The 461,373-nt window shown below is 51.6% G+C and carries 442 protein-coding genes and 21 pseudogenes (1 of these 463 only partly in view); 250 read left to right on the top strand and 213 right to left on the bottom strand.

What is annotated here, in order from left to right; all coding sequences use genetic code 11:
• Positions 1 to 63, bottom strand: partial view of a hypothetical protein gene (locus HA50_RS23360; protein ID WP_084879208.1) — the start only. 147 nt of this gene lie to the left of the window's left edge; only the first 63 of its 210 coding nucleotides appear in the window; its start codon is at positions 61 to 63; the stop codon falls past the left edge of the window.
• Between the two features lie 174 nt (positions 64 to 237).
• Positions 238 to 819 carry a DUF6886 family protein gene (locus HA50_RS23355; RefSeq protein WP_084879207.1) on the bottom strand — a complete coding sequence of 194 codons (582 nt, stop codon included), beginning with the start codon at positions 817 to 819 and terminating at the stop codon, positions 238 to 240.
• 378 nt (positions 820 to 1,197) lie between these two features.
• Here HA50_RS23355 and HA50_RS23350 point away from each other — a divergent pair, with 378 nt between their 5' ends.
• Complete coding sequence (locus HA50_RS23350) at positions 1,198 to 1,857, top strand: hypothetical protein (protein ID WP_084879206.1); 660 nt, start codon at positions 1,198 to 1,200, stop codon at positions 1,855 to 1,857.
• 441 nt (positions 1,858 to 2,298) lie between these two features.
• Here the strand turns inward: HA50_RS23350 and HA50_RS32070 are convergent, their stop codons facing one another.
• Complete coding sequence (locus tag HA50_RS32070) at positions 2,299 to 2,514, bottom strand: YciI family protein (RefSeq protein ID WP_084879205.1); 216 nt, start codon at positions 2,512 to 2,514, stop codon at positions 2,299 to 2,301.
• Positions 2,474 to 3,028 (bottom strand): hypothetical protein, encoded by a 555-nt coding sequence (locus HA50_RS23340; protein ID WP_084879204.1) that lies wholly within the window; start codon positions 3,026 to 3,028, stop codon positions 2,474 to 2,476. Before HA50_RS23340 ends, HA50_RS32070 begins: the two co-directional genes overlap by 41 nt.
• Before the next feature lie 635 nt (positions 3,029 to 3,663).
• On the opposite strand from HA50_RS23340, the gene HA50_RS23330 reads away from it, so the two are divergent.
• Positions 3,664 to 4,086, top strand: a complete 423-nt coding sequence (locus HA50_RS23330; protein WP_084879202.1) for an antirestriction protein — start codon at positions 3,664 to 3,666, stop codon at positions 4,084 to 4,086.
• 324 nt (positions 4,087 to 4,410) lie between these two features.
• Here the strand turns inward: HA50_RS23330 and HA50_RS23325 are convergent, their stop codons facing one another.
• Positions 4,411 to 4,626 (bottom strand): YdgH/BhsA/McbA-like domain containing protein, encoded by a 216-nt coding sequence (locus HA50_RS23325; RefSeq protein ID WP_084879201.1) that lies wholly within the window; start codon positions 4,624 to 4,626, stop codon positions 4,411 to 4,413.
• 1,213 nt (positions 4,627 to 5,839) lie between these two features.
• Here HA50_RS23325 and HA50_RS23320 point away from each other — a divergent pair.
• From HA50_RS23320 to HA50_RS23310, 3 genes are all read left to right on the top strand, one after another.
• On the top strand, positions 5,840 to 6,367 hold the full coding sequence (locus HA50_RS23320) for a hypothetical protein (RefSeq protein ID WP_244193651.1): 528 nt from the start codon (positions 5,840 to 5,842) through the stop codon (positions 6,365 to 6,367).
• Positions 6,368 to 6,471: 104 nt separating this feature from the next.
• The gene (locus tag HA50_RS32195; RefSeq protein ID WP_139811065.1) at positions 6,472 to 6,774 is read left to right on the top strand and encodes a type II toxin-antitoxin system YafO family toxin; all 303 of its coding nucleotides are present in this window, start codon (positions 6,472 to 6,474) and stop codon (positions 6,772 to 6,774) included.
• A gap of 933 nt (positions 6,775 to 7,707) precedes the next feature.
• Positions 7,708 to 8,223 (top strand): JAB domain-containing protein, encoded by a 516-nt coding sequence (locus HA50_RS23310; RefSeq protein WP_084880163.1) that lies wholly within the window; start codon positions 7,708 to 7,710, stop codon positions 8,221 to 8,223.
• A 52-nt stretch (positions 8,224 to 8,275) separates the two neighbouring features.
• Here HA50_RS23310 and HA50_RS23305 read toward each other — a convergent pair whose 3' ends face one another.
• The gene (locus HA50_RS23305; protein WP_084879198.1) at positions 8,276 to 9,529 is read right to left on the bottom strand and encodes a hypothetical protein; all 1,254 of its coding nucleotides are present in this window, start codon (positions 9,527 to 9,529) and stop codon (positions 8,276 to 8,278) included.
• 627 nt (positions 9,530 to 10,156) lie between these two features.
• Here HA50_RS23305 and HA50_RS23300 point away from each other — a divergent pair.
• The 4 genes from HA50_RS23300 (at position 10,157) to HA50_RS23285 (ending at position 12,253) form a co-directional block, all read left to right on the top strand.
• A complete protein-coding gene (locus HA50_RS23300) occupies positions 10,157 to 11,155 on the top strand; it encodes a hypothetical protein (protein ID WP_084879197.1) in 999 nt (332 codons plus the stop codon).
• A gap of 83 nt (positions 11,156 to 11,238) precedes the next feature.
• On the top strand, positions 11,239 to 11,541 hold the full coding sequence (locus HA50_RS23295) for a hypothetical protein (RefSeq protein ID WP_084879196.1): 303 nt from the start codon (positions 11,239 to 11,241) through the stop codon (positions 11,539 to 11,541).
• 92 nt (positions 11,542 to 11,633) lie between these two features.
• Complete coding sequence (locus tag HA50_RS23290; RefSeq protein WP_084879195.1) at positions 11,634 to 11,966, top strand: type II toxin-antitoxin system RelE/ParE family toxin; 333 nt, start codon at positions 11,634 to 11,636, stop codon at positions 11,964 to 11,966.
• Positions 11,963 to 12,253: a helix-turn-helix domain-containing protein gene (locus tag HA50_RS23285; protein WP_084879194.1), complete on the top strand. Its 291-nt coding sequence runs from the start codon at positions 11,963 to 11,965 to the stop codon at positions 12,251 to 12,253. Before HA50_RS23290 ends, HA50_RS23285 begins: the two co-directional genes overlap by 4 nt.
• Before the next feature lie 60 nt (positions 12,254 to 12,313).
• On the opposite strand, the gene HA50_RS23280 is transcribed toward HA50_RS23285, so the two are convergent.
• Positions 12,314 to 12,814 carry a lytic transglycosylase domain-containing protein gene (locus tag HA50_RS23280; protein WP_084879193.1) on the bottom strand — a complete coding sequence of 167 codons (501 nt, stop codon included), beginning with the start codon at positions 12,812 to 12,814 and terminating at the stop codon, positions 12,314 to 12,316.
• A 414-nt stretch (positions 12,815 to 13,228) separates the two neighbouring features.
• Between HA50_RS23280 and HA50_RS23275 the strand changes: the two genes are divergently transcribed.
• On the top strand, positions 13,229 to 13,630 hold the full coding sequence (locus HA50_RS23275) for a relaxosome protein TraM (RefSeq protein WP_084879192.1): 402 nt from the start codon (positions 13,229 to 13,231) through the stop codon (positions 13,628 to 13,630).
• 6 nt (positions 13,631 to 13,636) lie between these two features.
• On the opposite strand, the gene HA50_RS23270 is transcribed toward HA50_RS23275, so the two are convergent.
• On the bottom strand, positions 13,637 to 14,899 hold the full coding sequence (locus HA50_RS23270; protein WP_084879191.1) for a helix-turn-helix domain-containing protein: 1,263 nt from the start codon (positions 14,897 to 14,899) through the stop codon (positions 13,637 to 13,639).
• Between the two features lie 294 nt (positions 14,900 to 15,193).
• On the opposite strand from HA50_RS23270, the gene HA50_RS23265 reads away from it, so the two are divergent.
• The 20 genes from HA50_RS23265 to repA (HA50_RS23170) all read left to right on the top strand — a co-directional run bounded on the left by HA50_RS23265 (position 15,194) and on the right by repA (HA50_RS23170) (position 40,292).
• Positions 15,194 to 15,520, top strand: a complete 327-nt coding sequence (locus tag HA50_RS23265; protein ID WP_084879190.1) for a type IV conjugative transfer system pilin TraA — start codon at positions 15,194 to 15,196, stop codon at positions 15,518 to 15,520.
• Positions 15,517 to 15,816, top strand: a complete 300-nt coding sequence (gene traL, locus HA50_RS23260) for a type IV conjugative transfer system protein TraL (RefSeq protein WP_084879189.1) — start codon at positions 15,517 to 15,519, stop codon at positions 15,814 to 15,816. The genes HA50_RS23265 and traL overlap by 4 nt, the downstream gene beginning before the upstream one ends.
• A 17-nt stretch (positions 15,817 to 15,833) precedes the next feature.
• Positions 15,834 to 16,406: a TraE/TraK family type IV conjugative transfer system protein gene (locus HA50_RS23255; protein WP_084879188.1), complete on the top strand. Its 573-nt coding sequence runs from the start codon at positions 15,834 to 15,836 to the stop codon at positions 16,404 to 16,406.
• The gene (locus tag HA50_RS23250) at positions 16,399 to 17,127 is read left to right on the top strand and encodes a TraK domain-containing protein (RefSeq protein WP_084879187.1); all 729 of its coding nucleotides are present in this window, start codon (positions 16,399 to 16,401) and stop codon (positions 17,125 to 17,127) included. The genes HA50_RS23255 and HA50_RS23250 overlap by 8 nt, the downstream gene beginning before the upstream one ends.
• The gene (locus HA50_RS23245; RefSeq protein WP_084879186.1) at positions 17,114 to 18,448 is read left to right on the top strand and encodes a TrbI/VirB10 family protein; all 1,335 of its coding nucleotides are present in this window, start codon (positions 17,114 to 17,116) and stop codon (positions 18,446 to 18,448) included. The genes HA50_RS23250 and HA50_RS23245 overlap by 14 nt, the downstream gene beginning before the upstream one ends.
• A complete protein-coding gene (traV, locus tag HA50_RS23240; protein WP_084879185.1) occupies positions 18,445 to 19,002 on the top strand; it encodes a type IV conjugative transfer system lipoprotein TraV in 558 nt (185 codons plus the stop codon). Before HA50_RS23245 ends, traV begins: the two co-directional genes overlap by 4 nt.
• A 6-nt stretch (positions 19,003 to 19,008) precedes the next feature.
• Positions 19,009 to 21,615, top strand: a complete 2,607-nt coding sequence (gene traC / locus HA50_RS23235) for a type IV secretion system protein TraC (RefSeq protein ID WP_084879184.1) — start codon at positions 19,009 to 19,011, stop codon at positions 21,613 to 21,615.
• Entirely contained in the window at positions 21,612 to 21,989 is a 378-nt protein-coding gene (locus HA50_RS23230; RefSeq protein WP_139811013.1) for a TrbI F-type domain-containing protein, read from the top strand. The genes traC and HA50_RS23230 overlap by 4 nt, the downstream gene beginning before the upstream one ends.
• A complete protein-coding gene (traW, locus tag HA50_RS23225) occupies positions 21,986 to 22,639 on the top strand; it encodes a type-F conjugative transfer system protein TraW (protein WP_084879182.1) in 654 nt (217 codons plus the stop codon). The genes HA50_RS23230 and traW overlap by 4 nt, the downstream gene beginning before the upstream one ends.
• Positions 22,632 to 23,636 carry a conjugal transfer pilus assembly protein TraU gene (traU, locus tag HA50_RS23220; protein ID WP_084879181.1) on the top strand — a complete coding sequence of 335 codons (1,005 nt, stop codon included), beginning with the start codon at positions 22,632 to 22,634 and terminating at the stop codon, positions 23,634 to 23,636. Before traW ends, traU begins: the two co-directional genes overlap by 8 nt.
• Positions 23,606 to 24,040: a type-F conjugative transfer system pilin assembly protein TrbC gene (gene trbC, locus HA50_RS23215; protein ID WP_084879180.1), complete on the top strand. Its 435-nt coding sequence runs from the start codon at positions 23,606 to 23,608 to the stop codon at positions 24,038 to 24,040. Before traU ends, trbC begins: the two co-directional genes overlap by 31 nt.
• Positions 24,041 to 24,070: 30 nt before the next feature.
• Positions 24,071 to 25,918: a conjugal transfer protein TraN gene (locus HA50_RS23210; protein ID WP_084879179.1), complete on the top strand. Its 1,848-nt coding sequence runs from the start codon at positions 24,071 to 24,073 to the stop codon at positions 25,916 to 25,918.
• A 2-nt stretch (positions 25,919 to 25,920) separates the two neighbouring features.
• Positions 25,921 to 26,691, top strand: a complete 771-nt coding sequence (gene traF / locus HA50_RS23205; protein WP_084879178.1) for a type-F conjugative transfer system pilin assembly protein TraF — start codon at positions 25,921 to 25,923, stop codon at positions 26,689 to 26,691.
• A 3-nt stretch (positions 26,692 to 26,694) separates the two neighbouring features.
• A complete protein-coding gene (gene trbB, locus HA50_RS23200; protein WP_084879177.1) occupies positions 26,695 to 27,207 on the top strand; it encodes a type-F conjugative transfer system pilin assembly thiol-disulfide isomerase TrbB in 513 nt (170 codons plus the stop codon).
• Positions 27,207 to 28,565 carry a conjugal transfer protein TraH gene (locus tag HA50_RS23195; protein WP_084879176.1) on the top strand — a complete coding sequence of 453 codons (1,359 nt, stop codon included), beginning with the start codon at positions 27,207 to 27,209 and terminating at the stop codon, positions 28,563 to 28,565. Before trbB ends, HA50_RS23195 begins: the two co-directional genes overlap by 1 nt.
• Positions 28,566 to 28,568: 3 nt before the next feature.
• Positions 28,569 to 31,406, top strand: a complete 2,838-nt coding sequence (traG, locus tag HA50_RS23190) for a conjugal transfer mating-pair stabilization protein TraG (RefSeq protein ID WP_084879175.1) — start codon at positions 28,569 to 28,571, stop codon at positions 31,404 to 31,406.
• 116 nt (positions 31,407 to 31,522) lie between these two features.
• Complete coding sequence (locus tag HA50_RS23185; protein WP_139811012.1) at positions 31,523 to 31,969, top strand: hypothetical protein; 447 nt, start codon at positions 31,523 to 31,525, stop codon at positions 31,967 to 31,969.
• A 78-nt stretch (positions 31,970 to 32,047) separates the two neighbouring features.
• Positions 32,048 to 34,096 (top strand): type IV conjugative transfer system coupling protein TraD, encoded by a 2,049-nt coding sequence (traD, locus tag HA50_RS23180; protein WP_084879173.1) that lies wholly within the window; start codon positions 32,048 to 32,050, stop codon positions 34,094 to 34,096.
• A gap of 8 nt (positions 34,097 to 34,104) precedes the next feature.
• Positions 34,105 to 39,186: a MobF family relaxase gene (gene mobF, locus HA50_RS23175; RefSeq protein WP_084879172.1), complete on the top strand. Its 5,082-nt coding sequence runs from the start codon at positions 34,105 to 34,107 to the stop codon at positions 39,184 to 39,186.
• 173 nt (positions 39,187 to 39,359) lie between these two features.
• Complete coding sequence (repA, locus tag HA50_RS23170) at positions 39,360 to 40,292, top strand: plasmid replication initiator RepA (RefSeq protein ID WP_084880160.1); 933 nt, start codon at positions 39,360 to 39,362, stop codon at positions 40,290 to 40,292.
• A gap of 661 nt (positions 40,293 to 40,953) precedes the next feature.
• On the opposite strand, the gene HA50_RS32190 is transcribed toward repA (HA50_RS23170), so the two are convergent.
• Positions 40,954 to 41,145 (bottom strand): DUF6404 family protein, encoded by a 192-nt coding sequence (locus tag HA50_RS32190; protein ID WP_420851473.1) that lies wholly within the window; start codon positions 41,143 to 41,145, stop codon positions 40,954 to 40,956.
• A 59-nt stretch (positions 41,146 to 41,204) separates the two neighbouring features.
• Positions 41,205 to 41,486 carry a hypothetical protein gene (locus tag HA50_RS23160; protein WP_084879170.1) on the bottom strand — a complete coding sequence of 94 codons (282 nt, stop codon included), beginning with the start codon at positions 41,484 to 41,486 and terminating at the stop codon, positions 41,205 to 41,207.
• A gap of 301 nt (positions 41,487 to 41,787) precedes the next feature.
• Between HA50_RS23160 and HA50_RS23155 the strand changes: the two genes are divergently transcribed.
• From HA50_RS23155 to HA50_RS23145, 3 genes are all read left to right on the top strand, one after another.
• Entirely contained in the window at positions 41,788 to 42,021 is a 234-nt protein-coding gene (locus HA50_RS23155) for a hypothetical protein (RefSeq protein ID WP_084879169.1), read from the top strand.
• 136 nt (positions 42,022 to 42,157) lie between these two features.
• Positions 42,158 to 42,469: a hypothetical protein gene (locus HA50_RS23150; RefSeq protein ID WP_084880158.1), complete on the top strand. Its 312-nt coding sequence runs from the start codon at positions 42,158 to 42,160 to the stop codon at positions 42,467 to 42,469.
• Positions 42,470 to 42,581: 112 nt separating this feature from the next.
• On the top strand, positions 42,582 to 42,896 hold the full coding sequence (locus HA50_RS23145) for a DUF6678 family protein (protein ID WP_084879168.1): 315 nt from the start codon (positions 42,582 to 42,584) through the stop codon (positions 42,894 to 42,896).
• A gap of 953 nt (positions 42,897 to 43,849) precedes the next feature.
• On the opposite strand, the gene HA50_RS23140 is transcribed toward HA50_RS23145, so the two are convergent.
• Positions 43,850 to 44,392, bottom strand: a complete 543-nt coding sequence (locus tag HA50_RS23140; protein WP_084879167.1) for a DUF3916 domain-containing protein — start codon at positions 44,390 to 44,392, stop codon at positions 43,850 to 43,852.
• A 670-nt stretch (positions 44,393 to 45,062) separates the two neighbouring features.
• Here HA50_RS23140 and HA50_RS23135 point away from each other — a divergent pair.
• The 4 genes from HA50_RS23135 (at position 45,063) to HA50_RS23120 (ending at position 49,748) form a co-directional block, all read left to right on the top strand.
• Positions 45,063 to 46,043 (top strand): LacI family DNA-binding transcriptional regulator, encoded by a 981-nt coding sequence (locus HA50_RS23135; protein ID WP_084879166.1) that lies wholly within the window; start codon positions 45,063 to 45,065, stop codon positions 46,041 to 46,043.
• 126 nt (positions 46,044 to 46,169) lie between these two features.
• Positions 46,170 to 46,979: an inositol monophosphatase family protein gene (locus HA50_RS23130; protein WP_084879165.1), complete on the top strand. Its 810-nt coding sequence runs from the start codon at positions 46,170 to 46,172 to the stop codon at positions 46,977 to 46,979.
• Between the two features lie 106 nt (positions 46,980 to 47,085).
• Positions 47,086 to 48,444: an MFS transporter gene (locus HA50_RS23125; RefSeq protein ID WP_084880155.1), complete on the top strand. Its 1,359-nt coding sequence runs from the start codon at positions 47,086 to 47,088 to the stop codon at positions 48,442 to 48,444.
• 23 nt (positions 48,445 to 48,467) lie between these two features.
• Positions 48,468 to 49,748 carry a histidine-type phosphatase gene (locus HA50_RS23120; RefSeq protein WP_084879164.1) on the top strand — a complete coding sequence of 427 codons (1,281 nt, stop codon included), beginning with the start codon at positions 48,468 to 48,470 and terminating at the stop codon, positions 49,746 to 49,748.
• A gap of 249 nt (positions 49,749 to 49,997) precedes the next feature.
• Here the strand turns inward: HA50_RS23120 and HA50_RS23115 are convergent, their stop codons facing one another.
• Positions 49,998 to 50,399, bottom strand: coding sequence for an H-NS family histone-like protein (locus HA50_RS23115; protein WP_084879163.1), 402 nt, complete (start codon positions 50,397 to 50,399; stop codon positions 49,998 to 50,000).
• A gap of 401 nt (positions 50,400 to 50,800) precedes the next feature.
• Between HA50_RS23115 and HA50_RS23110 the strand changes: the two genes are divergently transcribed.
• A complete protein-coding gene (locus HA50_RS23110; protein ID WP_084879162.1) occupies positions 50,801 to 51,127 on the top strand; it encodes an antitoxin YezG family protein in 327 nt (108 codons plus the stop codon).
• Positions 51,128 to 51,205: 78 nt separating this feature from the next.
• Complete coding sequence (locus tag HA50_RS23105; RefSeq protein WP_084879161.1) at positions 51,206 to 51,826, top strand: DUF2913 family protein; 621 nt, start codon at positions 51,206 to 51,208, stop codon at positions 51,824 to 51,826.
• Positions 51,827 to 51,860: 34 nt separating this feature from the next.
• On the opposite strand, the gene HA50_RS23100 is transcribed toward HA50_RS23105, so the two are convergent.
• From HA50_RS23100 to HA50_RS23075, 6 genes are all read right to left on the bottom strand, one after another.
• Complete coding sequence (locus HA50_RS23100; RefSeq protein WP_084879160.1) at positions 51,861 to 52,541, bottom strand: SOS response-associated peptidase family protein; 681 nt, start codon at positions 52,539 to 52,541, stop codon at positions 51,861 to 51,863.
• Between the two features lie 26 nt (positions 52,542 to 52,567).
• Positions 52,568 to 52,870, bottom strand: coding sequence for a hypothetical protein (locus HA50_RS23095; RefSeq protein ID WP_084879159.1), 303 nt, complete (start codon positions 52,868 to 52,870; stop codon positions 52,568 to 52,570).
• Complete coding sequence (gene umuC, locus HA50_RS23090) at positions 52,867 to 54,129, bottom strand: translesion error-prone DNA polymerase V subunit UmuC (RefSeq protein ID WP_084879158.1); 1,263 nt, start codon at positions 54,127 to 54,129, stop codon at positions 52,867 to 52,869. The genes HA50_RS23095 and umuC overlap by 4 nt, the downstream gene beginning before the upstream one ends.
• Positions 54,130 to 54,131: 2 nt before the next feature.
• Positions 54,132 to 54,551 (bottom strand): translesion error-prone DNA polymerase V autoproteolytic subunit, encoded by a 420-nt coding sequence (gene umuD, locus HA50_RS23085; RefSeq protein ID WP_084879157.1) that lies wholly within the window; start codon positions 54,549 to 54,551, stop codon positions 54,132 to 54,134.
• A gap of 416 nt (positions 54,552 to 54,967) precedes the next feature.
• Positions 54,968 to 55,906, bottom strand: a complete 939-nt coding sequence (locus tag HA50_RS23080) for an Rpn family recombination-promoting nuclease/putative transposase (RefSeq protein WP_167379263.1) — start codon at positions 55,904 to 55,906, stop codon at positions 54,968 to 54,970.
• An 85-nt stretch (positions 55,907 to 55,991) separates the two neighbouring features.
• On the bottom strand, positions 55,992 to 57,020 hold the full coding sequence (locus tag HA50_RS23075; protein ID WP_084879156.1) for a tyrosine-type recombinase/integrase: 1,029 nt from the start codon (positions 57,018 to 57,020) through the stop codon (positions 55,992 to 55,994).
• A gap of 1,084 nt (positions 57,021 to 58,104) precedes the next feature.
• On the opposite strand from HA50_RS23075, the gene HA50_RS31795 reads away from it, so the two are divergent.
• From HA50_RS31795 to HA50_RS23045, 7 genes and pseudogenes are all read left to right on the top strand, one after another.
• The gene (locus tag HA50_RS31795; RefSeq protein ID WP_244193646.1) at positions 58,105 to 58,956 is read left to right on the top strand and encodes a restriction endonuclease; all 852 of its coding nucleotides are present in this window, start codon (positions 58,105 to 58,107) and stop codon (positions 58,954 to 58,956) included.
• Between the two features lie 41 nt (positions 58,957 to 58,997).
• The gene (locus HA50_RS31790; protein WP_244193645.1) at positions 58,998 to 60,494 is read left to right on the top strand and encodes an ABC-three component system protein; all 1,497 of its coding nucleotides are present in this window, start codon (positions 58,998 to 59,000) and stop codon (positions 60,492 to 60,494) included.
• The gene (locus HA50_RS23065) at positions 60,487 to 61,032 is read left to right on the top strand and encodes a hypothetical protein (protein WP_084879155.1); all 546 of its coding nucleotides are present in this window, start codon (positions 60,487 to 60,489) and stop codon (positions 61,030 to 61,032) included. The genes HA50_RS31790 and HA50_RS23065 overlap by 8 nt, the downstream gene beginning before the upstream one ends.
• Entirely contained in the window at positions 61,025 to 63,766 is a 2,742-nt protein-coding gene (locus tag HA50_RS23060) for an AAA family ATPase (protein WP_244193644.1), read from the top strand. The genes HA50_RS23065 and HA50_RS23060 overlap by 8 nt, the downstream gene beginning before the upstream one ends.
• A 536-nt stretch (positions 63,767 to 64,302) precedes the next feature.
• A complete protein-coding gene (locus HA50_RS23055; RefSeq protein WP_084879153.1) occupies positions 64,303 to 65,682 on the top strand; it encodes an ISNCY family transposase in 1,380 nt (459 codons plus the stop codon).
• A 68-nt stretch (positions 65,683 to 65,750) separates the two neighbouring features.
• The gene (locus tag HA50_RS23050) at positions 65,751 to 66,293 is read left to right on the top strand and encodes a GNAT family N-acetyltransferase (RefSeq protein WP_084879152.1); all 543 of its coding nucleotides are present in this window, start codon (positions 65,751 to 65,753) and stop codon (positions 66,291 to 66,293) included.
• A 197-nt stretch (positions 66,294 to 66,490) separates the two neighbouring features.
• Positions 66,491 to 67,899 (top strand): annotated as a pseudogene (locus tag HA50_RS23045) (ISNCY family transposase).
• Positions 67,900 to 67,919: 20 nt separating this feature from the next.
• Here HA50_RS23045 and HA50_RS23040 read toward each other — a convergent pair.
• Positions 67,920 to 68,156, bottom strand: a complete 237-nt coding sequence (locus HA50_RS23040) for a hypothetical protein (RefSeq protein ID WP_084879151.1) — start codon at positions 68,154 to 68,156, stop codon at positions 67,920 to 67,922.
• A 132-nt stretch (positions 68,157 to 68,288) separates the two neighbouring features.
• Here HA50_RS23040 and HA50_RS23035 point away from each other — a divergent pair.
• Together HA50_RS23035 and HA50_RS23030 are read left to right on the top strand one after the other, a co-directional pair.
• Positions 68,289 to 68,774, top strand: a pseudogene (locus HA50_RS23035) (transposase); the annotation flags it as partial.
• A 16-nt stretch (positions 68,775 to 68,790) separates the two neighbouring features.
• Positions 68,791 to 69,069, top strand: a pseudogene (locus tag HA50_RS23030) (IS3 family transposase); the annotation flags it as partial.
• A 69-nt stretch (positions 69,070 to 69,138) separates the two neighbouring features.
• Here the strand turns inward: HA50_RS23030 and HA50_RS23025 are convergent.
• The 5 genes from HA50_RS23025 to HA50_RS23005 form a co-directional block, all read right to left on the bottom strand.
• On the bottom strand, positions 69,139 to 69,828 hold the full coding sequence (locus HA50_RS23025; RefSeq protein ID WP_084879150.1) for a type 1 glutamine amidotransferase domain-containing protein: 690 nt from the start codon (positions 69,826 to 69,828) through the stop codon (positions 69,139 to 69,141).
• Between the two features lie 85 nt (positions 69,829 to 69,913).
• A complete protein-coding gene (locus HA50_RS23020) occupies positions 69,914 to 70,213 on the bottom strand; it encodes a YciI family protein (RefSeq protein ID WP_084879149.1) in 300 nt (99 codons plus the stop codon).
• A gap of 19 nt (positions 70,214 to 70,232) precedes the next feature.
• The gene (locus HA50_RS23015; protein WP_084879148.1) at positions 70,233 to 70,805 is read right to left on the bottom strand and encodes a flavodoxin family protein; all 573 of its coding nucleotides are present in this window, start codon (positions 70,803 to 70,805) and stop codon (positions 70,233 to 70,235) included.
• Positions 70,806 to 70,992: 187 nt separating this feature from the next.
• Positions 70,993 to 71,721, bottom strand: coding sequence for a putative quinol monooxygenase (locus HA50_RS23010; RefSeq protein WP_084879147.1), 729 nt, complete (start codon positions 71,719 to 71,721; stop codon positions 70,993 to 70,995).
• A 405-nt stretch (positions 71,722 to 72,126) separates the two neighbouring features.
• Positions 72,127 to 73,161 carry an amidohydrolase family protein gene (locus HA50_RS23005; protein ID WP_084879146.1) on the bottom strand — a complete coding sequence of 345 codons (1,035 nt, stop codon included), beginning with the start codon at positions 73,159 to 73,161 and terminating at the stop codon, positions 72,127 to 72,129.
• A 949-nt stretch (positions 73,162 to 74,110) separates the two neighbouring features.
• Here HA50_RS23005 and HA50_RS23000 point away from each other — a divergent pair.
• Entirely contained in the window at positions 74,111 to 74,677 is a 567-nt protein-coding gene (locus HA50_RS23000; protein ID WP_084879145.1) for a hypothetical protein, read from the top strand.
• Positions 74,678 to 74,948: 271 nt separating this feature from the next.
• Here HA50_RS23000 and HA50_RS22995 read toward each other — a convergent pair whose 3' ends face one another.
• Positions 74,949 to 75,992, bottom strand: coding sequence for an NAD(P)-dependent alcohol dehydrogenase (locus HA50_RS22995; protein WP_084879144.1), 1,044 nt, complete (start codon positions 75,990 to 75,992; stop codon positions 74,949 to 74,951).
• Positions 75,993 to 76,318: 326 nt separating this feature from the next.
• Here HA50_RS22995 and HA50_RS22990 point away from each other — a divergent pair, with 326 nt between their 5' ends.
• The 8 genes and pseudogenes from HA50_RS22990 to HA50_RS22960 all read left to right on the top strand — a co-directional run bounded on the left by HA50_RS22990 (position 76,319) and on the right by HA50_RS22960 (position 82,181).
• Positions 76,319 to 76,777: an SDR family NAD(P)-dependent oxidoreductase gene (locus HA50_RS22990; protein WP_084879143.1), complete on the top strand. Its 459-nt coding sequence runs from the start codon at positions 76,319 to 76,321 to the stop codon at positions 76,775 to 76,777.
• Positions 76,752 to 77,069, top strand: a complete 318-nt coding sequence (locus tag HA50_RS31230; RefSeq protein ID WP_139811011.1) for a hypothetical protein — start codon at positions 76,752 to 76,754, stop codon at positions 77,067 to 77,069. The genes HA50_RS22990 and HA50_RS31230 overlap by 26 nt, the downstream gene beginning before the upstream one ends.
• Positions 77,070 to 77,525: 456 nt before the next feature.
• On the top strand, positions 77,526 to 77,918 hold the full coding sequence (locus tag HA50_RS22985; protein WP_084879142.1) for a helix-turn-helix domain-containing protein: 393 nt from the start codon (positions 77,526 to 77,528) through the stop codon (positions 77,916 to 77,918).
• 165 nt (positions 77,919 to 78,083) lie between these two features.
• Positions 78,084 to 78,380: a helix-turn-helix domain-containing protein gene (locus tag HA50_RS22980; protein ID WP_244193643.1), complete on the top strand. Its 297-nt coding sequence runs from the start codon at positions 78,084 to 78,086 to the stop codon at positions 78,378 to 78,380.
• Between the two features lie 266 nt (positions 78,381 to 78,646).
• Positions 78,647 to 79,392, top strand: a pseudogene (locus HA50_RS22975) (SDR family oxidoreductase).
• A 106-nt stretch (positions 79,393 to 79,498) separates the two neighbouring features.
• Complete coding sequence (locus tag HA50_RS22970) at positions 79,499 to 79,729, top strand: tautomerase family protein (protein ID WP_084879141.1); 231 nt, start codon at positions 79,499 to 79,501, stop codon at positions 79,727 to 79,729.
• An 81-nt stretch (positions 79,730 to 79,810) separates the two neighbouring features.
• Positions 79,811 to 80,572 (top strand): glucose 1-dehydrogenase, encoded by a 762-nt coding sequence (locus HA50_RS22965; RefSeq protein WP_084879140.1) that lies wholly within the window; start codon positions 79,811 to 79,813, stop codon positions 80,570 to 80,572.
• Between the two features lie 580 nt (positions 80,573 to 81,152).
• Positions 81,153 to 82,181 (top strand): aldo/keto reductase, encoded by a 1,029-nt coding sequence (locus HA50_RS22960; protein ID WP_084879139.1) that lies wholly within the window; start codon positions 81,153 to 81,155, stop codon positions 82,179 to 82,181.
• A gap of 63 nt (positions 82,182 to 82,244) precedes the next feature.
• On the opposite strand, the gene HA50_RS22955 is transcribed toward HA50_RS22960, so the two are convergent.
• Positions 82,245 to 83,231 (bottom strand): aldo/keto reductase, encoded by a 987-nt coding sequence (locus HA50_RS22955; RefSeq protein WP_084879138.1) that lies wholly within the window; start codon positions 83,229 to 83,231, stop codon positions 82,245 to 82,247.
• 274 nt (positions 83,232 to 83,505) lie between these two features.
• On the opposite strand from HA50_RS22955, the pseudogene HA50_RS22950 reads away from it, so the two are divergent.
• A pseudogene (locus tag HA50_RS22950) lies at positions 83,506 to 84,398 on the top strand (LysR family transcriptional regulator).
• Positions 84,399 to 84,511: 113 nt separating this feature from the next.
• Here the strand turns inward: HA50_RS22950 and HA50_RS22945 are convergent.
• Positions 84,512 to 85,405 (bottom strand): LysR family transcriptional regulator, encoded by an 894-nt coding sequence (locus HA50_RS22945; RefSeq protein ID WP_084879137.1) that lies wholly within the window; start codon positions 85,403 to 85,405, stop codon positions 84,512 to 84,514.
• A gap of 285 nt (positions 85,406 to 85,690) precedes the next feature.
• Here HA50_RS22945 and HA50_RS22940 point away from each other — a divergent pair, with 285 nt between their 5' ends.
• From HA50_RS22940 to HA50_RS22930, 3 genes are all read left to right on the top strand, one after another.
• The gene (locus HA50_RS22940) at positions 85,691 to 86,638 is read left to right on the top strand and encodes an aldo/keto reductase (RefSeq protein WP_084879136.1); all 948 of its coding nucleotides are present in this window, start codon (positions 85,691 to 85,693) and stop codon (positions 86,636 to 86,638) included.
• 153 nt (positions 86,639 to 86,791) lie between these two features.
• A complete protein-coding gene (locus HA50_RS22935) occupies positions 86,792 to 87,631 on the top strand; it encodes an SDR family oxidoreductase (protein ID WP_084879135.1) in 840 nt (279 codons plus the stop codon).
• A gap of 169 nt (positions 87,632 to 87,800) precedes the next feature.
• The gene (locus tag HA50_RS22930; RefSeq protein ID WP_084879134.1) at positions 87,801 to 88,133 is read left to right on the top strand and encodes a DoxX family protein; all 333 of its coding nucleotides are present in this window, start codon (positions 87,801 to 87,803) and stop codon (positions 88,131 to 88,133) included.
• 322 nt (positions 88,134 to 88,455) lie between these two features.
• Here the strand turns inward: HA50_RS22930 and HA50_RS22925 are convergent, their stop codons facing one another.
• From HA50_RS22925 to HA50_RS22845, 6 genes are all read right to left on the bottom strand, one after another.
• On the bottom strand, positions 88,456 to 88,869 hold the full coding sequence (locus HA50_RS22925; protein ID WP_084879133.1) for a hypothetical protein: 414 nt from the start codon (positions 88,867 to 88,869) through the stop codon (positions 88,456 to 88,458).
• A gap of 35 nt (positions 88,870 to 88,904) precedes the next feature.
• A complete protein-coding gene (locus HA50_RS22920) occupies positions 88,905 to 89,141 on the bottom strand; it encodes a hypothetical protein (protein WP_084879132.1) in 237 nt (78 codons plus the stop codon).
• A gap of 32 nt (positions 89,142 to 89,173) precedes the next feature.
• A complete protein-coding gene (locus HA50_RS22915) occupies positions 89,174 to 89,899 on the bottom strand; it encodes a tyrosine-type recombinase/integrase (protein WP_084879131.1) in 726 nt (241 codons plus the stop codon).
• A 194-nt stretch (positions 89,900 to 90,093) separates the two neighbouring features.
• A complete protein-coding gene (locus HA50_RS22910; protein ID WP_139811010.1) occupies positions 90,094 to 90,648 on the bottom strand; it encodes an ATP-binding protein in 555 nt (184 codons plus the stop codon).
• Complete coding sequence (locus HA50_RS31225) at positions 90,648 to 101,714, bottom strand: two-partner secretion domain-containing protein (RefSeq protein WP_139811009.1); 11,067 nt, start codon at positions 101,712 to 101,714, stop codon at positions 90,648 to 90,650. The genes HA50_RS22910 and HA50_RS31225 overlap by 1 nt, the downstream gene beginning before the upstream one ends.
• A 12-nt stretch (positions 101,715 to 101,726) precedes the next feature.
• Positions 101,727 to 103,445: a ShlB/FhaC/HecB family hemolysin secretion/activation protein gene (locus HA50_RS22845; RefSeq protein ID WP_084879130.1), complete on the bottom strand. Its 1,719-nt coding sequence runs from the start codon at positions 103,443 to 103,445 to the stop codon at positions 101,727 to 101,729.
• 1,416 nt (positions 103,446 to 104,861) lie between these two features.
• On the opposite strand from HA50_RS22845, the pseudogene HA50_RS31220 reads away from it, so the two are divergent.
• Positions 104,862 to 105,089, top strand: a pseudogene (locus HA50_RS31220) (helix-turn-helix domain-containing protein); the annotation flags it as partial.
• A gap of 44 nt (positions 105,090 to 105,133) precedes the next feature.
• Here the strand turns inward: HA50_RS31220 and HA50_RS22835 are convergent.
• Positions 105,134 to 106,207 carry a LacI family DNA-binding transcriptional regulator gene (locus tag HA50_RS22835; RefSeq protein WP_084879128.1) on the bottom strand — a complete coding sequence of 358 codons (1,074 nt, stop codon included), beginning with the start codon at positions 106,205 to 106,207 and terminating at the stop codon, positions 105,134 to 105,136.
• Between the two features lie 267 nt (positions 106,208 to 106,474).
• Here HA50_RS22835 and HA50_RS22830 point away from each other — a divergent pair, with 267 nt between their 5' ends.
• Positions 106,475 to 107,740, top strand: coding sequence for a maltoporin (locus HA50_RS22830; RefSeq protein WP_084879127.1), 1,266 nt, complete (start codon positions 106,475 to 106,477; stop codon positions 107,738 to 107,740).
• 187 nt (positions 107,741 to 107,927) lie between these two features.
• Here the strand turns inward: HA50_RS22830 and HA50_RS22825 are convergent, their stop codons facing one another.
• The 6 genes from HA50_RS22825 to HA50_RS22800 form a co-directional block, all read right to left on the bottom strand.
• On the bottom strand, positions 107,928 to 108,248 hold the full coding sequence (locus tag HA50_RS22825; protein WP_084879126.1) for a PTS sugar transporter subunit IIB: 321 nt from the start codon (positions 108,246 to 108,248) through the stop codon (positions 107,928 to 107,930).
• Positions 108,249 to 108,315: 67 nt separating this feature from the next.
• Positions 108,316 to 110,373: a beta-galactosidase gene (locus HA50_RS22820; RefSeq protein ID WP_084879125.1), complete on the bottom strand. Its 2,058-nt coding sequence runs from the start codon at positions 110,371 to 110,373 to the stop codon at positions 108,316 to 108,318.
• A gap of 31 nt (positions 110,374 to 110,404) precedes the next feature.
• The gene (locus tag HA50_RS22815; protein ID WP_084879124.1) at positions 110,405 to 111,604 is read right to left on the bottom strand and encodes a glycoside hydrolase family 53 protein; all 1,200 of its coding nucleotides are present in this window, start codon (positions 111,602 to 111,604) and stop codon (positions 110,405 to 110,407) included.
• Positions 111,605 to 111,608: 4 nt separating this feature from the next.
• The gene (locus tag HA50_RS22810) at positions 111,609 to 112,460 is read right to left on the bottom strand and encodes a sugar ABC transporter permease (RefSeq protein ID WP_084879123.1); all 852 of its coding nucleotides are present in this window, start codon (positions 112,458 to 112,460) and stop codon (positions 111,609 to 111,611) included.
• A gap of 10 nt (positions 112,461 to 112,470) precedes the next feature.
• On the bottom strand, positions 112,471 to 113,778 hold the full coding sequence (locus tag HA50_RS22805; RefSeq protein WP_084879122.1) for a carbohydrate ABC transporter permease: 1,308 nt from the start codon (positions 113,776 to 113,778) through the stop codon (positions 112,471 to 112,473).
• Between the two features lie 84 nt (positions 113,779 to 113,862).
• Positions 113,863 to 115,098 carry an extracellular solute-binding protein gene (locus HA50_RS22800; protein ID WP_084879121.1) on the bottom strand — a complete coding sequence of 412 codons (1,236 nt, stop codon included), beginning with the start codon at positions 115,096 to 115,098 and terminating at the stop codon, positions 113,863 to 113,865.
• A 352-nt stretch (positions 115,099 to 115,450) separates the two neighbouring features.
• Here HA50_RS22800 and HA50_RS22795 point away from each other — a divergent pair, with 352 nt between their 5' ends.
• The 3 genes and pseudogenes from HA50_RS22795 to galK all read left to right on the top strand — a co-directional run bounded on the left by HA50_RS22795 (position 115,451) and on the right by galK (position 117,859).
• Complete coding sequence (locus HA50_RS22795; RefSeq protein WP_139811008.1) at positions 115,451 to 116,560, top strand: ABC transporter ATP-binding protein; 1,110 nt, start codon at positions 115,451 to 115,453, stop codon at positions 116,558 to 116,560.
• Between the two features lie 25 nt (positions 116,561 to 116,585).
• Positions 116,586 to 116,708, top strand: a pseudogene (locus HA50_RS31215) (galactose-1-phosphate uridylyltransferase); the annotation flags it as partial.
• Positions 116,709 to 116,710: 2 nt separating this feature from the next.
• Complete coding sequence (gene galK / locus HA50_RS22790; protein WP_084879120.1) at positions 116,711 to 117,859, top strand: galactokinase; 1,149 nt, start codon at positions 116,711 to 116,713, stop codon at positions 117,857 to 117,859.
• A 62-nt stretch (positions 117,860 to 117,921) separates the two neighbouring features.
• On the opposite strand, the gene HA50_RS22785 is transcribed toward galK, so the two are convergent.
• The 4 genes from HA50_RS22785 to HA50_RS22770 form a co-directional block, all read right to left on the bottom strand.
• On the bottom strand, positions 117,922 to 121,026 hold the full coding sequence (locus HA50_RS22785) for an efflux RND transporter permease subunit (RefSeq protein ID WP_084879119.1): 3,105 nt from the start codon (positions 121,024 to 121,026) through the stop codon (positions 117,922 to 117,924).
• On the bottom strand, positions 121,023 to 122,171 hold the full coding sequence (locus HA50_RS22780; protein WP_084879118.1) for an efflux RND transporter periplasmic adaptor subunit: 1,149 nt from the start codon (positions 122,169 to 122,171) through the stop codon (positions 121,023 to 121,025). The genes HA50_RS22785 and HA50_RS22780 overlap by 4 nt, the downstream gene beginning before the upstream one ends.
• Before the next feature lie 93 nt (positions 122,172 to 122,264).
• A complete protein-coding gene (locus tag HA50_RS22775) occupies positions 122,265 to 123,446 on the bottom strand; it encodes a sensor histidine kinase (RefSeq protein ID WP_084879117.1) in 1,182 nt (393 codons plus the stop codon).
• Positions 123,443 to 124,135 carry a response regulator gene (locus HA50_RS22770; RefSeq protein WP_084879116.1) on the bottom strand — a complete coding sequence of 231 codons (693 nt, stop codon included), beginning with the start codon at positions 124,133 to 124,135 and terminating at the stop codon, positions 123,443 to 123,445. Before HA50_RS22770 ends, HA50_RS22775 begins: the two co-directional genes overlap by 4 nt.
• A gap of 124 nt (positions 124,136 to 124,259) precedes the next feature.
• On the opposite strand from HA50_RS22770, the gene HA50_RS22765 reads away from it, so the two are divergent.
• Positions 124,260 to 125,048, top strand: a complete 789-nt coding sequence (locus HA50_RS22765) for a MipA/OmpV family protein (RefSeq protein WP_084879115.1) — start codon at positions 124,260 to 124,262, stop codon at positions 125,046 to 125,048.
• A 32-nt stretch (positions 125,049 to 125,080) separates the two neighbouring features.
• On the opposite strand, the gene HA50_RS22760 is transcribed toward HA50_RS22765, so the two are convergent.
• The 5 genes from HA50_RS22760 to HA50_RS22740 all read right to left on the bottom strand — a co-directional run bounded on the left by HA50_RS22760 (position 125,081) and on the right by HA50_RS22740 (position 130,256).
• Positions 125,081 to 126,205: an iron-containing alcohol dehydrogenase family protein gene (locus HA50_RS22760; RefSeq protein ID WP_084879114.1), complete on the bottom strand. Its 1,125-nt coding sequence runs from the start codon at positions 126,203 to 126,205 to the stop codon at positions 125,081 to 125,083.
• A 36-nt stretch (positions 126,206 to 126,241) separates the two neighbouring features.
• The gene (locus tag HA50_RS22755) at positions 126,242 to 127,108 is read right to left on the bottom strand and encodes an ABC transporter permease (RefSeq protein ID WP_084879113.1); all 867 of its coding nucleotides are present in this window, start codon (positions 127,106 to 127,108) and stop codon (positions 126,242 to 126,244) included.
• Positions 127,080 to 127,934 (bottom strand): ABC transporter ATP-binding protein, encoded by an 855-nt coding sequence (locus HA50_RS22750; protein WP_084879112.1) that lies wholly within the window; start codon positions 127,932 to 127,934, stop codon positions 127,080 to 127,082. Before HA50_RS22750 ends, HA50_RS22755 begins: the two co-directional genes overlap by 29 nt.
• Position 127,935: 1 nt before the next feature.
• Complete coding sequence (locus tag HA50_RS22745) at positions 127,936 to 128,967, bottom strand: ABC transporter substrate-binding protein (RefSeq protein ID WP_084879111.1); 1,032 nt, start codon at positions 128,965 to 128,967, stop codon at positions 127,936 to 127,938.
• Between the two features lie 395 nt (positions 128,968 to 129,362).
• A complete protein-coding gene (locus HA50_RS22740; protein WP_084879110.1) occupies positions 129,363 to 130,256 on the bottom strand; it encodes a LysR family transcriptional regulator in 894 nt (297 codons plus the stop codon).
• A 116-nt stretch (positions 130,257 to 130,372) separates the two neighbouring features.
• Between HA50_RS22740 and HA50_RS22735 the strand changes: the two genes are divergently transcribed.
• The 3 genes from HA50_RS22735 to HA50_RS22725 are packed head-to-tail and all read left to right on the top strand — an operon-like array spanning position 130,373 to position 133,823.
• Entirely contained in the window at positions 130,373 to 131,566 is a 1,194-nt protein-coding gene (locus tag HA50_RS22735; RefSeq protein WP_084879109.1) for a serine hydrolase domain-containing protein, read from the top strand.
• A 17-nt stretch (positions 131,567 to 131,583) separates the two neighbouring features.
• A complete protein-coding gene (locus HA50_RS22730) occupies positions 131,584 to 132,636 on the top strand; it encodes a zinc-binding alcohol dehydrogenase family protein (RefSeq protein WP_084880150.1) in 1,053 nt (350 codons plus the stop codon).
• Complete coding sequence (locus HA50_RS22725) at positions 132,633 to 133,823, top strand: MFS transporter (RefSeq protein WP_084879108.1); 1,191 nt, start codon at positions 132,633 to 132,635, stop codon at positions 133,821 to 133,823. Before HA50_RS22730 ends, HA50_RS22725 begins: the two co-directional genes overlap by 4 nt.
• A gap of 55 nt (positions 133,824 to 133,878) precedes the next feature.
• Here the strand turns inward: HA50_RS22725 and HA50_RS22720 are convergent, their stop codons facing one another.
• From HA50_RS22720 to HA50_RS22705, 4 genes are all read right to left on the bottom strand, one after another.
• A complete protein-coding gene (locus HA50_RS22720) occupies positions 133,879 to 134,748 on the bottom strand; it encodes an aldo/keto reductase (protein ID WP_084879107.1) in 870 nt (289 codons plus the stop codon).
• Between the two features lie 112 nt (positions 134,749 to 134,860).
• On the bottom strand, positions 134,861 to 135,223 hold the full coding sequence (locus tag HA50_RS22715) for a hypothetical protein (protein ID WP_244193642.1): 363 nt from the start codon (positions 135,221 to 135,223) through the stop codon (positions 134,861 to 134,863).
• Positions 135,223 to 136,887, bottom strand: a complete 1,665-nt coding sequence (locus HA50_RS22710; protein WP_084879106.1) for a methyl-accepting chemotaxis protein — start codon at positions 136,885 to 136,887, stop codon at positions 135,223 to 135,225. The genes HA50_RS22715 and HA50_RS22710 overlap by 1 nt, the downstream gene beginning before the upstream one ends.
• Positions 136,888 to 137,045: 158 nt before the next feature.
• A complete protein-coding gene (locus HA50_RS22705) occupies positions 137,046 to 138,050 on the bottom strand; it encodes a GlxA family transcriptional regulator (RefSeq protein ID WP_084879105.1) in 1,005 nt (334 codons plus the stop codon).
• A gap of 638 nt (positions 138,051 to 138,688) precedes the next feature.
• Here HA50_RS22705 and HA50_RS22700 point away from each other — a divergent pair.
• The 4 genes from HA50_RS22700 (at position 138,689) to HA50_RS22690 (ending at position 141,325) form a co-directional block, all read left to right on the top strand.
• Complete coding sequence (locus HA50_RS22700; protein ID WP_084879104.1) at positions 138,689 to 139,273, top strand: UbiX family flavin prenyltransferase; 585 nt, start codon at positions 138,689 to 138,691, stop codon at positions 139,271 to 139,273.
• An 11-nt stretch (positions 139,274 to 139,284) separates the two neighbouring features.
• Positions 139,285 to 139,827: a UbiD family decarboxylase gene (locus HA50_RS32030; protein WP_276329378.1), complete on the top strand. Its 543-nt coding sequence runs from the start codon at positions 139,285 to 139,287 to the stop codon at positions 139,825 to 139,827.
• Complete coding sequence (locus HA50_RS32025; RefSeq protein ID WP_276329377.1) at positions 139,824 to 140,771, top strand: UbiD family decarboxylase; 948 nt, start codon at positions 139,824 to 139,826, stop codon at positions 140,769 to 140,771. The genes HA50_RS32030 and HA50_RS32025 overlap by 4 nt, the downstream gene beginning before the upstream one ends.
• Before the next feature lie 194 nt (positions 140,772 to 140,965).
• Positions 140,966 to 141,325, top strand: coding sequence for a MarR family winged helix-turn-helix transcriptional regulator (locus HA50_RS22690; protein ID WP_244193641.1), 360 nt, complete (start codon positions 140,966 to 140,968; stop codon positions 141,323 to 141,325).
• Between the two features lie 226 nt (positions 141,326 to 141,551).
• Here the strand turns inward: HA50_RS22690 and HA50_RS22685 are convergent, their stop codons facing one another.
• The gene (locus HA50_RS22685) at positions 141,552 to 142,595 is read right to left on the bottom strand and encodes an NADH:flavin oxidoreductase (RefSeq protein ID WP_244193640.1); all 1,044 of its coding nucleotides are present in this window, start codon (positions 142,593 to 142,595) and stop codon (positions 141,552 to 141,554) included.
• A gap of 103 nt (positions 142,596 to 142,698) precedes the next feature.
• Here HA50_RS22685 and HA50_RS22680 point away from each other — a divergent pair, with 103 nt between their 5' ends.
• The 5 genes from HA50_RS22680 to HA50_RS22660 all read left to right on the top strand — a co-directional run bounded on the left by HA50_RS22680 (position 142,699) and on the right by HA50_RS22660 (position 147,984).
• Complete coding sequence (locus HA50_RS22680; RefSeq protein ID WP_084880144.1) at positions 142,699 to 143,586, top strand: LysR family transcriptional regulator; 888 nt, start codon at positions 142,699 to 142,701, stop codon at positions 143,584 to 143,586.
• 273 nt (positions 143,587 to 143,859) lie between these two features.
• Complete coding sequence (locus HA50_RS22675) at positions 143,860 to 145,194, top strand: glycoside hydrolase family 28 protein (RefSeq protein ID WP_084879102.1); 1,335 nt, start codon at positions 143,860 to 143,862, stop codon at positions 145,192 to 145,194.
• Positions 145,195 to 145,367: 173 nt separating this feature from the next.
• Complete coding sequence (locus tag HA50_RS22670; RefSeq protein WP_084879101.1) at positions 145,368 to 146,282, top strand: LysR family transcriptional regulator; 915 nt, start codon at positions 145,368 to 145,370, stop codon at positions 146,280 to 146,282.
• A gap of 98 nt (positions 146,283 to 146,380) precedes the next feature.
• On the top strand, positions 146,381 to 146,788 hold the full coding sequence (locus HA50_RS22665; RefSeq protein WP_084879100.1) for a DoxX family protein: 408 nt from the start codon (positions 146,381 to 146,383) through the stop codon (positions 146,786 to 146,788).
• Between the two features lie 128 nt (positions 146,789 to 146,916).
• Positions 146,917 to 147,984 carry an FUSC family protein gene (locus HA50_RS22660; protein ID WP_084879099.1) on the top strand — a complete coding sequence of 356 codons (1,068 nt, stop codon included), beginning with the start codon at positions 146,917 to 146,919 and terminating at the stop codon, positions 147,982 to 147,984.
• A 33-nt stretch (positions 147,985 to 148,017) separates the two neighbouring features.
• Here HA50_RS22660 and HA50_RS22655 read toward each other — a convergent pair.
• The 4 genes and pseudogenes from HA50_RS22655 to HA50_RS22640 all read right to left on the bottom strand — a co-directional run.
• A pseudogene (locus tag HA50_RS22655) lies at positions 148,018 to 148,158 on the bottom strand (SDR family oxidoreductase); the annotation flags it as partial.
• A gap of 71 nt (positions 148,159 to 148,229) precedes the next feature.
• Positions 148,230 to 148,592, bottom strand: coding sequence for a DUF421 domain-containing protein (locus HA50_RS22650; RefSeq protein ID WP_139811007.1), 363 nt, complete (start codon positions 148,590 to 148,592; stop codon positions 148,230 to 148,232).
• A 30-nt stretch (positions 148,593 to 148,622) separates the two neighbouring features.
• A complete protein-coding gene (locus HA50_RS22645; protein WP_084879097.1) occupies positions 148,623 to 149,465 on the bottom strand; it encodes an SDR family NAD(P)-dependent oxidoreductase in 843 nt (280 codons plus the stop codon).
• Complete coding sequence (locus HA50_RS22640; RefSeq protein ID WP_084879096.1) at positions 149,462 to 150,664, bottom strand: MFS transporter; 1,203 nt, start codon at positions 150,662 to 150,664, stop codon at positions 149,462 to 149,464. Before HA50_RS22640 ends, HA50_RS22645 begins: the two co-directional genes overlap by 4 nt.
• Positions 150,665 to 150,801: 137 nt before the next feature.
• On the opposite strand from HA50_RS22640, the gene HA50_RS22635 reads away from it, so the two are divergent.
• Positions 150,802 to 151,767, top strand: coding sequence for a LysR family transcriptional regulator (locus HA50_RS22635; RefSeq protein ID WP_084880141.1), 966 nt, complete (start codon positions 150,802 to 150,804; stop codon positions 151,765 to 151,767).
• Entirely contained in the window at positions 151,764 to 152,000 is a 237-nt protein-coding gene (locus HA50_RS32065; protein ID WP_084879095.1) for a putative hemolysin, read from the top strand. The genes HA50_RS22635 and HA50_RS32065 overlap by 4 nt, the downstream gene beginning before the upstream one ends.
• A gap of 38 nt (positions 152,001 to 152,038) precedes the next feature.
• On the opposite strand, the gene HA50_RS22625 is transcribed toward HA50_RS32065, so the two are convergent.
• Positions 152,039 to 152,554 carry a hypothetical protein gene (locus tag HA50_RS22625; protein ID WP_084879094.1) on the bottom strand — a complete coding sequence of 172 codons (516 nt, stop codon included), beginning with the start codon at positions 152,552 to 152,554 and terminating at the stop codon, positions 152,039 to 152,041.
• A 355-nt stretch (positions 152,555 to 152,909) separates the two neighbouring features.
• Here HA50_RS22625 and HA50_RS22620 point away from each other — a divergent pair, with 355 nt between their 5' ends.
• Positions 152,910 to 154,073: an AAA family ATPase gene (locus HA50_RS22620; RefSeq protein WP_084879093.1), complete on the top strand. Its 1,164-nt coding sequence runs from the start codon at positions 152,910 to 152,912 to the stop codon at positions 154,071 to 154,073.
• A gap of 3 nt (positions 154,074 to 154,076) precedes the next feature.
• On the opposite strand, the gene HA50_RS22615 is transcribed toward HA50_RS22620, so the two are convergent.
• A complete protein-coding gene (locus HA50_RS22615) occupies positions 154,077 to 154,412 on the bottom strand; it encodes a hypothetical protein (RefSeq protein WP_084879092.1) in 336 nt (111 codons plus the stop codon).
• A 93-nt stretch (positions 154,413 to 154,505) separates the two neighbouring features.
• Here HA50_RS22615 and HA50_RS22610 point away from each other — a divergent pair, with 93 nt between their 5' ends.
• Positions 154,506 to 154,772, top strand: a complete 267-nt coding sequence (locus tag HA50_RS22610; protein ID WP_084879091.1) for a DksA/TraR family C4-type zinc finger protein — start codon at positions 154,506 to 154,508, stop codon at positions 154,770 to 154,772.
• Between the two features lie 37 nt (positions 154,773 to 154,809).
• On the opposite strand, the gene HA50_RS22605 is transcribed toward HA50_RS22610, so the two are convergent.
• From HA50_RS22605 to HA50_RS22590, 4 genes are read right to left on the bottom strand one after another with little or no spacing between them, the layout of a single operon-like run.
• The gene (locus HA50_RS22605; protein ID WP_084879090.1) at positions 154,810 to 155,112 is read right to left on the bottom strand and encodes a PTS lactose/cellobiose transporter subunit IIA; all 303 of its coding nucleotides are present in this window, start codon (positions 155,110 to 155,112) and stop codon (positions 154,810 to 154,812) included.
• Entirely contained in the window at positions 155,109 to 156,509 is a 1,401-nt protein-coding gene (locus tag HA50_RS22600) for a glycoside hydrolase family 1 protein (RefSeq protein ID WP_084879089.1), read from the bottom strand. Before HA50_RS22600 ends, HA50_RS22605 begins: the two co-directional genes overlap by 4 nt.
• Positions 156,490 to 157,845, bottom strand: coding sequence for a PTS sugar transporter subunit IIC (locus tag HA50_RS22595; protein ID WP_084879088.1), 1,356 nt, complete (start codon positions 157,843 to 157,845; stop codon positions 156,490 to 156,492). Before HA50_RS22595 ends, HA50_RS22600 begins: the two co-directional genes overlap by 20 nt.
• A gap of 12 nt (positions 157,846 to 157,857) precedes the next feature.
• The gene (locus tag HA50_RS22590; protein WP_084879087.1) at positions 157,858 to 158,172 is read right to left on the bottom strand and encodes a PTS sugar transporter subunit IIB; all 315 of its coding nucleotides are present in this window, start codon (positions 158,170 to 158,172) and stop codon (positions 157,858 to 157,860) included.
• Between the two features lie 258 nt (positions 158,173 to 158,430).
• Here HA50_RS22590 and HA50_RS22585 point away from each other — a divergent pair, with 258 nt between their 5' ends.
• Both HA50_RS22585 and HA50_RS22580 read left to right on the top strand, forming a co-directional pair.
• Complete coding sequence (locus HA50_RS22585) at positions 158,431 to 159,372, top strand: LacI family DNA-binding transcriptional regulator (RefSeq protein WP_084879086.1); 942 nt, start codon at positions 158,431 to 158,433, stop codon at positions 159,370 to 159,372.
• A 26-nt stretch (positions 159,373 to 159,398) separates the two neighbouring features.
• On the top strand, positions 159,399 to 160,796 hold the full coding sequence (locus tag HA50_RS22580) for a M24 family metallopeptidase (protein ID WP_084879085.1): 1,398 nt from the start codon (positions 159,399 to 159,401) through the stop codon (positions 160,794 to 160,796).
• Between the two features lie 70 nt (positions 160,797 to 160,866).
• Here the strand turns inward: HA50_RS22580 and HA50_RS22575 are convergent, their stop codons facing one another.
• Both HA50_RS22575 and HA50_RS22570 read right to left on the bottom strand, forming a co-directional pair.
• On the bottom strand, positions 160,867 to 161,934 hold the full coding sequence (locus tag HA50_RS22575) for an ATP-binding protein (protein WP_158087433.1): 1,068 nt from the start codon (positions 161,932 to 161,934) through the stop codon (positions 160,867 to 160,869).
• Between the two features lies 1 nt (position 161,935).
• On the bottom strand, positions 161,936 to 162,634 hold the full coding sequence (locus tag HA50_RS22570; RefSeq protein WP_084879083.1) for a response regulator: 699 nt from the start codon (positions 162,632 to 162,634) through the stop codon (positions 161,936 to 161,938).
• Between the two features lie 154 nt (positions 162,635 to 162,788).
• Here HA50_RS22570 and HA50_RS22565 point away from each other — a divergent pair, with 154 nt between their 5' ends.
• From HA50_RS22565 to HA50_RS22555, 3 genes are read left to right on the top strand one after another with little or no spacing between them, the layout of a single operon-like run.
• The gene (locus HA50_RS22565) at positions 162,789 to 163,904 is read left to right on the top strand and encodes an efflux RND transporter periplasmic adaptor subunit (protein ID WP_084879082.1); all 1,116 of its coding nucleotides are present in this window, start codon (positions 162,789 to 162,791) and stop codon (positions 163,902 to 163,904) included.
• A gap of 36 nt (positions 163,905 to 163,940) precedes the next feature.
• Positions 163,941 to 167,051, top strand: a complete 3,111-nt coding sequence (locus HA50_RS22560; protein WP_084879081.1) for an efflux RND transporter permease subunit — start codon at positions 163,941 to 163,943, stop codon at positions 167,049 to 167,051.
• Between the two features lie 60 nt (positions 167,052 to 167,111).
• A complete protein-coding gene (locus HA50_RS22555; protein ID WP_084879080.1) occupies positions 167,112 to 167,456 on the top strand; it encodes a helix-turn-helix domain-containing protein in 345 nt (114 codons plus the stop codon).
• Between the two features lie 101 nt (positions 167,457 to 167,557).
• Here HA50_RS22555 and HA50_RS22550 read toward each other — a convergent pair whose 3' ends face one another.
• A complete protein-coding gene (locus HA50_RS22550) occupies positions 167,558 to 168,418 on the bottom strand; it encodes a LysR family transcriptional regulator (RefSeq protein ID WP_084879079.1) in 861 nt (286 codons plus the stop codon).
• A 91-nt stretch (positions 168,419 to 168,509) separates the two neighbouring features.
• Between HA50_RS22550 and HA50_RS22545 the strand changes: the two genes are divergently transcribed.
• The 3 genes from HA50_RS22545 to HA50_RS22535 all read left to right on the top strand — a co-directional run bounded on the left by HA50_RS22545 (position 168,510) and on the right by HA50_RS22535 (position 171,558).
• Positions 168,510 to 168,923 carry a VOC family protein gene (locus HA50_RS22545; RefSeq protein ID WP_084879078.1) on the top strand — a complete coding sequence of 138 codons (414 nt, stop codon included), beginning with the start codon at positions 168,510 to 168,512 and terminating at the stop codon, positions 168,921 to 168,923.
• A 137-nt stretch (positions 168,924 to 169,060) separates the two neighbouring features.
• A complete protein-coding gene (locus tag HA50_RS22540) occupies positions 169,061 to 170,278 on the top strand; it encodes a pyridoxal phosphate-dependent aminotransferase (RefSeq protein WP_084879077.1) in 1,218 nt (405 codons plus the stop codon).
• The gene (locus HA50_RS22535) at positions 170,275 to 171,558 is read left to right on the top strand and encodes a Zn-dependent hydrolase (RefSeq protein ID WP_244193639.1); all 1,284 of its coding nucleotides are present in this window, start codon (positions 170,275 to 170,277) and stop codon (positions 171,556 to 171,558) included. Before HA50_RS22540 ends, HA50_RS22535 begins: the two co-directional genes overlap by 4 nt.
• Here HA50_RS22535 and HA50_RS22530 read toward each other — a convergent pair.
• The 4 genes from HA50_RS22530 to HA50_RS22515 all read right to left on the bottom strand — a co-directional run bounded on the left by HA50_RS22530 (position 171,549) and on the right by HA50_RS22515 (position 174,658).
• Entirely contained in the window at positions 171,549 to 172,220 is a 672-nt protein-coding gene (locus HA50_RS22530; RefSeq protein ID WP_084879076.1) for a GntR family transcriptional regulator, read from the bottom strand. The genes HA50_RS22535 and HA50_RS22530 overlap by 10 nt on opposite strands.
• 136 nt (positions 172,221 to 172,356) lie before the next feature.
• Positions 172,357 to 173,154 carry a transporter substrate-binding domain-containing protein gene (locus HA50_RS22525; RefSeq protein WP_084879075.1) on the bottom strand — a complete coding sequence of 266 codons (798 nt, stop codon included), beginning with the start codon at positions 173,152 to 173,154 and terminating at the stop codon, positions 172,357 to 172,359.
• A 47-nt stretch (positions 173,155 to 173,201) separates the two neighbouring features.
• The gene (locus tag HA50_RS22520; RefSeq protein ID WP_084879074.1) at positions 173,202 to 173,858 is read right to left on the bottom strand and encodes an amino acid ABC transporter permease; all 657 of its coding nucleotides are present in this window, start codon (positions 173,856 to 173,858) and stop codon (positions 173,202 to 173,204) included.
• Positions 173,855 to 174,658, bottom strand: a complete 804-nt coding sequence (locus HA50_RS22515) for an amino acid ABC transporter ATP-binding protein (protein ID WP_084879073.1) — start codon at positions 174,656 to 174,658, stop codon at positions 173,855 to 173,857. Before HA50_RS22515 ends, HA50_RS22520 begins: the two co-directional genes overlap by 4 nt.
• Positions 174,659 to 174,767: 109 nt before the next feature.
• On the opposite strand from HA50_RS22515, the gene HA50_RS22510 reads away from it, so the two are divergent.
• Positions 174,768 to 175,733: a hydroxyacid dehydrogenase gene (locus HA50_RS22510; protein WP_084879072.1), complete on the top strand. Its 966-nt coding sequence runs from the start codon at positions 174,768 to 174,770 to the stop codon at positions 175,731 to 175,733.
• An 11-nt stretch (positions 175,734 to 175,744) separates the two neighbouring features.
• Here HA50_RS22510 and HA50_RS22505 read toward each other — a convergent pair whose 3' ends face one another.
• The gene (locus tag HA50_RS22505; protein ID WP_084879071.1) at positions 175,745 to 176,524 is read right to left on the bottom strand and encodes a LamB/YcsF family protein; all 780 of its coding nucleotides are present in this window, start codon (positions 176,522 to 176,524) and stop codon (positions 175,745 to 175,747) included.
• A gap of 146 nt (positions 176,525 to 176,670) precedes the next feature.
• Here HA50_RS22505 and pxpB point away from each other — a divergent pair, with 146 nt between their 5' ends.
• The 7 genes from pxpB to HA50_RS22475 all read left to right on the top strand — a co-directional run bounded on the left by pxpB (position 176,671) and on the right by HA50_RS22475 (position 181,674).
• Positions 176,671 to 177,402: a 5-oxoprolinase subunit PxpB gene (pxpB, locus tag HA50_RS22500; RefSeq protein WP_244193638.1), complete on the top strand. Its 732-nt coding sequence runs from the start codon at positions 176,671 to 176,673 to the stop codon at positions 177,400 to 177,402.
• Positions 177,399 to 178,346 (top strand): 5-oxoprolinase subunit C family protein, encoded by a 948-nt coding sequence (locus HA50_RS22495; RefSeq protein WP_084879069.1) that lies wholly within the window; start codon positions 177,399 to 177,401, stop codon positions 178,344 to 178,346. The genes pxpB and HA50_RS22495 overlap by 4 nt, the downstream gene beginning before the upstream one ends.
• A gap of 31 nt (positions 178,347 to 178,377) precedes the next feature.
• Positions 178,378 to 179,304 (top strand): dihydrodipicolinate synthase family protein, encoded by a 927-nt coding sequence (locus HA50_RS22490; protein WP_084879068.1) that lies wholly within the window; start codon positions 178,378 to 178,380, stop codon positions 179,302 to 179,304.
• 485 nt (positions 179,305 to 179,789) lie between these two features.
• Complete coding sequence (locus HA50_RS22485) at positions 179,790 to 180,128, top strand: helix-turn-helix domain-containing protein (RefSeq protein ID WP_084879067.1); 339 nt, start codon at positions 179,790 to 179,792, stop codon at positions 180,126 to 180,128.
• Positions 180,118 to 180,555 carry a HipA N-terminal domain-containing protein gene (locus HA50_RS31775; RefSeq protein ID WP_244193637.1) on the top strand — a complete coding sequence of 146 codons (438 nt, stop codon included), beginning with the start codon at positions 180,118 to 180,120 and terminating at the stop codon, positions 180,553 to 180,555. The genes HA50_RS22485 and HA50_RS31775 overlap by 11 nt, the downstream gene beginning before the upstream one ends.
• Positions 180,527 to 181,381 carry a type II toxin-antitoxin system HipA family toxin gene (locus tag HA50_RS22480; protein WP_244193636.1) on the top strand — a complete coding sequence of 285 codons (855 nt, stop codon included), beginning with the start codon at positions 180,527 to 180,529 and terminating at the stop codon, positions 181,379 to 181,381. Before HA50_RS31775 ends, HA50_RS22480 begins: the two co-directional genes overlap by 29 nt.
• 53 nt (positions 181,382 to 181,434) lie before the next feature.
• The gene (locus tag HA50_RS22475) at positions 181,435 to 181,674 is read left to right on the top strand and encodes an HNH endonuclease signature motif containing protein (RefSeq protein ID WP_244193635.1); all 240 of its coding nucleotides are present in this window, start codon (positions 181,435 to 181,437) and stop codon (positions 181,672 to 181,674) included.
• A gap of 31 nt (positions 181,675 to 181,705) precedes the next feature.
• Here HA50_RS22475 and nifJ read toward each other — a convergent pair whose 3' ends face one another.
• Positions 181,706 to 185,224: a pyruvate:ferredoxin (flavodoxin) oxidoreductase gene (gene nifJ, locus HA50_RS22470; protein ID WP_084879065.1), complete on the bottom strand. Its 3,519-nt coding sequence runs from the start codon at positions 185,222 to 185,224 to the stop codon at positions 181,706 to 181,708.
• Positions 185,225 to 185,578: 354 nt separating this feature from the next.
• Here nifJ and nifH (HA50_RS22465) point away from each other — a divergent pair, with 354 nt between their 5' ends.
• The 14 genes from nifH (HA50_RS22465) to nifM all read left to right on the top strand — a co-directional run bounded on the left by nifH (HA50_RS22465) (position 185,579) and on the right by nifM (position 198,763).
• Positions 185,579 to 186,460 (top strand): nitrogenase iron protein, encoded by an 882-nt coding sequence (gene nifH, locus HA50_RS22465; protein ID WP_084879064.1) that lies wholly within the window; start codon positions 185,579 to 185,581, stop codon positions 186,458 to 186,460.
• Between the two features lie 26 nt (positions 186,461 to 186,486).
• On the top strand, positions 186,487 to 187,935 hold the full coding sequence (gene nifD / locus HA50_RS22460) for a nitrogenase molybdenum-iron protein alpha chain (RefSeq protein ID WP_084879063.1): 1,449 nt from the start codon (positions 186,487 to 186,489) through the stop codon (positions 187,933 to 187,935).
• Positions 187,936 to 187,990: 55 nt separating this feature from the next.
• Positions 187,991 to 189,553, top strand: a complete 1,563-nt coding sequence (nifK, locus tag HA50_RS22455) for a nitrogenase molybdenum-iron protein subunit beta (protein WP_084879062.1) — start codon at positions 187,991 to 187,993, stop codon at positions 189,551 to 189,553.
• A 42-nt stretch (positions 189,554 to 189,595) separates the two neighbouring features.
• Positions 189,596 to 189,814 carry a putative nitrogen fixation protein NifT gene (gene nifT / locus HA50_RS22450; protein ID WP_084879061.1) on the top strand — a complete coding sequence of 73 codons (219 nt, stop codon included), beginning with the start codon at positions 189,596 to 189,598 and terminating at the stop codon, positions 189,812 to 189,814.
• 11 nt (positions 189,815 to 189,825) lie between these two features.
• Positions 189,826 to 190,488: a NifB/NifX family molybdenum-iron cluster-binding protein gene (locus tag HA50_RS22445; RefSeq protein WP_084879060.1), complete on the top strand. Its 663-nt coding sequence runs from the start codon at positions 189,826 to 189,828 to the stop codon at positions 190,486 to 190,488.
• A gap of 162 nt (positions 190,489 to 190,650) precedes the next feature.
• Entirely contained in the window at positions 190,651 to 192,024 is a 1,374-nt protein-coding gene (nifE, locus tag HA50_RS22440) for a nitrogenase iron-molybdenum cofactor biosynthesis protein NifE (protein ID WP_084879059.1), read from the top strand.
• Between the two features lie 15 nt (positions 192,025 to 192,039).
• Positions 192,040 to 193,413 carry a nitrogenase iron-molybdenum cofactor biosynthesis protein NifN gene (gene nifN, locus HA50_RS22435; protein WP_084879058.1) on the top strand — a complete coding sequence of 458 codons (1,374 nt, stop codon included), beginning with the start codon at positions 192,040 to 192,042 and terminating at the stop codon, positions 193,411 to 193,413.
• Positions 193,400 to 193,864, top strand: a complete 465-nt coding sequence (locus HA50_RS22430; protein WP_084879057.1) for a NifB/NifX family molybdenum-iron cluster-binding protein — start codon at positions 193,400 to 193,402, stop codon at positions 193,862 to 193,864. Before nifN ends, HA50_RS22430 begins: the two co-directional genes overlap by 14 nt.
• A gap of 204 nt (positions 193,865 to 194,068) precedes the next feature.
• Positions 194,069 to 194,893 carry a Fe-S cluster assembly protein NifU gene (gene nifU, locus HA50_RS22425; protein ID WP_084879056.1) on the top strand — a complete coding sequence of 275 codons (825 nt, stop codon included), beginning with the start codon at positions 194,069 to 194,071 and terminating at the stop codon, positions 194,891 to 194,893.
• A 30-nt stretch (positions 194,894 to 194,923) separates the two neighbouring features.
• Positions 194,924 to 196,126 (top strand): cysteine desulfurase NifS, encoded by a 1,203-nt coding sequence (gene nifS / locus HA50_RS22420; protein WP_084879055.1) that lies wholly within the window; start codon positions 194,924 to 194,926, stop codon positions 196,124 to 196,126.
• Between the two features lie 13 nt (positions 196,127 to 196,139).
• The gene (gene nifV / locus HA50_RS22415) at positions 196,140 to 197,282 is read left to right on the top strand and encodes a homocitrate synthase (protein WP_084879054.1); all 1,143 of its coding nucleotides are present in this window, start codon (positions 196,140 to 196,142) and stop codon (positions 197,280 to 197,282) included.
• 1 nt (position 197,283) lies between these two features.
• Positions 197,284 to 197,541: a nitrogenase-stabilizing/protective protein NifW gene (locus HA50_RS22410; protein ID WP_084879053.1), complete on the top strand. Its 258-nt coding sequence runs from the start codon at positions 197,284 to 197,286 to the stop codon at positions 197,539 to 197,541.
• Positions 197,538 to 197,975, top strand: a complete 438-nt coding sequence (locus HA50_RS22405; RefSeq protein WP_084879052.1) for a nitrogen fixation protein NifZ — start codon at positions 197,538 to 197,540, stop codon at positions 197,973 to 197,975. The genes HA50_RS22410 and HA50_RS22405 overlap by 4 nt, the downstream gene beginning before the upstream one ends.
• 5 nt (positions 197,976 to 197,980) lie before the next feature.
• Positions 197,981 to 198,763, top strand: a complete 783-nt coding sequence (gene nifM / locus HA50_RS22400) for a nitrogen fixation protein NifM (RefSeq protein WP_084879051.1) — start codon at positions 197,981 to 197,983, stop codon at positions 198,761 to 198,763.
• A 164-nt stretch (positions 198,764 to 198,927) separates the two neighbouring features.
• Here the strand turns inward: nifM and HA50_RS22395 are convergent, their stop codons facing one another.
• From HA50_RS22395 to HA50_RS22380, 4 genes are all read right to left on the bottom strand, one after another.
• Positions 198,928 to 199,143: a YdgH/BhsA/McbA-like domain containing protein gene (locus HA50_RS22395; protein WP_084878987.1), complete on the bottom strand. Its 216-nt coding sequence runs from the start codon at positions 199,141 to 199,143 to the stop codon at positions 198,928 to 198,930.
• A 138-nt stretch (positions 199,144 to 199,281) separates the two neighbouring features.
• Positions 199,282 to 199,491 carry a YdgH/BhsA/McbA-like domain containing protein gene (locus tag HA50_RS22390; RefSeq protein WP_084879050.1) on the bottom strand — a complete coding sequence of 70 codons (210 nt, stop codon included), beginning with the start codon at positions 199,489 to 199,491 and terminating at the stop codon, positions 199,282 to 199,284.
• A 23-nt stretch (positions 199,492 to 199,514) separates the two neighbouring features.
• Positions 199,515 to 199,760 (bottom strand): hypothetical protein, encoded by a 246-nt coding sequence (locus HA50_RS22385; RefSeq protein WP_084879049.1) that lies wholly within the window; start codon positions 199,758 to 199,760, stop codon positions 199,515 to 199,517.
• A 21-nt stretch (positions 199,761 to 199,781) separates the two neighbouring features.
• Positions 199,782 to 200,663, bottom strand: a complete 882-nt coding sequence (locus HA50_RS22380) for a LysR family transcriptional regulator (protein ID WP_084879048.1) — start codon at positions 200,661 to 200,663, stop codon at positions 199,782 to 199,784.
• 106 nt (positions 200,664 to 200,769) lie between these two features.
• On the opposite strand from HA50_RS22380, the gene HA50_RS22375 reads away from it, so the two are divergent.
• From HA50_RS22375 to HA50_RS22355, 5 genes are read left to right on the top strand one after another with little or no spacing between them, the layout of a single operon-like run.
• Entirely contained in the window at positions 200,770 to 201,735 is a 966-nt protein-coding gene (locus HA50_RS22375) for an agmatinase (protein ID WP_084879047.1), read from the top strand.
• Between the two features lie 15 nt (positions 201,736 to 201,750).
• Positions 201,751 to 202,479, top strand: coding sequence for a transporter substrate-binding domain-containing protein (locus HA50_RS22370; RefSeq protein WP_084879046.1), 729 nt, complete (start codon positions 201,751 to 201,753; stop codon positions 202,477 to 202,479).
• 12 nt (positions 202,480 to 202,491) lie between these two features.
• Positions 202,492 to 203,163: an amino acid ABC transporter permease gene (locus tag HA50_RS22365; protein ID WP_084879045.1), complete on the top strand. Its 672-nt coding sequence runs from the start codon at positions 202,492 to 202,494 to the stop codon at positions 203,161 to 203,163.
• An 8-nt stretch (positions 203,164 to 203,171) separates the two neighbouring features.
• Positions 203,172 to 203,936: an amino acid ABC transporter ATP-binding protein gene (locus HA50_RS22360; RefSeq protein WP_208617351.1), complete on the top strand. Its 765-nt coding sequence runs from the start codon at positions 203,172 to 203,174 to the stop codon at positions 203,934 to 203,936.
• Positions 203,926 to 204,885 carry an agmatinase gene (locus HA50_RS22355; protein WP_084879043.1) on the top strand — a complete coding sequence of 320 codons (960 nt, stop codon included), beginning with the start codon at positions 203,926 to 203,928 and terminating at the stop codon, positions 204,883 to 204,885. Before HA50_RS22360 ends, HA50_RS22355 begins: the two co-directional genes overlap by 11 nt.
• Positions 204,886 to 205,041: 156 nt before the next feature.
• Here HA50_RS22355 and HA50_RS22350 read toward each other — a convergent pair whose 3' ends face one another.
• Complete coding sequence (locus HA50_RS22350; protein ID WP_084880137.1) at positions 205,042 to 205,572, bottom strand: flavodoxin; 531 nt, start codon at positions 205,570 to 205,572, stop codon at positions 205,042 to 205,044.
• A gap of 346 nt (positions 205,573 to 205,918) precedes the next feature.
• On the opposite strand from HA50_RS22350, the gene nifL reads away from it, so the two are divergent.
• The 11 genes from nifL to HA50_RS22295 all read left to right on the top strand — a co-directional run bounded on the left by nifL (position 205,919) and on the right by HA50_RS22295 (position 217,665).
• Positions 205,919 to 207,406: a nitrogen fixation negative regulator NifL gene (nifL, locus tag HA50_RS22345; protein ID WP_084879042.1), complete on the top strand. Its 1,488-nt coding sequence runs from the start codon at positions 205,919 to 205,921 to the stop codon at positions 207,404 to 207,406.
• The gene (nifA, locus tag HA50_RS22340) at positions 207,403 to 208,974 is read left to right on the top strand and encodes a nif-specific transcriptional activator NifA (protein WP_084879041.1); all 1,572 of its coding nucleotides are present in this window, start codon (positions 207,403 to 207,405) and stop codon (positions 208,972 to 208,974) included. The genes nifL and nifA overlap by 4 nt, the downstream gene beginning before the upstream one ends.
• 146 nt (positions 208,975 to 209,120) lie before the next feature.
• Positions 209,121 to 210,524 (top strand): nitrogenase cofactor biosynthesis protein NifB, encoded by a 1,404-nt coding sequence (gene nifB / locus HA50_RS22335; protein ID WP_084879040.1) that lies wholly within the window; start codon positions 209,121 to 209,123, stop codon positions 210,522 to 210,524.
• A complete protein-coding gene (locus tag HA50_RS22330; protein ID WP_084879039.1) occupies positions 210,521 to 211,033 on the top strand; it encodes a nitrogen fixation protein NifQ in 513 nt (170 codons plus the stop codon). The genes nifB and HA50_RS22330 overlap by 4 nt, the downstream gene beginning before the upstream one ends.
• 291 nt (positions 211,034 to 211,324) lie before the next feature.
• The gene (locus HA50_RS22325) at positions 211,325 to 212,092 is read left to right on the top strand and encodes a DeoR/GlpR family DNA-binding transcription regulator (protein ID WP_084879038.1); all 768 of its coding nucleotides are present in this window, start codon (positions 211,325 to 211,327) and stop codon (positions 212,090 to 212,092) included.
• A gap of 91 nt (positions 212,093 to 212,183) precedes the next feature.
• A complete protein-coding gene (locus tag HA50_RS22320) occupies positions 212,184 to 213,515 on the top strand; it encodes an MFS transporter (protein WP_084879037.1) in 1,332 nt (443 codons plus the stop codon).
• 17 nt (positions 213,516 to 213,532) lie between these two features.
• Complete coding sequence (gene otnC, locus HA50_RS22315) at positions 213,533 to 214,171, top strand: 3-oxo-tetronate 4-phosphate decarboxylase (RefSeq protein ID WP_084879036.1); 639 nt, start codon at positions 213,533 to 213,535, stop codon at positions 214,169 to 214,171.
• A 37-nt stretch (positions 214,172 to 214,208) separates the two neighbouring features.
• Entirely contained in the window at positions 214,209 to 214,901 is a 693-nt protein-coding gene (locus HA50_RS22310; protein WP_084879035.1) for a molybdate ABC transporter substrate-binding protein, read from the top strand.
• Between the two features lie 38 nt (positions 214,902 to 214,939).
• Positions 214,940 to 215,605, top strand: a complete 666-nt coding sequence (locus tag HA50_RS22305; RefSeq protein WP_084879034.1) for an aspartate/glutamate racemase family protein — start codon at positions 214,940 to 214,942, stop codon at positions 215,603 to 215,605.
• On the top strand, positions 215,599 to 216,870 hold the full coding sequence (otnK, locus tag HA50_RS22300; RefSeq protein WP_084879033.1) for a 3-oxo-tetronate kinase: 1,272 nt from the start codon (positions 215,599 to 215,601) through the stop codon (positions 216,868 to 216,870). Before HA50_RS22305 ends, otnK (HA50_RS22300) begins: the two co-directional genes overlap by 7 nt.
• Positions 216,871 to 216,879: 9 nt before the next feature.
• Positions 216,880 to 217,665: a hydroxypyruvate isomerase family protein gene (locus HA50_RS22295; RefSeq protein ID WP_084879032.1), complete on the top strand. Its 786-nt coding sequence runs from the start codon at positions 216,880 to 216,882 to the stop codon at positions 217,663 to 217,665.
• Between the two features lie 30 nt (positions 217,666 to 217,695).
• On the opposite strand, the gene HA50_RS22290 is transcribed toward HA50_RS22295, so the two are convergent.
• Positions 217,696 to 218,409, bottom strand: a complete 714-nt coding sequence (locus tag HA50_RS22290) for a substrate binding domain-containing protein (protein WP_208617331.1) — start codon at positions 218,407 to 218,409, stop codon at positions 217,696 to 217,698.
• Entirely contained in the window at positions 218,384 to 218,602 is a 219-nt protein-coding gene (locus HA50_RS31605; protein WP_208617330.1) for a helix-turn-helix domain-containing protein, read from the bottom strand. The genes HA50_RS22290 and HA50_RS31605 overlap by 26 nt, the downstream gene beginning before the upstream one ends.
• A 117-nt stretch (positions 218,603 to 218,719) precedes the next feature.
• On the opposite strand from HA50_RS31605, the gene HA50_RS22285 reads away from it, so the two are divergent.
• Positions 218,720 to 219,700, top strand: coding sequence for an MBL fold metallo-hydrolase (locus HA50_RS22285; RefSeq protein ID WP_084879031.1), 981 nt, complete (start codon positions 218,720 to 218,722; stop codon positions 219,698 to 219,700).
• Between the two features lie 22 nt (positions 219,701 to 219,722).
• Positions 219,723 to 220,583, top strand: a complete 861-nt coding sequence (locus tag HA50_RS22280) for an alpha/beta fold hydrolase (RefSeq protein WP_084879030.1) — start codon at positions 219,723 to 219,725, stop codon at positions 220,581 to 220,583.
• Positions 220,584 to 220,654: 71 nt separating this feature from the next.
• Here the strand turns inward: HA50_RS22280 and HA50_RS22275 are convergent, their stop codons facing one another.
• Together HA50_RS22275 and HA50_RS22270 are read right to left on the bottom strand one after the other, a co-directional pair.
• Positions 220,655 to 221,110 (bottom strand): nuclear transport factor 2-like protein, encoded by a 456-nt coding sequence (locus tag HA50_RS22275; RefSeq protein WP_084879029.1) that lies wholly within the window; start codon positions 221,108 to 221,110, stop codon positions 220,655 to 220,657.
• A 48-nt stretch (positions 221,111 to 221,158) separates the two neighbouring features.
• Positions 221,159 to 221,713 carry a VOC family protein gene (locus tag HA50_RS22270; RefSeq protein ID WP_084879028.1) on the bottom strand — a complete coding sequence of 185 codons (555 nt, stop codon included), beginning with the start codon at positions 221,711 to 221,713 and terminating at the stop codon, positions 221,159 to 221,161.
• A 134-nt stretch (positions 221,714 to 221,847) separates the two neighbouring features.
• Between HA50_RS22270 and HA50_RS22265 the strand changes: the two genes are divergently transcribed.
• From HA50_RS22265 to HA50_RS22250, 4 genes are all read left to right on the top strand, one after another.
• Positions 221,848 to 222,765, top strand: coding sequence for a LysR family transcriptional regulator (locus tag HA50_RS22265; RefSeq protein ID WP_084879027.1), 918 nt, complete (start codon positions 221,848 to 221,850; stop codon positions 222,763 to 222,765).
• 135 nt (positions 222,766 to 222,900) lie between these two features.
• On the top strand, positions 222,901 to 223,302 hold the full coding sequence (locus HA50_RS22260) for a nuclear transport factor 2 family protein (protein WP_084879026.1): 402 nt from the start codon (positions 222,901 to 222,903) through the stop codon (positions 223,300 to 223,302).
• 29 nt (positions 223,303 to 223,331) lie between these two features.
• A complete protein-coding gene (locus tag HA50_RS22255; RefSeq protein ID WP_084879025.1) occupies positions 223,332 to 223,724 on the top strand; it encodes a putative quinol monooxygenase in 393 nt (130 codons plus the stop codon).
• A gap of 118 nt (positions 223,725 to 223,842) precedes the next feature.
• Complete coding sequence (locus HA50_RS22250; protein WP_084879024.1) at positions 223,843 to 224,523, top strand: helix-turn-helix domain-containing protein; 681 nt, start codon at positions 223,843 to 223,845, stop codon at positions 224,521 to 224,523.
• Between the two features lie 6 nt (positions 224,524 to 224,529).
• Here HA50_RS22250 and HA50_RS22245 read toward each other — a convergent pair whose 3' ends face one another.
• The gene (locus HA50_RS22245) at positions 224,530 to 225,222 is read right to left on the bottom strand and encodes an RES family NAD+ phosphorylase (RefSeq protein WP_084879023.1); all 693 of its coding nucleotides are present in this window, start codon (positions 225,220 to 225,222) and stop codon (positions 224,530 to 224,532) included.
• A 385-nt stretch (positions 225,223 to 225,607) separates the two neighbouring features.
• Here HA50_RS22245 and HA50_RS22240 point away from each other — a divergent pair, with 385 nt between their 5' ends.
• The gene (locus HA50_RS22240) at positions 225,608 to 225,943 is read left to right on the top strand and encodes a nuclear transport factor 2 family protein (protein ID WP_084879022.1); all 336 of its coding nucleotides are present in this window, start codon (positions 225,608 to 225,610) and stop codon (positions 225,941 to 225,943) included.
• Between the two features lie 183 nt (positions 225,944 to 226,126).
• Here HA50_RS22240 and HA50_RS22235 read toward each other — a convergent pair whose 3' ends face one another.
• Both HA50_RS22235 and HA50_RS22230 read right to left on the bottom strand, forming a co-directional pair.
• Complete coding sequence (locus HA50_RS22235) at positions 226,127 to 226,579, bottom strand: GNAT family N-acetyltransferase (RefSeq protein ID WP_084879021.1); 453 nt, start codon at positions 226,577 to 226,579, stop codon at positions 226,127 to 226,129.
• 262 nt (positions 226,580 to 226,841) lie between these two features.
• Positions 226,842 to 227,243 (bottom strand): hypothetical protein, encoded by a 402-nt coding sequence (locus tag HA50_RS22230; protein ID WP_084879020.1) that lies wholly within the window; start codon positions 227,241 to 227,243, stop codon positions 226,842 to 226,844.
• A 425-nt stretch (positions 227,244 to 227,668) separates the two neighbouring features.
• Between HA50_RS22230 and HA50_RS22225 the strand changes: the two genes are divergently transcribed.
• The 4 genes from HA50_RS22225 (at position 227,669) to HA50_RS22210 (ending at position 229,668) form a co-directional block, all read left to right on the top strand.
• On the top strand, positions 227,669 to 228,103 hold the full coding sequence (locus HA50_RS22225) for a bifunctional diaminohydroxyphosphoribosylaminopyrimidine deaminase/5-amino-6-(5-phosphoribosylamino)uracil reductase RibD (protein ID WP_084879019.1): 435 nt from the start codon (positions 227,669 to 227,671) through the stop codon (positions 228,101 to 228,103).
• 149 nt (positions 228,104 to 228,252) lie between these two features.
• Positions 228,253 to 228,576: an antibiotic biosynthesis monooxygenase family protein gene (locus HA50_RS22220; RefSeq protein ID WP_084879018.1), complete on the top strand. Its 324-nt coding sequence runs from the start codon at positions 228,253 to 228,255 to the stop codon at positions 228,574 to 228,576.
• The gene (locus HA50_RS22215; protein ID WP_084879017.1) at positions 228,569 to 228,961 is read left to right on the top strand and encodes an amino acid-binding protein; all 393 of its coding nucleotides are present in this window, start codon (positions 228,569 to 228,571) and stop codon (positions 228,959 to 228,961) included. The genes HA50_RS22220 and HA50_RS22215 overlap by 8 nt, the downstream gene beginning before the upstream one ends.
• A complete protein-coding gene (locus HA50_RS22210; RefSeq protein WP_084879016.1) occupies positions 228,958 to 229,668 on the top strand; it encodes an ArsR/SmtB family transcription factor in 711 nt (236 codons plus the stop codon). The genes HA50_RS22215 and HA50_RS22210 overlap by 4 nt, the downstream gene beginning before the upstream one ends.
• Positions 229,669 to 229,691: 23 nt before the next feature.
• On the opposite strand, the gene HA50_RS22205 is transcribed toward HA50_RS22210, so the two are convergent.
• Both HA50_RS22205 and HA50_RS22200 read right to left on the bottom strand, forming a co-directional pair.
• Entirely contained in the window at positions 229,692 to 230,411 is a 720-nt protein-coding gene (locus HA50_RS22205) for a type 1 glutamine amidotransferase (RefSeq protein WP_084879015.1), read from the bottom strand.
• 78 nt (positions 230,412 to 230,489) lie between these two features.
• On the bottom strand, positions 230,490 to 231,734 hold the full coding sequence (locus HA50_RS22200; protein WP_084879014.1) for an MFS transporter: 1,245 nt from the start codon (positions 231,732 to 231,734) through the stop codon (positions 230,490 to 230,492).
• 124 nt (positions 231,735 to 231,858) lie between these two features.
• Here HA50_RS22200 and HA50_RS22195 point away from each other — a divergent pair, with 124 nt between their 5' ends.
• The 3 genes from HA50_RS22195 to HA50_RS22185 all read left to right on the top strand — a co-directional run bounded on the left by HA50_RS22195 (position 231,859) and on the right by HA50_RS22185 (position 234,786).
• Complete coding sequence (locus HA50_RS22195; RefSeq protein WP_084879013.1) at positions 231,859 to 232,632, top strand: AraC family transcriptional regulator; 774 nt, start codon at positions 231,859 to 231,861, stop codon at positions 232,630 to 232,632.
• Between the two features lie 83 nt (positions 232,633 to 232,715).
• Positions 232,716 to 233,615, top strand: coding sequence for a DapH/DapD/GlmU-related protein (locus HA50_RS22190; RefSeq protein ID WP_084879012.1), 900 nt, complete (start codon positions 232,716 to 232,718; stop codon positions 233,613 to 233,615).
• Between the two features lie 280 nt (positions 233,616 to 233,895).
• Entirely contained in the window at positions 233,896 to 234,786 is an 891-nt protein-coding gene (locus tag HA50_RS22185) for an Rpn family recombination-promoting nuclease/putative transposase (protein ID WP_084879011.1), read from the top strand.
• Between the two features lie 33 nt (positions 234,787 to 234,819).
• Here HA50_RS22185 and HA50_RS22180 read toward each other — a convergent pair whose 3' ends face one another.
• Entirely contained in the window at positions 234,820 to 235,698 is an 879-nt protein-coding gene (locus tag HA50_RS22180) for a LysR family transcriptional regulator (protein ID WP_084879010.1), read from the bottom strand.
• Positions 235,699 to 235,832: 134 nt separating this feature from the next.
• Here HA50_RS22180 and HA50_RS22175 point away from each other — a divergent pair, with 134 nt between their 5' ends.
• From HA50_RS22175 to HA50_RS22165, 3 genes are all read left to right on the top strand, one after another.
• Positions 235,833 to 236,456: a glutathione S-transferase family protein gene (locus HA50_RS22175; RefSeq protein ID WP_084879009.1), complete on the top strand. Its 624-nt coding sequence runs from the start codon at positions 235,833 to 235,835 to the stop codon at positions 236,454 to 236,456.
• Between the two features lie 21 nt (positions 236,457 to 236,477).
• Positions 236,478 to 237,248: an enoyl-CoA hydratase/isomerase family protein gene (locus HA50_RS22170; protein WP_084879008.1), complete on the top strand. Its 771-nt coding sequence runs from the start codon at positions 236,478 to 236,480 to the stop codon at positions 237,246 to 237,248.
• Positions 237,249 to 237,325: 77 nt separating this feature from the next.
• A complete protein-coding gene (locus HA50_RS22165) occupies positions 237,326 to 238,051 on the top strand; it encodes an SDR family oxidoreductase (RefSeq protein WP_084879007.1) in 726 nt (241 codons plus the stop codon).
• 40 nt (positions 238,052 to 238,091) lie between these two features.
• Here the strand turns inward: HA50_RS22165 and HA50_RS22160 are convergent, their stop codons facing one another.
• A complete protein-coding gene (locus HA50_RS22160) occupies positions 238,092 to 239,201 on the bottom strand; it encodes an alkene reductase (RefSeq protein ID WP_084879006.1) in 1,110 nt (369 codons plus the stop codon).
• A gap of 507 nt (positions 239,202 to 239,708) precedes the next feature.
• Between HA50_RS22160 and HA50_RS22155 the strand changes: the two genes are divergently transcribed.
• The gene (locus HA50_RS22155; RefSeq protein WP_084879005.1) at positions 239,709 to 240,110 is read left to right on the top strand and encodes an H-NS family histone-like protein; all 402 of its coding nucleotides are present in this window, start codon (positions 239,709 to 239,711) and stop codon (positions 240,108 to 240,110) included.
• Between the two features lie 66 nt (positions 240,111 to 240,176).
• Here the strand turns inward: HA50_RS22155 and HA50_RS22150 are convergent, their stop codons facing one another.
• From HA50_RS22150 to HA50_RS22140, 3 genes are read right to left on the bottom strand one after another with little or no spacing between them, the layout of a single operon-like run.
• Positions 240,177 to 240,896 carry an alpha/beta fold hydrolase gene (locus HA50_RS22150; protein WP_244193634.1) on the bottom strand — a complete coding sequence of 240 codons (720 nt, stop codon included), beginning with the start codon at positions 240,894 to 240,896 and terminating at the stop codon, positions 240,177 to 240,179.
• Positions 240,897 to 240,921: 25 nt separating this feature from the next.
• Positions 240,922 to 241,230 (bottom strand): AzlD family protein, encoded by a 309-nt coding sequence (locus tag HA50_RS22145; RefSeq protein ID WP_084879004.1) that lies wholly within the window; start codon positions 241,228 to 241,230, stop codon positions 240,922 to 240,924.
• Positions 241,220 to 241,936 carry an AzlC family ABC transporter permease gene (locus tag HA50_RS22140; protein ID WP_084879003.1) on the bottom strand — a complete coding sequence of 239 codons (717 nt, stop codon included), beginning with the start codon at positions 241,934 to 241,936 and terminating at the stop codon, positions 241,220 to 241,222. Before HA50_RS22140 ends, HA50_RS22145 begins: the two co-directional genes overlap by 11 nt.
• 115 nt (positions 241,937 to 242,051) lie before the next feature.
• Between HA50_RS22140 and HA50_RS22135 the strand changes: the two genes are divergently transcribed.
• Positions 242,052 to 242,927: a LysR family transcriptional regulator gene (locus HA50_RS22135; RefSeq protein WP_084879002.1), complete on the top strand. Its 876-nt coding sequence runs from the start codon at positions 242,052 to 242,054 to the stop codon at positions 242,925 to 242,927.
• A gap of 111 nt (positions 242,928 to 243,038) precedes the next feature.
• Here HA50_RS22135 and HA50_RS22130 read toward each other — a convergent pair whose 3' ends face one another.
• Positions 243,039 to 245,003, bottom strand: a complete 1,965-nt coding sequence (locus HA50_RS22130; RefSeq protein ID WP_084879001.1) for a nuclease-related domain-containing DEAD/DEAH box helicase — start codon at positions 245,001 to 245,003, stop codon at positions 243,039 to 243,041.
• A 438-nt stretch (positions 245,004 to 245,441) separates the two neighbouring features.
• Between HA50_RS22130 and HA50_RS22125 the strand changes: the two genes are divergently transcribed.
• Entirely contained in the window at positions 245,442 to 246,083 is a 642-nt protein-coding gene (locus HA50_RS22125) for a hypothetical protein (protein ID WP_084879000.1), read from the top strand.
• 381 nt (positions 246,084 to 246,464) lie between these two features.
• Positions 246,465 to 246,605 (top strand): annotated as a pseudogene (locus HA50_RS31435) (DUF4225 domain-containing protein); the annotation flags it as partial.
• Between the two features lie 17 nt (positions 246,606 to 246,622).
• Here the strand turns inward: HA50_RS31435 and HA50_RS22120 are convergent.
• From HA50_RS22120 to nifH (HA50_RS22075), 11 genes and pseudogenes are all read right to left on the bottom strand, one after another.
• Positions 246,623 to 246,937 carry a hypothetical protein gene (locus HA50_RS22120; protein ID WP_084878999.1) on the bottom strand — a complete coding sequence of 105 codons (315 nt, stop codon included), beginning with the start codon at positions 246,935 to 246,937 and terminating at the stop codon, positions 246,623 to 246,625.
• Between the two features lie 136 nt (positions 246,938 to 247,073).
• Entirely contained in the window at positions 247,074 to 248,141 is a 1,068-nt protein-coding gene (locus HA50_RS22115) for a sigma 54-interacting transcriptional regulator (RefSeq protein ID WP_084878998.1), read from the bottom strand.
• Entirely contained in the window at positions 248,141 to 249,709 is a 1,569-nt protein-coding gene (locus HA50_RS22110; RefSeq protein WP_244193633.1) for a sigma-54 interaction domain-containing protein, read from the bottom strand. Before HA50_RS22110 ends, HA50_RS22115 begins: the two co-directional genes overlap by 1 nt.
• A gap of 250 nt (positions 249,710 to 249,959) precedes the next feature.
• Positions 249,960 to 250,232 carry a Fe-only nitrogenase accessory AnfO family protein gene (locus tag HA50_RS32020; protein ID WP_276329376.1) on the bottom strand — a complete coding sequence of 91 codons (273 nt, stop codon included), beginning with the start codon at positions 250,230 to 250,232 and terminating at the stop codon, positions 249,960 to 249,962.
• A 64-nt stretch (positions 250,233 to 250,296) separates the two neighbouring features.
• Positions 250,297 to 250,572, bottom strand: a pseudogene (locus HA50_RS32185) (Fe-only nitrogenase accessory AnfO family protein); the annotation flags it as partial.
• Between the two features lie 14 nt (positions 250,573 to 250,586).
• Positions 250,587 to 251,081 (bottom strand): pyridoxamine 5'-phosphate oxidase family protein, encoded by a 495-nt coding sequence (locus HA50_RS22100; protein WP_084878995.1) that lies wholly within the window; start codon positions 251,079 to 251,081, stop codon positions 250,587 to 250,589.
• The gene (locus HA50_RS22095; RefSeq protein ID WP_084878994.1) at positions 251,081 to 251,503 is read right to left on the bottom strand and encodes a hypothetical protein; all 423 of its coding nucleotides are present in this window, start codon (positions 251,501 to 251,503) and stop codon (positions 251,081 to 251,083) included. Before HA50_RS22095 ends, HA50_RS22100 begins: the two co-directional genes overlap by 1 nt.
• Positions 251,504 to 251,530: 27 nt before the next feature.
• Positions 251,531 to 252,919, bottom strand: a complete 1,389-nt coding sequence (anfK, locus tag HA50_RS22090) for a Fe-only nitrogenase subunit beta (RefSeq protein ID WP_084878993.1) — start codon at positions 252,917 to 252,919, stop codon at positions 251,531 to 251,533.
• 13 nt (positions 252,920 to 252,932) lie between these two features.
• Positions 252,933 to 253,277, bottom strand: coding sequence for a Fe-only nitrogenase subunit delta (anfG, locus tag HA50_RS22085; RefSeq protein ID WP_084878992.1), 345 nt, complete (start codon positions 253,275 to 253,277; stop codon positions 252,933 to 252,935).
• Positions 253,274 to 254,845 carry a nitrogenase iron-iron protein, alpha chain gene (anfD, locus tag HA50_RS22080; protein ID WP_084878991.1) on the bottom strand — a complete coding sequence of 524 codons (1,572 nt, stop codon included), beginning with the start codon at positions 254,843 to 254,845 and terminating at the stop codon, positions 253,274 to 253,276. The genes anfG and anfD overlap by 4 nt, the downstream gene beginning before the upstream one ends.
• 59 nt (positions 254,846 to 254,904) lie before the next feature.
• Entirely contained in the window at positions 254,905 to 255,732 is an 828-nt protein-coding gene (nifH, locus tag HA50_RS22075; RefSeq protein WP_084878990.1) for a nitrogenase iron protein, read from the bottom strand.
• 637 nt (positions 255,733 to 256,369) lie between these two features.
• Here nifH (HA50_RS22075) and HA50_RS22070 point away from each other — a divergent pair.
• Positions 256,370 to 256,585, top strand: coding sequence for a YdgH/BhsA/McbA-like domain containing protein (locus HA50_RS22070; protein WP_084872098.1), 216 nt, complete (start codon positions 256,370 to 256,372; stop codon positions 256,583 to 256,585).
• Positions 256,586 to 256,711: 126 nt separating this feature from the next.
• Here HA50_RS22070 and HA50_RS22065 read toward each other — a convergent pair whose 3' ends face one another.
• On the bottom strand, positions 256,712 to 257,089 hold the full coding sequence (locus HA50_RS22065) for a DUF1360 domain-containing protein (RefSeq protein ID WP_084878989.1): 378 nt from the start codon (positions 257,087 to 257,089) through the stop codon (positions 256,712 to 256,714).
• A 153-nt stretch (positions 257,090 to 257,242) separates the two neighbouring features.
• Here HA50_RS22065 and HA50_RS22060 point away from each other — a divergent pair, with 153 nt between their 5' ends.
• Positions 257,243 to 257,674, top strand: a complete 432-nt coding sequence (locus HA50_RS22060) for an Rrf2 family transcriptional regulator (RefSeq protein WP_084878988.1) — start codon at positions 257,243 to 257,245, stop codon at positions 257,672 to 257,674.
• A gap of 64 nt (positions 257,675 to 257,738) precedes the next feature.
• Here the strand turns inward: HA50_RS22060 and HA50_RS22055 are convergent, their stop codons facing one another.
• Both HA50_RS22055 and HA50_RS22050 read right to left on the bottom strand, forming a co-directional pair.
• The gene (locus tag HA50_RS22055) at positions 257,739 to 257,954 is read right to left on the bottom strand and encodes a YdgH/BhsA/McbA-like domain containing protein (protein WP_084878987.1); all 216 of its coding nucleotides are present in this window, start codon (positions 257,952 to 257,954) and stop codon (positions 257,739 to 257,741) included.
• 138 nt (positions 257,955 to 258,092) lie between these two features.
• Entirely contained in the window at positions 258,093 to 258,302 is a 210-nt protein-coding gene (locus tag HA50_RS22050; protein WP_013508023.1) for a YdgH/BhsA/McbA-like domain containing protein, read from the bottom strand.
• 265 nt (positions 258,303 to 258,567) lie between these two features.
• On the opposite strand from HA50_RS22050, the gene HA50_RS22045 reads away from it, so the two are divergent.
• Positions 258,568 to 259,101 (top strand): P-loop NTPase family protein, encoded by a 534-nt coding sequence (locus HA50_RS22045; protein WP_084878986.1) that lies wholly within the window; start codon positions 258,568 to 258,570, stop codon positions 259,099 to 259,101.
• 200 nt (positions 259,102 to 259,301) lie between these two features.
• Positions 259,302 to 259,517 carry a YdgH/BhsA/McbA-like domain containing protein gene (locus HA50_RS22040; protein WP_084878985.1) on the top strand — a complete coding sequence of 72 codons (216 nt, stop codon included), beginning with the start codon at positions 259,302 to 259,304 and terminating at the stop codon, positions 259,515 to 259,517.
• A gap of 77 nt (positions 259,518 to 259,594) precedes the next feature.
• Here HA50_RS22040 and HA50_RS22035 read toward each other — a convergent pair whose 3' ends face one another.
• Positions 259,595 to 260,491, bottom strand: coding sequence for a LysR family transcriptional regulator (locus tag HA50_RS22035; protein WP_084878984.1), 897 nt, complete (start codon positions 260,489 to 260,491; stop codon positions 259,595 to 259,597).
• Between the two features lie 183 nt (positions 260,492 to 260,674).
• On the opposite strand from HA50_RS22035, the gene HA50_RS22030 reads away from it, so the two are divergent.
• The 10 genes and pseudogenes from HA50_RS22030 (at position 260,675) to HA50_RS21985 (ending at position 269,584) form a co-directional block, all read left to right on the top strand.
• On the top strand, positions 260,675 to 261,622 hold the full coding sequence (locus tag HA50_RS22030) for an aldo/keto reductase (protein ID WP_084878983.1): 948 nt from the start codon (positions 260,675 to 260,677) through the stop codon (positions 261,620 to 261,622).
• 158 nt (positions 261,623 to 261,780) lie between these two features.
• Positions 261,781 to 262,338 (top strand): NAD(P)H-dependent oxidoreductase, encoded by a 558-nt coding sequence (locus HA50_RS22025; RefSeq protein ID WP_084878982.1) that lies wholly within the window; start codon positions 261,781 to 261,783, stop codon positions 262,336 to 262,338.
• A gap of 32 nt (positions 262,339 to 262,370) precedes the next feature.
• Positions 262,371 to 262,667 carry a YciI family protein gene (locus tag HA50_RS22020; RefSeq protein ID WP_084878981.1) on the top strand — a complete coding sequence of 99 codons (297 nt, stop codon included), beginning with the start codon at positions 262,371 to 262,373 and terminating at the stop codon, positions 262,665 to 262,667.
• 25 nt (positions 262,668 to 262,692) lie between these two features.
• The gene (locus tag HA50_RS22015; RefSeq protein WP_084878980.1) at positions 262,693 to 263,715 is read left to right on the top strand and encodes an aldo/keto reductase; all 1,023 of its coding nucleotides are present in this window, start codon (positions 262,693 to 262,695) and stop codon (positions 263,713 to 263,715) included.
• A gap of 65 nt (positions 263,716 to 263,780) precedes the next feature.
• Entirely contained in the window at positions 263,781 to 264,140 is a 360-nt protein-coding gene (locus HA50_RS22010) for a DUF1330 domain-containing protein (RefSeq protein ID WP_084878979.1), read from the top strand.
• 155 nt (positions 264,141 to 264,295) lie between these two features.
• Positions 264,296 to 265,042, top strand: a complete 747-nt coding sequence (locus HA50_RS22005; RefSeq protein WP_084878978.1) for an SDR family oxidoreductase — start codon at positions 264,296 to 264,298, stop codon at positions 265,040 to 265,042.
• Positions 265,043 to 265,255: 213 nt separating this feature from the next.
• The gene (locus HA50_RS22000) at positions 265,256 to 265,624 is read left to right on the top strand and encodes a helix-turn-helix domain-containing protein (protein WP_084878977.1); all 369 of its coding nucleotides are present in this window, start codon (positions 265,256 to 265,258) and stop codon (positions 265,622 to 265,624) included.
• Between the two features lie 319 nt (positions 265,625 to 265,943).
• Positions 265,944 to 266,957 carry an iron ABC transporter substrate-binding protein gene (locus HA50_RS21995; RefSeq protein ID WP_139811004.1) on the top strand — a complete coding sequence of 338 codons (1,014 nt, stop codon included), beginning with the start codon at positions 265,944 to 265,946 and terminating at the stop codon, positions 266,955 to 266,957.
• A 60-nt stretch (positions 266,958 to 267,017) separates the two neighbouring features.
• Positions 267,018 to 268,550: an ABC transporter permease gene (locus HA50_RS21990; protein WP_244193699.1), complete on the top strand. Its 1,533-nt coding sequence runs from the start codon at positions 267,018 to 267,020 to the stop codon at positions 268,548 to 268,550.
• Position 268,551: 1 nt separating this feature from the next.
• Positions 268,552 to 269,584 (top strand): annotated as a pseudogene (locus HA50_RS21985) (ABC transporter ATP-binding protein).
• A 41-nt stretch (positions 269,585 to 269,625) separates the two neighbouring features.
• On the opposite strand, the gene HA50_RS21980 reads toward HA50_RS21985, so the two are convergent.
• The 7 genes from HA50_RS21980 to HA50_RS21950 all read right to left on the bottom strand — a co-directional run bounded on the left by HA50_RS21980 (position 269,626) and on the right by HA50_RS21950 (position 275,994).
• Positions 269,626 to 270,546, bottom strand: coding sequence for a PstS family phosphate ABC transporter substrate-binding protein (locus tag HA50_RS21980; protein ID WP_139811003.1), 921 nt, complete (start codon positions 270,544 to 270,546; stop codon positions 269,626 to 269,628).
• The gene (locus HA50_RS21975) at positions 270,543 to 271,553 is read right to left on the bottom strand and encodes a PstS family phosphate ABC transporter substrate-binding protein (protein ID WP_139811002.1); all 1,011 of its coding nucleotides are present in this window, start codon (positions 271,551 to 271,553) and stop codon (positions 270,543 to 270,545) included. The genes HA50_RS21980 and HA50_RS21975 overlap by 4 nt, the downstream gene beginning before the upstream one ends.
• Positions 271,554 to 271,793: 240 nt before the next feature.
• On the bottom strand, positions 271,794 to 272,996 hold the full coding sequence (locus HA50_RS21970; protein WP_420851489.1) for a pyridoxal-phosphate-dependent aminotransferase family protein: 1,203 nt from the start codon (positions 272,994 to 272,996) through the stop codon (positions 271,794 to 271,796).
• A 39-nt stretch (positions 272,997 to 273,035) separates the two neighbouring features.
• The gene (locus HA50_RS21965; protein ID WP_084878971.1) at positions 273,036 to 273,773 is read right to left on the bottom strand and encodes an amino acid ABC transporter ATP-binding protein; all 738 of its coding nucleotides are present in this window, start codon (positions 273,771 to 273,773) and stop codon (positions 273,036 to 273,038) included.
• Positions 273,751 to 274,440, bottom strand: a complete 690-nt coding sequence (locus tag HA50_RS21960) for an amino acid ABC transporter permease (protein ID WP_084878970.1) — start codon at positions 274,438 to 274,440, stop codon at positions 273,751 to 273,753. Before HA50_RS21960 ends, HA50_RS21965 begins: the two co-directional genes overlap by 23 nt.
• Complete coding sequence (locus HA50_RS21955; RefSeq protein ID WP_084878969.1) at positions 274,440 to 275,108, bottom strand: amino acid ABC transporter permease; 669 nt, start codon at positions 275,106 to 275,108, stop codon at positions 274,440 to 274,442. The genes HA50_RS21960 and HA50_RS21955 overlap by 1 nt, the downstream gene beginning before the upstream one ends.
• Positions 275,109 to 275,175: 67 nt before the next feature.
• Complete coding sequence (locus HA50_RS21950; RefSeq protein ID WP_084878968.1) at positions 275,176 to 275,994, bottom strand: transporter substrate-binding domain-containing protein; 819 nt, start codon at positions 275,992 to 275,994, stop codon at positions 275,176 to 275,178.
• A gap of 158 nt (positions 275,995 to 276,152) precedes the next feature.
• Here HA50_RS21950 and HA50_RS21945 point away from each other — a divergent pair, with 158 nt between their 5' ends.
• Genes HA50_RS21945 through HA50_RS21920 form a run of 6 tightly spaced genes read left to right on the top strand, consistent with a single transcriptional unit; the run spans position 276,153 to position 281,613 of the window.
• Positions 276,153 to 276,437, top strand: a complete 285-nt coding sequence (locus HA50_RS21945; RefSeq protein WP_084878967.1) for a (2Fe-2S)-binding protein — start codon at positions 276,153 to 276,155, stop codon at positions 276,435 to 276,437.
• Positions 276,424 to 277,839 carry an NAD(P)/FAD-dependent oxidoreductase gene (locus tag HA50_RS21940; protein WP_084878966.1) on the top strand — a complete coding sequence of 472 codons (1,416 nt, stop codon included), beginning with the start codon at positions 276,424 to 276,426 and terminating at the stop codon, positions 277,837 to 277,839. Before HA50_RS21945 ends, HA50_RS21940 begins: the two co-directional genes overlap by 14 nt.
• Positions 277,836 to 278,993 carry an NAD(P)/FAD-dependent oxidoreductase gene (locus HA50_RS21935; RefSeq protein WP_084878965.1) on the top strand — a complete coding sequence of 386 codons (1,158 nt, stop codon included), beginning with the start codon at positions 277,836 to 277,838 and terminating at the stop codon, positions 278,991 to 278,993. Before HA50_RS21940 ends, HA50_RS21935 begins: the two co-directional genes overlap by 4 nt.
• A gap of 7 nt (positions 278,994 to 279,000) precedes the next feature.
• Positions 279,001 to 279,942, top strand: coding sequence for a dihydrodipicolinate synthase family protein (locus tag HA50_RS21930; RefSeq protein ID WP_084878964.1), 942 nt, complete (start codon positions 279,001 to 279,003; stop codon positions 279,940 to 279,942).
• A gap of 18 nt (positions 279,943 to 279,960) precedes the next feature.
• Positions 279,961 to 281,385: a dihydropyrimidinase gene (gene hydA / locus HA50_RS21925; protein ID WP_084878963.1), complete on the top strand. Its 1,425-nt coding sequence runs from the start codon at positions 279,961 to 279,963 to the stop codon at positions 281,383 to 281,385.
• 9 nt (positions 281,386 to 281,394) lie between these two features.
• Complete coding sequence (locus HA50_RS21920; RefSeq protein ID WP_084878962.1) at positions 281,395 to 281,613, top strand: FmdB family zinc ribbon protein; 219 nt, start codon at positions 281,395 to 281,397, stop codon at positions 281,611 to 281,613.
• 43 nt (positions 281,614 to 281,656) lie between these two features.
• Here HA50_RS21920 and HA50_RS21915 read toward each other — a convergent pair whose 3' ends face one another.
• On the bottom strand, positions 281,657 to 282,265 hold the full coding sequence (locus tag HA50_RS21915) for a GntR family transcriptional regulator (RefSeq protein ID WP_276329384.1): 609 nt from the start codon (positions 282,263 to 282,265) through the stop codon (positions 281,657 to 281,659).
• A gap of 458 nt (positions 282,266 to 282,723) precedes the next feature.
• Between HA50_RS21915 and pncA the strand changes: the two genes are divergently transcribed.
• The gene (gene pncA, locus HA50_RS21910) at positions 282,724 to 283,482 is read left to right on the top strand and encodes a bifunctional nicotinamidase/pyrazinamidase (RefSeq protein WP_084878960.1); all 759 of its coding nucleotides are present in this window, start codon (positions 282,724 to 282,726) and stop codon (positions 283,480 to 283,482) included.
• A gap of 42 nt (positions 283,483 to 283,524) precedes the next feature.
• On the opposite strand, the gene HA50_RS21905 is transcribed toward pncA, so the two are convergent.
• Positions 283,525 to 283,731, bottom strand: a complete 207-nt coding sequence (locus tag HA50_RS21905) for a glycine zipper domain-containing protein (RefSeq protein ID WP_084878959.1) — start codon at positions 283,729 to 283,731, stop codon at positions 283,525 to 283,527.
• Positions 283,732 to 284,027: 296 nt separating this feature from the next.
• Here HA50_RS21905 and HA50_RS21900 point away from each other — a divergent pair, with 296 nt between their 5' ends.
• Complete coding sequence (locus tag HA50_RS21900) at positions 284,028 to 284,279, top strand: type II toxin-antitoxin system Phd/YefM family antitoxin (RefSeq protein ID WP_084878958.1); 252 nt, start codon at positions 284,028 to 284,030, stop codon at positions 284,277 to 284,279.
• A complete protein-coding gene (locus HA50_RS21895) occupies positions 284,276 to 284,566 on the top strand; it encodes a type II toxin-antitoxin system RelE family toxin (protein ID WP_084878957.1) in 291 nt (96 codons plus the stop codon). Before HA50_RS21900 ends, HA50_RS21895 begins: the two co-directional genes overlap by 4 nt.
• Before the next feature lie 87 nt (positions 284,567 to 284,653).
• On the opposite strand, the gene HA50_RS31425 is transcribed toward HA50_RS21895, so the two are convergent.
• Positions 284,654 to 284,812, bottom strand: a complete 159-nt coding sequence (locus HA50_RS31425) for a hypothetical protein (protein ID WP_158087429.1) — start codon at positions 284,810 to 284,812, stop codon at positions 284,654 to 284,656.
• A 43-nt stretch (positions 284,813 to 284,855) separates the two neighbouring features.
• Here HA50_RS31425 and HA50_RS21890 point away from each other — a divergent pair, with 43 nt between their 5' ends.
• Positions 284,856 to 286,142: a methyl-accepting chemotaxis protein gene (locus HA50_RS21890; RefSeq protein ID WP_084878956.1), complete on the top strand. Its 1,287-nt coding sequence runs from the start codon at positions 284,856 to 284,858 to the stop codon at positions 286,140 to 286,142.
• Here the strand turns inward: HA50_RS21890 and HA50_RS21885 are convergent, their stop codons facing one another.
• Complete coding sequence (locus tag HA50_RS21885) at positions 286,143 to 287,033, bottom strand: LysR family transcriptional regulator (protein WP_084878955.1); 891 nt, start codon at positions 287,031 to 287,033, stop codon at positions 286,143 to 286,145. It abuts the gene before it with no gap.
• 170 nt (positions 287,034 to 287,203) lie between these two features.
• Between HA50_RS21885 and HA50_RS21880 the strand changes: the two genes are divergently transcribed.
• The 7 genes from HA50_RS21880 to HA50_RS21850 all read left to right on the top strand — a co-directional run bounded on the left by HA50_RS21880 (position 287,204) and on the right by HA50_RS21850 (position 293,866).
• A complete protein-coding gene (locus tag HA50_RS21880; RefSeq protein ID WP_084878954.1) occupies positions 287,204 to 288,394 on the top strand; it encodes a M20 family metallopeptidase in 1,191 nt (396 codons plus the stop codon).
• Positions 288,391 to 289,194 carry a transporter substrate-binding domain-containing protein gene (locus HA50_RS21875; RefSeq protein ID WP_084878953.1) on the top strand — a complete coding sequence of 268 codons (804 nt, stop codon included), beginning with the start codon at positions 288,391 to 288,393 and terminating at the stop codon, positions 289,192 to 289,194. The genes HA50_RS21880 and HA50_RS21875 overlap by 4 nt, the downstream gene beginning before the upstream one ends.
• Positions 289,181 to 290,833, top strand: coding sequence for a M28 family peptidase (locus HA50_RS21870; RefSeq protein ID WP_084878952.1), 1,653 nt, complete (start codon positions 289,181 to 289,183; stop codon positions 290,831 to 290,833). The genes HA50_RS21875 and HA50_RS21870 overlap by 14 nt, the downstream gene beginning before the upstream one ends.
• 93 nt (positions 290,834 to 290,926) lie before the next feature.
• Complete coding sequence (locus tag HA50_RS21865; protein WP_084878951.1) at positions 290,927 to 291,586, top strand: DUF1345 domain-containing protein; 660 nt, start codon at positions 290,927 to 290,929, stop codon at positions 291,584 to 291,586.
• 101 nt (positions 291,587 to 291,687) lie between these two features.
• Positions 291,688 to 291,954 carry a type II toxin-antitoxin system TacA family antitoxin gene (locus HA50_RS21860; protein WP_084878950.1) on the top strand — a complete coding sequence of 89 codons (267 nt, stop codon included), beginning with the start codon at positions 291,688 to 291,690 and terminating at the stop codon, positions 291,952 to 291,954.
• The gene (locus tag HA50_RS21855) at positions 291,942 to 292,433 is read left to right on the top strand and encodes a GNAT family N-acetyltransferase (protein ID WP_084878949.1); all 492 of its coding nucleotides are present in this window, start codon (positions 291,942 to 291,944) and stop codon (positions 292,431 to 292,433) included. The genes HA50_RS21860 and HA50_RS21855 overlap by 13 nt, the downstream gene beginning before the upstream one ends.
• Before the next feature lie 152 nt (positions 292,434 to 292,585).
• Positions 292,586 to 293,866: a glycoside hydrolase family 10-like protein gene (locus HA50_RS21850; RefSeq protein ID WP_338117372.1), complete on the top strand. Its 1,281-nt coding sequence runs from the start codon at positions 292,586 to 292,588 to the stop codon at positions 293,864 to 293,866.
• A gap of 51 nt (positions 293,867 to 293,917) precedes the next feature.
• Here HA50_RS21850 and HA50_RS21845 read toward each other — a convergent pair whose 3' ends face one another.
• The 3 genes from HA50_RS21845 to HA50_RS21835 all read right to left on the bottom strand — a co-directional run bounded on the left by HA50_RS21845 (position 293,918) and on the right by HA50_RS21835 (position 296,294).
• Positions 293,918 to 294,829: a hypothetical protein gene (locus HA50_RS21845; RefSeq protein WP_084878947.1), complete on the bottom strand. Its 912-nt coding sequence runs from the start codon at positions 294,827 to 294,829 to the stop codon at positions 293,918 to 293,920.
• Between the two features lie 20 nt (positions 294,830 to 294,849).
• The gene (locus tag HA50_RS21840) at positions 294,850 to 295,332 is read right to left on the bottom strand and encodes an Hcp family type VI secretion system effector (RefSeq protein WP_084878946.1); all 483 of its coding nucleotides are present in this window, start codon (positions 295,330 to 295,332) and stop codon (positions 294,850 to 294,852) included.
• A 305-nt stretch (positions 295,333 to 295,637) separates the two neighbouring features.
• Positions 295,638 to 296,294, bottom strand: coding sequence for a GntR family transcriptional regulator (locus HA50_RS21835; RefSeq protein WP_084878945.1), 657 nt, complete (start codon positions 296,292 to 296,294; stop codon positions 295,638 to 295,640).
• Positions 296,295 to 296,461: 167 nt separating this feature from the next.
• On the opposite strand from HA50_RS21835, the gene HA50_RS21830 reads away from it, so the two are divergent.
• The 8 genes from HA50_RS21830 to HA50_RS21795 all read left to right on the top strand — a co-directional run bounded on the left by HA50_RS21830 (position 296,462) and on the right by HA50_RS21795 (position 305,077).
• Positions 296,462 to 297,955: an ABC transporter substrate-binding protein gene (locus HA50_RS21830; RefSeq protein WP_084880131.1), complete on the top strand. Its 1,494-nt coding sequence runs from the start codon at positions 296,462 to 296,464 to the stop codon at positions 297,953 to 297,955.
• Positions 297,952 to 298,800 carry an ABC transporter permease gene (locus HA50_RS21825; protein ID WP_084878944.1) on the top strand — a complete coding sequence of 283 codons (849 nt, stop codon included), beginning with the start codon at positions 297,952 to 297,954 and terminating at the stop codon, positions 298,798 to 298,800. Before HA50_RS21830 ends, HA50_RS21825 begins: the two co-directional genes overlap by 4 nt.
• Position 298,801: 1 nt before the next feature.
• The gene (locus tag HA50_RS21820) at positions 298,802 to 299,716 is read left to right on the top strand and encodes an ABC transporter permease (RefSeq protein ID WP_084878943.1); all 915 of its coding nucleotides are present in this window, start codon (positions 298,802 to 298,804) and stop codon (positions 299,714 to 299,716) included.
• Entirely contained in the window at positions 299,713 to 301,140 is a 1,428-nt protein-coding gene (locus tag HA50_RS21815; RefSeq protein WP_084878942.1) for a M20 family metallopeptidase, read from the top strand. Before HA50_RS21820 ends, HA50_RS21815 begins: the two co-directional genes overlap by 4 nt.
• Positions 301,124 to 302,122 carry a 1-aminocyclopropane-1-carboxylate deaminase/D-cysteine desulfhydrase gene (locus HA50_RS21810; RefSeq protein WP_084878941.1) on the top strand — a complete coding sequence of 333 codons (999 nt, stop codon included), beginning with the start codon at positions 301,124 to 301,126 and terminating at the stop codon, positions 302,120 to 302,122. Before HA50_RS21815 ends, HA50_RS21810 begins: the two co-directional genes overlap by 17 nt.
• Complete coding sequence (locus tag HA50_RS21805) at positions 302,123 to 303,094, top strand: ornithine cyclodeaminase (protein WP_084878940.1); 972 nt, start codon at positions 302,123 to 302,125, stop codon at positions 303,092 to 303,094.
• The gene (locus HA50_RS21800) at positions 303,084 to 303,896 is read left to right on the top strand and encodes a sulfurtransferase (RefSeq protein WP_084878939.1); all 813 of its coding nucleotides are present in this window, start codon (positions 303,084 to 303,086) and stop codon (positions 303,894 to 303,896) included. The genes HA50_RS21805 and HA50_RS21800 overlap by 11 nt, the downstream gene beginning before the upstream one ends.
• An 86-nt stretch (positions 303,897 to 303,982) precedes the next feature.
• Positions 303,983 to 305,077 carry a hypothetical protein gene (locus tag HA50_RS21795; RefSeq protein WP_084878938.1) on the top strand — a complete coding sequence of 365 codons (1,095 nt, stop codon included), beginning with the start codon at positions 303,983 to 303,985 and terminating at the stop codon, positions 305,075 to 305,077.
• On the opposite strand, the gene HA50_RS21790 is transcribed toward HA50_RS21795, so the two are convergent.
• From HA50_RS21790 to parS, 3 genes are all read right to left on the bottom strand, one after another.
• On the bottom strand, positions 305,063 to 306,676 hold the full coding sequence (locus HA50_RS21790) for a dipeptide ABC transporter ATP-binding protein (RefSeq protein WP_084878937.1): 1,614 nt from the start codon (positions 306,674 to 306,676) through the stop codon (positions 305,063 to 305,065). The genes HA50_RS21795 and HA50_RS21790 overlap by 15 nt on opposite strands.
• A gap of 149 nt (positions 306,677 to 306,825) precedes the next feature.
• The gene (locus HA50_RS21785) at positions 306,826 to 307,296 is read right to left on the bottom strand and encodes an RES family NAD+ phosphorylase (RefSeq protein WP_084878936.1); all 471 of its coding nucleotides are present in this window, start codon (positions 307,294 to 307,296) and stop codon (positions 306,826 to 306,828) included.
• Positions 307,293 to 307,736, bottom strand: coding sequence for a type II RES/Xre toxin-antitoxin system antitoxin (gene parS, locus HA50_RS21780; RefSeq protein ID WP_084878935.1), 444 nt, complete (start codon positions 307,734 to 307,736; stop codon positions 307,293 to 307,295). The genes HA50_RS21785 and parS overlap by 4 nt, the downstream gene beginning before the upstream one ends.
• Before the next feature lie 402 nt (positions 307,737 to 308,138).
• On the opposite strand from parS, the gene HA50_RS31200 reads away from it, so the two are divergent.
• Entirely contained in the window at positions 308,139 to 308,291 is a 153-nt protein-coding gene (locus HA50_RS31200) for a Hok/Gef family protein (protein ID WP_244193632.1), read from the top strand.
• A gap of 102 nt (positions 308,292 to 308,393) precedes the next feature.
• Here the strand turns inward: HA50_RS31200 and HA50_RS21775 are convergent, their stop codons facing one another.
• Positions 308,394 to 309,128 (bottom strand): FadR/GntR family transcriptional regulator, encoded by a 735-nt coding sequence (locus tag HA50_RS21775; RefSeq protein WP_084878934.1) that lies wholly within the window; start codon positions 309,126 to 309,128, stop codon positions 308,394 to 308,396.
• 280 nt (positions 309,129 to 309,408) lie between these two features.
• On the opposite strand from HA50_RS21775, the gene HA50_RS21770 reads away from it, so the two are divergent.
• The 9 genes from HA50_RS21770 (at position 309,409) to HA50_RS21730 (ending at position 315,718) form a co-directional block, all read left to right on the top strand.
• Complete coding sequence (locus HA50_RS21770; RefSeq protein ID WP_084878933.1) at positions 309,409 to 309,936, top strand: RidA family protein; 528 nt, start codon at positions 309,409 to 309,411, stop codon at positions 309,934 to 309,936.
• Complete coding sequence (locus tag HA50_RS21765) at positions 309,920 to 310,582, top strand: amino acid ABC transporter permease (RefSeq protein WP_084878932.1); 663 nt, start codon at positions 309,920 to 309,922, stop codon at positions 310,580 to 310,582. The genes HA50_RS21770 and HA50_RS21765 overlap by 17 nt, the downstream gene beginning before the upstream one ends.
• Positions 310,583 to 310,584: 2 nt before the next feature.
• Positions 310,585 to 311,241 (top strand): amino acid ABC transporter permease, encoded by a 657-nt coding sequence (locus tag HA50_RS21760; protein WP_084878931.1) that lies wholly within the window; start codon positions 310,585 to 310,587, stop codon positions 311,239 to 311,241.
• Positions 311,222 to 311,950: an amino acid ABC transporter ATP-binding protein gene (locus HA50_RS21755; protein ID WP_084878930.1), complete on the top strand. Its 729-nt coding sequence runs from the start codon at positions 311,222 to 311,224 to the stop codon at positions 311,948 to 311,950. Before HA50_RS21760 ends, HA50_RS21755 begins: the two co-directional genes overlap by 20 nt.
• 18 nt (positions 311,951 to 311,968) lie before the next feature.
• Positions 311,969 to 312,751 carry a transporter substrate-binding domain-containing protein gene (locus HA50_RS21750; RefSeq protein WP_084878929.1) on the top strand — a complete coding sequence of 261 codons (783 nt, stop codon included), beginning with the start codon at positions 311,969 to 311,971 and terminating at the stop codon, positions 312,749 to 312,751.
• Positions 312,752 to 312,756: 5 nt separating this feature from the next.
• Positions 312,757 to 313,764 (top strand): succinylglutamate desuccinylase/aspartoacylase family protein, encoded by a 1,008-nt coding sequence (locus tag HA50_RS21745; RefSeq protein ID WP_084878928.1) that lies wholly within the window; start codon positions 312,757 to 312,759, stop codon positions 313,762 to 313,764.
• Positions 313,761 to 314,702 carry a threonine ammonia-lyase gene (locus HA50_RS21740; protein ID WP_084878927.1) on the top strand — a complete coding sequence of 314 codons (942 nt, stop codon included), beginning with the start codon at positions 313,761 to 313,763 and terminating at the stop codon, positions 314,700 to 314,702. The genes HA50_RS21745 and HA50_RS21740 overlap by 4 nt, the downstream gene beginning before the upstream one ends.
• Before the next feature lie 159 nt (positions 314,703 to 314,861).
• A complete protein-coding gene (locus tag HA50_RS21735; protein ID WP_084878926.1) occupies positions 314,862 to 315,176 on the top strand; it encodes a helix-turn-helix domain-containing protein in 315 nt (104 codons plus the stop codon).
• Entirely contained in the window at positions 315,173 to 315,718 is a 546-nt protein-coding gene (locus tag HA50_RS21730) for a GNAT family N-acetyltransferase (RefSeq protein WP_084878925.1), read from the top strand. Before HA50_RS21735 ends, HA50_RS21730 begins: the two co-directional genes overlap by 4 nt.
• Here HA50_RS21730 and citG read toward each other — a convergent pair whose 3' ends face one another.
• The 8 genes from citG to HA50_RS21690 are packed head-to-tail and all read right to left on the bottom strand — an operon-like array spanning position 315,719 to position 323,074.
• Complete coding sequence (citG, locus tag HA50_RS21725; RefSeq protein ID WP_084878924.1) at positions 315,719 to 316,549, bottom strand: triphosphoribosyl-dephospho-CoA synthase CitG; 831 nt, start codon at positions 316,547 to 316,549, stop codon at positions 315,719 to 315,721.
• Positions 316,527 to 317,066 (bottom strand): citrate lyase holo-[acyl-carrier protein] synthase, encoded by a 540-nt coding sequence (gene citX / locus HA50_RS21720; RefSeq protein ID WP_084878923.1) that lies wholly within the window; start codon positions 317,064 to 317,066, stop codon positions 316,527 to 316,529. The genes citG and citX overlap by 23 nt, the downstream gene beginning before the upstream one ends.
• The gene (gene citF / locus HA50_RS21715; protein WP_084878922.1) at positions 317,063 to 318,589 is read right to left on the bottom strand and encodes a citrate lyase subunit alpha; all 1,527 of its coding nucleotides are present in this window, start codon (positions 318,587 to 318,589) and stop codon (positions 317,063 to 317,065) included. The genes citX and citF overlap by 4 nt, the downstream gene beginning before the upstream one ends.
• A 10-nt stretch (positions 318,590 to 318,599) precedes the next feature.
• Positions 318,600 to 319,475 carry a citrate (pro-3S)-lyase subunit beta gene (citE, locus tag HA50_RS21710; protein WP_084878921.1) on the bottom strand — a complete coding sequence of 292 codons (876 nt, stop codon included), beginning with the start codon at positions 319,473 to 319,475 and terminating at the stop codon, positions 318,600 to 318,602.
• A complete protein-coding gene (gene citD / locus HA50_RS21705; protein WP_084878920.1) occupies positions 319,472 to 319,765 on the bottom strand; it encodes a citrate lyase acyl carrier protein in 294 nt (97 codons plus the stop codon). The genes citE and citD overlap by 4 nt, the downstream gene beginning before the upstream one ends.
• 17 nt (positions 319,766 to 319,782) lie before the next feature.
• Positions 319,783 to 320,802 carry a [citrate (pro-3S)-lyase] ligase gene (gene citC / locus HA50_RS21700; RefSeq protein ID WP_084878919.1) on the bottom strand — a complete coding sequence of 340 codons (1,020 nt, stop codon included), beginning with the start codon at positions 320,800 to 320,802 and terminating at the stop codon, positions 319,783 to 319,785.
• 15 nt (positions 320,803 to 320,817) lie between these two features.
• A complete protein-coding gene (locus tag HA50_RS21695; protein WP_084878918.1) occupies positions 320,818 to 321,681 on the bottom strand; it encodes a fumarylacetoacetate hydrolase family protein in 864 nt (287 codons plus the stop codon).
• 22 nt (positions 321,682 to 321,703) lie between these two features.
• Positions 321,704 to 323,074, bottom strand: coding sequence for a 2-hydroxycarboxylate transporter family protein (locus HA50_RS21690; RefSeq protein WP_084878917.1), 1,371 nt, complete (start codon positions 323,072 to 323,074; stop codon positions 321,704 to 321,706).
• Between the two features lie 334 nt (positions 323,075 to 323,408).
• Between HA50_RS21690 and HA50_RS21685 the strand changes: the two genes are divergently transcribed.
• Positions 323,409 to 325,046, top strand: coding sequence for an ATP-binding protein (locus tag HA50_RS21685; protein WP_084880129.1), 1,638 nt, complete (start codon positions 323,409 to 323,411; stop codon positions 325,044 to 325,046).
• On the top strand, positions 325,036 to 325,725 hold the full coding sequence (locus HA50_RS21680; RefSeq protein ID WP_084878916.1) for a response regulator: 690 nt from the start codon (positions 325,036 to 325,038) through the stop codon (positions 325,723 to 325,725). Before HA50_RS21685 ends, HA50_RS21680 begins: the two co-directional genes overlap by 11 nt.
• Before the next feature lie 35 nt (positions 325,726 to 325,760).
• On the opposite strand, the gene HA50_RS21675 is transcribed toward HA50_RS21680, so the two are convergent.
• The 9 genes from HA50_RS21675 to HA50_RS21635 all read right to left on the bottom strand — a co-directional run bounded on the left by HA50_RS21675 (position 325,761) and on the right by HA50_RS21635 (position 336,018).
• The gene (locus HA50_RS21675; protein ID WP_084878915.1) at positions 325,761 to 327,143 is read right to left on the bottom strand and encodes a scabin-related ADP-ribosyltransferase; all 1,383 of its coding nucleotides are present in this window, start codon (positions 327,141 to 327,143) and stop codon (positions 325,761 to 325,763) included.
• 127 nt (positions 327,144 to 327,270) lie between these two features.
• Positions 327,271 to 328,044, bottom strand: a complete 774-nt coding sequence (gene fecE / locus HA50_RS21670; RefSeq protein ID WP_084878914.1) for a Fe(3+) dicitrate ABC transporter ATP-binding protein FecE — start codon at positions 328,042 to 328,044, stop codon at positions 327,271 to 327,273.
• Positions 328,045 to 329,001, bottom strand: coding sequence for a Fe(3+) dicitrate ABC transporter permease subunit FecD (fecD, locus tag HA50_RS21665; RefSeq protein ID WP_420851491.1), 957 nt, complete (start codon positions 328,999 to 329,001; stop codon positions 328,045 to 328,047).
• Positions 329,001 to 329,966: an iron-dicitrate ABC transporter permease FecC gene (gene fecC, locus HA50_RS21660; RefSeq protein ID WP_084878912.1), complete on the bottom strand. Its 966-nt coding sequence runs from the start codon at positions 329,964 to 329,966 to the stop codon at positions 329,001 to 329,003. Before fecC ends, fecD begins: the two co-directional genes overlap by 1 nt.
• A complete protein-coding gene (locus HA50_RS21655; RefSeq protein ID WP_084878911.1) occupies positions 329,963 to 330,829 on the bottom strand; it encodes a Fe(3+) dicitrate ABC transporter substrate-binding protein in 867 nt (288 codons plus the stop codon). The genes fecC and HA50_RS21655 overlap by 4 nt, the downstream gene beginning before the upstream one ends.
• A gap of 14 nt (positions 330,830 to 330,843) precedes the next feature.
• Positions 330,844 to 333,183, bottom strand: coding sequence for a TonB-dependent Fe(3+) dicitrate receptor FecA (gene fecA, locus HA50_RS21650; protein ID WP_084878910.1), 2,340 nt, complete (start codon positions 333,181 to 333,183; stop codon positions 330,844 to 330,846).
• 86 nt (positions 333,184 to 333,269) lie between these two features.
• On the bottom strand, positions 333,270 to 334,223 hold the full coding sequence (fecR, locus tag HA50_RS21645) for a ferric citrate uptake sigma factor regulator FecR (RefSeq protein ID WP_084878909.1): 954 nt from the start codon (positions 334,221 to 334,223) through the stop codon (positions 333,270 to 333,272).
• Position 334,224: 1 nt separating this feature from the next.
• The gene (gene fecI, locus HA50_RS21640) at positions 334,225 to 334,746 is read right to left on the bottom strand and encodes a ferric citrate uptake sigma factor FecI (RefSeq protein ID WP_084878908.1); all 522 of its coding nucleotides are present in this window, start codon (positions 334,744 to 334,746) and stop codon (positions 334,225 to 334,227) included.
• A gap of 198 nt (positions 334,747 to 334,944) precedes the next feature.
• Complete coding sequence (locus HA50_RS21635; RefSeq protein WP_084878907.1) at positions 334,945 to 336,018, bottom strand: LacI family DNA-binding transcriptional regulator; 1,074 nt, start codon at positions 336,016 to 336,018, stop codon at positions 334,945 to 334,947.
• A 198-nt stretch (positions 336,019 to 336,216) separates the two neighbouring features.
• On the opposite strand from HA50_RS21635, the gene HA50_RS21630 reads away from it, so the two are divergent.
• The 5 genes from HA50_RS21630 (at position 336,217) to HA50_RS21610 (ending at position 340,505) form a co-directional block, all read left to right on the top strand.
• Complete coding sequence (locus HA50_RS21630) at positions 336,217 to 337,029, top strand: ABC transporter substrate-binding protein (protein WP_084878906.1); 813 nt, start codon at positions 336,217 to 336,219, stop codon at positions 337,027 to 337,029.
• Between the two features lie 68 nt (positions 337,030 to 337,097).
• Entirely contained in the window at positions 337,098 to 337,901 is an 804-nt protein-coding gene (locus tag HA50_RS21625) for an amino acid ABC transporter permease (protein WP_084878905.1), read from the top strand.
• Positions 337,894 to 338,637: an amino acid ABC transporter ATP-binding protein gene (locus tag HA50_RS21620; RefSeq protein WP_084878904.1), complete on the top strand. Its 744-nt coding sequence runs from the start codon at positions 337,894 to 337,896 to the stop codon at positions 338,635 to 338,637. Before HA50_RS21625 ends, HA50_RS21620 begins: the two co-directional genes overlap by 8 nt.
• Positions 338,638 to 338,651: 14 nt before the next feature.
• Positions 338,652 to 339,758: an NAD(P)/FAD-dependent oxidoreductase gene (locus HA50_RS21615; RefSeq protein ID WP_084878903.1), complete on the top strand. Its 1,107-nt coding sequence runs from the start codon at positions 338,652 to 338,654 to the stop codon at positions 339,756 to 339,758.
• A 144-nt stretch (positions 339,759 to 339,902) separates the two neighbouring features.
• Complete coding sequence (locus tag HA50_RS21610; protein ID WP_084878902.1) at positions 339,903 to 340,505, top strand: cupin; 603 nt, start codon at positions 339,903 to 339,905, stop codon at positions 340,503 to 340,505.
• A gap of 4 nt (positions 340,506 to 340,509) precedes the next feature.
• On the opposite strand, the gene HA50_RS21605 is transcribed toward HA50_RS21610, so the two are convergent.
• From HA50_RS21605 to HA50_RS21590, 4 genes are read right to left on the bottom strand one after another with little or no spacing between them, the layout of a single operon-like run.
• Positions 340,510 to 343,644, bottom strand: a complete 3,135-nt coding sequence (locus HA50_RS21605) for a CusA/CzcA family heavy metal efflux RND transporter (protein ID WP_084878901.1) — start codon at positions 343,642 to 343,644, stop codon at positions 340,510 to 340,512.
• A gap of 10 nt (positions 343,645 to 343,654) precedes the next feature.
• Positions 343,655 to 344,890, bottom strand: coding sequence for an efflux RND transporter periplasmic adaptor subunit (locus tag HA50_RS21600; RefSeq protein ID WP_084878900.1), 1,236 nt, complete (start codon positions 344,888 to 344,890; stop codon positions 343,655 to 343,657).
• 26 nt (positions 344,891 to 344,916) lie between these two features.
• Positions 344,917 to 345,270 (bottom strand): cation efflux system protein CusF, encoded by a 354-nt coding sequence (gene cusF / locus HA50_RS21595; protein ID WP_084878899.1) that lies wholly within the window; start codon positions 345,268 to 345,270, stop codon positions 344,917 to 344,919.
• A gap of 32 nt (positions 345,271 to 345,302) precedes the next feature.
• Positions 345,303 to 346,688, bottom strand: coding sequence for a Cu(I)/Ag(I) efflux RND transporter outer membrane protein (locus HA50_RS21590; RefSeq protein WP_084880126.1), 1,386 nt, complete (start codon positions 346,686 to 346,688; stop codon positions 345,303 to 345,305).
• A gap of 180 nt (positions 346,689 to 346,868) precedes the next feature.
• Here HA50_RS21590 and HA50_RS21585 point away from each other — a divergent pair, with 180 nt between their 5' ends.
• The 4 genes from HA50_RS21585 to HA50_RS21570 all read left to right on the top strand — a co-directional run bounded on the left by HA50_RS21585 (position 346,869) and on the right by HA50_RS21570 (position 349,759).
• A complete protein-coding gene (locus tag HA50_RS21585) occupies positions 346,869 to 347,552 on the top strand; it encodes a copper/silver response regulator transcription factor (RefSeq protein WP_084880123.1) in 684 nt (227 codons plus the stop codon).
• The gene (locus tag HA50_RS21580) at positions 347,542 to 348,972 is read left to right on the top strand and encodes a Cu(+)/Ag(+) sensor histidine kinase (protein ID WP_084878898.1); all 1,431 of its coding nucleotides are present in this window, start codon (positions 347,542 to 347,544) and stop codon (positions 348,970 to 348,972) included. The genes HA50_RS21585 and HA50_RS21580 overlap by 11 nt, the downstream gene beginning before the upstream one ends.
• A gap of 157 nt (positions 348,973 to 349,129) precedes the next feature.
• Positions 349,130 to 349,447 carry a type II toxin-antitoxin system RelE/ParE family toxin gene (locus HA50_RS21575; protein WP_084878897.1) on the top strand — a complete coding sequence of 106 codons (318 nt, stop codon included), beginning with the start codon at positions 349,130 to 349,132 and terminating at the stop codon, positions 349,445 to 349,447.
• Between the two features lie 3 nt (positions 349,448 to 349,450).
• A complete protein-coding gene (locus HA50_RS21570) occupies positions 349,451 to 349,759 on the top strand; it encodes an addiction module antidote protein (RefSeq protein WP_084878896.1) in 309 nt (102 codons plus the stop codon).
• Between the two features lie 57 nt (positions 349,760 to 349,816).
• Here HA50_RS21570 and HA50_RS21565 read toward each other — a convergent pair whose 3' ends face one another.
• The 8 genes from HA50_RS21565 to HA50_RS21530 form a co-directional block, all read right to left on the bottom strand.
• Positions 349,817 to 351,238 carry a hypothetical protein gene (locus HA50_RS21565; protein ID WP_084878893.1) on the bottom strand — a complete coding sequence of 474 codons (1,422 nt, stop codon included), beginning with the start codon at positions 351,236 to 351,238 and terminating at the stop codon, positions 349,817 to 349,819.
• A 159-nt stretch (positions 351,239 to 351,397) separates the two neighbouring features.
• Positions 351,398 to 353,035, bottom strand: coding sequence for a GMC family oxidoreductase (locus HA50_RS21560; protein ID WP_084878890.1), 1,638 nt, complete (start codon positions 353,033 to 353,035; stop codon positions 351,398 to 351,400).
• Positions 353,032 to 353,556 carry a sugar dehydrogenase complex small subunit gene (locus HA50_RS21555; protein ID WP_084878887.1) on the bottom strand — a complete coding sequence of 175 codons (525 nt, stop codon included), beginning with the start codon at positions 353,554 to 353,556 and terminating at the stop codon, positions 353,032 to 353,034. Before HA50_RS21555 ends, HA50_RS21560 begins: the two co-directional genes overlap by 4 nt.
• Entirely contained in the window at positions 353,546 to 354,952 is a 1,407-nt protein-coding gene (locus tag HA50_RS21550; protein ID WP_084878885.1) for a c-type cytochrome, read from the bottom strand. Before HA50_RS21550 ends, HA50_RS21555 begins: the two co-directional genes overlap by 11 nt.
• Before the next feature lie 137 nt (positions 354,953 to 355,089).
• Positions 355,090 to 355,797, bottom strand: a complete 708-nt coding sequence (locus tag HA50_RS21545) for a hypothetical protein (RefSeq protein ID WP_084878882.1) — start codon at positions 355,795 to 355,797, stop codon at positions 355,090 to 355,092.
• A gap of 51 nt (positions 355,798 to 355,848) precedes the next feature.
• Positions 355,849 to 357,000 (bottom strand): lactonase family protein, encoded by a 1,152-nt coding sequence (locus HA50_RS21540; protein WP_084878880.1) that lies wholly within the window; start codon positions 356,998 to 357,000, stop codon positions 355,849 to 355,851.
• 45 nt (positions 357,001 to 357,045) lie between these two features.
• Positions 357,046 to 357,684 carry a 3-oxo-tetronate 4-phosphate decarboxylase gene (gene otnC, locus HA50_RS21535; RefSeq protein WP_084878877.1) on the bottom strand — a complete coding sequence of 213 codons (639 nt, stop codon included), beginning with the start codon at positions 357,682 to 357,684 and terminating at the stop codon, positions 357,046 to 357,048.
• Positions 357,681 to 359,003 carry an MFS transporter gene (locus HA50_RS21530; RefSeq protein ID WP_084878874.1) on the bottom strand — a complete coding sequence of 441 codons (1,323 nt, stop codon included), beginning with the start codon at positions 359,001 to 359,003 and terminating at the stop codon, positions 357,681 to 357,683. The genes otnC (HA50_RS21535) and HA50_RS21530 overlap by 4 nt, the downstream gene beginning before the upstream one ends.
• 265 nt (positions 359,004 to 359,268) lie before the next feature.
• On the opposite strand from HA50_RS21530, the gene HA50_RS21525 reads away from it, so the two are divergent.
• Positions 359,269 to 360,303, top strand: a complete 1,035-nt coding sequence (locus tag HA50_RS21525) for a LacI family DNA-binding transcriptional regulator (protein ID WP_084878873.1) — start codon at positions 359,269 to 359,271, stop codon at positions 360,301 to 360,303.
• Here the strand turns inward: HA50_RS21525 and HA50_RS21520 are convergent.
• Together HA50_RS21520 and HA50_RS21515 are read right to left on the bottom strand one after the other, a co-directional pair.
• The gene (locus HA50_RS21520; RefSeq protein WP_244193631.1) at positions 360,300 to 360,995 is read right to left on the bottom strand and encodes a molybdate ABC transporter substrate-binding protein; all 696 of its coding nucleotides are present in this window, start codon (positions 360,993 to 360,995) and stop codon (positions 360,300 to 360,302) included. The two genes, HA50_RS21525 and HA50_RS21520, sit on opposite strands and share 4 nt — an antisense overlap.
• Positions 360,992 to 362,242 (bottom strand): alpha-hydroxy acid oxidase, encoded by a 1,251-nt coding sequence (locus tag HA50_RS21515; RefSeq protein ID WP_084878870.1) that lies wholly within the window; start codon positions 362,240 to 362,242, stop codon positions 360,992 to 360,994. Before HA50_RS21515 ends, HA50_RS21520 begins: the two co-directional genes overlap by 4 nt.
• A 197-nt stretch (positions 362,243 to 362,439) precedes the next feature.
• Here HA50_RS21515 and HA50_RS21510 point away from each other — a divergent pair, with 197 nt between their 5' ends.
• The 5 genes from HA50_RS21510 to HA50_RS21490 all read left to right on the top strand — a co-directional run bounded on the left by HA50_RS21510 (position 362,440) and on the right by HA50_RS21490 (position 366,544).
• Positions 362,440 to 363,108: an aspartate/glutamate racemase family protein gene (locus tag HA50_RS21510; RefSeq protein ID WP_084878868.1), complete on the top strand. Its 669-nt coding sequence runs from the start codon at positions 362,440 to 362,442 to the stop codon at positions 363,106 to 363,108.
• A complete protein-coding gene (otnK, locus tag HA50_RS21505; RefSeq protein ID WP_084878865.1) occupies positions 363,102 to 364,376 on the top strand; it encodes a 3-oxo-tetronate kinase in 1,275 nt (424 codons plus the stop codon). The genes HA50_RS21510 and otnK (HA50_RS21505) overlap by 7 nt, the downstream gene beginning before the upstream one ends.
• Before the next feature lie 125 nt (positions 364,377 to 364,501).
• Positions 364,502 to 364,735, top strand: a complete 234-nt coding sequence (locus tag HA50_RS21500) for a hypothetical protein (RefSeq protein WP_084878863.1) — start codon at positions 364,502 to 364,504, stop codon at positions 364,733 to 364,735.
• 453 nt (positions 364,736 to 365,188) lie between these two features.
• A complete protein-coding gene (locus HA50_RS21495; protein WP_084878860.1) occupies positions 365,189 to 365,590 on the top strand; it encodes an H-NS family histone-like protein in 402 nt (133 codons plus the stop codon).
• A gap of 177 nt (positions 365,591 to 365,767) precedes the next feature.
• Positions 365,768 to 366,544 (top strand): TraX family protein, encoded by a 777-nt coding sequence (locus HA50_RS21490; protein ID WP_084878858.1) that lies wholly within the window; start codon positions 365,768 to 365,770, stop codon positions 366,542 to 366,544.
• On the opposite strand, the gene HA50_RS21485 is transcribed toward HA50_RS21490, so the two are convergent.
• From HA50_RS21485 to HA50_RS21440, 9 genes are all read right to left on the bottom strand, one after another.
• Positions 366,541 to 367,437, bottom strand: a complete 897-nt coding sequence (locus HA50_RS21485) for a metallophosphoesterase (protein WP_084878855.1) — start codon at positions 367,435 to 367,437, stop codon at positions 366,541 to 366,543. The two genes, HA50_RS21490 and HA50_RS21485, sit on opposite strands and share 4 nt — an antisense overlap.
• A gap of 12 nt (positions 367,438 to 367,449) precedes the next feature.
• A complete protein-coding gene (locus tag HA50_RS21480) occupies positions 367,450 to 368,244 on the bottom strand; it encodes a carbohydrate ABC transporter permease (protein WP_084878853.1) in 795 nt (264 codons plus the stop codon).
• Entirely contained in the window at positions 368,241 to 369,152 is a 912-nt protein-coding gene (locus HA50_RS21475) for a carbohydrate ABC transporter permease (RefSeq protein WP_084878850.1), read from the bottom strand. The genes HA50_RS21480 and HA50_RS21475 overlap by 4 nt, the downstream gene beginning before the upstream one ends.
• A gap of 10 nt (positions 369,153 to 369,162) precedes the next feature.
• Positions 369,163 to 370,440 (bottom strand): ABC transporter substrate-binding protein, encoded by a 1,278-nt coding sequence (locus tag HA50_RS21470; protein WP_084878847.1) that lies wholly within the window; start codon positions 370,438 to 370,440, stop codon positions 369,163 to 369,165.
• Positions 370,441 to 370,467: 27 nt separating this feature from the next.
• Positions 370,468 to 371,568 carry an ABC transporter ATP-binding protein gene (locus HA50_RS21465; RefSeq protein WP_084878845.1) on the bottom strand — a complete coding sequence of 367 codons (1,101 nt, stop codon included), beginning with the start codon at positions 371,566 to 371,568 and terminating at the stop codon, positions 370,468 to 370,470.
• A gap of 659 nt (positions 371,569 to 372,227) precedes the next feature.
• On the bottom strand, positions 372,228 to 372,674 hold the full coding sequence (locus tag HA50_RS21455; protein ID WP_139811000.1) for a hypothetical protein: 447 nt from the start codon (positions 372,672 to 372,674) through the stop codon (positions 372,228 to 372,230).
• Positions 372,675 to 372,973: 299 nt separating this feature from the next.
• Positions 372,974 to 374,422 carry a hypothetical protein gene (locus tag HA50_RS21450; protein WP_139810999.1) on the bottom strand — a complete coding sequence of 483 codons (1,449 nt, stop codon included), beginning with the start codon at positions 374,420 to 374,422 and terminating at the stop codon, positions 372,974 to 372,976.
• The gene (locus HA50_RS21445) at positions 374,389 to 380,184 is read right to left on the bottom strand and encodes a hypothetical protein (RefSeq protein WP_139810998.1); all 5,796 of its coding nucleotides are present in this window, start codon (positions 380,182 to 380,184) and stop codon (positions 374,389 to 374,391) included. Before HA50_RS21445 ends, HA50_RS21450 begins: the two co-directional genes overlap by 34 nt.
• A 288-nt stretch (positions 380,185 to 380,472) precedes the next feature.
• Positions 380,473 to 381,582, bottom strand: coding sequence for an SDR family oxidoreductase (locus HA50_RS21440; protein ID WP_084878834.1), 1,110 nt, complete (start codon positions 381,580 to 381,582; stop codon positions 380,473 to 380,475).
• A gap of 194 nt (positions 381,583 to 381,776) precedes the next feature.
• Here HA50_RS21440 and HA50_RS31770 point away from each other — a divergent pair, with 194 nt between their 5' ends.
• Genes HA50_RS31770 through HA50_RS21400 form a run of 8 tightly spaced genes read left to right on the top strand, consistent with a single transcriptional unit; the run spans position 381,777 to position 387,438 of the window.
• Complete coding sequence (locus tag HA50_RS31770; protein WP_244193630.1) at positions 381,777 to 382,025, top strand: hypothetical protein; 249 nt, start codon at positions 381,777 to 381,779, stop codon at positions 382,023 to 382,025.
• Positions 382,026 to 382,081: 56 nt separating this feature from the next.
• On the top strand, positions 382,082 to 382,912 hold the full coding sequence (locus HA50_RS21430; RefSeq protein WP_244193629.1) for an AfsA-related hotdog domain-containing protein: 831 nt from the start codon (positions 382,082 to 382,084) through the stop codon (positions 382,910 to 382,912).
• Positions 382,905 to 383,738 carry a hypothetical protein gene (locus HA50_RS21425; RefSeq protein ID WP_084878829.1) on the top strand — a complete coding sequence of 278 codons (834 nt, stop codon included), beginning with the start codon at positions 382,905 to 382,907 and terminating at the stop codon, positions 383,736 to 383,738. The genes HA50_RS21430 and HA50_RS21425 overlap by 8 nt, the downstream gene beginning before the upstream one ends.
• Positions 383,739 to 383,747: 9 nt before the next feature.
• Entirely contained in the window at positions 383,748 to 383,972 is a 225-nt protein-coding gene (locus HA50_RS21420) for a tautomerase family protein (RefSeq protein WP_084878827.1), read from the top strand.
• A 3-nt stretch (positions 383,973 to 383,975) separates the two neighbouring features.
• Positions 383,976 to 384,626, top strand: coding sequence for an HAD family hydrolase (locus HA50_RS21415; protein WP_084878824.1), 651 nt, complete (start codon positions 383,976 to 383,978; stop codon positions 384,624 to 384,626).
• A 20-nt stretch (positions 384,627 to 384,646) separates the two neighbouring features.
• Positions 384,647 to 385,867, top strand: coding sequence for an MFS transporter (locus tag HA50_RS21410; RefSeq protein WP_084878822.1), 1,221 nt, complete (start codon positions 384,647 to 384,649; stop codon positions 385,865 to 385,867).
• The gene (locus HA50_RS21405) at positions 385,854 to 386,270 is read left to right on the top strand and encodes a carboxymuconolactone decarboxylase family protein (RefSeq protein WP_084878820.1); all 417 of its coding nucleotides are present in this window, start codon (positions 385,854 to 385,856) and stop codon (positions 386,268 to 386,270) included. Before HA50_RS21410 ends, HA50_RS21405 begins: the two co-directional genes overlap by 14 nt.
• Positions 386,263 to 387,438: an acetyl-CoA C-acetyltransferase gene (locus HA50_RS21400; protein ID WP_084878818.1), complete on the top strand. Its 1,176-nt coding sequence runs from the start codon at positions 386,263 to 386,265 to the stop codon at positions 387,436 to 387,438. The genes HA50_RS21405 and HA50_RS21400 overlap by 8 nt, the downstream gene beginning before the upstream one ends.
• A 71-nt stretch (positions 387,439 to 387,509) precedes the next feature.
• On the opposite strand, the gene HA50_RS21395 is transcribed toward HA50_RS21400, so the two are convergent.
• Positions 387,510 to 388,508 (bottom strand): aldo/keto reductase, encoded by a 999-nt coding sequence (locus HA50_RS21395; RefSeq protein ID WP_084878815.1) that lies wholly within the window; start codon positions 388,506 to 388,508, stop codon positions 387,510 to 387,512.
• A 481-nt stretch (positions 388,509 to 388,989) separates the two neighbouring features.
• Between HA50_RS21395 and HA50_RS21390 the strand changes: the two are divergent.
• The 3 genes and pseudogenes from HA50_RS21390 to HA50_RS21380 all read left to right on the top strand — a co-directional run.
• A pseudogene (locus HA50_RS21390) lies at positions 388,990 to 389,551 on the top strand (transposase); the annotation flags it as partial.
• A gap of 241 nt (positions 389,552 to 389,792) precedes the next feature.
• Complete coding sequence (locus HA50_RS21385) at positions 389,793 to 391,058, top strand: hypothetical protein (protein WP_084878813.1); 1,266 nt, start codon at positions 389,793 to 389,795, stop codon at positions 391,056 to 391,058.
• A gap of 145 nt (positions 391,059 to 391,203) precedes the next feature.
• Positions 391,204 to 392,340 carry an acyltransferase family protein gene (locus HA50_RS21380; protein ID WP_158087428.1) on the top strand — a complete coding sequence of 379 codons (1,137 nt, stop codon included), beginning with the start codon at positions 391,204 to 391,206 and terminating at the stop codon, positions 392,338 to 392,340.
• Positions 392,341 to 393,642: 1,302 nt separating this feature from the next.
• On the opposite strand, the gene HA50_RS21370 is transcribed toward HA50_RS21380, so the two are convergent.
• The 8 genes from HA50_RS21370 to HA50_RS21335 form a co-directional block, all read right to left on the bottom strand.
• Complete coding sequence (locus HA50_RS21370; protein ID WP_084878806.1) at positions 393,643 to 394,167, bottom strand: hypothetical protein; 525 nt, start codon at positions 394,165 to 394,167, stop codon at positions 393,643 to 393,645.
• Between the two features lie 29 nt (positions 394,168 to 394,196).
• Positions 394,197 to 395,654, bottom strand: coding sequence for an undecaprenyl-phosphate galactose phosphotransferase WbaP (gene wbaP / locus HA50_RS21365; protein ID WP_084878803.1), 1,458 nt, complete (start codon positions 395,652 to 395,654; stop codon positions 394,197 to 394,199).
• Between the two features lie 98 nt (positions 395,655 to 395,752).
• Complete coding sequence (locus HA50_RS21360; protein WP_084878800.1) at positions 395,753 to 397,198, bottom strand: lipopolysaccharide biosynthesis protein; 1,446 nt, start codon at positions 397,196 to 397,198, stop codon at positions 395,753 to 395,755.
• 332 nt (positions 397,199 to 397,530) lie between these two features.
• Positions 397,531 to 398,187: a hypothetical protein gene (locus HA50_RS21355; protein WP_139810996.1), complete on the bottom strand. Its 657-nt coding sequence runs from the start codon at positions 398,185 to 398,187 to the stop codon at positions 397,531 to 397,533.
• A 158-nt stretch (positions 398,188 to 398,345) separates the two neighbouring features.
• Complete coding sequence (locus HA50_RS21350; protein ID WP_084878794.1) at positions 398,346 to 399,503, bottom strand: glycosyltransferase family 4 protein; 1,158 nt, start codon at positions 399,501 to 399,503, stop codon at positions 398,346 to 398,348.
• A gap of 295 nt (positions 399,504 to 399,798) precedes the next feature.
• Positions 399,799 to 401,175: a phosphomannomutase CpsG gene (gene cpsG, locus HA50_RS21345; RefSeq protein WP_084878791.1), complete on the bottom strand. Its 1,377-nt coding sequence runs from the start codon at positions 401,173 to 401,175 to the stop codon at positions 399,799 to 399,801.
• Positions 401,176 to 401,189: 14 nt separating this feature from the next.
• On the bottom strand, positions 401,190 to 402,611 hold the full coding sequence (locus HA50_RS21340; RefSeq protein WP_084878789.1) for a mannose-1-phosphate guanylyltransferase/mannose-6-phosphate isomerase: 1,422 nt from the start codon (positions 402,609 to 402,611) through the stop codon (positions 401,190 to 401,192).
• Between the two features lie 439 nt (positions 402,612 to 403,050).
• A complete protein-coding gene (locus tag HA50_RS21335; RefSeq protein ID WP_084878786.1) occupies positions 403,051 to 403,338 on the bottom strand; it encodes a glycosyltransferase in 288 nt (95 codons plus the stop codon).
• Between the two features lie 41 nt (positions 403,339 to 403,379).
• Here HA50_RS21335 and HA50_RS21325 point away from each other — a divergent pair, with 41 nt between their 5' ends.
• Positions 403,380 to 404,252, top strand: coding sequence for an OprD family porin (locus HA50_RS21325; protein WP_158087427.1), 873 nt, complete (start codon positions 403,380 to 403,382; stop codon positions 404,250 to 404,252).
• Between the two features lie 613 nt (positions 404,253 to 404,865).
• Here HA50_RS21325 and HA50_RS21320 read toward each other — a convergent pair.
• The gene (locus HA50_RS21320; protein WP_276329383.1) at positions 404,866 to 406,062 is read right to left on the bottom strand and encodes a glycosyltransferase family 2 protein; all 1,197 of its coding nucleotides are present in this window, start codon (positions 406,060 to 406,062) and stop codon (positions 404,866 to 404,868) included.
• Positions 406,063 to 406,505: 443 nt separating this feature from the next.
• Here HA50_RS21320 and HA50_RS21315 point away from each other — a divergent pair.
• Positions 406,506 to 406,619 (top strand): annotated as a pseudogene (locus HA50_RS21315) (transposase); the annotation flags it as partial.
• Between the two features lie 185 nt (positions 406,620 to 406,804).
• Here the strand turns inward: HA50_RS21315 and HA50_RS21310 are convergent.
• The 15 genes and pseudogenes from HA50_RS21310 to HA50_RS21235 form a co-directional block, all read right to left on the bottom strand.
• Positions 406,805 to 407,398, bottom strand: a complete 594-nt coding sequence (locus HA50_RS21310; RefSeq protein WP_084878774.1) for a glycosyltransferase — start codon at positions 407,396 to 407,398, stop codon at positions 406,805 to 406,807.
• Between the two features lie 28 nt (positions 407,399 to 407,426).
• Positions 407,427 to 408,584, bottom strand: a complete 1,158-nt coding sequence (locus HA50_RS21305) for a glycosyltransferase (protein WP_084878771.1) — start codon at positions 408,582 to 408,584, stop codon at positions 407,427 to 407,429.
• A gap of 75 nt (positions 408,585 to 408,659) precedes the next feature.
• Positions 408,660 to 410,839, bottom strand: a pseudogene (locus HA50_RS21300) (polysaccharide biosynthesis tyrosine autokinase).
• A 21-nt stretch (positions 410,840 to 410,860) separates the two neighbouring features.
• On the bottom strand, positions 410,861 to 411,292 hold the full coding sequence (locus tag HA50_RS21295; RefSeq protein ID WP_084878769.1) for an arsenate reductase/protein-tyrosine-phosphatase family protein: 432 nt from the start codon (positions 411,290 to 411,292) through the stop codon (positions 410,861 to 410,863).
• 5 nt (positions 411,293 to 411,297) lie between these two features.
• Positions 411,298 to 412,434, bottom strand: coding sequence for a polysaccharide export protein (locus HA50_RS21290; protein ID WP_084880118.1), 1,137 nt, complete (start codon positions 412,432 to 412,434; stop codon positions 411,298 to 411,300).
• Positions 412,435 to 412,532: 98 nt separating this feature from the next.
• Positions 412,533 to 413,027 carry a helix-turn-helix domain-containing protein gene (locus HA50_RS21285; protein WP_084878766.1) on the bottom strand — a complete coding sequence of 165 codons (495 nt, stop codon included), beginning with the start codon at positions 413,025 to 413,027 and terminating at the stop codon, positions 412,533 to 412,535.
• Positions 413,028 to 413,070: 43 nt separating this feature from the next.
• Complete coding sequence (gene yjbE / locus HA50_RS21280) at positions 413,071 to 413,283, bottom strand: exopolysaccharide production protein YjbE (protein ID WP_244193628.1); 213 nt, start codon at positions 413,281 to 413,283, stop codon at positions 413,071 to 413,073.
• A 275-nt stretch (positions 413,284 to 413,558) separates the two neighbouring features.
• Positions 413,559 to 414,257: an EAL domain-containing protein gene (locus tag HA50_RS31420; protein ID WP_208617328.1), complete on the bottom strand. Its 699-nt coding sequence runs from the start codon at positions 414,255 to 414,257 to the stop codon at positions 413,559 to 413,561.
• Between the two features lie 812 nt (positions 414,258 to 415,069).
• Entirely contained in the window at positions 415,070 to 416,077 is a 1,008-nt protein-coding gene (locus tag HA50_RS21265; RefSeq protein ID WP_084878758.1) for an alpha/beta hydrolase, read from the bottom strand.
• 578 nt (positions 416,078 to 416,655) lie between these two features.
• Positions 416,656 to 416,970: a contact-dependent growth inhibition system immunity protein gene (locus HA50_RS21260; RefSeq protein WP_084878755.1), complete on the bottom strand. Its 315-nt coding sequence runs from the start codon at positions 416,968 to 416,970 to the stop codon at positions 416,656 to 416,658.
• The gene (locus tag HA50_RS32180) at positions 416,967 to 417,122 is read right to left on the bottom strand and encodes an RNase A-like domain-containing protein (RefSeq protein WP_420872891.1); all 156 of its coding nucleotides are present in this window, start codon (positions 417,120 to 417,122) and stop codon (positions 416,967 to 416,969) included. Before HA50_RS32180 ends, HA50_RS21260 begins: the two co-directional genes overlap by 4 nt.
• A pseudogene (locus tag HA50_RS32175) lies at positions 417,120 to 417,305 on the bottom strand (RNase A-like domain-containing protein); the annotation flags it as partial. The pseudogene HA50_RS32175 and the gene HA50_RS32180, both read right to left, overlap by 3 nt.
• A gap of 247 nt (positions 417,306 to 417,552) precedes the next feature.
• Positions 417,553 to 418,410, bottom strand: a complete 858-nt coding sequence (locus HA50_RS21245; protein ID WP_084878747.1) for an AraC family transcriptional regulator — start codon at positions 418,408 to 418,410, stop codon at positions 417,553 to 417,555.
• 23 nt (positions 418,411 to 418,433) lie between these two features.
• Positions 418,434 to 419,066 (bottom strand): YbhB/YbcL family Raf kinase inhibitor-like protein, encoded by a 633-nt coding sequence (locus tag HA50_RS21240; RefSeq protein ID WP_084878744.1) that lies wholly within the window; start codon positions 419,064 to 419,066, stop codon positions 418,434 to 418,436.
• Positions 419,067 to 419,151: 85 nt separating this feature from the next.
• Entirely contained in the window at positions 419,152 to 419,430 is a 279-nt protein-coding gene (locus tag HA50_RS21235) for a hypothetical protein (protein WP_139810993.1), read from the bottom strand.
• A gap of 67 nt (positions 419,431 to 419,497) precedes the next feature.
• On the opposite strand from HA50_RS21235, the gene HA50_RS21230 reads away from it, so the two are divergent.
• The 3 genes from HA50_RS21230 to HA50_RS21220 are packed head-to-tail and all read left to right on the top strand — an operon-like array spanning position 419,498 to position 422,202.
• Positions 419,498 to 420,634, top strand: a complete 1,137-nt coding sequence (locus HA50_RS21230; protein ID WP_139810992.1) for a hypothetical protein — start codon at positions 419,498 to 419,500, stop codon at positions 420,632 to 420,634.
• A 26-nt stretch (positions 420,635 to 420,660) separates the two neighbouring features.
• Positions 420,661 to 421,254, top strand: coding sequence for a hypothetical protein (locus tag HA50_RS21225; RefSeq protein ID WP_139810991.1), 594 nt, complete (start codon positions 420,661 to 420,663; stop codon positions 421,252 to 421,254).
• 45 nt (positions 421,255 to 421,299) lie between these two features.
• A complete protein-coding gene (locus tag HA50_RS21220; RefSeq protein WP_084878733.1) occupies positions 421,300 to 422,202 on the top strand; it encodes a hypothetical protein in 903 nt (300 codons plus the stop codon).
• A gap of 93 nt (positions 422,203 to 422,295) precedes the next feature.
• On the opposite strand, the gene HA50_RS21215 is transcribed toward HA50_RS21220, so the two are convergent.
• Positions 422,296 to 422,709 (bottom strand): DoxX family protein, encoded by a 414-nt coding sequence (locus tag HA50_RS21215; RefSeq protein ID WP_084878731.1) that lies wholly within the window; start codon positions 422,707 to 422,709, stop codon positions 422,296 to 422,298.
• Positions 422,710 to 422,930: 221 nt separating this feature from the next.
• Here HA50_RS21215 and HA50_RS21210 point away from each other — a divergent pair, with 221 nt between their 5' ends.
• Genes HA50_RS21210 through HA50_RS21200 form a run of 3 tightly spaced genes read left to right on the top strand, consistent with a single transcriptional unit; the run spans position 422,931 to position 426,013 of the window.
• The gene (locus HA50_RS21210) at positions 422,931 to 423,662 is read left to right on the top strand and encodes a hypothetical protein (protein ID WP_139810990.1); all 732 of its coding nucleotides are present in this window, start codon (positions 422,931 to 422,933) and stop codon (positions 423,660 to 423,662) included.
• Positions 423,647 to 424,591, top strand: coding sequence for a hypothetical protein (locus tag HA50_RS21205; RefSeq protein ID WP_084878727.1), 945 nt, complete (start codon positions 423,647 to 423,649; stop codon positions 424,589 to 424,591). The genes HA50_RS21210 and HA50_RS21205 overlap by 16 nt, the downstream gene beginning before the upstream one ends.
• Before the next feature lie 12 nt (positions 424,592 to 424,603).
• The gene (locus HA50_RS21200; protein WP_084878725.1) at positions 424,604 to 426,013 is read left to right on the top strand and encodes a hypothetical protein; all 1,410 of its coding nucleotides are present in this window, start codon (positions 424,604 to 424,606) and stop codon (positions 426,011 to 426,013) included.
• Here HA50_RS21200 and HA50_RS21195 read toward each other — a convergent pair whose 3' ends face one another.
• Genes HA50_RS21195 through HA50_RS21165 form a run of 8 tightly spaced genes read right to left on the bottom strand, consistent with a single transcriptional unit; the run spans position 426,014 to position 434,680 of the window.
• Positions 426,014 to 426,868, bottom strand: a complete 855-nt coding sequence (locus HA50_RS21195; RefSeq protein WP_244193627.1) for a M24 family metallopeptidase — start codon at positions 426,866 to 426,868, stop codon at positions 426,014 to 426,016.
• Positions 426,853 to 427,125, bottom strand: coding sequence for an aminopeptidase P family N-terminal domain-containing protein (locus HA50_RS31765; RefSeq protein ID WP_244193626.1), 273 nt, complete (start codon positions 427,123 to 427,125; stop codon positions 426,853 to 426,855). The genes HA50_RS21195 and HA50_RS31765 overlap by 16 nt, the downstream gene beginning before the upstream one ends.
• 2 nt (positions 427,126 to 427,127) lie before the next feature.
• A complete protein-coding gene (locus tag HA50_RS21190) occupies positions 427,128 to 428,351 on the bottom strand; it encodes a M20 family metallopeptidase (protein WP_084878723.1) in 1,224 nt (407 codons plus the stop codon).
• Between the two features lie 11 nt (positions 428,352 to 428,362).
• A complete protein-coding gene (locus HA50_RS21185) occupies positions 428,363 to 430,003 on the bottom strand; it encodes a dipeptide ABC transporter ATP-binding protein (RefSeq protein WP_084878721.1) in 1,641 nt (546 codons plus the stop codon).
• Positions 430,003 to 430,830 carry an ABC transporter permease gene (locus HA50_RS21180; protein ID WP_084878719.1) on the bottom strand — a complete coding sequence of 276 codons (828 nt, stop codon included), beginning with the start codon at positions 430,828 to 430,830 and terminating at the stop codon, positions 430,003 to 430,005. The genes HA50_RS21185 and HA50_RS21180 overlap by 1 nt, the downstream gene beginning before the upstream one ends.
• Positions 430,823 to 431,770: an ABC transporter permease gene (locus HA50_RS21175; RefSeq protein ID WP_084878716.1), complete on the bottom strand. Its 948-nt coding sequence runs from the start codon at positions 431,768 to 431,770 to the stop codon at positions 430,823 to 430,825. The genes HA50_RS21180 and HA50_RS21175 overlap by 8 nt, the downstream gene beginning before the upstream one ends.
• A gap of 9 nt (positions 431,771 to 431,779) precedes the next feature.
• A complete protein-coding gene (locus tag HA50_RS21170) occupies positions 431,780 to 433,378 on the bottom strand; it encodes an ABC transporter substrate-binding protein (RefSeq protein ID WP_084878714.1) in 1,599 nt (532 codons plus the stop codon).
• Positions 433,379 to 433,396: 18 nt separating this feature from the next.
• Entirely contained in the window at positions 433,397 to 434,680 is a 1,284-nt protein-coding gene (locus HA50_RS21165; RefSeq protein WP_084878712.1) for a M20 family metallopeptidase, read from the bottom strand.
• Between the two features lie 79 nt (positions 434,681 to 434,759).
• Here HA50_RS21165 and HA50_RS21160 point away from each other — a divergent pair, with 79 nt between their 5' ends.
• Positions 434,760 to 435,530, top strand: coding sequence for a GntR family transcriptional regulator (locus HA50_RS21160; RefSeq protein WP_084878710.1), 771 nt, complete (start codon positions 434,760 to 434,762; stop codon positions 435,528 to 435,530).
• Between the two features lie 101 nt (positions 435,531 to 435,631).
• Here the strand turns inward: HA50_RS21160 and HA50_RS21155 are convergent, their stop codons facing one another.
• Positions 435,632 to 436,459 carry a MetQ/NlpA family ABC transporter substrate-binding protein gene (locus HA50_RS21155; RefSeq protein WP_084878707.1) on the bottom strand — a complete coding sequence of 276 codons (828 nt, stop codon included), beginning with the start codon at positions 436,457 to 436,459 and terminating at the stop codon, positions 435,632 to 435,634.
• A 185-nt stretch (positions 436,460 to 436,644) separates the two neighbouring features.
• Positions 436,645 to 437,463 (bottom strand): CPBP family intramembrane glutamic endopeptidase, encoded by an 819-nt coding sequence (locus HA50_RS21150; protein WP_084878705.1) that lies wholly within the window; start codon positions 437,461 to 437,463, stop codon positions 436,645 to 436,647.
• Positions 437,464 to 437,744: 281 nt separating this feature from the next.
• Between HA50_RS21150 and HA50_RS21145 the strand changes: the two genes are divergently transcribed.
• The 4 genes and pseudogenes from HA50_RS21145 (at position 437,745) to HA50_RS21120 (ending at position 442,419) form a co-directional block, all read left to right on the top strand.
• On the top strand, positions 437,745 to 437,993 hold the full coding sequence (locus HA50_RS21145) for a hypothetical protein (protein WP_139810989.1): 249 nt from the start codon (positions 437,745 to 437,747) through the stop codon (positions 437,991 to 437,993).
• A 558-nt stretch (positions 437,994 to 438,551) separates the two neighbouring features.
• Positions 438,552 to 438,815 (top strand): annotated as a pseudogene (locus HA50_RS21135) (HAAAP family serine/threonine permease); the annotation flags it as partial.
• A gap of 1,259 nt (positions 438,816 to 440,074) precedes the next feature.
• The gene (locus HA50_RS31760) at positions 440,075 to 440,434 is read left to right on the top strand and encodes a hypothetical protein (protein ID WP_209904788.1); all 360 of its coding nucleotides are present in this window, start codon (positions 440,075 to 440,077) and stop codon (positions 440,432 to 440,434) included.
• Between the two features lie 1,691 nt (positions 440,435 to 442,125).
• On the top strand, positions 442,126 to 442,419 hold the full coding sequence (locus tag HA50_RS21120; protein WP_084878697.1) for a transglycosylase SLT domain-containing protein: 294 nt from the start codon (positions 442,126 to 442,128) through the stop codon (positions 442,417 to 442,419).
• A gap of 105 nt (positions 442,420 to 442,524) precedes the next feature.
• On the opposite strand, the gene HA50_RS32285 is transcribed toward HA50_RS21120, so the two are convergent.
• The 4 genes and pseudogenes from HA50_RS32285 to HA50_RS21110 form a co-directional block, all read right to left on the bottom strand.
• Positions 442,525 to 442,770, bottom strand: coding sequence for a DUF5983 family protein (locus HA50_RS32285; RefSeq protein ID WP_476739505.1), 246 nt, complete (start codon positions 442,768 to 442,770; stop codon positions 442,525 to 442,527).
• Positions 442,771 to 442,846: 76 nt separating this feature from the next.
• Positions 442,847 to 442,975: pseudogene (locus HA50_RS32170) on the bottom strand (DUF4942 domain-containing protein); the annotation flags it as partial.
• Positions 442,939 to 443,154 carry a hypothetical protein gene (locus HA50_RS32165; RefSeq protein ID WP_420851488.1) on the bottom strand — a complete coding sequence of 72 codons (216 nt, stop codon included), beginning with the start codon at positions 443,152 to 443,154 and terminating at the stop codon, positions 442,939 to 442,941. The gene HA50_RS32165 and the pseudogene HA50_RS32170, both read right to left, overlap by 37 nt.
• A 265-nt stretch (positions 443,155 to 443,419) precedes the next feature.
• Positions 443,420 to 444,928: an IS3 family transposase gene (locus HA50_RS21110; RefSeq protein ID WP_084878695.1), complete on the bottom strand. Its 1,509-nt coding sequence runs from the start codon at positions 444,926 to 444,928 to the stop codon at positions 443,420 to 443,422.
• Positions 444,929 to 444,989: 61 nt separating this feature from the next.
• On the opposite strand from HA50_RS21110, the pseudogene HA50_RS21105 reads away from it, so the two are divergent.
• Positions 444,990 to 445,902 (top strand): annotated as a pseudogene (locus HA50_RS21105) (IS3 family transposase); the annotation flags it as partial.
• Between the two features lie 552 nt (positions 445,903 to 446,454).
• A complete protein-coding gene (locus tag HA50_RS31190) occupies positions 446,455 to 446,655 on the top strand; it encodes a hypothetical protein (protein ID WP_139810988.1) in 201 nt (66 codons plus the stop codon).
• Positions 446,656 to 446,794: 139 nt separating this feature from the next.
• On the opposite strand, the gene HA50_RS21100 is transcribed toward HA50_RS31190, so the two are convergent.
• The 4 genes from HA50_RS21100 to HA50_RS31185 form a co-directional block, all read right to left on the bottom strand.
• Complete coding sequence (locus tag HA50_RS21100) at positions 446,795 to 447,745, bottom strand: ParB/RepB/Spo0J family partition protein (RefSeq protein WP_084880109.1); 951 nt, start codon at positions 447,743 to 447,745, stop codon at positions 446,795 to 446,797.
• A 35-nt stretch (positions 447,746 to 447,780) separates the two neighbouring features.
• Positions 447,781 to 448,983, bottom strand: a complete 1,203-nt coding sequence (locus HA50_RS21095) for an AAA family ATPase (RefSeq protein ID WP_084878693.1) — start codon at positions 448,981 to 448,983, stop codon at positions 447,781 to 447,783.
• A 1,468-nt stretch (positions 448,984 to 450,451) separates the two neighbouring features.
• Complete coding sequence (locus HA50_RS21090; protein WP_084878691.1) at positions 450,452 to 451,360, bottom strand: RepB family plasmid replication initiator protein; 909 nt, start codon at positions 451,358 to 451,360, stop codon at positions 450,452 to 450,454.
• 2,090 nt (positions 451,361 to 453,450) lie between these two features.
• Complete coding sequence (locus tag HA50_RS31185) at positions 453,451 to 453,660, bottom strand: hypothetical protein (RefSeq protein WP_139810987.1); 210 nt, start codon at positions 453,658 to 453,660, stop codon at positions 453,451 to 453,453.
• A gap of 216 nt (positions 453,661 to 453,876) precedes the next feature.
• On the opposite strand from HA50_RS31185, the gene HA50_RS21085 reads away from it, so the two are divergent.
• The 3 genes from HA50_RS21085 to HA50_RS21075 are packed head-to-tail and all read left to right on the top strand — an operon-like array spanning position 453,877 to position 455,331.
• Entirely contained in the window at positions 453,877 to 454,584 is a 708-nt protein-coding gene (locus HA50_RS21085) for an O-antigen ligase family protein (RefSeq protein WP_158087425.1), read from the top strand.
• Positions 454,581 to 454,952: a glycosyltransferase family 25 protein gene (locus HA50_RS21080; RefSeq protein ID WP_084878687.1), complete on the top strand. Its 372-nt coding sequence runs from the start codon at positions 454,581 to 454,583 to the stop codon at positions 454,950 to 454,952. The genes HA50_RS21085 and HA50_RS21080 overlap by 4 nt, the downstream gene beginning before the upstream one ends.
• A gap of 7 nt (positions 454,953 to 454,959) precedes the next feature.
• The gene (locus HA50_RS21075; protein ID WP_084878685.1) at positions 454,960 to 455,331 is read left to right on the top strand and encodes a hypothetical protein; all 372 of its coding nucleotides are present in this window, start codon (positions 454,960 to 454,962) and stop codon (positions 455,329 to 455,331) included.
• 46 nt (positions 455,332 to 455,377) lie between these two features.
• Here the strand turns inward: HA50_RS21075 and HA50_RS21070 are convergent, their stop codons facing one another.
• The 3 genes from HA50_RS21070 to HA50_RS21060 form a co-directional block, all read right to left on the bottom strand.
• Positions 455,378 to 455,806 carry a ProQ/FINO family protein gene (locus HA50_RS21070; protein ID WP_084878683.1) on the bottom strand — a complete coding sequence of 143 codons (429 nt, stop codon included), beginning with the start codon at positions 455,804 to 455,806 and terminating at the stop codon, positions 455,378 to 455,380.
• 941 nt (positions 455,807 to 456,747) lie between these two features.
• Complete coding sequence (gene repA, locus HA50_RS21065) at positions 456,748 to 457,767, bottom strand: plasmid replication initiator RepA (RefSeq protein ID WP_084878681.1); 1,020 nt, start codon at positions 457,765 to 457,767, stop codon at positions 456,748 to 456,750.
• A 308-nt stretch (positions 457,768 to 458,075) separates the two neighbouring features.
• On the bottom strand, positions 458,076 to 458,300 hold the full coding sequence (locus HA50_RS21060) for a hypothetical protein (protein ID WP_084878679.1): 225 nt from the start codon (positions 458,298 to 458,300) through the stop codon (positions 458,076 to 458,078).
• A 232-nt stretch (positions 458,301 to 458,532) separates the two neighbouring features.
• On the opposite strand from HA50_RS21060, the gene HA50_RS21055 reads away from it, so the two are divergent.
• The 5 genes and pseudogenes from HA50_RS21055 to HA50_RS21040 all read left to right on the top strand — a co-directional run.
• Positions 458,533 to 459,219, top strand: a complete 687-nt coding sequence (locus tag HA50_RS21055) for a helix-turn-helix transcriptional regulator (RefSeq protein ID WP_084878677.1) — start codon at positions 458,533 to 458,535, stop codon at positions 459,217 to 459,219.
• 153 nt (positions 459,220 to 459,372) lie between these two features.
• Positions 459,373 to 459,479 (top strand): annotated as a pseudogene (locus tag HA50_RS31600) (ash family protein); the annotation flags it as partial.
• 216 nt (positions 459,480 to 459,695) lie between these two features.
• A pseudogene (locus HA50_RS21050) lies at positions 459,696 to 459,945 on the top strand (helix-turn-helix transcriptional regulator).
• Positions 459,946 to 460,390: 445 nt separating this feature from the next.
• Complete coding sequence (locus HA50_RS21045) at positions 460,391 to 460,744, top strand: hypothetical protein (protein WP_338117370.1); 354 nt, start codon at positions 460,391 to 460,393, stop codon at positions 460,742 to 460,744.
• A gap of 255 nt (positions 460,745 to 460,999) precedes the next feature.
• A pseudogene (locus HA50_RS21040) lies at positions 461,000 to 461,373 on the top strand (conjugal transfer protein TraC); the annotation flags it as partial.

Below are 461,373 nucleotides of genomic sequence, written 5' to 3'. Positions count from 1 at the left end.
CACTGCGCCACCTATCTCATTACAGATGACCTTTCCTTCGGCGAACTCATTCTTCTCAGACATGATTTATCCTTCTATCAGGTTTCGGGCATGTTAGCCCGGATACTCTCTTCTAATATAAAAGCGCTCATGCTACTTCTGCTATTGGCACTGAGCTGTCGTAGGCAAGGCCTAAAAGGCTGACTGGAGCGAACATTACTGATGTTTGCTTCAGGGCCTGACTTATCGGTTATACATTTATACAATAACCTGGCGGCCCGGCTTCGAATGCGTCCAGCCTGGTTTGCCCCAGTCTTGTGCGTTTCTCAATCTAATGCCGCTAGCGTGAAGTGATGTCAGCCATATACTTTTGAGTGGTGTAAGCCGCTCCATTACACGAAGCGTTATGTTCCGCAATGCAAGTTCAGCACCTAGGTTGGAAATAACCTTCAAGCCAGTTGGAATAACATCAGTTCGACATACCCACATACCGACCTCTCCAGTTGGTTCAAAGCCATCTACAGGCAATTCATATCTGTAAACTTTTCCAGTTTGAAAGCGTGATAGCCATGCATTCTCGATGCAGGCAATGGCAGTTGCATGGGAGTGGTTGCCCATCCATTCTTCAAGGTCCACTCTGTTGGTGCCAGGTAATGGCCAGTACACGATACGTGGGCACTCGCGGGGGAAAAGATAAAGTAATTCGTGCGCTTCATCCGTAGCCCATATCAGTGACCCGTTTAGCCACTCCTGCCCAACAGGCCGGTCGACATGAACTCTTAATGGGCGAGGTTTGAATATAGTGATATCAGGATTATCACTGAAATGGAAAAGACGCATTTTAAGGCTCCGTTCAAAATGTATCCAGCACTCCGAATACATCATTCTGACTAACTAAAGTTTCCTCCATATGAATGATCACTTATCTTGATTTTTTAAGGTAGGCAGCAGTTGATCAGATGCGCAGCTGGATGTGCGACATATCCGCTGTTGGCACTAAACTGCCATAGACGAGCCACACGAGGCTGCAGCTACCGATGCGAAGTTTGACATGATCAGCAACTACTTCATCGCACCGCATGCTGATGAAAGGTTTAATCTGGTGGTGCAAGGTTAATATTTTCCTCCAATTACGACTGTTTCTTAGCCTTGGCTTTTGCTAGAGTGTGCGGCTGGACTGCTTCCAGCCGCACTAGCGTTGCCGGTTAAGGAGTTTCCATGTCGCCTTTCAACAAGCATCGCCCCTTCATTTCTCTTTCTCGTCGTCAGCGCCGCAAAAAAGTCATTGAGCTTAAAAACCGTATCTATCATAAACGTCATCGCTGTGGCGGAGTGTTTTATGATGATTGCGATATACAACACTACAAAGATAACCCCGACCATTTTTGGTTATGGAGTGATATCTATTTTGTCGGCCGAGATCCTGCTGATCTTTGGAATGCTCAAATCATCACAGCGAAGCTGGCGTTTCAGGATGCGGTACACGATCGTGCATTTAATGAAGCCTGGGCGATGCTCAGTCATCAGGAGCAAGAAGAAGAGGCGCGATACGAAACAACGCCCAATATAAATAACAAAGGCAAAATCGTCAGCCATACCCTTGTGCACCGAGAAAAACAGGCCTATGCGTTTTTTGGCGGGCTGACGTTTTGGCAGTTTATTGAGAAACGTGAGCGGGAAATAGCGCAGGATGAACCGCCGGAGGTCGTTTGTGGGTATAAGTTGCTGTCGGGGTTCGCTTATGGGCATGGACTGCGGATGATTGTTGGTGCTGAGTCGTTGAGTGTGCCGATTATTGAAGCGGCGATCGGGGATTTTTTGGGAAAAGGTGAAGGACGCGGCTTAGTGGAGAGCGGTTTAAGTGGTGGGAGGATTTAAGGCGCGGGTATTCATACATTAGGGAATAGGAGGGGGGTAAACCTAACCACCCTCCCAGCTTATTATTTCCCAGTGGATTTACTGGGTTTTAACCCTGGAGTATTTCCAGGAGTATCTTTGTTATCACGCCGACGCTGATCAGGCTTTCCTGTCGATTTAGCTATTGGTTTTGGACCAGGTTTAAGACCCATGATATCTATCCTTCAGAAGTTAGGAGGTAAAGCCCTCCAATATGGTTTATGGGATAGAGCCAAGAATATCAAGAGGGTTAATACGCTACACAATGGTTAAATTATTATATTTTGATCAGTGTCAGGCAGCTAAGCTGCCTTTGGTAAGGCCTTAAAGGCCTACTTGAGCGAGGAGTGGAAACTCGCGCTTTTCCCTATTGCTGATGGAGCTTTACCGAACAATCCTTTGCGCCAATAAATGAGAAGTAGATCAAAGGAGCATGTCCTCAAATGCAAGGCTCCAGGATAAAACTTCTACTGAGGCTCTCAGTCCAAAAACCCAGAAGGGGTCAGTCGCGAATACTTTTGAGGCCTCTTCTTCATCAGCCGCTACCACTATCCATAGCGCTCCAACTGGCTGATCATTGTCGTTTTTGCGTGAAACCTTAGTCTGCTGACAAAAGATGCTTGCAGCGTTTATTGGCATCCCAGTTAGGTTGCAGTTTCTGTTTAAATTCACTAAACACTTTGCGCGGATCAGTATCAGCAGTGATGAGATAATCTGGCGGAATTTCACGCACGCCATAGTTAGCGGCAACGTAATAACGTTTACCTGGCTGTGCAATCAGCGGAATCCATTGTACACCGGTATAGGTTGTATAGCTGGTCATGGTCAATACGGGCCGTCCGGCACTATATAGTTTCTGAACCGCAATTAGTTTACCCGGTGGAATTTTTTGCGTGATAAGTTTTTTACCCATGTCCATCATGTCGGGACTCAGTTGATAACTGTCCGTTAAATCGAAGCAATCCTCCTTTTTCTCATAAAAATTGATATACAGCATCCCACGCATATCTTCCCTCTGTTGTACTACCAGCGTGGCAGCATCCGAACCGGTATAGCCTTTATAATTAAGCGGCAGTAACGTAGAACAGCCTGATAGCACCAGTACTGACGCTACCGCAACCAGTCGTGTTTTTATATCTGCGGATGACAACATGTCGTATTTTCCCTTAAAAATGATGTCGCTGTTATCGGCAACCCGTCATGAATACTTTACTTTTTATGAAATTAAGTCGGTCAGCCTGAACCCAAAAAGTCCAGCAACAACAGGAGTGACACGTTTAACTCAATAAAGAGCATGAATAACTGCCGACTGGCTCTGTCTGGCACATAACCTAAATCGATATATCATGGCCGGTGACGCCTGTTACTTCATCGCCAATGAGGACAAAATAACGGGCCGAACCCTCTTTCTTAGCTACTAAGTCCATTTCTGGCATTTAACTGACTGGCGGCTGAATAAGGATGTTGCTGCGCACCGCCGTTATACCGCCTCCGGCGGGGAAGGGTAACCGTGCGGCCTGCGGCCGGTGCCGTGCCTTCACTTTAGCCCGGCCGCTTCGGCTGCAAGGGTCCGCTTCGCCACCATCCTCACCCGTTCGCACTCGCGCCGGCGTAGTCATTCCCGTCGCGGTGCCGCTCAGGTTTCACGTTACCGCCGTTCATGCCAACACCTCTGCTCGCTTGCGCTGCGGCTTCCGGTGGTGCCCCTGCATCCTCCGCTTTCCTCCGGGCTGTCGTTAAGGCACGGCACAGGCCGTGACTGTAATTAACCTTAACGGAGAGCGATTTATGAAGAATCCACAAAAACCCCGGACCATCGTTATTGATGACCGCATGGCATTCCTGCACATGCTTTTTTCTCACGACCTTCTGCGTGCGGAGCTGAATGTCTATCTTTATGCAGACCGTTTTCTTGAAAATTACGACGGCGGGTTGTGGGAGCTTGTCGGACTGACTGCCGGTGGCGGGTTTATGCAGCCGCCAGGAGAACGCTGGCGTTTCACCAATCCGGCAAACTGGGCTGACGAAGTTGTATCAGCTGAAGCGGCGGGGATCATCATCACCGCACTGGTGCTTAATCATCGCAGCTGGATGCACTATCACGATGATGAACAGACACTCTGTAAGCACTTCTGCAAACGTTATGATCAGCTGATTGCATTTGCAGACAGACACCGCGAAGCAGTCGCTATTTTCCGGGCGCTGGACTGACAGGAAGCGGGGCCGGGAGGCCCCGTTATTGCGGTGTGGCCGGGTGGCCTGGACACTGCACGACCGTGGGGGGCGAAATGCGGCGCTCCCGGCGCAGCAGTCGGACTTCACTGCCCGAACCGGATAAGCTATAGCAGGTAAATAAGCTACAGGAAGAACATAAGCTGTGGTGAGTAATGATGTCGCTTCGCTCCTCTTCAGACCGGCACAGCAGGACTGTGCCGGAAACCCGGTGCGTGCGAAATTCATTTCACAGACTTCAGATGCGAAAAAGGCCGCCCCGTGGGGCGACCTCTTCCGGCACTTCTTTTATACGACCATCCGTTATTTGTACAGTTCAGCGGTCATGTGCACACGGTTATTGGCGTTGGCTTCGGTGATTTTGTACTGGTCACCGTGCTGTGCAGCCTGAGCGGCAACCTGAGCTTCGGCACCGTCCAGCGTATCGGCGGTAACAGGAATGCTCTGTGCGAAGCTGGCTGCTGACATCAGAGAAAGAGCGACCGCGGCGGCGATGGTCATTGCTTTGATAGTTTTCATGGTCTTATTCCCTGGTTTGTATGGTGGAAAGCATGATTGCTTTCGATGGGAATAATGATAATCACAGTAACAATTAGCATGCTAACAATAAATAAAGGTATTGTGATCGTGCTAACTAACACGCTGATAGGGCATACCGATAGGCCGCATTCGGCCATCGATTCATCAAAGCGGCTTTATGAGAGTTGCTGACTCATTTCCCCGGCTTTAGCCGTCGGTCCTTAACTTTTCACGTCGTCTGTAGCTGCACTGTGGTGCTTTAACGTCACTGGATGCTTCGCGGACAAAGGGGCGCTTAGCGCTTTCGTCTCTGTCCCCCTGTTTACGGAGTGTTCAGTACGTTCACGGTGACCCGTTTCCGGTCCGTTTGATGCCAGGTGTCATGCCTCCACGGTACAGATAGCCGGGCAATCACAGATATGCTGAACCGGTGGGAATACAGGCTGTGTTTCAGTAGCCTGGAACCAGATATTTTGCCGGTTGATGCGTTTATTGAGAGAAAGAGGTTATCAGCCGTATGTCTGCGCAGCGGCGGAAGATATCCGGTTGTGCATGCCCGCTCTCACTGGCCTCTGAGACTGGCAGCCAGGAGGACATTGCGCGCTATACCCGCAGTTTACAGGTGAGTTGGGTTATCGGTGATATGCTGCTGAAGTCGGGTTTAAAAGGTTTAGAACAAATAAAATCATATGGTTACGGAGTTAATTATCAGTCTGGTTGGTACCATGGATTCTGACAACTGCATGTTCTCTGACTGTTCACTCTGATGGATGATGCAGAATGGCTGGCAGGTGGCACCTGTCTCGCGTCGTACAGACAGGACATGGCCACAATGCGCAGGTCGATGCTATTTGCTACCAGCCTCAGCTGGCATTTCAGGGTATTGTGTCGAAACGGAGCTGGTGCGGCAGGAGGAGCGATAATAAAGATCTGACGAAAGGATGGGCATACTCAGAGGAACATATGATGGTTCTCTTATGCCATCAAGCCAGTGGATGGTAACCCCGTGAAAAGCAGGTCGATGCACTGGCTTACCGATGCTGCCATTTTCATTGCGCTGGTTTTTACGCTATGAGCATCAGGCCGCCTTACGGCTCTTTTTGTCATTCGTTTTTGGCTGGATTCGCAGCACAGGCAATCAATTTTTCCTTATACTTAAGTTCAGTAGTAGAATGCAACACCTCGTCGGAAGATAGCGATTATGGAGTCTGTCGTGAAATTCAAAATCCAGCATTTGCAGGCCGCAGTGGCGCTGGTACTTGCCAGTTTCCAGCCACAACCTAACGCGGCTACGTGTCAGCCTGCGATTGTAGGGCGGGTTTATGAGATGGGTGCCAGAGTCAGCAAAACTGATATCAAAGAACTCACTGCTGCGCTCAGCTCGCTGGCGGGGGAATTACGTGGCAGTCGTGCAGAACTCTCTCATTATGCAGACAATGATTTTGAAGGGGCTGTCAGAACGGCTATGGAAATCCGGAGCCAGATTATCCATGTCGCGGGCATTGCTGAATCCTTCGTTCTGATGTTACCTGAAAAAGAGATCATTATGTCTTACGACAAAAACTCTATTGAGTTAGCGTTCGTTAAGGCCATCAAGGTGGTCAGCATTGCGACCAAAAGCTACCTCAGTCTTATCGACCAGCTTACCCGCACAACCGATGTCCGCGACTCAGGTGTCAATCTTATCGCCATGAAGCACCTGCTGAGCACTGGCAACAAGGCTGCTGATACATGGCGTTAACGGCTGAATACAGTCGTGTTACGTGGGGTGAATTTTTGCAGCTCACGTTTGCCATTTTCCCTAACCGCGAAAAAGCAGCTCAATGCCGGGTTCATCCCATATAAATCAACGGGGCACCTTCAGATCTGCCTGGGCGGGATGCGCCTTTTGACTTCCCACCTTTCGCCGTTGATGCGAACGTACAGTACATCCACGTCAATCTGCCATTTCAGCTGACCTGGAACGCCAGGCAGGAAAACTACAACCGAACCTCTGATCACTATCTCGTTTATACCGGGCATATGTGGGAGAGTGGCCGCTTTTTGCTGATGGGGCTGATTACACCCGCTCATGAGCGCATGTCAGCCAGAGACACCCGGTTGCTCAGATACTTTTCTGATGTTGCAGAAGACTTTCACGCCTCTTAACCAGACAGAAGCAGATTTGTGGATGGTCAACAAAGATCATGCTGCGGGCATCTTTATACTGCCTGTGGGGTGAGGTTAAAAATCTGATCATCACAAATGCGGCGCCATCCACTGACAGAGCCGGTGGTTGTATCCTGCCATCTGGCCCGGGTTTTGCTGCTGAGTATCCAGCAGCGCCCGGAACCGTGCGTTATCTTCAAAAATTGAGTGTTACATGCCTACTCACTACTCCCGTTCACATGTGGAGGCATTGCCGATCTGTATGCTGGGATGCTTTCAATTGATGTTTTCCAGAAACATCACCCGCTGTGCCTGAGCCGGGTGAACTCTGCCATCAGGGCTTACCACCCGGACGAAACGGTCCCGTTACAGGCTGAAGCTTACCGGGTAGTTATCAGTGCCTGTAAGTACAGTAGCTGGTTTCCCCGGGCGTCCGGGCGGGCTGGCATGCTACGCACAGAGCCAGCATGGCTGTCTCTGCCCGGCCCCTTTGGGGCTGCGGGTTTTCATCCCTGACGCGTTTACTGTGCCGGATGCATCCGCAGGCGAATGCACCGCACTGTCGCGCCGTTGCCTGCGCTTCCTGCACCCTGACAGTGAATCTGCCAGGGTGTAAGGTCCGGACAGTCTGCCGTCCGGGGCTGTGTCCTGTTCATCCACATGTCCCGTCGCTGTTCTTCGTGCACCTCCGCTGCGCAGAAATCTGCCACACGGGCGACATTACACAAGGACCGCGATGCTAAACGGCGGCACCCGGTCCCTGCGGGCTGCGGCTTTGCCGTTTTCCTCTGCGTGCTGTCTCATGCCCGCGTGTCTGTTCTGCCTCTGCAGCGAAGGAACTCGAAGAAACATCACGTTAAGCGACAGAGGAAATACAACATGACACAGCAGAACATCAACACCGCAGCTCAGGAATCTGAAGAATCATCAGGGATGGCAGAGCAGGGCAGTGCCCGCTTCATCAGCGCATTACAGATATCTGACATGGAGGGTAATTATACGATGGCATCGGAAAGTCAGATTCTGGCAGAAGCCCGGCGGGTGATTGATTTCAGGTATCCGGAAGGTACTGAATTCTCCTCTGCTGCGGTTTCGGAAGACTATTTCCGTGTGAAGCTGGCAGGATTTGAGCGGGAGGTGTTTGCGGTTGCTTTTCTGAATAATCAGCATCAGTTGCTGGCCTACAGGGAGCTGTTTCACGGGAGCATCAACATGGTGGATGTAAAGCCCCGGGAGATTGTCCGCGCTGCGCTGCTGCTGAATGCCGCTGCGGTGATCCTTGGTCACAACCATCCTTCTTTTGATGCTGTGCCCTCGGCAGCGGATAAACAGATAACTCTCAGAATAAAAAACATACTGGAACTGGTAGATGTCAGACTACTTGATCACATTATCATCGGGGGCAATGACGTTACATCCATGGCCAGAGAGGGATTGATCGGGATGTGATATTTACCCCAGGCAGAGGAAGCTCTGCCTTTTACTCTTCATACCGAGAGTGTTAAAGGCGACCTACCCAGTATGCCTCTTCTTCAGCGACGCGGGCCCGCATAACCTCCAGATCTGGCGCTATCGCCGCCAGACGGCGTTGTTCTATTTTTTCAGGTGTCATATCGGAACGTAACTCACCTTGCAGGCATTCGTTGAAGATGCTCCTGAAGTTTAGTTCATCCGTTCGGGCAATCTGCATACGATGGCTTCGGTCATCTACGATCATCATGTTTACGGGGTTAAGCCGTAATAAATCACGCCAGCGGCGGTCGATGGAGACGAAATAAGGAATAAAAAAAGATCCATTCCGGGTAATGGTGGCGGTTCGCTCAAGTAAGCGAAGCAGGGTCATATCCCAGGCCATACCGCGTATCTTCTTCAGCATCTCGCCGGATTTACCGGTAATCGGACCAAAGAAGGGGGCACCCGATGTGGATGACATACCACTCCAGATGAGCAGCAACTCAGTGAGAGGGATCGCGCCAAGCCTCCTGACGGAATAGATCAGGAGCTCACGCAGTATCTGCTTATGATCGCGCTTTTTATCCTGGTGCCAGAGTCGGGCAAAACGTAACAACAGGGCCTGTATAAACGCACTTTTTGCTTCCTGGCGGGCAATGTGTTCATCGTTGTACATTTCCTTCAGGAAAGCCTTAGCCCCGTCGAGGATATGCGCGCGCAGGGCATCTGCGGGCTTGTCGAAAACAAATGTTCCAGGTGATTCGCGGAAGATTTTCCAGTCCAGATGGTCGAGCATGCGGAAGGCAATCAGGGTATTGAGGGGGCGTTGGTTATCAGGATTATCCCGAGATAGTCGGATATTTTCCACCAAAAACGGCTGAACATCGAACTGAACATTGGAGTTGCGAGCCTTCAGCATCAGTATCTCAATGACACGATCACGTTCGATTTTCTGTATGTTCTCACCTGCAATGACAGCCCGCATTTTTTCGGCGAAATTGGAATCGAAGCTCAATGAGTAATCGAGCAATACATTGTTACGTCCACCAGTGAGATGTGCCTGCAGGCACCCGCCAGCCGACATGAAGTAGGCTCGTGGGCCTTCGAAAAAAGAAATGATATGGTCGTTTGCTACGAGGCCCAGTCCGAGATCAAGGTCAATCGCTCCTGGTGCTTGCGTACACATGATGGCTCTCAGGTGGATCATTTCCTCAGGACGTTCGGCAGCAATAGTCGCGAGCGCTTCCTTATCACGGAAGAGCAGGGCATAAAAAAGTGCATCTGAAATGTGGGGATGCTGCATAACTTTCTCCTTGTTTGTCTTGTAGAAATAACATTATCTGATTGGGATATGCGTCAGGCTATGTTGGACGATTTTTAACTGCGGACCGATGGTGTGAGTTCACATCATTTTGCAGTATCAAGTTCAACAACACCTGAATGACTCTGGCCCCCTGCGGCTCCCCGGCACTGCCGGGTCGTCAGCCCAACTCCGCCAGGCGGCGGTAAATCCACCGCCAGTCTACGCCGGATCGCACAAAGACGCGTTCCGGGCCTGCCGGCTAAGGTCTGATGGCTAAAGACCAGGTCAATCCCTGCAACCGGCTGTTGCCGGTGCATTCACCGGGCGCGATCGCGCCCTCTAAAGCCGCCACGCCGTTCCGTCGTGTCGGGTGTATTCATACCCGTTTATCCGTCTGGAGAGCATATTCCGGTCGGCCACTCGCGGAGGGCTTTTCGTAGCACCGGATTCCTCACGCCCGCAAGGGGCCGCTTTGCTGTCTCCTCACCCGTTCGCACTCGCCTGCGGCTCGCTTGCGCTGCGGCTTCCGGGACTCCCCCTGCTGTCACTCGTCACCGTTGCTACTTTGCCCTTTGCCGCGACTGGATCGACCGAAACATGACTACACACCGGAACAGGAGAAGTGCCATGAACACACACAACGTCAACATCAAAACCGCCACGCCAGAATCTCTCAAAACATGGGTGAAACAAAACTTCGACGTCCTTCTTGCAACGCGCACCAGTCGCCTGATCAACCTGGCGAAGCTGGAAGGTGATTTGATGATGTATCGCTCCCTCGCTTCACTGGGTGAAGGGGCGGTTGATGAGGAAGATTTGTACGATGCCGTTCGCTGGGCGGCAAAATGCATTAACCGGATGGTTGCTGATGGCGACATCGCCACCCCGGCTGCATATGAACTGGCCTTATCTGTTCAGACGCTGGCTGAAACGCTGTGGTCGGAAGTCTGGGAAGAGGTAAAAGGGGCCGGGCTGCCTGACCTGGCAGACCTGCAAACCTCCGCTGAATATCGCCGCACCGCGCTGCGCCGATCTTTCACTGAAAGCGCACGTCCTTTTGGAGTGATCGTTAGTGGTCACATGGAATTCTTTGCAGACGACCCGTTTTACGGCACCTACTGGGATGACGGGGAAGTGTGTCTCGGACGTGCTGACACCCTCGAAGACGCGATGGAACTGCTTATCCAGGCGGATGCCAGCGGAGACTGGAATATGCGCATGGACGTTCATGAATACCGGGATGAGGATTTTGGGCGTGACAGGGTACCGGTTAGCTTTTCCCCGCACATAGTTACCATTACCGACCTGGCAGGCCGGGTTGTGCTCTGTGGCAATGCTCTGACGCTGGTCTGGTCAGTACCGGAAACTGATCCTGCTGTGTTGGAGCGTATCGCCGTCGAAAAAGACGTCCTGTTGCGCGAGGCCGCGCAGGCATCAGACTGGGACAATGATGAAACCGCCCGCCAGCTGCGGAGTCAGGCCGCTCTGCTGGATATGCCCCGTATCCATCCGGTGTGGCATAACACTCCGGAGGTTGCAGCTGCCCTGCGAAATTACATTCATCCGAAAGACCGTACTGACGGGACGACATCGTCTGAAACCGGTCATCCTGCATCAATGGAATGAGGGCACAAAAAACACCCGTAAGCACTTATCAGTACTCCGGCGGCGGTGCTGCCGGAATGTACCCCACAACAAGGAGAAGTTACATGGATTCACGGAACCACGGTACAGAATCACCAGAAGTTGCAGGCACAGATCTCACCCCTGAACAGTTTCAGGATTTGTACCTGTATATCGCGGACAACGGCGTTTTTGTCGGTATCAGCGGGGTGTCATGGCGGGACCATGTTGCGTTAAAAGCAATCGATGAACCGACCACCGTACCCGAAGGACTGACCATTTATCTGTCAGCTGGCTGGCCGGTGGCGGTTTATGAATTTGATGTCGGATACAGGGTGATGCCTGCGTTCCGACACCGCTGGGAATGGCGTCGGCCTGACGAACAATAAAACGTTTTTCCATTGATACAGCCGGGGTAACTCCCGCTTGTGATTGAACAGCAATACAAATATACGAAATTACGTATATAATGGAGTGCAGGATGCGTAAGAAAGTCAGCTTTATCGGGACCAGCCTGGATGACCTGCGTGCTTTTCCGGAAGGTATGCGTCAGGAGATGGGATATCAGCTCGACCGGGTACAGCAGGGACTCGATCCCGTGGACTGGAGGCCTTTTAATAAGGTGGGTGCAGGCGTCCGGGAAATTCGGTTAAAAGGGGATGACAGCAGCTACCGTGCTATGTATGTCGCGAAGTTTGAAGAGGCAGTTTACGTCCTCCACTGTTTCCAGAAGAAGTCACAGACGACCAACCAGTCCGATGTACAACTTGCAAAAAAACGTTATAGCGCCTTGGTTCAGGAGCGTGATAAATGAAAACTCAGACTTTTGAAAGTGTGTGGGATGCAATCAGCAATACCCCGCAGGAAGCGGAGAACATGAAAGTGCGTTCTCAGCTGGTGACCAGTATTAACCACTGGATTAAAAGGAATGGATTAAGCCAGGCTGAGGCGGCAAAAGCGCTGGGTGTTACTCAGCCGCGGATTTCAGAACTGGCGAGAGGCAAGATCATGTTTTTCAGCGTGGATAAACTCATTACCATGATGGCACATGCGGGAATGCATATCGTGAATATCGAAATTCGGGAAACTGTCGGAGTCTGAATTATCACGTTAAACCGGCACAGGGTGTCGGTTTAACGGCTAAAAATGTTGTCCATACCTCTATTTTCCTGATCTCTGGCGCGGTATTTTCCCGGCTTTAATATCTTTATAGTGCGTATCAATCATCATCGCATATCGGTAACGATTTTGGACTGACTCCCGGCTATTTTTCACTCCTGCATTATACATCCCGACGGCCAGCCATCCGGTCCCGTATTGATTGAAATTACGGCGAAGCAGCATAGCCCCAAGATGAATATTCAGGCAGGGATCATCAAGCAGTTGCCGGGTAGTGACGAAAGGGTAATCTTTCTGAAACCGTCTGATGTTGGCGTCATTAATCTGCATCACCCCATAATCTGCGCTGATAATTTTACCATTACCGTCACGGTTATAATTAATGGCAGCAGTTTTGTATCGGGATTCCTGCCAGGCGATTGCTCTAAGATAGTCTGGGTCAATAGAGAACCATTCACCCGCCTGATTAAAACAATCCGCCTCAACTGCGAGAGATATCAAACCTGATATCAGCAGAGTAATAGCCTGATTTAATATGTGCATTACGTGCCATGATTTTAAAAGTTCACTACGCTTATCCTATCCAGAGTATCCTCAGAAACCAAATTCCTACACACCACTCGCAAATCTGTATTTGCAAGAAAACTATAGACAGGTCAGTGACCTGGTTGGGATTTGTGTGTTTTTCACAATATTGTTAACTTCCCGCGAAGGAATTAAAGCGTTACGTTGCTGTTACTTCATTGTATTACGCAAGTGTATCTTTTTAAATCAATGCATTCCGTTCATTTTCTGGCGTTAATAACTTCCGTGTGCTAATCATGTTCCTGTAAAGTAACGTATTCGTAACGCCATAACCTTGCCACAGTCACGCTGCAGGGCGTAGATTACGCCTCTGTGGCCTGGCCTCATCAGAGTACCTGAGTTTTATATTTTCTGTTCAACAAGGAATATAATATGAATAGCCCCTCGATTTCAAAAAGTAATCGCGTCAATCTGACGGTGCCTTTCTCAGTGCTGGAAAAGGTAGATGCACATATCGCACATAAACTTGAGGATGGTGAGTCACGTGAAACCGCAAATCGCTCAGCCTTCATCATGGAAATATTTAAGCTTGGTCTGCGTGTTTATGAAAATAAAATTAATAAGGATGCATCGGATAAAACTCTGGATCAGAAGCTCGAACTTATCGCGAAAAACGTGATCATTAATGGTTTTATTACCGATGCTATTTTTGGTATCCAGAAAGAAACGGTAGATAAAACGAAAGTCATCAGAAATGAGATGGTACTGGATCCGGAGTGGCCCAAAGCCGTAAATGAAAGGGTAGCAGGAAAGTTGCAGGAGTACTTTAAGTAACCATTCTTAAAGGTATTTCTTGTGTTTATTAGAGACTGGCTGGATATCACAGGTATTCAGCTCAGCTGTTTCTTTATTCTGCGCGATGCGGATATAGCGGCGCAGGGTCAGTGCATTGATACCATACTGCTTACAGATTTGTTTGCGGGTATGTCCACCTGCGAGAACAGCATTTACTGCCTGGTCTCTGTCATGCTTAGATAATGGATTGCGGTTGTCGTATTTTACTTTTAAATTTTCAGTTTCCGGAGATTGCTTTGCCTGACGCCAGACTTTTTTGACGGAATCTGTACTCACGCTGAGAATATCGGCTGTTTGCTGGATTGTTTTGCCCTGAACTCTTAATCTGACGATGTCCTGTTTTACTGATTCAGGAATAATGTGGTGATCATCGTTTTTCCCGATGTACTTTATCAGCGTATCAATACTGATATGATATTCGTCGCAGATATCTTTGCGCAGCGATCCCTGACTAAGCTTATCCTGGATTAATTCAATATCCCGTGCCAGCAACTTTCGGTTGCGACGTTCTGTATCTTCCCTGCCGCTTACCATTTTTACCGCATGATAAATCTGTGCGCGACTGACGTTACTGATTTGCTCTATCTCACGCAGCGTTTTCCTGGGTGATGCAAAATACATCTCCGCAATCATCTTCCAGCGCTGCCAGCGCAGATCCGATGCCGAAATACCTTTTGCTTGTCTGAGCAGTTTGTAGACATAGGATTTCGAGCAACCCGTGTTTTCCGCAATATCTGCCACGCTCCAGCCCTGATAAAAACGCTGCATCACTTCGCCTTCTTTCGAACTGACTGGCTCCCTGGATTGTTGTTGTGCAGGAACGGGATCTATCCCATCGACGTTGAAAGCACCCGTCAGGCTGCGGATTAATTTATCTGCTTCGGCCTGGTTTTCTCCGGGGGAGGGAAAGGGGATAAAGATATCTTCATGCACAGCTATCCACACATCCGGATCGGTTGCACCGGAAGCCAGGCTGATGTGTTTCATTGCGCGCGTAAAAAATGCTTTGGCCTGAGGCGTGGCAATACGGTGATCGAGAAAATAGAGGAAAGGCAGGGTGCTGGTGCGGCAGGAAAAGAATTGAGCGCCTGAAACCGTCACCTTAAACCAGCCAGGCTCACGACTGAAATGATACATGGCATAAGTCAGGACGCCTCTTAAGGCTTCCTCATCGTTGTGACTGAAAATCTGCGCTGTCACGCCGGCAGGGCTGGCGACATGAATAAACAACTGCCCTGTCTTACTCATCTCAGTTCCTGCCAGTCCTTCAGTTACGCCATCAGGTTAGAAGTCTGATTAACTCGATAAGATAAATTGATCTTAAAGATCAATACCTTAAATTGAATAAAACTTATCATTGGCGTAAAAAACACCAACTCTTTTCAACCCGTGAATTGGGTTTCGGTATCGCCATGACGGCGATTAAAAACGACAAGGAGGTGTGCCTCAGAAACGTCAAATCAGCTCACTGCTCTGGCAGCAGCAACTCTACCTTATCTCTAATTAACGGATCCATTATATCCCTAACCGGAGAGATTTCCTATGAAGGTCAAGGTTCTCGCGTCTTTACGAAACTGCTGCAAGGCAGGGGCGGTAGCGTGGAAAAAGATGAACAGTACGGTTTGGCTGGCTCTTTGCCTGCTGGTGGCAATGGCTCAGCAGGCACATGCCATTGACCTGTTTGCGACTGGCAAACAGTTAATAGATGACACATTAGGAAGCAAATCAACAATAGTGTGGGTTTTGTATATCCTGGAGGCGCTCGGCGCGACTTACAGCTACATCAAAACCAAAAATCTGGCCATCTTCGGCGGGATTGTGGCTGTCATGATTTATCTCAACGTGGTTTTCGGCATCATTCCGTCATGAACCAAAAACGGGACCGATATCGCTACCCGACCACGTTTTCTGAACAGCGACGATTTATGGGGCTGCCACCTGACGAGTTTTGCCTGTATGTCCCTCTGGGCTTGCTGGCGGTTTTTCTCAACATGTGGATTTTTGGCCCTACGCTTCTCGCTGCCATTGTCGGTGTGCGTCATCTCAAAAAGGGTCGGGGTTCTCAGTATCTGCTCAATCTTGCGTACTGGTGCCTGCCGACCTCATTCATGCGTTTTTTTATCAACGTCCTGCCGGAAAGTTATAAACGACACTGGGTCGCCTGACCCGGTCCGGAGATCTAATGGAATATAAGCTGCGTGCGGCAGGGAACCGTAACCTGGCCATTGCCATATTAGTGCTGCTGGTCATCAGCATCCTTGCACTGCTGCTCTGCTGGCGTCTGTACAGCGACAACCGCGACCTTTTCCGTCAGCTGGCGAATAACCGACAGATAATCGTGGTGCCTTATGGCGCAGATTCAGCGTTCAGTTTTACCGGTGAACGCGGAGATGCCCGTTATCTGCGTCTGATGGCGCTCGCCTGGGCTAACCTGCGGCTCAATATCAACAGCGCCAACGCAGAGGCCAGCCATGAAATGTTGCTTGCCGCAGCCTGCGACGGTGCGGAGGCCGTTATGCAGCCGGTGCTGGCGGAAGAATCTTCGCGGGTTAAGGGTAACAGTGGTGGGTCGGTATTTTATCCCAAAGATTTTCAGGTGTGGCCGGAGAAGGGGATCGTTGATATTGCCGGACAGCTTGAGCTGAGCTACGGCATGCACAGCGGAGGGCTGGTGGACAAACGCTACCGCATTCGCACGGATCTGCGTAACAACCGGCTGTGCTGGAGTGCGTTCCTGGAGGTTCCCAATGTATAAACACGTCCTCCTCAGCATGCTGGTCTTTCTGGTTACGATCGCTGCTCAGGCAGAGCAACGGACCATCCAGACAGGTGCGCGCGTGTCGGTTGAGGTCAGCAATATCAACCCTAACGCTATCCGGGTCAGCGATGACCGCATTATCAGCCTGCAGGCGACACAGGGCATCCTGACATCGAAAACACCGACGCCGGACGGTGCGATAGTGTTCTCCACCCTGGCAGACAGCCCCTTCACCTTGTTTATTCAGACGGCATCCGGTTTCGGATTCTCCGTACAGGCGACCCCCGCCAGACTCCCCGGGCTGAACCTGACCATTGATAATATCGACGTTCGTGGAACGGAGCAGGCTCAGTATTTTGAGCAGAAGCAGGACAGTTACAGTTCGATTGTCAGCAATCTGGTGAGCCGCTTTATCCATAACCGTAAGCCGGACGGATATGTTGTGACCAGGAATACGCAGTTACCGGTGAGTGGGGCAGTGGAAGCCGCCTTCACTTTGCGTCCCGTTACCGCCTGGCAGGGGGATCGTATTCGCATCGTGCGCACGGAGGTTACCAGCCGTTCATCACTGCCACTGCGTCTGTCTGAGCGTTATTTCTGGAGTCCGGGCGTGATGGCTGTTTCCTTTCATCCTCAAATGGATGTGATTTCACCGGGTGAGCGAGTTGCTGTTATCACGGTATTCCGCACCCGAGGCCGTAGCGATGAACCTCAATAAACTCATCCGCAGCAAACAGCGCAAACTCATGGTCATCATTCTCTGCATCGTTGCTGTGTTCGTCGGCGTGCTGTATTTCCTCAACCGGCATGCAGCTGAGATGTCCGGGAGCAAAAGTGAAACCGCAGAAGCTGCACAGCCTGAACCGGATCTGACGGGCGGGACGGTCACCAATACCTTTGACGGTTCCGGGCAGAATTCACTGCTGGTGGATGCTCAGCGGCGTGAAAAGCAGACCAGAGAAAACCTGGTAACGATGCAGAAGGATTTTAAGACACTCCAGGACCAGGTGAATGTGGTGCTGAGCAATAACCAGACGCTGCAACAGAGTGTCAGAGAGCTGCTGGAAAAGCTGGCACAGCAGAACACTCAGCCTCAGTTTCCCGCGGCACCTGAGGTCGGTTCACGCACGGAGTACAGCCTGGGGCCGCTCCCGGTCCTGCCCGGACAAATTGATAATACCCTGCTGGACGATCTGTCCATTAAGAATAAAAACCCCGACACCTCTTTCTGGATCCCGACCGGTGCATTCTCCGACGCCATTGTCATCGAAGGGGCGGACACCAACGCATCGGTTCGCGGTGAAAACAACCTTGTACCGATGCAGTTCAAACTGAAAGGGCTGGTACATCTGCCGGGGAACCAGCGTACAGACCGGCTCGATAATTGTTTTGTCACCGCCGCTGCGTATGGCGATATCTCCAGTGAGCGCGCTTTACCCCAGCTTCAGCGCCTGTCCTGCATCATTGACGGGAAGCACATCGATCAACCCGTTAAAGGACATGTCGCGTTCTACGGCAAAAATGGCATCAGGGGCGTGCCGGTGATGCGAAACGGCAAAATACTCGGTCTGGCTTTCACCGCGGGTGCTCTGGGTGGCCTTGGTCAGAGTGTGTCACAGGTCGGCCAGACGGTAGCCGGAATTGGTGCAACGGCCAGTATCAGTGGCGGTGAGGTTGCCCGGTCTGCGGTCGGCAGTGGAGTGGGTAAAGCCGCCGATAAACTTGCGGATTACTATATCGAACGTGCTGAGCAGTATCACCCGATCATTCCAGTAGGCGCAGCCAACCGGGTTGAAGTGGTCTTTATCGAAGGTTTCCGGGCGAAATTTATTGAGGATGAAGAAGCCCGTAAGGCAGAAAAACCGCCTACCCAGACTGCAAAAGATTCTGCACGCACACAGGGCAATACCGGGCTTCCTCCGGATCTGATTGGAAGGCTCGGGGATGCCACCAGACTCAGCATGGATGACTTTGTAGTTCCGGTATCCGGCAAAGGCAGACAGTCATCTGAACCCACCTCACAGGGAGTATCGCCATGAAAGGAAGGAAGTCATTAATCAATTCTGCCGGGCATTGTGGCTGGATAATATTTACCGACTGCACCCTGACTTATACGGGACGTGAGACAGATGTGCGTATCCCCGTACTGCGCAAGCTCTTTTGGGCTGGGCTGATAGCGCTGACGCTGACCGGTTGTGCCGGGATGAACAGTGAATTTGAGTTCAGCAAACCTGCAAAAGATTCCGGTGTGTGGATGGCAGAGGCGGATGAGATGTCTGCCGGTACTGCATCAGGCCTTCAGCTCGATGATTACAGGTTGATTGATACCGGCAGTATTTTACTGGCACCACAAACGGTACCTAAAGATGCTGAAACCAGGCAGGCAATCAGCAAGGGTCCGGCAGGAGATAAGTCCGGAGGGTACTGCAGTGCCCCACACTGTTTCCCTGAGCCATCAGCCGCCTTTCGCCGCCCGGACAGCGTTGCGCGCATCTGGATCGCCCCTTACGTTTCACCCGGCAATAACGTGCATATGGGAGAGGTGATCTACACGGTTGCGAACCCGGCAGACTGGCATGGGATCCTGATGTGAGGCGCTATGAAACTACCGGAACGCTTCCATTTTGATCCGCTCAACGTTGTAGACACCGTCGCAGATATTCTCGGTGAACGGGACTCGACCTCAGAGACTCGGGAAAAACTCCAGGAACTGGATTATCCGCATATTCGCGATTTGTTGCCCTACCAGGATTACGACAGTGACAGTCAGATCTGGGTCAATCAAAGCTCACTGGGTTTCATTATTGAGGCTCAGCCACTGATCGGGGCCAACGAGAAACTGGCCGAGAGCCTTGAATATATCGCGCGTGATGTCGTGCCCCGCGAGACGCCACTGCAGGTCATGCTGGTCTCTACCCGGGCAGTTAAAGAACAGGTCAGTCACGGTCTGAAGGATTTTGCCTGGCGGGGGCATCGTGCGCAGGAGTGCAACGATATCACCGCCCGGTTTTACCTCAACGGGGCACGCTATAACTTCAGCAACGGGCTGGATCATCCGCTGACATTACGTGACTACCGGTTGTTCTTTATCTGGAGCATGCCGGTTAAATCGGTCTCGGATACTGAGTTTGTGCGGGTCGGTGATGTACGGCGCAACCTGCTGAATGCGCTGAACTCCGCTGATATCTGGTCTGAGGCCATCGGTGTGGCGGAGTTCAACAGCGTGCTGCGCGAGTTTCTTAATCACGACACTGACTGCCTTGATCGGTATGACGCAGCCTATGATCCGGGAGCGGATCTCCGGTCTCAGTTCGTTGACTCCACCACAGGCTGGAGGCTGAAGCCCTCGCATATCCGCATTAAAGGGACTGACAAAGCGAACCGGCCGTTCCGCACACGCATGGTGAACCTCAACCTGGACCGTAACCCGGAGGAACATTATCTGTGGCAGAACGGCAACATCCTGCAGGACCTGACATCGCCGACGAATGGGATACCGTGCCCGTTTATTTTATCGATGGTGCTGGTTACCGAAGATCAGATGAAAAGCCAGGGGGAAGCCAACAGTAAATTCCTGGCACTGGATTCCCGCGTCAACACCAGTTATGCGAAATACATTCCCTCGACGAAAAGCCAGCATGCGGAATGGAGTGATGCGCGAACCCGACTGCTGGCAAACCAGACGTCACTGACCCGCTATTTCTACGGCATTGCGCTGTTCTGTCCGGATGATGATGACCTGACTTCACGCTATACCGAAAAGACCCACAATGCTTTTGCCGCGCAGGGGCTGAAATTTGTGCGAGCGGATTTTATGCAACTGCGCAATGTGCTGGCGATGTTCCCGTTTGCCATGGTGGACAGGAAACTGCGCAGTGACTGCCAGAAAACCGGTGCCTTACAGCGTGGAGAGACATTTCACGCGGTTAACCTGCTGCCGGTGATTGGTGACAACAAGCTATGTGCCTCAGGCATTCTGATCCCCAGTTACCGTAATCAGCTGGCGTTTATTGATGTGTTTGACGAGAGCCTGCCAAACACCAACTTTAACTGGTTTATGTCGGGCACCTCGGGGGCGGGTAAATCCGTGCTGGCCAACTCGATTGCGCGTTCGGTGCTCGAAACGGGTGGCAGCGTCGCCATTCAGGATATTGGCGATTCCTACCTTGCCGCCTGCAGCAGTCTGGGCGGCACGTACATAAACGGAGAGTCGCTGCGTTTCAATCCATTTGCCAATGTGACGAACATCACCCTGGCGGCTGAGCGTATCCGTGACCAGCTGTGCATCCTTGCCAGTCCTCATGGCTTACTTGACGAAGTACATGAGTCGTTGATCCTGGAGGCGATTACCGAGTACTGGCCGTCATACCAGCAGGATATGCGCATCGATCATGTGATCGATTATCTGCGGGCGCGTAAGGATGACGTCGCCCGCCAGCATTCCCCGCAGATTGGCGGGCGTATTGACGAGATCGTTACGCTGCTGGGCAAATACAGCACCAAAGGGATCTACGGAAAATTCTTCAACTCATCCGAACCGACGCTGCAACCCGGTTTGCAGTTTGTGGTGACGGAGCTGGGTGATTTGCGCAAGCAGCGTGACCTGCTGTCCGCCATCCTGTTTACCATTATGATCTGGAACGAGAACATGATGTATGTGACACCCCGCAGCATGCGAAAGATGAACATCACCGACGAAGGATGGAAAATGCTGGGTGGATCCACACCGAAGATCGAAGACTTTATCGAGGAAGGCTATCGTACCGCCCGGCGACATAATGGTTCCTACGGTACGGTGACCCAGTCCATACGTGACAAAAATCTCTCCAGGGCGGCGCTGGCAGCGTATGACAACAGCTCCTTTAAGTTCACCTGTATGCAGGATGCCAAGTCGTTTGCCACCTTCCAGAAGGAAGAACCCCACACCTTTAATGAGCTGGAATGGGGCCTCATCCGTAAGTTTCCACCCGCCCGGAAGGCACGTTACAGCGCGTTTCTGCTCAGCGTTGGCGAATACTCCAGCTTCCACCGTCTGATCCTCGATCCACTCAGCGACAGCCTGTTTTCATCAAAAGGTGAAGACTTCGCTTTTCGGCAGAAGCGTCTGCAGGAAGGCGCAGACATCAAAGATATTCTGTTTGAGATGGCAGACAACGATGTGCACAAACGGGAAATCATCCGGGCTTTGCGGGGGATGTCGCTGTGAAGACATGGCACCTGATGATGACGGGCACCTTTGCTGTGCTGACCAGCCTGACACTGTGTGTGGCCGCATGGTTCTTTCTGCTGCAACCACCGGGTCTGGTGACCTTTGATATGAAAGCCACCGTGAATGCGTTTATTCGCCAGAGTACCGGACTGGATCTGACGGATGAGCAGCGCCAGCAGTTAGTGCGCCGTTTTAACCAGAGTTTGTTTGCCGTGACTGATACCTATGCAAAACAGCATCGGGTCGCCATTCTGGTCAGCCCGGCGGTGGTTACCGGCCTGCCGGATGCCACGCGTGAGATTCAGGCCCGTCTTGCTATTGAGATGAATAACGCAGCCCGATCACCGGAAACGGCGGGAGACATCCGATGAAATGCCTTATCCCTGTCATCGTGCTGGCGGCTTTTTCTCCGTCGGTAACCGCTGCCAATCTCGGTACCTGGGGGGAGACCTGGGATATCCGGGAACATAACCTGATCACGGTTATGCGCAATAATCTGCAGCTGCATTTCGCCGGGCAGTCTCAGGCTGAAATGGAGCAGGAGATACAGCGCCGGGCAAAGGCTCAGGCGCTCCGACCGGTTCAGGTCGAAGGGCTGATCACCGCCAGTGAAACCCGCACCCGGCTCTATGATCCTGCTTTCACCGTCACACAGGATCTCAGTGACCTGAGCGGCACCCTGTTTGCCCGCAAAGGTGAACGGGTGAATCCGTTCGATATCATCCCGGTATTTGATGAAACGCTGTACTTCATCGATGGTGATGATGCACGCCAGATTGCCTGGATACAGCAGCAGAAGCCGCAGAGCACTACCAGCCGTATTATCCTGGTGAACGGCAACGTACGTGACAGCGCCGGGATACTGGGTAAGCGCGTCTACTTCGACCAGAATGGCATTCTGGTCCGTAAGTTCGGCATTAAGCAGATCCCAGCTGAAGTGAAGCAGCTTACCGGAGAGAAGCTTTTCATCATTACGGAGCATGGCCTGGTGGATAGCGGGTCCGGAGTTGATGATGAGTAGCCGCGTACGGAGGAACAGGGACGTGGGGATTCTGTTCGGCCTGATTCTCAGTGGCCAGCTACAGGCAGCGGATCCCACCTGTGAAGGGCGCTGGGTGAATCCGATCACGGACGTTTGCTGGAACTGTCTGTTTCCGATGAGTATCGGCAGCGTTCAGGTGTCGCAGGGTAGCCTGCCGGATACGGAGAATCCGTCATCCCCCATCCAGTTCTGCCCGGTACCGCCGCCTGTTTTTCAGCGGCCCGGAATTGCCATTGGATTCTGGGAGCCGTTTGCCATGACGGATGTCACCCGTGCGCCTGGTTGTATGGTCAATATGGGCGGATTCCAGGTGAACATCCCAGGTATCGGCACGGGTACCGGAACAAAAGTTGCCACCCAGCATCCGGGCACGTTCTATCACGTCCACTGGTATAAATATCCGCTCCTTTCATGGCTGAACATTATTGCTTCAGAGATGTGCATGCAGGGCGGGGAATACGATATTGGCTATCTCTCGGAGCTGGATCCGACCTGGCAGAATGACAACCTCGCATTGTTCATCAACCCGGAGGTGATGCTGTTTGCGAACCCGGTGGCGCAGATGGCCTGTGCCGCAGACGCGCTGGCGTCGTCGGTCAGCAAACCCATTGATGCGCTGTTCTGGTGTGCCGGGTCGCATGGTTCGATGTATCCGTTCACCGGCAATATTGTGAATGAGTCCAGCGGGCTTAACAGTTCGGCGCTGCTTTCGGAACGCATGAACTTCAAGCTGCACAGGCAGGGGCTGATCCTTGATACGGTGCCGCAGGACCGGGCGGTCTGTTATGAATATCCATCGGCTATCCTGCCAAAAAGCCGTTACCGCTACCAGATGGTGAATACCATTCCCGATGTGGCGTCATGTCATCCTCTTGGCCGCAATGTCATGCAGTGGCAGACCGGCAAGGAGATGCCGACTTCAAGGAAGAACTACGGATACCTGATATGGAAAAAACGCAACTGTGTTGTGCTTTAACGGTAGCGCTGGGACTGCTGCTGGCGACGATTTCGCATGCGAAAGTTTCCCAAATCGACGCAACACCGAATGAATCAGCCTACTTCCTCTCCACTTCGATCCCGGAAAAGCAGCTGGCTCTCCTGATTAAAGCAGCGGAGTCACACAACATCCCGGTGTATCTGCGCGGGCTGGTGGACGACAGCATGGAACAGACTGCGAAATACATGCTGCATCTGGTGAGCACTTACCACGTCAGCGGGGTACAGATTGACCCGGTACGTTTCGACTATTACGGCGTGCAGCAGGTACCGGCACTGGTAAAAAAGTGCGGTGAACGCTTCGATATCATTTACGGCAATATCGCGCTGAACGATGCGCTCACGCTGCTGGACCAGCGCGGTGAGTGTCGCGCCTTACCTTAACCCTCTTTCTCTCTCAGCCCGGAAAATCAGATGACGAATCCAATCCGTTTCCTGCTGGCGGGGATGTTCTTTGCCTGCCTGTCGGTGAACCTGCATGCCACTTCCATGGACGCCTCAAATCAGGAAGGTATTGAAGCGGGAAAACAGGCGTCAGGTGCGATCCGACCGAATCCGGAAAACTATTTTGAGAATTTCAGTGCGCAGGCACCCCAGGCGTCTTACTACGGTGGCGTCACTCAGACAGATACTGATATGGCCGTGCATGGCGAAACGGAGCTGAGCACCTCAGAACTGGGGCAGACGGCTCAGGAGGCGTATATCAATAATCCGGCCGACAGCATCAGCAATGACTCTGACATGATGAAGCACAGCGATGAAGTGCGCAGCAACGCGGAGGCCATCGCCGGAGGGTCGGTCAGCCAGTGCGTGGCACAGGAGCTGAGCAAAACTACCTATACCACTCACCAGTGTGAAATGGCCTCTGACCTGAATAAGTCCTGCACACGCAAAGCCACTATAACCACCACCGGATCGCTGGAAAGCGTCCAGACCAGGCTGGTACTGGATGCGGCCAGCGTCAGTGGCCGACGTGCTGAGGATTACTGGATCCAGTATGACTTCACGATGCCGGAAGATGGCACGCTCAGCAGTGGCAGCTGGGAGCTGCTGTATCCTTCTGACCCCGGTTATCACGGTGACCGTCTGGATTACTCCATTCAGGCATTCGGGCAGAACATCCGGGCAAAACTTAACAACTCAGGCCAGTTTGCGATTCCTGTTCAGCAGGTCAGACAGGGGCAGGTCATCAGCCTGCGGGTGCGTTATAACACCGATGGCCATCATGACTCTGGCGCTAACGGGCTGATGAATGCAATCGCCCGTGGAACGATTGTGGTTCGCGTGACCCTGCCGATGGACGTCATCCGGGAGACGCTGAAACCGGTGCTGCAATGGACCAGCAGTTGCCCGGCAGAAATGGGTGATGCTGTCTGGATGAGTGAGGAATGCACGGATCCCGGTGGAGAGCGGACCGTGGTGCTGAATGGTATTCCCTACACCCTGTACAGCGATTGCTGGGGCTATACCACCCTCTGGAGTCTCTACGAGAACGACACCAACAGCTGTCAGGCGTATATCGACGATCCCAACTGTAGCGAGGGCATGCGGACCTGCGCAGAGAAGATCGGTAACTACTGCGTGTTTCATCATATCACCTGGCAGTGTGCCCACACGGAGAAGAGCACCGGCTATGTCTGCGGTTCTGAGTTCTACTGCTCCGATGGCAGCTGTGCAGCGATGCAGGCCGGGGAGAACCTGAGCTTTGAAGGTGCTGTTTCACAGCTGGCTGCACTGGCGGCGGCCGGGAAAGAATTTTCGGGTATGGATCCGGCATCCGTCAGTGCGTTTACCGGCACAGGGATGGCCTGTCGCAAAAGTGCCGCAGGCTTCAGTAACTGCTGCAAAAGTGGTGGCTGGGGGCAGGATGTCGGGCTGGCGCACTGCAACAGTGAAGAAAAACAGATTGGCACCGGTAAAGAGAAAAAGCTGGTGGTCAGTGTGGGAAGTTACTGCGCCAGGAAAGTGCTGGGTGTCTGCCTGCAGCGTAAAGAAGGCTACTGCGTGTTTGACAGCAAACTCGCCCGTATCCTGCAGGTTCAGGGACGTCGCGATCAGCTCGGGATTAGCTTTGGTTCCGGTGATAACCCGGACTGCCGGGGTATCAGTATCGGCGAGCTACAGAGGATCAGCTTTGATCGTATCGACTTCACCGACTTCTATGATGACCTGAACAGCCACGTCGGGTTACCTGATCGGGCGGCGCTGGAGCAACGCATCCTGTCTGATATTCAGAACAGCCTGAAACCCGGCGGAGGCTGAACATGAAGAAACGACTCTGCTTTACTCTGTTGTTCATCGTGCTGCCGCTCTGTGCAGAACAGGAGAAGCCAGACGGCTATCACTACCTGCCCGCTGTCGGCTGGTACTGGTATAACCGGCCGCAGCCCGTTGAAGAGGAAGAGGCGGAAACTCCCGCCCAGGAACAAATCCCGGATACGCCGACCAGCCGAATGAGCCGTCTGCAGGCATTCCGCGACAACCTCATGAATGAAGCGATGCTGCACCCCTCAGCTGAGAATATCCGGCGCTACAAAATCGTGCAGGACTGGATGGTGAACCAGGCCAGCGTGTTTGCCGCTCGCTGGGAAAAAGTCCTGCTGGATAACCCGGAACTGGATTACAGCCTGACGCATCCGATCTACAACGGCACGGCGAATATCCAGCACATCCGCCAGCGGCAGAGACAGCAGGAGGCGATCCGCTTCGTCAATCAGCGGTATGGCGTGTTCTTCTTTTACCGGGGGCAGGAGCCACTGGATAACCGTCTGGGCAGCGTGGTGAAGGAGTTCAGCGCACAGTACGGTCTGACTGTTGTCCCGATAACCATCGACGGGCGAATAAACCCGGACCTGCCCGACAGCCGCCTGGACAGCGGCCAGGCCGGGAACATGCGGATCGAACACTTCCCGGCCATCTATCTGGTGGAATCGAACAGCAAAAGATACCAGCCACTGGCCTATGGCTTTATCACCCAGGATGACCTTGCACGCCGCATGCTCAACGTCGTGACAGACTTTTCACCGGAGGATTAACCGATGCTGACTCACCTTCTGACACTGCTGCTGTTACTGGTTCCGTCTGTTGCGGAAGCAGGTACCCTGGATGACATTGCCCGACTGGAAAAGAAGAAAGAGGAGATGCCGCCGTCTCCGCCTGCAGAGCCCGCACCGGTCTGGTTTCGGCTGGCTGATGGTCGCCCGGTGAATATCAGCCACTGGCAGATTGTCCACTTCCTGCGTTCCGACTGTGTTCATTGCCACCGTTTTAACCCGGTACTGAAGTCGGTCGCACAGCAGACCGGGCTGAATGTATTTGTCTTCAGCTTCGACGGGATGGGCGATGCAATATTTCCGAAGGTGGTGCCGGTGAGTGAGAGCGTGGTGAAGGATTTTTTCGCTGAGCTGCCGCGGGCAACCCCGACCGATTTCCTTATCAACACCAGGACGCTGGTCACGATTCCGCTGTCGCAGGGAGATATCTCTGAGGAGGCTCTGAAACAGCGGCTGATGGAGACTTTTGCTCTGGCTGTTGAGTTAGGAGTGCAGTGATGACGGGATCACGGATGATGGGCTGGTTCCTGACTGGTCTCTGCACTTCGCTGCCCGTAATGGCTGATGTAAAGAGCGATATTAACCGCTTTTTTAATGACATGGGCGGCGGCAACTATACCCAGCCAGCCGCCTGGCAGGGCCAGTCTGCCGGGTATCTTACTGGCGGTAACCTGTTTATCCGCACCCCGGTGCGCAATATCCAGCTTATCTCCGTCCCCCTGCCCGATATCAAATCCGGCTGTGGCGGCATCGATGCTTACCTTGGATCGTTCAGCTTCATTAACAGCGACAGCATCAAAATCATGGGCAAGCAGATCCTGAGTAACGCGGCAGGTTATGCCTTTGATCTCGGGCTGGAGACCATCTGCCCGCAGTGCAAATCCGTGAAGGATTATCTGCAGAAGCTGGCGGCAGATACCAACAATATGAACATTTCGACCTGCCAGGCGGCGCAGTCCATCGTGGGTGGCCTGTGGCCTAAAACCCAGGCCGCGAGTACTCAAATCTGTCAGGACCTGGGCACCCGACATGACGTGTTTTCGGACTGGGCAGCCTCGCGCCAGGGTTGTGGTGTAGGTGGGCAAACGGACAGCGTGTTCAGTAAAGCCACCGAAGAAGAGAAGCGACGTATTCCACGCAATCGTAACCTCACCTGGGACTCGTTCAGCAAACTGAATCAGTTCTTCAGCAACGACCGGCTGCTGAAGGAGTTTCTGATGTCGATGGTGGGCACGGTGATTTATGACGACAGGGGCAATCCGACCTTCCTGCAACCGCGCGGCGGCAGCGAATCCATGTTCAACACGCTGCTCAACGGCGGTACGGAGAAGATCTACCGCTGTAATGACAACGATACTTGTCTGTCGCCGGTGGTCGCCAGTCTGACCCTGGCGGAGCAGGATGGCATGACCGGGCAGGTGCGCAATATGCTCAACGATATCTTCGACAAGAGCCGCAGTGATATGGCGTTGTCGGAGAACGAGAGGGCGCTGATCAGCAGTACCCGTGTTCGTATCCTGCGCTACACCATCGATTCTGCATCCGTCGGACTGGATCAGAGCGTGGTCAGCAGCCTGGCTGAGTACATTGCTGCCGACATGGTGATGTCCTATATCAATGGACTGATTGATGTGGCAGCCAGCGGAGCCGCGGGCACGCTGGACACCGAAGAGGAAAATAAGCACTTCCGCGAGAATCTGCGTCAGGTCAGAAACGAGCTGAGTCAGCGGGTGGCGCGTATCCAGGTGCAACAGAATGGCCTGGCGGAGTACGATCGCAGCCTGCGGGAGATCCGGCAGCAACTCTCAACCTCACTGTCCGATCATATGATGGCCAGCTATGAGTTCGGGGGCTGAGTTATGGCGCTCGATATCTGGGTGGTTAGTGCCGGCAGCATGATCACCATGGGTCTCAATGCCGTCGCCACCCTGATGCAAAATGGTGGCTGGCGCACGGTGCTGTGGATTGCCGAATTGCTGGGAGTGCTGCTTTGCGCGTTTGCCTACATCCGCAGCCACGATCTGAAGGTTATGTTTGCCTGGGGGCTGACGTTTACGCTGGTGACGGCACTGCTGCTGACGCCAAAAGTCACTGTCATCGTTAACGATCTGACAGCGCCGGAGAATATCGGGCGGGTTGATAATGTGCCTGTGGGGCTGGCCGCACCGCTTTACCTGATTACCGGCATCGGTTACACCCTGGCAACCGGGTATGAGGACACTTTCCATTTCCCGAACGAACGCGCGTACACCAGAAGCGGGATGATGTTCGCCTCAAAGCTGATGCAGGACAGCTTCACTATCGACAGCCGGGATCCGGTACTTGCCTTCAATCTGGTGGAATACACGAAGAACTGTGTGGTGCCGGATATCATGCTCAACCATAAATACAGTTACCAGGACGTGATGGAGTCCGGCGAGGTACAGGCGGTGATTTTCAGCCAGCCGAGTCCATTGCGCGGGGTGTACTGGCGCGATGCCAGTGGCAGCATCTTTATGTTCTGCCGCGAAGCTGCTCCCAGACTGAAGGCTCTGCTGCAGGCGGAAAGCAGCAGTACCGGTACCACCTTTATGAGCCATGCCGTGAAGATGCTGCCGGGTAATAACGCGCCACAGACGGTATATGCCGAACAGCTGGCAGGATCTTACAGTTATTTTTTCAACAGCAGTAAATCGGCCCAGGCCATTATGCTGCAGAACATTGCGGTTGCCGGGCTGCGACGCGGTATGAGCAGTTATATGAAAGGGATGAATGATACCGCCTCGATGGTGGATATCGCATCGGAAACCTCCCTGATGAAGCTGCGTTTGTCCCATGCTGTCAGCTATGCCATTGCCACCGAAGTGCTGCCACAGCTGCACACGGTTCTGCTGCTGTTCAGCGTATGCATTTTCCCGGTGATGGTGCTGGCGCTTTACGTGCGCGAACTTGCCTGGCCGGTGTGCCGCAGTTACCTGAATTTTATGGGCAGCCTGATGCTATGGCCCATCATGTTCGCCATCTTCAATTTTGCCGTGAACTTCAGCACCCAGAACAGCTTTCACGCCGCTGGCCCGACGCTCTCCAACATGAACCGCCTGATGGAGACCAGTTCCACAACCGCGGGTATTGCTGGCTGGCTGATGATGTCGATCCCGTTCCTTGCCTTCAGGCTGTTTACCGCGCTCGGCTCCGGTTTTGCCAGCCTCAGCTCAAGCCTGGGCAGCGCACTCAGCAGTTCAGCGTCTGCTGATTCGTCGGCCGTTGCTTCCGGCAATCTCAGTGCCGGTAACGTACAGGTGGATAATGTTAACGGCTTCAAGACCAACCTCAATCGTGACTACCGTGAGGGGATGACGACACAGCAGCTGGGTAACGGGGCACTGGAATCACAAACCAACAATGGTCAGACGGTGTTTGATACGTCCGGAGCGATCAGCCGGTTGCCGGTCGATCTGCATCTTGATCGCCATCTTGCCAGCACAGCCCAGCAAATGACGCGTGACAGCATGAGCCAGACCGAATCTGCATTGCAGGGATATAACCATTCCCTGCAAAAAAGCGGTTCTCAGCTGAGGCAGTTTCATGAGCAGTATGGCAACAGCGATTCCAGCACACTCTCGGCCTCGACAGGCCTGAGTATTACCGAAGCGGAGAAGGTCAGCCGGATGCAGAACGTGGCGGAAGATTACGCCACCCGCAATCATATCAGCCTGAATCAGGCCTACTCAGAGCTGGAGGATAAATCCCGCAGTCTGGCTGCCAACGCTGGCGTTCGGGGTCAGGCCGGTATCGACAGCAGCAAAGCGCTGTGGGGCAGAGCAGGCCAGTGGATAACCGGCGCATCGGCGAAAGGGGATATCCATAGCGGTATAGAGCTGACCGGAAGAACGGGATCCCATTCGCAGACAACGGAAAGCGGAAGCAAGGGGCAGGACACTTCACAGACACTGTCAGCCCGGGAATCGCTGGATTTCAGCCAGGGTATGGATGTGCTGCGCAACTACAGCCTGACCTTTAACGGCCAGCACGTCGATAATAATGCCGCGGGTCTGATGCACCAGGTTTCATCCGGTATCACAACTTCCGACAGTCAGTATCAGCAGTACACCACCAGCCAGTCCCATACCCACGAGCTGCAACGCATGGCATCTGAAACTGAGACGCTCAGCACGGGGGTGAGAGAGAACTATACCCAGCAATTTGTGGAATGGGTCAGGCAGAAGGATCCCGGTGGTGCTCAGGCCATCCTGACCAACACCGCAGATTCTGGTGTCGCCCGGCAGCGTGAGGAAATGGTACAGGCGTTTGTGCAGGATAAACTTCAGGGCCGCATTGGTGACGATTATACCCGCCATTCCGGGCAGACAGGACAGGGGATGGTTATCCCCGTCAACGCAGCCGAAGCGCGGTCTGGTCAGGCATATGAAGAAGCTGGAGAGCAGATCGATGCGGGTCATGCGCTGCATAACATCCGTACCGATGTGAAGAAAGAGGTTGATGCTCAGCAGACGATAGTGAAAGATAGAGAAACCTATACTAAGGGTGAGCTTCTGGAAGGGGGAAAGATTACGGACGCAGGCAAAGCTGAGCGCCAAAGTGATTATGGAAAAACAGGTAAAAATTACGAGGATAACGAACATCTTTCTCGGTCTTCCCAGAAGAATATGCTTCCTAAGGAATTGAGCGACTGGTTGCATAAGGACGATAAAAAATAATTTAACTAACGATCATTTTATTGGTGATTGATATGCCTCTTACATATAAGAAAATACAATTTGAAATTAAAGAGATCTCGCTTGATATAATCTATTCGCAGGAAGTCGTGCCCGGAGTGCTGGCACATATTAGGCTGACTTTGTTGCCGATGGCTTTGTACTTTGGGTTCTATGTTGCGTGTGCATTTACGGATGTTTTTATTCAAAACATATGGTTAGGTTTAGGTTTGATATCACTGGCTTTCTGGGTTTTCCTGACGATTTTTGTCAGTGGCTATCGATCCCTTTTTTCCATGTTACCTGCCGATGCATTTGATAAATATGAGATCCTTAAGCTATATAAAAAGAAGGTCATAATTTATTATTCAATATGGCTATGTTTCATCGTGATCGGGGGACTGGTCTCCGTGTTTACTATGTTAAATATACTTCCCCTCGTCGCAATGACGTTGCTATCAACAATCATTCTGTCTCTGCTGTTTCACCTGGATATTTCTCGCTATCAGATATCCAGTTTGTTCGGTGCGTTAATTGCAGTCAAAGAGAGCATTAGCGATGACTGACCAGGTTCAGATCTCTGGCTGACTCATCTCTCATTCAGTTTGTTGATTCCCCCATCTCTCCTGACTAAGGAACAGTCAATGAGCCTCAACGCCCGTGATTTCACCCAGGGCGGGCAGGTAATGAAATACATGATCGGCATGTTTTTGCAGATCATGAATATCGCCTCTTACTGGGTTGTGCTTTTCTCAGCGCTGGTCTTTTTTTCGTGGATGCTGCTGCGACTTACCTTGCAGGAGTTCATCCACGGCAGCGCTTACTGGCTGATCAAATGGTTCGTCATCCCCCTGCAGTCGCTGAGTGGGCGCGCATCAGGTAGTAGCTGGACATTTCATTTTAAACGGACCAATGGCGATGTCGTGGCGTTCAAACGAACTGCTGCGGAGGTTATGTCTGATCCGTATTTTGTGCAGATGGGGGAACAGGTCAGTGATGCCGCCTTTTATGGCTGGGGGCTTGCCACCTTCAGTTTCCTGGGGGCTTTTCTCGGCATCACTTGGTTCCTCGGGCGTAAAGGCGCTAAACAGCGCGAAAGCGAAATAACCGGTGGCCGAGCACTGGCCCGTAATGTCGGGGAAGTTAACCAGTTACTGAAAAACGCGGGCATGCAGTCACCGCTGAATATCTGCGGGCTGCATATTGTGAAAGACTCTGAGATGCAGAACTTTGCCCTGCACGGGACCGTTGGCACCGGTAAGAGCACCGTCCTGAACGACTTACTGATGCAGCTGCGAAAACGGGGCGATCGGGTCATCGTCTATGACAAGGGGAATAACTTTATTCCGCTGTTTTACCGGCAGGACAAAGACAAAATCCTCAACCCCTTTGATGTTCGCTGTGCGCCCTGGGATTTATGGTCAGAGTGCCAGTCGGTTGCTGATTTTGACAACTTTGCCACGACCTTGCTACCGGACAGTGGCGGTGGCAGCGATCCATTCTGGGTGCTTTCTGCGCGCGCTCTGTTTGTTGCAACAGCGCGTCGCATGGCGAAGGACAAAGATCGTAATATCGCATCACTGCTGAAAAAGCTGATGTCCATCAGTATGGTGGATTTGCGGGCCTATCTTCAGGGAACTGATGCAGCGAGTCTGGTAGAAGCCAGCATTGAAAAAACCGCCATGACTATCCGTACCATCCTCACCACCTACGTCCGTTCTCTGCGCTATCTGCAGGGGCTGGATGAGCAGGGACACCGGCCTTTCAATATTCGCGACTGGCTGGCAACGGAAGATGCCGATGGCGATAACCCATGGATATTTGTTTCCAGCGATGGCCGTCATCATGCCGCCATCAAACCGCTGTTATCTGCCTGGTTCCATATGACCATGACCAGTATCCTGGGTCTGACTGCCAGCCGATCCCGTCGGATCTGGCTGGTGATGGATGAGATACCCTCCCTGCACAGGCAGCCTGTCATGCCAGAGTTCTGCGCAGAAGGGCGCAAGTTTGGCGCCTGCATGATTGCCGGGCTGCAGAACTTCCCGCAGCTGAAGGAGCAATTCGGTGCCAACTTTGCGGAATCCATCTGGGATCTTCTTAATACCCGCATCTTCTACCGTGCACCCAGCGGCACAGTAGCTGACTGGGTGCGGAAGGAAATAGGCGAGTATCGCCATAAGAAGTTTCGCGACCAGTACAGCTACGGCATCGATATTATCCGCGATGGCGTGCAGTTCTCTAAAGACGAAGTTAATGAATACCCGGTCAGCTATTCCGATGTACAGAAACTGAATGATCTTGAGTGTTACGTCACCCTGCCCGGTGACTGGCCGGCAGTCAGAATGAAACTCCGGCGCAGAGAATATCGGGTTATCGCGGAGGGACGTATCGACCGATCGGTGGAAGATCTGTTCGACCCGGAACTGGAAACACAGCTGGCTGGTGGCTTTAACGATGAGCCTGTAAATAACCTGGTAAATAAGGTGTTTGACGGAACCGCTGTTACTGCTGCATCTGAAGAAGCAGATGGCCGGGATAACAGCACTTTGCCTTCTGTTCCGCCACCCTCCCCGGAACAGGAATGCGATCAATCCTTACCTGCAGAACAGGCAACTCCGCCTGTGCCCCTGCAATCCATTGAAGATCTGAAGCATCACGCTCACCAGCCCGATTCGTGGGACCGTTTCTGAGGCCATCCATGCTGTCCGTATCCGGTGTGAAAAACGCCTCAAAGGCGGCTGCCTACTATACGGCAGAAGACAACTATTACTTCCTGGGTGACCAGTCTACGCAGTGGTACGGCATCGGTGCAGATCACCTTGGGCTGAAAGGGCCGGTTGATCGCGATACTTTCACTGCGGTAATGGAGGGACAGCTGCCGGATGGCACCGATATGCGACGCATAGAGAATGGGGTCAATAAACACCGGCCGGGATATGACCTGACATTCTCCGCACCCAAGAGCGTCTCAGTGCTGGCGCTGGTCACCGGCGACAGATTTCTGGTGGAGGCACATAAACGCGCTGTCAGCCGTACTCTGGATGAGGTGGAAAAGCTCACGACCACACGAACCATGTGCGATGGCATCACCAGCATGGAGCGTACGGGCAATCTGATCATTGCCCGTTTTACCCACGATACCAGCCGGAATTTGGAGCCGCATCTGCACGAGCATACGGTGCTGGCCAATGCCACACGGGCCGAAGGCGGGTGGAAAACCCTCTCGACAGATATCACCGGTAAGCAGGGGTTTACCGATGTGGTGTGGAAGCACCAGGTCAGCATTGGAATGCTTTACCGTGGTTTCCTGCGGGAAGATCTGACTGAGGCGGGATATCCGATTACCACGACAGGCCCGCGGGGCGAGTGGGATATCACCGGCGTACCCGTGAAACCCTTCTCATCGCGACGTCAGGAGATCCTTGACCTGGTTGGCGCTGACGCGAGTGCCAGACAAAAAAGTATTGCTGCGCTGGATTCGCGGGAAGCAAAGCGCTTCACCAATATGGAAGTGGTCCGGGAGCACTGGCAGACGCAGCTGGCTGCCACAGGATTTGACCATCAGGCATTGATGAACACGGTTATGGCGAACCGCGAAAAGGAGCGGCCAGATCCGGGTGTGATATCACCAGGGTTTGAGGATGCCGTCAGGCAGGCTATTGATCGTTTGTCCTGCAACAGCGTGAGATTTACCTGGGATGACGTAATGACCAGCGTTCTGAGCCATGTATCCATTGAGCCGGGTGTTTACGGCAAAGCCCGCGCAGCAATCGATAACGCTATCGGGCGAGGTCAGATGCTGGCGGTGGATAAACACCAGACTTTATTCACTTCTGCGGCGCATGTCCGGGATGAAGCCCGCCTTGCACAGCTTGCTGGTGGGCTGGCGGAAAAAAGTGGTGGGCTGTTGGCACCCGCCGGTGAGAAAGGGGCGATGGCTCAGGTAGCAGATGCAAATCGCGCGGTAAGTCTGATTGACGTCAGGGGAGGCACCGCATTTATCGATGAACTGAGTTACAGCGTGATGCAGATGGCTGAACGTAACCAGCGCTCGTTGGTAGTGGTGGCAGCCGATGGTGCGGCGCTGAAACCCCAGGCTGCGATATTCAGTAGTCACCCGAATGTCATGCTGATGACGGCTGACGAATTTCAGGACTTCTCGTTGCCGGAGAAATCTCTCGTCCTGGTCAGTGAGTCAGAACGGTTCAATACCTCTGGTCTGCATGATGTGCTGAAAACAGCGGCACAACAGGGTGCGGTGACGGTGGTGACTGACACCCATGCCCGCCGGGCCACTGGTTTTGCTTCAGAAGTGCTGCGGGCTGCCGGCGTGGTGAATTTCACGGCCTCGCCGAAAACTGAAAATGTCAGTATCACCCTGGTGACCAGGGAGTCGGCTGAGGATCGACTGTCTGCGGCGGCCAGTTATTACGCGCAGGAAAGGCTGCAGGGAAGAACCGCTATTCTCCAGGCGGGGAATGCGCGCATGCGGGATCAGCTGACGGCACGCACCCGGGCAACGCTTGCAGAAGAAGGCGTGCTGGGTCGCGTGATTGGCGACGTAACGGCGCGCATCCCGGTGTGGCTTGATGTGTCTAACCGCAATGATCGCCGTAGTTATCGCGAAGGCATGGTGCTGGAACATATTCAGAGGAACGGTCTCATTGACAGTTTTACCGTTACCGGCATCAGCGAAAAGCTGAACCTGCTAACTCTTTCGGATGATAAAGGACAGGTACATGGGTTAAAAATCCGCGATGTTGATAGCGGATGGCGACTTTTTCGTGAAAAAAAGCTGCAGATTCGGGAAGGCGAGCAGCTGCGCACCACCGCTTTTCATAGCCCGAAAGCGCCTGGCAGTGAAAAACTCACCGTTCTTCGTGTCAGACAGGGTAACTGGCTGTTTAAAGAGAAATTTGTGATGGAGAACACAAAAGGGGAGACGATGCATGTGAACGGGAACGCGCCTTTGTATGTGGATTACGATTACGTGGAGCCGTTCGGAGCGACCCGAAGCACGAGCGGCAACGTCATTGCCGTGCTGGCTGCAAAGGAAGTTACAGATCCGACAGTCAATCTTCTCCGGCGTAGCGGAGACAGGGTGATTGCCTTTACCCCTCTGGATGAGAGCACCATCAACCGTCGCCTGGCAGAAAATCGCCCGTCAGTGACTGTAACGCAAAGCCTGAAAACGGTGTCCGGAGCAGACTGCATTAAGCATGCCCTGCGTAGTGTCGAGGCAAGCAGGATGTCGTATCCGGAACGGGCCATGCGTCTGGCGATTGAAAAAGCCACGGGTACGGGCGTGACCTTCAGCGGGATAGAGGTCATAGCTGAGGTGACAACCAGCGAGAGCCATATCAGCCTGGAACGTGCTGAGCAGGAACTGCTGAGGCTCCAGACGCGAGGGGATATTTTTCCGCTGGCTGCGGAACAGGGCGCAGGCGGGAGTTTTATCACGCGTGAGAATTTTGATAACGAAGTCACCATCCTGCGTCATATCACGGAAGGAAAACGTAGTGTGCACCCACTATCGACTTCCGGCCTCAGCCAGCGGGAAAGTGGTCAGCTGACCGGGGGGCAGCTACAGGCAGCACAACTTATCCTGACATCAGTAGACAGAATCACCGCCATTCAGGGGTATGCCGGTACCGGCAAAACTACACAGTTTCGTACCGTAGCGGCAGCACTCAGGCAGCTGGAAAACCCACCTGAGATTATCGGGCTGGCACCGACCCACCGGGCGGTGAGTGAACTGAGCGGGGCGGGGATCCCCGCACAGACGATAGCCAGTTTCCTGAGTGAAAACAGCCAGTGGCAGGCCGCCGGGCAGTCCCGTGATTACGGCAATACGCTGTTCATTATCGATGAATCCTCCATGAACGGGAATGCTCAGCTGGCTTCTCTGCTGACGGTCATTACCGACGGAAGTGGTCGCGCGGTGCTGAGTGGTGACCGTGACCAGCTTAAGTCACTGGAGTCCGGCGTACCTTTCGCACTTGCTCTTGACCGCAGTGCCGCGGACAGGGCGGTGATGCAGGAAATTATTCGTCAGGTTCCTGCGCTGCGACCTGTCGTTGAAGCCATGATTGCAGGCAATGTCCGGGAGGCCCTGCGTGTCACAGCCACCACGGTACCGGCAGTGGTGCCACGTCAGAAGGGTGCCTTTATTCCGCCAGCCAGCACGGTTGATGGGAAATTGCTGACAACGGCTGAAGAAGAGGAGGGAACCGATCTGCACGCGGTGATTGCAGATGACTACTGCGGTCGGACGGCTCAGGCGCGCGCCGATACGCTTATCGTGGCCGAGCTGAACATTGACCGCATGGCGATAAACAACGCGATTCACCTGCGGCTGAAAGAGGATGTGGTGTTAGGTGACAGTGTCACGCTTCCGGTACTCATCAGGGTCAATAATACCCACGCTGATCTGGGTCTTCAGGCATTCTGGCAGAGGCAGAGCGGCAATGTCGTCAGGATGGGCGAACACTATTACGGCATTGGTACGACCGATACGGACAGCGGAGTGATCAGAATGAACGGGCTGGATGGCAAGACCGATCGCTGGGTCAGGCCTGCTGAGCTGCGTAAAGAAGACGTGGCCGTTTTCCAAAAGCAGGAGCGTGAATTCAGTATCGGTGAAAAAGTCAGGCTCACCGCGACCGATCGTGAGCGCAATCTGCGTGCAAGCGATATGGCCGTTATCAGCGGCATCACGGATGAGGGTAAATTGTTGCTTGATACCGGTGGAAGAATCCTGACTCTCGATCCGGCTGGAGCGCACACCGATCAGCATATCGATTATGGCTACGCCGTGACGACTTACAGCTCACAGGGTGCCTCCATTCCTTATGTCATCGCGCTGGTAGGGGCCGAAGGGAGCAGAATAATGATGGCAGCGCTGGACAGCACCTACGTAGCGCTTTCCCGTGCGAAAAACCATATCCAGGTGTATGCAGATGACATGGAAAGGTGGCTGTCGGCAGTCGCCCACCACAGCGGAGAGCGCGAAACCGTGCACGATGTGTTGATGCGGGCTGAGGATATCCGCGCCGGGCGTGAAATGCATCTGTGGAACAAAAGCCTGCCGGTTTCGGAAACGTTGCTGGCGGCGAAAACCGAACAGCATCTTACAGTTGATGCACGATTTCTGTCGGGCCGGACCCCGGAACTGCTCTGGCCGGTGATGAATTCATACGGGAAACAACGGGGTAACTGGCATGTTCCTGTTTCTCCCGCGACCGGCCTGATGGATTTCAGCCGTGCCCACTATAAGGGGGCAGCGGACGGTGAACGCATCGTTCTGCAGATGGGTGAACCTCATGCAGAAACGCTGGAGGCCGCGGATATCAGGGAAGCGACAGCGATGATGGTGGCGCATCCCGGTAGTCAGATAGTGCTGGTTACTGACTACAGTGAACGTTCAGATGAACAAAAAACGGAGGCTGCAGAAGAAGCCGGTGGTGAGGAACTGGCGCGTAAGGAAGACGAAGAGCTTGAAAAGGCAGTTAAAGCCGCTGTGCGGATGGAAAAGGATGAACATATCCCGAATAGCACAGCGGAAAAAGAGCACCTGCTGGCAGAAAGTGACCGGCAAGACCTGCCGGAAGACACCCTGCTCGACAGGGACAGCGCATGGGCAGATGTCATGAATCACGCCCCGGATATGGATAAACCCGAAAAACCCCCATTCATGAATGACGAGGCAAACATCTCCCGCCACTCCCGTCATGAGCATACCCCTGAACTGTTGCCGGAGCGTTCTAAAACGCTGGAGTAACCCCATAAAAGGAAAACCCCGAAAATCTTTCCTGAGTTTGGCGACCTGGAAGATTAACGGGGCTGTCTTCAACCACACAGGACATATTGCCCTGTGCGCAGAGTATAAAATTATGACCGGAAAAATGGAATATTTTCTGTGCACGCTGCTGTTGAGCGGCGTAAGTGCAGGTTATGGTGGATAAGTTAAATACTGCCCGGCAGATCTGGAAGCGTGCAGATCGCCGCCATCGGGGAATGCATTCAACAACCTGCAAGTGTCCGCATCCTGAATGGTTTGCGCCAAAAGATTACCGCCCCCTTCCGGGTGAACTGGGGCATGCCATGCGGCAGCTGGTTATCAGGGATAAAGTGACCGGGATCCGGCGGCTGCGCAGAAGGGTATCTCTCGATCCCTATTTCGTCTTTCTGCGCAAAGCGGTGGGACGGGTGCGTAATTTCAGACCAGAGCGGCAGGCGCTGATTGACGCTATCTTCCCGTTGCTGGTCCAGCGCGCGGATCTGGCAACCTGGATAGTGACGGCAAATGTAGGCCGACTGGCGGCAGAACTGAGTGCAAAGGATGAGGACGGCAACATCATTCCTGAGACCCGGGTAGAGCCATCACGTCTGTCCCGACTGTTACCGGAACTCGCCAGGTTCGGGATCATCGAAATACCGGATCTTGAGTGGGATCCGGTAGAAAAGTACTGGATGCCCCGACACATCAGGCTGACCGAACGCTTCTGGCAGTTATGTGGTGTGAATATAGATAAGTTACTGGCACAGCGTAATGCCAGGCTGGAAACAGAAGGGCAGACCCATGCTGAACCCGGTACGATGGCTTCTGTTCGGGAAGCGCGTAATCACTGGTATGAAAATGCTCGGATAAACACGCTTCGCCAGCGGCGTAAGAATGTGGTGCGAGGGAAACAAAGAAAACGTCTGGCTTTGCTGCCTCTGGATGAGAGGAGGCATGTCATGTCTTCCTGGCTTATCAGGACGCTGCCAAATCATGAGCTGTTCAATATGGATAGTGACAGCTTTGATCGCCTGGTCTGGCTGAATCTGAATTATCTGGAGCTTGGGGTTTCGCACGAAGCCAGCGTTTCTGATTCAGTTTATTAAATTTTCAATTTTCATTGTACCGCCTTAACTGGCGGTGATGTTGCTGGTGCAGCTATGGAAAGTTGACTGACCTGCCAGTCCTGAGCCTCTTTTGGGATGTATCCTGGGATGATGTCCTTGAGAAACTTTCTATCCACAGCTACCTGCAAATGATGAGAGCTGGCTTCCTGCATCCATTTTAACGCTTAACAGCAATACATTCCTGACCAGTGGTCAGTAAAAGAAAATATCTATAGAAGAATCAATTTTCAGTGGGATGAAAAAGGGGGCTCGATGTAGTATAAAGACATGACCAAAAAAACCATTTACTTTATTCATAGTCCCAGCCCGACATTAGGTCGTTCACCTTTACAGAAAGGGTTTTTCCCATACGCTTTTACCAGGAAATACATCCAGAGTCTTCAGAGCGAGGTGGACCGGTTGGGTCTTGAATGGAAAGTTATTGCTGACGATACGGAGTCAGATATAGAGATACTGATAGCACGCTCTCCTGCTCTTCTCGTCTGTGCCCCAGGCCTTCGGTATCAATTCTTTCATCGCGGATTCGACAAACATAAAATCATATGGTTAAACGTAATGGAGTATTTATCTGCTGATCCAAAATCTGTGATTGAGAAGCTTGCAGAGTGTGCTGCTGGTGGTTCCTGATAGAATTTTTATATTAAAAATGGTGCCTGACATACCTAAGTAGAAGAAATCCAGATGCGTAAAGCAGACCTGTAATTAAAGATATGCAGGTAGCTTTTCGTGATGAAAAACCGGCTTTTTTCCACTGTGCGAACCACATGGACATGCCCCACAATACCGAGAAGCATACGGCGCTAAAGACGAACTCAATCACATAATGCTTCATCTCATCCTCCCTGATTCTGCCTGTTGCCCTGTATGATTTTCAAGGTTCAGCCTGAGGTATCAGACTGATTCACCCAGTAAGCGTTTTCTGTAATATTTGCGTGCAACATGAATAACGACCTGGCTGTAAAGAAATCCAGCAATCGCTCCCATGATGATAACACCCGGTATACCAAAAAATTTTACACCCATGCCGGATAAGAGTGCACAGAGTGCCAGCCCGGCCCACGTTTCCCAGTGCCGGAAGGTAGAGGTATAGACTTCATTCCAACGTTTGCCACACTCTTTTGATGGCAGTTGTGAAAGTTCAGGAATGCTTCTGAGTGACCAGTAAATTTTCATGCTGATGTCCTTATTGCGATGAATAAAAACAGGAAAACATAAAACCGGCGCTTATAAAAGACATTATGCAATATTGCTGTAGCTTCTGACGTGAGGCGCGAAACAGGGATGTTATGTCCAGCGTATTGATAAGTGCCGAATTAAGACGAGTAAAATACTCGTCAGAAAGGCTGAGATTAATCATAAAATGCCCACAGCTTGCTCTATGCGGGCCTGTGCAAGCTACCTTCTGGGATATACATTAGGTTTCATGGAGTTCGACCAGAGGCATCATTAACATGAAAAATGGAAAGTTAACTAAATGGCTAAGACTAAATATAACCTGGTCCGTGGAAGCGACATCATCCGTGATGGTATGTACCTCGAACTGTCTGAGGCTGGAACATCCCCACTCAGGCAAATCGCTGAAGTCTTCTATTCCGATGTAACTCACGAGTTTTTTTTCTCATGCTACGAAGGAAGCATACCTCTGGAAGAGATTGAAAAGCTCATTATCGAAGCGAAAAAATTGCTTCCGCCAGCAAAGCAGGCGTAATGATGGACCTGAACGTCTCCTGTGTGCCATATGTGGACATAGCTAATGTCTTTTAGGAAGGAAACAATTACCATGCGTTATATTGTGTGAGCAGGCTAAACCTTGGCAAGAAATTATCATTATGGAGGGATTTTTGATGAGTTGTGAGCACTGTCAGGATCTATGTGTCAAATACGTCATCCGTCATCCTGAACACTTACGCAAGGCAATTCGTATTGCGAAGCATGCGCTTAACGAAGGGATTTTAACCGAGATTGAAGCAACTGATGAATGGAACCAATATAGCTTTAATGAGTGTGCTGAAAAGATGATATGGGGCGATATAGTTGATTATCATTTTGGATGTAAGCATTGCGGTACTCAGTTTGTATTAGGAGCTGAGACATACCATGGCAGTGGTGGCTATTGGTCACCAGAGAACGAAAAGCCATCTGCAACATTTGACTAAGTATCATTCTTGATATTCAAGAATAGTTGTTGTGGGCTGCTTCGTGCCATATGTTGACGTCGTTATCCATGTAGCGTGTTAATCTGTCAAGAGCAGGTCTAGGAAGGTTCGAATGCTTTATAGCTGCATGAATAATACAAAATGGAATGAGATCCGCATGGCAATGGTTAGCATTGAATCACCTCCCTTATGGAAAATCACTTTTCTCAATGGCTATGAATCCGCAGTTGATAGCGAGTGGTTTTACCATTTCAGTGAAGGCGGCTATTTGGATATTCAGTACCTTGATATTTTGACAAATTCAGTCGAACAGCATGCAACGGTAGGCACTATTCTTCAGGCTATTCATCTCCCTGGAATGGAGACTTCAACCGGTTATAGGATTTTGGGATACGCAGATTCGGTCAGCAATGTTGATTATCTTTAACTGGACAAAATCGTTCAATGACTTACAGGATTATTCTCCTCTTAGCGAAGAGTTGGCCTCAGCACCTCACTCTCTATTACGTGGAAGAAGAGTTACACTGAAAGCCATTAAATCAAACTCAATGCTGTCGGGCATTTTCCCACAGCGGCATCAATTCTTCAGGCAACTCTTCCTTACCAAACCCCACAAACTAATAAACAGAGCCATTTGACTCAACAATAGGCACCTCTCCCCACCCCTGATGAAACAATGCGCGATTCCAGTCCGGCTTGAGGCGTTCACCATTATATGCAGCCGCGCGTATTGAAGGAAAGTTAATAAAGAAACTTAACGGCATTCCGTCTTCTCGTGCACGTTGCAATTGCTTTGATATCCAGGCTTGGTTACGTTTGCGGAGTTTCTAGAAGAACACTAAATGTAGTCACATTCCCTCACACTTAATTTCAGATCCTATTTGTGCAACTGTTCTATTTGCGTCAAGAGGCGCTTAAAAGTATCAATAGATCCCCACAACTGATATTTCATGTCAAAATCCCATTCAGGACAACCAGCAAGTTCTGACCTGAACAGTTTCAAACCGAAGTGAATTGCAGCGATTTCATCACGGCCGCAATCTAGAGCGATACCGGCAAGTTGAGCATCACTCAGAGGTCCATACGGTGTATCCTTCCAAACTTTGTGAAAATGCCTATAAATCGTTCTAAGTGCCATTTTTTAAACAGTAGATGCAAAATTTTTAATGATTATCGTCCTGAATGCTGGAAACTTCACTGTTCTGTTCCATGTGAAATACAAAGGAATAGTACAGACACCATCAGCATACAGGGCAAATGCAAACTTCCGCCCTCGCTTATCGCGGCCCTACCTAACTTCTTAGTGAGCAACTATGTGCCAGGAGGTGGCGTAGCAGTGGGCATGAAAGATCATCTGTAATGCTTAGCAAATTGCATCGATTACAGCAATTGCCCATAATACCAGCGTTCGCCTGAAAACCACTCATCCTGATCGTCACCACCATAGTAATCTAGTGTAATACCTAATTCCTGCATACCATCCGGGAGGGTTAGCCCCCATTCCTTGGCAAGGCTACGTTCTTTGAGTAGTACTGAGGAGCCATTCTCAGAGCTACCTTCAGCGATGAAGCCTTGAAAGTATTCTTCAGAACGAAATAAACATACTTCACTGGTAAACATATCCGGAAGGCAAATAACGGCAGTAATGCGAGGTGTATCACCGCAATCTGCTGTCGCGTGTATCAAGTTAGAACAAGCATTAATCAAGGCCTGTGCACACTCTGCTTTAGTTTTTTGTTTGCTGTGTTTTCCTTGAATAAGATTAATTTCTACTGGAATTTTAAAATTCCAGTATCGCTCGTTTATTGAAAAAATTGCACGTTCTGGGTTACGAAAGGATTCAGCCCAACGGTTAAGTGATTTTATACGTCGGGGAATGTTACGAACTTTTGTACGATTATCCCTGCCTAAACGCCTGCTCATCTTTTCAACTTCCTTATTTTAGATTGGCTATGGTTTTATACGAATAATTATTGTTTATTCAATTTATATTCCAACTGATGGCTTAACTATATTCAAACTATATGCTCCACACAAGAACGCCCGCTTCACGCCCTGAGACATTCGAGAAGCTTTTTATGGCTTGAGTAAGGGCGAGGGTAGATCGTAGTAGAGCAGAGCGTAATGGGAAGTGGTAGGGTGAATATCTTTCAGATGTGAATATCGATGAGTTCTGAAGGGAAATTAGACATCATTTAGTTACAACAAACGGCAGTATCTGCTTAACCTGAACATCTGAATCTACCACCCAGCCCCTCCACACTGAACTCCCGGGCTAAGACTTTAGCATTGCGCCCCTCTCAGACAGGAACCAGGCTGTTCTGAAACTCCGAGTGCTCATTGACAGGCCGCCCCGCCGGGCCGAAGGCCCGTATATTTTAAGTAAGTATCAATGCTTGTTGTAACTATGACTTGTAAAATCTTTCCTGCTTGATATTTCTTTCAACTCCAACCATGAGGCTAATAAGCTGCTGACGGGATCGTAGTTTAAAAGCGTCCGGCAGGGCAAAGATGCTGGGAATACCGTTAATTACCTGTAATATTGGCTTCTGTTTTATTAGTGAACTGTAAATCTCAATGTCGGGCGTGCAGGATGAGTGAGAAAGGGAAAAACTGGATTAAAGCTGAAGATGTGGCGCGCCTGGCTGGGGTGTCGCGTTCAGCAGTATCACGCACTTTTACTCCCGGCGCCTCGGTCGCAGAGAAAACACGCGCCAAGGTCATGCATGCCGCTGAACAGCTGGGCTACCAGGTCAATATTATCGCCCGTACCATGAATACCGGCAGCAGCAACTTTATCGGTATCGTGACAGCAGGCTTTGATAATCCCTTTCGCAGCAAGCTGTTAACTCCCCTGGTCCATCAGCTTGCATTGCATGGCTTTATGCCATTACTGATGAACGCGGATGATCCTGAGCAGCTTGCGCCATCTCTGAAGCAACTTCTGAGCTACCACGTCGCGGGCGTCATTATTACCTCCGGCGCCCCCCCCTTGTCACTGGCAGAAGAATATCTCTCGCGCAAGATTCCGGTCACGCTGATTAACCGCCACGCTGATCTGAAAGGCTGCGATCGCGTTGCCAGTGATAATGCGCAGGGAATGCAGCTGATGGCCGAATATTGCCGGGAGCAGGGCTGGCATAATATTGGCTTTATTGGCGAGGACCGCAGTAATTTCAGTACTTCAGAACGCTATAATGCGCTGATCTCTTCCATGCCCGATTTATCGGTCAGCACACGGTTTATAGCGGGCGGAGGGTATGATGCAGGCCGCGCAGCCGCCATTGAACTCTTTACCTGCCAGGTGCTGCTGTGTGCCACCGACATGCTCGCGCTGGGAGCAATGGATGGTCTTCGCTCACTCAATGCTTCTGAAAAATCGCCCGCCGTGATTGGTTTTGATGACATTCCTCAGGCCAGCTGGGCCCCGTATCAACTGACGACAATACAACAGGATACCGACGGACTGGCACAGCAGGCGGTCGATCTTCTGGTAACCCGTATTGCTCAGTTCGACCTGCCTTCCCGCCATCGTGCAGTACCGGTGAAACTAATTATTCGTCATAGTGCATAATGGAAAATTAGTTTTATGCGGATTCGGTCACAGATTAATCCCTGAATTATCGCCAGACTCCTTTCAGCCCTGAGGGGCTAATTTTTTGTCGCATATTGCACACGTGTGCAATTTTGAGGAGATGTTATGGCAGCCTATGAAAAAGATTCGCTGCAGGCGCGTTACCGCTTCGCCTGCAGTCTTGCTGAAGCAGGGGGAAAACTGGCTTATGAGTTCTATCAGCAACGGGATCAGCTGAAAACTGAGCACAAAGGAAGTGACTTACAGGATGTGGTCAGCCGTGCCGACCGTGAGGTGGAATCCTTCGTCAAATCGCGTATTGCGCAGGCTTTTCCGGAGGATGGATTCCTTGGTGAGGAGGGGGGGACGGCTGATGCTGGCAGGTGCGTACTGTGGGTGGTTGACCCTATTGACGGGACCAGCTGTTTTCTCAACGGCCTGCACACCTGGTGTTTATCTCTGGCGATCGTCGTCGAGGATGAACCGGTGATTGGAGTAGTCTACGACCCGAATCATCATGAATTGTTTCATGCCCTGCGGGGCGGCGGTGCATGGCTCAACAACCAGAAAATTGAGCCACATCAGGCGACTACAGTTGCTGAAGGGGTAATGGGAGTAGGGACTTCGCATCGCGTTTCATCATCAGATTTTCTGCCCTTCATCGATCAGCTGTTACAGCATGGCGGCATGTTTGTACGCAATGGCTCCGGTGCGTTGATGAGTGCCTGGGCAGCAGCCGGGCGCCTGATTGGTTACTACGAACCTCATATGAATCCCTGGGATGGATTACCCGGTATCGTGCTGATGCGCGAAGCAGGAGGAACCACAAATAATTATCTGGCAGCAGAGGGTATTGCGCACGGCAACCCGGTATTAATGGCAAGTAAATCGCTTTATCCACAATTACAACAATGGGTTAAACAACCCTTACTTTAACCTGCATGGGTATGGCACCTGATTCTGTACTCTACACAATACGGAATTTGCCTTCAGGGATGAAATACAGCAATCAGTCTTGCCTCCGCCCGACGGAGACAAAATGATGTCTGCATTATTCAGTTTTTTCCGTGCCAGCCCGGAGAAGCACGCTGGCTCCTTCAATGATAAACACTTCCGCTTTGTACGGTGGCAGACGTTTCTGGCCATGACGCTGGCTTACGTAACATTCTACGTGTGTCGCCTTTCTTTCACCGTTGCTAAAAGCGCACTGGTGGAGCTGGGTATATCACCGTCAGAGCTTGGCATGATTGGTTCCGCACTGTTCTTCAGCTATGCCATTGGCAAACTGGTTAACGGTTTCCTTTCCGATCACGCTAATGTCGTGCGCTTTATGAGCCTTGGTCTGCTCCTCAGTGCAGGTATGAACCTGATGATGGGCATGACCACCAACGCCATGCTGCTGGCTGTTTTCTGGGGCATTAACGGCTGGGCACAATCGATGGGGGTGGGTCCATGTGCTGTATCACTGGCACGCTGGTACAGCACCAGAGAACGGGGCACGTTTTACTCAATCTGGTCGACCGCGCATAACATTGGTGAAGCCATGACGTACATGGTCATCGCTGCCGTGATCGCCGGCTACGGCTGGCACATGGGCTATCTGTCAACGGCTGCACTGGGTGCAGTGGGAGTGGTGATCATGCTGATTTTTATGCGTGATTCACCGCAGAGCAGTGGCTTTCCGTCGATTCATGAAATCAGCAATGAACCCATGGAAGAGGAAGAGGCGAAAAGCTCCATTCTGAAGAATCAACTGATGGCCCTCCGTAATCCGGCACTCTGGACGCTGGCGCTGGCTTCTGCGTTTATGTATATCGACCGTTACGGAGTGAATTCATGGGGGATCTTCTTCCTGCAACAGGGGAAGGGTTACACCACAGTTGAAGCCTCCGCCATCATTGGCGTTAACGCTATCGCGGGGATCATCGGTACCATCCTGGCGGGCATGCTATCGGACCGCTTCTTTGCCCGCAATCGCAGTATTATGGCGGGGTTTATCAGCCTGCTGAACACCGGCGGATTTGCCCTGATGTTGTGGTCACCGCACAGCTACTATACCGATATTCTGTCTATGGTGATTTTTGGTGCCACCATCGGTGCACTGACCTGTTTCCTCGGTGGCCTGCTGGCCGTGGATATCTCTTCGAGAAAGGCGGCAGGCGCTGCACTGGGGACCATTGGCATTGTCAGTTATGCTGGTGCTGGTTTTGGCGAGTTTTTGACCGGCATTATCATCGATAAAACCTCGGTGATTGAAAATGGCAAAAAACTCTATGACTTTCACACACTGTCCCTGTTCTGGGTGGCAGCCGGTATCGTTTCCGCGTTGTTATGCTTTATCACCGCAGTGATGGTGGCCAGACGTAACGCCAGCGAACACCGCACCCTTTATTCATCTTAATTACACCCAATAAGGAAGACATTATGATGCCACGCAGACATCAGGCTGCTGCACGCCTGTGCATTGCCGGAGCACTGTGGTTAAGCGCAACGCAGGTGTATGCCGAAGCGCAGTATCAGCTGGAAAAAGTGGTGGAGCTGAGCCGCCACGGCATTCGTCCACCCACTCCTGGCAACCGAAAAGATATGGAGGCCGCAACACATCGGGCCTGGACAACCTGGACAACACATGACGGTGAACTGACCGGTCATGGCTACGCAGCGGTGGAAAATAAAGGACGCTGGGAAGGGGAGCAATATCGTCATCTGGGTCTGCTGACATCAGGCTGTCCGCAACCGGATGATGTATACGTGCGCGCCAGCCCGCTGCAACGCACGCGTGCGACGGCACAGGCACTGGTTGATGGGGCTTTTCCGGGGTGTGGCGTTGCAATTCATCGCGTGGATGGGGAGGACGACCCGTTGTTTCAGACTGAAGCGTTTCCGGCGACTCGTACCGATCCGGTCAGACAACGGGCTGCGGTCAGCGCTGCGGCTGGCAACCTGAAGGCGCGACAGCAGGCTTTGCAGCCCGCGATTCAGGCACTGAAAGTGGCAGTGTGCAGTCCGGGTACCGACTGTTCATTTTTCGAAAAACCGTGGCAAATCAGACAAAGCGATAGTGGCAAAACCTCAGTCGACGGTTTAAGTGTGCTTGCCAATATGGTGGAAACCCTGCGTCTGGGCTGGAATGAGAATCTGCCACTGAATCAGCTGGCATGGGGCAATATCACTTCGTCTCAGCAAATCACGGATGTCTTACCCCTGTTAACTGCCAATTATGATCTTAGTAATGACGTGCTTTACACCGCGCAAAAACGCGGATCGATTCTGCTGAATGCGATGCTGCAGGGGATTGAGCAGGGCGTTAACAAAACCGATGACGTTATGCCTGACACACATTGGTTACTGCTGGTCGCCCATGACACGAATATCGCAATGGTACGAACGTTGATGAGATTCAGCTGGACGTTATCGGGTTATACGCGCGGGAATATTCCCCCAGGCAGTAGTCTGGTGTTCGAACGCTGGCGCGATACAAAAAGTGGCGAGCGATTCCTTCATGTTTACTTCCAGGGACAGAGTCTTGATGATTTACGTCTTTTGCAGGCGATCGATCACACGCACCCGCTGTTGCGACAGGAGTGGAGCCAGTCAGATTGCCGCATTACAGCGGTGGGAACACTCTGCCCGATGAAGACTGCTGTCAGTGCGTTAAGCAAAAATCTTGATCATAGGGCGATAACGCCTGTGAGTTATCAGTAGCGTTACGGACAGCAGGGGACTTTACCTGCTGTCATGTCATACAGAACGAGCAGATGGCTTCACTTATTTCGATAAGCTACAGCGTTCATTTCTGATTTATTTGGCGAATTGACAGGACACAAAGAGGATGCCAGGTGAGTTGTTAATTTCACAGCTAGCAGGGTATTCAGAAAAAAAAAGCAGGTACGCTCGGAAGGAACAGTAAATCAGCTATGTGGCCAGTTTTAACCACATAACTGATAAAGTGGTTTAAATCAGGAAATCATCCAGAGATTTACCGCTTTCGATTGCTGCTTTAATCGGAGCTGGCGTACGTCCCTGACCAGTCCAGTTCTTTTCCTGGCCATTTTCATCGGTATATTTATACTTGGCCGGGCGAGGGGCACGTTTAGCACGCGGTTTGCCTGATCCTTGCAGGGACCCCAGCAATTCGGATGGATCAATACCTTCTTCCAGAAGCAATTCGCGATATTTAGCCAGTTTCTCTTCTTTCTCGCGAACAGCAGCTTCTTCTGCATGACTTTCTTCACGACGTTCTGCAACAACAACGCTGAATTTTTCCAGCATCTCTTCGAGATCAGCCAGTGCAAGTTCCCGTGCCTGCGCGCGCAGTGTTCGAATATTATTTAACGCCTTAAGTGACTCACTCATGTCCGTCTCCAGAACCTGGGTTATAGAATATCAACTAATAGTGTCCTCATGATTATGAAGACTGCTTCGATTCGATTATATACACCTGGTACATTACAGCAAAGCAGAAGGCAATGCGAATAGCGGCAAGAAGTCTGATTTTTATCCTGATCAGTAAGAGAGTTCTTTTAATCACCTTCGTTACTCTGTAACCGGACTATTTTTATCAGAAATAATCTGAATTACTGCAAGGAAACGTAATTTTCCCTATAATTCAGAACTGTTAACGCAGTCGCAAATCATTCACGATGATAAAATCCCGTTTCGAACGATTGTTCTCGTTGATTAAGTAACCCCCCTCCCATTCATACGATAAAAAGCAGATTGATCTGGCAACAGAGATAGTTGATTAAGGTAATACAATGCAGATTGAAGATTTGTATCAGAAAATCGGGCAAATCGTTTTTAGCTGTGGTCCGGACAATGCCACCGAGCTGTACGTAAAAGCAACATTGTTTCCGGCAGAGGAGGGTGGTGAATTTGAATTCGATTATCTGGATGAAGATAGTGAACCAGACTGGTTTGATCCTGACCCGCATGCCGTAGCCGACTTGTCTGATGCACTAAGAGAGTTGCAGCGCATTTTTATCGAAGAAAATACGAACAGGGGTATGGCAATCTGGACCAGATGCTCGATTACTGTGAATGTTCCTGAAGAAAATATAGACATCGATTTTCAATATGAATAAACCCATCAGCACATAGGTCGGGGCAATACTGGAGCAGTTCTTAATTACAGGGAGGGGTAACGTGTGATTACTGAATCGATGACAGAGAAATCGGGGCATCTGGCATGGTGCGCTCTGGTTGCTCTTGAGCTGGCCAGGCATGACGGACAGATAAGCTCCGAGTCTCAGGAGAATATTTTTCTGACACGCTGGCTGGCCACTGCTCTCAAACAACATCGTTTCCCACGTGAAGTGGCGACAGATATTCAATGGCTGCTGAAGCAGGGCAGGATGCTCGGCACAAGAGCCAGACTGCGGCATAAAATCGATTATCTCTGGCGCTCCTGCACCGGCGACCTGACACAGCAGAATGATTTATTCCGTCTGACCTATGCGATCGAAACAGCAAAACAAATGCAATGGGTATATCGGCAACTCAGTGACAGAGAGTGGTCCGGGCGCAACGCTGTACCGATAAACCAGAATGTAAATGGTATTTATCTGCCCCGAACATCACTAAATACCGCGTTCGATGATGAAGGAAAGCAAATTACTCCCCTTACAGCAAGACTCACTGGCAACCTGGCAGGACTGGATAAACTGTTAAACCGGTGTGGATGGCGTCGTGAACTTGCTGATGGGGACAAATCCTCATCGGTTTATCTGTTGTTGGCCAACGCTGAAAACTTCGTTTCTGTATGCCCGGCTGATGACTCTTAAGCATGTGCTCGTGTTAGGTTTCAACAGGCTCCCGTCATATTTCCGGGTTTTCAATTCTGGCTATTAGATTTTCGCCATGATTACGTATATTGCCGACGGCCCGGCTCACCGGATGCCAGGCAAAAGCTGTTTCAGGAAGAACACCATGGTGAATGATCTCTTCAGCACGTTCTGAACGGGTTTCATTACTCAGCCATTCTCGTACTGCGTCTGGATAAAGTACCAGTGGACGCCGATCGTGTATGTCGACCATGCCCTGATTACTGTCCGCCGTGACAATCACGAATCCTTCGCGGCCATGATCTTCATTGAATGGTGCCCTGCCAATAGCAGCAAAAAATAGTGGCTGCTTATCAGCGCGGTATATGAAGTAGGGTTGTTTTTTGTTGCCGTTTTTTTTCCACTCATACCAGCCATCTTCGGGCACAACCGCGCGGCCCCGACTCCAGAGCGGCTTAAACATACGACTGGAGGCGGCTGTCTCGCCGCGGGCATTGATGAGAGGCTGCTTCTGCCACCATTCCGGACCGTAACCCCAGAATACAGGGTCGAGGAATAGACCTTCATTCCTGGCATTAAGCAGCAATACCTGTCTACCGGGGGCAACATTGAAGCGCCCGATTGGCTCAGGGTCATAAAGTATCTCATCAGGCCTGATACCCGCAGCTTCAAAATAATCATCCCGGCTGCGGTACTGGGCGAAGCGTCCACACATAGCCACCTCCTGATTAAAGGATAGCGCTATACAGACTCCGGCAGGGCAGCGCGATGCGGGATATCACTGATTCGTTTTATCTCATGGGTCACCACACCCACGATACGTATATCTTCCGCCAGGACCTGACCGCTATCAGTGACGATACGCCACGGGTTAATAAGCACCGTTCCCCATTCATAATTATCGGATATCTCCAGCAACACTCTGCTACCATCACCAGGGGATTTGTACTCGTCAATGATGCAGCGCTCTCCGCCACACTCGACCAGATAGCAGGTTTCACTGGTTGGCAGAATCTGCGCCAGCTTTTTTAGTACGAATGTCACTTCGCGACGGGCAGGTCCGAGTACCGTGTTGTGTATGCCGGAGACAACATTTCCCGTTTCATTGCCCATGATTTCTGAATCCCCTGTCCTGCGAACCATATTTTTCCCTTCCCGCTTTGATTGAGACCATCAACGACGCGCATCAGCGCCTCGCTGTTGGCCTGTGGACTGTATTCGTCAAAGAGATTTAGCTGAGCCACACCCTGGCTGAAAAAATCCCCCAGCATGACGCCGGCTTTCATATACCGATGGCCATCTATCCAGATACGATCGAGCGCATCCATAGCAACACGCACGATGTCACGTGTGTCATTTGATGGTGTGAGGAGTTTTCCCGTAATCTGGTTGCCGTAGAACACCTCGTTTTCAGCGTGGGGGCTGGTACGCAGGAAAACGGAGATCTGCCTGCAATACTGTTTTTCCTCCCGCAGCTTCTCAGCCGCGCGTTCAGCATAGGCACACACTGCCTGGCGCATATCCATGAAATCCGTAATACGTGAACCGAAGGAACGGGAACAGACAATCTGCTGTTTAGTCGGGGCAAACTCTTCCAGTGCAAGGCACGACTCGCCGCGCAGTTCCCGGATGGTTCTCTCCATGACCACACTGAAGTGCTTGCGCATCACCCAGGCAGAACTTTCTGCCAGCTCAAGCGCTGTCTCGATGCCCATCAGGTTCAGTTTTTTGCCAATGCGTCGTCCGATCCCCCAGACATCTTCCACTGCAACATGTGCCATCAGCTTCCGCTGCCGGTCAATATTTGAGAGATCAACCACGCCGCCAGTTTTACTCCATGTCTTAGCCGCGTGATTAGCCAGTTTCGCCAGAGTTTTGGTCGGTGCGATACCCACCCCGACAGTGAGGTGCGTATCCCGCAGCACCCGTTCTCTGACCATTCTTCCGAATTGCTCCAGCCCGATACAGTTCCGTACACCGGTCAGATTCAAAAAAGCTTCATCGATCGAGTAAATTTCTACGGCTGGTGCCATTTCTTCGAGCGTGGTCATCACTCTGTTCGACATATTGGCATACAACGCGTAATTCGAACTGAACACCTGCACCCTGTGGCGGCGCAGGTCATTTTTCATTTTGAAATACGGATCGCCCATTTTTATTCCGAGGACTTTGGCTTCAGCCGAACGGGCAATCACGCAGCCATCGTTATTGCTGAGCACAACAACCGGACGTCCTTTCAGGTCTGGCCTGAACACGGTTTCGCAGGAAGCATAAAATGAATTCACGTCAACGAGGGCGAACATGTTCAGTGTGTCGACTTGATTACGTACATCACCACACCAAAGACATCGAGCTGATCTTCGTCGCCTATGATAATGGGTGTATAGGCGCTGTTCATCGGAACCAGCTGAACGGTGGGACGCAGTTGCAGACGTTTGACGGTGAACTCACCTTCAACAGCGGCAACAACTATCGCCCCATGTTCAGCTTTGACAGAGCTGTCGACCACCAGCATGTCACCATCACTGATCCCGCCGTCAATCATCGAATCACCACTGACCTTAATGAAATAAGTCGCGCTGGGCCGCTGAACGAGTAAATCGTTCAGGTCGAGTTGCTGCTCAACATAGTCCTGCGCCGGTGACGGAAAGCCACAGGGAACGCGCTCAATGAAAAAGGGTAGGGCCAAAACAGCGCGGATTTCTGCAGGTCGGTACATCTTCATGGTGGCAATCTCATTACATACTGTATATATAAACAGTAATATTAAATCAGGGGATCGATCAAGTCTGGTTACGCTACTTTTCAGGAAGAGATTGTCAGAGAAGGGAATTTAGTTTCCAGCAGTGGCCGGAAATGGCTGTTTTTAACGTAGGGAAAGGCTGTCCCATCCTAACATTATGATTATTGGTTCATTTTATGAGCATAAACATTGATGTACGCTTTAATGGCGTAACGATTCGCTTACGGTTCAAAGAGGCATGAGTCTGACCAACGAGATACGGAAGAGGGGGAAATTTTAAGATTTAAAATGTAGACGAGCATGTTCAGTGAGGCCTGAGATTGCATAACTGATGCTCAGTAATAGCAGCAAGTTTGCTCTCACGCTGTGTTCTATACACCAGCTAAGCCGTCACAACATCAGTGACGGATCTGAGCCAGGTCTTCATCTGACAGTCCGGTAATTTCCTTTACTGACTGAAGAGACATACCGGTTTTGATTAACTTGCTGGCCACTTCCAATTTACCTTCTAATTTGCCTTCCAGCCTCCCTTTTTCTTCACCCATTTGCATACCTTCCTGGCGGCCTTTCTCAATACCCTTCTGTTCAAGCTGCTGTGCAATTGTCATCAGTTCATCCTCATGCTGTGGCACTCTCTGCGCCAGATTACGTATGAAGGTTTCGGCGTCATCAGTCTCTCCCGCCTGTACCAGGTAGTTTATCAGCGAAATCAGCTGCTGTCCCGTCAGATGGCCGGTCAGTAAAGTGACCGCCAGCCTGTCCAGCAGGTCGGCCAGATCACGCCGATGAATGTGCTTCTGCAACAGGGTAAGCGCTGCCATGCTTCGGTGGTTCATGATGTCATCATCAGGGATTACAGTGACATCTACCAGAGGGAACGAACTCCCGTAGAGACGCCCTGCAAGCTCCGGATCGTCAAACTCCTGCAGCCAGTCGGTAGAAAACGGATACGGGCTGCGCTTACCGGTATAGAACAGTACCGGAATAACAAGCGGCAGCTTTTTATGGCCAGCATCAAGATGACGCTGCATAGCAGCCACCGCATATCGCATCAGACGGAATGCCATGTGCTTATCAGGTGTGGACTGGTGTTCAATGAGTACCTGTATGTAGCCATCGCCTGCGGTCGTTTTCAGACTGTAGAGTACGTCGCTATAGTAAGCGCGGAGGTTTTCCTCAACAAAACTGCCAGACTCAAGTTTAAGCGTGCTCAGATCGCAAATTGCGCGCAGCTCAGCAGGCAGATGTAAATCGATAAAATCTCTGGCTGTGTCAGGTTGCGTCAGGAACGCCTTAAAGGCCGCGTCATGCGGTACAGGTGTCGGCTTTTTCATAATCAGATCCATCCAGACTGGAAACTCTATGGTATCACAGTGAGTCTGGATCACCTGCATCCGGGCAGAAGCAGCTTATTCCCCGTATTCACGCAACTGAATATGAATCCATGAAATCAACCATCGCACCGCTGTGAGCATCGACGTGCCGGATATAGCGCATCACCGTTTCCGGTTTTTTCCACGTACCTTCCTGCATAATCTGCGCTGTACTGTACTTTTTCGCCGCCATGTCCACTGCAGCACCCACTCGGGTGCTGTGTCCGGTCCATCCGCGGTAGCGGTTTTTGTTCGGCCGGGCACCATGCTCCGGGCCGGCCTCACGCCAGGCCCGGATAAAAATATCTTCCAGTGCCCGCGTTGAAAGCGGCTCAGCCGTAATGACGGTTGCCTTATTGGAACGGTGTACCGGTCCGAAGATGAAAGCATCCGGCTCGGATATCAGCCCCGATATGGTCAGCCATTCAGTCAGCCGCTGAGAAGACAGCTCTCCCAGAGCCTTGATTAAACCGCCGGTCATTACGATGGTTTTGGTCCAGGCCACGTCAAGAAGAATACGCCCGTCGGCAGCACGCGCGACGTCCCGAACACGCAACCGGCCAAGCTCACTGAGGCGCAGCAGCGTCGCATAGGCCACATGAAGAAAGGCCAGGTCACGGACCTGCATCAGGCGGGAGGATCCAGTCCATTTCCGGTCAAGGGTCAGCAGGTCGCCGATGCGGAAGGGAATAGCCTGTCCCGCACGTTCACCGGAGATGACCGCCGTGCGGTTGATTTTCTTAACGGCACGGAAAATCAGCGGGGAGGTTCCCGGGGGCACAAGTCCAGCGTTACGGTGTAACATAGATATCAGCGCCGCGTGCGTGCCAATGGTGGAAGAGGCACGGCCGATCGATTGCAGATGATGAAGGTAATCGCGCAGGTCGGCGGGTGACATAGGCAGAAAGCAGCGCCCATGTTCAGCGGCCCAGCGGCTGCAGATCCGCATCACGCTCAGCAGCTGATTCCAGGTATTGGATGAAAAAGCCTCTCTGTCCCGGACAAATTCGCGTAACCGATCGGCAATGTCGCCGTCCTCTACAGGTAACAAGGCCAAAGTGGAGGTTATGTCTGTCATATTGTCCGTTTTATGTGCGATCCAGCTGATGGCGTCGCTACGTAAATTCTGGCTTCCTTTGCTGGGAAGACCCCTGCAGATTTTACGTAGCGCTGCCTTATTTGTGAGCAGTGGTATCAGTACCAGGTCATGATAATCCCGCCACCCACGTCATCATACCCGGATCCTCCTGAGGATCCTAACTTCATATAAATCCTATTATATGAAGTTAGGATCGTAATCACTGATCCACACTTGAAGGTGTTGAAGAGCAAGGGACAAACTAATTAAAGGTAATCTGTTTGAGCAGGAAAATAACAAGTATATTTTGATTCATATAAAAAGTGGTGTTAATCCATCTCACGGTGCGCTTATTTTAAATATAATAAAGATTAAGAATGCCGTCGAAATTAAATTTATCTGATATTAATAGTTGCTGATATTATTCATTCAACATTGCGCACCCTCCGGCCATCATTTATTGCTTGAGTGTTGCCATTTGCGATTAATAAGTGTTGGCAATTACGATTCAATACGTTATGACTATATACGTTTTCAGCCCTTGAATTTAAACCAACGCTTTACTGATAAAAGAGCTGGAAGTAACGAATAACGGATTAACGGATTCTGTTGACTTATTTACTTGTGAGCTGGAATCGTGAATCGATTTCGACGGCCTTATTTGCCCGGACGGAGAGGGTGACAGGTGAGTCACGGCGCCCGGCCCCTCAAAGGTTTGACCCAAAAGCGTTCCAAAGTATTGATTTAACATAGCACTATCCGATGTGAATACTGGCTCACAGGCTGGGCGGCATGATTGAAGAGGGCATTTTAGATTGAGCAGCTACCATACACCTGAAATTCCTTAAAATGATGTTTAATCACGCCTTCTCCACTGATTCAGCAGGCGCGGCGAGTGTTTTTTTGCGTCCGGACCCCATCCCTCGGGATGGCACTGGCAGGAATTAAACTGTGGTGTGCGGTCAATACCCCATGAATGATCGCGATGAATTGTTAGTTTTTCAGGCTTTGTGCCCGGCTTAACTAGGAGTAAAGTATCTTAAAATGCTAGAAAATAGTAACGACGTTGTTTGAGGGATGGTGAATGGACGCCAGTATTCATATTTACAGCGATAAAGACGATGATCAGGAGAGGGCACTGGCTCACGAGAACGCCCTGGAGATTTATGCTAATGACTGCGGACAGTTGCCTTTTGGCAATCTTGACCCCAGAGCATTCGAATTAATCATCCGGGATTTGTTTGATGAGAAAAAAGGTGAGGCGACCTGGGACTGGTATGATACGGCCTTTCGGATTAATGATGGCTCTGATCACGGCATCGACGTACAGCTAATGAAAGACCGTGTGATCGCGGGAATCGTGCAGTGCAAACGCTACAGTTCAAAAGCGTTTACCATGCCTGAAGTACGCGATGAGTGGATAAAAATCTGTCTGCGCAGTCTGCTAATAAAAGATTTGCTTCCTCCTGACGGTCTGCCGTTTCGCTATATTCTGGTGGTTTCTGATAATGTCAACGGTGAAACACTGCAATATTTCCAGCGAAACACTACTGCGCTGGACGATTTCATCAATCGGAAAACGGATTACCTTAAAGCACTAGTTGCCGTCAGGAACAAATATGCGTTACTCAGCAATTCCCAGCTGCTTAAGGAAAAAACCGGTCAGGCATTATATGACATGGTGCATCTGCAGTTTGAGCGGCTGAATATTAAGCTTTACACCCGTGAATCGCTCTCGCCACTTGTGCGTGCGTCCGACAACCTCATGGGCATCTACTTTCGCCGTGAAGTGGTTTTTTTCTCTAAAAGAGCGTTCTGGATTTTTTCCGTGAGGTTTATCCGGAGGGTGCTATCGCGGCGGATGTACGCGCCAAGCATGCGGAAAACGTTTATACCCATTACGGAAATGAAAACCTGTTATCTGCAGGGCGTCTAAACGCTTTTATTTTTCCGGCGGGCGAAAAGATATCTGTGCGTATGCTGGGTGATTTCCTCAAAGAGAAAATGCCTGAGGTGGCCGGAAATTATCCGGTCATGCTGGTCTGCCCCGCGAATGCGTTTGACCCTGCTGATCTGTGCTCCATTGACACGCTTATCAGTGACTTTCAGGGCACCGTTATTTTACAGGCCGGCTGCGGTATCGTGTCCGGCGCCGTGCTAAACACCTGGAAAAACGACGGGTGGCTTTGTGCTGATAGCGTAGGGCTTTTTCCAGAAAGGGCTCAATATCAGGCGGGCTGGTGCTGGGCAAAGTCCGGCGCGGGCGATATTCACCGATTTATTTTACTGGAAACCTGCGACTGCGATGACTCGCTGAGCTATGCAGGGCGCGCGCTTCGCCTTGCGTTTAATGACGTCAATCTCTGGCCCGTTCTGAACACTGATTATTACACCCCTGCCGGTTCTTCCTGCACAGTACTGGATGACCGTCTCTCCCTGAGTATTGCTGATGACGGCCGCCGACGGCCCAACGTTCTTCTGGTCTCTTCATCCTGTGCACTGACGCAGGAGTGTTTTAACGCACAAATCCGCCGTTTTGAGAACCTGCGTCAGAAGCGTTTTCTAGGGGTCATTTTCTGCCATCAGTCACAGGTGGAGATTACGGACGGCATACGTTATGCCTCAGGCATTTACCCAGCCAGTGCAGGTAATGATCTTTTGCACGCCGACAAAGGGCCGATACCTGCCCTGTTAATCCGGGATAAGGGCGTGACCTGTGCGATGTTCTGCCTCCGGCTATATTCGGAGAACGATGAATTTACCGCGACATCCTGTTACATGTGGCAATGGCTCAATGGGTGTTTTTACGAGGTAGGTGATGGTATACAGCTTGAGCTTCAGCGGGTGCTGCTGGATCCCTTCACTGACCCCCCGCAATGCCTTATACAGGAGGGGGTGAATGCATTTCGGCACGCGCTCGTGACATGTAAACCCCCATATGCCGGCTATTTTGTTCATTATGCACTGAGCGGGCCCAGGTCTTATGTCTATCCGCAGGTGAACACATTCCTTCAACAGCGCCGAGGCATGCGTAAAGTGATCAGAGCGCTAAGCTACCTTTCAATGCACCCCAGCGTCAGCTGGAATGGTAATCAAGCCGTGACGGGTCATCTTTTATGGAACGGTGTGGGGACACCTGAGTCCGTGATGGGATGGTTACCTGATGAAATGAGTGACACACAGGTTGACGCAATACTGACCCGGTGGATACAGGATGGGGGGGAGCATTGCGATCTGAGCGTGTTTGCTGATGTGGAAGAGGACCTGCCTTCACACGGTCGTTCAATCCGACAGGATCTGACTCGCGCCAATATTGCTGAACCAGCGGCGGAGGCTGATTCTTTCGCTGCGCCACGTTCAACGCGCAGAGCCTGGCTTTTCCCCCTTAATCCTCTGCTCAGCCGGACGCGAAATGACGATCCGGCTGAGCTTGAGCGCTATCTGAGTAGTTTATGGACGGTAAAAAATGGATAGTCTGATTGCTGAATTTGAAGCAAAAGCGACCTTTGCCGGATTCTTCAGGAAAACATTGCCGGTGGAATACCTTGCGGGTATGTCTGAAGGCAGTCTTTACTGGGAATCCGAATATGCCTGCATGCTGCTGTGGCCTTTAAACGCGAAGCCTGAGCAGATGGAAAGAGAATTGATCGTCAGCGAGAAGATTGCGGACGCGATGGCCCGGGTTCGTGAAGGCACGGGTAGGGTCATCGATGCAAGCGTAATATATGCGATGCCGTCAGTTCACGGTGTACCTGATGGCCTGATTACAAAAGTTGAGCAGAATACCCGTCTGGTCAGAAAGCATTTCGTGTGGATGGAAAATGGGGAGTGGAAACGCACCGGTCGCGTCACAATGCTGGGGCTTGCACCGCTGGAGCAGCGGGAGATCGCTGCCGGAGACCTGAGGGTCACAGGCAGCACGCAAGCGCTTCTGGCTGAATTTGAGTCGGGAAATTCCCCGCGTGCTATCGCCCTGAACCATGGAAGTAAGTGGGAGAGCGGCGATGTATAATCTTCAGATATTAAACGTGACGATCAGCCGGTTTAGGGGCATACCCGGAGAGGTGACCATTCCGCTTAACACGGGGCTGACAGTTATTTATGCCGCAAATGGTACGGGAAAAAGCACGCTTTGTCAGGCGGTGGAATGGTTACTGACGGGCACATTACCAGACGTTTCAGAAAGTTCGCTTACCTGTAAGTGGGGAGATGGAGAAACCTTTGTTGCCGCAGACTGCATTATTAGCGGTCAGCAGTACCGGTTAAAGCGCACGCTGAAGGGACTGGAGAAGTACGACGGACAGGTCATCACTCAATGCAACACCCTGTCTCTTCTTAGCCTGCTTTCTCCGGAGGAAATTGGTGCGGGCAAGAACCGTCCCCAGGCGGTCCTGACAAAGCAGGCTTGGCTTCGCAATAGCCGGTGGCTTTATTCTAATGCCTTATCCCTGTTGGTGGATGAATCGCAAGCCGATCAGCGTTCACAGGTCTTTGCCAACATTCTGGGGTACGGACATCTCATACCCCTACAGCAGTCCATCAACAGTTATCTCCAGTATCTGCCCGGTGTCAGCCAGCTGACACAGCGGCTAGACCGTCTCCGCGAAGAGCTCCGCGCCGTCGATGAGGCTGAAAAAGCAAATGAACCTGCATCAGATGCGGCTGAGCTGATTTCGCAGCTTGCCGTCAGCCTGGATTCCGGGCAGGACAGTTCAAATCATGAAACTTTCCTTGAGCGTGCACAAACGGATATTGCGAAATACAGACGTGAGACGGAAGGTTACGGAGCCGTCTGTCTTGAGGTGTCCTCTCGATGGGAAGCCTTTGAGCATGCCTCCGGAGAGGAGCTGCAGCTACGCACCCGAATCCATGCGCATCGCACTGCATGGCAGGATGCCAGCCAGAAGCATCAGCATGCTGGGGAGCAAAAACAGCGCGACGACGGTCAGGTTCGGGACCTTGAAACGCGAATGAAATGGATAGCTGCGCAGGACACCCTAGCGCAGGATTTTGCTCAGATAATGCAGCAGACGGGCACCAGCGGAAATCTCCGTTTCACGGATACGCAGCTGCTTGAAAACTATTTTGAGAAGGGTATTCCGTCTGGCGTATTGCAGGGCTATCACGAAGAGCTGAGCCGCTACCTAGAGGTGGCGCGCAGTGTTTATGTTTCCGGACAAATCCGTGAGGAATGGCAGTCGCGCATCAGGCGTGTGTCGCGGGATGAGGTGGTTGCATTACGTGTTAAAACACAACTGGCAGCGGATGAACTGAAGCGATTGACATCCTCGGTCAGGGCGCTGGATGATCAGACCGCTGAACTGCACGCACTGGGATTGCAGCTTGTCAGTCGGGGACAGGGGAGCTGTTGCCCGCTCTGCACGCATGACTGGATTAAAAATGAACGTTTATTAACGGCGTTACGCACTGCCAGCGACAGGCTTTCCCCTGAGGCGCAGGCGCTGAATTTACAGCTTGAGCAAATGCGCAGTGATTATGCGAGCATGGAAGTGATGTTAAAGGAAAAGGAAGGCTTGTTGCGTGATGCAGAAGCCTGTTCAGCATCAATTACCGCGGCGGATCGCAGGCTCAGTGAGGCATTCAGGGCGCATTGCAATAGTGTCTTTTTTGAGGAGAGCGGAATAACCTCATCGTCACCCGAAAAGTTATCTCAGTTTATCGCTCACCTGGGTCTGTCAGCACGTTATGCGGCGTTCAGGGAGAATCTACTTACCGCGGAAGCATTTCTGAAAACGGGTACAGACGCAGTCGTCGAATTATCCGTCTACGACAGGTGCCAGTTGGTGCAGTCTTCTCTGGCGGAGATGAAAGATGATACTGACATCGCCCTCCAGACGGCTCGGCTGGCGCAGCAGGCATCCGAAATGGGGCTGAAGCAGACCGGGGAAGACGTCTCTCAAAGACTGCAACACATCACGACCGCAGAACAGCAGCTTGTTGCTGTTCTTGCGGACCTTCAGTTCATCCAGACTCAGTGGCGGAAAGTCAGCACAGCAGACCTGACAAAAACTAATCTGATCCAGTGTGAGGAGGTGCATGCAGGCATGCAGAACCGCCTGAATCACTTAGAGACGCTCTATGCAAAGGCTCAGACGGCCGTGGATCTGAAGAGAACTAATGCCCGCACGGTATCGCTTCACTCCAGCATTGAGACGCTTGAGCGCAGGTTGGATGAACACGCACGCAGAAAGCGGGAAGGTGAGCTGGCCCGTGATGAGCTCGCATCCGAAATCGAACGTCTGACCAGCCTCAGTCTTCAGAATCTCATCGATCCTGCTTCGGAGATGTTTTCACGAATGCATGCCAATGAAGTTTACGACGGACTGAAAGTGGCAAAGGACGGCAAGCTGAGATGGCGGGCGCTGACAGGTAACAAAGCGGATGATGAACTTATTACGCAGGATTATTTCAGTCAGGGGCAGCGGCAGGATCTTGCGCTATCCCTGTATCTTGCCAGAGCAAGGACCTTGGGCGGTACCTTCTTCCTTGACGAGCCTGTCGCCCACTTGGATGATATGAACCGGGTAGCCATGACGGACATTTTCAGGATGCTGACGATGCAGGAGAAGGGGCTTGGGCTGGTGCTGACGACGGCTAGCGACCCGCTAAGGCGCCACCTGAGACAAAAATTCTCGGCCCTGTCAGGTGATCGTGCATTGCTGAACATTATCACCATGAATGGTAACCCTCGTCAGGGCGTCTCCTTTGACATTGAGCAGTATTAACACATAGCGCATACGTCTGGCCTGTGAGGTGCAGGCCAGAATTATGCAGAACGCTGATCGCCCGCCCTAAACTGAGCCTGTACAGCGATGTCATCGTCTTCTTCCGCTGGCTATGACAGCTAGCCCTCGCGACGTTTGGTCACTGCTCATTCGCAGGTGGCTACGTTGGCCACATTCATTAAATTTCTGATATCTATAATGTCAGGCTGCATGAATGGGCTATCGTCTCCATACACTCCTCGTTTTTATGATTGATATTCAGACTGGCATTCACTGAAAATCCGGGCGGTGTGCCATTGATGGCGTGATCATTTCATTAACTGAGAAGGATATGGTTCATAGGTAAGTATTTGGTGAACTCACCTTATGGATTTGTATGCCTTTCACCACGGCATCAACAGTAAGCTGATGCGTCTCGAAATTCCATATTTAACATAATTCACGTTACCCGTATTTTATCTATAGAGGCAAAGCTGACCTGGCCGTTCTGAGCTAAGCTTAACTGGCCGCTTCGGGTAATCTGCTGAGGACCTGCTATGACGGCTTCTGGTGCGGAGTTTTTCACGATGAACGAAGTTAACCGGCTTAAAGTTATTCAGGACGTTGTCGACCGGCGGCTGACAACCCATCTCGCTGCTGAACGCCTCGGTATTTCCGACAGGCACTGCCGTCGCCTGCTTCAGCGCTATCGTACAGACGGTCCGCTGGGTATGGCTGATCGGCGGCGCGGTAAGCCCAGCAACTACCAGCTCCCTGATGGACTGGCTGAACGTGCGATTCAGATCATCCGCGAACGCTACGCTGATTTTGGCCCGACGCTGGCCTGCGAGAAGCTGACTGAGCTGCACGGCGTGACGCTGTCTAAAGAGACTGTGCGCAAGCTGATGATGCAGTCTGGCCTCTGGATCCCGCGCAGGCATCGTGCGCCAAAAATCCAGCAACCACGTTACCGCCGCGCGTGCGTTGGCGAACTGATACAGATCGACGGCTGCGATCACCGCTGGTTTGAGGAACGTGGCCCGGCCTGTACGTTGCTGGTTTACGTGGATGACGCGACCAGCCGCCTGATGCAACTTCACTTCGTCCGCTCCGAGTCCACGTTCACCTACTTTGAAGCCACGCGCGGCTACCTGGAGCAGCACGGCAAGCCGCTGGCGTTTTACAGCGACAAGGCCAGCGTGTTCCGTATCAACAATAAAAATGCGTCTGGCGGCGACGGTCAGACGCAGTTCGGTCGCGCGATGAACGAGCTGAACATCACCGGCATCTGCGCCAACACCAGCTCTGCCAAGGGCCGCGTGGAGCGTGCGCACCTCACGTTGCAGGACCGGCTGGTTAAGGAGCTCAGGCTGCGTGACATCAGTACGCCCGACGCGGCTAACGCCTTTGCCGCTGAGTTTATGGCGGACTACAACCGGCGTTTCGCGAAGGCACCGAGGCATGATTTTGACGTGCACCGTCCGCTCGATGCTGACGACAACCTGAACCAGATATTTACCTGGCGCGAACCGCGCAAGGTTTCGAAGGCGCTGACGGTCCGCTACGATAAAATGCTGTTGCTGCTTGAGGATAACGATGACAGCCGCCGCGCGATGGGCAAGTATCTGGATGCCTGGCAGTACCCGGATGGCCGCGTTGAACTCAGGAGTCACGGCACGGTGCTTCCCTACTCTGCCTACGACCGGCTGTCTGAAGTTGACCAGGGTGCGATCGTTGATAATAAACGGCTTGGACACGCGCTGGCCGTGGCTAAGCTGATGCAGGACAAGCGTGATAATACGCGCTCGCAGGGACTTCCGGCCGGTAACGGACCAAGCCGCAGGAGCGCGAAGAAAGATCCTACTAAAAAGCGGCAACGGGCGGTTAATGAGGATGATTTACTGGAGGCGATGATTGATTTACAGACGCGAGGCTAGGAGATATTTGGAAGTTGAAGTATTTATCAATACAATCAGAGCGATACCGAAATTAACAAGGATGAAAGATGAAGTTATTTTCTACTGAACGGACCGATGTATATTTGCTGACCTTAGACCATTCAGTCAGTTTTCAGCGTTACTTACTTGATAACAGAGCCAACTTCGCACCCTTTGAACCACTGCGAAATGACGAATATTTCACAATCAATAGCGTAGCTGAAAGGATCAGTAATGCGCTACTCGATTATGAAGAAAGAAAGTGCATCCTTATGGTTTTCACCTTAAAAGATGATAACAAAATTATAGGTAATATAAATTTCACCAACTTTATATTCGGTGTTTTTCAGGCATGCTATCTAGGATTTTCAATCGACCAGGCTTATCAAGGTAAGGGCTTGATGCATGAAGCGCTGAAAGAATCTATCTCCTATGTTCATGATAAGTATAACATCCATAGAATAATGGCTAATCATCTTTCTGATAATTTACGCAGCAATAAGACTCTGAGTAGTCTGGGCTTTGTAAAAGAAGGTTATGCACAATCTTATCTGAAAATAAATGGTATTTGGCAGGACCACATCCTTAACTCGCTTATCCTTCCGGAATAGTTAAGTACTTTTTAAAGCTAATTATTAATTTTCATCAACCCTCAAGTCAGAGGGTTAATCCTGTTAAAAAATAACCCTTCTCTGATAACAATCGGACATCTGAGGTTTGCCTGAACCCGGCCATCTCTGCTTAGCTTTAACATTTGCTGTTACTCCAAAGCGCTAATGTCGTACGGGCAACCTGCTGAGGACCTGTTATGACAGCTTCTGGTGCGGAGTTTTTTACGATGAATGAAGTTAACCGGCTTAAAATGATCCAGGACGTTATTGACCGGCGGCTCACCACACATCTCGCCGCAGAACGTCTCGGGATCTCCGACAGACAGTGCCGCCGCCTGCTTCAGCGTTACCGTGAAGACGGCTCGCTCGGCATGGCTGACCAGCGGCGCGGCAAGCCCAGCAACTATCAGCTGCCCGAAGGCCTCGCTGAACATGCCATTCAGATCATCCGCGAACGTTATGCTGACTTTGGTCCGACGCTGGCCTGCGAAAAGCTGGCCGAACTTCACGGCGTGGTATTATCTAAAGAGACGGTGCGTAAGCTGATGATACTTTCCGGCCTCTGGATCCCCCGCAGACTGCGTGCACCGAAGATCCAGCAGCCACGCTGTCGCCGCGCCTGCGTCGGCGAACTCATTCAGATAGATGGCTGTGACCACCGCTGGTTTGAAGACCGCGGCCCGGCCTGCACGCTGCTGGTTTACGTCGATGATGCGACCAGCCGCCTGATGCAGCTCCATTTTGTAAAATCAGAGTCCACATTCACCTTTTTCGAGGCCACGCGCGGCTATCTGGAACAGCACGGCAAGCCGCTGGCGTTTTACAGTGACAAGGCGCCAGTGTGTTCCGCATCAACAATAAAAATGCGACCGGAGGCGACGGTCAGACGCAATTCGGTCGAGCAATGAACGAGCTGAACATCACCGGCATCTGCGCCAACACCAGCTCTGCCAAGGGCCGCGTGGAGCGTGCGCATCTCACGTTGCAGGACCGGCTGGTCAAGGAGCTCAGGCTGCATGGCATCAGTACGCCTGACGCGGCTAACGCCTTTGCCGCTGAGTTTATGGCGGACTATAACCGCCGTTTTGCGAAGGCACCGAGGCACGATTTTGATGTTCACCGGCCGCTCGATGCTGATGACGACCTCAATCAGATATTTACCTGGCGTGAGCCGCGTAAGGTCTCAAAATCGCTGACGGTCCGCTACGATAAAATGCTGTTGCTGCTGGAAGATAACGATGACAGCCGCCGCGCGATGGGTAAATATCTGGATGCGTGGCAGTACCCGGACGGCCGCGTTGAGCTGAGGAGTCACGGCACGGTGCTTCCCTACTCTGCCTATGATCGGCTGTCTGAGGTTGACCAGGGTGCGATCGTGGACAACAAGAGGCTTGGACACGCACTGGCTGTGGCTAAGCTGATGCAGGACAAGCGTGATAATACACGCTCTCAGGGACTACCGGCTGGTAACGGACCAAGCCGCAGGAGCGCTAAGAAGGATCCAGCCAAAAAGCGGCAGCGTGCAGTCAATGAGGATGATTTACTGGAAGCATTGTTTGATTTACAGACCCGCAGCCAAGAAATTTTTGAGCAGAAAGATACTTAAACCCGGCTTTTTAAGCGGCTTTATTCCCAACCCAGTTCGCCATAAGTTTTACAATCCTGTTCAGGAAAAGACGTCATATATTGCCCCCAGTCCATATATTTATAATAAAGCGTCATTGCTTCAAAATGGCTGGCAGCCTCGACTTCCCATACAAGTTCTGCGCCGGGTTCTAATAATGATCTTGCGGCATTTCCGTGGACACCTCTCAGACAAAAGGTCTGGCATCCATCAGGCTCGACCCAGAGTTCATGCCTCAAAGTTGGCTTCCTTAATAATCAAATTTATCTGCCAATCATTCCATATTAGACTGTAGTTTGACAGGCTAATTCGCCTCAGCCGGACATCTCAACTTTTCCCGAACCCGGTCATCTCTGCTTAGGTTCAACATTCGCATTGCATTAAAATCTCTGGCCCGACGCTATCTCGAGTTACATGACGAAATCGCTGATCTGGATGTCATGATTGCGGCAATTGTCGACGAGCTGGCGCCTGAGCTGATTAGACGTAATGCTGTTGGATACGAAAGTGCTTAGCAGTTCCTGATCACTGCCGGAGACAATTCGCAACGACTCAGCTCTGAATCAGGAGTTGCAGCACTGTGTGGTGTCAGCCATGTACCTGTCCCTTCGGGAAAAACGAATCGTTACCGACTTAACCGGGGCGGAGATCGTGCTGCGAATAGTGCACTCCATATCATCGCCATTGATCGATTACGAACTGACACAAAAACAAAGGAATATGTCGCACGGCGAGTAGCCGAAGAGCATACAAAAATGGAAGCAATACGGTGCCTGAAACGATATATCTCACGCGAAGTTTATACATTACTAAGAAATCAAAACAGGCAGATCCACAGCATCCCGGTAACGGCTTGACTCTTAGAAGGGCGTCCAGGGTAGCCAATATGGCAGCGATGACTGGCGACGGTTCTGCCAGGCTAATAACCTGTCACCCAGTATGAGCCGGCGCGGCAACTGCTGGGATAATGCCGTGACAGAATCCTTCTTCAGCTCGCTGAAAAAAGAGCGCATCAGAAAGCGGATATATAAAACCCGGGACATGGCCCGGGCTGATATCTTTGATTATATCGAAGTGTTCTACAACCGGACCCGGCGCCACAGCCACCTGGGAGGCGTCAGTCCGGAGGCCTTCGAGAAGGCCTCGCCGTGAGGACAGAGACTGTCTGTGGAAACGGGGTCACTCCAACCTACAGAAACGAAGACCTAACCCATCTCAATATCAGTCTCGTTCTAACAGTTGCGCGACAACTTTCGTTCCCACACCATGAGCAGATGCCGGGTTTTGCCCCGTTATCAGATTTCCTTCAGAGACAACATTCTGAGACCAATTAGGGGCAGGTTGATGGAGGGCACCACGTTGCTTCAGTGTACTGGCCAGTAGGTAAGGCACCACATTGGTGTAACCGACTTCAGCCTCTTCTTCATCAGTAAATGCAGCAACCTTCTTCCCAGAAACGAGATAGGAGCCATCCGATAAAGTTGCATTCACAAGAGCGGCAGGTCCATGACAAACGGCAGACACAATACCACCCTGTTCCCAGATTTCCCGAATGAAGCGCTGCACGTCAACGTTCTGAGCAAAATCCCACATTGTGCCATGACCTCCAGCGAAAAAGATCGCTGAATAATCGGTAGGATTAAGCTCACCAAGAATTCGTGAATCTGCCAGTGCTTCACGGAAAGTTTTATCTTTCCAAAAACGAGCATTCACTGGATCGGAGAGATCAAAAAAATCAACAGGTGGATGCCCGCCACGTAAAGAAGCAATTACAACTGGAATGCCAGCCGCTTCGAAGACTTCCAAAGGATGCGTCAATTCAACAAGAGCAAAACCTGTTGGTTCCCCACTATCACCTCGAATCGGATGACTGGTGACCACACACAGAATAGGTTTAATATCTGCAGCCATTTTTAAAACCTCATGGTTTTACAGAGAGAATGAATATTGATGATAAAACCTTCAAAAACATGCTGTTTATCATCGATTAAGAAGATCAGTTCTGCGCTGATGCAAAAAGTGATTCCCAACCTATGAATGGCCCCAATGGGATCACATCCCAATCAATAAGTCCTGCTTTTGCTAAAGGGAATCCTGCGAGTGCAGCTCGCGCAGCCTCAATTGATTCACACTCGGCAATTATCGCTACACCTGGACGATCCTGGCGAAAATAGATATCACGGACAATACCTGTTTTATACAATTCCCAACCATGTTTGACTTCGTCAAGCATGTGAGGTTGATATAACTCCATAGTGGCACCGGGCTGAGGGATATCAAGACAAAGAAGTTTCATATAAGTCACCTTTATGAATTTATAACGTTGAGTTCATGTGCGAAGTGATATTAGCCACACGACGGCCTAGATATTGAGCAGTAAGGAGATCACTTACTGGCGGGGCAATATCAGGTGCCTCGTCAGTATTCGCCTGAGTCATAACGCCAAGCCAGCTTCCCAGACGGTTGAGGTCACTGGTGCTACCCGTACTACTGCTATTCCCTGGCATAAGGTCTAACCCAACCCAAACCATTCCGTGTTGCGAAGCAAATAACATCATTGAAACAAGGGAATTGAGTTTGTCACCATGTTGAGCTCCAGAATTTGTAAATCCTGCAGCAATCTTATTACGCCATTTTAGATTTACCCACGCCACTTTAGTCGAGTCCTCAAAGAAAAGTTTAAGTCTGGCGCTCACCATACCGTTATAGGTTGGTGAGCCAAAAATAATGGCATCGCTTTTTTCGAGTTTTTCCCAGTCAATACCACCCTCAGCGACTGGCATCAGACATACTTCTGCACCATCAACCTCATTAACACCTGCGGCTACAGCCTGAGCGACCCGAGCTGTATGACCATAACCACTATCGTAAACAATAGAAATAAGCATTTTTTAATTTCCGATTTGACGTATAGATAAACACATACTCTGATTATAAGTAACTCTTTTCTTTATGCGACAAGTTAGAAAAATCATTATAAATTATAGCCTTATTATTTTATTTTTTAACAATGAAACTGCATGCGCCTGGATTAGTTTAAAATGCGAACTTTAATGTGTTGCACCATATAATTTTTTAATTCTTACATACGAAGATCAACCCGCCTTTATTCATCAGCACTTCAGGTTTAACCGGGATGGAATCTTTTCGAGTCGTCATATTAGCAGTTAGTTTAAGATAATCTTTGAAATGTGGTGTTTGGCGATGCTTCTGATAATCAGCTTCGCTAGCATAAATTTCATAAAAATACCAGCGTGTAGGGTTTGTGGTTTCTATGCCTGCGTACATCGCCAGCACACCGTTCTCAACTTTAAGCGACTGCTTCATTTCTGGAACGACAACGCTACTAAATGCCGCATTAAATTCAGGTTTCACCTCAACAATAACCAGGTTATTGATGGTATATTTGGTTTGATGCAACTTCTTATCGCCCATAAACTTAGGTGTAAGATTAATCATCCTTTTATGATTCTTATCAAGGATTTCAGGGGAGCGAATGAGGAACTCCTTATATTGTGGAGAATCTTTATGCTTTTGATATGCGCGAGAATCAGAATAAATCTCTATCATGTAAGCCTGATTTGTATCGGACTTTCGCTTAATAGAATACATTCCCAGCGTTCCATCTTCACTGGCCAATGACTTTGTTATATTGCTCTCAGCCACACGATCATAAGCTGCCATTTCCCCATTTTTCACTGTCAATTCAGATATGTTAAATACAAGCCCGCATGATTTTTCCGATTTCATTGCAGACACTGAAAAACTGAGAAAAAAAGAAATCAACAGGCATGGATTTTTCATGAATTACCTTTTTATGGAAAAACACTTAACTCTCAGATGTATTAATCACAAGGCCGGTTAGCACAACCAATTAAAAAATATCATTCTTTGATTTATTTTTTGATATAAACTTTTAGTTACTTATCACTCAAGCTTTTTTACCGATATTAACGTGTGCATAAAGTTGACTGAACACTCCACTCATAATAATCAGAATGGCAATAGTCACTACTTCTCGCACCTGATGAGTCAGGCGCTCATCAGAAAAATAAAATGTAGTACATATAAAACCTTTCATTACTGATTTCAGTATAGAAAGGTTATTCTCGGTTTTTTAGGGTATTAATAGCTTAAAGACTTTTAGCTAAAAGCTAATAATCAGTTGGGGAGAAACCTGTCTCCCCAACAGTGGCAGAGAGCTGGCATTCATGCTTTTACACCGAGTAATTGTTCGGCATTGCGGAAAGCTATCAATTCTTTTTCTTCTTCTGAAACAGGCAAACACTGGATGAAGTCCATCACGCCATCAAGTGTTTGATATGGATAATCAGCAGAAAAAAGGATCCGTTTGGCTCCCATCAGTTCATAAATAAACCTGAAATGAGGCAAAGTCAGCATACCGCTAGGTGTAACGTAAACCTGTTCTTGAAAAGTCTGGGTAATCGAGCGCCGTAAACCTGAAGCTGCCAGTGGGATACTGTCATCAAGGCGTTGTAACCAGAATGGTAACATCTCACCCCAATGGCCACTGATCACCTGAAGATTAGGGTATCTATCGAATGCACCAGATAAAATTAATCGCAGCAAATGAATTCCCGCTTCGTGATGCCATCCCCAGCCAAACATCGATAATCTGGCAGAAACTTCATCACTGAAACCACTGTAATAAGCCTTCTGTACAGTCTGAACAGGCAGCCCCGGGTGAAGATAAAGCGGAACATTTAGTCTGTTAAAAAGGCACAACAGATTATCGAAATCTGGATGGTCGAGAAAGTTTTCTGAAGGTCTGCCATTTAACAATGCACCTTTAAATCCTAAATTTTTAACCGCCCTTTCAAGTTCTTCTTCGGCTGCATCTGGTTGCGTCCAGGGAAGTGTCGCAAAAGCCGCAAAGCGACTAGGATTAAGAGTCACAGCCTCAGCGAGACGGTCATTGGCCGCTCTGTTCAGGTTGATTGCGTCATTTTCTGGAGCCAGTTGTGGAAATCCTCCGACCGATAAGATCTGCATACTAATACCAGCATCATCCATATCTTGCAGACGCCTCTGGCCAATATCGACTCCTTTTACATTGATGAGGTCGTTTTTTTCGATTTGAGGACGACTTCTATCGGGATTATTACCGTCAGAAACAGCTCGGCCCCAGTGAGTAAGAAACGGAGCCTGAGCTATTGCTGCTGATATTGTTGCCATACCCAGTTCTTTATCCAGAGTATGTTCTTCAAGGCAAATGATTTTCATCGTCCTCACTCTCCATTAATATCAATGACAAAAACCGCTGTAAAACATAAAACTGGCTTGAGTCACAACATTTCTCCAGCCAGCAAAAGTTTGCAATGCATTACTGATAACTCTGACTTAGAAAACAACAAACGAAACTCATGAGCAGTATAAACTAGCAATGTTGGTCAGATTAGATCACTCTTGAGTCAAAGATATTTAGCCATTGTCTAATGATCTTTAGACACATTGTTTACGTTACCCGAACTTCTTCATGTTGTTTATTATTAATGTCTTTTAGAAGTTGGCTAAGCTAACCTGATCGATAATGATGACGTGTTGTCAATCCAAGGAGGAAAGCATTTGGTGCGGAGCTTTTCACGATGAACGAAGTTCAATGGCTTAACTGGTTAGTGTTGTAGACCGACATCTGATTACCAGTTTTGCAGCTGAGCGACTTGGTATTTCCGACAGGCACTGTCGCCCGCATGCTCCAGCGCTAACGCTCAGACAGCCCGCTAGACATGACTGATCGTCGACTCGGTAAGCCAATTGCCCGATGGCCGTGCTGTAGCATGGCTATTTTCAGGAGCACTGAAGGATACTGGCGTTTTAGAGAATAAGGCTAGGGTCATCCGCATCAACAATAAAAGTGCAACTGGCGGCGACGGTCAGACGAATTTCGGGCTCGCGATGAGTAAGCTGAACATAACCGATATATGCGCCACCACCAGTTCTGCAAGGAGCCGTATCGGGCGTGTACATCCAAACAAAGTGTTCTAAATGTCAGTTACTTATACGGCTGAAAATGATTTAAGATGTGGTAATTAATTGTTACCTTAGATTGGGCTGCGGCTGATGGTTTATGTTCCGTATTCATACTGCGGTGAATGGCTTAAGAGAGACGTGTTCTGAAGACAAAGATCTGACTCACTAATTATTTTCAAATACACAGCGTTTAAGGATAGTGATGAGCAACAATTTTAATGATCCCTCCAATTGGCATCTTCTGCCGGCAGAGTTGGTAGCACTTCTTAACTGCATACAGCAAGGAACTCTCTCTTACCCAGAACGAGAGTCGCACTGGCAGCAGGCGCAGGACTATTTGCTGAATGGTAACTATTCAATGGCTGAGCACATGTTTGATACGGTGCGGATCCGGCAGGAAAATCTGCGTCAGGGTATTTCACCGGATCTGAGGCTGCTGATGCAGGCAGTGCAAGCTAATGCTGTGAACTACCCAGAGCGTGGGGATAACCTGCAGCAGGCGCAGGACTATTTGCTGAATGGCAACTATTCAATGGCAGAGCACATGTTTGATACGGTACGGAGCCGGCAGGATAATCTGCGTCAGGGTATTCCTCCGGCACTGGTGCTGCTGATACAAGCCGTGAAGGCTGACGCGGTTTACTACCCAGAGCGTGAGGATAACCTGCAGCAGGCGCAGGACTATCTTCAAAACGGCAATTATACAATGGCAGAGCACATGTTTGATACTGTGCGGAGCCGACAGGATAACCTCAGAAAAATTCAGTAACTGGTAATTTGACTCGGGCCGTTCTGCCGGCGGCATTACACTTTCATGCCCTTGGCCACTCTCAATCAGCCTGAGCAGGGTCATCAACGCATAAGGGGAGCTGCCCCTGCTAAGGCATAAAAGTACGCAGTTGGCGAAGATTTATTCCCGGATGTTTACACTGGCTATAATGGACCGGAACCGAGGTGCGCCACCCGGTAAGGTGCAGTGGCGCAGTGACTAAGAGTGGAAGCTCTAGCAGATAATCCAGGAATGGGGCTGCATAAAAAAATCAATTCAGCGATGACATGTCAATTACAATTCTGTGGGCCATATCGCCCTGAGCTAATCGAGAAAATGCTTCGTTTATTTCTTCAATTTTAATTAATTCGCAGTCAGGATAAATATTATTTTCAGCACAGAAATTTATAACTTCTTGTGTCTCAGCGATCCCACCGATTAATGATCCAGCTACCCGGCGTCTACCCATTACCAGCGGCAATGTTTGCGGTTCCATCATTAGGCCAATTTGGCCAACTATAACTAAAGAACCATCGATGTCTAAAAGCGGAGTATAGGTATTAAGATCATGCTTAGTAGGGACTGTGTCAATAATCAAATCGAACGAACACGCAGCCAGAGTTAATGCGCTGGTATCAGAAGAAGCAAGAATACCTTTTGCACCCAACGCTTTCGCATCTTCTTCTTTAGTCTTTGTACGACTAATGACTGTCACTTCCGCTCCCATCGCTACAGCAAGCTTTACTGCCATATGGCCCAATCCACCAAGTCCGATAATACCTACCCGACTGCCTTTACTCACATTCCATGTCTTCAAAGGAGAATAAGTAGTTATGCCTGCACAAAGTATTGGCGCAGTTTTAGCCAGGTCCATTGTTTCTGGAATTTTTACAACAAATTCTTCACGTACAACTATATGTTTAGAGTAGCCACCTTGAGTAATATCACCATTTATACGATCAGGTGCGCCATATGTAGGAACCATTCCTTCTCTGCAATACTGTTCCTCGCCTTTAGAGCATTGGTCGCATTCCATGCAGCTGTCTACCATGCAGCCAACGGCTACATGATCGCCAATTTTAAATTTCTTAACATTATTTCCAATTGCTGTAACCACTCCAACTATTTCATGACCAGGTACCAATGGGTAAGGCTGAGGACCCCAATCGCCATTTGCTGTATGGAGGTCAGAATGACATACACCACAATATAGAATTTCTATCTGAACATCATTTTGTTTAGGATCGCGTCTGATAAACTGATAAGGAACTAATTTTTCATCTGCTGAAAGAGCAGCATAACCAATAGTTTTCATGAAACCCTCTTTTCGTGTTGATAAAAGTGATTGTCATTTTTACCTCTATAACAATGACTTATAATAATTAAGGCGTAAGAATTTATGTATTATTCAGTAAGTAGTTAAATTCTTCGAAGTATCCATTCATACAACTAACATTTATTCTCAGTGTTGGCAAAGTAAAATTAGCCTACAGGGCACATGCAGGTAAAAAGACTTACCTGGACAACTCGATCGCATAACTAATTAGAAAGCACTCTCAGGTAAAAACAACTCTGTTTAAAGAGATAACTTTGCACCATTCAAATTTATCTACAAACACGCATGAATGGATTAAGGTAACAATGACAAAACGCATATGGCTAATGACAGGCTTAAGTTCGGGTTTCAGTAAAGAAATTGCACAACATTTACTCACCAATGGTGATGCTGTTATTGGTACAGTAATTGATTACTTATGCGTAACTGACCTTGCTTCAAAATATCCGCTGGATTTTCATCCACAGATATTTAGCGAATATTACGAACAAGAACTATCTTCAGCCATTAAAAGAATTGAAGTTTCTGGAAAGCATCTCGATGCATTGGTGATTACTGACACGACAGTTACTCTGGGTGCCTCAGAATTCATGGCTCCTGAAGCTGTAAAAGAACAAGTTTCAGTAAACTTTACCCAAACTATTCTCTTGGTCAATGCTGCTATCAAGCATTTCCGTAAACAGGGTAAAGGTTCAATCATAATGATTGGTGCTCCAGAAATGGTAAAAAGCATGCCTGGTGCAGGCTTGTACTTTTCTATTTAAAAAAGCTATTGAAAGCTATCTTCTTGCAGTTAAAAAAGAAGTAGAACACTTGAACATTGACGTTAAGATTTTATACTCAAATGACATCAGCCCTCTAATTGATCGTGTAGATATTCAAGACTCAGGATTATTTTCTCCCTATGATAACGGTGCCGCCTCGCAGATTTATACACGCGTATATAATGATCAATCAAGAATTTCAGGTGCAGATATCATTCTAAACAAAATTTCATCAAGCGTTCAAAGCTCACAACAAAAGACATCAGAATTGCTGATTACTCCGCAACAGTAACGTTTATAAAATGACGGTCTTTAAAATATCGTAAATAAACTTTTTTCGCGCGCTTCACTTCACTCTATTGTGGGTAGCATGAAACTATACTCCTACGAAAAGATAAACAGTTTTATTTCACAAAATGTGCTCTAATTCATGAGCTGGATTCATCGTATTATCAAAAATTTTACGTATTAAAATCACTTAACTCAACTGCTACTATCTCTAACAGGCTACTAATCACCTGTTAGAGGTTAGCAATGAATCAATCCAGTAATTATTTACAGCACAAAAAAGGTTGTATTCACACACCTAAAACTCCTAACAGTTACGGATTAGAGTCTAATCTGATGCATAAGAGCTCAACCAAAAGGCATGCTAATCATATCCTCTTGGGATTATACGCAGACTTAGCAAGAAGCGTAATGCTTAGCTTGTCTGAAAATAGTTATGTAATAGACCATCTGAGATCTTATGTCTTTAAAACAGCCAGGAGATAAAATAATGATGGAATACCATTTTACTATTGTAGAAACTCTCATTGACTGGATTGATAAAAATTTAAGCGAATCACTACAGATTGATGATATAGCTGAAAAGTCTGGATTTTCAAAATGGTATTTGCAGCGTATTTTTCTCAGGGTTACTAGTCGAAACATTGCTGAATTCATACGAGACTCACGATTAAATAAAGCTGCTGTCGATTTAGCAAACACAAATGATCATTTGATAGAAATTAGCATGCGCTATGGATATGAAACACAGCAATCATTCTCTCGAGCCTTCAAAAGCAAATTTGATATTCCTCCTGGGCGATACAGGAAAAAACATTCCTCATCCTATTTCTCTAAAGTTAACTCACTCTAATTTCAGAAATAAATTACAAGTGAAATTTCATTGTACCCTCTTAAAACTCCACTATAAAAACCGAATACATCAATGGGGATCTTAACATGACTTATCAGGAGTTAGTTATAGATGAATTGAAAGTATGGATCACTAACAACATCTATGTGCGCATTAGAATAAAAGATGTTGCCAAGCATTCAGGTTATTCCAAGTGGCATTTGCAGAGAATATTTCATTCAGTTACGAAAAAAAGCACTTGCTGTTTATATCCGGGAAACCAAACTCACGCATGCCGCTTCTGATTTAATTAGTGGAAAAGATAGCATCTCAAACATTTCTTTTATAGATGGGTTTGATTCTCAGCAATCATTCACCCGCTCTTTTATCAAGTTATACAACACCTCCCCCTCATCTTATCGACGCATGAATTACGTAAAAGATGCAGTCAGCCGTAAAAATGTCAAATACAATAAGGCATGAAAGATATCTCTGTGCTTTTTACCAATCTCATTGAAACAAAGTGTGAATTAAACACCTCATTAGTGAAATTCACTCATAGAAGCATTCAGGATTGAAGGGGTAATACATGCTCTTTAGTCATGCATAATCTAAATTCTATATGCAGCAGCCTGTATATAAGAGATCAACGTCAGGTATTTTATTCCGGCGTTTTAAATCTTCAGAAACAAATACAAAAACTCTAAGGAAATGAAATGACTAAAATCATTAAAGTATGGTGACACCGAATGAACAATCATATCGATGGCAAAGTCATTGTCATAACCGGTGCCAGTAGTGGATTAGGTGAATGCACCGCGCGTAGCCTGAGTAGTAAAGGGGCGGTAGTCGTACCTGGAGCGCGTCGAATCGGTAGGCTTGAAAAACTTGTCAGGGATATTGAAAGTGCGGACGGTAAAGCACTAGCAATAGCCACTGATGTCACCGATAAAGTTCAGGTGGAGAATTTACTGAAGGCTGCTGTTGAGGCTTTTGGTCGTATTGATGTCCTCATCAATAATGCAGGCTTAATGCAGCAATCAATGCTGGAAAGCCTGAAGGTTGATGAGTGGGACAACATGATTGATATCAATATTAAAGGCACCCTTTATGGAATTGCTGCAGCTCTTCCCATTATGAAAGAGCAAAGGTCCGGTCATATCATCAATGTTTCTTCTATTGCTGGTCATAAGGTCACACCTGCTGGGACCATATACTGTGCAACCAAACTGCCGTCAGGGTAATCAGCGAAGGACTCCGTTCAGAAGTAAAACCCTATAATCTGCGGACAACAATTATATCACCCGGTGCTGTTGATACCGAATTAACCAATCACATCACCGAGGAAGGAGTAGCCGGACAGTTCAATAAATATTATGAAGAGCATGCTATCCCACCCTCTTCATTTGCAAATGCTGTCGAGTTTGCTATCAGTCAACCGGATAATGTCGATATCAACGAAATACTCTTCAGGCCAACCAGTCAGGTGATGTAATTTGTCCCTGACAAGCCTGGATATAATCACCAGGCTCAATTAAGCAAGGCTTGAAGCTGGTTTATGGAAAAAACCGTCCTGAAAATAATCAATTAGAGGAGGATTCATGCCACATATCATTATAAAAATCGTTGAGAGAGATGAAGACGATAAGATTTTACTGTCTGAAGCCCTATGTAATGCAATGAGTGAAACATTAAATATAGAAAAAGATAAAATTTCAATAACCATTGAAGACATTGCCATGGACGACTGGGTCGAACAGGTTTATAAACCTGACATCCTAGGAAAAGAATCAATCCTTTATAAAAAACCCGGCTACAAAATACCTTATTGAGTTGGTTTTTCGCATGAACTCCTACAAGTTATTATTTTCCAGAAATGAATAACCATATAAACCTCTTATCAAGGAAGCAACATGAATTACAATTTTAAAGACCAGGTTGCGCTTGTCACCGGTGCGGCCTCGGGTATGGGATTAGAAGCAGCTAAAGCTTTCGCTGCATCTGGTGCTGCTGTAGTTATGGCCGATGTCAACTTTAAAGCTGTCTGTGAAGCTGCTGCTGAGTTAAATGCCAAAGGGGAACAAGCCTTAGCAGTTTACTGTGATGTCGCCAAGATAAGTGATGTGAAAGCGATGATAGATGAAGCTGTTGCAGCTCTTGGCCGTATTGACTTCGCATTCAACAATGCTGGCGTACAAAGTCCCGTTGCTGAGACGGCCATTGCTGCCCCAGAAGACTATGATTCTGTTATGGATGTCAATCTCCGCGGGGTATGGAATTGCATGAAATACGAACTCCTTCAGATGAAAAAACAAGGCAGCGGTTCCATAGTCAACAACTCATCCCTCGGAGGTTTGGTCGGCATTGCAGAACGAGGAATTTATCATGCTTCTAAACATGGTGTAGTCGGACTGACTAAAAGTGCCGGCCTGGAATATGCCAAGCAAAACATCCGAATTAATGCTATTTGCCCCGGTATTATCGAGACTCCAATGGTTTCAGGGATGCTTGAAAGTCAGAGCGAAGCCATGGAAGAATTGATGAAGGATGTACCTATGGGTCGCTTAGGACGGGCTACTGAGATTGCAGACGCCGTATTGTGGCTCTGTAGTCCGGCCTCCAGCTTCATCATTGGGCATGCCCTACCCGTTGATGGCGGTTTTACCGTCCGTTAAATCTCCTTGTTAGTTGTGTAATCAACGAACAGACAACGCACTGTACATTAGATAGATCTTCCGTCACAGATACTCTGAACACTGAACATTCAAAGGGCGCGGTTAATTCCACTTTTGCGCAGAATTTATCGTCTTTACTCCTGCTGTCTATGCAGCCAACTCGTGAGAATTTCTCATAAACGCATTCAACGGCAATGGGTTATTGAGAGCCATCATATAGGGCATAATCCCCGGTGTGTTCAGGAGCGATTGCAGACATCAGAAACATCATCACCGTAATGACTTCTGCACCACAGCAAGGCTGTCACCTTATCACAGGCATATTAAACTCAAAATTAAAGCAGATGCTAAACACCTATTAATGATATTAAAACCACCATCCCTTCCACTCAATAGACATATTACCTGTCAGACAGGACCATTTTTCTGATAAATAAAAACCACTGATAATGTTAGCCTTCTGAATAAAGAAAAAATTTCACACCTGAATTTTTAAAGTCGAGTCATCAGGTATGCTGTTTTAGATCTACTACCCTTAATCAAACGGTATAACCGTCTACAACTTTATCGGAGTGCCCAAATGCAATATATAAACCTAGGTCGTACAGGATTACAGGTTTCTCGTTTATGCCTTGGTTGTATGAGCTACGGCGAACCAGACCGTCTCCCACAGCCCTGGTCACTCGAGGAAGATAAATCTCGTCCGCTTATCAGACAAGCGTTAGAAGCTGGAATCAACTTTTTTGATACAGCGAACATCTACTCTGGGGGCAGTTCTGAAGAAATTGTAGGAAAAGCATTAAGCGACATGGCCCAGCGGGATGAAATTGTCGTGGCCACGAAGGCATTCTTTCCATGGCGAAACTCACCGAACACTGGCTTTCTGTCGCGTAAAGCTCTGTTTAAATCAATCGATGATAGTCTGATGCGCCTCGGGATGGATTACGTTGATTTATACCAGATACACCGTTTCGATCATGCAACACCGGTAGAGGAAACAATGGAAGCTCTGCACGACATCGTTAAATCTGGAAAAGTCAGGTATATCGGTGCATCGTCAATGCAAGCCTGGCGTTTTGCAAAAATGCAGCACTGCGCAGACAGCAATGGCTGGACTCGCTTTGTCTCCATGCAACCGCAATACAACCTTCTTTATCGTGAGGAAGAACGTGAGATGCTCCCTCAGTGTCTTGATCAGGGAGTCGGTGTCATTCCATGGAGTCCAATGGCAAGAGGGCGCCTGACACGAGACTGGAGCGAAAATACCTATCGCAGTGAGAATGATGCGTTCGCTATGAAAATGTATCAAAATGCGGCTGAGTTAGATAAACCCATCGTCAACGTCGTCGCTCAAATTGCAGCCAGACATGGGGTACCCCGTGCTCATGTGGCACTCGCCTGGTTATTGTCAAAACCCGTCATCACTGCCCCCATTGTAGGTGCAACTAAACCAGATCATCTCTCTACTGCCATTGGTGCTTTAAACTTCTCTTTGAGTGAGTCTGAAATTGCAGAGCTGGAAGCCCCTTATCTGCCACACCCTGTCGACGGGATCATCCCACCGCTGAGTGACATACCGCCATCGATCACTCCTCCCACAATTGCATAATATAAAGCGGCGCAACACTTCATTGCGCCACTTCCTGACGCTTTACATCTGAATCATGCTGGCCTACCAGGCATATGCTTGAGGCGCTTCGCCACCCGGTCCCGTCCAGATCTCCTCAAGGCAGCGCACGCTGTCATCAGATAAGGAGATCGTTGTTGCATGAAGCGCTTCTTTTAACTGTTCAACAGTGCGTGGGCCTATGAGCGGTGCGGTAACGACTGGATTTTGCAGGAGCCAGGCCAGCGCCACATCAGAAGGCGATTCCCCCAGGTCTTCACATAATCCCTCGAAAGCCTCTAGCTGAGGGCGGAACTGTTCTATACGTCTAGCAAGTGCAGGTCTTGCACGACGGCCATCCGCAGATTTTTTAAGTACGCCGCCAAGCAGTCCTCCAGCTAAAGGACTCCACGGAATCAGCCCCAGGCCGAAGTGGCGGCAAGCGGGTATAACCTCAAGTTCAACTGTACGGGCAGCAAGGTTGTACAAACTTTGCTCAGCAACGAGACCTAGGAAATGGCGGGAATTTGCGACAGACTGAGCAGTGGCGATGTCCCAGCCGGCAAAATTACTGCTGCCGACATAAAGGACCTTGCCTTGCTGCACGAGAATTTCCATGGCTTGCCAGATTTCTTCCCAGGGCGTGTAACGATCAATATGGTGCATCTGATATACGTCGATGTGATCGGTTTTTAATCTTCGCAGGCTATCTTCACAGGCCTTTCGGATATGGTATGCAGAAAGCCTTCTGTCATTTGGCCCAGGCCCCATAGGCTGATAAACCTTTGTGGCCAGAACAATACGATCCCGTCTCCCGCCCTGGTTTATCCATCGCCCAATAATTTCCTCAGAAAGACCCGTTCCTTGTTTGATATCCGGAGTCTGTTCTGTTCCATAGACATCTGCCGTATCAATAAAATTGATGCCGGCTTCTAGTGCCTGGTCCAGAATATTGAAACTGGTTTCCTCATCAGTGACGTCACCAAAATTCATGGTGCCCAGACAAAGTCGGCTGACTTTAAGACCGGTGCGACCGAGATGTGAATAGTTCATTTGCTGCTCCATCAAGTAAGTGAACGTGTCCGGATGGTGTCCGGTTCAGTTCAAGAAAAAAATCAGGATAGCGAAGCAATTGCTTCTTCGTTAGCACGTAAGCCTTGATGGACTCATGAGTAAAATTCAGGAACATTAGTTTAAACAGGGTAAGGACAGGTATCCTTGCTCGCTGCATTACAGCTATGAGAAATGAATGCTATCGATGATAGTTAGAGACGCATGATGAATATCCTGCGAGCAAATCACAAACCGATTAAGGATGGAGCCATAAATGCAAACGAGCCGGAGTGACGTTGCAGACCTGATTTATTTTATGCCTATCGCTCGCCATCGTAGTTTTAGCCGTGCAGCTGTTGAAATAGGTGTAAGTGCGTCGGCTTCAAGCCATGCACTAAAAGGTATGGAGGAACGATTAGGAGTGCGGTTACTGAACCGTACAACAAAGAGCGGTACGCTCACTACGGCAGGTGAAGCCCTGGCGCAGGTTGCCACTCAGCCCCCTCGAATCAATTAGCAGTGCACTTAAGTCACTTAACCGCTTCAGGGATACCCCAAGCGGACGGATACGTATCAACGCTGCTGTCGAAGCAGCAAATCTCCTGCTTGCTCGTGTTATGCCTGCATTTATGGATCGTTATCCGGACGTAGAAGTAGATATCGTCGCCAGTAACCGTATGGTTGATATAACCGATGCCGGGTTTGATGCGGGTATAAGATATGACGGGACAGTTCCGGGAGACTGTCAGCCGATATTCGTTGGGTCATTGCCGCATCCCCAGATTACCTCGATAAGTATGGAATACCCAACCACCCAGACGACCTGCAGAATCATCGCGTATTAGTAGCCGGCTGGGAGATGACCGTGTTTATCGATGGGAGCTTGAAAGAGGTGATGAGAAATTGCAGGTTACAGTACCCACCTCCGTCACAGTAGACCTTGCAGACACGGGCATCGTTGCCATATTGGGAGGGGCTGGACTCATGTATTTTCCTGAACCATTGGTTGCACCCTATGTAAAAGACGGCCGACTCAAGCTCGTTTTGACAGAGTGGGCTCCTACTGAAGAAGGCTTTCACATTTACTATTCCAGCCGCCGCCAGTTACCTACCGGTCTTCGTCTACTTATTGAATTTATCAGAGAGATCAAACCTCTTGGCCTTTGATGATAGTTTTGGAAAGGTGCCCCCCTTCTGTACAGTACAAACATACCTGTATCTGGTTTTCAATAGATGTTTATTCAGGGGATGTTAATGGCCTCTCATGATGTCTGTACTCGCTAGCTTTTATTGAGTAGGAAATCAATGAGCATCTTTACTCGTTTTGTCTTCCCCGCGCTTTTGAGGTAATAGAGATAAACAGGGGGGTATGTTTTCCAGTAAGACTCCATGACAGGGATCATCTTTTCCTTATCAGGCTGAGTCTGGTAAACAGGCTCAAAAAGACGGCCAATTCCCAGCCCCTCTCGGATTCCATCCGCCATAACATCTATGTCATTGCTGATAAGTTGCCCCGGCATTTCCACTGTCAGTTGCTCACCTCTGTCATTTAGGATCAATGGCAGTATGCGGTTGTTGGTAATAAAGCGGTAGCCAATCAGCCGGTGCTGGTATAAGTCCACTGGTGTTTCTGGTACCCCAAAGGTTTTCAAATAATCCGCAGACGCATATAGCCCTTCTCGGAAGGGTTTCATCAACTGCCGGGCAACGACCCCGTTTTCGAGCACGTCGCCAAATCGGATACCCAGATCAAATCGCTCCTCAACGATGTTTATGGTCCCGTCATAGACGGAAATTTCAAGCTGAATACCGGGGTAACGCTGGCAAAACTCAGACATAGCTGGCTTCAGGATCAACATATATGCAAACCGTGAAAGCGTAATCCTGATCAGGCCCGAGGGTTCCTGCGTTTGGCTTCGTAAATTCTCTAAGGCTTGTTCCAGTGAGTCCATCGCCAAAGACGTCTGATCCAGAAGCTGCTGACCAGAATCTGTGAGTTCAATTCTCCGGGTTGTTCGCACAAAGAGTGGATGCCCCATGTTTTGCTCAAGCAGTTTCAATGCCTTGCTTACGGAAGGCGGTGTTATCTCGAGCTTCCTGGCCGCTGCTGAAATGCTTCCTTCGCGCGCAATGCTCTGGAAGATACGTATTTGGTTGTAAATCACATTGTTCATCACGCCATCCTAAGCCGGTTCATAACAGATGATTGTTAGCTACAGGCTAAATATCCTTGAGATCATACTGACCTAATTTTTTAGTAATCGCGAGCCTATACTTACTTGCGTCTAAGCTATTTTCTCAATGAACGATGAGCTGGAAAGCCGGGTTCATCAGTCTCAGGCACCCTCTTTCAGCAGTTTTTTAAGAAAACCCGCTGTTAAGAACAGAACTATCATTTAACCCATTGATTTAACAAGCCGAGTACTGAGCTGACAGTCGGCGCCGATCCGGAGCAAGCAATGCAATACCAACCCAAAATAGCACTGGGAACATGGTCCTGGGGTACTGGATTTGCGGGCGGTGATACCGTATTCGGTAACAACCTCACTGACGCTGAAATGAAGGATGTTTTTGACACAGCAATGAAACACGGCCTTAATCTCTGGGATACTGCCGCAGTTTATGGAATGGGAAGTTCCGAGAAAGCGCTGGGTAACTTTGTCAAAACATACCCACGCGAAGACATCATACTTTCCACGAAATTCACCCCACAGATAGCGGATGCTACATCAACTGAACCTGTAGCCGACATGCTGGATAAGAGCCTTGAAAGGCTCAATGTGAAAAATGTTGATATTTACTGGATCCATAATCCTTCTGACGTAGAGAAATGGACACCCGCGCTCATCCCTCTGCTGAAAAGTGGCCAGATCAAACAGGTTGGTGTTTCAAATCACAGCCTTGAGCAAATCAAGCGGGCTAACAGCATCTTGGGAGCTGCGGGCTATTCGGTCGGCGCTGTCCAAAATCATTTCAGCCTGTTATACCGCTCCTCTGAAGAAGCCGGCATCCTCAAATACTGTCATGAAAATAACATCACCTTTTTCGCCTATATGGTGCTTGAACAGGGCGCATTGAGCGGGCGATACAACGCCCAAAATCCCATGCCTTCAGGAAGTGGCCGTGGTGATACCTACAACGCCGTATTGCCCCTGCTGGACAAATTGACAGAAGCCATGAGTGTGATTGGTGCAGCCCATAATGCCAATGTAGCTCAGGTCGCTGTTGCCTGGGCAATCGGAAAAGGAACGGTACCCATCATCGGTGCCACTAAAGTTCACCATGTTAATGATGCGGCTGTTGCAATGAATATTCAGCTCAATGATGAGGAAACACTCATACTGGAACGCCTGGCAGCAGAGACCGGTGTTGATACGCGCGGGGCATGGGAAAAACCTATGATTTAGCGATGATGGTCCTGATTCAGTATCTCACCGCGAGATGCTGCACTGGTAACTAACAACCAGTAGCTCAACGTCAGACAGGCCAATCACGCTTTAAATAACCGGCAATCTCTCTGTAAGTACAACAGTGTTTTTAATTTTTATAGGGTTTCCATTATGACTACGAACAAAATTTGGCTCGTTACAGGCGCCTCAAAAGGATTGGGGCTCACACTGACAAAGCAGCTCTTGGCTGCAGGCCACAAAGTCGTAGCGACGTCTCGCAGCAAAGCTGGATTAGAAAAAGCGATTGGGCCTGTAAGCAGTAAATTCCTTCCTCTTACGGTAGATTTGACTAACGAAGAGAGTGTCAAGGAAGCGGTGACTGAAGCCTTATCACACTTCGGCCACATTGACGTAATCATCAATAATGCCGGTTTCGGACAAACAGGGACGATTGAAGAACTAAGCGATGCAGAGGTCCGTAACGCTTTTGACGTAAACGTGTTCGGTATGTTTAACGTTATTCGTGCGGTAATGCCGCATTTACGCCATCGTCGAAATGGTCAAATCATCAACATTTCATCAATGGCCGGAATTAAAGGTTACATTCCTGGCTGGGGTGCTTACTGTGCTGCCAAGTTTGCTGTCGCAGGGTTGACGGAAGCACTAGCCGCTGAAGTAAAAGACTTCTCGATTAAGGTCACACTCGTCTATCCTGGCCATATGCGAACCAGTTTTCTGTCTGATGGTTCCGTCATGCTTCCTCAGAATCCGCTAGCCGAATATACCTCGGTGCGGAAAAATGAAGAAGCCGCAAAACAGGAAATGAATGGCCACCAGATGGGTGATCCTGAAAAGGCAGCAGCCCTGCTAATCCAACTGCACGAGATGGACGCCCCTCCCCTGCATTACTTCCTGGGTGAAGATGTCTACAAAGCTGCATCCGAAAAAATACAAGTACTCCAGGAATCACTTGAAGAGTTCAAATCCGATACCCTCTCTATTGGATTTTAACGCAACAATATAACAGGGTTATTGATGGTGCCTATGGATCATCAGGTAAAGTCGCGAAGATGTGCAATTACGAAAAACTGATCCATAGGTCACTGAGCATTCTTTTCTGTGAAGAACTATAAATGCCTTAAATAGGTATTGTTCACGTGCTTAACAATTTAGAGGTTATATGTCATTTTTTACACTCGTCAATGTCCTGTCCTGGCTTCTGGGTCTTTTTTTCCTGACGGGCGCAATAACTAATGCTGTGGCACCAGCAAAAATTCGTGATGATTATCAACGCTGGGGATATCCATCCTGGTTTCGATATATCACAGCAATTCTTGAATTGAGCGCAGCCATTCTTATCGTTACTAATGAATATAAGTTACACGGGCTTATTTTAGCGCTACTGGTGATGGGAGCGGCAATCGCCACATTGTTTTACTATAAAGAATTTAAACATGCCATTCCTGCCGGGGTTGTCTCAGCACTTTGTCTGGTTGTAATTATCGCCCGATAACACAGTATTACCCGACAGGGCCACTTAATGAGAGGCCCTGTCATCGGTTCAAAATCCGTACTCACTACGACTCGACTTCACGATGTCCATCACCTCACTGATAAACCCTTGAGTAAATGGGTCTTTATCCAGCACCTTTTGCCAGGCGAACCCATGCGTGATATGAAAGGGTTCACCCGCAACGGAAACGAAGCGCTGAAATTCCGGCAAACCGTCAACGAGAAGTTACGGGATGTAGAGCAGTTCCGGAAAGAGCTGACCGCTCTTCTGTCAGCAGAGTTTGTGGCGCTGACACGCCCGTCGCCATCTGTCATAGGTCAGTTTATTGAGTGGTGCCGCGGTCGGTGCAACTTCTGATAACCTGTGTGCCTGGTCCCTGTTTTTCGGGGGATATTGACACATCATGTTGCTGATAATTGAATTCGCTCAGTCTGGTTTCAAGTGTATCCGTCATTGCAGGCGGCGGTACGGATGTAAACAGCAGCCACGGAAACCACCAGAATGCGGTAAGGGCAAAAAGCAGCGGACCTGCAAATTGAAACCCGAAATGAAACGCGAAGACCCCGGTCGCCAGAAAGAGAATTATTGTGTTAACGAGGGTGATACCGCAGAAAATCCGCCACGCCCGACGCCAGGGTTTTCTCTCAAAGACAATCCGCCCGTCCTTCTCGTCAAGCCAGCGACGCCACTGTCCCAGGTAACGCGCACGAAGCCTGTAATGGGTGATGAACTGCACCGCAGGCTCCTGTAGCCGGTGGTAATAGATACCGGTCAGCTGGTAGAGGCTTCGTTGTCTGAGTTCCAGCTCTGCAAGCGCGACGGCCTCATCAGAGAGATAATCCAGCTTCCGTAGCTTCTCAAGACGCGCCCGCGCATGGCCCGGACCGGATCGGCCTTAATCAGCCAGACGTAAATCACCGAACACATCATCACGATAACAACCGCCAGTATGGCGGGCGATCCGTACTGCAGGATCAGTTTTACTGCATCAGTCATGGCAGGCTGCATTTCTCTTCCTTCCCTGTATTGCCTTACATTATTCAGGCGGGCGGCAGCGAACGCAGAACAGCAGCTGCTACCGCGCCCTCCCCGCTGAACGATACCTGGAGCGTCGCGGCTATGTCCAGCGCAAACACCCGCGTATACACCTCGATTGACCGGGCATCTTTATGCCCCGCCATCGCCTGGATGACCTTGAGCGGCTGCCGGAGATAAAGCAGATGCATGACCAGGGCGTGACGGAATGTATGCGGCGTTACCGGCACCGAAAAATGCACCCCGTCGTCCGCTGAACGCTTTACCGCTGCCTTCAGCCAGTTACGCATGGTTTCGTCAGTTTCATGCCAGAGTGGTTCGCGGCGTTTCGGGCGCTCGCTGGCCATCCAGACTTCGGCCTGGCGCACGTAGTGCGCATCGGCGAGAGGGGCCAGGCGGACCGCGTCCTTCGGCGGGCGGCCACGTCGGCTCCGGACCTTTTCCGACAGGATCCGGATGAACGGCCTGGGACCGTCCGTCACAAACGATTCCGGCGTGAGGCTGCAGGCCTCCCCTATCCGCGCGCCGGTGTTCCAGAGCGTGCTGAACAGAAAGTGATGCCGCCGGTCCGGCATGTAGTGCAGCAGCGCGCTCACCTCCGGGGCCAGCAGATAAAAAGGCGTGACGCCGTTCGCCGTGGCCATGCGCCGCAGCGCCACGGCGGTCGAAAAGTCGGCTCCCGGCGCAAAGGTCAGCGCGCTGACGCGTTCTGGTGAATTCTGCAGGAGAATGGGGGCTGTTCATGCGGTAATTTTCGCCCAGCGTTCTCTGTGTGATTTTCCGTTTATTTTCCATGAGCTGCGAAAGCTGCATAATTGCATGTTACTTGACTACCCATTTGCATTTTACTTGGCAACCGTTTGCAAATTACTTGACCATCGCCAACAAAAAAATCCGGGCATAATGCCCGGATTGAAACTCACCTTTACATCTTGGCTTTCCGCATCGAGTCACCTTTCAGTTTCAAAAAATGGGCCTTATGAACCACTCTGTCTAGAATGGCATCTGCGACTGTAGGGTCATTGAATAGGTCGTACCACTTCTCTGTCGGAAACTGACTGGTTATGATAAGTGCCCCTTGAAGTGCATGCTGATCTATAATATCCAGTAAAACAGGACCGAGTTGGAGATCAACCCCACCTATCCCGAAGTCGTCAATTATCAGTAACCGGCTTTTTATCAGTTGCGATCGTAGTTTTGGCAGTGTTCCGGCAATGTTCGCCGCGACTATCTGTTCATATAGGTGTGTTGCCGTCAGGAATGATACCGGATACCCGTAACGGCAGGCCTGCTTACCGAAGGCACAGGCCAGCCAGGATTTGCCTGTACCTGTTGCGCCGGTAATGACCAAGTTTTGCCGTTTATCAATCCACTGACAGGTTGAGAGTTCAGCAAAAGTTCCTTCTTCAATTCCCCTGGATGGATGGTAGTGAACATCCTCCAGACTGGCCTGACTTTGCCGCATTTTTGCGGCTTTCATTAATCGGGCGATGCGTTTGTTGTCACGCTCACCGCCGCACGCGTCAGCGAGTCCGCGCTGCCGCTGCCATTCATCCCGGACAGCAGGCCGTTCGCCATATTGCCGATAAACTGGCTGCCAATGCTGCCGCCCGTGCTGAACCCCACGCCCTGGTGTTCAATCTGGTAGTCTGCATGATTATCGATGTCGCTGAAACCCAGCGTGCCGGTGTCCAGCCGGTTTTTATCCGCCGTGGCCGTTGATCCGATAACCGCACCGTCCAGCTGGGTATGCCCGCCCACCGTCACGTCAAAACCATCCTGCCCGGCAAACAGGCCCGTCTGCTCCTGCACCGAGTCGTAATTGCTGTGCATCTTATCCCGGGTTGCGCTGACGCTGGCCGAACCGCCCGCTGCCGCGCCTGCACCCCAGGTCATTCCGGCACCCAGGCTGCTGCCGGTCTGCTTCGAATCGTAGCGGTTGCTGCCCTGTTCACTGGTCAGCTGCAGGTTACGGCCCACGTCGGCAATGACAGAGGCCCCGTTGACCTGCGCCCCCTGCAGCGTCGTGTCCCGGCCGCTGTCGAGCGTCACACCGTCACCGGCATCCAGCGTCGTCAGCGTGTGTGACAGGTTGCTGCTGGTCACCTTGCCTTTGCTCTGGCTGACGCTGGCCGAGACGGAAAACCCGGCGCTGCCTGACCCGGCGACAAAGCCCACACCCAGGCTGCCGCCGTGGCTTTTGCTGGTCTGACTCTGCTGTTCACTGTTCTCACCGGAGGTCAGGCTGATATCCCGGCTCGCCGCCAGCGTCATATCCCCGCCCGCTTTCAGCTGGCTGCCCTGCACAGCCAGGTCACCCCCGGTCGCCTGGATTGTCATATCCCGTCCGGCCTGAAGCGAGCTGCCGGATGAGGTCTGCTGCTCAGTCCGGCTCTCGGTGGTGGATTTCTGGCTGCCATAGCTCAGCGTCAGCCCGAAGGTGTTTTTGTCCGCCGGATTATCCGATACGCCCGCCAGCCGCGCCGCCTGCGAGGCCTGGAAGCCGGTCAGCGCCGCCTGGGTGCCGCGCAGCGCGGCCAGACGGCCGTTATCTTCTTTCGCTGCCGACGTCGCCTGCTGGGTGGCGGAGTTCAGCGCACTGCCCACGGCCCCGGACAGCCCCAGCGTCAGGCCGCTGCTCTTTATCTCGGTTTTAGTCAGTGCGGTATGGCTGTTTTCGGCGGCGGTGATCGCCACATCCCGGCCCTGGATATGCATGTCCTGGCCGGCCACCACATCACTGCCGTGGATCACCGCCTCGTTACCCGCCACCAGGGTCAGGTTGCCCTCACTGCTGCCTGCCACGCTCCCTTTCTTCACGTTGCTGGTGTCATCGCTGGTCAGTTTCTGCTTCGTACTCCCCACCGAGAAGCCTATCCCGCCGGTGCCGCTCAGGCCGGACTTCTTCTTCTGCGTGATGCTGACGTCATGGTCCATCTCATCGGCGGTGGTCAGCGTCAGGTCATGCCCGGCGGAGAGCAGCACATCATGCGTACCGGCAATGTTGCTGCCCGTCAGGGTCAGGTCATTGTTCGCAACAGCCGTCACCGTATCACCGCTCAGCGTGGTGCTGACGGCCGATTTCTGCTGGGTACTGGTCTGTACCTGCGTTTTGGTGGTGGACAGGCCGTGATGTGATTTCCACTTGCTGCTGGTCTGCTGATCCCAGCTGTCCTCGCCGCTTTCCAGCGTCAGGGAATTTCCCGCCAGCAGGGTGGCATCTTTCGTTGCCGTCACATCGGCGGCGCGCAGCGTCATGTCATGTCCGGCCTGCAGGGTAAGATCGCCCCCGGCATTGATGGTGGAGCCGGTTTCCTGGCTCTCCTGGCTGCGATCGTAATTGTTCTTATCGCGGGTATAGTCAGTGGCATGACTGGTCATAGCGGTATCCAGGACAATGTCATGGCCCGCCACCAGGCTGGTCTGGCTTTCTGTCCCCTGGTTACTGACCACGCTTGCGGTAAGCTGAATGTCATGGCCTGCTGCCAGCGTCAGCGATCCGTTATCATTCTTAACATTGATCCCTGCCTGCCTGTCGAGCCAGCTCTCCGTGCCATCCTGATGGCTGTCTGTCAGGCTCAGAACATCATGCCCGGCCTGCAACGTGAGCGCATCGCCGCCGGAAATCTGCCCGTCACGATTGACTAAATCATTGCTGGCAACCAGCTGCGTGGTATTGCCGCTGATATCACCGGTATTCAGCAGATCCGTTGCTGAAAGAGACGTCAGATTTCGCCCGGTGATGGTGCCGCTGTTAATCAGGTCTCCTGCCGTATTGATTTTGACGTTATTCCCCGCCAGCAGCGTACCGTCACCATTCAGCGTGTCAGGCTGAACCCGTGCATACAGCTTCGGAATACTCACCTGCTGCGTGCTGCCGTCAGGAAGCGTGACCGTCTCATTCACCATAATCACCATGTCGCTGGTGACGGATGCCATTTGTTCCGGGGTCAGATCCACGCCGGGCGTGATACCAAAACGTTCGGTATAGGCTTTGCCGCTGTTCAGGAGATCGCGGTATTCATCTTCGTCATTGGTGTAGCCGGTCAGATAACGCTGACCGGTGGTTTTCATCACCTGATCCCGCACCAGGCTTTGTTCGTAATAACCATCGCCCAGGCGTTTCTGGAGCTGATCCTGGCTATAGACATCGCTGCTGCTTACCGTGGTGTTTCCCTGCGTGAACTGAGGATCGGTTTCAACCAGATAATGGCTGTCGGTGCCCGGATGCAGGGAATACAGGCTGTTGTCCGGTAATTTTACCGGTCCCGTGACGCTGCGCAGTACCCACTTATCCTGCATGGTGGAGACGTTCGCAGGCGCGCTCTTTATACCCCCCAGTGGCGCACTTCCCGCTGATGATGGGGCGGCGGTTAACGCGTCACCTGGGTTCAGTGCAACCTGCGTCAGCCCGCCGGATGCATTACCGCTGGTCTGCATTCCCGGCTCGCCACGCTGCGTTGCGGTTAACGGGTCATTCTGATTCAGTGCAACCTGTGTCAGCCCACCGGATGCATTACCGCGGGTCTGCAATGCGGTCTTCGCCACCACGCCACTGTCAGAGAGATGACCCGCCACGGTACTCAGCTGCATACTGGTCTGGGAAGAAGACGGACTGACTTCGATGGCCTGCGGCAGTTGTACCGGACGCGTTAACGCCACAGCACCATTCAGGCCCGCTGCCGCTGACGTACCTGCACTGGAAGACTGGCGGGCGTCGATGGCCTGTCCCTGGCTTTGCCCCTGATTCTGCAGTTGCTGCGCCAGGTGCAAAGGAACATTGAGATCGCTCACCGGCGGCTGATAGGTTTCCGGGCCTTCATAGTGCGTCTGATCGTGCTTTTTACGTTTACCGGCGGTAAGACGATTGCCGTCGTCAGTGATTTCCTGCCTGACGGTGGTTTCATCATTATTGACGCTGCCGTTAATGGTCAGATCCTGGCCGGCCACCACCTGGCTGTCTTTATTGTGCAAACCACCGTTGAGCGTTAGATCTCCCCCGCTGCGGATCAGCGCGCTGTCCTGCTGGGTAACCACCTGCTCTTTCACCGTCTGGTTGTACTGGAAGACGTCGAAACGGCGTCCTGCCGTGGTGACGCCCGGCAGGTTAAACAGAAGACTGTCGCTGTCATCAGGGTCTTTATAGAAATAAACGAAATCATCCTTGCCGTCGATCGTCACCTTGAGACGATTGCCCTGATCATCGAGTGCGTAACTGCGGCCATCCGCGTCAAACACAAAATCGACGGTGTAGTCATTCTGTTCCGTGCCGCTTTCGTGGGCGTTGAAGTGATAATGTACGCCGTCAGTTCTGCCGCAGGCATCTACCCATTTTTCCCCGGTGCACAGTTCAATATCCAGAACAGCAGCGGAGGTGGAGACCGTTTGCAGATCCGGGCTGACCGCTAAATGAATATCGCGGTTTTCAGTCTGACCCGCATCAATCTGCATATTGCCCATCGATTCAAGGGTGGCACTCAGGTTTTCAACCAGGGCGGCCTGGCCGGTCAGCGCGCCGTTCGCATCCAGCGCCCCGCCGATGTGCATATCCCCCGCGCTGTAGATCAAACCATGGTCCTGATTCAGCAGATGCCCGGCAGCAAGGTTAAGCTGCTCGCGGGCGGCAATGGTGCCTGCCGTATCCGCGGTTTTATCATTGGTCAGGGTCTGAGCCGCGATGGTCAGGTCATCACCGTAAATACGCCCGGTGCCGGTATTGTGGAGCGTATCGCTTTGCAGCAGCACGTTGCCGCCGTCAATCAGTCCCTGGTTGAGGATATCGGACGCGATGAGGTGCGTTGTGCCCGCATTGATTTTACCGTTCTGCTGGTTTTCGACGCTCCCTGCCTCCAGGGTTAACTGGCCTGTCGCGGTCAGCGCACTGCTGTTGGTCAGCGCATTGCCGTGGGTATTCAGGGTAAAGTCTTTACCGGCGGACAGTGTGCCATCCTGAGTGAGCGCGGAGGTGGTATCCAGCGTCAGGTTGCCGCCGCTGGTGATGCGTCCGATGTTGGCAATCTGGCCCACCTGTAAATTTGCATCACCGTTGGCAACAATATCGCCATCGCTGTTATTCAGCGTGGGGCGTTGATCGGTCTGCCCCAGCGTCAGGCTGTTCTGCGAAGAAATCAGCCCCTGCTGGTTATCAACCTGCTGACGCACATTGGCCTGTAAGGCGTCAACAGCACGCAGCGCACCACTCTGGTTATTCAGTGTGTCGGACGAGAGGATGAGGTTTTGCGCTTCGATCCCCTGATTCGCACCACGGGTATCGTGGTTATCAATCTGCGGAGCCGTGAGGTGCAGAGCCTGGCCGGCTTTAATCAGCCCCTGCTGGTTTTGCACCTGTTGCAGGGCGGTAATATCTGCGTTCCCTGTGGCAAAGAGTATCCCGTTATTGTTGGTGAGCTGCTCCAGTACCGCTGTCAGGTCCGAGCCTGACATCAGCCGCCCCTGGGTATTGTCAACCGTGGTTCCCTGTAATGTCAGGCCGTGGTTCCCCTGAATCACCCCCTGCCCATTATGGATAGCCGCGGCGGTAATGGCTAAGGACTGATCCGCAATCAGGCTGCCCTGCTGATTGAGTAAGTCAGACTGCTGCGTATTCAGCGTCAGATTACCGCCCGACTGAATGGCCCCGTTCTGGTTATCCAGGGTCAGGCTGGTCAGCTGGCTGTCTCCGGTGCTGTTGATTTGCCCCTGTTCATTGTTCACCGCCTGAGTGGCGGCGTTCAGGGTATTGGCCGTAATCAGGCCCTTCTGGTTATTCAGATCGCCGGACTTCAGACTGAAGTCTCCGCCAGTACGCAGCCCTGTGGTACTGCCTGCGGTATCGCTGTTGTCCAGCTGCTGCCCCTGAGTATCAATGGTCAGCTGGTGGGTCCCCTGAATTAAGCCAGCGCTGTTATCCAGTTGCTGGCTGGTCAGGCTCAGGGTGTCGCCAAGCATTGCGCCACCGCTATTCTCCACATCGCCTGCCTGCATCGTCAGGCTATGCCCGGCACTGAGCGTACCCTGCTGGTTATTCAACGCCCCCGTCAGCGTGAGCTGGTTATCACCCTGCGTCGACTGAATGATACCGTTCTGATTATTCAGGGTCTGGGTGTTCAGCAGCAGATCGCCGCTGCTTTGCAGCGTGCCGTCGCTATTGTCCAGGGTGCTGCCCGCTGCCAGCACCCTGATTCGTGCAAGGATCCTCATCGCCGGGTTGGTCTCCACCGTCAGCCCGCCGCCGACCGCTGTCACCGTACCCTGCTGGTTGTTGAGTGTGTTCGCATTCAGGTGAACGTCTTTGCCTGCGGCAATCCGTCCCTGTTGATTATTCAGGGCCTGATTAACGGAGACATTCAGCCCGTCACTGGCTGAGAGCAAAGAGCCACGGGTGTTATCAAGCTGACCGGCGCTGATTTGTACAGGACCGTCGCCTTCCAGCGCACCGCCCTGGTTATTGATCGCGCTACCGCCGTTAATGTTCAGCGCTCCCTGCTGGCTGCTGACGATCCCGTTCTGATTACCCAGGCTTCCGGCCTGTAAGCTGATATCCTGCGCGCTGAGGATTTTACCCTGGCTGTTGAGCACATCCCCGGTCACCGCCAGATTATTGCCCCCTGCCACCGCCAGCACCTCACCCTTGCGGTTATCCAGCGCATCGCTTTGTACGGTTACGCCATGACCACTCTGCATCACCCCGGACTGATTGTTGATCGCGCCATGAATCAGCGCGTTAAATTCACCCTCCACGCTGGTCAGCGTTCCCCCGCTGTTATCCAGGGACTGCCCGGTAAGCTGAACATCACCCTGACCGGTCATCCGGCCCTGCTGGTTGATGAGGGAATCCACCGCAGAAACGGTTAATGGGCCACCCGAGGCAACCAGCTGCCCCCCGGTGTTATCAATGCTGCGACCCTTTAAGGTTAATGCGCCAGCTGCCGTGCTGACTCCGCCCTGGTTGAGTACATCTGAGGATGCCTCAAGGTTCGCGTCTCCGTTAAGTGCCGATAGCGTGCCGGCCTGATTATCGATGGTGGTGGCGGTGACCTGAAGGTTGTCTCTGGCAAGTACCTGGCCCTGCTGGTTGCCGATCTGTCCCTGGAGGGTGACGCTGGCATCACCACCGGCAGCGAGTACGGCTCCCCCGGTATTGTTCAGTGAACCCGCGTTGAGGGTCAGGCCCTGGCTGCTTTGCAGCGTACCCTGCTGATTATCGATGTCCTGCGTGAATGTGGTGGTCAGGTTGCCACCTGCTGCGCTGATCAGCCCCTGAAGATTGGACAGTGAGGTTCCCGTCAATGTTAACCCCTGGCTGCTGTCCAGCTCACCCTTCTGGTTATTCCACGCCTGCCCCTGCGCCTGCACCTGATTGCCGGTGATCAGGCCATTGTGGTTATCCACATCGCCCGTGGTCAGTGTTAACGCGCCGCCGGATCGGATACCGCCCTTGTTACTCAGGGTGTCGGCGTTACTCAGCGTCCCGGCGTGCGTATCAATATGCAGATCATGCTGAGACTGGATCAGCCCCTGGTCGTTGGTCAGGCTGGTTGCGGAGATTTGCATGGCATCGTTCGCCAGCAGCCTGCCTGCACTGTTATCCAGCGCGCCGGTGTTGAGGGTCAGATGCTGGCCGCTTTCAACGTCACCGCCCTGGTTATTCAGGGTTCCGGCAGCCGTCAGCTGCGTGTCGCCCTGGGTTGAGGCAATCACGCCCTGCTGATTATTCACCTGCGCCGCGTTCAGTTGCAGCGCCTGGTCTGCAAGGATCTGCCCGGACTGGTTGCTGACCTCCCCGCTGAATGCCCCCGTGACCGCGCCGCCCGTCGAGAGCAGCTTGCCGCCATCGTTGGTCAGCGACGCGGCGTTCAGCGTCATGTCCTGCTGGCTTTGCACTGTGCCCTGCGCGTTCGATAGCCCGCCCGTGAGATCGACACCGACGCGTCCGTTCCCGGCGCTGATCAGGCCTGACTGGTTTTCTACGGACTGGCCTTTGATAGTCAGCGCATCCGTCGCCGTCAGGTATCCCTGCTGGTTATTGACCTGCCCGGCCGTCAGGTCGAGGGTGCTGGCCTGAATATTTCCCGCCTGGTTATTCAGGTCTCCGCCGGTAAACGTCAGGTCATGACCGGCCAGGATGCCCAGCCCGTCAGCCGACGTCTGTGAATTGTTCAGCCCGCCGCCCTGCAAATCCAGGCTCAGGCTGTCCTGGGCGGCAACCCGGCCTGACTGGTTGTTGAGATTCTGTGCGTGCAGCGTCAGGTTGCCCGCACTTTGCAGGTTACCGCCGCTGTTGTCGGCGTCCCCGGTGATATTCAGGTTTGCGTCGCCGTCATCGGCGCTGATAAAGCCCTGACGGCTGTCGAGGGAGTGCGCATCCAGCGCCAGCCCCTGCTGGCTTTCCAGCTCACCCTTCTGGTTATTCCACGCCTGCCCCTGCGCCAGCACCTGATTGCCGGTGATCAGGCCGTTGTGGTTATCCACATCGCCTGTGGTGAGCGTTAACGCGCCGCCAGACCGGATACCACCCTTGTTACTCAGGGTATCGGCGTTATTCAGCGTCCCGGCGTGGGTATCAAGATGAAGATCATGCTGAGACTGGATCAGCCCCTGGTCGTTGGTCAGGCCGGTTGCGGAGATCTGCATGGCATCGTTCGCCAGCAGCCTGCCTGCGCTGTTATCCAGCGCGCCGGTGTTGAGGGTCAGATGCTGGCCGCTTTCAACGTCACCGCCCTGGTTATTCAGGGCTCCGGCAGCCGTCAGCTGCGTGTCGCCCTGGGTTGAGGCAATCACTCCCTGCTGATTATTCACCTGTGCCGCGTTCAGTTGCAGCGCCTGCTCTGCCAGAATCTGGCCGGACTGGTTGCTGACTTCTCCGCTGAAAGTACCCGTAACCGCGCCGCCCGCCGAGAGCAGTTTGCCGCCATCGTTGGTCAGCGACGCGGCGTTCAGCGTCATGTCCTGCTGGCTTTGCACTGTGCCCTGCGCGTTCGACAGCCCGCCCGTGAGATCGAGGCCGACGTGTCCGTTCCCGGCGCTGATAAGGCCCGCCTGGTTTTCTACGGACTGGCCTTTGAGAGTCAGCGCATCCGTCGCCGTCAGGTATCCCTGCTGGTTATTGATCTGCCCGGCCGTCAGGCCGAGGGTGCTGGCCTGAATATTCCCCGCCTGGTTATTCAGGTCACCGCCGGTAAACGTCAGGTTGCCCGCGCTCTGCAGGTTACCGCCGCTGTTATCGGCGTCCCCGGTGATATGCAGGGTTGCGTCACCGTTATCGGCGCTGATAAGACCCTGATGGCTGTCGAGGGAGTGCGCATCTATCGCCAGCCCCTGCTGGCTTTCCAGCGTTCCCCCACGGTTGGAAAGGTTGCCCGCGGTGACATCCAGCTGATGGCCCACGATAAGCCCGGCGGCATTATTCATATCGCCAGCCTGAATATGCAGGGAGCCGTCAGTGCGTATCCCGCCCTGGGTCGCCTCGCTATTCCCGTTGATGAGGTCACCCTGATGGGTCTCTATCGCCAGATCATTGTTGCTGGCGATGCGCCCCTGCGTATTATCAACACCGCCGGTATCAAGGCTAAACGCACCTGCACTCTCCATCACGCCCGCAATATTGTTGAGCTGCCCGGAAAGATGAATCTGCGCAGTTCCCTGACCCGTCTGCAGCAGATGCGCACCCTGATGAGAAAGGTTTGTACCCTGGAGGCTGATTTGTGCGCCCTGGGTCACCCCCTGATCCAGCGTGATCTGCTGGCCGGTAATGCTCAGATTGTTACCGGCCAGCATTTTTCCCTGCGCATCGGCAATGTTATCACTCTGGATAGTCAGGCTGCCCTGATCAGCACCAAGCTGCCCGCCGGTGTTGGTTAACTGGTTGCTGGTGAGCCGGAGATCCCCGGCTGCAGCGATCGTTCCGCCGGTGTTATCGATCTGCTGGCTGCTGAGGCTAAAAGGATCGGGTCCCAGTTCAGTCAGTGAGCCGCCGCTGTTATCGATCAGATCAGGTGCATTGATGGTTAAATGGCTGGCAGCAAGGGTTCCCTGGCGGCTGGAAAAGGCATGCGGAGTGGTCAGACTGACCTGCTGCGCATCAACAACGGCGTTATCTGCGTTCAGGTTACCCTCACGCGCCGTCAGGCTGACATTACCGGCCCGACTCTGGCTGCCGGAAACATCCACCTCAGATCCTGACGCGACAATCGCGTCCTGACTCAGATGCGTACCGTGGCTGACCAGTGCGCCTTCGGTGTTCAGGGTCAGTTGCCCGCTCTGCGTGGCATAGCCGGTATTGTCGATGCCAGCTCCCATCGCGCTGCCGGTATCGGCCTGAATAGCGTGGGCGTTTATCGTGGTATTACCACCGGCGATCAATGATGATCCTGCCTGGCTGTGGAGCTGCCCGCTGGAATCCACTTGCAGGTTGCGGCTGGCGATTAACTGGCCCCGGTTAGTCATGTCATCCTGGTTACTGACGCTGAGGTCATTGCCGGATGACATGCCGCCCGAGTTATCAAGCCCACGGGTGTTTAATGCAAGATCCTGCTGCGCGTAGACGGTACCGCTGTTGGTGAGTTTTCCGTTCGCACTGAGCGTAAAGCTTCCCGCGGTCGCCCCCAATTCACCGGCATTACGCACCCCGACACCCTGCTCGGTTCCCACCAGGGTGATACGGTTGGCATACATGCCACCTAACGCGGAGGTATCGAGAGCAAACTGCGGGCGGCCGTCGGGATCGTCAGCTTTAACCTGTGTCACCTTGCCATCAGCATCGGTCTGGTTGTGTCCAAGGGTGACCTGTAAGTTGTTTGCCTGTAGACGAGCATTGACGTTGACAGCACGGGCAATCAGCGTTGTGTAATCCTGGCCGGTGCCATTCATCCCGCTGCCGCTGATGGTGATGTTGCCCCGATCAACGTCATAACCCGCCACCTGCCCATTTTCCAGGCGTGCACGCCCCGCCGCCAGGGTATTGCGACCGGCATTGATAAATCCGCATCCGCTACAGGTAATGCCCGCCGGGTTCGCGATAATCACATTCGCTTTCGCGCCCGCGACTTCAATAAACCCATTCAGCTGGCTGGGGTTGGTACTGTTAACTTCGTTGAGAATAACGGTTGCCGTACCCTGCGCCAGCCACGGGTTACCCGCTACCGTACCCGCCAGTTGCGTCTGTGCCCCGTGCTGGCTGTTATTTAATATCGCGCCCTGTTGATTCACATCGAACTGGCTGTAGGTGTTGTGGGAAAGTCCCTGGCTGTTTGGCGTCTGAATATTGATCTGCGGCAGGCCGTTACCGGTTTGCATCACCGTAGGCTGCTGCCCGCCGGGCGCGCTGTGATCGGGGACAATGGTGCCCGCCTGCACCCCGGTACTCACCAGGCCGCCAGCGAGCCACAACGCCAGCGTTAAAGGACGCAGACTTGCCAGATAATGGGCTGCAATCTGACCCGGACCCCGGCCGGTGTCGCCTCCCTGGGCGCGGGCCAGTTCTGAAACGACAACCAGCATCCGACGTGCGCGGTTGAAAATAATGCGATAGCAGCGTTTATTCATCATCTATCCCTGTATTCAGTACTGCCAGCTAAGGCTGAAGCCAAATGTGACTGGATCGGTTTTAAAGCCCTGTGGTTTGGATAGCGGAATGCCGCTGAAGACGTCGTAACTGGCATGCAGCGCGGCAATCGTGCCGCGCAGGCCAGCCACACCACCGGCCAGATGTTGCCCCAGCAGCGTTGAGCCATCGCTGAATCCGCCCACTTCGCCGTAATCGGCACCGAGATAAAACTCCTGGTCCGGCAAGGGAGTGCGCCACGCGAGCGTGTTCTGGACATACCAGCCGTGGCTGGCACTTAGCATGCGCTCACCGTCAAAACCACGTACCGTCCAGCGGTTGCCAATAGCCAGCTGGTCGGGAGAGGTCAGCGGCGTGTTGCTCATCTGGCGCAGATAATTCATCTGATAGCGGAAATGCTGACTTCCCAGCGTGAATGGCCAGTTCAGCGCCGCTGTCCAGGTCAGGATTTTGCTTTTCTCGGTGGCTCTGTAACCGTCGTCATAGCTTTCTTCGTAAGCGGGGAGTGCACCAAACCAGCGGGTACCGTGCTGGTAAGTCACACCGCTATCGAGAGTGACATCCCCAAAATACTGGCGATGGTCCAGTCCTGCCTGCCAGGCACTGGTACGCCGCCGTTGTACGGCAATTTCGGTATCGTCGATGTAATTGCGGATTTCGCGGGCCTGTACGCTGGTATGCAGCGTGGTTTTACCGCTGGCATTGCGCTGGATAACCCTGCTCAGCCTGACACTGAGGTTTTTGCTCTTACCGGAATAGCGGATGTCGCCGTTATAGCCTGCAATGTTCTGCGTGTAGTTATTCTGGCCCGCGTTGATTTCAAACAGCCAATAACCCAGCGGCACTGAGTAGTGGCCATTGATATTTTTACTCTGTCTGCCCCCTTTAAAACCCAGGTCATGGCTGGCGGAGACATACAGCAGATCGCTCAGCGCAAACGGGTTATCGAGCGCCAGCATCGCGCCGCCCTGATACCGGCCGGTGGAGCGGGTACCGGAATCGTCAACCCACAGGCTGGTGCGCCAGATTCTGCGCTGATGTCGGGTAATCACCACGTCACTTTCGCCCGGGTGTTCGCCAGGCACGATTTCCATGTTGTCTTCCACCGTCGGCAGACGTTGCTGGTTCTCCAGGCCCTGTTCAATATCCCGCAGGTCCAGCAGCTTCCCTTCCCTCGCGGGCATAGCACTGTAAAGAAAAGCCCGATCATCAGACCCATCGGCATAGCGGATCCTGCGGATGGTACCCGGTACCATCGCAAGCTTCAGTACGCCCTGGCTGAGATCCTGTTCCGGTACCAGGACGCGGGAAGTCACCCAGCCATGTTCAATCAGCTGATTCTGCAACCGGCTCATCAGTTGATTGATACCTTTTACACCCAGGCAATGGCCCACCGCGTCATTCACGATGTGCTGCGCCGGGAACCAAAAGGGAAACGCCTCACGGCCAATGAGCTGCACGCTTTTAATGGGGAAGCATGGCGTTTCCTGTGGAAATGCATCATCTGCATTAGCGCGATTTTTCCCCTCCAGTAAAATATCGGGTGCTTCAGGCGTTAATTGCGCATCTTTAGCAGATTGCTGCGTTTTAATATGCTGTTGCTGCTGATCAATAAAGGGGGCAGCCTGCACACCGAAAGAGAGAATACTGATGCCAGCGGCAATATGCCCACGCCAGCGAGTGCCGATGATCCCTGCCAAGGTCAACAACTCCATCTGTTATGCCAATAAGTGAGTTTTAAAATTTTTGCTTTAGCGATATTTGAAACGGATTGCCTGCCAACAGGGCGACATTCCCTGCACCTCTGCTTATGGAGCGAATGCATCGAAAAGTGATACCTCTACCCCCCATCCCCAGTGGAAATCATTAATTAAACTTATTGTAAGTTTTATGTAAGGAAGAGGAATGGAGAATATCACTTAACCAATGAGATGATTCCTGCATGTCATTAAAAAAGATATTCATGGAGGGATTTACATTATGGGAGACTTAATATTTTGAGTTAAGGCAAATGCTCATATATACATATTGAACCGACAAGAAAACAAGCATCAATTGATAAAAAACCCACTTTGTAAAATTAATTAATTTAACCAAAAGTGCTTTCCCAATGTATCTAAAATGTAAGAATTCTTATATTCCATTACGTTTTTAAATAGGGTAGCGAAATATTCTTCCGAAACTGTAACAGATAAAGCACCTCCCATAGGGAGATTCCCCCATCCATTGTCCTTCCATATCAATGGGATATATTTGTGATTGAAATTATTTTATTAGAGGAGGCAAACCGGGTAGCCCAGCAGCGAAAGACGAAAGAGAATCCTCATAATGTAGAAGTGGCTACGCGCTATACAGCGCGCATCACAGCTGACATATACCTGGCTGCTGGCTGACAATGTATATTTCAACAGTGGGATACCTGATTTTTACACTGGGTCAATTCTACTGGTGCAGTGTTCCATGATGACCATGAGAGAAAATATTCTACTGTCACGATGTACATTAACCTGATGCCTGGACGAAAAAACTACGCTGTCGAAATAAGTGGTGATATTAATCACTACGATATTGAGCATTATGTGAATGGACAACGAATCGGAGACAGCATTAAATCTTTTCCAGTTGCCGAAAAAGTGATCCCTTTATCTGTTAGTCATGAACGGGAGATGCGGAAGTTTTCCTGGACTGTTATGTTTTGATCCCCAGATGCTATCTGTACTTCACCGGATTCATTGCACCTCATGATAGTAAGAGAGGTCACCTGGCGCGATAACTTGGGTGCTCTGAGGCATCCGCAGTTAAGTCATGTGCTTAAAATCAGAACATGGCTTAATTACACCTTTCCCTGATCTCAGGAATTGGAATATGGTTCCAATATGGTATCGGTATGGTGTCATAAGGGGGAAGCCCTTGTTGTTTCTCAATGATCTCAGCATGAACATCGGCAGTGAACATGAGCCTGGCTTCATCTGCAATAAATCGATTTTGTGCAGGCAACATCCCTATATTGCCATTTATCTCCTGACTCTTCAGTCATGCATTACATACCTTGACGGGAGACGAAGCGAAAGCCACCTTAAAGTGCAATTATTCAGGCTTTTTTACCACATTATTGCAATAATATTAGCACTATGGCTAAAAAAACAGCTCCACTACTTCCTAATACAAACCAGCTGCTTGCCGATTTCGGTGAGAGGCTTAAGCTTGCTCGTCTGCGACGTAAACTAACAGCCAGGCAGGTTGCGGAGCGTGCAGGTATGTCTGTAATAACCCTACGTTCTCTTGAATCAGGAGGGGCTGGTGTCACAATCGGCGCATACTTGTCCGTTATGCAAGTTTTAGGGCTCGAAAGTTCCCTTATTGGCGTAGCAATGCCCCCCGGTACAAGAGACAACTCTGCCATTTATTTCCACAACTTATGTGCAATGACCTGCAATTGCTGGGCGATATCCTGCAGGTTGATCCCCTGTTCCTGCACCCCTCCGGTGGAGTGACGGACGATAAGATTTGCCGGTAACACTGACGAACTGCGCGCCGTATCGCCGTGACCGCTGTCGAGCAGGCGGCGCACCGCTTCTTTACCCTGCAAATCGAGATCCAGCGAAACGGTGGTCAGAGCCGGATGGAAGAACGAACTTTCATAGGTGCCGTCGTAGCCTACCACTGATTTCTCACCCGGAATGGCGATCTGATGTTGATGGAATGCGCTCAACACGCCGAGTGCCATCTGGTCGTTTCCCACCAGCACCGCAGTGAAATTCGGCGTTTCACGTAACATCTGTAACGCACCAGCGTAACCGCTCTGTGCATCCCAGGTGCCATGAAATACCGTCACTGGTTTCAGTCCATAGCTGCTGAGCGTGTCGATCCAGCTTTTCAGGCGCAGTTTTGCTGATACCGACGATTCCGGTCCGGCCAGCAGCGCAATCTCCCGATGGCCCAGTTCATAGAGATGTTTGACACTGGCACGGGTGCCATCAGCCGGGTTAAACGAAACGTTAAACACGGAACTATAGGGGTCAACATCAAGGAACAGACAAACGATGCTGTCGTTGTCAGAGGCGATACGCTGCGCCTCTTCGGTTTCCAGCGGCACGTTGATAATCACTTTGTCCACCAGTTGTGACTTCAGTTCGTTGATGGCGAATTGAATATCTTGATTGACGTTCTCATCGATCATTGAAATCAGCACCTGGTAATCATCGAGGTTAGCGTAGCGTTTCACCGCAGCCGCCACCTGCGAAGGTGCATGTAGCGCCAGAGATGTGGTCACCAGACCAATGGTCTGGCTTTGCTTACCCACCAACTGCTGCGCCAGCCGGTTTGGCACGTAACGCAATAACTCTATGGATTTCTCCACTTTTAAACGCGTGGTTTCGGATACATTGGCAGATTTGTTGAGTACCCTGGACACGGTCTGGTAGGAGACTCCCGCATGACGGGCTACGTCTTCCAGCGTTGCACTTTTAGACTTCATGATCCGGTTCCTTATGTTGTTATGCGCCAAGTGTAACAGGGGCCACCGTAAAAAGGTTTACCACACATTTTCCCGCTTCATTTTCTCAAAATAAGTATGACGATCACAATACATAACTTCGTAAAGAAACTCGCCACTGGTAACAAAAAACGCTGATTTATTTGCAGTTAATCACACATTCGCAATCGTTCGTTTGCCTGTTTTTACATTTAGGCATTTTATGTCATCCGTTATGTGAACGTAATACAAAACAATAAGAGGAATGATATGAACACTACGCTACGCACACTCACCCTTGCGTTAGCCGTTGCGCTGACTTCACCTTCACTTCTGGCTGAGACATCTGTACCTATCGACTTTCACGGCTACCTGCGCGGCGGCGTAGGTGTGTCCGGCGATGGTGGACAGGTTGAATGGCAAAAGAACAAGCTGGGCCGCCTGGGTAACGAATCCGATACCTACGGTGAACTGGAACTGGGTTCAGAAGTGTATAAAAAAAACGACGTGAGTTTTTACCTCGACAGCATGGTCAGCATGGTTTCCGACGGTTCTAACGACAATGAAACCACCCTTGGCGATGACGCCCAGTTCGGTTTGCGCCAGCTGAATCTGCAAATCAAGGGGCTTATCCCCAACGATCCTAATGCGGTGATCTGGGGCGGTAAACGTTACTACCAGCGCCACGACCTGCACATCATCGATACGAAATACTGGAACATTTCTGGTTCCGGCGCTGGGATTGAAAACTACACTTTCGGGCCTGGCGCGGTCTCGGTGGCCTGGATCCGTGGTGACGCTAACGACGTAGATTACCGCGTCGATAATGACAATGACGTCAACATCAACTACATCGACGTTCGCTACGCGGGCTGGAAGCCGTGGTCAGGCGCATGGACCGAGTTCGGCATCGACTACGCCATGCCAAATCCGACCAAAAAACAGAAAGAGTACGGCGGATTATACGACGCAGATGATGGCGTTATGGCGACCGGCGAAATCAGCCAGGACATGTTTGGCGGCTACAACAAGCTGGTACTGCAATATGCCACCAAAGGGTTGGCGCAGAACATGGTGTCACAGGGTGGTGGCTGGTATGACATGTGGAATTATGTGAACGACGCCAGCGGCTACCGCGTGATTAACACTGGGTTGATTCCGATTACTGAGAAGTTCTCGCTGAACCATGTTCTGACATACGGTTCTGCCAATGACATTACGGAATATACCGACAAAACCCGGTTGGTCTCACTGGTGGGCCGCGGGCAATATCAGCTCACCAATTATGTGCGCCTGATCGGCGAAGCCGGTGCTTTCTACCAGAAAGACGACTATAAAAACGGCACTCACTACAAACAGGCCGGTGAAAAATACACCTTCGCGGTGGGTCTGGCAGATGGCCCTGAATTTATGTCACGACCTGAATTACGTGTTTTCGCTTCGTATTTAAATGATTCAGAAGATGGTAAACCATTTGAAGATGGGACCAAAAATGATACGTGGAACTTTGGCGTACAGGTCGAGGCCTGGTGGTAAGCTGCATCTTTTCACTCCGGTTACTTACGAATATACAGTGTTCTCCTCGCATGATTGCGAACATTTAATTTATTGCAACTCGACATGTATCTCCGGGAACTGTCAGATAATTGCCTGACAGAATTTATGTTGCTATTGCTTTCCTGTTGTCTATTTCGGGATACCCTTGCGGGTATCCTTTTTTTATTTATTCACGAGGCGAGAAATGTTCATCGAGTAATTTACGTAGCGCGTCTGACTGTTTGCCAAATATGGCATGCACCTGCTGGCCAAGAATAATCACACCCAACGCCCCTTCATTTTGCAGCGCCTGTGAATCCACACTAGCCAGGTCTTTCACCGTCACCCGTAAACGTGTCAGACAGGCATCAACATTCTCAATATTCTCTGCACCACCAAATGCCTGCGCCAGCCGCTGGATCAAATGCAGCTCGGCATCGCTGATGGACACAGCAGCGATATGTTTCGGTTCAGAGAAGTAGTGCAGGAAGGATTTAAGACTCACCATCATCGACTCCTGATTTTTGACAGCTAAAAAAAAGCCTGCCCGAATGGGCAGGCGCATAAGTCAGACTTTACGCTTGACGGCGAACAACACGGCAATCCCAGGGTGTCAGCACCAACGGAGCGCTGACGGGGCTGGCCGACAGACAATCCTGGTAGCCTGGTGGCAGGGTAATTGTCTGTTGCTGGTCACTAAAGTTCTGGATAAAGACAAACGTGGTTTCACCATCGGTGCGCGCAGTCGCCACGACACCCGGCGCTAAATCCTGGTCAATGGCGCGCTGAAGCGACAATTCGTCAATGATGCTGGCAAAGAAATCACGCTGGAACGTCAGATCGTTGCGTGAAGCAACGTGCCACGCCTTACCCTGGCCGAACTGATTGACCGTCACCGCCGGACGACCTGCGTAGAAATCATCCTGGTAGGTGGCCAACGGTTTTGCGCTCTCAGCATGAATCAGTTCACACAGATGACGTACCTGATACGGTCCCTGCAATCCAGCATCATTCCCCACCAGTCCGTGCACAAGATTGCGCTCATTATCATCCAGACAGTCGATCTCTTCGGCCCAGACGCCGATCAGATTGCGCAGCGGGCCTGGGAAACCGCCGAGATAACAAAGATCGCTCTCATTCACCACCCCGGTCCAGTAGGACGTGACCAGATGACCACCCGCCGCAACAAATGCTTCGGCACGCTCAGCAAAACCATCGCGCACCATATACAACATCGGTGCGATCACCAGTTGATAGCGACTCAGATCGGCATCGGCGTCAATGATATCCACCGCAATACCCTTTTCCCAGAACGGGCGGTAGTGTTCATTGACGGTTTTTTCGTACTCCAGCCCCTTATTTCGCGGACCTTCGGCATCATCCAGCGCCCAGCGGTTTTGCTGATCGAAGATGATCGCCACGCGCGCATCGGTACGACAGCCCATCACCGGCGTGAGTTTTTCGAGAATCTCGCCGAGCGCACACACTTCACGTCCGACACGCGTATCCAGGTGACCAACGTGATCGATAACTGCGCCGTGGAACTTCTCTACCGAACCGCGACTTTTACGCCACTGGAAGTACTGCACCGAATCCGCACCATGTGCGACCGCCTGTAACGAGGACAAAATATGCATCCCCGGTTTTTTTACTTTGCTGGTTGGCTGCCAGTTGGTGACGCTCGGCGTTGACTCCATCAACACAAATGGCTTACCCCCCTTCAGCGAGCGCATCATGTCATGGTACATCGCGGTGTAGCAGGCGAGCTGGGTTTCATCTTTATCCCGGTGCCACATCGGGTAGCTGTCCCAGGAGATAAAGTCGAGCGCTGGCGCGAGCTGCCAGTAGTCATAATCGTAGAAATATTCCATAAAGTTGGTGGTCACCGGCAGCTGCGAATTCGCGGCTTTCAATGGGGCGATTTCATGGCGGCAGAAATCGGTGACCTGCGCGGTGTTAAAACGACGCCAGTCGAGATTCAGACCGTGGACTGACACTTCACCCTGCGGCGACGGTGACTGAATTTGCGACCAGGCGGAATAGGTGTGACTCCAAAAATCGCTCCACCATGCGTGATTAAGGTTGTCCAGCGTCTGGTAACGGGCTTTCAGCCAGTCACGGAATTTTTGCTGGCACAAATCGCAGTGGCATTCACCACCGTATTCGTTGGAAATATGCCAGCCGATCACCGCTGGATGCTGCGCATAGCGCTCAGCCAACAGCGTATTGATTTTTAGCGTTTTTTCCCGATATACCGGCGATGTCATGCAGTGGTTATGTCGCCCGCCGTGCAGCGCAGGGATGCGATCGCGCCCAACACGCAGCACTTCCGGGTATTTCTGTGACATCCAGGCAGGCCGCGCGCCGCTCGGCGTGGCGAGGAAAATATGAATTCCCGCCGCGTATAACCTCTCAATCACCGCATCCAGCCAGGCGAAATTAAATTCACCTTCATGAGGTTCCAGTTTTGACCAGCTAAATATCCCGACCGACATGACATTGCATTTAGCCTGTTTCATCATGGCAATATCGTTATCAATAATGCCGGGATAACTCTCCCATTGTTCCGGGTTATAGTCCGCGCCATGCAATAGCGAGACAACCTTCGGGCTTAAAGGCGCAAATTTATTCATATTAAATATCCTGAAATTTACAACACCAGAGTTAATTAAAGACTTTCACTGAGGGCAGCACTTTTCCCTGACAATCAAACAGCGCCTGATTTTCCCGCGCATTCCCTTCTTTCCATTTATCGTGGATATAATTCATTCCTGCCTGCGTCGCCCAGGTATTTCCGGGGACCGCAATCCAGGTCGGTTCCCAATAAAAAATACCTTTACCGTGATGGCCCTGCACATTAATTACTGACTGCATTAAATCGTGAATATAGTCGTATTGCCCCTGTACGGTGCCAGGATAGCCGCCCGCTTTTTCTTCTTTCTCCTGGAAGCTGTTTTCTGCGTTATCGCAGTTCGCCAGCGTATAGCCGTAAGCCGCTTCCACCACAATCACATCTTTGTTGTAGCGCTTGCTGATGTCGTTCATGTTGGCCTGCAACGCACTTATCGGCCCGTTCCAGTAGGTGTACATCGACAAACCAATCACATCGAACGGCACCTTGCGTTTGGTTATTTCATCAAACCACCAGCGGAAGGTATCGTTTTTCGTGCCTTCGGCCAGGTGCAGCATAATCTTCACCTGTTCGCCGTTTTTCAGATTCTCCTTCAGCCCGTCAATGGCTGAATTGAGCAGCCCCGCCAGCCGGTCAAACTCGCCGCCGCCCGCCCCCCAGCTTTTTCCTTCCGGCCACAGGATGCCGGAGTTAATTTCATTGCCGATTTGCACCATATCCGGCAGCACGCCTTCCTGTTTAAAGCGGGCGATGGTGTCCCGGGTATAGTCATGGATCGCGGTTTTTAACTGCGCGTAATCCATTTTTTCCCAGGCTTTAGGTTTGAATTGCTTGCCAGGATCGGTCCAGAAATCACTGTAGTGGAAATCGAGCAGCAACTTCATGCCCTGTGCTTTGGCGCGTTTTGCCAGTGCGAGCGTAGTAGCCAGATCGTTATCACCACCGCCGTATGCCTGACCTTGCGCATCTTTCGGATCGACCCATAACCGCAGACGCACATAGTTGACGCCGTTAGCCTTCAGTATGGCGAGCGCATCTTGCGGCTGATTCTTATCGTTATAAAACTTCGCCCCGTGTTTTTCGGCATCCAGCAACGTAGAGATATCTGCCCCTTTAATAAAGTCGGCAGGCATGCCACTGAAGGTGCGCGTTTTTAGCGCCTCGGCGGCAAAAGCGCTGACGGACAAACTACAGAGACAAACAGCAAGCAGAGCGGGTGTAAATCTTTTCATGCGGTTATCCTTTGGTACTGCCGGAGGTCAGGCCGGAGACGAAGTATTTTTGTAAGGCCAGGTAGAGAATGGCCACCGGTACGGCGATCAAAACTGCACCCGCCGCATAAGTTGTGTAACTGGCACCCATTTTTTGCGCGACCAGGTTGTACAGACCAATTGGCAACGTGTATTTGTCCGGGGTACGTAAAATGGTGCTTGAGAGGATGAAATCCCCCAGCGGCCCGGTGAAGGAGAACAGCGCAACCACCGCCAAAATAGGCTTCGACAACGGCATGATGATCTCAATAAAGATGCGGAAGTTGCTGGCACCATCCATGCGTGCAGATTCATCCAATTCACGCGGAATAGCGTCGAGATAACCTTTCATCAGATAGGTATTCATCGGGATCATCCCGGCAACGTAGATCAGCACCAGCGCCATATGGCTGTTGATCAACCCCAGCAGTTGTGACAGCACAAAGATGGCGATCAGTGCAGAGAACTGGGGAATCATCTGCAACAACAAAAACAGCATCAGGCCGTTTTGGCGTCCCTTGAAGCGGAAGCGCGAAAAGGCGTACGCAGTAAAGCTGACGCTAATCAAAGTCAGCACCATCGTCAGCAGACTGATCTTCATCGAGTTCCAGTACCAGGTCAGGTAGTTCACCTGGCCGTTAAACAGATCGGCATAGTGCTGGAATGAGAGGTTCTCCGGAATGATCGACGTACTGAGCAAGCTATTACCGGCATTCAACGAGGCGCCGACTGTCCACACCAGTGGGTAGATAATGATCAGCGATACCAGCGCGATAACCAGCCAGGAGAGCGACAGGCGGATCCACTTTTCGCGGCGGATACTTTGTGATTTAGCCATTTTTCTTCCCTTATGCCATGTCGTCGTTTTTAAAGGATTTGGTGGCACGGAACTGCCACAGCGCCAGGCCAACGACAAAAATCGACAGCAGAATGGTGATGGTCGCGGCAATCGCATACTGCGACGAAGACATCGTCAGCTTATAAATCCACGACACCAGGATATCGGTGCCACCTGCGTTTGCCCCCGCCACCGCCGGACCACCGTTGTTAAACAGGTAGATGATGTTGAAATTATTAAAGTTGAAGGTGTACTGGGTGATGATGATCGGGGCAATTGAGTAGAGCACCAGCGGCAACGTGATAGTGCGCAAGCGGGTCCAGGTACTGGCACCGTCCATCTTCGCCGCCTCATACAGATCGTCTGGAATGGCCTGCAACACACCGGTGGTCATGGCAAAGACAAACGGGAAACCCAGCCAGGTTTGCATCATGATCAAGGCGGTTTTCGTCCAGAAGGGATCGGTGAGCCACGCTTTGGGCGCAATGCCGAAGAAAGCCAGAATAGCGTTATTAATCACGCCAAATGAGTCGTTAAACATCCCGGCAAATACCAGAATAGTGACAAAGCCCGGCACCGCCCACGGCAGAATAAAAATGGTGCGCACCAGCGGTTTAAAACGCAGATCTTTCTGGTTCACAAGAATCGCCAGCAGCACGCCAACGGTGCATTGCAAGGTGGTTGCCAGCAGTGTCCAGACCACCGTCCACTGCAACACCTCAAGGAACGTTGAACGCCAGATTGAGAGGGTGAAGATATTGACGAAATTCTTTAATCCCACCCAGTCCACCAGTTTGGCGGGCGGAGTGTGGTAGAGATTGTAATTGGTGAATGCGATAGAGAAACCGAACAGGATTGGGAAAATCACCACAAACACCAGCAGAATGAAACCGGGCGTGATCATCAGATAGGGAAAACCGTCGCTGAGTAGCATCTGATACTGCTTGCGCACGCTATTCAGTGGCTTACCCTCGTCGCGCTTTTTACCGTTGATCCATGCATCGCGCAGCGACAGATACCAAACCATCACGCCAAAAGTGATGATCAGCACACTGAGAATCCCTTCCGCCAGCAGAAAGATCGAGTTATCGCGCGGCACCTCTTCGCCCAGGGTATATAGCCCCCATAGCCCTTCGCGCAGAAAATCATAGAAAATGCCGGTAAAACTGCTCAGTAGTACAAGAAAGATAAGACCTTTTAGCCACTGACGGTGATAGAACTGACCAAAGCCAGGCACAATGGCCAGCAGCAGCCCGCACCACGCATGACGGCCTGCACTTTGCGTTTTGGCAAAATTCTCGCTGGGACTGATAATCACGTACGACTCCTTTTCGACAACGAGAGGTTGCCCTCTCGTTTTGCTACAGCAAGCGGTTACTGGTTACTGGTTACTGGTTACTGGTTACTGGTTGCTGGCCTGCATGGCTTCAACTTGCATATGAATCTGATTGGTGGCGGCATCGAGCGCGGCCTGCGGTTCCTGCTTACCGGTCAGGCTCAACTCCAGTGCCGCATTTGCCGGTCCCCAGACTTCACCCATCTCCGGAATGCCTGGCATCGCGGTTGCACGCGCGGCCTGCACCGCTACCGCACTGGCTTTCTGGTCATTTTTGATTACCGGATCGTCAATCATCGCTTTCTGTGCCGGGATCTCGCGGGTGGTGATATAGCGTTTTTTCACGTACTGCGGCTGGTTAATAAATTCGATAAATTGCTGCGCCAGCTGCTTGTCTTTACTCCAGGTGGAGACGACATAGCCTTTTACCCCGAGGAAGGAGCTCATCGGTTTGCCGTCCGGCAGGTTTGGCAACGGCACCACGCCATAGTTAATGCCGGCGGCTTCATACGGCTGGAAAGCCCACGGACCGTTAATCACCGCCGCGGCTTTTTTCTCGGTAAACAGTGAATCGATGGCATTCAGCCCGTTATCACCGAGGATCCCAGACGGAAAGACGCCTTCGCTATAGAAATTTTTCAGGAAGGTGACGGCTTCGACCGCGCCTGGCTTATTCAGGCCGATATCCTGCGGGTTGTAGCCACCTTTGTCGTTTTTGCCGAACAAGTAGCCGCCCATAGGACCGATAGCGCCCCAGCTGTAGTAGATTTGGTCAAATTTGGCCAACAGGCCGTATTTGTTCTGTTCACGCTGTTTTTTCGAGTAGTCGAGCCACTCCGCCAGGCCTGGCAGCGGCTTGTCGATCAGATCTTTGTTGTAAATCAGTACCAGCGTTTCTACCGCTTTCGGTACGCCATACAGCGTGTTATCCAGACGAAAGGCGTTGATGGAAGCAGGAGTAAACGCGTCGACTTTTTCTTTGTCCAGATTCAGGGGCGTCAGCAGCCCCTGCACAACCGCACCACCCAACTGATCATTGGGGATAACCAGCACATCCGGACCAATTCCTGCCGGGCCATCAAGACGTAATTTTTCCAGTTGCTGTGCGTAAGGCATCTCCTGAACGTTCACTTTAACGTCGTACTTTTGCTCAAAATCTTTGACGGCATCCTCGATGCCGACGGACTTTTTGATGTCTTCCCAGACGTTAAGCTGCTTTGTTGCTGCATGCGCTGACAGGCTAATAAGCTGGCCAGCTGCCAGTGCGGAGAGGATCAGTGCGGTAAGTGTTCTATTTTTCATTATCACCCTCATGTCAAGGTATAACATTTTAGTGGTTTTTATGGCGTAAAATCCGATGAGGTAGTTTAAATATCACCTGATATTAAAGACCTTAAACGCATTCATACGCCTTATCGAATTTGTTATACGCTACGCTTGAGTGGCTAATAAAACGAGAATTAACTGTCAGTTGTGTGACATGCACGACAGAAATGGAAAATCGATATAGGGTGCGAAAAGACGGGAAGTTATAGTCTGAGCATGAATTTTCGCGGTTGAGCAGCTTTGTCATGTGATTGTTATACGTAAAACAAACTCACCCGACAGCACGCTTATCGCAGTCCATAATGGCTACAAATTTCGGGGAACGTTGATGTCCAATATACGACTGAGGAATGTCACCAAGCGGTTTGGCGACACGGTGACGCTGAACAATGTGAATCTGTCGATTGAAGATGGCGAGTTTGCCGTGTTTGTCGGCCCGTCCGGCTGCGGGAAATCAACCATGCTGCGCATGATTGCTGGCCTGGAAGAGGTGAGCGAAGGGGAAGTGCTGATTGGAGACGAGGTGATGAATGATGTCTCGCCCGCTCATCGTGGTGTTTCAATGGTGTTTCAGTCATATGCGCTTTATCCGCATATGACCGTGGCGGAAAATATGGGCTACGGACTGAAGGTGAACAAAGTTCCTAAGGAGGAGATCCGTCGTCAGGTGGATATGGTCGCTAAGACGTTACAGCTTGGCCATCTGCTGGACCGAAAACCGAAACAACTCTCCGGCGGTCAGCGCCAGCGCGTGGCGATTGGTCGCGCGATTGTGCGTAACCCACGTGTTTTTATGTTTGATGAACCGCTCTCCAATCTCGATGCCGAGCTGCGTGTTGAGATGCGTCTGCATATCGCTCGTCTGCATCAGGAACTGAAAACCACCATGGTGTATGTCACCCATGACCAGGTAGAAGCGATGACGTTAGCCGATAAAATCGTGGTGATGAATTATGGCAATGTCGAGCAAATGGGTTCCCCGATGGACCTCTATTACAACCCGAAAAACAGGTTTGTTGCCGGATTTATCGGTTCGCCGAAAATGAATTTCCTGCCTGCGACGGTTAAAGCATGGCAACCGGGCGAGCTGGCGGTGACGCTCGCACAAGGGAAACTGCTAACGCTGGCAATCAACACTTCGCGCCTTGAGCCTGGCACGGCAGTAACGCTGGGGATCCGCCCGGAACATCTCTCTACGGATACCACGCGCGGTACACAACTGGAATTCCAGTGCGAAGTGGTGGAGCGGCTCGGCAACAATACCTATCTGTTCGGCCAGTGCTATGGTCACGACAACATCAAAATCCTTCTGCCCGGCGATGTGCATTTTCGCCCGTGGCAAAAAATCACCCTCGCTTTTGACAGCCAGCACTGCATGATTTTTGACAATCAGGAGCTGCGTGTCAGCCAGGAAATTACCCCGCCAAATGATGCGTAATGCCGAAGATAGCGCCCCTGGCAAGGTGCGTAAGTTTATGGTCGGTTACGAAATGCTGGCTGAGGCACAGCGTGATCTTACGGCAGAACAAGCTGCTGAGCGTCTGCGTGCGGTCAGTGGCATCCATTACCGCGAATCCGGAGCTTAATCTTGAGCCTGAAAGAAAAAACACAGTCCCTGTTTGCTGACAAATTTGGCTACCCTGCCACACACACTATCCAGGCTCCGGGGCGTGTAAACCTGATCGGCGAACATACGGATTATAACGACGGGTTCGTGTTGCCTTGCGCCATCGATTACCAGACTGTCATCAGCTGCGCATTGCGCCCGGACCGGATCGTGCGCGTTATCGCCGCCGATTACGGTAACCAGCAGGATGAGTTCTCTCTGGATGCCCCAATCGTGCCCCATGCTACCCAGCAGTGGTCAAACTACGTGCGTGGCGTGGTGAAACATCTGCAACTGCGCAACAAGCACTTTGGCGGCGCGGATTTGGTGGTCAGCGGCAACGTTCCGCAGGGCGCAGGTCTGAGCTCTTCTGCCTCGCTGGAAGTGGCCGTCGGTACTGTTTTCAAGCAGTTGTACCATCTGCCGCTTGACGGCGCGCAAATAGCCTTGAACGGACAGGAAGCAGAAAACCAGTTTGTCGGCTGTCACTGCGGCATTATGGACCAGCTGATCTCCGCTCTGGGTAAAAAAGGCAGTGCGTTGTTGATCGACTGTCGTTCACTGGACAGCAAAGCGGTCTCAATGCCGAACGATGTCTCCATCATCATCATTAACAGCAATTTTAAACGCACCCTGGTGGGTAGCGAGTACAACACCCGCCGCGAACAGTGTGAGGCCGGTACACGATTTTTCCAGGAAAAAGCGTTACGCGACGTGAATATCGAACAGTTCAACGCGGTCGCCCATGAGCTGGATCCGCTGGTGGCCAAACGCATTCGTCACGTATTGACCGAAAACGCCCGCACCCTTGAAGCCGCCAGTGCACTGGAAAGAGGTGATTTACAACGCATGGGCGTACTTATGGCCGAATCTCACGCCTCGATGCGCGATGACTTTGAAATCACCGTGCCGCAAATCGACACGCTGGTCGAAATTGTCAAAGCAACCATCGGTGAAAAAGGTGGCGTGCGGATGACCGGCGGCGGATTTGGCGGCTGCATCGTCGCGCTGGTTCCCGAAGCGCTGGTGCCAGCCGTGAAAGCCGCAGTGGAAACGCAATACGAAGCCAAAACCGGTATTAAAGAAAGCTTTTATATCAGTAAGCCTTTTTCAGGTGCCGGGTTGGTTTAATCACACGAGAAAGCTCTGGTAGAGTAATTCTGTGTAATAAACTCAGATCTGAAAGTTGGCGGTTATTTATACAGATATCTGTCAGGTTTCGCATAGTCCTGAGCGGCGTTGTTGAATAAATATTGCCGTTCTTTCTGCATGACAAAACTCATTGCGGCCGGAAGAACCGTCAGTGTCACCAACGTGGCCACTAATAACCCGCCGATAATGGCGTATGCCATGGGCCCCCAGAACACCTGTTCTGAAATCGGCAGCATTCCGAGTATCGCCGCACAGGCGGTGAGCAATATTGGCCGGGCACGGTGCCCGGCTGCAGCAATGATGGCCGCCTCATCCGCCATCCCTTCCCGCACATTGCTGTCGGCTTCACTGATTAGAATCACTGCGTTCCTGATTATCATACCCGCCAGCGCAATAATGCCCAGCAGCGCGACAAATCCCATGGGTGTGCCGGTTGGTAACATTGCCAGAACGACGCCAGGCAGGCCAAATGGTGCCATCAGCAGCGCCAGCAGCATCCGGGAAAACCGCTTAAGTTGTATCATCAGCAGTACCAGCATCACCGTCAGCGTCATCGGCAGCATCGCATACACGGAGCTGTTGCCTTTATCTGATTCGGCCACCGTTCCCCCTTCTTCTATCTGATAACCAGAGGGCAATGTGGCACGTATGCGGTTTACCGCCGGCAGCAGCTGTTGTGAGACAGTCTCCGCTTGCATCCCCGGTGCCACGTCGGTCTGTACGGTAATATACGGGAGCCGTTGACGCCGCCAGATAACCGGGTCATCTACGCCCCATTGCGGTGTGGCCACCTGGCTGAGCGGTATTTTCTGCCCCTGGTCATTTGTCAGCTGCATACCGGACAACGTCGTCAAATCCTGGCGTTCCGCGTCATTTGCGCGCAACACCACATCAATCAGACGATTACGATCGCGTGCCGTGGTGACCGTCGACCCTGACCAGACGGTATTCAGCATCTCAGCGATACTCTGCGAAGACACTCCCGCCGCCCTGGCAGCCGTCTGGTTGACGTTCAGGGTGATGACCCGTTCCGGCTCCCCCGCGCTGAGGTTGACCTCACGCGTACAGGGGTTCTGACCAAGCACTGACGCCAGCTTATACGCAATCACCTTTACCCGTCCGTAGTCGGGTCCGGTGATGCGGTATTTCACCGGCCAGCCCACCGGCGGACCGAGTTCCAGCGGGGAGACGCGGCTGGTGATGTCGCTGAACTGGCGGACCAGCAGGTTATCCAGCGTTCTTTGCAGCCGGTCCCGTGCCCGCAGGTCTTTTGCCACCACCACCAGCTGAGCAGTGTTTTCATTATCCAGCAGGACATCCATCGGCAGGTAAAAGCGTATTGCCCCTGACCCGATGTAACTGGAAAAATGATCAACATCCGGGTCACGGATTAATGCTTGTTCCAGTCTGGCAGTCTGACGCCTGGTTTCGCTCTGAGAGGCGTTAGCCGCCAGTGTCAGACTGACCAGCAGTTCGGGTCGGTCAGAGGCGGGGAAGAATTCACCCTGCATAAAGGTCGTGCCATACGCGGACAACCCCAGCAGAACCAGCGCGGCTCCGACAGTCATTGCCCGGTGGTGCAGGATCATGGTCAGCACACGATGATATCCGCGCCGGAGCCTGCCCGGTGCCCCACTGTCCGAATGTATTTTCAGTTTTACGGGCAAAATCCCTGCACCGATAAGCGGCGAAAACAGGATGGCGACCACCCATGAACAGAGCAGCGCAATCAGCATCACGGCAAACAGCGTGTAACAGTATTCCCCCGCGCTGGAGGCCGCGAATCCGACCGGAATAAACCCGGCGATCATCACCAGTGTACCTGTCAGCATCGGAAACGCGGTTGTCCTGAAGGCATATGTGGCTGCCTTGCGGCGTGAATCACCGGCTTCAAGTCGTGAGACCATGGTTTCCACCGTTATCATGGCATCATCAACCAGCAGCCCGAGCGCGATAATCAGCGCGCCGAGCGAGATACGCTGCAGACCGATACCGGTAAGCAGCATGCCGGTAAAGGTCAGGGCCAGTACCAGCGGTATCGCCGCAGCCACCACCAGGCCGGCGCGCATGCCCAGTGAGACAAACGACACGGCGAGCACGATGGCGACGGCTTCAGTCAGCACGCGGATAAACCCGCTGATGGCGTTGGCGACCACGGCCGACTGGTCGGCGACTTTGACGACCTCAATACCGTGCGGCAACTGCTGACTGAGCATACGCATGCGGGCATTCAGGGCCTGACCAAAGTCGGTCATATTCCCGGTGGAACCCATGGAAATCGCCAGACCGATGGCCGGTTTTCCGTTGACGCGGAACACCGGCGACGGTGGTTCTGCCGTTTCGCGACGGACGGTGGCGATATCGGTCAGGGGAATATAACGACCATCGATATGCAGCGTGACCGCATGCAGGCTCTCTTCCGACGTCAGCGCACCGCTGACGCGAAGCGATACCTTCTCGCGGTCCGTGCGCAGCGTGCCAGCAGGCTCGACCGTATTCTGCGCCTTCAGCGCATCACTAACCTGTTGCAGGGTTATCCCCATGCCCGCCAGCTGGCGTGGGGAGAAAGCGATGACGAGTTGTTCTTCCTGCTCTCCGATAAGGCGGATTTTCCCCACGTCCGGCAGTGATATCAGGTCGCGGCGAATATCCTCCACCCGGTCGCGCAGTTCCCGCGGGCTAAATCCCTCGGCGGTAAACCCGTAGATAGTGCCAAAGGTATCACCAAATTCGTCATCAACCGCCGGTCCCTGTACGCCGGATGGCAGTGACGTGGCGATATCCTGCATCTTTTTGCGCACCTGATACCAGATACCCGGTACCTGACCGGGCGGGGTATCATCTCTCAGGTTGACAAAGATCACCGACTGACCGGCGTGCGTGTCGCTTTCTACATAATCCAGATACGGGATCTCCTGAAGCTTTTTTTCCAGCGTGTCCGTCACCAGGTTGACTGTATCCTGCACGGTGGCCCCCGGCCATGAGGCTGATACCACCGCCGTCTTGATAGTAAAGGCCGGGTCTTCGTTACGCGGCAGCTTTTCATAGCTCAGGATGCCTGCGGCCATGACCAGCAGCATAAAAAAAGTGATGAGCTGCTGATGTTTCAGCGCCCAGGCCGAGAGATTGAAGGATGACCGGCTCATTCTGCATCCTCCCTGAAGGCGACGGTTTCTCCCTGCCGCAGCTGGCTGACGCCTGCTATCACCACCGCATCTCCGGGCACAACACCGGCAGTCACCAGGATAGCGCTGGCAGTATATCCACCCAGGGTAATGGGTCTGAATTCCAGCTGGTGCGAGAGTTTGTTGACCACGAAGACTGCCGGTTTTCCATCCGTCCAGGTCAGCGCCGAAGCCGGTATGGATATCAGACCCGGCCCGGATGCGGCCTGCCTGACCTGCACGCTGGCCCCCAGCATCATACCGGATGGCGGGTCAGTAAGGCGGATACGCACGCGCCAAGTGCGGGTCTGCGGATCCGCCTGCGGGCTGATATCACGCAGGGACCCCGTACAGTTGACCGCCGGGTCGCTGGTGAGAGAAATGATCAATGTCCCGCCAAGGCGGGAAAACTGCTGCGGGTCTGTCACGTCGACAACGGCATCCCGGCTGTCACTAACAGCAAGCGTTACCACGGGCTGTCCGGCGCTCAGCACCTGCCCCGGCTGCGCGCTGACCTGCGTGACCACGCCTGCGGCCGGTGCGGTAAGGCGTGTCCAGCTCAGATTGTCCTGCGCCGTCTTCAGCGCGGCTTCACTGCTCTGCTGGCGTGACGCAGCGGTCTGCCAGTCTGAACGGGCGGTATCAAGCTGGGCGCGGGCAATGGCTCCGGAGGGCATCAGCTGCGTCATGCGTTTCAGATTCAGTGCCGCCAGACGCTCAGCGGCCAGAGCGCTGGCAAGGTCGGCGCGTGCACTGTTGAGCTGATTCTGTGGCGTATCGCTCTCCAGCGTGCCCAGCAGCTGACCCGCCGTTACGCTGTCACCCACGTCCACCGCACGCGTCAGCAGGCGGCCGTCGAGCCGGAAGCCCAGTGCCACTTCATCGTGCGGGCGGATTTCACCGGTCCGGGCCAGCAGACTGATACCTGCTGGCGCGGGTGCCGTGATGGTACGAACCGGCCTTGGCGGTGCCGCCTGTTTTTCCGGCTTTCCGCCGCAGGCGGTCAGTAGCAGCGCGACCGGCAGCGCCAGCAGGCAGTATCCCGGCAGGGCCAGTCGGTGGAGCGTGCAGAGGTGGCGCAGTACCTGCCGCACACAGTCGGGCAGGTCAGAAAGATTTTCCGTCATGGCAGTGTTCCTGAACAAGGTTCCGGCTATTCAACCGGAACAGTGTCAGGATTTACCCCTGCTTTCTGTCAGGAAGCTGTCAAGACGGCAGATTTATGCGTGGACATTTCCGGCAGGCAACGTGATGGTGATAACCAGCCCCCGCGACTCACCCTGGGTGGCGTGAATGCTGCCACCGTGTGCCTCGCAGATGCCGCGTGCGATGGACAGGCCCAGTCCGCTACCACCGGAATGCCGCGCGCGTGATGATTCTCCCCGGGTGAACCGCTCAAACATGACCGGGAGAAAATCGGCTGGCACACCCGGACCGCGGTCGCAGAAAACCATTTCACATCCCGTCGGCACTTTCCGGGCCACGGCGGTCAGCACCCCTCCTTCTGCGGCATAGCGCAGGGCATTTTCCATCACAATGGTCACCACCTGCCCCAGCCGGACAGGGTCGGCTTCACAGAGACAGGAGGCGTCAGCGGTGATGCTGAGCCGCATACCCGCATCCCGCGCCTGCGGAGCCAGCCACGCTGCCCGCTCGCACAGCAGTCCCGTCAGGTCCGTCACCGATTTATTCAGGCTGAGCTGACCGGCATCAGCCAGCGACAGCAGGTGCAGTTCATCCGTCAGTCGGCTGAGAAGTTGCAGTTGTTTCATGACCATCGCCAGTTGCCGGGGTTCAGGGGTAAACACGCCGTCCATCATCCCCTGCAAACGACCAATGGCCGCCGTCAGCGGCGAACGCAACTCATGCGCCATCGCCACATGGGACGCCCGCAGTTCACGCTCGTAGCGCGCCAGCTGCTGCATCATGTTATTGAAGTCACGGGTAAAGCGGCCCATCTCCAGCGGAGCATCATCCACCTGCGCAGCCTGAGCACTGAAATCTCCCGTGGACACTGCGCTGGCGGCCGTCGTCAGGTGGCCGAACTGCGCCGCCAGGGGCCGGGCAGAACGTAACCCCAGCACCACAATAAAAGGGATGATGACCACTACCAGAATACCGACTGTCAGCCAGTCCGCTGAGGCAATGGAGGGATCTGAGAAGCTAATCCCCCACCATGCATCAACAATCTGATGAAAGCGGGCCGGGTCCGATGCCGGATGCGCGCGCAGCAGGGCAAACTCCTCGCGCAGGCCTGGTGGCATCCGGTGCTGTATCCACAGGCTCTCAACGGCATAACGCAGCCACATGCACAGCGCAATCACCACCACGGAACCGACTGCCAGCGCCAGAATCCGCACACAAATCCAGCGCCACAGGGTCTGCTGCTGTAACGTCTTCATGGCTGGCGAAACCGGTAGCCGACACCGCGCACATTCACCAGCACATCAGAAATTCCGGCAGCCTCAAGTTTTTTGCGCAGGTTGTAGACATGGGTATCGACCGCCCTCTCCAGCGCATCACTCTCCGGCAGGCAGCGTTCCAGCAGGGTCTGGCGTGAAAAGGGGCGTACTGGCGCCCCCATCAGTGTGGTAAGCAGACTGAATTCGGTAGGGGTCAGTTCGAGGCTGGTGAGCCTGCCATCACCATGACTGACTCCCGCCGTCATCATGGTAGTATCCACCTCCAGCCCCTGCCAGCGTAAAGACTGCACTTCAGGTTCCCGCGAGACACGCCGCAAAACCGCCTGGACACGAGCCACCACCTCACCGGGGTTATAGGGTTTAACGACATAGTCATCGGCACCGTAGCGCAGGGCACCAATTTTATCCGGCATATCCCCCATGGCGGTCACCATGATAACCGGCGTATTATCTTTGCGCCGGATGGCGGCAAGGATTTCAGTGCCGTTCATTCCCGGCAGCATCACATCAAGCAGGATAAGGTCAGGTCGCAGACGCTGGCTCATCTCCAGTCCTGACGGACCGTCGTGTGCCATGGACACGTCATAGTTTTCCCGTCGCAAATACGCACCCAGCACATCCGCTGCATCCGCATCGTCTTCAATAATCAGTATTCGTTTCCCGGACATTCAGGCCACCTTGACCGTTTCTTCATAAATCCCTGACAGTTCACTGACACTGCCTCCGTATATTCACCTGGCAAACGCGGCCCATGACAACCGCCTTCTGACGATTCAGGTACGGAGAAGCACAATGATAACCAGAAAACTCACGTTGTATATGGCCTGTTTAGTACTGACCGGTACTGCGGATGGCGCACGGGCAGATGATGCCGCATCATCACAAAATAATTTTTCCATCGGGATGGCAGGTCAGAGCCTGCCCCGTTACAGCGGGTCAGATAAGCGCCGCTGGCAGCTGGTACCGCTGGTGCAGGCACGGGATGGGGCATTTTTTATTGATTCGCAGAAAGGGGTGGGCTATGACCTGCAGAGCGACAGCGGGCTCTACCTCGAACATACGCTGGGATATAATCTGGGGCGTTCAGAACGGAATTCGGACTGGCGGGACGGCAGCGACAAGCTGAAAGGCATGGGAAATATTAAAGCGACGGTCAACACGGCTGTCGCGATTGGCTGGTCAGTCACCCCCTGGCTGACACTGGAAGGCAAAGCAACCCTGCCGCTGAGCGACAGCCAGGGCGTGAATTACCAGACGTCTGTCACCCTGCTCCCTCTGCAGACCGACACCGATACGGTGGCATTCAGCACAGCGGCATTATTTGGCGACAGCCGGTATATGAACACGTTATATGGTGTCAGCGCCGTGCAAAGCCGCCGCACAGGCTATACGCAATATCATGCACCCGGTGGCTTTTATGGCGCGGATACCAGCCTGACATGGAGCCATCAGTTCACCCCGCACTGGGGAGCACTTGTCAGTGCCGACTACATCTGGCTGGATAAGCATGCTGAAGAGAGTCCAGTCGTATTCCGGCGTAATGAAGCGGCACTCACTCTCGGCGTACTTTATACATTCTGAGCAACCTGTTAGCTATGGTGGCTCAGGAACCGTCAAATTGCAGATGTCGATCTTTGGGAAAGAAGTCCGTTTCCTGAAGTTGTTGCCAGTGCAACTGTCGCTTCCATCGCCGCCATCAGACTCTGGCTATCCACGGCAAACGGCAGATTCTTACGCGCTTCCGGTTTGATTTTTACCCCAGCAGCTATCTGTTCCAGCAAGACTCTGTCCTCCCCAATACCCAGTAAGGTGGGCGTCATTGGCATCTCCATGCGCCGGAGCCAGCCGAGCAGCGACTCGCGATCGACTGGATTGTTGTGCTGCAAAATGGCCTGAACAGCCAGACCGTAAGCCACTTTTTCGCCATGCAACCAGCGGTGGAACACTTCATGGTGCGTCATGCTGTTATGAATGGCATGTGCAACGCCAATCCGGTGACTCTCATCACGAACGCTGTTTGCCAGTCCCGCCAGGGCAATCACCGCATCGATGGTCTGAATTAAGGCCGGACTCACCCGTTGCAGAGCATTGTCCTCCACCGCCTGAATCGCAAACTTTTCGAACGCCTCCAGCGCCAGCAGCGACGCATTGAGCTGTAATGTCAACGCAAGATCGTCGCCGTCTTTATGCTGATACGGACTAAATTCAAACCATTTAGCCAGCGCATCGACGATCCCGGCTTTTAAATAACGTACCGGCGAAGCAGCGATAATGTTTGTATCGACCAGTATCCAGGCGGGAAAACGCTGAAGCGGCAGGCTTCCGTTATGCCCGCCATGCTGGTCATACAGCACGCTGAACGGTGACCAGGCTGCGCAGGTGGCGGCCACCGTGGGTATCTGAATGACGGGTAATTGCCCGGCCAGTTCGCCCACACCTTTTGCCGTATCCATCACGGCACCACCACCCAGGCCAATGATCCCTTCGGCCTTCATCTCTTCGGCCTGCCCTGCCAGCATTTGCAGGGTGGTTAAGGTGCATTTCCCCTGCAAATACGTCACTTCAAAAGTAATCCCCTCACGGGTCAGGCTTTGCCGCAACGCTTCACCCGCAACTCCGGAGGCGTTGCGGCCAGTAATAATCAGTACATGCCTCGCCAGCGGCAAAACATATGCCCCGACCCGGCTAATCACACCGACTTCCTGCAAATAATTTTCAGGGGTTTTAATCGATATCATGAGCTTTCTTCCCTCATTCGTCAGGTATGGGCAGCGTTAGTTCTGCATACCCCAACGTTTAATCGTCAGCCTTTCAAGGGTGGCAAACACCAGCCCCTCGACCAACAGACCAATCACAGTGACCGTCACCAGACCTGCAAATACCCGGTCGGTGTACATTTCATTGCGATTCTGGAAAATGTACCAACCCAACCCCCCGCTGCCACTTGATGCGCCAAATACCAGCTCTGCCGCGATCAGTGTTCTCCAGGCAAATGCCCAACCAATTTTGAGTCCTGACAGCAGGGACGGTAACGCAGCAGGAATCAAAATCCACGCAACATAACGCCACCCCTTCAGTCCGTAGTTACGGCCTGCCATTTTCAGCGTTTCAGAAACGCCCATAAAACCGGACCAGGTGTTGAGCGCCATCGGCCAGATCACCGAATGCACAATCACGAACACCAGGCTGGCATTGCCCAGGCCGAACCAGAGCAGGGATAACGGTAATAGCGCAATCGCGGGCAGCGGGTTAAACATGGCGGTCAGTGTGCTCAGTAAATCGCGGCCAATACGCGTTGATATCGCGAGCGCGCTGAAGAGCAACGCCAGCAAGGTCCCCAGAATATAGCCTTTCAGCAGCAGGCTTACCGACAACCACGCGCGATTCGGCAATTCACCACTGGCGATATCCTCACGCAGGGCGGTAAACGTCTGCCAGAAACTGGGGAACATCAGGTCATTGTTTTGCCAGCGCGCCGCCACTTCCCAGATAATCACCAGCGCCAGCAATAACAACGATTTTCGCAGCCAGGTCTGGTTCCCAAGCCGCACGCGCAAAGGTAACGGCGTGGCCAGCGTAAAATCTTCCAGCGGTGTTAACTCACGCTGGTACTCAGGCCGGATAGGTGGCTGGTTGCTCATGACGATTCCCCCTCGGATGGCCCTGTGACGCGATGACGGGTATGGCAGGTTGCGGAAATAATAAATCATGAATTCGGGTAACATCTGCCTGAAACACCGAGCCACCAGAATCCGCCATTGAATACTGATGACAGTTCAGTTCGGCTTTTACCCTTCCCGGATGCGGTGACAGCAGCAAAACACGGCTGCCAACAATCAACGCTTCCTCGATAGAATGGGTAACAAAAAGCAGCGTAAACCGCACGTCTTCCCACAGGTTCAACAACTCTTCCTGCATTTTGCGCCGGGTCAGCGCATCCAGCGCCGCAAAGGGCTCATCCATCAGTAAAACCTGCGGGTGCAATGCCAGCGAGCGCGCAATGGCGACCCGCTGCTTCATGCCGCCGGATAGCGTATTCGGATAGGCATTGCGAAACGCCCCCAGTCCGACTTTTTGCAGAAAATACTCAGCGCGCTCTTTGGCTTCAGCCCGCCCTACCCTGCGACTGGCGATCAGCGGGAAAGCGACATTTTCCAGCACGGTTTTCCACGGCGGTAACTGATCAAATTCCTGAAAGACCATCATGCGATCAGGACCGGGCTGGGTGACTGTCTCACCGGCAAGACGGATGGAGCCGGATACCGGAGTCAGAAATCCACCAATGGCTTTCAGCAAGCTGGATTTACCGCACCCTGACGGCCCGAGTAACACGAAGCGATCAGCAGGCCAGACATCAAAACTGACATCGTGTGTGGCCTGAATCAGTCGTTCGTGGGTGCGGTATTGCAGGTTAACCCCCTCAACCTGCAACAGCGGCGGCGGTAATGTCGCAGACAACTCAGACATATCAGCTCCCCGGTAAGGTATACGCTTCACTGAAGAAATAATCCTTCCAGGAAGCGGCTTTGTTTTTCAGTACGCCCAACTGATAAAGCTTGTCAGCATAAACAAAGGTTCGTTCTGGCGTAATGGTGAAGTTATTCTCCGGGTCCTCAATCATTTTCTGGATAAAGGCCACCGGTAACTTTGAGTTTTCAGCGCGAATATAGGTTTGTGCCGCCGCTGTTTTATCCGCTTTAATTATCTTCTCGGCTTCAGCTAACGCCTCAAAAAATGCGCGGTACGTCTTTGGATTTTCATCATGAAATTTCGAGGTGGTATAAAGCAGATTAAACGTTCCCGGACCACCTAATACGTCGTAGGAACTTAATATTTTATGAATATTGGGGTGTTCCAGCGCCTGATACTGGAAAGGAGGACTGGAGAAATGTGCCGTGATTTCCGAACCCCCGGCGATCAAGGCCGCGCTGGCATCAGGATGCGGCAGGCTTACCGTAATATTATCAAACCGCTTGTAGTCCGCGTTGCCGTACAGACGTGCCGTTTCTATTTGCAATGTACGGGACTGGAATCCGACGCCAGCAGCTGGTACGGCGATGCGGTCTTTGCTGCTCAGATCCTTCACGCTTTTCACTGCCGGATTGTTACTCAGCAGGTAATTGGGCATTGAACCGAGTGCTGCAATCGCCTTAACGTTTTGCTTCCCTTTAGTACGATCCCAGAGCGTCAGCGCCGGTGGCACCCCGGCGGCAACCACATCCAGTGAGCCTGAAAGCAGGCCCTCATTTAACCCGGTAGCACCTGAAAGTGTCCGCCAGTCAACTTTAATATCTAGCCCGTCTTCCTTGCCGTGCTTCTCGATAAGTTTCTGGTCCCGCACCACATCAAGGATCAGATAGCCGATACCGTACTGCTGGGCGATACTGATTTGTCCCTCAGCATGGGCCGCGCCAGACCCGAACAGGCTGCCGACCAGCAACAAAGGGATCCCAACACGCGGCAAGAAAGAGGCAAACCGGTTACCTGGCAATACATTCATTTTAATTCCCTTAAGTAATAAACCAAATCATTAAGCGCATCGATGTAATGAGGGCTATGCAATAAAATGAGTTTCGTTTTTTGATAAAGAGAATTAATTCTGAAGCCATCACGCCGCATTAATAAATCATTTTTTGGAATATATTATTCCTGCAACAGCGCGATGCTATTCGTTAAACACCAAAACAACCATCACGTTTCCTGCGGATACACATAACCAATATGCCTGAATCACTTTACGGATTCTAAATATAGAAATTCATTTTATATCGTTATGCAAATAAATCACTAGCGTTATCGTGCGCGGACAACATCTATCCGAGGGCAAATTACAGCAGCACGCCGGTGACCAGATATAGCAAGTACCAATGCGTCACTGCTAACCCTTGCTCTCAGTCAGTGATCCCCGGGAAACACCCGCGAGCCGAGGAAATCAACGAAGGCCCTGACCTTGGGTGAAGGATGCTTGCTGGCTGGCCACAACACATGAAACACACCTCTACGTTCTGCGTAATCGGTCAGCACGGCACGCAAACGTCCATCCGCCAGAGGCTCCCTGATGGCGAACACCGGTAGATAGGCAATACCCAGGCCCTGCAACGCGAAACATACGCGAGTCTCTATATTGTTGCAGATCATCGAGGTCGGCAGCGTCAACCTGGGCTCATCGGCAGTGCAGCGCAACACCCAAGGTTCCAGTTTGCCACTGTTGGGGAAACGATAATGCAAACAACTGTGTTCAAGAAGGTCGACAGGTTTGTCGGGCACACCTCGTCGCGCCAGATAGTCGGGCGACGCCACCAGTAGCGAACGGAAGGTGCCGAGTCGACGGGCGGACAGCCGCGAGTCGGTGGGATCACCGGTCCTGACGACGGCATCGAACCCCTCCTCGATCACATCGACCAGTCGATCGGTGAAATCCAAATCCAGCTCGATTTTCGGGTATTCGCGCATGAAGTCGCCGAGTACGGGCAGCATCAGGGGGCTGACCAGCGGCAAGCTGACTCGCAGGCGACCCCGCGGCTCCGTTGTTGCCTGCGACAGTTCCAGTTCTGCTGCTTCGATTTCAGCCAGAATACGTCTGCTGCGCTCCAGGAACAGTGTGCCTTCGGCTGTCAGTGTGACGCTGCGCGTGCTGCGATGGAACAGACGCACCCCCAGCTTTTCTTCCAGACGCACCACACTCTTACCAATAGCTGAAGCCGATACACCCAGCAGACGACCAGCTGCAACGAAGCTGCGTGTTTCTGCGACCTGCACAAACACAACGAAGCCATTGAGGCTATCCATAGGGCACCTTAATTACGGACATAATGTTCCGATCAAAACGAAACTGTACCCTACTTTTTCTCTAATCACAGGTAATTTACCCTGCCGTACCGGTTAATTAATGAAAGGAATTACCTGTGACGATTTCACCTGTTTCGCTGAGTCTCGGCGCTGCACCAGGCAAACTGTCTTCAAATATCCAGACCGTTGTGCAACTGGCGCTGGAGCAACAAAGGCTGGTCGGTGCGGTGATCCTGGTGGCCCGCGATGGCGAACTACTTTATCAACAGGCCGCAGGCTGGGCCGACCGTGAAAGCTGTCGGGCGATGACCGTAGATACGATTTTCCGTCTGGCATCGGTAAGTAAGCCCATCACGTCCACCGCGGCTCTGGTCCTGGTTGCTCAGGGGCACCTCGACCTCGACGACAGCATCGACCGTTGGTTGCCTGAATTTCGCCCTGGCCTGCCGGATGGTCGTCCCGCGCAAATTACGGTACGGCAACTGCTCAGCCATACGGCAGGACTGGGTTATCGCTTCTTCGAGCCTGATATGGAGGGGCCTTATGTACGAGCGGGCGTGTCCGATGGTATGGATGCCACCGGTATCAGCCTGGAAGAAAACTTACGTCGTATCGGCAGCGTCCCTTTGCTATATCAGCCCGGCACAGCCTGGGGTTACTCACTGGCCACTGACGTATTAGGCGCGTTGATCGAACGGGTGCAGGGCGTGCCGCTGAATGTCGCTGTCAGCGAGTTGGTCACTTTCCCACTGGGTTTGAAGGATACCGACTTTTTCGTGCACGAAGCACAACGTGTGGCGACCGCCTACACCAATGGCACGCCCCAGCCACATCGACTGAAAGAAGGCGAAGTTGTGCCTGCTTTCGAGGATACGATCGGCATTTGCTACAGCCCATCGCGCATTTTCGATCGGCAAGCGTTTCCCTCTGGAGGAGCCGGCATGGCTGCTACGGCAGGCGACTTTCTGCACCTGCTGGAAACCTTGCGCCAGGGCGGTGGCAACCTGCTACCCAGTGCATTGATCGCTGAAATGGAGCGGGACCAGACGCAAGGCTATGCATTGCCAGCCGCGCCGGGGTTCGGATTCGGTTTAGGATTCTCAGTCCTGCGCGACCGGGAATTGGCGATGTCGCCAGAATCCGATGGAACCTGGCGCTGGGGCGGTGCCTACGGCCATTCATGGTTTGTGGATCGGGCACAAGGACTCAGTGTGGTTGCCTTCACCAACACCTTGTATGAAGGTATGTCCGGGCGCTTCGTCACCGATCTGCGCGATGCGGTTTATAGCGCACTAGAGGTAAGGTTATGACGGATACCTCTGCACGTATGTCTGCGATTACGTTTCGTTGTGGCTCAACACTCACTGATCCCGATTGCCTGATTGATATCGATGTTGCACGCCCGGAGCCGGGAGAACACGATCTGTGCGTGGCAGTTCGCGCGGTGTCGGTCAATCCGGTGGACACCAAAATCAGGGGTGGTCTGGTCACAGCACCTGACTCGGTACGTTCACTGGGCTGGGATGCCGCCGGGATTGTTGAGGCAGTTGGCACCGCGGTGACGTTATTCCGTCCGGGAGATGCGGTCTACTACGCGGGCTCCTTTGACCGGAGCGGCAGCAATGCGCAGTTCCATCTGGTGGATGAACGTATCGTCGGCCATATGCCCGAAACCTTGAGTTTTGCTGAGGCGGCAGCGCTGCCATTAACCTCGCTGACCGCCTGGCAACTCCTGTTCGACCGCCTGGGTGTACCACCAAACAATTTAGCCGATGGTAGCAGTCTGTTGGTGTTGGGCGGTGCCGGAGGGGTCGGATCCATGCTGATCCAACTCGCCCGTCGGCTGACTGGCCTGACGGTAGTCGCTACCGCATCGCGTGAGGAAAGCCGCGACTGGTGTCTGAGCCTCGGTGCACACCACGTTATTGACCACCACAAGCCGTTGCCAGCCCAGGTCGCCGCGCTGTCTGTCCCCCCAGTCACCCACATCGGCGCGTTATCGCAAACCGCCGATCACCTGCATGGACTGGCGGAGCTGATCGCGCCGCAAGGTCGCTTAGCCATTATCGATGATCACGATTCGCTGGATGCTGTGCCATTCAAGGCTAAAAGTGTGTCGTTGCATTGGGAGATGGTGTTCACACGGCCACTCTACCGTACGTCGGACATGATCGCGCAACATCACATTCTCAACGAAGTGGCGAGATTGGTGGATGCCGGTGTACTTCGATCGACCCTCAGCCATGTATTGCATCCAATCGCGGCGACACCATTGCTTGAGGCTCATCGGTTGGTTGAAAATGGCGGCATAACCGGCAAGGTGGTGGTTGCGCGATCCGGTGAAGACACAGAACGGCGTGTGCGGAGGATTGCACAATGAGCACCGCTGCATATAAACCCTTACCGCTGACCTCGCTGCTGGCGCTAGCGACAGCTGCTTTCATCACCATCCTGACCGAAGCCCTGCCGGCTGGTTTGCTCCTGCCAATGGCACAAAGCCTGGCGGTGTCTGAAGCATGGATTGGCCAGACCGTCACCGTCTACGCCATTGGTTCGTTGGTGGCAGCGATCCCGCTGACTACCTCAACGCAAGGTTTGCGACGCCGCCCATTATTGTTAGTGGCAATAGCGGGGTTCGTTATTGCCAATTCCGTCACGGCGTTGTCCGGCAGCTACACGCTGATGCTGGTGGCACGATTTCTGGCAGGCGTGTCGGCAGGGTTGCTTTGGGCACTGCTGGCGGGGTATGCCGCGCGCATGGTACCCGAACATCAGCAAGGCCGGGCCATTGCCATTGCGATGGTCGGTACGCCATTGGCATTAACGATCGGTGTTCCGGCGGGTACTTTACTGGGCAATGTGATGGGCTGGCGCACCTGTTTCGGCCTTATTAGTGCTTTGGCGCTACTACTTATGGCGTGGGTACGTCTTAAGTTACCTGACTTCGCCGGACAGGCAGCAGGCAAGCGACTTTCCCTTGGGTCTGTTTTCACTCTGGCAGGTGTCAGACCGGTATTGTCAGTCGTGCTGGCATTCGTGCTGGCACACAACATCCTCTATACCTACATCGCACCGTTTCTGGCTAAAGCCGGCATGGCCGAACGAACGGATTTGGTGCTATTGGTATTCGGTGTTACGTCGTTGCCCGGGATCTGGATCGTCGGCGTTTTGATTGACCGTTATCTGCGCGCCTTGACATTGGCCAGCACCATTTTGTTCGGCCTGGCCATGCTGCTACTCGGTGTCGGTGCAGGTATACCGGGTGTGGTGTACCTAACAGTGGCTGCATGGGGGCTGGCTTTCGGCGGTGCCGCAACCCTCTTCCAGACGGCGTTGGCGAAAACAGCAGGAGAAGCTGCCGATATCGCACAGTCTATACTGGTCACCGCCTGGAACATGGCAATAGCCGGTGGCGGCATCGTCGGAGGTGTACTGCTGGAAAGACTGGGGGCCAGCGCGTTTGTGCCGACCATGCTCGCATTGTTGTCAACGACACTCGTGGTCGTTTGGCTGGGCAAACGACATGGTTTTCCCGTTTCTGAAGTTACGAACAGTGATGCCCGATGATTTGTATGTACGGTCGCCCCAGGCGACCGTACATGGGAGATATCTCGACTAACGATCAGTCATGAATTTTTACGCCAAGACAACCGCGGACAAATTCAGGATTAAAGTGTTTTACTGCCTCACCTACGTAGCCTAAATCAAGTGAGCCAATTTGAGCCATTTCGTTATCCGTCAGTGAGAAATCCCAGATAGAAAAGTTCTCTTCAATACGCTCCTGACGAGTGGTTTTAGGGATGACGGTGACACCACGTTGCACGTTCCAGCGCAGGATAACCTGAGCAATGGTTTTTTTATGGGCTTCAGCAATCCTCTGGAGGATTTCATTTTCATATGGCTGATGCCGTCCTCCGCCTAATGGCGCCCAGGCTTCAGGCTGTACGTTGTAGTACTTCATGGTTTCAAGCGCTTCAGGTTGTGCAAAGTAAGGATGCAGTTCGACCTGATTCACCATTGGCTTAATTCTGACAGTTTCGCAGAAGTTTACTAAAACGTGAGCATAGAAATTGGACACACCAATCGCTTTCAGTTTACCTGCTTCATAAGCGTCTTCTAATGCACGCCACGCGCTGAAATAATCGCGCATTGCCTGATGCAGTAAATAGAGATCAAAGTATTCTAAACCCGATTTTTTTAACGATGCTTCAATGCCTGCTTTCGCCGTATCGTAGCTGGCCATATCTTGTACCCACAATTTAGAAGTAATAAATAACTCCTCACGGGTACACAAACCTTCAGCGATAGCTTCACGAACGGCATCACCAACGGCGTCTTCATTGCCGTATACGGCTGCAGTATCGATAAGACGATAGCCTGCGCGGATAGCACTTAACACGGACTGCTTACATTCTTCTTTATCGGTTACTTTAAAAACACCAAAACCCGCCATTGGCATCTTAAGGTTATTGCTTAATACTGAATATTCCACTGTAGAGTTCCTCCACGAAATTAATGGCATCATTCTAAAATAAATACACCTGCAGGGTTAATACGTGAAATCTGATTGCACTTATGCAGAAAATTCATCAATTCGACCCTCGCTACAATGAAGAAGGCCCCAATACAGAGCGCTTCATTGTCCCGGTGAGGTTATCCAGCAAGTTTCTCAGTATCTGCACAGCCAGCATGACGCTCTGCAGATTGTAATAAAGCGCAGCGTCATTCTGGATCAAATACGCTTCAAACTCTTTATTTCGCAGTAAGACGAACGTCTGATTAATCTGCTCGCGCAGATGGTTGCAGTTGTTCATGTACACGTCCAGAGACTGGTATATGCCATCAGTCAGTTGCTGTAGTAGCGTATTTACCTGCTCAAATTTGATCAATAGTTCCTGATGGTGCTGCCCATAAAGAAGGAATCCATTGATGTCCATTTTTTGTCCTTTTATCAGCTCATCACCCATCAGAAACTCTGCCAATCTGATTCATTCCCTTTGCTGATTGAGAGAGTTTGCCTGACCAAAGGCTTTGTGGACGCGACTGGTGGTTTGGCGACTTCACTTTGCTGAAAAACTGGCACGTCAGTGTTTGTCAGGGTGAACTGATTAACCAGCCCGAGCAGCGTCTTTGCCTGCTCCTGGAGAGAGACTGAAGCGGCAGAGGCTTCCTCAACCAGCGCCGCATTCTGCTGTGTGACATCATCCATTTGGCTGATTGCGAGATGTACCTGGGTAATGCCTGTGTTCTGCTCTTCCGCGGCGGCAGCGATTTCACTCACCAAATCGTTTACCTGCCGGAAAGCCCCCTTAAGATTGGTCATATTGCTTTCAACTGCTTCCGCCTGAATCGCACCCGATTCAACCAGGCTATAGGAGGTATCGATTAGCTGCTTTATTTCGCGGGCTGCCTGTGTTGAACGCTGTGAAAGATTGCGGACCTCCCCTGCAACCACTGCAAACCCTTTACCGTGTTCACCCGCCCGTGCGGCTTCTACCGCGGCGTTTAGGGCAAGAATATTGGTCTGAAATGCGATGCCTTCGATCAATGACACAATCTCAGTAATTTTTTTCGAGCTGTTCCTGATCTCGCCCATGGTATCCAGCATGTTTGACAGGGATGCGGCACTGGCATCGGAAAGTTCGGATGCGTTACCTGCCAGAAGGCTCGCCTGACGGGTATTGTCCGCAGTCTGCCTTACGGTTTCGCTCAACTCTGCCATGCTGGCTGCTGTCTGTTCCAGCGAGGCAGCCTGCTGTTCCGTTCGGGAGGAAAGATCCTCATTACCTGCGGCAATTTGTGCCGACGCTGAACTCACTAAATGGGAGGCCGTACTGACAGAATTAAGCGCCAGACCCACGCGTTTAAGCAGCTGATTAAATGAACCTGCCATTACACCAATTTCATCTTTGCTGCTTTCATCGGCAGTGGTGCTCAAATCCAGATTATCGCCGGTATGATTCATGACATCGCCGATTCGTTTCAGGCTCCTGCGTATCCTTAAAAGAGTCAGAGTTGCCAGCGTGCCGAGAATCAAAATAGTTAATGCTATCCCTACGCTCATGGACCATACAGTTCGCTGGTAGATATTGTGGTTGACGACTCGCAGGCCATCTCCCAGCGCTATATTCAGCTCCAGCTGCTTGCGATAATTTTCCTGAAGCATTTTGATAGAACCGCCAATCCCATTCTCGCTTTCAAGCAGGCCTAAAGTTATATCGTCCTGATGCGAGCGTGATGCCCGGAGAAATTCGGGCAGGCGCGTCTCTACCTGATGCAGGATCACAAAACCGTCCTCGGTCATTTTCTTGTCTTCATCACTTGATACGTCGTTTTCCAGGTAATAATTAGCGAGCTTATTAATATCGGAGAGTCGCTGTGTAATATTACTTTCAATCGGGGGCATGCGTGTGTTATCGGTCTGACTCTGGTGTTTATACAATGTCAGCGAGAGTTTATTAGTGCGGTCAAGAAGCTCGCTAAGGTCCTTTATGGAGGGTATCGCGTTTACCTGTACGTACTCAAAACGATCCTGAAACCCGGTCATGATACGGATAGCCAGGACGCCGGTTATGATTAATGATGCAGACAGTAAAATAAAAGTCAGAGCAAGACGCTGGGATATATTCATCATTCTTACCTTTTGGAGGTTAATAAATTTAACTGCCGATCCATCGGCAAAAGATTTGAAAAAATTACTTCAAATTAAATGGTTAAATTGCGCCTTTTTGATCAATTTCCTTGATTTACCGGAGACAGATATCGCGCAACTCAGGTAATCTAACGACCTTATTTCTGAAGAGCAGAAGTGCGCGCAGCCATCCATTGTCGATATTGCGCGGGTGACATCTCCATGACCTGGTTAAATGCTTTACGAAACGCGGTATCCTCAGAATACCCGCAGTTTCTGGCTATCTGTTGAATGCTGACGCCGGTACTGATTAGCATGTTGCAGGCTGATTCAATTCTGACTCTGGTGATGAATTCTTTCGGGGTTTCCTGCGACAACGCCTTAAGCTTTCTCTGTAAGGTCCGTTCGGTGGTGTTAAGTGCGGCGGCCAGTTCTGCTGCCTTGATGGATGGGTTCTGAAACCGAATAATCTCCTGAGCACGAAGCAAAAAAGCAGAGCCAGAGTTGATGGAACCTGGTGATGTGCTGAGATACTGACGCAAATGGTGGTTATCCGCGAGGGACATTTCTGATGCGAGAGTTGCCACCTCGGTCCCTGCTCCCTTTTCAATGACACTCAGAGCAAGTGATATCCAGGAGAAACATCCGCCAGTGGTAAGAATGCCTCTGTCTTCCTCAAGCGTTTTTCCTCGTACTGGTATCGCTTCGGGATAGCGCTCTTTCAGCATATGGCTGACCCACCACGTAGTGGTATACGACCTTCCATTGAGTAATCCCGCCTCTCCTAAAATAATCGCGCCAGTCCCCGTAGCGGCAATTACCGCGCCATTTTCATGCAATTTTTTAAACCAGTCGGCCGCCAGTCTGATGTTATCTATATTTAGCGGTTGCAGGTCTGGACCAAGTAACATACCTGGGGCAATGACCACATCGGGTTGACCTGCAGCCTGGAATGAACTGTCAATGTGAATGAGTCTGCCTTCAGTATCCCAGACGGGAGCACCATCCGAACTCACAATCAGGGTCTCGAAGGGCTTATTGGGAAATCTGATTGCATGAGCCGGAGAAGCAGCCAGGGCCTTGTTAGCAATCCAGAATAAATCGGCCATGCCTGCAATAGCCGAAAGTACACTGCCCTCCAGGGCGAGTATGGCAATACGCATTGGTATCTTCCTTTTTAAATTGTCGTAATTTGCGTGAAAAATGTCACTTTTTATCAACTGCTTTTCTTTATGTTTATCCTGCACGTCTTCAGATACAGGAATGTTTTCCGTCCCGCCTTTTTCATCTGACTATCTTCACTTCATCCCGGCAGGTTCAGCCGCAATTATATAGCTCTCCAGCTTAAGCTGGCTTGAGCAAATTATGTCCAATGTGCATGACTTTGATGGTTTATCTATTGGGAAAACGTCAGATACTGTATCAATAAATGACATCAATAGTATTCAGTCTTTCTTTAGTGAATCCAATGCAAAAAGAAAATAATCGTGTTCTATCATCGTAAAACTGACGATGAAATTCAGACGCAACGCATATTAAGTTTGAACGTAAATCCAGAGAGGGTAAATTTTGAGCATGAATTTTTAGAGTTAATTTTATAATGCTGCCAATATTACAATCTGATTCAAACGAACGGCAGTAACCGTCAAAATAATGACTACCACCTGGATGACCAGCAGGAAGATAAACCCGTGCTGATCATAAAAATCGGCGACATCGGGACTCAGCATTTTTGATGCATTGACAAAATCCGGCCATAAAAATAATATGCATGCGCACGCACATTGTTTAAGGTTCAGCTATGTCTAAGCTCGTTGTCTGTATCACTGGCGCTACAGGCGCTATCTATGGGATCCGACTGCTCGAAATGTTAGCTGAGCTCAATGTCGAGTCTCACCTGGTTCTGAGCCGCTGGGCTAAAGTTACCATCCGCGAAGAAACTGATTACACCGTTGATTATGTTAAGAAACTGGCAGCAAAAGTCTATTCAGATGCTGATCAGTCGGCACCCGTTTCCAGCGGATCATTCAAACATGATGGGGTCATCATTGCGCCGTGCAGCATGAAAACGCTCGCAGGGATTCGTGCAGGTTATGCAGATAATCTCATCGTCCGTTCTGCGGATGTCGCGCTCAAGGAGCGCCGCAAACTGATCCTGATGGTCCGCGAAACCCCGCTCAATCTTATCCATCTGGAAAATATGCTGGCAGTCGCACGCGCGGGCGGGCTGATGTTCCCGGCAACCCCTGCGTTTTACCACCGCCCTGAAAACCTGGACGACGTTATTAATCATAGCGTTGGCCGCTTGCTCGACCTCGTTGGACTTGACGCACCTCGCCTGCCGCGCTGGAACGGCCTGAACAACAATTCAGACACTAATTATTAAGGAACGTACAAATGAATCTCGTTGAAAGTGCATTAGATTTACGGGTTTTCCTTGAAGAATCCCGTAAGAGAGGCGATCTGGTTGATGTAGCAGAAGAAGTTGATGCTGATCTGGAAATTGCTGCCATTTCACGCCGTGTCTATGAAAAACGCCTCCCTGCGCCACTGTTCAGCAATATTAAAGGGGCGATGCCTGGATCACGCGTGCTGGGTGCGCCGGCAGGTATGCTTGCCGATAAAGAGCGTGAGTATGCACGCCTCGCACTGCACTTCGGTTTGCCAGAAAACACCCGGCCGAAAGAACTGGTTAACCTTATCCTGGCCGCCATGCAGCGTTCACCTATTGAACCCCGTGTTGTCGAATCTGCCCCCTGCCATGAAAACAAATGGATCGGAGATGAGGTCGACCTCACGCGCCTTCCAGTACCGCTTCTGCATGAGAAAGATGGGGGGCGTTATATCGGCACCTATGGATTCCATATCGTGCAGTCGCCGGACGGTACTTGGGATAGCTGGAGCATTGGTCGTATGATGCTGGTCGATAAAACAAAATGACCGGACCCACTATTCCTACCCAGCATATCGGTATGGTTCGTGAGATGTGGACGAAACAAGGTAAGCCGACCCCATGGGCTTTTGTACTTGGTGGCCCCCCTGCTGCTGTCGCAGTAGCAGGTATGCCTCTACCTGCCTTTGTCAGCGAACCCGGTTATGTCGGGGCACTGCTGGGTAAACCGGTCGATGTGGTGAAAGCCCAGCTGAGCAATCTGATGGTACCGGCAAATGCAGAAATCATTATTGAGGGTGAAATCAGCATCGAAGAAATGGCTGATGAAGGTCCTATGGGTGAATACCACGGTTATCAACATAATAAGGGCAAACCACAACCATTATTCCATGTTAAAGCGGTAACCTTCCGTAATAAGCCCATTTTGCCCATCTGCGTTGCCGGATTGCCGCCAGAGGAAAATCATACTATCTGGGGAACCATGATTTCCGCGCAGGTACTGAGTGATCTCCAGAACGCCGGTTTGCCGGTTGACATGGCGTGGTGCTCATATGAAGCCGTAACCTGCTGGACCGTGGTTTCGGTGGATACGAAAAAACTGAGGGAAATGAATGTCACGCCGCGTGAGTTTGCGGATCGTGTAGCTGAAGTTTATTTCAGCACGCATGCAGGATATCTGGTGCCAAAACTGATTATTACTGGCAATGACATCGACATCACAAATATTGATGAAGTTGTCTGGGTGCTGGCGACCAGAGCACATCCGCAAACCGACTTTATTGCCTACCCGGATCTTCCTGGCTTCCCGATGGTTCCTTACCTCACTAAGGAAGATCTGGCAAAAGGTGCCGGTGGTAATATGGTCATCAACTGCATCCTGCCCGAACAGTTTTCCGGTGAGATACGCGCCAGCACGGCTTCGTTTGAGCACTCCTACCCTGAAAGTCTGAAAAATCATGTTCTGGCTAACTGGAAAAAATACGGCTATTAATGTTTAAAGCTGCTGCCTCTCTTGCTGCCTGAAAAGGCAGCTTTTCACTGTAATGGATCTTTCAAGACACACCCCTTAAAATCACCTTACACACCAGATAACAAACTTAATTTATGGAAAACATACCAGAAACGCCTCTTCCCTCTGGCGAACTTTATTTCATGACTAACATAGTGAGATACAGGGAACGAGCTTTGACTGAAAAGCTGGCAGGGATCGGATTAACGCTCCCGGAATGGCGCATCATGAGGATCATTCACAGCTACGCAGCTGCCATCCCAATGAGTATCGTTATTGAACATTCCCAGTCTGACCGCAGCACGCTTGGCAGAACGGTAGAAAGGCTGGTAAACCGGGGATGGGTTGAAAAACTTCCTGACCCTACTGACAAAAGGGCTTTTCTGGTTCGCAGGCTGGAAGCTGCTGAAACTGTCTACAGTAAAGCTTACGAACTCGTCGCAGGGCACGACGCCGATATGTTACGGGGATTGTCGGCAGATGAACGCACAGTACTGACTTCATTTTTGCAACGAATTGAAAGCCGTAATGAGTAATGACTTGCCCCAGCAATGCTCTGGCTGGACTATGGGATTTATCGTTCTTGCTGACCGTGTATTTATATTCGCGTGTGCTAATCAACCATAACCAAAGAGTATGCAACACTCGCATCATTAATACGTATTTCGATCCCCGGCATAATCCCGAGGATCGTATTTTTTGAAGATTTACAGGCTGAGTTCCGAATCTTTCACATTCGCGACAGGTCCAAGAATGTCCTTATCAAACTCCTGTAAAGGGCCACCATAGCGAACACGTTGCGGCCAATCTGGATTGGCCAGCGCACGTTTTTCCGAGAGCGACGAAGTCGGCCCCCTGTTCTATTGCCAGAGCTGAACGCTCTCCATCTCCCAGAGCGCCGTTAGCAATAATTTTTGTTGCTGGAGCCGCGTTACGGGCTATCTGAATAAGCGATAACGGTGAATCATCAAAGGCAGATTTTAACGCGTCATGCTCAGTGATATGAATGAAATCAACTCCAGATTTAGCCAGCAAAGCGAATACCCGCGAAGCACCTTCAACGCCCTCTTTCCACTTATGATTGAAGTCGTTAACTTTACCTTGTGAAATACGGACGCCAACTGGCACATCTGCCCCAACACTTTCCCGCACGGCAGCGATAACGGCAAGTGTGAGTGAGAGTCGTCCTGTAATATCACCCCCCCAGCGATCGGTCCGTTGGTTGCTGTAATCAGTAAAGAACTGATCAAGAAGGTAACCATTCGCCCCGTGTATTTCGATTCCATCAAAACCGGCCTCAACGACAGCATGTTCAGCCGCTTCAGCGAAATGGCGTATTATTTCGAGAATTTCATCTTCGTTGAGGGCTTTTGGAAATTTATATTTCCCTTTCCCATAATAGAATTCGAGCTGCTCACCTTCAGGCTGAATGCCTGATGGTGCTACAGTGTCATCGCGATAAATGTTGCCCTGAGAAATCGCACCAGCATGCATAAGCTGAGCGAAAATTTTTCCACCATTCAGGTGAACATCATCAGTAATTTTACGCCAGCCCTGAATCTGTTCTGTCGTTACCAGACCCGCCTGGAACGAGTAAGTCTGAGACCATGCATTATCAATATAAATACCTTCAGTGATAATCGTTCCGAACTCACCCAGAGCAAAGCGAGTGTAATACTGCGCCATACGATCACCAGGAACACCGGATTCACTGGCTGAGATCCGTGTCATTGGTGCAACCATGAGGCGATTTTTCACCTCTACTTTCCCAAACGTTCCGCTTTTAAACAAAGTACTGTCTGACATTAATGACTCCGATGGTTGATTATCTACCTGGAGCATTGTAATTATTATGGATAAGGGCAAAAACAGTCATCAAAGATACGTTGGTATAACGGAAAGAGTTATAATGAATCTGAACGACATCGAATCCTTCCTGATGGTTTCACAAACACGTAGCCTGACGAAAGCTGCTGAACGGCTCGGAGTGACGGCGATGACTGTTTCACGACGTCTGGCCTCCCTCGAAGATGAATTAGGCAAGCGGCTGTTGCATCGCACGACACGCGCTGTTGCTCTGACTGATGAAGGTGAAGAGTTTCTTCCTTACGCAAAATCATTGGCAGAGGCGGAGAGAAATGCCAGAAATCTGTTTTCACCAGACCGGCCTGGCGTTTCAGGTCAGCTTCGGGTAACAGCGCCGACTGGGTTTGGACGCCGTAATATTATTCCCCTTATTCCTGCTCTGATGGCTGACAATCCGGACCTCAAAATTGAATTACAACTTAGCGATAGTATAACTGACCTGGTTGGGTTGGGATTTGACATTGCTATTCGCATCGCCCCTCTCAGGGACTCACGACTGGTCGCTCATCGTTTGTCTGATAACCCAAGAGTGCTATGTGCTTCTCCCGGTTATCTTCTCCAGTCTGGCAACCCCATTCGGCTATCAGATCTGCACCAACATAACTGCCTTCGCCTGTCGGGTGTACTTCAGTGGAGCTTCATCGTTGACGGGCATACCTCAAGTATCACTGTCGATGGCCGTTTCAGTGCCAGTAATGTTGAAAGTGTTCGGGCTCTTTGTATTGAGGGTTGCGGAATTGCGCAGCTGTCACTTTGGGATGTCAAAGAAGAATTGCTGGCAGGCAAACTTGTTGCGATTGAATTAGAGGATGCGAAGCCACAAATGCTCGCAGTCTGGGCCTTGTTCCCTACCACCCGGCACTTACCCGCCAGGGTTACAGTATTTCTGGATAGGCTTAAAAAAAGCATGAAGCTATCACACGATATTTGAACACATATCATTCAGACATGATGAATTTTTATTTCACCCATAGCGGACAGGAGATTAGAGAATGAATGTTTATGGGGAGGATAAGCCTGTCACTTATAAAAATTATGACGAAAAGTAAGTAACCTGTAACGTTGCAAACTATTGCTCACAATTAATCGTATTTCTGCTTTAAAGAGTCACACTCTTACAATTTACCTCTGTTATAAATGATGACGATAGCATGAGCACCCCCTGCCCAGGCACAAATAATTAAAAAGTTAATATGGAGTTAAAATGAGACGTATCTCCCCCATTTTATTAAGCTGTATTATATCTTCTCCTGTTTTTGCCGCACCGACGCTTTACACGTGTTCACCAGAGGATTTTGGTGGAGTGGCTGATGGGCACACAGTTGAAACATCAGCAATCCAGAAAGCCATTGACTCCTGCTCTCAGCATGGCGGGGGCACAGTTAAATTGGAGCCTGGCGTTTGGCTATCCGGTCCGCTTACTCTCAAAAGCAATGTTTCATTTATCATCCCGAAAAATACAACTTTACAGGCAGTTGATGACAAAAACGCCTTCGTTCCTGCATTCATAGGTCAGCAGGCACAAAAGCGGGAAGCCTTTATAATGGCGGATAATATTTACAATAGCTCCATTTCAGGTGGCGGTTCAATAAATGGAAATGGCGATAAAACATGGTGGCCGGATGCATTAGCCCTGAGAAAGGAAGTACGTTCAGGACACCCTGAAGCCTTCACTGATCGCTATAAAGGTATACCGCTGGCCAATGGTATGCCACGCCCCTGGCTGGTTGAGATTAACAATTCATCATTCATAAAAATTAACAACATCCACCTTGAAAACTCGCCTATGTGGAACCTGGTTTTAAGAAAAAGCCATAACATTGATGTCGATAGAATCCAAATAAATAATCCACCTGAATCGCCTAATACAGATGGCATTGACATTGTATCGTCAACGGATATTAATATTAAGCATGCAGATATAAGCACCGGAGATGATCACATTGCCATTAAATCAGGCATCAAACGTGCATCTGGAGAAACATCAGGGAACATAAACATCTCCCACTCAATCATGAGGCTAGGGCATGGTATTTCCATTGGTAGCGAGACAATTAATGGGATAGGTAATGTTTCTGTCTCTGATGTTAACTTTGTGAATTCTGAAAATGGAATCAGGGTTAAATCGGGTAGAGATAGAGGGAATCTTATCGGGCCTTTTATCATTAACAATGTTAGCATGACGAATGTTGCGACGCCTCTTCTCATAACGGACAGTTATTCTGGACAAGCAGGAGCAGCCGGAAATTCTCTTGTTTCGCCTATCGAATATAATGATCTAACTCAAACCACACCACTAATTTCGGGTGTTTCCGTGCATAACCTCAAAGCAACCAATGCACGTTACGCAATGATTTTATCAGGTCTTCCTGAGGCGCCAATTAAAAACCTCAAGATTGATAATGTATCAATAACCGCCGAACAGGGTATTCAGGCAAGATATGTAAGTGGTGACCTGAAAAATGTCAGCATTAAGACTGTTAAAGGAAGCGATGTGACAAGAGGTCCTGACGTAAATCTGAACAATACAATGCGCTGACAGATCGTTAGTATTAATTCTTTATTATGACCAGAATAAGTACAGGGAGCGTGCTTATCCTGCATCACGTTTCAAACGTGATATCACCAACGAAACGACCAGAGAAATGAATGGATGTTGAAATCTCTTCCTCTCCGTTAAAATGATCGCAGGCTTAATCGCAGGAGACAACAATGGAAAGAATGGAATGCGATCGTATGTTTATCGCAGTAATGGAAACAGGTAGTTTTACTGCTGCAGCTCAGCGTTTAGGTACCAGTCACGGTCAGGCATCAAAGCTTATATCGCGGCTGGAGAAAGAGCTGGGAACGAGTCTCTTCAGGCGTAGTACACGTTCGCTATCCTCGACTGAGGTGGGTAAAGCCTATTATGAGCGAGTCCGGCAGATCCTCACCGACTATGATGAACTCAGCGATACCATACGCCATACACATGCCTCCCCGTCAGGCATACTGAGAATATCGGCTCCGGTTTCCTTTGGATCTGTTCAGCTTGCAAAGCCTCTCGTCAATTTCGCCGAAAAATTTCCGGAAATTGAATTAGATGTCAGTTTTTCCGATCGTCCTGTTAACGTCGTTGATGAAGGTTTTGATCTTGCCATTCGCATCGGCAATCTGACTGACAGTACCCTCATCGCCCGCAAATTGTCTGACATTCGTATTGTGCTGGTCGCCTCTCCGGAATATCTGTCTCAACATGCCCCTCTGCTCCATCAGGAACAACTCTCACAGCATGAATGCATTGTGGATACCAATTTTCGCGATCCCTGGCATTGGCCTTTTCGCGATGAACATAATGAACAGCTGCTACAGGCAGTCCATGGCAGGCTGAAGTTCTCAAACGCTGAAGTGTGCCTCCAGGCGGCCTGCTCCGGGTTAGGTATCACCCGTCTCCCCTCTTTTATCGTCAGTGATGCATTGAAACAGGGGCTTCTCGTACCCGTTCTTGAGCGTTATGAAGCGCAGCCACTGGGATTATTTGCCGTTTTCCCACCCGCCAAATACCTTGCTCACAAATCACGGGTACTGATTGATTTCATGGTTAATGTGTTTGCTGGTCAGCCTGAATGGGATAAGGGTTGGCAATAATTTCCAAAATGGAAATAAACATGCCCTTTTGAGGCGGATAATACTCTCTCCGGAAAGAAGGTAGATTCTCCTTATCAACTACCTGAGAGGATATAACCATGACTGATAACCGTACCACCCCTTACGCCGCTTTTATCATGCGCATCGCGCTGGGCATCCTGTTCCTGGCCCATTTCGGTCTGAAGTTCTTTGTTTTCACACCCGCCGGGACAGCAAAATTCTTCGCATCACTCGGCCTGCCTGGTGGCCTGGCCTATGTCACGATGGCCGTAGAATTTGTGGGTGCCATTGCACTTATCCTCGGTGTTTATGCTCGCGTCGTGGCTGTACTGTTAATTCCGGTTTTACTGGGTGCCATCTATAGCGTCCACGGCCCGGCTGGTTTCTTCTTTACTAATCCGAATGGTGGCTGGGAATTCCCTGCTTTCTGGATTGTGGGTCTGATCGTTCTTGCCCTGACGGGTGACGGTAAATATGCCCTGAAGCCAACCTTCCTTAAACGTTAATGGACTCTCCAGAGTCGCCTTGAGAAATTTAAAAGACCATAACGTCAGCCAACACTATCCTGATTATTAGTGCTGCAAAATCGGGAGCGGCCACCATTGTCGAATGCCGGGTGTGAGGAGACCAATTGATGCATTTTCGAACCATGCGGAATTATTGGCAAATCCCACCTGAGCATTTGTTGTTCTCATTGCAGGTGATTGTCGCTGTACTTCTCACCGTTTTAATTTCTGATGCATCAGGAATGACTTATCCCGGCTGGGCCGCCTTGAGCAGCTTCGCCGTGATGAAAAACACCACCTTTGAAAGTTTAGTGCGTGCCATTCAGCGTGTACTGGGAACGCTGGCTGGAGGTGCCCTTGCATTAATTTTGTTGCCCCTCATTGCTCACAATCCCATTGCTTTAACGCTGTTATCTGCGCTTACAGGCGGAATGACTGTTTGGCTGGCAAATGGTTCTGCCTTTTCGTATGCATGGGTGCTGGGAGGTGTAACGGCCATAATGGTGATGGCAGAAGCGCAGCACACCTTCGACATCCACCACTTACACATCTTTATCGCAGCAAGGGTGGCAGAGGTCGCAATGGGTTGTTCAATATGCGTACTGACTCACCTGCTATTTAAACCACTACAGCGACTTACAGGTATATTTGTTCCTGCCTCTGCCGTTAAGCCTCCCGGTCACAAAGAAAAACTTAAGGCACGGGTGAGGATATTATTGGCTTTGCAGGGTGGTGTGACGGTCGCCATCGTTACCGCCCTTCTCCTCACGTTTAATCTTGCAGGTTTTTGGCAAGCGATCATCACTGTGCTGGCGTTGCTCACCCTCCCGGAAGGCGTAACAGACACAAATCAGCAGGTGGTGTCGCGTATGAAACAGCGATTGCTCGGTTGTCTCACTGCGGCGCTGGTCAGCTTAGTGGTGATGCCAGTGTTACAGGGAGGGCCGATGCCGTATCTGATGACACTTGTCGTCGGTCTTGCCGTGGGTTGCATCCTGCAGCAGGGAGCAAAGGCAAGTTACTTTGGCAGACAGTTCACCGTTGCCTGGCTGATTGTTTATATTCAGGATGAAGTCTGGCGCACAGAGCCGTCCATTGCGGCTACTCGGGTAGCCAGTATTATTATCGGTATGGTATTACTGGCTTTAACGATGTCGTTAAGTGCCCGCTTTTTGAGAACCCACCATCCTAAGTAATGTGGCCGCTAACAGCGGCCATGACAGAGAACATCAAACTGTGCCAGTGCCTCCATCAGAACACCAGACCTGGCCGGAGGTGTAACTTGCTTCATCAGAAGCCAGCAGCACATACAGAGGAGCGATTTCCACCGGCTGACCGGGACGGCCCAGTGGAGCCTGCTCGCCAAACTCAGTCCTGAATTAAGAAGCCCGGATAACAACCGGGTATTCTTAAGCGGTGCAGCGTTTCATCATAAGGCTATTTATTTTTCTGCCGCAGGCATGACGGAAATATGACCATTGACTTCAAATACGGCATATTTTATCTGGTCTATCCGCTCCGGTCCCTGTGACGACTCCAGAATAATCGGTCCGCCTTCTGCCATTTGTACGAGTGCAGGGAATCGCGTTTTATGTTTGCCAGAACCCCTATCAGAAAAAGGGTGATGCCAGCCACACGCAACACGATTGCTGTAGCTGAAGGGAGATGCGGATGTTTTCCTGAACTCAACCTGACAAATGGGATTTTTTGCAAACAATCTAAACAGAGCGGAAAAAACAAAATAACCTTTCATTCTGTTTCGAAGCGATTCCTGGAAATCAGTTAAGAATGAATAAAGAATCATGAGGTTATTCCTAAATAGAACCAGTCTGAACTAGCAAATATCTACCCAACGGTTGAATGCTTCTTGCCAGTCCGGATGCCAGCGAGACAATGCCGGACGGTTCTCAACCATATCCTGCATTGCCCAGGTGATTCGCTTCCGGTCCAGATCAGAAGACACCGCGTTATCCGGGCAGATAATGTAAAAATCACCGGCGGTAAAATGTTTGACGAAATAATCCACTACCTGGCCCGATGTCCAGGCTTCATCAGGTTTAGCGTCGGCCTGCTCATTCATTCCCGGGAAATTCATGTCCGTCCAGGTAAAACCCGGAACCAGCAAATGAGCCGTCACACGCCCGGATGTCGCGTGTAAAAGTTCATGGGCGAGTTGCTCGGTTAACACCTTAATGGCAGCCTTGCCAGCGCTATAAGCGGCATTGCCAGGCGGAGTGGTGATCCCTTCCTTTGAACCGAGGTTCACAATCGCACCGCTTTGTTCCATCGCCAGCATCAGAGGCACAAACAGGTGTTGCAGGGTCACAGCGGACAGCAGATTGACTTCGAGGTTGTGGCGCCATTTGTCGGGAGAATCCCAGGGGCCACCGCCCGCTTTAATACCGGCATTATTGATAAGCAGAGCGATTCCGCCGAATGCTGCAAGCGTTTTATCGCGCAGGCGGGTCAGATCATCAGCGCTGGTCACATCGCCGGTGACAAGACAGCATTCCGTCCCCAGGGTGGTTGCCAGCGCCTGTAGCCCCGCTTCATCTCTGTCGAACAGGCTTAGCCGCATCCCTTCCCTGCTCAGACGACGGGCAAGTGCCGCGCCGATACCTTTTGCCGCACCGGTAATGACCGCCACGCGGCCGGCTGCGATGACTGGATTTGTCATTTCTGACTCCTTCTGGTGATGTGAACCGAGAGATACATGAGCAACAGCGCTATTGCTGAGAACACCACGCCAACCCAACCTGTGGAAATCCAGGAGCCCCCCGCAGCAATTGCCAGTCCGCCACAGGCGGCCCCCAGCGCATTGGAAATATTAAATGCGCTGTGCGTCAGTGAAGAAGCCAGTGTCTGCGCGTCACCCGCGATATTCATCATGTGAGACTGCAGCGCAGGCACCAGCGCGAATCCGTTACCGAGAAAGAAAATCGCGATCAACACCGGCACCTTCCATGCAGCAACGAGTGCAAAAAGGCCCAGCACGAGCATATTCCAGCAGATCATGCCAAAGACCGACGGGATCAAGGCTCGGTCCGCCAGACGCCCGCCAATCACATTGCCGGTGACCATGCCAACCCCCCAGAGCACGAGGATCCACGGCACCCATTTCAGATCGAAGCCGCTGGCTTCGGTAAGGGCCGGGGTGATAAAGCTATAAACGGCGAACATACCGGCAAAACTGACCGAAGCTACCCCGAACGTCATCAGAATTTGTGGGCTGCGCAACGCCCCCAGTTCCTTCAATGGTGATGCTCCACCCTCAGCCGGAACTGACGGAACAAACAGCTTCACCATCACCGCCGTCAGAACGATACCCACGGTCACTACCGCGAAAGACATGCGCCAGCCCAGCGATTGTCCCGCCCAGGTGACCAGGGGAACTCCGGCAACGTTGGCTACAGCAAGCCCCAGCATCACGTAACCGATATAACGCGCCTTCTGATCGGAAGGCACCATTGACGCAGCAACCAGCGCGGAAACGCCATACCAGGCACCGTGGGGCAATCCTGAAATAAAGCGGGCAATGAGCAGAGAACTGTAGCTCCAGGCTGCTGCACTGAAGCCATAACCGGCAAGTGCAATGAGCAGCAACGCCAGCAGCAAAAGCTTGCGCGGCCAGCGTGCTCCCAGAATGGCGATCACCGGTGCACCAACCACCACGCCTGCTGCATAGGCGCTGATATAGGCCCCCGCAGCAGGAACGGAAACACCGGTGCCTTTCGCCAGATCCGGCAGCAAACTCATGGGAGAGAATTCGCCGGTGCCGATGCATAATCCGCCAGCCCCCAGCGCCAGCATGGCGGGTAATATCCCTGCGGGTGGCTGTACTCTGTCCATTTCTGAAGGGTAAGTCTGTTCTGACATCGCTTTTATTGTTCCCCCCGAGCAAGGTCTGCATAAGTATGGTTGAGTTGGAGTACACTATAAGTCGGCAGAATGCGGTTATTGTTTAGCATTAACCCATGAATCAGTGAATTAAACTCAACGATTGGATGTTGATTATGCCAGTAAGACCTATTGCCAGGCTCTCGCGTAGCGACCTGGCGGACCTCAACGCATTCAAAGCGGTCGAAAGACTGCGCAGTTTCACTAAAGCAGCGATAGAACTGGGGATCAGCACGTCCGCACTCAGTCACTCCGTGCGTAATCTGGAAACGCGCCTGGGCGTGCGGTTACTGAACCGGACCAGCCGTACCGTTGCACCAACGGAGGCGGGTGCCAGCCTGGCACTACGGCTTGAGGTGGGATTTCGTGAAATAGGTGAAGCACTGGATGATATCAACCGTATGCGCGACCGTCCGGTTGGCCGCCTGCGTCTCAACGTACTGAGCGACGGCGCCAGACTCATCATTGCCCGTCATCTGTCCAAGTTCATCAGCCTGTACCCGGATGTTGAGGTTGAAATTAGCGTAGACGACAGGATGGTGGATATCGTGTCAGAGGGATTCGATGCAGGCATACGTTTCGGCAATACTGTGCCGGAAGATTTAGTCGCTGTAAGGCTGGGTCCCGATTTAAAATGGGTGGCAGTGGCTTCCCCGCGTTATCTCTATCACCGTACCGCCCCGGCAGTTCCCGAGGATCTGCGCCGGCATTCCTGCCTGCAAATGCGTACCGGTCAGGGCACCATTTATAAATGGGAGTTTCGCCGTGGTGATGATTATCGCGTTATTGATGTTCCCGGTCAGATTTGCGTCAGTGAAACGGCGCTGGCGATAGAGCTGGCCCTCGCAGGCACCGGTATCGCCTACTGTCTTGAAGACCGCGTGAGCACGTATCTTCGGGATGGCAGCCTGAGGGTCGTTCTGCCGGAATGGTCTCCCATGGAGCCCGCTATGTATCTTTACTATCCCGGACACCGTCAGACCCCGCAGGGGCTGAGGGAGCTGATCGACGTACTGAAGGAAGAGACGGAAGCAGAACAGAGGGACAGGAAACGACCAATCCGCATGAGAGTGACACAATGAAAATATTATTCTTGTTTCTGACCATCCTGACCTTAAGCGCCTGTCAGAACAGAACCGCCGTTAAAACAAATGTTCCCGTTAACATGGCCAACCCTGCTTCGGTATATTGCCATGACAAAGGAGGTAAGCTGAGTCTCATCAGCTCCAATGGTCAAACCACCGGATACTGTACGCTGCCTTCGGGGGAATTGATCGAGGAATGGGCGCTATACCACCGGGACCACAAAATATGACCGACTACTCTCCCAGCCACAAAGGGCTGGGGATTAAGCTACATGTCATCCGATAGATTTTCATATCTTTTGGAATGATGCTTCCCTTGCTTTTGTGGGACGGCATCCGGGTAATTTTCAGCAAAAATACCCCGTAATGTCTTCACATCTTTTTTGTAGACCAGGTCATGCTGGACAAAAAACTTTGTCCCCTGTTTGGTTTCTAATGCGGCGATTGGAGAGAACATAGCCTTCAGACCTGAATTCATATAACTGGTCATCGAATTGCTCTCAGCAATCTGATGCAGCGTATCCTTATAGCTATAGCCTTCCTTTTTCATCGCATCGTCGAAGGTTAACGCCGTATAACCATACATGCAGTTATCCTGACTCATCTCGCCTTGTGAACTGCAATTAACCCATTGATTTTGCATATTAGAATCAACATGCCTGCTGACTTTTTGCGCTTCAGCACGATTTGCAGGCATCGGTGCAGCAACAGCCAATGATGAAAAGAAGGTATAAAGGGGTAATGCCACTAACAGTGGCTTGATTAAAAGTTTGCCGGTTAACATGCTTTTCCTTTGGGTACTGACAGGAAGGATAATGCCGTCACAGTACCACTTACCCATGCAACCAACAGTAAAATACATGTTTACTTGCAAAATTCAGGTAAGAGAAATCGGGCAACGGCAGAGATATCAGGCCTACAGAGTTACACTGTCACGCATGCGGGAGTAAGTTTGTTCCTGAAATGGCAAATCCTGAACGGGAATTTCATGCTGAAATTTTATGACTAATAAATGAAGCATCAATAAGTTAACGGTTTGTATGAGTGGGAATACTGTCGCTCCTGGTCCTGGAGTGTCAGAGAAAACCCTCCCTGCCGATAACTCAGCTGGCATCACTATCCAGGGAAAAACCGAGCCTATGTTAACCTGCTTTTCTATCGCCAATTATCGTTCTATCTGCGATCTCACCCTGCCGTTAGGGCGGCTGAACGTCATCACCGGTGAAAATGGCAGTGGGAAATCCAATCTCTACAAGGCGCTGCGACTGCTTGCAGAGACAGCAAAAGAGGGGGTAATTAGTTCTCTGGCTGAAGAAGGCGGGCTGACTTCAACTTACTGGGCCGGACCAGAAACGCTGTCACCTGGCATGAGGCGTGGAGATGTGCCGATCGAAGGCGGGCCGCGCCACAATGTGCTGCGGCTGAAGCTGGGATTCGCCAGTGACCATTTCGGCTACGCCATCACACTCGGTCTGCCGACCCCGAGTTCATCAGCCTTTGCCCATGATCCGGAGATCAAACGCGAGGTCATTTTTAGCGGGCCGTATTATCGCCCCGCTTCCTCCTTAGTGGAGCGAAAAGCCAACCTCATTAAGATCCGGGAAGACCGGCAGTGGCAAGTCGTCTCTCAGCAAATACCGGTGTATGGCAGCATGTTTGATCAGCTGGCGGACCCTCACGCTGCCCCTGAAGTGTTCCTGGTCCGTGAAACGATCCGCAACTGGCGCTTTTACGATCATTTTCGCACGGATAAAGATGCACCCGCCCGCCAGGCACAGCTGCTGACACGCACCCCCGTCCTGCATCATGACGGGCGAGACCTGGCATCGGCGCTTCAGACAATTATGGAAATCGGCGATCGACACGCGCTGGCTCATGCGATTGATGATGCATTTCCCGGCAGTCGGCTCGAAGTTATCCACCATTCAGGAGGACGTAGCTCGCTGGCCTTCCACCAAAAGGGGCTGCTGCGCCCTCTTTCTGCTGCCGAGTTATCGGATGGCACGCTGCGGTTTATTCTCTGGGTGGCGGCACTGATGACGCCGCGTCCACCGGAACTGATGGTGCTTAACGAGCCAGAAACCAGCCTGCATCCGGACCTGTTACCTGCACTGGCGCGGCTGATTTTGCAGGCATCGCAGCACACGCAGATTTGGGTGATATCGCATGCTAACCGGCTGGTGAATGCGCTGATGCGTGACCCGGAATGCCACATGATAGAACTCGAAAAAGAGCTGGGGCAGACCCGAATCAAGGGACAAAGCATGCTGGACGTGCCTGCCTGGCGATGGCCTGACGAGTGATAATCAAGTGAACGTCATGGCCCAGGTAATCACCCCGGCGGCAACCGTGGTAAAGGTTAATGCGACAAGAAAAAGAATATCGACCATCTTTTCCAGCTTATGATTGCGCCGCTGGTTGCGGGTGCGCAGCGCCCAGTAGGACATAATAGTCGTCACCAGATACAGAATGGCATTGACGGCCAGCATATCGTCACCCAGCGTATCTTCCCGCCTTAAGGCGGTAATCACCTGAAAAATACCGATGACGGTAATACAGACGCCGACCATCGCAGCCGAAGCGGTGAAAATATGCACGCAGATATCTTCGTCGAGCCGGTTATTGGTTTTTGGTTTGATCATCACGGTCACCTTAAAAAGAGCAACGTTCGATTTCTCAAATACGGGCGATTAACTGTACTCTTTTAAGGTTAACTGAGACAGAGGAGGCGGAATATGGCTAGCGGCTGGTCTGGCGATGGTGCGGTTCAGGATCAGATTGACGCCACCGTCGATGATGCGGTTGCCAGGGCGCGCAGTCAGCTGGCACACGGCGAGAGTGCAGAATATTGTGATGAATGTGGTGAACCAATCCCCGAGGCGCGTCGGCAGGCCTTACCCGGCGTGCGTTATTGCATTAAATGCCAGAGCGAGCGTGATAAGCGCGAAGCGAGCCACAGCGGTTACAACCGACGCGGCAGCAAAGACAGTCAGTTAAGATAAGCGAGCTGGACGACCGCGATCGTCCAGCCGCCACGCCTCAGCGTTGATAAAGATGCACAATCTCTTCGGACAACTCGCGCGCCAGCAGGGATGTCATCAAATGGTCCTGGGCATGCACCATAATCAATGACATCGGCTGACGGGCCTCACCCGCGTCCTGTTCAATCAACTTTGTTTGCATTTTATGGGCCTGCCGGGAGAAGGTATCCGCTTCCTGCAACAGGTTTTTCGCCGCGTCAAAATCCCCCTGACGGGCCGCTTGTAACGCCTCAAAACATAAACTGCGCGACTGACCGGCATTGACGATAATTTCCATCACCGCTTCTTCTAAATCGATCATGATGTGGACTCCTGCTCACTGAAACCATTATGCGCGGCGGTGGCGGCAAACCACTCCCCGCTTTTTTTCACGGTACGCTGTTGGCTGGTGAGATCGAGCTGCACAAAGCCGTAGCGGTTTTTGTAGCCGTTGCACCATGACCAGTTATCAATAAAGGTCCACATATGGTAGCCAAGGCAGTTGCTGCCCTCGCTTATCCCCTTGTGCAGCCATTTAAGGTGATCGGAAATAAAATCGATGCGGTACTGATCGTCAATCTGGCCCTCCGCGGCAAAGCGCTGTTCATTCTCAACCCCCATGCCGTTCTCTGAAATAAAGCAGCGTGGATTGCCGTAGTTCACCCGCAGATTGGTGAGAATGTCATAAATACCTGGCGCGTAGATTTCCCAGCCGCGATACGGATTCATCGTGCGCCCCGGCATCTCATAATGGTCAAAAAACCATTCCGGCATTAATGGCGAGGCGGGGTTCACCGCATTTTCCCGGCATTTAACCCGACGCGGCTGATAATAATTGATGCCCAGCAGGTCAATTCTACCGGCCGCAATCAATGTGCTGTCACCCGGTAAACAGGCTGGCAGTTGATCGTATTGCTTAAGCAAGGCCACCAGATCCGCCGGATATTCCCCCAGCAGCACCGGGTCGAGGAAGCTGCGGTTAAACAGCAGGTCCGCATGATGCGACGCATTAAGATCGGCCGGATGCTGTGAACGCGGGTATGACGGCGTCAGGTTAAGGATGATGCCGATTTCGCCGCCATAACCCCCTGCCCGATATGCGCGTACCGCCGAAGCATGGGCCAGCACGGTGTGATAAGCCACCGTCGCGGCGCGCCTGAAATCGACCACGTTGGGATAGTGGAAATCATAAAGATAACCGCCCTCAACCGGCACAATCGGCTCGTTAAAGGTGAACCAGTGCAGTACCCGGTCACCAAACAGCTCAAAACACAGCTGCGCGTAGCGGGCGAATGCTTCCACCACCTCACGGCTTTCCCAGCCCCCTTTCTCCTGCATTGCCAGCGGCATATCAAAATGGAACAGGGTGAGGAAGGGTTTGATGCCCTGCGCCAGCAGTTCATCGATGACGCGATTATAAAAGGCCACCGCGTCTGGGTTCACTTCACCGATTCCGTCTGGAATTAAGCGCGACCAGCTCAGCGAGGTGCGAAAACTGTTGTGATTCAGCTGGCGTAATAAGGCGATATCCTGCTGCCAGTGCTGATAAAAGGTTGAGGTCTCTGCGGGGCCGACCTGCTGATGGAAGCGCCACGGTTGCTGCTCAAACCAGTGATCCCAGATGGTGGCACTTTTCCCGCCAGACAAACTCGCTCCTTCGGTTTGCAGAGCCGAACTGGCGCTGCCCCACCAGAAATTCTCAGGAAACTGATACTTCATTACGCTTATCTCCGGATTTATTAGTCAGAGGGGCCACGGTGTTGTCCTGGGCTTTTTGTTCTTCTGTCTTCAGCAGCGAACGTTCATAAGCGCGCAGGAAAGGCAGGTACATCAGGGCCGACATCACCATGCAAATCAGGCACATCACCACCGGGCTGATGGCCCAGTTGGCAGCCCATGAGGCACCAATTGGCGCGGGCGTCGTCCAGGGCGTGAGTGACACCACCTGCGCCAGCCAGCCCATTTTGGTGGCCGTCCAGGCAAGGATGGCGTTGACCATAGGCACGCAGACAAAGGGAATAAACAGCATGGGATTCATGATGATCGGCGCGCCGAACATAATCGGTTCGTTGATGTTGAAGAAGCTCGGCACAATTCCCATCTTGCCGATGGTACGCAGATGGGTTGCGCGGCTACGTAACAACAGGAACGCCAGCGGTAAGGTGGAACCCACGCCACCAATCAACAGATAGTGATCCCAGAAACCCTGCAGATAGATATGCGGCAGCGCCGTGCCTGCCGCCAGTGCCGCCTGATTGGCCGAGAGATTTGCCATCCAGAACGGATTCATAATGCCGGTCACGATCAGCGCACCGTGGATACCGGCGAACCAGAACAGCTGGCACAGCAGCACCGAAAGTAAAATCGCGGGCAGGGAATCTGACGCCGAAACCAGTGGCCCGAGCAGATGCATAATCGCCTCGGGGATAATCATGCCGGTCTGCGCCTGGATAAATAAGTTCAGGGGATGCAGGGTGCCAATAATCACCACCACCGGAATCAATATTTCAAAGGAGCGAGCAACACCAGTGGGGACTTCTTTAGGTAAGCGGATGGTGATATTTTTCTGCTTAAGCCACGCATAGACTCGCGTTGAATAAATGGCGGTGATCAGCGCGGTAAAAATCCCTTGTCCGGAAAGATAGGCGGTGGAGATAGTACCGTTGGAGTAAGGTGCGGCGACCAGCAGGAATGCCATAAATGCCAGCAGGCCCGACATCACCGGATCCAGTGAGAACTGCCGCCCGAGGCTTGCGCCGATCCCTACCGAGATAAAAAATGTCATGACGCCCATGCTGAGGTAAAACGGCAGCATCAGTTGTTCGCGGTAGGTCGCGGAGAAATCCAGCCAGGCACGGGCAAAACTGTTGGTCGTCGTGGCGGAGAACGGCGGGAAGATAAAGACCAGCATGAACGAACCGATGATCATAAACGGCAGCGCGGCAGTAAAGCCATCGCGGATCGCAATGATGTATTTCTGTTGCCCGAGACGTCCGGCTAACGGCGTTATCGATTGCTCGATAACGGTAATCATCGACTGATATAACGAGCTCATACCATCACCTTTTTAGTGAGCTGCCTCAATAAGCGACAGCGCGTAATCCAGCACTTTGTCACCGCGCTGCATACCGTAGTCCATCATCTCGATTGGCTGGACGGGGATCCCCGCGCTGGCTGCTTTATCCGCCAGCGTTTTCAGCATGTATTTCACCTGTGGCCCCAGCAAAACCACCTGATAACGTGAAAATTGCTCATCAAATTCGGTCACCCCATAGGCGGCGATATCGACAGCCAATCCCCTTTTCTGCGCCACGTCCTGCATTTTGCGCACCAGCATGCTGGTGGACATCCCCGCTGAACAACACAACATAATCCTGACCATCGTTATCCATCCTTCAGTGATATGCCTCAATGTGGTTATGATTGGATACCATACGGAAACCGGTTTCCATCAAGCAGCCAATGAAATGTGATAACGGTCAATTTATTATTCATTGGTGGTTTTTTTATTAGATTCCCATCACAAAATACCGGCAATATGGATGTGTTTTATGCTGAAATGGAAATCCGGTTTCCATCCAGAATCGAAATCGCTATACTGCCGCTGGCGAAAGTTTGTTCAGAGTATCCGGGGAGAAAGATGTCTACGATCAACGATGTATCGCGCTTAGCTGGGGTCTCAAAAGCCACAGTGTCTCGGGTGTTGAGTGGTTCGCGCGGCGTGAAGGAAGCCAGCCGCCTCGCAGTGCTGAAAGCGGTGGACGAGCTGAAATATCGGCCTAACGTCATTGCTCAATCGTTGTTCAGCCAGTCCACCGGTTGCATTGGTGTTATCTGCGCGCAGGAAAACATCAATCAGACCACCGGCTATCTCTATGCACTGGAAAAACAACTGAGCCAGCATCAAAAACATCTGCTGTTGCGCTTTGCCAGCAGTAAAACCGATGTGATGAATGCCCTTGATGAGCTGACCTGCGGGCTGTGCGATGATGTGCTGATCATTGGTGCCCGCTTCCCCCTCGATATTCAGGACGACAATGTCATCCTGGTGGATTGTGCCGAAACTGCATGGCCAAATAGCCTCCAGTTTGATCACGCCTTCGCCGCCGAAACCGCCTGTAATTACCTGATTAGCCAGGGGAAGCGGCAGATCGCCTTGATCTATCCTGACGCCGGAAATGCAGGGGAACAGGTGTTATTCGGTTATAAACTGGCGCTGGAAAATAACCTCCTGCCCTATAATCGTAATCTGGTGCTGATGGACTCGCCCTCTTCGTCGGTGGCGCTGCAGGTGCTGCTCAACAATGCCAGCACCCTGAATTTTAATGCCTTGTTAGTGGCAAACGATCAGGAAGCGCAGCAGGTGATGACGCAGCTCCAGGCATTTAATAAATCGGTGCCGGGCGACATCATGGTATTTAGCCTGGCCGGTTCCGTACATTTGCCTGGCCTGCCCACCATCCCGGCGATTGAATATTCCATGGATGCGCTGGCAACCCGAATTGTGGGCTGGCTGACGAAAAAGACCCAGGACATGCTGGGTTCTTATACGCTACGGGGGGACCTGTTCGTTCCCCGTTAACACGACAAACTCTTAGGAGACGGTAAATGACGCAGCAATACCCCTACAGGCTGATGAAGAAACCGGCTCCTCCCACCTTCCCGGATGTCACAACGCCGGTGATCCCGGATGAAGTGATGCATCAGCGCCTCGCGAACGTTCTCGCGGCGATGAGCGCACAGGGGCTTGAGTTTCTGGTCATCTATGCCGACAAAGAACATGGCGGCAACTTTGAATATCTCTCCGGTTTTATTCCGCGTTTCGAGGAAGCCTTACTGGTCATCAGTGCGCAAGGAACGCTTAGCTGGGTGATGGGCAATGAAAACCTCAAACTGGTGCCGTTCGCCCGCAACACAGGTAACTGCCTGCACGCCCCCATTTTTTCTCTGCCGAATCAGCCGATGGACGGTGATCAACCGCTACACAAACTGCTGGAAAGCTGTGGTATCACTGCGTCGTCACGTACCGGTATCGCAGGCTGGAAGTTGTTTAGCGGCCTGAGTGCAGCAAAACAACTGTTCGATGTCCCGGCATTTGTCGTGGATGCTGTTTTTCAGGCGAGCGGCGGTAAACATAACGTGATTAACGCTACCGGACTGTTTATCTCGCCGGAAACGGGCGTCCGTATCCATAACAGCGCAGCCGAAGTGGCATTCTACGAATACGGTGCCAATCTGGCGTCCACCTGCCTGCTCAACGCGCTTGATGCCATCGAGGTTGGCAAAAGTGAAAAGTCGATTGGGCAGTTACTGGCCGCCTCGGGACAGCCATCGAGCGTGATCTCCATTGCGGCCACCGGCGATCGTTTTACCCACGCCACGCTTTATCCACGCGATAAACTCATCGCACTGGGTGATAAGTTCTCGCTGACGGTAGGTTACAAAGGCGGATTAAGCAGCCGCGCAGCCTACGTTGTCGCCGCAGCAGACGAATTACCCGCCGAAGTGACGGATTATCTGCCGCGCGTGGCCCAGCCTTATTATCACGCCGTCGTCACCTGGCTTGAAAGTCTCCGATGCGGCCTGACAGGTGGCGAGTTGTACCAGATTGTTGAGCATGTGCTGCCAAAGGACCGCTGGCACTGGCATCTCAATCCCGGCCACCTGGTAGCGGATGAAGAATGGCTATGTTCACCGGTCAGCAGTGGCTCCAAAGCGGTGCTGGGCAGCGGCATGCTGTTGCAGATCGATATTATTCCTTCCGTCAAAGGCTACGGTGGATGCAGCATTGAAGACACCGTTGCGCTGGCGGATGCCCAGCTACAGGCGGAGATTGCTGAAGCCTGGCCGGAGGTCTGGCAGCGTATGCAGGCGCGGCGGCAATATGTTGAGGATGTACTCAATATTCAGCTGCATCCGGATGTGTTATTGCTGTCAAATACGGTGGGTTATCTGCGCCCGTATCTGCTCAGCAAGTCTGAGGCGCTGGTAAAAGTGGCGAACTGACAAAAGTCGCACCGCTGAACCCGATATCCTTCTTCCGGGCGGATCCATCATTAACGTTTTCGTGGTGTTATTAGGGGATTTGGTCAAAAGGAAGAAAAACCTTAAAACCTGCTCCGCCTAGTTCACTGCGCTCATATTTAACATATCCGTGATGGGCAAGAGCGATGGCCTTCACGACAGCCAGACCCAGGCCTGTCCCACCACTGTCACGCGAACGGGAATGATCCAGCCGACTAAAAGCATCAAAAATAGAGCCGATCTTGTCCTCGGGAATACCCGGCCCCTCGTCTTCAATACTGATGATCACCCCTTCAGCATGTTGCTGACATGCCAGCAAAACCACCCCAGGCACGGCATAGCGGCGGGCATTATCCAGCAGCGCAAGGATCATTTGCCGGACGCGTGCCGCATCACACCTGAGGTCAACTGAATCCACTTTCGTAATCACAGAGAGATGTTTTTCACTCATGGCGGGTTTGACCAGCTCGACGACGCTAATCAGCTCCTGCGCAATGTCCACCTTCTCGGCGCGTAAGGAAAAGTGTTCACTGGCGGCCAGACTTAAGGTACGCAGATCTTCGATCAGCCTTGCCAGTCCTTCCGTCTGCCGCACGAGATTTTTAAATAACCCCTGCTCCGGCGGAAAGATGCCATCGGCCAGCCCCTGAAGTCTGCCACGCAAAATGGTGACTGGCGTTCTCAGCTCATGTGCGATGGCGGCATTCCACGTCACGATTTCACCAGAAGCCACCTCAAGTTTTTCAGCCATGATGTTGAAATCATCGACCAGGGCAGCGGTTTCCGAGAGTCTGCGATCCCCGGCATCGGCTCTGGCACTGAGTTCACCACCGGCGATACGGCGTGCGCTATCGGCCAGGGATTGCAGTGGATGAAGAATCTTTTTTGCAAACCTGACTGCGGTAATGACGGCCACGATAATCGAAAGTCCGGCAGATACACCAAGTTGCACCCAGTCCGAGGTGGTGGCGACATACTCGAATTGTTTTGCTTGTTCGCCAAATACCATCACCGCGAGGCCGACCCACGCATACCAGGTAATGAAGGTGATGAGCAATGAAGAACAGACGAGCTGGATCATTAAAATAATGAGATGTCGACTTAACCCTGATCCTTTCATGTTAATCCCCCAGCCGATAGCCGAAGCCGCGTACACTTTCGGGGATGCCCGGCACACCAGCATCCTCTAATTTTTTTCTCAGTTTACTGATGTGGCTATCAACGGTTCTTTCCAGCGTTTCTCCCTGAGGCAGGCAAGACTCAAGAATCTCCAGCCGACTAAAAACTTTTCGCGGCGCTTCGGCCAGGCGTTCAAGTATTCTGAATTCCGTTGAAGTAAGACGAGAGGCGATATCCTCACCGGAATGACGCAGAATAATTCGGTGCTCGTCATGATAAAATTCAATTTGGTTATGAACGCTGACTCTGGGTTTATTTTTCGCCTGAGCATTACCCGTGCGCCTTAATATTGCCTGGGTTCGGGCAACGACCTCGGCCGGATTAAAGGGTTTGACAACATAGTCGTCTGCACCGATGCGCAATGCCGATAATTTATCCGCATTGTCATCATTCGCTGTCAGCATCAGAACGGGCGTATCGCCACGACGGCGGAGTTCGGTCAACACTTGCCAGCCATCCATCAATGGCATGCGTATATCCAGAATGATTAATGCCGGTTGCGTCTTATCGTATAAATCCAATGCATCCTTACCGTTAGCAGCGTGCAACGTTTCAAAACCACTTTGTTTTAAATAGGCGATAACAATGTCGGCGATTTCCGCATCATCTTCGGCTAACAGGATTAAAGGCGTCATATTCATTTCATTACCTTATTGCATCAGACCGTCGCTGTTAAGAATAATATTTTTATTTTTCATCTCCACACAATCTACATAATACCTGCACCCTTCCTCAATAAACACCGCGTACCCTCCTCGTTTTGCACTCTCACATTACTCACCGGGTTGAAACTTTATGAAGACAAAGGGACTGGCATTAATCGTTGCAGCCGCCATTTTAACGGCAGCAGGCTGCAAACAGGAAGAAACCGCGTCAGGCGCCCCGCCGCAACCTGTGCAGGTTGCCGTCACCACGCTCCAGCCCTCAGAGGTTTCGCTGGTGCGCACCTGGCCTGGCCGTATCAGCGCCATTAAAACCGCGCAGATCAGACCGCAGGTGGGAGGGATTGTGGTATCTCGCTTGTTTTCTCAGGGTTCGGACGTCAAAACCGGGCAGCCCCTTTTTCAAATCGATCCCGCACCTTTTGAAGCGGATGTTCAAATGGCTAATGCAGCGCTGGTTAAGGCCGAAGCCACTTACCGGCAGCTTAGGTCCCGGGCAGAACGGCTGAAACTGCTGCAAAAAACAGGCGCAGTGAGCCATCAGGATTATGATGATGCCAGCGCCAATAGTGCCGGTGCCGCCGCTGATGTCGCGCAGGCACGAGCCACGCTCGAACGGAGAAAGTTGGAATTAGCTTATTCAACGGTGCGGGCGCCGATTGATGGTCGTATCGATCAGGAATTTGTGACCGAGGGAGCGTTAGTCAGCGCCTCCGATACGCAGGCCATGGCCACTATCCAGCAAACGCGAAGTGTATATATCGATGCCCGCCTGCCTGCCGCCGAATTACGAGGTTTACTGGCGCATAACCAACGCGAATCACAAGTTACGGTATCGCTGTTTGATGAGAATAATCATCCTTACAACGTCAGGCCGCGATTACTTTTCTCAGGCATCAACGTGAATAACGAAACGGGTGATGTAGTGTTACGCGCAGAAGCTGAAAACCCGCAGGGGGAGCTGATGCCCGGTATGTTTGTACGCGTCAAAATTAGCCGCTTACTGGACAATAATGGCATCGCTATTCCGGAAAAAGCTATTCAGCATGCGCAGGACAATACCTATGTCTGGCTTGAAACAGCCGAAAATAAAGCTGAGCGAAAGCAGATCGAAATTGGTGATCAGTTCAACGATAAAAGAATTGTATTAAATGGCTTAAAGGCTGGGGATAAATTGATCATCGAAGGAAAAGAGAAATTACAGGATGGCATTCCAGTGGAATCTTTAAGCGATAAAAACGGCGCCTAATGCCAGATTTTATTTAGTCATTATACAGGAATTCTGATGCCACAGTTTTTTATAAATCGCCCGGTATTTGCGTGGGTCATTGCGCTGTTTATTGTGTTATTTGGTCTTATCACCATACCTCAATTGCCCATTGCACAGTATCCCTCGGTTGCCCCCCCGAGTGTATCAATAACGGTGAATTACCCTGGGGCTACGCCTCAGACGATGAATGAATCGGTTATCTCGCTTATTGAGCGAGAATTATCCGGTGTTGATGACCTGCTTTATTTCGAGTCATCAAGCGATACGTCAGGGACGGCGACCATCACCGTCACTTTCAAGCCGGGTACCAACATCAAACTGGCGCAGGTCGATGTCCAGAACCAAATTAAAACCGTTGAATCACGTTTACCGCAGACTGTCAGACAAAATGGGCTGACGGTTGAAGCGGCATCATCTAACTTTTTGATGATGGTCGGGCTGACATCACCGGGTGGAAACTTCTCAGAAGCTGACCTCAGTGATTACTTTGCGCGTAACGTGACCGAAGAATTACGCCGCGTTGCGGGTGTCGGCAAGGTGCAGGCGTTTGGTGCGGAGAAAGCCATGCGCATATGGGTTGATCCGGCAAAACTCATTTCCTACCGTCTGACCATTAGTGACATCAGTACCGCCATCAGCCAGCAAAACGTGCAAATAGCGCCAGGCCGGATTGGTGATGCTCCCACCGTCTATGGACAGCAAACCGGTTACCCGCTTACCGTACGCGGTCAGCTTGGCACACCTGACGAATTTCGCCATATCGTACTCAAAGCCAATGTTGACGGTTCGACCGTCACGCTCGGTGATGTCGCCAGGGTAGACCTCGGCTTACAGACCTATTCTTTTGCGGTACGTGAGGATGGTCAGTCTTCGACGGCGGTGGCGATCCAGCTGTCACCGGGCGCTAATGCGATACAAACCTCGCAGGCCGTGCAGGACCGTCTGACTGAAATGGCCAAAGCCTTGCCGGACGGGATGAAATTCACCGTTCCGTTTGATACCTCGCCCTTCGTTAAAATTTCCATCGAGAAAGTCATCCATACCTTTATCGAGGCCATGGCGCTGGTGTTTATCGTCATGTTCCTGTTCTTACAGAACATCCGATATACCTTTATTCCTGCTATCGTGGCCCCCGTCGCGCTGCTGGGCACCTTCACCGTGATGATGCTATGCGGTTTCTCGATAAACGTACTGACGATGTTCGGTATGGTACTGGCGATAGGGATCATTGTTGATGACGCGATCGTCGTGGTCGAAAACGTAGAACGCCTGATGTCTGAAGAGGGTCTTTCACCCCGGCAGGCTACAGAAAAAGCGATGCGTGAGATTACCGGTGCGGTGGTCGGGATCACGCTGGTATTAACTGCGGTATTTATTCCCATGGGATTAGCCAGCGGGTCGGTCGGTATCATTTATCGCCAGTTCACCCTTTCGATGGCCGTCTCCATTCTTTTCTCCGCATTTTTAGCATTGAGCCTTACCCCGGCACTGTGCGCTACGTTGTTAAAACCGGTGACGCAGGAATCTCATCAAAAAGGGCGTTTCTTCAGCTGGTTTAACCGTAGCTTTGATCGCATGTCAGACCGCTTCGAATCCCGCTTAACCCGTCTGCTGAAAAGAACCGGCAGGATGATGCTGGTTTACGGTGCGCTCTGTGGCGTGTTGTTTTATGCCTTTACCCGACTTCCCTCGTCCTTTCTGCCTTCGGAAGACCAGGGGTATTTCATGACGTCGATCCAGCTGCCTTCTGATGCCACATTAGAAAGAACCGGAGAGGTGGTGAAGAAGCTGGAAAATGCTGTCGCTGAGCGTCCGGGTATTCAACGTAACCTGTCGGTGCTTGGATTCAGCTTTTCGGGTTCCGGTGCTAACTCGGCGTTGGCGTTTACCACCCTCAAAGACTGGGGAGAAAGAGACGGTGCAACCGCACAGGGAGAGGCAGACCATTTACAGGCAGTGATGTCCGCTGTACCGGATGCAACGGTAATGAGTCTCCTGCCGCCTCCGATCGCGGAATTAGGCAATTCCACCGGCTTTACTCTGCGTCTTGAAGACCGCAGTGGCCATGGATATCAGGCGCTATCTGAGGCCGTCAACCAGCTGTTAAGCAAGGCAGCACAAAGTAAAATCGTGACTGACGTGTATGTCGATGGCCTGCCTGATGGGACAAGCATCGATCTCAGTATTGATCGCCAGAAAGCGGAAACGCTGGGTATTGCATTCAGTGATATCAGCCAGACACTATCCGGTGCGATGGGGTCATCCTACATTAACGATTTTCCTAATCAGGGGCGTATCCAGCAGGTGATTATTCAGGCTGATGCTCCTTATCGCATGCAACTGAAAGATGTACTGTCACTCTACGTGCGTAATAAGTCCGGCGGCATGGTTCCGTTGTCGGAAGTGGTGCGTGGCGAGTGGAAAACGTCCCCCTTACAGATGGTCCGTTATCAGGGCTATCCCGCCTTTCGTATCGCCGGGAATGCCGGACCGGGTTATTCAACCGGTGCCGCGATGGCTGAAATGGAAAAGATTGCGGCTGAGCTACCTGCTGGATTTGCCGTTGAATGGACGGGTCAATCGTTGCAGGAACAACAATCCGCCTCTCAGGCTCCTATGCTGATGCTGCTTTCCATGCTGGTGGTATTTCTGGTACTGGCCGCGCTTTATGAAAGCTGGGCTATTCCGTTATCAGTCATGCTTGTCGTGCCACTTGGATTACTCGGTGCGGTTATTGCGGTGGTGATACGTGATATGCCGAATGATGTTTTCTTTAAAGTCGGGATGATCACTATCATTGGTCTTTCAGCTAAAAACGCCATCCTTATTATTGAATTTGCCAGACAGATTTATGAGGAAGAAGGCAACCTGATTAAATCAACAATTCGCGCGGCCAAAATGCGTTTGCGTCCGATTTTAATGACGTCATTAGCCTTCACATTAGGTGTAGTGCCTTTAATGCTGGCTGTCGGAGCGAGTGCTACCACGCAACATGCAATAGGGACCGGGGTATTTGGCGGCATGATCAGCGGTACATTGCTGGCTGTTTTCTTTGTTCCGGCCTTTTTTATCTTCGTCATGACCTGGGTTAACAAAATATCCAGTGCCATCACGAAAAAGCCCTGAATCGCTGGTCTTTTTAACAGCGCGCCTCCACGGCGCGCTGCAATGAACTGGAGGAATCACATGGTCATTCATAAAGATACAGTGAATGAGTTGATGGTCTGGATTGACCGTAATATCCATCTCCCACTGGTCATTTCTGCCGTTGCCACCAAGGCAGGCTATTCAAAATGGCACCTGCAACGACTCTTTAAAAGAGAAACGCAACAAACGCTGGGAGAATATATTCGTAAAAGGAGAGTCATTCTGGCCGCATCCGAACTCGCGTCCTCTCATGGTTCGATTCTTGAGATTGCACTTAAATATGGTTTTGATAGCCAGCAATCGTTTACCCGGTCTTTTACGAAATATTTTCAGGAGCCACCGGCAAAGTGGAGGCGTGAACATTACTCACCAGAACTTTCTTAAATAATAACGACGTTGAATATCCAATACACAATGGGTATCGGGATGCGCTGAGTGCACTGTTTATATGCAACGAATGCGCAACCATCGGGCGTAGTGAACAATCATCGGGCGGAACTCAGCGCAGAGATTAACAGGTTAAGCAGTTGCTCGTTTATCGACTCCGGGCGCACCAGCAGAATAATTTTGCGATCGTAACCGCCGCCGACCGAGGTCTGCACCAGGTGCTGCGAAATCGCAGCAAGGCCTGGCCAGCGCGGCAGCAGGCTCACTCCCATCTTTTCTTTTACCAGCAGGGAAATCGCTTCGATTCCATCCAGCTCCAGCAACAGGCGGGGATGCAGGTCGTGGTCATTCAGGTACTGCTGCGCCAGCCGCCCACCCCAGGAGTTGGGGTCATAACTGATATAAGGCAGCGTGCTGAGGGCGTGAGCAACATCCTGCTCCAGCGGTGCGCTGGACAGCAGAATCAGCTCCTCGTGATGCAGCGGTTGCCAGCGGTAGCGTTTCGGGATTTCAAACGGCGGCTGGACCATAATCGCCGCGTCGATCGCTTCGCGTGCCAGAGCATCGTACAGCGTAGTGGACGTGCCGGGAATGATTTGCGGCCTGACATCCGGTGCCTGCCGATGCAGCATCAGCAAGGCGCCGGGCAAAATCCCGGTCAGCGCCGTTGAGATGGCACCAATCTTCAGCGTCCCGCTCAGTGCATTGGCATGTACATCGCTACTCAGTAGCTCCACTTCACGCACGATGCGCCTGGCGCGGGTCAGCATCGCCATCGCGGCATCGGTGGGTCTGGCGGTATGCCCTACCCGGTTCAGCAAAGGTGTGTCCAGTTCCCGCTCCAGTACCTGAATACGCTGACTCACCGCTGCGGCGGTAATTCCCTGGCGACGCGCCGCTTCGGCGATGGAGCCGCATTCAATGGCGGCAATCAGGCTGGCAAGGTACTTACTATCCAAAGCTATTCCTTACGATTGAATGCATAAAAACATGCTAACGCTTTTGTACGTGATTTGAGATTCTGCCTCAATCTTTAAATGGAGACAGAACATGAAATCTGCATTTCACCTTGCCTATCACGTCACCGATCTCGATGAAAGCCGCCGTTTTTACGGTGAGTTACTGGGTTGCACCGAGGGGCGCAGCACTGACACCTGGGTCGACTTCGACTTTTTTGGTCACCAAATTTCCCTGCATCTCGGCGAACCCTTCGCGGTGACCAACACCGGTAAGGTGGGCGATCACATGGTGCCGATGCCCCATCTGGGGCTGGTGCTGGAGATGACGGAATGGGAACCGCTGGCCGCCCGACTGCAACAGGCTGGCATTGCATTCATCCTGCCACCGCAAAAACGCTTCGTCGGCGAACCGGGTGAGCAGGCGATCATGTTTATGCAGGATCCATCAGGCAACCCAATTGAAATCAAAGGATTTTCTGACTGGGACCGTGTGTTTGCTAAATAATCGGGTGGGACTCAGCACGCCTGCCGTGGCACACGCATCATCCTGAATTACATTGGCATTGTTATTGCATTTCTTTGGTATGCCAAAGAAATTGCGCCGCCGCGCGCAGATATGATCACATTACGTAAGGGTTAAAGATGTCTCAGCAGAATATCGACAGCCGACTGGCGAAACGCGTCTCGCGCATTGGGCTGTCAATGACGGTCAAAATCGCGCAGCGCGCCCGCGAGTTGCAGGCGCAGGGTAAGAAAATTATCAATATGGGTGCCGGTGAGCTGGATTTTGATACACCGGAATACATCAAGCTGGGGGCGATCAAGGGCATCCTTGAGGGGCAGACCCGTTATACCAACGTCGGGGGCACCACCGCACTCACTCAGGCGATTCAGCAAAAATTCCAGCGCGAAAACCAGCTCTCCTATGGGCTGAGCGAAATCATTGCGGGTACCGGTGCCAAACAACTGTTGTTCAACGCCTTGCAGGCGACCGTCGATGAGAACGACGAAGTGATCATCCCGGCCCCTTACTGGGTGTCCTATCCGGATATGGTCAGGCTGGCTGACGGCACGCCGGTTACTGTCACCACTACGGTTGATAGCGGGTACAAAATTACCCCGGACCAGCTCCGCGCAGCCCTGACAGCGCAAACCAAATGGCTGCTGATTAACTCGCCGGGTAATCCGACCGGGGCGATTTACTCGCGTGAGGAATTGCAGGCACTGGCTGACGTACTGAAGGACTATCCGCGCGTGCTGGTGCTCTCTGACGATATTTATGAACCGCTCACCTACGATGTGCCGTTTATTTCCTTTGCCACGGCGGCACCGGAGCTGAAAGATCGCACCCTGACGCTAAACGGCGTCTCTAAAGGCTACGCGATGACCGGCTGGCGTCTGGGATACGCGGCGGGTCCGGAATGGTTGATCAAAGCCATGGAGAAGATCCAGGCGCAAAGCACCTCGAACCCGAGTTCCATCAGCCAGGCCGCCGCCGCCACTGCGTTAATGGGCGATTCCTCGTTTCTGACCGGCTGGCGTGAGATCCTGGTCAAACGCCGCGACGAGGCATGTGAGATTCTGGCTGCCTCTTCCCTGCTGCATTTGCAAAAACCGCAGGGCGCATTTTATCTGTTTGTCGATTGTCAGCAGGCACTGGGGAAAACCCTGGCCGATGGCAGTGTGCTGGCGGATGACCTCGACATTGCCCGTTTCCTGATCGAGCACGCCAGCGTGGCAGTGGTGCCGGGTAGCGCCTTTGGCATGCCGGGTCACTTCAGGCTGGCCTTCAGCATCGCCAGTGAAGATGTCACTGCGGCCTGTAAGGCGATCGTCGCCGCAATGGAGACGCTGAAATGATGCCTGCTACCCTGCCAGAGCCGGATCTGGCGCTGGCCGAAACGTTGTTTGCGCAACTGCGTGAAATGAGTTTTGACGGCAAAGGCATCACCCGCGATGCCTACGGTCCCGGCGAGCAGCGCGCTCATGATCTGGTCAGCCAGCTTGCCCGCCAGCTGGGTTTTGAAGTGATGACCGATGCGGCGGTCAACCTGTATATCATCCTGCCCGGCGCGGACCGCCATGCGCCGAAAGTGGTGGTTGGTTCGCACCTTGACTCAGTGCCAGCCGGGGGTAACTACGATGGCGCAGCTGGCGTGCTGGCCGGTCTGGCGATTCTGGCGGGCTGGAAAGCGGCGGGACTCGTTCCCCCCTGCGATCTGATGCTGATTGCGATTCGCGCTGAAGAGAGCGCATGGTTCCCTATCTCCTATCTGGGAAGCAAAACGGTGCTGGGACAACTGACCCGTGCCGATCTGGCGATCCTGCGCCGGGACAACCAAATCTCCATCGCCCAGCACATGATCAACTGTGGCGGCAATCCCGATAAGGTGGTGGATGAGCCGCCGCTGTTTGGGCCAGCACAGTTGCGAGCTTTCCTGGAAATCCATATTGAACAGGGGCCGGTGCTGGAAAGCGCGGAGATCCCGGTCGGGATCGTCAGCGGCATTTGCGGCAGCTTGCGCTACCGTTTTGCCCGGGCATACGGACAATACGCACATTCCGGTGCCTGCCCCTCGTGGTGCCGTCAGGATGCCGTTATCGCCGCCGCGGAGCTGGTGAGCGAGATGCACCGTTACTGGCATGAGCTGGAGAAAGCCGGACACGAACTTACCGTCACCTTTGGCCGCTTCTTTACCGATGCCGTCGATGCCGATATGAGTAAGGTCAGCGGGCTGGTGGATTTCTCCATTGATTTTCGTTCGCGTAACGCACAGACGCTGCAAACCATTGATGCGCATCTGCAACAGACGGCCGCAGCAATTTCGCAGCGTCACGGGGTGCGGTTTGATTTCGGGGAGCAGAGTCGCAGTACCCCAGCCCTGATGGATCCGGGGCTGGTGGTGGCGTTGCAGAATGCGGCAGATGATCTGGCTATTGCAGCACAGGTGATGCCAAGCGGTGCGGGCCACGATTGTGCGCAGTTCGTGAACTGCGGCGTACCGGGTGCGATGTTGTTTGTCCGTAACCAGAACGGCAGCCACAATCCTGATGAGGCAATGGAGTTCTCAGATTTCGCGCTTGCCGTCCGGGTGCTGAATCAAACTCTGGTCACGATGATGTTCAGGGATCAGAACTGACTCAGGCGTTTGATAATGCCCTGACGGACGTTATCGATATGCGCGGCAACCAGACTTTGTGCCAAATCTGGCTGGTTGTCGCGCAGCGCCTGAATGATTTGCAGGTGCTCGCGGTGACCCGCTTCAAAGCGTTCCGGCACTTCGCTTAAATTAAACATATGGGTCTTCAGACGCAGGGTTTTGATGTAATCGGCCATGGTCTTGTTGCCGCTGTAAAAGGCGATGGTCTCATGAATACGCGAATCCGCAGCCCAGTCCTCTTCCGTATCCGGCACTTTCTTGATCAGCAGCCCTTCGACCAGCGTCTGAATCGCGTCCAGCTCGCTCAGGGGAATTTTACCCGTCGCCAGACGTGTCGCCTCAGCCTCCAGCACGCGCCGGATATGCAGGGTTTCAATTAACTCCTGAATCGAAAACTCTTTAACCACCGGCGTTCTGCCGCCGTTGCGTGCGATAAACCCTTCATTTTCCAGCCGGTTCAGCGCGTTACGCACCGGTGTGCGGGAGATATCCAGCATCTCTGCCAGGCGTCGTTCCTGCAACACGGTGTTGACCGCAAATTCACGGCTGATGATTTTATTCAGGATGGTTTCATAGGCTTTCTGGCTTAAATTCTGCTCGCCGTCATCCGCCTCTTTTAATAACTGGTCAGCCAGCGCCATGATTGATCACCCGCATAATGTTCCCTTCCCCGCCATTGTCGTGGCCGCTCGATTACCGTTAACGGCGATGATATGAGTTTTTATCTTCACAGAGAAGCCCTGGCGCATTCCGGATGCGCTCAGGGCCGGTCGAGGATTATTGCGGCAGTGTCAGTACCGGATTCTTCGGGGCAGGATCGAGACCGACAATCGCTGTCGTCAGGCGGGCAAAGGTCCCGTCACTTTTCATATCGGCCAGCGCTTTGTTCACCGCAGCCACCAGGTTAGGTTTGCCTTTGGCGAAAGTGAAGCCTTTCTGCACCTGGCTCAGGTAGCCGGGCACCTGCACGAACGGCAGGTGGTTATGCTCGATCAGGTAGGCGTTGCCGATGGAATCGTTGATCACGCCGTCGAGATTACCATTGATCATATCCTGCACCGCGGAAGTGATGTCGCTGTAGTTTTTCAGCTGTGCACCGTGTTCTTCGGCCAGTCGGGCATAGGTGGATGACACCTGCGCGCCGATTTTCTTACCTTTAAGATCGTCCGGCGTTTTGATGCTGGTGTCTTTCGGTGCGAGGATTCGGCCGCCGGACTCAATCCATGCATCGGCAAATACCACGGATTTCTGACGTTCCGGGGTGATATCGATGGCGGCCATGCTCATATCAAACTTATTGGCCTGTAAGCCGATCAGAATCGAGTCCCACTTGGTGACCACTGGCACCAGTTTCAGGTGCAGACGTTTCGCGACTTCGGTCATCACCGCGATTTCCAGACCGGAGATTTGGCCGCCCGGACCGCGCATGCTATAGGGAGGTGCCGTGCCCTCGGTGGCGACGCGCAGTTCGCCCGGCGTCAGCAGCTCCAGCTTTTTATCCCCTTCCGCAAAGGCGGCTGTCGAACTCAGCAGTGAAGTGAGTAAAAGACCGCAAATAAAAGACTTCAATTTCATGCAAAAACTCCCATTAAGATGATGGTGTGGTAGCAAAATAAGGCAGATTAAACGTATCTCTCCTGGCGACGTTCCAGCCAGCCCGTCAGACGCGTCAGCAGGGTGGTCATCACCAGGTAAATCACAGATGCCGCGATGTAAAATTCAAAAGGACGGAAGGTGCTGGAGATAATGGTCTGCGCATATAAGGTCACGTCCATCACGGTGATCGTCGAGAGCAGCGAGGTGTTTTTCAGCGCCGAGATCGCCTCATTGGTTAGTGATGGCAGAATGATGCGGAACACCTGCGGCAGAATAATGCGACGCATCACGTCACTTTTGGACATACCTAATGCGTAAGAGGTCTCGATCTGGCTTTTCGGAATCGCGTTCAGGCCGGTGCGGATGATTTCAGCGACATAAGCGCCGCCGTTAAGCGCCAGCGCAATCACACCAGCAAAAAATGGCGAGAAGCTGAGACCAAACTGCGGCAGGCCGAAATAGATGATAAACACCTGAATCAGCGCCGGTGTGCCGCGAATAAACCAGATATAAAATTCAGCAATTTTTCTCAGTGCGACGATGTGTGATCGTTTCGCCAGTGCAGCCAGCAAGCCAAATACCCAGCTCAGGACAATGGTCAGCACGGTAATACCCAGCACGATAATCGCGGCAGTCAGAAAGCCGCTGCCATAATCCTGAAGATCCTGATAAAGCTGCATCATGCGGCGTTTCCTTTAATGGCTTTAATATCGTCGTGTAAAATGCGGCTGAGGAACTGGCGCAGGCGCGGACTTTCCGGCTCGGCCAGCACTTTTTCCGGGGGACCGTCAACCGCCATCACGCCCTGATCGAAGAACAACACGCGCGACGAGACTTCACGCGCAAAGGCGATTTCATGGGTGACCAGCAACATGGTCATGCCTTCTTCGGCCAGCATCGCAATCAGCGCCAACACCTCACCCACCAGCTCGGGATCGAGCGCGGACGTGGCCTCATCAAACAGCATCATTTTGGGTTTCATCGCCAGCGCACGCGCAATGGCGACGCGCTGCTGCTGTCCACCGGACAGGCGCGCCGGGTACTGAAATCTTTTTTCAAACATGCCCACCCGGTTCAGCAACTCTTCTGCAATTTTTACCGCTGCGCTGCGTGTCATTTTCTTCACCCGCATCGGCGCTTCAATGACGTTCTCCAGCACCGTCATGTGGGGCCACAGGTGATAGTTCTGGAACACCATGCCAATCTGCTGGCGCAGCAATTGCAGTTGCTGCTGGTCGGGCTGGGCGCGGGCGCCATCGCGAAAATCAAACGAAAAATCGCCGAAATCCATAAAGCCGCTCTGCGGCATTTCCATCACGTTCAGGCAGCGCAAAAAGGTGCTTTTGCCTGAGCCACTGGCGCCGATGATCGAAACGACCTCGCCCTGATGGACCTCAAGCGCCACGTTCTTCAACACGTGAAGATCGCCAAAACTCTTGTTCAGCTCGCGGATTTTCAGTAAAGGCTTAATGGCCTCGCTCATACGGGGACTCCTGTGCATTATTCGATACTTAACCAGAATGTTTTTTCTTGGCATTCCAAAGAAATGCAAAGAGAATGCCAATAATGTTAAACACCATCAGGGAAACTCAATGAAACAGATGTGTTGGGCACCGCACCCGATAAACTCATCAGGAATCAATTACCTGGAAGAAAATGGCCTGGCCGTTTCCACCGAAACTTCGCCAGAAGATCCACAGCAGCGTCAGCAGATCGTGGCGGCCATTTTTCGTAGCGGAAAATTCACGCGCACGATGATGGAGCAACTTCCGCACCTGAGAGTCATTGCGGTGCACGGTGTTGGAACGGACGGTATTGATCTCGACGCCGCCACCGAAAACGGCATCGTGGTACTGAATACGCCAGGCATGAATAGCCGCTCGGTGGCGGAACACGCCCTCGCCCTGCTGTTCGATCTGGCGAAACGTCTGACCGTTTGTGATCGTGCCGTCCACCAGCAGCAGTACATGGCGATAAAATACACTGGCGGTTTTCAGGAGATTTATGGCCTGACGCTGGGCATTGTCGGTTATGGCGCTATCGGGCAAATTCTGGCCCGCATGGCCGTGGCGCTGGGCATGAAGGTCATGGTTCATACCAGCCAGCCAGCGGACGTGATTGCCCAGGCGGGATGCAGTAAGGCTGATGATTTAGCCGCCCTGCTGCGTGAGAGTGATTTTGTCTCCCTGCATGCCCCTGCCACCGCTGACACTTATCACCTGATGGATCGCCAGCGGCTGGCGCTGATGAAGCGCAGTGCCTGCCTGATCAACACCAGTCGTGGTTCACTGATCGATGAAAGCGCGTTGGCCGAGGCGCTACACCAGGGCGAGCTGGCGGGTGCAGGGCTGGACGTGTTCGAACTGGAGCCTCTGGCGTCTGATTCTCCGCTGATGACCGCCCCGAACCTGATTCTCACCCCGCACACTGCCGCCTCTTCGGATAGTGCGATGCGCAATATGGCGCTGGCAGCGGCACAGGGGGTGGTGACGGTACTGAATAATCAGCCGCCGCTCTCGCTGATTAACCCGGCTGTCTGGTCAACGCGGCGTCAGTAACAGGCAGCGCTTCAGCCTTTAGCGGCCAGCACCTGCGCCATCGGGGCAAACTGGATGCCCCGTCCTTCCAGCAGGCTGCGAACGGCACGGGCCATGTTTACCGCGCCGGGCGAGTCGCCGTGTACGCAGAGCGAGTCGATCTCCACCGGAAGGGTGCTGCCGTTTACCGTGGTGATGGCGGATTGATCGATCATGCGCAGGATGCGTTCGCTAGCGAGTTGTGGATCGTGCAGCACCGCGCCGGGTAGCTGGCGCGAAAGCAGATTGCCGTTAGCAGCGTAAGCGCGATCGACATAAATTTCTCTTATGACCCGCAGCCCCTGTTGCACGGCAGCCGCCTCGGTGCACATCCCCGGCATCACCACCATAATCAGATCCTGATCCACCTGATAAATGGCCTCCGCCACCGCCTGCGCCCATTCGCTGTTTTCCGCCGCCATATTGCCGAATGCCCCATGGGTTTTGACGTGTTGCAGGGAAAAGCCCTGACTTTCCGCCAGTGCCTTCAGCGCGCCAATCTGGTAGATCACCATGTTACGGATCTGCTGTGGCGTGTAGCCGTAGATCGGTCTGCGGCCAAAACCGGCCAGATCGAGGAAGCCAGGGTGGGCACCTACCGCAACGTTTTTCTGTCGGGCATTTTGTAACGTTGAGAACATCACATCCGGGTCACCCGCATGAAATCCGCAGGCGATATTGGCGGAGGTCACGATCGAGAGCATCTCCTCATCCGCCCCCATCTTCCAGACGCCGAAGCTTTCTCCCATGTCACAGTTCAGGTCAATCAACATTCAAACTTCACTCCAGGCTACTGATTATTCATCTGTTTATTCAGGCAATAAGTATTTAATCTGACAGCGTTTATTGACAACATTTTTATGGTATGCCAAAAGTATTCCATGATGCAAATAACGAAAATGTATGTCAGGAAGCGAACGTGAATGAAGACGTCGTGCCGCTGAGCTGGGCGATTCAGACCATCGCCGATCAGGCGGTGAATATCGATTTTGGTGAAGTGATTGACGCGCGGGTGAATCAGCGCGTGACGTCGTTAGCGGCAGCCATCAGGCAACAAAACATAGCGGGCGTCACCGGTTGCATTCCGACCTACCGATCGCTGACGGTGACTTATGACTCGGTCGTTATCCGCCAGAGGGAACTGATCCAGGCTGTAGAGTTGCTGCTCAACACGGACGTGCTGCACACGCCGCCGCGCAAGTGCTGGCTGATACCGGCTTGTTACGGCGGTGACTACGGCATCGATCTGGCAAGCTCAGCGACCACCCTGGGCCTGACACCCGCCGAATTGATTGAGATCCACAGCGCCCAGCCCTATCGCATCTATATGATTGGTTTTATGCCGGGTTTCGCTTACCTGGGTGGGCTCGATCCGCGTTTACACCTCGCCCGACGGACATCACCGCGCCAGGAAGTGCCCGGCGGCAGCATCAGTATCGGCGGGGTTCAGTCGGCTATCGGTTCCGTCGCTGCGCCCAGCGGCTGGCATTTGCTGGCACGAACGCCGGTAAAAAGTTTCGATCCACAGCGTGAGCAGCCTTTTTTATTTAACGCGGGCGAGGAAGTGCGTTTTATCCCCGTCAGCGAACACGATTATCAGACGTTACTCGCCGACCGGCATTACCAGCCTGAATGGAGCCTGCTGCCATGAATTATTTCGAGGTGCTGTCACCAGGCGTCATGTCAACCTTACAGGACAGCGGGCGCGTCGGTTATGAGGATCGTGGCGTGCCGCCTTCGGGGGTGATGGATGAGTTAAGCTTTGCCCTCGCCAATGCGCTGGTGGGCAACCCCGCCAACACCGGCGTCATCGAATTCACCCTGACCGGGCCGAGGCTGAAGCTGTGCGGTGATCAACCCTGCATCTTCGCTATTACCGGCGATGCGGTAGCAACATTAAACGATATACCCTGCCCGATTTATCAGTCCCGGCAAATGCTGCCGGGAGATGTTCTGGCCATACAGCGCCTGCGCTCTGGGGCGCGCGGTTATCTTGCCGTCGCCGGGGGTTTTGCGGTGCAACCACAACTGGGCAGCGTCGCTACGCTGATCAGGGCAAAGCTGGGTGGCTTTGACGGGCGTCCGCTACAGAAAAATGACCGGTTACCGCTGGCGGTTCCGACACGGCAGGTACGTCCAGGCCTCCGTACCGACCGTATTTTTCCACAGATGGAGAAACGCCCGGTACGGGTGATCTGGGGGCCGCAGGACAGTTATTTTGATGATGCGGCGCGCGCACGTTTTCAGTCCCAGACTTATACGCTATCCCCCCAGTGCGACCGTATGGGTTATCGCCTGCATGGCGAGCCACTCAGCCACAGCCGGGGTTTCAATATTATTTCCGATGCCATTGCCCATGGCAGCATCCAGATTCCTGGCGACGGCTTGCCGATCGTAGCAATGAATGATCGGCAGACCACCGGCGGATACCCAAAAATCGCCACCGTGATTCGGGCCGACCTGGCGCGCCTGGGCCAACTGAAGCCGGGCGATGCTGTGCGCTTCGAAGCGGTGTCGGTTGAGAAAGCGGAAGAGATCTGGCGGGGTCGCCAGGCGATTTTAAACCAGAAACGAGCCGCGCTGGATCAGCAGTAATTGCCCGTCGCTGGCTCACAAGGAAACGATGATGTCTCTGATTACTAACCAGACGAAAGGCGTTTATGTTATTGCGGTCACGCCATTTTTGCCGGATGGCGCTATCGATCACAGCAGCATCGACAGCGTCACTGACTTTTACTTTGACCAGGGTGCGGATGGCCTGACGATCCTCGGCATGATGGGTGAAGCGCCTAAGCTGACGCTGGAAGAATCGGTTGCAATTACCCGCCAGACGCTGAAACGAGCAGCGGGCAAACCGGTGATTGTCGGCGTGTCTGCGCCAGGGCTGGCGGCGATCGGTGAGCTATCGCACCGGGTCATGGAGGCTGGAGCTGCCGGAGTGATGGTCGCTCCCCCTTCAGCGCTACGCACCGACGAGCAGATCCTCAACTACTACCGCAACGTCATCGAGACGCTGGGGCCAGACGTGCCCGTGGTGCTACAGGATTTCCCACTTGCTACCGGCGTACAGATGTCGTCAGAGGTGCTTATCAGGCTGTTCGCCGCGCATCCGAGCATTGTGATGTTAAAACATGAGGACTGGCCTGGCCTGCAAAAGATCAGCGCTATTCGTCAGTCGGAAGCAGACGGCAGTCGTCGTGTCTCCATCCTGTGCGGCAACGCGGGGATGTTCTTACCGGAAGAGATGGCGCGCGGTGCCGATGGTGCAATGACCGGTTTCGGCTATCCGGAAATGATGGTTGAAGTGACACGGCTGGTCAGTAACGGCCAGCGCGATTTAGCGCAGGATATTTTTGATGTGTACCTGCCGCTGATGCGCTATGAGCAACAGCCGGGTCTGGGGCTGGCAATCAGAAAACACATTCTGGCACGCCGTGGTGCCATTGCCCACGCCTCACAGCGCCGTCCCGGCAGCGTGCTCAGCAGTGCAGCGATTAGCGAGGTTGAATACCTTATCACCCGCCAGGAAGCGAAGCTGGCACAACTGCGTTAGTACAACCAGGAAAAACCTGGCGGGATGGTGCGCCAGGTCCCTCGTTTAATCCATATTGACTCATATATAAGTCATTAAGCCAGTTAATGGCTTATATATGAGTCATTTTGACGATAACTCATGCATTCCTGAAGTGGTGGCAGGGCTTTTATACAAGTCATCAAATTAATAATGGGATAGCCATTAAAGTGTATTTAAACAGCCAACACTCTTATTAAAGGAAGTTTTAATAAGAGTGTTGGCATGTGAAGAATTGTTTAGCAATCAGTCAGGCAGAACCGCGTTAGCACAACCTGTGCAGGAGGGCCTGCTTGATGGTGTAGCAGAACCAGCACGCACATCATAATGACTCACATATGAGCCATTAAGCCACTTAATGGCTCATATGTGAGTCATTATGACAATGGATTATACCTTCCTGAAGTGATAGTATGGCTACTATATAAGTCATCAAATACGTTAATGGCCTTTAAAAGGAGGTCAATATGCCTCGTTCTGCTCCCAGGGCTTACTCTCGTTATACCCAGGAAGCCCTGTATTTACTGGCTGCCATGATTCGCCTTGAGCGTAAAACTCAGAAGATGACTGAAACTGAACTGGCGGAACGTGCGGGTATATCCCGGAGCATGTTGCAGCGTATTGAAAAAGCAGACCCAAAATGTGAACTCGGGATGGTTTTTGAGGTAGCAGCATTGCTGGGAATACGGTTATTTGATGCTGATTCGAATAAATTAGTGAGCACCCGTAAACAGGCCGAAGACAAATTAAGTCTTCTGCCACAACGCATACGTAAACAAACGAAGGAAACGTTTGATGATTTCTGAACAATCTCCACAACAGGCATTTGTATGGATTTGGCTGCCTGGAGAAACATCACCTGTAGTCTCTGGTCGCCTGAGTAACGATAATGCGGGAAATCTGGTTTTTAACTACGGCAGAAGCTATCTCGAACGTATCAGGGATCAGCCCGCCGCCATTCCAATTTATCTTCCTGAGCTTCCTTTACAATCTGGCGTCCTTCCCTTATTACCAGGACTTACCATGCCATCCGCTATCCGTGACAGTGCACCGGATGCATGGGGGCGACGGGTTATTATTAATCGTAAATTGGGTGTCAGGGGAGCAGATACCGACACAGCTTTACTTGATGAACTAACCTACCTGCTTGAATCAGGTTCTGACCGAATCGGTGCCCTGGATTTCCAACGATCGGCAACGGATTATGAGCCACGCTCCGCTAAAAAATGTTGAGATGGAAGAATTACTTCGATCGGCTGAGCGTGTTGAGCGAGGTATTCCCCTTACTCCAGAACTGGATCAGGCATTATTTCATGGTAGTTCTATCGGTGGCGCACGCCCAAAAGCGTTGATCGAAGAACAAGGTAAAAAATACATTGCCAAGTTCTCAGCCAGCAACGATCTCTATAGTGTGGTTAAAGCTGAATTTATCGCTATGAGATTAGGCTCCCTTTGTGGTCTGGATTGCGCGCCAGTTCTCATGACGCACGCCGGTGGTAAAGATATTCTGCTGATAGAACGGTTTGACCGAATTAAAACCAAAGCAGGCTGGACACGAAGGTCGATGGTGTCTGCCTTAACCCTCTTCGGCCTGGATGACATGATGGCAAGGTATGCCAGCTATGAGGAGTTCGCTCAACTCATTCGCCAGCGCTTCGAACGTCCGAAGGAGACGCTTAGGGAGCTATTTGCACGTATCTGCTTCAATATTCTTTGCGGGAATACTGATGACCATGCCCGAAACCATGCAGCCTTCTGGAATGGTGAAAGGTTGTCACTCACTCCAGCATATGACATCTGTCCACAAGGTCGTGCCGGAAATGAAGCCACACAAGCAATGCTTATTAATGGTAATAACCGACTCAGTCAGCGCAGTGTATGTCTGGAAACCGCTCATAACTTTCTGCTGTCACAAGAAGAAGCTTTGGAAATTTTCGATGCGCAGGTTGAGATCATAACGTCTCGCTGGAATGACGTTTGTGATGAAGCTGAATTATCAGAAGTGGATCGCAGGCTTTTCTGGAAACGTCAGTTTTTAAATCCTTTCGTCTTTGAATAATTTGCTCTGGATGGGCAGCACCTATTAATTTAACCCTCAACCTCACCCCAACCGTGCCAGAAGAACCCTATACCACGCAATACACTGCACGCGGTCAGCCCGGCTTTCGGACTCAGCAGGGGGCGATTTTTGCCGAGGTGCATCACATTATCCCACTGAGTGAAGGTGGCGCGGATGAGGCGTCTAACCTGATCGTGTTGTGCCCAAATGATCATCGTAAAGCACACTACGGTCAGAACATGAAACAATTACGCACTGAGTTTACCGGGATTCGCCGTCACTCGCCCCCCTGATCAACAGGGGGACGGGACGTGCTGTCTGTCGTTAAATATCCAACTCCCCTGCCATACTCTGATACTGTTCAAACCGCTGCTTTGCATCAAGTTCCGTCTGTTGCAGCAACTGATCCGCGGTTTCCGGGGCAGTACGGACTAACGAGGCATACCGCACCTCGCCCATCAGAAAGTCACGGAAACTTTCTTCGGGTTCTTCTGAGTCGAGGATAAACGGATTTTTGCCACGCTGGACCAGTTGCGGGTTGTAGCGCCACAGGTGCCAGTAACCCGCCTCGACCGCGCGTTTCGCCTCGCGTTGGCTGCACCCCATCCCTGCTTTTAACCCGTGATTGATGCAGGCGGCGTAAGCAATCACCAGCGACGGACCCGGCCAGGCCTCCGCCTCGGCGATAGCGCGCAAGGTCTGCGCTTTATCCGCGCCCATCGCAATCTGCGCCACATAAACATTGCCGTAGCTGACCGCCATCATGCCGAGATCTTTTTTACGGGTGCGTTTCCCTTCGGCGGCAAATTTTGCGATGGCGGCGGCGGGAGTGGATTTCGAAGACTGCCCGCCGGTGTTGGAGTACACCTCGGTATCGTAGACCAGCACATTAACGTCCTCGCCCGATGCCAGCACATGATCCAGGCCGCCAAAGCCAATATCGTAAGCCCAGCCATCGCCACCAAAAATCCACTGGGAACGTTTGGCGAAATAGTCCTGATTTTGATAGAGACGATTCAGCAGCACATCATTACCCTTTTCCGCAGCCAGCAGCGCACTGAGTTTCTCTCCCCGTTCGCGTGTGCCCTCGCCCCGGTCTTTCAGTTCCAGCCACTGATGCAAGGCCTGGTGCAGTTCGCCACTCAGAGGCAGATGCAGCGCCTCGCTGGCACACTGGGCCAGTTGTTCGCGGATCGCCCGTCCTCCCAGCATCATACCCAGACCAAATTCGGCGTTATCCTCAAACAGTGAATTAGCCCAGGCCGGTCCCTGCCCTTTATGGTTGGTGGTCCAGGGGATGGAGGGGGCGCTGGCTCCCCAGATGGAAGAACAGCCGGTAGCATTGGCGATCATCATCCGGTCGCCAAACAGCTGCGTCACCAGCCGGGCATAAGGCGTTTCGCCGCAACCGGCGCAGGCACCGGAGAACTCCAGCAGCGGGGTTTCAAACTGGCTGCCTTTTACCGAGGTTTTGCCGAAGGGATTGGTTTTTGGCGACAGCCCCATCGCATAATCCCAGACCGTGCTCATATGACGCTGCGTTTCCAGCGGCTGCATACTGAGTGCCTTGCCTTTAGCCGGACAGATATCAACGCAGTTACCACAGCCGGAACAATCCAGCGGAGAGATCGCCAGGTGATACTCATAATCCGTCGCCCCCTGGGCTGGCTTGCTTAACAGCTCCGGCACCGCAAAATAACGTTCTTCGCTGGTCAGCAACGCCGGACGCACGGCGGCATGGGGGCAGATAAACGCGCATTGATTACATTGGGTGCAGCCGTCAGGATTCCACACCGGCACCTCCAGCGCGATCCCGCGTTTTTCCCAGGCCGAGGTGCCGGTGGGAAACGTACCGTCCTCCATCCCGGCGAAGGCACTTACCGGCAGTTTATCGCCACACTGGCGATTCATCGGAGCAAGGATGTCACTGATAAAATCAGGCATCATCAGCGTGGCAGCGGGCGTATCCACCTGCCCGGCCCAGCGCTCCGGCACCATCACCTCCTGAATCGCCTCCATCCCCAAATCAATGGCGGCATTATTCATATCGATAACGTTTTGCCCTTTGCTGCCATAGGATTTTTCCACCGCCTGCTTTAAATAGGCCGCTGCGGTTGCGGGTTCAATGATGCCGGTGAGTTTAAAAAAGGCTGCCTGCATCAGCATATTAAAACGTCCGCCCAGTCCCAGCCGCCGCGCAATCTCCACCGCGTTCAGGGTGTAAAAACGAATGCTATTACGGGCGATATAACGTTTGATATTCGCGGGCAATTTCTCTTCCAGTTCCTCACCAAACCAGGTGCAGTTGAGCAGGAAGGTCCCGCCTGGATTTAACCCCTCCAGCAAGTCGTATTTATCGACATAGGATTGCTGCGAGCAGGAAATAAAATCAGCCCGGTGGATCAGATACGGGGCATTGATGGGACGCTGACCAAAACGCAGGTGGGAAACGGTAATCCCGCCAGATTTTTTCGAGTCATAGGCGAAATAGGCCTGGGCATACATCGGGGTTTTATCACCGATGATTTTAATCGCACTTTTGTTGGCACCCACCGTGCCATCCGAACCCAATCCCCAGAATTTACAGGCGGTAATCCCCTCGGTGGAAACCGGCACCTCATTGACCGGTACCGGCAGCGAGGTATGGGTGACGTCATCAAAAATCCCCACGGTAAAACCATCCTGCGGCGTCGGTTTTTTCAGGTTCTCAAATACAGAAAGGATATGGTCTGGCAGCACATCCTTGCCGCCGAGGGCATAGCGTCCGCCAACTATCAACGGCGCATGTTCACGCTGATAAAACGCATTTTTCACATCCAGGCATAGCGGTTCGGCCTGCGCGCCGGGTTCTTTGGTGCGATCCAGTACGGCGACGCGTTTTACGCTGGCAGGAATGCGAGCCAAAAAGTGCGTTAAAGAAAAGGGCCGGAACAGATGGACCATCAGCACCCCCACCTTTTCGCCGCTGTCGAGCAGCGCATCGACCACATCCTGGATGGTGTCGCATACCGACCCCATGGCGATAATGATGTGTTCGGCATCATCGGCACCATAGTAATCAAACAGATGATATTCACGTCCGGTGATGGCGGCGATCTCCGCCATGTAATTTTCCACGATGTCCGGCAGCGCCGCATAGAAGCCGTTGGCGGCTTCGCGTTCCTGAAAGTAAATATCCGGGTTCTGCGCCGTGCCGCGAATTACCGGGTGATCCGGGTTGAGGGCATTGCGGCGGAAACGGTCCAGCGCCTCACTATCCAGCAGCGGCGCCAGTTCATCGTAATCCAGCACCTCGATTTTCTGGATTTCATGTGAGGTGCGAAAGCCGTCAAAGAAGTTGATAAACGGCACCCGCCCCTTAATGGCGGCCAGATGCGCCACCGCCGACAGATCCATCACCTGCTGCACATTGCTTTCGGCCAGCATCGCGCAGCCGGTCTGGCGTACCGCCATCACGTCCTGATGATCACCAAAGATATTCAGCGAATTGGTCGCCAGCGCCCTGGCACTGACATGAAACACCCCAGGCAACAGTTCCCCGGCGATTTTGTAGAGATTCGGGATCATCAGCAGCAGTCCCTGCGATGCGGTGTAGGTGGTGGTTAACGCCCCCGCCTGGAGTGCACCGTGTACCGCCCCGGCGGCACCCGCTTCCGACTGCATCTCCATCACCCGCACCGGTTGACCAAACAGGTTCTTCTTCCCGGCAGCGGCCCACTCATCAACATTTTCCGCCATCGGCGTGGAGGGGGTGATGGGGTAAATCGCCGCCACATCGGTAAAGGCATAGGAGATCCAGGCCGCCGCCGCGTTGCCATCCATCGTTCTCATTGTTCCGGACATGTCTGTTTCCTCAAAAACCGTCGTGACCTTGCCCGAAGCACAGCCTGTGCCAGTTTGCCTGTTCTGAATAAAAACAATGAGATGGAAGAACACCCTGCCGTATGGCGCAGGATGCATTGCGCGGAACAGCACAGCCAACCCGACAACCTGTTGAACAGCTGACAAAGTCACCGGCACGCCGGAATTGTCCTGTTTGCAACAATTGGTCTGCCGATTGTTTCCTGTTTGTTTTGCTGTTCCGCTGACGGAAAAGCACAAACCATTATGTATCAATACCTTATACAGACTGGCATGGCTGGTATGTTCCCTGCACTGTTCCCTGAGCAAACACATCAAACCAACAGGAGACATACGATGACCATGCGTCAATGTGCCATCTACGGCAAAGGTGGTATCGGCAAATCCACCACGACACAAAACCTGGTCGCCGCGCTGGCGGAGATGGGTAAGAAAGTAATGATTGTGGGCTGTGACCCGAAAGCGGACTCCACCCGTTTGATTCTGCATGCCAAAGCGCAGAACACCATTATGGAAATGGCGGCGGAAGTGGGTTCTGTGGAAGACCTGGAGCTGGAGGATGTGCTGCAAATCGGTTATGGCGACGTGCGCTGCGCCGAATCCGGCGGCCCGGAGCCAGGCGTAGGTTGTGCGGGGCGTGGCGTGATTACCGCCATCAACTTCCTCGAAGAAGAAGGAGCCTACGTACCCGATCTCGATTTTGTTTTCTATGACGTGCTGGGTGACGTGGTGTGCGGTGGCTTTGCCATGCCCATCCGTGAAAACAAAGCTCAGGAGATCTACATCGTCTGCTCCGGGGAAATGATGGCGATGTACGCCGCCAACAACATCTCCAAAGGGATCGTGAAATATGCCAAATCCGGCAAAGTGCGTCTCGGCGGATTGATTTGTAACTCACGCCAGACCGACCGGGAAGATGAACTGATCATCGCGCTGGCGGAAAAACTCGGCACCCAGATGATCCACTTCGTTCCGCGCGACAATATCGTCCAGCGCGCCGAAATCCGCCGCATGACGGTGATCGAGTACGACCCCACCTGCAACCAGGCCAATGAATATCGCACCCTGGCAAGCAAAATCGTCAACAACACCATGATGGTGGTGCCGACGCCCTGCACCATGGATGAGCTGGAAGAACTGCTGATGGAGTTCGGCATTATGGATGCGGAAGACACCAGCATCATTGGTAAAACCGCCGCAGAAGAAAACGCAAGCTGATGCCCCAGGCCTAACAGGAGTCGTCCATGAGTAACGAAACAGCGGAGCGTAATCTGGCGATCATCCAGGAAGTGCTGGAGATCTACCCGGAGAAGACGCGCAAAGAACGCCGCAAACACATGATGGTGACCGACCCGGAAATGGAGAGCGTCGGTAAATGCATCATCTCCAACCGCAAATCGCAGCCAGGTGTGATGACGGTGCGCGGTTGCGCCTATGCAGGATCGAAAGGGGTGGTATTTGGGCCGATCAAAGATATGGCCCACATCTCGCACGGCCCAGTCGGTTGCGGCCAGTATTCACGCGCGGGGCGTCGTAACTACTTCACCGGGGTCAGCGGTGTCGATAGTTTTGTCACCCTCAACTTCACCTCGGATTTTCAGGAGCGCGACATCGTGTTTGGCGGTGACAAAAAGCTCACCAAACTGATTGAAGAGATGGAGGAACTGTTCCCGCTCACCAAAGGGATCAGCATTCAGTCGGAATGTCCGGTCGGGTTGATTGGCGACGATATTTCTGCCGTCGCCAAAGCCAGTGAGAAGGCGATTAACAAGCCGGTGGTGCCGGTGCGCTGTGAAGGTTTTCGCGGCGTGTCGCAATCCCTCGGCCACCACATCGCCAACGACGTGATCCGCGACTGGATCCTCGATAACCGCGAAGGCCAACCCTTTGCCACCACGCCTTACGATGTGGCGATTATCGGTGACTACAACATCGGTGGCGATGCCTGGGCTTCGCGTATTCTGCTGGAAGAGATGGGGCTGCGGGTGGTGGCGCAGTGGTCAGGCGATGGCACCCTGGTTGAAATGGAAAACACCCCGTTCGTAAAACTCAACCTGGTGCACTGCTATCGTTCGATGAACTACATCTCGCGTCATATGGAAGAGAAGCACGGTATCCCGTGGATGGAATACAACTTCTTCGGGCCGACCAAAGTGGCGGAGTCGCTGCGCAAAATTGCCGACCAGTTTGACGATACCATTCGGGCCAATGCCGAAGCGGTGATTGCCCGATATCAGGCGCAGAACGATGCCATCATCGCGAAGTATCGCCCACGCCTGGAGGGCCGCAAAGTGCTGCTGTACATGGGCGGGCTGCGTCCACGTCATCTGATCGGGGCCTATGAAGATCTCGGCATGGAGATTATCGCCGCAGGTTACGAGTTCGGTCATAACGACGATTACGATCGTACCCTGCCGGACCTGAAGGAAGGCACTCTGCTGTTCGATGATGCCAGCAGTTATGAGCTGGAAGCCTTTGTGAAAGCGCTGAAGCCAGACCTGATCGGCTCCGGCATCAAGGAAAAATACATTTTCCAGAAGATGGGCGTCCCGTTCCGCCAGATGCACTCCTGGGACTACTCCGGCCCCTATCACGGCTATGACGGCTTCGCCATCTTCGCCCGGGATATGGATATGACCCTGAACAATCCCGCCTGGGGCCAGCTAACCGCGCCCTGGCTGAAGTCCGCCTGACATCTCTTTTGCAATCCCGTCAGTTCACCGATTTGTGGCGCGGGAGGAGAATACCATGAGCCAGACTGTTGATAAGATTCATAATTGTCATCCTTTATTTGAACAGGATGAATACCAGACGCTGTTCAGCAGCAAACGATCGCAGGAAGAAGCCTGGGATCAGGCACGCGTGCAGGAAGTCTTTCAATGGACCACCACTGCCGAATATGAAGCGCTGAATTTTAAACGCGAAGCGCTAACCATTGACCCGGCCAAAGCCTGCCAGCCGCTGGGAGCAGTGCTCTGCTCGCTGGGATTTGCCAACACCCTGCCCTATGTCCACGGTTCGCAGGGATGCGTGGCGTATTTCCGCACCTACTTTAACCGTCATTTCAAAGAGCCGGTGGCCTGCGTCTCTGACTCAATGACCGAGGACGCGGCGGTGTTTGGCGGCAACAACAATATGAATACCGGGCTACAAAATGCCAGCACCCTGTACCAACCGGAAATCATCGCAGTGTCCACCACCTGCATGGCTGAAGTGATTGGCGATGATTTACAGGCGTTTATCGCCAACGCCAAAAAAGACGGTTTTGTCGATGCCAGCCTGCCGGTGCCCTTTGCCCACACGCCCAGTTTTATCGGCAGCCATGTCACCGGCTGGGACAATATGTTTGAAGGTTTTGCCAAAACCTTCACCGCAGAACACCAGGGCCAGCCGGGCAAACTCCCGCGACTGAATCTGGTGACCGGATTTGAAACCTATCTGGGGAATTTCCGCGTACTGAAACGCATGCTGGCGCAAATGGAGGTGCCTGCCAGCCTGCTTTCCGACCCTTCGGACGTGCTGGATACCCCGGCTGACGGCCATTACCGCATGTACGCTGGTGGCACCACGCAGCAGGAAATGCGCGATGCCCCTGATGCCATCGACACCCTGCTACTACAGCCGTGGCAGCTGGTGAAAAGCAAAAAAGTGGTACAGGAGTTGTGGCACCAGCCTGCTACCGAGGTACCGATCCCGCTGGGGCTGGCAGGCACGGACGAGTTACTGATGACCATCAGCCAGCTGACCGGCAAAGCCATCCCCGATGTGCTGGCGCTGGAGCGTGGTCGTCTGGTGGATATGATGCTGGATTCCCACTCGTGGCTGCACGGGAAAAAATTCGGCCTGTATGGCGATCCGGATTTTGTCATGGGACTGACGCGCTTCCTGCTGGAACTGGGTTGCGAACCCACCGTTATCCTGAGCCATAACGGCAATAAACGCTGGCAAAAGGCCATGAAGAAGATGCTGGAGGCGTCACCTTACGGGCAGGAGAGCGAAGTCTTTATCAACTGTGACCTGTGGCATTTCCGTTCCCTGATGTTCACCCGCCAGCCGGACTTTATGATCGGTAACTCTTACGCCAAATTCATCCAGCGTGACACCCTGGCAAAAGGCGAACAGTTTGAAGTGCCGCTGATTCGCCTCGGCTTCCCGCTGTTTGATCGCCACCACCTGCATCGCCAGACCACCTGGGGTTACGAAGGGGCGATGAGCATGCTGACCACGCTGGTGAATGCAGTGCTGGAAAAAGTGGACAGAGACACCATCAAACTCGGCAAAACCGATTACGGCTTTGACCTTATCCGTTAACCAACACCTGCCCCGCCAGACGCGGGGCTACAGGGGGACAGTATGCCGATGGTTATCTTTCGTCGACGTGGGGCGGATTTGTATTGTTATATCGCCAAACAGGATCTGGAAGCCAAAGTGATCGCAGTCGAGCACGACACCCCGGAGCGCTGGGGAGGTGCCGTGTCTCTGGAAGGGGGACGCCGCTACTTCGTCAGCGAGCAACCGGGACGCCCGGATTTTCCCGTCAGCCTGCGCGCCAGTCGCGATGCACAGAATTAAGGGGGAGTGAGATGTCTGACCACGATATTCTTTTCTGGCGCATGCTGGCGCTGTTTCAGAGCCTGCCGGAACTCCAGCCCGCGCAAATCATGGCCTGGCTGACCCGCGATCAGGATGACGCGCTGACCCCGGCTCGGCTGGCGGCTTTTACGCAAAGCCAGCTGGAAGCCTTCTTTCCTGGCGATGAGGTGCTGATGTCGCCGGGACGCTGGTCACGGGTAAAAGCCTGTCTGCGCGGTGAGCTACCGCAGCATCTGCGGGTGGTAACCTTTGCCCAGCGTCAGCCGCAGTTACTGGCGGCTTTTGCTTCGCAGGATGGGTTGATGATCAATGGTCACTTTGGACAGGGTCGGTTGTTCTTTGTCTACGCCTTCGATGATGACGGTTACTGGCTGCACAGCTTACGGCGTTTTCCTTCTGCGCCACAGCAGGAAGAAGCGAACGAAGTGCGGGCGCAGTTGCTGCGCGACTGTCAGTTATTATTTTGCGAAGCGATTGGTGGCCCTGCCGCCGCCCGGCTGATTCGCCACAATATCCATCCCATCAAAGTACCACCAGGACTGACCATCACCTCCCAGTGTGACAACATCAAAAAGCTGTTTGTCGGGCAGCTGCCACCGTGGCTGGCAAAACGCCTCGACCGCGCCAATCCGCTGGAATCACGCGTTTTCTGATCCGTTCTGACCCCATCGGACAAGTCTTGTCTTGTGGGGTCCCTTCCTGCGTTGTCTGTTTTGTCGCAAAGCCGACAACATTTTCTCCTTATAAATCAAAGATTATTTTCTGGTCCGGGATTTGCAACGGTTCAGCTAACCCAATCAGTCAATGAGGTAACTATGAAAGGGAATGAAATCCTGGCCCTGCTGGATGAGCCTGCCTGCGAGCATAACCATAAACAAAAATCCGGCTGTAGTGCCCCCAAACCCGGCGCGACGGCCGGTGGTTGCGCTTTCGATGGGGCACAAATCACCCTGCTGCCGATTGCCGATGTGGCGCATCTGGTACACGGCCCGATCGGTTGCACAGGCAGTTCCTGGGATAATCGGGGCAGTTTCAGCTCGGGTGCGGTGATTAACCGGCTGGGGTTCACCACCGATTTAAATGAACAGGATGTGATTATGGGCAACGGCGAGCGCCGCCTGTTTCATGCGGTTCGCCATATCGTCAATCGTTACCATCCGGCGGCGGTGTTTATCTACAACACCTGCGTACCGGCGATGGAAGGCGACGATATTGAAGCGGTGTGCCGCGCCGCAGCCACCGCCACCGGCGTGCCGGTCATCGCGATCGATGTGGCTGGATTTTATGGCAGCAAGAATCTCGGCAACCGGCTGGCGGGAGAAATGATGGTGAAACAGGTGATAGGCGGACGTGAGCCTGCACCCTGGCCTGTGGATACCCCTTTCCCGCCTGAACACCGCCACGATATCGGCCTGATTGGTGAATACAATATCGCCGGGGAGTTCTGGCATATCCAGCCGCTGCTGGATGAGTTGGGTATTCGCGTGCTCGGCACCCTGTCCGGCGACGGGCGTTTTGCCGAGATCCAGACCTTGCACCGTGCCCAGGTCAATATGCTGGTGTGCTCCCGTGCGCTGATCAACGTGGCGCGCGCCCTCGAACAACGTTACGGCACACCGTGGTTTGAAGGCAGTTTTTATGGCGTGCGTGCCACCTCAGAGTCCCTGCGCCAGCTGGCCGCGCTGACCGGTGATCACGACCTGATGCAGCGCACCGAAGCCCTGATTGCGCGCGAAGAACGGGTCGCTGACGAAGCACTCGCTCCCTACCGGGAACGGCTGCGCGGACGCAAGGCGCTGCTGTATACCGGCGGCGTGAAATCCTGGTCGGTGGTGTCGGCCTTGCAGGATCTCGGCATGACGGTGGTCGCCACCGGTACGCGCAAATCCACTGAGGAGGACAAGCAACGCATTCGGGAACTGATGGGCGAGGATGCCCTGATGCTGGATGAAGGCAACGCCCGCACCCTGCTTGATGTGGTCTATCGCTATCAGGCCGACATGATGATCGCCGGTGGACGCAATATGTATACCGCTTACAAGGCCCGGCTGCCGTTTCTCGATATCAATCAGGAGCGTGAGCATGCTTACGCGGGTTATCACGGGATTGTCACGCTGGCACAGCAGTTATGTCAGACGCTGGAAAGCCCGATATGGTCACAAACGCACGCCCGCGCACCCTGGCACTAAAGGAAGGAGCAGGTTATGGCTGAAATCATTCGTTCTAAAAAACCGCTGGCCGTCAGCCCGGTGAAAAGCGGACAACCGCTGGGGGCCATCCTTGCCAGCATGGGTTTTGAGCACTGCATCCCGCTGGTTCATGGCGCGCAGGGCTGTAGCGCCTTCGCTAAGGTGTTTTTTATCCAGCATTTTCACGATCCGATCCCACTGCAATCCACCGCAATGGACCCGATGTCCACCATCATGGGGTCCGACGACAATATCATTACCGCGCTCAACACCCTGTGTCAGCGCAATAACCCGAAAGCCATTGTGCTGCTGAGTACCGGGTTGTCTGAGGCTCAGGGCAGCGATATCACACGCGTGGTGCGTCAGTTTCGCGAGGCGTCACCACGTTATAAAAACGTGGCGTTGTTAACCGTTAACACGCCTGACTTTTATGGCTCGCTGGAAAATGGCTTCAGCGCGGTGCTGGAAAGCATGATCGAGCAATGGATACCGGAAAAACCGCTGCCCGCCGGGCGTAACCGCCGCGTCAATTTGTTGCTCAGCCATCTGCTCACCCCAGGCGATATCGAGTTGCTGCGCAGCTATGTGGAAGCCTTCGGTTTACAGCCGGTGATAGTGCCGGACCTGTCGTTATCGCTTGATGGACATCTGGCGAGCGGTGATTTCTCGCCGGTCACCCAGGGCGGCACGCCGCTGGCCCAGATCGAGCAGATGGGTCAGAGTTTATGCACCCTGGCTATCGGGGTGTCGCTGGGACATGCCTCCACCCTGCTGGCCCAGCGCAGCCGTGGTGAGGTGATCGCCTTGCCGCACCTGATGACGCTGGAAACCTGTGACCGGTTTATCCATCAGCTGAAAGTCATCTCCGGTCGCAACGTGCCTGGCTGGATTGAACGTCAGCGCGGGCAGCTACAGGATGCGATGATCGATTGTCATATGTGGTTGCAGGGGGTGCCGGTAGCGATGGCGGCGGAAGGGGATTTGCTGGCCGCCTGGTGTGATTTTGCCGCCAGCCAGGGCATGGTGCCTGGCCCGCTGATTGCCCCGGTGAGCCAGCGCGGACTCAGTCGCTTGCCGGTCGGAAAAGTGGTGATCGGCGATCTGGAAGATATGCAGGACCTGCTGCACGACAACCCGGCGGCACTGCTGGTAGCCAATTCCCACGCGGCGCATCTGGCGCAACAGATGAACATTCCCCTGATTCGCGCCGGTTTCCCGATCTATGACCGGCTGGGAGAATTTCGCCGCGTACGTCAGGGCTATATGGGCATGCGCGATACCCTGTTTGAGCTGGCGAATGTGATGAGTCAGCACCATCACACCCTCCCCGCCTGGCGATCTCCCTTGCGTCAGCAATTCAGCCAGGGGGATCAGCATGCAACATGTTAACCGGCAGTTCAGCACCATCTGCGCGGAAGAGTGGCCAATGAAAGTGGCATTTGCCAGTTCGGATTGCCGCCACGTCGATCAACACTTTGGTGCCACTCCGCGGCTGGTGGTATACGGGGTGAAACAGGATGACGCCATGCTGCTGCGGGTGGCCGACTTTTCCGTATTCAATGGGCATCAGGAGGAGAAAATAAGTTACCGCATCAACGCGCTGGAGGACTGCGTCACCCTGTATTGCGTGGCGATTGGTGAGAGGGTGTTCAGCCAGTTATTAAAGACTGGCGTACGTGCGGTGCGGGTACCGGCCAATACGTCGGTCAGCGCGCTGTTGCAGGAGATCCAACATTACTGGTACGACAAAGAACAACGTAAACAGCAGCGTCAGCGCAATCCGGATCGCTTCACTCAGCTACTGCAAGAACACGAATGGCAGGATAAAGACGATCGCTAGTCGTTTCTCTGACACAACTGTGACAAACCTCACACGCAACCGCGACACAGGGCGCGGTTTTTTATTACCACAACCCACTATCCATTTGAATATTAACACTTTCCACTTCTGGTACTGCTTTTGCTTGGTTCTGTTATCCCGCTGTTGATTGCTGCGGGGAGATGCGCCAAGGCGCTTTCCGTCTGAGTACTGGGAGCTGAGAGCATGTGGAATTATTCCGAGAAGGTGAAAGACCATTTTTTTAATCCCCGTAATGCCCGTGTGGTCGATGACGCTAACGCGGTGGGTGACGTGGGATCGCTGAGCTGCGGCGACGCCCTGCGGCTGATGCTGCGGGTTGATCCGGAAAATGAAACCATCCTTGAGGCCGGATTTCAGACCTTTGGCTGTGGCAGCGCCATCGCCTCGTCTTCCGCCCTGACCGAGCTGATTATCGGGCGCACCCTGTCCGAAGCGGAACAGGTCACCAATCAGCAAATCGCCGATTATCTCGACGGACTGCCGCCGCAGAAAATGCATTGTTCGGTGATGGGCCAGGAAGCGCTGCATGCCGCCATCGCTAACTATCGCGGCCTGAGTCTCGACGATGACCATGAGGAAGGCGCGCTGATCTGTAAATGTTTCGGCGTCGATGAGGGACACATCCGCCGCGCGGTACTCACCAACGGCCTGACCACGCTGGAAGAGGTGATCAACTACACCAAAGCGGGCGGCGGCTGTACCTCCTGCCATGAAAAGATTGAGCTGGCCCTGGCCAACATACTGGCTAACGCCCCGCAGGTCGCCGCCCCGGTCAGCACTGCAAAAGATCCCCACTGGCAGGAGGTGATGGAAACCATCACCGAATTGCGCCCGTTTATCCAGGCCGACGGTGGCGATATGTCACTGGTTGATGTCGCCAATCACACCGTCACCGTCAGCCTGGCGGGCAGTTGCAGCGGCTGCATGATGACCGATATGACGCTGGCCTGGTTGCAGCAAAAGCTGATGGAACGTACCGGTTGTTATATGGAAGTGGTGGCGGCTTAGACCGTCGTGACTCACAGGAGGAACATGCCAATGAAACAGGTTTATCTGGATAACAACGCCACCACCCGTATTGACCCGATGGTACTTGAGGCGATGATGCCTTTCCTCACCGAGTACTACGGAAATCCATCCTCGATCCACGATTTTGGTACACCATCGCGCGCGGCATTAGAACGCGCACATCAGCAGGTGGCGGCACTGCTTGGTGCGGAGCACGGCAGTGAAATTATTTTCACCTCCTGCGCCACCGAAGCCACCTCCACCGCGCTGCATAGCGCTATCGAAGCGCAGCCGGACCGACGGGAGATTATCACCACTGCCGTGGAACACCCTGCCACCCTTGAAGTGTGTGAGCATCTTGAGCGCCAGGGATACGTTATTCACCGGCTGGCGGTAGACAGTGATGGTGCGCTGGATATGGCACAGTATCGCCAGGCGCTGAGTGACCGGGTGGCGCTGGTGAGCGTGATGTGGGCCAACAACGAAACCGGTGTGATGTTTCCGGTGGAGGAAATGGCCGGGCTGGCCCATGAATACGGCGCGTTATTTCACTGCGATGCGGTTCAGGTTACCGGAAAGATCCCGCTGTCCATCGGGCAGAGCAGCATCGATATGCTCTCCTGTTCAGCCCACAAGTTGCATGGCCCGAAAGGGGTGGGTTGCCTTTATCTGCGGCGCGGCACCCGCTTTCGCCCGCTATTGCGCGGCGGGCATCAGGAGCGCGGTCGGCGTGCGGGCACGGAAAATATCGCCGGTATTGTCGGGATGGGGATGGCCTGTGAACTGGCGCAGGTGCATTTACCCGGTATGAGCAGCATTGCCCAGCTGCGCGACACATTACAGGAAGGCGTGCTGGCACAGATTCCCTCGGTGAAGGTGATGGGTGGCAATCAGCCACGCGTTCCCGGCACCGTTAATATCGCGTTTGAGTTTATCGAAGGGGAAGCCATTTTGTTGCTGCTGAATCAGGCCGGGATTGCCGCCTCCAGCGGCAGCGCCTGCACATCGGGATCGCTGGAACCCTCCCATGTGATGCGGGCGATGGACATCCCCTATACGGCGGCGCACGGCAGCATCCGTTTTTCCCTGTCGCGTTATACGCGGGAAAAAGAGATCGAGTACGTCATCCAGACGCTGCCATCGATTATTGCCCGTCTGCGCCTGCTGTCACCTTACTGGCAGGATGGTAAGCCAGTTCAGCAACAGGCTTCATTTATGCCGATCTACGGCTAAGAAGGAACCGATGATGTCCAGGGTGTTGATTAACGATACTACGCTGCGGGACGGGGAGCAGAGTCCCGGCGTCGCGTTTCGCGCCAGTGAAAAAATCGCTATTGCTCAGGCGCTGTTTGACGCGGGCGTCACGGCGCTGGAGGTCGGCACGCCTGCCATGGGTGAGGAGGAACGCACCCGCATTCAGCTGGTGCGCCGTCACCTGCCGGATGCCACCTTAATGACCTGGTGCCGGATGAACCGTGAGGAAATCCGCCAGAGTGCCGATCTCGGGATGAACTGGGTCGATATCTCCCTGCCAACGTCAGAGAAGCTGCGCCAGTACAAATTGCGTGAGCCTCTGCCGGTGCTGCTGCCGAGGCTGGCTGAATTGATTCGCTTCGCCCGCTTACTTGGTATGCAGGTGTGTGTCGGTTGTGAAGATGCCTCACGATCCAGCGATGAGGATTTGCGGCTGGTGGCGCAAGCCGCGCAGGAAGCCGGTGCGCAGCGGTTACGCTTTGCCGACACGCTCGGCATACTCGATCCCTTCACCACCGCCGCGCGTATCACCACCTTGCGCAGCTTCTGGCCCGGTGAGATCGAAATGCATGCCCATGACGATCTGGGGCTGGCAACCGCCAACACACTGGCTGCGGTGCAGGCCGGTGCCACCAGCGTCAACACCACGGTGCTGGGACTGGGCGAGCGGGCAGGCAATGCTGCCCTGGAGACGGTGGCGCTGGGCCTCAGTCGTTGTCTGGACATAGACTGCGGCGTCAATTTCCGCATGCTTCCAGCGCTGTGTCAGTCGGTGGCGGTGGCTGCGCAACGCATCATTGATGTCCAGCACCCGCTGGTGGGCGACCAGGTTTTTACCCATGAATCCGGCGTCCATGTCGCCGCACTGCTGCACGATCGCGAGAGTTATCAGGCCATCGATCCCGAACTGGTGGGACGCGAGTATCGCCTGGTGCTGGGTAAGCATTCCGGGCGTCAGGCGGTGGACGGGGTGTTCAGCAAAATGGGCTACCGCCTCGACACCTTGCAGATTGACCTGATCCTGCCCGCCATCCGCCGTTTCGCCGAAAGCTGGAAACGCATCCCGCAGGATTACGAACTGATCGCCATTTATGACCAGCTTTGTGGAGAAACCGCCCAGACACTAAGGGGTTAATATGCAATGGTTTTATCAAATCCCCGGAGTCGAGGCACTCGATACGGCGGAATCCTTTTTCGAGTTCTTTGCCGTTGATTACGATGCCGCACGACTGAAACCCTGCTGCCTGCCGGTGTTACGCGATTTTCACCAGCGACTGCGCGACAACGTGCCTCTGCAAAACCATCTGGAAGTGGAGCCGCGTGGCCCCTGGCTGCTGGCGCGACGTTTGCTGACGGAAAGCTATCAGCATCATCTGCACGGGAGCCAGACATGAGAGCAAAGTTTGCGTTAGGAGACGAAGTCAGGGTGATCCGCGCGATCCGAAATGACGGCACCATGTATGGCTACGCCACCGGTGAATTGCTGGTGCGGCGCGGCAGTACTGGCTTTGTGCGGGGATGCGGTACCTTCCTGATCGACCAACTGATTTATCAGGTTCATTTCCTCGATACCGACATGATTGTCGGTTGCCGGGAGCCGGAAATTATCAGCGCAGCGGCAGCCTGGCATGCCGGTCATTTTCAGTTTGGTGACAGCGTCACCTCACGCCATATCCTCACTTCTGACGGCAAGGTGGTGGTCCGGGCAGGTGAACGCGGACGCATTGAGCGTACCGACCAGGGAGAAAATGGTGAAATTTACACGGTAATGTTTGGTGAACGCTGGTTTCAGGTGCCCGCCAGCGCCATCAGGCTGCTGGGGGAATAACACGCGTGGCTGAACTTTGGGAACGTTTTTCCCGGCAACAGCTTAGTCAGTCGCGCTGGCAGTGCCAGCCGGAGTCGGTCCCCGCCGATCAACAGGCGGAGTTTAACCGGCTGTGGCAGCGCCAGCGACAGCTGGAATACGCCGTGGTCAGGGAAACGGGTGATGATTTCATCCCGGAAAAGGTTATCGATAGCGTGACAATGTCACTTAATGCTGCCCTGTCACAGCAGCTTTTTAGTGATGATGAGCGGGCTTCCATCATCCGCCACCACGCCCGCATGGAAATGCAGCTGGAGCGCGTAGCCGCACAGGCCCCCGCGCCGGATGATTTCCAGGTGCTGGCCTGGTATCAGGATCATCAGGAAAAATTTATGCGCCCGGAACAGCGCCTGAGCTGGCATCTGTTGCTGACCACGGAGAATGATGGTGCGGCGATCCAGCGCCAGATCCAGCAATTCCACCAGCAGATAAGCGCATCTCGTCAGGCCTTCAGCACCCTTGCGCAACGCTATTCCCATTGCCCGAGTGCACTGGAGGGGGGACGGATGGGCTGGATCAGCCGGGGCTTGCTCTTCCCCGAGCTGGACCGCGTGCTGTTTCAGATGAAGCCCAACGGCGTGAGCCCGCCGATAGAAACTGCTCTGGGCTGGCATTTGCTGTGGTGTGAACTGATTCGCCCTCCTGCGCCGATGGAACGGGAAGCGGCTTTGGCGCAGGTTCGGTCTCTGCTGCACCAGCAGAACCAGCAACGCTGGCAGCGGCAATGGCTGAAGCAGATACTGATATGAATTTATGATGAAACGCAGCGCGGAATAATTTTTTCGAAACCAGACGCTTAAACAGAGCCGAATAGGGGAGACGATGACCCGCTCTGGCCGTCAGGACGGGTCAAACAGACGAAAAAGGCCGCCTTGCGGCGACCTTTTCCGGCACTTCCCTGTACGACCATCCGTTATTTGTACAGTTCTGCGGTCATGTGAACACGGTTATTGGTGTTCGCTTCGGTAATTTTGTACTGCGCACCCTGCTGTGCTGCCTGAGCGGCGATTTTCGCTTCCGCACCGTCCAGAGTTGAGGAGGTGACGGAGATGCTCTGAGCAAAGCTGCCAAATGACATCAGTGAAAGAGCAGCGACAGCGGCGATGGACATTGCTTTGATAGTTTTCATGGTCTTAATCCTTAATTTGTTTGGGTGGAAGGCTGTGTGCCTTCGATGGAAGTAATAATAACCATAGTTATTGTTTCATGATTGATAATTAGTGCGATCATTGTGATCTGGCTAATCATTACTTCCCGCGTAGTTCAATTATTTGGACAGTTCAGCTGACAGGTAAGCACCGTTATCGACGCGTGCACCGGTGATTTTGTAAGAGGCACCGGCCTGTTTAGCCTGAGCAGCGATTTTGGCTTCTGCACCATCCAGGGTTGAAGCGGAAGCGGTGATGCTCTGTGCGAAGCTGCCGAAAGAAACCAGTGACAGGGCCGCAACTGCAACGAAAGTTTTGATAGATTTCATGGTCATTTCCTCAGAGATAATTTTTAGTGGGTGGGGTGTTGTGCCCCGATGTGAGAGAGAATAGACCTGCGGAGCGGCGAGTAAAAGCTGAGGGATTTGCTGAAATAATTCAAAAAAATTGAATGATAAATGCGCAATACATTGCGCCGCAACAACGGTGGGCAAAAACCAATCAGCAACGCTGGCAGCGGCAATGGCTGCAGCAGATGCTGATATGAATTTTTGATGAAACCACCGCAGGAAGCCGCGCCAGTCATAATAAAAGCCACTGGCAGCCCCCGTCCGGGCGTTTACAGAATATGCTGCGCACGGCGCAGTTCAGCAATCATTTGTTCCGCTGCCGGTGATTGCGGATAGGCGGCGTGCGTGACCGCATAGTGGGTCACGGTCCATGTCGGTGAATCCGGCACCTTCACCAGAGGGATACACGCCTGCATCAGTTGCGCATAATGATGCGGCAGAATCCCCACCACATCTCCGGCGGCAATCAACATCGCCACCGCTTCGATACCGACCGCTTCGGGGCCCCGGCTCAGGTGCAGCCGGGCCAGCGCGTCCTCAACGAAGGGTTGCTGCGCCCGGTACACCAGCGGCAGCTGTCGGGCACGCAGTTCATGACCCGCCAGGGTGTACAGGCCATGCGACTCGGCAAATAACTCGGCGTAATGCAGCGAAGGTGTTTTCTGATAATCCATCACCCCTTTAATGGCAATATCCAGCCTTCTGTCGAGCAGGGCCTGAATCAGTTGCGATGCCGTCATCACGCTAAGTGACAGCTGCACCTGTGGTGCCCGCTGGCGCAGCGCGCGCAAGGCCTGTTGCAGATGTGAGGCACTGTGGCTGATCACATTATCGGTGATCCCCATCACCAGCGGCCCTGAAATCACGCCCCGGCTGGCATCCATCGCCGGGAAGATGCGATCCAGTGCACCGAGCGCTTCACGCGCATAAAGCAATGCCGACTCACCCGCCGCCGTCAGTTCGAAACCTTTTGGTCCGCGTGTACAGAGCGCGGTGCCGAGCGTTTCTTCAATCGATTTAATCTGACGACTGATGGTCGCTTTGGTCATATTGAGAGATTTTTCAGCAGCAGAAAATCCGCCAGATTGCGCCACAACGCAGAATATCCTCAGGGCGCGTAAATCTTTTTCGTTCAGTGTCCGGGGTTTCATGGTTGCTGTTTCCGTAACCGTGATTGCAAATAAGATCAGTTTTCCTGGTGAAGACGCCTCCCTACACTCGCCTCAGTTCGTATTTCGCCAATACCAGGAAATCATTATGTCTTTACCGTTAACAGTGCCACCGCAAACTAATCATAAATCACTGCTGTTTTCCGAATTAGCCCTCGATCTCGATAATTTGCAAGCACATTTTGCCGTACTGGGCATGCCTTATGGCGCTGCCTACACCCCGCAGGACTACAACAACGACCAGGTACGTGCACCCACCGCCATTCGTCAGGCGTCTGACCGGGTGATCCGCGGTCCTGAGCGCTATGACTTTGATATTGATGGCCCGCTGTTACAGGGACGGGATGATGTCCGCTTTGTCGATTGTGGTGACGTGCCTGCTGACCTTAACGATCCGCGTGGTCATTTCGTCCGTGCAGAACAGGCGGTACGCAAAATTCTCGCGGCGGGAGCCATCCCCATCGTTTTAGGCGGTGACCACGGTATTACCAACCCGATTCTGCGTGCCTTTGACGACCAGGGGCCAATCACCATCGTCCATCTTGATGCGCATCTTGACTGGCGTGATGAGGTCAATGGCGTGCGTGATGGTTTATCCAGCCCGATGCGTCGTGCGTCGGAGCTGCCGTTTGTAAAAGACATCATTCAGATTGGCATGCGTGCCTCAGGCAGCGCACGTCAGGAAGAAGCCGATTACGCCCGTGAATGGGGGGCCAAAATCATTACCGCGTATGAGTTGCACGATCGCGGCATGGACGCGGTGCTGGAGCAAATCCCGGACGGTGGCCGTTATTACCTGACCATCGACGCGGACGGTTTTGATCCTGCGGTGATGCCCGCGGTGGCAGGCCCTTCACCGGGCGGCGTCACCTTTGTTCAGGCACGGAAACTGATCCACGGATTAGTGAAAAAAGGACGTGTGGTCGGCATGGACATCGTGGAAATTCAACCCGCAAAAGACGTGCACCAGCTTTCCTGCATGACCGCAGGCCGTCTGGTGCTCAATTTAATTGGCGCGGCGATTCGCGCCGGCTACTGCGACAGCAACGTTTAATCTTTTGGAGGACGTATGACTCTTCGTTCACTTCTGCTCAGTGCGCTCTTGTTTTCCTCGTTATCTCAGGCCGCCGAACCCATCCGCGTGGCGATTGACCCGACCTTCCCGCCGATGGAGTTTATCCAGAACAACCAGCGGACCGGCTTCGATGTGGACTTAGCGGCTGCGCTGTCAAAGCAGATGGGACGTCCGCTGGTGTATACCGACATGGATTTTAAGGCGATGGTGCCGTCTGTACTGGCCGGTCGTCAGGATATTGTGTTGTCCGCCATTTACATCACTGACGATCGCAAGAAAGTGGTGGATTTCACCGACCCTTATTTCGCTGCAGGCCTGGTGGTGATGGTGAAAAAAGGCGATACGCGGATCAAAACCCCTCAGGATCTGGCGGGTAAGCGTGTCGCGGTGCAGGTCGGAACCAAATCGGTCAAAGTGATGGCTGATGAATTCCCGACCGCAAAGACGATAGAAGTGGAAAAGAACGAAGAGATGTTTAACGCGCTGGAAGCGGGCCGCGCTGATGCGGTGGTGACCGGCAAACCGGCGGCGCTGTTGTACAGCAAAACCCGTGGCACCACGCAGATTCTGGCGGAGCCGGTAACCCATGAAGAGTACGGTATCGCCGTCAGCAAACGTGAACCGGAGTTGCGTCAGCAGCTGAATGATGCGCTGAAAGCCATCAAAGCCAACGGCACTTATGACGCGTTGCAGAAAAAATGGTTTGGTAACGCAGCGCAATAAGCCGGGGTGAGCATGGTCGAATTTGATTTTACGCCCGCGTTTGCCGCCTGGCGCGATCTGCTCTCAGGAGCCGGGGTGACGATTGAAGTCACCCTGTGCGCCCTGCTGATCAGTTGTTGTCTGGGAACCTTAATCGGTCTGGGGAGGCTTGCTCCCCAGCGTAAGCTGGTGTGGTGGTTCTGCAACAGCTACGTGGTTTTCGTGCGTGGTACCCCGCTGCTGGTGCAGCTGTTTATCCTCTACTTTGGTCTGCCCTATTTCAATATTGTCATTCCCGCCTTTGTCTGCGGCATTATCGGTCTCGGATGTTATTCCGCCGCCTACGTTTCAGAGCTGGTGCGGGGTGCGATTCTGTCCATCGACCGCGGACAAACCGAAGCGGCGCGTTCAATGGGCATGTCCGGTGCGCAGGCGATGCGGCTGATTATCCTGCCGCAGGCGCTGGTGCGCATGGTGCCGCCGCTGGCGAATGAGTTTATTGCGCTAACCAAAAACTCGGCGCTGGTGTCTTTGGTTACCATCCACGATCTGATGCATGAGGGGCAAACAGTGATCAGCGTGTCCTATCGTTCACTGGAGGTGTATATCGTGATCGCCTTTATCTACCTGCTGATGACCAGCAGCACCATGCTGTTATTGCGTCTGGCGGAGAAAAAGCTGCGGGCGGGAGGGATGGTGCAATGAATCCAGCCATCATTGAGGCGGTTAACGTCGAAAAATATTTTGACCAGCACCATGTCCTGAAGGGCATCAGCCTGTCAGTGGCGCGCGGTGAGGTGGTGGTGATTATTGGTCCGAGCGGTTCGGGCAAAAGCACGTTTTTACGTTGCTGCAATGGTCTGGAGGTGGCGCAGCAGGGCAGCATCCGGCTGTGCGGCCAGCACCTGTTGCAGAATGGGAAAATGTTAGCCGAGCCGGATCTCAATCTCCTGCGTCGTCAGGCAGGTATGGTTTTCCAGTCATTCAACCTGTTCCCTCATCTGTCGATTCTCGACAATGTGGCGATCGGGCCACACAAAATACTGAAGCAGGGCCGGGCGTTTGCGCAGCAGCTGGCGATGCAACTGCTGGAAAAAGTAGGCCTGGCGCACAAAGCCCAGGCGATGCATGCCAGCCTGTCCGGCGGACAAAAACAGCGTGTTGCCATTGCCCGCGCTCTGGCATTGCAGCCAGAAGTGATGCTGTTTGATGAGCCGACGTCCGCGCTGGATCCCGAGTTGACCACCGAAGTGTTGCAGGTAATGAAACAGCTGGCCCAGGACGGCATGACGATGATCATTGTCACGCACGAGATGAATTTTGCCCGCGAGGTGGCCGATCGCCTGGTGGTGATGGAAGACGGGATGATTGTGGAACAGGGGACGACACAGCAGCTGTTCTCTGCCCCACAACACCCCCGCACCCGCGCGTTGTTGCAACATGTGCGGGTGGCCGCAGGAGAAAACCATGAGTATTAATCTGCGCGGCAGCGAACGCCTGAACCGCGCATTTACCGGCATTCCCACCTTCCTGCGCGCCAATTACTGCCCCAGCCTGAGCGAACTGGATGCCGATGTAGCGGTCTTTGGCGTGCCGTTTGATGAAGGTTCACCCTGGCAGCCCGGCAGCCGATTTGCGCCACGCAGTATCCGCGAACATTCGATGCGTTTTGCACCAACCGGTTTTTTCGATATTGCGCGTCAGCAGCACTTTCTCACCGATGTGATAACCCAGGGTCGCCTGGTGGATGTGGGGGATGTGGATGTGCTGCCGACTAACGTGATCGGCACTCATGACAATATCAGCGCCATGACGCAATTGATTCGCCAGCGTCAGGCGATACCGCTGGCCATCGGTGGTGACCATTCCGTGTCATGGCCGCTGATTCGTGGCATCCAGGAACCCTTGCATGTCGTCCAGTTCGATGCACATCTGGATTTTGCCCCGGTCACTAACGGTGTGCATTACAGCAATGGTCAGCCCTTTCGCCACATTATGGCGTTGAGCCAGGTGCAAAGTCTGACTCAGGTGGGAATTCGCAGCCTGAGGGTGCGTCCCTCTGAATTCAGTGACGCCACGGCGCAGGGCAGCACCATTATCAGCCAGCAACAGTTTCGCCAGCGTTCGCCGCTGGAACTGTTTGAACATCTTCCCGCAGGTGAAAAATGTTATATCAGCATTGATATTGATGTGCTGGATATGGCGCTGGTGCCCGGTTGTGCGTCCGCCGAGCCAAATGGCATGCGCTATGACGAACTGATGGCGGCATTGCTGGCGCTGATCGGGCGAATGGAGGTGGTGGGGATAGATCTGGTTGAGGTTAACCCGCAGCTGGATGTGGCGACCGGGGTGACATCTTATCTTGCCGCACATGTGCTGGTGGAGTTGCTGGGGCATCTGTTGCTGCCCCGATGTGAGAGAGAATAACCTGCGGACCGGAGTGTAAAAGCTGAGGGATTTGCTGAAAAAATTCAAAAAAAATTGATTGAGTTTTGCACGGTTAACCAGGTGCGAATGAACTCGCCCCCTACAGTTGTTGGGGCGGCATTGATGCCGACCTGGTTTTCGTTTTCGCGCGACGGATTACACCATCACTGGTCTGATGGTATCCAGCCAGGCATCAAGCCGTTCCTCGGTAAGGTCATATTGATTGTCCTGATCCAGCACCAGGCCAACAAACGCCCCCTCTTCCAGCGACGCCGAAGTGGTGAATTCATATCCCTGATTGGGCCACTGGCCGATCAACTGTGCGCCACAGTTTTTCAGAGTGTCATACAGCGGACGCATGCCGCTGACAAAGTTATCCGGGTAGCCAACCTGGTCGCCAAGTCCGAACAGAGCCACGGTTTTACCGCTCAGGCTTGTTCCCTCAAGCTGTGCCATAAACTCTCCCCATGATGCCTCCTCACAACCGGCATTCATTCCCGGCAATTGCCCATCGCCCAGCGTGGGGGTACCCAGTACCAGCACCGGGTAGGAAAGAAAGGTCTCCAGCGAGATACGATTGATATTGACCGGGGCATCCGCCACATCCCCCAGTTTCCTGTGGATCAGCTTCGCAATCTTGCGGGTTTTCCCCGTGTCTGTGCCAAAAAAAATACCGACGTTCGCCATAACGCGCTCCTGTGGAGTGAAAGTATCAGTCCGTTTGTTATTGCGAATGCTGTGCCAGTTATCTGGCATGCCGACGTTGCACTGTAGTGAGCCGCTGCGCACCAGCGTGATGCTTTTTTCGCCTGTCTGCGGTGAGCAACGGGCGCGTGACTGGCGCATTCTGCGCGGAATAAGCGGTGAAAAGCGGTGAAATCCCGATCTGGATCAAGGTTAAGGCGGGTAGTCCACACCTAAGGCTTACAGTTTGCATGGTTATTTCGAACCGTCACCGCCTGCGATCCCTGTCGGCAGGTGGGACAAATTGTCATAACTGCGACACAACCGAACCTGAAATCCGGAGAGTGCGATGACTGAGCACATGATGATGGATGCCGCTGAACCGCAAGCCATTGCACGAGGGCTTTCTCAGCAACATCCCGGTTTGTTCCTGACCATGGTCGAACAGGCACCGATTGCCATCTCGCTGACGGATGCCGAGGCACGCATTATTTATGCTAACCCGGCGTTCTGCCGTCAGACCGGTTATGCGCTGGATGAATTGCTGCAACAAAATCCCCGCCTGCTGGCCAGCAAACAAACCCCGCGCATCATCTATGACGATATGTGGCGCACCCTGCATCTGCGTCAGCCGTGGCGCGGACAATTAATTAACCGCCGTCGCGATGGTAGCCTGTTTCTGGTGGAAATCGATATCACCCCGGTGATCAATGCCTGCGGCGAGCTGGAACACTATCTGGCGATGCAGCGCGATATCAGCACCGGCTACGCGCTGGAACAACGTCTGCGCAATCAAATGACGCTGACGGAAGCCGTGCTGAATAATATCCCGGCCGCTGTGGTGGTGGTGGATGAACAGGATCAGGTGGTGATGGACAACCTGACCTACAAAACCTTATGTGCCGATTGTGGTGGCAAAGAGCTGCTGACAGAGCTGGACTTCTCCCGCCGTAAAAAAGAGTTTGCCGAGGGTGCGGTGATCCCGGTGATGCTGTGTGGCGCGGTACGCTGGCTGCGGGTGAATTGCTGGACGCTGCCGGGCGTCAGTGAGGAAGCCAGCCGTTATTTTGTGGATAACAGCCTGACGCGCACGCTGGTGGTTATCACCGATCACACCCAGCAACAACAGCAGCAGGAACAGGGACGGCTGGATCGCCTGAAACAACATATGACTAGCGGCAAATTGCTGGCGGCGATCCGCGACTCACTCGATGCGGCGCTGATCCAGCTAAATTGCCCGATCAATATGCTGGCCGCCGCGCGACGGTTGAACGGTACCGACCACAGTAACGTGGCCCTCGACTCCGCCTGGCACGAGGGAGAAGAAGCGATGGCACGACTGCAACGCTGTCGGCCTTCGCTGGATCTGGAGCACGCGGCCCTGTGGTCGCTGCATGATTTCTTTGCCGACCTGCGCGCGCTGTACCATACCCGCTATCAACAGGGAGACAGCCTGGAGGTCACCCAGGACTCGCCACACCTGGTATGTTTCGGCCAGCGCACCCAGATCCTCGCTTGTCTGAGTTTGTGGCTGGATCGCACGCTCGACCTGGCGGCCGGGCTCCCTGCATTCAGCCTGCAAACCCAGATCTATGCGCATGAAGAAGAGGGCTGGCTGGCTTTTTACTTATGCGACAACGTGCCACTCAGACATGTGCAATACACCCACGCACCGGATGCGTTAAACGCGCCAGGCAAAGGCATGGAACTGCGTTTGATCCAGACTCTGGTGGCGCATCACCATGGTGCGATTGAACTGACCTCCCCGTCCGAGGGAGGCTCTTGCCTGACCCTGCGGTTTCCCTTATTTGCTTCACTGACCGGAGGCTCCAAATGACCCAGCAATCTCCATCAGAGACCACGGTCTGGCGCTTTGACCTGTCCCAGCAATTTACCGCCATGCAGCGCATTAGCGTGGTACTCAGCCGGGCAACTGAGATAGGTCAGACGTTACAGGACGTGTTGTACGTGCTGCACAACGATGCCTTTATGCAGCACGGGATGATTTGTCTGTACGATAGCCAGCAGGAATTGCTGACGATCGAAGCGTTGCCGGAGGCCGATATATCCCAGCTTAGCGACAGCGCCAGGGTTCGTTATCGGGCCGGAGAAGGACTGGTGGGAACGGTGCTGGCGCAGGGCCAGTCGCTGGTGTTGCCGCGCCTCGCGGATGACCCGCGATTTCTCGATCGACTGGGGCTGTATGACTATAACCTGCCGTTTATTGCTGTGCCGCTGATGGGGCCGGACTCGAAACCGCTGGGAGTGCTGGCAGCACAACCGATGGCGCGCACCGACACGCGTCTGCCCTCCTGTACCCGTTTTCTGGAAACGGTCGCCAATCTGGTGGCGCAGACGGTACGCCTGATGACGCCACCCGCCACGCCAGCGCCCCGCCATACGCCGGTTCAACCGGTGCGGGGGCGGAGTTGTGTACCTGCCCACAATTTTGGCTTCGACAATATGGTGGGCAAAAGCCCGGCGATGCGGCAAACGCTGGAGATTATTCGCCAGGTTTCCCGCTGGGATACCACGGTGCTGGTACGTGGCGAAAGTGGGACAGGTAAGGAGCTGATTGCCAATGCGATTCATCATAATTCCCCCCGCTCCGCCTCACCGTTCGTGAAGTTTAACTGCGCAGCATTGCCCGATACCCTGCTGGAGAGCGAACTTTTCGGCCATGAGAAAGGGGCCTTTACCGGCGCGGTACGCCAGCGCAAAGGTCGATTTGAACTGGCCGATGGCGGCACGCTGTTCCTTGATGAAATCGGCGAAAGCAGCGCCTCTTTTCAGGCCAAACTGCTGCGGATATTGCAGGAAGGGGAAATGGAACGCGTCGGTGGCGATGAAACCCTGCAGGTCAATGTGCGCATCATTGCCGCGACCAACCGCAATCTTGAGGAAGAAGTGCGCGTCGGTAACTTTCGCGAAGACCTGTATTACCGCCTGAATGTGATGCCGATTGCCCTGCCGCCGTTGCGGGAACGTCAGGACGATATCGCCGAACTGGCGCATTTTCTGGTGCGCAAAATCGGGCAAAACCAGAACCGCACGCTGCGCATCAGCGAGGGAGCTATCCGCCTGCTGATGAGCTACAACTGGCCGGGCAATGTGCGCGAGCTGGAAAACTGCCTCGAACGTTCGGCGGTGATGTCGGATAGCGGGTTAATCGATCGTGATGTCATCCTGTTTAATCACCGGGAAGCCGCCCCGAAACCGCTGATGGTCAGCGCGCCACGCGAAGACAGCTGGCTCGATCAGAACCTTGATGAACGGCAGCGGTTAATCGCCGCACTGGAAAAAGCCGGATGGGTACAGGCGAAGGCGGCACGCTTGCTGGGAATGACACCTCGCCAGGTGGCGTATCGTATCCAGACCATGGACATCACCATGCCGCGTATCTGACACAAAATTGTGACGATCAACACATTGTCAGCTACAGGTGGGAATGACGACAAGAAATTCAGAATAAATATCCAGTCATTTCAATCAATTATCATCGGTACATAAATTGCAGCAGGAAGATCAGACTACATTATCAAGGTAACGCCATGACTTCCTGCTCCTCTTCTGCCTGCCAGGCCCCGACCAGTGAGACGCTGACCGAACGGGTCGCGGGTAAAGTTGCATCGCATCCCTGCTATTCGCGTAGCGGGCATCACCGATTTGCGCGCATGCATCTGCCCGTGGCACCCGCCTGCAATCTGCAATGTAACTACTGCAACCGCAAATTTGATTGCAGTAACGAGTCCCGCCCTGGCGTCTCCTCTACCCTGCTGACGCCGGAACAGGCTGTCGCCAGGGTGCGCCAGGTCGCTACCGCGATTCCGCAGTTGTCGGTGGTGGGCATTGCCGGTCCCGGCGACCCGCTGGCAAATATTCATCGCACCTTCAGCACCCTTGAACAGGTGCGGGAGGCGTTTCCGGACCTGAAGCTATGCTTATCCACCAATGGCCTGATGCTGCCGGATGCCGTTGATCGGCTGGTCACACTTGGTGTGGATCATGTCACCGTGACCATCAATACTCTGGACCCCGATATCGCTGCGCAAATCTACGCCTGGCTGTGGCTGGACGGCGAACGCTACCGTGGACGCGAGGCCGGGGAAATCCTGATCGCCCGTCAACTGGAGGGCGTGCGTCGTCTGGCTGCGCAGGGGGTGCTGGTGAAAATCAACTCAGTGTTGATCCCAGGGATTAATGATCAGGCACTGCCGGAGGTCAGCCAGATGCTGCAAACCAACGGTGCCTTTATCCATAACATCATGCCGCTGATTTCCCGCCCGGAGCATGGCACGGTGTTTGGTCTGCAAGGCCAGCCAGAACCTGATGCTGCGATGGTCGCTGCCGTACGGCAACGTTGCGGTGAGATCATCCCGCAGATGACGCACTGCCACCAGTGTCGCGCGGATGCGATTGGGATGCTGGGCGAAGACCGTAGCCAGCAGTTTGCGCAGCTACCGGAGCCGGAGCGTTCGCCGCAACCCTGGCTACCCATACTGTTCCAGCGCGCCAGGCTGCATGCCAGCATCGCGACGAAGGGGGAGTCTGATGAAGAAGAAGCCTGCCTGGTAGCCGTCGCAACGAAGCATGGGGATGTGATTGACAGCCATTTTGGTCATGCGGATCGTTTTTACATCTACAGCCTGTCGGCTGCCGGTGTGGTGCTGGTCAATCAACGCTTTACCCCAAAATATTGCCACGGCAGCGACAGTTGCGAGCCGGAACAGGACAGCGAGACACGCATGGCGGCAATTTTTGATCTGCTGGCGGATGTCAAAGCGGTGTTCTGTGTGCGCATGGGTTATACCCCGTGGCAAAAACTGGAGGCCCGCGGCATCCAGCCCTGTGTGGATGATGCATGGCAACCGGTGCCCGAAGCCCTCCATCGCTGGTGGCTGACCTGGCGCGCCAATGCAAAATCTATCCAGTTGCAAAATAAGGGGGTCGCATGACACCACAACAGCACTGGCTATGTCGGCTCACCTCCCTCTATTTGCAGGGTCAGGGGAGTTATCCCCTGATGATGGGACTTGGTGTGCAACAATGGGCGCGGTTACAGCGTCAGATTCCAGTCCAGCAACCTTCAATGGTTGCGGACACACTGATGCGTCATCAATTGATGAGCGAACTGATCGCGACGCGCGCGGATGAGCAGCAGCAGCTGGAGTTATGGCTGGCGGAATATCTCCATCCAGATGCGTTCCCCATGCATCGTATTATCGCCAGTGTCTCGCTGGCATTTAATCATCTGTGGGAAGATTTGGGGTTGAGTTCCAGGGCGGAATTGCGTCAGCTGATGGGCGACTGCTTTCCGCTACTGGTGGCGATGAATCATAACAATATGCGCTGGAAAAAATTCTTCTATCGCCAGCGTTGCCTGCATGCCGAAGGTGAATTGATTTGCCGCTCACCCAGCTGCGATGACTGCTGTGAACGGGGGGCGTGTTTTGAGTCGTCGTGATCACTCATTATCAAATGCAGCAAGACATTCTCCCCCTCAGATTCCGAATCCACACCAGCCTGATTTTCACAACTCACACCACTATTTTCCACATCATCACATTTTTCACAAAATCATGTGAACGGTGTTAATCGACAAATTTACTCTATTTCATAGGGTTAACGCATTTTATGTACTGCTGGATATGTGATGCAGGTCATTCATATGTGAATTAATGTGGGAGAGAATGTACTCATTCAGTGAACACGAGCATGATGTCATTGATATCGATAGTTTAGTTAAGGTGACAGCATGATCCCGAGTGAAAGGCAGGACTTTATCTACCGCTATGTCTATGAGAACCGTACCGCATCCATCAATGCGCTGGCGGATCTGATGAACGTGTCGCATATGACCATACGACGGGATATCCAGCTGCTGGAACATGAAGGCAAGGTCGTCAGCGTAAGTGGTGGCATCAAGCTGAATGACGTGCTGCGCCATGAAATGCGTTATAGCGATAAAGCGCTTATTCATCACCGCTCCAAGCAGATTATTGGCAAAGCCGCTGCGGAAATGGTCGATGATGGATTGGTTATTTACGTAGATGCCGGGACAACAACGTTCGAACTGGCTAAATACCTTGGGGAAAAATTCAATACCACCATCATCACCAATGATTTTTCCATCAGCCAGTATTTAATGAATAAGGCGCAAATAAACCTTTTCCATACTGGCGGCCTGGTCGATAAACGAAATTTTTCATCGGTTGGAATCAGTGCGGCCAACTTTATTAAGACGCTGAATGTTGATATCGCCTTCATCAGTTCAAGCTCGTGGGATGCTGAAAGAGGTATTTCAACCCCTTACGAAGAGAAAGCAATAGTTAAACAGGCAGTGATTGAAGTCTCCAGAAAGAAAATCCTCGTCGCGGATAGCAGTAAATACGGCAAGTACGGCTTATATTCCATCTGTCCGTTAAACAAGATGGATACCATTATCACCGATTCGTATCTTCCTCTGGAAGCGCAGGGAAAAATCAGAAGCCAGAATGTAGAACTGAAATTGGTTGATATCTAATTAATAAAATTTAACAGCACTGCCTGTATTTCAGAATACAGACAGCAGGGTTTTTCGTGCTGAAAAAACGTTAGCCAACAGGAAAACTATAATGCGTAACTACCCTAAGATCAGATGGTTTATGATAATCATGTGCTTTATTGCCATGGCTATCAATTATATTGACCGCGTTAACCTCTCCGTCGCCACCCCGCATATCAAACATGACCTGGGGTTAGATGATGTCAGTATGGGCTTTATTATGGGAGCATTTTTCTGGACCTATGCCCTGATGCAAATCCCTGCCGGACGTTTGCTGGACAAATTCGGTGAGCGCCTGGGACTGACCATTGCTGTCGCCTGGTGGTCTGTCTTCACCGTGCTGACGGCCTGCGGACGTGGGCTGGTCTCGATGATGGGCCTGCGGATGTTGCTCGGTATTGGCGAGGCCGGTGGTCACCCAGGTTGTGCCAAAGTCGTTTACTCATGGTTCCCGAAAAAGGATCGTGCCACCGCCAGCGGGATTTTTAATGCCGGTCCGCGAGCCGGGTCAGCACTGGCGTTACCACTGGTTGCCTGGATCATCAGTACCTGGAACTGGGAAATGTCATTCATTGTCACAGGCGTGCTGGGCATTGTCTGGGCCATCGCCTGGTACATTATTTACCGCACACCGGAACTGAAAGAAGGACTCAACGCAGTCGAGCGAGACAATCTGATTGCCGATCGTGGCCCGGCAAAAGCCAAAAGCAGTGGCAAAAAGGAATGGTTGTTCCTGTTCCGCTACCGCACCATGTGGGGCATGATGCTGTCGTTCTTTTGCCTGAATATTGCCCTCAGCTTCTTCCTGACCTGGTTTCCGTCCTACCTGATGGCCAGCCAGGGATTCTCCCTGAAACAACTGGGTACGCTGGGGATGATCCCGCCGCTGGTGGGGATTCCGGCAAGTATGTTAGGTGGCTACCTGTCTGACTGGTTGTTCCGCAAAGGTTTCAGCCTGACATTCGCCCGTAAATCCTGCCTGGTTCTGGGGCTGCTGCTCTCGTCAGTGATCAGTCTGGCGACATACACCGACAGCATCCCCCTGATCATTACGCTGCTTTCCATTTCTTACGCCAGTATCGCCTTTTCGGCCGCCGTGGTCTGGTCGCTGCCTGCCGATGTCGCACCAGGTAGCGAATACGTTGGCACCATCGGCGGTATTCAAAACTTCGCCGGTAACCTGGCAGGTATCATCAGCTCCTCATTCACCGGGATCATGCTGTCGATGAACAACGGTTCTTATGAAGTCCCGCTGGTCGCCACCGGCATTATCTGTCTGATTGGTGCACTCTCTTACATCTTCATCGTAGGGAAAATCGAACCGCTGGGTTTAGTGGCATCAGATGCGGATGAGAACGCGTCACAGCGTCCGTCGCATGGCGCAACGAAGCACGCAAATTAAATCGGGAAGGTATAAAGATGTCTCATGAAATCACCATTCGTGAAGAAATATGCCAGACAGGACGTAGCCTGTATCAGCGTGGTTTTACCGTCGGCAGTTCAGGGAATATCAGCGCCCGTCTGGATGACGGCTGGCTTATAACGCCCACCGACATTTGCCTCGGTGCGCTGGAACCCGACATGATTGCCAAAGTGAACGCTGACGGAGAATGGGTTAATGGTGGCAAACCCTCTAAGACCTTAACGCTGCATCGCACCATTTATGCCAACAACGATGCCGTACGCGGCATCGTTCATACCCATTCAACGCATCTGGTGGCGATGACGCTGGGGGAAGTATGGAGCCAGCAAGCGATTCTGCCGCCTATTACGCCGTATCAGGTGATGAAGGTGGGCAAGATTCCGCTTATCAACTATTGCCGTCCGGGTTCACCTGAGGTTGCAGTTCAGGCCGGTCAACTGGCCGCCACAGTTAAAGGGATCATGCTGGAACGTCTCGGCCCGGTGATTTGGGGACCCAGCGTCACTAAAGCGGCAGAAATCCTCGAAGAGTTGGAAGAAACAGCAAAACTCTGGCTGATGAGTCATCCGAAACCCGATGCCCTGAATGCCGCCGCCATGCAGGAGCTGTTCGATACGTTTGACTGCCGTTGGTAACGCGCAGCCCTCACATTTTAACTTTCTGGAGTTATCAATGAATCACGCTAAGACACTGAAAGTTTTTAGCACCCTGGCGGTACGCGCCCCCTTTGACCGGGGAGTTTTAGCCGGATATGAACATCAGTCCGATCTCAGCTTCGAGTGGAGCCCCACCACCATTATTGAGAAGAAACTCTCCGAGGGGCTTCATGCCGATGTGGTTATCGCGACCGATGATGCCATTGCTGGCATGGTCGACCATGGGTTAGTCAAACCGGAGAACTGTTTCAAACTGGCCACGGCTTATTTCGGCGTCGCCGTACCCGCAGGACAGACACCCCCAGACATTGCCACCAGACAAGGCTTTCTTGATGCGCTGGTCCAGGCACGCTCAGTTGCCTACTCCCTCGGTGGTGCAAGTGGCATCTATCTGCAAAAAATCATGGCCGAACAGGGCGTGCTGGAGCGGGTGGAACCGAAAGCGACGAAAATCGCCCAGGGTTTTACCGGGGAAAAATTGCTGACAGGCGAGGCGGATCTTGCTGTCCAGCAAATGAGCGAACTGATGACGGTGGAGGGCATCACCATCGTGGGTGGTTTCCCGGATGAGCTTCAGCATCTGACGCCGTTCACCATTGCAGTGATGAATGATTGCACCGATTGGGCCCGTGCACAGTCGTTTATCCATTATTTGCTCACTGAACCCTGTCGTGCGGCTTATGCCAGCAACGGCCTGATGTGTCGCTAACTATTGCCGTCCAGCATCCCTATACGAGTGGTGATTTTATGTCCGAACGCATTGTCCTGTTGCATGCCACACCTGTCGCCATGCAACCGATTCATCAAAGCTTCAAAACCCTCTGGCCCGAAGCCGAGCTGGTAAACCTGCTCGACGATGGTCTTACCCTTGACCGTGCCCGCGAAACCGATCTTTCTGCCAATCTGATCGACCGTTTTGTGCGCTTTGGTCACTATGGCTTCAGCCTGGGGGCCGCCGGGATTCTGGTGACCTGCTCCGCCTTTGGCCCGGCGATTGATAAAATGGCTGCTGAGTTGCCCATTCCGGTGCTGAAACCGAATGAAGCGATGTTCCGTGCTGCACTCCAGCAGGGAAAACACATTGGTATGCTGGCAACCTTCGCGCCCGCGGTGATCACCATGACCGAAGAGTTCAATGAGTTTGTCGCCGAGAGTGGCAGCGACGCCACGCTGAAAACGATTGTGGTCGATGATGCTATCGATCTTTTACGTCAGGGCGATGCCGACACGCACAACCGCCTGATTGCGGCGCGTGCCCATGAACTGGCAGATTGTGATGTCATCATGCTGGCGCATTTCTCCACTTCCCGTGCGATGGCGGCGGTGAAAGAAAAAGTGTCGGTCCCTGTTCTGAGTGCGCCTGACGCCGCCGTAAACCTGATGAAATCGCAAACAGGGGGGACATCATGCTGATAGGTGTGATTGCTGACGATTTTACCGGGGCGAGCGACATTGCCGTGACCTTGTCAAAAGGCATCGCGGGTGAAGGTGGCCTCAAAACGACGCTCTATCTGACCACCCCGGAACAGGCCGCTTCCCCGGATGTAGAAGCAGGCGTGATTGCGCTTAAAAGCCGTTCGGTTCCGGCAGCGGAGGCCGTTGCACTGTCACTGGCGGCCTGTCGCTGGTTACTGGATCAGGGCTGCCAGCAAATCGTGTTTAAATACTGTTCAACCTTCGATTCAACAGCTGAAGGCAACATTGGCCCGGTGGCTGAGGCGCTTGCGAGCCTGCTCGGTGAAAAAGCGGTGCCGGTCTGCCCCTCCTTCCCTGCCATGGGCCGGACGGTGTATCAGGGGCATCTGTTTGTCCAGGATCGTCTGCTGAATGAGTCTGGTATGGAGCATCACCCGCTGACGCCAATGAAGGATGCCGATATTCGCCGCGTGCTGAAACAGCAGTCCACCCGCACACCGGGATTTATTGCCTGGCAGACGGTGCATCAAGGTGCAGAAGCGTTACGTGAGGCATTGAATAAGTCGGCCGCCAATGGCGATACATTGACCGTTATTGATGCCCTGAGCGATGAAGATCTGATTACCATCGCCAAAGCCAGTGCTGACTCGCGCCTGCTTACCGGTGGATCAGGGATCGCCATGGGTTTGCCGCATAACTTTATCGTCCGGGGTCTGGCTTCCGGTTCACAAAGTGATGTGCCGCATATCGATGGTCCGGAAGCCATTCTGGTTGGCAGTTGTTCCAGTACCACCCTGCGACAGATCTCAGAACATGCCAAATCCCATCCCGTGATGATGGTTAGCGTGGATGACGTGATGACCGGGAAAGTGAACGCCGCACAGTTAGTCGATTTTATTCAAACCAATCAGGGTAAATCGCCGCTGGTGTTTACTTCAGGTGACAAGGCGGATGTCGCGCGCGCTCAGAATACGTATGGCCGCGAACAGGTTTCATCAATGCTCGATGCTTTGTTTGGCTCCACGGCGAAGAACCTCGTCGACAGCGGCATTCGCAGGCTGGTTGTGGGTGGCGGCGAAACATCGGGGGCGGTGGTCAGTGCGTTGCATCTCGGAGAACTGAAAATCGGCAATGAGATTGATACTGGCGTCCCTGCCCTGTTGTCTCCCGGCGAAAAACCGCTGGCGCTGGCGCTCAAATCGGGGAATTTCGGCTCTGCCGACTTCTTTTCCAAAGCCGTGACCACGTTGCAGGGTAAATAAGGAGGCGAAATGACCACACCACTGAAGTTCAGTGCCAACCTGAAATGGCTTTTCACCGAATTACCTATTGAGCAGCGCTATGATGCGGCGGCGGCGGCAGGTTTCAAAGCAGCGGAATTTGCCTGGCCCTATGATCGTCCCATCGCGTTGTTCCGGGATTTGCTCAACAACAGCGGTATGCAGCAGTTGCTGATCAATACGCCAACCGGAAAACCCGGCACCGTCAAGGCTTCCGGCCAGGCGTGTCACCCTGACAGTATCGATGCGTTCAGAAGTGACTTCCTGAAGTCGCTGGAGTATGCCAACGGGATGGATTGCCGGATGATTCATTTGCAGGCCGGGATTCGCCAGCAGGATGTCAGCTTTGATGCCGCGTATACCACGCTGGTTGAAAATGTGCGCTGGGCGGCTGCACAGGCCAATAATGTCACTCTTGTTCTGGAAGCGGTGAACCCGAATGACATTGCGGGTTTTATCCTCAGGACACAGGGGCAGTCATCTTCGGTTATCCGCGATGTCGGCGCAGCAAACGTGGGACTGTTATTTGATGTTTACCATGTACAACGCAGCGAAGGCGATGTCACTGCGCGTATGCGGGAGTTTTTCCCGCATATCCGGCATGTGCAGGTTGCTGACTCCCCTGGCCGCAATGAGCCGGGTACCGGGGAACTTAATTGGTCTTTTATTTTCCATGCGCTGACAGAGCTTAACTACGAGGGCTGGGTGGGTTGTGAATACCGCCCTGCGACTGAGACCGTTGCAGGTCTGAAATGGTTAAGTGATTTCGTCCGGTAAGATAGTAAAGCGGTGGTGAACATCCACCGCTCATTGCCCAGCGTTCTCCCACTTTACCGACATGCCGGTGAGAACATCCACCATCGCATCTTTGAACACCCGGACTTTTTGCGGGACCAGTCGTGACGTGGGATAAACCGCCCAAATACCCAGGGTTTCAGGCTCTGCGTCCTCCAGAACGATGGGGGTGACTATGCCCTTGTTTATCGCAGCTTCAGCATACCAGAGTGAAAAGTTGGCGATGCCTAAACCTCCACGGCATCCTTCCATCAACACTTCCACGGAATTGGCGGCAAAACGGCCGTTCACTCTCTGATTAACCTTTTTTGCTCCACTGATAAAAGACCAATGGGTTGTATCTGTTGAGGTCAGGCAATGGTGATGTGCAAGATCATCCAGCGATCGAGGCCGTCCTTGCCTGGCCAGATAATCTGGTGAGGCACACAGCACGCGCGGGTTGTCAGCCAGCCGTCGTGCAACCAGGCGGTTATCTCGTAAAGGAGCAATGCGGATCGCTATATCGATGCCATTTGCCACAATATCAATCTGTTCATCAGTTGTAAGCAGATCCACTTTAAGTTCAGGATGTTGCGTCATGAAGTGAGTCAGCATCGGGGCAACAATGATACGGCCAAAAGCGGATGAAGCCGTTATGCGTAAATGTCCGGTCAGTAAACTGCCGACTGGTTGCAATTCGGCCAGTGCATTCGTTCTACCTTCAAGCAAATATTGTGCATGCGGCAAAAAAACGCTCTCCGTCGCTGGTCAGCGCCAGCGCGCGTGTTGTTCGGTGTACTAACCTGACGCCCAATTCAGCTTCCAGATTATTCAGGCTACGCGACGCTGCCATCGAACTCAAAGCCAGGCGGCGCGCTGCTCCTGCCAGGCTACCCGTCTGTACTGCCTGAACAAACACGTCGATATCCTCAAGTTTCATTATCTCGATTCTCGTTATGCTGACCTAACAGTTTACATGACTACTGCATAAATCGTTATAGCGCCATAGTAGTTCCACCAACATGATGCTCAATGAATAATTTAATCAGGAGTGGAAATGAAGAAGTTAACGGCGATCTTAGGACTTACAGCCATGCTTGTGGCTGGTCAGGCGACTGCGGACGCACCGGCTCAGGTCAGACAACAGGTTCCGGGCTACTCTCGCGTTGCCGTAGGGGGTTATGAAGTCACCGCCCTTTTTGACGGTTACAACGATTTATCGCCAGATCTGTTACATGGCCTTTCTTCCAGAGAAGTACGGAAAATGCTCGCTCAGCAGGCCATCGGGCCGGAGAAGATGCCGACCACCTTCAACGCATTCTTGATCAATACCGGTAAACATCTGGTTATGATCGACAGCGGTGCAGGCCATTGCGTACCAGAAACTGCAGGGCAGTTGATACCCAATATGATTGCCTCTGGTTACCGCCCAGAGCAGATTGACACGATATTCCTTACGCATTTGCATCTCGACCATGTCTGTGGCTTGAGTGACGCTGCCGGTAAAGCGCTTTTTACGAATGCAACGGTGTATGTTCCGCAGGGAGAAGCTGATTTCTGGCTGAATCCAGCCAAAGAGGCGTCGGCCCCGCAGAATGCGAAGGAATATTTTGCTATCGCACAACGTGCCCTGGCACCCTATAAATCCGCAAATCACCTGCGAACCTTTACACCCCCCTCCTCACCCATTCCCGAAGTGAACACGGCTTATGCGCCTGGTCACACGCCGGGCAGCACTGTTTATAAATTTACGTCCGGTAAATACTCCATCAGTTTTATCGGTGACCTGATCCATGCAGCGGCCGTGCAGTTTGCTCACCCCGAAGTTTCCATTCGTTTCGATGTGGATTCCGCTACAGCCATTGCGTCGCGCGAACGGGAATTCAAACAACTTGCCAGAAGTGATGAATGGGTTGCTGCGGCTCATCTTCCCTTCCCTGGCATTGGCCACATCACTCAGGAAGAAAAAAGTTATCACTGGGTTCCGGCTTTATACGGTCCATATCAGCGCGCGACTGATGTCCCTTTCCTGAAATAACAACGCCTCTGAGGATATGATAATGAAAAGTTATACTGTTAATGCTAATGGAATACGCCAGTTTGTGATTGAGGAAGGGGAAGGTGCGCCAGTTATTCTGCTGCACGGTTTTCCGGAAACAAATTATGCATGGCGCTTTCAAATTCCAGTTTTATCTCAGCACTTTCGTGTCATTGCTCCCGATCTCCGCGGATACGGGGAAACGGATAAACCTGATACCGGTTATGACAAGCGAAATATGGCGCGTGATATCCGCGAGCTAATGCGGGAATTAGGTATCGATAAAGTTGCATTGGTCGGGCACGACCGTGGTGCTCGGGTTGCTACCCGCTTTGCGAAAGACTATCCGGAATTAGTTGATCGGCTGGTCGTTATGGATAATGTTCCGACACGTATCGTTGCCAGAGATCTTAATGCTGCTATCGCCAGAGCTTACTGGTTTTTCCTTTTTCACCTGGTGCCAGATCTGCCTGAAGCCTTAATTGCCGGGCGAGAGCACATATGGCTGCGCCATTTTTTCTCCGACTGGACTTTTGATCCCTCAACGATCAGCGGAGAAGCATTTGATACGTATGTCAGAGCATACCAGTCACCTGGGGCGGTTCGTGGGGCGATGGCCGATTATCGTGCGAACTCGCAGGATGTGGCGCAGGATTTAGAGGATGAAGAGGTTAAAATATCCTGTCCAGTGATGTCACTTTGGGGCGCTAATTTTCACGCAGTGGGTAAGCTTTTTGATATGAAGAAAGTGTGGGAAGAAATGGCAGATAATCTGGAAGCTCACGCAATTGAAGAGTGCGGCCATCTGCCCCAGGAAGAACAACCTGAACAGGTTAATCAGCTTCTGTTGAATTTCCTGGAGTCCTGGCGCAGGCATGGATGAGGTAATAGTGACTACGTTATGGCAGTAAAAGCAGACAGCTGGCAGGTAATTTTCCCCGCCAGCTGATGCTGTCATTTACTGAGAAACACCCGTGCGCTCGACAGTTTCCCGTTGCTGACGGTAAAAACATCCTCGCCGCGCACCAGATAGGGATTCTCCTTCGGCCCATAACCCCATGTCACTCTGGCAATACCGTGGTTCCACTCCACCGGTGCCGGGGTAAAGATAAAACCGGGATGCTGTGACTGCACTTTATTGATCGCAGCGGTCACCCGTTCAGCCCCTTCTGACAGGCCATCGTAATCAGCCACAAAAAAATCTGGCGTGTAGACGTCGGCAAATCCTTTTGCCCGTTCAACCGCGTCGGTGTTGTTCCAGATAGCAAAATGACGATCGATTAACTGTTGCAGACCTGATGGCTCAACCTGATTGGTGCCGATGTTCATAGTGGTGCTCTCCGCGAATGAGGTATGGGTTCCGGCCAGCAATGTGGCCAGCAGTAAACCGGTGGTAATCAACGTTTTCATAGCATTCTCCAGAACAGGTGCGGCTTTGCATCACCGCACCGGTGCGTATCAGTTGCCCTTTTTCACCTTGCCGACCAGTTCAATCTGCGAACCCCACGGCGTCAGGAAGTAAAACCACTGGGTGCCATCGGCGTTGGTCACCGGTTCGTTCAGCGTCTTCAGCCCCGCCTTTTTGATGGCCTGATAGCTGGACAGGACATCCGGCGTTCTCAGCGCAATATGGGTGGCGGCAGCGTCGTCTTCATGCGGATGCTGGTGATTGATCTGCTCACCGCTGTACTGGAACAGTTCAACCCCGGTACCATCCGGCATACGCATCATCACAAAGCGCTTGAGCTCGCTGGACTGGTGCCAGTTAAATGCCGCTTTCCAGGCATCGGGAATGGCTCCGGGGGTAATGTCTGATTCCAGCTGCGCCCCGAAGGTGGTCTGGAAGAACGCGATCGCTTTGCCAATATCCGGCACGTTGATGCCAGCGTGATCCACGCCTGAAATGCTCACCACCGGTGACGCAGACGCGCTGAATGCCGGAGCGGATGCACTTGCCATGCCCAGTAACAGCGTGGAAGCGAAGAGAGTTGAAGCGATGTAGTTGGTTTTCATTTATGTCTTCCTTTTTCCTGCTCAATGTTTGTTTGCCATTAACGACAGCGGTTGTTGTCGCGATGGAAAAAGCATATCGACGAATCGTTCTCTTCAAAATAGAATGGTTTGAAACTCATCATTGCAGATTTGAAATGAACAAATTTCCCGACTTCGAAGGACTGGCGATGTTTGCCAAGGTGGCAGAAGAAGGTTCATTCGCCGCTGCGGCGCGAGTGATGGGCGTATCTGTACCCACGGTGTCACGTGCCGTGGCCCGTCTTGAAGAGCGACTGGGCGGCAGGCTGTTTAACCGTACCTCCCGCCAGCTAGCGCTGACGGAGTTTGGTCAGAGCATGTCGGCGAAAGCATCGGAGATGTATCGCCAGGCAGAAGAAGTCGAGAGCGAGGCTCATGAGCTTTCCGTTCAGCCGCGCGGGCAGGTGCGCCTTGCCGTGCCGATGTCCTTTGGCCTGCGCTGGGTAGCGCCGCTGATGCCAGAACTGATGCGTCAGTTCCCGGAACTGAGTGTGGATTTGCATCTTTCCGATGCATCAGTGGATCTGATCGCCGAAGGCTTCGATGCCGCATTACGTATTGCGGCACTGCCGGATTCCTCGCTGGTGGCGCGACGTCTGTGCGCAGTGACGCAGTTCCTGGTGGCGACCCCGGCGTATCTTGCTGAGCACGGAGCCCCCACTCACCCCAGGGAACTTTCCACACGACAATGTTTCAGTTATGCCTATCGCGCGCGCAGTCAGGTATGGCGTTTCACCCACACCACGGGTTTACAGGAAGACATTGTGCCGAACGGCCCCTTGCGGGTGACAAATTCCGATGCGCTGCTCCCACCATTACTTGAAGGGCTGGGTATCTCTGAACTACCGGAATTTATTGCGACTGAGTATCTGCGCGATGGTCGTCTGGTGCGTTTGCTTGAGGAATGGACCATGACCCAGGGCGGCCTGTATTTCGTCACCCCGACCTCGCGCAGTCGCCCACTCAAGGTCAGAGTGCTCTCTGACTTCTTTGCCCGGCATCTGAGTGAACCCGACTGGCGCTGGCGCGGCTGATATCTACGCCCATCATTGCATAATTGAAATGATGGGTTTCATTCTTTGCTGTTTTGCAAATCCCCGAAGTTGATTATCGTGATTTCACACCGCCGAACCCGAGCGGACCATGACAACTTCAGGAGCAAATGCATCATGAAAACAGCCGTGCAGCTACTGCAAAATTATCTCGACAGCATCCAGAACCCCCACACCGCCGCTGCCCTTTTCGCCGCTGACGGCGTGCTGGAATTACCCTATCTCCAGACGCTGGGCCTGCCACATCGTGTGCAGGGTCCGCAGGAAATCGAAGCTTTTATTGCCGGATTGCTGAACAAGGTTCCGGATTTTAAATTCCGCAATATTCAGTTCCTGATTGATACGCCGACCCAGGCGTTCGGTGAATACAGTGTCGAAGCGGGCATTGCAGGTACTGACCGCGTCTATAAACAGACCTATGCCGGTCGTCTGGTGGCAGAAGACGGCAAAATCAAACTGTTGCGGGAATCACTGGATACGCTGGCCGCCTGGCGCGCGTTTTCCGGTGAACAGGGCTAAGTCACTCTTTAAATCATCAGGAGCATCCAATGAATCAGCAAACTACCGACACACGCATCTCATCTGCGGGCGACCATGACAAAACGCAACCGACTGCAATCATCGTCAGTGCTTACTACCGCGTACATCCGGATGACCGCCAGACATTTATCGAAGCGGTTAAGCCTGAAATGCAGGCAGCACAGCAATTGCCGGGGTGTGTCTTCTATGCCTTTTCACAGGATTTAGTGAATCCCGACGCCTTCCATTTATCAGAGGGCTGGGCCGACATTGAAGCCTATGAACGCCATGAACACTCCGCAACCTTCCTCAAGGCGCTGGCGACGGTGGTAAAAAATGTGCGTATCCTGCATCGGGAAGGCATCCGCTATGACGTGGCAAAACAGCATATTGACGATCCGCGCGGCAAAGTGTCGTCCTGAGTGATATAAGCGGCTGCCAGCCATCGCGCTGGCGGCAGGTCATTCGGGCAAATGTTGTGCAACTTTTCGATTTGCAGTAGTATTCATATTGTGAAATCGAAAAGAGGAGGGATTATTTATGACCACAACCACGCATAAACGCCATGCGCATGCAGGCTCCTCCGACAGTCTTTTTTCCGTCACCTCCGCAGACAGATTGCTCAACATCATCGGTGAAGTGGCTGACAATATTCGCGCGGGTAAAACCAGCGTCAGCGCGGAAAGCATGGCGCAAACAGACCTAGTTTTCGCCTTCAACCTGATTGCGCAATACAGTACCGAACTGGCGATCCAGAGTCAGACCAAAGAGAAAAAGCGCCTCCAGCGACGGTTGAAAAGCAAGATCATGTTCACTCAGACCCTTGCGGCTGACGGCGGTGTACTGTCGACAGCAGAGGCGGCCACGGCCCTCGGTAAAACCAAAACCACGGTGAATACCTGGAGAAAAAATGGCAGGCTGCTCGCCATCGATCTGGATGGGGAATTTTACTATCCCATTTTTCAATTTACCGATGACGAAAAAATCTCACAAGACGGTGTCCTCAAAGGCGTGAAAGAGTTGCTGGCGCACTTAGGAAAATTCAGCGACCGTATGCAATATTCTTTCTTTATGGAAGAGCGTAATACGGTACTGGACGGTTATCCATCCAACGGAAAACCATTCACCGTTGCTGAAGTGCTGAGAAGCAATCCCGACCCGATGGTGATGGAAGAGCTGCACCGTCTGGCAAGGCTTTTTGGCTCACAGGATCCGGCCTGATAACGCTTATCCTTCCTCGACGGAAATGCCCAGGTCATTGACAAGGATGTCAGCCGTTTCCCTGCCATCCAGCTCATAATCGCTCAGACAGGTTTGCTCAAGTGTGGAGGCAACCCCTTCTCCTGCAGGCTTGTGGTGCCAGAGCACCAGACACTCCTCGCCGGTGACGTTCGACGGATAATACATGCCATCAAACCCTGCTTTATGTACTCTCCGCGCAAGTTGCTGGGTGACCGCACGCGTTGACGTCGTGACATCATTCAGGGTCAGCCGGGAACCTTTAATCAGCTCCTGAATCTGCAACACCTTCATGTCTTTTTCCAGCGCGATAACCCCCATGAAATAATCATCGAGGTCTGACTCTTTAAGGCCTTTTTTGTTCTGGAACACTTCTTTTAAGGCTGTTTCAGGGGATTCAGCAAGGTACATCGCGCCCGTCGTCCCATCCACCAGGTTGTAACGGTAGTCCTTACCATCCTGATTGAAAAAGACGCTATTGCCACCATGGGATTCGCGCTGGAGGCGATAGGTTTTCGTGCCTTTGTCCACTTGCCGTTCACATTTACTGAAAAGGTCATCCGGCAACTGCGCTATTTTGGCGAGCACGGCTTTGTCATGTTCGCTCATGACGGTGGGTTCAGAGGAGGCAACAGCTTGATTTTCTTTATCGTTTGGGGGGCTTGCTGATTTAGATTTCATTATTGAATCCCCCTGCGTATCAAGGCAATGTTGCTAGTGGCTGGTGCTGGGTATCATACGTAACCCCGTTGTTGACAGGCAAATTAAAGGTAGTATCCCATCTGAATCTTTTTAAGCTATCTGGACATTATACTTTTCGCGCTGAAGTTACCTTGCCATTCGCCATCAGATCCAAGCTACCGAAATCAAAACTCATATGTTGCAGTTCAGCGGGGCCTGCCAGGGAGCAGAAGGGGCATCAGCTTGTTATAACTTGCGTCCGCTTCGTGCCAGGAGCGGACTGCATCAAAATTTGACTCAGTTTATTTTACAACTTGTTAATATGTCGTTTGTGTGATTTTATATGCTTTATATCTGAATATAAATTCATTTGGGGTTTTTTGTTATGTCTTCCGATTCACCTGTTAAAGCTCAGTTTGAAGCCTATAATGCCCACGATATTGAAGCATTCATGTCTTGCTTTTCAGAGGATTTCAAAGGTTATCGGATGCCAAGTGAGCGTCCTTCAACAGAAGGGAAAGAATCATTACGTGAGTTTTACATGAATAATCGCTTTAACAATCCGTTACTTAGAGCAGAACTTATTTCCAGAATCGTAATGGGCAACAAAGTTTTCGATCACGAATTAATATATGGTTTATCAGACCAGCCTCTGGAGAGCGTTGCTGTTTTTGAAATTAAAAACGACCTCATTTCTACAGCGTGGTTCTATTTCCCATGATTGTGAGTTTAGTGACTGGTTAAGAGTTACCGTATCCCAGTTTTCACTTTGTGTGAGAAGCGCTATCAAAGATCCGCTCTTCGCTCAAAGCTGCCAGTCAGATACTTTGAACTCTTGAAAGTATTTCAGCAGCCGTTCTGCATGCATGGACAGAATTAGCTGTCTGTACAATTCGTGACTGCATTACCATGCTGGGTTTCTCAGGCATAATTGGTGTGTGACTTTATCTATACCAGATAAAGCAACAAAGCCAGATCGTTCATAGAAAGTGAATGCCGATGAGGGTGCATTCGTATTGATAAAATCAAACCAGCGGTCAGCATCCTTAAGTATTTCACTGAGCAGACCGCTGCCTATCCGCCTATTTCTCCATCCAATGTCTACATAGAAATGTCGCAGACGTCCGGTTCCAGCTGCTTGCGCAAAAGGATCGATGTTAAGTCCGCACGCGCCAACAATTAAACCATCAGCATAAGCCCCAATCAGTTTTTCTCCGGGCCTGTCAAAGCGGTTATGGCCGCTAAGCCAATTTTCTTCCAACCGACGTAGCATATTAAATCCTTCAGCCATGCTCTGCGATCTTAACTCAACAAATCCTGGGCTGTTCGGGGTGAGGTTTGCGAATTGGATATCCATGAGCCGTTCCAATTATGGTAGTCTGCATAGTCTGGGCATGATCGGCTGAGTGTCAAGTATGAGAGTGGTACTGCTCTTGCCATTATGGCTATAAATGTCCCCTGAGTGCCAGGAGCGGATATTGAGATATGTTAATTATGGTTCGCAGGCCAACTGAAAGATACAGCTTGTAAAGCTACAAGTAACATAAAATATGAATAGAAAAAAACAGAGTAAGTAATCGAACCTTTACACATTTATTAATGCCGCTAAGCTTTAATTATTATGGGAATAATTTTGAAATTAACTTACGCCATAATGAACTCTTCTTTTCAGTGTCAGCCGATGAATTAGCCCAGGATGGATTTCTCAAATCACTCGGTAATAAATATTTGCGATCGTCATCATCGACAACGACAGCATCGAGCTTGCTCGCTATCTGCAACATTTTACAATACAGGGCCTCACAGGGCTGCTTAGTGTAAATTCGTCCATCATACCATTCGAGCCATGGTTCATCATGTGGCTGATGGACATTCCATGTAGCAAAGAAATCACCATTCTTTTTATCTATTGATAATTCTTCATCATTATCAACGAGCTGAAGCCATTCTTCACTCTTAATTGGATCATTTGCACTATCAAACCAATTTTCTGTTCTTACGATATGAAGTTCCCAGCCCATGAACACCTCCATTTGTTTATGAATATTGCCGTTAGTAGAAATGTTAAAGCTAAAGCCTGAGATTTATGTTGTGAGTATGCACCAAACAATACGAGATCAGCTAGCTTTAATGATCAGATATATTTGCACTCAAAAAAATTGCTCGGACAGAGCGACAGTGACCTTCTCCGCTTTGATTTATTCATTACGAATCTAGTCATTCAACATCAGTTGTGAGAGCTGCGGCTGACGTCCGCTTTTCGCTCAAAGCTGCCTGTGGCCTTTCCTGCATCACCCGGCCAGGAGTGGACATTCCTGGCATCAATCCTTGTGAATCGACGGGGCGTGCCATAGCTGTTATTTAATATATCTAAATTATGGACATTTATGCCTGATACCTTAAAAATCGTAAATCTATGACTTACATACTCAGGCAGAAAAAGTGTATGAGCGAAAAGCTGGAATTCATGCTGTTGGCGCTTGAATACTCCCGTCAGGCGTTACCACTATGCAGACCAAATCCACCTGTAGGATGCGTGATTGTCCATAAAGGGAAAGTAGTTTCCAAAGGTTTCACACAATCTCCGGGCCACCATCACGCTGAGATAGACGCCATTTCAAAACTAACCTTTCCAATTGGTGAATGTGAAATATTTGTCACGCTTGAACCCTGCTCCTTTCAAGGCAGAACCCCCTCCTGTGCTTTAACACTCGCTGAGCTGAAGCCACAACATATCTATGTTGCTATAGAAGATCCGCATCCAGGAAACAGGGGGAAAGGACTCAATATTTTAAAGAATGCGGGTATCCGCTATACGACAGGTATCGGCAAACAAGAAGTAGAGGATTTTCTGTCACCTTATTTGGTGAGGTCATATTAGGCCACCTGCAAATTTCAAAGCTGTTCCTGCTCCTCGATCTCCTTTCCACCCCGACAACTTTTTACCGCACATGCATCCTTCGGTGCTGACCGAAGCAACCTGCCTCCGTCAGCAATAAACTCACCGGAAATTAACGATGGAGCAGAGACATGATTGCGGTACTTTTTGAGGCAGATGCCCTGCCTGAGGCTCAGGAAAGATATCTTCAGCTTGCTACTGAGCTGAAACCTTTATTGTCAGACACACCAGGGTTTATTTCTATTGAGCGCTTTCAGAGCCTGAATACGCCCGGAAAAATCCTTTCGTTGTCATGGTGGGAAGATGAAGAGTCTGTCGTCGGATGGAAGCAAAATGTAATGCATAAGGCAGCACAGCAAGAAGGTAAGCAGTCAATTTTTTCATTCTACAGAATACGCATTGCCCGTGTATTTCGTGACTACTCTTCTGACAAGGAGGCACATCAGCATGTATGACATTCACGTCATTCTCAGCAATACCCCAGGCTCGCTTGGTTCACTTGGTACTGTACTGGGCAAGAATGGAGTGGGGCTTGAAGGCGGCGGCGTATTTTCAGCGCCCGATGCCGGACACGCGCATTTCCTTGTTGAAGACGGTGAAAAAGCCCGTAAGGTACTGTCAGATGCTGGCTTTAACGTCAGTAGCGTCAGGCAACCCGTGATAAGAAAATTGCCACAGGAACGGCCTGGAGAGCTGGGAGAAATCGCTGCCACCCTTGCCAGGCATGGCATTAATATTCTGGTACAGTACAGCGACCACAGTAACCGACTCATTCTGGTGACGGATGATGATATCCGGGCAGCTGAAGTTACTCAAAAATGGGCCATACCTTCTATATGAATTTCCTTAACACTCAGCGCAATTCTGAACCGGATGATGCTCTTGAAACATCAATGGCAATGGTTGCTTCTGCGATATCTGACCCATCAAGAGTCAGTATTCTCTGCGCCCTGATGGATGGGCGCGCATGGACGGCCACTGAGCTCAGCGCAGTGGCTGGCATTGCCGCATCCACAACCAGCGGACATCTCAGTCGGCTCCTCAGCAATGGGCTGGTTATTTGTCTAACGCAGGGGCGTCACCGTTATTACAGCCTTGCGGGCCATCATATCGCCGGGCTGCTGGAAAATCTGATGGGGGTATCCATGCAAACCCCCAAAGCCCCCGCGTCCAGTACGCCGGTACATCTTCGGTATGCTCGCACCTGCTATGACCATCTGGCGGGCGAGCTTGCAGTGAACATTTATGAGTTTATGCTGCGGGATAAGTGGCTTGAGGCAGATGGTTCAAAGCTGACGTTGGCTGGCAAAAACCATTTTGAGCAACTTGGCGTGGTGCTTAACTCACACTCTCGCCGTAAGCCCTGTTGTCCTTGTCTGGACTGGAGCGAAAGACGCTTCCATCTGGGCGGTAATGCGGGCGCGGCACTCATGGATCTTTTTCTTAAGAAAGAATGGATAACCCGCATCCACGGGTATCGCGAAGTGAACATGACCGACAGTGGCAGAATTGGCATGGGCCGCCTCTTTAATTTGAGTTTCATCTGAACTCAAATATTGCGTGTGCGGGTTTAGTGGCCGAGGTATACAGCGGAGACCTTATCCAGAAACTCGTACAGCACCCGATTCATCTCTTCATAATCATGGTTGCGCAAGGTCTCTGGCGTATCTACAAACCTGTATTCTGCGGCCCGACTGAGTTCATGCTCTGAATGCTGAATCAGTCGTTCCACAACATCCGTTGTCAGTTCCATATGGCACTGGAAGCCAAAAACACGGTCGCTATAGGCCACAATCTGGCGTGGACAACCTTCGCTGAAGGCAAGGATTTGCGCATCCTGAGTAAGTCCGGGCATGTCGTTGTGCCAGTGTCCAACCTCTAAAACATCACCGAAATGCGAGAACAGAGGGTGCGCTTTTCCCGCATCTGTCAGCGTGACAGGAAATTTTCCAATCTCCCTCTCAGGGCTGTGGCTGAAAGAGGCACCGAGGGCTTCGCCAATCAGCTGGGAGCCAAGGCATATACCTATCACGACCTTACCCGCCGCCACCGCAGCAGCAATCACCGCCTGTTCGCCGACGGAATCGAAATGAGGACAAGCCTCGCGGGTGGTAGCCGGATCCTGTGGCCCTCCCATCACAATCAGAAAATCAATGCCAGTCACATCATTCGGAAGTGCCTCTCCCAGATAAACGCGGGAGAAAGTCACCTGATGTCCCGCCTTGTTTGCCCAGGTTTCATAGGCTCCTGGGGCTTCAAAATATTCATGTACGATAAAATGTATGCGCATCCGCCATTGCTCCATTGAATGCTTCGATTGCTATAGGCTTTAACCCGGTCGCACCTGCAGCCGGAAAAAAAATCGTGGTCAGGCCGTTTTTTTCTGCCCTGTACGGGTCTCAGGCATAAATAAGGTCGCAAAGCCCAGTAACGGCAGGAAGGCACATAAGCCGTACACCCAGGCGATACCGTACATATCCGCCAGTTTGCCCAGACCGGCAGCAGCGAGGCCACCGACCCCGAACATCGTGCCGAACATGATTCCGGCGACCATGCCAGCCCGACCGGGAACCACTTCCTGGGCGTAGACAACCAGCGCGGCGAAAGCAGAGGACAGCACAAGCCCGATGACGATGGTCAACACTATCGTCCACAGAAGATCCACATGCGGCAGAATTAAGGCAAAAGGGATCACGCCAAGGAATGACAGCCAGACAACAGCTTTGCGGCCAATGCGGTCACCTACCGGCCCACCAGCAAAGGTACCGATAGCCACAGCGGCAAGGAACGCAAACAGGCACATCTGGGCATGCTGCAGCGGCAGACTAAAACGCTGAACCAGGTAAAAAGTGAAGTAATTACTGAGTGATGCGATATAGGTAAACTTGGCGAACATCAGAATACCAACGACTGCCAGCGCCTGAATCATTTTACCTTTGGTTAATTTTTGCAGAGGCACACTACTGTGGCGTGCCAGATGTGCGTGGCCATGCTGTACCGACCAGCGGCTGATTTTCGTCAAAACAACAATGGCGATAAGCGCACAAATCATAAGCCAGGCCACGGACAGCTGGCCATGCGGGATGATGAGCAGCGCTGCCAGTAATGGTCCAAAAGCGGAACCTGCATTCCCACCCACCTGGAAGGCGGACTGCGCGGTACCAAAACGTCCACCTGACGCCATGCGTGCGACACGGGATGCCTCCGGATGGAAAGTGGATGACCCCACCCCAACCAGCGCGGCGGCCACCAAAATCATCATGAAATTACCGGCAATGGCCAGCAATCCAATCCCGAGAAGTGTCACCCCCATCCCCGCAGGGAGCAGAAAGGGTTTGGGATGTTTATCGGTATATAGTCCCACCCAGGGTTGCAGCAGAGAGGCGGTTAACTGATAAACCAAAGATATCAGGCCAATCTGGGTATAGGAGAGCGTAAAACTGGCTTTAAGCATCGGATAGATGGAGGGCAGCACTGCCTGGATCATGTCGTTACATCCATGAGCCAGTGCCGTTGCTCCCACAATGCTGACTAAAAAACCCTGAGCTGGCCCTGGTGTTTTATCAGCAGTCGTCGCTGAAGCATTACCGGAGCCGGATGAAATTGAAGCCATATACTTATCTCTTTGCAGATGAAGGTGATTCGATTTGAGGTGATGTTTATTGCTACAGTTGTCCCTGATCGCGGTGTTTTACCGCGTCCGCAGGATAATCATAATTGCAGGGTCTGAATCTGAAATGCCAAACAATGTAGATAAAGCGCCAAGGCACGATGAGGCGATCGGCTGGTCGAGGCTCGCCAAAAGTTACAGGCGGGGGGAAGTGGATCTTCCTCATTACCATGTCGAGGGACAGCTACTGTTTGCGACCCGGGGTGTGATGCTGGTTGAAACCGGAGAGAACCGCTGGGTGATCCCGCCCCAACGGGCGCTCTGGCTCCCGCCGCTTCAGGAGCATAGCTACAGCCTGCTTTCCCACACTGAACTCCGCACGATTTATTTCAGCCGCAGCCTGATTGAGGCCTGTACCAGCTTTACAAAAAGCAGCTACGTGCATGTGATTACGGCTACGGCCCTGGTAAAAGAACTGATAACCGGGCTGTTCAGTGATGACTATCAGGCAGCCAGCCACCGGACGATGGCCCTTTTGTTAATGGAAATCCTCAGCGAAGCAGACCATCTGTCAACCGAACTTCCTATGCCGCAGGATGAACGTTTGTCGCGTGCTGCGCGGGAGTTACTTGTCAACCACCGTTGGGAGGCTTCATTGAGCGACCTGGCTGATATCGCGGCCATGTCGGAGCGCACTTTTTCTCGCCTGTTTATGCGGGACACCGGTTTCAGCTTCAGAACCTGGAAGCAGAGGGCCAGGATTTGTGCTTCACTCGATCTGCTCTCTAATGGCATTCCCATCAAACAGGTCGCTTATCAGCTCGGTTTTTCGTGCCCAGCTGCTTTTACCGCAACATTCCGTGCCACACTGGGCACCACCCCACGTGAATTTTTGACATAAATCGCGTCGTTACAGCATCTCCAGATTTTTACCCTTAGGGTACGAATTTTTCAGTGACTGAATCTGAACAGGAAATAAAAACGATGGAAAATAGAGTTAAACGCAACGGCAACCGCTACGTTGATATTCAGACGAATAAAACGATTGATGCATATTTTCCTGAGGGAGAATTTCACCATCGTTCCTGCCTGGCGGTGAAACATAACATCATACGGTGCGAACCTTTTGAAATTGAGATTGATATTTCCAAAGACATCACATCGACAGAGGATGCTTATCTTCGGCTCAGCCTGCTGTCTTTACGAGAATACCAACCCAACGAGATTAACCTTGAAGGACTCTTTCAGTATCTTCCGAACATAGCCTGGACAACGGCAGGCCCGGTATTTCCTGATGATGTCCAACGCCTGCGACATCTTGTCGCCGGTGACTATCATCAGCTCAATGTTTTCAGCATTGATAAATTTCCCCGTATGGTTGATTACGTCATTCCTTCCGGTGTTCGTATTGCTGATGCCGACAGAGTTCGCCTCGGCGCTTATATCTCTCAGGGCACGACAGTGATGCATGAAGGCTTTATTAACTTTAATGCGGGCACGTTAGGACAGTGCATGGTTGAGGGACGAATAACCCCTGGCGTCACGGTAGAAGACGGCAGTGATGTCGGTGCCGGGGCATCTATCATGGGAACCCTCTCCGGCGGTGGGAAACAGAAAAACCGCATCGGCAAAGGCTCATTGCTGGGTGCCAATGCAGGGATAGGTATCTCTCTCGGTGATTCATGTATTGTTGAGGCCGGTCTGTACGTGACGTCCGGCACCAAGGTGACGTTACCAGATGGCACGGTCAGCTATGCTCGAGATTTATCGGGTAAAAATAACCTATTATTCCGCCGGAATAGTCTCACGGGCACGGTGGAAGTGTTATCAACGGATAGCAGTGTCTGGGGAGGAGTAAATAGCATCCTGCATCAGAATGACTGAAGAGTAAAATACCTCTTCAGGACCTGACTCTTTTAATATTTGTGGAAATTATCATGGCTATTAGTTAGCGCAGCACATGCAATTAAGGACTCATCTGATTACCTTCACGGATTACATAATGCTGTTACGAAAACACGGCAGTCAGAGATTTTGTGGTTAATTCGCTGTTCACAATCCGCAATATTATGTGTTATTTTCCCACCAGCATTGACCACAACCTCTGTGTGGGAAAAGAGCACTAAAGCTCCATGCCAATCGATAACCAATGGAAGGTCACCGGATGAAGGAAAAACATACCCCGACACCCCATGATGCAGTTTTTAAGACATTTCTGTCACATCCCACAACTGCACGGGATTTTATGTCTCTGCATTTGCCACCGGATCTATTGAAGATTTGCGATCTGGCAACCCTTAAACTTGAGTCCGGCAGCTTTGTCGAGGAAGACCTGAGACCTTACTACAGCGATGTGCTCTACTCACTCCGTACCAGCAAAGGTGAAGGCTATATCCACGTCCTCATCGAGCACCAGAGTTCACCCGACAAGCATATGGCATTCCGACTGATGCGTTATGCTATTGCTACTATGCAGCGTCATCTTGATGCCGGGCATAAAACTCTGCCATTGGTGATCCCCGTACTGTTTTACCAGGGGAAACGTAGCCCCTATCCGTACCCGGTAAACTGGCTGGAGTTGTTCAGCGATCCGATTCAGGCGACTGAGCTTTACAATGGCGATTTCCCGCTGGTTGATATTACAGTCATTCCGGACGAGGAAATCATGCAGCACCGAAGTATGGCAGCCCTGACTCTGTTGCAGAAACACATACGCCAGCGTGATCTAAATGAATTTCTGGATCAATTAGGCAAGCTGATGCTGGAAGAATTTATGACCAGACAACAGATGCTGACGCTGGTAAACTACATACTACAAGCCGGTGAAACGCCAAATTCAGAAAATTTTATTCGTGAATTGGCCCAGCGAGTGCCACAGCATGAGGAAGAGCTTATGACCATTGCCCAACAACTTGAGCAGAAAGGCAAACAACTTGGTGCGCGAGAAGCCATCCTGAAAGTTGCGCAGACTATGCTGGAAAACGGTATGGACTGGGCATTTATTATGAAAATGACAGGCCTGACCGAGCAAGACCGTCAGTACATCAAACACTGAGATCTTCCCTGAAGCCATAGCCAATCCTGCCGTTTAGCCCTGTATCACGCTCTCAACAAACGCCGCAAACTGGCGGGCTTTGGCGGTGGCCATCCGTCCGCCAGGAAAAACGGCCCACAGATCTATGTCTGGCAATGTCCAGTCGCTGACTAATCGCTCGACGGTTCCGTCAGCTATTTCCTGAGAAAACATCCAGTCTGACGCAACGGTTATCCCCATATGCGCCAGCACAGCTGCCCGAACGCCTTCCGCTGCGCTGAGATGAAGCCGCCCTTTTAACTCGACATTCTCAACCTCATTTCCCCGGCTGAACTGCCACACATCAGTCAGCTGGCTGAAAACCAGCGCTTCATGCTGACTCAACTCCTTCGGATGCGCCGGGTAACCGTGACGGTTTAAATACTCCGTCGTTGCCAGTACCGAACGTGGTGAGGTTGCCAGCTTGCGCGCCACGGCCCCCGAGTCCTGCAGGGTTCCCATCCGCAGACAGATATCGATACCTTCCGCAACCAAATCGATAGGGCGGTCGTCGAGTTTGATATCGATTTTCAGCTGCGGATGCTGCGACATAAATTCTGGCAGGTGCGGAATGACATGAAGCCGGGCAAAGGTCGGTGCGGCGGCAACCCGCAATATGCCTGAAAGCCCCTTGTCAGCGCCGCGCGCTGCCATCTCCGCTTCTTCCGCTTGCTGCAAAGCAATACGGACGCGTTCATAGAATCGTTGCCCCGCTTCGGTTGGTGTCAGCCCATGCGTGGTTCGCAGCAATAAACGGACTTCGAGATGCTTTTCCAGCTGAGCGATGGTCTTCGACACTGCGGGCTGACCAATATCCAGTATGCGTGCCGCTGCCGAAAACGAACCGGCATCAACAACCTGAACATACATCTGCATCGCCTGAAAGCGATCCATGGTATTCCTCCCAGGAATAGCAATTATGATTTTTGGCCATCTGCCATGCCCTGTGACAATAGCAGATACTCCACTTCGACGACAATGCGGCTGAATTAACAGCCCCGCTAACCCGCCAAATGTGGAGCCAGACAATGTACGAACTTTACGCCTTCGCCACACCCAACAGCATTAAACCCGCCATCCTGCTGGAAGAACTTGAACAGCCGTGGAAACTGCACGCTGTTAACGTTCGCCAGGGTGAGCAAAAACATCATAACTTTCTGCAACTGAATCCCAACGGCAAAGTACCGGTTCTGTTTGACCACAATACCGATACGGTGCTGAGTGAATCAGCGGCCATTCTGGTTTATCTGGCTGAGAAGCACGCCTTGCTGCTTCCCTCATCAGGACTGCCCCGCGCCAGGGTTTTTGAGCAGCTTTTTTTCCATGCCTCGGCGGTCAGTCCGGCATTCGGACAGGCCGGATTCTTCACCCGGCTTGCCAGTGAACCCCAGCCACTGGCACAGCAACGCTTTAACGCTGAGGCCATCAGGGTCACCAGCCTGCTGGAGCGCCAGCTTGCTAAAACCCCCTGGCTTGCAGGTGATGAATACACCATCGCTGATATCGCTCATTACGGGTGGATATGGCGACGTGAATTTGCTGGCGTCAGTCTCGAAACACTACCCAACCTCACCCGCTGGTTTGCAACCGTATCTGCACGTCCCGCAGTAATGCGTGCTGTCACAAAACTGAACGCTTTAATCGAATCCTGATAACCCGGAAGGAAAATGACTATGTCCCGTTTCGAAAATTACCGTAACAGCTTCAACAATGCTCGCCTTACCCGTTCGGCTAGCGGTGTACTGGAGGTGATGTTTCACACCGATGGTGGCGCTTTGCTGTTTAACGGCCATACACACGAAGAATTTGTCGAACTGTTTCATCAGATCGGTGCCGACCCGGATAACCGCGTGGTTATCCTGACAGGGGCAGGCAATGCCTTTATGGAAAATATCAGCCCGGATGGGTTCGATTTCTTCACGCCTCGTGGCTACGACAAAATCTATCGCGAAGGCAAAAAGGTACTGATGAATCTGCTGGACATTGAAGTGCCGGTGATTGCGGCATTAAACGGCCCGGTACGTCTGCATTCAGAATACGTACTGCTCTCTGACATCGTGCTGGCAACACCCGATACCGTATTTCAGGATAAGCCTCATTTCGAATTTGGCATTGTGCCGGGAGACGGCGTCAACCTGCTATGGCCTGAAGTGATAGGCAGCGTGCGTGGTCGCTATTTTCTGCTGACGCGTCAGGAGCTGGATGTGGCAACGGCAAAAGACTGGGGCGTTGTGAATGAGATTTTACCGCGTGACACCTTGCTGGCGCGCGCCCATCAGCTGGCAGAATCGCTTGCCGCCCTGCCACCACTGACGAGCCGTTATACCCGTATCGCCCTGACACAAAAATTGCGTCGCATCATTGATGAAGGAGCGGGTTACGGTCTGGCGCTGGAAGGGATCAGTGCCGCCGATGTGGCTTTACAGGCAGCATCTGCGTCTTAACCTCAATCCCAGGATCCATTCTTTTTCCGGCGCAGATAACTGCGCCGGTTTTGTCGTGCCATCTACTGGAGGATGATATGAATCCGCAAAGAACGTTTCTCATTACCGGCGCCAGCAAAGGCATCGGTTACGCCTTATCTCAACGCCTGGCAGCAGCAGGGCATACCGTGATTGGCATTGCCCGTCACGCCCCTGAGCGGGATTATCCCGGCCATTTCATCACGCTTGACCTGGCCGATACTCCAGCAGTTCAGCTGAAGATGCGCGACTTAAATGCTGAGTTTACTCTCGACGGAGTCATAAATAACGTTGGCCTGGTGCGGCCACAGTTAATGCCGGATGTGACACCTGACGTACTCGATGAGGTAATGAGGGTTAACTTACATCCCGCGCTGCTGGCGGCTCAGGCTGCCTTGCCGGGAATGCAGGCTCGCGGCTGGGGCAGGATTATCAATATTGCCAGCCTGACTGTACTCGGCGTGCCTCAACGAACGTCATATGCTGCCGCCAAAGCTGCATTAGTCAGCTTTACCCGCAGCTGGGCGCTCGAACTGGCTACGCGGGGCATAACGGTGAATGCCGTCGCACCTGGCCCGACTGAGACGGAGCTGTTCCGTGCCAGCAATGCACCGGGTAGTGAGGGCGAGCAACGCTATCTCGCCAGTGTCCCCATGAAACGCTTCGGGAAACCTGATGAAATTGCTGCTGCTATTCATTTCCTGTTATCAGAGGAGGCGGGGTTTATTACCGGGCAGACGCTGTATGTCGATGGCGGCGCTTCGATAGGGGTATCTCAAATTTAGTGCTCACAGATAAGGGCAGCCATATGGCTGCCCTCATTAGTTATTTCGCATAGGCTGGAAAATCAGTATATCCCCGGGCGTCCCCGCCAAAGAAGGTATCGCGCTGATAATGTGCCAGCGGGTACCCATTCCTGATTCGCACCGGAAGATCAGGGTTCGAGGTAAACAACCTGCCGAACGCAATTAAATCAGCCTCACCCGCATCCAGCATTTTTTCAGCGGCCTCAGGCTTGAAGCCACCTGCTGCGATAATGATACCGTGATAAAACTCCCGTAGCTGACGACTGGCAACGGGTTCAGAGTAACCCGTCTCCCGATCTTCCGGCCCGACAATCCGTGGCTCGATGATGTGCAGATAAGCCAGCCCCGCGTCATTAAGCTTCCCGGCCAGATAACTGAAAGTCGCCGCCGGATCGGTATCGTGCATATCACCATAAATGCCGCTGGGCGAAATGCGCACACCCACCCGCCCCGCTCCCCATACGTCTGTCAGCACTGAAACCACTTCCAGCAGGAAGCGTGCACGGTTTGGCCGGCTCCCGCCCCACGCATCTTGACGGTGGTTACTGCCGTCCAGAAGAAATTGCTCGGGCAGGTATCCGTTCGCTGCATGAAGTTCAACACCGTCGAAACCCGCAGATTTTGCCCTGACCGCGGCAAGACGAAATTCTTCTATGATTTCGTAGATTTCGTGCTCATCCAGCGCACGAGGTTCAGGAAACAATTTTCCCTGATAAGTACCCTCTTCATCTTTACCCACGCCGTAGGTATCGCGCGCCAGCAATGCCGAGGGGGCGACGGGCTGATGTCCCTCTGACAGCTCCGGCAGCGACTGCCGTCCAGGATGCCACAGTTGCAGTACAATCTGGCCACCCTGCGCATGAACGGCAGCAACCACACGTTGCCATCCCACAGCCTGAGCATCATTGAAGATGCCGGGTGCATCGGCATACGCATTGGCGAAAGGTGAAATTGCGGTGGCTTCGGCAATCAACAGTCCACCCTGAGTGGCGCGCTGCCGGTAATACTCAACCATTAAATCACCGGGGATGCCGCCAATATCGGTGCGCATCCGCGTTGCCGGTGCCATCACAACACGATGCTGAAGGCGCAGTTTGCCAGCAGTTATGGGGGTAAATAATGTATTCATTTGTCGCTCTCTCATTGAATGATGAGAAAAGCATAAAGAGATGCGTTAATGCCAGAAACGCTTTCACATGCATAAGCGCTATGCCATTCAGGAATACGCCATAACCATTTAAAAAATTGATCTCATTTATCTGTTTTCGACATTGAGCACTTCAGACCCACAGCAGATTTGGATGAAATGATTTCTCACATAAATTACCTGGCCGATTACAGCCTGGCGAATATGACAACGTCACGCCGGATTCCTGGGACTCTACCCTCTAAAAATTAGAGAAAAACCGAAAGTAAATATTTTTTTGTGCGCTGAGATTAATATTTGTCTGAAAAATCGATGGGTGATCAAAGTTACCGCAGTTGTTAAACAATATTGTCTTGCATAAAAGACACAATTTAACTTCATTTTTATTAACGTTCATGTTTTACTTTTCAGTAATGGTATGTATGTATATACTCTCCTGACGGCTTTATCCTATTTTAAAAATTAACAACCCAGATTTTGGAGATCTCCATGAGTGAGTCACTTAAAGCGTTAAATAATATTCGTACACTGCGCGCCCAGGCACGTGAACTGGCTCTGGCTGATCTGGAAGAAATGCTTGAGAAATTCAGCGTGGTTGTGGCTGAGCGTCGTGAAGAAAGCCATGCTGAAGAAGCGGCTGTTCGTGAGAAAGCAGAAAAGCTGGCCAAATATCGTGAATTACTGCTGGAAGACGGTATTGATCCCAATGAATTACTGGGAGCCTTGCAAGGCGCAGGTAAACCGCGTGCCAAACGTGCACCGCGTCCTGCTAAGTACAAATATACCGATGAAAACGGCCAGGAAAAAAACTGGACTGGTCAGGGACGTACCCCCGCTCCGATTAAAGCTGCCATCGATAGCGGTAAATCACTGGATGACTTCCTGATTTAATTGCGTTTCAGTCTTAATTATTGCTGACAGTTATGTGGGGTTTGCTCTCCACATAACTGTTTTATTTTATACAAACTTCTCCTGATTCGATTCCGATTCCATCAGCCAATGGATAATAGTTTGAGCCAGCTCTTCAGGCTGTTCCAATGGGACCATGTGTCCACTACCGTCAAAGATCTGAAGTGAGGCGTCGGGAATCGCAGCAACTAATTCATTCGCTTCATCCAGGGAGCGAAGACCATCATTGGCACTCGCAATAATCAGTGCCGGACAATGGATGGTTGCTGCCGGAACATCAGTACGGCGTAGTGTTGATTGTTCGACAAATGCCTGGTAACCCAAACGGCATCCCATCTGCTTAATATGAGAAATCAGCCTGGTATCCGATGCATTACGCGGATGCAGTGATTTGGCGATCGATATACGACTCAATCCTTTGAAAGTTGATGCGGAGAGCGCTTGTATGGCTTGCTGTTTTGACTCCATCTGCTGTTCGGTATCTTCGCGCAGGGAACTGGCGATGATCACTAATGATTCCACCCGGTCCGGAAAATCCGCGGCCAGCTGCCTGGCAATATATCCACCCAGCGAGAAACCAATCAGCACGAATTTGGGCGGAAGATGATCGGCAATAGCATGGGCTATTTCCCTGATCGTTTTTCCACCTGTCAGTGATGCGTCAAAGACGGACCATTCTTGCGGCAGATGTTTCCTGAATTCATCCCAGAGTGTCTCATCCAGCATGTAACCGGGTATCAGAACAATTGAGCATGGATAAGTCTTCACTGCGATCCCCATTACGTGAAAATAACTAAAAGTCCCTGATTAAAGCCGCCGCGACGATACCGCAACTGATCGCCGGTAACGGCTTTTTCAGCACCAGCATGATAACTGCGGTAGTCAGCAATGCCATGCGCGCACCGTTATCCCCTGTCACCGCCATCGGTGTAAGGATAGCCACCAGTACAGAACCCGACATGGCCTGGATGAACAACTTAACTCTGTCACCGATCGGCACCAGTGACATAATGTAAACGCCCGCCCAGCGGGTTACCAGGGTGACCAGAGCCATCACCAGAATAATGATTAGCGAACCTGTTCCTGCGGTTTCAATATTCATTTTTGTGCGCCCCTGAGATTATTCCAGCAACACCACCCGCCAGCGCGCCAACAATAACGTGGCTGTTTTCCGGCAGATACCGGTAAGCCATCAGTGATGAGATGGCTGCGACTATCCAGATAAAAAGCATTCTCAGGTTCTTTTCGCCTTCAAACACCATAGCAAGCAGGAAACACCCCATCACCATATCCAGTCCCAGGCGCTTAACATCACCAACGGCATTGCCAAAATAAAGACCGAGCAAAGTACCGAGTATCCAAAAAGCCCAGAGTGCCAGACCACCGCCAAACAAGAGACCGAAGCCAGGCTGCCCTCGGCTGAATGCCTGGATTGACATCGCCCAATTAGCATCAGAAACAACCAGCATCACGCCGTATTTTTTGGCTGACGGTAATACACGCAGCCACGGATATAAGGTGGCTCCCATCAGAAGATGTCGGGCATTAATGGCGAAAACCGTCGCCGCCAGGGTGATTAGCGGAACATGGGATCCCCACAGTTCCAGCACCGCAAACTGGGCGTAACCGGCAAAAACCAGCGTACTCATGGTGGCAGCCGTCTGATTGCTGAGACCTTCCTGCGTGGCAGCCAGACCGAACGCCGCGCCAAACACCATGACAAAAACCGATATGGGTAAAAGCTGTCGGAAGCCCGACCAGACTAATCTCCTGTCCAGCCGATGCATCTCAATATGGGGACTGACCATCTCCTCATCCTTTGTCTTTATGCACTTTCAGCCATGACTATGCCGGGATAGCTTTGTTGAGAAAATCGTATAATTCATGTTTATACTATTTGAATATCGAATAGATGAGGCGGGTATGGCATTTCAGGATCTTCAGGTGGACTGGCTTAAATGCTTTGTTGCGGTGGTGGATGCAGGATCGCTTTCTGCTGCGGCACCGGAAGTTTTTCGCTCCCAGTCGGCAGTCAGTATGCAGCTTAAAAAGCTGGAATCTGCACTGGGTTGCCAGTTACTGCTGCGTGGACCACGCCAATTACAGCTCACGACAGAAGGGCAGAAATTGCTGGGGTATGCACGCCGCATGCTCGATCTGCATGCTGAAACACAGTCGGCATTTCATGGGGAAGACGTTGCCGGCCGTATCCGGCTGGGCGTACCTGATGACTATGCGGCAAAATATCTGACCCCAGCGCTCAAAAAGTTCGCCCTGCATCATGGTTCAGTGGAAATCGAGCTGAGTTGTGAACAATCAACGTCTCTGATTCCTCGCGTTGAGAGTGGGGATCTGGACCTGGCGCTGATTTCACGTGAGTCCCCCAATCAGGGGACGTTATTATTTTACGAACCGATGGTGTGGGTCGGTTCCTCACAATTCGAAGTCTGGCGACGCGATCCCTTGCCAATTGCTGTCTATGAAAGCGCGAGCCTCGCCAGACGCAGTGCCATCAACGCCCTGGCATTGCAGGGGCGTCGCTATAAGGTGGTTTACCATAGCTCCAGCCTGGCCGGACAAATTGCGGCAGTGGAAAGTGGATTGGCCGTCGCGGTGCTGACGCAATGCAGCGCCCCGCCTCACCTGGATATTCTGGGCAGCGATCATATGCTCGGACCGCTAGAACCGATGGAGGTAGCCGTGTTCAGAAGCCGCGCTTCAAAGGGGGCTGAGGCGGTTGATCGATTCTATGACTTGTTGCTCAGGACGCTAAGGATGTCTGAGGCAGCGCAGATGTAGGGGCATCGTAAATCAGCGCCGCTACTGATTGTCAGGGGGTTTTGGACCACCGGAGGCAAACGACGTCCGGAACAAAATGGCTTGTTGACTGGCATATTGATGGCCTGATTTTCAATCCGAATTTATACAGTCGAAAAACCCTGCATATTTTTTATCATTACTTTTATCTAAGATAATAAGATTCTCTACAGATCGAGTGATTGACGTATAGATAATCTCAGGGGTATCTTTATCGTCCATGATATAAAAAACGGTTTTAGATTCCAGTCCCTTAAAGCTGTGTACTGTAGATAGCTTTATAAGCCCACTATTCTGATAAAAATGATTCTTCTTTGCTCTTCTTACTCTTTCAATCTCAGGTTTTATTTCAGAAAACTTATTAAATACATCCCGTAACCCATCCTGAGAAAGCATTTTTAAACGATCGCTATCATAATCCTCTTTGCAAACCTTGAATAGTTCGGCCAGTTCAGCATAAGTTTCAAACATACAGATAGTCTTTTCTGATTCTTTTAATCTCTCATTTAACTTTCGAACCAGGAAAATATTAGAAGACATGATAACGACATCATTAGGATTGAAGTTGTAACTTTTAATATAATCCTTAATTTTTTCAAAGCATTCACTTTCCCAGTCTGACTGGCACGAATGGTATTTTATAATATCAAAATTCATACCAGCCTGAATATTCCCCTGTTCAAATAACTCTGAGTCTGAGTATTTTTCGATTAAATACTTTAGCTGGTAATCTTTAAAAAGTTGGTTCAAAGGTGAGTCCAGGCTGGTTCGGTAGGAGCGCTTTAACTTTTTCCATTCACCAAACCCCTGAGCAATCACAGCGGCTCTTTTGTTATCTCTGTCATAGATATTTTGTGACTCGTCACCAAACAGGACCATCTCGCCGTCTGAATAAAGGAAGTTATCTCTGATAATTTTAACCCATTCACTTTCAAAGTCCTGAACCTCATCGATTAAAATTGTCTGATACTTCTCTACAGTGAAGCCGTTAAATACATCACGCTTATATAGCTCATTAAAACCATATTTCTCAATCAAGTCACTGATATCTTGCGCTGTTTCATTCAGTTGTGAATTGAAAAACTGGTGATAATTTGTCACCGCAAAATTTTGACAGTCTCGATACCCAAGAATGTCACTGATCCGATCTTTTATCATGTTTTTAAGAGTAATATTGAACGTCAAAATCAGGACTGCATCCTCATGGCGGTGATAGGCATTGACGGCACGGTTAGCAATGATTGTGGTTTTTCCGCAGCCAGCCACGCCTTTAATTTTTTCTTTTCCGGGAACACTGATTGTCATTTTTGTCTGACGGTCATCCAAAGGAATTTTTATTCCCTGTTTTAATATATGGTCTCCAGGCATGAGCCGTCTCTTAAAATCATCATAAATGCGTTCATCGAAGAGAATATGAGGTTTAATGCTTGTGATTTTTTTTACGAGATCATTTATTCGGTCGACACCATAAATCATGGACTTATCTCTGGTCAATTTCCTTTTTACCGTTGAGATCTGGTCTGCTTGTTGATTGTATTTCCCATGGGAGATTTCTTTGAGTTTATACTGTTCAGCAAGATGTCTCGAACGCATCACCAATTCACTCTGCGCATGTGAGTATAAATGATCAACATCTGATCTTTCACTTTTGTGCAGATATACATAGGGATGTACTATGCTAAAAAAATTACGATTCTCCAGATATTTAAGACCCAACACAGGCAGATGTAGATTATATAAATTTGATTTATATCTGAACGCTTGCGATTGCGGTGAAGAAATCCGGGACGTCCCTTGCCCAGAACTGACATGCCATTTATTAAAAGCATCCACACTATAATTCCCTGGCGTATAGTCCTTCACTTCGACAATAAAGATAGCTGTGTGTTTTTTCAGAATGATGAAATCTGGTCTGTCACCATCGATAAAGGGATTGAAAAATATTTCGTATGTATCATCCAGATGTTCTGCAAGGTAATTTAGTAAGTGAAGTTCACCGGGAGTGGGTTTAACCTTTAAGCGGAGTATATTTTCTAAAGTTGGATAAAGGATAGACATGCTAACTCTCTCATCATAGCAAATAATAATTTGCAGCGAACTGCATACTCCGGGGAAAAATAAATAACTTTTAAAGGAACTCTGGCTTTAGCTATCATATAAAACCTATAGAAGTGTAATGCCTACTGTCAAGCATTTCTGCCTGCATCTTTCTATGGTAAAACTATGATGTTTCGAAAGTTGTAAGACCTGCTTCTGATTGATCGTGATAACAGGCCTTAATCTATAAACACTCATAATAAAAATCATCACTTAAAACCCATAAAGCCTGTAAAAACATAACTTATGTGTGTATAAAACCGTCTTAAGAACAATGATTCATAAGAAACCCTAAACTTATACTATCGCGAAAATTAAATTTCAGCTTGAGTTAGACCCTGACTTCAACTAACAATCATAGATTGGTCTTTGTGAATGATAAAAAACAAGGAAGCGAACATGAGCATAAGATTTTTCCCCAGTCAGTTGCCTGATTTGTTAGATATAAATAAAGTGTCTGCGGCTGATCTAAAAAGGCACGAGCTATATTTCAGCAGAATAGAAATTTCAGAAACCCTGTTTTCTACTTTAAAGGATTATTACTCCTCTCGTAATTTCTTTTGGAAAGTGTTCGAAAGTGAACATATCGATCACTGCTTTAATAATGTTTATTACGCCGTTGGGTTTACACTCACACAAATCACCAAGTATAAATACAAGAAAAAATTCTATCTTGACCCATTACTAAATCTGACTGATTTTAACAGAAAGATAAAAATGAGTCATATTAAACCAACCGAAGCTGAACTTGCCCGGCTTGATGTGTTATTAATGATTGGTGAAGAATACTATGACATTTATCATTTGCTTTCAGCAATATTTAGAAAATACAGCACCGAAGTCATAGATGCCAGCATATACCAAAATGAAACCCTTTATAAGGAGCTAACAAAGCATGATTACCTTGACCTGGTTTCACTCAAGTATTCCAGGGAACACTATCAACAAGTAAGAGATGCGGAAATAGCAGAAATGCTCAAAAAGGATAAAGAGTTAGAAGATGCATTAAATAACAGTAATGGATGTGAACACAGCGGTTGAATTCAGCTATCTTTCCAACCATTGAGAAAAAGTGGGTCTGAAAGGCCTATCTTGAGTAGCCGCGAATGTTTAGCGGCCAGTTAATGACACAGCGCGACGATGTACCTCTAGCACATCTATCGGATGTGGAAGTTCAACCCACAGCAAGAAAGCGGCGGCGGGAACGGTAACACGCGTACCTGGTGGAAAGCTCGCCTCAATCCTGAAAACGTTCGAAAATGACTTGTATGCTACCGACCCTGTGCCGCTAACATGTTCGATAAATGATCCTGGTTACGTACCCGTATTGAGTAGGCTGTCTTTTAAACCGTAAGTGTGATTTACACATGAATATAATGGATTATTATCTTATGGACGATAAAACATACAGGGAGTGTGAAAATGGACGCTGCATTACTTGCGATGATGCGCTCAAATGGCCGTAACCAGGCATGGGCCGAAACTATGGTCAATCTGGAGGCAAGAAAGCTGGTTGAAACCGCTAATGTAATATCCGGATTTCATCTGCACGACAGTCTCACGACCGACCAGCAAAGTCATTAACTCCTGTTGGCTCTCCGGTATCGCCATGACTTATAAGACAACACGGGCGGTTGGATAAAAACGGCAACCGCTATGCCACAAAGCAGTGCAATACCCCCAGAAAAAATGGTCTCGCTGGAGCCAAACAGCAGCAGAAAAATAAACACGGCAATACAGCACAGGACAACACTCATAGCGATGATGAAACGCCTGGACAAATCTTGAATGGCGTCAGCAAGAGTTCCGCCATAGCTTTCCAGGTTATTTTTGACTTTCCGCAGGTCTGCAGGGCTGAAGCCTGAACGCAGCAGGGCATCTTCGCTAACTCTCATTGCCTTTCATCCTTAAAATGCTCTGGGAAACGCGTCATATATACCAGAGTGTGGCCCGATTATCGACCCTATGGTGGCTCATCTCTCGGTTCCCTGGCTTCAACACCCTACTGTCCCACCAGCGATAGGTCGCACCCTAAAACTTACGGACCTCTATATTTAGCTTCTGCAATGCGTAGTAGAGCTGGCGCGGGGTGATATTCAATAACCGCGCCGCCTTCGCTTTTACCCAACCACTTTTTTCCAGTGCAGCAATAAAGCGGTGACGGATTTCGTTATCGACATCGTTACCGCTCAGCGACGCAGAGGGGGCCAGCTGTACCTGTGCCGGGGCTGCGCAGGGATCCCAGGGTGGCGCAGGCACTTGCTTAGCCGGGCGGGTAGTGTAGTGGTCGATGCGCAAATTAAGTTGCTTGCGTAAACACTGCCCACTGATACAAGGCAGGTGCATGATGGTCTCGCTTTCCCGGTGCAACACCGCGTATTCGAGACAGTTTTCCAGATCGCGCATATTGCCCGGCCACTGGCACAGCCAAAGCGGTGACAGCGCGTCTTCTGTCAGCGTCACCTGCGTCTGATTACGCTGATTAAAGCGACGCAAAAAATCCGCCACCAATGCCGGGATATCTTCACGCCGTTCACGTAAAGCGGGAAGCGCAATCGTGGCAACATGCAGGCGATAGTAAAGTTCTGGCAGGAATTGGCCCTCAGCAACCCGCTGTTCCAGATTGCATTCACTGGCACACACCAGACGGCTTTCGCCACAGTGGAGCCGTTGATCGGTGGGTGAAAAAAAGGGTTTCTGTTGGAGTAGTTGCAACAACAGCTGTTGCAGGCGCAGCGAGAAGCGGCCAATTTCACTGAAAAACAAGGTCCCCTGACGCGCCAGCGTTAAGGCTCCAGCCGCTTGTGGCGCGCGATGCTGATCGCCTAACAGCAAAAACAGCACCTCATCTTCCTGCACATGATCGCAACTGAGTTTGATAAATGGCCCCTCATGCAGCGGCGAGCCGCCATGAATGGCGCGTGCAACGGTATCCTTCCCGGTTCCCGGCTCTCCGCGCAACAAAACCGGCGTTTGCATGGGGGCATATTGCCGGATACGGGCCAAAACCTGCTGCATTGCCGCGGAGGTGGCAATGATCGGGCGAGCCTGCCCATCTTTACCTTTACGTCCCTGCGGCTTCTGTATCGGAGCCATCATCACACCCTGCCGCGATAAGATTTGTAGTTGAGCTGATATTTATCCAGCCTCAGTCCCAGCGCTCGCCGGGTGATATTCAGATGTGCCGCAGCGCGGGAAACGTTGCCCTGGAAGGTCGTCATCGCATCCACAATCAGGTCATATTCCACCTGAGCCAGACGCGCTTCCAGCCCCTCCTGCTCGGTAAGATGCTCAATGATCGGCTGCAGATTAATCGGCAAATGGTAGCTGTGAATAATGCCTTCATCTGCTAATAACACTGCCCGTTCCATGACATTCTCCAGCTCGCGAACATTCCCCGGCCATTCGTAATTAAGCAGCATATTCAATGCCGGTGTCGCGATGGCGGGGAGATCCACGCCCTGTTCACGGGAAAAGCAGGCATTGAAGTAATCCGCCAGAATCAGGATATCGTTGCCACGTTCGCGCAGCGGGGGAATGGTGATAGGAAACACGTTTAGTCGATAATAGAGATCTTCCCGAAATGTTCCCTGTACCACCATTTCATGAAGATCGCGGTGCGTTGCGGCAAGAATGCGCACATTCACGCGTAAGGTCTCGTTGCTGCCTACCCGTTCAAAACTTCGTTCCTGTATGACCCGCAGCAGCTTGGATTGCGCAGAAGGAGATAACTCCCCGATTTCATCGAGAAAAATGGTACCGCCATCCGCTTCTTCAAAACGCCCGGCACGACGCGAGATGGCGCCGGTAAATGCGCCCTTCTCGTGGCCGAACAGCTCAGATTCAATCACACTCTCCGGCAGTGAGGCGCAGTTAAACTTGATGAATGGCCCTCCGGCACAGGGGCTGTTTTGATGAATGGCCGTCGCAACGCGCTCCTTGCCTACGCCGCTCTCCCCCAGAATCAGCACCGTGGTGCGCGCATGGCTCACCTTCGCCATCATTCGGTACACGGACTGCATCGCCCGCGAGTTACCGATGATGTTATCCGGTTTGAACTGGCCATTAGCCAGCAGCGAACTGTGTGCCTGGGTGATTTTCTGGTGCGCACGTTCCAGCAGATGCAATTCAACCGCCTGAGCAATAATGGCAGCAATCACGCGCAGGACTTCCAAATCAAGAAAACGCAGCTGGGTATTGTTGTATATCCGCTCAATACCGATCGTACCCATGACTTTTGAGCCACGAATGATCGGCACGCAGATAAAGGAGTGTTGCCCATCGCGTTGCTTATCCCAACTGCCGGTGCGATTTAAAAACAGCGGATCGTCAGCAATATGCGACACAATAATCGGCTGGCGGGTCTCAATGACTTTGCCGGTGACCCCTTCCCCCAGCGCATACACGCCCTTCTCTGCCTCCTCGGGTGATAACCCGTAGCTTTCATGGATATAAATCTGATCGTTGCTGGCATCGTATAAAGTGATCATGCCCCGAATCACCTGCATGTGTTTTTGCATCAATTCCAGCACGAGCTTTAACGTGCGCGATAAGCTTCCACCGGCGCTTACCACGTTGCTCACTTCCGACAACAGCGGCATTAATTCGGAGCGACATTCTCCCAGACGACAACTGAATGACAGCACTGGCGGCAACCTGCTATTCATAGCAAGGCCTCTTTTCTCATGGCGCATCACGTTTCTCCCGGTAAATCCGACATCAGGCACAAGGGCGAGCAGCGGCAAGGTATGCGGCAAACTGCATCACCGCATTGGCCGGATGGTGCAAAATCAGCGCCATGTCAGATAAAAAACCGCGATACATAACGGTTTGATAAATAATCATAAAAAATAATAACGCGTTCCACCTGAGCGCAAACGTTGTTCCTTTTGGAACAGTGATGTTGTATTTCGTACGTCAGGGAACCTTTTTGCTGACCACCACCTGCAAATTGCCATCAGGCGCACGGCCGCTGACCACAGACAGTTGATACTCAGCGAGACGATCGAACCATTTCGGTACATGATCGCAGCGGATTTCCAGGCGCGTGAAACTTTCCTGTTGCATCAGCGGCACCAGCAGTTGTTTTGAGGTATGACTGCCGCCACAGCGCAAAGCAGCAATCAGATCGACTTGAAATTCCCCCGGCAGCGGTCCCGCATGAACAAACGCCTGAGGCAACTGTGCCAACGGTTCCGGGGGCGCTGGCAGCTGCTGTGCAATGAGGTTTAGCGCAGCCTCCCTCGGGAGGTCCCGCAGATTGCCACATGGTGAGTCCCGAGCCATCAAACCAGGCGAGTAGCGCGCCGTGGATCTCACGGGCAATAAAATGGCGACACTCCGGCATCAGCGCCAGCATTGCCAGCGTGTGCTGCCGGATCTCCGCCAGCGATGTCGTCCCGGCAAGGGTAAACGGGATCTGCCGACAAACTTGCCAGTGCTGGTTTTCGCGAGTGTACAGCATCACCGTACCCGGTTCGGTTAGCGCTGCGATCAAACCCTGCTCATTGAGAAAAACAGCAATCTTCATGGTCTCCCCCGGATTCAGTAGCCGTGTTGTTTACCTTTCAGCGACGTAATATCGATGCGGATGACCTGCGTCGCTGTCAGGTTAGCGGCTGGGAAAGTGAAGGTTTTATCGCTAAAACGCGCCATCAGCCGGTGCAGCATGGTCACTTTTTCGCTGTCATCATCGACAAAATGGGTTTTACCCAGACCAATTACCGTGCGATGCCGCGCCTCAAAATTACATGCCAGCGGATCCTCAATGATTCCGCCATAGCTGGAGACGGCAAAACAGATATTGGCGTTACGCTTCATCATGTCGATCTTGCTGCCGCTACGGGCCGAGTGAAACCATAGCGCCGTGCCATCCCAGACATAAAACACCGGCAGCAAAAACGGCATATCCTCGCAGGCCAGGGCGATATACATCACACGCCCCTCCTGCAAAATGGCATCGATCTGCGCCGGTTCGGTAATCTCCCGCTCATCGCGTCGCATTGCACCGTGCGGATGGGCTAATGGTGTGCTGCTCATCACTGCGTCCTCCTGGTAGCATCGTGCCGTTCGCGATTAATCAGCGCATCCAACTCATCGCATACTGCCAGAATGCGAAGTTTGTCATTTTCATCCGGCGTACCGTGGTGGTAGTCATCCACTGAGCAGATACCAAAAATCGTATCCAGTGCCAGAATGTTGCTGCGCAGCGTCTCGCTAAAGGTGCTTTTTTCCTCTGCGCTGGCCAGCAGGCTGCGGTAGTTGTGGTTAAACGGCATCTCACCATGCAACGAACAAAGCGCGATCAGGTAGCACTCCACCGCGATGGCGGCGACGTTGAACACCAGGCTGGGCGAGCGGGACTGCTGCACCAACAACCGGGCGCGGCGATGGTAGCCAAACGCATGTTCGTAACAACGGGTAAAGCGTTGCTCATCACTTTCGAACAATAACTGAGTCATAGCGTTATCCTGTGATTAGAAGCCGGGTTACCAGACATTCAGGATCCACTCTTTGTTTTTCTTGTATTCCATATCGGTAAACAGGGTGTTCGCCATCTGCTCCGCCAGCCAAATCGCCCCGGCATAGCCCACCACCGGATGCCGGTAATGCCCGGCGCGGTCATAGGTGGGGAAACCAACACGCACCATCGGAATTTGGTTATCAATCGCGGTAAAGCGCCCTTTGGAATGACCGAGGATCAAATCCAGCGCCAGCTCACCGTCAGTAATACGCTTTTCCATCTCCCACAGGTCGGCGTTGGTGATGATTTCCATCCTGTAATCCACCTGTTGTTGCAGCGCCTGAATGCGCGGATCACTTTTATAGGTGGCGTTATCGTCCCCCAGCAGCAGCAACACCGGTTTCATTTCCAGATCGAGACAAAACTCCGCCAGCCCCACCACCAGGTCCGGGTTGCCATAAATTGCGACCTTTTTATCGGCAAGGAACATATGGACCAGGTCGGTCAGCGCATCCAGCGCAATACCACGCTCACGCACCAGTGACGGTGGGATCGGCTTACCGGTTAACTTTTTCAGGTTATGCAGGAAGGTATCAGTATTGCGGATGCCAATAGGTGTGGGCCCGATCATCGCCGGGACCTGGAAGGCTTCTTCCAGATAGCGCGCCGCTTTCGCCCCTTCATAACGATTAAGGGCAAGGGTCGCGCTGGCGTTGGCGGTATCGACCAGATCAGCAATGGTGGTGTTACCGTGCGACACCGTATTGCCGGACGGCATCAGCGGTGAGTCGAAATCTTCGATTTCAAATAACACCGTGGCATCAATATCCATGGCCTGCAACAGGTGCTTCAGCGCCGTCACATCGCCAGGATTCACCCATCCGGTGATCAGATTAATTTTGCCGTTGGGCTCCCCTTTGCGCGCAAAATATTTGACGATATCGCGCACCGCCACATCGTAGCCACTGATCATACTGCCGACAAAACTCGGGGTGTGGATTGGGATCAGGTGCACTTCGCGCCCGGCATACTTCTCCTGCAACAATCCTTCGTTGAGTTTGCGGACCACACCGTCAACGTCATCACCGATGACCTCAGTCGAGCAGGTGGTGATGATCGGGATAACCTTAACGTGGGGATAGCGCATCAGCAGCACATCGACCGCCTGTTCCACGCGATCCAATGCACCAAACACCGCCCCGTCTTCATGTACCGACGACGACGCAATTTCAAAACTCTCTTTCAGATGCTGGGAAATCAGCAGGCGTACAAACATCACGCAACCCTGACCGCCATGGACAATACCGATACAATCTTTGATGCCGATACTGACGTACTGCGCACCAGCGGGCTGGCAGGTAAAGATGGGGTTGATCACCCCAGTGCGGTCTTTCGCTTTCAATTCACAAGACATGGTCAACCCCCCTTTAGTAACGCTTATCCGTCAGTTCGGCATTCAGCGAACCGGTGATTGTCAGGTAATCAAGGCGCTGGTGCAGCGCCGTCATTAATGTCGTTATCGCTTCGTGGCTCATCGCCTGCAGCCACGAAAAACGGGTACGGTACGCATCGGCGAGCACCACCGCATCCACCCAGTAGCAGCGATCGGCAGGTGTGCCCAACTCAACCGGCTCATCACAGAGCAGCTGCTGTGTTTTGCCCAAAATTCCGGCGTTCTGTTTTTCCCGATCCCAGTTACGGGAGTGAAACTGCCACAGGCAATGTTTCATGATGTAATCCACCATCAGTTCCACCTGTTCATCCTGTGTCATACCGCCTCCTGTTGGTTCGGTGCCGCGCCGGAAAAATCGGGATACTCACGCTCGCGTAATTTGCTGACGCTGTCGTAGCCGCCGGTATATTCGCGCCAGCTGTCGTGGTGACGTATCTCGTCGCTCAGGCTGACATCTGACAACATGCGGGCAGTGGCAAACCCCTGCCCGGTGGGAATTTCATCCTTGCTGATATCCAGTTTCGCCAGTTGATGAATGGGGGAATAGATGGCGTTATAGATATCGCGTGCAAAGCGCACCCAGCCTTCAAACCCTTTGTAGGGCCCGTTGTGGTAAGCATGGGCATTGAGATAGGGCACGCGGATTTTTTTCGCCACTTCGCCCGGCCGTTTACCGGTGAAAATGACATCCGGTTTGAGTTTGTACATGGCTTCCAGCGACTCCAGCTCATTGGGATCGTCGATTGCCAGCGCACCGGCTTCACAACGGGCAATGCCCTTCTCCATATCCCCCTGATGACCGAACTTGGTGTAAACCGACACCACTTCGACCCCCATTTCCGCGTGTATGACGTGTGCCCAGTGCCACAGCTTGGAGCCCCCCGGCCATAAACAGACTTTCTTGCCTTTCAGCCGCGCTTTGTACCAATCCAGCTCAGGTTTCCAGCGGGCTACCTCCTCGTCGATAATCGCCTGGGCGCGGTCTTCAATACCGAAGAACAGGCCAATTTTGCGCAGGGAATCCGCCAGCGGATCAAAGCCAAAACCGTCAATATCCAGACGTGGAATGCCATAGCGCACGCGCAATTCGTTGCAGATATATTCCGCTGAACGGGCGCACTCCAGTACATTCAAATGTGCTTTGTGCATCGCACGCAGATCGTCATAGGAACCGTTGCCGGTAAAGGTGGACAACACCTGGATTCCCATCCGTTTGAAATAATCGACCATCACTTCCTGATCGCCCTGGATATTATATTCACCGACATAATTGATGACGTAATCGCTGGTGATCGTTGGTTCCACCGTACCAACTTTTTGGTTCACCCAGGCAATATTGATTTTGTGGTGTCCACCGGACTGGCTTGGACCAGCAAAGCCCGGTGAATTACAGACGAAAATATCAACGTCAGGACGTTCATCCATCACTTCCTGCGCAATGGCAGCAATATCATCACCAATCAGGGCAGAGGCGCAGGTCTGATAAATGGTCATGCGTTTGATATTGGGATGCGCATCAAATGCTTCGTTAATATTATTCTTCAAAACCTTCTCCGCACCGAATACGATGTGTTTCTCTTTCATGTCGGTGGCAAAGGTATACTTCAGTTGAAAGTTATCGTTATCGCTGATATAACGTTTCGTCTGCCAGGTGTCATAAGTACAACCGACCGGACCATGACTGATATGAATAACATCCTTCATCGGCGTACCGATAACGTGTTTTGCACCACAATAGGCACATCCCCGTTCAGAAATGGTTCCCGGAATGGTATTTAAATACCCCAATGGCAGTGCAGAGGTGATATCTTCATCCGGGCCTTTAACGACCGCATGTTGTTTTCGTTCCGGAATGCATTTACTGCATTCAAACTCATGATAAGGCATAGTGAATCCCTCTTCCGGGAGTGCTGATAAATATATCGATCAGGGTTAATGGACGGGCATCAATCCATAAAACCGTATTTGACGACCATTTTTTCCAGTTGATCCATCGTCAGGGGTCGCGGGATGACCAGATCTTCATTCTCGATAATCTTGCGCCCTAACTCCCGGTACTCCTGCGCCTGGTTGGCATTTGGGTCGAATTCGGTCACGGTTTTCTTGTTGAATTCCGCCTTCTGCACGATGTTGTCACGCGGTACAAAGTGGAGCATTTTGGTGCCAATGGCGGCGGTAAACTCTTCCAGAAATTCCTTCTCACCGTCCACATTGCGGCTATTACAGATAATGCCACCTAAGCGTACACCGCTTTGTTTGGCATATTTCACCAGCCCTTTACAGATATTATTCGCCGCATAAATCGCCATCATTTCGCCCGACGCCACGATATATACTTCCTGCGCTTTACCGTCGCGAATCGGCATGGCGAACCCGCCACATACCACATCACCCAGCACATCAAAGAAAATAAAATCGAGATCGTCGGTATAGGCTTTATTATCCTCCATCAAATCAATCGCGGTAATGACGCCACGACCGGCACAACCGACGCCGGGTTCCGGACCGCCTGATTCAACGCAACGAATATTAAATACGCCGGTTTTCACCACCATTTCATTGGTGATTTTTTCGGCCCCTTGATCGCGCAGTACATCCATCAATGTTTCCTGCGGTTTACCACCGAGAATCAGGCGGGTGGAATCTGCTTTTGGGTCACAACCATGAATAAATACTTTTTTACCGTGGAACCAGGCAAGTGCGGCGGCGGTATTCTGCGTCGTCGTCGATTTACCGATCCCTCCCTTTCCATATATAGCCAGTTTGCGTGTCATGATGCTTCCTCTTGATAAACAAGGTTTAGAAAAGCCCGTTTAGTTTGTACAAGAGGGAAATGCAAAGCCGAGGCCAGATTTAAATCAGAGGTAGTTTGTTGTTGTAGGTGTCTTATATTTATTGGTTTAATTATTTTTTACGCAGGTGGAGAGAAATAATCGGCTGACGGGAAACGTACATCGGCGAACATTCCGGTGAAAAAAGATACGTGAGGGTTAAATAATGCAAAAAAAACCGTCAGACGTGCCACTTCGTCCTCCCGATGTTTATATCGGCTGAATCAACACTCAAAATTTAAGAACCCCTGGCCCCTGCCTGAGAGGGGTACGTCGATGGATTTGAGTGATGTCGTGGAGATTATATTAGTGTTTGTTGTAACTAAGTAACCGGTAAATCCTTCATATCCTGATGCTCTGCCAAAACTTCCTGATGTGTTAACCGTCTACGCAGTCCAGGCAACTTTCATGATGGCAAGCCACCCCCGCGATGATGTCCATTGGTCTTGCCTATCACCGTGATAGTTAGCACGATCACAATACCAGCATTTATTGTTAATTTGCTAATGGTTACTATAGTTATCATTATTCCCATCGAAAGCAATCATGCTTTCAACCATACAAACCAAGGAATAAGACCATGAAAACTATCAAAGCAATGACCATCGCCGCCGCAGCCGCTCTTTCTCTGATGTCAGCAGCAAGCTTCGCTCAGAGCATTTCTGTTACCGCCGATACTCTGGACGGTGCCGAAGCGCAGGTTGCCGCTCAGGCTGCACAGCATGGCGATCAGTATAAAATTACCGAAGCGAACACCAATAACCGTGTTCACATGACCGCAGAACTGTACAAATAACAGATGGTCGCATAAAAGAAGTGCCGGAAGAGGCCGCCCCCAGGGGCGGCCTTTTTCATATCTGCCCTTTCTGAAAGCCTCTCACACGCACCGGATTTTATCCGCCACAAGAGCGAATTGACGCCTTTACTTATGTGAGTTCAGCGTTTGTTGCGCTTCATGTTTCATCACATGAGTGCGAACAGCAGCCTGAAAAACTTTAAACAATAACCCATTGATAAATGTAGTGACTGTCAGCACGACAAAAGCGGTCACCAGCCAGTCGACCAGACCGATGTCACTATGCAAAAGTGCAGGTCGATAGAACAACATTCCCGCCGCGACCATCCAGTGGCTCATGCAATAAAAACAACTAAAAAGATGCCCCAGCATGCCATTTTTCCGTGCTGTCCATGCCCGTAGCGGTGCAAAAAGTTCGGTTTGGGTAATTGTCATCGACAGACTGGCAGATGCCAGGGCAATCATCATGCAGATTGAGAGATTTGAAGATAATTCGGGAGTCATTACGGGTTCCTTTTACATCGACGGGTTCTATTTTTTCCGCGAACATCACGCTGCGGCCCTTTCATGTGACTTATAAAATCACATGATATTTGCCGTTGTCAATCTCATGTAACATTGTAAGATACATGAATGTAATCGGAGAGAAGAATTGAAATGCGTCAGGACAACAAGCTTTCCCGGACACTGCACGTTTTACTGCACATGGCATGTCACGACAAAGTGTATACCTCGGAACAAATCGCCCTGATGCTTGGAACGAACAGCGCTGTGGTCAGGCGTACTCTGGCTGGGTTACGCGATGCGGGTTTTGTCTCTGCGGTAAAAGGCCACCACGGTGGCTGGCGTATTGCCGGTGATCTCAAGGGTATCAGCTTGCTTGATATCTATCGTGCGGTGGGCGCTAAGCATCTTTTTGCCATCGGCGGAGGGGATGAAAACCCGGAATGCGCTGTTGAAGCTTCGGTTAATCAGGCGCTGGGCAATGTGCTGGATGAGGCTGAACAACTACTCCTCGCTCGTTTTTCTGAAATCAGTCTTGAAGACCTGAGAGTAGGTTTCAAACGTCATTGTCCTGAAGACCTGTAGTCAAAAATACGAAAAAGGCCACCTTGCGGCGACCTTTTCCGGCACTTCCCTGTACGACCATCCGTTATTTGTACAGTTCTGCGGTCATGTGAACACGGTTATTGGTGTTCGCTTCAGTAATTTTGTACTGCGCGCCCTGCTGTGCTGCCTGAGCGGCGATTTTTGCTTCCGCACCGTCCAGAGTTGAGGAGGTGACGGAGATGCTCTGAGCAAAGCTGCCAAATGACATCAGTGAAAGAGCAGCGACAGCGGCGATGGACATTGCTTTGATAGTTTTCATGGTCTTAATCCTTAATTTGTTTGGGTGGAAGGCTGTGTGCCTTCGATGGAAGTAATAATAACCATAGTTATTGTTTCATGATTGATAATTAGTGCGATCACTGTGATCTGGCTAATCATTACTTCCCGCGTAGTTCGATTATTTAGTCAGTTCAGCTGACAGGTAAGCACCGTTATCGACGCGTGCACCGGTGATTTTGTAAGAGGCACCGGCCTGTTTAGCCTGAGCAGCGATTTTGGCTTCTGCGCCATCGAGGGTTGAAGCGGAAGCGGTGATGCTCTGTGCGAAGCTGCCGAAAGAAACCAGTGACAGGGCCGCAACTGCAACGAAAGTTTTGATAGATTTCATGGTCAATTCCTCAGAGATAGTTTTTAGTGGGTGGGGTGTTGTGCCCCGATGTGAGAGAGAATAGACCTGTGGAGCGGAGAGTAAAAGCTGAGGGATTTGCTGAAATGATTCAAAAAATATGAATGAAAATCAATTGCGAAAGCAGGCAGCGTGCTTTATTAATTCAACCCCGCTCTTCCTCATGTCCTTGCGCCGTTGAGGACGACCTGACGACAGCACGCGTAACTTACTCAGAAAAACATAGGGAATTGCCTGAGGTTAACCAATGAACACAATCATTCCATTAGAAGCGCTCGGCCCACGCATATGCATTATGGGGCCATCAAACAGCGGAAAGTCTACGCTTGCTGAGGCAATAGCACGCAAAACATCCTTGCCCGCGATTCACCTTGATAGGCTTTATCACATGCCTGATTCAAACTGGGTACCGCGAGACACTGCAGAGTTTCTACGCCTGCATTCTGATGCAGTCAGTCAGGAAAAATGGGTTATGGATGGTAACTACAAAAAATGTATTCCGGAGCGACTCGAACGCGCGACGGGCTTTATCCTGCTTGATTTGCCAACCCATATTAGCCTGCTGCGCTACATCCGCAGATGTTACTCAGCAAATCCGAGAGTAGGTGGTCTTAAAATTGGCAGGGAACATATCAAATGGGACATGATAAAACACATCACCTTAGTCACTCCGGGAAATCGAAAAAGCTACAAAATCATGTACGAACAGATCCCGCTGCCAAAGCTGTTACTGGCGACGCCAGAAAACGTTAACGAATATTTTAAGCACTGGAAGCTATAAATATGTTGTGGAAAGTCTGAACGGAATTTTCCTGCATGGCATCCAGCCTTGATGCTGCCAATCGGCATCGCCTATCACCGAAATAGTTAGCATGTTAACAATTGCAGCATTTATTGATAATATTGTAATAGTCACCTTAGTTATCATTATTCCCATCGGAGGCACACAGTCTCCCACCCAAATAACCTAAGGAAATGACCATGAAAACTATCAAAGCAATGTCTATCGCCGCTGTCGCTGCTCTCTCACTGATGTCATTCGGTAGCTTCGCTCAGACCGTTACTGCTTCTGACTTAACTCTGGATGGCGCTGAAGCGCAAATCGCTGCTCAGGCTGCACAACAGGGCGCACATTATAAAATCACCGAAGCCAGCAACAATAACTTCGTGCATATGACTGCTGAACTGTACAAATAACAGCGAATCGTTAGAAGAAGTATCAGAGGAGGTCGCCCTGGGGCGGCCTTTTTTTGTTTGGAAGCTGACTCCTCACCTCAATGCATTTTCTTTAAGAGAAAATCGACCAGCACTTTGATTCTTTTTGTTTTCCCTGCGCTTTTCAGGTAATACAAATACACGGGCGGATAGGTTCTCCAGAAAGGTTTCATCACCGGCACGAATTTTTCTTTATCAGAGAGCAGTTCATATACGGGTTCGAAAATTCTGCCAATCCCGAGGCCATTACGTATTCCATCAGCCATAACATCAATATCGTTGCTCATTAACTGAAACGGCATTTCCACCGTTAATTGCTCACCCTTTTCTTCCAGAATCAACGGCAGAATACGGTTATTGGTGATAAACCGATAACCTATCAATTTATGCTGCTGAAGATCTGCAGGAGCCTGCGGCATACCATATTCCTTAAGATATGCGTCCGAAGCGTACAAACCTTCACGGAAAGGTTTCATCAACTGGCGGGCAACCACGCCCCCATCAAGGATGTCGCCAAATCGAATCCCCAAATCATACTTCTCATCAATGATGTTGATCGTTCCGTCATACACGGATATCTCAAGCTGTATTTCTGGATAACACTGGCAGAACTCAGCCATAAAGGGTTTGAGAATAAGCACATACGCAAATCGTGAGAGGGTGATTCGTACCAGTCCGGATGGCACCTGATTGAGGTCCCGGACATTTTCCAGCGCGGTTTCCAGTGATTCGACGGCCTGTGACGTCTGCTGCAATAGCTGCTGGCCCGCATCGGTCAATTCGATGCGGCGGGTGGTCCGAATAAACAACGGATGCCCCGTATATTGTTCCAGCAACTTTAATGCCTTACTTACCGATGGCGGCGTGATGCCCAACTTCCTCGCCGCTGCGGAAATGCTGCCCTCGCGGGCAATGCTCTGGAAAATACGTATCTGGCTATAAATCACGTTGTTCATTACTTCATCCTGATGCAATGCACCTGACCATTATTAACTGCAGGCTAAAAATCTTTGAGTCAAGGATGACCTAATCTTATGGGAAAAGCGAATTTATACTTCCCGTGACTAACCAATTAGTGTTCTCAACATCATGACTTTGAATTTTCCGGACACTCTTCTTATCAGAATGAGAATAGCGAAATGAAACCATTACCAAAAATTGCGTTAGGTACCTGGTCCTGGGGCACGGGATTTGCCGGAGGCGATACCGTATTTGGCAACCACCTGACTGACGATCAAATGAAAGTCGTCTTTGAAGCAGCGATGCAGGAAGGGTTGAATTTATGGGATACCGCCGCCGTATACGGCATGGGCAGTTCGGAGGATGCGCTGGGGAAACTCGTACGCCAATATCCGCGTGAGCAACTCGTATTATCGACAAAATTCACCCCGCAGATTGCGGATCAGCAGGCAATAAATCCCGTCGAAGATATGCTGAACAAAAGCCTGACGCGCCTTGGCGTAGCGGATATCGACATTTACTGGATTCATAATCCATCAGATGTTGAAAAATGGACTCCCGGGCTTATTCCGCTACTGAAAAGTGGCAAGATCCAACGCGTTGGTGTATCCAACCACAGTCTGGCACAAATCATGCGCGCTAATGACATCCTTAAGACAGCGGGATTTGCCGTGTCTGCTGTACAAAATCATTACAGCTTGCTTTATCGTTCATCTGAAGATGCGGGAATTCTTGATTACTGCAACCAGAATGGCATTACCTTCTTTTCCTACATGGTGCTGGAACAGGGTGCCCTGAGTGGCCGGTACAATACCCTCAACCCTATGCCTTCCGGTAGCGGTCGTGCTGAGACCTACAACAAGATATTGCCGCAGCTGGAAAAATTAACCGCGGCAATGCAGGCCATCGGCGAAACCCGGGCAGCAAATGCTGCACAGGTAGCAATAGCCTGGGCAATTTCTAAAGGCACATTGCCAATCATCGGCGCAACCAAAGTCCATCATGTCCTCGACGCAGCAAAAGCCGCATCACTCCATCTGACTGCCGATGAGGTCTCCACGCTTGAGCAGCTTGCGGTTGCCACCGGCGTCGATACGCGTGGCTCGTGGGAAAAACCGATGATTTAACGCTCTTATTCCACCCGACGGGTGTTAAAGACGCCGGTTTAAGTAGAAAGACTATTAGCCAGTGGCTAATAGTCTTTAAGCTATTGATGCCCTAAAAAACACAACACACCCGGCCTATACTGGACACCATTCAACCAACTCATTGTTAAGAATCGAAAATGCAAAATGTGTTAATTATTTCCGGTCACCCGGACCTGGCGCAGTCTGTCGGGAATGCCACCATCCTGAAAGAAGTTGCCGGTGCCCTGCCCGGAGTGGAAATTCGCTATCTGGATGCACTTTATCCGGGTTATCAGATTAATGTCGCTGCAGAACAAGCTGCGCTGTTAAAAGCAGATGTGATCGTCTGGCAATTTCCTTTTTCCTGGTATTCAGTTCCCGGATTAATGAAGTTATGGATTGATCAGGTATTTCTTCACGGTTTTGCCCATGGTTCAACGGCACAGCTTAATGGTAAAAAACTCATCCTGTCATTTACCACGGGAGCTCCGCAGTCACTGTATTCACCTGAAGGTTTTTTCGGACATGATCTTGAGGATTATTTAATTCAGTTCAAAACTACGGCCGCGTTGTGCAATCTTGAGCTGCAAGCTCCCATTTATACCTGTGGCATCAGTTACGCTGGCCGTGACGAAGCTAAAACGGCTGGGCAGATGATTGTTGCAAAAGAACATGCCTCGCGTTTGATTAGCACCATCAAAAGCATGGCTGCCTGAATTAATAAACATCCATTAAATGGTGGAATAAAATGTACATCATCAATATAACCGTTAATGCAGAGATCAGTGCAGAACAGCACGAAAGTCTTTTTCCGCAACACGCCGCCTGGTTTAAAAAATATTTCGATGCAGGCAAGTTCGTTATGATCGGCCCTTATGCTGATCGGGAACGTGCGGGTATTATCATTGCCAGCACTGAAAGCCACAGTGAGCTAGAGACTATTCTCAGCGAGGATTCTTATTATCCCGATCTGGCCAATTATGAAATCCGTGAGTTTATCCCAAAAATGATTTCATCCGATCTTGAGAAATTTCAGCTAGCGTAACGAAAGAAATGTCGGGGATTATGCAATGCAATATACCAAACTTGGCAATAGCGACCTGATTATCTCCCGTATCTGTATGGGATGTATGGGATTTGGTGATCCAACCATTGGACAGCATAGCTGGACACTGGGAGAAGCCGAAAGCCGCGATATCATTCGATATGGTCTGGAAAACGGCATCAATTTTTATGATACCGCCATTGCCTATCAACTGGGTTCGAGTGAACGTTATGTCGGCAAAGCTCTGCGCGATATGGCTAAGCGCGATGAAGTGGTGGTTGCCACCAAATTCCTGCCCCGCACAAAACAACAAATCGCCGACGGGATAAGCGGCCAGCAGGCTATCGCCCATTCACTCGATACCAGCCTGCATAATCTCGGCATGGATTATGTCGATCTCTATATCTACCATATCTGGGACTATAACACGCCGGTTCTGGAAGTGCTGGAAGCCCTGGATCGTGCCGTCCGCGCAGGGAAAGTCCGTGCCATTGGCATTTCCAATTGTTATGCCTGGCAGCTCGCCAAAGCAAATGCGCTGGCTGAACGCGAGAGGCTGACCCCGTTCGTTTCGGTGCAAAGTCATTACAACCTGATTATGCGTGAAGACGAACGCGAACTGTCTGGATTATGCCATGAAGACAATATTGCCATGACGCCTTACAGCGCATTGGCGAGCGGACGCCTTTCCCGCCAAAGCGACATACAAACCCAGCGAGCAACCAAAGATGATTATGCGAGAGGCAAATACGATAAAACCGCCGGGCAAGACCAGATAATCATTGACCGCGTCGCTGAACTTGCCGCCCGTCATCATGTATCAATGACGGAAATTTCTCTCGCATGGTTATTAACAAAAGTGAATGCCCCGGTAGTGGGCGCAACTAAAAAGCACCATATAGAGGGTGCAGTAAAAGCGGTGGAATTCACCCTGAGCGAAGAAGAAATCATCTTCCTTGAGGAGTGTTATTTGCCACATAACCTTTCCGGCATCATGGCACAAAATACGCCTCAGACTAAAGACAATAAACAGGTATGGACGCGATGATACCACCTCTGAATCATGCATAAATTAATCGATAATTATTTATTCACTTAACAAGAGAATACCGCATGTTAAAAAAAATAATGTTGTCTGCCCTGGTGATGGCATCCATGACGGCTCACGCTATGGCGAGTCGCCCTGCTTATTATGTTGCTGAATTTCAGGCCACGGATCCGCAAGGAATAAAACCCTATAGCGAGCAGGTTGAATCGACGTTTAAACCTTATAGTGGGCGCTTTATTGTTCGTGGCGGAGTGCTGGATGTCAAAGAAGGTTTTGGTGCACAGGGTCGACTGGTTATCATCAAATTTGACAGCTTAAAACAGGCTCAGGACTGGTACAACTCTGCCGGATATCAGAAAATTATTCCGATCCGTCATCGCTCAGGTAACTCACGTACTTATATTGTCGAAGGACAGCTTGATTAAGCAAAAGCGTCTGTTTCTATGAATCAATCATTGTTCATCATTATTATTTCATTCATTTGTGAGAATTACTCATAACACTGTCCTGAGAAATGGCATTCCCAATATCCTGGGGGCGGAGCTACCATTTAATCATTCACATGACGGAGACAGACCAAATGAGTAACGGTATTAAAGATAAAGTTATTGTCATCACGGGTGCCAGCAGTGGCCTGGGCGAATGTACTGCACGCCACCTGAGTAAGCTGGGTGCCATTCTTGTTTTGGGTGCCCGCCGTGCTGAACGCCTTCAATCACTGGTTGCCGATATTGAAAAACAAGGTGGTATCGCCATCGCCGTCGCCACGGACGTGACGCGTAAAGCACAGGTTGAAGCCTTACTTAAGGCAGCGGTTGATAAGTTTGGTCGTATTGATGTGTTGCTCAATAACGCCGGACTGATGCAGCAATCCCGCCTCGACAGCCTGAAAACGGATGAATGGGACAATATGATTGATGTGAACTTAAAAGGGACACTGTATGGCATCGCTGCCGCACTGCCTTATATGCAGGCGCAAAAAAGCGGCCACATCATTAATGTCTCATCCGTTGCCGGCCATAAAGTGACGCCCGCAGGTTCAGTGTATTGCGCCACCAAACATGCGGTTCGGGCGATCAGCGAAGGGCTGCGTTCTGAAGTGAAAGCATGGAATCTGCGCACTACCATTATTTCGCCCGGCGCCGTTGCAACCGAACTGACCGATCATATTACGGAAAAAGACATTGGCCAGGGTATCCGTGATTTCTACCAACAGCATGCCGTTGGCGCGGATTCTTTTGCACGCGTTGTTGAATTTGCTATCTGTCAGCCTGCGGAAGTGGATATTAACGAAATCCTTTATCGTCCCACCAGCCAGGAACTCTGATTGCCATCACCGGTAAAAGGCGTGTCTGATCCGTGCAGTCACGCCTGTTGTCGCCGAACCTATCCCGCGACTGATGACGGGCGAATACCCGCTATCACTGGAGATATTGTTCGTCTCCCACTTTTCCAGCCAGTTAACATTGGTTCCTTCGTTACTGGTTTCCTGAATAGCGATATGGGATACGCTAGTAGTCGACCTAGCTAGCTAGAAGAAATTAAAGAGTGGATTGATGGGAATATTAATAAACCACTGAAGGTTAAAGATGTAGCTAAAATATCTGGTTATTCTAAGTGGCACTTACAACGTGAATTTATGAAATACACTAATAAGACCTTATGCCAATATGTTCTTGATAGAAAACTCTATTTTGCAGCAAAAGATCTTGTCAGTGGATATGAGCCTATTTTGAGCATTTCCTTAAGGTACGGATTTGATTCTCATCAATCTTTCACCCGAGTATTTACCCGCAGATATAAAACACCACCATCAGTATACAGAAGAAATAATTATTTGATGCACAGGTGTTACCCCGGCATAATTGTAGATAATGATAATGCCGATTCAATTGTTCATAAAATATAGACGTGCTGTATTTTTTAATAATATACATTAAGCTGGTATTGATCCCAATGAGGTGCCTCCTACTGGCAGTGAGATAAGGATATGACTAAGTCTTATGAATATGTTTACAGTATATTTTCACTGACCCTAAGGTTTTCTTAAGCTTTACAATGTGTCGATTGTTAAATCCAGTTTTTAACTCTTATTAGTTTGAGTTTTACGAGTATAAATTCCAAATCTCTCATTTGATAATAATTTCAATTCTCATTCTCGTGTCAGGATGTTTAGATTCCTGCGCTGTGCCAATTAATGACTAAGCATTTCAATACAAGGAATCAAAATGAATCGTTTATTGCCACTTAGTTCGATCGCTCTTGTCATTGCCTCCCTGATTTCTCTCTCCTCTGCCAGCGCTGCTGAAAATGACACCGGTATTGTGGTTTATAATGCGCAGCATGAAAATCTGACCAAGTCATGGGTGGATGAGTTTACCAAAGAAACCGGTATCAAGGTCACCGTGCGCAATGGCGGAGATACTGAACTGGGTAATCAAATCGTTCAGGAGGGCAAGGAATCACCTGCTGATGTTTTCCTGACTGAAAACTCACCTGCCATGACTCTGGTGGATAACGCTAAACTGTTTTCACCCCTTGACCCAGAAACATTAAAACAGGTCCCGGCACAATATCGCCCTTCACATGGCAAATGGATTGGCATCGCTGCGCGTAGCACGGTATTTGCCTATAACCCGGCCAGGATAACCAAATCACAACTTCCTGTCTCAATGATGGACCTGGCAAAACCTGAGTGGAAGGGGCGCTGGGCTGCATCTCCATCTGGCGCAGATTTCCAGGCCATTGTCAGCGCCATGCTTTCATTGAAAGGTGAAGCCGCAACGCTCGACTGGCTCAAAGCAATGAAAACCAACTTTGTACCCTATAAAGGCAACAGCACTGTTTTAAAAGCCATTAATGCTGGGCAGATCGATGGTGGGATTATCTACCATTACTATTACTTTGTAGACCAGGCTAAAACCGGCGAAAACAGTAAAAACACTGCGCTTCATTATTTCAAAAATCAGGATCCCGGCGCCTTTGTCAGCATTTCTGGCGGCGGCGTATTAGCCTCAAGTAAACATCAGCAGCAAGCACAATCATTTATTAAATGGATTACCGGAAAAAAAGGCCAGGAAATGCTGCGAACCAACAATGCGTTTGAGTATGCAGTGGGAGATGGACTGGCATCAAATGCCAAACTGGTTCCATTATCCGAGTTGAATGCCCCTAAAGTTGATCCTGCTTCACTCAACAGCCAAAAAGTGAGTCAGTTAATGATCGAAGCCGGACTTCTTTAACCGTGAAATTTTGAGCGCCCGATGACAGGTTTAACATCAAGCCGTTGTAAATTTACCAGAATGAAAATCACATCCAAATTCCATGTGGTATTGACAGTTCTGGCGATGGTTATTGCACTGCTGGCACTATTACCCTTAGGTTTTGTGATTAGCGTAGGGATAGACGCCGGATGGAAAACCGTTAAGGCGCTCATTTTCCGCCCCAGGGTTGGTGAACTGCTGATTAATACTTTTTGGTTAATCACCGTCACCGTTCCCGCCTGTGTGGTGCTGGGTACGCTTCTGGCGTGGTTAACTGAGAAAACCAATTTACCGGGCCGCCGTATCTGGTCGGTTCTCATGGTGGCACCGCTGGCTATTCCTGCCTTTGTGCAAAGCTATGCGTGGGTCACTTTTTTTCCCGGAATGAATGGGTTATTCGCGGCAACATTTATCGCGGTACTCGCTTACTTCCCGTTTATCTACATGCCTGTCGCGGCAATGCTGAGGCGTTTTGATCCCAGTTTAGAGGATGTCGCTGCATCACTGGGCGCCAGTCCGGTGAAAATATTCTTTCGCATCATCCTGCCTCAGCTGCGCTTGCCAGTCTGTGGCGGAGCTTTGCTGGTCACACTGCACCTGTTGGCTGAGTATGGTCTGTTTGTGATGATTCGCTTTGATACCTTCACAACCGCTATTTATGATCAATACCAATCGGCATTTAACGGACCGATGGCCAACATGCTTGCCGGTGTTCTCGCCCTATGTTGCCTGATGGTTATGGTTGTTGAAACGGCGGCGCGTGGTAAAGCCCGCTATGCACGGGTAGGAAGTGGGGCGGCCAGAAAACAGCTCAAACGAAAACTGACACCGCTCTCAGGATTATTTGCATTAGCATGCTTCACGCTGGTGGTCACTCTGGCATTAGGTACACCGACATTGGCGCTCGCTCGCTGGCTATGGATTGGCGGTCTCAATAATTTTATCAGCGCAGAGTTATGGAGTGCACTGGGTCAGACCGTTACCCTGGCGTTGCAGGGTGCAATGATCACTACCGCGTTTGCCATACCCATTTCATGGTTGGTGGTGCGCTATCCTGCTCGTCTTTATCGCCTGTTGGAGAACTGTAGTTACATTGCCAGCGCCTTGCCGGGGATTGTGATTGCTCTTGCTCTGGTGACCGTCACTATCCATTATGCCCGGCCTGTATATCAGACCAACATCACGCTGTTCCTGGCCTGGCTGCTGATGTTTGCACCCCGCGCACTGATCAATCTCAGAGCAGGGGTCTCTCAGGCACCAGTCGAACTTGAACAGGTCGCACAGAGTCTCGGCACATCACCTGCGATGGCGGTGTTTAAAATTACGATGAGACTGGCTGCGCCGGGGGCAACCACCGCTGCCGCACTTGTCTTTCTGGGCATCAGCACTGAACTTACCGCAACGCTGCTGCTTTCACCCATTGGAACACGAACCTTAGCGATGGGTTTCTGGTCTTTAACCAGTGAAATTGACTATGTGGCCGCGGCTCCCTATGCGCTCTTAATGGTATTAATTTCTTTGCCTCTTACCGGGGTTTTATATATTCACTCGCAAAAGCTAATGGGACATTGAGATGTTATTGCTGGAAAATATTTCAAAAAAATTTGGCACTGCTCAGGTTTTAAATAACATCAATTTAAGTGTTACCTCTGGCAGCAGGACAGCGATTGTCGGCCCATCGGGTTCTGGCAAAACCACGCTACTTCGCCTTATTGCCGGCTTTGAAATACCCGACAGTGGCAGGATCATACTGAATGATAGGCCGCTATTCACCGGAGAGAGTTTTGTTCCCCCTCATCACCGTAAAATAGGGTTTGTTCCACAGGAAGGTGCATTATTTCCACATCTCAGCGTCGCAAAAAATATCTCATGGGGGCTGAAAGGAACGTCAAAAGAAATAGAGCGGCAGGTTCATGCGTTGATGGAGCTGGTTGCTCTGGATCAGAGCCTGGCGAAACGCTGGCCCCATGAAATTTCTGGTGGCCAGCAACAACGCGTTGCCCTGGCAAGGGCATTAGCACAAAAACCCGCTTTAATGCTGTTGGATGAACCCTTCTCGGCGCTCGATGCCGGGTTAAGGAATGCTACTCGCAAAGCCACCGCCGAATTGTTAACTGAAGCGGGAGTGGCCTCAATATTAGTGACTCATGACCAAAATGAGGCATTATCTTTTGCGACTCAAATCGCTGTTATCAGTCAGGGCAGTTTTGCTCAGACTGGACGGCCAATAGAGGTCTATTCCAATCCAATTAACCAGGAGACGGCGCTCTTTCTGGGGGACGCCATTCTTCTGCCAGGCCAAATTCGCGACGCAAAGGTGTATACGGCTTTGGGGGATATAGATGTGCCTGATGCACCCACCGATGGCTGCCACACGGTTATGCTACGCCCTGAGCAACTGCGTATTGAACCTTGTCATGCCCGGCAAAGTGATGCAGTTGCAACGATCATGCATATCGATTTTTCAGGGTTTTTTTTCAACACTGACGCTGCTGATTAATGCCAGTGTTCAGACCATAACCGTTAAAGTGGTGACGCGTGCTGATTTAAGACCAGGCATACTGGTGAATGTTTTGATCTCCGGCTCGGCGGTGATTGTTAATTGAGGCATGATCTATTTGGACCCATCACGAAGCTCATGACGAAGTTAAAATTGCGCGAGGCGTTGACGCTGAATGTCCAGCATGGACGGCTCCAGTGGAATATAGCCTTCGGCACTATTCGTTTGGGCAGCAACGATGGCTTGTCCCTCTGAGGAGAGGGTGAGTGACAGCCACGTCTTCAGTTCAGGGTTGAGCTTTTGACCCGGCGGCAGATCAAAATAGAGCGAGACATAACTGGATAACGGATAGTTTCCCCGGCCAACATTGGCTAAATCTGGCAGCATGTAATCCATACGGTCATCAGCGGCCAGCGCCACAATTCTTGTCTGCTTTGCAAAGGCTGCGGCATTAAACCATCCCACTGTGCCGATGCCAAACGGGTCATTCGCCACCGCTTCCAGCACTGCCTGACGATCTGGCAGAGGCTCATAGTGTGGCGGATAAGGAAGGCCCTGCAGGTGCAGATGACGAAATGCCGTTGCATATTTACCGTCGTCGTGCAGGCCATACAAATGAATGCGCCGATGCTGGTATTCTTCCTGCAAACCCAGTTGTGACCACATGCTGATCTCACCCTGCGGATTTCCCCTGGCGAAAAGGGCACGCACCTGTGCCATCGTCAGCCCCTGCAGCGGGTTACGCTGATTAACGTAAAAAGCGGGTGGGGTTTTTGCATCCGCGCGCGGCCCATGTCCGTTATAGCCGACATGGATGCAGGTTGGGGCATAGCCTTTCACCTGCAAAAATGCATCCAGCTCATACTGCCAGGGAGAACGAGAGATGGGCGCAACCCAGCTGGCATTAGCCGCCAGCGCCATAATCGCCGTTGAGGAACCTTCCATGGTGCAGGTGAACAGAATTTCTGGATGTTGGCGCTGAAAAAGTTCGCACCATGGTGTAACCAGCGAATCCATGCCGTCATTACCAATAATCGGCAGCGTTGTCGTTGTACTAGCAGTATTCATAAGCAATTAGCCAAAAGGTTGGACTGGTGGTTGACCATATCGTCAGAAAGAGACGCGTAGCGAGACTGTGTGTTGATGATTTGTTGTCCCGTAGCTGACAGCACAAAACTGGCAAAATCGATCAGCGGCTGGCTGATAATCCCGTGCCGATTTTTTGGCAGATAAAGGTGCAGATAGCGGGTAAGGGGATAGTCACCGCTTTGCATATTATGCAGGCTTGCGTCATAAACCTGACCCTCTTCGTCAGAGATTGGCAGCGCGCGGATATGTGAATTTTCACGGCCCGCTTCAGCAATGCCAATCGCCGTGGGCATGCTGGCCAGTTTTTCGAGCAGCTCATCGGTAGTGCTGACATATTCACCACTCCAACCCGGCTGACGCTGGTTAAAGTGATGCTGACTCATGAATATGTTGAGTGGCGCGATATCGGGCAAACGCAGTGGGTAAAGGCTGCCAGCATTAGCGACATTCAGCTGAGCCCATGAGGAGTAATCTCCCGCCGAATTGCCACGCGTAAATACCTTACTAAGCTGCTGCAACGTAATGTGTGGCAATGGATTTGCCCGCTGCACATACACACAGGCAGAAACCGGTGCACAAATCGCTACCCTGATAGCGAATGGCGGGCTGCCGAGCAGCTTACGGTAAGGCACGCTTTCAAAACGGGTCATTTCGCGTTCGAGCAGTGCCATGGCGCTTTGGCCGGTCATCATGTAAGCAAACACTGATGCTTGCCCCAGTGCCGTCGCCAAATATTCCCTTTCTGGCTGGTGAGTGCTGAATGCTTCAATCAATTGACGGGCAACATCACTGCTGTTTTCACAGGCTCCCAACTTATAAACCCGAGGGTCTGGCGCTTTTAAATGCGCGGTATAGATCGTTGAACTCATTATCCGTTGTTTCTCTATTAACAATTTTCCAGGCTTACCGCGTAAATGAGGTAACCGGCAGCAGCAAGCAGCGCACTCAGTATCATACGTGATGATTTCTTTTTCCAATAAAAGCAATGAAAATCAACCGGATATTAAAGTTCGCTAAATAGAAATTATGTTAAATACGATATCCGCACACACCCCGGACCGCACCTCGACCGTAGCGGCGTGATTTATCACGCGGGTTTTCCCTCGTCATCGCTGGACGATGCGCGATAAATCGCGCCGCTACGGCAAAATTCCGCAGGATTTTCCCCTGCTCTTTCCTCAGATTTCACGTAGCGACGCCTGATAACATTGAGCCTGGCTATGTAATCAGGAATACCTATTCCACGCAGCTTCCATGGCTTTTCCCTGCACAGTTTTATAGCCATATCGGTTGATGGTCGCTTCCAGTGCTGCGAGGGTTTGCAGTACGCAATCCTTACGGGCGTTGTAGCCCATGGTGCCGATACGCCACATTTTTCCTTTTAATGGACCGAATGAGGTGCCGATTTCGATGCCGAAATCGTTAAGCATACATTCGCGGATTTGCTGGTCATGCAGGCCGTCAGGAATATTAATACCCAGCACATTATTCATCTTATGCTGAGGGTCACCGAACACCTCCAGTCCCATCGCCTCAACGCCGGCACGTAACGCATCGCCGTGCAGCGCATGTCTGGCGATGCCCGCATCCAGGCCTTCCTGCACAATCAGGCGGGCGCACTCACGCGCACCATACAGCGCTGATGTCGCTTCGGTATGGTGGTTAAGCCGTTCACTACCCCAGTAATCCATGATCATGGCGAGATCGAAATAATTAGAAGAGATGATGGGTTCGTCACCATCATGATGTCTGTCATCGCGTATGCCTTCTTCGACGTGACGACGTCGCTGGATGTAGTCAGCCATCGGCTCACTCAGCGTAACCGGCGATGTTCCGGCGGAGCCGCCCAGGCATTTTTGCATCCCGGCGGAGACTGCATCTAAGCCCCATGCATCGGTTTCGAGAGGGTTGCCGCCGAGAGTCGCGGTGGCATCAGTATAAAAAAGTACGCCATAACGTTGGCAAATTGCCCCTAATTCTTCCAGTGGTTGTCGCATGGTGGTTGAGGTATCACCATGCACGGTTAACAACATGGTTGGTCGAACGCGTTTGATGGCATCTTCGATCTGATCTGGTGTAAACACCGTCCCCCAGGGGGTCTCAATGGTGTGAACTTCCGCCTGGCAACGACGGGCGATTTCACATAATAAATGCCCGAAGCGACCAAAAACCGGCACCAGAACTTTATCGCCTGGCCGAATGGCCGACACCAGAATCGCCTCAATGCCCGCACGGGAAGTGCCATCAACCAGCAAGGTCCAGTGGTTCGCGGTGCGGAACACCGAACGATACAGCATCATGACTTCGTTCATGTATGCCGTCATGGCCGGGTCATATTGCCCAATAAGTTGTGCTGACATCGCCCGCAATACACGAGGGTCTGCATTGATCGGACCGGGTCCCATTAACAGACGCTGAGGGGGATTCATCTGGGTGAAAACATGCTTGTTCAAAGAATATTCCTGCTGTTAGTGACGTAATATTTTGCTGACAAACTGGCGGGTACGCTCGTGGATGGGAGCATCAAATACCTGCTGTGGTGAACCGGTTTCCACCACCTGTCCATCGGCCATAAACACCACCTTCGACGACACTTCACGGACAAAACTCATCTCATGAGAAACGATAAACATGGTGATCCCTTCAGAGGCCAGTTCGCGGATGGTATCCAACACCTCGTTGACCATCTCAGGGTCGAGTGCTGCTGTCACTTCATCCAGCAGCAGAATGGTCGGCTTCAGTGCCAGCGCTCGGGCAATCGCCACTCGCTGCTGCTGGCCGCCGGAGAGTTGATCCGGGTAAGCATTGATGCGATGTGACAGCCCCACCCGTTCCAGCAGGCGACGCGCATCCTGCTCCACTTCCTTCTTCGACCAGCCTTTAATTTTGGTTGGCGTGATCATCACGTTTTCCAGCACGGTCATATTCTGGAACAGGTTGTACTGCTGAAACACAATCGCGATGGACTCACGCAGCTGACGTAACTCATTTTTATTGGTGTAATCCACCACGCTGTTTTCCAGCAAAACCTGCCCCTCTTTCGGTAGCAGCAATCCCATCAGCACGCGCAACAAGGTACTTTTGCCAGAACCAGAAGGACCGATCAGGCTGACAATGTCGCCCTTCTCCACCGATAAAGTGACATTCTCCAGCACGGGCTGGTCGTTATAGGCGGCTTTTAATTTAATGATGTCGAGCTGTGGCAATTTTTCTCTCCAGACGCTTACCCAGACGCGATAACGGATAAGACACAATGAAATAAAGCATGAGGACGACGGCATAAACCAGCGTGGCCGAATAACCTTTATCAGAAAGGATTTTGCTGGCGGAGGTGAGTTCCATCACCCCAATCTGCGAGGCAAGCGTCGTGTCTTTGATGTACATAACAAAGAAGCTGAAGGTTGGCGGGATCACCACCGTCAGAGACTGCGGAATGATCACGTAGCGCAGTGTCTGCAAATAGGAAAAATTCAGCGTGACCGCCGCTTCCCACTGGTTATGATGCACGGATTCCAGACCACTGCGGATGATTTCCCCTAAGTAAGCCGCGGCGATAATACATACGCTGATCAACGCCACGGTGAAGGTGGAAAAGCGCAGTCCGGAATACTGGCTGATAAAAAACACCAGAAATAACGTCACCAGAAAAGGAATACGCCGGAAAATAAAGAAGTAGACATGTACCACCCCGCGCAGTGGTGACAGCATCGCCGCTTTGGTATTGATCACCACTGCCAGCACGAAGCCCGCCAGAAAACCAATCAGGCAACCAAACGCCGACAGTGCCAGCGTGATACCCAGACCCTGTAATAACAGCAACAGGTTGTAGTACGAGAACAGCCCGGTAATTTCCGACCAGTCGAAGTAGCTCATTAAAATACCCCCGTCCTGGCTCGAAACAGAAACCGCCCCATAATGGCCAGGGCAAAGGTGGCAAGAATGGTGATAGCGATATAAATAACGGCAGCCACTGAGAAGGATTCCACCGACAAATAAGTTTGTGAACTCAGGTTATAGGTGCGACCGGTGAGTTCTTCGACGCCAAACATGGAGGCCATCGAGGTACCCAGAGTCATAACAATGAACTGGTTCGAGAGGGGGCGGAACATCACCTTGATCACATGCGGAAGGATGACGTAACGGATGATTTGGATACGCGAGAATCCCAGAACTTCTGCGGCTTCAATTTCCATACGGCGGACAGAATCGAAACCTGCGCGCTGGATTTCGCACAAATAGGCACCCGCGTTAAAAGTGGCGCCGATCAGCACCGCCGTAAACGGCGAAAGCAAAATACCGACTTCTGGCAGCGCAAAAAACAGAAAATAGATCTGCACCAGCTGCGGAGTATTGGTGGCAAAAATCACATAGGCGTTAATGAATTTGCCTGCCAGCCTGGGACCATAGCGCAGGATGCTGGTACAAATCATCGCAATCACCATACCAAAGGCGAAGGCCAGCACTGCCAGTTGCAGGCTAATCCAGGCTCCGCCCAACAGGTAAGGCAGTTGATCGAGAATAGGAAAAAAATTCAGGTTCATCAGAACAATGCTCAATCACACAAGGGCGCCCTGACCTTCCGGGCGCCCGATTTAATCAGAACGAAAATCAGTATTTCGTCGGCGAGGCGGTGGGATCATGCAACATGGCGTGACCGAACCATTTCTTCCAGCTGCTGCCGATAAAGCCTGATTTATGCAGCGAGGCGATCTCGGTATTTAACTTCTCGCGCAGCGCTGTGTTGCCTTTGCTGACGGCGATACAGTCGTAATCCACCTCAATCGGGTCATCCACGACATGCCATTTGGTGGGATATTTTTTGGTGTAATCCAGCATGAAATCGAGCACGTCAATCAAAGCATCGGCACGGCCCTGGGCAATGGCGCGCACGGCATCCGGGTAGTTATCGAGGATTAACAGCTGTGCCTTGGGAATATTGTCCTGGATATATTTAATTGGCGTGGTGCCACGTACCTGCACCAGTTTCACTGACGGATCATTCAAATCCTGCCATTTTTTGTAGGGCTTTTTCTCGGTCGTGAGAATGCCCAGCACTTCGGTGTTAACCGGATCGGTGAAATCGACCACTTTCATGCGGTCATCATTACGGGTCATCCCGCCCATCACCGCATCAATCTTGTCAGACATGATAAAGGGCACGCGGTCATTCGACCCAACTGCAACCAGTTCCAGCTTCACCCCCATCGAATCGGCAATTTTTTTCGCTACGGTCGCATCAAAACCAGAGATCTGATTTTTATCGTCATACACCCCTAACGGCGGGAGATTTGGATTCACGCCGACGATCAGCGTTTTGGATTTCATGATCTCATCCAGCGATCTGGCGTTGGCCGTTGCTGCGCCAAACAGCGCGCTGGCAATACAACTCGCGATAACCATTTTTCCCAACATACTAATTTTACTCATTATTTAACTCCCGGCGTCGTCTGATTGCTTACCCTGGTGTTGGCAAATTACCAACGATATAAACTTCGTATGCTTTACATATACGATTGGTATACGATACCATGCCTTCCATCTTGTCAAGCCTCAATGAGCAGTTGTCGACCAAAAAGGGTGACTTTATGCAGCACATTTCAGGGAAAAACGTCCGTTTCGTTTTTGACAATCAGGGATATATGGCCTTGAAGGGCCAGAGCATTGCCGCCGCGCTTTTTTCGAGTGGCCTCAAAACGTTGCGCTTCAGTCCTCATCAACATCAACCCCGTGGCATGTTTTGCCTGATGGGGTCGTGTCAGGAGTGCCTGGTCATGGTGGAGGGTAAGCGGGTATTAGCTTGCAAAACTGAGGCCAGTGCTGATCTGATTGTTCACTCCGTACCGGATATCGATCCTTATGAATCATTATGACCTGATCGTGTTAGGTGCCGGGCCGGCTGGTGTTTCGGCGGCACTGCTGGCAGCAGCGAAAGGACTGCGTGTCGCGCTATTCGACGAAAATAGCGCTGCCGGGGGGCAGGTATATCGCGCGCCGATCATGCCAGACGCAAAAATGGACGGTGCGGAATTCAGGGCCGGTGAAACCTTGCGCGATGAACTATCACGAAGCAACGTGTGCCTCTTTTTAGGGCATACGGTGTGGGCGGTAACCGGCGATTATCGTGTGGATGCCCTTGGGCCGGCGGGTTCAATGTCCTGCACCACGACGGTGCTGCTGGTGGCGAGTGGCACCACAGAACGCGTAGTGCCCTTTGAAGGGTGGACGCTGCCCGGGGTTATTGGTCTGGCAGCGGCGACGATTTTACTCAAATCGCAGCGCACCTTGCCGGGCAACACCACCCTGGTGGCCGGGTGCGGACCTCTGCTGGTGGCCGTAGCGGGTAATACCCTCAAAGCGGGCGGCCAGGTGAAGGGCATTGTGGATATTGCCTCGCGTGGCGAGTGGTGCAGCACAGCCGCAGCGTTGTTGAGCCGCCCTGCTATTTTCAAACAAAGCCTCGGCTATGGCTTACCTATTTTGCGCGCCAGGGTACCGATTTATTCACGCCATACCCTGGTGAAAGTGACTGCACAAGGCGATCAGTTACTGGCTGAGCTGGCTCCGTGTGATGCCTCAGCGCGGCCCATCGCCGGTCCCACGAAACAGATTCTGGTGGATTGCGTTGCCGTTGGTCATGGTCTGACACCTTCTACCGACATTACGCGGCTGCTGCATGCAAAACATGATTATTCCCGTGAAGCGGGAGGCTGGATTGCACAGACGGATGAAAATGGCCAGACCAGCCGTGAACGGTTGTTTGTTGCTGGCGACAGCGCCGGTATTCGCGGTGCCGCTGCGGCCATTGAGCAGGGAAAACGGGTCGGGCTGGCCTGTGTGGCGCTCATTCGCGGTGAAACTGCGGCCGCGTCTGAGGCGGAGAACCTGACCAAAGCCTGGCAGCACGCCGCCCGTTTCGGTCAGAAGATGGCCGCGATGATGGCACTGCGCGAAGGCCATGTTGAGAGCATCCCGCAGGATACCGTGGTTTGCCGCTGTGAAGACGTCACGCGCGCGGAAATTGAACAGGCCTGCGAGGCCGGAGCCAGGGATGTTAACCAGCTGAAAGCCTGGACGCGCTGTGGCATGGGGCCCTGCCAGGGACGCACCTGTGGTGATATTGCTGCCGAACTGCTGGCCAACAAACAAGGCGTGTCGCGTGAATCTGTCGGGATCTTCTCTCCCCGCACCCCACTTCGTCCTCTCACCATCAGCGACATGACCGGTGACTACGACTATGCAGACATTCCGATTCCTAAGGCGGCCCCCCTGTGAGTGTACTTAACCCTTCATCACACTTTGATGTGTGCATCGTGGGCGGCGGTGTTATGGGCTGCTCCACCGCGCTGTTTCTGGCGAAAGCCGGGATGCGCGTGGTGGTGGTGGAACGCAATGCCCTGTGCCGCAGTGCATCCGGCGTCAATGCGGGTACGTTAACGCTGCACATGACCCGCGCGGCACTGGTGCCCTACGCCATGAAAGCCTGGGAAATGTGGATGCAGCCGGAAACCTGGCTGGGTCAGGGCGTGTTAGCGACCCATGCGCCCGGTTTATCCCTCGCGTTTACCGATGCCGAAGTCGCTATGCTGGAGGAACGTGCCGCCGCGCGGCGTGAATATGGTGCAGATATCTCGATCATCTCCCCACAGCAAGCGATGGCGATCGATCCCGGCATTAATGGTTCCATCAAGGCGGCGGCCTTTTGTGAAATAGACGGTTTCGCCAGCGCCTATCTGACCGGTCGTGCGTTTCATGCGGCGTTACGAGCCGCCGGGGTGACCATCATGGAGCAATTCCCGGTGGGACATATTGAACGCCAGAACGCGAGGTATCGCGTTTCGACCGCAGATCGCAGCCAGTCTGTTGAGTCCGCCCGGCTGGTGCTGGCTGGCGGTGTCTGGCTGGAACCGATGCTGAAGATGGTCGGTATTACCATTCCGGTTAAAACCCTGATCAACCAGCTGATTGTGACTGAAAGGATGCCGCCGGTGATGCGTTCAGTCCTGAGCATCGCCAATGGCCTGCTCTCCATGAAGCAGTTTGCAAATGGCACCGTGGTGATTGGCGGTGGCTGGCAGGGTATCGGTTCGCGTGAACTGGGCGGCAGAGAAACCATTCCCGAGAACCTGATCGGTAACCTGCGGCTGGGGCAACATGCGGTCCCGGCACTGGCGTCCGCCCGCGTCGCCCGTATCTGGCTTGGCCTGGAGTCCGAAACCGCCGATGCGATGCCGATGATAGGTGCAGTACCGCAGCACCCGGATCTCTACGTTATCGGATGCGTCCACTCCGGCTATACCAGCGGCCCATATATGGGCAAGTTGCTGGCTCAGCAGATTTTAGGTCAGCAACCAGACATGCCGCTTTTCGATCCCTCACGACTGCTACCCAATGAAAACGACGCGGTCGCTTCCTTTTCCAGAGGCTAATAACAAAATGAAAGAGTTACACCATTACCAGGGTGTGTATGCGGCGACAGTCTGTCCAATGGACGAGACCGGCAAATACATTGATGAAGCGAGCCTGATTGCGCATTTGCGCCAGGTTTCGCAGGTGGCAGGGATCCGCGGTTTGTTGATCAACGGGCATGCGGGCGAAAACTTCGCGCTCTCGCGTGAGGAAAAACGCCGGGTGGTCACTCTGGCTCGTCAGGTGTGCCCGCCAGATACGTTACTGGTGGCCGGTCTCAACGCTGAAGACAGTTACGATGCGCAGGCTCAGGCCGATGATGCGAAAGCTGCCGGGGCCGATGCCATTCTGCTGTTCCCACCCTACTCCTGGACACTCTCAACCGACGATAAAACGGTACTCAATCACCACCGGATCGCCAACCAAAACGCTGCCTTACCCATGATGCTGTATCAGTCGGGAGTGAGCAGCGGAGGTATGGCGTATCCACCCAGCCTGCTGCAGCAACTGGTCTGTTTACCCAACGTGGTTGCGGTAAAAGAAGGCAGCTGGGAAACCGCCACCTATGAGGCGAATCTGCGATTGGTGCGTGAAGTTGCACCGCACGTTGCCGTGATGGCTTCGGGTGATGAGCATCTGCTGACCTGCTTTGCGCTGGGCACCGATGGCAGCCTGGTGAGTCTGGCGGCGGTAGTCCCGGAACTGGTGGTGGCGCTGTACAACGCGATGCAGGAACAGAACCTCGCTGAAGCGCAACGATTGCATCAGTTTGTTTATCCATTGGCGAAGGAGATTTATGGCACCTGGCCTGGCACCCATGCCAATGCACGTTTAAAAGCCTGCCTGCATATTGCCGGGCACCTTCCCCATGCCATGCCCCGCCCGCCAGTGCCTGCCGTTGACGATGCACAGCGCCAGCGGTTAGCGAAGGCGCTGGCTTTTGCACAATCCTTTACTGCCAATTCCTAATTGCAAGCGGAGACCAACATGACGAGTACCCTGATTCGCGGTGGGCGCATTATCACTGCTGTCGACGATTATCACGCCGACATTCTTATTGAGAATGAAAAGATAGTCAGCATCGGACTGAACCTGCAACCTGGGGCAAACTGCCAGGTGATTGAAGCTAGCGGCATGCTGCTGTTTCCGGGCGGAGTAGACTGCCATACCCACATGGAAAACACCTTTGGCCCCTCGGTCACCGCCGATAACTTTAAATCAGGCACCCGTTCGGCCGCATTTGGTGGTACCACCACCATTATCGATTTTGCTTTGCAAAATCATGGCACCAGTCCGCTACAGGCTATCGAGCGTGCACAATCCAAAGCGGATAACGTCGCCAGCATTGATTATGGCTTTCACGTCATCATCACCGAGGTGGACAAACAGGTACTGGAAGATATGCGCTATGCCATCCGTCATGAAGGCGTTTCCAGCTTCAAGATGTTTATGGCGTATCCGGGAACCGTGATGTCGGATGATGCCGCCATTTTCCAGGCCATGCGTATGGTGGGTCAGCATGGCGGGATGGTCGCGCTGCATGCGGAAAACGGCACCATCGTCGAATTGTTAATTCAGGAAGCGCTGGCCCAGGGGCACACTTCCCCCCGTCATCACGCCCTGACACGTCCCGCCCTACTGGAAGGTGAAGCGACCCACCGCGGGATCAAACTGGCAGAACTGGCCGAAGCACCGGTCTACTTTGTTCATTTATCTGCAAAAGAAGCATTGAAACATGTGGTGGAAGCGCGTGACCTGGGCATTCCGGTGTTCGCTGAAACCTGCCCGCATTACCTGTTCTTTGATGAGTCTTCTTACGCTGACAGCGACGAGTCCGACAGCTTTGATGGCGCGCGTTTTGTTATGAGCCCGCCGCTGCGATCCAAAGAGGCGCAAAACGCGCTGTGGACAGCACTGAAAACCGATGACCTGCAATTGATCTCCACCGACCATTGCCCCTATTGCATGAAAGAAGGCCACTTAGGAAAAATTAATCAGAAGCCGCTCGGCGCGAATGATTTCTCCAAAATCCCTAACGGCGTGCCAGGTGTCGAGACGCGTATGACCGTGGTGTATGACGGCGGCGTGCGCAGTGGTCGCATTTCGCTGAACCGCTTTGTTGAGCTGATGTCTACGGCACCGGCGAAATTGTTCGGCCTGTTCCCACAAAAAGGCACCATTGCTGTGGGCAGCGATGCCGATATCGTCATCTTTGATCCAAATGAAAAGCACACCATCAGCGCCGCGACGCAGCATAGCGATGTTGACTTCACGCTGTTCGAAGGCCATCAGGTGCAGGGTAAAGTTAAGAAGGTCTTATTACGCGGTGAGCTGCTGGTTAATGATGACCAGTGGGTGGGCAGAACCGGTCAGGGACGTTTCGTTCGCCGTGGTGAAGTTGGTAAGTGGTAGGAGAACGCGATGCCTTACTATGACTATCATTGCCCGGAATGCGGCACGTTTGAATTGCGTCGTTCGGTGGCGGAACGCGATCAGCCTGCACCCTGCCCGGTTTGTTCGCAACATGCTGAAAGGAAACTGAGTTTCCAGCCGGTGTTGCTACGCAGTAAACCTGGCGCGGAGGTCCGTAACCCGTTACATGTTGAGGGATGCCCCTGCTGCCCAGGGCAGATCAAGTAAGCCACGTTGGGAGGGTATGCGTCCGGCGCATACCCTCGCGCGTTTAGTTGCCTTCGGTGATTCTTTTCATCACGAATGTCGACAGGTTTCTCAGGTGCGTTCTCACTGCCAGGCTGGCCGCTGCGGCATCCCCGCTTTTCCAGGCATGCAGGATGGCCAGATGTTCTTCACGATCTTCTTCGATGCGGTTAAAGGGGGTGATCAGTTCAAACATCCGGCTCTGGGTACGGGCCTGTTCAATCATCCGAGCCAGCACCGCATTGCCCGAGTGCTGAGCAAAGAGGGTGTGTACGGTATCGTCAACATCCCAGTAGGCTTGTTCGGGCTGACCCGCAGATAAGGACTGCACCTGCTCAGCCAGTTGATCAATCACCCCGGCATCAATTTTGTTGATGGACAGCGCAATCGCCTCGGTTTCCAGCAGCTCGCGGACTTTCATGATTTGAAAATATTCCTGCGCGCTAATAAAGCGAACGGAATAGGAGCGTGCGCTCGATCTGACCAGCAACCCTTCACCTTCGAGTCGCAGCAACGCTTCACGCAGCGGTGTCCGGGAAATATTAAGTTCTTCAACCAGACGACCTTCAACCACCGCGCCGCCGCTCCGGAGGGTTTTTTCCAGGATCATACGGCGAAGCATTTGATAGGCCACTTCCCCTAACTTTTCTGCAGAGGTTTGTTTTACTGAGGTCACTTGGTACTCACCATCAAGACATTTACTGGAAAGTATACAATACGTGTACGATTGAAAAAAGCAGTAAACCTGAGAATTAGCCAGCATGAAAAGCCGGTAAAACATGATGATAATTGCTGCTGAACCGTTTTGCGCAGCGACATGGCAATGCGTCTCGCTGGATAGTCTGCTGACAGAAGAAGAGAATTCTTTCTTTTATCAAGGAATGACTTAAAAATTATCACGGTTCATCCTGATGGCAGTAAATTATTGCAAACGAACTTCACTCTCCTGATAGCGGTTCATAAAATCATGCTGTTACGCTAATGTGACAGGGTTAAAGAAATAATCACCCGGCGTTTTGTCATTATCAAATATGGCTTGTGCGTAAAAATAAATCATTTAATTAACCATGCATCATGAATTAAGGGAATAAAATGCATAATATATCAAGGCGAAAATTAATTGTGGCGTCATTAGGCGCAACAGCGCTGGCTGCAACGGGGAGTGCCTTTGCGAAAAGTGCTGATAGTAATAAGACATTCCTGAAAGGAAATAAAATGAACAGTCAAAGAGCATTGATCATTGTCGATATGCAAAATGATTTCCTGCCCGGCGGTTCGCTTGCGGTTCAGGATAGCGATGTGATCATTCCAGTTATAAATAGTCTGTATGATAAATTTGATAATATCATTGTGACTCAGGACTGGCATCCAGTAGGACATATCTCTTTTGCCAGCAGCCACGAAGGTAAAAAACCGCTCGATGTTATTGAAACCAGCTATGGTCCGCAGGTGCTGTGGCCCGATCATTGTGTGCAGGGCAACTCAGGCGCTGAAATCAGCAAGCAGGTAAAAACAGATAAAGCGCAATTAGTGATTCGTAAAGGCTACAACATCGGACTGGACAGCTATTCTGCTTTTGAGGAAGCCGATCACAGTACGCCAACAGGTCTGGCTGGCTATCTGCATGAACGCGGGATCAGCGAACTCTATGTCGTGGGTGTGGCGACAGATTTTTGTGTTGGCTGGACGGCAATGGATGCGGTGAAAAAAGGCTTCAGCGTGAGCGTAATTGAAGACGCCACCAAAGGTATTGATCTGGACGGTTCTCTGGCTGACGCCTGGGATAAAATGCAGGCTGCGGGTGTTAAGCGAGTTAACTCAACGGATATCACGGCGGTCGTTCGCGCTTAAAGGGCAAAAGGTAGCGAACTGTTTCGCTACCTTCTGTTTTAACTATTTTTGCTCAGCGCTTTTCTGCTGCTTATTTGCCATATGATGGCCGACAACACATCCAACTGCCGCACCGATAACAGCATGATGTTTGAGGTGCCCCACCGCTGCACCGACGGCGGCCCCTTTAAGGCATCCTTTTGCCTGTGCCTGGGAAGTCACGGACATCAGCAGGCTCAGAGTGACGACCAGAATCGAAATTTTACGCATTTATTTTCAGTCCACAGGAAATGAAAGACAACTCGGGATCTCAGAATATCCTCCCTAATCACAATGATGAATAAACGGGTTAAGGCAGTGAACAGCAAAACTGTAACTCTTTGATTCGCTATGTATCCTGGAAAACAATGAGGGGCACAGTGTTTAATTTTTTGGGTGATTTTTTTCATGCACTATAGTTTGTTGTAACTAACAAGATGTGGTATTCCTTCGCATCCGGAACTTGTTAACAGGTCTTGACTTCGATACTCTGGAGACCTGTTAAGCAGTCATTACAAGAGGCCCATATGCCGCATATTATTCTGAGTGATACCAGCGCTAGCGTTAGCGAACTAAAGAAAAATCCGATGGCAACAGTCAGTGCCGGAGATGGTTTTCCGGTGGCTATACTGAACCGCAATCAACCCGCATTTTATTGTGTACCCGCTGAGCTTTACGAAAAAATGCTCGATGCGCTGGACGACCATGAACTGGTCAACCTGGTTAATGAGCGCAACAATCAGCCATTACTGGATGTGGACCTGGATAGTTTTTTATGAGCTATATCGTAAAATTCAGGCAAGATGCGCTCAAAGAATGGCAAAAACTGGACAAAACGATTCAACAACAGTTTGCAAAGAAACTTAAAAAGTGTTGTGAGAATCCGCATATCCCCGCAGCAAAACTACGGGGAATAAAAGACTGCTACAAGATAAAACTTCGTGCTTCTGGTTTCCGTCTGGTCTACCAGGTTATTGATATGCAATTGGTCATCGCGGTAGTAGCCGTCGGTAAAAGAGAACGTAGTGATGTTTATAACCTGGCAAGCGAACGCATGAGATCTTAAATTTTTGATGACTGTCTCACAATCTTTTCTCAACTTCTTGCCGGCTCTGCCGATAGTTAAAACAGCATAGACTTTTACAGGTCTGTCTTAGCTCGCTTCAAAAAACACCAGGTTGGTCAGGACAACACTATCCCGGCCTGCACAGCGATGTGCAGAAGAGACATCTGTCATGTCCGGCAGGGAAAAATCATGCAGCACGCCATGAAAGTTACGCCCCAGCAGGCGTAGCCAGAGAAGGCTCTGCATACGTCTTATTCAACGGAATAGCGATAACCTCCTGGGGTGTCTTATGTTTGGTGTGAAAAAATCGAGCCTTGCTCTGCATTTCTCCAAAGATGGCAACATAGTGAAGGACATTAATGCGATCAAACAGCATGTGGCATGGATTGAGTTTTTGCCTGATGGCGAAATACTCAGCGCTAACCCGCAGTTTCTTGAGGTTACCGGCTACAGCCTGAGCGAAATTCAGGGGAAACATCACCGGATTTTCTGTAGCCCGGTTTACAGCCAGTCGTCGGACTATCGCACCTTCTGGCAGACGCTGGCTTCAGGTGAATCGGTCACCGGCATTTTTGAACGCTTCAATAAGCAGCAGCAACGGTTCTATCTCAGTGCCACCTACTTTCCGGTCAGCGACGATAAAGGCAAAGTCTACAAGGTGATTAAAGTCGCCACCGACATCACCGCACGACATCAGGAACTGGAGCAAAAAGAAGCCGTCATCACCGCGCTGGACCGCTCGATGGCGGTGATTGAATTCACACCCGACGGCCACATCATCGGCGCCAACAACAATTTCCTCACCCACATGGGTTATCAGCTGTCCGCGATTGTCGGCAAGCACCATCGCATCTTCTGCTATGACAATTTTTATCGTGAGAATCCGGATTTCTGGCAAAAAATCAGCAAAGGTCAGCACTTTGTCGGTCGTTTTGAGCGCAAAACGGCCAGCGGTGAACGTATCTGGCTTGAAGCCAGCTACAACCCGGTCTATGACGTGGACGGTAAGGTGCACAAAGTCATCAAAATTGCCTCAGATATCACCAGCCGTGTTGAAGCCGCAAAACGGGTGGCGGATATCGCCGTGACCACCTCGGAACAAACCTCGCAAATCACCCACAACGCCAATGAAGTGCTGGATGAAACGGTCCGTAACTCGGGGCTGGTGGCGCAGCAGGTCAATGCCGCCACCGAGATCGGTGCGCAGCTTAATGCCTCAGCCAAAAGCATCAGCGAAGTGGTGGAATCGATTAACCTGATTGCCTCACAAACCAATATTCTGGCGCTGAACGCGGCGATTGAATCGGCACGGGCTGGCGAAGCCGGGCGCGGGTTTAGTGTGGTAGCGGGCGAGGTGCGACGACTGGCGGCTTCAACTTCAACGGCCACCAAAAAAATCACTGAAGTGGTGGAAGAGAATGCGCGTCTGATCCAGCAAATGTATCAACAGCTGGATGAGGTCAAACATTTTGTGGTGACCGAGCAGGATAAAATCAGCGACCTCTCGCGCAGCCTGCGCGAAATAAACCGCGGCGTGCACGAATTTGTTAATGTCATCCATCGTCTGGATGTGTGATTATTGAACATGACGGGAGCCGGATGGCTCCCCTTCCCCGAAACTCAAATCAGCAAACATTTCAACGAAAGGCATAATCACCGAGGCATCGTGACTGGCGTGCTGATACAACAGCCAGGTGCGGCTTTTCAGCGTCTCCCCCGCTACCTGCAACGGCTGGCACCACAACCGTTCTGACAGAGGTTGATAGCTCGATACAATCGCATAACCCAGACCACGCTCCACCATCGCCAGGCACACTTCCAGCTTATCCACCTGCATTGCCACGCGCGGTGCCAGGGTGAAATTGGCGTTCCACCAGCGCTCAATCAGATGAGTGATATGGCCGCCATGATTGATACGAATTTGTGGCAGCTGCGGCAATAATTGCAGGTCGAGTGGCTGCTGGCTGACCAGCCAATAATCATCAATATCCACCAGCCGCTTACCGTCCCGCCAGTGATAATCATCTTTCACCAGTGCGGCATGCACTTCGTCACGCTGGAGTTTTTGATACATCTCTTCGCTTAAACCACTGACCAGATTGACGCGGATGCCGCTATGCAGTTCGCTGAACCGCGCCAGGATCTCAGGCAACCGATAGGCAGCAAAGTTGCTGGTGACACCAATGCGTAGCTCGCCCTGACGTGGCTGGCTGAGGCTGTGCAGCGTCTGCCGCAGCTGCTGCGATTCCTGCAACATCTTATCGGCGTGCTGCGCCAGATAACGTCCCTGGGCGCTGAAAATCAGGCTGCGACCGCTTTCTTCAAACAGCTGCACATTGAGTTTGCGCTCAATCTGCTTCAGCCGATAACTCAGCGCGGGCTGTGAGGTATACAGCTGCTGCGCCGCGCGCGTGATGTTCTGGTGCTGCCAGACAGTAAAAATAATCAGCCAGTCTTTCTCGTTCATCTCTGCCTTCCTGTTTTCTCCTATCCATAAAATATTTTTTGCGTTGATGACGCAAGCAATAAAAAAGCTCAATTGGGCTTTTGTGATAAAGCGGGGTATATCTGAACAACAGGATTTAATTCAATAAATTACACGCACCAATTTGGTGTTTATGGAGCCTGCACTGCACCATGACTGAGCAAAAGCAAAAAATTATTTATGCTGTAGAGGCGAGCAGCGCGGCGATGAGCACGCTGGCGCGTGAGATTCACGGCGATCCGGAGCTGAGTTTCAATGAACATCGTGCAGCACAGCGGTTACAGGCCCCGCTGGCGGCGGCGGGCTTTACGCTGACGCAGCCAGTGGCGGGTCTGGACACCGCCTTTTGCGCCCGTTTCGATACCGGTCGACCCGGTCCTCGTCTGGTATTGCTGGCGGAATATGACGCCCTGGCGGAACTGGGCCATGCCTGCGGTCATAACCTGATCGGTAGCGCCTCAGTGGCAGCAGCACTGGCGCTGGTGAACAGTGGCACGCTGACCCACGGTAGCCTGGAGGTGATGGGCACCCCGGCAGAGGAAGAAGGCGGCGGCAAAATTATCATGGCCAACGCCGGGCTGTTCGACAGCGCAGACGCCGTCATGATGTTCCACCCCAGGGAGAAAAATATGGTGACCCGAGGCGCACTGGCCTGCGTCGACGCCGTGTTTAAGTTTTATGGTAAAGCGGCACATGCCGCCTCTGCCCCCCATTTGGGTATCAGCGCGCTGGACGGCGTGATTCAGACCTTTGTTGGCGTGAATGCGTTGCGTCAGTTCTTTACCGATGACATCCGTGTGCACGGCATCATCACCCATGGCGGCAGCGCGACCAATATCGTTCCAGCCTATGCCGAAGCGAAATTTCTGCTGCGCGCGGCCACCATGGGTGGTTTGCAGATTGTCCGGCAGAAAGTGTTTGCAGCGGCAGCGGCAGCAGCGGCGATGAGCGGCGCACGGCTGGAGATTGAAGAAGGGCTGACCTATGCCGAACGCAATAACAATCTGGCGCTGGCCGGGCTGTTTCAGCGCAACCTGGAGCAGCTGGGACTGACTACCGAAGCGCCGCCGGAGCGTGGCGGCGTGGGTTCATCGGATATCGGCAATGTCAGCCAAATCACGGCCGCCATCCACCCTTACCTGCGTATTGGCGATGTGGTGCCACATACGCCGGAATTTGCTGCCGCAGCCGGTTCCGATGCTGGCATGGCAGCTATGCTGAATGCCGCCAAAGCCATGGCGATGACGGCGCTTGATTTGCTCGACCCTGCGGCCTTGCAGGCGGTACGTGATGAATTCACCGCCTGGCGTTCTGTTCACTATCCTGCTGGAGAATCCCAATGAAGTCTGCTGTAACCCTGTTAGCGATGATGACGATGGCGCTGAGTGCGCAGGCGTGGTCAGCCGGTGAAACCCTGCGCGTGGGCGCAGACCTGAGTTATCCCCCGTTCCAGTACCGTGATGCGTCAGGGACACCAACCGGTTTTGAAATCGACATCACCAACGCGGTATGCAAAGCGGCACAGGTGAAGTGTGAATATGTGGTGAGCAGTTTCGATGCCGAAATTCCGTCACTGATGGCACGCAAAGTGGATTTTATCTCACCGCTCGGTGCCACGGCGAAGCGCCAGAAATCGATTGATTTCAGCGATTTCATCTACCATATCCCCACTAAACTGGTCGCGCATAAAGGCAGCAACTTGCAGCCTGACGCCGCCTCGTTGCAGGGCAAACGCATCGCCGTGCAGCAGGGATCTATCCAGGAGATGTACGCCAATAAATACTGGGCTCCTAAAGGGGTGGATATCGTGATGTACCCCGATCAGGATGTGATCTATCAGGATTTGGCGGCGGGCCGTCTTGATGGTGCGCTGAGTCCCGGCGTGGCGGTAACGTACGGTTTCCTCAACAAACCGGAAGGCAAAGACTTCGCGCTGATCGGCCCGGAAGTGCGGGATGACCTGCTGTTCAGCATCGGCTCAGCTTATGGCGTGCGTAAAGGTGATGAGAAGATGCAGAAACTGCTTAACGCCGGGCTGGCTAAAGTGATGGCCGATGGCACCTGGGAAAAAGTGAAGCAGCATTACTTTGGCGACCTGGAGATGAAAGTGACGCGCACGGAGCCGGTGAATGCAGCCCAGTGAGTGGCAAATCATCATGCGGCAATTGCTGGAGGCGTTTGCCCCACTGCACCGGCTTTCCGGTAGTGAGGATGCCGAGCACAGCGCAGAGGTGCTGTGCGCGCTGCTGGAACAACACGGCATCCCCTATACGCGTGAAAGCTGCGCGCTATGGCTGAGTGATCCGCTGTCCGCCAGCCTGACTCTGCCAGCCTATCCTGCCATGCAGTTTCAGGCCAAAACCCGCTCGTTCTCCGCCAATTGCCCTGAGGGTTGTGAAGCAGAACTGTTCTATGATCGCCAGTCGATGTCATTTGTCACCGATAAGGCTTCTGCCGCGTGGGCCGCATCGGTCCGTGGCAAACTGGTGGTAGCCGATCAGGGTTTTGAAGATTATGTGCAACGGCTGATGCAGGCAGGAGCCGCGGGACTGATTCACATCTGGGGATCCGCCGAAACTGCGCTGCATGAGGAGACGGTCGGGCCGATCTGGGGCACACCGGTGCCGGATGATGCCGTGCGTTATCCCACCATCCCGATTATCACCATTAATCAGCAACAGGGACAGACGCTGCTCAGCCGGTTACAACAGCAGCCACTGCGAGCGACAATCACCACGGAAGTCCGTGAGCATGTTGCGCGCTGTTCATTGCCGGTGGTGGACATTCCCGGCAGCAGCGATGAGTTTGTGCTGCTCTCGTCTCACTACGACTCATGGCACCAGGGACTCACCGACAACGCGACGGGTAACGCGCTCTGCCTGGCGATGGCCCTGGCATTTTCCCGCTCACCGCCGCCGCTTCAGCGCGGTCTGCGCATTGCCTGGTGGCCGGGGCATTCGAATGCCCGTTATGGCGGTTCGGCATGGTATGCCGATAGCCATCGCACAGCGCTGCTGCGTCATGCCGTGGCGCATATCAATGTTGACTCTCCCGGTTGTGTCGATGGCAGTGAGCTGGTAATCAACGCCAGCGGTGCCGAATCCCCCGCCTGGCTGAATCAGGCGCTGTACGCTGTAACCGGTAAAGCCGCTGAGCGCATTACGCCGCTCGGAAAAGGTGCCGATCAATCCTTCTGGGGCGTCAGCATCCCGCTGCACTTCGCACTGCGTGAAACCCCGCTGGTACGCACCACCCTGTCGCCCGGCAGCGGTGGCGGTTGGTGGTGGCATACCGAGGAGGACACCGAAGATAAAGTGGATGAAGCCCTGCTGCTGCGTGACGCGCAGATTCATTATCACTGGTTGCAGCAGCTGCTCAGTGCGGATGTGCTGCCGACAGACCCGCAGCATTACCTGCAACAGCTGAGCGATGCGCTGGCGCAGTTGCAAGGTGCAGTCGATCCGGCGTTTTCCCTGCAATCCTGGGCGACATGGCTCGATGCATTGCAGCGCGAATGTGCTTCACCCCATCACCCGGCGAGCCAGCAGGCTGCGATTGCCCTCTGGCATCGCCTGCGTTATCGCGCCAGTGATGATTATCATCCGGACCTGAGTTATCACGGTGGAGCCTTTCCGGGGATGCAGTTGCTGAGTGGTCACCGACGTGAGAACTGCAGTGACCGCTACTGGCTGATGCTGGAGACGCAATATATGCGCCAGCTGGCGCGCGGTGAGGAATTGCTGGAGGAAAGCCTGACGGTTTTACAGGCAGGCAGACACTGATGCTCCCTGCCCGCTGCGCCATGCGGCGGGAGGAGAAAACTGTCTCGGGCGTCTACAGTTATTCTATCGTGCCATCGCTAAGTCACTCACATCATGACTTTTTCTTTCAGAAATTATTATCACGCCCGCTCACGCCTGCTGATCGCGATGCTGGCTGGCGTGGTGTGCTATTTTGCCCTTCCTGCCCAACTGGATTATCTGCAACGACTGCTGATCGGCTGGAATGTGCTGGCATGGCTCTATCTGTTTTTTATGTGGTTCCGCATGTTGCGTACCAGGGTGGAAGATATCCCGCATATCGCCAGGATGCAGGATGAGAGCGCAGGGCTGGTGCTGGGCCTGGTGACTCTCGGCTGCCTGGTCAGTATCCTGGCGATCCTGCTGGAACTGCCCTCGCTTAAACACCTCTCCGGGACACCCCGGGCGATGCATTTGCTGCTGACCGGCGCAACGCTGGTGGTCTCCTGGGCCTTGTTGCCCACCGCCTTCGCCATGCATTACGCCCATCATCACTACCTGCGCCGCAGTAAAGACGTCACACCGATGATCTTCCCGGAAAAACCGCAGGAACCCGGCTACTGGGATTTCCTCTATTTTTCCTTCACCATCGCCGTGGCTTCACAAACCGCCGATGTGGCGACCGGAACCACCGACATGCGGCAAATCACCTTGCTGCAGTCAGTGATTTCCTTTGTTTTCAATCTGGCGATTCTGGGCTTGTCGGTGAACGTCGGGGCCGGTTTACTGAGCTAAAGCCACTTTGGCGTAGCTATGAATCTGTTCTGTTGTATAGCAATTGCTTTACAAGCCGAGTATGATGCTTGTAAAGCAATTGCTATACATATGGAGACCCTATGAAATCTGATGTTCAGCTCAATATTCGGGCTAAAGAATCTCAGCGAGCGTTAATCGATGCCGCTGCTGAACTTCTTCATAAATCACGAACCGACTTCATTCTGGAAATGGCCTGTCACGCAGCGGAAAACGTTATCCTTGATCACCGCGTGTTTAATCTTAACGATGAACAATATGCTGAGTTTATCGACATGCTTGATGCCCCGGTAACAGCTAATCCGGCACTGGATAAACTACTGGCAAGAAAACCACAATGGGACAGGTAACGATCCCTGCCCCACTTGACTCAACCCACCAACTTGCGGAGTTTCGTTGTGGAGAAACCGTTCTCGATGAATGGCTCAGGCAACGTGGATTAAAAAATCAGGCGATGGGAGCAGCAAGAACATTTGTGGTTTGCAGATCGAATAGCAAAGAGGTTGTTGGATTTTATTCACTTGCTACCGGCAGCGTAAATCATGCAACGGCAACCGGAAGCCTTCGTCGCAACATGCCCGATCCAATACCCATCATTATCCTGGCACGTTTAGGGGTGGATACCTCGTGTCATGGCAAGGGACTCGGTGCCGATTTATTGCATGACGCAATTTTGCGCTCATATCGCGTGGCGGAAAATATTGGAGTGCGAGCTATCATGGTTCATGCACTTACTGACGGGGCAAAAGGTTTTTACCTTCATCATGGATTTAAAGCTTCAACCTCCCAGGAAAGAACGCTGTTTCTCCCTTTAAATAACGTCATATAAGCAAGAGAGTTTGAGCATCGGGGTTTGGCAGAAACTGTTGCGGGTCAGTCATCTTGACTTTCAATCGGAGAGTCAGAGAATGTTGCTCTTCGCGCGATTAATGCAAAGCACTGGAGCTTATCATCGCCACTCTCGTTAAAAAGTTAGGCTACGTGGTCGCCACCGCGCTTTTGCTGGCCAGTTGTTCTTCAGAACCACCGAAATCGCTGGTTACGCCGTTTCCTTCCGCAGCGAAACAACCTCTGCCAGCACAGCACCCCATAGCGAGCCAGGAACCGGTGCGTGGCGTCTGGCTGGCGACGGTCTCCCGTCTCGACTGGCCGCCAGTCAATTCCGTCAATGCCAGCAGTGCTGCCAGTCGCATTAGCCAGCAACAGCAGGCGCTAACCGACAAGCTGGATAAACTAAAAAGCCTTGGCATCAACACCGTTTTCTTCCAGGTGAAACCCGATGGCACCGCGTTGTGGCCATCAAAAATTTTGCCATGGTCAGATATGCTGACTGGCAAAATTGGTGCCGATCCTGGCTATGACCCTCTGCAATTTATGCTGGATGAAGCGCACAAACGCGGCATGAAAGTCCACGCGTGGTTCAATCCCTACCGGGTCTCCGTCAATACCAAACCCTCAACCGTCGCGGAACTCAACGCGACACTGTCACTTAATCCTGCCAGCGTATTTGTGCTGCATCGTGACTGGATACGGACCGCAGGCGATCGTTTTGTGCTGGACCCTGGCATTCCGGCAGTCAGAGACTGGATCACCAGTATCGTTGCGGAAGTGGTTTCCCGTTATCCGGTTGATGGCGTGCAGTTTGATGACTATTTCTATGCGGAATCGGCTGGCTCCACTCTTAACGACAGCCAGACCTTCAGAACCTATGGTCAGGGATTTGCTTCTAAAGCGGACTGGCGGCGCCACAATACTCAGCAACTGATTGAGCAGGTATCGCGTACCATCAAACAGTTGAAACCCAATGTTGAATTCGGTGTCAGCCCGGCAGGCGTGTGGCGCAATCTTTCCCATGACCCGGCAGGCTCCGATACCCGTGGCGCAGCGGCCTATGACGAAGCTTTTGCCGATACCCGCCGCTGGGTACAGATGGGATTGCTGGATTATATCGCCCCGCAAATTTACTGGCCCTTCTCCCGTCAGGCTGCCCGTTATGATGTGCTGGCAAACTGGTGGGCAAATGTGGTGAAACCCACCCATACGCGGCTGTATATCGGCGTCGCCTTCTACAAAGTGGGAGAGCCGTCAAAAAATGAACCCGACTGGACAGTCAATGGCGGTGTACCGGAACTGAAAAAACAACTCGATTTGAATGAATCAGTACCACAGATTAGTGGCACGATTCTGTTCCGGGAAAACTATCTAAACCAGCCGCAGACACAAGAGGCGGTCAATTATCTGCGCAGTCGCTGGGGGAGCTAACGATCAGAGGGCCAACCGTACGAAAACAAACGCCTGGCCCTCTGACCTGATTTAAAACATCCCTGCAATTTCACCCATCAGCTTCAGGTCATCTTTGGAAATAGTCGTAGGATGATTACTGTCATCGTTCAAAGAGACATAATAGTCATTGCTTTTGAGCAATATCTTCGCCGTCAGTGGCGAAGTGTCGGTTAATAACACATTAGAAAATAACTTTTCCATCCGCGCCTGAACATTACCTGCGCCAGCAAGATTAACTGGCCGACGGTTCATATAGAGTAAAGCACTTTTCTTTGCCTTCTCTTCATCCTTGAGTATTTTAACGCGAGTCTCATTAAAAAATGTCGTGAGCTTGACTCTGGCTTTCGCCATTTTCTTCATGGCATCCAGCAGTTTTTTATTCGTTGCGACCTGGCGATCAGAGAGTAGGTTGCGTACCGCCAGCGCGCAGCCGCCTGAAATTCCCAGCACACCAATGGCTCCCAGCGTATAACGCACATAGATATTGCTCATCAGTGCTTCGCCAGCCTGAGCGGCGGCCGTTGTAGCAAAAAGGGAACCGGCTCCCGAGAAAGCACCGATGACAGACACAACCTGGGCAGCCATGGAATAATTACTTTTTTGTGTATCGTCATAGACGTTGCCACCGTATCCCTTGACGGAGGTTGAATAATTCTGGAAAACGTCCTGATTATTATCCAGTGTGCTACCAGCCATATTCCTCAGGCCTATGCTCTCCTCCTCATCCCGGGTCCTGCCGTAATCTTCCTGTTCGATCCTGCGCTGACTGGCAAGCTGTAACTTCATGAATTCGTTCATGATGCCGGAGTCAGTATCACTTTCGAATTGTGCCAGAGTTTCGCTATCCAGTTCATTAACAAAAGTGAGAATAATTCGCAGATCGTCCTCACTGAGCAGACTACCCTTTAATACTGACTCTACTTCCAGCGTTGGGTCTGCCATAGCATCTCCTCGTGGTTAAATTATATTTCTTTATTTTGTTTTATATCCCAACCGGATTGGGTTTCAGCACCTTTGGTGCCTTGTTCCGTCTGTTCCCAATAATGCAGAGTCACTTTCGCCGCCTGGAATCGATAGTTAACAACAATCGTGTCGGTGTGACCTACACCAGCAAACTCGACCAGCGTCACCAGCACCTCTTCCAATACGATACGGGAATATTCCACCTGAGAGCCGCCCGCTTTACATATGGAAATTTCAACTTTATTAACGTGCTTACCGCTGGAACAGAATTTTAAAATGGAGGGTGTGGATTTATCGATAAGTGCCTGGATTTGCAAATCGCGGTAATTGACCTTACCACTCCCGCCGCCGCCGCCCACCGCCATGTTACCTTGCTGGGATGCGCCCCAGGTAAATGACATTACATCTGTCCAGTTTTTATGATTTGAATCATTTGATTCGCCGGTTACACCTTCAACCTTTAAAAAAGTATCTATTGCCATTTTATATTCCCTCAGGAGGTTTGAGATAATTTTCGTGATTAATAAGTAACCTTAACGTATTTATGTTTCAATATTTTTAACTGGATCTGATTAATTCCAGGAACATTCTTAAAAACGTGATCAGGGGAGATGCCCGGTCGGGCAGAACGCACATGCAGGCAGGAAAACGGTCTGAAAAGGACCCATTGATGATACCGTTTACGATTCAGGGGTCATGTCAGGCTGCGCGTCCTGAACATCACCGCATAAAAAACGGCTTTAAGATTCTGGAGAGGTGAGTCTTTTTTAAATTTGTGGCTAAGTACTCAGACAAAATACTTCTTCAGCAAAATCGCCGTACCATCATCGATCGCCTTTAACACCACCTGTTCAGCAACCGCAACATCCTGCGACTGTATCGCCTCCAGCAGACGATCGTAGTTGTGGCCTTTCACCATTTCGGTTGATTGCGGATAAAGGTAATTCAGGCAGGGACCAATCTGCACCCACAGCTGTTCAATCAACGCCACCAGCGTCGGCATTTGCGCGTAACCATACAAGGTAAAACGGAAAGCACGGTTTGCCTCCAGCGCGGCCTCCACTTCTCCGTTCAGCTTGGCCTGCATAAAGCGATTACAGAGTTTTTTCAGTTCGGTGAGCTGTTTTTTGTTGATATTTGGCACCGCCATCTTCACCGCCAACCCTTCCAGTTGCTTACGTATCAGCGTGATTTCCTGATAACGCGATAACGGCATTTCCGGGACCAGAAAAGCCGCGGCCGGGGTGGCATTCAACGCACCAGCAGAAACCAGGCGTAGCAATGCCTCACGTACCGGAGTGATGCTGGTCCCCAGTTGTGCAGCGAGATCACGGGTCACAAGGCGGGCGCCGGGCTTCAGTTTGCCGACAATCAGGGCGCTACGCAGCGTGGCTTCAACCTGGGCGGTCAGACTCAATCGCTGTGCTTTTTCCATTTCAATCATGCGTTTTGTCCTTTCCCGGATTGTGCAAATGGTAAGAAGTTTAAATGTTTTGTTGCCATCAATGCTCGCTATAGGATATATCATGTATTACAAAACAAGCGAAGCACAGATTCCTGGCAGCACCACTCTTTTCACTACGTTACCGAATGCATTTTGGGATGAAGTTTATGAGACTACCTGCAGTGAAGTTTGCTACTACAGCATTGTTGTTTGCCCTGTTGCCCACCACTCTGCAGGCGGCAGAACTGACCATTGCCCAGCCTGCATCGGCGACGGCGATGGACCCCGGCTTTCTTAAAGAAGCCGCCACTCTCGTGGATAACATCTTCGATACCCTGGTCCGCCGTGCCGACGACATGTCGCTGCAACCCGGTCTGGCAACCGACTGGAAAGCCATCAACGACACCACCTGGCAATTTAACCTGCGCAAAGGGGTGAATTTTACCGATGGTGAACCGGTGAATGCTGAGGCGGTTAAATTTTCCATCGACCGTATTCTGGATCCGGCAAACCATGCTCCGACCATATCTTACATTCGCACCATCAAGTCGGTCGAAGTGGTCAACGATTATCAGGTGCTGATCCATACTAACGGCCCCGATCCGCTGCTGCCAACGCGTATGAGCCGTTATCCAGCCTATATTGTTCCGCCAGCCTACGTGAAAAAAGTCGGTGCCAGCGAGTTTGCGCGCAAACCGGTAGGCAGCGGTGCCTATAAGCTCGATACCTTCATCCCGGATGAGAAAGTGGTGATGGTCGCCAACGATGCGTACTGGCGTGGCAAACCCTCGATTGATCGCGTCACCTGGCGTCCGATTCCGGAAGCGACCTCGCGCATTACCGCGCTGCTGACCGGTGAAGTGCAGCTGGTGGAAAGCGTTCCGGCTGACCTGGTCCCGGCACTGAAAAACCGTCCTGGCGTGCAGCTTGAGCAGGTAAAAGGCGGCGGGCTGACCATCTATCTGGGTCTGAAAGACAGCGAAAAACCGCTTAACGACGTCCGCGTGCGTCAGGCGCTGTCGCTGGCGCTAAATCGTCAGGCTTACACCCAGCAGCTGCTGCACGGTTACGGCACACCAACCGGCACCATGGCCGGTGCCAATGACTTTGGTTATCTGGCCGTTCCGGCCACGGTGCAGGATGTGGCGAAAGCCAAATCGCTGCTGGCGCAGGCGGGGTATCCAGATGGCTTTACCCTGCGCTTCCAGGCTCCGCGGCGCTATATCGCCAGCGCGGATGTGGCGCAGGCCATCGTGCAGGATCTCAGTGCCATTGGCGTAAAAGCACAGCTGGAAGTGCCTGAGTGGTCGGTCTATACCCAGCAGGTCGCGGCACAGAAACAGGCACCGATGTATATGCTGGCCTGGGGTTCGACCCAGACGCTGGACGCCGATGCCGCGCTGTTCCCGATTCTGCACAGCGGCGAACCCTACTCCACAGTTAACGATCCTGAGCTGGATAAGCTGCTGGATCAGAGCCGCCAGACGGTTGATGCCGATAAACGCAAAAAACTGCTTGAGCAGATTCAGCAGCGTGTCGCTGAGCAGCAGCCACTGATTCCGCTCTATCGTGAAGACACCCTGTATGCGCACAGCGATAAGCTGACGTTCAAAGGGCGCGTCGATGCGCGTATCCCGCTGTACGATTTGAGGCTGAAATGATTACGCCAGCGGCAGCCTTACAACGTCGCCCACGCCGTATTTTTTACGGTGACGCCGTGATCGGCAGCCTGCTGCTGATCGTGGTGATTGTGGCTGCGTTGATTTCCCCCTGGCTACCGCTGCCTGATCCCTTAACCAATCAGCTGGCCGATATGTTTCTGCCACCCGGTAGTCCCGGCCACTGGCTGGGGACCGATCAGTTAGGACGCGATCTGTTATCGCGTATTCTGGCAGGCACCCGCCTGTCACTGATGGTGGTGATGCTGGCTGCCGCTATTGGGGCCGTGGCGGGTGTCGCGCTGGGCATGATTGCCGGTTATGCCGGTGGCTGGGTCGATGCCCTGATTATGCGCCTGATTGATATTCAGTTGGCAGTCCCCTTTATCTTGCTGATTTTGCTGGTGATTGCCCTGATGGGAACCTCCACCACCAACATCATCGTGATCATGGGAGTGACCAGCTGGGCGATTTATGCGCGCGTGGCCCGTGCCAAAACGCTGGAAATTCGCGAGCTGGAGTACATCCAGGCGGCGAAGGCAATGGGGTTCTCGCCGCTGCGCATCCTGCTGCGCCATATTCTCCCTAACCTGCTCACCCCGCTGGTGGTGCTGCTGACACTGGATATTCCGCGTCTGATTGTGCTGGAAGCGTCGGTCGGTTTTCTCGGCATGGGTATTCAGCCGCCGACTCCCACGCTGGGTAATCTGATTGGCGAAGGCCGCTCCTATATGTTGCTGGCGCAATGGCTGGTGTTGTATCCCGGCCTGGTGATTGCCGCACTGGTGATTGGCTGTAACCTGCTGGGTGATGCGTTGCTGCGCCGCACCCACACGAGGCTTGACTAAAATGCTGAACATTTTAATCAACCGCCTCGGTCAGTCGGTGCTGGTGTTGCTGGGGGTATCGCTGCTGATTTTCTTCAGCCTGCATCTTACCGGCGATCCGGCAGCGTTGATGATGCCGCCGGGTTCCAGCCAGCAGGAAATCGCTAACTTTCGTCACAGCATGGGCTTCGATCGTCCGCTGCTGTGGCAGTACGGTCATTACCTGAGCGGTGTGCTTCAGGGTGATTTCGGTGAATCGCTGCGCTACAGCCAGCCGGTACTGGCGCTGATTGGCGAGCGGTTGCCCGCCACCGCCCTGCTGGCTGTCAGTGCACTGGCCTGGAGTTCGTTACTCGGTCTGCTGCTGGGCATCGTCAGCGCCCTGCGACCACACAGCTTCTGGGATTTGCTTTGCCGCCTGGTGGCCTTTAGCGGCCAGGCCGTGCCGGTGTTCTGGCTGGGGCTGCTGATGATTTTATTCTTCAGCCTCCATCTGCAATGGCTGCCATCCAGTGGCTACGGCAGTTTTGCCGCGCTGATTATGCCCGCCATCAGCCTGGGAGCGTTTTATATGAGCGCCGTCGCGCGTCTGACCCGCGCCAGTCTGCTGGATGTGCTGCAACAGGATTATATCCGTACCGCGCGGGCCAAAGGGCTGAGCGCCTGGCGCATCGTGGTACGGCATGGGTTGCGTAATGCGCTGATTCCGGTGATTACCGTGCAGGGCATGTATTTTGCCTCGCTACTTGGCGGTGCGCTGGTGACAGAAATTATCTTTGCCTGGCCGGGGATCGGTCGTCTGGCGATTCAGGCGATTCAGAACCGCGACTTCCCGCTGGTACAGGCCATCGTGCTGCTGGCCGCGCTGGTGTTTGTGGTGATCAATTTGCTGATCGACCTGCTGTATCTGGTGCTTAACCCGAGGATCCGTCTGTGAGCCGACTTGCCGCCACTTTAGACCTGCTGAGTGAGTTAACGTGCTGGCCAAGCGTGGCGGGTCAGCTTGCGGCACAGCGCGGTCTTGCCGCATGGCTGGAAAGCTGGATGGTGGAGCAGCTGCACGCAACGGCCATCTATCCGGTTAACACACAACCCGCCGACACCCCACCCGTGGTACATGTGCGCATCGATACCGGTGCCAGCAAAACCGTGGTGCTCTACAACATGTACGACGTGATGCCTGCCGATGACGCAGGCTGGGATGTACCGCCGTTCACGGGTGGCGTTTGCCACTGGGACGAGCTGGGCGATGTCTTTGTCGGACGCGGTGCTGAGAATAACAAGGGGCCGGTCGCGGCAATGCTGATCCTGCTGCGCGAACTGTTGCAGGACCAGCAACTCGCTTTCAACCTGGAAATCCTGCTGGAAGGTGAAGAGGAAATCGGCAGTGGCACGCTGCGGCGTTACCTCGCGCAACAACCCTGTCCCGTTTCGCCTGCAGAGGCGGTGTTGTTTCCGTCACTTTGTGAATATGGTGGCGGCGCGCCCCGCGTCTATCTTGGCTTTACCGGTCTCGCTAACGGACGCTTAAGCGTTACCGGTGGTGACTGGGGTGGACCTTCTTCTGCCATTCATGCCAGCAATGCTGGCTGGATTGCCAACCCTGCCTGGCGTCTGGTGCAGGCGCTGGATGCCATCGCACCCGCCAGCCAGAGCGGCGTGCTCGGCTATATCGCACCTGATGAAGAAGCTACCGGGTTGCTGACCACACTGGCGCAGTCATTCAGTATTGATGACGAATTACGCTTTCGCCGCAGTCAGCGCCTGATGATTGAAGGTGACACCGTCACCTGCCTGCAAACGCTGCTGGGCAGCGCAGTGCTGACGCTGGCCGAGTTACACAGCGATCCCACCGGCGGACGTGGGGTCATCCCTTATTGCGCCAGTGCCGAACTGGCCTTCCGCATCCCGCCTGATTTTGATCAGGATGCGATGATTAGCGCCGCGCAGCAGCGTCTCGCGCAACCGGATCTCTCCGGCACCACGCTTGAGTTATTGGATCGCTATCCCGGTACCCGCTTCCGCCGCCATGCACGCGGCGTTGATGAGTTGATTGCCAGCTATCAGACGCTGGGAGCGGAGCCACAAATCTGGCCGTGGGCGCCGGGCTGCGCCCCTGCCTACGCCTTCGCCGCCATTGCGCCCGCCTTTCTGATTGGCGGGCTGGGCCACGGCGGCAACGCCCATGCCGTGAACGAGTTTGTCACGCTGACCGGGCTGGAACGCTTCCAGCAGTCACTGAGCCTGTGGCTCACCGCATTCAATGATCCGGCCTTTGGCCGGGTCGCGCCACACCAGGGAAACACCAGAGAAGTACCAAAACAAAATATTACAGGTAACAACCATGAAGACAGTCGATGAGTTTAAACGCGTTCCGTTGGGGTTTTTCCCAACGCCGCTTGAGCCGCTACCCCGGCTCGGGGAGGCGTTGGGAATTTCTTTCACGATCAAACGCGATGATTACAGCGGCTTCGGCGGCGGCGGCAATAAGGTCCGCAAGCTGGAGTACCTGATGGCAGAAGCCTGCCAGGCGGGCGTCAACGTAGTGATCACCACCGGAGGACATCAGTCAAACCACGCCCGCATGGTCGCAGCGGCGGCGCGTAAGTTTGGTATGCGTCCGGTGCTGGTCCTGCGTGGCAATCCCCCCGCCAGCTGGCAGGGCAATCTGCTGCTCGACAAGCTATTTGGGGCCGAGGTGCAGTTTCTCGACCCGGATGGCTACTTCACCCAGATTGAAGGGGCGATGCAGGCCCACGCCGATGCGGCTACCGCACGCGGTGAGAAGCCGATGATCATCCCGCTGGGCGGTGCGACACCGCTCGGCGCACTGGGTTATGTCCGTGCGGTCGAGGAAATCAGCGCACAACTGGCTGAACGCGACGAACCGGCACCGGACTTTATCATTGCCCCCACCGGTTCTGGCGGCACCCTCGCCGGGCTGCATGTCGGCACCCGTCGTTACTGGCCGCAAACGCAGGTTATCGGTATCAGCGTCAGTGCCAAAGCAGAGTGGTTCCAGCCACGCATTTCAGGCATGGCGCAGGATTGTGCCGATCTGCTGCAATGGCCGCAACGCTGGCAACCGGAAGACATCTGGATAGAGGACGGCTACGTGGGGGAAGCTTACGGTATCCCGTCTGCGGGCGGTATCGACGCCATTTATCAGCTGGCACAGCAGGAAGGTGTGTTGCTCGATCCGGTCTACACCGGTAAAGCGATGCACGGATTACTGTCGCTGGTTGAACAGGGGCGTATTCCCCGGGGATCCCGCGTCACTTTCGTGCATTGCGGCGGTTCCCCGGCCCTTTATCCTTTCGCCGACCGGCTGCTGGAGCAGTAAATGCGCGTGCTGGATGAAGCAACCGTCGCGCTGCTGGGGGGAGACGATCCTGCGCTGGCGCTGGCGGATGTCCGGGCGGTGATCGGGTTAATGCGTTCCGGCGAGGCACACATGCCCGCCGAGAATCATATTGACCTCGCCACTCCGCTCGGTAAAGCCTATGCACTCCCCGCCAGGGTTGGCGGACACTTTAACGCTGCGGGTGTGAAGTGGACTGCACATCGCCCGCAGCGCCCTGATGCGTTACCCGCCGCGCTGGCGGTGACGCTGATCAACGATGCGCAAACCGGCATCCCCCGTGGTCTGCTGGCCAGTGGTGCATTAACGGCTGCGCGCACAGCCGCGGTAACGGCGCTGGCGCTGCACTATGCTGCCCCGCGCCCGGTACAACGCGTATTACTGCTGGGAGCGGGTTTGCACGCACAAGCGCATCTACGCATGTTGCAACATCTGTTTCCTGCTCTTACGCAGATCGGCATGTGGAATCGCACGCCGGAAAAAATTGCCAGCTTATCCACTATCACACCAGAACCCGATCTCGCCGCCGCATTGGCTCGCCCCTATGACGCGGTGATTACCTGCACCAGTGCCGCACAACCGTTCGTCGATGCCTGCGCGGTACAACCTGGCCGGTTGATCGTCCAGGTGGGTTATCACGAAGTGAGTTTTGCCGCGATTAAGGCCAGTAGCCAGGTGGTGGTAGATGCCTGGGGCGATTTTGCGCAGCGCAGTGCGAAAAGCCTGTTTCAGATGTACCGCGCAGGTGAGTTTGCCGCACAGGACGTGGCCGCCACACTGGAAACGCTGGTGATCGATGGCTGGCGACCTGCTGCCGATGACAGCGTGTATTTCTCCTCCTTCGGGTTGAATGTGTTTGATATCGCCCTTGCCGCCCGCGTACTGGCGGCCGCAGAGCAACAGCAACTGGGAACGCTACACCCCCTGTTTAACGGAGTCGCGGATGATCATTAACGCCAGTGAGCTGGGAATGAGAAAGTCGCGCGGGGAACATTTCCTGCTGATTGATGTTCGCGACGTGGGAGAGTGGCAATCCGCCACGCTACCTGATGCTCAGCACTGTAACGTTTACGACTACTTTATTGCAGATTGCACACCGGAGGGGCTGGAGAAAATGGCCGCCGAAGCCTCGGCAGCACTCCAGCCTTTGTTTGCGGCTGATCCGGCCGCGACACCGGTGTTTTTCGAACAGCAGGTCGGAATGCGATCGCCGCGCGGAGCCTGGTTTGCCTGGCTGCTGGGCCGGGATGATGCATTAATCCTTGATGGCGGTATCAATGCCTGGATAGCGGCAGGCTATGGACTGCAACCCGGCGAAGGGTTAAGTTACACCGTCACGCAAAAAACGGCTTTGCCGCCGGTTCGCTGGGAAAAACGCTGGGCCAGTAGCCGTCAGCAGGTTATTGCCGCCGATGGTATCAGGGTGATTAACGTTGATGCACGTCGCCCGACTGAATTTGATGGCAGCTTTGTACATGAATGTTGTCATCGCGCCGGACGTATTCCGCACTCAGTGCTGCTGTTCTGGGAAGATGTGGTGGAGAATGGTCACTTTCTGCCCGTCGCGGAAATTGCCCGCCGTGCTGAAGCTGCGGGTCTGCCACGCGAAGCGCAGTTGCAGGTTTATTGCCATCGCGGCGCGCGTGCAGCCACAGTGCTGGCGGCGCTCAAAATGGCTGGCTATGACAATGTTGCTATTTATGTCGGATCCTGGCATGAATGGGCAGAACACGACGAGCTACCCCTGCTCCCCTGAATTCCCGTGAAAGGCGATCGGCATCGATTTTTTCCTGTCCTGACCAGGGTGTAATAGGCCCGATATTGGTATTCAGGGAGGAACAAATGTCGATTGTCTCATCTTCATCTGGCCCGCAGCCGCTTAATAGCGCTTCTGCTGAACAGCCAGAAATCCGTCTCACCCGTATCGTGCAAATACACAATACGTGTCATCACCACGCATCCAGCATCGCCACCAAAGCAGGTGAAGCGGTGCTGAAAACGCTGCAATCCTGCATCAGTGATTATCCTTATCGCCCCGGAAAACCGCATTCCCCCGAGTTAAACAACACGCTGGAAAAAATCGTCACTGCCATTTTGACTGAAGGCGAAACATCAGCGGCTGGCACACCCTCATTTACCGTTGCCGACATTGCCAGCGAAGCGGCATTTATCCGTGCCATGGACCGTGAATACCCAAAGGCAGGAAAGTGGGTACAGGAGTTGAAAAAGATATTAGCCGAAGCAGGCACGCCGCCGCTGACGACCGAGAACAATTACAATGTTCTGCGGGTGAAAGTCGCGAAGAATCCGCTCTGCCGGTTACTGCTAGCCATTGACCAGCATACATTCAGGCAGGAAATCATCCAGGCTATGCCACCAGTTGCGCCTCAGGGTGAACATCACTCCCCGGAACCTTGTCATCCTCGCTTACAACGTATGCAGCATGAAATAGCAGAAACCCGGACCCGATTAGTCCTGGCTGAAGATCAGCGTTCCGCAATAGTCAGTGAATACATTGATAAAGCTGAGCAGGAATTTCTGGCAAAGTTAACCCTTGGTATCCGGGTCAGCATGCGTGATATTGACGACATCCTGGAACATAATCGCCATCTCGATGAGGGGGATCTCTCTATCCTGAAGCGTCGATTGACCATTGTGGTGCAGATTGAAGACGCTGTGCAGTCTGTCATCAGACAGGATATTGAAAGCAATGAAGACCCATTTCTTGAATGGGCCTTATTCGCTTCAAATTACGATATTAATAAAGTGTTCCAGACTCACGCCGTGCAACAACTCCAACTGAGCGCGGAGGAACACCAAAAACAACGCGCCAGATTAGAACTGGCGCAAATACAAACCTATCGCGATGACCAGCTGAATAGCATTTTTTACCGGGAAGCGACGTTCCACGTCACTCCCCCGTCACCGCGACGCTGATCGCCCGGCCAGTGCCTGCTGAATGTTGGGTGCGGCTGCCAGCAACTGGCGGGTGTAACTCTCCTGCGGATCCCCAACCACACTGGCGGTGGCACCCGCTTCCACGATTCGACCGTGGTACATCACCACCACCCGATCACAAAGCTGCTGTACCGCACTGAGATCGTGACTGATAAACAACACCGACAAACCCAGCTTTTCCCGTAACTCGCTGAACAGCGCAAGGACCTGGCCGCGCACCGAGAGATCAAGCGCGGCGACCGCTTCATCCGCCACCAGCAGTTTTGGTTCCATCGCCAGTGCGCGGGCAATGGCGATACGCTGACGCTGACCACCGGAAAACGCACCAGGCAGGCGGCTGGCGTGTTCCGGCTTTAATCCCACCAGCTCCAGCAACTCATTGACGCGCGCCTCAATGCCCTTACCGTGGCGTAATTGCCAGACGCGCAGCGGTTCAGCAATCTGTTCCCCGACCGTTATTTTCGGATTCAGACTGGCATAGGGATCCTGGAAAATGATCTGCGCATGACGGCGCAACTTACTGAGCTGCCGCCCCTGCAGACGTTGACCCTGAAACTCGACTTCACCACTGTCAGCTTCAATCAGCCCAATCGCCGCGCTACCCAGGGTGGTTTTCCCCGAGCCAGACTCACCAATCAGACCGACGATCTCCCCCGGCTGGATTTGCAAGCTGGTAGGATGCAGTACCGTCTGGCGTCTGGCTGGCCACAGCGGCAACCGGCCTGGCATCGGATAGCTTTTACAAATGTTGTTGAGTACCAGCAATGGCGTCTGGCTCTCACGAACGGAGGCCACCAGGGGAAGATGAGACAGCGACGCATCAATCAGCTTGCGCGTATAAGGATGTGCTGGCGTGCCAAGTGTGCTGACCACATCCCCCTGCTCAACCAGACGTCCCTGTTGCATCACGCAGACCCGATGGGCATAGCGTGCCACCACGGAGAGATCGTGGGTGATCAGCAACATGCCCATCCCCATTTCCTGCTGCAATTCCTGCAACAGCGACAGGATTTGTACCTGAATAGTGACGTCGAGCGCGGTGGTGGGTTCATCAGCAATCAGCACGTCAGGTTGTCCGCTGATGGCACTGGCAATCATCACACGCTGGCGCATCCCCCCCGAGAGCTGATGAATATATTGTCGCGCCCGTTGCTGAGGATTGACGATGCCCACCCGGTCGAGCAGTGCTATGGCTTCACGCTGTGCCTGCTTCCAGCTGAACTGCCGATGGCGCACCAGCACCTCAGCAATCTGTTCACCGATGCGCAGCGTCGGGTTCATGCTGGTCATCGGTTCCTGAAACACGGTAGCGATACGGCAACCACGCAGCGAGGCAATGCGTCGCGCATCCAGCACCTCGTCCTGAAAGCGCAACGTTCCTGCGGTTTGCAGGACCTTTGCAGGCAGCAGGTTCATTAGCGCCAGCGAGGTGAGCGTCTTACCGGAACCCGATTCCCCCACCAGCGCCACAATTTCCCGCTGATCGAGATGGAAAGACACATCCTCCACCAGCACACGGTGGTCATGCGTTGCCAGACTGAGGTGTTCGACAGAGAGCAGGCGCGTGGCTGCGTTCATAAGGCAATAGATCCGAAAAAGCAGAAAGATACAGGATATATCCTGAGAGAAAAGCCAACAAGAACGTTAGGTTATGATAAAGGGATTAAGGATATAACGGCCAACTTTTTTCTCTGACCTTGGGCGAATCCCGTAGCCATCTATATACGTTATTTACGATCAGGTTTTAACCGACTATCAAATTGGAACGGAATAGCTTCTGCCTTCTGAATGATCGCGTAGTAATCCGGGTGTTCTGGGTTTAACAGGTAATTATACTCCACAGGCGATAAAGCACTGGGGACACGCAACGCTATTGAGCTTTTGGTAAAACACCAGGCATCACCGTATAGGGCCAACTCCAGCGGTGCATCCTCATCGGCCCAGTTAGCTGGCAGTTCGTCCATATCGGCACTCTGCATTTGGTCATCAGGCACATTGATGCGCAATAGAGTGAAATACTCCAGGATCTGCGCCGCATGTAGATGTACCAGTGTCTCCAGCATGGTAAGCGATGCGGTTTCTGATACATAAACCATCGGAATGCCAACGCTGTTCCATCGACCTCCGGCCTCTTTTGCTCCGTATCCCGTCCAGGCTGTAGAAAGATACTTTGTCTTGGTCAGCCGATAGAGAATCAAGAATAAACCCCATGCTCCAGGCGTGTGATCAATTTCATGACCTCATAAGCCCCGGTTTCGGATGCCATCAGTTCTGCCGGGACTTTCCAGCTCAACGCTCTGTTTGGCTCATTCAACCATTTTTGAGCCTCTTCCTTATCACCTTCGAACAATTCTACCGCCCGATCAATAACGCGGATGATACGCACCAGTCGTTCACTTTGCTCAGCGCTGAATCGCGCTTTCACGCTGCGACTAAACGTCGTTGATGGAATGCCGGACATTTTACGCAGATCGTTTTGTGTTATCTTCGCCCAGTCAGTGATCAGGTTAGCCACCTTGCCATCAAGACCTTCACTAATCTGCCCCAACAGCGCCACACCATCAGAATTGTTTAACCCGGCCACTTGCCATAAGCGGAGCGGTCTGGCCTGAGTCGTGGATAAGCTAAATGTTTTCATCGTAAGCCTCCATTTGGTACTTTCATTATATCCACATGGTAATTGACGTGCAAATATCAGCATCTGCAGTGAACCTGTTCCGGTTGTTATCGGGCGCGACTCTCAGGCACCGTTCTTCCCCGCCCGATTCAGGTATAAAAACAACCTTTATCACTGATTTAAAAGGATAAAATCCCAAAACCTCAGCGTTATTACATCATCGAGTTACTCATTAGCAGAATTGTAGTATCGGGCGGCACAGCGTAGACTTGCGGCGGGTGCTTGAGACTTTCTGTCTTAAGCATGGCTGACGGCAGAAAGAGAAAAGCCCCAGGAGATTTTCATCAACCTGAGGCCCCCTTTATGCCTAGACAACATAAAGGTAGCCTCTTACGCGCCGCAAGGCAAGAAGGAGAAGCAACCATGAAACAGTTTACGGCGATGCTATTCGCCTCCTTTATGATCATGGCGGTAACCGCCGTCATACTGGGCACGCGCAAGGATCTCTGTGAGATACGCTTTCGCGCCCACTTCGTGGAGGTGGCTGTTTCGATGGCCTGTGAATCTATCAGGTAAGGGTCACCGCGGCGGGAGCGATCCCGCCGTTCCGGTTGTTGTCAGGCACGGGCTCTCAGGCACCCTTCTTTTCCCGCTCACTTCAGGCGGCCAGTCCTGTGGTTAACCGTAAACACTCAGCGAGGCGAGAATACGGGTAAAGTAATCATCCGCGCGTTTCTGGGCCAGCTTACCGTCGCGGGCTTCCAGTGCTTCCACCAGCGGCGTCAGCTCGCGCAGCGTCTGCTCGCGCACAATCTCATTAACCGCCGAGTGCAGTGAATGTTGTCCGTCATACTGCACCGCCCGCCGGTCAGCGATAACGTTATCGAAAATCTGGATCAGAAAGCGGTTGCGGGTAGCCGCAAACATCGCCTGGTGCACCGCATAAATATGTTCTTTATACAGCAGCCACTCCTGAGCCTCGCGAATGCCCTGCAAATGGTGGCGCATTTTGGTGAAGTCTTCCTCTGTCGCACGCGCCGTGACCAGCTGCATCATCATCGGTTCAAACAGCAGGCGACCTTCCAGGATCTCGCTGTAGGTCGGGACTTCTTTATGCCAGGCGGCCACCGGACGATCGGCATCATTCAGCTGGTTTTGCAGGTTATCGGATAAGTAAGATCCGCTGCCGACTTTACGCGTTACCAACCCCTGGGTAGACATCATGGCCAGCACGTTACGAATGGTGCTGCGGGAAGTATCAAAGCGGCGCGCCAGCTCACGCTCATTGGGCAACTTATCACCCGCTTTCAGATCCCCATCGCGGATGGCCTGCATTATGGAACGATAAACGCTTACCGCAGCGGTTTTATCGTGACCGACAATACGCTGAGAGATGTCATCAGTGCTGTTCATCCGGCGACTCCTGAAAATACCTGTAAATGGCTGACCAATTTGGTCAGCTGGCGGCGATTATAGCCTGAGATTGGCGTCACGGCGAGCAACGTTTTAGGCCCGCGCCATGTCATTATTTCCAGCCAGATCCTTTACTTATCATGCCACCCTGCTGTTATCCGGCTTTAACGTGAACCGTCTCACAAATCGGCCATACATCTTACTTATTGGTTAACCATAATGGTTGACCATTAAAAACCAGCATGTTCATAATGCCGAAAAAACACACTCAGGGCAAAAAATGAACACATCCATCGCAACGCCATTCTCTCCCGCTGAATGTCGCTTAAGCGGCCATCTGCTGGCGTTGGGCATTGAGTTACCGCCGGTACCGACCCCGGTGGCAAATTTTGTCACCTGGCGGTTGTTTGGCAATTTTCTTTATCTCTCCGGACAGGGGCCACTGGAAGCCAATGGCCATCTCTACACCGGTAAAGTTGGCAGTGAGGTCAGTGTAGAAGATGCCTACTACCACGCACGTCTGACTGGCCTGAATTTACTGGCGGTGGCGCGTCAGGCAACCGGCGATCTCGGAGCCGTCAAAAGCGTGGTCAAGCTACTGGGCTGGGTCAATGCCCATGAGGTATTCAAACAACACCCACAAGTGATCAATGGCTGTTCCGATCTGTTTGTTCAGGTGTTTGGTGAGCAGATTGGCCGGGGTGCCCGTTCAGCCATTGGTGCCGGTTCGCTGCCGCAAAACCAGACGGTGGAAATTGAAGCCATTTTCGAACTGGAGGAGGGGGTTGCCGATGGATTACGTCTTTGATTTTGCCGCACTGCAACCCTATACCGGCGTGCTGGCAAAGGGGCTGATGGAGACCGCCATCTATGCCCTGTTATCGATCCTGTTCGGACTGATGCTGGGGGCGGTCTGCGCATTGACGCTGATCTATGCCCGCCCTGCCTGGCGGCGGCTGGTGCGCTGCTATGTGGAGTTTTTCCGCAACACGCCATCGCTGGTGCAGCTGTTCTTGATCTACTTCGGCCTGCCCAGCCTCGGGCTGCATCTTTCGCCACCGGTGGCGGGCATTATCGCCCTGTCGCTGTATTGCGGGGCTTATATGACGGAGATTTTACGTGCCGGTTTTCTCTCTCTGCCACGCGGCTTAACTGAGGCGGGTGAAGCGTTGGGTCTGTCGAAGCGGCAAATCATCTCGCATGTGCTGACATTACCGGCGATGCAGAACGTCTTCCCGGCACTGGCCAGCCAGATGGTGCTGACGCTGATTGGCACCAGCCTGATTTCGCAGATTGGCGTGGAAGAGATCTTCCACAGCGGCAGTTTCGTCGATTCACGTACCTTTCGCAGCTTTGAAATCTATCTGCTGATTTGCGGCCTCTACTTTTTTGCCGTCAGCCTGATGAAAGTGCTGCTGCGTATCGTTTGGTATCGCTTTCAGGCGCGGAGGTAAGCATGCGCGGTATTTCTCTTCATGATATCTGGATGATCATCAGCGCCCTGCGCTGGACGCTGTTGCTGGCGCTATCCACCTTTGCCTGTGGTGCGGTGATCGGGCTGCTGGTCGCCATGGCACGCACTTCCCATCAGCGCTGGTTACAGGGCATCGCCTGGTTTTATGTCGAACTGATTCAGGGCATTCCGCTGCTGGGCATGTTGTTCCTGCTGTTTTTCGGTACGCCAATGTTTCTCGGTATTGATGTCAGTTCCTTTACCGCCGCCCTGATCGCTTTTTCATTGTCCGCAGGCGCATTTCTCGGGGAAATCTGGCGCGGAAGCATCATGGCGGTGCCGAAGGGACAGTGGGAAGCCTCGCTGTCACTGGGGATCTCGCGGCTGCAAATGCTGCGTACCGTCATCCTGCCGCAGGCGTTTCGTCTGTCACTGCCTCCGACGGTCGGTTTCTCGGTACAACTGATCAAAAACACCTCACTGGCTGCGCTGGTGGGCTTCGTCGAGCTGACCCGTTCCGGTCAGATAGTCAGTGGGTCAACCCTGCAACCACTGGTGATTTACCTGCTGGTGGCGCTCTGTTATTTCGCGCTGTGTTTTCCGCTGGCGCGACTTTCCCTTCAACTGGAGGCTCGTTTCCATGTCGCTGGTCGTCATTGATGCAGTTAAGAAAAGCTTTGGGCAAAACGAAGTTCTGCGGGGTATCACCACCACTGTCGAACGTGGCGATATCGTCACCATTATTGGCAAAAGTGGTTCCGGTAAAAGCACCCTGCTGCGCTGTATTAACGGGCTGGAGCAACCGGACAGCGGCACCATCCACGTGGGTGGCTTACAGGTGGGCGGCAGCGCTGCCGAGTTGCAAAAACTCCGCCAGAACGTAGGCATGGTGTTCCAGAGTTTCAACCTGTTTCCCCACCTGACGGCGGCGGAGAACGTGACGCTGGCACCGCTATTGACCCGGCGCATAACCAAAGCGGAAGCCCCGGCGCTGGCAAAACGTCTGCTGGAGCAGGTCGGACTGGGACAGAAGCGCGATGCTTTCCCCTCTTCCCTGTCAGGAGGACAGCAACAGCGTGTCGCCATTGCCCGTGCGCTGGCGATGTCGCCTGAAGTGATGTTGTTTGATGAAGCCACCTCGGCACTGGACCCGGAACTGGTGGGTGAAGTGTTGCGGGTCATGGAAGATCTGGCGAAAGAAGGCATGACGATGATTGCCGTCACCCATGAAATGGCCTTTGCCCGCAAAGTGTCCAGCAAGGTGATTTTTATGCATCAGGGCGAGGTATGGGAAAGCGGCGCACCAGCCGAGGTGTTTGGTGCCCCCCGCACCCCGGAATTACAACGCTTTGTGCAAACCCCCGCTTAACTACACCGGAGAAAACGCATGAAAATGATGGGTAAAACCCTGGCGCTGATCGCGCTCTGTACCCTGCCACTGCTGGCGCAGGCCAGTTCGCTGGATGACATCAAATCCCGTGGTGTGCTGCGTGTTGCCACCACCGTTGATGCCGCCCCCTGGGGCTTCACCGATGCCGCCGGTAAACCCACCGGGCTGGATGTGGAACTGGCGCAGAAGCTGGCCGACAACATGGGCGTTAAACTGCAATTGCAGCAGGTTACCGGAGCCAACCGCATTCCTTACCTGATGTCGCGCAAAGTGGATGTGCTGATAGCCGCACTCGGCTCCAGCCCGGAACGCGCCAAGCTGGTGAATTTTTCTGAACCTTATGCAGCGGTTTACCTCGGCGTGTATGGCGGCGACAGCGTGAAAAAAGTCGATAAGCTGAGCGATCTCGGCAATGCCACCATCGCCGTACCTAAGGGATCCACGCCGGACCTGACGCTGAGTGACCAAAACCCGCAGGGCAACTATCTGCGGCTGGAAGATACCGCCTCCGCCGTCAGCGCATTTTTGGCGGGTCAGGCACCGATGTTTGCCGAAAACAACCTGATTGCGCAAAAGGTGGCGCAGGAGAACCCGTCGAAGCATATCGCGCTGAAATACCTGCTGCGTAAAAGCCCGGCTTATATCGCGATTCGCCCAGGTCAGCCCGAGCTGATGGCGGCGATTAATCAGTTTATCGATAAAAGCACTCAGGACGGGGAACTGCCCGCACTGCGCCAGAAATGGTTTAACGATGCACAAAACGATCTGAGGTCGGAGTAGTCAGCATGTCCACAGTATTCAGTGAAATCGATTTTCATCGCCAGGGTAAGCAGGTGGGGTTCGCCCATTTGCCCCTTTCGGCCCATACCGACGCCTGGGGCACCATTGCCATGCCACTGACGGTGATCGCCAATGGCAGCGGCCCGACGGTGTTGATTACCGGCGGTATTCACGGCGACGAGTATGAAGGTCCGATCATTATTAATGAGCTGATCCGCAACCTGACGCCGGATCAGGTACAGGGGCGGCTGATCCTGCTGCCCTGCGCCAATACCCCGGCGCTGCGCGCCTCGATGCGCGTCAGTCCGCTCGACAACAAAAATCTGGCGCGCGTCTTTCCAGGTAACCCGTGGGGCACGCCGACTGAACAGATTGCCGCGTGGATCCACGATGCCATCTTCCCGCTATGCGATTTCTATATCGATCTGCACAGCGGTGGTAGCTCGTTGTTTATCGAAGAGAGCGCGCAGGTAGTGGTCACTGAAGAACTCGTTCCGCAGGTACGCGAACGCAGTGAAGCGATGGCGCGTGCCTTTGGTGCCACGCTGACGGTAGTTACCAATAATATGGGCGATCCCCGTACCAGCTGTGGCGCAGCCGCCAATCTGGGCTTACCGGCGATTGCGGCGGAAATGGGCTGGAACGGCAGTGTCTCCCCGCGCGGCGTCCGGCGTACCCGTGCGGCGGTGACGCGCGTACTGAATCATCTGGGGGTGATCAACGCGGAAATGGTTCCTGCAGAACCATCACGCCAGGTGTTTATCCCTGCGGGTGGCAACCTGCTCTCCCCCGGAGACGGCTGGTTTGAGCCGTTACATGATATCGGTGATGAAGTCAGTGCCGGTGAACTGGCAGGCTGGCTGCATCGCCTGACCGAACCGCACGCGCAACCCCAGGCGGTGCATTTCCCCCAGAGTGGACGTATCTATTCACAGCGCACCTTTGGTGCTACCGCGCAGGGTAACAGTCTGGCGGTGCTGGTGCAGGACCTGAACGCGAAGGAGCAGGCATGAGCGAGAATATTACCCTGAATGACTACCAGGCCGCGCTGGACCGCATCCGTCCGTGGGTGCGCAAAACGCCACTGGTGGAGGCGGCACCGTGGCAACCGGTACCGGGTATCGAGCTGCGTCTGAAAGCAGAATGCTCACAGGTTACCGGTTCTTTTAAGGCACGCGGCGCATTTAATCGCGTGCTTAACCTGCCACAAACGGTGCGCAATCAGGGACTGGCCACCGCATCGGGCGGTAACTTCGGTGCGGCCGTTGCCTGGGTTGGTCAGCAACTGGAACTCCCCACGGATGTCTTCGTGATGAACACCAGCACCGAACTGACGCGTCAGCGTATTGAAAGCTATGGTGCGAAGCTGACCGTAGAAGGTGATTTCTGGGATCAGAGCTGGGATGCGGCGGGCGCACGTATTCAGGAAACGGGTGGCGCGTTACTCCATCCCTATGCTGACCGCGACGTGATTATCGGCCAGGGTACCATGGCGCTGGAGATCCTTGAACAATGGCCTGAAGTAGAGACGCTGGTGGTGTCCATTGGTGGCGGCGGTCTGATTGCCGGAGTGGCACAGGCGGCGAAATTGCTGAAGCCAGGCATTCGCATTATCGGTGTGGAGGCAGCGGGCTGTCCGATGATGTGGACCTGCCGTCAGCAGCAGCACATCGTGAAGCTGGAACAGGTCAAAACCATCGTCCCGATCCTCGCGGCACGTTCGACGGAAGCCATCAACTTTGCGCTGGTGCAAGAGTATGTCGATGAGATCGTGCTGGTGCCGGAAGACCAGGTCGAAGCCTCAGCCCGTGAGGTCTGGGGTGCGACCGGCCTGGCGATTGAGCTAGGAGCCGCCACCGCCGTCGCTGCGGTCACCCGACAGTTGTTTACCTTCAAACCCGATGAAAAAATCGCGGTGGTACTGTGCGGCAGCGGCACTAACGGCATGTGATATTAAAAGGTGTATTTAAAGCTCTTATTGGCTTAAATTGCCATTAAGGGCTTTGTTTAAAACCTCTAAAACCACACACCTCCCTCCACTCGCATGCGTTACAATAAAAGCCACAAATAAAACTCTTACATCGAAAACAATGTACCGGGAGCTTTATCTATGGCCCTTAACCTCTATTCCGAAACAAGGTTATTGTCCGAGCTTGGGCAGAGATTAAAAAACCAACGCTTGCGGCGTAATCTGCTGCAAAAGGAACTGGCAGAAAAAGCAGGCATCTCCGTTTCCGCGCTGAAAAATCTGGAAAACGACGGCAAAGCCACCCTGAAAAATTTTATGAAAGTGGTATTCGCCATGAGACTGGAAAAAGAGATAACCCAGCTGTTTTCCACCCCAGCGCTCAGCATCGCCCAGGTTGAGGCACTCAGGGAACCCACCCGGCAACGCGCGACAAAACGGAAGGTGAAGGGAAAGTGACATACAGATTGGAGTTAACCACCCAGCGGCTGATCTGTTCACAGCTAGAGCAACAGGACTGGGCATTCTTTCACCGCCTGCTGGTCTCACCGGAGGTGCAATTTTACGTTGCCGATGCCAAACCCGAAGAGGAGATTCGCGCGGCTTTTGTGGCACGGTTGCCAGTGTGGTCCACGCAGAGCTCGCACTGGCTCTGTCTGGTAGTACGGGAACGGGAAACCGGCGTGAGACTCGGCGTTACCGGTTATATCCGGCAGGACAATGATTGCGCCGAAGTCGGCTTTCTGTTCGCGCCCGAAGCGCAGGGCAACGGGTACGCCCGTGAATCATTGCAGGCCGTTTGCGATTTTGCCTTTGGCGCAGGCGGAATCAAGCGTCTGGTCGCCACCGTCACTGCCGGAAATATCCCTTCCCGTCGTTTGCTGGAAAAAACAGGTTTTGTCCTTGAAGCAGAAATACCCAAAAGCTACTGGCTGAGGAATGCGTGGCATAGCGACTGGCTGTTTGCTTTACCGCGCGAGGATTACCGGCTTTCCCCCTGATTACCCAAGTTCAGCCAGCAGCCAGGCCACGGCCAGCAAATCAGCACTGCCGCCGGGGCTTAAACGGCGCGCCATCAAAGCCTGATCCATCTGGCACAACGCAGCGTTATCCCAACCGGTTGCCAGCAGCGTCGCCGCATAATCCTGCACATACCGTAACCCTGCCATACCCCCTCGTGACAGCAGATTACTATCCGGGTTAGACGCCATCAGACGCAGCAAGGCATGTTGTAACCGCCGCTCGCCCTGTTCATGATGCCAGAACGGCAGCACCGCATTGCGTACCGTGGCGAAACCGCTTTCCACCTCACCGCGCGCGCCCGTCAGGCCATAGTCACGAAACTGCCGTTCCCCGGCCGTATACCACTGCTTACGATTGACCAGTTCACGCGCCACCAGTCCACCGCAAATTTCACTGACCTGGCGACAAAGCGCGTCAGCACTCACCCTGCGTCTTTGTCCCTGCAAACGCCCGGCGGCGAAACACAGCAGCCCAAGGGAGAAGATGCCTCCTTTGTGCGTATTCACCCCGCCGGTGGCTTCAAGCATGGCCTGCTCGCAGGCCATGCCCGCCGGACGCAGCAGGCGCAACTGCTCAGCGGCGGGTTGTTGTGCATGCTCCGCTCCCTGGCGGGAGAAAACCGCCAGCCACGGCGTGATGGTCGCAATGCTGGTTAACATCAGGCCATGATCCATGTCCTGGTGGGAACCGCTATTGGCGCGATCCACCAGCCCTGGTTTTGGGGTGAGATCCAATTCGAGACGCAGCGCCCGTGCTGCAAGCTCGGGCACGTCTGGTGTTGCCGTTTTAATCGCGAGCAAACCAGCCATCAATCATCTTCTCCACACGAGACACCACCTCTTCAGGCGAGTGGCGACGCGAACGTGCGCAGCCATGCGCCGGTTCGTCGCACACCAGACAACGGCGGGTGTGTAAATCCAGCGACTGGCGCCCTATCTGCCCCTGCTGCGGACAAAACACATCAAAATCCCACAGCCTGCCGAGAGGGAAAGTCTGTTCCAGTTCAACGCACTGCGCCTTAATTTCCACCGCCGGATGTTCCACACACCATAATGCTTCCGGACCGGTCTCCAGCCATAAGACCTGGTGGGCCACCACCGGCCAGCGATGCTGCCACAGCAACTGATCGCAGGCCTGCAATGCCACCCCCATGGTGTTGCGATAACGGATACTGTCTTTCACCGCACCGGGCGTTACCAGGGTCAGAGAAATAATAGGTTGTTGATAGCGAGTGAGCCAGTCAGTCTGCCGCGCCGCGCGAGCCTCTTTCGCCGCCAGCAACGCTGCAAGACTGACGCCCGCTCGCACGGGCGTCATGGTTGTCATAGATCTTCCTCTTTCACCTGGCGGACAACGTCAATCACGCTACCGTCACGATAACGGATCACCCCGACAATACGGTCGGTAAAGGCAATAGGTTTGGGTTCGCCGGTCAGGGCGACCGCACGCTGATACAGTGCTGCGATATCGACCAGTTTCATCCCTGCCGCCAGTAATCGCTCGCGGATTTCCGGACGCGCAGGATTCACGGCGATACCATGATCGGTCACCAGCACATCGATACTCTCTCCGGGTGTCAGCCGGGTGGTGACGCGTTTGACCACGGTAGGAATACGGCTGCGCAGTAGTGGCGCGACCACGATCGTCAGATTGGCCGCAGCGGCCACATCGCAGTGGCCACCGGAGGCACCGCGCATCACCCCGTCAGAACCGGTAATCACGTTGACGTTAAAATCGACGTCAATTTCCAGCGCGCTGAGAATCACTACATCCAGTTGATCGCAGCTGGCCGCTTTCCCGCCGGGATTGGCATACACGTCGGTGGAAATCTCCACATGGTTCGGGTTACGCCGCAGCGACGCGGCTGCTTCGCTGTCGAAGCACTGAGTATCGAGCAATTTTTCGATCAGCCCTTTTTCGTGCAGATCGACCAGGCTGCCGGTGATGCCGCCAAGAGCAAAACGCGCTTTGACGCCATGACGCGCCATTTTTTCTTCCATAAAGCGGGTTGCAGCGGTGGCAGCCGCGCCTGAACCGGTCTGCATCGAGAAACCATCGCGGAAATAACCGGAATGCTCGATCACATCGGCAGCATAGCGGGCTATCATCAGTTCACGCGGATTACTGGTGACACGCGCCGCTCCGACACTGATTTTCGCCGGATCACCCACACTGGCAACCTGGACAATTAAGTCCACCTGCTCCTGTCCGAGGCTGGCGGGCATATTGGGAAAGGGCACCAGTTCTTCCGTCAGCAGCACCACTTTTTTGGCGAAACGGGCATCGACCATCGCATAACCGAGCGAACCACAGGCAGAACGACCTTCGCTGCCATTGGCGTTGCCAAACTCATCGCTGCATGGCACGCCGAGAAAAGCGACATCAATGCTCAGTTCGCCATCCTGCAACAGTTTCACCCGACCACCGTGGGAGTGAATCTGCACCGGCTCAGCCATAAGCCCATGAGAAATGGCTTCCGCCAGTTTGCCGCGCATACCGGAAGTATAAATCCGCGTAATCACGCCATTCCGGATATGTTCGATCAGTGCATCATTGCAGGTCATCAGCGAGCTGGAGGCCAGCGTCAGATTTTTAAATCCAAGACGCGCCAGTGCCGCCACCACATTGTTGATGACCTGGTCGCCCTCACGAAAGGCATGATGGAAGGAAATGGTCATGCCGTCCTGCAAACCGCTGCGTGCGATAGCGTCATCCAGCGAGCTGCATAATTTACGGCAGTGTTTCGCATGGATATCCGCCAGCCACGGTGTGGCCTCATGGGCGCTTTCAAAAGGTGTTAATGCACGCAGATGGGGAAAATTAACGTGAAGAAGTTCAGTCTGGTTCATGGTTTTGTCCTTAACGACGCACGCCGGACGCAGCCGCACGTTCCAGCACCATCTGCGCATGATTAATAATGGGGACGTCGATCATTTTGCCGTTCAGCGACACCACGCCAAGGCCATTGCGATCCCCCTCCTCTGCCGCCTCGATGACGCGCTCAGCGTGATCCACCTCCTGCTGGGTCGGGGCATAGGCGTTATGCAGCAAATCAATCTGCCGTGGGTTAATCAGCGACTTGCCGTTAAAACCCATTTTGCGGATCAGCTCGACTTCGCGCAGAAAACCGGCTTCGTCATTAACATCTGACCACACCACATCAAACGCATCGATACCGGTGGCGCGGGCGGCATGTAGCACGGCGCAGCGTGCATAGAACAACTCGGTGCCATCACCGCGTTCGGTTTGCATATCCATCACATAATCGAACGCCGCCAGCGCGATACCGATCAGGCGCTGGGAGCTGCGCGCGATCGCCACGGCGTTAATCACCCCAATGGCCGATTCAATCGCCGCCATCACGCGCGTGGAACCTATCGGACGCCCGCAGGCCAGTTCGATACGTTCGAGGTGACGCTCCAGTTCATAGATATCTTCCGGGGTATCGGTTTTCGGCAAGCGCACCACATCAACCCCGGCACGCACCACCGCCTCCAGATCCAGCAAACCAAACGGCGTGCTGAGCGGGTTGATACGTACCACCGTTTCAATGTCCTGGTACATCGGATGCTGCAACGCGTGGAACACCAGCAAACGGGCGGTGTCTTTTTCCCTGAGCGACACCGCGTCTTCCAGGTCGAACATGATCGAATCAGGTCGATAGATAAAGGCGGTGGAGAGCATGGCGGCATTGGCTCCGGGTAGAAACAACATGCTACGACGCAGTTTTTTCATTGCAGTTTCCCCCAGTCGATCTCCGTCTCATCAGCCGCACGCAGCACGGCGCTTTGCAGACGGGCGCGGATCACGCAATCCAGCGCACCCTTGTCCTCGATAATGATCAAACCCTGCCAGACCTGCATTTGCCGCAAGGTGGCGTGCACCACCTGGCGGATCTGATCGCCAAATTGCTTGATCACCTCGCTGTGAATCACCACTTCAAGGTCACCCCCGCTGGGGGCTATTTTTACCATCAGGTCGCTGGACTCCATGGTTCCCGCCAGCGCCTCCCTCACAATTTTCATAGTTATATTCCTGATTTTTAAGCAACTTCCGCGCTGTAATGGGAAGTAAGATGCGCGAAAGTGGTATCCGGTACCATTTCCCGAATACGGGAAAACTGGTGTGTTTTCAGTAAGCGGCGGACTTCTGACGCCGAAATGGCATTGCCCGTGGTTTTGATGCGGGGGATTTCCACCACCTCCACCGCGTCGGCCAGCAGCTGATGCATGGTGTGGTTGTACTGGCGGGTAATCTCGCAAAAGGGTTCGCTGCCGATAAAGCGCTGGGTAATCCCCAGGGCCGGGGCAATATGGTTGCGGAACAGCAGCAGGTCGATCTCACTCCACGCCTGCTGCACCTTGCCGGTCTCTTTCAGGAAATAGGCCGGAAAGGTGGCGCGGGAGATGATGTACTGCGATCCCTGATGCACGGTGATATTGGGCAGATGGGCAACGCCGGCCTGCACCATGTGCAAACGTGCACTAAAGGGAAAGAACGAGGCGTCTTCGCGTACCACAAACACATGCAGCCAGTCGCAGCGCGCGGCTGCCTGTTCCACCAGATAACGATGTCCCAGCGTAAAGGGATTGGCGTTCATGACAATCGCGCCAATATGCTGCCCGGCGACACGGCTGGCCTGCAAGGTACGGCAGTAGCGCTGAATGCCTGAAGGCGTGTTCTCCATCAGGATGGCGTTCTCGCCGCTTTGTACCACCGGCCAGAAGCCGTTGTGCTGAAACCGTTCCCGGTTGCAGGGGCGCGTACACAGAAACAGATGAAAATGCCCGCGTGCCAGCGCCAGATGCTCCACTTCTGCCAGCAACAGTGCGCTGAGATTTTCACCGCGCCATTGCTCATCAATAGCGACACATTTGATGACGTTAGCGGCGAGGCCGGCACAGCCCACCAGCCGATCGTCCGCCCAGGCTTCAACGAAGGTGGTGATATCGCTATCCATGCCTAATCCGCTATCCGCCAGCAGCGCACGGATGTTTTCGCGCCGTCGGGCGTTACTGCTGACTTCCGCAATGCGGAAGTCGATGGAAGGTCGTGGTTGCATAGTCTTGCCTGCGCCTCAGTGCGTCGCCGTCAGCACGTGAGCTGGCGCATCCATAATCACATTGCTGAGATGACCGATATTTTCGATCTCCACTTCGATGCGATCGCCTGCCTGCATAAACAGCGGCGGATTACGTTTCTTACCCACTCCGCCCGGCGAGCCAGTGATGATCACGTCACCGGCATGCAGACAGGTGAAGGTACTGATGTATTCGATAAGCTCGGCGACTTTGTGGATCATGCTGGCGGTGTTGTCATCCTGCACCATGCGGCCATTCAGCCAGGTGCGGATCGCCAGCCGATGCGGATCCGGGATTTCATCCGCGGTGGTCATCCATGGGCCAAAGGCCCCGGTCTGACGCCAGTTTTTTCCGGCGGTAAACCAGGTGTGCTGCCAGTCACGCGCGGAACCATCCATATAACAGCTGTAACCCGCGACATGGTTCAGCGCATCTTCGCGTGCGATATCCTCACCGCTCTGACCGATGATCACCGCCAGCTCGCCTTCATAGTCGAACTCACTGGAGTGGCGCGGTTTCAGTACCGGCGCGTTATGGGCGGTTTGCGAATCGGCAAAACGGACAAACAGCGTCGGTGCCGGGTTGTGCTGATCAAACTCTTTGCGTTTTTCGGCGTAGTTCATGCCAACGCAGAGGATTTTGCCGGGGTTATCAATCACCGGTAACAATTCGAGATCGTCGAAACGCAGATCCGGTGTTTCATTGTTCAACTGCTGTGCTTCATGCAGCGCGTCGGCCGCGAGCAACGATTTTAAATCCGCGTAGCGGTCACCAAGACGACGACCCAAATCGATCACACCGTCATCGTGGACAATGCCGTAGCTACGCTTTCCCTGGTGGACAAAGCTTGCAAGTTTCATAGTCTTACCTGTCATGCATAAATTAGCTGAGGAAATTGCCGAGGATGAGCAGCGACACCGACACGTTGATCGCACCGCCAATACGGGTTGCAATCTGCGCAAATGGCATCAGGCTCATGCGGTTACCCGCAGTGAGGATGGCTACATCCCCTGTTCCACCCTGGCCGCTCTGGCAGCAGGAGACGATGGCCACATCGATAGGATGCATGCCGATCTTTTTACCCACGAAGAAGCCGGTGGCGACCAGCGCAGACACGGTGCTGACAATCACCAGCAGGTTATTGATGGTGAAGGCGTGGACCAGTTCTTCCCACGGCGTAATCGCCACACCCACGGCAAACAGGATGGGATAGGTGACCGAGGTCTGGAAGAATTTGTAGACCACCTGCGATCCTTCCAGCAGGCGTGGCGACACACCGTGTGCCAGTTTGATCAACACCGCGACAAACAACATGCCGACCGGCGCTGGTAGGCCAATCAGTTTGTGGCCGAGCATCCCGATCATGTACAGCAGCACCGCCAGCAACGCACCTGCGGCGATGGTAGTCACATCGGTGGTCAACCCGGTTTTGCCCGCAGCCACCGCTGGCGCTTTTTCGTCGCTATTGGCGCGGTTCGGCATCAACTGGCCTTCACCGGTCAGATGCGGGTAGCGTTTACCGAGCTGGTTGAGGCAGCCGGAGATGATGATTGCCGTCAGGCCACCCAGCATCACCATCGGCAATACCCGGCCAAGTGCCACGCCCTGATCCATATGCAACAAGGTGGCATAACCAATCGACAGCGGAATCGCCCCTTCGCCCACGCCACCGGCCATGATCGGCAGAATGATAAAGAAGAAGATCTGGAACGGTTCCATGCCGAGCATCAGGCCAACGCCCATGCCCACCAGCATGCCGACAATTTCACCGCATAACATCGGGAAGAAAATGCGCAGAAAGCCCTGAATCAGGGTGGTGCGATTCATACTCATGATGCTGCCAACAATGATGCAGCAGATGTACAGATAAAGGATGTTGGTGGATTTGTAGAATTTGGTGGTGGATTCCACCACCACGTCAGGCAGCAGGCCATAGTAGACCATTGCCGACGGAATAAAGGTGGCACAAATCGCGGCGGCACCGAGTTTGCCAACAATCGGCAGACGTTTGCCAAATTCACCACAGGCGAAACCGAAAAATGCCAGTGTCGCGACCATCACCACGATATCGCTGGGTAGTTTGCCGCCGAGACAATCGACAGCAATTAACGCCCCGGCCAGCAGAAATAATGGCAATGGAATGATGCCGATTTTCCAGGTATCCATAATATGCCACCACCGGTCCTTCAGTGATTTTTTTTGAATCGCCAGTGATTCCGAGGTAACAGAAAACGAATCGTCAGTTGTGCTCATAATTAAGCCCCTTGGTTATTTTGTGCCCTCAGGGTAAAGCGTTAATGGCGCAGGATATGTGAGGGAATGCATAATAAAAGCGGAGTTTTAATGGCACCTATGGTTTTTATGGTTTCTTTTATTTTCTGTGATTGATACCTGAATTATTGGCGTGGTTTTAATGGTTTTTATATCCAGGGGTACAAGTTAATAACATTTCCCAAAATGAGTATTTAACATGCCATTTTTTGCACAACCTCCTGCTGTGCAAGGGATCACAAGTTTCCAGTAAACTACGCGCAATGGTGATAAAAAATGGTACATTGACCCTTTGCTGGCTGTGGTGCGTGCCGTTATGAAGCTATCCTTCCAAATCAAACTTTTTATTTCTCTGGTTCTGTTCTTTTCCGGTCTTTTTGTTCTGCTCGGCATTTATTATTACCAGGACGTCAGCCGTCAGCTTTATCAGGAAATGAGCACCAGAGCAAAAATACAGGCGGAAGAAATCGCGATCATTCCGAATTTGCGGAAAGCGGTAGCGGAAAAAGATATTCCGGCGATTAATCAGTTTATGCATCAGGTGGTGTTGCATACCGATGCCAGCTTTATTGTGGTGGGGGATAGCAAGGGCATTCATCTATTTCATTCCGCGCATGGCGAGGTGGTCGGTAAAAAGCTGGTCGGTGGCGACAATGACGCGGTATTACGCGGAATCAGTACCACCACCATTCGTAAAGGGGGGTTGGGCATTTCCCTGCGCAGCAAAGCGCCGATCTTTGACGATAACCATCAGGTGATCGGGATTATCTCGGTGGGTTATCTCACCAGCTATCTCGACACCATTACGCTGAGTAAAGTGATCAATATCTTTATCGCCGCGGTGCTGCTGCTGGTGGCGCTGTTTATCTTCTCCTGGTTTTTCACCAGTGGGATTAAAAAACAGATTTTCTCGCTGGAACCGCGGGAAATTGGCCTGCTGGTGCGCCAGCAGAAAGCGATGATGGAATCTATCTATGAAGGGGTGATTGCCATCGACAGCGAGTTACGCATCGAGGTGATTAACCAGGCAGCACGTAAACTGTTAGGTTTACGCCAGCCAACCCGCATGCTGCGCGGACATAATATTGGCGAAGTGATTGCCCCGGTGCCCTTTTTCAATCGCGAGGCGATACTGGAAAACGATACCCACGACGAGATTTGCCGCTTCAATCAGCTAACGGTACTCGCCAGCCGGGTACGCATTATGCTGGAGGATGAATTGCAGGGCTGGGTCATCACCTTTCGCGATCGCAACGAGATAGATAGCCTCAGTGCCCAGCTCAGCCAGGTGAAACGCTATGTCGATAACCTGCGCATTATGCGTCATGAACAGTTAAACCGGATGACCACCCTCTCCGGGCTGTTGCATATGGGGCGCTACGACGAAGCAGTGCGCTATATCCAGGCACAGTCAGAACATGCGCAGGAACTGCTGGATTTTATCTCTGCGCGCTTTAACTCGCCGACCCTGTGCGGCCTGCTGCTGGGGAAAGCGGCGCGTGCGCGTGAAAAAGGCGTGGAGTTGGCGTTTGATCCGCTGTGCCAGCTGGAGCGCCCCTGCCGTCTGCTGGGAGAAGCCGAGCTAATCTCCATTATCGGCAACCTGCTGGATAACGCCATAGAAGCCACACAGCGTTCCCCTCTGCCGCACGAACCGGTGGAGGTGCTGATCCTGCTCAACGAGCGTGAGCTGATTATTGAAGTGGCGGATCAGGGTATCGGTATCAACCCGACCATCCGGGAACATATTTTTGAACGCGGGATCACCACCAAACGCAGTGGCGATCATGGTATCGGTCTGTATTTAATCGCCAGCTATGTTACGCAAGTGGGCGGGTCGATTGAAGTTTCCGACAACGCACCGCACGGCACGATTTTTTCGTTATTCATTCCTGAAACGGGCGACCAGGCGCGTCCCGTATCCACGCTGGAAGAACCGTATTATGCAACCTGAACTGATAGACGTATTGATTGTTGAAGATGAAAACACGCTGGCGCAGTTGCATGCCGAACTGATCAGTGAACATCCCTGCCTGCGGCTGGTGGGGGTTGCCTCGTCACTTGCTGAAGCTCAGCTTCTGCTGCAAAGCAAGCAGCCACAACTGGTTTTGCTCGACAATTATCTGCCGGATGGTAAAGGCATCACGCTGATCGGCGATCCGCTGGTGCAGCGCGCGAACTGCTCGGTGATTTTCATCACTGCCGCCAGCGATATGGACACCTGTAGTCAGGCGATCCGCAATGGTGCCTTCGACTATATTCTCAAACCGGTTTCCTGGAAGCGTTTGAGCCAGTCGCTGGAGCGTTTTGTGCAGTTCGCTGAACAGCAGCGAGTCTGGAAGATTGTCGATCAGCAGAACGTCGATTCGCTGTATCAACTTCAGGCGAAAAATTACCGTCAGAATAACAGCAACAAAGGCATCGAAGAAAAGACGCTGGCGCTGGTGCAAAACATGTTTGCCGACGCCGCGCAGCGCTGTTTTTCCGTGGATGAAGTGGTGAACGAAACCGGGCTGAGTAAAACCACCATCCGACGTTATCTGGAGCACTGCGTGGATGCGGGCTTTCTGGCCGTTGAAATGCAGTACGGCAAGATTGGACACCCGAGAAGGATGTATCGCTGGGGCGGGTGATCAAGGCGTGACAGACGTCACGCCTTACCCCTGCGTTACGGTTTGTCAGTCACTTCGATATAAGGCGTGTTACCCAGCGGTTTGACATCCTCTGTGGTGCTGACGCTGTCTGATAAGCCGATACGAAAAATACCGCCCTCCGGGTGCCAGCTGCGGATTATTTTGGCGTCAACGGTTCTATTGGCTCCTGCCTTTATTTTCTGATAACCACCAAATTTGCCCCACTGGCCTGTCGCCGGATTTTTTATCTGAGTAAAGAGCCATGAATCACGGTCCGCAGGGGCGTTAACCGTGACGCGAAACCCTTTTTCAGCCTCTGCTACTGTCATGGTGTTTGGCGCCATTTCATCCAGCAGAACATCACCCCGTAGCGGAAGATAGCTTGTATGCATGTAAGATACTGGCCCGGCAATCTGATTATTATCCGCTGCGTGTGTCACACCCAGCGACCATCGCTGAAATTTCTTTTGCCATGGATAAGACGGTGATGACAATTTGTCAGGAGAAATATAAACGTTGCCTGTGTCCGGCATACTTTCTGTTACCGGGATTTTTGCAGCAATATGACTCAGATCTGACTTTTCGTCCCCAGCCATCAAGATAATCCAGCGTTCAGGCTTTTCCGGACCACGATCAGAGACATCATAATGAATATACATACCCTCTTTGGCGATAGTATTCCCTTCCTGAAAATACTGTGTGGTGGCCATATCTGGCAGTGGGCATAACTTTGCAGGCACCGTCTCTGAAGAGTCCGTTGTTTCGCAGTTGCCTTTGGGCACCACCCGGGCCAGGTTGGTCACTGCGGCTGCCACTTCTTCAGGGCTTTCTTTCCATGACGGCTCCTGAAAGTTTGGGTTGTCCTCACAACGCTGCAGCTGCTTTTTAATGTAATAACATGCCTGCTTAATAAATCTCCCTTTTACGCCACCTGGGAAAGAAATCTCTGATTCATAGCTCCCGGCTTCACCGCCAATGGATAACTGCTGATTAATTCCGCCAGGCGCATGAATTTCATATACCCAGCCTTCACTTCCCGGACGGGAAATATCAATAAAGTAGATTGCCGTTTTTAAATTTTCTGTGGTACTGACGAAGACCGAACGAAATGAATCTTCTTTATGGCAACGCCAGTCATGATCGCGTTCTGCTTCGGGATACCCTCGGGTCACGCCTTTCGGCACCGTCCCGTTTTTGAATGCATCCAGTCCTTCATTATTGGTATCGCCACGCCATAAAATATTATGATCATTTCTCCATATTAATTCAGGTTGTTTCTCTGACGCGCGGGTGAAATGAATATTCTCGCGACAGTCAGGATAATAACCAGACGAATCCCAGGCATAGGCTACTGGTGTTGTTGAAAATAAAGCAGAGATGATGAGTAGTGTTTTTTTTGACATGTTTTTAATTTCCATTTAAAAAACATTCTGATTTTATGTATTAATTTCCATCGACTTCCGTGCGACAGAGTATTCTGTATCTATCTAAAAATCATTGTCTTATATCATTTCGCCAACGAATTTCCACGATTTCAACTGCGGGCTAATCATCGTGATGAACGCACATCAACGCCCCGCTCAGCGGTTCTGGTACCACCGCCACATTAACCTGAAATACGCGTTTAAGTATCTCCGGTTGCAACACCTGCGTCGGCGTTCCCTGGATGACCAGCGCACCTTCCGCCAACAGTACCAGTTGATCACAATAGCGGCTGGCCTGATTGAGGTCGTGCAACACGGTCACCACGGTTTTACCCTGCGCTTTCAGCTCCCCCATCAGCTTCATCAGTTCAATCTGATGATTGATGTCCAGCCAGGTGGTGGGTTCATCCAGCAGGATGACCGGCGTGTCCTGCGCCAGCAGCATTGCCAGAAACACCCGCTGACGCTGGCCGCCCGATAAATCGCTAACACGCTGCTGTGCCAGCGGAGCAATCCCCATGCGTTCCATTGCCGCCTGCACCTGTTCCCTGTCGTGCGCCGACAACCGCCCCCACAGCGGTAACCAGGGATGGCGGCCATAAGCTACCAGCTCCGCCACGCTGACCCCTTCCGGCGTCAGATGCTGCTGCGGCAACAGCGCCAGACGCCGGGCCAGCTGACGAGAGGAAAAACGCGCCAGCGGTTGATCACCGATAAACACCTGTCCCTCTGTGGGCGTCAGCAGACGCGCCAGGGTTTTTAATAGCGTTGATTTACCGCAACCATTAGGCCCGAGTAACGCGGTGATTTGCCCGGAGGCAAAGCTGACGCTGACATCCTGAAGCACGCGTTTTCCCGCGTAGCCCGCAGCCAGATTCTCAACCCTCAGTTGCATCTATCGTGTCCTGATTAATAGCCAGAAAAACCACGGAGCGCCGATCAGCGCGGTGATGACACCGGCGGGTAACTCCATCGGTGGAGACAAGGTGCGCGCCAGCATATCGGCCAGCAGCAACACCAGCGCCCCGAGTAAGGCGGAAAACGGCAGCAGACGGGCATGACGCCCGCCGACCAGACGGCGTGCCAGATGCGGCACCACCAGGCTGATAAAGCTGATTGGCCCACATACCGCCACCGCCAGCGCTGCCAGCGCCACGCCGAGCAGCAGCACGCCACGCTGGAAGGGGCGTAAAGCCACCCCGAGGGTCGCCGCACGTTCATCCCCCAGCGCCAGCAGGTCGAGATCGCGACAAACGCTCAGGCTGATAAGCAGCAAGAGGGGCAGCGGTAACGCCAGCAGCACCATCTGCCAGTCGCGTCCCCACAGGCTGCCTGTCAGCCACAGCAGCGCGGTGTTGATATCCTGCGGACGCGACAGCAACAGATAATCGGTGACGCTGGCAAAACAGGCCGCAAGTGCGACACCCACCACGGCCAGCCGCAGCGGCGACGAGGTACCGGTAAGCCAGCGCAGCAATATCAACGCACAACAGCCCCCGACAAATGACACCAGCGGCAGACATAGCAGCGGAAAAGCGGGAAACAGCAGCAGCGCCACCAGCGAGGCCAGGCTGGCGGCATGATTGACGCCGAGGATATCGGGCGATGCCAGCGGATTACGGATCACCCCCTGCACCAGCACGCCGGACACCGCCAGCGCCGCCCCCACCATCAGTGCCAGCACCACCCGTGGCAACCGGTATTCCATCACCACAAAATGTGCCTCGTTAGCGGGTTGCCACGCCGTCCAGAGCGTTGACCAGGCGAAGGACTGCACGCCCAGTTTCAGGCTGATAATCGCGACGACCGCCAGCCCAATCAGCATCAGCGGCAGCAGATAACGTGCAGACATCATCGTTGCCTCCTTGCCAGCCAGACAAAACAGGGAGCGCCCACCAGCGCCAGCACCACCCCGGCAGGCAATTCACCGGGCCATCCCAGTCCACGCGCAGCAATGTCGGCGATCAACAGCAAGGTTGCGCCGAGCAGCATCGCCATTCGTAACATGATGCGCAGATCGTGGCCGATCCACGCGCGCGCCAGATGCGGCACCAGCAGGCCAATAAAGCCCAGCGGACCTGCCACACTGACGCACGCGCCCACCAGCAACAACAGCGCGATGCTCAAGCCGATACGCAGCACAACGATATTGACACCAAGGCTATGCGCCGCACTGTCGCCCATCGTCAGCAGGTTCAGGGCGCGCGTCTGGGTCAGCACCAGCGGGATGATCACCACCATCACCGGCAGCAATTGCCACACTTCCTGCCAGCGCACCTGGGCAATGCCCCCCGCCAGCCAGGTCAGAATGCCGTAAGCGTGATCCTCCGCCAGCAACAACACGATGCGCGTCATTGCCATGCAGAATGCCGATAACGCGATACCGGCGAGGATCAGCCGCTGCCGGTCATGGCTGCGTGCCGCCAGCGTCACACAGACCCAGCTCAGCCCACCGCCACCGGCGGCGATTAATGCCAGCGGATAGCCCTCCAGTTGCACCGGGGCAAAGGCTGACACCAGCGCAATGGCCAGCGCCGCGCCGCTGTTGATGCCCAGCACCGACGGCGAAGCCAGCGGATTATGCGTCAGCGCCTGCAACAGACCGCCCGCCAGCGCCAGTGCAGCCCCCAGCAGCACCGCCACCAGCGCGCGCGGCAAGCGCAGATTAAATACCAGCGCCTCACCAATACTGGCAGGCTGGCCCGGCCATAACGCATGCAGAGCCGCCTGCGGCGCGATCGGCACCGCTGAGAAGCTGGTCAGACTGAACCAGAAGGCGCATAGCAACAACGCCACCGTTAAAATCCAGCGTGTCATGGTGCAAATAACGTGACAGCGTCACGCGAGATCTTTTCCGCGGCGAACAATCCGCGCATGCGCGCCCAGCTGTTGCTATCGACCTCGCGGACGTGATGTTGCTGCGCGGCTTTCAACATGGTCCACAGTGGATCGGCCTGCCAGCGCTTCACGATACTTTCCTGCCGATAGTGCGCCACCAGCAACCAGTCGGGGTTTTGTGCCAGCAGGGTTTCCAGGCCGATCGGCGTCATCGGTGCACCGTTAATCGGCTCCGTCACCTGCAATCCCAGCGCACTCAGCACCCCGCCGGTGTAGCTGTCACGCGAATGCAGCGTGAACTGATTTTCCCGCGACGTGCCGAACATCACCCGGGTTCCCTGTGGCAGCTGTGCGGCGGCGGCAGCCATTCGCTGCCGATGTAACGCCAGCCGTTGCTCTATCTCCGTTTGTTTACCCACCACCGCACCGATGATGGCCGCAGACTGCACATTTTCCTGGTACGTTTCATTACGCGATTTGAGGAGCAGCACCGGTGCAATGCGCTGCAACGCGTTGTAAATACCGGCATGGCGACTGCTATCGGCGATGATCAGATCGGGATGCAGGCTGCTGATCGCCTCCAGGCTGGGCTGCCCGCGTAGCCCGACTGATTGCCAGGGCTGGAGGTGCGCCCGCACCTCCTCCAGTAAACGTTGCGGATCGTTATCGTCAGCAATGCCAACCGGGCTGAGATCCACCGCAGCCAGCGCATCGGCAAACGACAGCTCCAGTACCACAATCCGTTGTGGTACTTCCTCCAGAGTAAAGGTGCCGTGCTGATCCTGCACCGTCACGGCGCTGGCTGACCCCATCAACGCCAGCAGCAAAAACAGAACGCGCATACTTATGTCTCCCGTCAGAATTTCAGTGCACCCTGCACATAGAAGGTACGCGGCTGCCCGGCATAAATGCCTTTGTTGTTATCGTCGTAGGAGCGGGTGAAGTAGGCCTGGTCAAACAGGTTTTTCACCCCCACGGCGAGATTCAGGTTGGCGAGGCTGGGGCCGAAATCATAGCTGGCACGCGCGCCCCACAGCATAAAACCGGGAATGCGGCCGGTGCTGCCGTCGGCGCTTTCCTGCACGGTGTTGGCGTTATCGGCGAACTGGCTCGACTGGAATTCGCTGTTGAGGTTGAAAGTCCAGCTGCCGGGATGGTAATCCACCCCAAGAGTGCCTTTCTGGCGCGGAGAGAACGGCACCTGGTTGCCATAGGTGTCGCCTTTTTCACGAATTTCAGCGTTCACATAGGCGTAGCTGGCGTACACCGACACCTCTTCAAGCTGCGGCGTCAGCCCTCCGAGGTTGTAACGTACCTGGCTCTCCAGCCCGGTATGACGTGTTTTGCCGCGCGCGGTGACAGTGTCGTTGGTCTGGTTCGAGTCGTACTGGTTATTAAAGTTAATCAGGAACAGGCCCACTTCGGCCGTCAGCCCGCCATCATCGTAACGGGTGCCGACTTCCCAGGTGCGGGCCTTTTCCGGCTCAACATTGCCACTTTCCACCGCTTTGCCAATCTGGCTGTACTGCACGGTACCGAAGGAACCTTCGGTATTGGCATACAGATTCCAGCTGTCGGTGAGGTGATACAGCACGTTAAGCGCCGGAAGTGGCGCGTTATAGCTGACATCCTGGCGTGTGCCGCGAATCGCGTTGCGCTGGAACGACTCAATGTGTTCAAAACGCATCCCCGGCGTAATGGTCCAGTTGCCGATATCGATGCGATCATCCAGATACCAGGCATGGGCCTCGGTGCCAGATCGGGTATTACGGTCATATGGGCTGGCGCTGGACGGTAACTCGCCGCTTGCCGTTGGGGTGTAGTAACGCATTTCGTGACCGGACTCGCTGACATAGCGATAACCGACACCCACTTCATGCGCAGTCGGACCGAGGTTAAAACTCTGGCTATAGCGCGGTTCGATGCCCCGCACCCAATATTCTCTCGGTGACAGTGTCACGATAGATTTTTGTTCCAGATAGCCGTTGCGCAGCGTATGGGTATAGAAGCCGAGGATATTAAACTTATGCTGCTGATCCGGCTGGAACTGATAACCGAGGCTGGCTAACTGACGGCGGCCCCAGAAGCGGTCGTAAGGACGCGTTGACTGCCAGCGATCCGCATCATAATCGGCGCGGCTCAACCCGCCCGGCATATCCGCTTCGCCGTCGTAATATTGCAGCAGGCTGGTGAAGGTATGCACTTCGTTAGGCGCGTACTGGCTTTTCAGCATCACATCGTCGATGCGGGTGGCGCTGTGTTCACGCCAGTCGCTGCCTCGCGTGCCTGAGTAAAGGATGGCGCTACCAAAGCCGTTATCTGCCGTGCCGCCCACCAGCAGGTTATGAGTCTCTTTTGGGTTGTTCTGTGAAGATGTCGGGCTGAGCTGCCCTTCCACCCCCGCTTCAATCCCGAAATCTTTAGGAATGGCGCGCGTCACGAAGTTGACCACCCCGCCCACGCTTTGCGGCCCATAACGTACCGCTCCGCCGCCACGCACCACATCCACCGCATCCATATTGCCGAGCGAGATCGGGGCCAGCGACAACTGCGGCTGGCCGTATGGCGCAAACGGCACCGGGATGCCATCCATCAATACCGTGGAGCGGCTGGCGAGACGCGGATTCAGGCCGCGAATGCCAAAGTTCATCGCCAGATCATGGCTGCCGGTGCCGTTGTTTTCCGGGGCATTGACGCCGGGAATACGGTTAAGGACTTCACGCATGGTGGTCGCGCCGTTTTTGGCAAAATCGGCACGGCGGATCACGTCACGCGCTCCCGGATGTTCAAATACGTCACTTTCTCGCGCTTCACCCAGCCAGTCGCCCACCACGGTCAGGCTCTGCTCAGTCGGTTGCGGTTTTACCGTCCACAGATTGCTACCGAGCGCACTGGCCTCCAGCTGTGACCCCTGCAACAGCGCTGCCAGCCCTTCATTCACCGAATATTCGCCCTGTAGTCCCGCGCTTTGCTTACCGCGTGTCAGGCTGGCGTCCATCGATAAGGTAATACCTGCGGTTGCTGCAAACTGATTTAACGCGTTATCCAGCGGACCGGCGGCGATAGTGTAATGCGTGGTGGCAGGCGCAGCAGCCACCACCATTCCCGAGGTGAAAAGTAAGGCAGGAAGCAGGCTGAAGCGGATTGCCGTCACCAGCGGTAATACCCGCAGCGCATGTGGACGTGAAGCGGTCATAACGTCTCCAAAGAAGATAATTTTTGTGGTTTTCAGAGATAAGTCGTATGACCGGGGCAAAAGGGACAATGGCGGTGAAAAAAAATTTAACGACGCTGGACCGTGGCCCAGTAGCGGGTGACGCGATGTACCGCAATCGGCAGGGTTTGCTCCAGCGCGTGCAGCGCCTGGTCGCTATCGCGTAACGGAAAGGTGCCGCTGACGCGCAGGCTGGCGGCCGCCGGATCGCAGCGCAGCACGCCCTGACGATAACGCGCCAGCTGGGTAATCACTTCGCCCAGCGGCCGATCGCTGACGCTGAGCCAGCCGTTGATCCAGCCCGGTTCAGGCTGCGCATCCGTGCTAATCGCACCGAAGTGGTCGGCTGAGAAACGCAGCATCTGCCCCTGCTGTACGGTAACGCTCTGCTGCGAATCGCTGGCAAGACGCACCGCCACCGCGTGCTGGCTGACGCGTAACAGCGTGGCATCATCCTGTAGCTGTACGCTAAAAGCGGTACCGAGTGCGGTCAGTTGCCCCTGCCGGGTGTAAACCCGCAACGGACGCTGCTGCACATCTTTGCCGGTGGTGATAGCGAGGGTGCCGGTGAGTAAATCGATGCGTCGTTCGCTGGCGCTGAAGGTGACATTGGCCGCTGAAGCGGTGTCGAGGGTCAGCAGGCTGCCATCCGCCAGCTGATGCTGCCGAATCTCGCCGCGTGCCGTACGGTAATCGGCGCGCAGCCCCGTTACGTAATCAGTCCGCCACAGCTGCCATCCCGCGCCCATACCCACCGCCAGCAGCAAGCCTTTCAGCACATGGCGGCGTGTCATCTGCGAATCGCGCAGCGCTTTGCTGGCGACCTCGCCCGGCATCCCCTGCATTTGCTGGCGCAGGTTCTCCACCTGTTGCCATGCCCATTGATGATCCTGATGCGCATCGACCCAGCGCTGCCATTTTAATTCCTGCTGCGGGCTGACCCGTTCACCGCTCAGCACCGCGTACCAGTGCGACGCGCTGCGCAGTGCTTCCCGTTGCGCATTTGACAGCGGCGCGCTCATGTCACAGCCCCTGCTCAAGACGGAACAACAGGCAATGTTCGGTGGCTTTCGCCATGTATTTTTTCACCGAACTGACCGACACCGACAGCTGCACAGCAATCTCGGCATAGGTCAGGTTATCCAGCTGTGACAGCAAGAAAGCCTGACGCGCTTTGAAGCCCAGCCCGTCCAGCATGCGGTCGATCAATTGCAGGATTTCCAGCTGGCTTTGCTGCACTTCCGGCGACGGGGCAACGGCTTCCGGCAGCTGGCTGAGTAATTCCAGATAGGCTTTTTCCAGCGCGTTGCGGCGAAAACGATCCACCATCACGCGCTTCGCCAGCGTGCAGAGGAAGGATTTGGCATCACGGATGTCGGCCAGATGATCGCCGGACATCACCCGTAGAAAGGTGTCCTGAGTGACATCATCCGCATCAAAGGCCGAACGCAGCTTGCCCGTCAGCCAGTGCCTGAGCCAGCGATGGTTGTTGGCATAGAACAGCGCCAGAGACGGCGCAGCAGAGGATTCAGCAGCAGGCAACATGATGTCAAAGTATGTCAAAAGGTGAAAAGTGTAATGATACTAACTGCGAATAGTTATCATTACAACCTTTCAGATGACAGCATGGATCCGTGGCGGCGCGATTTATCGCGCTGTTTTCAGCGGTGCCCCGGCCAAAAGGCGCACAATAAATTGCACCGCGACGGGTCCGGGCAAATATGCAAGAGGAGAAACCTCGGATTAACTGGCTGTTATCACCCCAATCGACTGGCGTTCAATCAATTCCGCACTGAACCGGGGTAACGGATCAAGCACCTCGCCACGAATTTCCGCAATCAACCTCCGTGCCGCTTCGCGTCCCATTTCATATACCGGCTGTGCCACTACCGTGAGCGGCGGCGATACAATCTCGCTCCACGGGAAATTATCGTACATCACAAACGACAACTGCTGCGGAATACGCAGACCCCGGCGCATCACTTCGCGCAGCAGTGACATTGCCACCACGCTGTCGGAGGCGATCAGCGCGGTAGGCGGTTGTTCGCGTTGCCACAGCCTTGCGACGATTTGCTGGATTTGTTCATCGCTGTCGGCATTGACCTGCACCAGCGTTGGATCAAATGGCAACCCGGCGGCGGTAAACGCCTGCATCATGCCACCGACACGCTGTGCGACCGGCGTCAGACCAAAATCACTGAGCTGCGTAAACTCCCCTGCCAACATCATGCTGGTGACGTAAGCCACCTGACGATGCCCGGCGGCGATCAATGCCTGGGTCGCCTGCTGCGCAACATCAGTGAAATCACAGCAAATCGCTTCAACATTCAGATCAATGACCGCGCGATCGAATAACTTCAACGCACGCCCTTCCGCCAGCACCTGCATCAGGTGAGCGTTTTTGTCCAGCTCCGAGCAACAGGGGGTAACGATGATGCCATCCACCTGTTTTTCCAGCATCACCCGCACCGCGTCCTGCTCCGCCTGCCACTTCTCGTCACTGTTGCTCAGCAGCAACTGATAACCGGCCTGCCGGGTGACGTCTGCCATACCGCGCAGCGCCAGGCCAAAGTGCGGGTTCTCAATATCGCCAACGATCACGCCGATGGTGTTGGAACGTCCGGTATTCATGCTGCGTGCCAGTTCATTGGGGCGATAACCGAGCGCTGCGGCTGCGCTACTGACGCGGGTCTGCACTTCTTCGCTCACCGCGCCATAGCCACCCAGCGCGCGTGCAGCCTGCGCTTTTGATACTTTTGCTGCTCGCGCGACATCGGCCACGGTGGGCGCTTTAGAACGCACTTTCTGGTTGGTCATAATTAATTCGAATCACAGGTTGATGACAGGAAGATTGACGCTGAAAAACGTGTGTGCTTAAACTCATTGTAACTCCCTGAGACCGGTCTCACAATCACTGTCGCTCAGGAAGCCACCTGCGTTGAGACCGGTCTCAAAAACATTACATCCGCCGGCTCAACAGTCTCTGATGTTTAAACCTGCAAAAACGGACGAGCTATGAAATCGCATAAACACCTGCACGCCTTGTTCGGCGCTGCCATCGCCCTGTGTTCGCTTTCCTTCCCATCGTTTGCTGCCAGTAATGACAACCCCTATGGCCTGCTGACACCCGGTCAACTGCGCGTCGCCAGCGTCGGCGACTCCAAACCCTATACCTTCACCGACGCCAGCGGGCAGTTCACCGGGTTCGATGTGGAGTTCTTTAAGAACGTGGCCCACCGTATGGGTATCGACAAGGTGGATTTTGTTGGACAGGATTTCTCCGCCATCCTGCCCGCCGTCGCCAACGGCCAGTTTGATGCGGGCGTGGCGGCAATCGGGATCACCCCGGCGCGGCAAAAAACCGTCGATTTCTCCACCGGCTATCTCGCCGGTTATCTGACGGTGCTGACGCGCAGCGACAGCGGCGTAACAAACGTTGCCACCCTGGCGAAACATCGCCTTGGGGTGATTCAGGGAACGTTGCAGGAGAACTATGCCGTGGAGCACTTTACCCAGACCGATATCGTGCGTTTCCCGGATAACAACACCGCGGTATCGGCGATGAATAACGGCACGCTGGATGCGGTGTTCCTCGATTACGAAGCGGCGAAAAGCTATGCCGAACGCTTCAAACTGGTCTCGGCCGCCGATATCCCCTCCTTCAACGCCCCTGCTGGCGTTGCCATCGCTAAAGACAAACCGGCATTTAAAGCTGCGCTGGATAAAGCCATCAAAGCGGCCATGCAGGATGGCACCTGGAAACAGCTGTACCAGAAATGGTTTCCCGGCTCACCGATGCCAAAACAGTACCTGCCTGGCGGCCAGTAACGCGGCTTAGGGTTTGTCTTTTCACCGGTGATGAGCGCGCTCATCACCCGCACTGAATGGAGACGGCGATGGACCTGCTGACAATTCTTTCCCGTACCTTCTTTGATGTTCCATCGATGCTCGAAGTGTTACCGCAGTTGCTGACAACCGGCCTGGTCAACACCCTGATCATCTCCCTGGCGGCGACCGTGCTCGGTACCTTGCTCGGACTGGCACTGGCGCTGCTGGGAATTTCGCCCTCGCGCTGGCTGCGTCTGCCTGCGCGTATGTATACCGATCTGTTTCGCGGATTGCCGTCCATTCTGACCATTCTGCTGATCGGTCAGGGATTGGCGCGTTTCAGTTACCAGCTGTTTGGCCCCTCACCTTACCCGCTGGGTATTTTTGCTCTTAGCCTGATCGCCAGCGCCTATATGGGTGAGATTTTCCGCTCCGGCATCCAGAGCGTGGAACGCGGACAGATGGAGGCCTGCCGGGCGCTGGGCATGAGCTATAGCCGGGCGATGCGGCTGGTGGTGATCCCCCAGGGCATTCGCCGCGTGCTGCCCGCTATCGTTAATCAGTTCATCGCCATCATCAAAGATTCCTCGCTGGTTTATCTGCTGGGATTGATGACCAACCAGCGTGAGCTGTTTCGCGTCGGTCAGGATGCGGCGGTACTGACCGGTAACCTGTCGCCGCTGATGCTGGCCGGGGTGTTCTATCTGATCATCACCGTACCGCTGACGCATATGGTGAACTACGTCGACGTGCGTTACCGCACCGGACGCCGCCGCCTCACCGCGCCGCAGAGCGGGTTGAAAGAGGTGGAGGAAGTACAGAAACCCACCAACAAGGCACTGCTGGAAAGCGCGGGAGGCCATCATGACTGAAGCGAGCTGGAAAGGGGCCAGCCTGGAGCTACGCGATCTGTCGCTGGCTTACGGTCCGATTGAGGTATTGCGGCGGGTGTCGCTCAGCGTCGCTCCGGGCACCACCACCTGCATTATCGGGCCGTCGGGGTCCGGTAAATCCACCCTGCTGCGCGGCATCAACCGGCTGCACGAACCGAAATCCGGCGATGTGTTGCTGGCCGGGCGGTCGGTGCTGCGCGATAAGCCAGATGCCCTGCGCCTGCGCATCGGCATGGTGTTTCAGCATTTCAACCTGTTTCCCGACCATAGCGCGCTGGAGAACGTCGCGCTGGCTCCGTGGAAAGTGAAAGGGTTGCCGAAATCTCAGGCGATGGCGATCGCCCGCCAGCGGCTGGAAGAGGTCGGACTCGGCCAACGTGCCGATCATCATCCGCGCGACCTCTCCGGTGGTCAGCAGCAACGTGTGGCCATTGCCCGCGCGCTGGCGATGGACCCTGAGGTGATGCTGTTTGACGAAGCCACCTCGGCGCTCGACCCGGAGCTGGTAAAGGGGGTGCTAACCCTGATGGCCGATTTATGCCGTCGTGGCATGACGATGGTGGTGGTGACCCATGAAATGGGTTTTGCGCGCAAGGTCGCCGATCAGGTGGTGTTTATGGACGAAGGCGAGATTATCGAGGTCGGCACGCCTGCCGCGCTGTTCGATGATCCACAGTCGCCGCGTCTGCAACGTTTTCTTTCTGAAGTGCTGTAAACAAGGAACTGAATATGGCTGTAGAAAATCAGGCTCGTGTGGTGGTGTTGGGGGGCGGCGTGCTGGGGGTTTCCAGCGCGCTGCAGCTGGCGAAGCGCGGTGCGGCGGTCACGCTGGTGACAGAAGCTGAGCTGTGTTCCGGCGCTTCTGGTCGTTCGCTATCGTGGCTGAACTCCTCCGGTGAGCGTTCGAAACCTTACCATGCGCTGCGTATGGCGGGCATCGATCGTTACCGGACGCTGTTTGCCGACGATCCTTCCCGTGACTGGCTGCGCTTTGATGGTGGGTTATTCTGGACCGCCGCTACCCCCGCCACCCTGCACGCCCGCCATGCGTATGAAAACGCGCACGGTTATGATTCACACCTGCGAAGCCGTGACACGGTAACGGAGCTACAGATCGATCCCGCCGCGCTAAGCGGTGAGGCAATCTTCAATCCGGGTGAAGGCTGGGTCAGCCTGCCGCATCTGGTCGAACATCTGGCTCAGCAGCTGCGCGCGCTGGGTGGGGAAATTATTGAGTTTGCCGGACAAGCGGAAGTCATCACCGCCGAGGGCCGCGCCTGTGGCGTGCGCTGGGAGAAAGGCGAACTGCCTGCCGACAAGGTGCTGGTGGCCTGCGGCCCTTCTACCCCGGATGTGGTGGCCCCGCTCGGCGTCACCCTCCCCAACGGTTCGCCGCTGTCGATGCTGGTGATCACCCAACCCGCTGAGCAAAAACTCACAGCGGTGCTGAATACGCCGCGCGCCGCAGTGCGTCCCAATCCGGGGAATACCCTGGCGCTGGATCACGACTGGTACGAGAACGATATCCAGCCACTGCCCGACGGTGGTTTTACTATCGATGAGAAGGTGGTGAACCAACTGGTGCAGGAAGCCGATAAGCTGCTGCTGAACAGTGCCCCTTTGCAGGCACAGAGCTGGAAGATGGGCTACAAACCGATTCCTGGCGACGGCGAGCCGGTGCTGGGTGAGCTGCAACAGGTACCGGGTTGTTTTGTCGCCTTTACCCATTCCGGTGCCACGCTGGCGTTAATTGTCGGTGAATTACTGGCGCAGGAGATGATCACCGGAACGAAACACCCGATGCTGGCGACCTTCCGGCCTGAGCGGTTTGGCTAAGACGCTTACCCCGTAGCGGCGCGATTTATCGCGCATCTTTGGCAGCATCTGCGGGATAAAACCCGCGCGATAAATCGCGTCGCTACGATATCTGCATTACGCTTAAAACGTGATCTGCATCTCATTTAACGCCTGGAGGAAAGGATGAATGATTTATCACGTCGCCACTTTATGCGCGTCATGTCCGGTCTGGCATTGACCGCACCGGCCCTGTTCAGCCGTTACGCCACCGCTGCCCCGACGGCGCAAAACGTTCAGCTGCTGCGCCTGGAACGTAATGGCTGGGTGCCAAACAATCCCCATCTTCCGGTGATTATTTACCAAAACGTTCTGCCGAAAACGGCTGAAATGACCTCACCCACCGAATCCTTATTCGAGAAAAACAGCTGGCCACCACAGTGGGTCGCCTCGATTTTTACCTTCCATCACTATCACAGTACCGCGCATGAGGTGCTGGGATGTGTCAGCGGTAACGCAAAAGTGATGCTGGGTGGCCCAGCTGGCCATGTGATTAACATGGCAGCGGGTGATGTGGCGCTGCTGCCCGCCGGAACCGGGCATTTTAACGACGGCAGCAGCGATGATTTCCAGGTGGTGGGAGCCTATCCTCCCCAGCAGCAATGGGATATCTGCCGGGCGGCCCCGACGCCAGAGATGCTGCAACGTATCAGCCAGCTGCCGTTCCCGGACAGCGATCCGGTGGCCGGTCAGGCCGGTCCGCTGACCCACAGCTGGCAACAGGCATAAACGCTTACCGATGGCGGCGCAGCCAGATCAGTTTGTAAGCCGCCGGGATGATAAATAACGACAGCAGCGGCGCGGTGATCATGCCGCCAATCATCGGTGCCGCAATGCGACTCATCACTTCGGAACCCGCCCCGCTGCCCCACAAAATCGGCAACAGACCGGCAATAATCACCGCCACCGTCATCGCTTTGGGGCGCACACGCAGCACTGCGCCGTGGTACAACGCCTCATCCAGTTTCTGCGGTGTGAACGTCTCAGGGCGTGACAGCGCGGGTTCATTTTCTATCGCGTGCCGTAAATACATCAGCATCACCACGCCAAACTCTGCGGCCACCCCGGCCAGCGCGATAAATCCGGTACCGGTGGCGACCGACAGATGGAATCCCTGCCAGTAGAGAAACCAGATGCCCCCCACCAGCGCGAAAGGCAGACTCATCAAAATCAGCAGCGCTTCATCTACGCGGCGAAACGCCAGATACAGCAGGATAAAGATAATCATCAGCGTCATCGGCACCATCAGCTTCAGCTTTTTATTGGCATGTTCCAGCAGTTCGAACTGCCCGGAAAACGCCACGCTGGTGCCAGGCCTGAGCGTCACCTGGTCTGCAATCGCCGTTTTCAGGTCATTGACCACTGACACCATGTCACGACCACGGGCGTCGATATAAATCCAGCTGGTCGGACGGGCATTCTCGGTTTTCAGCATGCTGGGACCTGACACCACACGCACGTCAGCCACATCGCTCAGGGTGATCTGCTGCTTCATCGGCGTGAGTATCGGCAACTGCCGCAGTGCTTCCGGGCTGTCACGCAGCCCCTGCGGGTAGCGGATATTGATCGGGTAACGCGCCACGCCTTCCACGGTTTCGCCGACCGTGGTGCCACCAATCGCCGATGAAACGAACAGCTGGACATCCCCCACCGTCATACCGTAGCGCGCCGCTTTCTCCCGGTTGATATCCACATCGATGTAACGCCCCCCTTGCAGACGTTCCGCCAGTGCCGAAACCACGCCAGGCACGGTTTTTGCCACCTCTTCGATGCGCTGGGCGGTGATATCGATATCCGCCAGTACGCTGCCAGAGACCTTTATCCCAATCGGGCTTTTAATCCCGGTGGCGAGCATATCGATACGGTTACGGATCGGCGGCACCCACAGATTAGCCAGCCCCGGCAGACGCACCCTGGCATCCAGTTCATCGATAATTTTGTCGATTGTCATGCCAGGCCGCCACTCGACTTCAGGCTTCAGCTGAATGGTGGTTTCCACCATTTCCAGCGGTGCCGCATCGGTCGCGGTTTCCGCTTTGCCCGTTTTGCCAAACACCGAGGCCACTTCCGGTACGGTTTTGATCAGTTTATCCGTGGTCTGCAATAACGCCGCCGCCTGTCCTGGCGAGACGCCAGGCAAGGTTGAGGGCATATACAGCAGATCCCCCTCATTGATTTTTGGCAGGAACTCGCCACCCACCTGACTCAGCGGCCACCACACCGTGAAGATCGACAGTGCCGCCACCAGTAAGGTCAGCTTCGGCCAGTGCAGCACCTTCAGCAGCAACGGGTGATAAATCCTGATCAGCCAACGATTCAGCGGGTTGTGGTTTTCCGCCGGGATTTTCCCACGGATCCACCATCCCATCAGGATGGGGATCACGATAATCGCCAGCACGGCAGCGCCCGCCATCGACCAGGTTTTGGTGAACGCCAGCGGGCCAAACAGCCGCCCTTCCTGGCCTTCCAGCGTGAAAATGGGAATAAACGACAGGGTGATAATCAGCAGGCTGATAAACAGCGCCGGACCGACCTCTACCGCCGCATCGGTGATCACCTGCCAGCGGCTATCGTTGTCGATGCGTTCATCAGGATGTTGATGTTGCCACTCCTCCAGCCGTTTATGGGCGTTTTCAATCATCACGATTGCCGCATCCACCATTGCCCCGACGGCAATGGCGATGCCACCGAGCGACATGATATTGGCGTTCAGCCCCTGGAATTGCATCACAATGAACGCGATACACAACCCCAGCGGCAGCGAGATAATCGCCACCAGCGCCGAACGCACATGCCAGAGAAACAGCGCACAAACCAGCGCCACCACCACAAACTCTTCCAGCAGCTTGTGGCTGAGGTTAGCAATCGCCCGATCGATAAGCTGGCTGCGGTCATAGGTGGTCACCACTTCAACCCCCTCCGGCAGGCTCTTTTTCAAACTATCGAGCTTATCCCGCACCGCAGTGATCACCTCGCGGGCGTTTTTGCCGGAACGCAGGATAATCACCCCACCGGCCACCTCGCCTTCGCCATTCAGCTCGGCAATGCCACGCCGCATTTCCGGTCCAATCTGCACGCGGGCGACATCGCGCAGGGTGATCGGCACGCCGTTGCTGCCGGTTTTCAGTACGATGTTGTTGAAATCATCCAGGGTCTGCAGATAGCCGTTGGCCCGCACCATATATTCCGCTTCAGCGATTTCCACCGAAGACCCACCCGCCTCCTGATTGGAGGATGCAATGGCGGATTTCACCTCTGCCAGACTGATGCCGTACTGCGCCAGTTGCAGCGGGTTGACCTGAATCTGGTACTGCTTCACCACTCCCCCCACCGAGGCCACTTCTGCCACGTCAGGGATAGTTTTCAGTTCATATTTCAGAAACCAGTCCTGCAAGGATCGCAGCTCCGCCAGATCGTGCTTACCGCTGTGATCCACCAGCGCGTACTCAAAGATCCAGCCCACCCCGGTGGCATCGGGGCCGATTTCGGAACTGACCCCGGCCGGTAATTTACCCTGCACCTGGTTGAGGTACTCCAGCACGCGGGAGCGCGCCCAGTAGAGGTCGGTGCCGTCAGCAAAAATCACATAGACATAGGAATCACCAAACTGCGAGAAGCCGCGCACCGTTTTAGCACCCGGCACAGAAAGCATGGTGGTGGTGAGCGGATAAGTGACCTGATTTTCCACAATCTGCGGTGCCTGGCCGGGATAACTGGTTTTAATGATCACCTGCACATCAGAGAGGTCCGGCAGGGCATCAACCGGGGTGTTGATGATGGTCCAGGCCCCCCAGACGCTGAGAAACAGTGCCCCCATCATCACCAGAAAACGGTTGGCGACCGAGCGCCGGATAATCCATGCAATCATCGTCGTTCCCTCAGTGATCGGAATGCGCGTTATCAGCCTGACGCATCCGCGCCAGCGCCCCGGTAATATTGGCTTCCGAGTCGATCAGGAACAACCCGTTGACCACCACCGATTCCCCTTCGCGCAGGCCGCTCGCCACACCACTCTGGCGCTGCGATTCCGCCAGTATGCGGATGGCCTTGGGCGCAAAACGCCCTTCGCTGTCCACGGCAATCACGCGCTGCTCATCACCGGTATCAATCACCGCCTGAGACGGGATCAGCAGCATCTCCTCACTCTGGCTGTTCAGATGCAGATACGCATTCATACCGGGTTTCAGCAATTCATCGCGATTCGCCACCTGGAGACGCACCTGCAACGTGCGGGTGGTCTGGTCAACGCTCGGCAGGATGCTCCATTTTTCGATGGTGAAGCTGTGACCCGGATATGCCGGCACTGAAATGGACAGGTGCGATCGGTCGCTGAGCAATCCGGCAATCGATTCCGGCACCGCAGCGCTGATCCACACCGGGTCCATGCCCTGAATCTGGGCCACCACTTTATCTTTGGAGATATTCATACCGCTGCGCAGGTCAAATGCGGTGATCACCCCATCAATAGGGGCTTTGATGGTGAATCGAGTCTGTACCGTGCGGGAACTGCGCAGACGCTGAATATCCTCTTCCGGCATTCCGGCAAGACGCAGCCGTTCGAGAATGCCCTTCACCTGGGTGGTTGATCCCCCGGTGCCTGACAGCAACAGATATTCGCTCTGCGCCTCCACCCACTCCGGGATGGTGATATCGATCAGCGGTGTGCCCTTGCCGACTTTGTCGCCGACGGTCAATGGGTAGACTTTTTCGACAAAACCCTCCGAACGTGCCTGCACAATCACGAACTGGTAATCGTTAAAACTGACGTTGGCCGGAATGGTCTGGCTATATTGCAATCGCCCTTTGCTGACCTTGATGGTCTTCAGACCGAGGTTCTGCACCAGCACCGGATCGATACGCATGCCCTGGCTATTGTCCGCCTCGCCTTCATCCGCGTATTTGGGTATCAGGTCCATATCCATAAACGGTGATTTACCCGGTTTATCGAATTTGGTATCGAGTTTCATCGGGTCATACCAGAATAAAATTTTGCGCTCCGGCGCTGACGTTTTATTGGCAGAAGGCAGATAATGAAAAGCCGTTGTCACAATCAGTCCACCCATTATCAGGCTGCTGACCATCACCGCCGCGTATTTTAATTTTAACGATGCCATAATTGTTCCTGACAACCATCCGTTAATTAAGAATGACTGACTTTTATTTCCTGGAGCAGTGAGATATTTCCCTGCTGAATAAAAGAAAAGTTAACCGGGCTGCCCACTTTTAACGCGTTGATGCTGTCGTCCTGCGTGGTAAAGGTGAAGCGCATGGTCATGGCCGGCCAGCCAAGCGCCGGGATCGCCTGATGGTCGATAGTGATTTTTTTATTCGCTAAATCAATCTGCTTAATCACCCCCGTGGCGTTGATCACCGGCTGCTGAACCGCCATCTCCGCATGTGACATCATGCTCTGATGCTGTTCACTGGCCTGGGCACCCGCGGCAATCAGTGCCGGAAAAATACCGAATAAAGCCACTTTAATTAACTGACGCATAATATCGACTCCTGAAAAATGTAATGGAAGGATTATTCCGTCCAGCCGCCCCCCAGGGCAGTGAACAGATTGATCTCATTGACCTGCCGGGAATATTGCAAATCAAGTAACGTTTGCCGGGTACTGAATAATGAGCGCTCAGCATCCAGCACTTCGATATAACTCACCGCTCCACTGGCATATAATCCGCGTGCGCGTTGCAGCGTAATTTGCAGGGAAGCAAGGTAACGCTGTTGCGCCGCAATTTGGTTGCTGAGGCTGTCGCGCAGCGCGAGCGCATCGGCAACGTCCTTAAACGCGTTTTGAATTTTTTGCTCGTAATTCACCACCGATTGCTGCTGGCGCACTTCAGCAAGCGTCAGGCTGGCCTGGTTACGACCGGCATTAAAAATCGGGATGTCGATTTTTGGCACAAAATTCCACATGCCGCTGCCTGCGGAAAACAGATTTGACAGGTCATCGCTGCTGCCCGACAAGCCGCTGGTCAGGCTAATCGACGGATAGAACGCAGCCCTGGCCGCACCGATATTGGCATTGGCCGCCATCAGCTGGTGTTCAGCCTCCATCAGATCCGGACGCTGACGCAGGATTTCCGAGGAAAGTCCGGCCGGTAGCCTGACCGGGTTAAGATCTCCCGCTACGCGGCGTTGATCATCCGGCAGTCCCTGCCAGCTGCCCACCACCAGCTGCAAGGCATTGTTCGCCTGTGCCAGTTGTCCTTCCCGGCTGGCAATCTCCGCGCGGGTGCTTTCAATCAGGCCATGCGCCTGCTCCACTGCCAGCACATTGCTGCTGCCGGTAATCAGTTGCTGCTCCACAAAGGCATAAGATTGCTGATAATTCTGTAATGTCTCTTGGGCAATACGTAGCTGTGCAGCCGCCAGTCGCTGACTAAAGTAGCTCTGAGCAACGCTGGAAATCAGCAGAATATGCACCGCGCGCTGGGCAGCCTCACTGGCAAAGTAGTTTTGCCGGTCGGCTTCGCTCAGATTTTTCAATCTGCCGAAAAAATCCAGCTCAAAGCTCAGATCCAGCCCGGCCTGAAACTGTTTTTCCGTCAGGTCACCGCGTTTCAGGCCACCGCTGTAACTCGCTTCACTAGCAGCGTTTAGCTGCGGGTAGCGATCGGCGTTGGTTACCCGGTACTGCGCGCGTGCTTCCTGCACTTTCAACGCCGCCATACGCAGATCACGGTTATTGCGTAGCGCCACATCAATAAACTGCCTTGCCTGAGGATCGGCAAAGAAGGTGCGCCAGCCGGTATCCTGATAGCCTGCGGTAACCGGCACCAGCGTGTTGCGGGAGAGAGAGAATTGTTGTGGCACCGGGAGTTCAGGGGGCTGATATTCGGGGGCCAGCGAGACACATCCCGTCAGCAAAAGCACCGTACCCACCACCGGTAATGTTAATTTGACCATATCGCTAACCGCCAGGGCCTGCCTGCCCATTGTTTCCAGATGATGACGGCGGACACTGTAACGAAGCGACTCTGTTGGCAGCGTGACCCAACAATGACAAAGCTGTCATTTTCGGTCGAAGTCGTTGATATCGTCCTTTGGCCCACTAGAATGGCATCCGATGAGGTGATGGGTGAGAAAATGAAGATACTGATTGTCGAAGACGAGGTGAAAACAGGGGAATACCTCAGCAAAGGGCTGACCGAGGCGGGGTTTGTGGTTGATCGCGCCGACAACGGTCTCACCGGTTACCATCTGGCGATGACCGCTGAGTACGATTTGATCGTCCTGGACATTATGCTGCCCGATGTCAACGGCTGGGATATCGTACGTATGCTGCGTGCCGCCAGCAAAGGGATGCCCATTCTGCTGCTGACCGCGCTGGGCACCATTGAACATCGCGTGATGGGACTGGAGCTGGGTGCCGATGATTATCTGGTCAAACCCTTTGCCTTTGCCGAGTTGCTGGCGCGTGTCAGAACGCTGCTGCGCCGCGGGGCCAATATTATTCCGGAGAGCCAGTTCCAGCTGGCGGATCTCAGCTTTGACCTGGTGTCACGTAAAGTGAGCCGCGCGGGTACTCGTATCACCCTGACCAGCAAAGAATTCACCTTGCTGGAATTCTTTATCCGCCATCGCGGTGAAGTCCTGCCCCGTTCGCTGATCGCCTCGCAGGTGTGGGATATGAATTTTGACAGCGATACCAATGCCATCGATGTTGCGGTGAAACGGCTGCGTGCCAAAATCGATAACGACTTCTCCCCCAAACTGATCCAGACCGTGCGCGGTGTCGGTTATGTGCTTGAGGTGCCGGATGAAGATTAAGCGGCTGCGCCGTCCTGTGTCGCTTGAGATCCGGCTTACCTTCTTTATCAGCCTTGCCACCATTATTGCCTTCGCCACCGCAGCCTGGATTATGCTGCATTCAGTCCAGAATCACTTTGCCGAACAGGACGTGACTAACCTTAAGCAAATCAACAGCACGCTGACGGCCATCCTGAAAAATCCCGCCGAGACAGAACAGCAAAAAGTGGCGAAAATCGACTCCATTCTCGACAGCTACCGTTATATCTCGGTGATGCTGCTCAGCCCGGAAAATCAGGTTTTATACCGCTCGGCAGACGGACCAGACCTGATGTCGCTGGTCCACAGCACAGCAGTGGATTCCGGTGAGGTATTTTTGTGGTCAGACCCGATGGGCGCGCATGCTGCCCACAACGGCAATCGCAGTTACCGGGTGATGGCCACTGCCGTCAGTTCACCGTACAACGGGCACACCAGCACTGACCGGCTGCTGATCGCACTGTCGATTGATTTCCACCTGCACTACCTGGACGCGCTGAAACATAATCTGCTCATCATCGCCTCAGCCATTAGCCTGTTGATTATCCTGATCGTATTGTTTGCGGTTCACCAGGGTTATCTGCCGTTACGCAACGTCAGCCAGCAAATAAACAACATCACCTCGAAAAATCTGGATGTCCGGCTGGAACCGGATAACGTGCCGATTGAGCTGCAACAGCTGGTGATGTCCTTCAACCATATGATTGAACGTATTGAAGATGTCTTCACCCGCCAGGCCAATTTCTCCGCCGATATCGCCCATGAAATCAGAACCCCCATCACCAATCTGGTGACACAGACGGAAATTGCCCTCAGCCAGCCGCGTACGGTGAAAGAACTGGAGGATGTCCTGTATTCCAGCCTGGAAGAGTACAACCGGATGGCGAAAATGGTCAGCGATATGCTGTTTCTGGCGCAGGCGGATAATAATCAGCTGATCCCGGAGCGCGTCCCACTCGATCTGCGCACTGAAACCATCAAGGTGTTTGAGTTTTTTGAAGCCTGGGCGGAAGAACAGCAGGTTGGCCTGACGCTGACAGGCGACGCGGCGCTGGTTCAGGGTGATCCGCTGATGCTGCGTCGCGTCATCAACAACTTACTCTCCAATGCGATTCGCCATACGCCTGCGGGTAAGTCAGTGACCGTCCATCTCCAGCAGCGCGATGCCTGGGTGGAGCTGAGGGTCGAAAATCCCGGTGTACCTATTTCCCCGACGCATCTGGCACGCCTTTTTGACCGGTTTTATCGTGTTGACCCATCACGCCAGAGAAAAGGCGAAGGCAGCGGCATTGGGCTGGCCATCGTCAAATCAATCGTCACCGCCCATCAGGGGGAGATTCACGTCGCCTCCGATGCGGTATCCACCCGGTTTACGTTGTTGCTGCCCCGGATTGAGGGTTGAACACCCCCTCAATATACCAAAGTATAGTTAACAAACTAAAAGCGCAGTATTATCGGGTTCGACTGAAGTTAAAAAAATGAAAAGTAAGTACTGCCTTTTCATCTGAAACAAAGAGAATCATTGAAGGGTTGTAGCCTAAAGGCTACAATGATGAAAAATGAAAACGATAATACACTACGTAACTGCAGAAGGTAGGGACTTATATACCAGTTATTTTAAGAAGTTACGTGATCCGATTGCTAAAGCAAAAATTGCTTCGAGGGTGAACCGGATGGCCACTGGAAATTTTGGTGACCATAAACCCTGCCGTGAAGGTGTTTGGGAGCTTAGAATTGACCAGGGTGTGGGATATCGCGTTTATTACAGTTTGGTTGATGGTGAAGTAGTGATATTACTCCTTGCGGGTGATAAACGCACACAGGACGCAGATATTGATGAGGCAATTTGGTGCCTCAAAGATTTTAGAATGAGGTGATGTATGGCTAAAGCCCGTTTACATGATGATGCGATGGTTGAAATCCTGCGTGAAGACCCAGGTTTCGCTCAGGAATATCTGCACCAGGCTTTTCTTGACATCGATGAAGACGGAGGCCAGGAAGCATTCCTGATGGCATTACGTCATATTGTGGAAGCCAGAGGTGGAATGGCCGTTATCGCGAAGAAAGCTGGCGTATCACGTGAGACTCTCTATAGAACATTATCCCCAGCGGGAAACCCTACCCTAAAAACGTTACGCAGCGTGGTGAATGCGACAGGATTCCAGTTCTCACATCTGGCGAGTGTGTGAAGCAATAATTCAATACAAAGCCAGGTTTCCCCTCTGTAGCGCCGCGACGGGACAATGCTATTGCTCACCAATCTCCCATGCCGGGAAATTCTTTTGAATCATCTCCCCTGCGGCGCTGGCATGGACATGATGTTTAATCTTAGCAAACTCAAAAGCCGGATATTCCGACATGATCCCTCCCTCTTTTTCTTTTATGACGATCATATCGTCCAGGATTGTTTTTCCCTCATCCTCCGTTAATCTGTGTTCCTTAATCAGATTGATAACTTCAGCAGCAAAAACACCCGCTATCTTGCCGGTATTGGCACGCAACAAAGTGCGGCCAAAGAGCGTAACTTCGAACCAGGCATATCCTACATCTTCAACCACTTTATCGCTGAGTTGCTTAATCATCTCCTGTTTATCCAGCAGACCTGCCCTCAATGCTTCCTTAATAAAAGAAAAATAGTTAGTCAGCAGATGACCGTCTTTATCCGGTAAGCCCGCCAGAAAACTTATAATGGTTTTTCCCGACTCACCTTTTATTGTCAGGAATTCAACCCGTTCATTTGCCGGAACATGTCTGAGAAAGAAGACAAAATGGTTAAGTGACATCCCTGTAAGCGCCGCATAGAAGATTTCCGGTTGCGAAATACGTGTTTTAACCGTCAGGAAAGCATTACGAATATCCCTTTGATCTTTTCTTTCATGCAAAAGAGAAAAATGGCTGCCATCCCAGCGCCCTGGGACAGCCGTAAAATATGACAAGGTATTTTCCGGTTCATCGGTCAAAAACTCGATGCTATCCCCTTTATTAATGAAGGAAAATATATCGCATTTTCGTATTTCTGCTATCTCCTGCAGCTCAGTGGCAAAGTACCCTGTGGTGTGCGTCGGGTCGTAAACCACTATCTGGCAGAGATCTTTGTGGCAGGAAAGCACTGCCGCCATGGTATGGTGCATCGCAACGGTGAATTCATGCAGATTTTCCTTAATCATATGTGGGCGAGAGTAAATGAGGAAGGGTTTAATAAAAACCTTATCACTCTGCATCTTACGCAATTCCGAATAAAAAAACTCGCCCCACAACTGATAATCAACCAGATGATTTTCCTGTCCGTAAGCAAGAATCGCTAATGTTCTTTCCTGGGTATTTTCAGATATTTTATTCGCGATGGATCCTGCATCTTGCGTCGATAAACTCAGCGATTTTATAACCTGTGCAACATCAGGTGTATTTGCAAGAAATACATCAATAAAATTCATGGCAAAATTATTGCATTTTACCGGAGTGGCTGAATTTAAAAAAAACGCCGAGTCATCATTAAACTTTGCTTTAACGATATCCAGCCGGGAAATTATCGGCTGAGGTGAGTGCGTATAAAGGGAAGGTTTATCATTGACATTTTTAACGCCGGTAGCAGGGATACTGATCTCGTCTTCCGCTACCTGGTCAATAACAGCCAGCAAAGAACCTTTCGCAATCGATTCTATCGGCATAGTCACTCCTTGATTTTTAGCCTGGGTACAGGAAATCCATTGCCAGAACCTTACTGCTTACCTCCGTGACATGCTAAATATTCCTGCTTTTATCAGGGTAAAATCATGAGTTGTCGCGGCACGATGTCTGCCACATCGCACCGCGACGGTCATTGCTCCTTACGCCATAGTTTTTAGCATATGTTGTGCCAGGCGCAGGCTCAGTGCCGCACCGGTCAGTGTCGGGTTCATACAGGAGGCTGAAGGCATCACGCTGGTCCCGGCAATCCACATATTCGGGTGGTCATGGGTACGGCAATCGCTGTCCACCACCGAGTTTTTCGGATCGTCGCCCATGATGGTGGTGCCCATAATGTGCTGGCGATCCTGATACTTGGTATCGATCGACAAAATTTCCGCGTTCAGCAGTTCGGCGAACTTATGGAAATCCTTGATGCCCTCGTCCTTACCCGCATGCCAGTAATCCGTGACACTGTAATAAATCTCCGGTAACGGAATACCAATCGCATCCTTTTTGGTTTTGCTCGGCGTCACGCGGTTTTCCGGCAACGGCAGCGTTTCAAAATCGATGGCGAAGTTCAGCGAACGTGCCGACTGGCGGCGAATCTCTTCATCGAGTTTTGACCCCAGCACCCCTTTGGCGATCAGCGACGAGGTGTAATCGGCGGTAGGCACGGTGTTACGCACCTTGATCTTGTAGCTGGGGAAATCCTTGCGGAACGCTCCATCACGATTATTGAGATACACCAGCAGCTCGGTCGGTCCCTGTCCTGGCCACACATCTTCCGACATCATCACGTTCATACTGATGCCGGTATGCCCCATCAGATTACGTCCCACCTGATCGGAAGAGTTGGCGATACCGTTGGGATATTTTTCCGAGGTGGACATCAGCAACAGCTTCGGTGACTCAATGCCGTAGGCTGCCAGCACAAAATAATCGGCAGTTAAGTGATGCTCCGAACCGTCCGGTTTTTTGTACCAGACACCGGTAATCTTACCGTCGTCTCCGGCTTCGATCCGGTACACCACCGCGTTATCCAGCAGTTTGGTGCCCAGCCGTTCGGCTTCGTCGATATGCATCGAACCGTCGTACTTGGCGGCAATCGGACACACCGGGTTGCAGTTGTTGTTACCGGCGCACATCGGGCGTTTACCCCACGGCTTAGTCGCGCGGCCGTTCGGCTCCAGCACCGGGTTATAGCCGCCCTTGCCGAGCATTTCTGTCAAGCGGTCAAACATATAGCTGGTGGGCAGACCGGGCATCGGGAACGGTGTGGAACGTGGTGGCCAGGGTTTACCACCCTGACCGCTTTCGTCCTGTCCATCCATGCCGGACACACCCAGCTCATGTTCTGCTTTGCCGTACCAGGGTTCCAGCTCGTCATAGCCGAACGGCCAGTCGCGCCCGCGACCGTACAACGTGTTGAGTTTGAAATCATTGGGGATCATGCGCCACAGCGCCGAACCGAAGTGCCAGGTGGTGCCGCCCACCACGCGCAGATACTTGGTGGAATACTTCACCGGCCCAATCTGTTGCAGATAATCACCGTAGGTGGAAGGGATATGCGGCGGATTCGGATAAGGCGAGCCGACACCCTGCAATTTGATGTTGGTTAACGACATCTTGAAGGGCGAGTTACGAAAGCGCTCGACAATTTCCTGCCTGGAGACGCGTGGACCGGCCTCAAGAATGATCACCGATTTACCCGCTTTCGCCAGTTGGGTGGCAATCAGTCCGCCCATTACGCCAGAGCCGATGATGATGACATCGGCATCTTTATTTTGTGCACTCATGCGCGCTCTCCTGCTGTTGCCACTTTACCCGGTTCTGTTACCGCCCAGAAAAAAGGTCCGCCGCCGTAGGTCGGCACCACCAGTACGTCACGCGTAGGCAGATACATCAGTGCATCGGCGTAGGCGATCAGTTCCAGATCGCTGCCATCACCCACCACCCCGGAATACCAGGCGGAGATGATGGTGCGTGCGGTTTGCCAGTCGGCATTATCCTGGCTGGTCGCAGCAAGGAAGTCGTCAACATGAGAAAAATGCTGCTGTTGCAGCAGGGTATGCAACGCATCCAGCTTTTGACTGAATTGTGCATCGTGCTTTGTCAGCGCGGCATAGTAACGCTGGCCGAGGATCGGACTGACCGAACGGCTGACCAGGAAGCTGGAAATCGCCAGAAATGGATTGTCGGCCATCAGTTCTGCCGCTTGTCCGCGTGCCGGGAAAATGGTGTTGCACATCGCGCCCAGTGAAAGAATACCCATGCCCTGCAGCAACCGACGCCTTGAGAGCGAAATGTTATGCGCCATGATGTTTTCTCCTGCGCGAAATCGAAACGGCCAGCACAATAATGATCAGGACAACCACGGCACCACCCCAGGCCAGCGGCTGTGCCAGTTTGGCAATCAGCGGGGGTTCACCGCCGTTACGGATGGTTTTTACCTGTTCAGGCGTGACGTTAAGCTGGGCGTTGCCAAAGTTTTTCAGCACGTAATTGCTGACATCGGCAATCTGCTGATCGGTCAGACGATCGGTGAAATACGCCTCCGGACCAAAACCAGGCATATCCACCGGCTTGCCATTCACCGTGCGATGCACGCCATAAACAATGGTGGCAATCAGGTTATCGGCCTGCGGTGCGCCGGTGGCGGTGTTGTGGAACAGCGAAGGATAGATAGCGTTGCCTGCACCATCCGGCTGATGGCAGTTGGCACAGGTGCTGCTGTACACCGCCCAGCCCGGATCAGGGTTTGGCAAAGCACGCAGCGCGGCTTCATTGACCGCTGGCTTACCCTGATTATCGCGTGCCGGGAGGCCAGGCTGGCTGACAGCCGGGATCTGGCGCAGATAGGCCACCATCGCGTTGATATCATCATCCGACAGATATTGCAGGCTATGCTCAATCGCTTCGGCCATCGGACCTGCCGCCTGCGCTTTGCCTGCCACATGACCGGTTTTCAGGTATTGCGCGATTTCAGCATCGCTCCAGTTACCAATGCCCGCTTCACGATCCGGGGTGATATTCGGCGCGTACCAACTGCCGAGGCTGCCGCCGGACAGTGCCTTGTCGTTGTTCTGCCCCATCAGCGCATTACGTGGCGTATGGCAGGTATCGCAGTGGGCCAGCGCATTCACCAGATAATCACCGCGATTGACGGCCGCCGATTTACCCGTGTCCGGGGTAAAACGCTGGTCATCAGCGAACAATAAATTCCACACCATCATGCTGGCGCGAATATTAAACGGGAAAGGCAAATCAGTTTGTGCAGGAACCTTATCGTCCGGTTTCACTCCGTGCATAAAATAAGCATATAACGCATGAATGTCGTCATCGCTAATTTTGGCATAGGAGGTATAGGGCATCGCCGGATAAAGATTCTGCCCCTGTTTATTTACACCCGCTCTTACTGCCTTAGCAAAATCCGCCTCGCTATAATTACCAATTCCTGCGATTTTTGATGGCGTGATATTACTCGAAACAATATTCCCCAATGGCGAGGAAATAATATAACCCCCTCCCATTTCTGCACCATGATCGGGTGCGGTATGGCAGGCTCCACAGTCTGCTGCAATAGCCAGATACTTGCCTTTCGCAATAAGCGCCGCAGAGTCGGTCGCATTTTCAGCATGGGCTGAAAATGTGGCAGACAGCAGAATGCTCAACGCGAAAGGCAGACAACCCCGTCTAACCTTTCTTGCCTTCATTTTAATTGCTTCCGGTAAATAATAATTAGAATTGTTGAAATAATGCGCACATCCCGACAGGTATTCCCTGCCGGGATACACAATAACAGACTTTTGCTTACGTTATTTATACACGAACGAAACAAACCTAAACGAAACTACAACAACTCATAATCATTGAACACAATATTTTGATCGCTGGCGGCGGTAATATCGACTTTTCCCGGAGAGGTCAGAAACGCATCACCCGCATGTACCCAAAGCTCCTTAACCCGGTTGGGATGGGCATGAGCGGCCAGCAGTATCCGCCCTTCGGTGAAGAACACCCGGACGCCCGGACCGTGCTGCACATACTCGCCGGTGCTTTCCCCCGGTTTCAGCGTCACCTTCCAGCCTTTCACCGTGGGTTTATCCAGTACCTGCTGAAAGGCGTCACTGGCGGGACGGGTTGCGCCACCAAAATGCTGCGGTCCGGGAATATTGATCTCAAACGCCACCTGATGATTGACGTTATTCCCGGTGTTGGTGACTTTATCGGTCTCGGATTTACCCTGATGGGCACCGAATTTGACATTGCCGCTTTTCATTTCGGTGTTATTCACCGGTTTATCCGGGTATTCGATTTTCACCGTGCTGCCTTCGATATGCGTATTGACATAATCGAGATGTTGTTCATGAAATAAGGTGCTTTGTCCCGGCTGGATAAGCACGCGCATCACGGTGACATATTTGTTTTCCAGGATAACGTGATGCAATGGTTCAAGATGGGTAGCGACGACTTTTTCCGCCGCATAAGTCGGCATTCCCGCGCTGAAGGCAGCAGAAAATAAAGCCGCACACAGCAGCGCCGGACGAATGTTAGCCATAAGAACTCCTTGTTTAACGCATGAGAATATTAATAACCGGACATAACTTATTTATTCGACGATAGTCACCCAATTCGCGCCGGCACCGGTCGGAACGCGCTCAATTAAAGACAGCTTGCCGCTTTGCTGATCGATGGAATAAAGCGCAACCTTATCCGACTTCTGCCCGGACTCGATTAAATAGTGGCCGCTATTATCAATAGCAAAGCCACGCGGCTGAGTTTCGGTTTGCGTGCTGTTAATCAATTGCAGTCGGCCATCTTCTGGCGATACCCGAAATGCGGTGATATGACTGCTGGTCCGTTCGGTGGAATACAGGAAGCGGCCATCGGGAGTGATGTGGATATCCGCCTGCCACAGACGCGGTTTTGCCGATTTGGGCAGATCGTCGTCACCGGTCAATGGGCGCGCCTCGCCGCGCTGCATATCGCGGGCAATAGCCGGAACGAGCGACGGCGTAGCCTCATGCTCGGTCATGGTGCCGTCATTATTCAGCGTCAGGCGCGAGATATTGCCTGCCATCTCGGTCAGCAGATACATGTTTTGTTGTCCGGCCCGATCGCGCTGGGGTGCAAAGACAAAATGGCGTGGGCCGGTGGCGGCTTCGCGCTGGATATTCACAAAAGCGGGAGAATTGGGGCTGGCCTTGCCGCTGGCCGGGTCAAAGCGGAACTGCAACAGCTGATCCGCGCCCAGCAGCGGGACAAACAGGAAGCGGTTGCTGGGATCGGTCTGGATTGCATGCGCGCGTTTACCGGTGTGCACCACCTGCACCGGGGCACTTTCCACTTTACCATCCGCTGCGATGCGGTTGATGCTAAACAGATCGCCGCCATAAGATGACGACAGCAAAAAGCGACCAGTTTTATCCAGCGCCACATATGCCATCGCTTCCGGCAGCGGCGTATCGGCAAAATGGCTGAGTTTGCCGCCATCGCCGATATGCCATGCCGAGACGTGGTATGGCTTGCTGCGTACCGAGACATACAGCGTCTTTTTATCGTTCGACACCACCATCGGCATACTTTTCAGACCGGTCGGATACTCGCCGATCGGTTGCAGATGGTGGTTAACCTTATCCAGCTGATACGCGGTGACGGTACCGCTGTCACCATTCGAGACATAGACGTAGCTCGGTGTTTCCTGTGCCATCAGTGATGTAGCAAAAAGCATCATACCTGCCGCCATTAGCGTTTTTTTCATGGTCTTCTCTTTATATCGTCTGCTCGTTGTAGGGTACAGCGTGCGTTACCAGCGAGTGCTGAAGTGGGCGCAAAGCTCCTGCACCGCTGCATCAGCCAGCGCGGCGGGTTTATCAGTGCAGTTCAGCCACAGGCGCGCGGTTTCTTCCAGCTCCTCCAGCGCGAAGCTGGCGGCCGAGACCGATGCGCCCCAGATAACCGGCCCCAGGCGTTCCAGCATCACACCGCGCACCTCATTCGCCAGTCCGGCCACCTGCTCTGCCACCGCCGGATGACCGGGACGCTGATAACCGATCAGCGGTATGCGTCCCACTTTCATCACCTGATACGGCGTCAGCGGCGGCAGAATGCTGTCCCGTTGCCATACCCCAGCCAGCGTCAGCTGCACCAGATGGGTCGAATGGGTATGCACCACCCCCTGTGCTTCGGGATTACGGTCATAAATCTGGCGATGCAGCAGCAGGGTTTTCGATGGCTTATCGCCGGACACCCACTCACCATCCAGACTGACTTTGGCAATGCGCGCCGCTTCCAGATGACCGAGGCAGGCATCGGTGGGGGTGATCAGCCAGCCATCCTCCAGCCGGGCGCTAATGTTCCCCGCCGTTCCGGTGGTGTAGCCGCGGTTGAACAGATCAGCTCCGACCTGGACAATCTCCTCACGGATCTGATTTTCACTTTTCATAACAGCTCTCCTTTTTTGCTGGTGGTTGCCACAACATCAACGTCGTCAGCAGGGGTGAGTTTGAGGGGTTCGATTTTGCCCATGATGAACATAAAGTTAACGGCACCGAGCACACAGATACCGCCCGCCACCAGCAGCGGCACCACGAATGAGCCGTGACTCAGGGTCAGCATCAGGCCGGTAAAGGAGGCAGTGACAATCCCGGCGAGGTTACCGGCGAAGTTCTGGATGCCGCCGAGTGTCGCCACATAACCGGAAGCCGGTGCCACATCGGCGGGTAAGGTCCAGATATTGGCGGCGGTGAATGCCAGACCGGCATAGGTCAGCGAGAACAGCGTCAGGATCACCGCGATGCTGTCGGTAAAGGCAGCGAAGGCGATCACTGACGACAGCAGCATCCCGGCAATCAGGCAGGTTTTGCGGGCGGTGGTCAGGCTGTAACCTTTACGGTACAACCAGTCGGACACCACTCCGCCTAACAGGCTGCCGGGAATACCCATCAGCGCCGGGATCGCGCCGAGCGTACCCAGTTCTTTCAGGGAGAAGCCATGCGCCATGGTCAGGTAAGTCGGGAACCAGGTCACAAAGAAATAGGTGGCGAAGTTCATGCAGAAGAAGCCGATCATCATGCCCCACACCGTGCGGTAGCGGAACAGCGCACCAATCTTCACATCGGCATTGGCACTCACCGTCGGCGCGGCGCGATCTTCCAGCAGGTTCTGACGTTCAGTTTCATCCAGCCCCTTCATATCCTCCGGCTCACGGTAAAACGCCAGCCAGATCACCACCCACACCAGACCCAGCGCCCCGGTGACCACAAAGGACGTTTCCCAGTCCCAGGTGCTGATCAGCCAGGCCACCAGCGGCAGCGCCAGCGCACTCCCGGCACGCGGACCCGCATCAAAAATGCCGCTGGCGGTAGCGCGCTCTTTTTTCGCAAACCAGTTGTAGACCACCTTGGCGCAACCCGGATAACCACCGGATTCGCCCACACCTAACATCAGGCGGGCCGCAAAAATTGAGGTGAATCCTTTACCAAAGGCGGTAAACACGGTAAATAGCGACCACCAGCCCACAGCCAGCGCCAGTCCGACCCGGGTGCCCAGTTTGTCGATAATGCGCCCCGCCGGGATTTGCAGCAGAGCGTAAGTCCAGAAGAAGGCACCAAGGATCAGCCCCATGCTGACATCATCCAGCCCGAGATCGGCTTTGATATGCGGCGCGGCGATCGCGAGGTTGATACGGTCGATATAGTTAATGGCGATGGCGAAAAAGCAGAACACGATCATCAGCCAGCGAATACGTGGATATCTGCGCATGGTGAATTCCTTTATGATTTATTTATGAGTAACAAGAGGTTCTGCTGCCGCGCGGCGGTCATCAGAGACTGTTTGTTTACCAAATGGGGTGAAAAGTCATAAAACCGTTAATTAAACGTGAGCAGGCCACCCCAACCTGATAACATGAGGTAAAAAGTAAGCGATTACAAAATGGAGTCAAGCCGAAAGTAAGCGCTTTCAAAATTGCAGGGCGTTTGTCTGCGAATTTTGTGGACAAGCTCACTGTTTCAACAGGAGTGACTTGATGAGTGAAAAGCAGAATGGATCTGGACGCGTCTCGCTGGAGGATGTCGCACGCCTGTCTGGCGTCTCCACCGCGACCGTATCACGCGTACTGAATGGCAGCGACACCGTCAAAGCCAAAAGCAAGGCGGCGGTGGAAAAGGCGTGTGAAGAACTGGGATATGTGATTAACCGCGCCGCGCGTACCCTGGCCTCGCGCCGCAGCATGACGATTGGTGCCGTGGTGCCGACACTGGCTACCGAGACTTTCTCGCGTCCGCTGGCAGCATTTCAGCAGTTAATCCACGACGCGGGTTATACGCTGCTGCTGGCCAACTCCAATTTCGACCCTGATACCGAGCTGAAAGAAGTTAACAAACTGATTGAATACGGCATCGATGGCCTGATGCTGGTGGGCCATACCCATCATCCGAAGTTATGGGAGCGCATCAACGCGCAGGATCTGCCCTGCGTGCAAACTTTTTCCCAGGATAGCGAGAAACCCTGCGTAGGGTACGACAGCGAGGGGGCCGCCCAGACCATTGCCAGCCATTTGCTGGCGCTGGGACATACCCGCTTTGGGGTGATTGTCGGCACGCCGCCTTCGAACGATCGTATCTCCGATCGTCTGTACGGCACGCGCAAAGCGCTGGCCGCGCAAGGTCTGACCCTGCCGGAAAGCCATCTGATTGATAACGCCTACAGCATGAACGATGCGCGCAAAGCGGTTTTCCGTCTGCTGGACAGCCCGGAACCGCCCACCGCCATCATCTGTGGTAATGATTTGCTGGCTTTTGGTGCGATGCGCGCCGCCAGCGAGCGCTATCTGCGCATTCCTAACGATATCTCCATCGTCGGTTTCAACGATTACGAATACGCCGAGCATCTGGAACATCCGCTGACCACCATGCGCGTCGATCTGGCGTCGATTGGCACCCACGCGGCGGAATACCTGCTGGCAACGCTGAATAATCAGCCGTCACAACGGCATACGCTGATCAAAACGGAACTGATTGTGCGGGGCAGCAGCGGCTCCGTGCCCCGCGCGGAGCGTTAACTGCGGCTCACCAGCCCAAAATGGCTGAAAACATCCGTCACCGCCGGTGTTTTCAGCCAGGCCAGCAATGTCTCTGCCGCCTCGCGCTGTTGCACCGTAGCCAGCAGCGCCGCTGACAGCGAGATAGGTTGCTGGACCTCCGCTGGCAGCGGCCCGACGATCTCAATCCCCTCCACCATCAGCAGCTCGCTGATTTGCTGCACCGCCACATCCGCCTTCCCGTTCACCAGTTGTTCGGCGGTAAACCCGGCCGGGATCACCGAGCCCCGGGCGCGGAGCGCGTCGTCAATGCCCAGCGTTTTCAGCAGGCCGGAAAAATAAATGCCGCTGGCCCCGGCTTCCGACCACGCCACCGAACGCGCCGCCAGCAGCGACTGCACCAGCGCCTGGGTATCGTGAATCGGCGGCTTTGGCGCACCCGCCAGCACTGCCAGCCCGATTGGCGAATCCACCAGCTCGATGCGGCTTGCGGTTTCCGCCCGTCCGGATTGGGTTAAACGGTCCAGCGTCTCCACCGTGGCGATGACTATATCCGCCCCCTGCCCGGCGTTGATCTGCTGCTCAATCACGGTGCTCGGATGCCAGCGGAACTGCAGCGCGATCTGCGGATACGCCGCCTGCCATAAACGGGCAAGCCGCTCGAACGGCGCACTCAGTGCCAGCGCGCTGTAGATGTGCAAGGTCACCATCATCCCTCCTCACGGGCAAATAACGGGGCGCGACGCAGCAATGATTTGTCCAGCTGATCCGGACGTGTCACGCCAATTAACGCCATATCACGGTCGATCTCGTCGCGCAGAATATGCATGCCATGTTCAATACCCGCCTGTGCGCCAATTACCGCGCCATACAGCCACGGGCGGCCAAGAAAGACAAAATCCGCGCCCAGTGCCATGGCTTTCATCACGTCGGTGCCACGCCGGATGCCGCTGTCGATAATCACCTTCATGTCCCCTTTGGCGGCAGCGATTTCCGCTAAGGTATGCAGTGGCGGCACGGTATGATCAAGCTGGCGACCACCGTGGTTGGAAAGGATGACCGCATCCGCGCCGAGGTCGCGGGCAATAAACGCATCGTCCGGCGACATCAACCCTTTGATCACCAGATTGCCGCGCCATTTTTTGCGGATCGCTTCGACATGCTTCCAGCTCAGTTTGTCGCGTGAATTGGTGTTACGCACTTTGCTGGACATCATCGGCGGCCCGCGTTCAGCATCAGTGTTTTCGAAATGCGGCGCGCCATGACGCAGAAAGGTCTGGGCCACGGTGCCGAGCAGCCAGCGCGGACTTAACACGCTCTGCCACATCACTTTCGGGGTGAGTTTGATCGGCATACTGAAGCCGCTGCGGGTATTGTGCTCGCGATTGCCAAGCATCGGGGTATCGCCAGTGACCACCAGCGTCTGATAACCGGCGCGCGCGACCCGGTCCACCAACCGATCAATACGTGGCTGATCTCCGGCCAGATACGCCTGGAACCAGGCGTTCGGGTTCTCAGCGATCACATCTTCCAGTGGGATCAGCGACGAGGCGCTGAGAATCATCGGCACGTTCATCGCGCGGGCAGCGCGCGCCAGCATGATGTCGGCGCGATAGCTGACGAATGAAGCACCACCCAGCGGCGCAACGCCAAACGGATGGGACCAGTTATGGCCGAACAGGCTGACGCTCTGGTCGCGCCCCGATACGTCACGAAACATACGCGGAACAAAGACATACTGCTGATACGCTTCATAACAGGCCGCGATACCGCGTCCGGTTTCTACCCCACCCGCCACGTACTGATAAATCATATTCGGTAAGCGCTTGCGCGCGTGTCGCTCAAAATCTTCCAAAGCCAGCAGGTCGCGGAAGGGTCGTGGCACCGTATTAGCCGGACGGGTTTGCGCCTGTGGGGTTACCACCGCATCTAACGATGTCGTCTCTCCATGTGTTGTCATATTGCGCTCTCAGCGTGTAAGCGATTTCAAATTGGCACTCAGGTGAATGCATCCCACGCTAATCCTGACAGGAATTGAGTTTTTTTATGTGATCGATGTCACCATACGCGCAATTTTGTAAGCCCTTACATTTTCATATCGCGCAAGTTATGGTGTTGTAGCGACTCAGCGCAACTCTTCCGCGACGGGAATAAAAGATGACAACACGAATTGTTTTACTGCACGCGACGCCGGTAGCCATGGCTCCGGTACAGAACGCGTTTAAAGATAACTGGCCTGAAGCCGAAGTAGTGAACCTGCTTGATGACGGCCTGACCCTTGACCGGGCGAAGGAAGAACAGTTGTCAGCAGCTCTGACCGACCGCTTTGTCGCTTTCGGGCGCTACGGCTTCGCCATGCAGGCACAGGGGATTCTGGTGACCTGCTCCGCATTCGGCCCGGCGATCGACGCACTGGCAGCCAGCGTACCGGTTCCGGTGCTGAAACCTAACGAAGCGATGTTTGAAGCCGCGCTGCAACAGGGCCAGCGCATTGGCATGCTGGCAACGTTTGGCCCTTCACTCGGCACCATGACCCAGGAGTTCGATCACTACGCGTCGTTAATCGGATCCACGGCGACACTGGAGAGCGTGCTGGTGCCCGATGCCATCGACCTGCTGCGTAAAGGCGATGTCGCCAGCCATAACCGCCTGGTGGCCGCCGCCGCTCCTCAGCTCAGCCATTGCGATGTGATTATGCTGGCGCACTTCTCCACCTCGCAGGCGGCGGAAGCGGTGCGCAGTAACATTAATGTACCGGTACTGACGGCCCCCCATGCGGCGGTCGATAAGATGAAGTTGCAGGTGACAGGAGCAGCATCATGTTAATTGGTGTGATTGCAGATGATTTTACCGGTGCCAGCGATATCGCCGTGACCTTTACCAAAGGTCTGCCGGGTGAAGGCGGACTGCGCACCACGCAATATCTCGGCCTGCAACAACAACCGGCATCACCGGATGTTGAGGTCGGTGTGGTCGCGCTGAAATCGCGTTCATTGCCTGCCGCAGAGGCGGTACAGCAATCGCTGGCCGCCTGCAACTGGCTGCTGGATCAGGGCTGCGAGCAGATCGTATTTAAATATTGCTCCACCTTTGATTCTACCGATGAAGGCAATATCGGTCCGGTGCTGGATGCGCTGGTCGCCAGGCTGGACGCGCAACGCGTGATCGTCTGCCCGGCGTTTCCCGCCATGGGCCGCACCCTGTATCAGGGGCATCTGTTTGTCCGTGACCGTCTGCTGAATGAGTCCGGCATGGAGCATCACCCCCTCACCCCAATGACCGATGCCGATATCCGCCGGGTGCTGGCCCGCCAGGCGAAAACCCCGGTGGGTTTTATCAGCTGGCAGCAGGTCGTTCAGGGTAGTGAAGCGATTCGTCAGGCGCTGCATAACGGCGATCCGGCGCTGCTGGTGACGGATGCGATCACCGATCATGATTTAACATTGATCGGTATCGCCGCCGCCGGAACACGCCTGGTTAGCGGCGGTTCCGGTATCGCCACCGCTTTGCCGCATAACTTTATTCAGGCAGGTAAAGCCCAGGGAGGTCAGACAGAACCCCCTTCTCTGCCGGGACCGGGCGCGATTCTGGTGGGCAGCTGTTCGGGGGCCACCCTCGGGCAGATCGCGGAGCACCAGCGCCACTGGGCGGTGCTGCCAATCGCCCTTGATGCCGTCATGTCAGGCGACACAGGGCCGGATGACCTGGTGGCCTTTATAAGCGCCAACCTGGATAAATACCCGCTGGTTTATTCTTCCGGCGATCCCGACACCATCAAAAGCGCGCAGCAACGCTATGGTCAGCACGCAATATCGGCTGCGCTGGATCAGCTGTTTGGCGAAACCGCGAAAAAACTGGTTTATGCAACCGGAATACAACGCCTGGTAGTGGGTGGTGGCGAAACCTCGGGCGCGGTGGTTAGCGCGCTAAACCTCGGCCAGCTGCGGGTCGGTGCTGAAATTGATCCCGGCGTCCCGGCATTATTCTCTGCGGGAGAAAAACCACTGGCGCTGGCGCTGAAATCCGGCAACTTTGGCCGGGTGAGTTTTTTCCAGCATGCGCTGGATAGGCTGGCTGGGAAAGCGTTGATTTGAGATCAAGCATACAAAAAACCCGCTCACCGGGTTTTTTGGCTTTAAAGCGTTGTTATACTCTCCTCGCAAAAATAACCGATAAGCGACATGAGTCGCTCTTAACTTTCTTGAATTGAGAGGTCTATATGGCACTTCATAACTTCACATTGGCCTTGCCCGATGCGACTGCTGAAACCGAGGGATTGGAAGATGCACTGTTTATCGCAGGATGTAGTGATGCCCTGGTTTACTTCAATGGCACATCCGTCTATCTGGAATTCGATCGTGAATCAGACTCGTTAAATAAAGCGATAACAACTGCTATTCGTGATGTTGAAGGTGCTGGATTCAAAGCACAGCTTGAAACAGTGAGTAGTTAAATCCGCCAGCAGATAGATTTTTCTCATATGATTTCAGACTGTTTTTAATATTTATCGAAACCATTAACTAAAACCACTACTCCAGACTTCCCGCCAGCCCGCGTCTTCTCTGTGGATCACAATAAACAACAAGGATCTTTTTTGACAAAACTGACATTAAAGATCCTCGCTAACGTTTGAACTTTCTCACAACAATAAATGATGAATTTGTGCTGCGGCTGTTGAAACGTTGTAATTCACATCAACTTAGCATTAAAATTGCCTCACTACTTACAGGATGTTTCGCAGCGAAAGTTAAAACTAACACTCACCGTGCTTTATTCTACAGCGAGGTTGTGTTGTACTTCTCTGCACAGAAATGTAAGGATAGCGTTCTACCTATAATTGCGTTGTAAAAATTATCGTCACCAAATTTTATTCGTTCAACGACACAGATTTTTTTGGGAGAAGTCCATGAGTGATTCACTTAAGGCGTTAAATAACATTCGTACTCTGCGCGCTCAGGCGCGTGAATTTCTGCTCAGCGAGCTGGAAGAAATGCTGGAGAAACTCACCATTATCGTGACTGAACGTCGTGATGAGAGCCACGCAGAAGAAGCCGCTGTTCGTGAGAAAGCAGAGAAGCTGGCTAAATATCGTGACCTGTTACTGGGCGATGGTATCGACCCGAACGAATTAGTGGGTGCGTTACAGGCAGCGGGTAAAACACGTAGCAAACGCGCGCCACGTCCGGCGAAGTATAAATATACTGACGAAGACGGTCAGGAGAAAAACTGGACGGGTCAGGGTCGTACCCCTGCGGTGATTAAAGCCGCTATCGAAAGTGGTAAATCCCTGGACGATTTCCTGATCTAATTGGCGATCACGTCGATCCTCAAATGATTAAATGTGGGCTACCCTGCCCACATTACTTTTTTACCTGGCTGATTAGGATTATTACCTGCTTTACTCGCGCTGGCGCACATTGTAATGTTTCGGTTAACGAAAGATTGAAGTATGACCGGTATAAACATAAATAGTCGGTGACCATCCATGCATGCGCTGCTTACTTCTCTTAGATTCCCCTCTCCTTTTGACCAGGTTAAATCGCTAAGCCCGTTTCAGGCCGATATCATAAAAACCATTGCCCTGGCGGCGATGTTAGCCGATCACATCAACACCATTTTATTAAATGGCCGCAGCGCGTTACTCTCGGCCATCGGCCATATTGCCTTTCCTTTATTCACCATTATCTGGGCCGCTAATCTGCCGGATGACGCCGTACGGCTGCGTCAGCGCGCCAGACGTCTCTGGTTATGGGCGATGGCAACCCAACCGTTATTCTGGCTGGCGTTTATGATGAAAGGACAATCCTGGCTGGCACTTAATATTCTGTTTGCCTATGCCGGTTGTACGCAGATGCTGAGCTGGGCGTCCCGCTGGGGAGTCAATGGCGCAATGGCCGGGCTGGCGGTGCTTCTGTTGCTGGCGTGGCCGCTGACACCGGCAAGTTACGGCATTCCCGGCGTGGTATTTTGCCTGCTGTGTATGGCTGCCCGCTGCATCAACGCAGTGGCGGAAAGCCGGCTGTTTTTATTGCTGGTGCTGGCGGCGCTGGCCTGGCTGAATACGCCGGGCAGCGGCTATGAGAACACCTTTATGTATGATTTGCTTCCCACGCTGGCAGTGCCGTTGCTGATTATTGCGGCAGTGGCCGCCCTGCCGCATGTCTCAGCCACGCGACTCTGGCCGCGTCGCTTCTTCTATCATGCTTATGCCGGACACCTTACCCTGCTCGGCGTACTGGCGGTGATGCCGGTACGCGTTTAACGGCTGATCTCGCCACCGTACCCCGTTACCGTCAATGACTCCGCGGTGATGTCCACTACCGCAAACGGTGCAGCATCAGGGCCATCCAGCATCCCCTTCAGGGTGATAAAGTCCGTATTTCCGCTACGGGCATAACCCCCACGATGATCATGTCCGGCGAAACACGCGCGCACGCCGTAATCACTGAAAAGCTGCGCCAGCTGGGTGCCATTCCACAGGATATGTTTCTTATGCGGTGCCAGAGGATAGTGACCAAACACCACCACCTGCTCGCCACAGGCCTGCGCATCCTGCAATTGTTGTTCAATCCATTGCCACTGCTGGCTGCCAACGGCACCATTCCACGGCTGTGCCTGGGGTTGTTCACGCGCCACTAAATCGGCCAGCCATAATTCGGCCTGCTGGCGCTCCTCACCCTGACAATAAAAGCTGATGTCATTGCCGTCATAAAACACAAAACGCCAGCCCTGCAAACGGAATGCGTAATAACTTTTCGGCAACGCCGCAGCGTCATTCAGATGTTCGATGATGGTCTGGGCATCATGGTTACCGATTACCACCGCATGCGGGTGTTGCAGCTGCTGATAGAGCGGCAATAACCTGGCGTAGCTTTCCCAATGGCGATCGACCAGATCCCCCAGCGTCACCACAAAATCCAGCGGCTGTTGGTTAAGTTGAGCAATCACGCCCGGCAGCTTGTGCAACGCGTGACGATAGTAGAGGTTGTTAGCGAAGTCCGTCTCCACATCGGCGTACTGTGGATCGGCAATCAAACCAAAGCGCACCCGGGTGGGATCCTGCGTAGCCGGACCTAAGGCAGGCAGTTGATAAAGCTGACTGATGTCACCCAATAATTCACGCTGCTGCGGCGTGAGGGGAACAGGAAAGGCCATGGGTATCACTCCTTAACGAATACCGGCGCGCATAAAGGACTGGATAAACTGGCGCTGGAACACCAAAAACAGGATCAGCAACGGCAAGGTGGTCATCAGTGTCGCGGCACCAATCAGTGCCCATTGCACACCCTGTTCAGGCGCGGAGAACAGTTGCAGACCTACCGTTAATGGCCGCACGCTGACGGAATCGGTGATGACCAGCGGCCAGAGAAAATCATTCCAGTGAAAGCTAATCGACACCAGCGCAAACGCGACATAAATCGGCTTCGCCAGTGGAATATAGATCTTGCGCAGAATATAGAAACGGCTGGCACCTTCGATAATCGCCGCCTCTTCCAGCACCAGTGGAATACTTTTGAACGCCTGGCGCAGCAGGAAAATCGCAAACGCCGAAGCAAAATAGGGTAACGCGATGCCCGTCAGCGTGTCGCGCAGGCCGAGTGCACCGATGGTTTTGTAGTTATTCAGAATCAGCACATCGGGGCTTATCATCAGTTGCAGCAGGATCAAAGCAAACAGCACGCCGGAATATTTCAGGCGGAAGCGTACCAGTGCGTAAGCCGCCATGGTCGCCAGCACCAGCTGGCACACCACAATCATCAGCACCAGCAGGATGGTGTTGAGAAAATAACGACCAAAAGGCGCGGCATGCCAGGCATTGACGAAGTTTTGCAGCGTCAGCGGTGAAAACAAGATGAAACTGCCCTGATCGGACGCCGGATGGATCGCCACCCACAACGCCACCAGAATCGGTAAAAACCACAGCAGCGCGGCCAGCCAAATCGCCAGGTTGAGTAATCTCATTGGTAATGCGCTCGCTTATCCAGCAGGTTGAATTTGATCAGCGCAATCGACGCGAGGATCACCAGCAGCACCACCGTCATCGCTGCCGCTGCTGGCATGTCCCAGTAACTGAAAGCCGTACGGTAGATGTAGAACAACAACAGGCTGCTGCTGTTATCGGGTCCGCCGTTGGTCATGGCGATCACCTGGTCCACAATGCGGAAGGCGTTCATCGATGCGTTGATTAACACAAACAAGGTGGTAGGCATCAGCAACGGCCACTGCACGCGGCGGAAAAAGTACCCGCGCGATGCGCCCTCAATTTCAGCAGCTTCACTCAATCGCGGGTCGATTTGCTGCAAGGCGGCGAGATAGAAAATCATAAAAAATCCGGCTTCGCGCCATACCGAAACCGCCATCAGGCAATACAGGGCGCTACCCGGCTCACCCAGCCAGTTCACTGCGGGCAGGGAAAACACCGCCAGCAGCTTATTCAGCAATCCGAGTTGTGGCGTATAAAAGAACAGCCATAAATTGGCGATGGCAATCATCGGCAACAGAGAAGGAATAAAGAAGGCGGCACGCACCATCGCATTGCCGCGCAGATGGCGGTTAACCGCCAGCGCCATCATCAGCGACAGCACCACCGCCAGCGGAATGGTGATCACCGCATATAACAGGTTATTGAGCAACGACTGGATAAACACATCGTCATCCAGTAGCGCGACATAATTGTCCAGCCCGACAAAGCGAGCTGGATGGCCATTACGCGCGGCACTGAACACACTCTCCCACACCGTCGCCAGCGCCGGATAATGGGTAAACAACAGTAAAAAACCCAGCGCAGGTAATATCAGCAGGTAGCCATACAGCTGCAACGACCAGAATCTGGGGCGAGTGGCCGGTGCCGTGGTGAGTAGTGTGCTCATGGTATGTCGCTTACTGGTACGATTTTAACAGACGATCGGCCTGCTTCTGCGCCGACTCCAGCGCATCAGCCGGGGTCTTCGCCTGAGTCACAGCCGCTTCGATCGCATGGTTCAACGCTTCCTGAATCTGCACGCTGTTGTAGGTCGACAGCTCCGGCTGGGCATACTTCAGCTGCTCGCGGGCAACCAGTGCCTGCGGAACGTCCTTAACATAATCCTTCATCACCGTGGTATCCCAGGCGGCTGGCGATGTGGCGACGTAACCGGTCGCAATGCTCCAGCGCGCGGCCTGTTCAGGAGCAGACACCCAGCGAATAAATTCCATAGCGGCTTTCTGCTGCTCCGGAGAAGCATTTTTGAACACGTAAAGGTTGCCGCCGCCAGTCGGGCTGCCACGCTGGGTTTTCTCCGGCAGCATCGCAACACCGAATGGGAACTTCGCGTTTTCACGCACCCCGGTCAGGTTGCCGGTGGTGGTGACCATCATCGCGGTTTTGCCACTGATAAAATCCTGCGGTGTGGTGCCCCAGGCAATAGCGCCCTTCGGTGACACGCCTTCTTTCTGACCGAGGTCGGTCAGCCATTGCAGCGTTTCGATATTGCCCGGTGTATTGAAGTTCACCGCCGTGCCTTTTCCGTTGTCCAGACGGCCGCCGTTGGTGGCTGACAGTCCCTGGAAGTTCCAGTAACCGTTTGGCGTAGATGGGATCTCGATCCCCCACTGGCTGACACCGTTATTATCTTTGATCACCAGCTTCTTACCGAAATCGACCACTTGCTGCCAGGTCGCAGGAGGCGTGTTGCCATCCAGACCGGCTTTTTCAAATGCCTGCTTGTTCCAGTACATCACCACCGTGGAACGCTGGAACGGAATGCCCCAGACTTTGCCATCAATGTGGCGCAGAAAGGCCGGGTAGAAGCCGTCGATCCATTTTTTCCCTTCAGCATCATTCGCCAGATCGCTGACAGCCACGATGGCACCGGCATCAATCAAAGAATAAGCCTCGATATCGCCAATCACCGCCATCTGCGGGGCATTGCCACCACGAAACGCCGTCAGCGCTTTGGTGACTGTCGTGGCATAGTCACCGGTATAAACCGGCTGGATACTGATTTCCGGATGAATTTTTTCAAAGTCGGCCACCAGCGTATCCACGGTGTGGCTGACCTTGCCGCCGACCGCAATCGGGTAATACATCTGCAGTTTGACCGCGTCAGCGGCATAAGCAGTGGAAACCGTACAAAGCAATAATGCAGAAGCCAGGCGTAAAGGACGGATAGCAGACATGATTATTCCCTGATCAAAAAATGAAGATTAAACAGCGTATTTTTTTCCGGATGCGAAAAGCGCGTGTTCAGCCGATGGGCAGCGCTTTCCCGTAGCGGTGGAAAACAGGTATTGCTTTGAGGCGGACCATTGCAGCCCAACACGGCTGCCTTCATCGAAACGTTTCATGCCCGGTACTTTCACGGTTAACGGTTCATTGATATCCGGCAGCGCGCACACCAGCAGAGTGTCGGCTCCCATATATTCGTAACTGATCACCCGGGCGGTCAGCGCGCCATGGGCGATGTCGATAAGCTGGATGTCCTCGGCACGGATGCCAAGGCTGAGTGCGAATTCATCATCATCCAGCACCGGCCAGTTCATCTGGGATAAATAATGGCTCCTGCCCCGTCGCTGCAACGGCAGAATGTTCATCGGTGGCGCACCAATAAATTGCGCTGCGAAGACACTGGCGGGATTGTTGTAGAGATCATCCGGCGTGGCGTGCTGTTCGATACAGCCATCGTTGAGCAGAATGATGCTGTCGGCCATGCTCATGGCTTCGGTCTGATCATGCGTCACATATAGCATCGTCAGACCCAGCTTCTTCTGTAGTGCACGGATTTCCCGACGCATGCTCTGGCGCAGCTTGGCGTCAAGGTTGGAAAGCGGTTCATCCATCAGACACAGGCTGTGATTCGCAATCACTGCCCTGCCCAGCGCCACGCGCTGTTGCTGCCCACCGGAGAGCTGCGATGGCTGGCGATCCAGCAGTTTATCCAGCTCCATCAGTTTGCTGACTTCCGCCAGCCGCGCGGCAAACGTCTGTTTATCTTCGCCGCGCGCTTTCAGGCCAAACAGCAGGTTTTCCCGCACGCTGAGATGCGGAAACAAGGCGTAGGACTGGAATACCATGGATAGCTTGCGCTGAGAGGGGGGCAGATGGGTAATAAGGGTATTGCGGCAATGTATTTCGCCGTGATCGGCGTTTTCCAGACCTGCGATGGTCCGCAACAACGTCGATTTGCCACAACCAGATGGCCCAAGTAACGCAACAAAAGTTCCTTCCTCAGCCGTAAAACTGATGTCATTCAGGGCAACTTTTTCGCCCCAGGCTTTGGTGATGTGATGAAGAGAAAGGTAGCTCATGCGCCCTCTGGCCCGGAATCAGAATGGCGGTAAGTTAGCTGGGGATAATGAAGGAATTATTTAAGTTGAATGACGTTTAAGTGATGTCGCGCCAATCAGCGCCTTTATGGTAATACAAATTAATTGTCTGACTGATCGCTTCAACCATCATAAATTTTGATTCATATAAATTTCGTATAACAATATCGTGAAAAATTCGTTTCACCGAAAAACGGGATTGCTCGCTTTTCATGATGTTAGGTGATCATGTAACAAAACGTAATAAGCGTTCAATCACAAAACATACAAAATAATTACACATTTTCGGGTACCTAAGTCATCCTACCACTTCCCAATACCTCAGAGATAATAACAATGAAAAATACATACTACATCAGCATATCTAAAACTAATGACAATCATATTCTCCATAACGCTACCTGCCGTATTTATAGCGAAAATAAAGAGGACATGATTCTGATTGGTCGTTACGAACAACTTGTTATCGCATTAGGCATTGCGAGGAATAATTTCAGAAAAGTCATCCCCTGTTCGCAATGTATTTTAAAAAGGCGTCACTACAATATTTCCAGTCCGAAAATTACCCCTGTCCCGGTCAGACATTTCCCGGAGTAGCACCGCAAAATATGAACGCCCTGCCAGAGACAGGGCGCTCATTATTATGATCGGCACTCACGCCAGAAGGCGTAACTGCAGGCCATAATTGTCAGGATATAAGCCAGTGCATTAATCAGCCAGTGCAGGGTGATAATCCTTCCCACCAGGCTGAAAAAACCTTCTGCATACAGCGGCATATCACCTGTTTTCGCAGCAATAAAATAAAGTCCCCCCAGAATCACCAATTTCGTGATCAACCACGCCACCACGGGGATGACAAGGATAAAGACTTTATTGCTGGTAACCCGTTCACTTAATATCACATAGCACACCAACGGCATCAGCGCTGGAATGATGGCGATCATGCTATTCGCCAGCAGTTGCAGCATGGGAACGCCGAACTGCTGGTGAACTTGCCACCATTGAGCAAAGTCAGAAGGCAGCGTGCAATACAACAGCAAAAAGCAAACGGTTCCCCATATCAGAGCGGGCATAAACGTTTTGTCCATAATCACTTCCTTTGTGTTATCACTGCTTTTACCGGCAGCACCTTCCTCCATGCAACATTGTGCGACAACCTGAAATCCGCGCGCCGCCGGAAGTCATTGGCACCGCGACTTCGTTTCCAGAATGGCTCCCGCCGCCTTGTCCAGGTTGAATAACACCAGGAAGCTCACTCTCACGAGACTGGCTTCACCTTACAAGGCAGGCTGAACAATCTCAGATGACGAGGCCGGGAACCGCTTGCCAGTGTACGCTATTTTGCTTTCCCCAGGCCATATGACTTGTCTTGCAGGTATTGCTATCTCTACCACATCCTTCGTTCTCCAGACATTCCCATAAAGGGAATGCTGTCGTCATTTTTCGGCTGCGTTACTGGCTTGCTGGCAGGTATCTCTCCCGGCTGCGTAGTTGGATTGGCGGCTGGCATCTCTTCTGGCTTCGCAGCTGGCTTGCGGGCACGTATCCCTCTCAACTGCGTAGTTGAATCGCCGGTAAGTATCTCTCTTAACCGCGCACCGGGCTTAGCGGCAAGCATCTCTCTCAACTTTGTGAGCCTCGGCTTACTCAGTTTAATATCTCCCAAGTCGAGAATGTTTTCATTTCCTCGTAATCTCGCAAAATTTTTTGCCGGACCGGTATCACCATACCGTTTAAGATAATCATCAACGTCGATGCCATGGGCCTTCAAACGGTTAATCAAACGCGGAGGTAACGGTCTGGTCTCATCCCCGACCATTGAATTTTCCATTTCCCGCATAAAGGCAATGGTTTGTTCCGGAGTACTGTCTTTGCCCAGCTCATTTTCAGCTTTTAATGTCCAGTATAGCCAGTCCAATTCAGCTTTGGTCACGGTCCTCCCTTTCAACTCTTCCAGATACTTGTTGTCATCATCAACTTCCGGACTGGCAAGAACAAAATTCGTTATATCTGTAGGCAGCTCAACTTCGCTATTTTCATCTATTGACGTCCTGAGATCATTCAACCTCTTCATCATATCAGGAGTCTCCGCCTTTCTTTTCTGCGCAACAATCATGTCCTCTATTTCTTTGAGCTGGCTTTTATTTATCTCAACTTCTGCCTTGTTATATTGATTTTCTTCATCACCTCTTATTCTGGCATTATCTTTCGCAACCACTGAGTCACCCTTCTCCTGCAAATATTTATCAATATCCACACCACGCGCTCTTAAATAATGAATTAATGAAGAGGGAAGAGTAACCTTCTCCCCTGGCGCAGTCTCGCTTTCTATTTTGTGTACAAATGCAGCGAGTTCTTCATACGTACTGTCGGGAGATAACTCAACTTCAGCTTCTAACATCCAGCGCAGTGATTTCAATTGCGAATCGCTGAGGTTTTTATGCCTGAGATGTTCCAGATAAAGTTCACCATCACTGGTTTCCTGACCTTGTTTAATGAAGTCAGTAATATCATGTGGCAGGCGATAGCCAACATCTGGCGTTTTCTTAAGAGATTTTATTCTCTCAATCATTATACTTATTTTATATTCCCTGATTTTTTGATCAATTTTCGTTCTGAGCAATCTGGCCCCGGTCTCATCAATGTCAACCTCTTCAACATTCAGTTCGCTTGCACCGCTCATTGCCGCGGTTTTTGAAGACGCAGTACCATAGCGGTCAGCAATAGCGTCAATATTTATGCCATTATTCCTCAGAGAATTGATTGTCGCCGGACTTAATCGTCCCGGGGTTCCACTGTTTATCAGTGATTCAACCTCATCTTTAGGTCCCTGCACGTTTTCTCAAGGAGTTTAAGACGGGCCATGACCGCCAGATCACCGAATTGATGTTTATCCATGGTCCGATCGGATGACAATAAATGCTGCTCTGGTTCTGCATATCCTTTTTGAGTTGCTGCCTTACGAGCAGGTTCGGCGTCGCCATGCGTACGGAGATAATCCTTAATCTTTATTCCATTTTTCTCAAGTATTTCCTGCAACTCATTGGGTATGGTTGTTTTCTCATTACCACTCAAAGAATATCTTATTTCATCAAGCAATCTTAGAGCGCCATTAATATCTGATGGTTCCAGTTCTTTCGCTTTAGCTATGAATATTAATCTTTTTAACTCAGTGCGATTCAACCGTGCGCGTTCAGGTTTCCGGGTGTATTGAGTTTCCGGGTTATTATCATCATCGACAGCATTTCCTTTCAGGTACTCATCTATATCAAACCCCGCATCACGAAAGTCTTTTAATAAACTATAAGGGATCTGGATTGTTTGCTCACCCGAGATTTTACTCTCCAGCTCTTCCAGTTTACCGATCATTCTCTCAAGACGCTCAGACTGTTCCCATTTTTTATAGGCTTTCGAGACATCACCCCACAATTCATTCACTCCGTGCTGATCATATTCTACCTGGCTATAATCCGTAATGCCGTTGTCGGTCGCTTTTTCAATGGAACCATCTCTGGCATGCTTATCCAGTATTTTTTTATAATCGATGCCTAATTCTTCCAGGTTTTTCAGGGTATTTGCTGATAACTTATTATATCTCAGCTCGTCAAATCCCTTATTAAGATCAGCTGTGGTCTGGTTCCACAGTTTTCCAGTTCTTGAACTACCCACTCCGACATCGGGAGATGCAGTCAGTGCGTCCTCTGAGGATGCTGACGCCCGCTCAGCATTTGAAAAGGGGGTGTCGGTTCTCGTCGTATCTACTACGGTCAGCCCCATCCAGTCATAGACCTTATCAGCCCCTTTATTGAACGCCTTGCCGATATCTCCAGACATCGATGTTGAACGTTGATACCAGCCCAGAGTGTCTTTTGACATCTTCCGAAAACCCTCTGGCACATTATCCATCACCTTCGCGCCAATTAGATCAGCAGCACCACCCGTAAAGACATCTCTGATGGTTTGGTTGCGGATATTCCGCAACCTTACCTTGTCATCAGCCGGTGTTATAACGTATTTTATCAGTCCCTTTCCTGTGGTGATTATTGCACCAGCAAGCATCCCCATTGGCGTAGATTTAGGAAAGCCCGCCATACCCAACGCCATACCCAGATATCCTGCGGAGGTATCAAGAGCTTTATCTATAATTTCGTATCTCTCTCTGCTTGCATCAGCCACCACGCGATCGAATTCTCTCTCCTGGGCATTAAAATGCCTGTCTGCCAGTTTTGTATCGTAATGACTGGATGGATCCATGATTACTTTTGGTGTTGTCTGTTTTTCGGCTTCTTTTTCGTCACCCGCAACCAAACGGCGGGAAATAAATTGCTGAGTCTCTTCATCCGGCTTAAATGAGTAGCGCGGACTATTATTCTCGACCTCACCCAGTTCACGAGTAGCCTTAACCCGTTTGAAGTTGCCATCATAATCCATCATTAATATATGAGTTTCATTCTCCCCGGTGCCAGGCACCACCAGGGCGATAACGTCCGGCACCCGCTGTTCATTGTATCTCAGCGTGATAACACGGCTGGTGTCACCCTTTAAGTAGTCCCTCATTGTTGCTTTCTCAGTTTCAGAAAGATCATTTTCCGGAGAATTAAGTGCATTGGTAAAACCAAGCTTAAATATATTGCGGTACAGGGTCGCCAGTTCTGGCATTCGTTTGCGCATTTCGGCCATATGGCTCGTCCATTCCTGACGCAGCCTAGTGTATGAACGCTGAGAGCGATTGATATCTTCTGGCGTAAGGCGATTAATTTTAAAAGGATCGTTCTTGTCAAACTTATACGGCTTATGACCAAAAAGATCCCTGCGGAAGGCTTCGTTGGTGTCAGTTGAATCACGCCTGCCCGTGCCACCTTCCCATAATACCTTTACATCATCAGTAACACCGTTACCGGTATAAATATCAATCACCCGCACGCGCTTAAAAATTGGCGGTCTTGTTTTGTCATTCATTGTATCGACATAGCTATAGGGTGAGGTTATTTTTCCATGGCCGTCAGGATGCCTGGCTATGACTTTCTGAATATCTTTCTCGATAAATGTTCTGATTTTGGTGTTATTCCGCACGTCAATACCGATTTGCGTATCGTTATATTCTTCTTCGGTCATCGAGAATTCGCTGGCGTCGGTGCTGCCAACGGGAGTGCTCTGGCTGGCCCCCTCCAGGGTATCATCCTCTGCGGCTTCAGGCGCGCCGGTTACCGGTGTTTGTACGGCACTGGCATCAAATGGCGCCTGTTCCATATGGGGCGGTGTACTGCGTGTTCTCCGACTCTTGACCTCCTGCTCCGGTTCCACTGCCGGTGCATCTCCCTGCATTTCCTCATCGGCGAAGCGGACCGTCTTTTTCACTGCGGCCGGTGTTTTCACTGCTCCCGGTGTTTTCTCCGCTGCTGCCACAACCTCCCGCTGCTGCTCCGCTACCCGGTTCGCTTCTGCCGGGCGGCTATTCCCTACCGGGATCTTTTTCGCTTCACCTGCCCTTCCTTCACTGCTGGCAGATGCCTGTGCCACCTCATTCAGCTCTTCACGCACCTTCCGCACCACCTCCACACCGGCGCGGTTAGTTCCCTCAAACCCCAGGTTAATCAGCGACTCTTTCGGCAGTGCCTTCATCGTGGCGGCGAACGTTTCTCCGTAGCTGCTGCTGTACACCTTCAGCGCTAACCCCGCGATATCCTTTATCAGTTTCGCCGGTGTCCCACCCACCGTAGTGATGAGCTTTTCCGCCAGCCCCAGCACCACGGCCATCCGGATGCTACTCACCACCTCGTCCGGCAGTTTATTTCCCGGGGTAATCGTCGCATTCACACGTTTCATATCCTCAAAGAATGCGTCCAGCAGTCGTGTCGCCCCCCAGGCGAGCTTCAGCACCTTCACCACCGGGAACGACACCCCAAACAGCTCCGGCAGAGCCTGTTTGAACACGGATTTCATCACCCATTTCGTGAAATCCGAAGAGGCTTTCCCGGTCGACTTACTCGCCAGCTTCTGCGCCCAGCCCTGCCGGAACGCTGTCGCATGCTCCAGCGTTTCAGGTTTCAGGGCCCTGCCCGACCGCAGCAGGCTCACCTCGCGTTTTATCCGGTTTATCAGCCCCTCCCCTTGCGGGTCCGATTTTTTGGGAAAAGCCCTGCCCGCCTCTTCGGCCGCCAGATCCAGCAGCTGACGATACGCATCACGCTCTGTCTCTGTCAGATTTTCCGGCAACATGGTTTCAGACAGATAAATCGGCCCCGCGAAGTATTTCGCCAGCTGCGCGTCCTTTGAAAACAGCGCGAAACTCTTGCCGGTGATGTGCGCGACCGTCAGCTCCAGCCGTTTCATCGCCAGCAACGTATCACGCTGACAGTCCTGAATGGCGTACAGCGCCTGCTGGAATGACTCTTTATTGTTCAGCGCATCCGCTTTGATGTCTGCCCGGCCTCCGGCCGGATTCACCAGCTGGTCCAGTTTCCGCTGCATCTCTGCCGCTGAATTCTGACAGACCTTTACCGTTTCACCGCACTTATCCCGCAGCCGGGTGATGTCGCTCTTCTGCTGCAAGCTGCCCGCCCGAGACCACATCCCGTCCAGCTCCTGCTGCGCTGCGCTCAGCTCGCTGCCCAGATTCTTCAGCTGCAGTTCTGCCGCCTGACGTTTCTCATCCAGCTCCGCCAGCTTCGCCGCACGGTAGTGCTCCGGCGTCTCCGTCCGCGCATCCGCTTTCAGCCGGCTGTGATTGTCGTGCACCTGTCGCGTCACCGCCGCCTTCTTCGACGATGCCGTCAGGGAGGCGGCGGCCAGATCCTCCATCGCCCGGTAGACATTCACCATCATCCCCAGCGGACCGGTCGCCGCCAGCCTTATCTGCTGATCATGCACGCTGTGCTTTGCCCCGTGGAACCAGTGCGCACAGCCGTTTTCCACGCCGTACCAGCCTTTCACTGCCATAAACTTCAGTGCCGCCAGCACTTCTCCCGCACTGGCCCACGTCCGGCCTATGGCATGCACACTTTTGCTGTGTTTCAGATCGCGCGTCAGGATTGCCAGCGTCGCCTTTGGCAGCTCCGGTTTCAGCATTTCACGCCTGAGGCCCATCAGTCCTGCAGCCTTCTTTGCCGCTTCACTGGCTTCTGTTAGCTTCTTTGCCAGGGCCCCGTTATCCGGGCGGCACAGGCGTCTCTCCTTCAGATGCTTTTCCAGCTTTCCCCGCGCCTTCTCCAGGTCATGCCCCACTGTTTTCAGCGCCTTACCCGCCAGTATCGCCACAGGGTCTTTCGGGTTCGCCATCCGCCCGTCCTTCACCGCCTGCTGAATCGCTGACATGTTCTGCAGGGCCGCGGACATGTCACACAGGTCTGTGGTGGCTTTTTTCAAATCCCTTAATAGCCCTGTGTCACCCTCTTTTGACAACTCCAGTTCAACCCTGATTTCCCGGCTCAGCGCTCTCAGCGCCCATTGCGCCTCACGGACCGTTGCGCTTTTGCTGCCGGCGCAAGCCGCACCCAGTGCCTCATCTTCATCCTCCAGCCACTTCACCTCGTGTGACACATCCCTGAGATAGGTATCACGTTCTTTTTCCAGGGCTTTCGTCACGTCCTTACAGTGCAGCTCCATGCTCTCCCAGGCCGTTTTCAGCGTGCCGCGCAGGTTGCCCTGCCACGTCAGCTTCTCACCTTTACCTGTCTTCTTTACGGCATCCCAGACGTGTTTCCATTCACTCTTTGACAGTGCCTGCCGCAGCGCGCGCAGCGCCGCTTCCGGCCCGGCTTCCAGCTCAACTTCTCCCCCGCTGGCTTTATGTGCAGCCACCCCGGCCAGCACTTTATCCGTCTGTATCAGTGCCTCCGACAGGTCGCTCAGCGACAGCACCGCGTTCATCATCCCCACATTCTGCTCGGGCGTGGTTGGCGGGTGTGCTGACAGTTTCCGGCACAGGATTTGCAGTGCCTCCGCCGCACCCGCCAGCGCGGGGGTGTAAGGTGTCCACGTCTGTTTTTCCAGCTCCGACGCTTTCTCCGTGAGCCGCTCCCGGTCCACCACCAGGAATTCACGGTTTTCCCCCAGGCGGCGGAACTCTTTCAGCATCTCGCGCTGCTCCAGCAGCTCCGGTACATCCGGCAGCTCCGCCTGCGTCGCCTGCGCCGGCTCCTCCTCCTTTTCCCATGCTGCCATAAGGCGGTGTTGCAGCTCATCCCTGAGCAGCAGGTCCACCAGCACGTCACCCAGCTTTTCGCCTTCCTCACGCGTCAGTAACCCGCTGCCACCGGTGACCCTCGACGCCAGCGTATTTCCGCCGTCCGTCATTATCTTCAGGCCAGACTTTTCCTCCAGAAAACAACGTATGTCACTGTTCTTCATCACCTCCTTAAACAAATTGCCGACATCCGGGTCATGCAGCCAGCCATTCAGATCCCCACCCACTTTTTCAGCCTCAGCCACAAGCGCCAGGGCCACTTTCATTGCGCTGTCCAGCAGGATCAGTGAATCATCATCGACAAATGAATAATCTGACCGGGCGGATTTACCTGAAGTGCTCAATTCCGCTGAGTGGGGAGCAATGCCCCCTGTGGCTAAAGAAGGTATGTTTCTGGCTGTGTTGGTTTGCATGGAAATCCCTGATGTTAAAAAAGTTAAAAAATTAATCAGGGGAGATTACCGGTAACAGTCCGGCGGGATTATCGGGAAAAGACCTGAACTTTCGGATTTCGCTCAACTGATACGCGAGCCTGCTTTTTATCAGGGTGGTCAGTAAACAGAAGAAATTTCGCAGCAGGGGGCGTGAAGAAAAATGACGGAATAAACCGGGTGATGCCGGGGATGCGCTCGACGAAGTACGAAACAGGCGCAATATATTGCGCCTGTTTAGATGTCAGTAATATTTAAGGTTCGGCCTGCTTATTTAAAATCAATCTCCATCAACTCTGCAATCGTAGAACCCTTAGTCGACGCTACACAGCGATCAAGATAATCGGTAAATTTTGATGATTGCGGCATACCTAACTTAAGCAACTTCTCGTTACTGAACACCACATTAAGCTTTGAAAAGTGGCCATAAAGGTTCATTGCCCGCAGCATGATGCGTTCATTGCAGGGACCAAAAAGTGCCGAAAAATTTTTCTTATCCGCACTCAATTCTTTGTAATTGACTTTCTGGTAGCTGGCAGAGACTGGGGAATCTCCAGATGCTTTGGCCATCGCGATGTCGATTTCAGCAAAAGTCACGCTACTGTTCATTCCGGCAGAAATGTGGAACACATCCTTCTCCACTTCATCCGCTGTCAGCAGCAATTCGAGCGCATCGGCACAGTAATCCACCGGCACAACATCAATGCGGTCTTCCAGCTCACACATAAATTTACCCAGCATGAGCGCCATGCGGAACACCCAGAAGATACTGGCGGAGGGTTCACATCCGTATTGCGAATGGCCTACCACGATGGAGGGACGTGCAATCACCAGCGGCAGCGTGGGTAAGGACTCCATCATCATTCTTTCAATCGTCGCTTTGCTCCAGGTGTACTCGACAATGTGCTGCTGACGGGAGGTTGCCAGTTCGCTTTCCGTCACCAGACTGTTGGCACGCGGAGCACAGGACATCGCGGTTCCCACATGGACAAAGCGTTTAAGTCCACTGACCCGGCTCATCCGGCTGGCGAACTTAAAGGTGCCTTCCACGTTTACCTTCCAGATCCAGGGATTGTTCCCGAACGATGCCACTGCGGCGCAATTCAGGACGTGAGTAACATCATCAAGCCGGGGATCCGCTGTAAAATGCTCGGGTTCAGAGAGATCGCCAGCCAGGATTTGTTGAGATGTCAGAGAGTCCAGCAGAGTGCTATCCAGCCCGAACTTCGCCAGATTTTTTTTAACCCGCTCCAGTCCCTCTTCAGGCGTTTCTCCCCTGACAAGCAACAGCAGATTATTTATTTGACCTTTCTTTAACAGATTACCTGTTACCGCGCCGCCAAGAAAACCTGTTGCGCCCGTGATTAATATTTTTTGCATGGATTTAATCTAATGATGATGTGTAAACAGTGGCTATTCCGGCCACGTTATTCCCTAGCTAGCTAGATTCGTTGAATCCCCATCGACAATAAAAACACCTTCCGGAAACAACGTATATTCAGCTGCGTCACGTTGAAGTCCCGGCGCATAACTATCAGCAATATCGCCAGTGGCGTGATGAGACTATTTTTAACGTGGTAAGAGATAATAAAGATAAAATTGAAAGCTTCGAGGCATTTCACTCACTCATCAGCGGCGTGCCGGGTGTGATGTTTATCTCTGCGTTCAGTGGCGAGAAAGAAGCTTACAAAGAGGCATTTACCAATGCGCGGTATCAGGAAATTATCCAGCAGGCTGGTGATAACTATATCACCGGAGGTAATGAAGGTCTGTATACCCGTATCTATCGTGCATTGCATGTTGTTGTTGTTGAGGAAAACTAAATGAACTGTAAAAAACTTTATCCAGCAGGCTGGTGATAACTATATCACCGGAGGTAATGAAGGCCTGTACCCCCGTATCTATCGTGCATGTTGTTGTTGAGGGAAACCAAATGAACTGTAAAAAACTGGTTGTCGTCGGCGATAAGTTTAATGAATTTGCAAACGGAAAAGATGTTCTGACAATTTCTCAGCTTGAATTATTGACGCAAATACCCGCCAATATTATCGACAAAGAGCATGAAATTATCATCGGGCAGGGTGTGCGTAAGGATTTTGCGGGAAAGGTAATTTCCAATCAGTCAAGAAATGCCGCTCACGGCAATAAGATTAAAATGTGCTCTCTGGAAAAACTGGTTAACGATAAAAAGAATGCACACTGCCATAAGCGGCTTGAGCAGAATGTTCTGATTGGCTCAGCGGAGCAGACTGAACATAACAGTGACCTTTTTGCCATGTCGCTGCTGATCGATGAGCGCTGTGAGCTCATGGCCGATCATCAGACCGGTCAGCACATTCAGGGAATGCTTCTGGTTGAGGCAAGTCGTCAGGCTTTTATCGCCGTTACCGAAGAGTTTATTTACAAGCAGGAAACAGGACGTTACTACGTCATCAACAGCATGGCGATTAATTTTTCAAGCTTCCTGTTTCCTTTACCTGCACTAGTCCATTTCGAATATCTTGAAAAGGACGTCAATGAGCGCAGGGGGCGCTTCAGGGCCCAGGTTCGCGTGACTCAGCACCAGACGCTTTGTGCAACCATGGACGTGTCGTTCACGGTTTACCCTTCAGCGCTGATTTCTGAAAAGGAAAAGTCTCTGGCGGAGACGGCCATGCAGGCAGCAATTGCGGCGCAGCAGGATGCAACACCCGGGGTGACGCATGCCTGAATTACGCAGCCAGAAATACCGTCTGGCTGCTACCACCCAGGGGCCGCTTTATCCCCCTGCGGAGGTAATGGACCAGCAGGGTAACTTTGTGGTGGTTGGCATGGTACCGGGAGAAAACGGACCTGAATGGCGCAGCGTCATTGTCGCCGCTGACAGCCCGCTTCCTGCATTTGGAGAAACGGCACCCTATAAGATACTGCGCGACATTGAGGACATGTCACAGGAAGAGTGCCGGGATATTATCCTGCACACACTTCCCTTACCAGTCCCGTTAAACAACTACGGAATGGTGTTCGCGCCCGAGCAGCGTCCGCTGGCAAATACCGAAAGCCGCCCCAGCCTCCCACTGCATGAAGGCTACATAGCGGACTACCGCAGCAGCGATGGCAAGCGTCATATCCCTCCGGTTAATCTGGCCGACTGGATACAAGCTGAGGGCATACTCGAGGTACATCTTTCGGCAGACAGCAGGCGTGCTCTGTTTAAGTTTTCTTTTCGCTATCTTGTACCTGACAGTGTTTATACCGTCATGAGCCTGCGTGAAAAGGATTTGGCGACCGAAAATCCGAGCCGCCCCGGGCCGCTGGGCATACCCAACGTATTCATTACCGATCACAACGGCAATGCAGACTACTGGGCAGAATTGCCCGATCCGTTTCCCGCGCATGAACGTAATGAAAACCGAATAATTAACGTGGTCGTGCTCTATATGAGCTCCCGACAGAGCTACGGCGGCGCAATAGGACTTTATGGCCTGGGCGGAGATATTCATGCTCAACTGAAACTGAAAAGCCGCTCTTTCGACGAATTTATTACAGTAAAGTGAGAAATAAATATGCCATTTGTTCATATCACCACATGGCCTGCAAAAAATGAAAGAGAAATTCTCGGTTTGCAGGAAGACATTACTTTTGCCGTGCATAAACACACTGGCGCGCCGCTGGATAAAATATCTGTTGTGATTACCGAGATACCGCCCTCTCGCTGGGCTGATGCGGGCGTACCCGGCCATGATAAAGATTTCCCGGTAAAAAGCCGGAGAAAGAATTACGAGGAATAAACCTTGCAGAAAGCAGCCGCATTTTTTGACGTTGATGAAACGATTATAACGACCAAAAGCATGTTTGATTTTTACGATTTCTGGTGCCGTGAAAATAATGAACATGAAGAACTTGAACGTTATATGACGCATTTCAGGTCTGAAATAAAAAAAGGGACATGCCGCGAGCAGCTCAACAAAGAATACTACCGCCAGTTCGCTGGCGTCAGTTATAAGAAGCTGGAGGAGGCCGGTGAAAAATGGTTCAGCACCAAGCTTTATTCAAGCTTTTTTATTGGCAGCGTGGTAGCGCTCCTGAAAAAACACCAGGCTCAAAATATGCCTGCGGTCTTCATTTCCGGATCCATGCGTCCCGTTCTTGCACCAATTGCAAAATATCTTGGCGTAACAGATATCCTCTGTGCGCCACTGAAAATCACCGATAAGGGGTACCTTACGGGTGAAATAGGTACTCCACAAACTATAGGTCGAGGGAAAATGGAGGCGCTTATTCAGTTTTGCGGTCAGAGGAAAATAAGTCCTGATGATTGTTATGCCTATGGAGATGATCTGTCGGACATCCCTATGCTCGAGTCAGTCGGCCATCCCGTATGCGTGGGAAAATCTACGGAGCTTGCCATGCACGCGAAAGAAAAGTGCTGGCCAGTTATTTAAATCATCCCAGAGGTAAAAAAATGAATACAGATAATGCCCCGAAGGCTATGTCCTTAAGGTTATGGCTTGCCCTGTTTATTCTGGCTCTTTCAACTTTCACAATCGTCACCACAGAGCTGGCGCCTGTTGGCCTGCTGACACCGATGGCGGAAGGACTTCACTCTTCTGAATCAGCGGTGGGCATGACGGTCTCGCTTTATGCCTGGGTCGGTGCCCTGAGCGCGCTCATTGCATCAGTCTTCCTGGGCAATGTTGCCAAGAAGCGGCTTCTGCTTGCGCTGACGGTCATCCTTTTTCTGTCTAACGTACTTGCGGCTACGGTAAACACTTACACGTTGCTGCTTGCAGCGCGCGTGCTGGGTGCGCTTGCTCACGGTGCATTCTGGGCGATGATCGGAGCAACGGCGGTTTCCATTGTGCCGGCCAGATACATCGGCGCCGCCACGTCGATTGTTTTTGGTGGCGTGTCCGCAGCCAGCGTGTTTGGCGTGCCGGTATCAAACTATATCGGTATTCACTTCGGCTGGAGGCTGGCCTTCTGGCTGATGGCGGGACTCAGCATAATCGCATTTGCCGGCATGAGCGTACTTGTTCCGCAGATAGCCAGTAAAAGCGCCATCGGTCTGGACGCGCTGAAAAGCGTGCTCAGATCCTCTGCGCTGTGGAAAATTTATTCGGCCACGTTACTGGCAGTGACCGCGCACTTCGCCGCGTTTACCTACATTGAACCCTGGCTGCACACGCAGCAGTCCCTCGCCACCTCACTAATACCGGTGGTTCTGTTTGTGTACGGCATCGCAGGCCTCGCCGGTAATTTTCTGACCGGGATGGTTATCGATAAATACCTCAGGGCCACGGTTTGTGTCTCAGTGTTGCTTATCAGCACCGTACTGGTTTCGCTGGGATTATCCGGTGTAGCGCTTTCAGATACTGCCGTTTTCACCGCGATGGTTATCTGGGGTGTGGCAGTATCCGGGATCTTTGTGGGCTTTCAGACGTGGGTCTTACGCCTGGCGGAAGATAAAGCCTTCCCGGCTTCTGCTGTCTACGTTTCATTTTTCAATGCCGCTATCGGTATAGGCGCATCTGCCGGTGCCTGGATGGTATCTGCTTTATCTGTTCCTGTGCTCTATATCGTAGCCGGTGCCGCAATCGGCCTTTCTGTGCTGCTCGTGGCCGTTATCCCGACGCGCGTGGCCTCAGCTCAAACCGTGCTGGAGAAATCTTATGAGTCAAACTAACGATCTTACCCGCTATGGCAGAGACATTATGGACCGTCTTGAACCCGGTCTGGCCGCTAAGGTCACCGACCGGCTGAGTGATCTTGACGCCAGCCTGCCCGCCCTGATCACCGATTACGCCTTTGGCGCTGTGGTAGGCCGCCCGGGGCTGGATCTCAGAATGCGGGAAATGCTCACGGTGGCATCGCTCGTGACGCTGGGTAACGCCATGCCCCAGCTTGAGTTGCACATGAGAGCAGCGCTTAACACCGGCGTTACCCCTGAAGAGCTGCTTGAAATCGTAATACAGATGGCCGTTTACGCCGGCGTACCGGCATGCATGAACGGCCTGACAGCCTACCGCGCTGCAATGGCGGCAACCGGCCATACTTTACCCGGCCTTAAGGGAAAAACTTATGAATGAAGTTGTGATCGTTTCTGCAAAGCGCACGGCAACAGGCGCATTTATGGGCTCCCTGTCCGATCATTCCGCAGTCGCGCTGGGGAGCTGCGTCATTAATGCGCTTCTTGAAGACTCGGGCGTGAAGGCCGGTGAAATTTCACAGGTTATTATGGGACAGGTTTTGACCGCAGGCTGCGGCCAGAATCCTGCACGGCAGTCCGCGCTGAATGCCGGACTGCCGGTTGAGACGCAGTGCCTGACCATTAATAAGGTCTGCGGATCAGGCCTCAAGTCGGTTCATCTGGGCATGCAGGCGCTTCTGGCGGGGGAGGCAGAATTTGTTATCGCCGGCGGTCAGGAAAGCATGTCCAGCGCACCGCATATCCTGATGTCGTCGCGTACCGGAATGCGGCTGGGTGACAGTAATCTGAAGGACAGCCTGGTGTCTGACGGACTCTGGGACGCATTTGACAATAATCATATGGGAGTGACCGCCGAAAATGTTGCGGATGAATTTTGTATCAGCCGTGAAGCGCAGGATGAATTCGCGCTTTTATCCCATATGAAGGCGTTAAGCGCGCAGGAGCAGGGCGTTTTTGCACGTGAAATTGTCCCTGTGGAATGGCAGAACAGAAAAGGCGAGACCCTGCGGGTCGATACGGATGAAGGCCCCCGTAAAACCACTATTAAAAAACTGGGGCAACTGAAGCCCGTGTTCAGAAAGGACGGTACGGTAACCGCAGGGAATGCATCTTCGCTTAACGATGGAGCTGCTGCAGTCCTTCTCTGCACCCGGGAAACGGCAGCGGCAAGAGGGCTGCAGGTTCTCGCCTCGCTGGGTAAATTCGCCAACTCGGGTATCAGGCCGGCATTAATGGGCGCCGCGCCGGTACAGGCGATTGCAGACTGCCTTGCCCGATCGGGCTGGAAACCAGAAGACGTTGAACATCTTGAGTCAAATGAAGCATTTGCAGCTCAGGCGCTGGCAGTCATCAGCCGTACAGGTATATTACCGGAACGCATTAATCCTTACGGCGGGGCAATTGCGCTCGGCCATGCTATCGGGTCGTCCGGATGCCGCATCCTGGTAACGCTTGTCCATAGCCTCGTACGCAATAATGCCACGCGTGGCGTAGCGGCATTATGCGTGGGCGGCGGCGAAGGTGTGGCGCTGAGCGTATACCGCTGAGAAAATCAACCATGCTGCGGCGCTGAAAAGAAAAAACCGGGCATTGCCCGGTTTTTTTATGCCCGGTGATTTCAGGCATTAACGCCTTTCATGCCTTCCTCAGAGTAACGGCCGCCCCAGATCTCAACGCGCTGGTGAATATCGTTCAGCAAGGCAATATCTGAGCTCTCCAGAAGAATATCTGCCGCCCGGGCATTCTCAGTCAGATAACAGGTGTGCTTGGTTCCGGGAATAGGAACCAGCCTGTCGTACTGCGCCAGCAGCCAGGCCAGCGCAACCTGCCCCGTGGTACAGCTGTATTTTTCAGCCAGCGGTTCGATAACGTCAAGAAGCTGGGCGTTATGATCGAGGCTGGACTGAATGAATCGCTCATTATTTTTACGGAAATCCCCTTCCCCAAAATCACTGTTTTTGCGGTATTTTCCGGTCAGGAAGCCTCTTCCCAAGGGAGAGTAAGGCACCAGGCCGATGCCCAGCTCTTTCAATGCCGGAAGGATTTCATCTTCAATATCGCGTGTCCACAATGAATATTCTGTCTGCAGCGCGGTAAGCGGGTGTACTGCATGGGCCCGTCGCAGAGTGGGAGCGGAGACCTCACAGAGGCCGATGTGGTTGATCTTACCTTCACTGACGAGACGGCTCAGGCATTCCATACTCTCTTCAATGGGAGTGGCCTGACTGACCCGGTGCAGATAGAACAAATCGATTCGCTCAACACCCAGTCTTTTGAGGGACTCATTACAGCAGCGAGTGATATAGTCAGGCTGGTTGTTAATGGTACGGGCATATGACTCGTCGGGTGAGCGATCGATTCCACATTTCGTGGCAATTTTGAACTGCTCACGCGTCGTCTTATCCAGCCCGGCAAGAAAGTGACCAATCAGGCGCTCATTGTGGCCCCGCCCGTAAAGGTTCGCGGTATCAATGAACGTGATATTCAAATCGATGAGCTTATGTAACAGTTGCAGGGAGGCCTGATCGTCTGTCTGGCCATAAAATTCGCTCAGCCCCATGGCTCCATAGCCGACAGAACTGACAGTAAGGTTTTGAGATAAATTTCGGGTACGCATATTTTCTCCTTTTTAAGCACTCTAATTGTTTCACCTCGGTTACGATTGATGAATTGTCATTTCTGTTATGCAAAAAAAGTATCAGTGACCGCGTTTTTGTACTTCTTCACCTGTCGGCTGGAACCAGAAAACTGGGGAAATCGATGCTGGATCGCGGACCTGTAGCCTTACAGACCTACGCTTTACTGATCTTCTGCGGCCTGCCGCAACCCAGCCAGAATCCAAACGTGTAACATTTTTTTCCTCGCCTGCGTGGGCCGTCAGCTTATATCTGGCGTTATTCGTCTGCAGTGGTCGATGAGGAGAAGCATTTATTTCATCCGGGCGGCCAGCCAGATAATGAGCAACGTGAAGACCGCAGTGGACCCCCACGCATAAGATGGCCAGTATGTTCCGGCCAGTGTAAGCATCCCTGTAAACCGGCCCATTCACTTTTAGAGATCTTCCGACATACTGATTATGTCTTCCTGAGGAGATCGCCATGCGTAAAGCCCGATTCACCGAACACCAGATCATTGCCGTTCTGAAGTCTGTCGAAGCCGGACGCACCGTCAAGGATGTCTGCCGTGAAGCCGGTATTTCTGAGGCCAGCTATTACAACTGGAAAGTGAAGTATGGCGGTATGGAAGCCTCTGATATCAAAAAGATGAAGGATCCTGAGGACGAAAACCGCCGGCTGAAACAAATGTTTGCTGATCTGAGTCTGGAAAATCGTGCGTTAAAAGACGTCATCGAAAAAACGCTTTAAAACCAGCGATAAAACGTGAGCTCGTCAGCTATGTGACCACCCAGTTTGCGATGAGCATACGCCGGGCATGCAGGATGTTATCGCTGAGCAGGTACGGTATTTCTTTACCAGCCGGATACACTGCGTGATGAGCCAGTGATTGTGGCGCTGACGTGTAGCGGCTGAGCGCTATCCACGGTATGGATTTAATAAACTTTTTCAGATACTCCGCAGACAAGGCAATTCCTGGAACCATAAAAGAGTCCACCGGATTTACTGCCTGCTGAAACTGAATTTTCGCCGTAAAGGAAAGCAGCCTAGCTAGCTAGAAAGCAAAGCCAGGGAGCAATGAAGACGCACTAGACATAAGAATTACCTTAAATATAAAATCCCGCCTATTTTTATTAATCACCTGTTTATTCATGGATAATTGACTTACACGCATAGGACAAATCCCTATAAGTTGTTTAAGAAAGTTCCAATAGGCAACATGCTATTGACGCTAATTATCTGGTAATGTAGCATTTACAAATCAGCAATTTAACCGGTTAACGATCATGACACTGCGTGTTAGCACTCTACATAGGTGCATATTCTTTTTCCTGGTTTTTTTTATAGTTTTTGATGGGATGAGGAGTAACCTTATCATTTCAGACCTAGTGTCTCCTTTCAGGGAGCTTGGTCTTAATTTATTTATACTCCTTTGCCTCCCACTTCTTAAGACCGTAAAAAAACAGGATATAAAACTTGCATTACCTTTTCTGCTAGTATCTGCATTTGCAATAATAAACATACCTGTAACACTTTTTAATCACATAGAAGATTTCAAAGTTGGTGCGCTTCAGATTTATGCAAATAAATATTCATCTGTCTATAAACACATTCTTTTTTCAATAATATTCCTTTCCTTTCTTACTTATGCGAGAAACAACATATCAATCACAGAGAAAGGAATACAGCTTGTTATAACTCTTGCTGCAATCTATTCTGTCATCACTATCCCTATATATCTTTTTGGCTTTCCTTTATTCAAGCCAGACTTCAGAGATTGGGGTAGAATGGGAGTGGGTTATCCTACAATGGATGGCCAGATGATTTGTTTTGCAATTTTCTGCCTTATCTTTGTGGTGAAGCAAAAAAATCTTATAACCTTCAATATTAAGATGGCTTGCTTACTACTCGGAATAGTAGCCCAGAATACAGGCACAGCAATGGTAACAATGGCTTTGATATTAATTCTATCTGTGTTCAGAAAGCCACTTAAAACTACGAGCTATATAGCAATTATCGGTCCATTCCTGCTTCTCATTGCGATGGAACAGTATTTGACTAACCCAACATTTTTCACAGACATGGTTTATATAGCAACAAACAAAATTAATGCTTTAATTCATCCTGAGATGGCAAATCAGGCAAACCTTGATACCCTCCAGATGAGGGAAATTCAATATGATCAGTTGAATAAAATTATGTCAAGTGATCCTATGTTAAGTCTCTTTGGCGTTGGTGGCCAGGCTTATATGGAGAATGAATTCAGACTAGCACGCTCTGCATTTGGTCTATTCTCAGGGTTTTTCTTTGCAGCATCGTTCATATGGATGGCCACCTATGTATTTTTAAACAGGAATAAAAACAGAGTACTCCTGTGCGCGCTATTAGTAATATGGGCATTTACCTCATACACATTAGCTAGCCTTCAGCTATTTTCAACATCATTTCTCTTCTGTTTGGTATTTTCTCATGTGTACGTACAAGGGTTGAGAAAACGTCATATTATTCAGGAAAGCATCGAAAATAAAAGTAGGATGCAACACGTTTATTAAGCAAAGCCATTAGCCTAGTAAATAGTCATGGATATGACGCCTAATAATAAAAATGGAGTATCAAACATTGTGATACGATAACGAGCCACATTTCCAAAATGAGAATGTGACTGGCCTCATGTATTTAATTTATGGCGGTGAATTAATGACTCTTACAAAACCCAAGCCGATATATGGAATTGATATAATTCGATTTCTATGTGCTGCATACGTGATGTTATTTCATCTGAGTTACTGGATTGGGGTACCGGGCTTCACGGCATATAAAATAACCAATGGAAGTTTTGATTTTCCCTGGGCTGAAGGAATAACTAGTGCTGGGCGTGTGGGCGTTGATATTTTCTTTGTGATTTCTGGTTTCGTTATTGCATATAGTGCACAAGGTGCGAGTGCTGCAAAGTTTGTTCGTAGCAGAATACTACGCCTATTCCCTGCTGCGTGGATTTGTGCTTCAATAACATTAGTTGTTGCTCTTGCTGTTGACCACCGCAGTAGTGTAGAAGTGATTCTCTCGTGGGTTCGCAGTGTTTTGTTCATACCAATCGGAGATCATATTGATGGAACGTATTGGACATTAGGCATTGAATGTTCATTTTACTTTATAATTTTTGCCGTTATAGCCATTAATGCTTTCAATAAAATTGAATATGTAATGACTATACTAACTACTGCAAGCACATTATTTTGCTATTTTATTTTTATCTATCGACCTGATTTGGGTTGGTTATCGCAATCAAGACCCTTCCAGCTATCTCTTATCGTTAACGCATGTGAGTTTGGTTTTGGTTATTTCCTTTATGGATTGCTTTATAATGGACTTACCAAGATAAGATGCTATGGAATTGTATGCGGTTTAGTTGGCAGTTGCATACTTGTATTCCACTCATTGCATGGCACAGATAGTTATCTTGGTGTATTTTTGTGGCTTTTATCCTCGTTATTCATTTACTTATCAGTGGAATTTAATGAATATGTTGCAGAAGTAATTGGCAAAGGTGGAGGAAAAATAGTCAGGATTTTAGGGCTATCGACTTATCCTTTGTATCTTATCCATCAACTTGTTGGTTCTGCATTGATGGGGAAATTATCGTCTTTTGGAATATCTCAGACTAACTGCCTGATATCTGCACTATCAGCGATGTTTGTTCTATCATTAGCTATTTCAATATTTATTGAACCAAAGCTGAGGCTTATCATTACTCCTGTTGTAGAAAAAACAATGAATAAAATTAACAATTTTGCTGTAGCCTTCATTTCTTATAAAAGCTCAAAAAGCCAATGAAGTGAACTGTATTTATACAACTACATAATTTAAAAATTTTATCTTCAATTGATGTACTTAGGCCGCACCACTGATAGATATGACAGGGTACGGCTTTTTTTCACAACTTATCCGGTTAACATCATAAGTACTTACTTTATTAAATTTCCTGACCTACCATAAGATTCTACAGAGAGCCACATCTAATAATGCCATATTTATCGTTATCAATATTTCCGTTCAAAAAAATATCAAGGAAATTGAGTAGGTCAAAATAACTAAGTGTTGATTGCAGAATAAATTCTATATGGTCTATTACCCTTCGTATGTATAAGACATCCCTGTACCAATACTTAAAACATGTCAAATTTGGCACTTCCAAGTGCAACAAAGGAAAGTAGTATGTTGCAAGACTTCTTTGACGTTATCTGCATTTTACGGTCAGGGGTTGGATTTACAGCTTCGCTCAACGTACTTGTGATTAACTAAATATCCCTCATGACGCAGTAACTACGTTTCCTGAGATAAACGAAACTCTGCGTTGCTCTAACTCCAGTTCAATTAAGTAGCGACTCTGAGATGCAACAGCCGTGTAATTTTAAAACTAACAAAAAAATTGAAAGAACATCCTATAAATCCAATAGTTCGGAATTAAAATAATTCTGTCGTCTCACACATTAACACAGCAGTTTCGCTCATCGGATCTACCACCAGTACTTCCGGCCAAACAAAGAGTAGCCCCCGGTGCTGCATTATCAATGCATCGACTCTTTGAAGAAACACCTGATATGAAATCCTCATGATCTTGAAGTCGATTCGCTTCTGCAACCGCAAGACTTCTACATCCTCACGTCACGCAATAAAACACTATGTCAGATATTACGCACATACGGTAGAGTTTAAAAATTGAAAATCTTACTTTTGACTTTCTGAAAAATACTGATGAGTTATTCTTCAGAAGAAATTCTGCATAGGGACACCCTACGTTTCTGATAAAGACGTTAATAACATCTCGGATGTGTTAATCAATGGGAAACAGGTCAGATAAGCAACGCAAAATGGCTTGAAAAAATGGCGAGGATATCTAGGAAGGAGTTAGAATCATTTCCAAGTTGGTAGAAAACATCATGAAAATAATATCTGCGTTCAAATTTCCATGAATACTTAAATTATTAGCCAACATGAAATTTCGGTTATCAAAATGAAATGTTGGAAAATAATTCAGCTGGCGGTAATTCATCGTTATGTCAGGGATGATATAAATTATCCTGCCACCCTGTCCCTCCTAAAGGTAGCAGGACAACTTATCAAAAAATTTTTTATTTAGGCTGCCAAAACATCCCTTTGCAAGAATCCATTTAGCGTTAAATAGAAAAGATTTCTTCTCTTCTCAAAAAAAGAATATGTTAGCTGTGATTTATATTCCTTCAGCTTTTTCATAGTAATAAATAGTGAATGACAAATTTTCTCATCATCCCAACCACGCAAGATAAGGAGGAAAACCCGCATTCTGGCACTATCATCCTTTTCTTTGAACGGCTTTACTTTCTTAAAAGCCTTCTCTCCGTTAAAGAAGTCGAATACATCAAGACTGCGAACATCAAGAGCCACAAAGGAAACATCACAAATCGACTGGAGAATAAAAACCTCCAGTTCATTATTAAAAAGCAAAACGATGTTTCTCGATCGAGAGTTAATCTCGCCTCGGCTCAACGCCAATAAGAAATGATGAATATCATATACAAAATAGTTCATCTTGTTGTACGGCATTTGAAGAGATAAGTTCTCTATCGCATATTCGATGAATTTATTTTGCAACTGCGTGATAAGTCTATCGCTTTTTATCACATTAGCTCCATAGAATAAGTTAGAGGAAATTAATAAGCGCCGTCGCGTTTCAGCACTACGCCTACCGTTTTAAATAAAATCGCAATGTCATTCCATAGTGACCAGTTTTTGACATACCAGGAATCAAAGTAAACGCGTGTTTCATAATCAACATCGTTACGACCGCTGACCTGCCACAATCCCGTCATGCCTGGTTTCGCCATCAGGTAATAATCGACATCACCAGCGTAACGACTCAGTTCATCTTCGATAACAGGACGCGGCCCTACCAGACTCATATCGCCACGTACCACATTCCACAGCTGTGGCAACTCATCCAGACTGGTTTTACGGATAAAGTGACCAACTTTGGTAATACGAGGGTCATTTTTCAGTTTGTAATCTTTATCCCACTCAGCTCGTGCCACCGGATCTGTTCGCAGTACCTCTTCCAGCACCTCTTTGGAGTTGATCACCATTGAGCGGAATTTGAGACATTTAAACTTACGGCCATTGAGACCAACGCGTTCATGACCGTAAATCGGGTTGCCACCATCACGACTGACGAGATAGCCAAGAATCAACAGAGCCGGGGACAGCGCGATGATAATGCTAAGCGCGCCAACAATATCAAACGCACGCTTCAGGAAGCGCGAGGTACGTTTCGCAAGATTGTTGTTAACGCGCAGAATCATCACTTCATGGCTGAAGATATAGGCCATGTCAGTACCGTATAGTGGTACACCACGCAAAGTAGGAATGACAGAAACCGAACGGCAATTACGTCGTGCCAAAGTTTTGAGCCAGGTATCACGATACTGACTTTGTTCAGACTCAACTGCGACAATAAACTGAGTTTCAGGATTGGTCAGTAACCAAAGGTCTTGTTCATTACGTAATACTGGAATACCGGAGATGCTTGCTTGAGGGCATTTACCGTCAACATCATAATAAGCAACAACATCATATCCCATCACTTCTTCGCTTTGCAGAGCCTTCCAGGCCTCCTGGGCGTTCTTACTGCTGCCAATGATTACAGTCTGTTTTTTCCACATCCCAAAATGATTCAGCAAGCGGCGTGCAATGGCTCGTCCAATAGGAATAACGATTAAAGCCAGCAACCAGGTAAGAGCCCAGACAAAACGTGACATCTGCCACTGTGACAACGCAGTAATAGCCAGGTCGATCACAGAGAAAATAAGAACAGTACGGATAATTTCCTTAAGTTCGAACCAGAAAGGTTTGCGATAGGTAAAGTGACGCAGACGAACCCAGAACCAACCGACACAAATAACCGAAAGACAAATATGTGTAATGATTTTTAAATTGAGATCTTTGGCAGAAATATCGGCAAGCGGTGAGTGTGAAAGTGATTCAATCAGCGCCAGCGCAACAAATAGTGCAGCATTGAAAAAAATCAAGTCCGAAAAAGCCAGAGAAATCTTCGTTAGAAGATTTTTATAGGTAAAGTCTGAAGTGATGTGTATACGTTGCTGTAGTGTATTCATATGAATATACCCGATCAGAAAAACCGTTAATGATTAACTAAGTATGGTAAGCTTTGTAATTAAATAATTATTTAAAAAAATTCTGCTGCGCTTGTTAGTCAGACTTTTTCTGACTTCAGCCTCAGCTTGCTAAAGATAAATCGGCGAGAAGTTTTCGACATTGCAATAATGCACAAGAAATAAAATGAGAAGTTGCAAATAAACACCCATGATAGACTTACTATCCCATTAATACTAGATTCAGAGTAAGTATGACTAATAAATCGCATGAAAACAAACATCGCGCCAACAGCAATAAATATGGGGTATATCTTTAAAAAAAGGTTTGCAAAACTACCACCCATAATCTTCAACATATAGTACATCAAAGGGAAGAAGTTAATAATGTTAGCAATTAGATAAAACATAGCGAAAGTAGTAATATCATATCGCACACCGAGGATGAAAGCAGTTCCCTGCAAAATCGCTGCAAGTATACCTAATCTGAGTAGAAGATCTGTCCTTCCTTTGGACATAAACACTGCTCCGGATGTACTCAGAACAGATTGTAAGATAGCAGTTGGTGCTAACCATTTTAATATCTCGGCAGTTTTTAACCACTGATCACCAAAAACAACTCGTATTAGCGGGAAGCTATAATACCCAATAATGGTCATCATTGGAGCGGTGATCACCAGAATAATGAACACAGTATTTAGATATGTTTTTTCAACTTTTTCGTTATCATCCTGATGTTGGCTTAAAATAGGGTAAAGGGAACGTGTTGCGACAAATGTCAGACATAATAAAGGGAATAACATAATACGGTAGGCCAGATTATATTGTCCTAAAATGGTTGCCGACATGTACTTCCCAACAATAAAGCTATCTGCATTGCGTGAAAAATAGTTTATCAGATTGAATAATGAAAGATTAGTACTGAATGAAAAAATCTCTTTGATATCACTCCAACGAATAAACTTACTTAAAGATGGTCTCCAGTCAGACACAACCCAAAACTGAATAGCAGACATTAAATTTAACGTAATAGCTTGAGCAACAAGGCTATATACCCCAAAACCAAGGTGTGCCATAACTACTGCGACAATAACTGATGTTATTGCAGATGTGACTTCAATTTTTGAAGTTGTTTTAAATCTGGATTCACGCTCAAGTAAAGCCAGATGTGTGGCAGCGCAACTTGATAGAGGGAACGACAAACCAAGCAACATTAATACTAACTGAAGTTCAGGGTGCCCATATAGTGATGATAATGGTTTTGCGAGGATTGCGATGATGCAACATAATGACACCCCCATGGCAACATTTAGCCAGAAGATGGAATTGATCAAATCGTTGCTCAATTTCTTCTTCTGAATAATTGCAGCCGCTGTTCCCAAATCGCGTAGTAAAATACCAAGATTGATCACTACTACAGCCATGGCCATTAGACCATACTGTGCAGGTGGGATTATCTTAGCAAGATAGATAAGATTTACTGCCTGGACGAATATTTTAAAAAACTGAGATAATGCGTTCCACTTTAGATTAGACAACAGACTCATCGAGATATCACCCTGTTTAGCGACACATTAATTGATGATTATTTGCAAAATAATGAAATATTATTATTTTCATAAAACAAACATGACTCATAAAGACTTACAACACTTGACCATTGCTGCTAACACAGTAAATCAGACACCTTAATAAATGGAAGAATTCGTTATCCCAACACGACTCAGGAAACAGAAGTTAATACAGAAATTATTTAACCCTAAGATCTGTATAACTCCTTCAGCACAACCATTAATCTATATTGTTGGTATACGTATATTTTAAAAACCCAGACAAGCACATTCAGCCAGACACGGCTACAATATCACCTTATTGATAGTTAATTTCTAACCCCAAGTACTCTGTTATAAATTCGTTTTACTGAAGATAGTTTATTGTATGTGTCGTTTTTCTGTGATGAAAGGCAACCCATAGTCCCCGCTATTTGTATTCCAGTAGCGATTTTTTTATTTTTTAACAAATTCAGTCTATCGAAGAAATCAGAATCAACATCGTGCAGTTTGAAATCACTGCTAAATACATCCATTTCAAGGGACCGAAACTTGGTTATTAACGAACGATAAATAACCAGCCCAACGCCAATAGTTTTCACCCGATCGTATTGATTGACTATCAGACCGTCATTACTCATCGGAACAGATTCATTTATCACAGGGTAGTGAATTTCACTATGATTTCTGTCACTGATATGCGGTATTTGCAAATCAATATCATTAGTACGATATATATCCAATTTTTTCAGATAGCCTTTACTCAGCTTACAATCATCGTCCAGAATGATAAAACGTTCATAATCATTACTTTCCTTAACAATACTATTGTAAACATCACCTATTGGAGCACCATCTAAAACTTCCTTGATATAAATATCACTAACAAAAAAACCTAGCGTGTGAATAAATTCTTTATCGAATTCTAATGACTTAGGGCCGACATTGATAATCAGCAAGTCCGCCTCTGTGTATTCTTTGTTCATCAGGCAGTTTAGTGTTAGCGAGTCTTTATAAGTTTTATCATACAAAACCACAACTAACATTGTTTTGCACATATGTGAGCCTTTAAGCATTGAGATTAAAAAATCAGGAAATGTTCTACCCTTCCAAAGTCTGGTACAGAGCAGTTATAGTTTTACGATCATGAGTAGCTTACTTCTTTACTCAGCTTAAATGCCTTCCATTTACTATCGATATAGCAATCCAACTCAGTGTGGAAACGTTCTGCGGAGAAGCGCATTGCATTAGCACGGCAGTCGGCGGGCAGTATCTCATCACGCACCAAATCGAACTTCTCTACAGCATCGACAATGGCTTCAGCTGATTGCTCATAAAAGAACAAGCCACTGGGACGTTCTTCACCGTAAGGACGAATGGTTTCCAGCGCTCCCCCCTTACCGAAGGCAATCACCGGGGTACCGCATGCCTGAGCCTCGACTGGAGTGATGCCAAAATCTTCTTCAGCCCCAAAGACGAACGCTTTGGCGCGCTGCATATGATCCTGCATCACGTCATTAGGTTGATAGCCCAGGATCTCTACATTCGACGTTGCCTTCGATTTGATTTTTGCCATTTCTGAACCATCCCCGATCACTACCAGTTTCTTATCTGGCATACGGCTGAAGGCTTCAACAATCAGATCGATGCGCTTGTACGGCACCATACGTGAGGCAGTGAAGTAGAAATCATCTTTCTGCTCACGCAAGGTGAAGCGATCAACATCTACAGGTGGATAGATCACATCAGCATCTCTGCCATACACTTTTTTGATACGACGGGCAATAAAGTGGGAGTTAGCTATAAAGTAATCAACGCCATTGGCGGTGCGATAATCCCACATACGAATGTTATGCAACATCCAGCGCGCCAGCTTACCCTTCAGGCCTTTATCCATCCCAGACTCACGCAAGTATTGGTGCTGGAAATCCCAGGCATAGCGAATGGGAGAATGAACATAGCTGATATGAAGCTGATCCGGGCCAGTTAACACCCCTTTTGCAACCGCATGGCTACTGGATAACACAATATCGTGCTTCGTTACGTCCAGCTGCTCGATAGCAAGCGGCATTAAAGGTAAATAGGTTTGATATTTCTTTTTAGCTCCCGGCAGGCGCTGGATAAATGAGGTCGTGGCTTTCTTATCATGAAAAAGATGACGGGAGTCATCGGACAAAAAATCCACTACCGAATAAATTTCCGATGCAGGGAACAGTTCAATAAATTCAGCGATCACTCTCTCTGCCCCGGCGAATCCTACTAACCAGTCGGCAACAATTCCTACACTTAAATTTCGTGACATTATTAAACCCTCTCTAGCCCTGCACGAGACGAAAGAACCCTAAAACTGAGGCATCTTCGTCGTTATTACTCGATTGCCCCACATGAGGGACAATGAATTAAAACTAAGTTAATATTTTCGAGACACTCTACTGAATAACAAATAAGGCTCCCTGGCATCGCTAATAATACAGCCATGCTTGAAAGGGCTGGCGAAACATCCGATTGCAACGGATTAGAAAAGTGAGAAAAGATCACTCATAATTATGATTTAAACATTGACTCACTTTATAAATTAGAAGGCGATATTATTGTTATTAACTACGAAGAATAGAAAGAATGTTTTCTGTGTGTTGTTGCATCAATGCGACATCAGCTCGCGATTCCACATTCAGGCGAACCACCGGTTCCGTATTGGAACTGCGCAAATTAAAGCGCCACTCTGAAAATTCCAGGCTGATACCATCAGTACGGTCCAGAGTTAAAGCACCTTCTTCATAGTGCTGCAGAACACGCTCGATTGCCTGCTGCGGTTGTTCTAGTACACTGTTGATTTCGCCAGATGCCGGGTAAGCTTCCATGCGATCATTCACCAGCTGACGCAGCGATTGCCCTTTAACCTGAAGCAACTCAGCCACCAACAGCCATGGGATCATGCCGCTATCACAATAGGCGAAATCACGGAAATAATGGTGTGCACTCATTTCGCCCCCGTACACCGCATCTTCCTGACGCATGCGTTCTTTGATAAAAGCATGGCCAGTTTTAGACATAACCGGCACACCGCCAGCGCGGTTGACAACATCAATGGTGTTCCAGCTCAGACGCGGGTCATGGATGATGCGGGCACCAGGATCCTTTTCAAGGAAGGCTTCAGCCAGCAGGCCAACAATGTAATACCCTTCAATGAAGTTCCCTTCGCTATCAAACAGGAAGCAGCGGTCAAAATCACCATCAAACGCGATACCCATATCAGCCTGGGAAGCAACTACGGCATCGGTAGTATCCTGACGGCACTCCGGCAACAGGGGATTAGGAATACCATTGGGGAAATTACCATCTGGCTGGTGATGAACTTTAATAAATTCGATGGCGATACCCGCTTGTTTGAAACGAGCCTCAATTGCATCAACGACATGGCCTGCGGCACCGTTGCCAGAGTTGACCACTAACTTCATCGGCTTAGTAAAGTTATCCAGATTGATATAGCTGAAAAGCTTATCAACATAGGCATCCAGTACTGAAATGGTGGTGTAGGACCCTGTTTTTTCCAGATCTACCGGCGGGAAGTCATTATCTTCCGCCAGGCGTTGAATATCCCGTAACCCGGTATCACCACTGATAGGTCTTGAACCTTCGCGCACCAGTTTCATGCCATTATAATCTAATGGGTTATGGCTGGCGGTGACTTCAATACCACCATCAACATTCAAATAAGATGTCGCAAAGTAGATCTCTTCAGTGCCAGACAAACCAATATCAATGACGTCTGTACCCGCATCCTGAAGACCTTTGGCTAACGCGAGTTTTAATCCTTCACTGGTCAATCGTACATCACCGCCTACGACCATTTTTTTTGGTTTTAAATATTCACCATAGGCACGTCCGATGCGATAGGCGATATCTTCATTTAATTCTTCGCCTAACTTCCCTCTAATGTCATAAGCTTTAAAACAAGACAATTTACCAGACATATTTCATCCCCTAATTAGCAACGGCCATAATGATCTTTTGTTCGAATGATATCGTCCTCTCCCAAATAGGAACCGGACTGTATTTCCAATAATTCGAGAGGGATTTTCCCAGGGTTTTCCAACATGTGCTGGGCACCAATCGGGATAAACGTCGATTGGTTTTCTGTCAGTAAATAAGTGCTATCGTCAATGGTGACTTTTGCCGTGCCAGAAAGAACCACCCAGTGCTCAGCACGATGGTGATGCATTTGCAGAGAGAACATTCCGCCAGGTTTAACCGTGACACGGTTAACGTGATAACGCGGCATACTGACGACTTTATCGTTTTTCCCCCAGGGACGATAAGACTCACGATGGACGCGATGTTCACCACGCTCGTTTTTCTTCAGGAACTCGACAACCTTCTTAACGTCTTGTACCTGAGACTTATCGATGACCAATACAGCGTCTTTGGTATTGATGATAACCAGATTCTCAACACCGACCGCTGCAACCAGCTTCTCATCAGTGTTGATATAACAATTGCTGGCATGATGAGTGAATACATCACCCGTCAGTGCATTGCCCTGGTTATCTTTATTATTGACATCCCACAATGCTGACCATGAACCCACGTCATTCCAGCCTGCATCCAGTGGAACAACGATCGCATCATTGGTTTTCTCCATTACTGCATAGTCAACTGACTCATCCGGGCAGGCGATAAACGCTTTCTTATCGACGCGGATGAAATCTTGCTGGGCGTCAGTCTCAGAGGTAGCAATGGATTTCTGGCAAGCTTCAAGGATGTCCGGACGGAACTGAGCAATCTCTTCAAGGAAGCGGCTGGCGCGGAAAAGGAACATACCGCTGTTCCAGTAATACTCACCGCTTTCCAGATACTGAATTGCTGTAGGCAGATCCGGTTTCTCGACAAAACGCTGCACACGAAACACCGGAGCCTGGGGGCTGCCCATCATGCCGCCACGTTGAATGTAGCCGTAGCCAGTTTCAGGCTCAGCCGCGACAATACCAAATGTCACCAGCTTACCCTGCTCAGCAAATGGGATAGCATCCTTGACTGCCTGATGAAATGCCGCGCGGTCACCAATAACGTGGTCGGCAGCAAGTACCAGCAGTAATGGATCCTCACCTTGTGAAGCAGCACTAAGTGCAGCCAATGTAATTGCAGGGGCAGTATTACGCCCTACTGGCTCCAGAATAATATTATTAGAAAGTTGATCGATATGGCGCAGTTGTTCAGCGACCAAAAAGCGATGTTGTTCATTACAGATGACTAATGGTTCAGAAACATCCAAACCATTTAAGCGGATAACAGTCTCCTGCAACATGGAGTTTTCGCCATAAAGACGAAGGAATTGTTTTGGATAAAGCTCACGAGACATCGGCCATAGACGGCTGCCAGTGCCGCCAGCCATGATTACTGGAAGGATCATAATTTTCGTCTCAGCATAAAATAAAGTCAAACATATTGAGTTAACTGAATATAAATATTCAGCACATAAACTTAATCTAAAATTGTAATAGCTTACCTGCGAACTTACGGTAAGTTAATTATTAGCAATTGATTAAGAACACTTCCTAAGAAAATTCAAGTCAACACTCAATGAATCTCTGATTATCAAGTTAGCAATAGAAAACAAACATAGTATAAAATATCACTGCAAAAATGAGATTCACAAAATAACAGAGCATCATCCCCAGGCGCCCCACAAATAACGCTCTGGAAAGTTCATTATCTAACTCATCAAAATTTTCTATCTGGAGAGCATAAATCCAATAGAGTAAGTATAAAAAACGCACTATGGCATTAAATAATGAAAAAAATAAAGAATGGAAGTGACATGAAAAATATCAGACTGGATGTTAAATTCGTTATATATCAATACTAGAAATAGCACGTTCTATTTTTTCAACGGTTTTATCCCACGTATATAGTTTAACGTGCTCCAACCCTTTTCGTGAAAGATCTTTCCTTAACTCTTCATCTGAAAATAGCTTGTGTATTGAGTGTGCAATATCATCCACTCTCATTGGGTCAATCAATAAAGATGCGTTAGCTGCAATCTCTCCTAACGAAGTTGTGCTAGACACTATTGTTGGCACTCCACAAGCCATTGCCTCAATGACTGGAAGGCCGAATCCCTCATAAAGAGATGGCATTACTAGCTAGCTAGATATAGTACAGGGTGCATATCGAGGTATTGAACTGGGGTTCAACAAAATGTTTTTCTCATGATAAATTTAAAATATCATATTTTATTGCCGATAGATATAAAGCACCATGGTATGCTCATTTTTATTCATTTCGCCAGGTGGATAAATACACTCCCATATCCTTTATTGACTCCATCGGTGGTAGTTATGAGCATGATAAATGGTTATTTGAGGGTGCTTACGGAAGATCCCGAGATTATATTTCGCAGTATTTATGGAAAACAACATATAGTCAGCATGCTGAAAATGATAAAATATTCAGGCTAAGTTATCAGCTTTATATGGCCACTGATAATGTGAATAATAAATCAGATAACAATCTCTATGATGGTGTGGCATGGTTACAAGGAATGACGCTTTTTTATCTAAACTATCCTTTTGAATACCGAATAGAAGCGACACAAGTTAAGGCAGCAGGAAGTCAGGGATATTTTACTACAAGGCTCACTCCTGTTTACGCCAGTTCAGCGGGGCGGATGGATTTTGATTGGGATTCAATTTCTGACTTCAATGCTAACGGGGAGAAGGCTGTTTTTTTTGGTGTTAGATACGCTCTGGATGCGCAAAAGTTATCCGGGTGGTCCGTTGGAGCCAGTTATGCCTTTGGCTGGGATGTCAGGCCCGGCTCTGATCCAGTTTATGACCAGACGAAGAGAATCCATGAGTCTGCTGTGGCTGTGTATCTGAATTATGATCTGGCAAAGAGTGGATTCTTTTCGGGAGGAAAAGTAAAACTTCGTTATGTATACTATACTAACCATAGTGGAATGACGGGTTACAGCAATGGTTTTAATAATACGCCACAGGATCAAAAAAACATTAAGCTAACTGTAACCCTTCCATTTTCAATAATTTTTTGATTGGTCATCCACCACATGGACGAAAAAGCTGGCGTTCATTATTTGTGAATACGCAATATATTTACCCTTATTGAGCAGGAATAATGAACGCCAGTGTATCAATATTTAGTCTGATTGCGAGATATTTCTTCCTAGAGTAAATAAGTAAAGTTAGAACTGAACATAATGATGAACGCCCCATAATATATACGCTTAGTACGGTAAACAAAAAAATCCTCTGTGTATAGTCGATGCTAATGAGAAAAAATGAAACTATCATATTCACTATCACCCAGCATGATAGCCATGCTACCTTTCTTGTTGTACTTTGTTTTTTTCATTGTTATTTAATCCTTTCGTTCCCCAACTGGTATCGTTATAGTTTGCCAGCGCATAGTTGGTTAAATAAAACGAGATAGATGCATCAAAAATAAAGTGCATAACAATCCATTTAAAAAATGGATCGCTGAAGAGGGGGTCGGTATCAAAACAGCCAGCGAAAAGATCAACAGGAATGCTGTTACTGCATAGAACCAAACCAAATTAATATTGATGAGAATAGTTAACAGACAAAATGCAAACATTATGAATATGGGGAAGAATAGCAAGTGATGAAGTATTTTCCCATATTTTTTCACCGGAGAAAAAAAAGCATCAAAATAATCATTCCCACCCAAGAGAAGAAGAATGCACTATAGGATATATAAGGGAGATTCACCCAAGTTGGTAAATTTGTAGACAGTTTCTCAAATGTAAAAAATAATAATATACTGAATACGGCTGGCATGAGAACCATCTCAGCCATATTAATTAAAGATAAATATAGTGATACCATAATTTTAAATTTATAAAATGCTCCTTTATTATTGTTAACAATGATTCCCGGTAGTTGGGACAAGGCATATAATCGCGCCGATAATGTGCTATTTATCCAGCGTCTTCTCTGTAGAATCAATTCCGAAAAAGTGTTGCAATTATCGATTTCCACTTTTGCCGTGGGGTTAAACTTTATCTTATATTCGCGATCACCATTTTTTATAATTTCAAAACCAAGAACACGGTCTTCCGCCAGATAGAGGTTTTTCTGAAGCAGGCCAGCGGGTGACAAGCCGCGAAAATAGTTAGATAACGGCGGGAGCTGTCCTGGATTACCGTTATTAACGGCTTCCCATCGAATGAGGCTACATGCCCCGGGGATGACCTCAAGGTATCCCAGCAGATAACCGACCGGCCAAAAATTTATCTTATCCCAGACGAAATTGCTGTATTGCCAGGATTTATGCGCAGGAACAAAGAAATTAGGTTTAGGTAGTAAGTATGCAGCAATAGCGGCATAGTCCGGGTGGCTCTCAATATCGCATAACAAATTCAGCAGGCATGATGTGGCGGGGACGGTTCCTGCATCCACCTGTAGAATATATCGCGGGTTGAGTTGCTCACATATAGATAAAAACATCCATGCATGGGAGTCCAGTTTCCCTCTGTTTTCAGATTTTAATGCAAGAATACAATTTATCTCATGATCTGAGCCAACAACATGTTTGTTATCAGTATAGTCTGCACATTGTCTGAGTAGTTCAGGTGAAGCGAATTTTTTCTCACTTAATGTCAGCATGGGATAAAGTTCATTATGACCAGTGTTGTTTAATTCATACCCCAGTGATTCTAAAAAAATAGCAGTGTCACCCGATATATTAGCGATGCCGTCAAATATGATGCATATTTTAATTTCATATTTCACATGATGTTTTTCATTTATATAAATTATGTTTCTGGCAAGTGACGCCAGTGTGTTGCATATCATATATGCACTTTCATTGTATGCTGTGATAGAAATAAGTACGTCGGTTTTCTTTGTCGGAAAACCCTCCCTGACTATTGTTCTTGAAATGTATTTTTTTTTAGATCGATGAAATCTGTCTCATTGCTGGTGCTTATATCTAACGTCATATAGATACCTCAGTTTATGGAATGGTTATATCTGGAGTGCTTAAATTTATTTCGATTCAAAATATGACGTTGATATGTAAACATGAAAAATGAGTTTCTATGTAAGCAAGGCATGACAATGAGTTGCCAATACATGACAACTTTCTATTGCCTGTTATTAATAACTCTATTTTTATGGTGGAGGTTATTTCATGCCCTTCTGTTACCTTATTTCGCGCCTGGCAGAACAATGCATTTAACCTGTGTGACCATGACCCGAAATCCTGCACCATTCAGAAACAGAATGCCGGCATAATCTACACTCCCTGAACGGAGGTGGTGCCGATGAAAAAATCACGATTCACCGAAGAGCCGATTGTTTTTGCCCTGAAGCAGGCTGAACTGGGGACGTCCGTGCCGGAGGTCTGCCGTAAGCCAGGTATTTCCGATGCCACGTTCTGTATCTATGGACTACCTCTGTTTTGCAAGCACTGAATCAGGTTTAGGTTGTTGCTAACATCTATCCGGCATCAGGTATAAACCTGTACCCAAATGGGAAATCCGCACACAGTCGCCTCAACACTTGGACGCTAGCTAGCTAGACACGATCCTGTAGATTTAAACCTCTGATTAACTCATTCAATTCAGAAGTAGCCCCCACCCGATAATAATAGGTTTATATTTTTATCTGCATTAACTTTTGCAAAAGCTTCAATCAAGCGAAATTCATTTTTATGAGATTTTCTATTACTAACGCAAAAAAGGTATTTATACCCCGGTTCGTAAGGTTTCACCTCGGGAGTAAAATCACTCGAAACACCATTCCCTACTACAATAACCTTTGAGCTATCAACTCCAGACCATTCAATAATTCTATTTTTTGAAAATTCTGAAACGGTCAAGATAAATAAGGCCTTTTTACAACCTCGCTTAAGTATTAAATTATAATATATCCGCTTTAATAAACTTGAATTCCCTGGAGTGTCGATATGGTTTAGATCATGTATTGTTATGATGGATCTTTTCGCAGCAATAAATTGCGCATTAAAACCAGGCGTAAAATATATATCCTTGGTAAACAACAGAGTCCAACCTGTTACAAAAACATCAAAAACACTTGTAGGCTTAACTTTTGCGTTAAAATACTTATCGAATTTAATTCTTTTAGTGATTTCAGTAGAAAAGCGCCCAATTCCATGACTACCTTCCCAACGCAAATCGTAAATAATTTTCTTCACTCACCCTCCAAGACTTCTATGACAAAAGTCACATCAACAAGTCAGACCATTGGCTGATAATACTTTCAGTTTTGAATTCATCCAAATTGAAGTTGAACTCAATCTCTCCCTTAACAAATTTACTGATCAAATCAACAAGCTCTATTTCGTCGTCAAACAAAAAATCAGTATTATCGACTAATAGCTCTGGTATACCGCCAACCTTCTTACCTGCAACAGGCACATTTCTACCCATACTTTCAATCAAAACCCGTCCGAATGGTTCATTCCATTTCGATGGAACAATCAGCATATCCAGTCTATCAAGAAAATCATTAGCATTTGTGTTTCCTAGAAAAGTACACTTAACTCCAAATGTTGAGGCTATAATTTTCAATTCCTCTATATATTTTCTCTCTCCTGAACCTGCAATTTCAACCTCAACTTTATCCCTAATTTTAGGTTCTATTTTCCCTAAGGCGCTGAAAATGATATCAATACCCTTTGTTTTGTGTATTCTCCCGAGATAACCAATCCTGACACTATCTTTTTTGAATCCGTTATATATCCTTTCTTCAAGCACGGGACCTAGGCAAATATTATAAATGACATGTTTTTTGGCATTAGGGAAATAACCGTATCTCAAGTGCTCATCAGCAACAAAGTGACTAATCCCCACAACATCATCAACATAACTTGAATTAATTCTCTTAGGTAAGGTCACTGTCTTGCAAAGTGCACATCTGGTTTTGCAATTATCTTCCTTAAACATATTAGCATTTGGGCAAAGTAAAGAATAACTTCTAAGAATATGGATATTTCTGATATTCATTTTCTTTGAAACTTTCCATATGATTGATGAAACATCTTCTATCGTGCTTGTTATCAATATGTCCGGATTAACTTCCGAGAGAACTCTCTTTAGCTCACCTTCTATAAAGATATTATTAGAATCAACCAAATGCCATGCTATTTTTTTTACAGCACTCACTTCTTTATTTTTAAATGACCAATACACATTTTTGTGTTTGATTCTATGTACAACTACACCATCTACTTCTTCATTTTTTTTACCATCGCTTATAGCTAAGATGGTTACATCAAAACCTAATTCAACTAAAGTTTCAGAGAGTGTTTTGGTGGATATCTCACCACCCCCGGCAATGTCTGGAAAATATGCTCTGCACGCGATTAATATTTTCTTCATTAAAAACCACACCTCTTATTAAAATAATGGAAGCCTGACCTTTGTAGAATAATGTGAGCAGGCCCCCAAATTTTATTATGCTTTAGACTGTTTTTTATCTGAATAATCATAGCCATAATGATTATATCCATAACCATAGTGACTACTTGCCTTTTTAACTATCCCGTTGAGGATACAGCCATTAACCATCACACCACTCTGCTGAAAACGCCTCAAGCTAACTTCAATTTCTTTAACTGTATTTTGTTCAAATCTCGCAACCAGAAGTGATGTCCCTGCAAGTCGTCCAATAATTGCAGCATCAGTCACTGCAAGAATAGGCGGTGTATCAATAATTACCAGATCATAGTTTTTAGATGCCCAACTCAATAATGCTGAAAATTTTGGATGCATCAAGAGCTCCGCCGGATTCGGAGTGACTTTTCCACGAGGGATGAAATCAAATTTAGCACTTTCTATTCTCTTAATACTACTTTCAAAACTCGAATCAGAGGAGATAAGTTCTGAAAGACCTCGCTCATTATTGGCCTTCAGCATCTTATGCGCTATGCCCTTGCGCATATCTCCATCGATTAACAATACTCTTTTATTAGCCTGTGCTATAACTGCGGATAAATTCCCACTAACAAATGACTTGCCTGCATTAGGACTTGGCCCCGAAATCATTAGTATGTTGTTTGGTGAATCCTGCATTGTGAAATAAATACTAGTCCTCAAGCTTCGTAATGCTTCGATAGATATATCTGCTGGGTTATCTATGGCTAAGAAACTGACTTTCTCATCAAGTCCACCTTTAGACTTTCTTACCGAATTGGCGTGATTATTTTTATCAACCAATCGGATATTGGTATGCTCGCATAAACACTAATTCCGAGAATTTCAAGTTGTTCAGGAGATTCAATACCTCTGTGGAAAAATGATTTAAACAAGACAACTGCAATAGAAACAAATATACCGAGAATTACACTTACAGCTACTACGAGTATTTTTTTAGGTTTAACTGGTATTGGGGCAGTAACAGAATGGTCAATAATTCTAACGTTACCTATTGCACTCGACTTAGCAATCTCTAACTCTTGTTGCCTGGTTAAAAGCTGCATGTAAACAGCTTTTCCCGAATCAACATTTCTGCTCAGCCGAATCACTTCCTGCTGTGTTGAAGGCATTGATGATACTTTCTTATTTAAAGCATCTCTCTCTTTTTCAAGAGTTCCTCTCTTCTCCAACAAAGCTTTGTATGTCGGATGGTCTGGTGTATAAAGCTTTGATATCTCAGCCTCACGAAAAGTTAACTGATTTAGCTGATTGTCAACGTTAACTATCTGGTCAAGTACAGATTTAGCTTCCAGAGGTAGGTCAATTGAATCTTTTTGTTTACGATAGGCATTCAATTTATCTTCCGCGTCATCAAGATCTGAACGTACTTTCGGAAGTTGTGTTTGTAAGAAATCCAGGCTTTTTGCGTCCTGTGCTGCTTCTCTTTCAATATTTTGGTCAAGATAGTTTTGTATGATGCTATTTAATATTTCTGAGATTTCGACAGGGTCTTCTCCTGTCAAAGTCAGTGTCAGCATCCCAGTATCTTTGCCTTCATCAGCTACAACCAATCTTTTTAGTAAATCATTTATCGCCAAGTATTGACTTTGATAATTAATAGTGAAACTTATTCCCGGGCTCGCATTTATAGCATCGACGAGGATAGTGATTTCTGGCTTCTGCAGCAGTTCCCCAACGACACCAGTGTATTCAAAAGATTTACCACTTACCTGGTAAGTGGCTTTATCAATAACTTTCAGTGTTACTTGCTGTTTGTTACTTCCAATCTGTGGGATATATAAATTACTTACTTTCAGTCTTCCTTGCTCAGCACCTGTCAATCGTGCCCATCCTTTCCCAAATATCGGGAAATAGTCTTGCTCAACTCCAGCTTGCAGGTTCAGGTCATCAACCGTTTTACCTAATACCATCCTTGATTGAATTAATGCTATTTCAGGTTCTGACTGTGGTTGCACGTCAGGTAACACCTGACTTAAGTTCTCCAATATAGCATTGCCCTGCTTCTGCTCAACTTGAACAAGCGCATCAGCCTGATATATGGGAGTTGAAAAAAGAACATATAAAATAGCCACCACCACAAAAAGGCCAGTAATGATAGCTATCATCTTTTTGTGATCTAACAGCTCACCTATAATTCGACCCAGCGCAATTTCATCTGAGTCTGGTACTGAAGGTTTATTTATGAGTGCCGAGGTCATGCAATGTTTTCCTGAAAGTTATCAATTTAATTTCTTAACCCACTGCTGGCAAGATTGATCAATTAGCTGGTACACATATTCAAATGCCTCATGGCTCTTTTGGTAAGGGTCAGGTATTTCTTTTTGCCCCAACCAATGCCCCAAAAGCAGCACCTTTCCTCTCGCCTCTGGAGATACCTGACTAATTGATTCAATATGAGATTTTTCCATTACTAAGATAAGATCATACTTCTTACCTAATGTGGATCTGAATTGAGTTCCTTTATGCCCGGCTAGAGACACTCCATGTTCTTCTGCAACAGCAGCTGCTGAAGCATCTGCTTCATGGTCAACTAAAGCAGCAATACCAGCTGAGTCTATTTGCTTTTCTGGGATTAACTTCCGTAACAATCTTTCTGCTGTGGGAGAGCGGCAAATATTCCCGGTACAAATCACAAGTATTGAATCAAACATTTCGATTACCAATCTTTGATATAACGAGTGGCCTCGATCATGTCATGCACGCCGCCAATTGTTGGAACAAGCTGGGAGATAACGCGGTTCCAGCGCACTACCGGTGCCGTTGTGACATAGACGATGTCATAAGGTTGCAGTTTGAAGGCGGTACTCATCACCATCGCCGCTGCATCTTTTGCATTCAGCTGATAGATATTGGCAAGCTTGCCATTTCCAGTGCTTCTGCTCAGCGGACGTATCACAAATATACCTGATGCATCTGCCATTTCCTGCGAGACCCCTTCTGCATTGCCCAGTGCTTCGGCCAGGGTCATACCACTGCGGTCCATCTTGAGGGTGGATTGCTTGTTAACTTCGCCCATGACAAACACTTTCAGGTCGTCATTACGCGGAACAAACAAAATATCGCCAGGAGTGAGTAATCGGTTCTGTCGTAAATCGCCCTGCTGCATTAATGCCTGCAGAGAGATAAGGCTATCTTTGCCATCGTGCGTCAGCACCACATTGCGCCAGTCCGCATCCGGGGCTAAGCCACCCGCTGCGTTGATAGCATCCATAATGGTCAACGGGATATTGCTGATGGCCTGTTGTCCAGACCGCATCACCTCGCCGGTGACATACGCCTTTTGTGAACGAAATGCGGCGATATTGATATCAACCTGTGGGCTTTCAATATAGGTTTTAAGTCGATCGGTAATGTCAGAACGCACTTCGTCAATGGTGCGTCCGGCAACCTTCACCTTGCCAATATAGGGATAGAAGATGGTGCCATCGGTGTTCACCCAGTTGCCGGTATCACTGGCGCTGCGGTACTGACCCGCAGGGGTGGTCAACTCAGGGTGATCCCACACCGTCACCATCAGGACATCACCAATGCCGATGCGGTATTGGTAGTTCTTAATTTGATCTTCCAGCTGCGGGTTCGCGCTGGACATCACAGTCTTCGGTTGCAGAGATTCAATCAGCCTCGGTGTTAACGGGTACACCGTAACGAACTTGTCGATATCCGTATTAGAGTCAGTCTGCTCTACCACATCCTTGTTACTGGTGGATAGATATTGTCCGGGAACAATGGTACACGCGGAAAGTAAAAAAACAGATACCGCGATAGCGGATAATCTGAAAGGCATTGTCATCATCATGAGCTAAACTATCATCCTATTAAAAACACGAAAATAAAGCCTCTTCATAAAGAGACTAAAGAGGCATATAAAATTGGAATGTCATTAACTCGCCCTTAGTAATCCATCCCTGATTGGTTACTTTCTTTTCCATAAAAGAGATTTCTGAATGATGAAATGTCTCTATGCAGCATATGTAAATTATTAACCTTAAGTTTTCTCAGGGCTGAGTTCTTTTGCGCACTGATTGTCTTCGGGCTAAGCCCGGATGTCCGGGATATGCCGAGAATGTTCTCTCCTTTCAGTAATTCGCTGAGTACGTCAATTTCCCGGGGGGTTAAGTACATCGTCTTTCTTTCGGCGATTAACTTGTACAGATTGTGATGCAGCGGTGTTAGTCCATGACTGAGCTGATAGCTCAAAACAAATGTTGTCAGACAATTTCCGACAAAAAATTTCTCATTAGAATAGATGCTTATATCTTTATACAGCCTGATGGTTTTCAGGTCTGAGCTTATCGCTATAGTTATATCCTGCAGTCCCTTTTCATGGACTCTTAAAGCTTCTCTTAACCCCAGCCTAAGGTAGTAATCATCGGAAATTATCCTCATATCTCTTTAACACCTACGCGATGCCCCCCAATGTGAATGACAACTATCTTCCGGTAGTGGTGGTAGTCGTGGTGGTGCTGGTGTTGCTGCCTCCATTGTTGCTTGATGCCAGAGCGATACCCGCCAGCAGTCCAACAGCGGACACACCGATCACCACGCTGTTGCCTTCAGCAAAGCTGGTTGCCGTGTCACCCGCAGCAGCACCGGTGTTTTGTGTCGTTGTCGTATCGGCTGCATTCGCACTAAGGCTCAGCATGCCGGCTATTAACAATGTACTTATTGCTGTGATTTTCATATTTATACCTTCTTTATTTATTGAGGGAAGATTATTGGTTTTTCATCCAACTTCTATTCAAGCTCATTCGCTTGCTTTCAGACACGCTACCGCCCTTAGCTTACTGGCGCCAATGTCCTGAAAAATAAATAATCAACGCAACGGGCGCAGCTTCGCCTGCGCGAAACTGGCACAAAAATAATATGGGCAGAGAAATCCCGCCGCTTTGCTGTGAAAAGAAATAAAAATAAGTAGGGTTATAATATGAATTTCTTATTTAGACTTTCGATATTTTCAAGAAGTATGCTTTTAAAACATCCACCTTGTATTGCTTTTATGTCCTTTGCGATGCCCTGGCACTGCTCAGTGCTTTCCAGGCCTTCGACAATAATAAACTGACAGTAACGCATGATGTTTTTGATAATGACCGGCCATATTCTTGAATGACTGTATAGCTTTAGAAAGTCACTATCGATTTTAACTGCGTCATAGAGATTCTCCTGTAACGCTCTCAGGCTTGCCTCGCCTGAACCTAAATCTCCCAGCCATAACCGGTAATTCTCCGCTAACTCCTGCAGTACCCGGTTGCTTCTTCCATCTGAAAGATTTGGAAAGCCTTCTGAAATCTCTAAACGTAAAAAGTGTTTTGATCTGGCTAACTCCGCGATTTCCTCATCCTGTATGAGCATCGCTGCCTTTTCAAAATCAATGTCGATGGAGCATAAAATATTATTATTTTCAAAATATGCTGTTTTTTGATCGATGAGCGCCAGCTGCTCCTTCAGCAGTTTCTTTTTCTGTGCTTTGCTCGCCTTCCCACCCTGCCATGAAAGCCACCCTGGTGAGGCGCTCTCTGTACGTATTTTAACGGCCAGAACATTCCCTTCTCTGTCTACTATCGGTTCCGCTTCAATACCACTGATAACTTTACCTGTTAAGACTTCGCTGAGATTCATGAGAATGTTTTCCTTAACACACATCAGATGATTCTCATTCTATGATCACTATTACCAATCAATAAACAGTTTAAGATCGGTTTTATCTATGTTTTTACCTATCAAAAAACAGCCGTTGATCGATCAATCCTTTCTTAAAATGAATAAATAGATGATTACTCCAGCTTATTAGTAGAAATCAGATGATTGAATGGATATTTGCTTATGTATCAGATGGATAAATTATGTGACGGGAAATTTTTTATGAAATACAACTGGATGTTAATGGTTCGATATCGATACCTTAACCTGGATGATACCGGAAGGGCGAAATGTTAACGAATTGTTTACTTTTCGGGCCAAACATAGCTTGAATTGCTGTCTAAATGACTGATTAGCTGTCGAAAACAAACACATTAGTAACGTTGTGAAATCATTAAACTTTTTGCCGCTTCGTTAAAAACACCGGTAAGTGGCCCTGTTCCAGGCCCAGTCTGGGTTGGACAAGGAAAAAAATACTGGTGAAAATTTCTGCAACATGGCTTTTAAAATTAATAATTAAGAAAACCTTAACCAACAAAAACGCAACCAGTCGGGTGGTTGCCGGAGGGGTCTCTGCCATTCTCCACGGAACGTCACAGCATCAATTGGATAAATAGCATCATGAAATTGTGACTACTCCGCACATTGTCCATTCAATACCATCTGCTGCCCCGGAACCGTTTTCCATCTCTCATAATTATTCAGGGATTGACTGGCAGGCATCGTGATTGTGATTCGGATAACATAATGGCAGGCAAAAAAAAGCCAGGTGGTTAACCTGGCCTTCTTCATCATTTGAGGTGGGTTTTTAATTCTTCGGCTGCCTGGCGCAGTGCGGTTTTAACTGCCGGGACGTTGCTCAGCGGATTCAGCAGACCGTAGTCATGAATCAGGCCGTTATAACGTGTCACCGTGACATCCACACCCGCTTCATCCAGTTTGCGGCCAAAGGCTTCGCCTTCGTCACGCAGCACATCCAGTTCCGCCGTCTGAATCAGAGTCGGCGGCAGGCCCTGCAACTGCTCACGGGTGGCACGCAGTGGTGAAGCCAGGATGCTGTTGCGATCCTTGTCACTGGTGGTGTAAGCATCCCAGAACCACTTCATCATATTGCGTGTCAGGAAGTAGCCATTTTCAAACTGGTTATATGAGGCAGTATCAAAATGTGCATCGGTAACCGGCCACAACATCACGTCATAACGAATCGCCGGGGTATGTTGCTGTTTTGCCTGCAACGCGACGGCAGCGACCATGTTGCCCCCTACGCTGTTGCCCACCAGCGCCAGACGTTTACCGTCAACGCCGATTTCATGTCCATGCTCCGCCACCCAGCGGGTCGCCGCGTAAGCCTGGTTGATGGCTACCGGGAAATGCGCTTCCGGTGACGGTGTGTAGTTGACGAATACCGCTGCCGCACCGGATTCCACTACCAGGTCACGCACCAGGCGTTCATGAGTCGGGAAGTCTCCCAGAATCCAGCCACCACCGTGGAAGAACATAAACACCGGCAGCGTACCGTGCGCACCTTTTGGTTTAACGATGTTCAGTTTCAGCGGCTGGCCATTTACCTCAATGGTTTTTTCCGTCACATCCGCAGGCGGTAACACTGCGCCTTTCTGCGCGCCAATCAGTACCTGACGGGCATCCTGCGGAGAAAGCTGTTCCATGGGTTTTCCACCACTGCTGTTCAGCGCGTTCAGAAATGCCTGTACATGACGTTCCGGCTGCGGCTCTCCCGCTACACTTCCTGCGGATACAGCGGCCAGTGCGATGGCTAAAAATGTCTGTTTAAATTTCATGGTGAACCCCCTTAAGTTTTTCGCGATTATATAGCGCGCTATTTAAATGGTTGCGATGATTTGTCATCTGTTTGCTTCGGGGTTTAATGTATATAGCGCGCTATCTAATAGCAACCGATTTTATTTGATGAACTTACATCGTGAATCCTATCCAATTGATAAGTAATCATTTGATGCCAAAGAGATCGCATTTTTTGTTAAAAATTTACGCCAGTCTGATGAAGGTTTTGCGTTACCGCAGAAAGGTTGCGCGATAGCTGCATAATTGAACCCCTCGTCAAATATCGCACCGGGTGGTAGCGGCGTGATTTATCACGCGGGGTTTACCGGCACCGTGCAAAGTATTGCGCGATAAATCGCGCCGCTACCGATCCGTGCGGTTAATGACCAGGTCGGCATAGGGGGGAATGTATTCGTACCTGGATTGAAGGGAATTAAGACATAAAAAAGCCGACTGGTGAGGTCGGCATTTTTATCTCGCAGCCTGAGAGATGACTCTGGCCGGATGTGACAGTCTTCATCTAACGTGAAAATACTATACGCTGACTGACTATTTTGTTACTTCTAATCACTATTAGCTATAGTGTTTTGACTGACTGAACTGTTCTGTCTCTCACCAGTTGCAGAAATTCCAATGCGGTTGTACCCCACAATTTTGGCACAAATGCCCCTTTATATCGCTCTGCAAAATCTTCCTCAACATCCTCACATTCAGAGAGAAACAGATCTATATCATCGACCAAGGCATATTTATTCCCTTTTCCGGCCCATGATAGCCAGGCCTCAATTTTGGGTTCAATCTCATGTCCTGGCTCAAAGTCAGTGTAGTTAGGCCCGAAGTAGACGTAAATCATTGAGTCCAGCTCATTGATATTAATTTTGTCCAATGTCATATCTCCGGAAAAGCAGTAAGAATGAAGTAGGGTTTACCATTCCAGGGTTGGAAATCCAGTACTACCCTGACGCCATGGCATTTAAAAACTTCCTGCGACCCTCTTTTTACCAGGATACCCGTCGATTGGTGAAACGTACGATGCAGGGTCATCGTTGGTTCAGGAACGATACACATTGCGCCAGCACCAAACATTTCTACAACACCGCCAGCCAAACCAAGCCCACCAAATAAACGATTACTGAGGGTCTCCCCCTCACTGATGCTTTTATCTGACAATACAGCTGCCATCTGAACCGGTGACAAAGCCACTTTTATTCCGTATTCATTATCCATGATGATTCGCTTCCTTTTGAGGTCCTTTTCGGATAGTACCAGCATCGGCTGGATTTTGTGCAATCCCGGTTATTCGGAAGAGCCGCAGAATGCGTCACGCCAAGCTGGAACCGGTAGCAGCCTTACACCTTCGCAACTCAATACGCTAATCTTAGGCAGCCTCGCCACAGTCATTCTTCTCTTTAGTGCCTGGGCAGTGCTTATGGCCGGACGAGTCGTCACGTAGACACTCACCAAACCAACCCCATCAGCGCAACTGCGCCGGAGATGATCCAAAGCGATGTTTGAAACGCTCGGCAAAGCGGGAGACGGAGCGGTAGCCACAGGCATCGGCCACCTGGGTGAGATTCCAGTGCGTGGTCTGGATCAGCATCAACGCATGGTGCATACGGATGTCCAGCAGCAACTGCTCGAACCGGATGCCCTCCTGCCTCAGTCGACGGCGAAGTGTGGACTCACTCATCGCCAGTGCGTCACCGGCCAGGCGGGCGGTCCAGTTTCGTTCCGGCGCTTCACGTAATAGATTGCTCAGGCGGGGAAAAATGCCCTGCCGCTGTGGCAGCGTAAAGCGCAACTGCTGTTCTGCTAACACCAGCAGCAGGTCAAAGATTTTTAGCCGGATGCGATCATCGCTGACCAGGGGATTCTCAAGGGCCACCAGCAGCTGATGCAGTGAATCATCGAGGCTTGCGCTAATTTCAACTGTGCTGAGCTGGGGATTTTTTTTAACCACGGAAAGCGGTTCCTGAAAATGCTGGTAAAAGTTTTCCAGCACATCCGGGCTGATATTGATAAGCATCGAACGAAACGGCGTATGCTGGTCAGCGGGATACTTTATATAGTCGATATCCACGCCCTGGTCGATAAATCCCAGCATTGAAGGTGAGTTGAGCGTATGACGCTTTCCGGCACAGGCAACCTCTATCCTGCCAGACAAGACCAGCAGCAGCGTGGGTTCAAAAAAGAAAAACGAGCTCGCCTTCTGTTCAATCTTCAGCCTCGGCCAGGCAACCGAAATCAGGTTATCCCGGCTGAGGCTATGGCCGGACAATCCAGACCAGAAGAAATGTTCCTCTGCCGCTAATGATGCACATTCTCTGGTCATGGTGTTCTGCCGTTCAGATCGGATTAAATTTTCACGTCGGGGTTAAGGGTATACAGCCCGGTCAGGCTCGCTTTCGCCAGCACATCGCTGTTCTCCACCGCGCGACGAATATTTGCACCGGTCAACTCCCCTTCCACTGCTAATGACGGCGCGGACAGGGCATATAAAGTAAACACATAATGGTGGACAATCTCGTCATTCCACGGCGGGCAAGGGCCATCGTAGCCATAATAAGTGCCGCCCATCGCTTCGTCACCGGCAAACCACGCGGTGTAATCATTGATGCCATGCTTCAGGCCTGCTGGCGCATCCGGACCCGGTTTTCCTTTGGCTGTGATGCCATTAGATTGCGCACCTTCGGCAATTTCCTGCTGTGTCGCCGGAATATCAAACAGCGACCAGTGATAGAAGTCAGTGCGCGGCAGCGAGGCCGGGACCACTTTACCTTCCTGATTCACATTTTCCCCGCTGGTCGGCACATCGTAGTCATGGCAGATCAGCACCAGTGACTGCGTACCCGCAGGCAAATCGGACCAGCCAAAATGCGGGTTCAGGTTGTCAGATAACCGGACATGACTTGTTGCGTCATACACCGCAAAGCTGTTCTTACCGGGAATGACATCTCCGTCGTTAAAGCTGTGGCTGAATAATTTCATTCTCTTCTCTCATCTGTGTGCGGATTGAACGATAAACAAAAAACGCCAGCCTGATTATAGGCGGCTTCTTCCGTTGAGAACGTCCTTATCCAGTCAAATTTACTACCAGGACCATCATTTTGACCGGGTAGCGCAGATCCGGGCCATAACGATGGGCATCGGCACGATACATTTCTCGCAACTGCGCGCCATACGGCGCTTTTTGTTCCGGTAGAGGAAAATACTGCCGGGTGCCACAGGTGGTGTCCCACGCACAAAACAAAGGAATGTCCATGAATCTCTCCCCGGTATCCGTTGCACATTTCTCATCGATCACTTTATACAATGACGATGGCACAACCGCTGTACTACCTTCATCGATCACCTCTGTCACCCCTGCCTGCCTTCAGCCGCAAACAAATATAAATATCCCTCAACCGCGGGTGGAGGTTTTGCGCTTTGTCAGAAACCCGAATCCGGCAGACAGTGCCGGAGTGATTAAAAGTAGCTGGCAAGAATTTGATTACGAGAAGAAATCTCTAAACCGGCTGCTGCTGACACTCCTCCATAACAATGTACAGGCGCTGGGACTGGAAAGTACCGGGCACCTGAGAGAAAGCATCATCAATGCGCAGTTACCCATTGACCCCGCAACGGTAACAACTGTCCTGCTGGAGTATGCGAAAAATTTTCCGAAGACGCTGAGAACCTGGTTTCCCCAGGCCTGGCAACGCGTCAGGCACACTAACGCCACCAACTGGGAAAAACTCATGGCGTTGCTGGAAACGAAAAACAGCCTCGATATCACCCGGCTGGCGCTCCTGTATCTGCTGAAGATGCACGGTGAGCGCAGGTATAGCTATGAACTCGTGAGTCGCGCGCTGTCGGCCAGCTATGCTACTCCGTCGTTATCCCTGACTCTCTGGATTGACCATACCCTCAAACATGCCGCGGCCAGCAACGAATCACGCACCAAATGGCTGGGAATGCATCTCCGGGGGGCGTCCGCATTGCAGCTTTGTCACATCTCGTCTTTCCAGTTAATCAAAGGGTTGTGGGATGCAGGCATAAAGCTGGATTTCAATCAGGTCGATCATGCGCTCACGGTAGCCAATCTCGATATTCCGCAGGCGGAACAGGATCGGTTCACACAGGCATGGCTGGATTTTAAACCCGGCTATCAGCCGGTAAAACTGACCCGCAAAAGACGGGTGAACCCATCACGCCCGCCGAGGGCGAGGCCGGTAAAAGCCCGCGTCCAGACGACAGCGTCTCCTCCGCAACGCATCGACAGAGCAATGCTCAGCACCTTTCTGCGCAGGAATGAATTTCCCTTCATCAACGGCTGGGAAAAGTTAATGTGCTGCCTTTGGTGTGCCGGAGAGGATCCGACGCATATTACGCTGTATCGCCTGTTCAAATGCCGCGCCAGTACCCCATTACCGCCTGAGAACACATTGGCAGAATCGCCAGGCATCCCCGGCCCACATGAGCCGGGATGGTTAGATATCGATCTTGACTGGCAGGACATTATCATCGAGCCGCTGAGCGGTTTTGAGGAGTTTTATGACATGGCTCCCGGTAGCTGAATTGCTAACAATCTGGCGGAATTTCTATGAACATCAATGCAGATCCGACATCCCCGGCAAGGCCATCCCTCTCGGTCGCCACCCCATGCAGCGCAATGGCCTCGAATATCTCCAGCGTCACACAAAGCAGCCATCATCTTTTCCCATCCCGCGCGCTGGCCCAGCCATCGTTTGAAAAACAGCTGGAATTTTACTGGGCAAGGGTAGCGAAAAATGAAACCCCTGTTGGCAGGACAGAACAACTGCTATTTCAGCTTAATGTGCAGGAACTGGCCGCAGTGACCAACGCACAGATATTAAGATTCCTGCACAGTAAAAAAGTGTCTGTGCAGCGGGTCAGTGTGAATTGCGCCCTGAGAGCGGCCAGAGCCGTGGTCTCACCCGAAGACCTCCAACTGATTGAAAAACTCTGGCAAAACCTGCCTAAAGAGCCGGACCCGCTGAGTCAGGTCAGAAAAATGCTGCGGCTGGAAGCGTGCCCGCAGCTGACTCAGCCAGAAATGCGCAAAGCGCTGTGGCATATTCAGGTGTTTGTTTCTGCTTCCACGATGGCACAGATGATGTCGGTCGCCTGGCTCAACATCCCTAAAGAAACCAGTGCGTTAATTAAGCGCTGCTGAGAGAATCATCCGGTTACCCACCATCCCCTGAACCGGCTGGTTTCATTGTTACTCCTGCCCGAGATCAAAGCGCTGTATCTGACTGAACCACAGCTGAATCGCGCACTGGAAGATGCCGGTCTGGACATCAGCTACGACCGAGTGCGGAAAGCGCGACTGGCGCTGGCAGAAAACTTAACTCAGGAGATGTGGCAGTGGTTTCAGGATAACTGGGCACAAATTCCCCGCCATGAGACAAAATGGCAGCGGGTCATGACCCTGCTGAAGCAGAAAGGTGCTCTGGCGATCACCTCGCCACAGCTGTGGACCCTGATGTTAATCGCGGATGAGAATATCAGTCCTTCGGTGGTGAGTAGCGCCCTTGCCACCCATAATGCGAAAATTTCCTCTGGGTTACGCGCATGGATTGAGACAAGCCTGGCAAATGCACCCGGCAGGGACAATAAATCACCCATGATGTGGCTGGGTCTGCTCCTGCTCCAGTCCAGCGCGCAACCTATCACCGCTGCTGAGCTGCAAAAGGTTCTGGAGGAAAAAGGCATCTACCTGCACTACGGGGCGGTGGTTCATGCGTTGTCTGCCGCCAGAGCAGAAGTCACTGATGAGCAATTAACGCACTTCAGGCAGGCCTGGGAAAAAGTCCGCCCCTCAGCTCATTCGGCCAAAAATGTGCGGCTGGTAGGCGTGCTGCGCCAGCCCGATTGTCCCAGAATTAAGAGTCCTTCCGCTTTTATGCGCTATCTGTGGCATGTAGGACAGGACGAAGGGGTCTCGACCCTGAGCCGTGCTCTCAGGGACGCCAGGGTGCTCCATGCCTCACGTCAGTCAACCCACGGGGAAGATAATACCTTGCTGGATATGGTGTTAGATATGGAGGCCTCACAGCCTGCGGGCAGCAGCCAGCCGCTACCTGCATTTGCGACCATCAGGGGAGCAGAGAGCCATTAAACACTCAATGATGACAATGACTTTGCCGGACAGAAGGCGAAAAAAAACCATCACCCTGAGGTGATGGTTCTGCTTATGCGGGATAAACGCAGCTTATCGACGGTCAAGTGAGAAGCGGCCCGGACCGATCAGCGCCAGCAGCAGCAGACCGCCAATGATGCTGATATTTTTATAGAAGTTAATCATGTTGGCATACTGATCCATACCCGTCATGTGCCAGTAAGGATGGCCGATAAAGGAGGTGACCAGCGTGTACACCGCCATCAGCAGCGCCAGCGGACGGGTAAAGAAACCCAGCGCAATCAACACACCAAAGCCAAACTCAGCAATCACAGCAACCGCTGCGGCGACAGAAGGCAGAGGTAGCCCCAGGCTCTGCATATATCCGGCGGTATAACTGAAAGCCGTCAGTTTCTGCCAGCCAAAAATAATGAACAGCACCATGAGAGCAACACGCGCAATAAGAATGATGGTGTCACGATAGTTATCCAGTGAAATGTAACGCATATCAGTTTTCCTTAAAAAATTAAAAAGAATCAGTTTTTAGTTTAGGTTCAAAACAGATGTCGGTAATAAGGTTGATAACCTTGGCTGCATTTGATGAAGCAAGATTACTCGTAAACCAATCCACTGCACAATTCACATTTTTGCACTTTAGTTTATCGATTTAGTTGACAATACTACCCCTGTCATCTTTGTTTATCATTACTAACTGAAAGGGAATTCCTATGCAGGTAACTTCTGTTCCTTCGACAACGATACGAGCGCTACTCCAGTCAGCCCCCTCCACTTCGACCTTTACCGGGCAACTGACCGCACACATCCAGAGCGTGATACAACATCCACAGAATATGAGTACTTCCCGCCCCAGGAGAAAAACCAGAACGACTAACAATCCCTGCTTAAACGCACTCAGCAACGATTTAGATACCTATTGGCAAAAAGTGAGTGATAAAGCCAGTCTCGGCAGCCGTCTGGAGACATTGCTGTGGCAGTTTACGCCCGAAGATATTAAGAAAATAAAAACCAACGACTTTCATAATCTGCTGCTGGAGAAGAAAATCGTGGTAAGTGCCACCACGGTCGAGAATGCCTTGAAGACCGCCAATGCCAGTATTTCGCAGGAAGATCGCCAGAAGATTAAAACGCTCTGGGATAAGAACAAAAATGAACCAGACAGAATTGTGCGACTGAGGCCATTGTTGCACCTGAACCTGACGCGCAACCAGATTCGACGCGCCCTGCTGGAAATGCCTGACAACCCGATAAATATCGATATCACTACCCTGAAGCAGGCTATCTGGACCTCAGAATCCAATGCCAGCGCTGAAGAGGTGGCCTGGGCAAAGAACGCGGTTAAGCAGGAACCCCCGGGAAAAATATCATCGCCTGGCTGGTTGATATCCAGCGGCGGCCGGATTATCAGGAGCAGGGAGCGGGAAGATTGCATTGCGCGTTAGGCAAAGCCGAGATCACGGTCAAGATGCAGACGGTGACTCAGGCCAAAACGTTATTCAGGACCCGAACCACCGGTGACCAACAGGCGTGGTTCAGCAAAAACTGGCCAGCCATCTCAGCCCGCAAAATTTCGATGAGAAAGAAAGTGGACAGGCTACTGAAGCAGGAAGGACGCCCGGAAATGACGACCTCGCAATTGTGGTGTCTTTTTCATGATGCAAAGAGGAGTATCAGTTACTCGGTTGCTTACAAAGCGCTGGCATCCTCCACCGGGGTGCAACCAACGCCGAAGCAAAAAAAGACAGTGAAGCAGCTATGGCACCGCATAGACCCGGAAACCAGAATGAGTCGGCTGAAGCGGTTGGGTAAACTCTTACGCGCACCTGAAGGGGCCACGCTCTCTCCACTGGTGATTCAGCATGCGCTCAACGATCCGCACTATATCATCACCAATGTCATGATGGAGTACGCTCAGGCGGCGCTTAATGCGGACATTTCAGCGGCCGATCTGGCATGGATAAAGCGTCTGCGGCCACGACTCAACCTGAAGGCCAAACGCAGTGAGCAGTTGAGGCAGATTGAAGCGGTCCTGAAACATGAGCAATGCCCGCAGAATATCACGCTGTCAAAACTGCTACGCTTATTGTGGGAAATTGATGAGGATGTCACTCCCAGCATGATCATGACAGCGTTGAAAAATATCAAACGCCAGTCTGCGGGTGACATACCGACGGCTTTTTTCCAGCCTTTGCCCGCCAGGGAAAATCGCGGAGCCAGAACGCTGCCGGACACCATGGATATGGATGAAGACTTCTCCAGCGCTTATTTCCTCCCCGATCCTCCCGCGCTACCGGCCCCGGAAATCACACCGGGGCTGAACCACAAAGCCCCCCTGCCTCCCTTTGCGACATTGAAGAAACGGAGGTTCTGATACGGAATTCCCATGTTGAGTTTACGCGTACCTTCATCATCGTTTATCACTGCCCCACCCACAGCAGCCCCGGCCACCACCAGGCCGGGACAACTCAGCACCAGCATCGCCACCGTGAAACAAAGCCACCACCACTTCGGCCAGAAGCATGGAACCGCAGCACTGAACGCACTGAAAACGCAATATAAAACACACTGGCGCGAGATTCTTGCCACAGGAAACCCGGTAAACCAGGTGGAGAGGCTGTTATTAACCCTCAGCGCTAAACAGGTTCGCCAGTTGACGGCAAAAGGGGTTTATCAGTTTCTGCAAGGTAAGATAAACGTCGGGTTGCCGAGCGTGGAAAGCGCGCTGACAGTGCTCCGATCCCATGTTTCCAGAGAACACCAGACGCTGATCAACACAACCTGGGAAAAACTGCATTGCCAGAACGAAAAAATTGGCAAGTATTCGTTAGCGATGCGTCTGCAAAAAGAATTGGGTCACCTGGAGCTTCGCCCGGCACAGTTTCGACGCGCATTGCTCGGCGCCGATGATATCCCGGACATCACCATTCTCAGCCAGGCCTCCGTCGCCTTAAATATTGACGTCAAAGAGGAGGAGGTCGAGTGGGTCTTACAAAACCTGCAAAGTCTGCGTCATCAATACCATTGCCAGATGGACCTGCTGGTCGCGCTGCAATCTCTGCCCGATTATCATGAGATGACGGCAATGAAGTTGTTCGTTGTGATGGAGCTTGCTGAAGAGAAAATGAGCCTGCCGCTGGTCAAACTATCGCAATCAGCCTTTAAAGCCAGCCCAACGGAAGAACAGCAGCAATGGTTTGACCGCAACTGGACCAGCTCTGCCACCGGCACCAAATGTGATCAGCTGATCAACCTGCTTTGCCAGGAACCTGCGCCCGCGATGGCCGTGGCCGATCTCTGGCGGCTGCTTTTTAATGCTCGGGTGAGCATGAGCATGTCTCTGGTGCGTAATGCGCTGAAGTTCATCGTTCATCTGAAGGAAATGGTGCAGATACACTGGCACATGGTGTGTCCGACCGGCAATATGACGCAGCTGAAACAACTTGGCATGATGCTTTTCAGCCTGAAAAACTCCAATATCAGACCCGCTCAGGCGCTGTCTGCACTGAAAATTGCGGGTCTTCCTGCGGCAGACGCCGAATTAAAGGGGTTGTGCCTGTCTGCCTACAAATCGATCCTGTTAATAGAAGAACTGAACTGGATCCGGCGAGTCTGGCCGCCTTTATCCATGCTGGACGTATCTCAGCAGCAACAGCTACAACTGCTGCGCCAGCAGGGATGCCCGAAAGGGATGACGGCAGCCAGACTGCTGCGTCTGCTGTGGGAAATTGGGGAGGACATCAGTTTCCACGACCTAAGCGCAGCTTATGGCAATGCGGATGTTCGCACCCCGTGATCAACCGGCAGCCAATTCGACAGGCTGGCGCGTCACTCTGGTCAGCCGTTCACCACCCGCAGCCGTCACCCGCACCGTTTCACTGAACGCCATCCCCTGGGCAGACAGGTACATATGGAACACCATATCGGCTTCGAGTTGCCAGTGCGCTCCGGGATGAAACGCACCGGAGAAGTCACTCGGGCGTGGCGTGCGCGTGTACAGCCCCAGCGCGTAGCCGGTGACATTGCTGAAGGCGGTGCGTAAGCCGCTGTTGAGCAACGCATCCCGTGCCAGTGCATCCACCTCACTCGCCAGCATCCCTGGCTTCATCGCCGCGATTTGCCGGTCCTGAATCGCCAGCAGTTGCTGTGCCAGCTCGTGCTGCGCCTGACTTATCTCTCCCACCACAAACGGCCGCATCACGCGGGCGCTGTAATGATTCACTTTCGGGATCAGTTCCACATGCAGAATATCGCCGCGTTGCAGACGTTGCTCATGACTGCTGGCATGCAGAAACCCGCTGTCACCGCTGGCGATAACAATCGGCCCGGTTTCCCCGGTGTCCGCACCCTGCTCCAGAAAATGACTGGCCGCCAGCGCGGCAACATCACGCACACGCCAGCCAGCGGTCACTGTGCTGCCTATCTGCCGCATGGTAAAGTCGGCAATGGCAGCGGCGTGGCGCAGCGCATCCAGCTCAGAGGCACTTTTGATACTGCGCAGCGTATCGCTGATGCCGGTCAAATCGCGCCATTCCACGCCCGGCAAATGGCGGGACAGCTGCTGCCAGCTGTGCACCGTCATACCGTAGGAATAAAAATCAGCGCCGACTTTGGCAGTGGCATAACCGCGCTGCGTCAGGCTGTCTGCCACGGTTTGCCAGGGATCGGCCAGTCGGGATAGCTGACCACCGCTAATCCTGGTGATTGTGTGCGACAGGGCACCTCATCCAGCTGCCGCAGTACCATCCAGGGTGCGCCGGAGAGGGGCACCAGACAGGCGCGATACAGGGTTTCCGATACCGTGTAACCGGTCAGCCACGCCAGCATTTCGCCATGGTCAATCAGCATCACCTCAACGTCAGCCTGCTGCATCGCTGCGCGCAGGCGGGTCAGTGCATCCTGTCGCATAATCAGGCCTCAACCGGCTGACAGATTTCGAGGATCGCCAGCAGGTAGATCCGCACCATATCAAGGAAGTCGCTAATCTCCACACGCTCATCCGGCATGGTGTTGTACTTGCCGCCAGGACCGCAGACGATACCTTCCATACCGGCATGCTGATAAAAATGCGCCGCATCGGTACCAAAAAATGCCGGTGGGGTGATGACGCCGGTAGGTTGCTGTGTACCCCGCACGCGCTGCCAGCCATGATTCACCGCTTTCACAATCGCGGATTCCGGCGAGACTTCAAACGGTAGCATGGTCGGTTTATCCCGCACACCATCGTCAAACAGCTCTGCTTTCAAACCCGGATAGCGGGCGCAGAGTTGATCCAGCAATGCCTGGAGATCGGCCAGCACGCCTTGCACGGTCTGCCCTGGCGCGAAACGGGCAGAACCTTTCAGCCGCACGAAGTCCGCCACCTGCGGCGGGCGCCACTCTTCCAGTTCGCGACCCAGCGCACCGTGCACCGTGCCAATATGGCCCCGGTTCACTTTCAGATGTTCTTCGCTTCTGGCACCGCTGAAGGTCATGCTGTTAATTTGCGGGATCAGCTCCACCGCCGCCGCAATCGCATCCACCGCTTCTTCGCGCTTGGAGAGATGACGGGTATCGCCGGTCAGTTCGATGGTGAACATCAGCGATCCGGCGTGCATGGTGAGCGCCTGTAAATCGGTGGGTTCGGCGTTAATAAAGTAATCGGCGCGTACCCCCTGCTCTATCGCCGCCAGGGTACCAATGCCGCCCTGCAACTCACCCACCACGTAGGTGAGGATTACATCACCTTTCAGTTTCACACCGGCATCAATCAGGGTTTTCAGGGCGCAGAAATAGGCCGCATCCCCGGCTTTCATATTGGAAACACCGATGCCGTAAATAAACTGCTCGTCAATTTTTCCCGCCCAGGGATCCACAGTCCAGCCTTCGGTCACCGGATTGGTATCGAGGTGGCCGTTAAACAGCAGGCTGTGCCCCCCGCCACTACCCGCCAGACGACCAATGGCGTTGAAACGATCGCCGGGCACGTTTTGCAGCTCAGCTTCCAGCCCCAGTTCGCTCATCTGCGCGGCCATGTAGCGGGCTAACTCACGTTCACCGTCTGTGGCGCTATAACTTTTGTGCTGCACCATTTTCGCCAGGAAACTCAGGCAATATTCACGATCAATATGATGGATCAAATCTTCAGGTTTCATTCAGAGTCTCTTCATGCCACAGATTTAGAGGATTCAGGAACGTGAACCGCCTCAAGCAGTGCACGGGTATACGGATGCTGTGCCTGCTGCAACATGGCGTCGCCCGGCACCACATCCACCACATCGCCGCGATACATCACCGCAACGCGGTGGGCTATCTGGCGGATCAGATTGAGATCGTGGGTAATAAACAGGTACGCGGTGCCGTAGCGACGGCGCAGTTCCAGCAGCAGTTCGATAATGGTGGCCTGCACCGAGACATCGAGAGCCGCAGTTATTTCATCGCAGATCACCAGATCCGGCGGGCAGGCAAAGGCGCGGGCAATAGCAACGCGTTGCTTCTGCCCGCCAGATAAGGCGTGCGGATAACGCGAGGCAAAATCGGCAGGCAGGCGGACTTCTTCCAGCAAGCGCGCCACCGCCTGCGCCTCGGTTTCCCCTTCCGGCAGGCCATACAGACGCAGCGGACGGGCAATGATCTCGCCAATTGTCATGCGTGGATTGAGCGATGCATCCGGGTGCTGAAAAATCATCTGTACCCGGCGACGATAATCCTTGTCCATCTGCGCACGACCATAGATGTCATAACCGCAGAAATCGATCGCCCCCTGAAACGGCACCAGGCCGCTGATGGCGCGCGCCAGTGAGGATTTACCCGACCCCGATTCCCCGACCACGCCGAGGATTTCTCCCTGATGCACAGTCAGCGATACGGCATTGGCGGCGCGTGTGACATTGGCCTGGCGCTTCAGCAGACGATCAAGCAGTCCGTGGCGACCATAATCGATGGTGAGTTCATTCAGGCACAGCAGCGGCTGGCTGCCCGGCGCATCGTGCAGCAGACGCTGCTGCGGATTGGGGACCGCTTCAATCAGCCTGCGGGTGTAGGCATGTTGCGGCGTGCTGAACAGGGTGCGGCTGTCAGCTTCTTCGATAATACGGCCCCGCTCCAGCACGCAAACCCGGTCGGCGACTTTCGCCACCAGCGCCAGATCGTGGGAGATATATAAAGAAGCCACTCCGGTTTCTTCACGCAGGCGTTCATACAGATCAAGGATCTGCGCCGAGCTGATCACATCAAGCGCCGTGGTCGGTTCATCAAAAATCAGGCAATCGGGCTGGCAGGCAAAAGCCGTGGCGATCAGGATGCGCTGTTTCTCACCGCCAGACACCTGATGCGGATAGCGCTTCATCATTTGCGCCGGTTTTTTTAACTCCACATCCCTGAGCAGCGATTCCCCCAGCTCCTGCGCTTCGCGCGCCGACAGACCGCGATGACGCCGCAGCACTTCCGTGACCTGTTCCCCCAGCGTCAGCGTCGGGTTCAGCGAAGCGCTGGGATCCTGAAAAATCATGCCCAGTTTTGCGCCGCGCAGCGCCGCCAGTTGTGGCGAAGGCAGGCTGAGCAGGCTCTGCCCCTGTAAACGGATATCGCCGTTACGTTCGAGCGCGTTGCTGGCGAGCCAGCGCATAATCGCCCATCCCAGCGTGGTTTTACCGGAACCGGACTCGCCCACCAGACCCAGCACTTCACCCGGCATCACCTGGAAGCTGATCTCCCGCAGTACCGGCAGGGTATCTCCCCCCTGCAGGGCATAATCGAGGCTGTAATTATCCACCGCCAGCACCGGCGCATTGTTCTGCAGGTTCATTAATGGTTCCTCGGATTGAGTACATCGCGCAGGCCATCGCCCAGCAGGTTAAAACCAATAGCGACCAGCGCGATCGCCAGACCGGGGATCAGCATCATCCACGGTGCATTAAAGAAGTAATCCCGCGCTTCGGACACCATCAGCCCCCACTCCGGTTCCGGGGGCTGCGCGCCTAATCCGAGAAAACTCAGGGTGGCAAATAACATGATGGCGAACGCCACGCGAATGGTGGCTTCGACGATGATCGGCGCAAGAATATTTGGCAGCATCTCGCGCAAAATGATGTAGTGCCCCGCTTCGCCGCGCGCGATGGCGGCATTGATGTAGTCCTGCTGGCGTGCGGCCAGCGCCACGCTGCGCGCGATACGCACCATGCCGGGCACAAAGGCGATGGTGATCGCCAGCACCGCATTCAGGCTGCTTTGCCCGAGGGTGCTGACAATCAGCAGCGCAAACAGCAGGCTGGGAATGGCCATCACCGCATCCATGGTACGCATGGTGAATTCATCAATTTTGCCGCCCAGGTAGGCACTGGCGGTGCCCAGCACGGCACCGATCACCATCGCCAGCGCGGTCGCCAGCAAGGAAAGCAGAATGGTGGCACGGGCACCCACCAACACGCGGCTGAAAATATCGCGTCCCATCTGGTCGGTACCGAACCAGTGTTCTGCACCCGGTGGTTTATAGCGGCTGAGGATGGAGATGGCTTCCGGATCAAAGGGCGCGACATGCGCCCCGCCGATCACCATCAGCAGCGCCACCAGCAAAATCAGCAATCCCGCCGCGCCCTGTGGCGAACGGATCAGGCGTTTCAGGATATCAGGCATAGGTAATCCGTTTATCAAGCATGACGTAGGCAACATCCGCGAGGAAGTTCACCACCGAATAGGTCGCGGCGAGGATCATTACCCCGGCCTGGATGGTCGGCAGGTCGCGCGCCTGCACCGCAACAATCAGCTCCCGGCCAATCCCCGGAATGGCGAAGATCTCCTCCACCACTACGATGCCGCCCAGCAGATACCCCACATCCAGCGCCACAATGGTGATGGTGGGCAGCAGACCATTGCGCAGCGCATGCCGCCACAGAATGCGCCGACGCGATAAGCCTTTCAGCCAGGCAGCGCGGATGTAATCGGTATGCAGCACATCGACCATTTCGGAACGCACCATACGCGACACATGCGCCACGAGGATTAACGCCACCGTGACTGACGGCAGAATCAGATGCTGCACGCCACTGACAAAATTCTCCGTCAGCGGCACATAGCCGGTGGCGGGCAGTACCTGCCAGACATCGGCAAACAGCAGCAATACCAGGGTGGCGGTGACGAACTCGGGAAACGAGATGCCCACATAGGAGAGCACGCTGACCAGCACATCGGCGGTTTTACCGCGACGTACTGCGGCCCAGATACCCAGCGGGATAGCGATAATCAGCATCAGCACCAGCGCACACACCGCCAGCAGCAAAGAACGCGACAGCGCGGTGATAAGCGTCGGTGCCACGGCCAGCCCGTTACGCATCGAGACACCAAAATCGCCGTGCAGCGCGTGGGTCAGCCAGTGCCAGTATTGCAGCCAGGCTGGCGCATCCAGCCCGAGCCGCGCACGGACCGCTGCCAGCGCTTCCGGCGTGGCGTTTTGCCCCAGCAGCGTGACAGCGGCATCAGCGGGCAGCAGCTGGGTGATACCAAAAACCAGCAACGACACCACCAGCAGGGTGTAGATCATCAGGAGAAAGCGCTTCAGCAGATAACTTGCGGTCACGGGCGCTCCTTACACCGCACGCTTCGGTGCTTTGTCCGTCAGCCAGACGTGGTCCAACCGGAACACCGCCCCGCGCGGATGCAGATGGTAACCGCCGACGTAGTCACGGCTGGCGGCCAGCAGATCAAAGAAAGTGGGGATCAGCGACGGCACTTCGTCATACATCAGCTGCTGCGCTTTGCCATACAGGCTGGTGCGCTGAGTAGCATCCGCCGTTTCACGCGCGGCACTGACGGCAGCATCGAAATCGGCATTGTTCCAGCGCGTTTCATTCCACGCAGCGGTCGAGGTGTAGAGCAGAGAAAACACCGCATCCGGCGTCGGCTGCATATTGTAGAAACCGACATAAAAATTGCCCTTCTTCCACACCTGGTCGAGATAGGTGCTGTGCGCCATGGTCTGCACTTCAATGCGGAAACCGCCCGGTTTCGCCATTTCGCGCAGCGCGATCCCCAGCTGGGTGCGCGTGGAGGGTTTGTCCGAGGCAATCAGCTTCAAATCCAGCCCGTTCGGATAGCCTGCCTCGGCCAGCAGCGCTTTGGCTTTGCTGTAATCCACCGCCTTTTTTGCCAGCTGGGCATAGTAGGGGTAAGCGCTGTTGACCGGGTTATCTTCACCGGCGGTCCCCAGGCTGTTAGCCACAAAATCCACCGTGGCCTGACGATCGACACACAACGCCAGCGCCTGACGTACGCGTGGATCGTTAAAAGGTTTCTGATCGCAGCCCATGTTGATATTGAGGAACTGACCGGACGCCACACGCAGCGGCTGGATCCCGGCCGATTTTGACAGGCGGGTAAATTCGCTCGCCTGGGCCGACATCATCAGATCGGTATCACCGGCAATCAGCGCCGAACTTTCGGCGATACCGTCCGGATACACCATCACCTCAACGCCATCAATATAAGGACGCTGCGGGTCGTAATAATGCGGGTTACGGGCGACGACAATTTTTCGTTCCGGATCGTACGACACCAGCTTAAAGGGCCCGGCACCCACGGCTTCTTTATTCAGTCGGGTCAGATCGCCGCTGGCGATACTGGCCGGAATGATTTTCGCATCGGGATAGGCCAGCATCACCGGCAGATCTGCATAGGGTGCATCCGTCTCAATCACCACCGTGCTGGCATCGCTGGCGCTGACGGTTTTGATCGAGCCGATATTGTGCTGCCCTGGCGAGGCATTTTTCGGGTCGAGGATCGCCTGCAAACTGGCGACCACATCGGCGGAATTCAGGGGCGTGCCATCGCTGAAACGCAGGTTGGGACGCAGGGTGAAGGTCCACTGCTTCAGGTCGGCACTCGGCTGCCAGGATTGGGCGAGATCGGCTTCAGCCTTCATATCCTGAGTGAGCCGCGTCAGGCCGCTGTATAACAGTTCTGCCACCAGATATTCCGGGTTTACCCGCGCCTGCTGCGGATTCAGCATGGTTACGGCCTGATCGACGCTGATACGCAGTACCCCGCCCTTACGCGGCGTGCCGCTCGCCGTGCTGCTGGCAACCGCTGCCGCCTGCGTGGAAAAGGACCAGGGCAGCAGCGCCGCGCCGGTGATGACGGTGGAACTGGCGAGAAACTGTCGGCGGTTTAACCCTTTCATTGCACACATCTTGTCTTCCTCACTGGTTTATTGGGGACCCTGGGGTGGCAAAAAATCATCGGCCAGATAGGCCAGAATGGACTGCGAAAGTGCGACTAAATCCGCCATCGTTGTGTATTCATCGGCGGCGTGGATGCGGTTGTCCGGGCGAGCCAGGCCGCCCAGCAAAATTTCTTTGATCCCGGCCTGCTGTACCCAGCCCATATCGGAACTGGTGGATGATCCCCAGGCGGAAAAATCGTTTTCATTAAAACCAAAGCCCTGACACAGCGCCGCCTGCCAGCGCGGCCAGTGCGGGCCTCCGGGGTCAGACACCGGGGCCAGATGGCCGATCAGCTGGATACTGACGTCGCGCGCCGGTGTTTGTGCCATCGCCTGTTCGACACAATCCACCAGCTCCTGCCACACGTCAGCAAACGCCTCTTCAGGGGCATAACGACGGTTAACCAGCAGTTCAAAACGTTCCGGAATGGTGGAACCTTTGCTGCCACCGTGCGCGGCGGCCAGCGTCAGGCGTGCGGTGAGCGGTTTACCGGCAAAATGCGGCGGCGATGGCATGGCAGATTCGCGGGTTTCCACCTGCTGTTTCAGCTGGCTGAGCGCATTCATCAGCGACAGCGCGGCTTCAATCGCATTAATGCCACCGACCGGATCGCCCGAATGGGCAGAACGGCCGGTGACGATAATTTTCAGATCGACACTGCCAAAACATCCCGCCCAGATACGCGGCACCGCGCCACCGTTAAAGCTCAGCATGTGCCCGGCAAAACATTGCTGTTCCGCCAGATAACGGATGCCGGGGTACAGTCCCCCTTCTTCGTCGGTGCACAGCAGGAACACCGGGTTGAAGCGCAGCGGCAGATTGGCTCTGCGTGCCGCCCGGATGGCCGCCAGCGCCGCGACAATGGTGCCTTTCATATCAGCGGCACCCCGGCCAAACAGTTTGCCTTCGGCGTTGGTCAGGGCCAGTGGCGGAAAGCGCCAGCCATCACCGGCGGGAACGGTATCAACGTGGAAGTAGAGATTGCAGTTCTCCGCAGCCCCGGCCGCCAGCGAAGCGATCAGATTTACCCGCTCGCCCTGCGCGCTGCCATCGGGTGCCTGCCAGAGTGATTCCGGTACCGTGACGCGTTCAAAACAGAAATTCAGCGGTGTCAGCAATCGGGTCATCAGATCGGCAAACTCAGGATAGCCCTGCCCTGGCGGGAAACAGGTATCCACCGCCAGCATCTGTTGCAGGTCATCAAGCATGGCAGTTTCGTCACTGGCGAGGTCCGCTAAAGCCATTTGCAGTGGAGTTAGTTTGGTCATTTTTGCCGCTTATCTTGTATTTCTATATAGTTTATAGATAATGCAAATATCGCGTGGCGGTCAACCGGAAATCCGAACTATGCAAAAAAAGAATGACGAACAGGATGTGCGCAGTTTCGGTCGTCTGAGTGATGGCGAAGGCGCTCCGCTGTATGAAGTGGTGAAGCGCCATATCAGTGAATCGATCCTGCAAGGCGAGCTCACGACGGGGACGGTTTTACCCAGTGAAAACAGCCTGGCGGCTGACTTTGGTGTCTCGGTTGGCACTATCCGCAAGGCACTGGCGGCATTGACCAGCGAAGGGATGCTGATGCGGCGGCGTAAAACCGGCACGGTGGTGACCGGCTGGGCACCGCTTCATAACCTGAGCCACTTTTTCCAGTATTTTCGCCTGCACGATAAACAGGGCGGGTTGCTGCGATCCCAGACGTCGCTGCTGGATTACCAGCGTGATGTGGCAAATGAAGCTGAAGCCAGCAAGCTACAGATCGCAGCGGGCGACGCGGTTTACCGGCTGAAGCGTTCGCGCCGGGTGAATGGCTACGCCGCAATGCATGAAACGCTGATTTTACCGGCCACGCGCCTGCCCGATTTCCCCGCACCGGAAGCGTTCCCTTCCCTGCTGTATCGCTATCTGTTTGAACACTATGACATCCGCGTGGCGGCAGTGCGTGAACAGATCACCGCCTGCCTGGCAACGGAAGAAGATGCCCGCCTGCTTGAAGTCGCCATGCCCCATGCGGTGCTGGTGATTGATGAAGTGTCTTATGATCAAAGCGCCGTGCCGGTGATCCTCGCGCATCACCGGTTCAGCACGGAGCATTTTATGTATGTGAATGAGATCCGGTGATCATTTGATCGTTGGTTTTTTTTATACCTTTTAACTGATTATTCAGATGCTCTGGCGTCATCGGTCAGTGAGGCGAGTCAGGTCGCCTCATGACTGTTTTTTTACCAGGCAGTGATCCCCGTTCCTTTATAAACCTGGTCAAACACCTTTTTCACTGCACCATTCTGATATGACGCCACCAGCGTTTTCACCCAGGGCGCGTTGACGTTCTCTTTTTTCACGGCAATAAAGTTGTTATAGGGATTATTTTTTACCCCTTCCTGCGCAATGCGGTCCTGCTTCGTCAGGCCGCTTTTCAGTGCCCAGTCGGTATTCACGATCGCGGCATCCAGATCCGGCACCGAACGACCGATAATACCCGCATCCAGTTCTTTGATGTGAATATGCCGCGGGTTGTCGATGATGTCCGCCGTTGTGGCAAAAATGCCTGCGCCGGGTTTCAGTTTAATTACCCCTTCCCGTTGCAATAAGTTCAGACCACGCGCCTCGTTAGCCGGATCGTTAGGGACACCGATCACCGCACCCGATTTGAGATCAGCCACTGCTTTGACTTTTTTCGAGTAGAGACCGATCGGCCATACCGCAGTATCACCGACACGCACGATATCGTAGTGGTTGACCTTTATTTGATTATCAAGGAATGGCTGATGCTGAAAAGCATTGGCATCGACCTCGCCGTTTTGCAGTGCTTCATTGGGCTGGTTGTAATCGTTAAACACGACGGTTTTTACCGTCAACCCTTTACTGGCCGCCTGTTTCACCACTTCACGCCAGACATCTTCGTCTTCACCACTCATAATACCGACTTTCACGGTGGTTTTATCTGCGGCATGTGCCGTTGTCAGCGGTGACAATAATGCCATTGCCAGCAGGACAGCACCGGTCGTCGCGAATAAACGTGGCATGACTTTATTTTTGTGTGCGAGCATAAGTTATCCCCGAATGATATAGGTCATTAACTATTTACTGTCGTGATGACAGATAGCGGCAGTATACGGAGTTATCCGGGGCGGCATTATGATTTATCTGACAATGTAATTTATAAAATAAACAATGGATAAACCGGGATGCATTTAATTATAAGTGCATCACCGGATTCATCCTTCATGAATTATTACCCGTGCACTGCCGCAGGGTAAGTAAAGAAAAGCAGGTGAGCAATATTGAGTCCGGCATGAAAAAGTACCGCTACCCATAGTCGTCCACTCCACATCCAGGCAAGACCATAGATAACACCGGCGAGAGTCGCAAAGACGACCAGCATCATCCCCCCGGCCAGATGCATTGCGCCAAAAATCAGCGCCGCGATAAACAATGCCAGAACCGGATGCATAAAACCGGACAACCGCTGTTGAAGGTATCCGCGGAACAGCGCTTCTTCGGCCAGTGAAACGAAGAAAATGTTCGCGAACACAAACTGGAGCAACCACGCCGGAGCATGGCTCTCTGGCTTTAACCCTCCGAGCAAAACTGCCACCAGCAGAAGTGCAGGAACAGCGGCAACCAGCAACAACCATTGCCACTTAGCAGGCTTATACGCCGTCACGGAGACAAAAAGTGATCGCATTGCTATCAGCAACACAAATGGCAGCAACGCTTTGTCAAAATTGTAATACATCGAGAACGGCGCACTTTCAGGTCCTGCGCTGGCATGGTCGATAACTTTTACGTTATGGAATCCGGGTATCCAGTGGATCATTAGGCCACAGGCAAATGCCAAAACCAGCACCTCCGTCGTATGCACAACAACTTTTTTATCCCCAAACCGCATACGGGCAATCGCCACTAACAGCAGCGCCGTGAGAAAAAGCCATGCCCGCCAGTCAAGAACACCTGACACTGCCCCGGTAATCACCGTAACCAACAAAAGTCCCGCAGCTGCTTTTTTACTGAACTGCAATAACCACAACGCTAACGCCAGTAAGATCCACATCGTCTGTCCTTAGATTTCAACTCTGATAACAGGGAGTAACGCCTCATAAATTTGATCGTTATGTAACGCCATGATGAGCGGTCTATCACATAACTCATTGAAAATGATTAAAACATATTTTGTGTTTTGTGATGCCGCTCAGATCGAAAAATGAAAACAAGAAAAACATCCATAAGATAACTCCTGATTTACAAAATTACCCTTTTTGGGTACTTTCACATTGAACACTGGTGTGACATCTTACCAGGACCCTTCATTACTTCATGAAATGGTATAAGAATATGAATGCCAGAACCTGGTACCTTAGCATTTCAAAAGACAGTGATGGCTATCACACGTTACATAAAAACACCTGCCGCTTCTGTAATACCAGTGAAGAGATGATTCTTATTGGTTCTTATGAACAGGAGGTTATTGCACTGGATGTCGCAAGCAATAACTTCGGTAAGGTCAGCCCCTGCATCACCTGCATTCAGCACTCTGCCATCCATAAAAATGAAACCGTACCGTTCAATTCGATGCACAGGTAAGATCATGGAAAAATCAGCCTTCTACTATCTTGATAGCAATGTTCTTCATACAAAGGAATGCCGCTATGTCGTCAAAGGGGCCTGTCATTTCCTGGGGTCGGCTTATAGCAGGACCCAGGCAATGTCTATCGCGCGGCAACGCCACAAACATGTTTGCTATTGCAAAGAGTGCTGTACCCGCGAATGGCTTCGCAGCCTTGATGTTGCCACATAATTCATCCCCCCTTATCCGGGAAAGTGGGTACATCTGTAAAATATGAACTGACCCGGGACGGAATGCCGTCCCTTCTGACTGCTGATATTTCGCTTTCTTCATTTTTTAATCTGAAATAAGATGAGTTTTTTACCTGAAGTTCCTGCCGCAGCCTGAGAAATTACTGATTAGATAAGGCAGCACTCCTATTTAACCTTGAAAAATACTCAATATAATTGTTGGGCAATCACGTTTCCATCACACCATCAGATATACAACTAAAAACTTATCAGCAGAAAAACGAATCTCATTACCATACAGTTAATTTAATAAAAACCTCTCCCACAATAAAAAGGAAGAATGACATGAGTCATTACAATGCCGAAAGGATAACGGCGATTGCCAGAAATTGCTGGCGAAAAACTGATACCGTGTGAATGTTAAGTTTATACGGTACAGTCATTGGCGCAGGTGTTCTTTTTTTACCAATCAATGCGGGTCTTGGCGGGATGATACCGTTAATACTGATGACGTTAATCGCGTTCCCGCTGACTTTCTATTCTCACCGTGGGATGACCCGTTTTGTATTATCCGGCAGTCAACCACAAGCCAATATCACCGACGTAGTAAATGGATAGCGAACGGGCGTTTACTTACTTCTTCGCCCGAATGCGCCGAACCTGAGATGGTGAGGATTTCGTCATAGACGCGCACTGGCCTCCAGTAGCATGATCAAGGGCCTTTGAGCATGGCCCGGAACTGTGATTTATCCAGCCAGGCAAGCCGACGCCGAACGGTTTTATTGAGATTTATATGGACGATTTAGATATGAGTGCCTAAATCATCACGGGTTCAGAGATAATGATCAGGGCATGGAAACGATTGTTATTTTTCGATAATTTCATGAGTCATGAATACAAGTAAATGTTTATGCCTGTCATTATACGGGTTATACTATTAAATATAGAGGTATTAAAATTAAGAAATAAACGACTTCTATCTACTGATTGTACATATTGAATCATAATTGATACGCCACATTTCTTTACATTATTCATTTTAAATTAAGGGATAAATTAGAAGATCTATTTTAGAGAAGTTGGGTGCATGGGTTTGAAAAACCTTCACTCCTACTATTAGCTTATTATCATATATCAAATTTTGTTGGCTTTATTCTAATATTATCCAGTTGTTCTAGAGCAGATTTACTCTGTCGATACTCATCTCCCTCAGTCCTTGAAATATATTCGCAAGATAAAGTATTATTCTTAATTCTACTTATTATTCGTTACGCTGCAAATACGAAAACAGTACTGTGCACCTCTAGGTAATTATTCCTTCTTATGCATGTTGCTGCATTTTGGAAGTTAATAATTCGCATCGCTACTTATTAATATTTTTTTATTTTGTGGTGAGATATTACGTGTTTTGAATTGCTAATTGGTTAAGAATGGAAAAATCATAAGAAGTAGTTTTTGTGTTGTTACTAAATTAACTTTCCTTCGATATTTTTTAGTTTTGAACAAATCATTACTAGATTTACTAGTGTTAATGTTCAACTCAATACTGGCAGATCTGGTTATAAAATTCTCGCTGATAATCCCTACTCTTTCCCATCCTGAATGCTTTGATGGGTATTGTTCGATTCAAACGACACTGTATGAGGTATAAAGCATTAAAATTTTCACCTTGCTATTATCGCGCTAACTCATTGAAAAATAACCTTAACCTTCTATTTTTTCATCATGAAAACCTCCAGCCTATGGTGTTTCCATTCAAAATCACTAGCTAGCTAGTCAGCAGCGGCTTTCCGGTTAATTTACGCAGTGACATGACCATCAGCGCACGATTTAATCAGAGCAGTGTCAATCAGGAAATTATGGAGTGATTGCTGGGTTCGCTGAATTATCTTACGGAACAGCACCTGCCGGAAAGTGAGGAAATTCACCGCCTGCGTGAATTGGCCATTCTTTTTGATGAGTTTATTTCGAAAAAAGTTACAACCGCAGAGAGCCGCTGGCGCAGAAGGCGGAGGAAGAGAAAAAACAGCCCTGAAAATCCGAATCCGGACCGGACAAGAAGCCCGGTTTTTTTATTTTACTCTTACGGAGGTATTATCAACATCACTGTAAAGCCCCCCAATGCCACCATCCCCTTTACTATCTTGCCTGACATCAGGCATATAATCTGCCCTGAAGACCATCACTCCTCGGATAAAAGTACCGGTTTAATTCAGATTCATGACTAGAGAATAAAACACTTCCAATCCGTACAATAGGTGAGCATGAAGAATCACAGCAGAAAAAACCCGTCCGTTAATATAACGGAACATACCCGAAGGGAGGACTCATGATGAAAGTCATAATTTACTTACAGGAATAATCCTTTGTTCAGGTGCTCACTATTTTCTGAGTCTCGCTTTCCGCTGGCAGCAGTATGCACGGGAGACATGGCAGGGTAAAATGATGACCGTATTTATACGCTCTCAAGGGATAAAAAACTGCGTCAGCCCGGGCTTAACCCATAAACATCCTCGAACAGATTACTGGTATTCAATGAGGACATGTTTGTTTTCAGCTTTATCTTCAGGAGTATGCCTTCCTGAAAGGTTACTGTCTATAATCGCTTCAGGTCCGGTTTTCTCATCCTCAACCCACATATTTCAGAAAGCATCGCCATCATGATACTGATACCTTCCTGACTCCCTGACACCTTATAAATTAAATCTCGGTTGTAACCATCAAGATCGAATCTATTACGCCCTCTGATGTTTTTACCATCAGGCTGATACCAACCAGTTCATTGACCACTGAAGCGAAATTGATTTCGCCATGCGTCGCGTCATTCTGATCTCACTCTGAACCAGCTCCTGAACCTTACTTTCGGTTTTCTCTTTAAAGTAAATGTTTCTTCTGGCCATGCTATTATCCGCACCGCCTGAACAGGATATTTTCCACACAGTAAATGATAGACATTTCTGTTTTTTACTTCCAGGCTAGACTGCCGAATACGTAAAATAGTTATGTTGTTTTTTTATTATTCTATCAGAAGTCACTGTGTGTCGATCCGGCACTGTGTATTATTTTTTCGGGGTGTGTTAATCCAGCACTGCACCCCGTTTTTATGTGTGTTAATCCGGCACTGCACTCCGTTTTATGTGTGTTAATCCGGCACTGCACCCCGTTTTTATGTGTGTTAATCCGGCACTGCACCCCGTTTTTATGTGTGTTAATCCGGCACTGCACCCCGTTTTTATGTGTGTTAATCCGGCACTGCTGCTGAAAAATTCATTAATAACATATTGATTTAAATCATTAGCCATAATTAACACACCACACAGTGCCGTTTGCAGTGCCGGATTAACACACAATCCGGCACTGCACTAGCACACAATCCGGCACTGCATTAACACACTATCCAGCACTGTAAAGTGTGTTAATTAACACACCTTTTGTCTCATACAAGTCAAATTCGGTAAATACTCATAACTAACATCATGTTTTAAAAGTAAAAAACTGCAAGATGAAATCTTGCGTGGGGTGTGATTAAATCTTTAACCCAAAAGTGGCTTGTGAAATAACCCTCTTTTCATCATTCTAAATAAAATCAGATCCTCGTTAGATACCACTCCCCATAGCGCTGCGTGCGCGTCTGTAACGAATTATCTTTCCCATAGTGAGCTGGGTGAGTATTTTTGACGCAAACGCCACATACTCCTTCCGCGCATTCTGATGAGATTAATTTTATGAAATGGCTAACTGTAACTGGTCTTAACACAATATTCTGCACGCAGGATGAACCGGGAATGTGCTTAAGAAAAGCTGGACATGAATACGGTATTGATCCGCTTCTACTCACGGCGATATCGCTTAAGAAGTCACATCTGAAAATGGATGAGGTTAATAATAAAAAAGGAATAAAACAGAGGATGTCTGCGGGATGCAGGTGAACAGCATTCATTTTCACGCACTGGCAAAATTTGATATTACACTTGAATGCCAGATGAAAGATCCGTGCTTCTGTATTCGCACTGGTACCTGGGTGCTTGTGCACAACTTTCGCGCCTACGAAAAAAGCCAGGACTGTGTGGGAACGTATAATATTGGTGCCAGTCCTGAGTTGGTCACACGCAGACGCGATTACGTGCAGGACGTGCAGGACGTGCAGGACGTGCAGGACGTGAAAAAAATTACCGCATTCTGCTGGCCAGAAATATCATCTACAAAAAAATGAGTGAATCAGAATAAGAAAAGATGACAAAAATGAGACTGATAAAAAGCACATTTCACGAACCATTAAATACAAAATGGTCCAAGTCGGTATTTTTTATTTTTAAACTCACCAATCATAAACCGGCCAGTCATCAGGCACACATCCTTTGTGTTCAAGTATCACAGACTCCACACCGAATTCACGGCCCCCCTCCGTAATAAATCTCAGAGTACTTTCTGAAAGATCTGCACACCGAATTTCATAATAAAGCGTTTCCAGTAGGCCGGGATGAACCATCCAGCCATAGTCAAAATCAATAACCCAGAGTATCCTCTGTGTTTCCCTTAGCATTCCGGCAACCGAGGTTAATATATTCCCACTCTACCACTGAATACAGGACGTCGAGCAGACCAGCGCTTTGAAATTTCATGATTCATAAATTATATCTTCAGACCTTCGGCAGCAAAATACTGGGAAAGTGTTTTGTCACTACATCATTAATCCTCTCTACCAATTCCATCCGTTTAAATATAATATGGGCTATTCCTTTTTTAAACCAGCGTATGCTGTAATACTCAGACTCAAATACTTCAACTTATCTATTCCGATTAAAAAGGTCACGTAACACCCCCCCTCTGACATACGGATGTCCGGCACCGGCTTATTGTCTATAACATAAAATGGCCGCGCCAGAACATCGATTTTTTTGCTGTCCTCTCTGTGTGAGGGAATAAGAAATTCCCCCCATAATCGGATAAAATTAGTGATGATGATTTTTTTCCCTAGCCGGCAGGGATGGTTAGTCTTATAATCTCACGACAGGCTGCGGAACATGTCAATCACGCCGGTTTCAAAGGGAATGGTATAAGGGTATGAGTACCTTCCTCTCACCACTTTCCAGCACCTCATTCCTCTTTCACTGACGGCCCTATTCTTCCCGCTGTTTGCTGGTCATAAAGGTTGTCAACACCACGACTGGCTGGCCGTTTTGGGGGTGCGGACGATTTCCTGGACTCATTGATTATTTAAAACCCAGTTTTTGCCGGTACGTTTCAGGGCTCACCGAGCCCAGCGACAGCTTGATGCGATGGCTATTATACCAGCGTATGTACCCATCCACCTGTTGCATAAAGCCGTCAAGTGTCTCACCCGACCAGTCCCGGCCATAGTACATCTCGTTTTTCTGCCGCCCGAAAAAACCTTCACATGCGGCATTATCCGGAGAACATCCCTTGCGCGACATTGAGCGTGTCAACCCCGAGGCTGATATACGCTGTAACCAGCCCGGCCACCGGTAATGCCCGCCACGATCGCTGTGTATGATCGGGCGTTCGTAGAGTTTCAGCGTGCCGATCGCGCTTTCCAGCATACTGTTGGCCAGCTCTGCGTCAGGTCGTGTGCCCACCACCTTGCCGTCGAAGCAGTCCACGACCGGTGACAGCCACACTTTACCTGCGGGCAGCTGGAACTCCGTGATATCCGTCAGCCACTTCTGATTGGGCAGTACGGCGGTGAAGTCCCGGGCAAGAAGATTGGCAGGTGCCGGTCCGATTTCTCCGCAGTACGAGCTGTAACGCCGGCGACGGGCTGTGCTGACGACAAGTTTTTCCTCTGACATCAGCCGGCGCACGACTTTTTCTGAGAGCCTGACACCTTCATGGCGGAGCATTGCGTGCAGACGACGATAGCCATAACAGCAGTAGTTGCCGTGGAAGATCTCTGCCAGTGCAATACGTATACCCGCATGTTTATCACCGGCACGCAGCGTGGCCCGGTGGTAAAAATAGCTGCTGCGGGCCAGCTGGAGGATACTCAGCAGCGCCGGCAGCGGATACGCCTCCCTGAGGGCATCAGCGACCTTCGTTTTTTCTCTGTTTGTCAGAGCGCTGGCGCTGATGCCCGGGCCTTTTTTTATTATTTCATCCGCCTTCTTCAGGATGTCGTGCTCCATCTGCAGCTGCCGGATTTCCTGCAGGAGCTTATCCCGCTCACTGCGCAGTGCGTCGATTTCTTCATCTGCACTGGGTATGCTGCGTTTACGCATAGCGCTGTATGCCTCATCACCGATGACCTCGTCTTTCCATTTATACAACACCTGACGGCTGACACCCGCGTCCTGTGCGATATTTCGGGCGGATTCACTGCGGGTACATAGCTCTCTGACGGCCTGCCGCTTTACTTCCGGCCTGAAGGGGGCATTCGGGTTTTGCGTTCCGGTAAAAATGCGCCGCTTCCCCGGGTGAAGTTCATCTAACCAGCGGATAAGGAGTGCGCTGCAGGGGTATCCCAGCGTTCTGCGGGAGCAGCCGTGCGTAAGATAATGGTCAACGGCAGCTTGTTTCTGCGCATCAGAGTAGCGTTCTTTGCGGGGCAGACAGCTGATGTCACCGCCACAGGCTTCCCATGCCCGGACCCAGCGCCTGAGATTACGTTCGGTGGGGTAGCCCAGTTCACGAATGACAGCGGTAATCTTTCTGCCGTATTTAAAATAGAGCTCAATCGCACGAATGCGATCCGCTTCAGTAAACATATTTTATCTCCTGAGAGTCCAGGAAATCGTCCGCACCCCCTTTTAGGACTTATATCAGTCGCGCCGACAAGAGCTCGCCATTCTCCAAAATGGCCGCGACATACTTCGCGAAACGCCTGACATGAAGTATGTCTTTATCGAAAAATATCAGGCTGAGTTAAGTATCAAAGCGATGTACCGGGTACTCCGGATCGCCCGTAGCAGCAGGTATGCCTGGTGTCGGTGTCTCTATCAACTGAACTGGTGACTGCTGTTCCGTCAGGTCTGCGATGCTGCAGTCCTAAAGGATTTCAGTGATACAAAACAACGGTATGGCGCACCGCGGCTTACGGATGAGCTCTCAGCGTACAACATCAAAACTATCGCCTCCAGCCTGCGTCGTCAGGGACTTCACGCGAAAGCTGCCTGGAAATTCAGGCCGGTCAGCTACCGTGAGCATGGACTGCCGGTGTCAGAAAACTTGCTGAAGCAGGATTGTTACGCCGATGGCCCGAACCAGAAATTGGTAGGCCACATCACTTACCTTCTCACAGATGAAGGCTGGCTGCATCTGGCAGTGGTGACGGGCCTCTGGCCGCGGTCAGTTTTTGGCTGTTCGATGTCATCGCGGATGACGGCACAACTGACCTGCGATGTGTTACAGATGGCACAGTGGCCGCAAACGTCCGGAAAATATCATTGTGCATACGTATCGGGGTGAACAATACTTCTTAGCGGACTACCAGATATTACTGAAGCGTCATAATCTGCGCGGAAGCATGAGCGCCAGAGGCTGCTGTTACGACAATGCCTGCGCGGAAAGTTTCTTTCACTCACGGAAGGTGGAACGCATCCACGGCGAGCGCTCTTTGAGCGAGAAGATGATGCGGACGACAGTATTCAATTATATCAAGTGTGATTACAGCCGATGGCGTCGGCACAGTGCGTGTGGCGGATTCAGCACGGAACAATTTGAAAACCAGAACCTCGCTTAGCGTCGTGTATACATTAAGAGGATCATTACACATGGCGATCTCCTCTCGGGACATAGTCAGTATCCCGAATAACTCCAGAAATGAAGGGGCGTTTTACCGAGGTACTTACACATGAACTAACGTATTACCAACTTGGATCTGCAATTTTACCGGGTCAATATCAAAAACCTCATATACCTGTTGCAGACGTACAGTATAACCCGGGTAAGGGAAAAATAAGGTAGCGCAGGTTAATGAAGCAATAAAAAACCAATTCATAAGAATACCATGAATATAAAATAGTCATCTGAGTGTATGGGAGAATGGTTTAGTTCAATCTAATTATCAGATAAATAATCAGACAGAACATATGAATTTACATAAACATCAGTTCACTTGAATATAATCAGCATATCAATATCATAAACAGTACTTAACCGTATCACACACTCCGGCAGAGGGATGGGCTCACAGCATTTTTAATATGTAAATTGCATCAGATCGTTTTTAAAATCACTTCAATCATTTTATCATAAGATTAATGAGATAATTATAAAAAAACACGAACTTGTGATGGTGGAGAACCTTTTTTTATCGGAAGAGAATAATTTTGAAGGAAATATTGATGGAATCTCTGTACCGAGATTAGTCACTGATAAAATTAGTCTGTTTGATAAGCATGAGACTTCAGTAACATTTAATCCTAAAATAAACTTAACCATCACGGCAATCAACAAAATTTTGACAGCTCGCTATTTTTCGATGAATAATTAACACTGCGAGTCAGCATATCTACGAAGATATTATACAACATTGTTTGGATACTGTTAAATTAATTCTTAAAGTTGGCCTGACTTCACCATGAAGATCACACTAAGAGAAAATGACTCCCTAAGGAGCCATTAGACTGCAGCTAGTCTCTGAGTTTAGCCCCTTTAACACTCTCAAGCACCTGCTTAATCGCCGCTTCGATTTTATCCACCGTATCCTTAGGTAACCTGACAAATTCATAACTAACAGAGCGCTTCTCTGCATTCACTTTACGACGCGCCAGCAGATTGCGATCTTCAAAGTCAGCCAGTTTTTCCGTGATCAGAGGCTTCGGTTTTTTGGGTACCAAGTTGCGTTTCGCTGAACGGAAATAGCTGAGTATTTCTGTTTTCTGCTCATCCGTAGTCATACTGTCATCACGGTTTACACTCATCATGGTGCGAACCTGCTCAGCCAGATCACTGATCTCAACGCTTTCTGCTTTGGCGTTATCTGTCACATCAAGCAATAGCTGATAGTCAGGCAACGTGAGCTCAGAGACTACTGGAAACAATGCAATCAGTTCTGCCGGAACAGATGCAGCCTGAAACGCACGGGTCACTTTAGCGTTTGAGATCCCTTCCGCTTTTGCAATCTCACTTTTGCTCATGCCGTTTTCATGCATGATGGCAAAACGTAACCCGAGTTCCCGCAGATTATGTTCTCTGGCGGTCTGAATGTCGGCAGCTAACTGACGCGCATCGCTAATATCCAGTTCATCTGTTGTGACCAGCACTTCAAGACTGGCATCTGCGAACAGGCAGGCAGCACGACGACGTGAACCGTCCATAATCTCGATTCGCCCATCTTTCAGTCGGCCAATCGCGGGAAAGAATTGCTGTAAACCAATGGTCCGCGTGATGTCTTTGACAGATTCTTCCGTCAGCGTGGCCTGATCACGACCATTGACCTGCGGGTCAACATAGGTTTTCTGCTCAATATCGCCATGCGGAATGAGCTGACGGGCAAAAGTCGCTGTCTTGCCCGATTTTAACGTGAAAGTTCGCGAGGTATTGCTGCTGTCAATGAAGCTGGCAATTGCAGTCTGGCCCATGGTGCGGCCGATACGTTGTACCGTCTTATGAGTACTCACAGTGTGCTCCTGATGTATTCAATGCGGTCGAAAACTGCACGAGAAAATTGCTCTGCTTCATACTTGGCTTTTCGAAGGGCATCAGCACTACCCGGATAAGAAATAGGATTGGCGCTGATTACCGTATCAAATGATTCACCACATCGCTCAAAACCATCGAGTCGCGGCAGAGATGCATCCAGCATAGATTTAGTGAACACTTCGCGCGCGTAACTCTGGGAAGTCAAATGGTCATGTTTCGTCGTCATCTTCGACATAAAACCAATATTGGCTTTTAATCTTGGTTCAACACCCTCCTTTTCAATTCGCTCCAGCATCTCAGGTAAACGGGTCAGATACTTCATCGTGGAATGAAAATCGACCTGTGCTGGAGGAGTCGGCGTAAGCAGGATATCGCTGGCGGCAATGGCGTTTAGCATAAACGAGTCTAGATGTGGGCCAGTATCGACAAAGATAAAATCATAGTCATCGGCAAGTCGATCGATAACATTTCTGCGCAAAACTTCAGACGGTGCAACCCCCGGCAGATATTCCTGCACCAGAGCCTCCCAGTCACTTGCTACAAAACCATCATCAATTGAGGCAGGCATAACATCAACACCGGGCATCACTGTTGGCTGAATAAACTCACTATGTAACTGCTCACGACCAAGATCGTTCAACATCGCCTGGGCAGCAGTTTCTGCTTTGGAGCCAATGCTATTTTTATGGCTTAAGAACATGGTGCTTGAAGCCTGAGGATCAAGATCGATGACAAGGATCCTTAGATCATTGTGCAGCATAGCAGGATGAGCACGCATTCCATGCGCGAGCGTCACGGTGCTGACCGTTTTGGATACACCGCCTTTCAGGTTGACCACGAACACAACGAAGGGACCTTTGTGCTTATCACGGTATTTAGGTACTTTGCGGTGATGATAAATATCGATAACGTTCTGCAGGCTAAGCGCATATTGTGAGGTACTGCCGGTTTGCTTTTTCCCAAACTCATAGCCAGCTTCCTCCATATCACTGATGGCTGCGACAACAGCGTGCTTACTGAGCAGTGGAAAATTGGCAACAGCGTTGCGTGAATACGTTTGATAATAACCAGTCTGATTAAATTCAACCCGTTGCTGTTCAATATGGTTGCTAAGTCCCTGCAACATACTGTTCGCTCGCTTCGCTGTCTCCAGCACATCGCCGTAATCACGCTTCATAAGCACCTCAGTAATAATGTCTTTTTGAATACTACACAAAAAACCTCAATCTGCCAATTTTTCAGTAAAAAACCTAAAAACTGGATTTTTTCTTCATGGATGGATTTATTTCACAAAACTGAGATTATACCAATAAGGCTGCAGACATATCGCAATCGCGAAGTTTCTCATCATACTGACATCACATTGATTAATTGGGAGAAATACCGGATTTCAGGTTTATTTCAGCTGCATAGATGTCCAGATCAATAGCTAAAGCTGCATATTTAAAGGAACGCTACGTACAAATTATCAACACTTCAAAATCAGACCTTTTTGAGTTTTATCTCTGAGTCGCATGCGAAGAGGAACGCAATGATTACTTTATGATCATCACATCAACGCCTCTCAGTCATTCTGCATCTTCAGAGGAACAAAAATCGGGTTAGGCAACCCCCTTCATCAACCGATTTTGCATGTTCAGAGGAACACTCCGGCAACTGAATCCGCAACCCATCCGAGGAATTGCCTCAATCTGCATATTTACAGGAACACCTAGCACTGTCGCCCTGCATGTTTAGAGGAACAAATGCCGTATAATGCATCTTTAGAGGAACGTGACCATCTGATCAACAGCATATTTAGAGGAACACGCTAGAGATTTTCGTATCATATTCAGAGGAACAAGCCTCCCTGAGGCTGCATGTTCAGAGGAACATCATTATCAGATGAATGCATGTTTAGAAGAACGCATCTGATTTTATTGATTAAAATTTATCGCACAGTAATCAGCTTTAAAGCCCCACCTCTGTTACAGCTTGTACAAGACAAGGGGCCTGCATGTTTAGAAGAACACCACCGCTGGAACTCACCGCTACATGTTTAGAAGAACATCTGTTGAGAAATCGCTGCATCTTTAGAGGAACAACCGGGATATGGGTTAGCATGTTTAGAGGAACAGCTTGCAACATCAACATCATTAGAAGAACACCAGATCATTTTGCACTCCATAAACGATCAGTTCATAAACAGATTTGCATGTTTACGGGAACGGCGATTCTTTCAAGCCAGCAGCATAAGTATCAAAAACGACAGATGCATGTTTACGGGAACAGTTTGGGGCGCATGTTTAGAGGAACACAGTGCAACTCATCGCCAGCATGTTTATAGGAACATAGCATCTGAAGCCAAATGCATGACGATACCCCCTATTTCGATGATTCTAAACATGCTTCCCGCATGTTCAGAGGAACGTTATTGAGCGCACAGATTCCTAAAATGCATATTCAGAGGAACGCCCTACCCTCTCGAAGAGATTGGCGGCAATATTTCCGGATGCATGTTTAGAGGAACACTAAGAGAGATATTGAATAATATGGTAGGCTTTCGCTTGCATATTTAGAGGAACATATTAGATTTATATTGAAAAAACAGTCAATTGCGCTTAGTAACACCAATACACTGATGTTCAACAATGTTGTCCTGGGGCCTAAACTTCATTGTTCTCAGAAAGATCCGGATCCCGGGATGTGATCGTAAAGTAGATCCTTTTCTTACCCTGAACCACTTTGTAACCTTCGGTATACGTCAGGTATTTAACGTCCTCCAACAGCTTCATCGCTTTCCTCACTATCATCAGCTGTTTACGTGGCTCAGAACGCATGTTAAGCCGTTCCTGGATTCGTTCGAAGGTAACAATCTGAACTTTGTTTGGAACGTTTGGCAGGCCTTCCAGGAAGGTATATATGGCCTTAGCAACCTCATTGCGCTTAATGGCAGGAAATACTTTGAGCTTGAGCACGCGTTTGAGGTCGATGTTATAGAGATCTCTGAGTCCAGGATTGTACTCAATGATGACCTGATTTTTAGCGGTATCCACCTTGGAAAAGTTGATAAGGTGTGTGGTAGCACTAACGATATCTTCGCCATCTTCCTTGTACACATGGATTGAAGTTTGGGTGATTTTACGTAGTGATTTAGCAATCCGCTCCTTCAGATTTTTATTGACCTGCCGTGAGTTGAATTCACAAAGACGCGCAAACTCGGTGAAAGGTAACGTAACCTTACCTTCTTTCATCTCAGTGTGGGTTAAGGCAGAAATGATGGCCACCCAGGTGCGAAAATCGGTGTCCATGTCCAATTTAGGGCCATTGATGGTGACTTTGTTGTACCCTTCCTTGTTAACAATTTCGAGGTTACGGAACTCTTCTGAGGCATCCATCGAGCGGTTACCAACGCTCTTTTTTTCGATCAAGCCCACGGGGCTGAAGACACTCAGGCGCAGCAGCGATAGCGGCTGGATCGATTTGTTGCTTGTGGATGATATGTACTCAAGTTCACCTGTGGTTTTATTTTCATATTCGACAGTTAGACCTAAGTCATTTATATCCTTGGACATTTCCTTTAACCTCCCCTGCCACAATTATCCACAGGTAAACGTTGCACTGCATATTCAGAGGAACGCTATCTGCATATTCAGAGGAACACTACAGCATATCCAGAGGAACGCATAGCATTTTTAGAGGAACAAATTACATATTTAGCGGAACTGGTCACATGTTTAGAAGAACAAAGTGCATGTTTAGAGGAACAAAAAATGTTTTAACACTATGATAAATATAATTTTWCTGATGCTTAGATCTTTAAGATCTTTATAAAGATCATATATAAGATCCCTATTAGATCAATATAAGATCCACTTCATTAGATCTATCCTGTGGATAATGACTAAAAATGCAATCAACATTCATCTAAGTCTCAATTCTTAACCATGTCTTATTCAAGTTTTACAGAACTTCTTTATTTGTTTAAAAAACATCCAAAAATTGATAATTGAATGCCAATTCCCATTTTTAAATGCAAGATGTGAAAGTAATCATGATAACCATATGATAATAAACAATATTAATAAGTTACACTGTAACATCAAGATCTATTTCACTCTTTACGAGTCAATTTAATAAAGATATTCAGGAACAATATCAGTCTCAGAAAGAGAATCATCATGTCAGCAACTGTATCTCAAGTAGATTTAAAGTTATCAGCACTTGAAATAAAATTATTTTATCGTCATATATCCCCTTCCCTCTTCTTTGCATTAATTTTAAATATTATTTTTATCTAAATTACATATTAGAAAGCTCGCTTTTATCACCGGTCACTGTCTCTTTTAGTTATATAATTCAATTATTGGATGATAATAATTTTTAGCTTCGATTAAGATAACGCGTATTTAGACATCATACGAGCTTAAATCAGTTAATTAGATTTTAAATCGAAAAATAAATAGTTGATTTGAACTCTGAAGTAATAAGAGACCTCAATCATCATTATTTAGATTGATGGCTTGGTAAAACTACTAGAAAGTCATAGCTAAATACGATTTTTTGCTAACGAACACCGGATAGTTGAATTGTAATTCAGGTCAAAATGAATACTATTGGTAAAGGAAGTAAATATGATTCTCCATTTTCCCATCTGGTTTTTTTATAGCTAAACTGAAAGATTTTTATTCCATATATTCACACGCGCGATACTTTTTTACTTATGAATATGTTCGCTTCAAAACGGAGTTGTTTATAAGTTAACATTAATTTGTATTTAAATAGATGTTTTTAATTCAATTTTATAAGTTCATCGATGGTGTTTTCAGGCTGAAAATCTTCAAAAGATATATATAAATCAATTATTTATATTAATTCATAATGGAGTTAGTTTAAATCTATTGAAGTTCAGCCGGTAACGTTTGTAAAAAAATTAGATTTTGAATTGAATGAATTTTAGTTACAAACGTTCCTGAAAGTCTCAAATGGAGATCGTCATTGCTTAAAGTAATAATATCGATAAGAACTAATCTATTTATATGAGATTTACTTCCTTCTGTTCTACCAACAAAGCTAAATTATTAAACTTATTGCAATATAATGTTTACGAATTTCAAGAAGACATATTTACTCAAAACGTAAAAATTAATTTCTACATACAAATCTAGCCATTTGAATATCAATATCGCCTAGTTCAAAAGGTATGCTCATTATTTCAAAAGCGAATCTTTTAAAGAATTGGTGAGTTTTTTCAATTAAGATTTATAAACTAAATCTAAACATACTAATGAAGAATATGGACTAGCTAGCTAGTTCCGACTGTGCAGGTGCAACCTGTTACCATTTTTTCAGTACGCTGCAACTTTCATAGGCAAGCCTTAACTCAACGCTGGTTGATATTCAGTTTCATGCCGGAGGATCGACCAGATAATCCTGGTCGTTTTATTGGGGTCAGTTTGGATATCGAAAATTATTGTACGTTAAGGTTGTTTTTTGACCTTTCTACTTTAGGGGGTTTGAGGGCCAATGGAACGGAAACGTACGCTAAGAAGATAATTCATTTTTTATGTTAAAATTTAATGCTCTCAATTCTCCCTTTAAAATATCCTCCGGCAACGTGAACGTATATTGCATTCATTCATGAAAAAACTTCGCGAGTAATGTTTTATTGGTGTGGATATTTATCACTAGCTGGACTATTGTTCAACGCTTTAACATTAAAAAAAACTCTTAATCGTAAAAATGTCACTTTGGTTTTTTTGCTTCTATCTTTCCTTTTTTTGGGTTGGTCAGTACTGTCTGAATATCTATCAGGTAATACTTCTTCAGAATTGCTATATACCCCTGGCAAAAGATGGTTAGTAGCATCAGTCATAGCTTTCTATATCTTAAACGGTAAAGACGAACTAAAAAAATTGCCCAACGCAACACTAATCATATCAATGATGTCTTTGGCTTTCATAACCGCAAGTACTTTTGGAGTTATCCAGGGAATTGATAGCGATGATCGCATTTTTCTTGGAATTAATCGTGCAAATTAACTGCATATGCTTACAGTGCCTTTACGTTAGCTTTTTCAGCATTAATGGCAATGAAGTTAAAATCAAAATATAAATACTTCATTCAGTCAGCTATCCTTGTTCTCTCAACCTATGTGATCTTTCTGACTCAGACACGCGCAGCTATGTTTCTTCATCCTGCGCTTGGGTTGTTTCTGCTCCTTTCCTGGATGTATAAAGACAAGGTTCTTAGTCTAAAGATATTAACTATTTCTCTATTATCATTAATGGTTGTAATGGCCGCAAGTTCAAAGATAATAATTGATCGATATGATGCTACCATGCGAGAAATCGGGGAATATAACCGCGGTAATGATTATACTTCGCTTGGCGCAAGGTTCAGCATGTGGAAGCTTGGAGTAATTGCTTTTAGTGATTCACCTTTTGGTCAGAGTGAGTCTCATCGCAATAAAGAAATTACTGAATACTTGCATGATGCAAAAGAAAAGTCAGCTGCAACACAATATCTTAGAGTACATCTGCATAATGAATTTATTCAATATGCATCTATCTTTGGTCTTTTTGGGGTGATTGTGTTGTTCTTATTTTTCTTTATTCTGATATTTAAAGTTAGCCAACCATCTATTATTGGGCCTGTGGGTATATCCACTATATCAATTCTGTTATACGGCGCCACAGATGTTTTATTAACATCCATTGAATTAATAGTTATTTTTTCTACAACAATTATAGTTTCAAGCATGGCTGGCCACAACCAACACGGAAGGTTTGAAAATTGAAGACTTATATCATTAATCTAGAAGATGCTCACGCCCGAAAGGAGTCAATGGAGTTCCAGGCCAAGCGCTCAGGTCTTCATTATGAATTAGTGCCCGCCATCGATGGGAGAAAAATACCCGCTAATTTACTTTCTATTTTAAAGAAAGAGCATAGCTATGCAGTCACCCCCGGGGAAATTGGCTGCTCTTTGAGTCATTTGGCAGTTTATAAAGCCTTAACGACATCTGATGATGAGTGCGCATTGGTGCTTGAAGATGACGTATCCTTACCAGAAGATATTTCTCATTTTCTCAACGAGATAGAACATTTAATACCCAAAAGACACCCAGTATTTATTTTTATCCAAGGTAAACCATTACAGTGGTAGAACCATAATGGATTTATCTAATGGACATTCAGTTCATGATGTTTACAATGCCGCATTTTCCCATGCGTATATCATAAACAAACCCGCCGCGGAAATTCTTCTTGATAAGCTATTCCCTGTTTGGTGTGTCGCTGATCAATGGCAAACGTTTAAAGAGTTTGGGTTTATACGGTTATTTGGAGTTCATCCTGAATATATCAGTACGAATTCTGTCTATGAGAGTATCAGTACTATCGGTAATCGAAGTGACAGAGAAATACAGGAAGCAAAAGAAACCGCGTGGAAAACAATTTATTCCAGCCGTTCACTTAAGATCAAACTGATAAAAGCTTTCAATCTACTTTTTCATAGACCATTCCAAAAAATTATTAAACAATGATTAATTCAGCGCTGAAAAAATTCAGCGCTTTTACCCCAGTACTTACCTAAGAATATTGTCCGCATCCCTGTCCCCCCCCTTTATCCTGCTTTCTGGCTATACGTTCATTTATTTCAGCAATTCGCTGGCGCGAATATGCCTCTTCTTTTGCCGTCGCTTTACCAGCCGGACGGCCATCAAGATCATAACGGGCTGCGCCCTCGGTGATCTGCTCAAGATAACTCAATTGGCCAGTAACAAAACGCATCACACGAGCAATATCAGCATGGGTAAGCACCTCACTTGGATTGGCTTTAACATGTTTATGCATCTTGTCTGCAATACCATGAATAACCGGCCGGAAACGGCGTCGTTTCCATTCAGGCCATAATTCTGGCCACTGTTTACAGACTCTCGAAAAGGATTGATGAAGGCTAACCTTCGTAACCTTTACTGATGTCTGTTCTGTAGCTGTCACGTGACAACTATTGGTCATCAAATCACCTCAAAATTATGGAATTTATTGGTTAATTATAGCGCTAATTACATCTTAACCAAATGTAATATATGAGTATTTACCCGTATAAATAGATGCGGCGAGATAATGACGTCAGTGATAGTAGGGGTCAGTTTGGAGATCGGAAATTATTGTACGTTTAGTTCATTATTAGACCAATTAAACTCGACACTCTAATATGGTAACCTGAATGTGCCGCTAGCGGCACATGCCGGCGGAAATCAGGTCGAATAGTTCACTTTAGTTACATCCGCCGGAGAGCCCGGCGAAGCCGGCTACATAATAGTCTGTGGCTATTAACCCCCCCCTTCCTGCAAAGCCTTAACCCACTTTCAGCTACTAGAAATGGTTATTTTCCCCCACGAGGGTGCGCAGTTAGCGCCGGGCGCTTGCGCCCGGGCCCGTAGGGACGGCGAACCGCTTGCGGTTCGGAGCGCGGTACTGCGAGTTAGCGGTCGTAGACCGGTTACGGGGGAAATAGTGCAGATTTTAAAGCAATATATCTTTCGCTGGATGCTTTGATGGCCGTCTTTTGGGGCCCGCTGCGTAGCAGTGGGAGGAACTTTTAGATTCTGAGCGGCGCGACTTTAGTCGCTGCAAGCGAAGGCATTATTGGTTTTCCACAGATCTACAGAAGACAAAGGATCACCCTGATTGTGTAAACAGGGGAATATTATTGGGATGTTGGAAGATTTTGCGGGTTCATTGATATTTGTGTTCGAAAAGCTAATGTTATCTGTTTGCGGGTTTATGTGTATAACAGCTTTGATGTTGTTATAAAATGGATATGAATGGAGTGCGAGGGGACGTAAAAACATGACTGCGCATAAAATACACTGACGAACCCGCAAAATTCGCCAGAACAGGCAGCACCAAAAGCCCCGGAGGGGCTTAGAAAAATCAAGGAAACTCAGGGGGCGCTAGTGAGGCGGCGGTGCCGTCAGCGCCAGCTCCAGTTGATAAAGATGCTGTACGGCCAGCTGTTCGAGGCGTTCCGCCGTCATCCAGTAGCGCTCATCCGCTGGCAGGGTTTTCTTCAGCCAGCAGCTCATCTCGTAAACCTGACGGTCACGGGGCAGCTTTTCCAGCCGGTTCGCGCGCTTGCGGGCCGCGCCTTTCGCCCGCCGGTATCTCAGGGCTTCCAGGCGGCGCTGCAGGTACCAGCGTTTCCGGGCCGAACGGGCGGAAATCTCCTCATCTTCAGCGAGGATCCCTTCCCGGATGAGGGCCTGACGCTCCTCACTCTCCTTCAGCTTTCTCTGCTGCTGCTCCAGGAGTTTCTTCATATCGATACCCAGCATTTTGAACCCGGTTTCGGTGATCCAGACATGCTTTGGCAGGCGCTTTCGCGCCTCATGGTCCCAGGAGGTGTCTTCAGACACCCCGAGGACGCCATAACGGACCTGTTCGGCGATCAGGCTGGAAAGACGGCTGACGGTGACTGCCGTTTCAGCAATGACTTTTCCTTTGCCGTCTTTTGGGCTGAGTTCTTTGGCCAGCCTTGAGACACACATCCCCACGGTGTGCTTCCCAGCATCACAGAAACTGATGAGCACGGGCCACAGGGCATCCAACAGACGCTGTTTTTCGGGACGGAAGGCATATTTACGTCCAGCTCGTTGGCGCGCGTGCACATAAAACGGGTGAAGGGACATATGCATACGCAGCTGATATCTTCCCGTTACAGGATTCTTCATTACCAGCCGGTTATAGGCGTGACCAAGCTGCCCGCCCAGCTTTTTATAGCGATCAGGACGGAACCAAGACGGGTTCTCACATTTGGGTTTTGTAGAATGGTCACCACGGCGGCGACGCGTTTTTTTCTTTACCGGTTCAACCAGAAAAGAGTCAACGCTGCCATCATCAACCCCCTGCCAGAAACGGATCTGGCTATCGGTATCGAGCTGGCTCCAATGCTGAGGGTGCTTTCTTTCAGCCACCACTCCCTGCGCTTATGTTGCACAGATGGAGTAAGCACGGAAAGTCTTGTCTTTTTTCGCGCACGGGTTATACTCCCTTACAGAAGCAACAACTTCTATAGGTTTTGTTTTGGGACCCCGTTAATCTATCGATGCCGCCAAGCTCTGAGATTATCGGGGTTTTTGTTTTTCCAGGCTTCGTGAATTGCCCAGAACCAGTCACCTTCCGGCGTGACCACCATTCAAAACAATATGTTATCTAGCAATAATCTCGCTGACTCTATCACTTCGTCTAAAAAGGATCAATTCAAAGGATCCCGTCCAATTCGTCAGCCAGCCAGCTGCGCTCTATAGGCCTCTGCGTCTCGTTTCATTCGTTCAAAAAGCTCAAGAGGCACACAGTAAAAAGCCGGAGAACTGCGGTTGAGGATAGCGATAGCATCACCTTCAGCAGCATCAACAGTACCCAACGGATCACGCTTAAATTCAGTGATGCCTGTTACTTTTGAGCAGTGTATACCTGCAACTTTTGAGGATTGTGCTGTATTCGCCATAACCACCTCCAGCTAACTTTAAGATCTTTGTAATACTAGCATATAAACTAACACTTAAAAGTGTCTTTTAAGCACGCTAGGGAGATAGATCACTGTTAGATAGATTGGATCTGAATGCAGGTACAATAGAAAAAACATAACCCATTAATTTTTATTGACTTTAAGTGCTCAGAGATGATCACCATTAATCACCTTTCCAAAAAAACTAATTATTTCACCGCAAATCATCAACATGATGTACTTCAGTACAGAGCCGCAGACCATCAAAAACGGCAGGATGCAGTATGTTGCCGTTAACAATGCATTCCTTAAGCTACTGAATTTAACAGAAAATTACCCCATTCTAGGCAAAACTCTTGATGAATTGCCTACGTCGTTGGCCTATCTGTCGCATAATATTCACCGGCAAGAACAGCTTGTAATGAGGCATAGAGAGAAATTTTCATCAATCATCACTCATCCTGTTGGAGAAGATAGCTCACTACACGCGTTGTGTTTTGATACTACCCCCTACTACGATGACTATGGTGTATGCTCAGGCACGATGCTATTGGTACGGCCACTTGATATGTTCAGCCCAAGCTATCTATTGGAAGATGATGTCCCCAAGCCATTGATATATCGGATTCCTTCAAAGTTTTTCACGAACGCAGAGTGGGAGGTGATCTTTCTTCTCACGATGAAGTACAGCCGAAAAACAATGTCAAAAATACTCAACCTCTCACTCAAAGCAGTTGAACATCGCATCAGTAATTGTTTACAGAAAACAGGCACATGCTGCGGGGAAGATCTGCTGCGATATTGCCGTCAGAAAAACTGGGATACGTACGTTCCACCAAGATTTCTAAAGCCAAGATTCCGCTTGTTTAAATCAGTATCGCCAATGCACTCAGTTGACTCGCTGGTCTATAGCCAGTAACCTTCCGGCATCACAGTAAATCCTGTGATCGGGCGTGGAAACCCGTGCATATCATCGGCGATATAGACGCGCATGCGTCTTTTTTATCGCAAAACAACGTCTAAGCACCATACATCTGAAGCTCAAGAGTTCTTTTTTTAAGCCTCATTTGCCTCAATGGTAGCTCAGGCGGGGCAGGCCTCGGCCTGGCCGGTTCCGATGATGCCGGTATTTCCACCCCCGTCTGGGCTATCGCCATCGAGCGTGGAAACTCCGGCGATAGATCTGAAAATCATCATCGGAGCTCAACTATGCCCCCTAAAAGTTCTCATATCTCCCAGTTAAGCTGCAGTTGTGCTGCCGGGAAGGCATCTAACCTATCACGTACTCTCTTCCATTTTACGAGCCCAAGCACCGGCTTTAATGGGGTATTACCCCATTAGCGAACACCTTTGCCGTCCATATAGTTTTCGTATTGATTTGCAGAGGGATTTTATATGCTACAGCCCAATATGCTGGACACCCTGGAAAAATCTTTTCCTGAGCTATCCAAGAAACAATTAGAGGTGTCTACCCTGTATGCCCTTGGTGCTTCTTACGACGTCATAGCTGAAAGTTGTCACTTGTCACCTGAGACAGTACGAACTTATCTCAAGCGAAGCACAAAAAAMTTTAAATCTCGAGGGATACGATGCACTCCGAACAGCAATACTGCTTCGGGCCTTTCTTTTGGTGATCAATAAATAACCAAATGTGTCCCCTTAAATGGGGACAATTTTGAGACTTATCTCATTTACTATTTACAAAAGATAACAAAAAGACAAGCATAACAACCAATCCCATAAGTAGTGCCGCCAATTATGCTTATTGGATTTGCTTACAAGAATATATTGAGCCATGACAGTGTCAGAACTGCAGCGGGCAAACTTAAGTGTTTGTTTATAAGTCTGCTTCATTGCCATGTTTGAATGTATTCGCCTCGACGAATACAGAATTATTCCTTCATGGATCAATTCAGCGCGAAGCGTTCAAAAATGAATATACAGGATATATGTAATCAACAATGGTATCTAGCCCTGTATATTACCGGGGCCAGAAATCGTGAGAATCTTTTTGTACTGGCTTCACGACCAGAATATAGTTCCATGGACTCCTCTGACCTTAACCAAAATTAAACGCGCCGATGCTCCTCATGTATTCAGAAAAAGAGTCTCTGCCGTTTTCCCCGGTTAGTTTTTTTCTTAAGGCAAATTTCGAACATCACAAAATTGAGACTGTTCGTGCACACTCGGCATTTTGCGACTTTGTTAAATTTGGCAGCAAAATTTCCCCTGTAAAGAGCTCTGTTGTCGACGGCTTAATGAAAGTTTTTCCGGATCCCACGCTGCACCCCGCAGCCCGGAACGAGCTGGAAGCAGCAGCGAACATATGGCTTACAAAAAACCAGTACAAACACCTTATTCAGCTTGAGAACATGTCTCACCCGGTATCGCGTATTTCCATGTTGTATGACCTGATCACGCATTCCGGGTCACACGGATTTTAACGTAGCTCAACACCAGGAGCCTCAGGAACCGGCGTACGAACCGGCTTTTAACCTCCATCCCATTGCATATGGAGTTCCCCCGCCAGTCGGGGGCTTTTTTTTGATCCGCTTTCCGGAATGGCGTCTGTACGGGGCCTGCCATGTGAACACCCTCTGTTCCTGTTACCCGTCAGCCATACCCGGCTCCCTTCACCGGCGGTGTGAAGGCACAGACGCCATTGCCAGAAACCGGAACCATCAGAGAGTCATTATCCCATGCAATCCACCCAGGACCAGGTTAGTAATCTCTTGTGGTGCATTCTCGTCGCCCTGCGAACGGCGGAGGAAAACCACAACATCACCTCAGAACGCGGTAAACGCAAATTCATCGCCGAGTGGCTCAACGGCGCTCGCCATATTCCATCGTTCAGGGGAATGGCCGCTGAGTTCTCAACGATACGCCAGTTGATCGACGGTAATAAAAACAATTCCATCGACAGTGTGCTTACCGCCCTTTGGACAAATGCAGTATCGTCCGCCGGCTGCGATTTATTTCGGTTCCGTGCCGTTATCAATTCGCTGTACAGCCAGGGCTGGCGCCACTGCCTGTGTCCGTGGCCGGAACAGATAATGCCGGAAATCATCGAGCG

The organism is Pantoea cypripedii, assembly GCF_002095535.1.
GTDB lineage: Bacteria > Pseudomonadota > Gammaproteobacteria > Enterobacterales > Enterobacteriaceae > Pantoea > Pantoea cypripedii.
Note: the sequence above shows the minus strand (reverse complement) of the source record. Positions and strands in the feature narration are given on the sequence as shown.

Coding starts and splice junctions, on each gene's coding strand:
- HA50_RS23355 (WP_084879207.1), bottom strand. CDS start 819: ATGCGTCTTTTCCATTTCAGTGATAATCCTGATATCACTATATTCAAA.
- HA50_RS23350 (WP_084879206.1), top strand. CDS start 1,198: ATGTCGCCTTTCAACAAGCATCGCCCCTTCATTTCTCTTTCTCGTCGT.
- HA50_RS32070 (WP_084879205.1), bottom strand. CDS start 2,514: ATGCCAATAAACGCTGCAAGCATCTTTTGTCAGCAGACTAAGGTTTCA.
- HA50_RS23340 (WP_084879204.1), bottom strand. CDS start 3,028: ATGTTGTCATCCGCAGATATAAAAACACGACTGGTTGCGGTAGCGTCA.
- HA50_RS23330 (WP_084879202.1), top strand. CDS start 3,664: ATGAAGAATCCACAAAAACCCCGGACCATCGTTATTGATGACCGCATG.
- HA50_RS23325 (WP_084879201.1), bottom strand. CDS start 4,626: ATGAAAACTATCAAAGCAATGACCATCGCCGCCGCGGTCGCTCTTTCT.
- HA50_RS23310 (WP_084880163.1), top strand. CDS start 7,708: ATGGCAGAGCAGGGCAGTGCCCGCTTCATCAGCGCATTACAGATATCT.
- HA50_RS23305 (WP_084879198.1), bottom strand. CDS start 9,529: ATGCAGCATCCCCACATTTCAGATGCACTTTTTTATGCCCTGCTCTTC.
- HA50_RS23300 (WP_084879197.1), top strand. CDS start 10,157: ATGAACACACACAACGTCAACATCAAAACCGCCACGCCAGAATCTCTC.
- HA50_RS23295 (WP_084879196.1), top strand. CDS start 11,239: ATGGATTCACGGAACCACGGTACAGAATCACCAGAAGTTGCAGGCACA.
- HA50_RS23290 (WP_084879195.1), top strand. CDS start 11,634: ATGCGTAAGAAAGTCAGCTTTATCGGGACCAGCCTGGATGACCTGCGT.
- HA50_RS23285 (WP_084879194.1), top strand. CDS start 11,963: ATGAAAACTCAGACTTTTGAAAGTGTGTGGGATGCAATCAGCAATACC.
- HA50_RS23280 (WP_084879193.1), bottom strand. CDS start 12,814: ATGCACATATTAAATCAGGCTATTACTCTGCTGATATCAGGTTTGATA.
- HA50_RS23275 (WP_084879192.1), top strand. CDS start 13,229: ATGAATAGCCCCTCGATTTCAAAAAGTAATCGCGTCAATCTGACGGTG.
- HA50_RS23270 (WP_084879191.1), bottom strand. CDS start 14,899: ATGAGTAAGACAGGGCAGTTGTTTATTCATGTCGCCAGCCCTGCCGGC.
- HA50_RS23265 (WP_084879190.1), top strand. CDS start 15,194: ATGAAGGTCAAGGTTCTCGCGTCTTTACGAAACTGCTGCAAGGCAGGG.
- traL (WP_084879189.1), top strand. CDS start 15,517: ATGAACCAAAAACGGGACCGATATCGCTACCCGACCACGTTTTCTGAA.
- HA50_RS23255 (WP_084879188.1), top strand. CDS start 15,834: ATGGAATATAAGCTGCGTGCGGCAGGGAACCGTAACCTGGCCATTGCC.
- HA50_RS23250 (WP_084879187.1), top strand. CDS start 16,399: ATGTATAAACACGTCCTCCTCAGCATGCTGGTCTTTCTGGTTACGATC.
- HA50_RS23245 (WP_084879186.1), top strand. CDS start 17,114: ATGAACCTCAATAAACTCATCCGCAGCAAACAGCGCAAACTCATGGTC.
- traV (WP_084879185.1), top strand. CDS start 18,445: ATGAAAGGAAGGAAGTCATTAATCAATTCTGCCGGGCATTGTGGCTGG.
- traC (WP_084879184.1), top strand. CDS start 19,009: ATGAAACTACCGGAACGCTTCCATTTTGATCCGCTCAACGTTGTAGAC.
- traW (WP_084879182.1), top strand. CDS start 21,986: ATGAAATGCCTTATCCCTGTCATCGTGCTGGCGGCTTTTTCTCCGTCG.
- traU (WP_084879181.1), top strand. CDS start 22,632: ATGAGTAGCCGCGTACGGAGGAACAGGGACGTGGGGATTCTGTTCGGC.
- trbC (WP_084879180.1), top strand. CDS start 23,606: ATGGAAAAAACGCAACTGTGTTGTGCTTTAACGGTAGCGCTGGGACTG.
- HA50_RS23210 (WP_084879179.1), top strand. CDS start 24,071: ATGACGAATCCAATCCGTTTCCTGCTGGCGGGGATGTTCTTTGCCTGC.
- traF (WP_084879178.1), top strand. CDS start 25,921: ATGAAGAAACGACTCTGCTTTACTCTGTTGTTCATCGTGCTGCCGCTC.
- trbB (WP_084879177.1), top strand. CDS start 26,695: ATGCTGACTCACCTTCTGACACTGCTGCTGTTACTGGTTCCGTCTGTT.
- HA50_RS23195 (WP_084879176.1), top strand. CDS start 27,207: ATGACGGGATCACGGATGATGGGCTGGTTCCTGACTGGTCTCTGCACT.
- traG (WP_084879175.1), top strand. CDS start 28,569: ATGGCGCTCGATATCTGGGTGGTTAGTGCCGGCAGCATGATCACCATG.
- traD (WP_084879173.1), top strand. CDS start 32,048: ATGAGCCTCAACGCCCGTGATTTCACCCAGGGCGGGCAGGTAATGAAA.
- mobF (WP_084879172.1), top strand. CDS start 34,105: ATGCTGTCCGTATCCGGTGTGAAAAACGCCTCAAAGGCGGCTGCCTAC.
- repA (WP_084880160.1), top strand. CDS start 39,360: ATGGTGGATAAGTTAAATACTGCCCGGCAGATCTGGAAGCGTGCAGAT.
- HA50_RS32190 (WP_420851473.1), bottom strand. CDS start 41,145: ATGAAGCATTATGTGATTGAGTTCGTCTTTAGCGCCGTATGCTTCTCG.
- HA50_RS23160 (WP_084879170.1), bottom strand. CDS start 41,486: ATGAAAATTTACTGGTCACTCAGAAGCATTCCTGAACTTTCACAACTG.
- HA50_RS23155 (WP_084879169.1), top strand. CDS start 41,788: ATGGCTAAGACTAAATATAACCTGGTCCGTGGAAGCGACATCATCCGT.
- HA50_RS23150 (WP_084880158.1), top strand. CDS start 42,158: ATGAGTTGTGAGCACTGTCAGGATCTATGTGTCAAATACGTCATCCGT.
- HA50_RS23145 (WP_084879168.1), top strand. CDS start 42,582: ATGCTTTATAGCTGCATGAATAATACAAAATGGAATGAGATCCGCATG.
- HA50_RS23140 (WP_084879167.1), bottom strand. CDS start 44,392: ATGAGCAGGCGTTTAGGCAGGGATAATCGTACAAAAGTTCGTAACATT.
- HA50_RS23135 (WP_084879166.1), top strand. CDS start 45,063: ATGAGTGAGAAAGGGAAAAACTGGATTAAAGCTGAAGATGTGGCGCGC.
- HA50_RS23130 (WP_084879165.1), top strand. CDS start 46,170: ATGGCAGCCTATGAAAAAGATTCGCTGCAGGCGCGTTACCGCTTCGCC.
- HA50_RS23125 (WP_084880155.1), top strand. CDS start 47,086: ATGTCTGCATTATTCAGTTTTTTCCGTGCCAGCCCGGAGAAGCACGCT.
- HA50_RS23120 (WP_084879164.1), top strand. CDS start 48,468: ATGATGCCACGCAGACATCAGGCTGCTGCACGCCTGTGCATTGCCGGA.
- HA50_RS23115 (WP_084879163.1), bottom strand. CDS start 50,399: ATGAGTGAGTCACTTAAGGCGTTAAATAATATTCGAACACTGCGCGCG.
- HA50_RS23110 (WP_084879162.1), top strand. CDS start 50,801: ATGCAGATTGAAGATTTGTATCAGAAAATCGGGCAAATCGTTTTTAGC.
- HA50_RS23105 (WP_084879161.1), top strand. CDS start 51,206: ATGACAGAGAAATCGGGGCATCTGGCATGGTGCGCTCTGGTTGCTCTT.
- HA50_RS23100 (WP_084879160.1), bottom strand. CDS start 52,541: ATGTGTGGACGCTTCGCCCAGTACCGCAGCCGGGATGATTATTTTGAA.
- umuC (WP_084879158.1), bottom strand. CDS start 54,129: ATGTTCGCCCTCGTTGACGTGAATTCATTTTATGCTTCCTGCGAAACC.
- umuD (WP_084879157.1), bottom strand. CDS start 54,551: ATGAAGATGTACCGACCTGCAGAAATCCGCGCTGTTTTGGCCCTACCC.
- HA50_RS23075 (WP_084879156.1), bottom strand. CDS start 57,020: ATGACAGACATAACCTCCACTTTGGCCTTGTTACCTGTAGAGGACGGC.
- HA50_RS31795 (WP_244193646.1), top strand. CDS start 58,105: ATGGACGCCAGTATTCATATTTACAGCGATAAAGACGATGATCAGGAG.
- HA50_RS31790 (WP_244193645.1), top strand. CDS start 58,998: ATGCTGGGTGATTTCCTCAAAGAGAAAATGCCTGAGGTGGCCGGAAAT.
- HA50_RS23065 (WP_084879155.1), top strand. CDS start 60,487: ATGGATAGTCTGATTGCTGAATTTGAAGCAAAAGCGACCTTTGCCGGA.
- HA50_RS23060 (WP_244193644.1), top strand. CDS start 61,025: ATGTATAATCTTCAGATATTAAACGTGACGATCAGCCGGTTTAGGGGC.
- HA50_RS23055 (WP_084879153.1), top strand. CDS start 64,303: ATGACGGCTTCTGGTGCGGAGTTTTTCACGATGAACGAAGTTAACCGG.
- HA50_RS23050 (WP_084879152.1), top strand. CDS start 65,751: ATGAAGTTATTTTCTACTGAACGGACCGATGTATATTTGCTGACCTTA.
- HA50_RS23025 (WP_084879150.1), bottom strand. CDS start 69,828: ATGGCTGCAGATATTAAACCTATTCTGTGTGTGGTCACCAGTCATCCG.
- HA50_RS23020 (WP_084879149.1), bottom strand. CDS start 70,213: ATGAAACTTCTTTGTCTTGATATCCCTCAGCCCGGTGCCACTATGGAG.
- HA50_RS23015 (WP_084879148.1), bottom strand. CDS start 70,805: ATGCTTATTTCTATTGTTTACGATAGTGGTTATGGTCATACAGCTCGG.
- HA50_RS23010 (WP_084879147.1), bottom strand. CDS start 71,721: ATGAAAAATCCATGCCTGTTGATTTCTTTTTTTCTCAGTTTTTCAGTG.
- HA50_RS23005 (WP_084879146.1), bottom strand. CDS start 73,161: ATGAAAATCATTTGCCTTGAAGAACATACTCTGGATAAAGAACTGGGT.
- HA50_RS23000 (WP_084879145.1), top strand. CDS start 74,111: ATGAGCAACAATTTTAATGATCCCTCCAATTGGCATCTTCTGCCGGCA.
- HA50_RS22995 (WP_084879144.1), bottom strand. CDS start 75,992: ATGAAAACTATTGGTTATGCTGCTCTTTCAGCAGATGAAAAATTAGTT.
- HA50_RS22990 (WP_084879143.1), top strand. CDS start 76,319: ATGACAAAACGCATATGGCTAATGACAGGCTTAAGTTCGGGTTTCAGT.
- HA50_RS22985 (WP_084879142.1), top strand. CDS start 77,526: ATGTCTTTAAAACAGCCAGGAGATAAAATAATGATGGAATACCATTTT.
- HA50_RS22980 (WP_244193643.1), top strand. CDS start 78,084: ATGTTGCCAAGCATTCAGGTTATTCCAAGTGGCATTTGCAGAGAATAT.
- HA50_RS22970 (WP_084879141.1), top strand. CDS start 79,499: ATGCCACATATCATTATAAAAATCGTTGAGAGAGATGAAGACGATAAG.
- HA50_RS22965 (WP_084879140.1), top strand. CDS start 79,811: ATGAATTACAATTTTAAAGACCAGGTTGCGCTTGTCACCGGTGCGGCC.
- HA50_RS22960 (WP_084879139.1), top strand. CDS start 81,153: ATGCAATATATAAACCTAGGTCGTACAGGATTACAGGTTTCTCGTTTA.
- HA50_RS22955 (WP_084879138.1), bottom strand. CDS start 83,231: ATGAACTATTCACATCTCGGTCGCACCGGTCTTAAAGTCAGCCGACTT.
- HA50_RS22945 (WP_084879137.1), bottom strand. CDS start 85,405: ATGAACAATGTGATTTACAACCAAATACGTATCTTCCAGAGCATTGCG.
- HA50_RS22940 (WP_084879136.1), top strand. CDS start 85,691: ATGCAATACCAACCCAAAATAGCACTGGGAACATGGTCCTGGGGTACT.
- HA50_RS22935 (WP_084879135.1), top strand. CDS start 86,792: ATGACTACGAACAAAATTTGGCTCGTTACAGGCGCCTCAAAAGGATTG.
- HA50_RS22930 (WP_084879134.1), top strand. CDS start 87,801: ATGTCATTTTTTACACTCGTCAATGTCCTGTCCTGGCTTCTGGGTCTT.
- HA50_RS22920 (WP_084879132.1), bottom strand. CDS start 89,141: ATGCAGCCTGCCATGACTGATGCAGTAAAACTGATCCTGCAGTACGGA.
- HA50_RS22910 (WP_139811010.1), bottom strand. CDS start 90,648: ATGAAAGCCGCAAAAATGCGGCAAAGTCAGGCCAGTCTGGAGGATGTT.
- HA50_RS31225 (WP_139811009.1), bottom strand. CDS start 101,714: ATGATGAATAAACGCTGCTATCGCATTATTTTCAACCGCGCACGTCGG.
- HA50_RS22845 (WP_084879130.1), bottom strand. CDS start 103,445: ATGGAGTTGTTGACCTTGGCAGGGATCATCGGCACTCGCTGGCGTGGG.
- HA50_RS22835 (WP_084879128.1), bottom strand. CDS start 106,207: ATGAAGTCTAAAAGTGCAACGCTGGAAGACGTAGCCCGTCATGCGGGA.
- HA50_RS22830 (WP_084879127.1), top strand. CDS start 106,475: ATGAACACTACGCTACGCACACTCACCCTTGCGTTAGCCGTTGCGCTG.
- HA50_RS22825 (WP_084879126.1), bottom strand. CDS start 108,248: ATGGTGAGTCTTAAATCCTTCCTGCACTACTTCTCTGAACCGAAACAT.
- HA50_RS22820 (WP_084879125.1), bottom strand. CDS start 110,373: ATGAATAAATTTGCGCCTTTAAGCCCGAAGGTTGTCTCGCTATTGCAT.
- HA50_RS22815 (WP_084879124.1), bottom strand. CDS start 111,604: ATGAAAAGATTTACACCCGCTCTGCTTGCTGTTTGTCTCTGTAGTTTG.
- HA50_RS22810 (WP_084879123.1), bottom strand. CDS start 112,460: ATGGCTAAATCACAAAGTATCCGCCGCGAAAAGTGGATCCGCCTGTCG.
- HA50_RS22800 (WP_084879121.1), bottom strand. CDS start 115,098: ATGAAAAATAGAACACTTACCGCACTGATCCTCTCCGCACTGGCAGCT.
- HA50_RS22795 (WP_139811008.1), top strand. CDS start 115,451: ATGTCCAATATACGACTGAGGAATGTCACCAAGCGGTTTGGCGACACG.
- HA50_RS22785 (WP_084879119.1), bottom strand. CDS start 121,026: ATGAGCCGGTCATCCTTCAATCTCTCGGCCTGGGCGCTGAAACATCAG.
- HA50_RS22780 (WP_084879118.1), bottom strand. CDS start 122,171: ATGACGGAAAATCTTTCTGACCTGCCCGACTGTGTGCGGCAGGTACTG.
- HA50_RS22775 (WP_084879117.1), bottom strand. CDS start 123,446: ATGAAGACGTTACAGCAGCAGACCCTGTGGCGCTGGATTTGTGTGCGG.
- HA50_RS22770 (WP_084879116.1), bottom strand. CDS start 124,135: ATGTCCGGGAAACGAATACTGATTATTGAAGACGATGCGGATGCAGCG.
- HA50_RS22765 (WP_084879115.1), top strand. CDS start 124,260: ATGATAACCAGAAAACTCACGTTGTATATGGCCTGTTTAGTACTGACC.
- HA50_RS22760 (WP_084879114.1), bottom strand. CDS start 126,205: ATGATATCGATTAAAACCCCTGAAAATTATTTGCAGGAAGTCGGTGTG.
- HA50_RS22755 (WP_084879113.1), bottom strand. CDS start 127,108: ATGAGCAACCAGCCACCTATCCGGCCTGAGTACCAGCGTGAGTTAACA.
- HA50_RS22750 (WP_084879112.1), bottom strand. CDS start 127,934: ATGTCTGAGTTGTCTGCGACATTACCGCCGCCGCTGTTGCAGGTTGAG.
- HA50_RS22745 (WP_084879111.1), bottom strand. CDS start 128,967: ATGAATGTATTGCCAGGTAACCGGTTTGCCTCTTTCTTGCCGCGTGTT.
- HA50_RS22740 (WP_084879110.1), bottom strand. CDS start 130,256: ATGGATAGCCTCAATGGCTTCGTTGTGTTTGTGCAGGTCGCAGAAACA.
- HA50_RS22730 (WP_084880150.1), top strand. CDS start 131,584: ATGTCTGCGATTACGTTTCGTTGTGGCTCAACACTCACTGATCCCGAT.
- HA50_RS22725 (WP_084879108.1), top strand. CDS start 132,633: ATGAGCACCGCTGCATATAAACCCTTACCGCTGACCTCGCTGCTGGCG.
- HA50_RS22715 (WP_244193642.1), bottom strand. CDS start 135,223: ATGGGTGATGAGCTGATAAAAGGACAAAAAATGGACATCAATGGATTC.
- HA50_RS22710 (WP_084879106.1), bottom strand. CDS start 136,887: ATGAATATATCCCAGCGTCTTGCTCTGACTTTTATTTTACTGTCTGCA.
- HA50_RS22705 (WP_084879105.1), bottom strand. CDS start 138,050: ATGCGTATTGCCATACTCGCCCTGGAGGGCAGTGTACTTTCGGCTATT.
- HA50_RS22700 (WP_084879104.1), top strand. CDS start 138,689: ATGTCTAAGCTCGTTGTCTGTATCACTGGCGCTACAGGCGCTATCTAT.
- HA50_RS32030 (WP_276329378.1), top strand. CDS start 139,285: ATGAATCTCGTTGAAAGTGCATTAGATTTACGGGTTTTCCTTGAAGAA.
- HA50_RS32025 (WP_276329377.1), top strand. CDS start 139,824: ATGACCGGACCCACTATTCCTACCCAGCATATCGGTATGGTTCGTGAG.
- HA50_RS22685 (WP_244193640.1), bottom strand. CDS start 142,595: ATGTCAGACAGTACTTTGTTTAAAAGCGGAACGTTTGGGAAAGTAGAG.
- HA50_RS22680 (WP_084880144.1), top strand. CDS start 142,699: ATGAATCTGAACGACATCGAATCCTTCCTGATGGTTTCACAAACACGT.
- HA50_RS22675 (WP_084879102.1), top strand. CDS start 143,860: ATGAGACGTATCTCCCCCATTTTATTAAGCTGTATTATATCTTCTCCT.
- HA50_RS22670 (WP_084879101.1), top strand. CDS start 145,368: ATGGAAAGAATGGAATGCGATCGTATGTTTATCGCAGTAATGGAAACA.
- HA50_RS22665 (WP_084879100.1), top strand. CDS start 146,381: ATGACTGATAACCGTACCACCCCTTACGCCGCTTTTATCATGCGCATC.
- HA50_RS22660 (WP_084879099.1), top strand. CDS start 146,917: ATGCATTTTCGAACCATGCGGAATTATTGGCAAATCCCACCTGAGCAT.
- HA50_RS22650 (WP_139811007.1), bottom strand. CDS start 148,592: ATGATTCTTTATTCATTCTTAACTGATTTCCAGGAATCGCTTCGAAAC.
- HA50_RS22645 (WP_084879097.1), bottom strand. CDS start 149,465: ATGACAAATCCAGTCATCGCAGCCGGCCGCGTGGCGGTCATTACCGGT.
- HA50_RS22640 (WP_084879096.1), bottom strand. CDS start 150,664: ATGTCAGAACAGACTTACCCTTCAGAAATGGACAGAGTACAGCCACCC.
- HA50_RS22635 (WP_084880141.1), top strand. CDS start 150,802: ATGCCAGTAAGACCTATTGCCAGGCTCTCGCGTAGCGACCTGGCGGAC.
- HA50_RS32065 (WP_084879095.1), top strand. CDS start 151,764: ATGAAAATATTATTCTTGTTTCTGACCATCCTGACCTTAAGCGCCTGT.
- HA50_RS22625 (WP_084879094.1), bottom strand. CDS start 152,554: ATGTTAACCGGCAAACTTTTAATCAAGCCACTGTTAGTGGCATTACCC.
- HA50_RS22620 (WP_084879093.1), top strand. CDS start 152,910: ATGTTAACCTGCTTTTCTATCGCCAATTATCGTTCTATCTGCGATCTC.
- HA50_RS22615 (WP_084879092.1), bottom strand. CDS start 154,412: ATGATCAAACCAAAAACCAATAACCGGCTCGACGAAGATATCTGCGTG.
- HA50_RS22610 (WP_084879091.1), top strand. CDS start 154,506: ATGGCTAGCGGCTGGTCTGGCGATGGTGCGGTTCAGGATCAGATTGAC.
- HA50_RS22605 (WP_084879090.1), bottom strand. CDS start 155,112: ATGATCGATTTAGAAGAAGCGGTGATGGAAATTATCGTCAATGCCGGT.
- HA50_RS22600 (WP_084879089.1), bottom strand. CDS start 156,509: ATGAAGTATCAGTTTCCTGAGAATTTCTGGTGGGGCAGCGCCAGTTCG.
- HA50_RS22595 (WP_084879088.1), bottom strand. CDS start 157,845: ATGAGCTCGTTATATCAGTCGATGATTACCGTTATCGAGCAATCGATA.
- HA50_RS22590 (WP_084879087.1), bottom strand. CDS start 158,172: ATGGTCAGGATTATGTTGTGTTGTTCAGCGGGGATGTCCACCAGCATG.
- HA50_RS22585 (WP_084879086.1), top strand. CDS start 158,431: ATGTCTACGATCAACGATGTATCGCGCTTAGCTGGGGTCTCAAAAGCC.
- HA50_RS22580 (WP_084879085.1), top strand. CDS start 159,399: ATGACGCAGCAATACCCCTACAGGCTGATGAAGAAACCGGCTCCTCCC.
- HA50_RS22575 (WP_158087433.1), bottom strand. CDS start 161,934: ATGAAAGGATCAGGGTTAAGTCGACATCTCATTATTTTAATGATCCAG.
- HA50_RS22570 (WP_084879083.1), bottom strand. CDS start 162,634: ATGAATATGACGCCTTTAATCCTGTTAGCCGAAGATGATGCGGAAATC.
- HA50_RS22565 (WP_084879082.1), top strand. CDS start 162,789: ATGAAGACAAAGGGACTGGCATTAATCGTTGCAGCCGCCATTTTAACG.
- HA50_RS22560 (WP_084879081.1), top strand. CDS start 163,941: ATGCCACAGTTTTTTATAAATCGCCCGGTATTTGCGTGGGTCATTGCG.
- HA50_RS22555 (WP_084879080.1), top strand. CDS start 167,112: ATGGTCATTCATAAAGATACAGTGAATGAGTTGATGGTCTGGATTGAC.
- HA50_RS22545 (WP_084879078.1), top strand. CDS start 168,510: ATGAAATCTGCATTTCACCTTGCCTATCACGTCACCGATCTCGATGAA.
- HA50_RS22540 (WP_084879077.1), top strand. CDS start 169,061: ATGTCTCAGCAGAATATCGACAGCCGACTGGCGAAACGCGTCTCGCGC.
- HA50_RS22535 (WP_244193639.1), top strand. CDS start 170,275: ATGATGCCTGCTACCCTGCCAGAGCCGGATCTGGCGCTGGCCGAAACG.
- HA50_RS22530 (WP_084879076.1), bottom strand. CDS start 172,220: ATGGCGCTGGCTGACCAGTTATTAAAAGAGGCGGATGACGGCGAGCAG.
- HA50_RS22525 (WP_084879075.1), bottom strand. CDS start 173,154: ATGAAATTGAAGTCTTTTATTTGCGGTCTTTTACTCACTTCACTGCTG.
- HA50_RS22520 (WP_084879074.1), bottom strand. CDS start 173,858: ATGATGCAGCTTTATCAGGATCTTCAGGATTATGGCAGCGGCTTTCTG.
- HA50_RS22515 (WP_084879073.1), bottom strand. CDS start 174,658: ATGAGCGAGGCCATTAAGCCTTTACTGAAAATCCGCGAGCTGAACAAG.
- HA50_RS22510 (WP_084879072.1), top strand. CDS start 174,768: ATGAAACAGATGTGTTGGGCACCGCACCCGATAAACTCATCAGGAATC.
- HA50_RS22505 (WP_084879071.1), bottom strand. CDS start 176,524: ATGTTGATTGACCTGAACTGTGACATGGGAGAAAGCTTCGGCGTCTGG.
- HA50_RS22495 (WP_084879069.1), top strand. CDS start 177,399: ATGAATTATTTCGAGGTGCTGTCACCAGGCGTCATGTCAACCTTACAG.
- HA50_RS22490 (WP_084879068.1), top strand. CDS start 178,378: ATGTCTCTGATTACTAACCAGACGAAAGGCGTTTATGTTATTGCGGTC.
- HA50_RS22485 (WP_084879067.1), top strand. CDS start 179,790: ATGCCTCGTTCTGCTCCCAGGGCTTACTCTCGTTATACCCAGGAAGCC.
- HA50_RS31775 (WP_244193637.1), top strand. CDS start 180,118: ATGATTTCTGAACAATCTCCACAACAGGCATTTGTATGGATTTGGCTG.
- HA50_RS22480 (WP_244193636.1), top strand. CDS start 180,527: ATGAGCCACGCTCCGCTAAAAAATGTTGAGATGGAAGAATTACTTCGA.
- nifJ (WP_084879065.1), bottom strand. CDS start 185,224: ATGTCCGGAACAATGAGAACGATGGATGGCAACGCGGCGGCGGCCTGG.
- nifH (WP_084879064.1), top strand. CDS start 185,579: ATGACCATGCGTCAATGTGCCATCTACGGCAAAGGTGGTATCGGCAAA.
- nifD (WP_084879063.1), top strand. CDS start 186,487: ATGAGTAACGAAACAGCGGAGCGTAATCTGGCGATCATCCAGGAAGTG.
- nifK (WP_084879062.1), top strand. CDS start 187,991: ATGAGCCAGACTGTTGATAAGATTCATAATTGTCATCCTTTATTTGAA.
- nifT (WP_084879061.1), top strand. CDS start 189,596: ATGCCGATGGTTATCTTTCGTCGACGTGGGGCGGATTTGTATTGTTAT.
- HA50_RS22445 (WP_084879060.1), top strand. CDS start 189,826: ATGTCTGACCACGATATTCTTTTCTGGCGCATGCTGGCGCTGTTTCAG.
- nifE (WP_084879059.1), top strand. CDS start 190,651: ATGAAAGGGAATGAAATCCTGGCCCTGCTGGATGAGCCTGCCTGCGAG.
- nifN (WP_084879058.1), top strand. CDS start 192,040: ATGGCTGAAATCATTCGTTCTAAAAAACCGCTGGCCGTCAGCCCGGTG.
- HA50_RS22430 (WP_084879057.1), top strand. CDS start 193,400: ATGCAACATGTTAACCGGCAGTTCAGCACCATCTGCGCGGAAGAGTGG.
- nifU (WP_084879056.1), top strand. CDS start 194,069: ATGTGGAATTATTCCGAGAAGGTGAAAGACCATTTTTTTAATCCCCGT.
- nifS (WP_084879055.1), top strand. CDS start 194,924: ATGAAACAGGTTTATCTGGATAACAACGCCACCACCCGTATTGACCCG.
- nifV (WP_084879054.1), top strand. CDS start 196,140: ATGTCCAGGGTGTTGATTAACGATACTACGCTGCGGGACGGGGAGCAG.
- HA50_RS22410 (WP_084879053.1), top strand. CDS start 197,284: ATGCAATGGTTTTATCAAATCCCCGGAGTCGAGGCACTCGATACGGCG.
- HA50_RS22405 (WP_084879052.1), top strand. CDS start 197,538: ATGAGAGCAAAGTTTGCGTTAGGAGACGAAGTCAGGGTGATCCGCGCG.
- HA50_RS22395 (WP_084878987.1), bottom strand. CDS start 199,143: ATGAAAACTATCAAAGCAATGTCCATCGCCGCTGTCGCTGCTCTTTCA.
- HA50_RS22390 (WP_084879050.1), bottom strand. CDS start 199,491: ATGAAATCTATCAAAACTTTCGTTGCAGTTGCGGCCCTGTCACTGGTT.
- HA50_RS22380 (WP_084879048.1), bottom strand. CDS start 200,663: ATGAAACCCCGGACACTGAACGAAAAAGATTTACGCGCCCTGAGGATA.
- HA50_RS22375 (WP_084879047.1), top strand. CDS start 200,770: ATGTCTTTACCGTTAACAGTGCCACCGCAAACTAATCATAAATCACTG.
- HA50_RS22370 (WP_084879046.1), top strand. CDS start 201,751: ATGACTCTTCGTTCACTTCTGCTCAGTGCGCTCTTGTTTTCCTCGTTA.
- HA50_RS22365 (WP_084879045.1), top strand. CDS start 202,492: ATGGTCGAATTTGATTTTACGCCCGCGTTTGCCGCCTGGCGCGATCTG.
- HA50_RS22355 (WP_084879043.1), top strand. CDS start 203,926: ATGAGTATTAATCTGCGCGGCAGCGAACGCCTGAACCGCGCATTTACC.
- HA50_RS22350 (WP_084880137.1), bottom strand. CDS start 205,572: ATGGCGAACGTCGGTATTTTTTTTGGCACAGACACGGGGAAAACCCGC.
- nifL (WP_084879042.1), top strand. CDS start 205,919: ATGACTGAGCACATGATGATGGATGCCGCTGAACCGCAAGCCATTGCA.
- nifA (WP_084879041.1), top strand. CDS start 207,403: ATGACCCAGCAATCTCCATCAGAGACCACGGTCTGGCGCTTTGACCTG.
- nifB (WP_084879040.1), top strand. CDS start 209,121: ATGACTTCCTGCTCCTCTTCTGCCTGCCAGGCCCCGACCAGTGAGACG.
- HA50_RS22330 (WP_084879039.1), top strand. CDS start 210,521: ATGACACCACAACAGCACTGGCTATGTCGGCTCACCTCCCTCTATTTG.
- HA50_RS22325 (WP_084879038.1), top strand. CDS start 211,325: ATGATCCCGAGTGAAAGGCAGGACTTTATCTACCGCTATGTCTATGAG.
- HA50_RS22320 (WP_084879037.1), top strand. CDS start 212,184: ATGCGTAACTACCCTAAGATCAGATGGTTTATGATAATCATGTGCTTT.
- otnC (WP_084879036.1), top strand. CDS start 213,533: ATGTCTCATGAAATCACCATTCGTGAAGAAATATGCCAGACAGGACGT.
- HA50_RS22310 (WP_084879035.1), top strand. CDS start 214,209: ATGAATCACGCTAAGACACTGAAAGTTTTTAGCACCCTGGCGGTACGC.
- HA50_RS22305 (WP_084879034.1), top strand. CDS start 214,940: ATGTCCGAACGCATTGTCCTGTTGCATGCCACACCTGTCGCCATGCAA.
- otnK (WP_084879033.1), top strand. CDS start 215,599: ATGCTGATAGGTGTGATTGCTGACGATTTTACCGGGGCGAGCGACATT.
- HA50_RS22295 (WP_084879032.1), top strand. CDS start 216,880: ATGACCACACCACTGAAGTTCAGTGCCAACCTGAAATGGCTTTTCACC.
- HA50_RS31605 (WP_208617330.1), bottom strand. CDS start 218,602: ATGAAACTTGAGGATATCGACGTGTTTGTTCAGGCAGTACAGACGGGT.
- HA50_RS22285 (WP_084879031.1), top strand. CDS start 218,720: ATGAAGAAGTTAACGGCGATCTTAGGACTTACAGCCATGCTTGTGGCT.
- HA50_RS22280 (WP_084879030.1), top strand. CDS start 219,723: ATGAAAAGTTATACTGTTAATGCTAATGGAATACGCCAGTTTGTGATT.
- HA50_RS22275 (WP_084879029.1), bottom strand. CDS start 221,110: ATGAAAACGTTGATTACCACCGGTTTACTGCTGGCCACATTGCTGGCC.
- HA50_RS22270 (WP_084879028.1), bottom strand. CDS start 221,713: ATGAAAACCAACTACATCGCTTCAACTCTCTTCGCTTCCACGCTGTTA.
- HA50_RS22265 (WP_084879027.1), top strand. CDS start 221,848: ATGAACAAATTTCCCGACTTCGAAGGACTGGCGATGTTTGCCAAGGTG.
- HA50_RS22260 (WP_084879026.1), top strand. CDS start 222,901: ATGAAAACAGCCGTGCAGCTACTGCAAAATTATCTCGACAGCATCCAG.
- HA50_RS22255 (WP_084879025.1), top strand. CDS start 223,332: ATGAATCAGCAAACTACCGACACACGCATCTCATCTGCGGGCGACCAT.
- HA50_RS22250 (WP_084879024.1), top strand. CDS start 223,843: ATGACCACAACCACGCATAAACGCCATGCGCATGCAGGCTCCTCCGAC.
- HA50_RS22245 (WP_084879023.1), bottom strand. CDS start 225,222: ATGAAATCTAAATCAGCAAGCCCCCCAAACGATAAAGAAAATCAAGCT.
- HA50_RS22240 (WP_084879022.1), top strand. CDS start 225,608: ATGTCTTCCGATTCACCTGTTAAAGCTCAGTTTGAAGCCTATAATGCC.
- HA50_RS22235 (WP_084879021.1), bottom strand. CDS start 226,579: ATGGATATCCAATTCGCAAACCTCACCCCGAACAGCCCAGGATTTGTT.
- HA50_RS22230 (WP_084879020.1), bottom strand. CDS start 227,243: ATGGGCTGGGAACTTCATATCGTAAGAACAGAAAATTGGTTTGATAGT.
- HA50_RS22225 (WP_084879019.1), top strand. CDS start 227,669: ATGAGCGAAAAGCTGGAATTCATGCTGTTGGCGCTTGAATACTCCCGT.
- HA50_RS22220 (WP_084879018.1), top strand. CDS start 228,253: ATGATTGCGGTACTTTTTGAGGCAGATGCCCTGCCTGAGGCTCAGGAA.
- HA50_RS22215 (WP_084879017.1), top strand. CDS start 228,569: ATGTATGACATTCACGTCATTCTCAGCAATACCCCAGGCTCGCTTGGT.
- HA50_RS22210 (WP_084879016.1), top strand. CDS start 228,958: ATGAATTTCCTTAACACTCAGCGCAATTCTGAACCGGATGATGCTCTT.
- HA50_RS22205 (WP_084879015.1), bottom strand. CDS start 230,411: ATGCGCATACATTTTATCGTACATGAATATTTTGAAGCCCCAGGAGCC.
- HA50_RS22200 (WP_084879014.1), bottom strand. CDS start 231,734: ATGGCTTCAATTTCATCCGGCTCCGGTAATGCTTCAGCGACGACTGCT.
- HA50_RS22195 (WP_084879013.1), top strand. CDS start 231,859: ATGCCAAACAATGTAGATAAAGCGCCAAGGCACGATGAGGCGATCGGC.
- HA50_RS22190 (WP_084879012.1), top strand. CDS start 232,716: ATGGAAAATAGAGTTAAACGCAACGGCAACCGCTACGTTGATATTCAG.
- HA50_RS22185 (WP_084879011.1), top strand. CDS start 233,896: ATGAAGGAAAAACATACCCCGACACCCCATGATGCAGTTTTTAAGACA.
- HA50_RS22180 (WP_084879010.1), bottom strand. CDS start 235,698: ATGGATCGCTTTCAGGCGATGCAGATGTATGTTCAGGTTGTTGATGCC.
- HA50_RS22175 (WP_084879009.1), top strand. CDS start 235,833: ATGTACGAACTTTACGCCTTCGCCACACCCAACAGCATTAAACCCGCC.
- HA50_RS22170 (WP_084879008.1), top strand. CDS start 236,478: ATGTCCCGTTTCGAAAATTACCGTAACAGCTTCAACAATGCTCGCCTT.
- HA50_RS22165 (WP_084879007.1), top strand. CDS start 237,326: ATGAATCCGCAAAGAACGTTTCTCATTACCGGCGCCAGCAAAGGCATC.
- HA50_RS22160 (WP_084879006.1), bottom strand. CDS start 239,201: ATGAATACATTATTTACCCCCATAACTGCTGGCAAACTGCGCCTTCAG.
- HA50_RS22155 (WP_084879005.1), top strand. CDS start 239,709: ATGAGTGAGTCACTTAAAGCGTTAAATAATATTCGTACACTGCGCGCC.
- HA50_RS22145 (WP_084879004.1), bottom strand. CDS start 241,230: ATGAATATTGAAACCGCAGGAACAGGTTCGCTAATCATTATTCTGGTG.
- HA50_RS22140 (WP_084879003.1), bottom strand. CDS start 241,936: ATGGTCAGTCCCCATATTGAGATGCATCGGCTGGACAGGAGATTAGTC.
- HA50_RS22135 (WP_084879002.1), top strand. CDS start 242,052: ATGGCATTTCAGGATCTTCAGGTGGACTGGCTTAAATGCTTTGTTGCG.
- HA50_RS22130 (WP_084879001.1), bottom strand. CDS start 245,003: ATGTCTATCCTTTATCCAACTTTAGAAAATATACTCCGCTTAAAGGTT.
- HA50_RS22125 (WP_084879000.1), top strand. CDS start 245,442: ATGAGCATAAGATTTTTCCCCAGTCAGTTGCCTGATTTGTTAGATATA.
- HA50_RS22120 (WP_084878999.1), bottom strand. CDS start 246,937: ATGAGAGTTAGCGAAGATGCCCTGCTGCGTTCAGGCTTCAGCCCTGCA.
- HA50_RS22115 (WP_084878998.1), bottom strand. CDS start 248,141: ATGATGGCTCCGATACAGAAGCCGCAGGGACGTAAAGGTAAAGATGGG.
- HA50_RS22110 (WP_244193633.1), bottom strand. CDS start 249,709: ATGAATAGCAGGTTGCCGCCAGTGCTGTCATTCAGTTGTCGTCTGGGA.
- HA50_RS22100 (WP_084878995.1), bottom strand. CDS start 251,081: ATGAGCAGCACACCATTAGCCCATCCGCACGGTGCAATGCGACGCGAT.
- HA50_RS22095 (WP_084878994.1), bottom strand. CDS start 251,503: ATGACTCAGTTATTGTTCGAAAGTGATGAGCAACGCTTTACCCGTTGT.
- anfK (WP_084878993.1), bottom strand. CDS start 252,919: ATGTCTTGTGAATTGAAAGCGAAAGACCGCACTGGGGTGATCAACCCC.
- anfG (WP_084878992.1), bottom strand. CDS start 253,277: ATGACACAGGATGAACAGGTGGAACTGATGGTGGATTACATCATGAAA.
- anfD (WP_084878991.1), bottom strand. CDS start 254,845: ATGCCTTATCATGAGTTTGAATGCAGTAAATGCATTCCGGAACGAAAA.
- nifH (WP_084878990.1), bottom strand. CDS start 255,732: ATGACACGCAAACTGGCTATATATGGAAAGGGAGGGATCGGTAAATCG.
- HA50_RS22070 (WP_084872098.1), top strand. CDS start 256,370: ATGAAAACTATCAAAGCAATGACCATCGCCGCCGCAGCCGCTCTTTCT.
- HA50_RS22065 (WP_084878989.1), bottom strand. CDS start 257,089: ATGACTCCCGAATTATCTTCAAATCTCTCAATCTGCATGATGATTGCC.
- HA50_RS22060 (WP_084878988.1), top strand. CDS start 257,243: ATGCGTCAGGACAACAAGCTTTCCCGGACACTGCACGTTTTACTGCAC.
- HA50_RS22055 (WP_084878987.1), bottom strand. CDS start 257,954: ATGAAAACTATCAAAGCAATGTCCATCGCCGCTGTCGCTGCTCTTTCA.
- HA50_RS22050 (WP_013508023.1), bottom strand. CDS start 258,302: ATGAAATCTATCAAAACTTTCGTTGCAGTTGCGGCCCTGTCACTGGTT.
- HA50_RS22045 (WP_084878986.1), top strand. CDS start 258,568: ATGAACACAATCATTCCATTAGAAGCGCTCGGCCCACGCATATGCATT.
- HA50_RS22040 (WP_084878985.1), top strand. CDS start 259,302: ATGAAAACTATCAAAGCAATGTCTATCGCCGCTGTCGCTGCTCTCTCA.
- HA50_RS22035 (WP_084878984.1), bottom strand. CDS start 260,491: ATGAACAACGTGATTTATAGCCAGATACGTATTTTCCAGAGCATTGCC.
- HA50_RS22030 (WP_084878983.1), top strand. CDS start 260,675: ATGAAACCATTACCAAAAATTGCGTTAGGTACCTGGTCCTGGGGCACG.
- HA50_RS22025 (WP_084878982.1), top strand. CDS start 261,781: ATGCAAAATGTGTTAATTATTTCCGGTCACCCGGACCTGGCGCAGTCT.
- HA50_RS22020 (WP_084878981.1), top strand. CDS start 262,371: ATGTACATCATCAATATAACCGTTAATGCAGAGATCAGTGCAGAACAG.
- HA50_RS22015 (WP_084878980.1), top strand. CDS start 262,693: ATGCAATATACCAAACTTGGCAATAGCGACCTGATTATCTCCCGTATC.
- HA50_RS22010 (WP_084878979.1), top strand. CDS start 263,781: ATGTTAAAAAAAATAATGTTGTCTGCCCTGGTGATGGCATCCATGACG.
- HA50_RS22005 (WP_084878978.1), top strand. CDS start 264,296: ATGAGTAACGGTATTAAAGATAAAGTTATTGTCATCACGGGTGCCAGC.
- HA50_RS21995 (WP_139811004.1), top strand. CDS start 265,944: ATGAATCGTTTATTGCCACTTAGTTCGATCGCTCTTGTCATTGCCTCC.
- HA50_RS21990 (WP_244193699.1), top strand. CDS start 267,018: ATGAAAATCACATCCAAATTCCATGTGGTATTGACAGTTCTGGCGATG.
- HA50_RS21980 (WP_139811003.1), bottom strand. CDS start 270,546: ATGAATACTGCTAGTACAACGACAACGCTGCCGATTATTGGTAATGAC.
- HA50_RS21970 (WP_420851489.1), bottom strand. CDS start 272,996: ATGAATCCCCCTCAGCGTCTGTTAATGGGACCCGGTCCGATCAATGCA.
- HA50_RS21960 (WP_084878970.1), bottom strand. CDS start 274,440: ATGAGCTACTTCGACTGGTCGGAAATTACCGGGCTGTTCTCGTACTAC.
- HA50_RS21955 (WP_084878969.1), bottom strand. CDS start 275,108: ATGAACCTGAATTTTTTTCCTATTCTCGATCAACTGCCTTACCTGTTG.
- HA50_RS21950 (WP_084878968.1), bottom strand. CDS start 275,994: ATGAGTAAAATTAGTATGTTGGGAAAAATGGTTATCGCGAGTTGTATT.
- HA50_RS21945 (WP_084878967.1), top strand. CDS start 276,153: ATGCAGCACATTTCAGGGAAAAACGTCCGTTTCGTTTTTGACAATCAG.
- HA50_RS21940 (WP_084878966.1), top strand. CDS start 276,424: ATGAATCATTATGACCTGATCGTGTTAGGTGCCGGGCCGGCTGGTGTT.
- HA50_RS21930 (WP_084878964.1), top strand. CDS start 279,001: ATGAAAGAGTTACACCATTACCAGGGTGTGTATGCGGCGACAGTCTGT.
- hydA (WP_084878963.1), top strand. CDS start 279,961: ATGACGAGTACCCTGATTCGCGGTGGGCGCATTATCACTGCTGTCGAC.
- HA50_RS21920 (WP_084878962.1), top strand. CDS start 281,395: ATGCCTTACTATGACTATCATTGCCCGGAATGCGGCACGTTTGAATTG.
- pncA (WP_084878960.1), top strand. CDS start 282,724: ATGCATAATATATCAAGGCGAAAATTAATTGTGGCGTCATTAGGCGCA.
- HA50_RS21905 (WP_084878959.1), bottom strand. CDS start 283,731: ATGCGTAAAATTTCGATTCTGGTCGTCACTCTGAGCCTGCTGATGTCC.
- HA50_RS21900 (WP_084878958.1), top strand. CDS start 284,028: ATGCCGCATATTATTCTGAGTGATACCAGCGCTAGCGTTAGCGAACTA.
- HA50_RS21895 (WP_084878957.1), top strand. CDS start 284,276: ATGAGCTATATCGTAAAATTCAGGCAAGATGCGCTCAAAGAATGGCAA.
- HA50_RS31425 (WP_158087429.1), bottom strand. CDS start 284,812: ATGCAGAGCCTTCTCTGGCTACGCCTGCTGGGGCGTAACTTTCATGGC.
- HA50_RS21890 (WP_084878956.1), top strand. CDS start 284,856: ATGTTTGGTGTGAAAAAATCGAGCCTTGCTCTGCATTTCTCCAAAGAT.
- HA50_RS21885 (WP_084878955.1), bottom strand. CDS start 287,033: ATGAACGAGAAAGACTGGCTGATTATTTTTACTGTCTGGCAGCACCAG.
- HA50_RS21880 (WP_084878954.1), top strand. CDS start 287,204: ATGACTGAGCAAAAGCAAAAAATTATTTATGCTGTAGAGGCGAGCAGC.
- HA50_RS21875 (WP_084878953.1), top strand. CDS start 288,391: ATGAAGTCTGCTGTAACCCTGTTAGCGATGATGACGATGGCGCTGAGT.
- HA50_RS21870 (WP_084878952.1), top strand. CDS start 289,181: ATGCAGCCCAGTGAGTGGCAAATCATCATGCGGCAATTGCTGGAGGCG.
- HA50_RS21865 (WP_084878951.1), top strand. CDS start 290,927: ATGACTTTTTCTTTCAGAAATTATTATCACGCCCGCTCACGCCTGCTG.
- HA50_RS21860 (WP_084878950.1), top strand. CDS start 291,688: ATGAAATCTGATGTTCAGCTCAATATTCGGGCTAAAGAATCTCAGCGA.
- HA50_RS21855 (WP_084878949.1), top strand. CDS start 291,942: ATGGGACAGGTAACGATCCCTGCCCCACTTGACTCAACCCACCAACTT.
- HA50_RS21845 (WP_084878947.1), bottom strand. CDS start 294,829: ATGGCAGACCCAACGCTGGAAGTAGAGTCAGTATTAAAGGGTAGTCTG.
- HA50_RS21840 (WP_084878946.1), bottom strand. CDS start 295,332: ATGGCAATAGATACTTTTTTAAAGGTTGAAGGTGTAACCGGCGAATCA.
- HA50_RS21835 (WP_084878945.1), bottom strand. CDS start 296,294: ATGATTGAAATGGAAAAAGCACAGCGATTGAGTCTGACCGCCCAGGTT.
- HA50_RS21830 (WP_084880131.1), top strand. CDS start 296,462: ATGAGACTACCTGCAGTGAAGTTTGCTACTACAGCATTGTTGTTTGCC.
- HA50_RS21825 (WP_084878944.1), top strand. CDS start 297,952: ATGATTACGCCAGCGGCAGCCTTACAACGTCGCCCACGCCGTATTTTT.
- HA50_RS21820 (WP_084878943.1), top strand. CDS start 298,802: ATGCTGAACATTTTAATCAACCGCCTCGGTCAGTCGGTGCTGGTGTTG.
- HA50_RS21810 (WP_084878941.1), top strand. CDS start 301,124: ATGAAGACAGTCGATGAGTTTAAACGCGTTCCGTTGGGGTTTTTCCCA.
- HA50_RS21805 (WP_084878940.1), top strand. CDS start 302,123: ATGCGCGTGCTGGATGAAGCAACCGTCGCGCTGCTGGGGGGAGACGAT.
- HA50_RS21800 (WP_084878939.1), top strand. CDS start 303,084: ATGATCATTAACGCCAGTGAGCTGGGAATGAGAAAGTCGCGCGGGGAA.
- HA50_RS21795 (WP_084878938.1), top strand. CDS start 303,983: ATGTCGATTGTCTCATCTTCATCTGGCCCGCAGCCGCTTAATAGCGCT.
- HA50_RS21790 (WP_084878937.1), bottom strand. CDS start 306,676: ATGAACGCAGCCACGCGCCTGCTCTCTGTCGAACACCTCAGTCTGGCA.
- parS (WP_084878935.1), bottom strand. CDS start 307,736: ATGAAAACATTTAGCTTATCCACGACTCAGGCCAGACCGCTCCGCTTA.
- HA50_RS31200 (WP_244193632.1), top strand. CDS start 308,139: ATGAAACAGTTTACGGCGATGCTATTCGCCTCCTTTATGATCATGGCG.
- HA50_RS21775 (WP_084878934.1), bottom strand. CDS start 309,128: ATGAACAGCACTGATGACATCTCTCAGCGTATTGTCGGTCACGATAAA.
- HA50_RS21770 (WP_084878933.1), top strand. CDS start 309,409: ATGAACACATCCATCGCAACGCCATTCTCTCCCGCTGAATGTCGCTTA.
- HA50_RS21765 (WP_084878932.1), top strand. CDS start 309,920: ATGGATTACGTCTTTGATTTTGCCGCACTGCAACCCTATACCGGCGTG.
- HA50_RS21760 (WP_084878931.1), top strand. CDS start 310,585: ATGCGCGGTATTTCTCTTCATGATATCTGGATGATCATCAGCGCCCTG.
- HA50_RS21755 (WP_084878930.1), top strand. CDS start 311,222: ATGTCGCTGGTCGTCATTGATGCAGTTAAGAAAAGCTTTGGGCAAAAC.
- HA50_RS21750 (WP_084878929.1), top strand. CDS start 311,969: ATGAAAATGATGGGTAAAACCCTGGCGCTGATCGCGCTCTGTACCCTG.
- HA50_RS21745 (WP_084878928.1), top strand. CDS start 312,757: ATGTCCACAGTATTCAGTGAAATCGATTTTCATCGCCAGGGTAAGCAG.
- HA50_RS21740 (WP_084878927.1), top strand. CDS start 313,761: ATGAGCGAGAATATTACCCTGAATGACTACCAGGCCGCGCTGGACCGC.
- HA50_RS21735 (WP_084878926.1), top strand. CDS start 314,862: ATGGCCCTTAACCTCTATTCCGAAACAAGGTTATTGTCCGAGCTTGGG.
- citG (WP_084878924.1), bottom strand. CDS start 316,549: ATGGCTGGTTTGCTCGCGATTAAAACGGCAACACCAGACGTGCCCGAG.
- citX (WP_084878923.1), bottom strand. CDS start 317,066: ATGACAACCATGACGCCCGTGCGAGCGGGCGTCAGTCTTGCAGCGTTG.
- citF (WP_084878922.1), bottom strand. CDS start 318,589: ATGAACCAGACTGAACTTCTTCACGTTAATTTTCCCCATCTGCGTGCA.
- citE (WP_084878921.1), bottom strand. CDS start 319,475: ATGAAAAAACTGCGTCGTAGCATGTTGTTTCTACCCGGAGCCAATGCC.
- citD (WP_084878920.1), bottom strand. CDS start 319,765: ATGAAAATTGTGAGGGAGGCGCTGGCGGGAACCATGGAGTCCAGCGAC.
- citC (WP_084878919.1), bottom strand. CDS start 320,802: ATGCAACCACGACCTTCCATCGACTTCCGCATTGCGGAAGTCAGCAGT.
- HA50_RS21695 (WP_084878918.1), bottom strand. CDS start 321,681: ATGAAACTTGCAAGCTTTGTCCACCAGGGAAAGCGTAGCTACGGCATT.
- HA50_RS21690 (WP_084878917.1), bottom strand. CDS start 323,074: ATGAGCACAACTGACGATTCGTTTTCTGTTACCTCGGAATCACTGGCG.
- HA50_RS21685 (WP_084880129.1), top strand. CDS start 323,409: ATGAAGCTATCCTTCCAAATCAAACTTTTTATTTCTCTGGTTCTGTTC.
- HA50_RS21680 (WP_084878916.1), top strand. CDS start 325,036: ATGCAACCTGAACTGATAGACGTATTGATTGTTGAAGATGAAAACACG.
- HA50_RS21675 (WP_084878915.1), bottom strand. CDS start 327,143: ATGGAAATTAAAAACATGTCAAAAAAAACACTACTCATCATCTCTGCT.
- fecE (WP_084878914.1), bottom strand. CDS start 328,044: ATGCAACTGAGGGTTGAGAATCTGGCTGCGGGCTACGCGGGAAAACGC.
- fecD (WP_420851491.1), bottom strand. CDS start 329,001: ATGTCTGCACGTTATCTGCTGCCGCTGATGCTGATTGGGCTGGCGGTC.
- fecC (WP_084878912.1), bottom strand. CDS start 329,966: ATGACACGCTGGATTTTAACGGTGGCGTTGTTGCTATGCGCCTTCTGG.
- HA50_RS21655 (WP_084878911.1), bottom strand. CDS start 330,829: ATGCGCGTTCTGTTTTTGCTGCTGGCGTTGATGGGGTCAGCCAGCGCC.
- fecA (WP_084878910.1), bottom strand. CDS start 333,183: ATGACCGCTTCACGTCCACATGCGCTGCGGGTATTACCGCTGGTGACG.
- fecR (WP_084878909.1), bottom strand. CDS start 334,223: ATGAGCGCGCCGCTGTCAAATGCGCAACGGGAAGCACTGCGCAGCGCG.
- fecI (WP_084878908.1), bottom strand. CDS start 334,746: ATGTTGCCTGCTGCTGAATCCTCTGCTGCGCCGTCTCTGGCGCTGTTC.
- HA50_RS21635 (WP_084878907.1), bottom strand. CDS start 336,018: ATGACCAACCAGAAAGTGCGTTCTAAAGCGCCCACCGTGGCCGATGTC.
- HA50_RS21630 (WP_084878906.1), top strand. CDS start 336,217: ATGAAATCGCATAAACACCTGCACGCCTTGTTCGGCGCTGCCATCGCC.
- HA50_RS21625 (WP_084878905.1), top strand. CDS start 337,098: ATGGACCTGCTGACAATTCTTTCCCGTACCTTCTTTGATGTTCCATCG.
- HA50_RS21620 (WP_084878904.1), top strand. CDS start 337,894: ATGACTGAAGCGAGCTGGAAAGGGGCCAGCCTGGAGCTACGCGATCTG.
- HA50_RS21615 (WP_084878903.1), top strand. CDS start 338,652: ATGGCTGTAGAAAATCAGGCTCGTGTGGTGGTGTTGGGGGGCGGCGTG.
- HA50_RS21610 (WP_084878902.1), top strand. CDS start 339,903: ATGAATGATTTATCACGTCGCCACTTTATGCGCGTCATGTCCGGTCTG.
- HA50_RS21605 (WP_084878901.1), bottom strand. CDS start 343,644: ATGATTGCATGGATTATCCGGCGCTCGGTCGCCAACCGTTTTCTGGTG.
- HA50_RS21600 (WP_084878900.1), bottom strand. CDS start 344,890: ATGGCATCGTTAAAATTAAAATACGCGGCGGTGATGGTCAGCAGCCTG.
- cusF (WP_084878899.1), bottom strand. CDS start 345,270: ATGCGTCAGTTAATTAAAGTGGCTTTATTCGGTATTTTTCCGGCACTG.
- HA50_RS21590 (WP_084880126.1), bottom strand. CDS start 346,688: ATGGTCAAATTAACATTACCGGTGGTGGGTACGGTGCTTTTGCTGACG.
- HA50_RS21585 (WP_084880123.1), top strand. CDS start 346,869: ATGAAGATACTGATTGTCGAAGACGAGGTGAAAACAGGGGAATACCTC.
- HA50_RS21580 (WP_084878898.1), top strand. CDS start 347,542: ATGAAGATTAAGCGGCTGCGCCGTCCTGTGTCGCTTGAGATCCGGCTT.
- HA50_RS21575 (WP_084878897.1), top strand. CDS start 349,130: ATGAAAACGATAATACACTACGTAACTGCAGAAGGTAGGGACTTATAT.
- HA50_RS21570 (WP_084878896.1), top strand. CDS start 349,451: ATGGCTAAAGCCCGTTTACATGATGATGCGATGGTTGAAATCCTGCGT.
- HA50_RS21565 (WP_084878893.1), bottom strand. CDS start 351,238: ATGCCGATAGAATCGATTGCGAAAGGTTCTTTGCTGGCTGTTATTGAC.
- HA50_RS21560 (WP_084878890.1), bottom strand. CDS start 353,035: ATGAGTGCACAAAATAAAGATGCCGATGTCATCATCATCGGCTCTGGC.
- HA50_RS21555 (WP_084878887.1), bottom strand. CDS start 353,556: ATGGCGCATAACATTTCGCTCTCAAGGCGTCGGTTGCTGCAGGGCATG.
- HA50_RS21550 (WP_084878885.1), bottom strand. CDS start 354,952: ATGAAGGCAAGAAAGGTTAGACGGGGTTGTCTGCCTTTCGCGTTGAGC.
- HA50_RS21545 (WP_084878882.1), bottom strand. CDS start 355,797: ATGGCTAACATTCGTCCGGCGCTGCTGTGTGCGGCTTTATTTTCTGCT.
- HA50_RS21540 (WP_084878880.1), bottom strand. CDS start 357,000: ATGAAAAAAACGCTAATGGCGGCAGGTATGATGCTTTTTGCTACATCA.
- otnC (WP_084878877.1), bottom strand. CDS start 357,684: ATGAAAAGTGAAAATCAGATCCGTGAGGAGATTGTCCAGGTCGGAGCT.
- HA50_RS21530 (WP_084878874.1), bottom strand. CDS start 359,003: ATGCGCAGATATCCACGTATTCGCTGGCTGATGATCGTGTTCTGCTTT.
- HA50_RS21525 (WP_084878873.1), top strand. CDS start 359,269: ATGAGTGAAAAGCAGAATGGATCTGGACGCGTCTCGCTGGAGGATGTC.
- HA50_RS21520 (WP_244193631.1), bottom strand. CDS start 360,995: ATGATGGTGACCTTGCACATCTACAGCGCGCTGGCACTGAGTGCGCCG.
- HA50_RS21515 (WP_084878870.1), bottom strand. CDS start 362,242: ATGACAACACATGGAGAGACGACATCGTTAGATGCGGTGGTAACCCCA.
- HA50_RS21510 (WP_084878868.1), top strand. CDS start 362,440: ATGACAACACGAATTGTTTTACTGCACGCGACGCCGGTAGCCATGGCT.
- otnK (WP_084878865.1), top strand. CDS start 363,102: ATGTTAATTGGTGTGATTGCAGATGATTTTACCGGTGCCAGCGATATC.
- HA50_RS21500 (WP_084878863.1), top strand. CDS start 364,502: ATGGCACTTCATAACTTCACATTGGCCTTGCCCGATGCGACTGCTGAA.
- HA50_RS21495 (WP_084878860.1), top strand. CDS start 365,189: ATGAGTGATTCACTTAAGGCGTTAAATAACATTCGTACTCTGCGCGCT.
- HA50_RS21490 (WP_084878858.1), top strand. CDS start 365,768: ATGCATGCGCTGCTTACTTCTCTTAGATTCCCCTCTCCTTTTGACCAG.
- HA50_RS21485 (WP_084878855.1), bottom strand. CDS start 367,437: ATGGCCTTTCCTGTTCCCCTCACGCCGCAGCAGCGTGAATTATTGGGT.
- HA50_RS21480 (WP_084878853.1), bottom strand. CDS start 368,244: ATGAGATTACTCAACCTGGCGATTTGGCTGGCCGCGCTGCTGTGGTTT.
- HA50_RS21475 (WP_084878850.1), bottom strand. CDS start 369,152: ATGAGCACACTACTCACCACGGCACCGGCCACTCGCCCCAGATTCTGG.
- HA50_RS21470 (WP_084878847.1), bottom strand. CDS start 370,440: ATGTCTGCTATCCGTCCTTTACGCCTGGCTTCTGCATTATTGCTTTGT.
- HA50_RS21465 (WP_084878845.1), bottom strand. CDS start 371,568: ATGAGCTACCTTTCTCTTCATCACATCACCAAAGCCTGGGGCGAAAAA.
- HA50_RS21455 (WP_139811000.1), bottom strand. CDS start 372,674: ATGGACAAAACGTTTATGCCCGCTCTGATATGGGGAACCGTTTGCTTT.
- HA50_RS21445 (WP_139810998.1), bottom strand. CDS start 380,184: ATGCAAACCAACACAGCCAGAAACATACCTTCTTTAGCCACAGGGGGC.
- HA50_RS21440 (WP_084878834.1), bottom strand. CDS start 381,582: ATGCAAAAAATATTAATCACGGGCGCAACAGGTTTTCTTGGCGGCGCG.
- HA50_RS21430 (WP_244193629.1), top strand. CDS start 382,082: ATGAAGGCCTGTACCCCCGTATCTATCGTGCATGTTGTTGTTGAGGGA.
- HA50_RS21425 (WP_084878829.1), top strand. CDS start 382,905: ATGCCTGAATTACGCAGCCAGAAATACCGTCTGGCTGCTACCACCCAG.
- HA50_RS21420 (WP_084878827.1), top strand. CDS start 383,748: ATGCCATTTGTTCATATCACCACATGGCCTGCAAAAAATGAAAGAGAA.
- HA50_RS21410 (WP_084878822.1), top strand. CDS start 384,647: ATGAATACAGATAATGCCCCGAAGGCTATGTCCTTAAGGTTATGGCTT.
- HA50_RS21405 (WP_084878820.1), top strand. CDS start 385,854: ATGAGTCAAACTAACGATCTTACCCGCTATGGCAGAGACATTATGGAC.
- HA50_RS21400 (WP_084878818.1), top strand. CDS start 386,263: ATGAATGAAGTTGTGATCGTTTCTGCAAAGCGCACGGCAACAGGCGCA.
- HA50_RS21395 (WP_084878815.1), bottom strand. CDS start 388,508: ATGCGTACCCGAAATTTATCTCAAAACCTTACTGTCAGTTCTGTCGGC.
- HA50_RS21385 (WP_084878813.1), top strand. CDS start 389,793: ATGACACTGCGTGTTAGCACTCTACATAGGTGCATATTCTTTTTCCTG.
- HA50_RS21380 (WP_158087428.1), top strand. CDS start 391,204: ATGACTCTTACAAAACCCAAGCCGATATATGGAATTGATATAATTCGA.
- wbaP (WP_084878803.1), bottom strand. CDS start 395,654: ATGAATACACTACAGCAACGTATACACATCACTTCAGACTTTACCTAT.
- HA50_RS21360 (WP_084878800.1), bottom strand. CDS start 397,198: ATGAGTCTGTTGTCTAATCTAAAGTGGAACGCATTATCTCAGTTTTTT.
- HA50_RS21355 (WP_139810996.1), bottom strand. CDS start 398,187: ATGAACAAAGAATACACAGAGGCGGACTTGCTGATTATCAATGTCGGC.
- HA50_RS21350 (WP_084878794.1), bottom strand. CDS start 399,503: ATGTCACGAAATTTAAGTGTAGGAATTGTTGCCGACTGGTTAGTAGGA.
- cpsG (WP_084878791.1), bottom strand. CDS start 401,175: ATGTCTGGTAAATTGTCTTGTTTTAAAGCTTATGACATTAGAGGGAAG.
- HA50_RS21340 (WP_084878789.1), bottom strand. CDS start 402,611: ATGATCCTTCCAGTAATCATGGCTGGCGGCACTGGCAGCCGTCTATGG.
- HA50_RS21335 (WP_084878786.1), bottom strand. CDS start 403,338: ATGCCATCTCTTTATGAGGGATTCGGCCTTCCAGTCATTGAGGCAATG.
- HA50_RS21305 (WP_084878771.1), bottom strand. CDS start 408,584: ATGAAGAAAATATTAATCGCGTGCAGAGCATATTTTCCAGACATTGCC.
- HA50_RS21295 (WP_084878769.1), bottom strand. CDS start 411,292: ATGTTTGATTCAATACTTGTGATTTGTACCGGGAATATTTGCCGCTCT.
- HA50_RS21290 (WP_084880118.1), bottom strand. CDS start 412,434: ATGATGACAATGCCTTTCAGATTATCCGCTATCGCGGTATCTGTTTTT.
- HA50_RS21285 (WP_084878766.1), bottom strand. CDS start 413,027: ATGAGGATAATTTCCGATGATTACTACCTTAGGCTGGGGTTAAGAGAA.
- yjbE (WP_244193628.1), bottom strand. CDS start 413,283: ATGCTGAGCCTTAGTGCGAATGCAGCCGATACGACAACGACACAAAAC.
- HA50_RS31420 (WP_208617328.1), bottom strand. CDS start 414,257: ATGAATCTCAGCGAAGTCTTAACAGGTAAAGTTATCAGTGGTATTGAA.
- HA50_RS21265 (WP_084878758.1), bottom strand. CDS start 416,077: ATGAAATTTAAACAGACATTTTTAGCCATCGCACTGGCCGCTGTATCC.
- HA50_RS21260 (WP_084878755.1), bottom strand. CDS start 416,970: ATGACATTGGACAAAATTAATATCAATGAGCTGGACTCAATGATTTAC.
- HA50_RS32180 (WP_420872891.1), bottom strand. CDS start 417,122: ATGACCCTGCATCGTACGTTTCACCAATCGACGGGTATCCTGGTAAAA.
- HA50_RS21245 (WP_084878747.1), bottom strand. CDS start 418,410: ATGACCAGAGAATGTGCATCATTAGCGGCAGAGGAACATTTCTTCTGG.
- HA50_RS21240 (WP_084878744.1), bottom strand. CDS start 419,066: ATGAAATTATTCAGCCACAGCTTTAACGACGGAGATGTCATTCCCGGT.
- HA50_RS21225 (WP_139810991.1), top strand. CDS start 420,661: ATGAACATCAATGCAGATCCGACATCCCCGGCAAGGCCATCCCTCTCG.
- HA50_RS21215 (WP_084878731.1), bottom strand. CDS start 422,709: ATGCGTTACATTTCACTGGATAACTATCGTGACACCATCATTCTTATT.
- HA50_RS21210 (WP_139810990.1), top strand. CDS start 422,931: ATGCAGGTAACTTCTGTTCCTTCGACAACGATACGAGCGCTACTCCAG.
- HA50_RS21200 (WP_084878725.1), top strand. CDS start 424,604: ATGTTGAGTTTACGCGTACCTTCATCATCGTTTATCACTGCCCCACCC.
- HA50_RS31765 (WP_244193626.1), bottom strand. CDS start 427,125: ATGCGACAGGATGCACTGACCCGCCTGCGCGCAGCGATGCAGCAGGCT.
- HA50_RS21190 (WP_084878723.1), bottom strand. CDS start 428,351: ATGAAACCTGAAGATTTGATCCATCATATTGATCGTGAATATTGCCTG.
- HA50_RS21185 (WP_084878721.1), bottom strand. CDS start 430,003: ATGAACCTGCAGAACAATGCGCCGGTGCTGGCGGTGGATAATTACAGC.
- HA50_RS21180 (WP_084878719.1), bottom strand. CDS start 430,830: ATGCCTGATATCCTGAAACGCCTGATCCGTTCGCCACAGGGCGCGGCG.
- HA50_RS21170 (WP_084878714.1), bottom strand. CDS start 433,378: ATGTGTGCAATGAAAGGGTTAAACCGCCGACAGTTTCTCGCCAGTTCC.
- HA50_RS21165 (WP_084878712.1), bottom strand. CDS start 434,680: ATGACCAAACTAACTCCACTGCAAATGGCTTTAGCGGACCTCGCCAGT.
- HA50_RS21160 (WP_084878710.1), top strand. CDS start 434,760: ATGCAAAAAAAGAATGACGAACAGGATGTGCGCAGTTTCGGTCGTCTG.
- HA50_RS21155 (WP_084878707.1), bottom strand. CDS start 436,459: ATGCTCGCACACAAAAATAAAGTCATGCCACGTTTATTCGCGACGACC.
- HA50_RS21150 (WP_084878705.1), bottom strand. CDS start 437,463: ATGTGGATCTTACTGGCGTTAGCGTTGTGGTTATTGCAGTTCAGTAAA.
- HA50_RS21145 (WP_139810989.1), top strand. CDS start 437,745: ATGAATGCCAGAACCTGGTACCTTAGCATTTCAAAAGACAGTGATGGC.
- HA50_RS21120 (WP_084878697.1), top strand. CDS start 442,126: ATGCAGGTGAACAGCATTCATTTTCACGCACTGGCAAAATTTGATATT.
- HA50_RS21110 (WP_084878695.1), bottom strand. CDS start 444,928: ATGTTTACTGAAGCGGATCGCATTCGTGCGATTGAGCTCTATTTTAAA.
- HA50_RS31190 (WP_139810988.1), top strand. CDS start 446,455: ATGGTGGAGAACCTTTTTTTATCGGAAGAGAATAATTTTGAAGGAAAT.
- HA50_RS21100 (WP_084880109.1), bottom strand. CDS start 447,745: ATGGGCCAGACTGCAATTGCCAGCTTCATTGACAGCAGCAATACCTCG.
- HA50_RS21095 (WP_084878693.1), bottom strand. CDS start 448,983: ATGAAGCGTGATTACGGCGATGTGCTGGAGACAGCGAAGCGAGCGAAC.
- HA50_RS21090 (WP_084878691.1), bottom strand. CDS start 451,360: ATGTCCAAGGATATAAATGACTTAGGTCTAACTGTCGAATATGAAAAT.
- HA50_RS31185 (WP_139810987.1), bottom strand. CDS start 453,660: ATGACTGATGCTACTAACCATCTTTTGCCAGGGGTATATAGCAATTCT.
- HA50_RS21085 (WP_158087425.1), top strand. CDS start 453,877: ATGAAGTTAAAATCAAAATATAAATACTTCATTCAGTCAGCTATCCTT.
- HA50_RS21075 (WP_084878685.1), top strand. CDS start 454,960: ATGGATTTATCTAATGGACATTCAGTTCATGATGTTTACAATGCCGCA.
- HA50_RS21070 (WP_084878683.1), bottom strand. CDS start 455,806: ATGACCAATAGTTGTCACGTGACAGCTACAGAACAGACATCAGTAAAG.
- HA50_RS21060 (WP_084878679.1), bottom strand. CDS start 458,300: ATGGCGAATACAGCACAATCCTCAAAAGTTGCAGGTATACACTGCTCA.
- HA50_RS21055 (WP_084878677.1), top strand. CDS start 458,533: ATGATGTACTTCAGTACAGAGCCGCAGACCATCAAAAACGGCAGGATG.
- HA50_RS21045 (WP_338117370.1), top strand. CDS start 460,391: ATGTATTCAGAAAAAGAGTCTCTGCCGTTTTCCCCGGTTAGTTTTTTT.